407 protein-coding genes, 14 tRNA genes, 3 rRNA genes, 11 pseudogenes and 1 riboswitch (2 of these 436 only partly in view) are annotated in these 461,373 nt (G+C 40.1%); of the genes and pseudogenes, 101 read left to right on the top strand and 334 right to left on the bottom strand.

The genetic code is table 11. The features are described 5' to 3' along the window. Positions 1-1,831: the 5' portion of an efflux RND transporter permease subunit gene (locus O2S85_RS13725; protein ID WP_269409872.1), read on the bottom strand. Its footprint begins 1,424 nt before the window's first position; 1,831 of the gene's 3,255 nt are visible here — the first part of the coding sequence; its start codon is at positions 1,829-1,831; the stop codon falls past the left edge of the window. 327 nt (positions 1,832-2,158) lie between these two features. Here O2S85_RS13725 and O2S85_RS13730 point away from each other — a divergent pair, with 327 nt between their 5' ends. From O2S85_RS13730 to qoxD, 6 genes are all read left to right on the top strand, one after another. Further along, a complete protein-coding gene (locus O2S85_RS13730) occupies positions 2,159-3,046 on the top strand; it encodes a TetR/AcrR family transcriptional regulator (protein WP_269409873.1) in 888 nt (295 codons plus the stop codon). A 186-nt stretch (positions 3,047-3,232) separates the two neighbouring features. Then, the gene (locus tag O2S85_RS13735; RefSeq protein ID WP_269412589.1) at positions 3,233-4,477 is read left to right on the top strand and encodes an aminopeptidase; all 1,245 of its coding nucleotides are present in this window, start codon (positions 3,233-3,235) and stop codon (positions 4,475-4,477) included. A gap of 665 nt (positions 4,478-5,142) precedes the next feature. Continuing rightward, entirely contained in the window at positions 5,143-6,021 is an 879-nt protein-coding gene (qoxA, locus tag O2S85_RS13740) for a cytochrome aa3 quinol oxidase subunit II (protein WP_269409874.1), read from the top strand. Positions 6,022-6,069: 48 nt separating this feature from the next. Beyond that, on the top strand, positions 6,070-8,016 hold the full coding sequence (gene qoxB, locus O2S85_RS13745) for a cytochrome aa3 quinol oxidase subunit I (RefSeq protein WP_269409875.1): 1,947 nt from the start codon (positions 6,070-6,072) through the stop codon (positions 8,014-8,016). Continuing rightward, a complete protein-coding gene (gene qoxC, locus O2S85_RS13750; RefSeq protein WP_269409876.1) occupies positions 8,016-8,612 on the top strand; it encodes a cytochrome aa3 quinol oxidase subunit III in 597 nt (198 codons plus the stop codon). The genes qoxB and qoxC overlap by 1 nt, the downstream gene beginning before the upstream one ends. A 2-nt stretch (positions 8,613-8,614) precedes the next feature. Beyond that, the gene (gene qoxD, locus O2S85_RS13755) at positions 8,615-8,899 is read left to right on the top strand and encodes a cytochrome aa3 quinol oxidase subunit IV (RefSeq protein WP_269409877.1); all 285 of its coding nucleotides are present in this window, start codon (positions 8,615-8,617) and stop codon (positions 8,897-8,899) included. A gap of 95 nt (positions 8,900-8,994) precedes the next feature. Here the strand turns inward: qoxD and O2S85_RS13760 are convergent, their stop codons facing one another. Beyond that, positions 8,995-9,225: a hypothetical protein gene (locus O2S85_RS13760; RefSeq protein WP_269409878.1), complete on the bottom strand. Its 231-nt coding sequence runs from the start codon at positions 9,223-9,225 to the stop codon at positions 8,995-8,997. Between the two features lie 330 nt (positions 9,226-9,555). Continuing rightward, positions 9,556-10,440 (bottom strand): fructose bisphosphate aldolase, encoded by an 885-nt coding sequence (locus O2S85_RS13765; RefSeq protein WP_269409879.1) that lies wholly within the window; start codon positions 10,438-10,440, stop codon positions 9,556-9,558. A gap of 380 nt (positions 10,441-10,820) precedes the next feature. Here O2S85_RS13765 and O2S85_RS13770 point away from each other — a divergent pair, with 380 nt between their 5' ends. The 6 genes from O2S85_RS13770 (at position 10,821) to O2S85_RS13795 (ending at position 17,045) form a co-directional block, all read left to right on the top strand. After that, positions 10,821-11,696 (top strand): AAA family ATPase, encoded by an 876-nt coding sequence (locus O2S85_RS13770; RefSeq protein ID WP_269409880.1) that lies wholly within the window; start codon positions 10,821-10,823, stop codon positions 11,694-11,696. A gap of 15 nt (positions 11,697-11,711) precedes the next feature. Beyond that, the gene (locus O2S85_RS13775) at positions 11,712-13,634 is read left to right on the top strand and encodes a vWA domain-containing protein (protein ID WP_269409881.1); all 1,923 of its coding nucleotides are present in this window, start codon (positions 11,712-11,714) and stop codon (positions 13,632-13,634) included. Between the two features lie 418 nt (positions 13,635-14,052). Then, on the top strand, positions 14,053-14,991 hold the full coding sequence (locus O2S85_RS13780) for a metal ABC transporter solute-binding protein, Zn/Mn family (protein ID WP_269409882.1): 939 nt from the start codon (positions 14,053-14,055) through the stop codon (positions 14,989-14,991). Positions 14,992-15,009: 18 nt separating this feature from the next. Beyond that, complete coding sequence (locus tag O2S85_RS13785) at positions 15,010-15,768, top strand: metal ABC transporter ATP-binding protein (RefSeq protein WP_269409883.1); 759 nt, start codon at positions 15,010-15,012, stop codon at positions 15,766-15,768. 13 nt (positions 15,769-15,781) lie between these two features. Further along, a complete protein-coding gene (locus O2S85_RS13790) occupies positions 15,782-16,642 on the top strand; it encodes a metal ABC transporter permease (protein ID WP_269409884.1) in 861 nt (286 codons plus the stop codon). Then, positions 16,632-17,045 carry a Fur family transcriptional regulator gene (locus tag O2S85_RS13795; RefSeq protein WP_269409885.1) on the top strand — a complete coding sequence of 138 codons (414 nt, stop codon included), beginning with the start codon at positions 16,632-16,634 and terminating at the stop codon, positions 17,043-17,045. The genes O2S85_RS13790 and O2S85_RS13795 overlap by 11 nt, the downstream gene beginning before the upstream one ends. 197 nt (positions 17,046-17,242) lie before the next feature. Here O2S85_RS13795 and O2S85_RS13800 read toward each other — a convergent pair whose 3' ends face one another. From O2S85_RS13800 to O2S85_RS13870, 14 genes are all read right to left on the bottom strand, one after another. Then, positions 17,243-18,568 carry a GntP family permease gene (locus O2S85_RS13800; RefSeq protein ID WP_269409886.1) on the bottom strand — a complete coding sequence of 442 codons (1,326 nt, stop codon included), beginning with the start codon at positions 18,566-18,568 and terminating at the stop codon, positions 17,243-17,245. Between the two features lie 85 nt (positions 18,569-18,653). Then, complete coding sequence (locus O2S85_RS13805; protein ID WP_269409887.1) at positions 18,654-19,373, bottom strand: GntR family transcriptional regulator; 720 nt, start codon at positions 19,371-19,373, stop codon at positions 18,654-18,656. A 4-nt stretch (positions 19,374-19,377) separates the two neighbouring features. Further along, complete coding sequence (locus tag O2S85_RS13810; RefSeq protein WP_269409888.1) at positions 19,378-20,394, bottom strand: sugar kinase; 1,017 nt, start codon at positions 20,392-20,394, stop codon at positions 19,378-19,380. Beyond that, positions 20,387-21,139 carry a 2-dehydro-3-deoxy-phosphogluconate aldolase gene (dagF, locus tag O2S85_RS13815; protein ID WP_269409889.1) on the bottom strand — a complete coding sequence of 251 codons (753 nt, stop codon included), beginning with the start codon at positions 21,137-21,139 and terminating at the stop codon, positions 20,387-20,389. Before dagF ends, O2S85_RS13810 begins: the two co-directional genes overlap by 8 nt. A gap of 1 nt (position 21,140) precedes the next feature. Then, a complete protein-coding gene (locus tag O2S85_RS13820) occupies positions 21,141-22,244 on the bottom strand; it encodes a DgaE family pyridoxal phosphate-dependent ammonia lyase (RefSeq protein WP_269409890.1) in 1,104 nt (367 codons plus the stop codon). Further along, positions 22,222-23,322, bottom strand: a complete 1,101-nt coding sequence (locus tag O2S85_RS13825) for an amidohydrolase/deacetylase family metallohydrolase (RefSeq protein ID WP_269409891.1) — start codon at positions 23,320-23,322, stop codon at positions 22,222-22,224. The genes O2S85_RS13820 and O2S85_RS13825 overlap by 23 nt, the downstream gene beginning before the upstream one ends. 258 nt (positions 23,323-23,580) lie before the next feature. Next, positions 23,581-24,135: a cupin domain-containing protein gene (locus O2S85_RS13830; RefSeq protein ID WP_269409892.1), complete on the bottom strand. Its 555-nt coding sequence runs from the start codon at positions 24,133-24,135 to the stop codon at positions 23,581-23,583. Positions 24,136-24,466: 331 nt separating this feature from the next. Then, positions 24,467-24,970: a cytoplasmic protein gene (locus O2S85_RS13835; RefSeq protein WP_269412590.1), complete on the bottom strand. Its 504-nt coding sequence runs from the start codon at positions 24,968-24,970 to the stop codon at positions 24,467-24,469. A gap of 482 nt (positions 24,971-25,452) precedes the next feature. Next, positions 25,453-27,030 (bottom strand): MFS transporter, encoded by a 1,578-nt coding sequence (locus O2S85_RS13845; protein WP_269409893.1) that lies wholly within the window; start codon positions 27,028-27,030, stop codon positions 25,453-25,455. A 416-nt stretch (positions 27,031-27,446) separates the two neighbouring features. After that, the gene (locus tag O2S85_RS13850) at positions 27,447-28,589 is read right to left on the bottom strand and encodes an ABC transporter permease (protein WP_269409894.1); all 1,143 of its coding nucleotides are present in this window, start codon (positions 28,587-28,589) and stop codon (positions 27,447-27,449) included. After that, positions 28,589-29,707: an ABC transporter permease gene (locus O2S85_RS13855; protein WP_269409895.1), complete on the bottom strand. Its 1,119-nt coding sequence runs from the start codon at positions 29,705-29,707 to the stop codon at positions 28,589-28,591. The genes O2S85_RS13850 and O2S85_RS13855 overlap by 1 nt, the downstream gene beginning before the upstream one ends. A gap of 17 nt (positions 29,708-29,724) precedes the next feature. Further along, a complete protein-coding gene (locus O2S85_RS13860; protein WP_269409896.1) occupies positions 29,725-30,663 on the bottom strand; it encodes an ABC transporter ATP-binding protein in 939 nt (312 codons plus the stop codon). A gap of 202 nt (positions 30,664-30,865) precedes the next feature. Then, a complete protein-coding gene (locus O2S85_RS13865) occupies positions 30,866-31,972 on the bottom strand; it encodes a sensor histidine kinase (protein ID WP_269409897.1) in 1,107 nt (368 codons plus the stop codon). Position 31,973: 1 nt separating this feature from the next. After that, positions 31,974-32,618: a response regulator transcription factor gene (locus tag O2S85_RS13870; RefSeq protein WP_269409898.1), complete on the bottom strand. Its 645-nt coding sequence runs from the start codon at positions 32,616-32,618 to the stop codon at positions 31,974-31,976. Positions 32,619-33,094: 476 nt separating this feature from the next. On the opposite strand from O2S85_RS13870, the gene O2S85_RS13875 reads away from it, so the two are divergent. Further along, positions 33,095-33,694: a class I SAM-dependent methyltransferase gene (locus O2S85_RS13875; protein WP_269409899.1), complete on the top strand. Its 600-nt coding sequence runs from the start codon at positions 33,095-33,097 to the stop codon at positions 33,692-33,694. A 59-nt stretch (positions 33,695-33,753) separates the two neighbouring features. Here the strand turns inward: O2S85_RS13875 and O2S85_RS13880 are convergent, their stop codons facing one another. From O2S85_RS13880 to O2S85_RS13900, 5 genes are all read right to left on the bottom strand, one after another. Beyond that, positions 33,754-34,026, bottom strand: a complete 273-nt coding sequence (locus tag O2S85_RS13880; protein WP_269409900.1) for an FmdB family zinc ribbon protein — start codon at positions 34,024-34,026, stop codon at positions 33,754-33,756. A gap of 16 nt (positions 34,027-34,042) precedes the next feature. Next, positions 34,043-35,221 carry a formamidase gene (gene fmdA, locus O2S85_RS13885; protein ID WP_269409901.1) on the bottom strand — a complete coding sequence of 393 codons (1,179 nt, stop codon included), beginning with the start codon at positions 35,219-35,221 and terminating at the stop codon, positions 34,043-34,045. Between the two features lie 110 nt (positions 35,222-35,331). Continuing rightward, positions 35,332-36,744 carry a sodium:solute symporter family protein gene (locus tag O2S85_RS13890; protein WP_269409902.1) on the bottom strand — a complete coding sequence of 471 codons (1,413 nt, stop codon included), beginning with the start codon at positions 36,742-36,744 and terminating at the stop codon, positions 35,332-35,334. A gap of 156 nt (positions 36,745-36,900) precedes the next feature. Then, positions 36,901-37,869, bottom strand: a complete 969-nt coding sequence (gene speB / locus O2S85_RS13895) for an agmatinase (protein WP_269409903.1) — start codon at positions 37,867-37,869, stop codon at positions 36,901-36,903. 145 nt (positions 37,870-38,014) lie between these two features. Next, positions 38,015-39,421, bottom strand: coding sequence for a sigma-54 interaction domain-containing protein (locus O2S85_RS13900; protein WP_269409904.1), 1,407 nt, complete (start codon positions 39,419-39,421; stop codon positions 38,015-38,017). 209 nt (positions 39,422-39,630) lie between these two features. Between O2S85_RS13900 and O2S85_RS13905 the strand changes: the two genes are divergently transcribed. Next, positions 39,631-40,122, top strand: coding sequence for a DinB family protein (locus tag O2S85_RS13905; RefSeq protein WP_269409905.1), 492 nt, complete (start codon positions 39,631-39,633; stop codon positions 40,120-40,122). A 190-nt stretch (positions 40,123-40,312) separates the two neighbouring features. On the opposite strand, the gene putP is transcribed toward O2S85_RS13905, so the two are convergent. The 16 genes from putP to O2S85_RS13985 all read right to left on the bottom strand — a co-directional run bounded on the left by putP (position 40,313) and on the right by O2S85_RS13985 (position 50,792). Continuing rightward, a complete protein-coding gene (gene putP, locus O2S85_RS13910; protein ID WP_269409906.1) occupies positions 40,313-41,797 on the bottom strand; it encodes a sodium/proline symporter PutP in 1,485 nt (494 codons plus the stop codon). A gap of 209 nt (positions 41,798-42,006) precedes the next feature. Beyond that, positions 42,007-42,288: a hypothetical protein gene (locus O2S85_RS13915; protein WP_269409907.1), complete on the bottom strand. Its 282-nt coding sequence runs from the start codon at positions 42,286-42,288 to the stop codon at positions 42,007-42,009. Positions 42,289-42,527: 239 nt separating this feature from the next. Next, positions 42,528-42,836 (bottom strand): DUF4176 domain-containing protein, encoded by a 309-nt coding sequence (locus tag O2S85_RS13920; RefSeq protein ID WP_269409908.1) that lies wholly within the window; start codon positions 42,834-42,836, stop codon positions 42,528-42,530. An 86-nt stretch (positions 42,837-42,922) separates the two neighbouring features. Continuing rightward, entirely contained in the window at positions 42,923-43,582 is a 660-nt protein-coding gene (locus O2S85_RS13925) for a DUF443 family protein (RefSeq protein WP_269409909.1), read from the bottom strand. 294 nt (positions 43,583-43,876) lie between these two features. Continuing rightward, a complete protein-coding gene (locus tag O2S85_RS13930) occupies positions 43,877-44,806 on the bottom strand; it encodes a hypothetical protein (RefSeq protein ID WP_269409910.1) in 930 nt (309 codons plus the stop codon). A 186-nt stretch (positions 44,807-44,992) separates the two neighbouring features. Next, positions 44,993-45,679, bottom strand: a complete 687-nt coding sequence (locus O2S85_RS13935; protein ID WP_269409911.1) for a DUF443 family protein — start codon at positions 45,677-45,679, stop codon at positions 44,993-44,995. A gap of 32 nt (positions 45,680-45,711) precedes the next feature. Then, on the bottom strand, positions 45,712-45,831 hold the full coding sequence (locus tag O2S85_RS13940; protein WP_269412591.1) for a DUF4176 domain-containing protein: 120 nt from the start codon (positions 45,829-45,831) through the stop codon (positions 45,712-45,714). 209 nt (positions 45,832-46,040) lie between these two features. Beyond that, positions 46,041-46,475 (bottom strand): DUF443 family protein, encoded by a 435-nt coding sequence (locus tag O2S85_RS13945; RefSeq protein WP_269409912.1) that lies wholly within the window; start codon positions 46,473-46,475, stop codon positions 46,041-46,043. A 129-nt stretch (positions 46,476-46,604) separates the two neighbouring features. After that, entirely contained in the window at positions 46,605-47,117 is a 513-nt protein-coding gene (locus O2S85_RS13950) for a MepB family protein (RefSeq protein WP_269409913.1), read from the bottom strand. A 444-nt stretch (positions 47,118-47,561) separates the two neighbouring features. Next, positions 47,562-47,873, bottom strand: a complete 312-nt coding sequence (locus tag O2S85_RS13955; RefSeq protein WP_269412592.1) for a DUF4176 domain-containing protein — start codon at positions 47,871-47,873, stop codon at positions 47,562-47,564. Between the two features lie 68 nt (positions 47,874-47,941). After that, positions 47,942-48,616 (bottom strand): DUF443 family protein, encoded by a 675-nt coding sequence (locus tag O2S85_RS13960; RefSeq protein WP_369420101.1) that lies wholly within the window; start codon positions 48,614-48,616, stop codon positions 47,942-47,944. Positions 48,617-48,633: 17 nt separating this feature from the next. Then, positions 48,634-49,620, bottom strand: a complete 987-nt coding sequence (locus O2S85_RS13965; RefSeq protein ID WP_269409915.1) for a hypothetical protein — start codon at positions 49,618-49,620, stop codon at positions 48,634-48,636. Next, entirely contained in the window at positions 49,617-50,054 is a 438-nt protein-coding gene (locus O2S85_RS13970; RefSeq protein ID WP_269409916.1) for a T7SS effector LXG polymorphic toxin, read from the bottom strand. Before O2S85_RS13970 ends, O2S85_RS13965 begins: the two co-directional genes overlap by 4 nt. Before the next feature lie 17 nt (positions 50,055-50,071). Then, positions 50,072-50,377: a TIGR04197 family type VII secretion effector gene (locus O2S85_RS13975; RefSeq protein WP_269409917.1), complete on the bottom strand. Its 306-nt coding sequence runs from the start codon at positions 50,375-50,377 to the stop codon at positions 50,072-50,074. 5 nt (positions 50,378-50,382) lie between these two features. Next, the gene (locus tag O2S85_RS13980; protein ID WP_369420102.1) at positions 50,383-50,643 is read right to left on the bottom strand and encodes a YwqH-like family protein; all 261 of its coding nucleotides are present in this window, start codon (positions 50,641-50,643) and stop codon (positions 50,383-50,385) included. Beyond that, positions 50,541-50,792 (bottom strand): hypothetical protein, encoded by a 252-nt coding sequence (locus tag O2S85_RS13985; protein WP_269409918.1) that lies wholly within the window; start codon positions 50,790-50,792, stop codon positions 50,541-50,543. Before O2S85_RS13985 ends, O2S85_RS13980 begins: the two co-directional genes overlap by 103 nt. Before the next feature lie 177 nt (positions 50,793-50,969). Here O2S85_RS13985 and O2S85_RS13990 point away from each other — a divergent pair, with 177 nt between their 5' ends. Beyond that, positions 50,970-51,227 (top strand): hypothetical protein, encoded by a 258-nt coding sequence (locus O2S85_RS13990; RefSeq protein ID WP_269409919.1) that lies wholly within the window; start codon positions 50,970-50,972, stop codon positions 51,225-51,227. A gap of 39 nt (positions 51,228-51,266) precedes the next feature. Here O2S85_RS13990 and O2S85_RS13995 read toward each other — a convergent pair whose 3' ends face one another. The 13 genes and pseudogenes from O2S85_RS13995 to O2S85_RS14055 all read right to left on the bottom strand — a co-directional run bounded on the left by O2S85_RS13995 (position 51,267) and on the right by O2S85_RS14055 (position 64,645). Beyond that, on the bottom strand, positions 51,267-51,533 hold the full coding sequence (locus O2S85_RS13995; RefSeq protein WP_369419505.1) for an amidohydrolase family protein: 267 nt from the start codon (positions 51,531-51,533) through the stop codon (positions 51,267-51,269). Positions 51,534-51,535: 2 nt separating this feature from the next. After that, positions 51,536-53,101, bottom strand: a complete 1,566-nt coding sequence (locus tag O2S85_RS14000; protein ID WP_269409920.1) for a bifunctional GNAT family N-acetyltransferase/carbon-nitrogen hydrolase family protein — start codon at positions 53,099-53,101, stop codon at positions 51,536-51,538. Positions 53,102-53,392: 291 nt separating this feature from the next. Then, positions 53,393-54,808 carry an NAD-dependent succinate-semialdehyde dehydrogenase gene (locus tag O2S85_RS14005; protein ID WP_269409921.1) on the bottom strand — a complete coding sequence of 472 codons (1,416 nt, stop codon included), beginning with the start codon at positions 54,806-54,808 and terminating at the stop codon, positions 53,393-53,395. A 100-nt stretch (positions 54,809-54,908) separates the two neighbouring features. After that, complete coding sequence (locus tag O2S85_RS14010; protein WP_269409922.1) at positions 54,909-56,564, bottom strand: amidohydrolase; 1,656 nt, start codon at positions 56,562-56,564, stop codon at positions 54,909-54,911. A 352-nt stretch (positions 56,565-56,916) separates the two neighbouring features. Further along, complete coding sequence (locus O2S85_RS14015; protein WP_269409923.1) at positions 56,917-58,263, bottom strand: APC family permease; 1,347 nt, start codon at positions 58,261-58,263, stop codon at positions 56,917-56,919. A 100-nt stretch (positions 58,264-58,363) separates the two neighbouring features. Next, complete coding sequence (locus O2S85_RS14020) at positions 58,364-59,719, bottom strand: APC family permease (protein ID WP_269409924.1); 1,356 nt, start codon at positions 59,717-59,719, stop codon at positions 58,364-58,366. A gap of 418 nt (positions 59,720-60,137) precedes the next feature. After that, positions 60,138-60,547 (bottom strand): annotated as a pseudogene (locus tag O2S85_RS18835) (immunity protein YezG family protein). Positions 60,548-60,745: 198 nt separating this feature from the next. Next, on the bottom strand, positions 60,746-61,123 hold the full coding sequence (locus O2S85_RS14030; RefSeq protein ID WP_269409925.1) for a UCP019853 family protein: 378 nt from the start codon (positions 61,121-61,123) through the stop codon (positions 60,746-60,748). Position 61,124: 1 nt separating this feature from the next. Continuing rightward, positions 61,125-61,649, bottom strand: a complete 525-nt coding sequence (locus O2S85_RS14035; protein ID WP_269409926.1) for a hypothetical protein — start codon at positions 61,647-61,649, stop codon at positions 61,125-61,127. Between the two features lie 151 nt (positions 61,650-61,800). Then, positions 61,801-62,283 (bottom strand): Cdi1I family immunity protein, encoded by a 483-nt coding sequence (locus O2S85_RS14040; protein ID WP_269409927.1) that lies wholly within the window; start codon positions 62,281-62,283, stop codon positions 61,801-61,803. 113 nt (positions 62,284-62,396) lie between these two features. Further along, positions 62,397-62,770 (bottom strand): annotated as a pseudogene (locus O2S85_RS14045) (YxiG family protein). Between the two features lie 226 nt (positions 62,771-62,996). Continuing rightward, positions 62,997-63,155 (bottom strand): phospholipase D-like domain-containing protein, encoded by a 159-nt coding sequence (locus O2S85_RS14050; protein WP_269409929.1) that lies wholly within the window; start codon positions 63,153-63,155, stop codon positions 62,997-62,999. A 201-nt stretch (positions 63,156-63,356) separates the two neighbouring features. Further along, positions 63,357-64,645 (bottom strand): annotated as a pseudogene (locus O2S85_RS14055) (IS1380 family transposase). A gap of 104 nt (positions 64,646-64,749) precedes the next feature. On the opposite strand from O2S85_RS14055, the pseudogene O2S85_RS14060 reads away from it, so the two are divergent. Further along, positions 64,750-66,157, top strand: a pseudogene (locus tag O2S85_RS14060) (ISLre2 family transposase). A gap of 326 nt (positions 66,158-66,483) precedes the next feature. Here O2S85_RS14060 and O2S85_RS14065 read toward each other — a convergent pair. The 10 genes from O2S85_RS14065 to gabR form a co-directional block, all read right to left on the bottom strand. Further along, positions 66,484-66,708 carry a hypothetical protein gene (locus tag O2S85_RS14065; RefSeq protein ID WP_269409930.1) on the bottom strand — a complete coding sequence of 75 codons (225 nt, stop codon included), beginning with the start codon at positions 66,706-66,708 and terminating at the stop codon, positions 66,484-66,486. 323 nt (positions 66,709-67,031) lie between these two features. Continuing rightward, complete coding sequence (locus O2S85_RS14070; RefSeq protein ID WP_269409931.1) at positions 67,032-67,385, bottom strand: PIM7 family immunity protein; 354 nt, start codon at positions 67,383-67,385, stop codon at positions 67,032-67,034. A 1-nt stretch (position 67,386) separates the two neighbouring features. Then, on the bottom strand, positions 67,387-68,067 hold the full coding sequence (locus O2S85_RS14075) for a hypothetical protein (protein ID WP_269409932.1): 681 nt from the start codon (positions 68,065-68,067) through the stop codon (positions 67,387-67,389). A gap of 656 nt (positions 68,068-68,723) precedes the next feature. Next, positions 68,724-69,437 carry a hypothetical protein gene (locus tag O2S85_RS14080; RefSeq protein WP_269409933.1) on the bottom strand — a complete coding sequence of 238 codons (714 nt, stop codon included), beginning with the start codon at positions 69,435-69,437 and terminating at the stop codon, positions 68,724-68,726. Between the two features lie 42 nt (positions 69,438-69,479). Continuing rightward, positions 69,480-69,797, bottom strand: coding sequence for a hypothetical protein (locus O2S85_RS14085; protein ID WP_269409934.1), 318 nt, complete (start codon positions 69,795-69,797; stop codon positions 69,480-69,482). A gap of 13 nt (positions 69,798-69,810) precedes the next feature. Beyond that, positions 69,811-70,248, bottom strand: coding sequence for a hypothetical protein (locus O2S85_RS14090; RefSeq protein ID WP_269409935.1), 438 nt, complete (start codon positions 70,246-70,248; stop codon positions 69,811-69,813). 14 nt (positions 70,249-70,262) lie between these two features. Further along, the gene (locus O2S85_RS14095; protein WP_269409936.1) at positions 70,263-70,487 is read right to left on the bottom strand and encodes a hypothetical protein; all 225 of its coding nucleotides are present in this window, start codon (positions 70,485-70,487) and stop codon (positions 70,263-70,265) included. A gap of 129 nt (positions 70,488-70,616) precedes the next feature. After that, positions 70,617-70,898, bottom strand: coding sequence for a YwqI/YxiC family protein (locus tag O2S85_RS14100; RefSeq protein WP_269409937.1), 282 nt, complete (start codon positions 70,896-70,898; stop codon positions 70,617-70,619). Continuing rightward, the gene (locus O2S85_RS14105) at positions 70,899-71,309 is read right to left on the bottom strand and encodes a YwqH-like family protein (protein ID WP_269412595.1); all 411 of its coding nucleotides are present in this window, start codon (positions 71,307-71,309) and stop codon (positions 70,899-70,901) included. 568 nt (positions 71,310-71,877) lie between these two features. Next, positions 71,878-73,284: a MocR-like transcriptional regulator GabR gene (gene gabR / locus O2S85_RS14110; RefSeq protein WP_269409938.1), complete on the bottom strand. Its 1,407-nt coding sequence runs from the start codon at positions 73,282-73,284 to the stop codon at positions 71,878-71,880. 107 nt (positions 73,285-73,391) lie between these two features. Here gabR and gabT point away from each other — a divergent pair, with 107 nt between their 5' ends. Genes gabT through O2S85_RS14125 form a run of 3 tightly spaced genes read left to right on the top strand, consistent with a single transcriptional unit; the run spans position 73,392 to position 77,483 of the window. Then, positions 73,392-74,693, top strand: coding sequence for a 4-aminobutyrate--2-oxoglutarate transaminase (gabT, locus tag O2S85_RS14115; RefSeq protein WP_269409939.1), 1,302 nt, complete (start codon positions 73,392-73,394; stop codon positions 74,691-74,693). A gap of 35 nt (positions 74,694-74,728) precedes the next feature. Continuing rightward, positions 74,729-76,141 (top strand): APC family permease, encoded by a 1,413-nt coding sequence (locus tag O2S85_RS14120; protein WP_269409940.1) that lies wholly within the window; start codon positions 74,729-74,731, stop codon positions 76,139-76,141. After that, complete coding sequence (locus tag O2S85_RS14125) at positions 76,092-77,483, top strand: NAD-dependent succinate-semialdehyde dehydrogenase (protein WP_269409941.1); 1,392 nt, start codon at positions 76,092-76,094, stop codon at positions 77,481-77,483. Before O2S85_RS14120 ends, O2S85_RS14125 begins: the two co-directional genes overlap by 50 nt. A 797-nt stretch (positions 77,484-78,280) precedes the next feature. Here O2S85_RS14125 and O2S85_RS14130 read toward each other — a convergent pair. From O2S85_RS14130 to O2S85_RS14145, 4 genes and pseudogenes are all read right to left on the bottom strand, one after another. Beyond that, complete coding sequence (locus O2S85_RS14130) at positions 78,281-79,450, bottom strand: MFS transporter (RefSeq protein ID WP_269409942.1); 1,170 nt, start codon at positions 79,448-79,450, stop codon at positions 78,281-78,283. Positions 79,451-79,861: 411 nt separating this feature from the next. Next, a pseudogene (locus tag O2S85_RS14135) lies at positions 79,862-80,002 on the bottom strand (SDR family oxidoreductase); the annotation flags it as partial. A gap of 73 nt (positions 80,003-80,075) precedes the next feature. After that, complete coding sequence (locus tag O2S85_RS14140) at positions 80,076-80,852, bottom strand: Cof-type HAD-IIB family hydrolase (RefSeq protein ID WP_269409943.1); 777 nt, start codon at positions 80,850-80,852, stop codon at positions 80,076-80,078. A gap of 42 nt (positions 80,853-80,894) precedes the next feature. Further along, positions 80,895-81,761, bottom strand: a complete 867-nt coding sequence (locus O2S85_RS14145) for a MurR/RpiR family transcriptional regulator (RefSeq protein ID WP_269409944.1) — start codon at positions 81,759-81,761, stop codon at positions 80,895-80,897. A gap of 179 nt (positions 81,762-81,940) precedes the next feature. Between O2S85_RS14145 and O2S85_RS14150 the strand changes: the two genes are divergently transcribed. The 3 genes from O2S85_RS14150 (at position 81,941) to O2S85_RS14160 (ending at position 84,916) form a co-directional block, all read left to right on the top strand. After that, a complete protein-coding gene (locus O2S85_RS14150; protein WP_269409945.1) occupies positions 81,941-83,323 on the top strand; it encodes a 6-phospho-beta-glucosidase in 1,383 nt (460 codons plus the stop codon). Positions 83,324-83,483: 160 nt separating this feature from the next. Next, positions 83,484-84,059: a histidine phosphatase family protein gene (locus tag O2S85_RS14155; protein ID WP_269409946.1), complete on the top strand. Its 576-nt coding sequence runs from the start codon at positions 83,484-83,486 to the stop codon at positions 84,057-84,059. 35 nt (positions 84,060-84,094) lie between these two features. After that, a complete protein-coding gene (locus tag O2S85_RS14160; RefSeq protein WP_269409947.1) occupies positions 84,095-84,916 on the top strand; it encodes an HAD family hydrolase in 822 nt (273 codons plus the stop codon). A 159-nt stretch (positions 84,917-85,075) separates the two neighbouring features. Here the strand turns inward: O2S85_RS14160 and celB are convergent, their stop codons facing one another. The 8 genes from celB to O2S85_RS14200 form a co-directional block, all read right to left on the bottom strand. Continuing rightward, complete coding sequence (gene celB, locus O2S85_RS14165; RefSeq protein ID WP_269409948.1) at positions 85,076-86,437, bottom strand: PTS cellobiose transporter subunit IIC; 1,362 nt, start codon at positions 86,435-86,437, stop codon at positions 85,076-85,078. 17 nt (positions 86,438-86,454) lie between these two features. Further along, complete coding sequence (locus O2S85_RS14170) at positions 86,455-86,817, bottom strand: hypothetical protein (protein ID WP_269409949.1); 363 nt, start codon at positions 86,815-86,817, stop codon at positions 86,455-86,457. A 155-nt stretch (positions 86,818-86,972) separates the two neighbouring features. Continuing rightward, a complete protein-coding gene (locus tag O2S85_RS14175) occupies positions 86,973-87,299 on the bottom strand; it encodes a PTS cellobiose transporter subunit IIA (RefSeq protein ID WP_269409950.1) in 327 nt (108 codons plus the stop codon). A gap of 199 nt (positions 87,300-87,498) precedes the next feature. Next, entirely contained in the window at positions 87,499-87,819 is a 321-nt protein-coding gene (locus tag O2S85_RS14180) for a PTS cellobiose transporter subunit IIB (RefSeq protein ID WP_269409951.1), read from the bottom strand. Between the two features lie 49 nt (positions 87,820-87,868). After that, the gene (locus O2S85_RS14185) at positions 87,869-89,299 is read right to left on the bottom strand and encodes a 6-phospho-beta-glucosidase (protein ID WP_269409952.1); all 1,431 of its coding nucleotides are present in this window, start codon (positions 89,297-89,299) and stop codon (positions 87,869-87,871) included. A gap of 255 nt (positions 89,300-89,554) precedes the next feature. Next, positions 89,555-91,471, bottom strand: a complete 1,917-nt coding sequence (locus O2S85_RS14190; protein WP_269409953.1) for a BglG family transcription antiterminator — start codon at positions 91,469-91,471, stop codon at positions 89,555-89,557. A gap of 354 nt (positions 91,472-91,825) precedes the next feature. Beyond that, positions 91,826-92,347: a hypothetical protein gene (locus tag O2S85_RS14195; RefSeq protein ID WP_269409954.1), complete on the bottom strand. Its 522-nt coding sequence runs from the start codon at positions 92,345-92,347 to the stop codon at positions 91,826-91,828. 167 nt (positions 92,348-92,514) lie between these two features. Then, the gene (locus O2S85_RS14200) at positions 92,515-92,835 is read right to left on the bottom strand and encodes a hypothetical protein (protein ID WP_269409955.1); all 321 of its coding nucleotides are present in this window, start codon (positions 92,833-92,835) and stop codon (positions 92,515-92,517) included. A gap of 36 nt (positions 92,836-92,871) precedes the next feature. Here O2S85_RS14200 and O2S85_RS14205 point away from each other — a divergent pair. Beyond that, positions 92,872-93,012 (top strand): annotated as a pseudogene (locus O2S85_RS14205) (IS256 family transposase); the annotation flags it as partial. Positions 93,013-93,500: 488 nt separating this feature from the next. Here O2S85_RS14205 and O2S85_RS14210 read toward each other — a convergent pair. Genes O2S85_RS14210 through O2S85_RS14220 form a run of 3 tightly spaced genes read right to left on the bottom strand, consistent with a single transcriptional unit; the run spans position 93,501 to position 95,948 of the window. After that, positions 93,501-94,016 carry a hypothetical protein gene (locus O2S85_RS14210; RefSeq protein ID WP_269409956.1) on the bottom strand — a complete coding sequence of 172 codons (516 nt, stop codon included), beginning with the start codon at positions 94,014-94,016 and terminating at the stop codon, positions 93,501-93,503. 18 nt (positions 94,017-94,034) lie between these two features. After that, positions 94,035-95,645 carry a T7SS effector LXG polymorphic toxin gene (locus tag O2S85_RS14215; RefSeq protein ID WP_269409957.1) on the bottom strand — a complete coding sequence of 537 codons (1,611 nt, stop codon included), beginning with the start codon at positions 95,643-95,645 and terminating at the stop codon, positions 94,035-94,037. A gap of 21 nt (positions 95,646-95,666) precedes the next feature. Beyond that, on the bottom strand, positions 95,667-95,948 hold the full coding sequence (locus tag O2S85_RS14220; RefSeq protein WP_269409958.1) for a YwqI/YxiC family protein: 282 nt from the start codon (positions 95,946-95,948) through the stop codon (positions 95,667-95,669). A 489-nt stretch (positions 95,949-96,437) separates the two neighbouring features. On the opposite strand from O2S85_RS14220, the gene licT reads away from it, so the two are divergent. The 4 genes from licT to O2S85_RS14240 all read left to right on the top strand — a co-directional run bounded on the left by licT (position 96,438) and on the right by O2S85_RS14240 (position 101,742). Further along, positions 96,438-97,295 carry a BglG family transcription antiterminator LicT gene (gene licT / locus O2S85_RS14225; RefSeq protein WP_269409959.1) on the top strand — a complete coding sequence of 286 codons (858 nt, stop codon included), beginning with the start codon at positions 96,438-96,440 and terminating at the stop codon, positions 97,293-97,295. Between the two features lie 172 nt (positions 97,296-97,467). Beyond that, entirely contained in the window at positions 97,468-98,268 is an 801-nt protein-coding gene (locus O2S85_RS14230) for a histidine phosphatase family protein (protein ID WP_269409960.1), read from the top strand. A 42-nt stretch (positions 98,269-98,310) separates the two neighbouring features. Then, positions 98,311-100,248, top strand: a complete 1,938-nt coding sequence (locus O2S85_RS14235) for a beta-glucoside-specific PTS transporter subunit IIABC (RefSeq protein WP_269409961.1) — start codon at positions 98,311-98,313, stop codon at positions 100,246-100,248. A 66-nt stretch (positions 100,249-100,314) separates the two neighbouring features. Then, positions 100,315-101,742, top strand: a complete 1,428-nt coding sequence (locus tag O2S85_RS14240) for a 6-phospho-beta-glucosidase (protein ID WP_269409962.1) — start codon at positions 100,315-100,317, stop codon at positions 101,740-101,742. A gap of 32 nt (positions 101,743-101,774) precedes the next feature. Here the strand turns inward: O2S85_RS14240 and O2S85_RS14245 are convergent, their stop codons facing one another. Then, a complete protein-coding gene (locus tag O2S85_RS14245) occupies positions 101,775-102,647 on the bottom strand; it encodes a Cof-type HAD-IIB family hydrolase (RefSeq protein WP_269409963.1) in 873 nt (290 codons plus the stop codon). A gap of 265 nt (positions 102,648-102,912) precedes the next feature. On the opposite strand from O2S85_RS14245, the gene O2S85_RS14250 reads away from it, so the two are divergent. Beyond that, entirely contained in the window at positions 102,913-104,355 is a 1,443-nt protein-coding gene (locus O2S85_RS14250; RefSeq protein ID WP_269409964.1) for a glycoside hydrolase family 1 protein, read from the top strand. Positions 104,356-104,451: 96 nt separating this feature from the next. Here the strand turns inward: O2S85_RS14250 and O2S85_RS14255 are convergent, their stop codons facing one another. From O2S85_RS14255 to O2S85_RS14295, 9 genes are all read right to left on the bottom strand, one after another. After that, positions 104,452-105,840: a PTS transporter subunit EIIC gene (locus O2S85_RS14255; protein ID WP_269409965.1), complete on the bottom strand. Its 1,389-nt coding sequence runs from the start codon at positions 105,838-105,840 to the stop codon at positions 104,452-104,454. Positions 105,841-105,876: 36 nt separating this feature from the next. Next, a complete protein-coding gene (locus O2S85_RS14260; protein WP_269409966.1) occupies positions 105,877-108,021 on the bottom strand; it encodes a BglG family transcription antiterminator in 2,145 nt (714 codons plus the stop codon). Between the two features lie 67 nt (positions 108,022-108,088). Beyond that, positions 108,089-109,579 (bottom strand): xylulokinase, encoded by a 1,491-nt coding sequence (gene xylB, locus O2S85_RS14265; protein WP_269409967.1) that lies wholly within the window; start codon positions 109,577-109,579, stop codon positions 108,089-108,091. A gap of 233 nt (positions 109,580-109,812) precedes the next feature. After that, positions 109,813-110,820 carry a zinc-dependent alcohol dehydrogenase family protein gene (locus tag O2S85_RS14270; RefSeq protein ID WP_269409968.1) on the bottom strand — a complete coding sequence of 336 codons (1,008 nt, stop codon included), beginning with the start codon at positions 110,818-110,820 and terminating at the stop codon, positions 109,813-109,815. 126 nt (positions 110,821-110,946) lie between these two features. After that, positions 110,947-111,762 carry a carbohydrate ABC transporter permease gene (locus tag O2S85_RS14275; protein ID WP_269409969.1) on the bottom strand — a complete coding sequence of 272 codons (816 nt, stop codon included), beginning with the start codon at positions 111,760-111,762 and terminating at the stop codon, positions 110,947-110,949. Beyond that, positions 111,759-112,661 carry a carbohydrate ABC transporter permease gene (locus O2S85_RS14280; RefSeq protein WP_269409970.1) on the bottom strand — a complete coding sequence of 301 codons (903 nt, stop codon included), beginning with the start codon at positions 112,659-112,661 and terminating at the stop codon, positions 111,759-111,761. Before O2S85_RS14280 ends, O2S85_RS14275 begins: the two co-directional genes overlap by 4 nt. A 150-nt stretch (positions 112,662-112,811) precedes the next feature. Continuing rightward, positions 112,812-114,209 (bottom strand): ABC transporter substrate-binding protein, encoded by a 1,398-nt coding sequence (locus O2S85_RS14285; protein ID WP_269409971.1) that lies wholly within the window; start codon positions 114,207-114,209, stop codon positions 112,812-112,814. Between the two features lie 310 nt (positions 114,210-114,519). Next, complete coding sequence (locus O2S85_RS14290; RefSeq protein WP_269409972.1) at positions 114,520-115,263, bottom strand: SDR family NAD(P)-dependent oxidoreductase; 744 nt, start codon at positions 115,261-115,263, stop codon at positions 114,520-114,522. 42 nt (positions 115,264-115,305) lie between these two features. Continuing rightward, positions 115,306-116,061 carry an SDR family NAD(P)-dependent oxidoreductase gene (locus tag O2S85_RS14295; protein WP_269409973.1) on the bottom strand — a complete coding sequence of 252 codons (756 nt, stop codon included), beginning with the start codon at positions 116,059-116,061 and terminating at the stop codon, positions 115,306-115,308. 293 nt (positions 116,062-116,354) lie between these two features. Between O2S85_RS14295 and O2S85_RS14300 the strand changes: the two genes are divergently transcribed. Then, on the top strand, positions 116,355-117,752 hold the full coding sequence (locus O2S85_RS14300; RefSeq protein ID WP_269409974.1) for a right-handed parallel beta-helix repeat-containing protein: 1,398 nt from the start codon (positions 116,355-116,357) through the stop codon (positions 117,750-117,752). Positions 117,753-117,902: 150 nt separating this feature from the next. Here the strand turns inward: O2S85_RS14300 and O2S85_RS14305 are convergent, their stop codons facing one another. After that, entirely contained in the window at positions 117,903-118,547 is a 645-nt protein-coding gene (locus O2S85_RS14305; protein WP_269409975.1) for an SDR family oxidoreductase, read from the bottom strand. Positions 118,548-119,011: 464 nt separating this feature from the next. On the opposite strand from O2S85_RS14305, the gene O2S85_RS14310 reads away from it, so the two are divergent. The 4 genes from O2S85_RS14310 (at position 119,012) to O2S85_RS14325 (ending at position 123,132) form a co-directional block, all read left to right on the top strand. Next, on the top strand, positions 119,012-119,989 hold the full coding sequence (locus O2S85_RS14310; RefSeq protein WP_269409976.1) for a LacI family DNA-binding transcriptional regulator: 978 nt from the start codon (positions 119,012-119,014) through the stop codon (positions 119,987-119,989). Between the two features lie 196 nt (positions 119,990-120,185). Then, a complete protein-coding gene (locus O2S85_RS14315) occupies positions 120,186-121,631 on the top strand; it encodes a glycoside hydrolase family 32 protein (protein WP_269409977.1) in 1,446 nt (481 codons plus the stop codon). A 75-nt stretch (positions 121,632-121,706) separates the two neighbouring features. Continuing rightward, a complete protein-coding gene (locus O2S85_RS14320; RefSeq protein ID WP_269409979.1) occupies positions 121,707-122,948 on the top strand; it encodes an MFS transporter in 1,242 nt (413 codons plus the stop codon). Next, positions 122,923-123,132: a hypothetical protein gene (locus O2S85_RS14325; protein ID WP_269409980.1), complete on the top strand. Its 210-nt coding sequence runs from the start codon at positions 122,923-122,925 to the stop codon at positions 123,130-123,132. Before O2S85_RS14320 ends, O2S85_RS14325 begins: the two co-directional genes overlap by 26 nt. Here the strand turns inward: O2S85_RS14325 and O2S85_RS14330 are convergent. Further along, positions 123,123-123,304: pseudogene (locus O2S85_RS14330) on the bottom strand (SDR family oxidoreductase); the annotation flags it as partial. The gene O2S85_RS14325 and the pseudogene O2S85_RS14330 overlap by 10 nt on opposite strands. 246 nt (positions 123,305-123,550) lie before the next feature. Here O2S85_RS14330 and O2S85_RS14335 point away from each other — a divergent pair. The 3 genes from O2S85_RS14335 to O2S85_RS14345 are packed head-to-tail and all read left to right on the top strand — an operon-like array spanning position 123,551 to position 125,695. Beyond that, the gene (locus tag O2S85_RS14335; protein ID WP_269409981.1) at positions 123,551-124,243 is read left to right on the top strand and encodes a DUF1538 domain-containing protein; all 693 of its coding nucleotides are present in this window, start codon (positions 123,551-123,553) and stop codon (positions 124,241-124,243) included. Further along, on the top strand, positions 124,240-125,010 hold the full coding sequence (locus O2S85_RS14340; RefSeq protein WP_269409982.1) for a DUF1538 domain-containing protein: 771 nt from the start codon (positions 124,240-124,242) through the stop codon (positions 125,008-125,010). Before O2S85_RS14335 ends, O2S85_RS14340 begins: the two co-directional genes overlap by 4 nt. Continuing rightward, on the top strand, positions 124,964-125,695 hold the full coding sequence (locus tag O2S85_RS14345) for a P-II family nitrogen regulator (RefSeq protein WP_269409984.1): 732 nt from the start codon (positions 124,964-124,966) through the stop codon (positions 125,693-125,695). The genes O2S85_RS14340 and O2S85_RS14345 overlap by 47 nt, the downstream gene beginning before the upstream one ends. A gap of 379 nt (positions 125,696-126,074) precedes the next feature. Here the strand turns inward: O2S85_RS14345 and O2S85_RS14350 are convergent, their stop codons facing one another. From O2S85_RS14350 to O2S85_RS14380, 7 genes are all read right to left on the bottom strand, one after another. Next, positions 126,075-127,520: a M20 family metallopeptidase gene (locus O2S85_RS14350; protein WP_269409986.1), complete on the bottom strand. Its 1,446-nt coding sequence runs from the start codon at positions 127,518-127,520 to the stop codon at positions 126,075-126,077. 92 nt (positions 127,521-127,612) lie between these two features. Continuing rightward, positions 127,613-128,065 carry a hypothetical protein gene (locus tag O2S85_RS14355; protein WP_269409988.1) on the bottom strand — a complete coding sequence of 151 codons (453 nt, stop codon included), beginning with the start codon at positions 128,063-128,065 and terminating at the stop codon, positions 127,613-127,615. 3 nt (positions 128,066-128,068) lie between these two features. After that, a complete protein-coding gene (locus tag O2S85_RS14360; RefSeq protein WP_269409990.1) occupies positions 128,069-128,899 on the bottom strand; it encodes a DUF3100 domain-containing protein in 831 nt (276 codons plus the stop codon). Between the two features lie 254 nt (positions 128,900-129,153). Continuing rightward, a complete protein-coding gene (locus O2S85_RS14365) occupies positions 129,154-130,461 on the bottom strand; it encodes a helix-turn-helix domain-containing protein (RefSeq protein ID WP_269409992.1) in 1,308 nt (435 codons plus the stop codon). Between the two features lie 232 nt (positions 130,462-130,693). After that, positions 130,694-130,927, bottom strand: coding sequence for a hypothetical protein (locus O2S85_RS14370; protein WP_269409994.1), 234 nt, complete (start codon positions 130,925-130,927; stop codon positions 130,694-130,696). Next, positions 130,899-132,086 (bottom strand): amidohydrolase family protein, encoded by a 1,188-nt coding sequence (locus O2S85_RS14375; protein ID WP_269409996.1) that lies wholly within the window; start codon positions 132,084-132,086, stop codon positions 130,899-130,901. The genes O2S85_RS14370 and O2S85_RS14375 overlap by 29 nt, the downstream gene beginning before the upstream one ends. Positions 132,087-132,173: 87 nt before the next feature. Continuing rightward, positions 132,174-132,764 (bottom strand): ankyrin repeat domain-containing protein, encoded by a 591-nt coding sequence (locus O2S85_RS14380; RefSeq protein WP_269409998.1) that lies wholly within the window; start codon positions 132,762-132,764, stop codon positions 132,174-132,176. 223 nt (positions 132,765-132,987) lie between these two features. Between O2S85_RS14380 and O2S85_RS14385 the strand changes: the two are divergent. After that, a pseudogene (locus O2S85_RS14385) lies at positions 132,988-133,874 on the top strand (LysR family transcriptional regulator). A gap of 51 nt (positions 133,875-133,925) precedes the next feature. Next, complete coding sequence (locus O2S85_RS14390; protein WP_269409999.1) at positions 133,926-134,159, top strand: hypothetical protein; 234 nt, start codon at positions 133,926-133,928, stop codon at positions 134,157-134,159. A gap of 123 nt (positions 134,160-134,282) precedes the next feature. Here O2S85_RS14390 and O2S85_RS14395 read toward each other — a convergent pair whose 3' ends face one another. The 3 genes from O2S85_RS14395 to O2S85_RS14405 all read right to left on the bottom strand — a co-directional run bounded on the left by O2S85_RS14395 (position 134,283) and on the right by O2S85_RS14405 (position 137,175). Then, a complete protein-coding gene (locus O2S85_RS14395; RefSeq protein WP_269410000.1) occupies positions 134,283-135,053 on the bottom strand; it encodes an acetoin reductase in 771 nt (256 codons plus the stop codon). A gap of 260 nt (positions 135,054-135,313) precedes the next feature. Then, positions 135,314-136,084, bottom strand: a complete 771-nt coding sequence (locus tag O2S85_RS14400) for an SDR family NAD(P)-dependent oxidoreductase (protein WP_269410001.1) — start codon at positions 136,082-136,084, stop codon at positions 135,314-135,316. Positions 136,085-136,104: 20 nt separating this feature from the next. After that, complete coding sequence (locus O2S85_RS14405) at positions 136,105-137,175, bottom strand: 2,3-butanediol dehydrogenase (protein ID WP_269410002.1); 1,071 nt, start codon at positions 137,173-137,175, stop codon at positions 136,105-136,107. Between the two features lie 329 nt (positions 137,176-137,504). On the opposite strand from O2S85_RS14405, the gene O2S85_RS14410 reads away from it, so the two are divergent. The 3 genes from O2S85_RS14410 (at position 137,505) to O2S85_RS14420 (ending at position 140,947) form a co-directional block, all read left to right on the top strand. Next, the gene (locus tag O2S85_RS14410) at positions 137,505-138,818 is read left to right on the top strand and encodes a flavin monoamine oxidase family protein (RefSeq protein WP_269410003.1); all 1,314 of its coding nucleotides are present in this window, start codon (positions 137,505-137,507) and stop codon (positions 138,816-138,818) included. A gap of 67 nt (positions 138,819-138,885) precedes the next feature. Continuing rightward, positions 138,886-139,539, top strand: a complete 654-nt coding sequence (locus O2S85_RS14415; RefSeq protein ID WP_269410004.1) for a GNAT family N-acetyltransferase — start codon at positions 138,886-138,888, stop codon at positions 139,537-139,539. A 49-nt stretch (positions 139,540-139,588) separates the two neighbouring features. Beyond that, the gene (locus tag O2S85_RS14420) at positions 139,589-140,947 is read left to right on the top strand and encodes an APC family permease (RefSeq protein WP_269410005.1); all 1,359 of its coding nucleotides are present in this window, start codon (positions 139,589-139,591) and stop codon (positions 140,945-140,947) included. A 173-nt stretch (positions 140,948-141,120) separates the two neighbouring features. Here the strand turns inward: O2S85_RS14420 and aguA (O2S85_RS14425) are convergent, their stop codons facing one another. The 9 genes from aguA (O2S85_RS14425) to O2S85_RS14465 form a co-directional block, all read right to left on the bottom strand. Further along, positions 141,121-142,221: an agmatine deiminase gene (gene aguA / locus O2S85_RS14425; protein ID WP_269410007.1), complete on the bottom strand. Its 1,101-nt coding sequence runs from the start codon at positions 142,219-142,221 to the stop codon at positions 141,121-141,123. A 139-nt stretch (positions 142,222-142,360) separates the two neighbouring features. Further along, positions 142,361-143,746, bottom strand: coding sequence for an APC family permease (locus O2S85_RS14430; protein ID WP_269410009.1), 1,386 nt, complete (start codon positions 143,744-143,746; stop codon positions 142,361-142,363). A gap of 47 nt (positions 143,747-143,793) precedes the next feature. Continuing rightward, positions 143,794-145,137, bottom strand: a complete 1,344-nt coding sequence (locus O2S85_RS14435; RefSeq protein WP_269410010.1) for an APC family permease — start codon at positions 145,135-145,137, stop codon at positions 143,794-143,796. A gap of 185 nt (positions 145,138-145,322) precedes the next feature. After that, complete coding sequence (locus tag O2S85_RS14440; protein WP_269410011.1) at positions 145,323-146,804, bottom strand: aldehyde dehydrogenase family protein; 1,482 nt, start codon at positions 146,802-146,804, stop codon at positions 145,323-145,325. Positions 146,805-146,920: 116 nt separating this feature from the next. After that, on the bottom strand, positions 146,921-148,312 hold the full coding sequence (locus O2S85_RS14445; RefSeq protein WP_269410012.1) for an aminotransferase family protein: 1,392 nt from the start codon (positions 148,310-148,312) through the stop codon (positions 146,921-146,923). A 20-nt stretch (positions 148,313-148,332) separates the two neighbouring features. Continuing rightward, positions 148,333-149,574: a M20 family metallo-hydrolase gene (locus O2S85_RS14450; protein ID WP_269410013.1), complete on the bottom strand. Its 1,242-nt coding sequence runs from the start codon at positions 149,572-149,574 to the stop codon at positions 148,333-148,335. A gap of 287 nt (positions 149,575-149,861) precedes the next feature. Continuing rightward, positions 149,862-151,223 carry an APC family permease gene (locus O2S85_RS14455; protein WP_269410014.1) on the bottom strand — a complete coding sequence of 454 codons (1,362 nt, stop codon included), beginning with the start codon at positions 151,221-151,223 and terminating at the stop codon, positions 149,862-149,864. A gap of 227 nt (positions 151,224-151,450) precedes the next feature. Then, entirely contained in the window at positions 151,451-153,085 is a 1,635-nt protein-coding gene (locus O2S85_RS14460) for an amidohydrolase (protein ID WP_369419522.1), read from the bottom strand. A gap of 52 nt (positions 153,086-153,137) precedes the next feature. After that, entirely contained in the window at positions 153,138-154,484 is a 1,347-nt protein-coding gene (locus O2S85_RS14465; RefSeq protein ID WP_269410017.1) for an APC family permease, read from the bottom strand. A gap of 288 nt (positions 154,485-154,772) precedes the next feature. Here O2S85_RS14465 and O2S85_RS14470 point away from each other — a divergent pair, with 288 nt between their 5' ends. Together O2S85_RS14470 and aguA (O2S85_RS14475) are read left to right on the top strand one after the other, a co-directional pair. Beyond that, positions 154,773-156,158 carry a sigma-54 interaction domain-containing protein gene (locus O2S85_RS14470; protein ID WP_269410018.1) on the top strand — a complete coding sequence of 462 codons (1,386 nt, stop codon included), beginning with the start codon at positions 154,773-154,775 and terminating at the stop codon, positions 156,156-156,158. Between the two features lie 106 nt (positions 156,159-156,264). Next, a complete protein-coding gene (aguA, locus tag O2S85_RS14475) occupies positions 156,265-157,362 on the top strand; it encodes an agmatine deiminase (protein ID WP_269410019.1) in 1,098 nt (365 codons plus the stop codon). A 143-nt stretch (positions 157,363-157,505) separates the two neighbouring features. On the opposite strand, the gene O2S85_RS14480 is transcribed toward aguA (O2S85_RS14475), so the two are convergent. Beyond that, on the bottom strand, positions 157,506-158,255 hold the full coding sequence (locus tag O2S85_RS14480) for an SDR family NAD(P)-dependent oxidoreductase (RefSeq protein WP_269410021.1): 750 nt from the start codon (positions 158,253-158,255) through the stop codon (positions 157,506-157,508). A 59-nt stretch (positions 158,256-158,314) separates the two neighbouring features. Continuing rightward, positions 158,315-159,070, bottom strand: coding sequence for an SDR family NAD(P)-dependent oxidoreductase (locus O2S85_RS14485; protein WP_269410022.1), 756 nt, complete (start codon positions 159,068-159,070; stop codon positions 158,315-158,317). Between the two features lie 172 nt (positions 159,071-159,242). Here O2S85_RS14485 and O2S85_RS14490 point away from each other — a divergent pair, with 172 nt between their 5' ends. Continuing rightward, positions 159,243-159,851 carry a TetR/AcrR family transcriptional regulator gene (locus O2S85_RS14490; protein ID WP_269410023.1) on the top strand — a complete coding sequence of 203 codons (609 nt, stop codon included), beginning with the start codon at positions 159,243-159,245 and terminating at the stop codon, positions 159,849-159,851. 182 nt (positions 159,852-160,033) lie between these two features. Here O2S85_RS14490 and O2S85_RS14495 read toward each other — a convergent pair whose 3' ends face one another. From O2S85_RS14495 to O2S85_RS14530, 8 genes are all read right to left on the bottom strand, one after another. Beyond that, positions 160,034-161,134 (bottom strand): C45 family autoproteolytic acyltransferase/hydrolase, encoded by a 1,101-nt coding sequence (locus tag O2S85_RS14495; RefSeq protein ID WP_269410024.1) that lies wholly within the window; start codon positions 161,132-161,134, stop codon positions 160,034-160,036. Between the two features lie 40 nt (positions 161,135-161,174). After that, complete coding sequence (locus O2S85_RS14500) at positions 161,175-162,545, bottom strand: aminotransferase family protein (RefSeq protein ID WP_269410025.1); 1,371 nt, start codon at positions 162,543-162,545, stop codon at positions 161,175-161,177. 248 nt (positions 162,546-162,793) lie between these two features. Next, positions 162,794-164,902: a sigma 54-interacting transcriptional regulator gene (locus O2S85_RS14505; protein WP_269410026.1), complete on the bottom strand. Its 2,109-nt coding sequence runs from the start codon at positions 164,900-164,902 to the stop codon at positions 162,794-162,796. 439 nt (positions 164,903-165,341) lie between these two features. Then, positions 165,342-166,802, bottom strand: a complete 1,461-nt coding sequence (locus O2S85_RS14510) for a CoA-acylating methylmalonate-semialdehyde dehydrogenase (RefSeq protein ID WP_269410028.1) — start codon at positions 166,800-166,802, stop codon at positions 165,342-165,344. A gap of 44 nt (positions 166,803-166,846) precedes the next feature. Beyond that, positions 166,847-168,211: an aspartate aminotransferase family protein gene (locus tag O2S85_RS14515; protein WP_269410029.1), complete on the bottom strand. Its 1,365-nt coding sequence runs from the start codon at positions 168,209-168,211 to the stop codon at positions 166,847-166,849. 360 nt (positions 168,212-168,571) lie between these two features. After that, positions 168,572-168,958 carry an IS607 family transposase gene (locus tag O2S85_RS14520; protein ID WP_269410030.1) on the bottom strand — a complete coding sequence of 129 codons (387 nt, stop codon included), beginning with the start codon at positions 168,956-168,958 and terminating at the stop codon, positions 168,572-168,574. A 16-nt stretch (positions 168,959-168,974) separates the two neighbouring features. Beyond that, positions 168,975-169,106, bottom strand: coding sequence for a MerR family transcriptional regulator (locus O2S85_RS14525; protein WP_269410031.1), 132 nt, complete (start codon positions 169,104-169,106; stop codon positions 168,975-168,977). A gap of 221 nt (positions 169,107-169,327) precedes the next feature. Then, positions 169,328-170,776 carry an amidase family protein gene (locus O2S85_RS14530; protein ID WP_269410032.1) on the bottom strand — a complete coding sequence of 483 codons (1,449 nt, stop codon included), beginning with the start codon at positions 170,774-170,776 and terminating at the stop codon, positions 169,328-169,330. 337 nt (positions 170,777-171,113) lie between these two features. Between O2S85_RS14530 and O2S85_RS14535 the strand changes: the two genes are divergently transcribed. After that, complete coding sequence (locus tag O2S85_RS14535; RefSeq protein ID WP_269410034.1) at positions 171,114-172,730, top strand: PucR family transcriptional regulator; 1,617 nt, start codon at positions 171,114-171,116, stop codon at positions 172,728-172,730. A 40-nt stretch (positions 172,731-172,770) separates the two neighbouring features. Here the strand turns inward: O2S85_RS14535 and O2S85_RS14540 are convergent, their stop codons facing one another. From O2S85_RS14540 to O2S85_RS14570, 7 genes are all read right to left on the bottom strand, one after another. Next, a complete protein-coding gene (locus O2S85_RS14540) occupies positions 172,771-174,006 on the bottom strand; it encodes a Zn-dependent hydrolase (protein WP_269412596.1) in 1,236 nt (411 codons plus the stop codon). A gap of 35 nt (positions 174,007-174,041) precedes the next feature. Then, complete coding sequence (locus O2S85_RS14545) at positions 174,042-174,263, bottom strand: hypothetical protein (protein WP_269410036.1); 222 nt, start codon at positions 174,261-174,263, stop codon at positions 174,042-174,044. Between the two features lie 22 nt (positions 174,264-174,285). Continuing rightward, positions 174,286-175,758 carry an NCS1 family transporter gene (locus O2S85_RS14550; RefSeq protein WP_269410038.1) on the bottom strand — a complete coding sequence of 491 codons (1,473 nt, stop codon included), beginning with the start codon at positions 175,756-175,758 and terminating at the stop codon, positions 174,286-174,288. 153 nt (positions 175,759-175,911) lie between these two features. Then, entirely contained in the window at positions 175,912-177,183 is a 1,272-nt protein-coding gene (gene preA / locus O2S85_RS14555) for an NAD-dependent dihydropyrimidine dehydrogenase subunit PreA (RefSeq protein WP_269410039.1), read from the bottom strand. A 25-nt stretch (positions 177,184-177,208) separates the two neighbouring features. Further along, on the bottom strand, positions 177,209-178,552 hold the full coding sequence (locus O2S85_RS14560) for an NAD(P)-dependent oxidoreductase (RefSeq protein WP_269412597.1): 1,344 nt from the start codon (positions 178,550-178,552) through the stop codon (positions 177,209-177,211). Positions 178,553-178,850: 298 nt separating this feature from the next. Next, positions 178,851-179,339 carry a hypothetical protein gene (locus tag O2S85_RS14565; RefSeq protein ID WP_269410040.1) on the bottom strand — a complete coding sequence of 163 codons (489 nt, stop codon included), beginning with the start codon at positions 179,337-179,339 and terminating at the stop codon, positions 178,851-178,853. A gap of 376 nt (positions 179,340-179,715) precedes the next feature. Next, positions 179,716-179,847 (bottom strand): hypothetical protein, encoded by a 132-nt coding sequence (locus O2S85_RS14570; RefSeq protein ID WP_269410042.1) that lies wholly within the window; start codon positions 179,845-179,847, stop codon positions 179,716-179,718. Between the two features lie 119 nt (positions 179,848-179,966). Here O2S85_RS14570 and O2S85_RS14575 point away from each other — a divergent pair, with 119 nt between their 5' ends. Then, complete coding sequence (locus O2S85_RS14575; protein ID WP_269410043.1) at positions 179,967-180,977, top strand: DUF3231 family protein; 1,011 nt, start codon at positions 179,967-179,969, stop codon at positions 180,975-180,977. A gap of 383 nt (positions 180,978-181,360) precedes the next feature. Here O2S85_RS14575 and hydA read toward each other — a convergent pair whose 3' ends face one another. Together hydA and O2S85_RS14585 are read right to left on the bottom strand one after the other, a co-directional pair. Then, entirely contained in the window at positions 181,361-182,782 is a 1,422-nt protein-coding gene (hydA, locus tag O2S85_RS14580; protein ID WP_269410045.1) for a dihydropyrimidinase, read from the bottom strand. Positions 182,783-182,839: 57 nt separating this feature from the next. Continuing rightward, on the bottom strand, positions 182,840-184,078 hold the full coding sequence (locus O2S85_RS14585) for a Zn-dependent hydrolase (protein ID WP_269410046.1): 1,239 nt from the start codon (positions 184,076-184,078) through the stop codon (positions 182,840-182,842). A 228-nt stretch (positions 184,079-184,306) separates the two neighbouring features. On the opposite strand from O2S85_RS14585, the gene O2S85_RS14590 reads away from it, so the two are divergent. Then, the gene (locus tag O2S85_RS14590) at positions 184,307-185,488 is read left to right on the top strand and encodes an IS256 family transposase (RefSeq protein ID WP_269410047.1); all 1,182 of its coding nucleotides are present in this window, start codon (positions 184,307-184,309) and stop codon (positions 185,486-185,488) included. Positions 185,489-185,684: 196 nt separating this feature from the next. On the opposite strand, the gene O2S85_RS14595 is transcribed toward O2S85_RS14590, so the two are convergent. The 11 genes from O2S85_RS14595 to O2S85_RS14640 form a co-directional block, all read right to left on the bottom strand. Continuing rightward, entirely contained in the window at positions 185,685-187,127 is a 1,443-nt protein-coding gene (locus O2S85_RS14595; RefSeq protein WP_269410048.1) for an aldehyde dehydrogenase family protein, read from the bottom strand. 18 nt (positions 187,128-187,145) lie between these two features. Then, positions 187,146-187,895, bottom strand: coding sequence for an SDR family NAD(P)-dependent oxidoreductase (locus O2S85_RS14600; protein ID WP_269410049.1), 750 nt, complete (start codon positions 187,893-187,895; stop codon positions 187,146-187,148). A gap of 5 nt (positions 187,896-187,900) precedes the next feature. Next, a complete protein-coding gene (locus O2S85_RS14605; RefSeq protein ID WP_269410051.1) occupies positions 187,901-188,965 on the bottom strand; it encodes a tartrate dehydrogenase in 1,065 nt (354 codons plus the stop codon). 99 nt (positions 188,966-189,064) lie between these two features. Further along, positions 189,065-190,561, bottom strand: coding sequence for an amidase (locus O2S85_RS14610; RefSeq protein WP_269410052.1), 1,497 nt, complete (start codon positions 190,559-190,561; stop codon positions 189,065-189,067). 247 nt (positions 190,562-190,808) lie between these two features. After that, complete coding sequence (panF, locus tag O2S85_RS14615; protein ID WP_269410053.1) at positions 190,809-192,275, bottom strand: sodium/pantothenate symporter; 1,467 nt, start codon at positions 192,273-192,275, stop codon at positions 190,809-190,811. Next, positions 192,272-192,586 carry a YhdT family protein gene (locus O2S85_RS14620; protein WP_269410054.1) on the bottom strand — a complete coding sequence of 105 codons (315 nt, stop codon included), beginning with the start codon at positions 192,584-192,586 and terminating at the stop codon, positions 192,272-192,274. The genes panF and O2S85_RS14620 overlap by 4 nt, the downstream gene beginning before the upstream one ends. A gap of 516 nt (positions 192,587-193,102) precedes the next feature. After that, positions 193,103-193,759: a ribonuclease H family protein gene (locus O2S85_RS14625; RefSeq protein ID WP_269410056.1), complete on the bottom strand. Its 657-nt coding sequence runs from the start codon at positions 193,757-193,759 to the stop codon at positions 193,103-193,105. Between the two features lie 57 nt (positions 193,760-193,816). Further along, positions 193,817-194,035 (bottom strand): WYL domain-containing protein, encoded by a 219-nt coding sequence (locus tag O2S85_RS18980; protein ID WP_367748720.1) that lies wholly within the window; start codon positions 194,033-194,035, stop codon positions 193,817-193,819. Positions 194,036-194,205: 170 nt separating this feature from the next. Next, the gene (locus O2S85_RS14630; protein ID WP_269410057.1) at positions 194,206-194,811 is read right to left on the bottom strand and encodes a DUF6320 domain-containing protein; all 606 of its coding nucleotides are present in this window, start codon (positions 194,809-194,811) and stop codon (positions 194,206-194,208) included. Positions 194,812-194,870: 59 nt separating this feature from the next. Then, entirely contained in the window at positions 194,871-196,127 is a 1,257-nt protein-coding gene (locus O2S85_RS14635) for a phthiocerol/phthiodiolone dimycocerosyl transferase family protein (RefSeq protein ID WP_269410058.1), read from the bottom strand. An 86-nt stretch (positions 196,128-196,213) separates the two neighbouring features. Next, entirely contained in the window at positions 196,214-197,116 is a 903-nt protein-coding gene (locus O2S85_RS14640) for an alpha/beta hydrolase (protein WP_269410060.1), read from the bottom strand. 177 nt (positions 197,117-197,293) lie between these two features. Here O2S85_RS14640 and O2S85_RS14645 point away from each other — a divergent pair, with 177 nt between their 5' ends. Further along, positions 197,294-197,857, top strand: a complete 564-nt coding sequence (locus tag O2S85_RS14645; RefSeq protein WP_269410061.1) for a hypothetical protein — start codon at positions 197,294-197,296, stop codon at positions 197,855-197,857. Between the two features lie 45 nt (positions 197,858-197,902). Here the strand turns inward: O2S85_RS14645 and O2S85_RS14650 are convergent, their stop codons facing one another. The 19 genes from O2S85_RS14650 to O2S85_RS14740 all read right to left on the bottom strand — a co-directional run bounded on the left by O2S85_RS14650 (position 197,903) and on the right by O2S85_RS14740 (position 207,477). Continuing rightward, positions 197,903-198,700: a class I SAM-dependent methyltransferase gene (locus O2S85_RS14650; RefSeq protein WP_269410063.1), complete on the bottom strand. Its 798-nt coding sequence runs from the start codon at positions 198,698-198,700 to the stop codon at positions 197,903-197,905. Between the two features lie 812 nt (positions 198,701-199,512). Further along, positions 199,513-199,594 (bottom strand) — tRNA-Leu (locus tag O2S85_RS14655). A 9-nt stretch (positions 199,595-199,603) separates the two neighbouring features. Next, positions 199,604-199,677, bottom strand: a tRNA-Cys gene (locus tag O2S85_RS14660). 14 nt (positions 199,678-199,691) lie between these two features. Next, positions 199,692-199,766, bottom strand: a tRNA-Gly gene (locus O2S85_RS14665). 4 nt (positions 199,767-199,770) lie between these two features. Next, positions 199,771-199,845: transfer RNA gene (locus O2S85_RS14670), tRNA-Gln, on the bottom strand. 19 nt (positions 199,846-199,864) lie between these two features. Then, a tRNA-His gene (locus tag O2S85_RS14675) sits at positions 199,865-199,940 on the bottom strand. 13 nt (positions 199,941-199,953) lie between these two features. Further along, positions 199,954-200,027 (bottom strand) — tRNA-Trp (locus O2S85_RS14680). 19 nt (positions 200,028-200,046) lie between these two features. Beyond that, positions 200,047-200,131 (bottom strand) — tRNA-Tyr (locus O2S85_RS14685). 27 nt (positions 200,132-200,158) lie between these two features. Then, positions 200,159-200,234: transfer RNA gene (locus O2S85_RS14690), tRNA-Phe, on the bottom strand. A 38-nt stretch (positions 200,235-200,272) separates the two neighbouring features. After that, a tRNA-Asp gene (locus O2S85_RS14695) sits at positions 200,273-200,349 on the bottom strand. A gap of 6 nt (positions 200,350-200,355) precedes the next feature. Further along, positions 200,356-200,432, bottom strand: a tRNA-Met gene (locus tag O2S85_RS14700). A gap of 12 nt (positions 200,433-200,444) precedes the next feature. Then, positions 200,445-200,520 (bottom strand) — tRNA-Val (locus tag O2S85_RS14705). Between the two features lie 6 nt (positions 200,521-200,526). After that, positions 200,527-200,601 (bottom strand) — tRNA-Glu (locus O2S85_RS14710). A gap of 13 nt (positions 200,602-200,614) precedes the next feature. Next, a tRNA-Ser gene (locus tag O2S85_RS14715) sits at positions 200,615-200,706 on the bottom strand. Between the two features lies 1 nt (position 200,707). Next, positions 200,708-200,782: transfer RNA gene (locus O2S85_RS14720), tRNA-Asn, on the bottom strand. A gap of 13 nt (positions 200,783-200,795) precedes the next feature. Next, positions 200,796-200,911, bottom strand: a 5S ribosomal RNA gene (gene rrf / locus O2S85_RS14725). A gap of 160 nt (positions 200,912-201,071) precedes the next feature. After that, positions 201,072-203,991: ribosomal RNA gene (locus O2S85_RS14730) — 23S ribosomal RNA — on the bottom strand. Between the two features lie 152 nt (positions 203,992-204,143). Further along, positions 204,144-205,709: ribosomal RNA gene (locus tag O2S85_RS14735) — 16S ribosomal RNA — on the bottom strand. The 16S, 23S and 5S rRNA genes sit together here with 14 tRNA genes alongside, the layout of an rRNA operon. A gap of 895 nt (positions 205,710-206,604) precedes the next feature. Continuing rightward, positions 206,605-207,477 (bottom strand): nucleotidyltransferase-like protein, encoded by an 873-nt coding sequence (locus tag O2S85_RS14740; RefSeq protein WP_269410064.1) that lies wholly within the window; start codon positions 207,475-207,477, stop codon positions 206,605-206,607. 338 nt (positions 207,478-207,815) lie between these two features. On the opposite strand from O2S85_RS14740, the gene O2S85_RS14745 reads away from it, so the two are divergent. Then, entirely contained in the window at positions 207,816-208,211 is a 396-nt protein-coding gene (locus O2S85_RS14745; protein WP_269410065.1) for a YgzB family protein, read from the top strand. Between the two features lie 87 nt (positions 208,212-208,298). Here the strand turns inward: O2S85_RS14745 and perR are convergent, their stop codons facing one another. From perR to O2S85_RS14775, 6 genes are all read right to left on the bottom strand, one after another. Further along, complete coding sequence (perR, locus tag O2S85_RS14750) at positions 208,299-208,742, bottom strand: peroxide-responsive transcriptional repressor PerR (RefSeq protein WP_269410067.1); 444 nt, start codon at positions 208,740-208,742, stop codon at positions 208,299-208,301. Between the two features lie 218 nt (positions 208,743-208,960). After that, positions 208,961-209,521 (bottom strand): cob(I)yrinic acid a,c-diamide adenosyltransferase, encoded by a 561-nt coding sequence (locus O2S85_RS14755; RefSeq protein WP_269410068.1) that lies wholly within the window; start codon positions 209,519-209,521, stop codon positions 208,961-208,963. Positions 209,522-209,523: 2 nt separating this feature from the next. After that, a complete protein-coding gene (locus O2S85_RS14760; protein ID WP_269410069.1) occupies positions 209,524-210,474 on the bottom strand; it encodes a D-2-hydroxyacid dehydrogenase in 951 nt (316 codons plus the stop codon). A gap of 83 nt (positions 210,475-210,557) precedes the next feature. Then, positions 210,558-211,217: a sugar transferase gene (locus O2S85_RS14765; protein ID WP_269410071.1), complete on the bottom strand. Its 660-nt coding sequence runs from the start codon at positions 211,215-211,217 to the stop codon at positions 210,558-210,560. Positions 211,218-211,336: 119 nt separating this feature from the next. After that, positions 211,337-211,807, bottom strand: a complete 471-nt coding sequence (bcp, locus tag O2S85_RS14770) for a thioredoxin-dependent thiol peroxidase (protein WP_269410072.1) — start codon at positions 211,805-211,807, stop codon at positions 211,337-211,339. Positions 211,808-211,865: 58 nt separating this feature from the next. Continuing rightward, positions 211,866-212,309: a potassium channel family protein gene (locus tag O2S85_RS14775; protein WP_269410073.1), complete on the bottom strand. Its 444-nt coding sequence runs from the start codon at positions 212,307-212,309 to the stop codon at positions 211,866-211,868. Positions 212,310-212,517: 208 nt separating this feature from the next. Here O2S85_RS14775 and O2S85_RS14780 point away from each other — a divergent pair, with 208 nt between their 5' ends. After that, a complete protein-coding gene (locus O2S85_RS14780; RefSeq protein WP_269410074.1) occupies positions 212,518-213,810 on the top strand; it encodes a glutamate-1-semialdehyde 2,1-aminomutase in 1,293 nt (430 codons plus the stop codon). 63 nt (positions 213,811-213,873) lie between these two features. Here O2S85_RS14780 and O2S85_RS14785 read toward each other — a convergent pair whose 3' ends face one another. From O2S85_RS14785 to mutY, 9 genes are all read right to left on the bottom strand, one after another. Next, entirely contained in the window at positions 213,874-215,760 is a 1,887-nt protein-coding gene (locus O2S85_RS14785) for an ABC transporter permease (protein ID WP_269410075.1), read from the bottom strand. After that, complete coding sequence (locus tag O2S85_RS14790) at positions 215,735-216,499, bottom strand: ABC transporter ATP-binding protein (RefSeq protein ID WP_269412598.1); 765 nt, start codon at positions 216,497-216,499, stop codon at positions 215,735-215,737. Before O2S85_RS14790 ends, O2S85_RS14785 begins: the two co-directional genes overlap by 26 nt. Positions 216,500-216,661: 162 nt before the next feature. Then, positions 216,662-217,663, bottom strand: a complete 1,002-nt coding sequence (locus O2S85_RS14795) for a sensor histidine kinase (protein WP_269410076.1) — start codon at positions 217,661-217,663, stop codon at positions 216,662-216,664. 3 nt (positions 217,664-217,666) lie between these two features. Then, entirely contained in the window at positions 217,667-218,365 is a 699-nt protein-coding gene (locus O2S85_RS14800) for a response regulator transcription factor (RefSeq protein WP_269410077.1), read from the bottom strand. Between the two features lie 264 nt (positions 218,366-218,629). Next, entirely contained in the window at positions 218,630-220,219 is a 1,590-nt protein-coding gene (locus O2S85_RS14805; protein WP_269410079.1) for a Vga family ABC-F type ribosomal protection protein, read from the bottom strand. Positions 220,220-221,019: 800 nt separating this feature from the next. After that, positions 221,020-222,795 (bottom strand): ABC transporter ATP-binding protein, encoded by a 1,776-nt coding sequence (locus O2S85_RS14810; RefSeq protein ID WP_269410081.1) that lies wholly within the window; start codon positions 222,793-222,795, stop codon positions 221,020-221,022. A 235-nt stretch (positions 222,796-223,030) separates the two neighbouring features. Then, on the bottom strand, positions 223,031-223,558 hold the full coding sequence (gene ntdP, locus O2S85_RS14815) for a nucleoside tri-diphosphate phosphatase (RefSeq protein WP_269410083.1): 528 nt from the start codon (positions 223,556-223,558) through the stop codon (positions 223,031-223,033). Positions 223,559-223,886: 328 nt separating this feature from the next. After that, positions 223,887-224,114, bottom strand: coding sequence for a gamma-type small acid-soluble spore protein (locus O2S85_RS14820; RefSeq protein ID WP_269410084.1), 228 nt, complete (start codon positions 224,112-224,114; stop codon positions 223,887-223,889). Positions 224,115-224,237: 123 nt separating this feature from the next. Continuing rightward, positions 224,238-225,305, bottom strand: a complete 1,068-nt coding sequence (gene mutY, locus O2S85_RS14825; RefSeq protein WP_439649462.1) for an A/G-specific adenine glycosylase — start codon at positions 225,303-225,305, stop codon at positions 224,238-224,240. Between the two features lie 167 nt (positions 225,306-225,472). On the opposite strand from mutY, the gene O2S85_RS14830 reads away from it, so the two are divergent. Next, on the top strand, positions 225,473-226,459 hold the full coding sequence (locus tag O2S85_RS14830) for a metal-dependent hydrolase (protein WP_269410086.1): 987 nt from the start codon (positions 225,473-225,475) through the stop codon (positions 226,457-226,459). 50 nt (positions 226,460-226,509) lie between these two features. Here the strand turns inward: O2S85_RS14830 and O2S85_RS14835 are convergent, their stop codons facing one another. The 3 genes from O2S85_RS14835 to O2S85_RS14845 form a co-directional block, all read right to left on the bottom strand. Then, positions 226,510-226,842: a YfhH family protein gene (locus O2S85_RS14835; RefSeq protein ID WP_269412599.1), complete on the bottom strand. Its 333-nt coding sequence runs from the start codon at positions 226,840-226,842 to the stop codon at positions 226,510-226,512. Positions 226,843-227,013: 171 nt separating this feature from the next. Beyond that, the gene (locus tag O2S85_RS14840; RefSeq protein WP_269410087.1) at positions 227,014-227,160 is read right to left on the bottom strand and encodes a hypothetical protein; all 147 of its coding nucleotides are present in this window, start codon (positions 227,158-227,160) and stop codon (positions 227,014-227,016) included. A 159-nt stretch (positions 227,161-227,319) separates the two neighbouring features. Next, on the bottom strand, positions 227,320-228,345 hold the full coding sequence (locus O2S85_RS14845) for an NERD domain-containing protein (protein ID WP_269410088.1): 1,026 nt from the start codon (positions 228,343-228,345) through the stop codon (positions 227,320-227,322). Positions 228,346-228,508: 163 nt separating this feature from the next. Here O2S85_RS14845 and O2S85_RS14850 point away from each other — a divergent pair, with 163 nt between their 5' ends. Then, on the top strand, positions 228,509-228,688 hold the full coding sequence (locus O2S85_RS14850; RefSeq protein ID WP_269410089.1) for a hypothetical protein: 180 nt from the start codon (positions 228,509-228,511) through the stop codon (positions 228,686-228,688). Between the two features lie 182 nt (positions 228,689-228,870). Here the strand turns inward: O2S85_RS14850 and recX are convergent, their stop codons facing one another. Beyond that, on the bottom strand, positions 228,871-229,686 hold the full coding sequence (gene recX / locus O2S85_RS14855; RefSeq protein ID WP_269410090.1) for a recombination regulator RecX: 816 nt from the start codon (positions 229,684-229,686) through the stop codon (positions 228,871-228,873). Between the two features lie 153 nt (positions 229,687-229,839). On the opposite strand from recX, the gene O2S85_RS14860 reads away from it, so the two are divergent. After that, positions 229,840-230,727: a TIGR01777 family oxidoreductase gene (locus tag O2S85_RS14860; protein ID WP_269410091.1), complete on the top strand. Its 888-nt coding sequence runs from the start codon at positions 229,840-229,842 to the stop codon at positions 230,725-230,727. A gap of 182 nt (positions 230,728-230,909) precedes the next feature. Further along, positions 230,910-231,041: a YfhE family protein gene (locus O2S85_RS14865; protein ID WP_269410092.1), complete on the top strand. Its 132-nt coding sequence runs from the start codon at positions 230,910-230,912 to the stop codon at positions 231,039-231,041. A gap of 141 nt (positions 231,042-231,182) precedes the next feature. Here O2S85_RS14865 and O2S85_RS14870 read toward each other — a convergent pair whose 3' ends face one another. Next, positions 231,183-231,530, bottom strand: a complete 348-nt coding sequence (locus O2S85_RS14870; RefSeq protein WP_269410093.1) for a hypothetical protein — start codon at positions 231,528-231,530, stop codon at positions 231,183-231,185. Between the two features lie 142 nt (positions 231,531-231,672). Between O2S85_RS14870 and O2S85_RS14875 the strand changes: the two genes are divergently transcribed. After that, the gene (locus tag O2S85_RS14875; RefSeq protein WP_269410094.1) at positions 231,673-232,089 is read left to right on the top strand and encodes a helix-turn-helix domain-containing protein; all 417 of its coding nucleotides are present in this window, start codon (positions 231,673-231,675) and stop codon (positions 232,087-232,089) included. A 136-nt stretch (positions 232,090-232,225) separates the two neighbouring features. Here O2S85_RS14875 and O2S85_RS14880 read toward each other — a convergent pair whose 3' ends face one another. The 4 genes from O2S85_RS14880 to O2S85_RS14895 all read right to left on the bottom strand — a co-directional run bounded on the left by O2S85_RS14880 (position 232,226) and on the right by O2S85_RS14895 (position 234,592). Next, positions 232,226-232,399: a hypothetical protein gene (locus tag O2S85_RS14880; RefSeq protein WP_269410095.1), complete on the bottom strand. Its 174-nt coding sequence runs from the start codon at positions 232,397-232,399 to the stop codon at positions 232,226-232,228. Positions 232,400-232,573: 174 nt separating this feature from the next. After that, entirely contained in the window at positions 232,574-232,753 is a 180-nt protein-coding gene (locus tag O2S85_RS14885; protein ID WP_269410096.1) for a type II toxin-antitoxin system antitoxin, read from the bottom strand. 19 nt (positions 232,754-232,772) lie between these two features. After that, entirely contained in the window at positions 232,773-233,618 is an 846-nt protein-coding gene (locus tag O2S85_RS14890) for an SPFH domain-containing protein (protein ID WP_269410097.1), read from the bottom strand. Between the two features lie 95 nt (positions 233,619-233,713). After that, positions 233,714-234,592, bottom strand: coding sequence for a ComEC/Rec2 family competence protein (locus tag O2S85_RS14895; protein WP_269410098.1), 879 nt, complete (start codon positions 234,590-234,592; stop codon positions 233,714-233,716). 227 nt (positions 234,593-234,819) lie between these two features. On the opposite strand from O2S85_RS14895, the gene O2S85_RS14900 reads away from it, so the two are divergent. From O2S85_RS14900 to O2S85_RS18985, 4 genes are read left to right on the top strand one after another with little or no spacing between them, the layout of a single operon-like run. Then, positions 234,820-235,194 (top strand): GntR family transcriptional regulator, encoded by a 375-nt coding sequence (locus O2S85_RS14900; RefSeq protein ID WP_269410099.1) that lies wholly within the window; start codon positions 234,820-234,822, stop codon positions 235,192-235,194. 2 nt (positions 235,195-235,196) lie between these two features. Continuing rightward, on the top strand, positions 235,197-236,072 hold the full coding sequence (locus O2S85_RS14905; RefSeq protein WP_269410100.1) for an ABC transporter ATP-binding protein: 876 nt from the start codon (positions 235,197-235,199) through the stop codon (positions 236,070-236,072). Then, on the top strand, positions 236,056-236,673 hold the full coding sequence (locus O2S85_RS14910; RefSeq protein WP_269410101.1) for an ABC-2 transporter permease: 618 nt from the start codon (positions 236,056-236,058) through the stop codon (positions 236,671-236,673). The genes O2S85_RS14905 and O2S85_RS14910 overlap by 17 nt, the downstream gene beginning before the upstream one ends. Beyond that, complete coding sequence (locus tag O2S85_RS18985; protein WP_500796417.1) at positions 236,673-237,008, top strand: YfzA family protein; 336 nt, start codon at positions 236,673-236,675, stop codon at positions 237,006-237,008. The genes O2S85_RS14910 and O2S85_RS18985 overlap by 1 nt, the downstream gene beginning before the upstream one ends. A 76-nt stretch (positions 237,009-237,084) precedes the next feature. Here the strand turns inward: O2S85_RS18985 and O2S85_RS14915 are convergent, their stop codons facing one another. Further along, positions 237,085-239,217: an ATP-dependent Clp protease ATP-binding subunit gene (locus tag O2S85_RS14915; RefSeq protein WP_269412600.1), complete on the bottom strand. Its 2,133-nt coding sequence runs from the start codon at positions 239,215-239,217 to the stop codon at positions 237,085-237,087. Positions 239,218-239,592: 375 nt separating this feature from the next. Here O2S85_RS14915 and O2S85_RS14920 point away from each other — a divergent pair, with 375 nt between their 5' ends. Continuing rightward, positions 239,593-240,624, top strand: a complete 1,032-nt coding sequence (locus O2S85_RS14920; RefSeq protein ID WP_269410102.1) for an LCP family protein — start codon at positions 239,593-239,595, stop codon at positions 240,622-240,624. A gap of 247 nt (positions 240,625-240,871) precedes the next feature. Here O2S85_RS14920 and mbcS read toward each other — a convergent pair whose 3' ends face one another. The 9 genes from mbcS to O2S85_RS14965 all read right to left on the bottom strand — a co-directional run bounded on the left by mbcS (position 240,872) and on the right by O2S85_RS14965 (position 249,250). Further along, positions 240,872-242,452: an acyl-CoA synthetase MbcS gene (mbcS, locus tag O2S85_RS14925; RefSeq protein ID WP_269410103.1), complete on the bottom strand. Its 1,581-nt coding sequence runs from the start codon at positions 242,450-242,452 to the stop codon at positions 240,872-240,874. A gap of 231 nt (positions 242,453-242,683) precedes the next feature. After that, complete coding sequence (gene pdaA / locus O2S85_RS14930) at positions 242,684-243,481, bottom strand: delta-lactam-biosynthetic de-N-acetylase (protein ID WP_269410104.1); 798 nt, start codon at positions 243,479-243,481, stop codon at positions 242,684-242,686. A 111-nt stretch (positions 243,482-243,592) separates the two neighbouring features. Continuing rightward, positions 243,593-244,354 carry a YfkD famly protein gene (locus O2S85_RS14935; protein WP_269410105.1) on the bottom strand — a complete coding sequence of 254 codons (762 nt, stop codon included), beginning with the start codon at positions 244,352-244,354 and terminating at the stop codon, positions 243,593-243,595. A 253-nt stretch (positions 244,355-244,607) separates the two neighbouring features. Beyond that, positions 244,608-245,000 carry an OsmC family protein gene (locus O2S85_RS14940; protein WP_269410106.1) on the bottom strand — a complete coding sequence of 131 codons (393 nt, stop codon included), beginning with the start codon at positions 244,998-245,000 and terminating at the stop codon, positions 244,608-244,610. Positions 245,001-245,331: 331 nt separating this feature from the next. Beyond that, positions 245,332-246,024, bottom strand: coding sequence for an amino acid ABC transporter permease (locus tag O2S85_RS14945; RefSeq protein WP_269410107.1), 693 nt, complete (start codon positions 246,022-246,024; stop codon positions 245,332-245,334). Then, a complete protein-coding gene (locus O2S85_RS14950; RefSeq protein WP_269410108.1) occupies positions 246,025-246,861 on the bottom strand; it encodes a transporter substrate-binding domain-containing protein in 837 nt (278 codons plus the stop codon). It abuts the gene before it with no gap. Positions 246,862-247,018: 157 nt separating this feature from the next. Next, positions 247,019-247,840: a YihY/virulence factor BrkB family protein gene (locus tag O2S85_RS14955; RefSeq protein ID WP_269410109.1), complete on the bottom strand. Its 822-nt coding sequence runs from the start codon at positions 247,838-247,840 to the stop codon at positions 247,019-247,021. 247 nt (positions 247,841-248,087) lie between these two features. Then, the gene (locus O2S85_RS14960; RefSeq protein ID WP_269410110.1) at positions 248,088-248,393 is read right to left on the bottom strand and encodes a YtxH domain-containing protein; all 306 of its coding nucleotides are present in this window, start codon (positions 248,391-248,393) and stop codon (positions 248,088-248,090) included. 332 nt (positions 248,394-248,725) lie between these two features. Beyond that, complete coding sequence (locus O2S85_RS14965; protein ID WP_269410111.1) at positions 248,726-249,250, bottom strand: transcription repressor NadR; 525 nt, start codon at positions 249,248-249,250, stop codon at positions 248,726-248,728. Positions 249,251-249,409: 159 nt separating this feature from the next. Here O2S85_RS14965 and O2S85_RS14970 point away from each other — a divergent pair, with 159 nt between their 5' ends. Both O2S85_RS14970 and O2S85_RS14975 read left to right on the top strand, forming a co-directional pair. Then, positions 249,410-249,592, top strand: a complete 183-nt coding sequence (locus O2S85_RS14970) for a hypothetical protein (RefSeq protein ID WP_269410112.1) — start codon at positions 249,410-249,412, stop codon at positions 249,590-249,592. Position 249,593: 1 nt separating this feature from the next. Beyond that, complete coding sequence (locus O2S85_RS14975; protein ID WP_269410113.1) at positions 249,594-251,075, top strand: sodium:solute symporter family protein; 1,482 nt, start codon at positions 249,594-249,596, stop codon at positions 251,073-251,075. 284 nt (positions 251,076-251,359) lie between these two features. Here the strand turns inward: O2S85_RS14975 and ald are convergent, their stop codons facing one another. The 4 genes from ald to O2S85_RS14995 all read right to left on the bottom strand — a co-directional run bounded on the left by ald (position 251,360) and on the right by O2S85_RS14995 (position 256,186). Then, the gene (ald, locus tag O2S85_RS14980) at positions 251,360-252,487 is read right to left on the bottom strand and encodes an alanine dehydrogenase (RefSeq protein ID WP_269412601.1); all 1,128 of its coding nucleotides are present in this window, start codon (positions 252,485-252,487) and stop codon (positions 251,360-251,362) included. Between the two features lie 114 nt (positions 252,488-252,601). Continuing rightward, the gene (locus O2S85_RS14985; RefSeq protein WP_269410114.1) at positions 252,602-253,843 is read right to left on the bottom strand and encodes a PucR family transcriptional regulator; all 1,242 of its coding nucleotides are present in this window, start codon (positions 253,841-253,843) and stop codon (positions 252,602-252,604) included. A gap of 198 nt (positions 253,844-254,041) precedes the next feature. After that, entirely contained in the window at positions 254,042-255,037 is a 996-nt protein-coding gene (locus O2S85_RS14990) for a glutaminase (RefSeq protein WP_269410115.1), read from the bottom strand. 408 nt (positions 255,038-255,445) lie between these two features. Continuing rightward, complete coding sequence (locus O2S85_RS14995; protein ID WP_269410116.1) at positions 255,446-256,186, bottom strand: CAP domain-containing protein; 741 nt, start codon at positions 256,184-256,186, stop codon at positions 255,446-255,448. 442 nt (positions 256,187-256,628) lie between these two features. Between O2S85_RS14995 and mreBH the strand changes: the two genes are divergently transcribed. Continuing rightward, entirely contained in the window at positions 256,629-257,636 is a 1,008-nt protein-coding gene (gene mreBH / locus O2S85_RS15000; protein ID WP_269410117.1) for a rod-share determining protein MreBH, read from the top strand. Between the two features lie 102 nt (positions 257,637-257,738). Here mreBH and O2S85_RS15005 read toward each other — a convergent pair whose 3' ends face one another. Beyond that, positions 257,739-258,014, bottom strand: coding sequence for a hypothetical protein (locus O2S85_RS15005; RefSeq protein WP_269410118.1), 276 nt, complete (start codon positions 258,012-258,014; stop codon positions 257,739-257,741). A 298-nt stretch (positions 258,015-258,312) separates the two neighbouring features. Here O2S85_RS15005 and O2S85_RS15010 point away from each other — a divergent pair, with 298 nt between their 5' ends. After that, entirely contained in the window at positions 258,313-259,470 is a 1,158-nt protein-coding gene (locus O2S85_RS15010; protein ID WP_269410119.1) for a CaiB/BaiF CoA transferase family protein, read from the top strand. Between the two features lie 16 nt (positions 259,471-259,486). Next, positions 259,487-260,689, top strand: coding sequence for an acyl-CoA dehydrogenase family protein (locus O2S85_RS15015; protein WP_269410120.1), 1,203 nt, complete (start codon positions 259,487-259,489; stop codon positions 260,687-260,689). Between the two features lie 103 nt (positions 260,690-260,792). Here O2S85_RS15015 and O2S85_RS15020 read toward each other — a convergent pair whose 3' ends face one another. The 8 genes from O2S85_RS15020 to O2S85_RS15055 form a co-directional block, all read right to left on the bottom strand. Continuing rightward, the gene (locus tag O2S85_RS15020; RefSeq protein WP_269410121.1) at positions 260,793-261,302 is read right to left on the bottom strand and encodes a YfiT family bacillithiol transferase; all 510 of its coding nucleotides are present in this window, start codon (positions 261,300-261,302) and stop codon (positions 260,793-260,795) included. A 69-nt stretch (positions 261,303-261,371) separates the two neighbouring features. After that, positions 261,372-261,701: a DUF3870 domain-containing protein gene (locus tag O2S85_RS15025; RefSeq protein WP_269410122.1), complete on the bottom strand. Its 330-nt coding sequence runs from the start codon at positions 261,699-261,701 to the stop codon at positions 261,372-261,374. A gap of 26 nt (positions 261,702-261,727) precedes the next feature. After that, positions 261,728-262,504, bottom strand: a complete 777-nt coding sequence (locus tag O2S85_RS15030; protein ID WP_269410123.1) for an IclR family transcriptional regulator — start codon at positions 262,502-262,504, stop codon at positions 261,728-261,730. Positions 262,505-262,582: 78 nt separating this feature from the next. Beyond that, positions 262,583-263,755 (bottom strand): saccharopine dehydrogenase family protein, encoded by a 1,173-nt coding sequence (locus O2S85_RS15035; RefSeq protein WP_269410124.1) that lies wholly within the window; start codon positions 263,753-263,755, stop codon positions 262,583-262,585. A gap of 338 nt (positions 263,756-264,093) precedes the next feature. Continuing rightward, the gene (locus tag O2S85_RS15040; protein WP_269410125.1) at positions 264,094-265,593 is read right to left on the bottom strand and encodes an aldehyde dehydrogenase family protein; all 1,500 of its coding nucleotides are present in this window, start codon (positions 265,591-265,593) and stop codon (positions 264,094-264,096) included. Positions 265,594-265,636: 43 nt separating this feature from the next. Beyond that, positions 265,637-267,292, bottom strand: a complete 1,656-nt coding sequence (locus tag O2S85_RS15045) for a thiamine pyrophosphate-dependent enzyme (RefSeq protein WP_269410126.1) — start codon at positions 267,290-267,292, stop codon at positions 265,637-265,639. Beyond that, positions 267,289-268,470: an LL-diaminopimelate aminotransferase gene (locus O2S85_RS15050; RefSeq protein ID WP_269410127.1), complete on the bottom strand. Its 1,182-nt coding sequence runs from the start codon at positions 268,468-268,470 to the stop codon at positions 267,289-267,291. Before O2S85_RS15050 ends, O2S85_RS15045 begins: the two co-directional genes overlap by 4 nt. Before the next feature lie 118 nt (positions 268,471-268,588). Then, positions 268,589-270,166, bottom strand: coding sequence for a Na+/H+ antiporter NhaC family protein (locus tag O2S85_RS15055; RefSeq protein ID WP_269412602.1), 1,578 nt, complete (start codon positions 270,164-270,166; stop codon positions 268,589-268,591). Positions 270,167-270,343: 177 nt separating this feature from the next. Between O2S85_RS15055 and kynU the strand changes: the two genes are divergently transcribed. From kynU to kynA, 3 genes are read left to right on the top strand one after another with little or no spacing between them, the layout of a single operon-like run. Then, complete coding sequence (kynU, locus tag O2S85_RS15060) at positions 270,344-271,612, top strand: kynureninase (RefSeq protein WP_269410128.1); 1,269 nt, start codon at positions 270,344-270,346, stop codon at positions 271,610-271,612. Further along, positions 271,612-272,241, top strand: a complete 630-nt coding sequence (kynB, locus tag O2S85_RS15065) for an arylformamidase (protein WP_269410129.1) — start codon at positions 271,612-271,614, stop codon at positions 272,239-272,241. Before kynU ends, kynB begins: the two co-directional genes overlap by 1 nt. 12 nt (positions 272,242-272,253) lie before the next feature. Next, the gene (gene kynA / locus O2S85_RS15070; protein ID WP_269410130.1) at positions 272,254-273,096 is read left to right on the top strand and encodes a tryptophan 2,3-dioxygenase; all 843 of its coding nucleotides are present in this window, start codon (positions 272,254-272,256) and stop codon (positions 273,094-273,096) included. 217 nt (positions 273,097-273,313) lie between these two features. Here kynA and O2S85_RS15075 read toward each other — a convergent pair whose 3' ends face one another. After that, entirely contained in the window at positions 273,314-273,658 is a 345-nt protein-coding gene (locus O2S85_RS15075; RefSeq protein ID WP_269410131.1) for a hypothetical protein, read from the bottom strand. A gap of 327 nt (positions 273,659-273,985) precedes the next feature. On the opposite strand from O2S85_RS15075, the pseudogene O2S85_RS15080 reads away from it, so the two are divergent. From O2S85_RS15080 to O2S85_RS15090, 3 genes and pseudogenes are all read left to right on the top strand, one after another. Continuing rightward, positions 273,986-275,328, top strand: a pseudogene (locus O2S85_RS15080) (sodium-dependent transporter). Positions 275,329-275,650: 322 nt separating this feature from the next. Further along, positions 275,651-276,994, top strand: a complete 1,344-nt coding sequence (locus O2S85_RS15085) for a sodium-dependent transporter (protein ID WP_269410132.1) — start codon at positions 275,651-275,653, stop codon at positions 276,992-276,994. A 105-nt stretch (positions 276,995-277,099) separates the two neighbouring features. Next, on the top strand, positions 277,100-278,443 hold the full coding sequence (locus tag O2S85_RS15090) for a CoA-disulfide reductase (RefSeq protein WP_269410133.1): 1,344 nt from the start codon (positions 277,100-277,102) through the stop codon (positions 278,441-278,443). Positions 278,444-278,624: 181 nt separating this feature from the next. Here O2S85_RS15090 and O2S85_RS15095 read toward each other — a convergent pair whose 3' ends face one another. The 16 genes from O2S85_RS15095 to O2S85_RS15170 all read right to left on the bottom strand — a co-directional run bounded on the left by O2S85_RS15095 (position 278,625) and on the right by O2S85_RS15170 (position 293,902). Beyond that, on the bottom strand, positions 278,625-279,296 hold the full coding sequence (locus O2S85_RS15095; RefSeq protein ID WP_269410134.1) for a hypothetical protein: 672 nt from the start codon (positions 279,294-279,296) through the stop codon (positions 278,625-278,627). Positions 279,297-279,549: 253 nt separating this feature from the next. Beyond that, on the bottom strand, positions 279,550-280,194 hold the full coding sequence (locus O2S85_RS15100) for a TerC family protein (protein ID WP_269410135.1): 645 nt from the start codon (positions 280,192-280,194) through the stop codon (positions 279,550-279,552). A 299-nt stretch (positions 280,195-280,493) separates the two neighbouring features. Then, positions 280,494-280,760: a hypothetical protein gene (locus O2S85_RS15105; RefSeq protein WP_269410136.1), complete on the bottom strand. Its 267-nt coding sequence runs from the start codon at positions 280,758-280,760 to the stop codon at positions 280,494-280,496. A 90-nt stretch (positions 280,761-280,850) separates the two neighbouring features. Continuing rightward, on the bottom strand, positions 280,851-281,903 hold the full coding sequence (locus O2S85_RS15110) for a C45 family autoproteolytic acyltransferase/hydrolase (RefSeq protein ID WP_269410137.1): 1,053 nt from the start codon (positions 281,901-281,903) through the stop codon (positions 280,851-280,853). A gap of 247 nt (positions 281,904-282,150) precedes the next feature. Further along, a complete protein-coding gene (locus O2S85_RS15115) occupies positions 282,151-282,630 on the bottom strand; it encodes a GNAT family N-acetyltransferase (protein WP_269410138.1) in 480 nt (159 codons plus the stop codon). A 124-nt stretch (positions 282,631-282,754) separates the two neighbouring features. Next, the gene (locus O2S85_RS15120) at positions 282,755-284,629 is read right to left on the bottom strand and encodes an ABC-F family ATP-binding cassette domain-containing protein (protein WP_269410139.1); all 1,875 of its coding nucleotides are present in this window, start codon (positions 284,627-284,629) and stop codon (positions 282,755-282,757) included. A 262-nt stretch (positions 284,630-284,891) separates the two neighbouring features. Next, positions 284,892-286,028, bottom strand: a complete 1,137-nt coding sequence (locus O2S85_RS15125) for an RNA-guided endonuclease InsQ/TnpB family protein (protein ID WP_269410140.1) — start codon at positions 286,026-286,028, stop codon at positions 284,892-284,894. A 38-nt stretch (positions 286,029-286,066) separates the two neighbouring features. Beyond that, complete coding sequence (locus O2S85_RS15130; RefSeq protein WP_269410141.1) at positions 286,067-286,234, bottom strand: helix-turn-helix domain-containing protein; 168 nt, start codon at positions 286,232-286,234, stop codon at positions 286,067-286,069. Further along, positions 286,221-286,847 carry an IS607 family transposase gene (locus O2S85_RS15135; RefSeq protein WP_269410142.1) on the bottom strand — a complete coding sequence of 209 codons (627 nt, stop codon included), beginning with the start codon at positions 286,845-286,847 and terminating at the stop codon, positions 286,221-286,223. Before O2S85_RS15135 ends, O2S85_RS15130 begins: the two co-directional genes overlap by 14 nt. A gap of 123 nt (positions 286,848-286,970) precedes the next feature. After that, positions 286,971-287,441 carry a 6,7-dimethyl-8-ribityllumazine synthase gene (gene ribH / locus O2S85_RS15140; RefSeq protein WP_269412603.1) on the bottom strand — a complete coding sequence of 157 codons (471 nt, stop codon included), beginning with the start codon at positions 287,439-287,441 and terminating at the stop codon, positions 286,971-286,973. 49 nt (positions 287,442-287,490) lie between these two features. After that, a complete protein-coding gene (locus O2S85_RS15145) occupies positions 287,491-288,690 on the bottom strand; it encodes a bifunctional 3,4-dihydroxy-2-butanone-4-phosphate synthase/GTP cyclohydrolase II (protein WP_269410143.1) in 1,200 nt (399 codons plus the stop codon). Continuing rightward, positions 288,674-289,303, bottom strand: coding sequence for a riboflavin synthase (gene ribE, locus O2S85_RS15150; protein ID WP_367747483.1), 630 nt, complete (start codon positions 289,301-289,303; stop codon positions 288,674-288,676). The genes O2S85_RS15145 and ribE overlap by 17 nt, the downstream gene beginning before the upstream one ends. Next, positions 289,284-290,399, bottom strand: a complete 1,116-nt coding sequence (ribD, locus tag O2S85_RS15155; protein WP_269410144.1) for a bifunctional diaminohydroxyphosphoribosylaminopyrimidine deaminase/5-amino-6-(5-phosphoribosylamino)uracil reductase RibD — start codon at positions 290,397-290,399, stop codon at positions 289,284-289,286. The genes ribE and ribD overlap by 20 nt, the downstream gene beginning before the upstream one ends. A 190-nt stretch (positions 290,400-290,589) precedes the next feature. Continuing rightward, positions 290,590-290,740: riboswitch (FMN riboswitch) on the bottom strand. Between the two features lie 278 nt (positions 290,741-291,018). Next, entirely contained in the window at positions 291,019-292,467 is a 1,449-nt protein-coding gene (nagE, locus tag O2S85_RS15160; RefSeq protein WP_269410145.1) for an N-acetylglucosamine-specific PTS transporter subunit IIBC, read from the bottom strand. Between the two features lie 63 nt (positions 292,468-292,530). Continuing rightward, positions 292,531-293,349, bottom strand: coding sequence for a PRD domain-containing protein (locus O2S85_RS15165; protein WP_269410146.1), 819 nt, complete (start codon positions 293,347-293,349; stop codon positions 292,531-292,533). Positions 293,350-293,401: 52 nt separating this feature from the next. Then, positions 293,402-293,902: a PTS sugar transporter subunit IIA gene (locus O2S85_RS15170; protein WP_269410147.1), complete on the bottom strand. Its 501-nt coding sequence runs from the start codon at positions 293,900-293,902 to the stop codon at positions 293,402-293,404. Between the two features lie 380 nt (positions 293,903-294,282). Between O2S85_RS15170 and O2S85_RS15175 the strand changes: the two genes are divergently transcribed. Together O2S85_RS15175 and O2S85_RS15180 are read left to right on the top strand one after the other, a co-directional pair. After that, complete coding sequence (locus tag O2S85_RS15175) at positions 294,283-295,122, top strand: C40 family peptidase (protein WP_269410148.1); 840 nt, start codon at positions 294,283-294,285, stop codon at positions 295,120-295,122. Positions 295,123-295,343: 221 nt separating this feature from the next. Continuing rightward, positions 295,344-296,330, top strand: coding sequence for a DmpA family aminopeptidase (locus O2S85_RS15180; RefSeq protein ID WP_269410149.1), 987 nt, complete (start codon positions 295,344-295,346; stop codon positions 296,328-296,330). A gap of 168 nt (positions 296,331-296,498) precedes the next feature. Here O2S85_RS15180 and O2S85_RS15185 read toward each other — a convergent pair whose 3' ends face one another. The 5 genes from O2S85_RS15185 to O2S85_RS15205 form a co-directional block, all read right to left on the bottom strand. After that, on the bottom strand, positions 296,499-297,014 hold the full coding sequence (locus tag O2S85_RS15185) for a GNAT family N-acetyltransferase (RefSeq protein WP_269410150.1): 516 nt from the start codon (positions 297,012-297,014) through the stop codon (positions 296,499-296,501). A 108-nt stretch (positions 297,015-297,122) separates the two neighbouring features. Beyond that, the gene (locus tag O2S85_RS15190) at positions 297,123-297,773 is read right to left on the bottom strand and encodes a VC0807 family protein (RefSeq protein ID WP_269410151.1); all 651 of its coding nucleotides are present in this window, start codon (positions 297,771-297,773) and stop codon (positions 297,123-297,125) included. Further along, the gene (locus tag O2S85_RS15195; RefSeq protein WP_269410152.1) at positions 297,770-298,516 is read right to left on the bottom strand and encodes a MerR family transcriptional regulator; all 747 of its coding nucleotides are present in this window, start codon (positions 298,514-298,516) and stop codon (positions 297,770-297,772) included. The genes O2S85_RS15190 and O2S85_RS15195 overlap by 4 nt, the downstream gene beginning before the upstream one ends. Positions 298,517-298,652: 136 nt before the next feature. Beyond that, positions 298,653-299,558 (bottom strand): RluA family pseudouridine synthase, encoded by a 906-nt coding sequence (locus O2S85_RS15200; RefSeq protein WP_269410153.1) that lies wholly within the window; start codon positions 299,556-299,558, stop codon positions 298,653-298,655. A 10-nt stretch (positions 299,559-299,568) separates the two neighbouring features. Next, positions 299,569-299,799 (bottom strand): helix-turn-helix domain-containing protein, encoded by a 231-nt coding sequence (locus O2S85_RS15205; protein ID WP_269410154.1) that lies wholly within the window; start codon positions 299,797-299,799, stop codon positions 299,569-299,571. Positions 299,800-299,879: 80 nt separating this feature from the next. Here O2S85_RS15205 and O2S85_RS15210 point away from each other — a divergent pair, with 80 nt between their 5' ends. After that, positions 299,880-300,233: a GNAT family N-acetyltransferase gene (locus O2S85_RS15210; RefSeq protein ID WP_269410155.1), complete on the top strand. Its 354-nt coding sequence runs from the start codon at positions 299,880-299,882 to the stop codon at positions 300,231-300,233. Between the two features lie 315 nt (positions 300,234-300,548). Here O2S85_RS15210 and O2S85_RS15215 read toward each other — a convergent pair whose 3' ends face one another. Further along, positions 300,549-300,830, bottom strand: a complete 282-nt coding sequence (locus tag O2S85_RS15215; protein ID WP_269410156.1) for a GNAT family N-acetyltransferase — start codon at positions 300,828-300,830, stop codon at positions 300,549-300,551. 134 nt (positions 300,831-300,964) lie between these two features. Between O2S85_RS15215 and O2S85_RS15220 the strand changes: the two genes are divergently transcribed. Continuing rightward, positions 300,965-301,153: a hypothetical protein gene (locus tag O2S85_RS15220; protein ID WP_269410157.1), complete on the top strand. Its 189-nt coding sequence runs from the start codon at positions 300,965-300,967 to the stop codon at positions 301,151-301,153. A 65-nt stretch (positions 301,154-301,218) separates the two neighbouring features. Here the strand turns inward: O2S85_RS15220 and cyoE are convergent, their stop codons facing one another. Next, the gene (cyoE, locus tag O2S85_RS15225; protein WP_269410158.1) at positions 301,219-302,151 is read right to left on the bottom strand and encodes a heme o synthase; all 933 of its coding nucleotides are present in this window, start codon (positions 302,149-302,151) and stop codon (positions 301,219-301,221) included. 256 nt (positions 302,152-302,407) lie between these two features. Here cyoE and O2S85_RS15230 point away from each other — a divergent pair, with 256 nt between their 5' ends. Next, positions 302,408-302,800, top strand: a complete 393-nt coding sequence (locus O2S85_RS15230) for a type II toxin-antitoxin system death-on-curing family toxin (protein ID WP_269410159.1) — start codon at positions 302,408-302,410, stop codon at positions 302,798-302,800. 124 nt (positions 302,801-302,924) lie between these two features. On the opposite strand, the gene O2S85_RS15235 is transcribed toward O2S85_RS15230, so the two are convergent. From O2S85_RS15235 to O2S85_RS15255, 5 genes are all read right to left on the bottom strand, one after another. Continuing rightward, positions 302,925-303,422, bottom strand: a complete 498-nt coding sequence (locus tag O2S85_RS15235) for an SMI1/KNR4 family protein (protein WP_369420105.1) — start codon at positions 303,420-303,422, stop codon at positions 302,925-302,927. Further along, positions 303,419-303,541, bottom strand: a complete 123-nt coding sequence (locus O2S85_RS15240) for a hypothetical protein (RefSeq protein WP_269410160.1) — start codon at positions 303,539-303,541, stop codon at positions 303,419-303,421. The genes O2S85_RS15235 and O2S85_RS15240 overlap by 4 nt, the downstream gene beginning before the upstream one ends. 1 nt (position 303,542) lies before the next feature. Then, on the bottom strand, positions 303,543-303,899 hold the full coding sequence (locus O2S85_RS15245) for a hypothetical protein (RefSeq protein WP_269410161.1): 357 nt from the start codon (positions 303,897-303,899) through the stop codon (positions 303,543-303,545). Between the two features lie 415 nt (positions 303,900-304,314). Beyond that, positions 304,315-304,638, bottom strand: a complete 324-nt coding sequence (locus O2S85_RS15250) for a hypothetical protein (protein ID WP_269410162.1) — start codon at positions 304,636-304,638, stop codon at positions 304,315-304,317. Between the two features lie 151 nt (positions 304,639-304,789). Further along, on the bottom strand, positions 304,790-305,530 hold the full coding sequence (locus O2S85_RS15255; RefSeq protein WP_269410163.1) for a class I SAM-dependent methyltransferase: 741 nt from the start codon (positions 305,528-305,530) through the stop codon (positions 304,790-304,792). A 329-nt stretch (positions 305,531-305,859) separates the two neighbouring features. Here O2S85_RS15255 and O2S85_RS15260 point away from each other — a divergent pair, with 329 nt between their 5' ends. From O2S85_RS15260 to O2S85_RS15270, 3 genes are all read left to right on the top strand, one after another. After that, positions 305,860-307,119, top strand: a complete 1,260-nt coding sequence (locus O2S85_RS15260; protein WP_269410164.1) for a beta-ketoacyl-[acyl-carrier-protein] synthase family protein — start codon at positions 305,860-305,862, stop codon at positions 307,117-307,119. A gap of 55 nt (positions 307,120-307,174) precedes the next feature. Next, positions 307,175-308,911, top strand: coding sequence for a class I adenylate-forming enzyme family protein (locus O2S85_RS15265; RefSeq protein WP_269410165.1), 1,737 nt, complete (start codon positions 307,175-307,177; stop codon positions 308,909-308,911). A gap of 372 nt (positions 308,912-309,283) precedes the next feature. Further along, positions 309,284-309,802, top strand: a complete 519-nt coding sequence (locus O2S85_RS15270; protein ID WP_269410166.1) for a hypothetical protein — start codon at positions 309,284-309,286, stop codon at positions 309,800-309,802. A gap of 183 nt (positions 309,803-309,985) precedes the next feature. Here the strand turns inward: O2S85_RS15270 and O2S85_RS15275 are convergent, their stop codons facing one another. Beyond that, the gene (locus O2S85_RS15275; RefSeq protein ID WP_269410167.1) at positions 309,986-311,095 is read right to left on the bottom strand and encodes an AbrB family transcriptional regulator; all 1,110 of its coding nucleotides are present in this window, start codon (positions 311,093-311,095) and stop codon (positions 309,986-309,988) included. Between the two features lie 347 nt (positions 311,096-311,442). Here O2S85_RS15275 and O2S85_RS15280 point away from each other — a divergent pair, with 347 nt between their 5' ends. Continuing rightward, complete coding sequence (locus O2S85_RS15280; RefSeq protein ID WP_269412605.1) at positions 311,443-313,008, top strand: BCCT family transporter; 1,566 nt, start codon at positions 311,443-311,445, stop codon at positions 313,006-313,008. A 137-nt stretch (positions 313,009-313,145) separates the two neighbouring features. Continuing rightward, a complete protein-coding gene (locus O2S85_RS15285; RefSeq protein WP_269410168.1) occupies positions 313,146-313,466 on the top strand; it encodes a hypothetical protein in 321 nt (106 codons plus the stop codon). 375 nt (positions 313,467-313,841) lie between these two features. On the opposite strand, the gene O2S85_RS15290 is transcribed toward O2S85_RS15285, so the two are convergent. The 4 genes from O2S85_RS15290 to O2S85_RS15305 form a co-directional block, all read right to left on the bottom strand. Beyond that, positions 313,842-315,197 carry an Nramp family divalent metal transporter gene (locus tag O2S85_RS15290; RefSeq protein ID WP_269410169.1) on the bottom strand — a complete coding sequence of 452 codons (1,356 nt, stop codon included), beginning with the start codon at positions 315,195-315,197 and terminating at the stop codon, positions 313,842-313,844. 444 nt (positions 315,198-315,641) lie between these two features. Next, entirely contained in the window at positions 315,642-316,922 is a 1,281-nt protein-coding gene (locus O2S85_RS15295) for an NCS2 family permease (protein WP_269410170.1), read from the bottom strand. A 173-nt stretch (positions 316,923-317,095) separates the two neighbouring features. Further along, positions 317,096-317,551, bottom strand: coding sequence for a Uma2 family endonuclease (locus O2S85_RS15300; RefSeq protein ID WP_269410171.1), 456 nt, complete (start codon positions 317,549-317,551; stop codon positions 317,096-317,098). 96 nt (positions 317,552-317,647) lie between these two features. Next, on the bottom strand, positions 317,648-318,070 hold the full coding sequence (locus O2S85_RS15305; RefSeq protein WP_269410172.1) for a MarR family winged helix-turn-helix transcriptional regulator: 423 nt from the start codon (positions 318,068-318,070) through the stop codon (positions 317,648-317,650). 357 nt (positions 318,071-318,427) lie between these two features. On the opposite strand from O2S85_RS15305, the gene O2S85_RS15310 reads away from it, so the two are divergent. After that, positions 318,428-319,675 (top strand): MFS transporter, encoded by a 1,248-nt coding sequence (locus O2S85_RS15310; RefSeq protein ID WP_269410173.1) that lies wholly within the window; start codon positions 318,428-318,430, stop codon positions 319,673-319,675. 103 nt (positions 319,676-319,778) lie between these two features. On the opposite strand, the gene solA is transcribed toward O2S85_RS15310, so the two are convergent. The 11 genes from solA to O2S85_RS15365 form a co-directional block, all read right to left on the bottom strand. Continuing rightward, the gene (solA, locus tag O2S85_RS15315; RefSeq protein ID WP_269410174.1) at positions 319,779-320,912 is read right to left on the bottom strand and encodes an N-methyl-L-tryptophan oxidase; all 1,134 of its coding nucleotides are present in this window, start codon (positions 320,910-320,912) and stop codon (positions 319,779-319,781) included. 30 nt (positions 320,913-320,942) lie between these two features. Next, positions 320,943-322,373, bottom strand: coding sequence for a sodium:solute symporter family protein (locus O2S85_RS15320; protein WP_269410175.1), 1,431 nt, complete (start codon positions 322,371-322,373; stop codon positions 320,943-320,945). Positions 322,374-322,438: 65 nt separating this feature from the next. Further along, positions 322,439-323,530, bottom strand: coding sequence for an NAD(P)/FAD-dependent oxidoreductase (locus O2S85_RS15325; protein WP_269410176.1), 1,092 nt, complete (start codon positions 323,528-323,530; stop codon positions 322,439-322,441). Beyond that, the gene (locus O2S85_RS15330; protein WP_269410177.1) at positions 323,527-323,856 is read right to left on the bottom strand and encodes a (2Fe-2S)-binding protein; all 330 of its coding nucleotides are present in this window, start codon (positions 323,854-323,856) and stop codon (positions 323,527-323,529) included. Before O2S85_RS15330 ends, O2S85_RS15325 begins: the two co-directional genes overlap by 4 nt. After that, positions 323,857-324,960 (bottom strand): NAD(P)/FAD-dependent oxidoreductase, encoded by a 1,104-nt coding sequence (locus O2S85_RS15335; protein ID WP_269410178.1) that lies wholly within the window; start codon positions 324,958-324,960, stop codon positions 323,857-323,859. Continuing rightward, the gene (locus O2S85_RS15340) at positions 324,950-325,273 is read right to left on the bottom strand and encodes a (2Fe-2S)-binding protein (protein ID WP_269410179.1); all 324 of its coding nucleotides are present in this window, start codon (positions 325,271-325,273) and stop codon (positions 324,950-324,952) included. The genes O2S85_RS15335 and O2S85_RS15340 overlap by 11 nt, the downstream gene beginning before the upstream one ends. 101 nt (positions 325,274-325,374) lie before the next feature. Continuing rightward, positions 325,375-326,487, bottom strand: coding sequence for an NAD(P)/FAD-dependent oxidoreductase (locus O2S85_RS15345; protein WP_269410180.1), 1,113 nt, complete (start codon positions 326,485-326,487; stop codon positions 325,375-325,377). Between the two features lie 90 nt (positions 326,488-326,577). Beyond that, positions 326,578-327,300 carry a GntR family transcriptional regulator gene (locus O2S85_RS15350; protein ID WP_269410181.1) on the bottom strand — a complete coding sequence of 241 codons (723 nt, stop codon included), beginning with the start codon at positions 327,298-327,300 and terminating at the stop codon, positions 326,578-326,580. A gap of 178 nt (positions 327,301-327,478) precedes the next feature. Continuing rightward, on the bottom strand, positions 327,479-328,966 hold the full coding sequence (locus O2S85_RS15355) for an AMP-binding protein (RefSeq protein WP_269410182.1): 1,488 nt from the start codon (positions 328,964-328,966) through the stop codon (positions 327,479-327,481). An 8-nt stretch (positions 328,967-328,974) separates the two neighbouring features. Further along, entirely contained in the window at positions 328,975-329,193 is a 219-nt protein-coding gene (locus tag O2S85_RS15360; RefSeq protein ID WP_269410183.1) for a hypothetical protein, read from the bottom strand. Between the two features lie 33 nt (positions 329,194-329,226). After that, entirely contained in the window at positions 329,227-330,780 is a 1,554-nt protein-coding gene (locus tag O2S85_RS15365; RefSeq protein WP_269410184.1) for an acyl-CoA carboxylase subunit beta, read from the bottom strand. A 217-nt stretch (positions 330,781-330,997) separates the two neighbouring features. Here O2S85_RS15365 and O2S85_RS15370 point away from each other — a divergent pair, with 217 nt between their 5' ends. Together O2S85_RS15370 and O2S85_RS15375 are read left to right on the top strand one after the other, a co-directional pair. Further along, the gene (locus tag O2S85_RS15370) at positions 330,998-331,624 is read left to right on the top strand and encodes an IS607 family transposase (protein WP_269410185.1); all 627 of its coding nucleotides are present in this window, start codon (positions 330,998-331,000) and stop codon (positions 331,622-331,624) included. Next, positions 331,611-332,954, top strand: coding sequence for an RNA-guided endonuclease InsQ/TnpB family protein (locus tag O2S85_RS15375; protein WP_269410186.1), 1,344 nt, complete (start codon positions 331,611-331,613; stop codon positions 332,952-332,954). The genes O2S85_RS15370 and O2S85_RS15375 overlap by 14 nt, the downstream gene beginning before the upstream one ends. Positions 332,955-333,283: 329 nt before the next feature. Here the strand turns inward: O2S85_RS15375 and ggt are convergent, their stop codons facing one another. From ggt to O2S85_RS15395, 4 genes are all read right to left on the bottom strand, one after another. Next, positions 333,284-335,323 carry a gamma-glutamyltransferase gene (gene ggt / locus O2S85_RS15380; protein ID WP_269410187.1) on the bottom strand — a complete coding sequence of 680 codons (2,040 nt, stop codon included), beginning with the start codon at positions 335,321-335,323 and terminating at the stop codon, positions 333,284-333,286. A 176-nt stretch (positions 335,324-335,499) separates the two neighbouring features. Continuing rightward, positions 335,500-335,760, bottom strand: coding sequence for a hypothetical protein (locus O2S85_RS15385; protein WP_269410188.1), 261 nt, complete (start codon positions 335,758-335,760; stop codon positions 335,500-335,502). A gap of 275 nt (positions 335,761-336,035) precedes the next feature. After that, positions 336,036-336,707, bottom strand: a complete 672-nt coding sequence (locus O2S85_RS15390; RefSeq protein ID WP_269410189.1) for an aspartate/glutamate racemase family protein — start codon at positions 336,705-336,707, stop codon at positions 336,036-336,038. 1 nt (position 336,708) lies between these two features. Then, complete coding sequence (locus O2S85_RS15395; RefSeq protein ID WP_269410190.1) at positions 336,709-338,061, bottom strand: TRAP transporter large permease subunit; 1,353 nt, start codon at positions 338,059-338,061, stop codon at positions 336,709-336,711. Between the two features lie 221 nt (positions 338,062-338,282). Between O2S85_RS15395 and O2S85_RS15400 the strand changes: the two genes are divergently transcribed. Then, complete coding sequence (locus O2S85_RS15400) at positions 338,283-339,464, top strand: IS256 family transposase (RefSeq protein ID WP_269410047.1); 1,182 nt, start codon at positions 338,283-338,285, stop codon at positions 339,462-339,464. A 352-nt stretch (positions 339,465-339,816) separates the two neighbouring features. Here the strand turns inward: O2S85_RS15400 and O2S85_RS15405 are convergent, their stop codons facing one another. The 23 genes and pseudogenes from O2S85_RS15405 to O2S85_RS15515 form a co-directional block, all read right to left on the bottom strand. Further along, positions 339,817-340,545, bottom strand: a complete 729-nt coding sequence (locus tag O2S85_RS15405) for an SIS domain-containing protein (RefSeq protein WP_269410191.1) — start codon at positions 340,543-340,545, stop codon at positions 339,817-339,819. Continuing rightward, positions 340,545-341,261, bottom strand: a complete 717-nt coding sequence (locus O2S85_RS15410) for a KDGP aldolase (protein WP_269410192.1) — start codon at positions 341,259-341,261, stop codon at positions 340,545-340,547. Before O2S85_RS15410 ends, O2S85_RS15405 begins: the two co-directional genes overlap by 1 nt. A gap of 108 nt (positions 341,262-341,369) precedes the next feature. Further along, entirely contained in the window at positions 341,370-342,086 is a 717-nt protein-coding gene (locus O2S85_RS15415; protein WP_269410193.1) for a creatininase family protein, read from the bottom strand. A gap of 40 nt (positions 342,087-342,126) precedes the next feature. Continuing rightward, entirely contained in the window at positions 342,127-343,119 is a 993-nt protein-coding gene (locus tag O2S85_RS15420; RefSeq protein ID WP_269410194.1) for a phosphotriesterase family protein, read from the bottom strand. 84 nt (positions 343,120-343,203) lie between these two features. Next, positions 343,204-344,499, bottom strand: coding sequence for a PTS ascorbate transporter subunit IIC (gene ulaA, locus O2S85_RS15425; protein WP_269410195.1), 1,296 nt, complete (start codon positions 344,497-344,499; stop codon positions 343,204-343,206). A 28-nt stretch (positions 344,500-344,527) separates the two neighbouring features. Next, complete coding sequence (locus O2S85_RS15430; protein ID WP_269412606.1) at positions 344,528-344,797, bottom strand: PTS sugar transporter subunit IIB; 270 nt, start codon at positions 344,795-344,797, stop codon at positions 344,528-344,530. Positions 344,798-344,803: 6 nt separating this feature from the next. After that, the gene (locus O2S85_RS15435; protein ID WP_369419551.1) at positions 344,804-345,247 is read right to left on the bottom strand and encodes a PTS sugar transporter subunit IIA; all 444 of its coding nucleotides are present in this window, start codon (positions 345,245-345,247) and stop codon (positions 344,804-344,806) included. 21 nt (positions 345,248-345,268) lie between these two features. Continuing rightward, positions 345,269-347,380, bottom strand: a complete 2,112-nt coding sequence (locus tag O2S85_RS15440) for a BglG family transcription antiterminator (RefSeq protein ID WP_269410196.1) — start codon at positions 347,378-347,380, stop codon at positions 345,269-345,271. 215 nt (positions 347,381-347,595) lie between these two features. Beyond that, positions 347,596-348,941 (bottom strand): annotated as a pseudogene (locus tag O2S85_RS15445) (transposase). An 858-nt stretch (positions 348,942-349,799) separates the two neighbouring features. Beyond that, positions 349,800-349,982, bottom strand: coding sequence for a maltose acetyltransferase domain-containing protein (locus O2S85_RS15450; RefSeq protein WP_269410197.1), 183 nt, complete (start codon positions 349,980-349,982; stop codon positions 349,800-349,802). A gap of 123 nt (positions 349,983-350,105) precedes the next feature. Next, the gene (locus O2S85_RS15455; RefSeq protein WP_269410198.1) at positions 350,106-351,476 is read right to left on the bottom strand and encodes a glycoside hydrolase family 1 protein; all 1,371 of its coding nucleotides are present in this window, start codon (positions 351,474-351,476) and stop codon (positions 350,106-350,108) included. 109 nt (positions 351,477-351,585) lie between these two features. Further along, entirely contained in the window at positions 351,586-352,485 is a 900-nt protein-coding gene (locus O2S85_RS15460) for an ROK family protein (RefSeq protein WP_269410199.1), read from the bottom strand. Between the two features lie 152 nt (positions 352,486-352,637). Next, a complete protein-coding gene (locus tag O2S85_RS15465) occupies positions 352,638-354,020 on the bottom strand; it encodes a glycoside hydrolase family 1 protein (RefSeq protein WP_269410200.1) in 1,383 nt (460 codons plus the stop codon). 196 nt (positions 354,021-354,216) lie between these two features. Then, positions 354,217-355,533, bottom strand: coding sequence for a glycoside hydrolase family 125 protein (locus O2S85_RS15470; RefSeq protein WP_269410201.1), 1,317 nt, complete (start codon positions 355,531-355,533; stop codon positions 354,217-354,219). 75 nt (positions 355,534-355,608) lie between these two features. Then, positions 355,609-358,332, bottom strand: coding sequence for an alpha-mannosidase (locus O2S85_RS15475; protein WP_269410202.1), 2,724 nt, complete (start codon positions 358,330-358,332; stop codon positions 355,609-355,611). A 19-nt stretch (positions 358,333-358,351) separates the two neighbouring features. Then, positions 358,352-359,266: an ROK family protein gene (locus tag O2S85_RS15480; RefSeq protein ID WP_269410203.1), complete on the bottom strand. Its 915-nt coding sequence runs from the start codon at positions 359,264-359,266 to the stop codon at positions 358,352-358,354. 48 nt (positions 359,267-359,314) lie between these two features. Beyond that, entirely contained in the window at positions 359,315-360,142 is an 828-nt protein-coding gene (locus tag O2S85_RS15485; protein WP_269410204.1) for a carbohydrate ABC transporter permease, read from the bottom strand. 13 nt (positions 360,143-360,155) lie between these two features. Further along, positions 360,156-360,938, bottom strand: coding sequence for a carbohydrate ABC transporter permease (locus O2S85_RS15490; RefSeq protein WP_269412608.1), 783 nt, complete (start codon positions 360,936-360,938; stop codon positions 360,156-360,158). Positions 360,939-361,103: 165 nt separating this feature from the next. Further along, entirely contained in the window at positions 361,104-362,441 is a 1,338-nt protein-coding gene (locus O2S85_RS15495; protein ID WP_269410205.1) for an extracellular solute-binding protein, read from the bottom strand. Between the two features lie 92 nt (positions 362,442-362,533). Then, positions 362,534-363,766, bottom strand: coding sequence for an ROK family protein (locus O2S85_RS15500; RefSeq protein ID WP_269410206.1), 1,233 nt, complete (start codon positions 363,764-363,766; stop codon positions 362,534-362,536). A gap of 482 nt (positions 363,767-364,248) precedes the next feature. Then, entirely contained in the window at positions 364,249-364,458 is a 210-nt protein-coding gene (locus O2S85_RS15505; protein WP_269410207.1) for an FIMAH domain-containing protein, read from the bottom strand. A gap of 48 nt (positions 364,459-364,506) precedes the next feature. Next, positions 364,507-364,800, bottom strand: a complete 294-nt coding sequence (locus O2S85_RS15510) for a carbohydrate-binding protein (RefSeq protein ID WP_269410208.1) — start codon at positions 364,798-364,800, stop codon at positions 364,507-364,509. 159 nt (positions 364,801-364,959) lie between these two features. Continuing rightward, entirely contained in the window at positions 364,960-366,471 is a 1,512-nt protein-coding gene (locus O2S85_RS15515) for an EndoS/ChiA family endoglycosidase (RefSeq protein WP_269410209.1), read from the bottom strand. A 105-nt stretch (positions 366,472-366,576) separates the two neighbouring features. On the opposite strand from O2S85_RS15515, the gene O2S85_RS15520 reads away from it, so the two are divergent. Further along, positions 366,577-367,758 carry an IS256 family transposase gene (locus O2S85_RS15520; protein WP_269410047.1) on the top strand — a complete coding sequence of 394 codons (1,182 nt, stop codon included), beginning with the start codon at positions 366,577-366,579 and terminating at the stop codon, positions 367,756-367,758. 193 nt (positions 367,759-367,951) lie between these two features. Here the strand turns inward: O2S85_RS15520 and O2S85_RS15525 are convergent, their stop codons facing one another. From O2S85_RS15525 to O2S85_RS15575, 11 genes and pseudogenes are all read right to left on the bottom strand, one after another. Then, entirely contained in the window at positions 367,952-368,545 is a 594-nt protein-coding gene (locus O2S85_RS15525; protein WP_269410210.1) for a transposase, read from the bottom strand. 436 nt (positions 368,546-368,981) lie between these two features. Next, a complete protein-coding gene (locus tag O2S85_RS15530) occupies positions 368,982-370,406 on the bottom strand; it encodes a discoidin domain-containing protein (protein ID WP_369420108.1) in 1,425 nt (474 codons plus the stop codon). Beyond that, positions 370,404-371,849, bottom strand: a pseudogene (locus tag O2S85_RS15535) (glycoside hydrolase family 84 protein); the annotation flags it as partial. The pseudogene O2S85_RS15535 and the gene O2S85_RS15530, both read right to left, overlap by 3 nt. Before the next feature lie 573 nt (positions 371,850-372,422). Then, on the bottom strand, positions 372,423-373,121 hold the full coding sequence (locus O2S85_RS15540; RefSeq protein WP_269410211.1) for a copper homeostasis protein CutC: 699 nt from the start codon (positions 373,119-373,121) through the stop codon (positions 372,423-372,425). Positions 373,122-373,271: 150 nt separating this feature from the next. Beyond that, the gene (locus tag O2S85_RS15545) at positions 373,272-373,487 is read right to left on the bottom strand and encodes a hypothetical protein (RefSeq protein WP_269410212.1); all 216 of its coding nucleotides are present in this window, start codon (positions 373,485-373,487) and stop codon (positions 373,272-373,274) included. Further along, entirely contained in the window at positions 373,488-374,084 is a 597-nt protein-coding gene (locus tag O2S85_RS15550; protein WP_269410214.1) for a ribonuclease H1 domain-containing protein, read from the bottom strand. Positions 374,085-374,408: 324 nt separating this feature from the next. Continuing rightward, positions 374,409-375,896 (bottom strand): peptide MFS transporter, encoded by a 1,488-nt coding sequence (locus tag O2S85_RS15555; RefSeq protein ID WP_269410215.1) that lies wholly within the window; start codon positions 375,894-375,896, stop codon positions 374,409-374,411. 238 nt (positions 375,897-376,134) lie between these two features. After that, positions 376,135-377,133, bottom strand: a complete 999-nt coding sequence (pdxA, locus tag O2S85_RS15560) for a 4-hydroxythreonine-4-phosphate dehydrogenase PdxA (RefSeq protein WP_269410216.1) — start codon at positions 377,131-377,133, stop codon at positions 376,135-376,137. Continuing rightward, the gene (locus O2S85_RS15565; RefSeq protein WP_269410217.1) at positions 377,130-378,428 is read right to left on the bottom strand and encodes a four-carbon acid sugar kinase family protein; all 1,299 of its coding nucleotides are present in this window, start codon (positions 378,426-378,428) and stop codon (positions 377,130-377,132) included. The genes pdxA and O2S85_RS15565 overlap by 4 nt, the downstream gene beginning before the upstream one ends. 15 nt (positions 378,429-378,443) lie before the next feature. Beyond that, the gene (locus O2S85_RS15570; protein WP_269410218.1) at positions 378,444-379,460 is read right to left on the bottom strand and encodes a 2-keto-3-deoxygluconate permease; all 1,017 of its coding nucleotides are present in this window, start codon (positions 379,458-379,460) and stop codon (positions 378,444-378,446) included. Between the two features lie 212 nt (positions 379,461-379,672). Next, positions 379,673-381,412 (bottom strand): PrpR N-terminal domain-containing protein, encoded by a 1,740-nt coding sequence (locus tag O2S85_RS15575; protein ID WP_269410219.1) that lies wholly within the window; start codon positions 381,410-381,412, stop codon positions 379,673-379,675. A gap of 319 nt (positions 381,413-381,731) precedes the next feature. On the opposite strand from O2S85_RS15575, the gene O2S85_RS15580 reads away from it, so the two are divergent. Both O2S85_RS15580 and O2S85_RS15585 read left to right on the top strand, forming a co-directional pair. Next, complete coding sequence (locus tag O2S85_RS15580) at positions 381,732-381,893, top strand: aspartyl-phosphate phosphatase Spo0E family protein (protein WP_269410220.1); 162 nt, start codon at positions 381,732-381,734, stop codon at positions 381,891-381,893. A 260-nt stretch (positions 381,894-382,153) separates the two neighbouring features. Then, positions 382,154-383,344: a DUF4317 domain-containing protein gene (locus O2S85_RS15585; protein WP_269410221.1), complete on the top strand. Its 1,191-nt coding sequence runs from the start codon at positions 382,154-382,156 to the stop codon at positions 383,342-383,344. Positions 383,345-383,775: 431 nt separating this feature from the next. Here the strand turns inward: O2S85_RS15585 and O2S85_RS15590 are convergent, their stop codons facing one another. Beyond that, on the bottom strand, positions 383,776-386,970 hold the full coding sequence (locus O2S85_RS15590) for a DEAD/DEAH box helicase (RefSeq protein WP_269410222.1): 3,195 nt from the start codon (positions 386,968-386,970) through the stop codon (positions 383,776-383,778). Between the two features lie 225 nt (positions 386,971-387,195). Here O2S85_RS15590 and O2S85_RS15595 point away from each other — a divergent pair, with 225 nt between their 5' ends. Next, positions 387,196-387,777 (top strand): GNAT family N-acetyltransferase, encoded by a 582-nt coding sequence (locus tag O2S85_RS15595; RefSeq protein ID WP_369419557.1) that lies wholly within the window; start codon positions 387,196-387,198, stop codon positions 387,775-387,777. Positions 387,778-387,917: 140 nt separating this feature from the next. Here the strand turns inward: O2S85_RS15595 and O2S85_RS15600 are convergent, their stop codons facing one another. The 14 genes from O2S85_RS15600 to O2S85_RS15665 form a co-directional block, all read right to left on the bottom strand. Then, positions 387,918-389,537: an amidohydrolase gene (locus O2S85_RS15600; RefSeq protein ID WP_269410223.1), complete on the bottom strand. Its 1,620-nt coding sequence runs from the start codon at positions 389,535-389,537 to the stop codon at positions 387,918-387,920. 28 nt (positions 389,538-389,565) lie between these two features. Next, on the bottom strand, positions 389,566-391,089 hold the full coding sequence (locus tag O2S85_RS15605) for a sodium/glutamate symporter (protein ID WP_269410224.1): 1,524 nt from the start codon (positions 391,087-391,089) through the stop codon (positions 389,566-389,568). A 477-nt stretch (positions 391,090-391,566) separates the two neighbouring features. Continuing rightward, positions 391,567-392,052: an acyl-CoA thioesterase gene (locus O2S85_RS15610; RefSeq protein ID WP_269410225.1), complete on the bottom strand. Its 486-nt coding sequence runs from the start codon at positions 392,050-392,052 to the stop codon at positions 391,567-391,569. Between the two features lie 193 nt (positions 392,053-392,245). Next, positions 392,246-393,979 carry a class I adenylate-forming enzyme family protein gene (locus tag O2S85_RS15615; protein WP_269410226.1) on the bottom strand — a complete coding sequence of 578 codons (1,734 nt, stop codon included), beginning with the start codon at positions 393,977-393,979 and terminating at the stop codon, positions 392,246-392,248. 1,175 nt (positions 393,980-395,154) lie between these two features. Beyond that, positions 395,155-395,970 (bottom strand): ABC transporter permease, encoded by an 816-nt coding sequence (locus tag O2S85_RS15620; RefSeq protein WP_269410227.1) that lies wholly within the window; start codon positions 395,968-395,970, stop codon positions 395,155-395,157. Between the two features lie 12 nt (positions 395,971-395,982). Continuing rightward, positions 395,983-396,924: an ABC transporter permease gene (locus O2S85_RS15625; RefSeq protein ID WP_269410228.1), complete on the bottom strand. Its 942-nt coding sequence runs from the start codon at positions 396,922-396,924 to the stop codon at positions 395,983-395,985. 163 nt (positions 396,925-397,087) lie between these two features. Beyond that, complete coding sequence (locus tag O2S85_RS15630) at positions 397,088-397,237, bottom strand: hypothetical protein (protein ID WP_269410229.1); 150 nt, start codon at positions 397,235-397,237, stop codon at positions 397,088-397,090. Between the two features lie 14 nt (positions 397,238-397,251). Further along, positions 397,252-398,778 carry an ABC transporter substrate-binding protein gene (locus O2S85_RS15635; RefSeq protein WP_439649409.1) on the bottom strand — a complete coding sequence of 509 codons (1,527 nt, stop codon included), beginning with the start codon at positions 398,776-398,778 and terminating at the stop codon, positions 397,252-397,254. A 144-nt stretch (positions 398,779-398,922) separates the two neighbouring features. After that, on the bottom strand, positions 398,923-399,885 hold the full coding sequence (locus tag O2S85_RS15640; RefSeq protein ID WP_269410231.1) for a P1 family peptidase: 963 nt from the start codon (positions 399,883-399,885) through the stop codon (positions 398,923-398,925). Then, the gene (locus O2S85_RS15645) at positions 399,882-400,070 is read right to left on the bottom strand and encodes an oligopeptide/dipeptide ABC transporter ATP-binding protein (protein WP_367747834.1); all 189 of its coding nucleotides are present in this window, start codon (positions 400,068-400,070) and stop codon (positions 399,882-399,884) included. Before O2S85_RS15645 ends, O2S85_RS15640 begins: the two co-directional genes overlap by 4 nt. A gap of 33 nt (positions 400,071-400,103) precedes the next feature. After that, the gene (locus O2S85_RS15650; protein ID WP_269410232.1) at positions 400,104-400,841 is read right to left on the bottom strand and encodes an MBL fold metallo-hydrolase; all 738 of its coding nucleotides are present in this window, start codon (positions 400,839-400,841) and stop codon (positions 400,104-400,106) included. Positions 400,842-401,114: 273 nt separating this feature from the next. Then, positions 401,115-401,645: a DUF2165 family protein gene (locus O2S85_RS15655; protein WP_269410233.1), complete on the bottom strand. Its 531-nt coding sequence runs from the start codon at positions 401,643-401,645 to the stop codon at positions 401,115-401,117. A gap of 332 nt (positions 401,646-401,977) precedes the next feature. Further along, positions 401,978-402,238: a type II toxin-antitoxin system RelE family toxin gene (locus O2S85_RS15660; RefSeq protein WP_269410234.1), complete on the bottom strand. Its 261-nt coding sequence runs from the start codon at positions 402,236-402,238 to the stop codon at positions 401,978-401,980. Continuing rightward, positions 402,238-402,456 (bottom strand): hypothetical protein, encoded by a 219-nt coding sequence (locus O2S85_RS15665; RefSeq protein ID WP_269410235.1) that lies wholly within the window; start codon positions 402,454-402,456, stop codon positions 402,238-402,240. Before O2S85_RS15665 ends, O2S85_RS15660 begins: the two co-directional genes overlap by 1 nt. 484 nt (positions 402,457-402,940) lie before the next feature. Between O2S85_RS15665 and O2S85_RS15670 the strand changes: the two genes are divergently transcribed. Beyond that, positions 402,941-403,765 (top strand): metallophosphoesterase, encoded by an 825-nt coding sequence (locus tag O2S85_RS15670; RefSeq protein ID WP_269410236.1) that lies wholly within the window; start codon positions 402,941-402,943, stop codon positions 403,763-403,765. A 121-nt stretch (positions 403,766-403,886) separates the two neighbouring features. On the opposite strand, the gene O2S85_RS15675 is transcribed toward O2S85_RS15670, so the two are convergent. After that, the gene (locus O2S85_RS15675; RefSeq protein ID WP_439649410.1) at positions 403,887-405,251 is read right to left on the bottom strand and encodes an alkaline phosphatase; all 1,365 of its coding nucleotides are present in this window, start codon (positions 405,249-405,251) and stop codon (positions 403,887-403,889) included. Between the two features lie 759 nt (positions 405,252-406,010). On the opposite strand from O2S85_RS15675, the gene O2S85_RS15680 reads away from it, so the two are divergent. Further along, the gene (locus O2S85_RS15680; protein WP_269410238.1) at positions 406,011-406,376 is read left to right on the top strand and encodes a hypothetical protein; all 366 of its coding nucleotides are present in this window, start codon (positions 406,011-406,013) and stop codon (positions 406,374-406,376) included. Between the two features lie 480 nt (positions 406,377-406,856). Here the strand turns inward: O2S85_RS15680 and O2S85_RS15685 are convergent, their stop codons facing one another. The 3 genes from O2S85_RS15685 to O2S85_RS15695 all read right to left on the bottom strand — a co-directional run bounded on the left by O2S85_RS15685 (position 406,857) and on the right by O2S85_RS15695 (position 412,732). Next, positions 406,857-408,281, bottom strand: coding sequence for a YfcC family protein (locus tag O2S85_RS15685; RefSeq protein WP_269410239.1), 1,425 nt, complete (start codon positions 408,279-408,281; stop codon positions 406,857-406,859). Positions 408,282-408,406: 125 nt separating this feature from the next. Next, positions 408,407-409,552, bottom strand: coding sequence for a M20 family metallopeptidase (locus O2S85_RS15690; RefSeq protein WP_269412611.1), 1,146 nt, complete (start codon positions 409,550-409,552; stop codon positions 408,407-408,409). A gap of 393 nt (positions 409,553-409,945) precedes the next feature. Then, positions 409,946-412,732 carry an FIMAH domain-containing protein gene (locus O2S85_RS15695; protein WP_269410240.1) on the bottom strand — a complete coding sequence of 929 codons (2,787 nt, stop codon included), beginning with the start codon at positions 412,730-412,732 and terminating at the stop codon, positions 409,946-409,948. Positions 412,733-413,078: 346 nt separating this feature from the next. Between O2S85_RS15695 and O2S85_RS15700 the strand changes: the two genes are divergently transcribed. From O2S85_RS15700 to argH, 5 genes are all read left to right on the top strand, one after another. Then, positions 413,079-414,239: an ROK family transcriptional regulator gene (locus tag O2S85_RS15700; RefSeq protein WP_269410241.1), complete on the top strand. Its 1,161-nt coding sequence runs from the start codon at positions 413,079-413,081 to the stop codon at positions 414,237-414,239. A gap of 16 nt (positions 414,240-414,255) precedes the next feature. Next, the gene (locus O2S85_RS15705; RefSeq protein WP_269410242.1) at positions 414,256-415,338 is read left to right on the top strand and encodes an extracellular solute-binding protein; all 1,083 of its coding nucleotides are present in this window, start codon (positions 414,256-414,258) and stop codon (positions 415,336-415,338) included. A gap of 100 nt (positions 415,339-415,438) precedes the next feature. Beyond that, a complete protein-coding gene (locus O2S85_RS15710) occupies positions 415,439-416,536 on the top strand; it encodes an ABC transporter ATP-binding protein (protein ID WP_269410243.1) in 1,098 nt (365 codons plus the stop codon). Between the two features lie 7 nt (positions 416,537-416,543). Then, complete coding sequence (locus O2S85_RS15715; protein WP_269410244.1) at positions 416,544-418,229, top strand: ABC transporter permease; 1,686 nt, start codon at positions 416,544-416,546, stop codon at positions 418,227-418,229. A gap of 193 nt (positions 418,230-418,422) precedes the next feature. Beyond that, positions 418,423-419,835, top strand: a complete 1,413-nt coding sequence (argH, locus tag O2S85_RS15720; protein WP_269410245.1) for an argininosuccinate lyase — start codon at positions 418,423-418,425, stop codon at positions 419,833-419,835. Between the two features lie 211 nt (positions 419,836-420,046). Here the strand turns inward: argH and O2S85_RS15725 are convergent, their stop codons facing one another. Further along, positions 420,047-421,186, bottom strand: coding sequence for a M20 family metallopeptidase (locus tag O2S85_RS15725; RefSeq protein WP_269410246.1), 1,140 nt, complete (start codon positions 421,184-421,186; stop codon positions 420,047-420,049). A gap of 576 nt (positions 421,187-421,762) precedes the next feature. On the opposite strand from O2S85_RS15725, the gene O2S85_RS15730 reads away from it, so the two are divergent. Further along, positions 421,763-423,187 (top strand): YfcC family protein, encoded by a 1,425-nt coding sequence (locus O2S85_RS15730; RefSeq protein WP_269410247.1) that lies wholly within the window; start codon positions 421,763-421,765, stop codon positions 423,185-423,187. 202 nt (positions 423,188-423,389) lie between these two features. Here O2S85_RS15730 and O2S85_RS15735 read toward each other — a convergent pair whose 3' ends face one another. The 5 genes from O2S85_RS15735 to O2S85_RS15755 all read right to left on the bottom strand — a co-directional run bounded on the left by O2S85_RS15735 (position 423,390) and on the right by O2S85_RS15755 (position 428,746). Then, a complete protein-coding gene (locus tag O2S85_RS15735; protein ID WP_269410248.1) occupies positions 423,390-424,472 on the bottom strand; it encodes a YkvI family membrane protein in 1,083 nt (360 codons plus the stop codon). A 240-nt stretch (positions 424,473-424,712) separates the two neighbouring features. Further along, positions 424,713-425,825, bottom strand: coding sequence for an o-succinylbenzoate synthase (gene menC, locus O2S85_RS15740; protein ID WP_269412612.1), 1,113 nt, complete (start codon positions 425,823-425,825; stop codon positions 424,713-424,715). Between the two features lie 22 nt (positions 425,826-425,847). After that, a complete protein-coding gene (locus O2S85_RS15745; protein ID WP_269410249.1) occupies positions 425,848-426,633 on the bottom strand; it encodes a GNAT family N-acetyltransferase in 786 nt (261 codons plus the stop codon). Positions 426,634-426,899: 266 nt separating this feature from the next. After that, a complete protein-coding gene (locus O2S85_RS15750) occupies positions 426,900-427,745 on the bottom strand; it encodes a MurR/RpiR family transcriptional regulator (RefSeq protein WP_269410250.1) in 846 nt (281 codons plus the stop codon). A 203-nt stretch (positions 427,746-427,948) separates the two neighbouring features. Next, complete coding sequence (locus O2S85_RS15755) at positions 427,949-428,746, bottom strand: MurR/RpiR family transcriptional regulator (RefSeq protein ID WP_269410251.1); 798 nt, start codon at positions 428,744-428,746, stop codon at positions 427,949-427,951. Positions 428,747-428,884: 138 nt separating this feature from the next. On the opposite strand from O2S85_RS15755, the gene ptsG reads away from it, so the two are divergent. Both ptsG and O2S85_RS15765 read left to right on the top strand, forming a co-directional pair. Further along, positions 428,885-430,435 (top strand): glucose-specific PTS transporter subunit IIBC, encoded by a 1,551-nt coding sequence (ptsG, locus tag O2S85_RS15760; RefSeq protein ID WP_269410252.1) that lies wholly within the window; start codon positions 428,885-428,887, stop codon positions 430,433-430,435. A gap of 17 nt (positions 430,436-430,452) precedes the next feature. Next, complete coding sequence (locus O2S85_RS15765; RefSeq protein WP_269410253.1) at positions 430,453-431,142, top strand: N-acetylmannosamine-6-phosphate 2-epimerase; 690 nt, start codon at positions 430,453-430,455, stop codon at positions 431,140-431,142. A 309-nt stretch (positions 431,143-431,451) separates the two neighbouring features. Here O2S85_RS15765 and O2S85_RS15770 read toward each other — a convergent pair whose 3' ends face one another. After that, positions 431,452-431,703 (bottom strand): hypothetical protein, encoded by a 252-nt coding sequence (locus O2S85_RS15770; RefSeq protein WP_269410254.1) that lies wholly within the window; start codon positions 431,701-431,703, stop codon positions 431,452-431,454. 532 nt (positions 431,704-432,235) lie between these two features. On the opposite strand from O2S85_RS15770, the gene O2S85_RS15775 reads away from it, so the two are divergent. Further along, positions 432,236-432,667, top strand: coding sequence for a hypothetical protein (locus O2S85_RS15775; RefSeq protein ID WP_269410255.1), 432 nt, complete (start codon positions 432,236-432,238; stop codon positions 432,665-432,667). A gap of 406 nt (positions 432,668-433,073) precedes the next feature. Here the strand turns inward: O2S85_RS15775 and O2S85_RS15780 are convergent, their stop codons facing one another. From O2S85_RS15780 to xylA, 5 genes are all read right to left on the bottom strand, one after another. After that, positions 433,074-433,802 (bottom strand): Fic family protein, encoded by a 729-nt coding sequence (locus O2S85_RS15780; RefSeq protein ID WP_269410256.1) that lies wholly within the window; start codon positions 433,800-433,802, stop codon positions 433,074-433,076. Between the two features lie 637 nt (positions 433,803-434,439). After that, entirely contained in the window at positions 434,440-435,885 is a 1,446-nt protein-coding gene (gene nhaC / locus O2S85_RS15785) for a Na+/H+ antiporter NhaC (RefSeq protein WP_269410257.1), read from the bottom strand. A 13-nt stretch (positions 435,886-435,898) separates the two neighbouring features. After that, positions 435,899-437,050 (bottom strand): MalY/PatB family protein, encoded by a 1,152-nt coding sequence (locus O2S85_RS15790; protein ID WP_269410258.1) that lies wholly within the window; start codon positions 437,048-437,050, stop codon positions 435,899-435,901. A gap of 20 nt (positions 437,051-437,070) precedes the next feature. Next, complete coding sequence (gene xylB / locus O2S85_RS15795; RefSeq protein WP_269412613.1) at positions 437,071-438,570, bottom strand: xylulokinase; 1,500 nt, start codon at positions 438,568-438,570, stop codon at positions 437,071-437,073. A gap of 23 nt (positions 438,571-438,593) precedes the next feature. After that, on the bottom strand, positions 438,594-439,919 hold the full coding sequence (gene xylA / locus O2S85_RS15800; RefSeq protein ID WP_269410259.1) for a xylose isomerase: 1,326 nt from the start codon (positions 439,917-439,919) through the stop codon (positions 438,594-438,596). Between the two features lie 266 nt (positions 439,920-440,185). Between xylA and O2S85_RS15805 the strand changes: the two genes are divergently transcribed. Beyond that, the gene (locus O2S85_RS15805) at positions 440,186-441,373 is read left to right on the top strand and encodes an ROK family transcriptional regulator (RefSeq protein ID WP_269410260.1); all 1,188 of its coding nucleotides are present in this window, start codon (positions 440,186-440,188) and stop codon (positions 441,371-441,373) included. Between the two features lie 190 nt (positions 441,374-441,563). Here O2S85_RS15805 and uxaC read toward each other — a convergent pair whose 3' ends face one another. From uxaC to O2S85_RS15890, 17 genes are all read right to left on the bottom strand, one after another. Continuing rightward, complete coding sequence (gene uxaC / locus O2S85_RS15810; protein WP_269410261.1) at positions 441,564-442,982, bottom strand: glucuronate isomerase; 1,419 nt, start codon at positions 442,980-442,982, stop codon at positions 441,564-441,566. A gap of 26 nt (positions 442,983-443,008) precedes the next feature. Beyond that, a complete protein-coding gene (uxuA, locus tag O2S85_RS15815; RefSeq protein ID WP_269410262.1) occupies positions 443,009-444,082 on the bottom strand; it encodes a mannonate dehydratase in 1,074 nt (357 codons plus the stop codon). A gap of 15 nt (positions 444,083-444,097) precedes the next feature. Next, positions 444,098-445,702 carry a mannitol dehydrogenase family protein gene (locus O2S85_RS15820; RefSeq protein WP_269410263.1) on the bottom strand — a complete coding sequence of 535 codons (1,605 nt, stop codon included), beginning with the start codon at positions 445,700-445,702 and terminating at the stop codon, positions 444,098-444,100. Positions 445,703-445,854: 152 nt separating this feature from the next. Continuing rightward, positions 445,855-448,356, bottom strand: a complete 2,502-nt coding sequence (locus O2S85_RS15825; protein WP_269410264.1) for a glycoside hydrolase family 31 protein — start codon at positions 448,354-448,356, stop codon at positions 445,855-445,857. Between the two features lie 230 nt (positions 448,357-448,586). Further along, positions 448,587-450,122, bottom strand: coding sequence for an MFS transporter (locus O2S85_RS15830; protein WP_269410265.1), 1,536 nt, complete (start codon positions 450,120-450,122; stop codon positions 448,587-448,589). A 417-nt stretch (positions 450,123-450,539) separates the two neighbouring features. Then, a complete protein-coding gene (locus tag O2S85_RS15835) occupies positions 450,540-451,163 on the bottom strand; it encodes a bifunctional 4-hydroxy-2-oxoglutarate aldolase/2-dehydro-3-deoxy-phosphogluconate aldolase (protein ID WP_269410266.1) in 624 nt (207 codons plus the stop codon). Positions 451,164-451,197: 34 nt separating this feature from the next. Next, a complete protein-coding gene (locus O2S85_RS15840; protein WP_269410267.1) occupies positions 451,198-452,151 on the bottom strand; it encodes a sugar kinase in 954 nt (317 codons plus the stop codon). Further along, the gene (locus O2S85_RS15845; protein WP_269410268.1) at positions 452,151-453,185 is read right to left on the bottom strand and encodes a LacI family DNA-binding transcriptional regulator; all 1,035 of its coding nucleotides are present in this window, start codon (positions 453,183-453,185) and stop codon (positions 452,151-452,153) included. The genes O2S85_RS15840 and O2S85_RS15845 overlap by 1 nt, the downstream gene beginning before the upstream one ends. A 381-nt stretch (positions 453,186-453,566) precedes the next feature. Further along, positions 453,567-453,890, bottom strand: a complete 324-nt coding sequence (locus tag O2S85_RS15850; protein WP_269410269.1) for an AtuA-related protein — start codon at positions 453,888-453,890, stop codon at positions 453,567-453,569. Continuing rightward, positions 453,878-455,203, bottom strand: coding sequence for an acyclic terpene utilization AtuA family protein (locus O2S85_RS15855; RefSeq protein WP_269412614.1), 1,326 nt, complete (start codon positions 455,201-455,203; stop codon positions 453,878-453,880). The genes O2S85_RS15850 and O2S85_RS15855 overlap by 13 nt, the downstream gene beginning before the upstream one ends. Before the next feature lie 30 nt (positions 455,204-455,233). Next, on the bottom strand, positions 455,234-456,526 hold the full coding sequence (locus O2S85_RS15860; protein WP_269410270.1) for a CitMHS family transporter: 1,293 nt from the start codon (positions 456,524-456,526) through the stop codon (positions 455,234-455,236). Positions 456,527-456,725: 199 nt separating this feature from the next. Next, on the bottom strand, positions 456,726-458,105 hold the full coding sequence (locus O2S85_RS15865) for a sigma-54 interaction domain-containing protein (RefSeq protein ID WP_269410271.1): 1,380 nt from the start codon (positions 458,103-458,105) through the stop codon (positions 456,726-456,728). Positions 458,106-458,531: 426 nt separating this feature from the next. Continuing rightward, positions 458,532-459,323, bottom strand: a complete 792-nt coding sequence (locus O2S85_RS15870) for an ROK family protein (protein ID WP_269410272.1) — start codon at positions 459,321-459,323, stop codon at positions 458,532-458,534. Between the two features lie 3 nt (positions 459,324-459,326). Further along, a complete protein-coding gene (locus O2S85_RS15875) occupies positions 459,327-459,569 on the bottom strand; it encodes a beta/alpha barrel domain-containing protein (protein ID WP_269412615.1) in 243 nt (80 codons plus the stop codon). Positions 459,570-459,587: 18 nt separating this feature from the next. Then, positions 459,588-460,424 carry a protein phosphatase 2C domain-containing protein gene (locus O2S85_RS15880; RefSeq protein WP_269410273.1) on the bottom strand — a complete coding sequence of 279 codons (837 nt, stop codon included), beginning with the start codon at positions 460,422-460,424 and terminating at the stop codon, positions 459,588-459,590. A gap of 34 nt (positions 460,425-460,458) precedes the next feature. Continuing rightward, positions 460,459-461,268 (bottom strand): MurR/RpiR family transcriptional regulator, encoded by an 810-nt coding sequence (locus tag O2S85_RS15885; protein WP_269410274.1) that lies wholly within the window; start codon positions 461,266-461,268, stop codon positions 460,459-460,461. 24 nt (positions 461,269-461,292) lie between these two features. After that, positions 461,293-461,373 carry the end of a DUF4127 family protein gene (locus tag O2S85_RS15890; protein ID WP_269410275.1) on the bottom strand. 1,446 nt of this gene lie beyond the right edge of the window, so the window shows 81 of its 1,527 coding nt (coding positions 1,447-1,527); its start codon lies beyond the right edge, outside the window; its stop codon occupies positions 461,293-461,295.

A 461,373-nucleotide genomic window follows, 5' to 3' on the forward strand; every position in this document is an offset into this window, starting at 1 on the left:
ACAAACTCAACACAAGTACGACAACCGCACCGCCAAATGTGATCACTTTATGGTTTAACGCCGATTCTAAAATACGCTTGTAGAAATGAGCCAGTTTGCTCGGTTTCTTTTCTTTTTGTTGTCTTACTGTACCATTGATTAATTGTTTTTTAAACAATGAATGGGCCAGCATGGGAACGACTGTAATTGCCACAAGCAATGAAGCAGCCAGTGCAAATACAACAGCGAGCGCAAACGGCATGAACAATTCGCCCACTTGCCCGTGCACCAAGCCCATCGGCAAGAACACAGCAATCGTTACAATGGTCGAAGAAAGAATTGGGATGAACATTTGCCGCGTTGCTTCCCTGACCAATTCTTTGCCATGCAGTTTCTCATCCGGTAAGGACATGCGCCTATAGATATTTTCCATGACAACGATCGAATCATCGATGACACGCCCAATTGCGACGGTCAACGCGCCGAGCGTCATGATATTTAGGGTGATGTCCATATAATGAAGCACGAAAATTGCAATCAATAGTGATAACGGAATCGACACGATTGAAATCAGCGTCGTTTTAAAACTTCTTAAGAACAGCAAAATGATGACAACAGCAAAAAGGATACCGAACAATGCCTTATTCATCATCGTGCTGACCGACTCTTCAATTGGCTCACCCTGGTCAAAAGTGGATACAGAGGTGATTCCCAAGTCGTCTTCAAATTTGTCCATCTTGTCCTTTACTGCATTCACGACATCGACTGTATTCGCATCGGCTCCCTTGACAACTTGGACACCGATTGAATCTTCGCCATTTGTTCTGGAAATCGATTCTGATTCGTTTACAATTTTGATGTCAGCCAGTTTATCCAATGTAACTGTCGGAATTTCCGGTTCCACTTCCGCTTGACCGGCTTGATCCGTATTTGGCATCTGACCTTGCTGTGCCGCATCTTCTCCAGTCGCTTGACCTTGCTGTGCTGCATCCGGAGCATCGCCTTGTTGCATTGCATCACTATCCGGCATTTGTCCCTGCATTTGGTCCATTTGCTCTTGATCAGTTGCACCTTGTTGCATTTGTCCCTGCTCTTGTCCCGCTTGTGGAGGGGTATATGGGATCTTCAATTTCTTTAAATCTTTAACACTAGCAACATCACCATCAATGACAAGATTTTTCACCTCATCATCAAAATTTGTCAGTCCCAGCGGATAAGTGGTATCCGATCCTTGGATTAATTGTTCTACGGTATCTTCATCGAGTCCGTATTTTTCCAATTTATCGTCGTCAAAGTCGATGGTCACTTTTTGCAATTGCTGTCCGGTCACCTGTACATCGGACACCCCGTCGATACCCTGCAATCCAGACACGACATCTTTTTCCACTGTTTTGGTCAATTGCTCCTGTGACTGATCGGGGTTACTGATGCTTAATGCGATAACCGGAAAAGCATTAATACTGATTCGTGAAACATCCGGATCCTCTGCGCCATCAGGCAAATCAGCTTTCGTTACCGCCTCGCTGACATCGTTAAGTGCCTCATCCATGTCGGTATCGAAATCAAATTCCAACTGAACGGAAGACGCATTCTCCATGGACGATGAGCTAACCGTTTCTACGCCCTCCAAATTTTGCACAACCTGCTCGATCGGCTCGGATACTTTTTCAGCCACTTCATCAGGTGCTGCACCCGGATAAGTCGTCATAACCGATATGTTTGGCAACGTAATATCCGGCATCGTTTCCTGCTTCATATTCATGCCGGAGTAAAGCCCTGTCACAACGACTAAAATTGTGAGAATCCATATAGCAAACTTGTTGTTCAGGGCAAAGTTAATGATACGCTTCAAATTCTACACTCCCCATATGTTACGTTTCTATCTGCATAAGCCTTGTTTTCGCTATGCATTCACTTATTTTCTAAAAGCACTGACCGGTCAGTCAAAGTAAACCGGGCTATCTATCTTTCCGGAAAATTCACTAAACAATTTGAACCCAAATAGCTGTATGCTTTTAAAATCACATCTTCCATCTTACTCGATCACTTAGTCCGAATCAAGTATTATATGCAATATTTTCATCATTTTATTGACACTATTTGACTGATTGGTCATAATGAGGGAAACAAAGAATTCTGCAGGATGAATTGCTTGAATTAACGAAACGGGTGAAGATAAATGAAAGAAGATAAGCGACAGGAAATCATAGAATCAGCCATCAGATTGTCCGCGGAAAACGGATTTTTTAACACCTCCGTTCAAGGAATTGTCGATGATTGCGGTATATCCAAAGGAGCATTCTATCATTATTTTTCATCAAAGGAAGCATTGCATGTTGCGATTTTCCAATATTATTTTGAACAGATGGATGATTCACTCAAAGCGATTGATCAAGCCAACCTGCCGCCACGCGAAAAAATGAAACAGCAGCTGTGTGTACCATTTGAACAGCTGAATAAACAGCGTGCCTTTTTCATCGTCTATTTGCGAGAACAAAATTTTTCTATCAACAAAGAACTGCACGATGTGATGGAGCAAGCGAGAAAAGACATACTGACCTGGTACTATCGTCGCTTAAGGGAAACCTACGGGGAAAAAATCATACCCTACATCGCTGACATCATTTTGCTGACAGAGGGCATGCGAAATGCCTATTTGGCAACGATGTTATTTCACAATCTGGACTTGAATGCCAATCGCGTTGCGGAGTTTTTGCTGAACCGGATGGACGACATCGTGCAAGCATTTGAAAACAACGAAGAACCAATTATCCATACAAGCAATTTGGACCATTTGCTGTCGGAGCACACGTTTTCATCCATCAATCCAAAAAGCCAAGTGGATGCCCTGTTAAAAGATATGGCGACAAGATTAAAGGATATGCCGCTTTCTGAAGAGCAAAAGCATGGGCTAGTTCATGTAATAGATTTCCTCCAAAGTGAACTAAAAAAACCAGAACCGGATAAATATGCATTTCAAGGCATGCTCGCCAACTTGAAGGAGATTAAAGCGTTTGATGCTTACCGGGAGAAAATAGCCAAATTGTTGAAGCTGCAACTCTTATAAGCCGGGACAAGGGGACAGGCGCCTTGTCCCACCATTTTTTCCATTTCATCGAATTAAAGTTAGCCCTCCGTCCGGCCCCAGCGTCCAGCGACTAGTGTGCTTCAAATCCAAATCACACACTATTTGCATTACACCCTCCTTTTTCACTATACTAATATCGACACCAATAATATATGGGAGGAAAAAATCATGCTACCCAACTTTCAAGAAAACCTGCAAAAATACGCCAGGCTATTAGTCGCAAAGGGGATCAATGTGAAACCCGGTGATTGGGTAAAAATGACCATTGCCGTTGATCAAGCTCCTTTAGCCCGTTTGATTACCAAAGAAGCCTATTCGCTTGGCGCGGAAAAAGTAATCGTAAAATGGTCGGACGATGATATCACCAAACAGCATTACATAAACCAGTCCGAGGAATTGTTGACCGATATACCTCAATACCAGATTGATGAATCAGAAGACCATGTACTAAACCATCACGTTTGCCGGCTGTCCATTTTATCTAATGATCCAAACTTATTAAATGAGGTGGATCCCGACAAAGTCGCCGCGTATCAAAAAGTGGCTGGGAAAGCATTCAAAGCCCAACGCGTAGCTACGCAAAATGATGATTTAAAATGGACCGTTGCTGCTGCCGCTGGTGCAGACTGGGCCAAAACTGTCTTTCCTGATTTAAAAACTTCCGAGGAACAAGTTGATGCTTTATGGGATGAGATTTTCAAAACATGCCGCATCTATCATGATGACCCGGTTGCTGTTTGGGATGAACATAAAGAAACACTCAAGGAAAAAGCAACGAAATTAAATGACATACAATTTGATGCTTTACATTACACCGCCCCGGGCACCGATTTAACGCTTGGCTTACCGAAGAACCATATTTGGCAAAGTGCGGAAAGCTTTAATCCGAAGAACGAAGAATTTATTGCCAACATGCCGACAGAGGAAGTGTTCACTGCACCCGATACAAATCGGATGGATGGTGTCGTTGTCAGTACCAAACCATTAAGTTATGCCGGTACACTAATTGAAGGCATCAAAGTCCAATTCAAAGATGGCAAAATTGTTGATATTTCCGCTGAAAAAGGAGATAAAACGATTAAGAAATTGGTTGAGGATAATGAGGGAGCAACAGGCTTGGGAGAAGTTGCGCTTGTGCCAGATCCGTCTCCTATTTCACAATCGGGCATTACCTTCTTTGAGACACTGTTTGACGAGAACGCATCCAATCACTTAGCCATCGGTGCAGCTTATCCAACATGTATTCAAGGCGGGACAAAAATGAGCGAAGAAGAATTACAAGAACATGGCATAAATGTTTCCACCACTCATGTGGATTTCATGATTGGCTCCGATAAAATGGATATCGACGGCATCAAACAAGATGGCACGGTTATTCCGGTATTCAGGAATGGAGATTGGGCAATATAGTTTTTTGACAACGTCGTATTACTATAAAGGTCAAATATGAAGGTGAAAATCCTCTCATCTGTGTCTAGATGGGAGGTTTTTTAAAGAACAAAGGCGTAAGCGCCCGGTTAGCAGCGTATGTGCTGGACTGAACCTAGGAGATAAAGGAAACATGCCCCTGCAAAAGGGGTATGCCGACGTTGGCCGCAAAGGCCGTTTTTAGTCGGCCTTCCTTTACCCCGAGTCGATGTTGACTTATCGTACGAAGGTGAAGGAAGCACACTAGCTGCTGGGCGCTGGAGCCGGACGGGGCTCATCCTGATTACAAAGTTATCCACAAGCATTTAATTTTATAATTTCCCAAAGCAGTAATAAACAGTTGCTATGCTCTATCTCTCGTTGACTATAGGCTAATTCTTCCAAAGTATGTCTGTCTCTTCATTTTTCACAAAGCATCAAACCTTAGTTCAAAGCCACCTTCCCCCTTCAACTTCCCGAAACCGTTGCCCCTGTTACCGTCAAACCAGCATTCATGAAAACTTTGTGACACACATTCTGAACACTTTGTGACAAAAATCACAATCCATTGTCCTTCAACACCTTTTATGGCATTAATATATGTAGATGGATTGTGACGTAGATCACTTAAGTTGAAGTTGAAATTAATATAGAAAGGGGTACTTTCATTGAAAATAAAATCGGCTTTTGTTGGTTCATTTATTGTTACACTGCTGTTGCTTACTGGATGTGAGCCATTAAAGGTATTAGACCCAAAAGGCCCACAAGCGGAAACAACATCCAATGTAATTTGGATATCAATCGCCACGATGGCCATTATCGTCATTGCAGTATTTGCTCTGTTAATTTTTGTCCTTTTTAAGTACCGCGCTTCCAAGCAACCGGATGATTACGAGCCACCACATATTGAAGGCAGCAAATGGCTGGAAACGATTATCGTTGCGATCCCAGTCATCATTATTGTGATTCTTTCCGTTGTTACCGTCAAATCGACGTATCAGGTTGAAGCGACACCAACGGGGTATGAAGAACAGGAACCAATGACCATTTACGCTTCCAGTTCAAACTGGAAATGGCATTTCAGCTATCCGGAAGAAGATATTGAGACGGTTAACTATTTATACATTCCAACCGATCGTCCTATCGAATTTAAACTATATTCATATGGACCAATCACCAGCTTTTGGATTCCGCAACTGGGCGGGCAGAAATATGCCATGTCTGACATGGTAACAACATTACACTTAGCAGCGGATGAACCTGGCGAATATATGGGACGAAATGCCAACTTTAGCGGAGAAGGTTTTGCCGAAAATACGTTCCAGGTCAAAGCAATGCCTGCTAAAGAATTTGCTGAATGGGTGGACGATGTTCAAAAAACAGCTAAACCACTGACCAAAGAAGAATTTGACGAACTATTGGAGCCCGGTCATCTTGGACAAATGACGTTTAGTGGCACACACTTGTCATTCATGCCACCTCCAGAAGGCCATCATGACGGGCATCAGCATGGATCAACAGATGATTCAGAACAACATCATCATTAATACCATAGCGTCAACATGTTTTAATTACTTTTGAAAGGAGAAAACGTAATGAATTACTTTGATCGGTTTGCCATTCCCCATGGAGATCCACTCATTTATGCATCGATGGTTGCTATCGGTTTGACAGTGATTGCGATTATTGCCGGGTTAACCTACTTTAAAAAATGGGGCTATTTATGGCGCGAATGGTTAACAACGGTGGATCATAAGCGAATCGGCATTATGTATTTAATCTCTGCTTTACTCATGCTGTTCCGGGGTGGAGTAGACGCTATCATGATGCGAGCACAAACATCGATACCAGATAATACATTTTTGGATGCCCAGCATTACAACGAGGTATTTACCACCCATGGAGTTGTCATGATCATCTTTATGGCGATGCCGTTTATCTATGCATTAATGAACTTTGTTGTGCCATTACAAATCGGTGCCAGGGATGTTGCGTTTCCACGATTGAATGCACTCAGCTTCTGGCTATACTTTATGGGTGCAATGTTATTTAACATTTCGTTTGTTGTTGGTGGTTCACCAGATGCCGGCTGGACATCCTATTTTCCACTCGCCGGAAATGATTTTAGTCAATCGGTAGGTACCAATTATTACATGCTATCGATACAAATTGCCGGAATCGGGACATTAATTTCCGGGATTAACTTTATTACGACGATCCTAAAAATGCGTGCACCAGGTATGAAATTAATGAAAATGCCGATGTTTACCTGGACCGCGTTTATTACCAATGCGATTGTTGTATTTGCCTTTCCAGTTTTAACGATCGCTTTGTTGTTAGGTACGATGGATCGTTTATTCGGGGCAAACTTCTTTACCACTACAAATGGTGGAATGGATATGCTCTGGGCCAACCTGTTCTGGATTTGGGGACACCCGGAAGTATACATTTTAATCTTACCGGCATTCGGTGTCTACAGTGAAGTGATCTCTACCTTTTCACGACGTAACTTATTCGGGTATAAAACGATGGTTGCTTCCATCGTCCTGATCTCGTTCCTATCTTTCCTGGTCTGGACCCATCACTTCTTTACGATGGGGCAAGGGCCATTAACGAATAGTATTTTCGCGATTACGACCATGGCGATTGCCATACCGACCGGGATTAAGATCTTTAACTGGTTGTTGACGATGTGGAAAGGAAAAATCAAATTTACGGTACCAATGCTGTATTCGATCGCCTTTATCCCTATTTTTACCATTGGCGGAGTGACCGGAGTTATGCTTGGAATGGCAAGTGCCGACTATCAGTACCATAATACAATGTTCTTAGTAGCGCATTTCCATTACACCATTATTCCTGGGGTAGTATTCGCCATGCTTGCCGGTTTGACATACTGGTGGCCGAAAATGTTTGGCTTCATGTTAAATGAACGAATTGGTAAATGGGCATTCTGGTTTATTGTCGTCGGTTTTAACGTGACATTCTTCCCAATGTTCTTTACCGGACTGAACGGTCAGGCACGAAGAATGTACACCTACTCGGAAGCTACTGGATTTGGTCCACTTAACCTGCTATCGTTCGTGGGTGCGATCGGCCTTGCGATTGGCTTTGCATTAATCGTCTACAATGTTTATTACAGCGTGCGTTATGCTTCCAGAAATATTAGTTCGGATCCATGGGATGCACGCACACTGGAATGGGCAACACACAGTCCAGTACCTGAGTACAACTTTGCAACCACACCAGAAGTCGATTCCATTGAAGCATTCTGGGATCATAAGAAAAATGACCGCCCTATTTTTGCTGACAAGATAGAAACCATTCATATGCCAAATAACAGCGGTTGGCCATTCGTGTTGAGTTGTGTTTTCTTTGTCTGGGGCTTCTCACTGATTTTCAGTATGTGGCTACCGGCCATTATTCTCACACTGGTGATACTCGGATTTATGGCCTATCGTTCCTTTGAAAAAGACGACGGTCACCACATATCTGTCAAGGAAATTGAAGAAACAGAAAAGAAATTGCGAGGTGTTAGCTAATGAAGATGGATCATACGCTTCCTCTTGAATATCGATCGGAACAAAACCAAATCAACATTGTCGGTTTTTGGATTTTCCTTGGTGCCGAGATTATGTTGTTCGCTACCCTGTTTGCCACCTACTTTACCCTCGTGAATCGCACAGGGAGCGGGCCATCCGGCGCAGAAATTTTTGAAATCGGACCAGTACTCATTGAAACGTTTGTCCTTTTAACCAGTAGTTTCACAATTGGTCTTGGTGTTCATGCGATGCGGATTGGTCGTACCAAAGCAATGATGGGATTTTTTGCAATCACATTGCTGCTTGGTCTTTCCTTCCTTGGTGTGGAGATTTATGAATTTATCCATTATGTGCATATTGGTGCCGGCTTGCAAATCAGCGCCTTTACTGCCAGCTTATTAACGACGCTCGGGACGCACGGAGCGCACGTGACACTTGGTTTATTCTGGGGATTGTTTATTATTATACAGGTGAAAAGGAACGGCATCACATCCGCAACCGCAAATAAATCGTTCATTTTCTCTCTGTACTGGCACTTTCTGGATATCGTGTGGATCTTTATCTTTAGCTTCATCTACTTGAAAGGAATGATGTAAACATGGGTGAGTTATTTCCGAAAAAACAAGTAATGGGCTTCATCTTTTCCTTAGTGCTTACCCTGATTGCACTGGCTGTTTATTTCTTTGATTTGTCGTTTACGGCGGGGATGACGATCCTCCTTATTACCGCATTTGTGCAAGCTTTTGTTCAGCTGATTATCTTCATGCACGCTGGTGAAACGAAGGATAAACATTCCATCTATACGAATTTAGCTTACGGATTTGCGATTGCACTGGCAAGTATATTCGGCACCCTGCTCATTATGATATGGGATATGGCTTAAAAACAAAGCACCCGGTGAGCACACTGCTGGATGTTGAAGCCAGACATCATCAAGGAGCGTCTTTCAATAGGCGCTCCTTTTCATTTTTCCTTTATTCATGGATCAAGCCGAATCCCTTTTTCTGTTTTTCTCTCCATTTCTTCTGTAACCACGAAGAAAACGCCCATCAGAAAGATAAAAATAGCCCCCATCACTGTTCCAATACCAATGCCCATCATAGTGCCATATTGGTTCATCAAAGCATAAATGAAAATAGCAATTCCAAGTGTAAGGACTGCACAACCCACATACTTCACAACATTCAGTATTTTCAATTCAGATTTCATGACCGTCATCCCCCTTTACAAGTATTATTTACCCTGTTCACAAATTTGTCAAACTATTTTCACCAGAGAAATAACAACCGTCGCAAAGTCCCCCATATTATGTAAGTTTAGTTATTTCAAAAACTAATCACGGTCGATTCCTCTTATTATTCTCTTCCTATCAGTCGTGATAAACTGGTTCTCGGGTGATTCCTCACTGTTTTTCTTCCTTATCTGCCGTGACTGCTTCTCTTTTTCTTTTTTATTCAAAGCTTGAGCGATTGAATAAATGAAAAGATTCCAGAGCAAAATTGCTCTGGAATCTTTTCATTGCGATTTCCAAACATTTACTTAAATAGAAGCTTCATAAATCGATTGAACGGCTTCTTTTAATGCTTGATTAAACTCTTCATCCGTTTGATTAACATTCAAGTCTTGACTTAAGGCTCTGGAGAAACTTGCAATCATATTATCATTTGCTTTCAATTTCTCATTTGCTTCATCCCGGGAATATCCACCGGAAAGTGCAACCACACGTACTACATTCGGATGCTCGATAAGTTCTTTGTACATATTTGGTTTTGTTGGGATGGATAATTTCAACATTACTTTTTCATCATCATTTAACTGATCAAGATGATTTTGAATTTCTGCTTTTAACAGTTCTTCACATTTTTCTTTTTCCGGACTATGAATATCTACTTCCGGTTCAATAATTGGGACAAGACCAGCGGCAATAATTTGTTTACCTATTTCAAATTGCTGATCAACCACCGCCTTGATTCCCTCCGGATTGGCTTCTTTGATCACGGAGCGCATTTTTGTACCAAAAATATGGCGCTCATTTGCATGTTTTAATGTCTCATCCAAATCGGGAATCGGCTTCATTAACTGAACGCCATTCTGTTCTTCAGCAAGCCCTTTGTCTACCTTTAAAAATGGTACAATACCTTTCTTTTCTGCTAAATAATCAGCTGTATATAAACCCTCAACTTTTCTGTCCATCGTGTTTTCAAAAAGGATAGCACCTAAAATATACTTACTATCAAATGCAGGGGAAGTCATAATACGTGTCCGCATATCATGTACCAATTTGAACATTTCTTCCTCATTGGAAAAGGCATCTTCAGTTACACCATATGCTGCCAGTGCTTTTGGTGTACTGCCACCACTTTGGTCCAGCGCTGCAATAAAACCTTTCCCATTTTTCATTCTTTCTAATTGATCTTGTTGCATTATTTCCACTCCTTCAGGATAATTTGTACCATTCAGCCATTTAGAAAAATAAATAGATAGGCAAAAGACCACCTATATTATAACATAGTATAGTAACGGCGGAAACAGTTAGCAGCTGTCTGAATGTGATTTTACCTTAGGACTTGGTTCATCGACACGCCATCAAGTATTCCATTCCAGCGAACTTTTGTTTAGCTCGGACTTTATTCTTTTTCAATATCCCGGCTAACTAGTGTGTCCGAGTAAAATTCAATGCTGTGTTCGAGTGGCTCTTGATCGATTTTCCAATGAACTCCAAAACCGCACCAGCATATCCGCCCTCTTCCATTGCCTTCCCTCCCTACAACCTTTACAATATTCATTGGGAAAGGAGTATTCCAATGAACGTAAACTATAACCTGCCAGATTCTATACAAGAAATGCTTGAGAAAACGCCAAAAACAATAGATAACACGTTTGATGACCTGATTCGCCAAGGTGGCTATGTTCCGCCACAAATCAATTTGTTAATTGACGCTATCTCTGCTTTAAGCATGGGGAAAAATATTTTATTAAAAGGTCCAACTGGTGCAGGAAAGACGAAATTTGCCGAGACACTGTCAAACTTGTTCCAACAGCCGATGTTCAGTATTAATTGTTCCGTTGATCTTGATGCGGAAAGTTTAATGGGCTTTAAAACGTTGGCCTATCAAGATGAAAAGCAAATGATCGAATTTGTGCCAGGTCCCGTGACAAAGGCGATGCAACATGGCACTTTTTTATATATTGATGAAATTAACATGGCCAAACCAGAAACATTGCCACTAATCAATGGTGTACTGGATTACCGGCGAACAGTGACTAATCCATTCACCAATGAAATTATTCATGCCGAAGATGGATTTAACGTGATTGCCGCGATCAATGAAGGCTATGTCGGTACGGTTCCCTTGAATGAGGCCTTGAAAAACCGGTTCATTATTATTGATATTCCCTATTTGCAAGGTGAGCAACTCAAACAATTGATTCAAACGAACACAAGACTGGCAAATGAAACAACTATTGATTTATTCGTAAAACTCTCAGCCGATCTCATTAACGCAGTCTATCAGGGAAAAGTTGCCGAAGATGCCGCTTCGATCCGTGCATTATTGGATGCCTGTGATTTGAGTACAGTTATTCCGGCCAAACGGGCGATTGTCCGATCAATTACGGATAAACTGGAAGAAGAACGCGAACGGGAATTTGTTAATAATATAGCGGCTACACTATTTTAGAAGGGAGCCTGCCAGATGATGGATAACCGATGGATTGATATAAACGTCAATACGAATCTATACCTGCAGCTGCAGGATTTAACGACCGTATTATCCGGAAATACTGATTTCACCTTTGCGTACACATATGGGTCCTTCATTGACATCATCAATCATCAAGTAACCGGCAGCAGCATGTGGGATATGGATAAACCAGAAATTAGCGTACCTGGCTACAAGACGGATGTATTTTTACGAACGATCGGGACACTGCATTCTTCCCATGTTCCAACCCTAAATACCTATTTGCAAGAAATAGAAGAATCCGGACTATCGAAATTTGCTGTCCAGCTTATTACATTACTGGAAGATATCCGACTGGAGGAAGTGGTCAAACACATGCGGCCGGGAACGAAACGTGATTTTGCCATCCGTACCAAGTATTTAAAACACTTTTTTTCCACTCAATTAGCGATGAATGTGACAAGAAGTTATGCATTGGATGAGCTATTTTGCCTGATCTATCTACTATTACAAGCTGACCGGCCCGATCCGGATTTTCCGCATGCAACCGGCAAACAGCTTAAGCGATTGGAAAAACTGAAGCCACTCCTGTATGAAAGTTTTGCAGCAAAGACGTCAGCAGATATCGCTCGTATTGCAGAACAAATTGTGTTTTCATTGGAAAATGATTACATTGATATGATAAACGACTACTTCACGTTTCCTATTGCTCATATCAAGTCCTTATCAGAAAACACGTTATTTGATGAATTAACCCGAACCGATGAGTTGGCGAACCAGGACATGGAAGACGTGGATGAGAAAAACAATGAGTATTTCGATCAGCCGTTTTCCACTTGGCATCGGGAAAATCAAAACAGTGACCGGAAGCAAAACTTTCTCCAATTTGAGCTGGAAGTCGGTACGAAAACAAATATTCGTGGCGGAGCTGCTCGCGAAACCGAGGACGCGGACCAAGCGATGGGCAGCGTTCAGGGTACATCCGGAAAAAGTAATCAGAATGACTACTCCAAGCTGGAATCGTTGGAGAAACAGGAGAAGAAACGGGCTGGAAAAGAATCCAGCGATAGTATATACGGTGAAGACAATAAAAATGCTGTTGCTATTGACAAACATGCCAAGACACCCTCTGAAGCAGATCAAGCGTTATACCGGCAATATCTACAGGAGATCGAACCGTTTAAACGAAAGCTTGCGGCAACGATTGAAAAAACGATCGAGCATAAAAAGAATGCACCACGACAATATTTAGTCATCGGCCGGCTATCAAAAAAACTATTGGCGCTTGTTGTTGATGAAAGCCCTCGTGTATTTTACAAGAAAAATCAGAAATCACGCGAGGTGGACGCAGTGTTCACTCTCCTAATCGACTGTTCTGCTTCCATGCACAATAAAATGGATGAAACCAAACGCGGGATTATCCTGTTTCATGAGGTTTTGAACCAATTAAAAATCCCCCACGCCATTGTCGGTTTTTGGGAAGATGCCAACGAAACAAAGGAAGACTATCAGCCAAACTATTTTCACCGGATCCACTCTTTTAGCGATTCATTCTATCAAAATGATGGCGCTAAAATTATGCAACTGGAACCGGAAGAAGATAACCGGGATGGCTTTAGTATCCGTCTCGTTACTAAGGAATTGATAGCCAGAAGCGAAAAAAATAAATTCCTGCTTGTCTTTTCCGATGGTGAACCGGCTGCAATGGGATATGATCAAAATGGGATTGTCGACACAAACGTCGCGGTGTCTCAAGCTCGCAAACAAGGGATTGAGGTTATCGGAATGTTCCTATCCGATGGCGAGATCGATGAGCATGAAGATGCGACCATGAAGAATATATATGGAAAGGAACGCTTAATGATTCCAAGTGTAGCCGAACTACCGGCACATTTTGCACCGTTGTTGAAGCGGTTGTTGTTGAAGTCGATTTGAAATATACAAAACAGGTGAACGCTTATGCTCCTATTCAATAGAAACGTTCACCTTTTCCAGAAAATCAGTTGAATGGGACGTAAGAAGATTGTGTATGATATAAAGCTAATTGTACTCATTTACAGAACGGAGCGTTATACGTAAAATTAGTATCCTACTTTTGTTCCACACGTTCCTTCCCTAATTTCAAACCTTTTGCATAACAAATTCTTCGGTTTCTTCTTGTTAATTTAATGCAAGTGAAGCAACATCAGGTTCCCTAGTATCACAACTTCATTTAGCACTCTCCCTAAATTACTCCCCCACCCCACATGAAAAAATAATTACTTTATAACAAATACGTAATCATTACTATTTACAAATCGGAATTATTACGGTAATATATTTTACGTACTAGCGTTAAGGAGGATTTCATATATTGAAAAGAATTATTGTAATGATGATATTTTTACTATTTTCGCTTATCATTGCTGCTTGTGATTCCGCTACCAAGGATGAAACGAAGGCAGACTTAACCATTTATACATCGATTTACCCGATCCAGTATGCCGTAGAACGGATTGGCGGTGATACGGTTCATGCAGAATCCGTTTATCCACCAGGTGTCGATGCACATAGCTACGAACCAACTACAAAAAAGATGACGTCGATTGCTTCCAGTGATGCATTTATTTATTTGGGTGCCGACATGGAGGCTTTTGCCGAAACAGCTGCCGATGCGCTGCAGTCAGAGAATGTTCATTTGGTTGAGCTTGGAAAACATGAAGCGCTTTTTGATGCAGAACATGAAGAGCACAAAGAACGGGATCATACAGATGATGGGCATCATCATGGGGACCATAACCCACATATTTGGCTTGACCCCATGCGTATGATCGATATGGCTGATCTGGTCAAGCAAGAATTAACTGATTTAAACCCAGATAAAAAAGAATTGTATACAGATAACTTTGAGGCGTTGAAAAAAGATTTGTTAGCACTGGATGACAACTTCAAAAAAACATTAGAGCCGAAACAAAATAAAAAAATACTTGTTTCCCACGCCGCCTACGGATATTGGGAGGATAGATATGGGATCGAACAAATCGCAATTAGGGGTGTCACCACAAGTGATGAACCATCGCAAAAGGATTTAACCTCGATTATGAAACAAGCTAAGGAAAATAATCTGGACTATATCCTTTTTGAGCAAAACAGTTCAGACCGAATCGCCACAATCATGAAGGATCAGCTTCATGCGAATGTGGAGTACATTCATAATCTTGAAGTCTTGACCGATAATGATATAGAGAACCACGAGGATTATTTATCGTTAATGAAACATAATTTGCATATACTTGATAAAGTTACCGAGTAAAGAAGGTGAGAACAAACCATGAATCAATCAATTATTACGATGAAAAATGTCCATTACAAATATGATAAAAGAGAAGTCTTAGACCATATCAATTTTACATTACCACAAGGATCATTTATGGGATTAGTTGGACCAAATGGAGGCGGAAAAACTACCTTCATTAAATTAGTACTTGGACTACTAAAACCAGATACAGGTAACATTGAGTTGTTCGGTCAGTCAATTGAAAAATTCCATGAGTGGGATCGAATTGGATTTGTTTCACAAAAGGCCAATTCATTTAATAAAGGCTTTCCAGCAACCGTTTATGAAGTCGTATCGATGGGACTTACCGCTAAAATTGGCTATTTCAGGTTTTTTAAAAAACAGCATAAAAATAAGGTTTTGGAAGCTATTCATCAGGTAGGCATGGATGATTATACACATGAAAACATCGGAAATCTTTCTGGAGGTCAACAACAACGTGTTTTCATTGCCCGAGCCCTTGTTAACAATCCAGATTTGCTGATTCTGGACGAACCTACCGTTGGAGTTGATGCGGAAAATGTGAAACGTTTCTATGACATACTTCATCAACTACATCAAGAACAGCATATTACCTTATTACTGATAACACACGATACAGGTATGATGACTGAATATGCTACAGACATTGTTTGCTTAAATAAAACATTGTATTTTCATGGTAGCCCCAATCAATATACTTCCCTGACGGAGCGGGATCTATCCCGTTTTTACGGGCACCCGGTAAATATTGTCACCCACAATCACGCGTAATGGAGGAAACACAATGCTCTCGGATATTTTACAATTTGATTTTTTAAGAAATACATTTATAACTGGGCTGCTCATTGGGATGATTGCTCCATTGCTGGGTACATTTATTGTAGTAAGGCGTTTATCGTTGATTGCCGATGCCCTGTCTCATGTGACACTTGCCGGAATTGCATTTGGATTATTATTAGAGAAAAAACTAGCCATGACAATCATCACCCCGTTATATGGCGGAATGGCCTTTTCGGTACTTGGATCCATCTTTATTGAAAAACTTCGCGGTGTCTATAAGGCATATCAAGAGATTGCGATTCCGATTATTTTATCAGGCGGCGTTGGGCTAAGTGTTATTTTTATTTCTCTGGCAAACGGATTTAATACCGAGCTGTTCAACTATTTATTTGGCTCCGTCTCCGCAGTCAGCCAGAACGACCTTTTTACAATCTTGGGGATCTCCATTTTTGTTCTGTTAATGATTGGTTTATTTTATAAAGAACTAGTTACCTTATCATTCGATGAAGAACATGCGACTGTTTCCGGCATTCATGCAAAATGGATTCATTTGCTTTTCATCGTATTAACAGCGCTAGTAATCGCTGCCTCCATTCGAATTGTTGGTGTACTGCTCGTTTCTGCATTAATGACGCTACCGGTTGCCGCCAGTATGCGAATTGCAAAAGGATTTAAACAAACCATGTTTTTATCCATTGCATTTGGGGAATTATCTGTTATTCTGGGATTGGTTTCCGGTTATTATTTCAGTATCCCGCCCGGTGGAACAATCGTGGTTATCTCGATCATCATTTTACTGGTTTCGATAGGGTTGAAACGACTCACATTTACTTTTAAAGGGAGAAGGAATTCAAATGAAAGTTAATGAAGCAATTCAGAATTTAAAAGAAAAAGGTTATAAAACAACAAAAAAGCGAAAGGATATCTTGACTTTTTTTACAAATGCTGATGGGTATCGTTCAGCCAAAGATTTGATCCAATATATGGAACCAACCTATCCAAATATGAGTTTTGATACGGTATATCGAAACTTGCATCTGTTTAATGAGATCGGCATACTTGAAACGACGGAACTCAATGGCGAAAAACTGTTCCGTATCAGTTGCGCGGATCACCATCATCACCATTTTATTTGCAAATATTGCGGGAAAACAAAGGAAATTGATTTTTGTCCCATGAAAGAAGTAGAGGATGCATTAGCAAATTACAATATTGAAGATCACAAATTTGAAATCTATGGATTGTGCCCATCATGCCAGTCCGCATAAAGAGAAGCAGTCAAACGTCATGCAAAGTATGGAACGAATGAATATGTAAAGCGCTTAAACCGCACACACCCGCTCTTTTCATATCCTTATCAGCGGGTTTGCTGCTTCTATCAGCGGGTTTGCTGCTTCTATCAGCGGGTTTGCTGCTTCTATCAGCGGGTTTGGGGACGTCCTTTTAAATGGACGTCCCCAAACCACTATATAAAACTATGGATCACCAAAACAATGAAAAACGCGATAAATGCTAACAAGGTCTCCAATACGGTCCAAGTTTTAAACGTCTCTTTTACTGTTAATCCCAAATATTCCTTTACCAACCAGAATCCAGCATCGTTTACATGTGATAACATTAATGATCCCGCTCCGGTAGCAATAACTAATAATTCCAGGTTTACACCGGTCATGTTTGCTACAACCGGTGAGACAATTCCAGCGGCTGTGGTTAACGCAACCGTGGCAGATCCTGTAGCGACACGAATCAGTCCAGCTACGGCAAACGCCAAAACAATTGGTGACAATGCCATTTGTTCAGCCATTTGCGCAATGGAATCCCCTACACCACTGTCGATTAAAATTTGTTTAAAGCCACCACCGGCACCAATGATTAAAATAATCGACCCTACCGGTAAAATACATTCATCGACAAGCCGCTTTATCATTTTCTTATCCATTCCACGACGGAAACCTAGCAGATAAAAAGCTGCAAAACAAGAGATAAGCAATGCAATAACTGGGCTGCCGATAAAGAGGAAGATCTTCTCTACCATTTCCGGAACCGGCATATACGGCCCAAACACAGACAAGAGAATTAACACCACGGGCAACAAGATAATGAAAAATGATACGCCAACACTGGGTAGTTTTTCTACTTCTGTAGTAGAACTAACAAGCTTTGGTTCTCCTTCTGGCTTAACCCGTTTGTGCACCCACTTTGCAAAAATTGGGCCGGCAATGATAGCGGTTGGAAGAGCAATAATCAGGGAATAAATCAGTACCTTGCCAAGATTTGCGTCAAAAATGCTTATTGCCGTCATTGCTCCTGGATGTGGCGGGACAATCCCGTGCACAATAGATAAACCAGCGATGAGCGGTAACCCGATCAACAAAATATTTTGTTTGGTTTTATTACGAATGGCAATAACAAGTGGTAGTAAAATAACAATCCCTACCTCGAAAAAGACCGGAATCCCGACAATAAAACCAGTAAATAACATGGCCCATGGCAACCGTTTTTCGCCAAATATTTTAACAAAGTACTCGGAAATCTGTACACCCGCGCCGGATGCTGCCATCATTTTCCCCAAAATGGTTCCCAGCGCCAGAATACCGACCAAATGACTTAATACATCGCCAACACCGGTTTCATAGGCATCAGCAATTTTATCCAGTGATAATCCGGACATAATCGCCAAAAATAGACTTGCCACCGTCAAACTAATAAATGCATGCCAATGCCACCATGAAACACCTAAAATGACGATAACAATCGAAAGTAACGTAACAACCAACAAATAAATGTCCATACGACTCCACTCCTTCCTGTAATAGGCAACGCTTTCACTTTGGGGTCATAAACCTGTCTCATCAACAGGGGCATCCTACACCCCATTAGGCGTCATAATTAATCAGATACTTCTGTCTCTTCGTATTGTAATACCCCTCACTATACTCCACTAACTGATCATGTTCATCATATGAATAACGCTCTCGTTTCAATACAGGTTTTTCTTTATCAATCTCCAGTTTTTCTGCCACATATGCCGGAACATCAGTAACGTCAAATTGATCGCGAAACGTTTTCATTTCAATATTTTTATCCTCAATCAGTTTGTATAAAGACTGATCCTTAAATGCTGCCAGTTCCTCATCCAACAATATCCTGGATAAATAATGCGTATAATGGATATATGGCTCACCATCAAGATAGTATAACCGCTCCACACGCAAGCATTGATCACCAAACAAGCGAAATAATTCCGTTTCCTCCCCGTTCTGCACCGCTTTTACATCCAATAAATGCTTTTGCACCTGATGTCCTTTCTCTACTAAAATTTCTGTAAAGCGTTTACCTCTCGAGAGCTTGGAAGCGGTGGTATTTTGAATGACTTTTGTCCCTTTCCCGCTTTTCGTTTCCAAGTACCCTTCCTGGACAAGCTCTTTAATTGCATTTCGAACAGTAATTTTACTAACATTAAATTCTTTTTCCAATTGCGGTTCAGACGGGATATTCGTTCCGATTGCATAAATTCCGTGTAAAATGCGATCCCGTATGATATCTCTGATTTGCGAATATAATGGACCTTTTTTTCGTGTTACACGCATCGTCATCCTCCTATCTTTTTATATCACCCGCCGATACTTCCATCGCGCTTCTAATCTCTTCTTCTGTTGACATTGGCGTGTCGCCAGTAATCGTATGTGCCAGCATGCCGGCAGCAGTAGCAAAATTCACAGTTTCTTCCGGAGAATACCCTTCCAATTCACCATGGACAACGCCACTCGTATAAGCATCTCCTGCCCCAACCCGATCAAGAACGGAAAAAGTCAGTGGATCCGCGAATACCAATTGTTGATTTTTATACATAAACCCACGGAGCGTATGTGTATGATCATCGTTTATAGTACGATGCGTCCCGGCAATAATACGAATCTGATATTTTTCAGCCACCGTTGGCAACAAATCCTGGAGTTGGGCTTGGCGGTCTACTTCGTTTGTTTCCATACCAAGAATATATATGGCATCTTTCTCGTTCATCATGACAATATCGGCTAATGAAAGCATCTCTTCATAATGGGGTTTTGCTTTTTCATATCCCTGATCCCCCCATAATCCCGGACGATAGTTACAATCAAAAATCACCGTTCCACCGTTTTGATGAACGGTTTTTGCAAAGTTTTTCATGTGATTTCGCACGCGATCATTCGTTGCCAAATTAATCCCGCAGAAATGGACCATATCCACTTCTTTGGCAACCCTTTCAAAGTCATACGTTCCTTTAGCAGCAATATTGAAACTACTGTCCTGTCTGCTGGAATTCGTCACCCGGCTTGGTCTGGAACCGTAGCCATTTTCCAGGAAATACATCCGGATATAATCACCTGTCCGCTGAACAAAAGGCATAGAAATACCCAGCCTTTGCAAGTGCGCAACAGCTGCATCGCCTAGTGGATTTGCCGGTACGGTAGAAACAAGATATCCCTCATGACCAAATCTGGTTAATGCAGAAGTGACATTGACCCCTGTACCGGAAAAAGAATAGGTTAAGGTATTCGTTTGTGTTAACCGGTCATGCCCTGGAACCTCCAGGCGCATGACCACTTCACCAAATGCTGCTATTTTCTTACCCATGATTATCTACCAGCTTTTGAATTGTTGCATAGATTTCACGGACATCATCGGTATTCGTCTTCCCGGTTTCTTTATCAATAATGGACGAATACACATGGGGAATAATTTTTGGCACGTTTGCTTCCAAAGCTATACGAACAATTGGTTCAAGATTTTCCTTATTTATACCTCCAGTTGGCTCCAATGCGAATCCTTCTTCTCCGCAAATACGTGCCACTTCCCGGTATTCATCCTCATGGGCTAGTCCTTTCATTGGGAAATATTTTAATGCATTACCGCCCATGTCCCTAATCAGTGCGATTGCGGATTGAACTGGCACAATGGCTTGCTCCGTTTGCTCTGCACTAGCAGGACCAGTTGAAATATTCACATAGCCTGCTTTGCCTGTTGGCGATACGAGGGCGTTAATCCAGCTCTCTTTTTCTCCAAGGTTCGCCCTTGTCGCCCCAACCGATGGGAATACCTGATTGATGTGGCTGCCGGCGTAATGCTTGGCAATCTCCGCTACCACAGCAGCCTGACGATTGTCTCCCGCACCTAAACCGATCGATACACTTTCCTCAATTTCTGTACCATATGCCTTCATCGCTTCTACGGCCTTATCGACTGTTGAATAATCTTTTGACAAAACACCAATTAAAACATGCCCCTCGGCAGCATCATATACTTCTTTCGCATTTTCTACGCTATTTGCCAATACATTCAATGCAATCCGATCTTTATAAAAACGTGTTGTGATGGACATATTACTTTCCCCCAATGATTTCTTCTATTTTGGCCTTAATTACATTTATATCATCGCCTTGAAGTGGCCGCGGATCGATATCAAAAAAGCCCTGTCTGACACCATAATCCCTTGTATATACAGCTATTTCTCCTTCACGCAAACGAGTGACAACATCTGCTGCAGTTATTTTTGCTTTTTCCGGATCAATTTGCACACGTGCCCGAAAAATCTTCCTGCCGGCTTCATCTTGTACAATCGTCACATTCACACCGTCTATCTCACACAATGGAAGCAAGGTGTTCAGTGTCGCTTTTTCTTGTTCACTATTATCCTCTTTTGTTCCATATTCCTTGATTGCTTGCAGCAGGCCAAAAGTTGTTTCTTTGCCAACCTTCATACTGCGTCCAATATAATGCAGTTGCAACTTAATCCACTCAATATATTGGCGTTTCCCACCAACAATACCTGAAGTTGGCCCCTCGATCGCTTTCGAACCACTATAAATTGCTAAATCGGAAATAGGAATGTATTTTTGAATATCCTCTTCCGCTGCTGCATCAACAATAAGTGGTACACCATTGCGTTGAGCAACTTCCCATGCTTCTTCAACGGAAATCATATTTTTTTGAACTGCATGGTGTGACTTGACATAAAGGATGGCCGCAGTACTCGTATTGATTGCCTCTTCAATATGTTCCGCTTTCCCCTCATTTGCGTAACCAACCTCAACCAGTCGACCGCCACCTAAATAAACCATCGTTTCCACCGGCGCACCATATTGGACATTATGACCCTTCAACATAATCACTTCATTGTTAGGCAGGATATCTTGATGCAGCCGTTCACTTTTTCGACGGCTTCCTTGTGTAACAAGCGCTGCAATCGATAAAGCAATCCCACTGGAAGCAGAATTAACAACTACGGCAGCCTCGGATCCCAGGATTTCGGCGATATAATCTCCCGCCTTATCCACCAGATCAGCTATTTCAACATATTGCTGACCGCCTTGTTTCATCGCATCCATGACGGTATCTGTTGGTGCTGATACGCCAAGAATACTCATTCGGCCGCTGGCATTAATCACACGTTTTAAGCCATACTTAGCATTCAATGATTCGGTCATTGATCACCACACCCTTTGCTTTGATTTCCTTGCTGGCAGTTCGTTTTTCTCCTTCTGAATCTGTCAATGTAACCGGATGATCCTCGACGGTGAACAAGGTTAAATTCGCCTGATCACCAACTTTTATCCGTCCAAGTTCTGGTTTTTGCAGCCAGTCTGCAGCGTTGGTTGTTACCGCTTGGATCACTTCCTCGAGTGAATAGCCCAAATACAGAAACTTGGAAAGGACATTGGCCATACTATAGACAGGTCCATTTAAACGGTTCCCACGATAAATGTCTGTGCTGATAGTATCAAAATGGATGCCATGCTGTTTTGCGGTTTCCGCAACCTTAAAGGAAAAACTTGCCGTTCCATGCCCCACATCGAAATGAACTCCGCGTTTGATTGCATCTACAAATACAGGTAAGGGCGCCCCTTCGTTATCAAACAAATTATTGGCTTTCCCATTTAAAAAGTGTGTGACGACATCATGTTTTTCCAAAAGTGGGAGTACGTCTTCTATATTCGGTGGTGCAGAACCGATATGCACCATCAGTGGCAATGTTGTTTTCGCGGAAATTTCCCTTGCCAAATGTAACGGTTCCACATCATTTCCAGAGACAACACTTGAGCTCATCCGGGCTTTCAAGCCAACAATGGAGTCTTGATACCTATTGGCTGCCGTTACCGCTTTCTCTTGATCAATCCATTCCAAATTCGATAACTCATCCACCCGTCTCAAGCCAATTCGGGAAATGTTTAAAAAGGCAAACAATCTCGTCAAGCTCTTTTTGCTGTTGGCAACCAAATCGCCTATCCGATCCGCCCCACAGCTGCCAGCGTCCACAATGGTTGTGACTCCCTGTTTCACACCGATTTCATCTATTTCATCGCCATATGGATCAAATTCTGGAAAAGCGTGAACATGCAAATCAATCCAGCCACTTGATACATACATGCCACTAGCATCAAATTCCTGCTGACCACGTCCTTTCCCGGCACCTGTCACTTCGGCAATTGTACCGTTTTCAATGACAATGTCGATTTCCTCTCCGTTTAACCTTTTCGCATGACGCAAAACAAATTGGTTCGTCATTTATATGTCACCTGTTTCTTACTCGGATTTTAATGCGTTTTCATTTTTCATAGGTAATAATATCATATAAAGGACATTATGTAAATATAACGTTATAATGTTTAGCAGAATAAAATTCTCTTACAGATTCCATTGTTATTAATTTCCCAACCAAAAATTAGGAGCTTAGAGATTAACTTCTAAACCCCGAGTAATTCCGAATTTTGGTTTATTAATACGTGATAAATCCCTACCATAATCAGGTGAGAAGCGATTGTTTTATGCATGCTCAGCTGCAATGGCATCTTTCTTCGTTACATGGACGGTTCCAAATGGATGTTCAGGTGGAGCATAAATAGAATACAGCTTCAGAGGCACATTACCTGTATTAGTAACATTATGCCATGTCCCGGCTGGAACAAAAATGGCACTATCTTCTTGAACATTTTGCCGGAACGTTAAATTGTTTTTGGAATCTCCCATTTGAACAATTCCTTTACCTTCTTCAATCCGCAGAAATTGGTCTGTTGATGGGTGAACTTCCAAACCAATATCTTCACCTACACGAATACTCATTAACGTTACCTGCAAATGTTCTCCGGTCCATAACGCAGTACGAAATGTACGATTTTGCTCAGCAGCTTTTTCAATATCCACTACAAAAGGTTGTTTTCCATGATCCCTAACAACCCTGTTATTGTTATTCATGGCATCATGCTCCTGCTTCGGAACCTCTGGTGTATAACCGTACCAAACTTGCCTGTTATAATCATATGGAGGAACTTGAACAAAGTAATGCCATGGATAAATATTCATGTAAGGATAATAGTACATTTTCTTCATCCCTTTCAAATTGATCACAGTATCCTATGCACCGTATTTCAGAAATGGAACTTGCACTGCTGTAACTTTTAATTACTCAAAGTCAATATAATACTAGCCATCCTCCACCATTCTCTTCTTTAAAAATTTGTCTAATGACCCGCGATCTCATTATTATCATAATAAAAGGCGTTATTTTGCTCTGCTCTTCTCCTTCTATTAAGAATAAAGTACTTTCGTTAGCTTTGAAAAATCAATTTGTTTGCTTCATGCTCTTATCCAGGAAAAATCGTTAACCTTTAGTCTAACATCTTTCATACATTATTTCCCTTATAGTATCAAATCACTTTTCATTACTAGTTTCTGGTACATATACTATAATTTTTCCATTAGGATATGCCCCCTTCCACCCGCATGGCCATCCTCCCTGTTTATATATATCAAAAATCCGTTCATAAAAATTATCCGTTTTCCCATTAACTAACCTATTTAAAGCGCACATTGTAAGATCCCCCTCAACTTCTTCATTTATATCAATATAATCAAAAGGGAGAAAATCATTAGCGTTATTAATATGGTTACCAAAGTATTCATACAACTCATCTTGCAAAGAAGCAAAATCCAAATTATATACCTTTTCTACAATATTTTCACTTTCCACCGATTTAACATACTCCCACACAGTATAGTCCTCATTTAAGTCCTGTGACCATGCAAAATTTTGCGCCTCGCCAAAGTCGTTAATTACTTCCGCATTAGTAATAAAACCTCTATTATTAAACATCTTACTGTTATAAATAAAATTCATTACTTTTTCTACTAATTGTGTGTTTTCGCCAAAGTTCACGTTTATGTATCGATTCAGCACTTTAAGGTCCTCTCCCAACCTTTCTAGTCTGCTCATGATCCAGTTCATACTCATCTTTATATGCCAATGCAATTTCAACCACCCGCTCTAGTGAGAAATCTTCTTCATTCCAAAATCAAATCACTAGGAGCTGGATGAGGAACATTTTCTTCCAAAATTTCTATATACCTCCTTGCCGGATAACTTGGAACTATAAATTTTGTTTACCAATTCTTCTTTGGATAACCTTTTTTTCATAGTTTTCGCCTTCCTTTAATTAGTTCCTTGCTCTCCAAAATAATATGCAGGATCCAAAATGTTTTGGTGCATTTTCGGTGATAATAATTCCAAATTAATGAAATGACAATGGTACTATTCATCTAATACGGATACTTTTTAACAACCTACTATGTACCGAGCTATGTTTTGAATCCAGGCACTTACACATTTCAAATGCATCACTGTGTCCGGATCCAAGCATTTTACTCGCTATCCCGCGCATCTTTCGCAAATTGTTTCCGAAAACTTAAGGCAACCACAATCAGCAGCAGGGAAACAATCGCAACGAAAAGATATATTGGCTGGTATGCAGCATGTGCCGCCTCATTGAAGGCACTATGTAATGATTGCCTAACTTCCGGAACCGGGATCTGATCGATGTTTGCTTCGATATTACTGTATCCGCCAGAGCCTTGAACGTGTTTCATTGCTTCTTTTGGTATATCGTTCATATCAACATGCTGTTCTCGCAATTTTTCCGGGATTAGCGTACCAAGTTTGCTAAATCCCTGCTGTATAAATGTTGCAAAAATCGTTGGTGCGATGGTCAGCCCGATTTGGCGTGACACCGACAATGTGCCAATCGCGATACCTTTTTGGGTTCCGGCAGCATTGGCTGTTAAAACCGTTAATGGTGCGCCCAGCATGAAGCCAAAGCCGATTCCCGCGATTACAGTAAATATGATAAATGTCAGCTTGGTATCGGTAAAGAGTGCCAAGCCGGCAAACCCGATAAACGAGATAATTCCCGCAAACACCAATGTATTAACCGGGCCTCTCTTGTCAACAAAATGACCTCCCCCACTTGCGCCAATACCTGAGGCGAGTGCCAATGGGGTCATCCAGTAACCCGATTTGGCGGCTGGTATACCCAACACCTGCTCAGCAAAGGATGGAATAAAAATGACAGCACCGATAAATGTTCCTGACATGAACGCCATAATCATCGTCATGGAATAGGTCGATTTCCGCAATAAGGCAAACGGCAAAATCGGATCAACATTATTATGTTCTTGCCGTTTTTCCAGCAACAATAGTCCCGCAAAGATGATAATACCAAGTATTAAAAGGCCTAGGACACTCCAGCTAAGAAAACTGTCCAGTAAGTTGCCAGTACCAAGATTATTCACAGCAAACATGACACTTAAAATGGATAAAGATAAGAGCGTGATGCCTAGATAATCAATTTTGGACATGACAACGTCTTTTGTTTCTTTTAGGAAAACCCATCCGAATACAAATAAGATAATCCCGATTGGAACATTAATCAAAAACAGCCAGTGCCAATTTCCTGTCCAATCGATTAGAAAACTTCCGATATTGGGACCAATCACCGAAGCAATTCCATTCATCGCACCTAAAAAACCAAGCATGCTTCCTTGACGATTTTTCACAACGGTACTGATGACATGCGAACTGGCAATGATAAAAATACCACCGCCACCAAACGATTGGAGAAGACGTGCAGCCAAAAAGAAAGCAAAATTCGGGCTCAACGCTACACCAAGTGAACCAATACTAAAAAGCGCTATTTCAATCAAAAACAATCTTTTTCGCCCGAACCGGTCAGCCAATTTCCCTACAATCGGTGTGGTGACAGCAAGCCCAAGGGTATACAGGGTTATCCCCCAGGAGCCAAGTGTTGCCGACACATGAAAGGAAGCATTGATCGTTGTCAAAGCAGCACTAATAATGCCATTGTCCAGTGCTGCCATAAACACACCAATTAATAGAATAATAAATGAAACATTCATTTTCGTTTGTTGTTCCGCAGTATTCATTGCCGTTCATCTCCTGCCTGCCAAAATCTATCTTTGTGCAAGTATACCAGAACAAATTTTTAATGGCGATGGCAACACGACAAACCTCCCTGAATCTGGCAAGCTGTCTCTCAAGTTGGGCTGTTCTCTCACGAATTCATGTGATGCCTCCCGAGTTGTGCGCGCGCTCTCCCGTCTTTATGCTGTTGTCTCCCGGGTTAGACGTACGCTCTCCCGTCTTCTCACCGCTGTCTCCCGAGTTAAGGGCGCGCCCTCCCGTCTTCCTGCCTTTGTCTACCGAGTTGGCGCTGTTCTCTCCCGTCCCAAGCTAATTCCGTTCCAGCCCCTCCGCATAATCAAAATTATCAAAAGTCTAAACACACCCATCTAAAAATTCTCCACACCGGCCAAACTTGCCGATATGGAGAACTCCTCCATTATATAACGCTTCTCGTACTATTATTATGACTAAACTTATAAATCGCAATCAGAAAGAGGGCTGCAGCAAATGCAAATAAGATGAGTATATTTAAATACAAGCTGCCAAATGTGCTCCCTTCCTGCAGTTTCGTTAAGGTATCTAACGTCCACCGCTGTGGCAGAAACTCGGATATTTTCTGAATCGATTCTGGCATGACTTCTACCGGCCAAAAACAGCCTGATAGCATAACGGTTGGCAAAATCACCAAATTCATCAAAGCCTTGGATGAGCCCCGACTATTGGAAAATGCCACAATTACCAGTGATGCACCAATAGAAATCAGTGAAAAAATCGCCATAACCACCAGCGCCTTCCAAAACGGAACATTTAAATCGATTTGAAAGACATAAGTCAGTAGAACAAGCGTAATGATCACTTGAGCAAACATCACCATCATATTTACGATGATATTGGAAAGAATATATTTCCGTGCTGTAATCGGTGTCGACAATAATCGAAAGTACGTCCGATTTTCCTTTTCTGCTAAAATGATTTCCGATAAGTTGGCTGCTGACGTCATCATAATCATGATCAAAAACCCAAATGAATATAGTGTCGTATTTTTGCTAGTGGATGAATCCGCTAATGTGTTTGTTGTCAATTGAAAATCCGCTTGTTGATAATCTTTATACATGTTTGCAAACGTGTCTGGATCTCCATCGGCGGCTTTTCCAAGTGCGGATAAATTATCAATATACTGGTATAAATACGATTTTACAAAACCGGTCACACTTTCTCCTTTGATCGATGTTAATCCAATATGGTCTGGGGCTCCGGCCAACACACTTTTTGAATATCCCTGTTCCAAAGTAATGACACCGTCCACCTTCCGTGATGTCACGTTTTCCGTTATATCACCCTTCTGCAATTCCTTTACCTGAATATTGTCCAATCCTTTTAAAAAGGCAATGGTTTCAGTAGCAATCGATCCTTCATCCTGATTCACCACACCAATGGTCATTTCACTCTCCTGCCCGCCCACAGCAAGCAACGCAACCAATATACCCGCAATCGGTGCCGCCAAATATAATAGAATATTCTTCTTGTATCGAAATGTCGTCCGTAATGTTTTCCCAATTAGCCATAATATATCCCTCACTATAATCCCTCCCGTCGTCTTAGTGATATCGTTGCAATCAGTAGGAACAACATTGCAAGACCTATATTCATTCCAATCGCCGGCAGTACGGATGATAGGTCGTTGGCATAAATGGTTTTAAATAGTGCATCATTTTCCCATGTAAGTGGAGACAAATTGGTGATCACTTGTAACACACCATCAGCATCGTCAATTGGAAAATATGCTCCACCAAAGAAGGAGGCCAATTGAATGACAATCATGATTACCATCGCTGGGCCAGCCGGAGTTTTAATTAAAAACGAGAGCCCCAATCCAAAACTTACGGCAAGGATAACTTCGGTCAGCAGTACAAGGAATATCATCCCCCAATGATCTCCCCAATTCGCGTGGAATACGAGCTTACTAAAAACAACAACCAATGCAACACAAACCATATTAATGACAATGCTGCCTAATACTTTGCCAATAAAAATGTCACGTTTATGAATCGGCGCAACCATTAATCGACTTGCCGTATTCCATAAACGTTCACTGGTAATCAAACCGCTCGCCGATATTGCCCCGTATAACGCAATCATTGTTGTCATCACGATCGCATAATAATCCATCGAGCCCGGCTGTTTCGTCGGAAGGATAGCATGATCATTAATATAATCGTGTTTGGCCGGCGCCGCAAATACAGTATCAGCTTTGTTTGGTGCCACCTTTGTAACCTCGGTTATTAAATTGTACCTGTCTACAAAAGACGCAAGCATCCCCTGTAAAATACTGCCCTTTATACTGTTTTGATCATTTACAAATAAGTGGAAACCCGCTTGATCAATCGAAACATAACCATCTGCTTTTCCTTGCTTTACTAAGTCCATTCCGTCTAAACTGTCTTTGACCGGGGTAAAATCAATCCCGGATTCTGCTACTCCCTTCGTAAATGCCTCAAACGGTTGCGTAAGACTATCATTGGTGTTGTCATACACCACATCCATTTCATCAATCGAAATATCCTCATTAAATGCTCCAGTCAATGCCGTACCAAGCACAAGCATAAGAACAATTGGTAACGCAAGCATAAATACCAATGTCCGAATGTCGCGAAAGTCATGTTTCATTTCTTTCCAAGCGATTTGCAATATGTTCATCGGATTACCTCCTTTCCTTATGCGTCGCGTAAATTTCTCCCTGTCAAAGTTAGGAATACGGTTTCCAAATTTGGTTCCTTTTCATCCAGTGTGCGAATTTCGATTTGATTGTTGATAAAATAAGCGATAATTTGGTTTAAATTGTTAACACCTAATTCCGTCGTGATTTGCACCGTATTTTCGACTACATTGATGTTTGCTACCCCTTGGATCGCTTGAATGGCCGTCACATCGATCGCTTCTACGGACTGAACAGTGATAAAAATTAATTTGGAATCAGTAATTAATGATTTCAATTGTTCTTTGGTGCCCTCGGCAATGATTTTTCCATGATCAATAATTGCAATGCGCGTGCAGATTTCCTCGACCTCTTCCATGTAGTGGCTTGTATAAATAATCGTACAGCCCATCTCATTCAGCTTACGTACTGAAGTTAAAATATAATTTCTTGATTGCGGATCAATCCCGACAGTTGGCTCATCCATAATAATCAGCTTAGGTTGATGGGCAATAGCACAAGCGATGTTGAGCCGACGTTTCATCCCGCCGGAAAATGTTTTCGGATAGCTCTTTTGTTTTTCAGTAAGCCCGACAAATTTCAAAGCTTCTTCCGTTCGATCTTGCAATTTCTGCCCGCGCAGACCGTATAAACCGGCGAAAAATCTTACATTCTCATAAGCAGTCAGATCTTCATAAATTGCTAATTCCTGTGGCACCAGCCCAATATGTTTCTTAATGAATTCGCTATGTTTACTGGTTTCTTTGCCCAGAATCATGATTGACCCATTATTTTTCCGTAATAAACCCGTGACCATATGAATAACCGTACTCTTCCCCGCTCCATTGGATCCAAGAAAGCCGAATATTTCACCCTCGGCAATAGATAGTGACATATTATCAACTGCAATAAAATCACCAAATTTCTTTGTCAGATCCTTTATCTTCAAAATATTCATCGTTTCACCTCTTTGGCTGATTAACTCTGTTATTAGTATAAAAAAAAGAACGCACCAGCATAAGTGCATTCATTCATTATCTGACATGAAGTTTTTCATGTTTTTTATTTCCAGCCACCGACTAACTTCTGGGCTCGGGGCACGACCGCACAAGTTTCAATGTGAATCCGCCAGATTGTTTGCGTGCCTGGCACCCAAACAATTATTGAATCGGCAATAGTGTGGTTACCGAAAATCCATCCTTGCCATCAATGATGATTTTCCCGTCTAATGCAGCTGTACGTTCTTCCATGCCGATAATGCCTAACCCTTTTTCGATTTTTTCCGTACCTTGTCCATCATCCTTCACTTCCACTTTAATCAATTTATTTAGCACCTTCACATCAACCGTAATTTGCGTACTGTTTTCCGCATACTTCAGCGAGTTGGTTAACGCTTCAGTGATGTTCTCTTGAATAATCTTCCATTGAAATGAGGTTATCCGTTCCATATTTCCGTTATAGGTGAGAACCGTATGTTTTTCATGCTTGGCAGCAAATTCATCGAGATATAGTTTTAATCGATTAATCCCGACCTGTTCGGTTGTTGGTTTCATATTTTTCAAGGTCAACCGAATACGCTCAATACCATCCTGTGTAATCCCAATGGCGTTTTGCAACAATTCCTCCGCCTTTTCCTGGTCTATCTTCAGCAAACGTTTGGTTGCCTCCATTTGGATCAGTGCACCGGTAATCGCATGTCCAATATCATCGTGAATTTGCTGGGAAATACGATTTCGTTCTTCCAATTTAAATGTATAGGCAGACTGCTTCATAAACACGTCATTTTCATTGATTTGCTTCATCAATTTATGCTGCGTCACCCGCATCGCATCCAATTGCTCTTCACTTTTTACAAGCTTGTGATGATACATTTTTCCCATGGTATATGTAAGAAACGTGTAAACTGCCACCAACATATAGACAGGCTGTATTTCAACTGATATGTAAAAGACAGGAATAATAGCAAAAACGAATGGGAGTATCTTCTGGGCGGTCCATTGGTCAAACAATTCAATGATTGATAACGGAACCAATAATATAAAAAATGGACTAACATGAATGCTCGCAATGACGGATAACACCATTGAAGCCAGCAAAAATAAGGTAATAAACGTTCGTCGCCTGAATAGATGCAAACTAATATTGATACAGATGTAAAGCAACAGTAAAAACACATCCCAGGAAATTCCTGTTGTTTGTTGATAAACAAAGGTTAACACGATAAAGAAAATGAGGACGAGTTTATTGATAATGGTCCAGCGTTCCATCTCAATACACGTTTCCTGTTAAATAATAGACAGCAATTTGGGTGCGATGCTTCAAGCCTGTTTTCCCAAGAATTGTTGTGATGTAATTGGCGACCGTTCCTCCTGAGATATACATATGTTCCGCAATTTCCTTATTGGCGTAACCCTTTGCGATATAACCCATAATTTCTAATTCGCGCTCGGTAAACAAATTTTTATCAATCTTTGTCTCCTTTTCTTGTTGGTGTCCACTGGATAAACTGGACTTGATTTTATCAAGCATTTCATCCTGGATAATGCTTGTGCCGTGATAAACACTCTTAAGGGCATCACGAATTCGTTCCGGATCATTGTTCTTCAGCAAATACCCTTTGGCACCATTTTTGATTGCGCCAAGGATATAGTCATCATCATCGAACGTTGTTAAAATAACCGGCTTTGTTTTCGTAGACTCCACAATCTGCTTGGTCGCTTCTACCCCATCCATCCGCGGCATCCGTACATCCAATAATGCAATATCCACATCATGTTCCTTGCAATATTCCACAGCCTCTTGCCCGTCATTTACCAGTGCTAGCACTTCAAACTCTTCATAGGTAGATAAAATGATATTTAAACCTTCACGGATAAATGAGTTGTCATCCGCGATAATAATTTTAATGGGCATGCAGTATCCCTCCCGTTCGTGCATCTTTTATAGAGGATGTTCAAAAAGTCCGGTAAAAATGACATGCCCCTGCAAAAGGGGTATGCCGACGCCTGAGCGCAAGCCCGTTTTTAGTCGGCCTTCCTTTGAAGAAGCTCGTTGGCTTGCTTTTCCGCTCCTCATGTACCTTTTATGTACACTCCGGTGCTCAAAGCTACGCCGCCTTGAACTTCTCGGTCCTTTTTATCCTTTTTGAACACTCACTTATACGGAATGTTTCTTGTTACTCAAAATTATAATGGCAATACAGAGGTTTGGCAATTTTGCGTATGCCTGAAATATGAGCATTCAGAATAGTTCAGCGCTGCTGCATTAAAGAGTAAAAATCTTTGGATCAAACTCTAGCTTTGAAAAAAATTTTGAAGCACCTTGATAGTATCACCTAAGTCTATATGATAGGGTAAATATATAGTAAGCATTAAAGGAGATTACCATTCATGTCAAAAGAACATTGGGACAACAGCTTCTCCGATACAGATTATGTTTATGGAGAGACTGCAAATGTCTTTATCCAAGATAAAAGCAACATCATCCCGGAACATGCAAAAATTGGCTGCTTTGCGGAAGGTGAAGGCAGAAATGCAGTTTACCTGGCCACATTAGGTCATGATGTAACAGCATTTGATCAATCAGAAGTTGGCCTGGACAAAACAAATGCATTGGCCGCGAAAAATAATGTGGATGTCAAAACAGTAGCGCTTGACCTGACAAAAGAAAAGGTATTAGAAAATCAATTTGATACTGGGATTATGGTATTTGGCCACGTTCCAAAATCTGACCAGTCATTTTTTATTAATAGCTTAATCAGCTCCGTCAAACCGGGTGGGTATGTGATGTTTGAAGTATACTCTGAAGAACAACTGGAATACGGAACAGGTGGACCGCCAGCGAAGGAAATGCTATATGACCCCAAAGATTTACTGAAATGGATCAGTGATTACAAGGTTCTGCATTTCTATTATGGAGAAGCAGAACGGCATGAAGGGAAAAAGCACAGCGGGGATTGCCATGTAATTCAGGTTGTTTTACAAAAATGATCACAAAAATGGGGAGTAGTGCTGATGTATATCTACTCCCTTGGGTTTACCCGGATCCGCTATGAATGACCGGCTTGCCAAGGCCTCGATACAGTCGGTTTCCGCTTTCCACCTTTAGGCAGGTCCTTCTTATTTACGATCCTCGGTTCCATTCCACGTTCAACTCTCTTTTTCACTCGACTATCCATACGAAAGGTGATCGGTGGCTTAAATAACCGCTTTGCTTTCCGTTTACATTCAGGGCATTCCGCTTCCCGTTTATTTCCTTTCATCCCTTGATACCATAGAGTGAATTCACCACAACTTTCACAACGAAATGTATAGTTTGCCATACCTTATCCCTCCGTACTACTTAGGCAAAATATCCTTATTAAAAATATCCTTTGGCAAGGCGATGGTACAACAAGAGTTAGGAATATCCACAACACCGGCCAGATGTCCTTGCACTGGAGCCGAACCTAATAACATGTATGCCTGTTCACCAGTAAATCCGTGTGATTTCAAGAATTCAATCGCATTTAAACAAGCATTCCGATAAGCGGTATTTGCATCAAGATACGTTTGTTTGCCACTGAATTCATTTACCGATACCCCTTCAAACACAATAAACTCATTATAATGCGGCATAACCGGTCCTGGTCTAAATGCGGGATTGTTCTTAATTTGATATTTCGCCATCCCGCCTTTGATTACATCAACACGTAAATCAATCCATCCTGGCATTTCAATACCACCGCAAAATGTAATTTCCCCATCTCCTTGAGAAAAGTGCAGGTCACCTACCGAAAGTTTTGCACCATCGACAAATACTGGAAAGTAAACCTTGGAACCTTTGGACAACTCCTTAATGTCACAGTTTCCTCCATTTTCCCGGGGTGGAACAGTTCTTGCACCTTCTTTCGCCACACGATCAAAATCTTCACCCCTCAGACTGCCGAGTACCGCATTTTCCCTTGTTGGAAGGTTGGCCAGCGGTGGTACACGATTTGGATCACTGTCAACCAGTTCCTGTTCCCTTCTATTCCATTCGTCAAGCATTTCCTGTGATGGAGCAACACCAATAAGTCCAGGATGAATAATACCGGCAAATTCTACATTTGGCACATGTCTTGATGTCGCATAAATACCATTAAAGTCCCAAATCGATTTCGCCGCTTCCGGATAATGGTCTGTTAGAAAGCTACCTCCATTTTCTTTGGAAAAAATCCCGTTAAATCCCCATTCATGTGCAGCAAACGTACCAATATCCAGAATATCCACGACTAGTAAATCACCTGGTTCTACGCCATTTACATAGACTGGCCCACTAAGCACATGAACTCGGTTTAATTGCACATCACGAATATCGGACGGATCATCATTATTACTTATTTGTCCATCCGTCCAATCCAAACATTCCATACGAAACGATTCCCCTGGGTCAACAGAAAACACTGCGGGTATATCTGGATGCCAACGATTATGTCCCACCATATCCTGCTTATCCATCTTCTTATTCAAATCTACTTTAAAGATCTTTTTGGGCATATCTCCATCTCCTTCAAACAGTTTATAATAAATGATTGCATTTAAATAAAAGTATGTTTGCAAGGAGAGATTTATGATTGATGCATTCAACCCTAACCACAATCATTCAGCTACCTGCTGATTTCAATTTTTACGTTATCTTGTCCCCTATTTTTATTCGATCGATCTGTTATTGACACAACAATCATAACCACAATGTTAACTACGATTCCATACAAAATCGGATTACTTGAAGACAGTCCTTCAATGGCAAGACCACCTAGAATAACTAATGCACTAATCAGGATCGACCAAAAAGCGGCTTTGGCAGTAGCTCTTTTCCAGAATAACCCCAATACGATTGGCACAAAAATCGATCCCGCCAATAAAGCATACGCTACATCAATCGCAACCAGTAATTCTTGTATCCATAACGCAACGACAATAGCTATCATCCCGACAATGAACGTTGTAACACGTGATAATAACAAAAATTGACGATCCGAAATATTTTTGAAGAAATGGTCTTTTAAAATATCTTTTGAGATTAAGGTTGAAGAGGCCAGCAATGTACCAGAGGCGGTGGACATGATTGCTGCGGCTACTGCTGCAAAAACAATACCTAAAAGCCCTGATGGCAATGTCGCAAAAGCCATACTCGTAAAGACATTTTGTGTGTCCGCTATATTTGGCAGAATGATAAGCGCACACATACCGATGAGAATCATAGCCATGGAATACAACAAGCTATAGATCCCAACCAGAACTCCACCTATACGTGCTGTATTGAGACTTTTTGCAGTAAAATAGCGTTGCCAAATGTCCTGTCCAACCATCATTCCAAGTGTAAAGGTTACTAGATATTGGATAATTTGCTTGAATCCAATAGCCGAAAAATCAAAATATGAGCTTGGAAGTTGAGCTGTTAGTTCGCCAAATCCACCTGCTTTCGACAAGCTAATTGGTAGCATGATTAGGAATATACCAGCCGTCATAATGGAGAATTGAATAATATCTGTCATGGAAACAGACCACATGCCACCAAGAATAGTATAGAAAAACACAACTCCTCCACCAATTAGCATGGAAAAAGTTAAATTCCAATCAAAAATAGCACTCAAAAGCGCACCAATTGCAATAACTTGGGTAACACTTACCATTAATGTATAAATGGCTGCAATAACTGCTCCAATTAACTTTGATTCGATGCCAAAAAGCTTCCCAAGTAACTCGCTAATTGTCATTAATTGATATCCAGTTACCTTTTTTAAAAGAAGAAGGCCAAATAACGTAATCCCCAGACCCATTGAAAAGACGAACCAAACACCAGAGAATCCGCTTTCATATCCAAGCTGCGCAGATCCAATGGTTGATGAGCCACCAAGAAATACAGCAGTCAGGCAGCCAAACAGCATGAATACACCAAGATTTCGTCCGGCCAGAATATACATTTCAGAAGTTTTTGCTTTTATGGTACCAAGTATTCCGACTACAACGAGAACCGCAAAATAAATAATAATAATAGTCATGTCAATCCAAGTCATTTATCTCCCACCTTTCCTGGTTCTAAAATATGATTGAACAATTCAAATATAGTCTTTTCGATCATGTCTGCAAAACTATTTAGGAGCCTTGTTCCTGCAGTATACATATTAAACTTTCTAATAAATAGCAGATAAGAACTCCACAAGTGGAAGTTCTTACCTTATCATATCTACTTTCACATCCTGTTCGGCACGTTTTTTCATTGCTATCAACGTAATCATCTCAAAAATAACGGACGATGCTGCAACCGCAGTAATTTCCCCACTATCATAGCTTGGTAATACTTCTACTAAATCAAAACCTTTAATATCAAGCCCATTCAGGCCCCGGACATATTCCAATGCTTCATAACTTGTAGGGCCGCCAACTTCTGGTGTCCCTGTTCCTGGTGCATACGCTGGGTCAAGGAAGTCAATGTCATAAGTAACGAATACTGGACGATCACCTGCACGGGCATGGATTCGTTCCATCACTTTGTCATAACCAATTTCTCTAACTTCTTTCATTGGAATGACTTCATATCCAAGATCCCTCGCATCCTCTATATCTTCCGGACCATAAAGTGGGCCACGCATTCCGACCTGTATGGAATGTTCCACATCGATTAATCCTTCTTCAACTGCCCGGCGGAAAGGCGTTCCATGCACATATTTTTCACCAAAATAGTTATCCCATGTATCACTGTGTGAATCAAAGTGGACTAATGCAATCGGTCCATATTTTTTAGCAAATGCTCGCAAATGGCCCAATGTAATCGAATGATCCCCACCCATCATAACGGGAATAATTTCTTTGTCCAAAATTGGCTCCAGTGCCTGAACAATATTGTCATAGGTCCGATGAATATTTCCCGGAATGATGTCAATATCTCCATAATCGACTCCCGAACAATAATCAAAAATATTAATATCCTGATCAGGGTTATACGGACGTAGTAAAACCGAAAAATTACGGATATGTTGCGGACCATAACGTTGCCCGGTACGATTGGATGCAGCTGTATCAAATGGCACACCGATCACAGCAAAATCCACATCTTCTGTTGTCGGTAAATATTCCAGTCTCATAAATGTACGTGGACCGGTATACCGCGGTGATTTTGACGAATCTTTTGGTTGATACATAAAAATTCCCTCCTATCGAATACATCACATACTATTGCAAATTTCATGCCACTTTTAATTCCCCAATTTAATCGGTCTCATCATATCCGTTTAATTCATTATTGAATCAACCAACAGACCATCAATTCAAAATGAATCAATTGATTCATTTTGAATTGATTTGGTATTCTTTTAACCGGCGAACGACTGTAGACTGGCTTAAGCCAAGATATTTTGCCATCTCATACGTTGTTTTGTACTGTCGATATGCCCGTTTTAACCAGTTTTTTTCTACTTCTCTTAATGCTTCCTGCAATGTCAAGCCTTGCTGTTCAAAAGCCTCCGTTGTCCACTCTTCTGCAGGTAACCCTACCTTATCCGTTTCTTCAACAAACGGTAAATTGGATGGATAAATCACGTTTGAAGTCGATGTTATAACTAACCGTTCCATTAAATTTTCCAGTTCACGAACATTGCCAGGCCAATCATAGTTTTGTAGAATTGCAATTGTAGATGGATGAAGAACCTTATTCGTTTCATATTTATGGTTAAAAATAGCTAAGTAATGCTGCGTGAAATGATAGATATCTTCCTTTCTTTCCCGTAAAGGCGGAACGATAATTGGAATCACATGCAAACGATAAAACAGGTCCTTTCTAAATTTACCTTGTGACACCATTTCCTCCAAATTCTGATTGGTTGCTGCAATAAGACGGAAATCAACATCCTTTCCCGTAGATCCACCAATTCTGGTAATTCGCTTTTCCTGCAAAACCTTTAGAAGTTTTACTTGAATAGCTAATGGCAGTTCAGCAATTTCATCAAGAAACAATGTACCACGATCCGCAAGCTCAATCATGCCGGGTTTACCGTTTTTATCAGCCCCTGTAAAAGCGCCGGGTTCATAGCCAAAAATTTCTGATTCAAACAACGTGTCCGGAATTGCCCCACAATTCACTTCCATAAACGATTGATTCTTCCGCTGACTTTTATCATGTAGCATATGCGCAATGACATTTTTCCCAACTCCCGATTCACCAAGTAACACGACAGTAGCATCAGAAGCTGCAACCCGTTGTACCATATGATAAATGTCCTGCATGGTTTTACTTTTAGTCACTATTTCATCTGCTTTGCTTTCCTTTTCTCTTAATTCTTCAATTTCCGATTCGTACCGCAACATTTTTATTCGCAGTTGTTCATAGTCCTCTCTCAACTGTTGGATTTCCGTTAAATCATGGGAAAAGCTGATAATCCTGACAATTTTTCCGCTACTGTTTGTTAGTGGGATCCCGGTTGCCATAACAACTTTATTCGTCGGTGTTTTCTGCATAACCTGTACTTCTTTTCTCTCACGCAACACTTTTGCCGTTACGGATGGATAAAAAATATATTCCTTTTCCAATTGAAAGACTGTCTTACCGATTAAATCTTCCTTGGTCTTTCCGTAAATACTAAGACAATTCGCACTTACTCGTAACACTTTCCCCTCTCCATCTGTAACTACAATATTATCATTGGATGCATCGAGGATTCCGTCTAATTCTATTTTTAGAAGTTCAAAATCTGACATTCATTTATCCACCTTTCTTATCGACTATTATAATTATTTTAACATTTCTTGTAGAGCTTACACCCCCTATTCTTTACTTGTTCATTTATGATTGTTGTTATTAGAGAAATGGGAATTGACAGAGTTATACTTACTTGAAATTTTTAAAACACAATTATTTTTTAAATACAGTATTACTATAAATGTATGGATAAGGCGGAGTGATTGCAATGTATACAACCAAGGATCTAATTACTGATTTTGCAGGATTCAACAGCTGGGTAGAGCAGCTGCAAGAAGTGGATGAGAAACTATTCTTTGCACCCATTGCTCCAGGAAAATGGTCGACAGCCGAAATCATCAGTCATATCACTTTTTGGGATCAATACATTTTGGATGAAATGTTGCCACAGATGAAAGTGGATGCGGATATTAACAGCATCGATATTGAGACAATGAATAAGCGGGCAGCGGTTTATGCGAAGTCAGGGGTTACAAAACAAAATCTGCTGGAGGCCCAAGTGCATGGAAGAAAAGAACTTATTTCCGCGTTGGAAAGGAAACAGGAAGAAGATTTCTTTGCAACCTTCATCTTAAATGGGGAAAAAATTGATGAATACTCAGGCTACCCACATTCCATGTTCAATTATTTCTGCGCTTTTATATGGCATGATCATCATAAAGAGCAAGTGGATAATTTTTTGGCCAAGGAGCAAGTGTAATGCAGGTATAGATTCGTCAATAGGTGCGTGAATCACACACACCATCCGTCTTGATACGGATGGTGTGTTTCTTATGATCGGAACCGTTTTATAGCAAAAAGCATCAAAAGATAAGTTAAATGCACAATTATTTTCTTCCAACTAAGTTATATGCTTCCCAAAAAGGAGTCCAAGTTCCCCGTGTATATACTTATCTCTCTTTATGCAACAGTTCTAGTGCTTCATCAAACTCCTTGTCAATCGCTTGGTTTGGTTTGTGTGTCAACGTACTTACCAACATTGTGACAATCAGGTTTAAAATGAAGCCTGGTACAATTTCGTACAATGTACCGGACAGGGCATCGATATTTCCCCAAACCATTACTGTTACTGCACCAACCACCATACCGGAAAGTGCACCAATTGAATTGATTTTCCGCCAATACAAGGAAAGCAATATTGTTGGGCCAAATGCTGCCCCAAAGCCTGCCCAGGCAAAACTGACAAGATCCAGGATGGTACTATTCTTTTCCCAGGCGAAGTACATTGCAACAAGCGACACAATTAAAATCGCTATCCTGCCATACAGAACATATTTTTTATCATCATCATCTTTTTTAATGACGGCTTTGTATAAATCTTCAATCAATGCGGATGATGTAACAATTAGCTGTGAAGAAATCGTACTCATAATCGCCGCAAGTACCGCTGCCAATAAGATACCAGCAATAAATGGATGGAAAATGATTTGACCAAGAGCGATAAAAACCGCTTCCGGATCGGTTAAAGATGCTTCCGGATGCTGCTGAAAATATGCAATACCTACTAATGCAGTAGTTGATGCACCCAAAAGGCTTAAAATCATCCAGCCAATTCCAATTCTTCTTGCCTGTTTGGTTTCCTTAACGGATTTAATGGCCATAAACCGGACAATGATATGGGGCTGCCCGAAATAGCCTAGTCCCCATGCTACTGAGGAAATAATCGCAGCTATTGAAACCCCTTTCACAAAACTGAATGCATCTGGATTAACTGTACGGATCGAATCGGCTGTTTCTGAAAATCCACCCGTCAGGAAGAATCCAAAAAGCGGTACAATGATGAGGGACAAGAACATAATTAAGCCTTGCACAAAGTCCGTGTAACTTACCGCCAGAAATCCGCCAAACAATGTATATAGAATAATAACAGTAGAAACAAGCAAAAGCCCGCCATGATAATTCATGTTGAAAGAACTTTCAAAAAACACACCGCCGGCAACCATCCCCGATGAAACATAAAACGTAAAGAACACGAGGATAATTAAACCAGAAGCAACACGAAGAATTTTCGAGTTATCTTTTAACCGGCTATCTAAATAACTCGGAATGGTAATCGAATCGCTGGATACCTGCGTATAAACACGCAATCTTGGTGCAACAAATAACCAGTTTAAATAGGCGCCAATTGTCAAACCGATGGCCATCCACGCTTCACTTAGCCCTGAAAAGTAAATAGCCCCAGGAAGTCCCATCAGCAGCCAGCCTGACATATCTGCGGCACCTGCGCTTAACGCCGTTACTGCTGGGCCGAGTGACCTTCCTCCAAGCATATAGTCTGTTAGATTGCTAGTACGACGATATGCATACCATCCAATCACTAACATGCCAACAAGATAAATAACGATGGCCAGCATTTGGTACGTATAATCCGACATCCAAATCCCTCCCTATTTTCGGATACCTATAGCATCATAGTATTATCCGAATAAAATTACTCTTCAATAGTATTATACAGAATGTTAGATAACGCTTTCAATAGGCTGTTAAAAATTAACTTCGTATAAAATATATTATCTCATTATTATGTAATGCACGGAAAGTATATACCATATGTTTCGTTATTTTATTCCGTTCGTCCAAAAATTCAAGGGATATACAGTCGTTTCGATACATCTCCGGCTCCGATTGGTTTCCAACTTAAATTTGACTGAAAATGAGAACCAATGCTGTTTTTCAGCTGATCCCAATGCGAATCATCTAACTCGTGAAATTCCTCAACTGTTTTTTCCACATTGGACATTATGTAAAAATTCCTTATCATCCAATTTAGCAAGACCACAATATCTCGAATACTACTTGCCTCATCTGTCAGGTTAACAGTCATATCTTCTATCTTTTCAAGTCCAGATGTCACATCAGCTTCCAAAAATTCTTCTCAAATCATCGCTTTTTCATTTGGTTCAAAGGATAATACCACTTCTTTCACTTGATCAAGCAGCTGTTCATAATCAGTTAATCTGATCAATACCTAATTAGCAGCACCTTGGAATAACGTTGCAACCACAGATAAACAATTCCAGCGCAAAGCTACAACTCTATTATAATGTAAATCCTAAACAAAAGAAGCATATCGATCATATGGTTCTTTTTAATATCCATTTTGTTTTATTCCAACGGCCTAGTAACAGATCCCTTTTTGATGTTTGCTTTATTTCCTTTTAACCTGTCATGAAAGATCTTTTGGAAACGTTCTTCTTCATCGTCTTTGAAACCTTCAAATACAATTTCGTCTATATTTTCTTCATTAAAGTAGAATACATTATTAGAAACCAGTCCCTGTGGATAAAAACATCCCGAGTAGTCATACCATATCCCTTCTTCTGTTTCCCCTGATGGAAGAATAGGACCTCTGTTTAAGATCATCAGTTTGCTCGTTCCTTCTTTCAGATATACGATTGACCCAATTGGTAACATGAAAATTTTCCTTCTGATTTTTCTTATTTTTAGTATCTTTCTTCTATCTTTCTTTTACAATTGAAAACACACCTGTATCATTCAATTTAAACTGCTGTTTCACTACTACACTTAAATTTCACGATAGTAGTGCCCATTGTCACTGGACCGACACTGCAAAGCAATAAAAAAAACATAGCTATCATTGTAAAAATTAGCGTTATGACATCTGGATCTTTAATAGACATCACAAAGAACAATACGGTTAATGCCAAAAAGAAAAAATAAATAGCCACAATTTGGAAAAAATGTTTAATGGACTTAGGTTTAATCCATAATTTATAAGTTGATAACCTCTTAAGATTAACAATGTTGTATAGTTTATTTTCAAGCATATTATTTACAGACACACATAGGACAAACATTAATAACACAATAATTAGTAAAATCACAGAGTTGGTTAATGGACTGCCGGGAATTGAAAGGTAATCAGATAAGGGCTTTAAAAAAAGTGCCAAAAAAAGACCACTACCTGCACCCAATATACTAGAATGCCCTGTTTTATTCTGTTTTATCTCCGTGGATTTCAATTTTTCCACAGCATTTAAGTTATCTACTTTATAAACGCGATTCGGGAGCATCCAAAATAAAAACGGGAATATTATTTTCCAAAAAGACCCCCATAAATCCAGTATATATACTTCCCCATCGATTGTTAACATTCGATATCTAAGAATTTTTGGTATATCTCGTACTTCACAATTCATTCGAGGATTCCTCATTTCATTTGATTGATTGCATTAAGAAAATGGATTAATAAAATCAAGGCCATTTTTTAAGGCATCCATATTTATAAGGATGGAGAGTATTCAAGGGAACTTACACTCTAAAATTTATTGTTTCAAACAAGTGGATTGCCGGATGTTTTGAAGAGGGGCGATCAAAGATTTCCAGAACCCATACTTATCTATGTCTAAAATTAATCCCTCGAAAAATGATGAATCCTTCTAAAACCTGTTTTGGACTCTCGACTATTGTGTAATAAACATTACCTTTATCATTTAATCAGTCCGAATAAATGGAATTCCCCATACTTCTACATACTTTTTAATCAAAAAAAATACTAAATAACCAACACACGCAAAAATAAACGTTGGAACGCTAAAAAGCGGACTAATAAACTCTCCCATCGAACGATTTTCGATAAATGTATCGTAAGGAAGGTTTTTTCGATACATAATTGGAATAAATCGTTTACCTTTGTACCTATTGTATGTAGCCGACGAAACGTTCTTTTTTGTTTTATACAATGTACCATCTTTATCTGTGTATTGATAGGTTAATGTGTACGTAACAATAGGAACTTTCGGATTAGCTATTCGTTCTTTTTCATATTTAAGTAACTCTGCAGCCGCATTCGTTTTCCCAAAGGGTACCACTTTATACACAACATTTTTCACAACTAGCAAAAGCAGCATTGACAATGACAAGATAAAAATGATCATTCCCACTCGTTTAAGTATATCAGGTTGTTTTTTATTTCTTGTAAAAGGCGCCACTATAACATTTTTAAATTGTTCTTTCCTTTCGTCCATCCATTTAAACCATCTCATCTGTCCAAATATTTCAGATGCAAACATGTAAACCAAAGCAAACAACAAACATAAAAATAACATCGTAATCATCGAGGCCAACAGAAAATCTTTAAGGGAGATTTGATTAAAAAACGTTTTAAATGTATCGCCTTTTTCTAGTGAAAGAAAATCATTCTTAAAAATGCGCTGTATATTTCCGTTCGATAAATGTACGTAATATTGAGGCCCGAAATAGAGGCCTTTACTTGTGTAAGCATCTTCAACAAGCCCCACTTCATTTTCTTCAAATAATTTCGGTATATTGGAGGCAATTACTGTAATAACCGTTAACAATAAAAATGAAAATAGTAATAAAAAAAACCAATTAAATAATGCCTTCTTTATTTTTTTCCACATATTACTTATAATCCCTTCTTACTTAAACATTACATAGATTAATTGTGTTTCCTTCCAATCATTCATGAAATGCATCAGGAATAATACGAAGCGTCAACATATAAATTACATAATATCCCTGAAAATGACGTTAATCTTTTCATTAAAAAAGCGTCTTACCGTAAAAACTTTACTCAACAAAACGGCTCAATTGAAACGTGACCTTTCTCTCACAACTACGTTTACTTTAGAAACACCTTTAAACTTTACGGTATTTTGACCCACTCCTGCCGTCAAAACGTGGACAATATATAAAAACCCCAAAGAACCTATTGTAAATAAAAGGGTTATAACATTCGATGCCACAATAGATAAGTAACAAAGTGCTAAGGTTGAAACCATAGCAATGAGATATGTGAATAGGATTTGAGAAAAGTGTTTAAAGGACTGAGGTCTAATCCACAATTTGCTTTTAGGTAGCTGCTCAAGACCCACTACTTTTTGCAGTTTCTTTTTACATCGATAATTTATTGTTACGATCATTACAATCACAGATATTACAAGAAGACTAAGAATCACAGAATTAACCAATGTATTGTCCGGAAGAGCAAGAATATCTCCCAATGGTCTTAACATGGTCGCTATAAAAATGCCGATGCCTGCGCTTATTGGACCCGAATTTCCAGTGTCTTTTTGGTTTACTTCCGGCGATTTCAATTTTCCCACGATATTCGGCTCGTTCACTTTATAAACCGGATTCGGCAACATCCAATAGAAAAATGGGAATATAATTTTCCAAAGAGAACGTCCCATGTCCATAATATAATCTTCCCCATTAATGGTAAGAATTCTATACCGGATGTTTTTATATGCACCTTGTACCTTACACTTCATTTAACGATTCTCCATTTCATTGGTTAATTGCATTAAGAAAACGGATTGATAAAATTTTCTTCATTAAAGTAAAATACACTGTCGGGATCCAAACCTTTCGGGTAAAAGCACCCTGAGTAGTCATACCATTTCCCTTCTTCTGTTCCCCTGATGGAAGAACAGAGCCTCTATTTAAGATCATTTAGCTTATTTGTCCCCTTTCTTAAATATACAATTGATCCAATTGGTAACATGAATATTCTCCTTCTGATATTCTTGGTATCCTCCCTCTTTTGTAAGTTGAAAACACTTCTCTATTGTATTCAACATTAAACTGCCGTTTTTTTATCACCCTTAAATTTCACAGTAGTAGTACCCATGGTCACGGCAACAGGACTAGCAATAAGTGAAAAAAAGCGCCTACTATAAAAATCTGCGCTACGATATCCGGATCCAAAATAGAAAAATAACAAAACAGCAGAGTTAAACCCATGAAAAAGAAATAAACAAATATCAGTTGAAAAAAGTGCTTAACAGAATTCGGCCTAATCCATATTTTATCTGTTTCCAAATCTTCAAGTTTTACAACATGGTATAATTTCTTCTTAAATTTGTATAAAGATGTGAACAATGCAAACGTGAGTATGACGACCAGGATAAGAATCGCAGAATTAATTAATAGCGTATCCGGAAGAGAAAAGTATTCTGCCAAAGGCTCTAAAAGAGATGCTAAAAGCACACCAATTCCCGCTCCTAATGTGTAATGATAATAAAATTGTTTAATTTTGGAACTCAAACAACGCATTGCACCGTCCATATTTATGGATGGTGTAAAAATAAAGTTGTTTAATTTCTTGTGGAATGCTTAAAACGAACTTATGGAAGTAACAATAAAGTCGTTTAAAAATCAAGTCCTTATGCTACAATCGCACCAGTTTGGAGAGGATTAAAGCGAATACAGTTCTATTATTTTGTCTATGTGTAATTTACTCGGATCACTCATATCAACAAAATAAGGCAACTGCCATTTTTGAGTTTTCATAGCTTGCTTACTAGTTGGTTTATCCCAGCTGGAATAAACTCTTATTGCCATTTTCCCCTTTGCCGAACTGGACCTAAGGATATTCTGTTTGAAAAGAATTTCTTTTGGAAAAATAAATTGTCCAAACTCACCATCGTCTTTAAAAGTAGTTATAACTAATAAATCAGGTGCTTCCTCATATGTAAAGGGTTGGTTTTTATTGTTTTCATCTTTTTCCCAAAAAGCAACAAACTGCCCTACTTTGGTGGGGGTTATATTTGCAACTCTAAAACGAACTGTTTTCGAAGATAATCGAAATGTTGTACCAGCGCCATACTTAGAGTTTTGCTTTTCTTCTTGAATCGACTTTACAGTTAAGCCATTTGGCTCGTAAATCATTTTATTTACATAATTTAATGCTGTATAAAAATCATTCATTATTCCACCTCAAAATTTCCACCAATCTGGCTCCGTTAATTGAAAAAGTAAACCAAAGTTTTTAAACAACTTTATTGTAACTTAAACAACTTTATTTATAATTAAAGAACTATATTATTACTCAACAGCTATTCAATTTACCTTGTTTCTCCGCCACTTTATGAATTGAAAAGGAAATAGTTTGTCCTGTATTGAAATACCTTACTGCAATAGAAGTAATACGTGGCGTTCTCCCGTCTTTAATATTATAAAAACTTTCGCAAGAGTACCGGAGAAAGTACTGATTGCATTAATCTGACCAATAATTTAATAGCCAACACCTTGGAACAAGGTAGCAGTAACAAATAAACAATTCCAGTGCATACCCACTAACTCTATTATATGTAAATTCTAAGCAAAAGAAGCATATCGTTCATATGCCTCTTTTTAAATATCCATTTTGTTTTATTCCATTGGCCCAGTAACGGTTCCCTTTTTGATATTTGCTTTATTTTCTTCTAACCTGTCATGAAAGATCTTTTGGAAACGTTCTTCTTCATCGTCCTTAAAACCTTCAAATACAATTTTATCTATATTTTCTTCATTAAAATAGAATACATTATTAGGATCCAGTCCTTGTGGATAAATACACCCCGAGTAGTCATACCATATCCCTTCTCCTTCCGTTTCCCCTGACGGAAGAATGGGGCCTCTGTTCAAGATCATTAATTTACTCGTTCCTTCTCTCAGATATACAATCGATCCAATTGGCAAGATGAATGTTCTCCTCTCTCGTTTTTTGGTACTTCCTTCGTAATTGAAAATATTTTATTCCTTGTTCAGCATTAAACCGCTGTTCTTTTGCCACCCTTGAATTTCACAGGAGTAATACCTACTGGTGTTATAAAAATATTGGTATACAGTAAAGCAAACAAAATAACCATTGTAAAAAATAGTGTTACGACATCGGGATATGCAATTGACAAGTAAAAAAACACTGTGTTTAATAGCAAAACAAAAAGATAGGTTAATAAACCCTGCAAAAAATGTTTAAAAGACTTAGGTCTTATCCATAATTTATCTATTGATAACTCCTCAAGGTTAACAGTGCGATACAGCTTTTTTTTTAGCTTGTGATTTAAAAATGCAAACAATACTAATACGATTAATACAAGGATACCAAGAATCACAGAATTGATTAGCGGGGTATCCGGGAGAGCGAAGTAATCTGCCAAAGATTTTAAAAGAGTCGCTAAGAAAATGCCAACACCCGCTCCCAATATACTGGAATGTCCTGTTTTTGTTTGATTTACTTCTGGTGACTTCAGTTTTTCAGTTATATTTGGATCATCCACTTTGAAAACTGCATTCGGAAACATCCAGAAAAACAATGGGAATACAATTTTCCAAAAAGAACTTCCCGTATCCAGGATATACCCTTCCCCATCAATAGTCAGAATTCTATACCGGAGGTTTTTAAATGCACCTTGTACCTTACAATTCATTTGACGATCCCCCATTTCATTCAATTAGTACATTAGGAAAATGGATTGATGAAATCAAGACCACCTTTAAAAGCCTCGCCAGCACCATCAATCATATTACTTACTCCCTCTTTTACATCGTTCTTGAAATCGCTAAGGCTGTCCGTGAACTCGTCCACTTTTTCACCCGCCCACTCCACTCCATCTTGAATGTGCATAACGTTATTATCATAAAGTTTATTAAAACCCCACGTTGCAACAGTAGCCCCTGCTATACCGGCTGCTACTGCCCATCCTCCTGGATTAGTCCCCAGAAGGGCGGCCCCTCCAGCAACAAAACCCGTTCCTAACGTATCTCCTAACATACCTGCTCCTACTTTTCCGGCAGTATGTGTTACAGCTTGACCTGACGTCATGTTATTATTATCCATATCATCATACATTCCATAAAAAACATCTCCCACCATAAACGCTCCGCCTATAGAATTGCCGGCTTTTACGATGTTTTCTCCATTCTTTATGATATTTTTCCCGTTCTCCATAAGGTAATTAGGCAAACCTTTTTCGGGGAGTTCGCCATTCATCATTTTAACGATTTTACCTCTATCTTGTACCTTTATACCATCTGCTTTCACTTTTTTTCCTTGCTCCGTAATACCTTTTTCTATATACTTCGCAATCATACCTTCACCAGACAGTGTTCCAATTTCTTTCGCGTTTTCTATTATAAAATTCCAAACAGTCTTAGATTCTGTATCCTTTCCATTTTGAATATCTTTCAGTCCCGATACAATATCATCGTATTGATCTTTGCTGATCTCATCGTTTTTCAATTTTGTATAGGCCTTTTGCAAGTATGTACGCGAATCTGCATCAAGATCTTTTATCGCCTCATCTCGGATGTCTTTGGCCTTTTCGATTTCCGCTTCCCTCTGTTTCCCCTCATTATAATCCTTTAAAGCTGCTAACCCAACATCCGTAGATTTACTTTTATAATCAGTAAATCGAGCCTCACCATCACTCGTGTTAGCTCTGTTCATAGCGACTTCAATAAGGAAGGGGAAGTTGCGCTACTAATATCCGCTACACTGCTAATAGTATCGTATATGGACTCGTGTTCATCAAGTAAATCTTGGTAATCATCGTTTACATCTTCTGCTGTATCATTTAAATAGTTACTCTGAATAATTGCTAACTTACTAGAATCGACATTTGATTCAAATGTATCTAAGTGCTTCTTTAAATTATTTTCCAGATCTGTAAATAAACCATTAAAGGCTTCCAGAATGGTTTTATGTAGGTCGTTAAAATAACCCTTTGCTTCTTTTGCTGTCTTTCCCGAGAAAGTACTCATTGCATTAATCTGATCGATACTTTCTTGCACATCATCTAGGCTTGATTGAATATCCTCGGACATCGTTTTCAAGTCATCCGAGAAGTCAATAACCTCTGATATGTCTACCTTATGCCCCATTTAAACCCCTCCAATAATTATACCATTGGTTGCGCACCGGTTACATTGGCGGTGGATAATTCCGCCAGCTTTTCATCATTTTCTTCTATTTTTTCTCCAACATTCTCCAATGTATCAATATCTGAATGGAGAAGTGTTTTATATTTTTGTAACAGTTCGATCGCTTCAATTGTGTTTTTTAAGTCATTTTTAAACGGTTTAATATTTGTTTTTTCAAATGTACGACCTGTTTTAATCCCACTTTCAATACTGGTAACCGAAGATCTTAATTTTTCAACTTTTGAACGGAATTCCCCTAATTGAATACCAACTTCTTCTCCCATTCATCTCACTCCTTTTCCGCACTAGCAATCTGACTATTCAGCGAGTCAAGTGTAATTTCCAAGTTATGCAAACCGGTTGTAAGCGATGTTTTTAGTGACTCATACCGTTTAATGTCGTCCTGTATCGCCTCTTGGGCATCTTCCGTCTTGGAAATATACTCTTTCACACTTTTTTTGTATTCACTATAACGCTCCTCAAATTTATTCTCCTTCTCTCCTTTCCAACTGTCTTCAAACTGTCGATGGAACCTTTGGTAGATTGTAATACGGAAATGCTTTTTGCCAGTTTACCTGATGCCTTTTTCAACTTGGCTATTTTCTCCTCCAATTCCGCAATTTGTAACCGTGCACCATCCATCCCTGCCAAAACAGTCGTTCTTTGCGCATTTAAACTGCTTAGTGTCGAACTGCTCATCTACTCATCTCCTCTGCTATAGAATTTTTATTTTCAAATGCCGATGATCCATAGCACTCATATGAACCTGCACCCCTGCATACAATGATAATTTCCGAATGTGAAAATAAACCAATTAACCTAAATTATATGATACATCCAGCACACGTTCGAAGTGTCTTTTGATCTATTTGTTTTTTGGACAGCATTACTTTATTCCCAGTTACAGGAAGATGGTCAATACCCTGTCATCAAAACCCATTCGGTTGGTGTTCTTATACCCTGATCGACTTAAAGGTATTTATCGGCGCAGCGGGTTTCGTTCTTTTATCGGCGGTTTTTCCACTTTCATCGGCGATTCCAAGCAATTTATCAGCGATTTCAGTCGGTTTATCAGCGCTTTTCGCTCTTTTATCAGCGATTCCTAAAACCGGTGAACCTTTATGTGCCTTTTAACAACAAGAAAAAAAGGAGCCGCATTACGCTCCCTTTCCACTAAACCTTGCTATATGAATCCTGAAACACAACCTCTCCATCCATCACCGTTAATTCTACTTTTGCTTCTTTGATTTCTTCTACTGGCACAGCAAACAGATTACGGTCAAGCACAATCACATCAGCAAGTTTGCCTTTTTCCAATGTACCTAGTTCATGTTCCCGGAATCCTCCGTACGCTGAGCCAATGGTGTAATCACGTAATGCTTCTACCAAGATGATCTTTTCATCCGGATTCCAGCCATCTTTTGGATTGTCGGGATTCACCTTTAAGAATTTACAAAAGTTACATGTGGTTTATTGCATATTTCCACCCGATACAAATCATCTCTTTTATCCTCTAGAGGTGTCACTGTGCCAACCAGACGATTTCGCCGTAGTGCTTCCAGATCTACTTCCCCCACTACCATTGTCTCGATATTCGCACCTGCTTCAGCAATCACTCCGTCTGCAGCCAAACTGTAATCAATTGGTGAAAAAATTCCTGACCGCGCATCATTTGTATTCATATGGTAAACCTGTGTCAAATTGCCAACCGTTCCTGCCGTAATCGTAGCTACTTGATTTTCAATGGCTCTGGCTTGTGCACAATAGCGAACCCGTAAATACCCTTGCTGATCCTGCGCGGTAAATGGGGTGAAAATCAACTGGGCTCCTTGATCAACCGCAATTCGCGCAAGCTCTGGAAACTGAATATCATACCCCATTAAGATCGCAACCTTCCCACAATCGGTAGTAATCACGTTTACCGCATTGCCAGGTTGAACACCCCACCATTTCCGTTCATCCGGTGAAATATGCAGCTTATATTGTTTATCAATCGAGCCGTTGCGATGAAACAGATAGGAAACATTATAAAGCGACCCATTTTCTTCTACGAACTGCGACCCTGCGAGGATATTGATACTGTATCGAATCGCCATATCGGAAAACGCTCGCAAATAATCATTGGTATACGCCGCAACTCTCCTTACCTGCTTACTTGGTACGGTTTCTCCTAAAAAAGATAACAGCTGCATGGTAAACGACTCCGGGAACACAACGAAATCTGAACGCACCTTAGAACTGGCATCCACATAATATTCACTTTGTGCGACAAACGCTTCAAACGACTTAATTTCCTTCATTGAATACTGAATCGCAGCTATTCGTACCGGGTACGCACGCTGATATAGCTCGTTTGTTTCTGGCAAATAATCTGGATTTTTCCATTCCATCAAGGTTGCATATTTTAACGAGGCATGATCATCTGGTAAATAGTTTGGCATCACTTTTCGCAGTTTAAAGCCATTCATGAGCTGAAAGGTGAGTACGGGATCGTATAAATTTTGCTTGATAACTTCATTGGCATACTGTTCAGCTGACATTTGATCCGCATACTTATGATAGTTTGGCAATCTCCCACCAAATAGAATACTTTCTAAATTAAACCTTTTACAGATTTGTCTGCGTGCTTCATATAATCTCCTGCCAATCTTCATTTGGCGATATTCCGGATGAACCACAACTTCAATGCCATATAGGTTTTTGCCAGCCGGATCATGATTGCGAATAAACCCTTCATCAGCGATCTCATCGAATGAATGATCTTCCCCATACTCATCAAAGTCCACAATAATACTGGAACATGAACCAACAATCTCCCCGTCATATTCAATACAAACCTGACCCTCAGGAAAAATTTTCAATTGACTTTCAAAGTGTTCTCGTTTAAAAGCAATATCTGCATTGCCAAAACCAAGTTTATTCATCTTAATAATGTTATCGATGTCTTCTGGTCTCGTATTTCTGACAATCAGTTTCTTCTCTATGTTTGAGATATCTGATGATGACATACATTTTCCTCCTATTCCATTGACAGGGAATGCGCCCAAAAAAAGTGTGGTGGCCGCTCGGGCTAGGCGTGCGATTCGCTTGAGTTTGGCTTGTATTCGCCCGGGTTTAGCTTGTTCCACTGAAATTGCATCGCGGTCACCCGAGATTGACATGTATCCACTTGAAAATACACGGCTGCGAATTTAGCATGTACCCGCATGGATAAGGTTCACGCCTGTTCAAAACAAGCGAATCGCCCCTGATCATATTTCGCTTAACCAGCATTTCGTAACATACTGGTTCAAAAAATCTTACCTGTTCTCTTTTATAGAAACATACTTTTCCTCTAAATACTCCAACAGACCGTATTTTCCGCCTTCTTTACCAATCCCACTTTCCTTCACACCACCAAACGGCGCCTGAATGGTAATAGGTGTTGGATCGTTAATACCAACAATACCAAACTCTAATTCTTGCATCATTCGAAGTCCGCGACCCAAGTCATTGGTGAAACAATAGGCAGCCAATCCATAAGAGGCATGATTCGCGCGTTCTGTCACCTCTTCTTCTGTTTTAAATGTAAAGATCGGTGCTACCGGGCCAAATGTTTCTTCCGTCGCAATCTTCATCTCATCATTGGCATACTGAATAACGGTTGGTTCATAGAAATTTTGCTCACCACCGGATGTTTTTCCACCACAGAGCACTTTTCCGTTATGTTTTTTGGCATCTTCTACATGACTGGATACCTTTTCTAATGCCGCATCGCTAATTAGCGGACCAACATCGACACCATCTTCCAAACCATTGCCAACCTTTAACTGAGAAACTTTCTCGGCAAGCTTCTCTCCAAACTCTTCAGCAACACTCTCAGAAACGTATATCCGGTTAGTACTGATACAGGTTTGACCTGTGTTTTTAAATTTCGAAAGCAAGACACCTTCAACGGCTGCATCCAGATCCGCATCTTCAAACACAATGAGCGGTGCATGGCCTCCCAGTTCCATAGAGATCTTTTTCACCGTATCCGCTGAATCGCGGATTAATTTTTTACCGACTGCGGTTGATCCTGTAAAGGTGATTTTGCGTACATCCGGATTGCTCGTCATCTCACTGCCGATTTCCTCTGCCTCTCCAATCACGAGATTCGCCACGCCTTTTGGCAATCCAGCTTCATGGAAACATTCAAACACTTTGATGGCGGATAATGGTGTTGCCGGAGCCGGTTTTAATACAATCGTACATCCGGCAGCAAGTGCAGGTGCAATTTTTCGGGTGATCATTGACAATGGAAAGTTCCACGGCGTAATCGCAGCAGCTACACCAACGGGTTGACGAATGACCATTAAGTGTTTATCTGGGTGGGAAGCAGGTACCGTATCCCCATACACACGTTTAGCTTCTTCTGCATACCAGTCCAGATAACTGATAGCGCTGTTAACCTCACTTTTTGCATCTGCAAGTGGTTTCCCGTTTTCTTTGGTAACGGTCTCTGCTAATTCATCCTTACGTTCCTTCATTAAACGAACGGTTTCCGCCAAGTAATGACTTCGTTGATTCCCCGTCGTTTTCTTCCAGGTTTTAAATGCTTCCTTCGCACAAGAAATCGCTTCTTTTGTTTCCGCCTTACCCACGACTGCAATAGACTCAATCACATCTCCTGTTGCAGGATTAACCACATCCCACTTTTCGTTGGATGCTTTCCATTCACCATTAATATAGACCATTGTTTTCCCTCCCATAATATGTGCCACGTGTTTCTTTATCTTTTTTATAATCTTTTTATCGATTGAAGCAGAACTACTTTTAGCGGTTAAACCTTGTCCATCACCTCTCTGCTTTTGCACGGTAATGTTCGGAAGTTGATGAATTGCTCTTTTGAAAAACAATCTTTCCGTCAACCACTGTCATAGCAACTTTCACATCAGCTATATTTTCCCGGGGTATTTTGAAGATGTTTTCATCCAAAACGACAATGTCCGCAAGCTTTCCTTCTTCTAACGTTCCTAATTCATCTTCTCTAAAAACACTGTATGCTGAACCACTAGTATAAGCCTTCAAAGCTTCTGCAACAGAAAGTTTCTCTTGCGCATTCCAAACATTTTCTCCAGTGTAATCCAATCGATTTACGGCATAATAAATTTCCAGCATCGGGTTCAATACAGTTACCGGAAAGTCAGTACCGAATGATACCTTTATTTCTTCCCCTTGTAATGACTTGCAAGTATATAGATAGGGATGTTTTTCTTTTTTCACCCGTGTCGTATGACTTTCTTTTGGCATAAGCGCCAAATGAGCAGGCTGGATGGAAGGAATAACTCCCAACGCCTTTAGTCTTGATATGTCATTCGGATGAATTACCTCAATGTGTTCCAATGCATGACGCGAATCTCTAACTCCATTTATTTTTTGTGCTTCTTCAAAAACATCCAGACCAAAACTGACTGCTCCATCTCCTATAGCATGAAACCGGATTTGAAATCCTTCCTTATCAGCCTGTAATGCGCGCCTTCTTATCACCTCTTTTGGTAAAGCAGTATTTCCCTTTGTTTCGGGTTTATCTACATATGGATCTAACATATAAGCGGTATGACTTGTCACAACACCATCAATAAACTGCTTCAGCCCCGAAATTTTTAGTTTTCCCGAATCAAAGGTTTTTTTCATATCTTTCGCTTCTTCTATGTTGCCATCTAAAACTGGATAAAGATGAATGCGGGTAGTCAATCGTTCTGCTTCATCAAATTCTTTAAATAAATGGAATATGTCTGGACCATGCATTTGTTCAACACTACTCTGGTATAAATCATTGACTGAAGTAATACCCAATCTGGCCGTTTCCTGCAAAAAAGCCTCCAACAACCCCTGCAGATCCTGCTTGGACATGGCTAACCCGACGTCTGCCACCAGAGATGTTGCAGTTTCAATTAAAATACCGGTTGGTTCGCCATCTTCATCTTTTTGTATCTTTCCATTGGATGGGTTTTCTGTTTCACTTGTTACCCCGGCCGTTTTAAGCGCTTTACTATTAACCCACGCATAATGCAATTCTGCATGAAACAAGAGCACTGGTCGGTCAATGACTGCCTGATCAATAATAAAGCGATTAGGGAAGTCCTCTCCCCAGCTTAAATGATCCCAACCATAACCGATAATCCACTCATCATTTGGCCTTTGATCGGCAAACTCCTTTACTTTTTCGATGGCATCCCCTGAAGAAATAGCATCTGATAAATCAACACTACCATGAATTAACAATGCACCCAGCATAATGTGAAGATGCGCATCGTGGAAACCAGGCATAATTGTTCGATCACCAAAATCAAATTCTTTTGTGTTCGGTCCAATGAATGCTTTCATTTCCTCTATAGAACCAGTAGCTATTATTTTGTTATCCTTCAACGCAATCGCACCCGGTTGGGCATGATCCTGTAAACCAGTAAATACGGATTGACTGGAAAATATTTTGTCTGCTAGAACCATAAAATTATCCTCCTCTTCCAACGTTTTAAAGCGGTTACAAAATGTTTGCATTTTATAAAAGTAGAATTCAAAAAACCTCTAAGGTAGCGACAAAGATTACAAAGAATGAAATATAATCCTACAACTATAGTGAATGCAATTTTCGTGCCAACTACATATTTGTTGATCCAAACGGTTTTAACTATCGTTTTTATGATAAATTGCATAACCTATTATTAATTGCATATTATTATGCGTATTCATTAAATATGAAAACATCCTTGTACCACCTATCCAGTTTTTACTTTAATAACAGCAAAGGAACTACTTCAGCATAGCTCCTTGCTGTTCTTATAATGAATCTATCTATTGATTATGCTGTTTCTGTTTCTTCCAATCTTAATTCCGGTGGACGTTTTTTAAAGCCCTTTGTTAAAAACGCTAAATATAAAACCCCTAATAAAAACCAGATGCTTCCAAGAACTTTGGAATGTATATCGAGATTGATAAGTAACCATATATCAAGAACCCCGCCGATCAAAGGAATAATCAAGTAACAGATAATCCCTTTAAGCGAACGTTTTTTCTGTCGTCCAAAAAATAAAACAATAACAGAGATATTCACAAACGTAAATGCTAAAAATGCGCCAAAATTAATAAAAGAAGCAACCAATGTCAAACTTAAAAATAATGATGACAATGATAAAATGCTAATCAGCAAAATATTATTGACCGGTGTCTTATACTTTTTGTGCAATTTACCAAAAAATTTCTTCGGTAACTGCCCATCCCTTCCCATAGCGTACAGTACACGTGCAGCGCTGGCTTGTGATGACATGGCTGAACCTACTACACCTGCCGCATACATAATTAAGAATAATGTCTTTAGAAAATTCCCACCCACAAGTTCAATAATCTCATAGGAGGCTGAATCCGGATCTTTGAAACTCGCATAATCTGGCCATACATTGTGTGCGAAATACGACACAATGACAAAAATGAGTCCCCCGATGATCGTGATAATTAAAATAGCTCGTGGGATATTCTTTTTAGGATTAACCGTTTCTTCAGCAAAAGTGGACACGGAATCAAACCCAAGAAAGGAAAAACAAAGTAAAGCTGCGCCGGCCACGATAAACTTTAACGGTTCATCCGTGTTGATAAACGGTTCCATATTCACGAGCATCCCTGTTCCTGTACCTTGAAGAATCGTTTTTACAGAAAACAGACAGAAAAGAATGATGAAAAATATGGAGAATCCAATAATCAATACATTCGCACCGGTAGCTAATTTTACCCCCTTAATATTAATAAAAGTTATTATAATAATCAGTAACAAAATCCAAACATACGATGGTATTTCCGGAATAGCCGCCGAAAAGAAAATACCAAACAGCAAATAATTGACCATTGGAATGAATATATAGTCCATTAATATAGCCCATCCCACAAGAAAACCTATATGTGGACTAATGGCTTTTTGAGAATACGTATAAGCGGATCCGGAGATCGGATAAGCTTTAGCCATTTGTCCGTAACTATAGGCCGTAAATAACATCACGATTGATGCCAAAACATACGAACCGGCAACCATGCCATGTGATAATTGCGATGCAACACCATATGTGCTGAACACGGTTCCTATCGCCATGAATGCAAACCCGAATAATACAACGGAAAACAGCGACAGGGATCTGGATAATTTCGTATCTTCCTTCATTGTGTAGCCTCCCCAAAATCAAAATTTAATCGTTTAATAGGTAATCGCCTTCAATGCGTCTTTTACATATTGCTCCATATACCACAGTTTTACATCCTCATCAAAGGGATGTCGCTTTTTCCGCTTCTTCAAAATCAAAATCAGCCATCTTCCTTTTAAAGAATCTCGTTTGAAACAGCATGTAAATAATCCCGATCGCCACCCAAACGACACCACCAATAAGCGCATCAGCATGCAGAAAGTACCATAAAACACCTGTTAATCCTGCTCCGATAAGGGGCATGATTAAATAGGAAAAAATATCCCTTGGCGTTTTATACCTTTTCTTCCGGAATACAAAATAGGCAATAACGGACAAATTAACAAATGTAAAAGCAATCAATGCCCCAAAATTAATCACAGCAGAAATCAATTCCAGACTAGGGGTTATTGCAAACAACGAGACGACGCCAACTAATATAATCGACAGGACTGGAGTTCTAAATTTAGGATGGACATACCCAAAGAATTTTCTTGGTAATACTCCATTTCGCCCCATCACATATAACAGACGGGAAACACTGGCATGTGACGCAAGTCCGGAAGCTGTTGTCGCTGCAAACGCACCAGCGACGAATAATATTTTGAAGAGTGTTCCACCAAGATATAAGCCTATCTCAGGTAACGGATCATCAACCACTTTAAATTGCGATACATCCGGAAACAATGCCTGGGCGAAATAACCGCATACAAAAAAGATACCTCCGCCTATCAGTACAGTCAGCATAATCGCTTTCGGCATAACCTTAGTATTTTTCGCCTCTTCCGTATACATCGTAATGGCATCAAAACCAATGAATGAAAAACAAACAACTGTTGCACCGGTCAAAACCGAGGTAATCTCCACATTGGAATGAAATAGTGGATCCATTGTCATAATGGTTCCTTGCCCCATCCCTTGTGATAGTTTAATAAAGGCGAGAACAATAAAGGCTACAATTAAAGTGGATACAAAAACGATAAGGATGGAATTCAAATTGGATGTTTTACCCATACTCCAAATATTAACCCCTGTCACTACGATTACATAGCCAACTACCCAGATCCATGCAGGTACCTCTGGAAAAAAAGACACCATGTAAATGCGAATAATCAAAGCATTGACCATCGGCAACAGCAAATAATCCAATAATGCCGCCCAACCAACCATGAAACCAAGATACGGATTCATCGTTTCTCGTGTATACGTGTAAGCGGAACCAGCACTCGGAAATACTTGTACCATCTTTCCATAACTAATCGCGGTAAATAACATGACAATTAATGCTACAACATATGCAAGCGGTACAACTCCACTGGTTTCCTTTGAGACAATCCCAAACGTATCAAATACAACGGTTGGCGTCATATAGCCTAAACCAAGACCAACAATCGCCCATAGTCCAAGCGAACGCTTTAGCGTATCTTTCTCTGACATTTATCAGCTCTCCTTTACATGGCAATTAAATTAGGTTGAAAGCGGTGCCAATATTAAAATTGTGATACTAAAAAACCTCCTTTTGGATTTGATGTTCCAGTATTATAATAGTTGCAATTTTCATGCCAAGGGCAAAACCTTTATTTCCAGTCATTTTAGCTAGTGTTTCTATGAAATATTGCATAATCTAATATTCTTTTGCATAACGTCCATGTTTTTTAAATGTTCTTTCAAAAAATCAAGCGCCTCAACTCTTTATCAGTCAAAGGCGCTTCATGTTTTTTCTAAATATTTTCCTTTTTGCTCAGGCTATACCAGGATCACTTAACAGATCTTTTTAAAAACCCCTCTTCTAAAAAATAGTTTTTCGATGAGAAATTGCATAAAATTTGGAACCGTTCTATCATCAATTGTTATATTACTTTAAATACTTAGCTTCCCATTTCTCCTGTTTTTCCACAGAGCTGAGCTGGGTAAGATCCTCATATCCATAGTTGATTTTCATTTCGCCAGTATTATTCAGGATAAAGGTGAGGTTGATCCATTGTTCCTGTCCTTGCTTATTAAATTCTTCATGTAATTTCGCAAAACAATGATATAGCTCATCCTCCAAGTCATCGAATTCGTCCTCACCAACATTAAATAAATCGGTTAAATCAAGACTATAGATCGGTTTACTATTAGCTTCAGGGTAATAATAGAAAAAACCTTTTTATACCCGTCCCTAAACTCAGCGTATAGATAAATTTCTTTCCATTCCTCAGGTATGATATTGACTAGTGAGTTAGCAATTTGTTGGTATATTTCTTCCATTGTACTAGTTTCCATCTTATTAACCTCCAGGATAATTAGTCAGTCTATCCAATATATAATATGGATCCCAAAAAGATCGAAGTTACCACACATTACCTTTTGTCGAATTCAATATCTTCTTAACCTAGCAAAAAACCTGAAAGACTCAAAGCCCATCAAGGTTATATTCAAGGGAGGGTGAATATTAAATATAATATGAATCAAGTTTAGGGATTATAAAAATTCGATATTTATCTTGTCTACCTCAACCTCAACATACTTCCCTGTTAAGGGTAAAAAGTCTTGGAAATATCCATCGTCATCCTGGATCGCAATCCCTGCGTCGATATATTCTTCATGTAAAATCCCAAAAATTTTAGATGTATAACCTGCGTTATCAATATTCATTATCCCTTTTTTATCATCGAATAGTTCATGTATTGTAAATTCATCTAAAATGGCAAACCCCAACTCAACTGGATATCTCTTACCTTCCTCAATTTCATATGGACATATAATCGCAAAACCTGTAAATTCATTCCCATTAATTTCGACTCTTACTTCTTCCTCAATATTAGGATTTAATCGTATAACCTTGGCATAATGCTCCACTTTAACTCCACCTTATTCTTTTCTCTATTCGTAAAACTATTTGGAGTCTTTCATACTTTACCCTACTAGCCTCCTTAACCTCCCCCACAACCTTAAACGCCTCTGCACCTTTTCCCACTATTTTAGCCGGCTTCCCAAACAAAAACAACCCAGCCATCATCTTGTTGGCCACTGTCGCGTTTGGATCTGCGATAGTCACAATATCATCAAACATGAAATTTGCCCCGGCAACAGTAATATGCCCCATCATATAAGGATCCCCAGCCAAGTCAGAGTTACCACCCATCACCTTTCGTTTATCTTCAAAGGTAATCGGTTCTCTCGCATAATATTCTCTTTCGCCCTGTGACGCAGATGTTTGCCGGGAGCTGATCATTTTTTGCAGGTCTTCTATCTCTTTTTGCTTTTGTGCCAATTCCTGATTATGGAAACTATGAGGTGCAACTCCTACCTTGCTTGTCGTTACTTCTTCACCACTTATTTTTTGCAGATACTGTTGTATTTGGATTGCTTCCTCATCTGTCATTCTGTTTTGTTCCGCAAGCTCCTGAACATACCTCTGCTTACTTATATCCTTGGGTGTAACATTGTTTATATTCCTGCCATGATTCCGGTAGTGTATTAAAAACTCTATCTCAAAAACCCTCCTTAAGGCGATTAAATCAAGAAAATATTTTTTATTTCATTGGGTCATAAATGGTTACGGTATTATTGATTTTTATTAACAAAGTATCCTCATCAGCGGCAGGTTCATAACCAATTACAACTTTTGGAATATCATAGTTTTTTCTCAAATTAACCAGAAAATGTACTAGCTTTTTCAGCCTTAACCTATTGTCATTCCCCTCATCCATTGATAATTCATTTTCAGGAAAATTAAATACAATGTCACCATTATGTTCATCAAAGGAGAAAACTATTAATACGTTTTTTAACGATATACCTAACTGCAATTCTTCCAAAAATATATTTCCTGTGCCTTTCGGTGATAAAGTCTCTTCCATGTTGTTCACATGAGAAAAATCCAAATCCTTTTCCGAAACATTATCATAAAAATGTGATGACCTAGATCTTAATGTAGATAATTTGAGTTCTTCATCAATTAGTTTATTGATTCTACCCTTACTAAAATCAGATAATATAATCTCTAGATTTTCCATTTATAAACCGCCTTTTTTCATTGGTCAATGAATCCTTTAAAGGTACCATCAAGGTTTAATCAAACTCCGCACCCATCTGGTAATCTTTCTCCAGAAACTCTATTACGTTATATCTACACTAAATTATTATAAACAACACCGTTAATCTTGATGGCCTTTGCTTCGATAAATAACATGGCACTCCAAATTTCTAAGACAAAATTTGCGCTAGAGAAATATTCACTTACTCTTCTTTGGTTGAACTAATAACAATGTTCCCTACTCCTTTCTCAAAATAATCAATTGACGTCAATTCCAAATAATCCTCATCCTCTATCTTATAAAACGAGAATCTTTCTTCCCCATTATTCCTTAAAAAATAATGTGACGAAACACCAACAAAAGTTACATTGAAACTGTTTACATTGCCATTTTCCAAAACCTCCAGGGATAAGAATATCCTATTATTTAACAAATCGAAGTCTAATTTTTTATTATGCCTGCCCATAAGTTGTTTAACTGGGTTTCTAAATTCGCCATAAATTCGCCCCTTATCCCATTTTTTAATGTAGTAATGTAAATCAGCCACTTTATTCCAGCCTCCGTTTATCAGATTAAATCAGCCAAAAATCCGGATTAATTCGATTATCTGGTAACTTTATTTCAGATTTGCACATTCTTAAACACCTTCCTCCAGACGGAATATAAAAGAAGATCCCCCTCAAAAAGGGAGATCAAATTCCTTCACCATACATTAAATCATCTAACATTTCATTTTGTTTTTGTATATCTTTATATCTATCAAATCTATTCATCAAGTATTCAACAGATACTTCTTTATTTTTAACTAATTCACCATCAAATAGTCTTATCTTGGCACCAACATTTATCAATTCATTCCTGAATTATTCATACTTCTAACCAAAAAGATAAATGAAGCTTAGCTCTGGGTTATTTTCGTAAAATAAGATGGAACCTTTCCAGAAATGGTTTGCTTAAACTAGAGATCCTTGAAAATCTCTATTTTTTGGACATACGACTCCCTTGGTCTTACGATGGTTTTTTAAATGTGCTTAGAGAACAGCGGTATGGCCTCACTCTAATTGTAATCTTTGAATTCGCTGTAATACTTTCCAGAAAAACGATTGATACACAAAGCTGGAGGCTAATTTAAAGTAAAGAGATCGTCCTGACTTTACCAATTTACTGGCGACTTTAATGATTCTAGTTCGTATCGTTTGGATCCGCATGTTTTTCTGTTCTTCAGGAAAACAAAGCGTACGCATCCAATTCGTAAGGTTATAAGCTAACAAACTAAGCATCATTCTAACCTCATTGCATTCAAATTTATGGCTGCTCATGCGATCCAGGTTAAACCCATTTTTGGATTCCTTGATATAATTCTCCATCGTTCCTCTTTTCTGGTAGGAATGAACAATATCTTTAGGAGAGAAGACATCAGTCAGGTTCGTTACAAAGAAAGCGTGCGTGAAAAACAATTCACCGGCCGGACGAACGGATTGGATGATCACTTTTCTTGGCTTGGACCATGATTTTGCCTGATACTCGGCTTCTTCATAATAGATTTCCGATTTTGTCACATCGGTTGGAACAGTGGAAGGGTGCAGCTCATCGGCAAGTCGCTGCAAATTAGGATTGGATTTCAAACGAATCACATAATAAACCGATTCATCCTCGCACAGTTCATATAGGCCCGGGACGGCGAAGCCACTGTCACCGCGCAGAAACGGGATGGTTTCAGGAAACTGCTCATTGTAATGGTTGATAACAGGCTCGATAAAATCCACCACGCCATTGGAAGTATAGACATTGCCTGGGCGTAGTTTTGCTTTCAAAAAATCGCCGGTGATACCGTCAAAAGCAACTAAAGGATGAAATCCAATGGTTCCATAATGCGTATTGAATGTTGCATCCTCCTAATCACCATATGTATCTGCATGAGTGGAATCCAAATCCAGAATAATCGACTTGGCATTTCTATATTGATGCACCTTGTCTAAAAGTTCCTGGTTTGCCTGGTTTAATTGTTCCATCGATTCATCATCAAATCGTGGGAAAAGCCGGGATAAACTTGGCTGGGAAGCTAAAGCATCTGTTCCTACAACCTGCGTAAAGACAGGATCATTCTTAATTGATCAGCTGCGTCATCTTCGGCATATCCAGCAATGATTTGATACATCTTTTGGCGAAGTAACTGTTCATTGGAGTGAACATAGTAACGTCGATCATCTTTAAGCTTTAAATGCTTTGTCAGCGTTGAGAAGAAGCCAATCTTTTCATCGAACTCTCGGAATAAGAGTTCACCTGTATCGGATGAAAGTGCACCACCATCGTTAGATAATTTGATGTAAGTGTAAAATATTTCTCGAGGTTATTTGAGCGATATTCTAGCCAAAAAAGAAAAGGCACTCTATCATAAAATGTATGCTTTGACTGGGCAAATACATTTTAGAGAGAGGCCTTTTCATGGGGAATATTATATCAAATATTAATGAGTTAATAAAGGATACCTGTAATTTGATTGAATTAGAGGAAAGTATCCGATTGTTTATGTATGAGGTATTTGCTTCTAAATTGGGAGAAGTATTTACTGGATTGAATCAAGTCATTAAGAAAGAGAAGCAAGCGATGGGTTGGACAGTGAAGCGAGATGATTGGAAAACAATTCAATTCACCTTTGGGTCAGTGTGTTTTTGTCACACGCTTATGGGTGATGAGAAGGGAGATTCTCATTATCCCTTTGATGAATGGTTGGGAATACGAAAGAGCCAACGACATAGTCCATTAGTGGAAGTAAAAGTGGCAGAACTTGCTAGTCAAAGTACATACCGGGAAACAGCACGTGTTTTAAAAGAATGGACTGCAGTTAACCTCAGTCACACAACGGTTGGAAGCATTGTAAGACGTGTTGGGAAAGCGCAGGCACAGGCGGATGAAGAAATGGTAATTGAGTTGGATGAGGCTGCTTTCCTGCCGGAGGGGAAAAGGTGGAGTATCTATATGCGGAGGCAGACGGTGTTTTTGTGCGTAGTACAGTGAAGAAAAAAGCCTGGAAGTGCACCATGCCATTGTTCATGAAGGTTGGGAGAAAAATGGAAAACGAGTCGCTTTACGAGAACCCAAAGTCATCATGACGACACAATCAACCCCAGACTTTTGGAATGAAGTACAAGCCCTTACAGCCCATCGTTATTCACTGGAGGCTACGCGGGTGGTCACAAACAGTGATGGAGGATTAGGATATACGGCCGAGAAGTTCCAAGAGGCCTTTTCACAATCTCATTTCTCTGTCTTGAATCAGTTGGATCATTATCATGTTTCACAGGCTGTAAATCGTGCTTTAGGTGGCGAACGGAGTAAGTATAAGGATGGCGTTAAAAAGGCACTAAAAGAACATGACCGGGATGCTTTTATATTATGGCTAGATACGTATGAGAGTACCCTAGACGATACAAAAAAAATAGAAAAGGTAAAAGCATTTCGTACGTATGTTATGAATAATTGGGAACGGATTTTTGACTGGCGAGAAGTCGTTGAAAACCCACCAAAAGACGCAAGAAGTTTGGGAGCGATGGAATCAAATCAAAGACACATTTCTTTTCGTATGAAAAAAAGAGGGATGCATTGGAGTTCAGAGGGCGGAGAAGCCATGGTTAAAGTGAAACAAGGGATTTTAAATCAAACACTTAGAGATGTGTACCTAAAACATCAACACAGAAGCGCTAGAAAGCAACGAGAAATTAAAAAAGCAGTTAGAATGTCGCAGATCCTACGTAACCCAACTCGTCCATCAGTGGGAGCCAGACAAGGCGCTATAGGCTTATATACGGCTCATTCAACAGCCATGGGTAATTTAGTTAAGAGCTTTAAATAAATGATACCCTGATTTAGGGGTTACGTTCTTGGGCTTTAGAACGTTACCTCAAAATCGGGGCCAGCAAGCGACAGCGCGGTAGCCCGAATAAAGTGTACAAAATGATGGTGCCTGAAATATTGGTATGAAAGCAACATCGAGAAAAACTTGACACATACTAATTTGATTTGGCGATTGAAATCTAGCGGTATTTGCGGTAAAGTAGCCAATATAAGAACCCCTTTCTGTTGGTTTTTGTTGGTACTTTAACTGTAACAGAAAATGGGTTCTTTTTTCATTTATTAGATGAATAAATGTTTTGGCTAAACCGACTGTCAGATAAGCATTTAAACTGTATTATAGAATTTCAGTGAATAATTCAGGTCATTTATTAATTTTTTAAGTTTTGCGCCGTCCTCATCATCTTTAAACAGATTACATTCCATTATCGGACTTACATTTCCAATTCTTTTTTTAATCTCAGAAAATCCCAAATTTGTATTTTTTCTTATTGTGGGTAAGTATTTCATTTGATTTTCATCTTGTTCTACCACTAAAAGTATTACCGACATATTTATATCCTCCCTTAAAAATCATTATCAACTGTATCATCTAGTGGTTTACCAGGCAGGCTTTTCTTATAGCTACCACCATGCCATCGATACAAATGGCGTGACATTGTTTATATTCCTGCCAAGATTCCTATATGTAATTGGAAACATCATAATTAGGGTACATCATCGTGACAAACCGCTACGCATCCCGATTGAACTGGTTCTGTTTCTGCAATGCTTCATGTAGAACATCGGGCAATGTTTTTGATGAAATCCAAAAATCCAATATTATTTAACCGTAACTAAAAACCTTGAAAGACCTAAGCTAACCAAGGTTTTAATTAGGCTTTGTTTATAATAACATCAGTACATACAACTTCTACATTTAAGGGTGGCATTAAAATGTTACATTTCAGTAGGTCTTTTTCATCTATCTGTATATCTTCAATCTCAACATTCTGAATAAAATAAGGAATTTGAGGTTTAGTTAATTCTCTTAAAGGTTTTAATCTATCGTCAACGCTTGTTACAAATACGAACTTCGAACAACCGGTAAACAATAACTCTACATTATAATCCGTGTCTTCAAACACAATGGTAATCTCATCACCAAAAAAGTTGGAGTCCATTTTTAATACTCTTGCATCCCAGTAGTACATGTTTTCAATTTTGCTTTGAATTTGTTGTGCTTTCATATTAATCATCCTCATTTTCATATGGAATATGAGCATCTGGACTTTTTCTATCCACGATGTTCAGGTTTATATCAAGCGGGTTACCATTTTCATCAAATATATGAACATGATCATATTTTGTAACTTTGTCAGGAGGATCAATTTTCATTCTGATGTTTCCTTTACTATCTCTAATGTGAATAAAGCCATTATGATCAGTGTGTTTCCACTTATTTGGCAGGTTATCCAATATATCCTTTTTAGACATGTTAGGAATATTAGTTGCATTAATTTTTCCCGCAAATTCACTTACAGCATTTCCCTTATCAACCTTCCTAGTCTTATATGCACTCCGATATAAATCATACCCCTTGTCTACCAACTTAACCGGCTTCCCAAACAAAAACAATCCGGCCATCATCTTATCGGCCGCTGTTGCATTTGAATCCGCGATAGTCACAATATCATCAAACATGAAATTTGCCCCGGCAACAGTAATATGCCCCATCATATATGGATCTCCAGCCAAGTCAGAGTTACCACCCATCACCTTTCGTTTATCTTCAAAGGTAATCGGTTCTCTCGCATAATATTCTCTTTCTCCCTGTGGCGCTGATGTTTGCTGGGAGCTGATTATTTTTGCAGATCTTCTATCAAACTCCGGTTCTAACTTAGCAAAAAACCTTGAAAGGCTTAATGCCAATCAAGGTTTTTGTTAAACTAACTATCTATTTTACCGTTTTATAAAAGAAGTCACATTCTTTATCCAATAGGAAGGACTTCTAAGATTCAGCAAGATTACACCCATATTTATCAATCATGTCCTAAAATTTCATCATCCAAATTTTCCCTTTCTTGTGCAATTTGCTTATGTGTGTTTATAAGATTTTTGATGTTATCAATTGGTACTTCGCTTTCATCCTGAAACAGATAAACCTTGGCCTTTTCATCAATTAATTTATCAATTATCGTTTGAAACTGTTTTAATTCATCCGTATCAAAATAGTCGCACTCTAGTACAGAATCTTTTCTATATCCTTTTTAATTTTATCAATACTTGCGTTACAGTTTTGTCTGATAATGGATATATACCTTAATTTGTTTGAATCATTTTTAATCTTTAATTTCATTTTTACCATATCTACCCCTATTAGAGCGTGTTCAAAAAGTATCTTTTTTAAAGAATATGAACCGGAGTAAGTAATCTTTACCCCCATAATTGGAAATGAAAGTAAATGGTGTGAATTGCGGAGGTTTTAATTGAATATTCAATAATTTGTAGTCAAAAAAAGGACATACTTCCCCTTTGGATATAAATAGGTTTTTAAAAACCATTTGAAGCATAGATAAACTTGGAGATTAAACAGCTAAAGGCAATGACATCTGCTCAATTTGCTGTTTATGCAACTCTTTAATTTTTTCAACATGATCTTTGGGCAAAACCGTTTCTCGTACATGTTTGATCATGCGTTCAATCAACCTAAACATGTCTCTCATAATGAAAAAGGATTGCACTTTCTCCGTTGTTTTGACAGGAACCTTTTTATGACGCAAGACCGAGTCCAATTGATTTGACTCATGAGCGAAACCTAGTTCAACTTGTTTACGATAATGAAGCATCTCTTTTTGCAGTTCAGAGCCCTGTGGTACAGGTCCATAGAAGAATGGATTTTCTTCAAAGGAAAAACTAAACTGCTTATCACGCATTGCCTGTAAAGGACAGGACATGCATTTACTTTCGTCACCGTTAAACCAGGAAGTTTGGGTTTCTTTATCAAAGCCATCCCAAATAAGCTCATGCCCAGCTTCACATTCGGGCACCCCTTTTGGAGAGCAAGTTTCAGGGATGGTCGTGTTCTTTTTAAAGTCGGTTACCACTGCGACGTCGTGTTCCTTCAACGATGTAGTCTGGACTTCTTCACCAAAATAACCTAGATCAGCTACCAAGTAATCTACTTTTACGTCACCGATTTGATTGAGCTTTTCAACTAGTGGAAGAAGCACATCAATATTTAATAATACGTGATGGCCTATACTGTTTTGGCCCTTCGGAAACTGTTTCACATTATCCACATGGTAATAAATTTGTGCTGGCACATCATGAAATAACAAAACTTAAATTAATTCTACTCCAATTTGTTTGGAAAATTTAACTTTTATCTTTTCCTTTTCATCAATATAGATAATCATATTATTGTCAAATTTCTTCATGCTGGTAACACTGGTAAAATCACCAACAAATACTATAGCATCATTATATGTTATACTAAGACTACACGTTTGCCTATATACATCCAAAGTTAAAATCACTTTAAAATTTTGACTATCCTTGCATGAATAAAGTAATTCCCCGTCATCCGGATTACCTGTTATACTAACTGGCTCATTCTGAAAAAGTTCTAATAGGTCATATTCATCATACTTAATAAACATTCTGGCTCTTCCTTTAGAGATCTTCTTTTTCAATAATCTCCGCATCAATTACCTTATATTTTTTTTGTACGGGTGCACCACCAAAATCCCGAAGTATTTGGATGGTAACATTAAATAAACCTACTTCAAGCGAAACTCCCTTTCCTTTATAGTTTTGTTCATTGACACAAGTGACCAAAACTTTATAACTAAACCCATCAAAAGATAAGTTAAACGTACAATTATTTTCTTCTAACCAGATTATATAATCTTCCAATGAAGGAATCCAAGTTCCTTGTTTATAAATTTCTTCGTCACATAATAAATAACTTGAGGGGGCAATTCTTCCTCCCACCGTCCATGTAGCATTTTGATATTCATAAACATCCTGAGGATAAACATCATCAGCGTATTCAGGTCTCTTAAATCCTAATTTAAATAGTTTTTCAATATCTGTACTTGTTAAAGACATTATAAACCTCTTTCCTATTTTATTTTTATTACGGTTCCAGTTTGACTTTTATGCTTATCAGGAATAAAGTTTCCATATTTATCTGAATCTGCCAACCAGTGAAGCTCTTTTCCACCTTTTGCTTCTTTAAAAACTTTAAAAGCTGAATCACCTTGTCCAGTTGTATCTTTTGCCCACCATAATTTTGTTTTTGGATCACGATATGCGGTAACATTTTCCCCATTAAATTTATATTTCAATTTTTTATCAGCTGTTGTTTTAATATCCCATAAAGTTGTAGTATTCTTGGTTGACTTGTTTGCCTGTATCCCAACGTCCTTAACTTTATCTACTTGTTTTGATCCCTCAGTGCCAGTGCAATCTGAAAACTATCGTGTAAATTGAATGGCGTCCGCAATCACTTTTTCATTTTCCACAAATGAGTCAATTGCCACCCCGGTCTCGTCCGCATTATTCTTCAACAACATTTTGTAGGAGGTTAAAATTTCTTCATACGTTTGTTTCATTTCGTTGATTTTTTCGACCATATCAAGGATGTTCGCTCCATTTATTTCCTTGGCAAAAGTCGTCTCCAATGACTCCCCAGCCGCCTGCAATTCCGCCAATGCCGACTCAATTGAAAACGGAGCGACCTTAATTTCCTGACTCATTTATTTGTCCCCCTTTCCCTGTGCGTACAGGCCAGCAATTATAGTACGCTGGGCTGCGATACTTGCCTCCAGACTTTGAATCTCTAGTTTGATTTCCTGAATCTTTGCTTCCAACTTGGAAATTGCATCATCCAATTGTTCATCGGAGATTTCAACATAGCTCTCTTGCAATTCATTTTCTCTTATGGAGTCAAAATCATCAGCCCACTCCCCGAACCAGGTAGTTGCCGTTAATTCCGGTTTTAAACAAAGTGGTTTTTTCGTATGAAAATCATTTTGGCAATCCGACAATTCCGATAAAGCCCGATTAAGCCGTTCTAATTCCTCTCTTTTCGCCTCCAACTGTAGACGCAACCCGCTGATTGCACCTTGAACAGACGCTATACTGCCAAGAGTCACTGCATTCATCATTTTCACCTCTGCGTCCCGTGATATATTCCGAATGGGAAAACAAACCAATTAAACTAAATTATATGATACATTCGGCATAATTTCGAAGTGCCTTTTGATCTATTTTTCGGGAAACCAAGACTTTTAGCTTACTCGCAGAAAGGCAATCAGGAATTGCTGAAAAAATCCCCTGCCGACAAAACGCATGCAGTTATGTTCTCATGCGTTATATCAAATTTGCGACAGACCTTGTTCACACTTTTTCAGCAGCCCGCGAGACAGTAGGGATTACCAAAACAGCCACGAAACAACACGGAACTTGTCATTTTTATCATGGGTCCAATAATATATCAGCGGTTTTGAGCTGCCTATCAGCGGTTACGGGCGTTCTATCAGCGGTTTCGGGATTCCTATCAGCGATTCCGAGCTCCCTATCAGCGATTCCGAGCTCCCTATCAGCGGTTTCGGGATTCCTATCAGCGGTTTTGAGCTGCCTATCAGCGATTCCGAGCTTTCTATCAGCGATCCGTAAAGCCACGCCAAGAAACACGTGGTAGATTTCGGCCTGAACATCGTGTGATCAATCCTTCTACCCTAGCAAAACCCGCTCCAACCGCTTCACCGCTTCCGGGATCTGCTCCTCCTGAATATTGGCAAATCCCAACACCAGATCAACTACCCCCGGCGTTTGATACTTATTCGCCAACATAAATCGGCGCATCGAATAGATTTCTAGCTTTTTCCTTTTTGCATCTTCTTCTACTTCTTCATATGATTTCTTTGTTTGAAACCGAGCCAAAAAATGCAAGCCAGCCGGAATATCTTCTATGGCCACCTTTTCCCCAAAGCGTTCACGGATCTGCCCCATTAATTCCTTGCGTTTCGATTCATAATGGTGTGTCATCCGTTTAAGGTGACGCGCATATGCTCCTGTTTCAATGAAATAATATAGTGTATACAGCGATAGTGCGTTACTGCTTTGCATCAGATGCCGATAATGTTTCCGGTATTTCCTTAACATATCCGGCGGCAATACCATGTAGCTGATCCGCAACCCGGGCAGGATGGTTTTGGAAAACGTACCTGTATAAATGATCCGTTGATTTTGGTCCAGACTTTGCAATGATGGAATACTATCGGTTTCATATTTAAATTCACTATCATAATCATCCTCGATAATATACCGATCCTGACCCTGGGTTGACCAATTCAATAATTCAATCCTTCTGTTAATCGGCATAATTTTACCAGTGGGAAATTGATGGGACGGGGTGACAAACAAGTAATTAATGCTGCAGTCATCAACCTCATCCATGGCAATCCCCTTGTCATCAATAGGAAGTGCACGCACATCAAAGCCCATATTTTTCAAAAGCGTATAGAAACGGGAATAACCCGGATCCTCTACTGCAACAACGCTGTCCCGCTTGCTTAATCCCATTAAATTGCGAATTAACAATTGTGTGCCCGCGCCAATAACAATTTGTTCCGGTTCGCAAACCACTCCACGTGACATCGCGATCATCCGAGCGATCGTTTGCCGTACCATATATGGTCCCTGAAAATGGCCAAGCTCCGATAGTTCACGTTTATGATTGGCAATCGCTTTTTGCTGGCATTTCATCCATTCCTGAACGGGAAACATGGATATATCGGATGTCATATGGGATAGGGAGAGCCAGCCTTCTTTGTTCTGCGTGCATTCTTTCAAATCTTTCGGTAACTTCTGCAGGCTTCCTCTCTGTATAAACGGGGTAATATTTTCTACATAATAACCTTTTCTTTCTTTGGTATAAATATATCCTTCTGCCAGTAGCTGTTCATAAGCATTTGTCACAGTATTCACACTGACCTGCAATTGCTCGGCAAGCTGCCGTTTAGAAGGAAGCTTTTCATTAGCCTGCAATCGACCGTTCATCATATGTTCCTTTAAACGTTCATAAATTTGCTGATATAGATTTTTTCTGCACTCCATTTTATCCAACGTAAACAACATAAGATAATCCTCCATCTGGTACCTATAGAAATTAACAACTGGTACTTTTCATTATACCAGATATTTGTCATACTTATCACTATATTGGAAAGAAGGAGTGACTTTTGATGACAACATCTTTGCTAACAACAGAAGAATTACAAGCCAAACGACAACAGTATATCCCGCGTGGTGTAAGTAACGGGAATTTGAATATTGCCGCATATGCCAGCGGTGCAACTGTAACAGATATCGAAGGAAAAGAATGGATTGATTTTGCAGGTGCAATTGGTACATTAAATGTCGGCCATACCCATCCAAAAGTAACCGAAGCTGTCAAACAACAAGTTGATCGTTTTCTCCATCCCGGCTTCAATGTGATGATGTATGAAGGGTATATTAATCTAGCCGAGAAATTATGCGAGATTACACCTGGCACATTTGATAAACAAGCGATATTATTGAATTCAGGAGCAGAAGCTGTTGAAAATGCGGTAAAAGCCGCCCGCCGCTATACAGGCAGACAAGCTGTGGTTTCCTTTACCCGTGGTTTCCATGGCCGAACGAATATGACGATGAGTATGACAAGCAAAGTGAAACCATACAAATTTGGCTTTGGCCCCTTTGCACCAGAGGTTTATCAAGCACCATATCCATACACATACCATAAGCCGGATACCATGACAGAGGAAGCTTATGTTGACCAAAAAATTGCTGAATTTGAAGATTTTTTCCTTTCTACAGTAGCACCTGAGACTGTGGCATGTGTGGTTATGGAGCCTGTTCAAGGAGAAGGCGGTTTTGTCATTCCACCGAAAAAATTCGTCCAATTTGTAAGCGATTACTGTAAGGAACATGGCATTGTTTTTGTTGCCGATGAAATTCAGACAGGTTTTGGACGAACCGGAAAATTATTTGCCATCGACCATTTCGATGTCGTACCTGACCTCATTACCGTATCAAAATCATTGGCCGCCGGTCTGCCGTTAAGCGGTGTAGTTGGACGCAATGAAATTTTAAATGCTGCTGAACCCGGTGAATTAGGCGGCACATACGCTGGTAGCCCTGTTGCTTGTGCAGCTGCATTGGCTGTCATCGATGTAATGGAAGAAGAACAGCTATCAGCAAAAGCGGAGACAATCGGACAGAAAATAGAAGATAAATTAAACGAATTAAAGGAGAAACACGCCTATATCGGTGAAGTTCGCCGTCTTGGTGCGATGGTTGCAGCTGAACTGGTTACTGACCGAACAGAAAAACTGCCTAACAAACAAAAAACCAGTGAAATTGTGAAATATGCCAATGACAATGGCCTGTTACTACTTTCGGCTGGACTAAAAGGCAATGTGATCCGCTTTTTGGCACCACTTGTTATTACCAATGAAGAATTAAATAAAGGACTGGACATTTTGGAAAAAGCTTTTGAATAAATTACAGTATCACTTACACATCAGGGGGGAACAACATGAACAAAAAATTTTCCAAATCAATGTCCATGACCGATGTTTTATTTTTAGCAATGGGAGCAATGCTTGGCTGGGGTTGGGTTGTTCTCTCCGGTGAATGGATAACTACTGCCGGATTTTTGGGAAGTGTGATCTCGTTTATCATTGGTGGGCTTTTGGTTATCTTTATTGGCATGACATACGCTGAATTGGCAGCAGCAATACCGGAAACAGGTGGCGGACTTGTTTTTGTGCTACGGGCATTTGGCAAAAGGAGTGCATTTGTTGCGGCATGGGCAGTTCTATTTGGCTATGTGTCTGTCATGACTTTTGAGGCTGTAGCACTACCAACTGTTATAGATTACGTTATCCCCGTCCATCATCAAGTTTATCTATGGTCATTAGGCGGATGGGATGTTTATTTAACGTGGGTGATGATCGGTTCTATTGGGGCCATACTATTAACAGCACTTAACTATTTTGGCATTAAGCCGGCAGCCATTTTCCAGTCCGTGTTTACGGTCGCAATCGTATTAGTTGGAATCCTTTTAGTGTTTGGCGCAATAAAAAATGGGAATATGACTAATGTACAGCCACTTTTTAAGCATGGCGTTGGTGGAACAATGTCCGTACTCATTATGATCCCGTTTTTATTTGTCGGGTTTGACGTTATTCCACAAGTGGCATCGGAAATAAAAGCACCACCAAAAATTATTGGCCGAATATTAATTGTTTCCATTATTACCTCAGTTATTTTCTATTTATTAATTGTTTTCGGGGTTACGGTAGGGCTAACAGATTCGCAACTTGCTGTAACAGAATTGGCAACTGCCGATGCGATGGTGAATTTGTTTGGTAGTCAATGGTTTGGAACACTGCTTGTCTTGGGCGGGGTTGCCGGCATTATAACAAGTTGGAATGCATTTATTATCGGTGCCAGCCGGATTCTTTATGCAATGGCCATTCGTGACATGATTCCAAAATGGTTTGGTTATATTCATCCAAAATACAAAACGCCAACAAATGCGATCGTCTTTTTGGGAGTGTTGGCCTTCCTTGCCCCATTTATGGGAAGACCGGCACTGGTATGGATTGTCAATGCTGGTGGCGTTGGTATTGTTGTCGGGTATCTTATTGTTTCCATTTCATTTTTACAATTACGGAGGGCAGAATCAGATTTACACAGACCATACAAAGTGAAATACTGGCGCACGGTTGGTACACTAGCAATTGTATTAAGTATTCTTTTCATAAGCTTCTATTTACCCGGTATGCCATCTTCACTTAGTTGGCCGAGTGAATGGATTATTCTAGGTATTTGGTGCATCATCGGATTTGGTCTATACATGATACAAACAAAAACAATTAAAGGAGACACTAACAATGTCAAATCAATTCAACGTAACGAACCCAGCCACGGGGGAAGTCATTAAGGAAGTCAAAATGGATAGTGAGGAGGAAATCAAGCAAAAACTGGAGCTTGGACACAAGGCTTTTAAGGAATGGGCAAAAGTCAATGCCCATGAACGCTCCCGTTTACTGCAGGCATGGTCCAACAAAGTAAAAGAAAACAAACAAGAAATCGCTGAAATCATGACCAAGGAAAATGGAAAACCAATGCATGAATCATTAGGCGAAGTGGACTATGCAGCAAGTTATATTGACTGGTATGCCGAAGAAGCAAAACGGATTTACGGCCGTACCATTCCGGCAAATGCGGAATCCAAGCGCATTATTGTCAGTCATCAACCAGTTGGACTTGTCGCAGCAATTACCCCTTGGAACTTCCCGGCTGCCATGATGACCAGAAAAGCGGCACCGGCACTTGCAGCAGGCTGTTCTTTTATTGTCAAACCAGCAGTCGAAACACCGTTAACTGCGATTCGCATCGTCGAACTAGCCCATGAAGCGGGGATTCCCGAGGATGTTGTGCAATGTGTAAATACTCGCGGAAGTGTCGCCGGAGATATTTTTACCAATAGCGATTACGTCCGGAAGATCACGTTTACCGGCTCGACTCCTGTTGGTAAAACGTTGATCAAGAACAGCGCTGACTCGGTTAAGCATGTAACGATGGAATTAGGTGGTCATGCCCCGCTGATCGTTGCAGAGGATGCCGATCTTGACTTTGCCGTAAAACAAACAATCGCAACCAAATTTAGAAATGCCGGACAAACCTGCGTCTGTGCCAACCGGCTGATTATCCATGAAAATGTTGCTGAAGAATATGGTAAAAAGCTGAGAGAAGAAGTGGAAAAACTCAAGGTCGGCAATGGTATGGATGAAGGTACGGATGTTGGACCAATCATCAACAAAAAAGGCTACGATAAGATTGTTGATCAGGTAAACGATGCGGTGGAAAAAGGCGCCGAAGTTTTGGTGGGTAATAAATATGATACTGATGACGACAAAGGCTATTACTTTGTTTATCCAACTGTATTAAAAAATGTCGATGATAACATGGATATCATGCACGAAGAAACATTTGGCCCGATCGCTCCGATTACTACTTTTAAAGAGCTGGACGAAGCGGTAAAAATCGCCAATAATACGCCATACGGTCTGGCAGCCTATTTCTTCACCAATGATTACCGAACCGGGACATACTTACATGATCACCTTGACTTCGGAATTGTTGGCTGGAATGATGGCGGACCATCCGCTGCCCATGCACCATTTGGCGGCATGAAGGAAAGCGGTCTTGGCCGTGAAGGTGGCATCGAAGGAATTGAACCTTATTTGGAAACGAAGTACTTATCGATTGGGAATTTGTAAAACTAAATTTAAAAACCAGAGCTGCATCTTTGTGTAGCTCTGGTTTTATATAGTTGCATCAATGATTTCCATATTTGTCTCCCACTGCTTTCGCCTAAGCATGGTGCTCCTGATCTTGAAGATCTTTATTCTTATATTTTCCCAATATGAAAACACTCGAAAAATCCCTTATTAATTACAGTATAAATGATTGCAATATGTTACAATAAACATAATAGACTGGCTTCGCATGAGGGGTTTGGTAGCACTGTCGACCTGCCGTTAGTCTTCGTTGGGAGACTTCCCGGGGAGGGAGGTGCTTACCAATGGACATTGTTAGTGCACTAACGCTGATGATATCTTTCGGGATGTTGGTGGCGTTTATTATGTCTGACAAAAACCATAAAAAATAATCCCTCATGCACTTTAGCCGGTAAGTGAGGGATTATTTTCCTGAGCTACCAACCCCTCTTGTCGGGGTTCAGTCTATTGTGACCGTTCCATGTATCAGCATGGACGGTCTTTATTATTGTATGCACTTATAACTTTTCTATGTTCATTATACCACGAAATTAATGTTTGTACACATTTTTATCCTGTTATTCCAATATTCATTTTACGGCTCAATTTACAAAAACGCCATTTGTTTAACATGGATTAAAACAGGCATTTGTAACCCGCTTGGTTGAACTATCTTCATTTTAAACGTTTATAAGAAAAGGGATTTATTGTTTTGGGATGTATCCCCCACTTCGATTAATTTTTGAAAAGGTAAGTAGAAGTGGGGGCATTATTTAAAAACACAAATTGCGTCGCCCCTACGCATGTTCCCTGGCAACCCCTTTCCACACAAAGGTGAGGCCAACACCTATGGCCAGTAATATAGCTGCGAAGTAAAAAGGAAAATCCAAATTGATATCGAACAAAAGCCCACCAATCACTGGCCCGATCACGTTACCGATACTCGTAAACATGGAGTTCATCCCGGCAACAAAGCCTTGCTCATTTCCCGCAATCCTTGACAGGTAATTAGTAACAGTCGGACGCATTAAGTCAAAACCGACAAAAATAGTTACTGTAACAAGCAATATTGTGTAATATTCGTGCACGAAGGTCATTATTAACACCAAAACTGTCGAGAAAATCAAGCAGTAACGGATTAACCGAATCTCTCCAAACCATTTGATAAAGTAACCAAAAAAGACAACCTGAAATACCGCACCTAATATACCGCCACCCGAAATCATAATGGCAATATCTGTCGGTGTAAAACCAAATTTATGGTCGGCAAACAAGGAAAATAACGATTCAAACGATGACAGACCAAACGAAAAAATAAAGATAATCAAAAAAGAAATAAGATAGACTGGTGTAAATATTCGCTTCCAGCCCGTTGTTTGTGCTCCCGGCACCTGTTGTACAGCGTCATGATGCCGCTCAGGCTCATGCAGTAAAATAACCGAAAATACAACCGCCACCAACGCAAAACCAGCAGCAAAGAAAAATGGTACCCTGGTTCCAATCCCTGCCAAAAAACCTCCTACTCCTGGTCCGATGATAAATCCTGTGTTAATGGCCGCTGACATATATCCAAGTGCTTTTGGGCGGTATTCAAGCGAAGTAATATCGGCAATATAAGCCGTAACCGCGGACATGATAAAAGCTGCACTGACACCGCCAAACATGCGCGAAATGAATAGTACAACAACATCCTGCCCAATACCGAATAGAAATTCAGAAAAGGCAAAGATGACCAATCCAATTACAATCATTCTCTTCCGCCCCAAACGATCCACCCATTTTCCGGCAATCGGTGAAGCCAGCAGCTGTAAAAAGGCAAATGCCGCAACAAGATATCCAGCAATTGAACCGGATAAATGTAATTCATTTATAATGGTTGGCACAACGGGAATAACAAGACTAACTCCCAAAAATGCCAAAAATAAATTTGCTAATACGATGATAAGCGCCATTTTGTTTTTTTCCATACCATGTTACTCCTTTTCAAAAACTGTAACACGTAAATTAAACCCTTCCCTGAAGGAAGAGCCGAACTTTTTTCCCGTGCCTTGGTTGTTAATAAAAAAATAAAGATCAATTACAGTATGCGTAAAATGTGTAAAAACATGATTATACATATCAGATTGAAGAGCTGTTCCTTATTTCACCAATTTAATCCACACCTGATTGTACTACATTTCAATCCAAAAAGTCACTATTTTTTTTTATAAAAACAACAAATAGGCTCCTGCCACCAAAAAAAGACCATCCAAGCTCGCTACGGAACGCTTGGACAGTCATATGTCCCATGATGAATCTTGATTAATTTTACTTTAAAAGGGTGTTTGGATAACCCTGAAAAGGATGGTACCTTTTCAGCTAATTTCAACTGAACGTATTTAAACATCGGTTCCTAATATTAAGCCACCATCTATAACAATTTCAGCACCGTTGCAATAAGAACTTTCATCAGATGCGAGAAAGGCTATTACCCGTGTAATATCATCTGGTTTTCCAATTCTGCCTAATGGGATCGAGTTACCCCAATTTAATTACCGTTTAGCCATAAAAGCGGCGAGGGACTTTGCCTGCCGCTTCATCTTCATCATTATCCTATAAAAGTCCAACAATCTTCAGACCATGAAAAACACCATTGTGATTGACATCTTTGGTTATATGCTTGGCTGCTTCTTTAACTGGAGGCTCAGCATTTCCCATCGCCACACTGTTCGGAATGAATTTTAGCATCTCTATATCGTTTAACCCATCCCCAAAAGCATATGCATGTTGCAGATCAATGCCAAGATGATGAATCAAATTTTTAATTCCATTTGCTTTCGAGCCACCATTTGGCAAAACATCTACCGAATAACGATGCCAACGAATAAATTCAAACTGACGGAACTTTTCTCTATACTGTTGTTCGGCTTCCCCATCACAAAATAATAATGCTTGATAAATATCACGATTGCGATAATAATTAGGATCAAAAGTAACGGGTTGGTTGATTTTTAAAGAGGTGATCGCTTCTTCCAGGAATGGATGATGTTCCACACTTGAGCGCCAATCTTCATGATCAAGGTAAACCAATGGATGCTTACTGTTAGTTGCTTCCTCGTTTAAATGACTTAAAGCTGTGAAATCCAGCTGATTTTTATAGATTACTTGATTGTTGTAGACGACATATTGCCCATTAAGACTGACATATGTTGTTATATTTAATGCTTCTCTTAAATCTTTAAAAGCAAATGGTGCGCGTCCGGTAGCAATTGCAACAATATGCCCGTCATCCTGTAATTGTTGAACCGCTTCTCGCGTAGAATCGGGCAACTCTTTTTCATCATCTAGCAATGTACTGTCTATATCAAAAAAAATAATGTTTCGAGTCATCTTACTCTCCCCTATTCTCTCTCATATTTTAGTATTTGTCTTTTAAACATTATCGTGATTACCTTCCTGCATCACTTCATTGGAACTTTTTCGGTGATCATAATATTTGGAAATACGAATTTTATATTCCAGATTATTTCTATAATTCCTGGAAAATACACATCCGTAAAGAAGATCCAACAAAAACGAGATGGAATCATTCGAACTAAAGCTGCCTATTTTGGAGTACAATTTTTCTCGAGTAGTAATTCTGAAAATACAGTCCGCGTATGTTGTTAAGGTATTATCTCCTATACTTGTTAAGGCAATGATAGGAGTCCCCTTCTTCCTTAACATCGGTAATAAACCAATAATACCAGAAGTCTCCCCAGTATAGGAAATAACAATAGCACAAGTATTCGAATTGCAGCTGGCTGCCTCATACCCTTGATCTACTGTACAAAGATTGACCTTTTTGCCAATCCGAACCATCTGTGATTTAAAATCATGACAGATGTCCAGGTTGTTGTTCAACGAAAATATCTTGATTTCTTCTGCTTGATTCAAAAGATCTGTTGCCTTTTGTAATTCATCATTGTTTATTAAGGATAACGTGTCACTAATGGTCATTTGATTCAATACAGCCATTTTGTTGGCAATGGTCATTACATTATCTTGTTCGCTAAAAGGATAATTTGCATCAATATGATTAAAATGGCTGTTCAGATAGTCAATTTCTTCAAGAAAAATATTTCTCAGCTCGACCCATCCGTTGTATCCAAGTTTTTTGGCAACTCTTATTAATGTAGAGGGATGCGTATACGTTTCTTTCGCGATCTGTTTTGCTGTTTTACCTTGAATATTTTCCCTCTGTTCAAACATATAACGAACGATTCCTTTTTCAGATGGAGAGAAAATATCTCCTTTCATTTTTTCCGTCAATAACATATCAATCACCACTTATACTATAACACGACCCGCCGTAAATAGCATTTACAAAAATAATGGATTTTTGTAAATGGATTTGTAAACGGCAAAGGATTTGTTCGCTGTTCTCTTGTTTCCCATTCCGACCCTTTTATAATAGAAAGAAAGAGGAGGAATGATGTATGGCAAACGGTGTAAAAATTGTAACCATTGGTGGAGGAAGCAGCTATACTCCGGAATTGATGGAAGGATTTATTAACAGATATGAAGAACTTCCAATCAGAGAAATTTGGCTTGTTGATATAGAAGATGGCAAGGAAAAGCTGGACATTGTTGCCAAGATGGCGCAAAGAATGTGGGATGCTTCTCCTTATGATGTGAAAGTTCATACAACATTGGATCGTCGCAAAGCATTAAAAGATGCTGACTTTGTAACCACTCAATTTAGAGTTGGTTTATTAAATGCCCGGGTAAAAGATGAAAGAATTCCTTTATCCTATGGTATGACGGGACAAGAAACCAACGGGGCTGGCGGGATTTTCAAGGCATTTAGGACCATCCCGGTTATTTTAAACATTGTGGAAGATATGAAGGAATTATGCCCGAATGCCTGGTTAATCAACTTTACGAACCCGAGTGGAATGGTAACGGATGCCATTATTCGTTACGGTAAATGGGAAAAAGTTATTGGCTTGTGTAATGTTCCAGTTGGCGCCATGATGGCCGAACCAGAATTAATCGGAAAAACTTTGGATGAACTTATTTATTCCTTTGCCGGCTTAAATCACTTCCACTGGCATCGCGTGAAAGATTTACAAGGAAATGATGTTACTTCTGAAATCATTGATAAAATGTATGGTAATGATTCGGGTATTCCGGCAAATATTCATGATACACCATTCTTTATTGAACAACTGAAACAGATGAACATGATCCCTTGTGGCTATCATCGTTATTACTACCGCTATGAAGAAATGTTGCAACACATGCTGGAAGAATACAATGATCCAAATGTTGGTACGAGGGCCCAGCAAGTGAAACAAACAGAAGCAGAATTGTTTGAGTTGTATAAGGATCCAAATTTAAATTATAAACCTGAACAATTATCAAAACGTGGTGGTGCCCATTACTCGGATGCCGCTTGCGAAACCATTACTTCTATCTATGCCAACAAAAATACCCATATGGTTGTTTCAACGAAGAATAACGGCGCTGTTCCTGATTTGGCTCCAGATGACGTTGTCGAAGTTTCTGCCTATATCGGTGCAGCAGGAGCAAGACCAATTGCTTTCGGCTCGCTTCAACCAGCTGAAAAAGGTTGGCTGCAATTAATGAAGAATATGGAGTTATGTGTGGAAGAAGCAGCAGTAACCGGCGACTACGGTTTGGCATTACAAGCATTCACTATCAACCCACTCATTCCTAGTGGTGAAACTGCAAAGCGTGTTTTAGATGAACTATTGATTGCCCATAAAAAATATTTACCACAGTTTGCAGGAAAAATTGTGGAATTGGAAGCAGATGGACTCACCGTTAAAGATGAAGTAGCCGGAAATTTGAACTAAAAACGTAATGCCTTATATGATAAAGAAGCAATGAGGATTACTCGTAAATGATCCATCATTAATTTTGAGGTAAAAACCATATAGCGCCTTACCAGTTGTCTAAATCCAACTGGTAAGGCGCTATATATGAACTCTAAACTATCATACGAGGTGCATACAAATGAAAAAAACATTATATCTAATGAGGCATGGACAAACTATATTTAATGTGAGAAGGAAAATTCAAGGTTGGTGTGACTCACCACTTACAAAATTAGGAATCAAACAAGCAGAGACTGCCGCAAAGTATTTTAAGGAGCACAATATAGTTTTCGATGATGCCTATAGCTCCACATCTGAAAGAGCCTGTGATACTTTGGAAATTGTGACCGACACACCTTATACGAGATTAAAAGGTTTAAAGGAATGGAATTTTGGAACATTTGAAGGTGAGAGTGAGGACTTAAACCCACCACTTCCCTATGAGGATTTCTTTGTTACCTTTGGCGGAGAAGGACAAACCGAATTTCAAAAAAGGGTTGCTGAAACATGTCAAAACATAATGGAAGAAGATAATAAAGTTGTTTTAGCCGTATCCCATGGAGCAGCTTGTAGAAATTTCATGAGATACTGGGAACATACTAGTTCCATTACGCAACAAGAAAAGATTGGCAATTGTTGTATTTTGAAATTTGAATACGAGAATAATGAATTTGAATTAGTTGAAATTATTAATCATGATTTTAGTAAACTATGAGCCCAAACGTTTTTTTAAAATAAGGAGAAAATTATATGATTAAATTGGTGCTATCTGATATGGATGGAACGTTCTTAAATAATGGTGGTGACTTTAACAGGGAACTATACAAGGATGTCAAAAGGCTAATGAAAGAAAAAGGCGTTGTTTTTGCTCCAGTTACCGGTAAACAATGTGAACGTGTTGAAGAGTTATTTGGTAATGATGCACATGATTTATGGATCCTAGGGGATAGTGCCACCCGAATCAAGCATAACGGCGAATTTGTTTATGAATCCTTGCTAAGCAATCAATTAGGACTGGAAATTATCCGTTTACTTGAGGAAATAAGCTTGGATCATACCATTATTGCGTGTACAAGAAATTGTGCGGTTATAAAAGATAACACTCCTCAAGAAGAAGCTGCTATTGTCAGAAAGTCCTATGCTCAAGTAAAGCAAGTATCCGATTTTAATGAGATTCAAGAGGATTTTGTTAAGATTACCGTCCACGATCCAGCCCTTCGATGTTTCGAAACCAGGGAAAAACTATCTCGCTTTTTCGGGTCAGCTTATATTGTCGCATCGGAAGCAGCCTGGATTGACATAGCTAATGCCAATGTTCATAAAGGCACCACCGTTGAACACCTACAGCAGTTATTGCAAGTAACGCCGGAAGAAACGATGGCATTTGGAGACGGCTACAATGATATAGAGCTCATGACCCGCAGTACCTATAGCTTTGCTGTCCGAAATGCGGTTCAAGATACAAAAGATGCTGCGAATTTCATTACCCGTTCCAATGAAGAAGACGGTGTTCTGAGGACGATTATTCAAATGTTAACTTTACAAGAAAGCAGGTCATCATGTGGAAATTGAAAAAGAAAACATGTTGGCTGAAGAAATGTAAACCCTGTATTTATTAATGCCACTTACGCCTTATAAAAGAAGCGCCCCGAGATAAAATCAGGGCGTTTCTTATTATTTTCTATTTTATTTCGAGGTTGTGAATAATTTCGGTTGACTTACTGGCCTTAATCAAATTAACGCATCTTCACCTTTTTCTTGCTTAACTAGCTTCTTATCATACATTTTAATGAATGGCAACCAAATGAGAAATGCTGCTATAGCACAAATCAATGCAACAATGATCGCTATATAGTCTCCGCCTGTACTAATAAAGGCTCCCGCACCTCCCGGGGTAGGCCATGGCATCTGTGCAATAATTGGTTGAACAATATTTAGTTTAATTGTCCAATAACCTATTGATGCGGAAACCATTGGTGCTAAAAAGAAAGGAATAGCCAAGAATGGATTATATACAATCGGTAATCCAAATATCAATGGTTCATTAATATTAAAAATACCGGGAGCAATAGCTGATTTGCCTAAGACGCTTAATTGTTTCGACTTGGCTAAAAATGCAATAAAAATACATAACCCCAAAGTAGAACCAGAACCGCCTATAACAACGAACGCGTTTTGAAACTCACCTGCAAATGGAATACTTGCTCCATTTATATTCGCTTGCAGATTTGTAAGAACGACCGGTGTCAGTATTCCTGAAATAATAGTTGCCCCATGTATACCAACAATCCAAAGTGCATGGATTATGAAGAAAATCACTAAAATACCTACCCAGCTGTTTGTTAAATGAACAACAAATCCAAAAGGAATTGCTACTAGTTTAAATATATCAGTACCTAACACAACTAATACACCGTTAATTAGGATGACAACGAAAGAAACTACGAATGCTGGTATTAATGCGGTAAATGATCTGCTAACACCTTCTGGTACCTGATCAGGCATTTTGATAACCCAGTTTCGTTTCACACACAATCTGTATAATTGTACGGATATAATAGCCATAATGATCGCTGTGAACACTCCTGTAGCATCCAAACGACTTACTCCATCCGCTACCATTTCCCATCCATTAACAATTATATTGTCATCACCCATTTTGTCTATTAAAGACATTTCTCCATTTTTCCAAACTAACTGAGGAACGGTCATAAAAAATGCAAACAAAGTTAGTAAAGCGCCATTTAAGGGATTTAGATTTAACTCTTCTTCGTCAGCAAATATTTTTGTATACTCATATCCCACTACAAGGCCGAAATATAACGCTAATATCCCCATAGTTGCCTTATTCGCCAGCATATACAAGTCACTAAATCTAAAAAACGTATTGTCAAAAAAGCCTTCTAAAAATGTAAACGTCTCCGGTAATACATTTAACACTAGGAACATCGAACCTACGATTACAAACGGGATAGAAGCCATGCCCGCAGCCATAATTGCACGTACAAAACGCCAGGATGCTACTTTACCCATCGGACCCATTAGATATTTTTCCAAAAGAGCAAATACTTTACTTTCATTTTCTTCTGCCATAGGAATACCCCATTTCCTTATACATTAATAGCTTCTTCATATTTCTTGATACGTTTATAATGCTTATCCTCATTATGTTTAATCTTGTATAAACGATGGAGAACAAATGAACTTAATAGTATCCCAATAGTCAAAATAACCAAAACTAATATTCTAGACTTCTCTTGATCTAAGAGAAAAGGATATAATTGAGTGAAAGACATAGAAAAACAAGTCGGTATTATTAACATCACATTTGTACCGAACAAAATGATAAAGCAATATTTTGTATACTTGGCATTATTGGTATGGTCACTATACATTTTCACTTGTTCCGCTACACTAATGACGATTACGATCATTAACATCAACGGGATGAAATATAGCGAAGAATCACTCATTAACAGTGAAATTAGCCAGTATACATTCGTGAAAAAAAATAATGCAGAAACATATCTAACAAGTAAATACCTGTTAAAATACATGGATTTAATACTTGTTTCTTTTCTATTTTTTTCTACTAGTTCCCTTCCATTGTTTTCCATATATAAATCCCTCATTTTTCCATTTTCGCAAGTCTTTCATATAGAGATGACATTTCCAGTGCAACCTCTCTCAATGTCATCGTTGTCATTAAGTGATCTTGTGCATGAACCATAATAATTTCCATATTGATTTTTTCTCCAGAAGAATAATGTTGTAATAATGATGTTTGGGATTGATGTGCGATCAATAATTCATCATTTGCTTCTTCCAGCTTGGTTGCAGCGTTTTCAAATTCATTATTTCTCATCATTTTAAAGGCTTCATGAATCATTGTTCTTGATGAGCCGCTATGCAATATAATTTCAAAGGCAACGCTTTGAATTTGTTCTTGATCCACCAATATCTTCCTCTCTTATATCAAAGTTGCAATCATAATTCTTTTATACGTCAAGTGGGCTAGAAATAGGTTCAACTGCCCGCTGAAAAAAATTGCTCCACTTTAGAACTTTATACGATAAGTGGAATGAAACACAATGTAACGAGCAATTGATCCTGTTTGATGAAATGATTTATTTTTTCCTTCTAATTGATCATCATTAATTTGGAAGTTCCTCCAAGATTAAGTTGCCTAATTTCTCAATGCCCATAGGAATCGGAACGTATGCCTGCGGTGGAATGTTTACAACCGGCTTACCCGCACGATCACCAGCTGCTTTGAGATTTTTAAAGTACATTTTTGTTTGAGGACTCACTAAGAATAAATCAAAGTCACTGTTTTCAATCTTCTTACTGCCTTCCGTAGCAGAAACGGCATCTACTTCAATATCATGGTCTTTACTTTTTAGATACTCCGTTGCCTTCTTTGCCAATAAAGAAGATGACATACCACCTGCACAAATAATTAAAACTTGTTTCATCCTGCATTCCTCCATTACATTATATTTTTTTAAATAGCTATGCTTCTTGCTACAACTTCTCACCATTTGAACCGATAACATCTTTATACCAGTAGAAAGAATCTTTGCGATAACGCTCTAAAGTACCATTACCATCATTATCTTTATCAACATAGATAAATCCGTACCGTTTTTTCATTTCGCCAGTACCCGCTGATACTAGATCAATACATCCCCATGGGGTATATCCCATTAAATCAACACCGTCTTCATCCACGGCTTTAATCATTTGTTCGATGTGTGCCCTAAGATATCCAATGCGATAATCATCGTGAATCTTGCCGTCTTCTGCAAATTCATCAACTGCACCCAATCCATTTTCTACAATAAAGAGTGGTAAATGATACATATCGGTAAACCAGTTTAAGGCATAACGCAGACCTTCTGGATCAATTGCCCACCCCCAATCCGAAGTTTTAACATATTCGTTTTCAACTTTATCGCGCGACTCATTATAGTCATATTCTTCATTAGATTGTTTATGGCTGATTGTAAATGACATGTAGTAACTGAAGCCGATATAATCTACCGTACCTTTCTTCAAGACTTCCAAATCTTCTTTGGTAATATCCAAATTAAATTTTTTACGCTCAAAATACCTTGTCATGTGTCCAGGATATTCTCCATGAACATGAACATCTGCAAAGTAATAACGTTTTTGCATTGCCTTTTGCGCCATTAAAATATCTTTTGGATGAGAAGTTGATGGATAAATCGGGCACATCGCAATCATACATCCGATTTGGAAATCAGGATTGATCGCATGACCAATATTTACTGCCTTTGCACTTGCCACGAGCTCGTAATGCGCAGCTTGATACATAATGCTTTCGCGATCTTCACCATCTTTATATTTCACGCCAGAGTTTGTAAAAGGCGCGAAATCTTCATGAAAATTTGCCTGGTTATTAATTTCGTTAAATGTCATCCAATACTTCACTTTGTCTTTATAGCGCTCGAAACATACGCGTGCAAAGTTAGTGAAGAAATCAACTAATTTACGATTCCTAAAACCGCCATATTCTGTAACCAGATGGTATGGCATTTCAAAGTGAGACAATGTAACAACCGGTTCAATACCATGCTTTAAACACTCATCAAATAAGTCATCATAAAATTTTAACCCTTCTTCATTCGGCTCAGCTTCATCACCATTTGGGAAAATACGTGACCAAGCGATGGAGGTTCTAAAACATTTAAAACCCATTTCGGCAAACAATGCAATATCCTCTTTGTATCGATGATAGAAGTCAATAGCTTCATGGTTTGGATAATTTTTACCTTCAATCACGCCATCTGTAATTTCACGAGGTACACCATGTGCGCCTTTGGTCATAACGTCAGCAACACTAACCCCTTTGCCGCCTTCTTTCCAAGCACCTTCTAGTTGATGCGCGGCGACAGCGCCACCCCATAGGAAACTATCAGGTAGTTTTGACATCGGAAATCCACTCCTTCTTATATCTTGTTCACTTACGCAACATTGATGTTTTTAAGTGATCTAACGGGATCTGTCATTTTTCGACACTACGAGAAAAATCGTTTCCCTGTTGTCTTCATTGTATTATGTAAGCGGATTCAAATACAGGGACATATTTTCCGTTAACAAAGGAAGTTCCTTACACCAAGTTGGAATCCTTCAACGTGAAAAACACCCAGGAGGCAGTCATTTCCCGGGTATTCTAGCAGTCTGATCTTACTTTATTATCATTTTTAATTGTTCATAAGTCTTACATTGCAAAATTTCTCTTACCGTATACCTATCATCTAATAGGTCCATTAACCAGCAATACATTGGTTTTAAATCATGTTTTATATCTTTGCTAATATTTAGTAGAACGATTAACTGTACAGGCTTGTCTCCCCATTGAATCGGCTTTTGAAGTGTTACAACTGACCAAAATGTATCTTCCGTTTGCGGGTCAATCAGGTGCGGAATAGCAACCATATTACCAAAACTAGTTGGAGAAAAGCTCTCCCGTTTAAGCACCGACTCTATATAGTTTCCATCAACTTTCCCATCGGATTCAAGTTCTTTACAGATAAAGTGCAAAACCTCTTCTTTCGTACAGAAGTCCTTTTGAAAATAAGTATATTTTTTCCGTAAATACTTATCTGATACAAACTCACCCTGATTCAATAACGTATTAATTTTATTTAAATCTGTTTCCCCAAGAATGGTACTTACGTGTATGACAGGAACAGGTAATTTTTCCTCAATTGGAATCGTGCTGATTATGAAATCGATGTCATGGAATGGCTGTTGCAGCAAATTATAGTATTCTGTGGATCCCATAATATTTAGATGATCTCCAAATTCATTCTGAAGCTTGTACATTAAAAGCTGCGCACTACCCAAGCCAGATGCACAGACGATTAAGCACCTTGGGGCATTTTTTGTATTCTTTTTTTGCCTTTCTTGTGCCGCTTCAATATGGAGGGCCAGGAAGCCGATCTCACTTTCATCAATCATGATATCCATCTTCTCTTGTACAACTTGTGCTCCAATTAATGCAGCATTGAAGGATAATGGGTATTTTGATTTTATCTCGTCTAACATTAGATTCCTAATGTTCATCTTGAATTTATACCGATTTATTGCTGGTTTTAAATGCAAACTCATCGCTAACAACAGTTCCTTATCATTAGTTAAATGAAACCCATATTCATCATCAATACGTTTTATCATTTCTGTAACTGTTTCTTGAATATCACGATCGATAACAGAATTAACTTCCATATGAAGAACAGATGAATTTGTAAGCTTCGTTCCTTGTAAATGAATCGCCAAGTATGCAACCTCGTGATTGGAAAATGAAATATAAAGTTTGTCATGAATAGCTTTTGCGATTTCCTTTGCAACTAAAAACTCTTTCTTCGTTTCTATCTCTTGCAAGTGATGATGAACCATCTGAACGGAGTTACTCTCCCGTATCCGCTTACAAGCAATGGCAATATGAGTAATTAAATTTTGCAAACTGATATCCGAAATAATAATATGGTGTTTTCTTAGATTAAATAAAACACTATCTTTAATAACTTCCAATTCTTCCTCAGTTAAAATTCCTAACCAGTCATCCATATTGTCTTTTAAGGTTGATTGTTGATTAAACAAATACTCCGAAATACAATACCTGATTTGTGTTTCATCCCCAATAACCTTAATACCGTGATAAGGTCTTTGGTCTAAAATTAAGTTATATTCCTTTAGGATATCGCGAATATGCCTTAACTCATGCTGTAATGTAGAACGGCTGATATACAGCTCATCAGCCAAATCTTCAATTTTACGATAATCCGAACTCATGAGCAGCTTTTCCATTAAATAGTTTACACGTTCTTGATGATTGGAAGGAATATCTTCCTGTTGATCATTGTCTTGGGACTGAATAAATTGATGAAACAGTTGCTCATTCTGAATAACAAGTTGATATCCTAATCCTCTTGCGGATGCTATATGTGCACCATATGATTCTAATAGCTCATTTAACATCTTTACATCATTACGTATCGTTTTAGAACTGACCTGCAACAAAGACGCAATTTCAGAACTAGTCGAGGGTCCTTGAGCCAATCTTAATTCTTCAAGTATCCTTTGTAAACGTGTATTCAAGTAATCACTTCCTAAGCGATAACAATGGTGTAACATATATACGTTATCCAAAGTAATTGTGTGGACAGCGCGGTACACTTATAATTGTATCATAATTTCCCGGGTAAAAAGTGGGGGTATTTATGGCAAAATATTAAAAAATGAAACTTTAGAACCGTGCCCTTTTTTTATTTTCTATCAAATTTGGTAATTTTTCCTAAGAAATCATGAATGAGTTTGGAAGCAGATCAAAAGCACCTATGTTGACTATTTACCGGCTGTTCGGCGCGGTCAAAACCTGTAGCCTTTGCGTGTGCTGTACCCGTAACAAAAGACGGTTATCTTAGGAATAACCGCCGTCAATTTATCCAAGTTTCAATTATTGAATTGTTCTCGAATAGATTTTATTTTACTTAATTCATAACTAAAATCTATGTCATCCTCAAAATATGAGGTGAGTCTACTAAAAAAATTTTCTGCACTATTTAATAAAGCATTTATAAACTCATGCATTGGTAGCGTTTCGCCCGTTATTTTTCCCTCATCTAGTGTAAATAATACTAAGTCCTTTGAAATGACTTTTATTTCAACCTTCACTGGTTGGTCCGGAAAATAAGTCACACCATAACCAGTATGTATAACATCTTCTACCAATTTAATAATATAGCTCCACAATTGGTCAACCAAATCCCAAAGACTACAATCCATTAACAGTTTGTTATAATATTCGATAATTATAGCACCGTTCAGATAATTGAAATCCAAATTTTTATCGTATTTTTTTATTTCCGTCTCACTATCAATGTTAATGAAATATTTAGCCGGGTTTCCCATAGCTTCTTTTAAATTTTTAATTTGGACATTTGGTTTATTTATAAACGTTTTTATATTAATCATAAATTCACCTACTTGGAATATAACTGTCCTACTCTTTCCCTATTTGAACCGACTACACTACTACATTTACAGTTCCGGATATTTGATATGAACTTGATGTGCCACGAATTTATCAAGGCTTTAATAATTTGTATACTCCATCTCACATAATTTTCTAGTCCATAATTCTATAATCCTTTCAAGTTCATTTGTTCAATGAGACACTCTTCATCTTCTTCCTCACTATAATTATCAATTATTTTTGTAATACCTTGTTTTATTTCCAATGTACAATTATTATCTGTACATTCCTCAAAGTCTGATTCACTGTTTAGGACTTTCCTTATTAATTTCAGCCAAGGTTCACTATTACTTTGAATATCACCTATTAGTAGAATTGCAACAGATGAAATGACATCTGGTACATCTACCCCTAATCCTTTACCGTGATGACGTAAAATAGTTTGTATAAAATATTTGAGACGAAAAAAGAGGTAGGGTATCCTCAAAATTGGACAACAAATAAAGAGAGGAGAAACCCTACCATGTCTCAAAGTATAACGGATCATGACTTTATAAATCAACTGGACAACCTTGTACGTGACTTTGTCAAAGAGCAGTTGGAGACCATCATGGAGGAAGAAAGAAAGCAGTTTTTCGAGGTCGAACACCCTGAATTGAAAAGTAGTTTATTCTTGTTATTCCCATTAACATTAGAGAACCCTAAAAGGCAACGTAGGCCAATCAAGGTTCTTTAATTAAGCATATCCTGCGTATCCTTTGGAAAATCCCCCCGAATGAAACGAGATATCACCTGTCACTACAACTTGCTCCGCGCCCTTATTATAGTGGTGTTAGGTACAATGCGAAATTATCCTATATTTCTTGCACCATTTAAGAATCGATTGGCGTTTATACTACTTTTTAGACGTCACTAAATAGTCTTACTCCCAATTATCAATTGCCTCTTGGAATGTATCGATTTATTGGATTATCAGACACCAGCTTCGATTTATTTTCATTAGATAGCCATTATCCCATCTTGAGCGATTATCTTTCCGAGCCAGGAAAAACCTAGTCAGTAAGATGGGATAAGGATAAAATAATAGACCCACCTTATTTTTATAAAATTGGTGTCTTGACAATAGGGTCCACTTTACAAGGCGGCACTGTTTTAGATTGATAATGCCTTTTCTAGTAACTCTTTGTCATTCGTTCCTACCCCATTTATTAAAATGCCGCAAAATTGATTATTTCCGTCCATACTAAATAGAATGGTATTATTTTTGATAAGTGATATTATTTCACTTTCCGAAAATGATATATATATATTATCTTTCCCTATGTAAACATTTAATTTCCCTTTTTCATCTATATAGGTTTCATTGGCATATTCATCCACCCAAAACACAGGGGTTCCCTCAGCCACTTCAACATGATTCGTAACTAAATGTTCATTATTCTCTGTTTTGAGCACGTTCTCGCTCAATGTTAAGGTAATGGAACGCAAAACCCCTGTATCGCTCCCAATACCAATTTCTATTAAAGATTTTTTAAAATCACCAGTTCTCCAATATAGCGTGGGCTCCTTTGAAATGTTCCAAGTACCAAATTCAATATTGATTGGTGTATATATATCAAATTCAATACTCTCATATGTTTTCTCTTTGTATTTTTTTACAGTTAGCATGAATAAAGATACCTCCCTTTAATTATTAGGTCTATACACGGCATGCTTTATAACTGGTTGCAATTTGTCGCCACGTGGCTTACTAAATATTAATTCCCAATCACCTACATTTATGAGTTCATCATATACTATACCGTTCTTATTGACTGTTTTTACAGAGTTTTGGAAACTAGACAATAATGTTTGACTATTTATTGGCATACCGTGTGTAGCTTCATCCTTTGTTATATATTCAACCATATGTTTAGTACCATTGGGATGCACCCAAAATTTATCACCATCTACAGTTAATTCAAATGACTTAGGTATTTTCGTACCCTTATACAATGGTTGGGTAATTTTTATATCGCCCCATACTGTCGCTTTTCCCAAGTTATTCAAATGTTTCTCCGTCCCCGGTAGATTTTCCGCCTTCCAAATCAACTGATCCTTCAAAAACTTCCCATCCACCACATTATAAGGTACCCTGGCTCCCCCGGCCAACTGATACTGTGGTGTATAAGGTAAAAATCTTGATAAGTCCGCGTCTTTCACAGATTTACTAGCCGCCGTTGCAGCTGTTTTCACACTAGCTTTAGTTGTTGTCACACTAGTCTTCGTCACCGTTCCAGCGCCCTTTGTACCAACCACTGAAACCGCTGCATTACCCAATGCATACGTAACCCAGTGCGAACGGCTTTGAGCATCCCCATTGATCATATCACGTTTATATGATTCTGCGATTGTTTGACCCAGGAGTTTGCCCGTAACCTTTGGGTGCTGAATCATATTCCTTAGCGCTGTTCCCGTCTTAACCGGATGCATAAATGTATTTCCTAAACCAACTAACGTATCTTTTCCAACATCAAAACTGCCAAGCACAGCACCTTTCCCTGTACTGACCGCTCCTTTGCCAAACGCCACGGCTCCGTCTTTTATTTTGGTCCATAAACTGGGGTCTTCTTCCTCTTTAACAGGCTCTCCATATACTTCCTTTAAAATAGTAGGAAGTGTCGTTAACTTCAAGGCTGACAGCGCATCAAATGATGTAATGGAATAATCAGAAGCAAAATTATGTGACATCTCATTTATGTATTGATTCAATAACTTCAGATCTTTTCCCACTTCACTTAATGATTTGGTTTGTTCATGATCCAGTTCATACAACTGTTCCAGGCTATTCTTTACTTTCCTTTTACCTTTTTGCATCATGGAATCAAATTCCTCCATGTCGAGCTTTGGCAAAGAGATAAGATCAGAAATACGATCCATGATTCCATTCGCTTCGTCAACTAATGCTGAAGTTACTTGCTCGGCCTTGTCCAATCCATTTAGAACATCATTATCCATAAAATCTTCACGTACAATCCCATTTTCATTAGATTCATAAGAATAAACAGCCTGTTGCAATTTTTCCAATGCCTGGCTGTAATGGGTTAACGATTGGTACAAAAAAATCAAAAAGGGTTCATGGATACCTTCATAAAAAGAACGGATAGAATCGCCCATTTTACCTTTTAAATGGTCTTCCAAGTCAATCATACCGCGAACGCCTTTTTGCATCTCCGTTATTTTACTTTGAATGTTTTCAATTTCCTGTAGCGTTGCGGTGACCCCTTCTTGCAAACTTGCCACATCTAATGTTTTCATTCCAACCCTCCTCGTACCGAACTATTTCAGAAAGCCGATGTAGTCCCCAAGTTGTTGGTCGGTTTCCATTAACGACGCAACAGAATTTTCGGTTGTATGGATGTGTTTCAGCATTAATAACTGATATGATTGTAGCAGTGTTGCGTACGTGTGATTTAATTCGTTCAGCTGGTCCAATAGATCCAGATGATTTCCCCCTTCTATCTCATCTGGAAAGGAAGATTGAAAGTTTTGGGCAGACCCTTTCAATGTAGTAATAGCTTGCTTGATTGGGTTGTGTTCAATTTTAATTTCTGTAGTCATCTAATTCCCGCCTTTCACTTAAACGAGGCTTAATCCTCATTTCAACTATCAATAACTTCCAAACTTTTGTCAATCCAACTAAACGCCCATATTAATCAAGTAATTCAATGACGCACCAAAGTCCTCCATCTTATTTCCAAAAACATCGACAAAATATCCATTTTTCCTCTTGCAATTGAAACCGCAATCATTTATAATAATCCAACTAAACGCCCATATTAATCAAGTAATTCAATGACGCACCAAAGTCCTCCATCTTATTTCCAAAAACATCGACAAAATATCCATTTTTCCTCTTGCAATTGAAACCGCAATCATTTATAATGAAGTTAATCAAAGGATTGTTACTGTCTGGCAGGCAAAACCTGGGTTAATCAAAGTTGGTTGTGGGACTATTTGTCTACAATTTTGATTAATCCAGGTTTTTTTAATTAGTAAGTAAATAGGTGCCAGAAGGATTTACAAATACTCTTTCAGGTGTGAATGCAAATGAAAATTACGAAGGTATTAAACAATAATGTAGTAATGTCCAGAGATGAATCGGATCAGGAAGTCGTTGTCATGGGCAGAGGTTTGGCGTTTCAAAAAAAGGTTAGAGACGTTATTGACACTGCCAAAATAGAGAAAACCTTTGTCCTGGAAAGTTCTGGTGTGGCTAAAAAGCTTGCTGAATTGATGAAAGATACACCTGAGATATATTTGGAGCTTTCCTACAAAATTCTTGAATTGGCCAAATCCCATCTAACATATAAATTAGATGACTATTTATATGTTGCATTAACCGACCACTTGAGTTTTGCGATTACAAGGCATAAAAACGGTATTGACTTAAAGAACCCGTTGCTATGGGAAATTCGCAGGTACTATAAACAAGAATTTCAAATCGCATTAAAAGCACTGGACATGGTAGAAGAAGATACAGGGGTCAGACTGGAAGAAGATGAAGCAGCTTCTATCGCACTACACCTGGTCAATAGTCAACTTTCTGGAGAAAATATGGATATGGCCATTAAAGTAACGGAATTGGTTAACAATATCCTGAATATCGTCAAATACTTTTTCAAGATAGAATTAGATGAGAACTCCATTAACTATGAGCGATTTCTAACGCATCTCCGGTTCTTTGCCATTCGCTTCATTCGCAAAGAAGAATCAAACGAGGCATATGACAATTTCCTGTATGAACAGGTCAAAAAGAAGTATGTGGCCGCATTTGAATGTACAGAAAGGATTGCAACCTACATTGCCAAGAACTATGATTGGAACATTTCCAACGATGAAAAGGTCTATTTAACATTGCATATCCATCGAATTACCAATCGGCATCAAATAGATCATTCATCTTAAAACGCTAAATGTTTGCGCGTATTATTAATAAGAAATGTTAGGTTAACTTTAGGATTGTTACTGATGAAGCAGGCAAAACCTAAGTTACTGACGGTTTAGAGGGATTATTCTCTTTATGCTGAACGTAACTTAGGTTTTTTTATGAAATTCATTAATTTTTGGAGGGGTTCAAATGAAAAAGTTATCTATTGTTTTTATATCCGTTCTTTTCCTGTTTGGATTGGCTGCATGTAATCAAGAGAAGGAAACCAATGCTAGCCAATCAGAAGAATCAAGTTCCGCCAAAGAACAAAATGCAGACAATACAGTTACGCTTTACTTGACCCGTCACGGTGAAACATTACTTAATAAAACGGACCGTGTACAAGGTTGGGCTGATGCGCCTCTAACAGATGAAGGTAAAAAAGTGGCAGAGTATTTGGGAAAAGGGCTAAAAGATGTACCATTTACAGCAGCATATAGTGGTGACAGTGGACGTCATATTAGCACAGCAAAAACAGTCTTGGATAATAGCGATCAATCAGATACAAAATTAGCGCAAGACGATCGATTACGTGAATGGTATTTTGGAAAATACGAAGGCGACTTAAACGAAACCATGTGGGATGATATTTCAAAAGCAAATGATGTACCGTTCGAAAAATTGATGTCGACAGTTAGTCTTGAGAAAATAGCCGATACCATTGCTGAACTGGATGAAACAGGAGAAGCAGAAAATTGGAAGCAAATAACCACAAGAACTCGCGAAGCACTGGATGACATCAGTAAAAAAGCGGCTGAAAACGGTGGTGGCAATGTACTGGTCGTATCGAGTGGTTTGTCGATAAATGCTTTACTTGAAAGTATTGATCCCGAATTCACAGGAGAACAGTTAGAAAATGCTAGTATAACCAAATTAACCTATAAAGATGGTGAATACAAAATAGAATCTTACAATGATATGGGTTATGTAGAAAAAGGTAAAGAAAATTGATTGCATTATAATAGACAATTAGAATAGAAAGCAGGGAGAATAATGAAGTACGAACAATTGGCCAAAGATATTATTAAAAATGTCGGTGGTAAAGAAAACGTTACTAGTGTCGTCCATTGTATTACCCGTCTTCGCTTTAAATTAAAAGATGAAAGTAAAGCGAATACAGACGTGTTAAAAAATATGGATGGTGTTGTGACAGTCATGAAAAGTGGTGGCCAATATCAAGTAGTTATCGGCAACCATGTGCCTGATGTGTATAAAGCAGTTGTAGAGGTTGGAGGTTTTAACGCCGAAGCGCCTGTTGATGCTGATGATAATGTTGAAAAAGGTAATCTATTTAACCGTTTTATTGATATGATTTCCGGTATCTTCACTCCGATACTTGGGGTATTGGCTGCCTCTGGTATGATTAAAGGTTTCAACGCTTTGTTTGTTGCGCTTGGATGGCTTAATGAAGAAGGTGGAACGTACCAAATTTTAAATGCAACAGGAGATGCGCTATTTTATTTCTTACCGATTATTTTAGGTTATAGTGCAATGAAAAAATTCGGTGGAACGCCTTTTATTGGTATGGTTATCGGGATGGCTTTGGTTTATCCAGCACTTGAAGGAATACCGGAAGCAGGAGAACCTTTGTATACATTGTTTGCGGGAACCATGTTTGAATCACCTGTCTATATTGAGTTCTTTGGTATCCCGGTTATTTTAATGACCTATTCCATGTCCGTTATACCAATCATTGTCTCAGCATTTTTTGCAGCCAAGCTTGAAAAATTCTTTGCGAAAGTTATTCCATCCGTTGTAAAAATGTTTTTAGTTCCGATGTTTACATTGCTGATTATTATCCCATTAACTTTTATTGTGATTGGTCCTATCGCAACTTGGGCAAGTCAGATACTAGGACAAGCAACGGTTTGGATCTATGATTTAAGTCCTGTTATCGCGGGGGCTTTCCTTGGTGGCTTTTGGTTGGTATTTGTTATGTTTGGGCTACATTGGGGACTCGTTCCGATTGCAATCAATAATTTTGCCGTTTCCGGGGTTGACCCAATTTTAGCATTGATATTTGTTCATTCATTTGCTTTAGCAGCAGCTGTTCTGGCTGTTTGGATTAAAACGAAAAATAAAAATACAAAAACACTTAGTGCACCAGCATTTATTTCTTCCATATTTGGTGTGACCGAACCCGCTTTATATGGTATCGCTTTGCCATTAAAAAGACCGTTTATTTTCACACTTGTTTCGTCAGCAATTGGTGGAGCAATACTAGGATTATTTGGTACAAAAGGCTATGTAATGGGTGGGCTTGGTATATTCCAATTCCCGAGTTTGATTCATCCGGAAGAAGGTTTAAATACAGCATTCATGGGTTCCATTGTGGCTGTTGTGGTTGGCGCAGTTCTAGCTTTTGTGTTGACTTATTTCTTTGGTGGTTTTAACAAAAAAGCAGACACAGCAGTAGCGGAAGAACCCTCTCAACCAGCAGAAGAACCTACTGTAGAAACTGTTGAAGAAAATGTAAAAAATGAAGATCTTTTCAGTCCATTAAATGGTGAAGTAATAGCATTGGAAGAAGTGAAAGATTCCGCATTTGCATCGGGTGCACTTGGAAAAGGGATTGCGATTGAACCTGCAGAAGGAAAATTACTTTCACCTGCATCTGGAACAGTCACAGCATTATTCCCTACGAACCATGCCATTGGAATTACAACCGATCTCGGAGCAGAAATTCTAATTCATATCGGCATGGACACGGTGCAACTGGATGGAAAGCACTTCACAGGTCATGTGGAACAAGGAGCAAAATTAGATAAAGGGCAACTCCTTATTGAATTTGACGTTGCACAAATTAAAGAAGCTGGCTTTCCGGTAACAACGCCGATCATTGTAACTAATTGGGATAAATATAAAGATATTGCTATAACTGAAAGTGAACAAATCTTAACTGGCGACCAGCTACTTTCATTGGAAGGATAATCGAAAATAACAGGAGGAAAGTGTTCCAGCCTTTCCTCTTTATCACAAGACGAAGGAGTTTTTATCATGTCAACATTTCCTAAAGGATTTTTATGGGGCGGTGCTTTAGCCGCCAATCAAGTAGAAGGTGCATATTTAGAGGATGGAAAAGGGTTAACGTCTGTTGATTTGATGCCAACAGGTGAAAAACGCTGGAATGTTATGAATGGAAACATCGATTCTTTAAAACCTGTCGAAGGTGAATTTTACCCATCACATAAGGCTATTGACTTTTATCATCATTATAAAGAAGATATCGCATTGTTTGCCGAGATGGGTTTTAAGGCATTACGAGTCTCCATTTCCTGGGCGCGTATTTTTCCAAATGGAGATGATGAAACGCCTAATGAAGCCGGCCTCCAGTTTTATGACGATTTGTTCGATGAATTACGTAAATATAACATCGAACCGGTCGTAACCATAGCGCACTTTGATGTTCCTGTACACTTAATTGAAGCATATGGCAGCTGGAGAAACCGCAAGCTTGTAGACTTCTTTGAAACCTATGCAAAAACGATTTTTAATCGCTATCAAGACAAAGTGAAATATTGGATGACTTTCAATGAAATCAACATGCTCTTGCATCTGCCATTTGTTGGTGCTGGCCTTGTCTTTAAAGAAGGCGAAAATGAAACACAAATCAAGTATCAGGCAGCACATCATCAGCTGGTTGCAAGTGCCCGTGCTGTCAAGGCATGCCATGAAATCATTCCTGATGCAAAAATCGGCTGTATGCTGGCAGCAGGTACCACTTATCCGTATACCGCCAATCCAGACGATGTTTATAAAGCAATGCAACAAGATCAGGAATCGTTCTTCTTCATTGATGTTCAATCCCGCGGAGAATACCCGGGTTATGCCAAGCGTTTCTTCAAGGACAACCATTTAACCATTGAAATGGAAGAAGGCGATGAAGAACTGTTGAAAAATCACACCGTCGATTATATTGGATTTAGCTATTATTCCAGCAAAACAACAAGTACGGATCCGGAAGTGTTGAAAGATCAAACAAGCGGCAATGTGTTTGGCTCGGTTACAAATCCGTATCTTGAAACATCCGATTGGGGCTGGACGATTGATCCAAAAGGCTTTCGTATTACGGCAAACCAGCTTTACGATCGCTATCAGAAACCATTATTTGTTGTGGAAAACGGTCTTGGCGCAATTGACGAGCCGAATGCTGATGGTACGATTGATGACGATTACCGGATTGATTATTTGCGAAAACATATTGCCGAAATGGGCGAGGCAATTGAGGATGGCGTGGATATCATCGGCTATACAAGCTGGGGCCCAATTGACATTGTTAGTGCCTCTACTGGTGAAATGAAAAAACGGTATGGCTATATTTATGTAGATCGGGATAATGAAGGAAACGGATCACTGAAACGTTCGAAAAAGAAAAGCTTTGATTGGTATAAACAGGTCATTGCGACAAATGGAGAAGTTCTCTAATCTAAAAGGGAAAGCCTCGATGGCTTTCCCTTTTAGATTTGGAGGTTATATTTCTTCAGCATCGCCTCAATAGCATAAGCTACCCCGTTTTCATTGTTTGTTTTTGTTGTATACTTACACCCTTCTTTTATTTCCCCTACTGCATTTCCCATCGCAACTCCATGTCCTGCTTGTTCAAGCATACTTCGATCATTTAAATTATCGCCCAATGCCATGACGTCTTTCATTTGGATGCCCAGACTATTTGCGAAGTCTTTGAGTGCAGTACCTTTTTGTGCATCCTTATGATTAAATTCAAGATTCATAGGACCAGAAGAAGTAATGGCCAATCCAGACTTATTTTCCAAACTTTTAATAGTGTTGCGCAATACCTTATCTTGAAGGGAGAAACCTAGAATTTTGTACACCTTCATGTTCTCATTTGAAAGAATCTCCTCGTAATTTTGGATAAATTGAACTTGCTCATCTTGAAACCGTTGTTCAACGTATTGCTGGATTTCTTCTTCAGTGATATCAGGATTAGCAGTTTTCATAATATTAATGATAACTTCCATGAATCGATGTCTGCCGTTTGAAAAAACACCGAAATTCGTAAAAAATTCAATATACATGACGGATGTTTGACAAACGGATATGATTTCCCGACAAGTAGACAAATCCATTGTTATCGTACGGATCAAATTTTTATTCAAATCATACGTGTTGGCCCCATTAAGGCAAATGATTGGACATGAAATTCCCGAAGCCTGAAGTGGTTTGCTGGCAGCGTTAAAGGATCTTCCGGTTGCTGCAACGAACTTGATCCCTCTTTCCCCAGCCTTTTTAATTGCCTTTAAATTTTCCCGACTGATTTCACCTATATCGTTTAAAAGTGTCCCATCTAAATCTGAAGCTATAAGTCTCATTTAAGTTACCTCATTTGCTGTATTATTTATCTCTACTATACCTTAAATAACTAATAAATGCTTCCGGCTGAACTTGGCCGGGGTGAGGGGTAAACGTTGAGATTATGTTATTATTAATATATAATAGACTTAAATCGAATAATTAGTTTTACAGGATTGTTACTGATAAAGCAGGCAAAACCTAAACAAGTATTGTACCTTCAATGAAAGGGTGCACACTTGTTTAGGTTTTTTTAGTTAAATTTTAAAACAGGAGGAAATAAACATGCCACAAACCGAAAAAAGATTCCCGGAAGGATTTTTATGGGGAGGAGCAACTGCAGCCAACCAGATAGAAGGCGGATTTCACGAAGGAAACAAAGGATTAAATATTGCTGATGTTTTACCAGGTGGAAAAGAACGTCTTTCCATATTGCAATCCTCCGGCTTTGATTTTGACATTCATGAGGATAAATATAGCTATCCAAACCATGAAGCAATTGACTTTCACCACCGATACAAAGAAGATATTGCACTGTTTGCGGAAATGGGCTTTAAGGCATACCGCATGTCAATTGCCTGGACACGAATTTTCCCAAACGGAGACGAGCTGGAACCAAACGAAGAAGGACTGGCTTTCTATGATCGTGTTTTTGATGAACTGCACAAATATGGAATTGAACCAGTTGTAACGATTTCCCATTATGAAATGCCGGTAAATCTTGTCAAGGAATATGGCGGCTGGCGAAATCGAGACGTTGTTACGTTCTTTGAAAGATACGTGAATGTGATTTTTAATCGTTATAAAAATAAGGTCAAATATTGGATGACATTTAATGAGATCAATAGTGGATTAATGATGCCTATTATGGGACTTGGCTTTTCCATCCAAAACGAGGAAGATCGTTATCAACCAACGTTTCAGGCGTTTCATCACCAATTTGTTGCCAGTAGCATCGCTGTCAAAGCCTGTCATGAGATTATCCCAGATTCAAAAATCGGTTGTATGATCATATATGCACCTGTTTACGCATATGATTCGAATCCTGAAAACGTGATGTATGCACTGCAAGAAGAGAATCTTTTCAATTACTTCTGTGCCGATGTTCAAGTGCGCGGGGAATATCCAGCCTTTATCAACCGATATTTCAAGGAACATGGCATTAAACTGGATATTCATGAAGGAGATTTGGAGTTAATTAAAGAGCATACAGTAGACTATATTGCCTTTAGTTACTACATGTCACGAACGGAGAAAAAAGAAAAGGACGAACAGGAAAAGACGAAAGGAAATATCATGAGTGGGGTTAAAAATCCATTCCTGAAAGCCAGTGATTGGGGCTGGGAGATTGACCCAATCGGTTTAAGAATTTCCTTGAATAAGTTATATGGCAGATATGAAGTACCCTTGTTTGTTGTTGAAAACGGGCTGGGCGCATATGACAAAGTAGAAGCAGACGGGTCAATCAATGATGATTATCGAATTGATTATCTGCGTGAACATATCAAGGCAATGCGTGAAGCAATAGAAGATGGCGTTGAACTGATGGGTTACACAAGCTGGGGATGCATTGATTTGGTTAGTGCTTCAACGGGTGAAATGTCCAAACGCTATGGCTTCATCTACGTAGACAAGGATGATAAAGGAAACGGAACATTGGAAAGAAGCCGTAAAAAATCCTTCTACTGGTATAAAGACGTTATTGCAACTAATGGTCAAAAGCTATAATCAGAACAACCCCCGGTTTGAGTAAGTTATCAAATTGGGGGTTTTTATATGAGCAATTGCTAACAACCCGTATCCAAAGGGCCCGCGTTTTCAAACTCAAATAAGCTCCCGAACCAACTGATCATAAACCTTCATATCCGTAAATGATTGAAGGGGATAATAGGTTTTATTTGGTACCACGCGTTTAATTGTTGGCAGCAGACGTTCATGACAGACGATCAGATCGGCATCCTCGGGAATATCGTTAATTGATGCATTCTCAACTGTGATTGGCAAATTGGCCTGTTGCAGTTTTTTCCGCAGCATGGCTCCTCCCATCGCACTGGAGCCTATTCCTGCCTCACATACAAAATAAATAGAATGAATGGCGGCTCCCTTCAAGGTCTTCTCGTCCGCTGCATTCATCACCTTTTCCCCGGAATTATCGGCCATATCCTCATTCTCTTGAGGCAGCCTGCCACTTTCTGTTAATCTATAAAATATATTGATCGTCTCTTTCGTATCATTCACTGTTGGCGATTCCGATACTTGACGCAATAAACATATACTTACCAAGAAGGATGCCAGCCCGGATAAAAGGATGCCTAGCAGAACAAACAGCATATCTGCTTTTGGCGCTAATCCGACCAGAAGTAAAGCACTACCAGGGGAAGGAATGGCCACTAGACCAACATGAAATAGCTGAAAACTATACACCCCGACCATCCCACCTAAAATGACAGCAATGATTAGCCTTGGCTTCTTAAGTACATATGGAAAATAAACTTCATGTATTCCACCAAAAAAATGGACCAAGGTAGCCAGTTTCGCACCCTTTCTTTGTTCTCCCTTTGTTTTCAGCCAATAAGCAAGCAGGATCCCCAAGCCCGGACCTGGATTTGATTCGATTAAGAAAAATAGTGATTTGCCTAATTCGTTGACCTGATGGATTCCCAAGGGAGCCAAGATTCCGAAATTTACAACGTTATTAAAAAACAATACCTTAGCTGGCTCCACGAATACAGCCACAATCGGCAGCCAGCTGGAACTGACAATGGATTCCAGAAATTGAAGCGTTAGTTCTATCCCGGTAGAGAATATCTTTCCTATGTACAAATAACAAACCAATGTGAATAAAAATGCAATAAAAGCAGTCAATATATTTCCAATTAGGAGTTCATACCCGGCTCCCGGCAATTTTTTGATAATGTATTGGTCAATTTTCTTGATTACCCACCCTGAAACCGGTCCAATAATCATTGCGCCAAGTATGGCCGGCACTGTACTGGAAAGCGTCAATCCAAATATAGCTACGGCCGCTGTAGCTCCCCCTTTTTGCCCGCCAATTAATCTTCCACCGGTAAATCCTATCAGTACAGGCAAAATGGTATGGTATACCGGGTTAACTAATTGTATAATCGTTTCGTTGTACCACCAGCCATAATCGCCGAAAATCACACGTATAAAACCGACAGCAACGATGATGATGATATTTTGATACACCATCGCACTAAAAAGTTGGGCGAATCTCCTCATTTTGCATCATAACCCCTTTGCCACGGAAGTTATTCTCTGTTCAAACGCCCCCGTTAACACCCTTTCAAATAAGCGATGCACCCCATGTACATCCTCATTTATGATTCCGTTTAGAAAATCTTCCTCAATAAACGATGCCGGAATTTCACTGATCATTTTCATATGTTCTTCAGGAGCATCTGCCGGAACAACCAACAGAAGGATCACTTGCACATGTTGTTTGCTCCCATCATCATTATACCATGGTACAGGTTTTTCAGTACGAAATACTGCTGCAAGCGGAGCCATCACCCCTTTTGATTTGGTATGCAGCATCGCCAGACCATCCAATATGAAACCACCCTGCTGCTCTCTTTCTTTTATATCGGCAATAAGTATATCCAAATTGGCAACAGCTCCAGCATTTTCCATGTGAATCAGGAGACTGGATATCCGGTCAGAACCGACTTTCACATGTTCATATACACGGAAATTCCTTAATATATGCATCATGCCTTCCCCATATGTTGCAAGGGATAGTAGAGAAGCAGATTCATATTCTTTTTTATCATCCACATTTGCTGCCGGTGCCGGGGTTTTTTTCTCCGTATGAATGGTACTGACCAATGAATTCCTAATTCTGTTAAGGTCTTCTTTTTTTAGAAAAGGGCTTACGACCACCACATCCATAGCACTTGCAACAGGCAAGTTAACCGTGGAAATAATAATATCCGCATTACGGTCATCCTGTAACCACTCTGCAAGTTCATTCATAGAGATGACCGCTTCCACTTGCAAATTTGGAATTTCGGAACGGATTTTCGTAGCTAGATACATAGATGTTCCAAGCCCGCTCGCGCAAACAACTACCGCCTTGTATTGCTCCTTCGCATAACTTTCAATCCGCAGTATCGAGGCGCCGACATGCATGGTCAAGTAACCGACTTCATCTTCTGGTATAGAATAACCTATTTTTTCTGTCAGCATCGCACAGGCATTTTCGCAGGCAGCAAAGACATCCGGATAATTTTCCTTTATCTTGTCCAGCATCGGGTTGTGTATTTGCAAATGATATTTCAGCCGGTTAAGTACCGGTACAAAATGGGAGACCAAACCGTCGAACAGCAGTTTATCCCCTTCAAAAGATGTACCGAGATCATATTCGATGGAACGAATGAAGCTTTGCGTCAACTCAATCCACATAAATTCTTCACTGCTGCCATCTTTTTCGTTCATTTCCGTAGACACCTTTGCACCCGCCAAATGCAGTGAAATATACTTTATTTCAATCTCGGGGAATGTCAGCGAAAATACTTGCTCCAAACGATTGACAATTTTTTCGGCCAGTAAAAGCGTCTCTGATTCAATAGGCTCCCATTGGCTTAAGTTGGTGTACTCGATTACCTTTCCACTTTGGATCCTTTCCATTGATAATACGATATGAATGATCAGATTCACATAATTTCTATCCGTTAAAACAACATTTGATTGCTCATCCAATACCTCACTTAATACATGATCCACATCGATGATTTTGTCGGTTTGAACAAACTTCAGCAATCTATTGCGAATGACCGAGCCCAACTTTCCGTACAAAATTTTATCTCCTGCTGGCTCCTGGAAAAACTCCAGCCAGTCTTCAAAAGTAATGTCCTTATGCAGCAGGCGTGACAGCAAAGTCCTACGCTGCTGCTCTGTGCCATCAATGTAAACGCCAATTCCCGGTGCACGTTCGACCTTCATACCGATCTCCTCAAAAGCTGCACTGACCTTATCCAGATCATAAGCAATGGTCGCTGCAGAAACACCGAATTTGGCACTGAAATACCCCGTTTTCAATGGTCCGTTCGACAATAAAAGATCATAGGCAATGCCTTCCTGGCGCTCTTCCGGAGAGTATGTGGCCATTACTTGTGCGTCCTGCAGGTGGGCTTTCAGTCTCTGGATATTTGCTTCAGACCCCTGCAACTGAAGGCCGGAACCAATTTTTTTGGCTATTTTAACATGATAACGGTTTAAAATAGGTGCAAGTGATTTGACCTCCCTTTGAATGGTCCGCACACTCAACTTGAAGTATTCAGAAAGAGATTTATAGGTAATTAGTTTATTTTCATTCATGAAAGCCCGTAATATTTCTTTTTGCCGCGAATTCAAAAATATAGACTGTTCCACACCTTTCATCCTCTCTGTCTCAAATGAAACCGCCTACTGAAGCTATTCTATTCATTATATCATCTCTTTAGGAATGAAATAGGGGTTTGACATGATCATATATCTTTTTATACATATGATAACCAGTATCGTACTGTTTAGCATTTTCATGAATCATGGCGGTCTCATTGCCGGTGTCAAAAAATGCCGGGAATGCCTTCGCGTTCTCCCAGACACCTGTGCCAAGACCCGCCAATAAAGACGCGCCAAATGCCGGACCTTCCCTGCCATCAAAAAAGGTTAGCCCCCGTCCCAAAACATCCGTCAAAATCTGCCGCCATGCCGGACTTTTGCTTGCACCGCCAGTTACATATAAATCATTAATGGATACATTGCAGCGCTTAATCAATTCATAACAATCACGCAGGCTGTACGATACACCTTCCAAAACAGCTCTCGTGAAATGGTCGCGAGTATGCTGATAATGGATACCGAAGAAAACCCCTCTGGCATCGGGATCATTATGCGGTGTGCGCTCACCATTCAGATAAGGAAGATAATACAATCCCCCTGCCCCTGCTGGAATGTCGTCTATTCCTGCAAGAAATGCGTCATACGATTCTTCTGAAAACGTGTGCTTAAACCAGTTTAACGACATCCCCGCCGATAATGTTACACCCATCGCGTGCCAGGTATCCGGCAAACAATGACAAAACTGATGTAATGTAGCCAGCTGCTCGTCATCGTGGACGATTGGGAGTTGTTTTAGTGGAGCAAAAACAGTGCCTGATGTTCCCACACTGACAATACCCGATCCCTCTTCATATATGCCATTGCCAAGGGCTGCCGCTGCATTATCACCGGCACCGGCAACAATTTCTGTACCAACCGCTAATTCCGTAACCGTGGCTGCATGCTGTGACACATTCCCCACAATCGTCTGACTTTCATGAACTTCCGGCAGCCAGGCTAATGGAATACCCAGCGCCTCCACCATTTCTCTGGACCACATTCGCTTTTTTGTATCAAGCAGTGCCGTACCACTTGCGTCTGAAACATCACAGGAAAAAACCCCACTCAATTTAAAAACGATATAATCCTTTGGCAACATCACATGCCGAATGCGCGCAAACCGTTCCGGCTCATGCTTTCTGACCCATAGTAGTTTTGGTGCTGTAAACCCTGGAAGTACGGCGTTGCGAGTGATCCCCAACACGCTGCTCTTGCCTACAATTTGTTCTATTTCCGTACATTCTTTATGCGTTCTGACATCGTTCCATAATATGGCATTCCCCAGTTCCTCCTTATTTTCATCCAGTAAAACCAGACTGTGCATCTGTCCCGATACACCAATTCCCCGTATCTGATCCGGTTTGATTCCTTTGTCCCAAATCTGCTTTAGTGATTTCTGTACGGCATGCCACCATTGTAGTGGATCCTGTTCCGCCCAGCCGGCTTTTGGAACGTAGAAATCATAGGAATAGCTTCCTACTGCGACCGTATGACCATTTGTATCCACTACAAGTATTTTCGTTCCCTGTGTGCCGATATCGATTCCCATTAACAATTCTTTATCCATCTGATAACCCCTTTATCAACAAAGAGGAAAAGCCATGTATGGTGACTTTTCCCTTTTTTGCGTGTTTATTTTTGTCTTATAATTCGTGTTCAAAAAGGAGGATAAAAAGGACCAAGAAGTTCTAGGCGGCGTAGCTTTGAGCACCGGAGTGTACGTAAAGGTACATGAGGAGCGGAAAAGCAAGCCAACGAAGAAATTCGAAGCGTCATTTTTACCGGACTTTTTGAACATCCTTACAACTTGATTTGCACTTTTAAATCATCAGGATTCCTTGGCCCTTTCAGAAAGTCAATCGTCTCCTCAAGCGATATTTCTTTCGAGATGATATGTTCAAGGTCAATCCGGCCGTTCTTCACCCACTCAAATGCTGGCAGGAATGTGTGGTTAATGGCCATCGTGCCAAGTATTGTCCAGTCATTGTTATACAATTTGAATGTATCTACCGGTACAGCAGCTTCTTTCGGTGTCACTCCGAACTGCAGGTATGTTGCCGTTTTTCCCATGTATTGAAATGCCTGTTCAATCACTTTTGGAATACCGGTAGCGTCAATCACCACGTCAAATCCATGCGGGTAATCTTTCTTGTTCAATTCTTTTTCGATATTTTCACTTAACACCCCTTTGGTAGCGCCCCATTCAAGTGCCATATCGAGCTTATCCTGCGAGATATCCACGACAACAAGTTCAGATGCTCCGGCCATTTTCACGGATTGAATCAGCTGCTGCCCCATCGCGCCGGCACCAAATAGTATCACCCTTTTGCCAACCTGCAGATTGAGTCGATTCATTCCATGGACGACACAGGCCATTGGTTCGATAAAAGCCGCTTCGGCAAATGACATGGAATCGGGGATTTTTACAACGTTTTTACTTGGGACTTTGACATACTCCGCCATGCTGCCATCCACTGTATTACCGATCGCTCCCCAATTTTCACATTGGTTGCCGCGATTGGTCAGACAAAATTCGCAATGCCCGCAAAAAAGCGATGGATCAGCCGTGACTCTTTCCCCCTCTTCATACCCCTGTACGTTTTCGCCAATTTCATACACGGTGCCAGAAAATTCATGTCCCGGTATGATCGGATATGGTGAGAGGAATTCTCCTTGGAAAATATGAATATCCGTCCCGCATATGCCGATATTTTCTACCTTGATGGTTACTTCATCGGCTCCCGGCTTCGGGTAAGGAACCTCTTTCACAGATGCTGTATATGGTTTCTCAATAACTAAAGCTTTCATATATTATTCATTCCTTTCCATTTGAATTTGTTGATTACTATACAATAATAGCCTTTTCTCAGACACTGCATGATGTGTTGAATGAAGTATTCGTCCTGTATATTTCATATTTATTCATGCGATGATTTATCCTTTTACCGCTCCCATCGTCAAACCTCTAACCAGTTGTTTCTGTGTAAACCAGCCCAAAATGATAACTGGGAAAATGGAGATAGACGCAGCTGCTGACATTTTTGCCCAGAATAATCCTTCCTGTGTCATATAGGACGCCATATATACTGGCAGTGTCGCAGCATTGGTGTAACTCAAACTGACGGCGAAAAAGAATTCATTCCAGGCAAACACCATCGATAATAGTGCGGTCGATACCAGCCCTGGTCTGACAAGCGGCAAAACCACTTTAAAGAAAGATTGCAACCCGGATGCACCATCGACCTGTGTAGCTTCGATAATCTCATAGGATACATCGTTGAAAAATGACCGCATCATCCAAACAATCAAAGGTATATTCATACCGGCGTAAAGCAATATTAAGGCAGGCAAGGAATCTAATAGATTTACATTTTTGAACAATAGATACAGTGGGATAATGATCCCCGCAACAGGCAGGAACCTGGTAGAAATCATCCAGAATAAAATATCATTTTTCCGCTTTACCTTTAATAATGCCAGGGCATATGCTGCGGGAACTCCAAGCAAAAGCGCGATTACTGTGGACACCACCGTAACAACAACAGAGTTAGCAAAGAACCCGCCTATTCCCGCCTGCCAGACAATTTCAAAATTCTCTAGTGACGGCTTGAAAAAGAGGGAAGGCGGAATGTTGATGGCTTCACTTTCCGATTTGAATCCCGTAATGAAAATCCATAGAATTGGGAAAAAGAACAAAATGGCAATCACATAGGTAAGCAGTGTCAGTCCGCCTGATGCAATTCTTTTCATGACTGTTCCTCCCTGAACATACGACTTAATAATTTAAACATGAACATCATCATAATGATCGTTAATATAACCGTCAGCACACCTACTGCCGATGCCTCCCCGATATCCCAGTTCTGGAACCCGATACGATAAACCAAAAATGATAGATTGGTAGAAGCATAACCCGGACCACCAGCGGTTGTGACGTAGATCTCGCCAAACACCTGCAGGATGAACATCAGCCCCAGCAATAACACGACCTCAATATATCGGAATAAATGCGGGATGGTAACATGGATGAACTGGCCGATTTTATTCGCCCCATCCAGTTGTGCTGCTTCGATCAGTTCATCCGGCAGTGACTGCAAACCTGCCAATAGAATCAACATGAAAAACGGCGTCCACATCCACGATACGATTAGTATGATTGAAAAAAGCGGATGTGCAGACAACCAATCAATCGGTGCCTTTCCAAATACATGGGCAAAATAAGACGACATACCGAAATTGGGATTGTACATCAATGTTTTCCATACAATCGCCGATACAGTCGGCATCACAAAAAAAGGTGTAATGAATATTGTACGAACGATGCCTTTTCCCCAAAAATGGCGATTCATCAGTAGCGCAAATGCAAATCCCAATAGGAAGCATATGATTAAAACAGCCACCGTAAGCGCAACCGTATTCCCAAATACCTGATAAAAGGAAGATGAGGTCAGGATCTTTTTGAAATTCGCCAGCCCATTAAATACAATACCTTTGTCCGGACGCATTAAATTCCAATCTTGAAAACTAAAATAAATCGTGATCAAAAAAGGAATCTGCGTCATGATAATCAGGTAAATGGCACTTGGCAATATTAACCTTTTCACAGGAGGCTGGTTGGAAGCTCTTCTCTTTTTTTCAGTTGTTTGCATACTCATCCCCCCTTGTTTTTATTTTGAAATTTAGTTTCTTGCCTTTGACCAATTGTTGTACTACAAACCTGGAGGAATAGAGGAAGATGTCCATCCTCCTCTATTCTCTCTGTAAACCTAGTAAGATAATTTGACGAATCCTACAGTCAGCTATTTTTTATATCCTCCCTCTTCAGCTGCATCTTCTGCCAACTTTTGGGCTTCCTTCATGGCTTGATCTACTGATTTATCTCCGGAAATCGCCGCTGCAATCTGTTGGCTGACCTCTGTTCCAAGTGACTGGAACTCCGGAATGGCAACATACTGTGCACCGACATATGGAACAGGATCCACGGCAGGGTTATCATAATCTACACTTTGAATACTTTCCAGAACCATATCCGCAAAAGGTGCTGCCTCTCTGTATTCCGGGTTTTCATAGGTTGAGATTCTCGTCCCGGATGGTGCAACAACCCAGCCTTTTTCCTTGCCCACAAGTTCTACATATTCCTTACTTGTAGACCATTTAATGAATTCGAACGCTGCATCTTTATTTTTACTCGCTGATTCAATTGCTAGTGACCAGGCATACAGTCCGCCAGTATTTTCTTCCTTCACCTGTGTCGGTGCAAAAGCATAACCAATCTTTCCAGCTACGGAAGAGTCATCCGGATTGTTCAATGTTCCAGCAGCAACTGTTGCGTCATACCACATTGCAGCTTTACCGGTAGACATGATGGTCAATGCTTCCGTAAATCCGGTACTCGTTGCCCCGGGCTGACCGGCATCTTTTAACAAATCAACATAGAAATTCACCGCATTTTTGGTTTCCTTGCTATCAAGATTTGCATTCCAATCCTTGTCATAATACGACCCGCCAAAGGAATTGATTACCGTCGTCAACGGTGCCATCATTTCTCCCCATCCCGGCAGCCCACGCAAGACGATTCCAGGTGTACCAGTCTTTTCTTTGATCTCGCGTGCCATATCGCCAACTTCTTCCCAGGTCGGATGCTTAGGCATTTTCAGACCAGCTTCTTTGAAAATCTCTTTGTTGTAATAAAACATCGTGCTTTCCCCATAAAAGGGCAGTGCATACAGACTATCATCATAAGTAAGCGCCTCTCTCATTGTCGGAAAGATATCTTCCAGGTCATATGCTTTTTTGTCATCTTCACTCATTTCATCCAGTCTTGGGCTGATTGGTTCAATCCACTCATTCTTGGCCCAGATTGGTGTATCATAGGTACTGATGGTCACGATATCAAACGCGCCTGCTCCAAGACCGACATCCTCTGTTACTTTTTTACGAAGATCGTTCTCCGGCAAAACAACAAATTCAACTTTGATTCCTTTGTCTTTTTCGAAATGCTTTTTCGTCAGATCCTGCATAATTTTCATATCCGGGTTATTGACGGTAGCAATTTTTAAAACCTTACTATCCTTGTTACCCCCTTCTTTTTCACCCTCCCCGGCAACGCTATCACCGGGAGAGGTGGAACTACATCCGGCAATGATGATTATAAGCGCTATTAAAACAACGAATAACAGGCCAAACCTTTTCTTCATGCAAACTCCCCTTGTTTTTTTGTACTTTCTTTATATTAAGTATAGCAAAAGATTTGGGCTGTAAATAAGGAAAGATGTCACAGGATTGTCACAACTATTACGTGACAAAATTGAGAAGGCTTTGGGGTCTGGGCAACTTTGAAAGTGAATAGGTAATTGGGCTGTAACTTGGATGTAAACTTTTCTAAATGGGGCCCTTTTCTATAGATTATCGTAAGAAAGAAAAGTATAGTTATTAAACCTGAGAATGAACAAGCCCATTTCTAAAATAATTGCTTTTTAGAAATGGGCCGTTATGATCTCTTTTTAATTATTGGGCAGTATAGCCACCATCAACAAGTAAGGTTGTGCCATTAACAAAACTTGCATCATCACTTGCCAAAAACAGGACAGCTTTTGCTATTTCTTCCGGCTTTCCAAGTCTGCCCTGTGGGTGAAGGGAAGCGAGGTATTCTTTTTGCTCCGAATCTGCTTCTTTTAATAAGGGGGTATCTATATAACCCGGGCATACTGCGTTCACACGAATTCCTTCTTTTGCATAAGCGGTACATAAGTTTTGGGTTAATAACTTCACGCCACCTTTTGCAGAGGAATAGGCTGTTGGATTTGGCAGTGCTACGAAGCTGTGAATCGAACCAGCGTTAACAATGACACCACCATTTCCTTGTTTTAAAAACTGATCGATTGCATATTTATCAGAAAGAAATACGCCAGACAAATTAATATCAATGGTTCTCTTCCATTTTTCATAAGATAATTCATGTGCCGGAGCCTCATCAGCAATTCCGGCATTTGCATACATAATATCAAGTTTACCGTATTTATTCACGGTTTCTTTGATCAGTTGTTTGATGTCCTCTTCTTTTGTTACGTCTGTTTTAACAAATAACGTATCGTGTCCACTGTTATTCAATTCCTCCGATACATCTTTACCGCGTTCAGATAAATCGGCAATAACGACACTTGCTCCTTCCTCCGTAAACAAGCGCACAGTCGCCTCGCCAATTCCACTCGCTCCACCTGTTACAATCGCTACTTTATCTTTTAATTTCATCTTAAACCCTCCATTATAAACTTGCTTCGATCATATCCTGCATTACCTTGCTGTTGCTCCACCATCAATCACAAATTCTGCCCCTGTCGAGAATGCTGATTCATCGGAAGCAAGGAATAGCACTGTATTGGCAACATCATTTACAGTCCCCAAATGCCCTAATGGAAATAAATTTTCACCTAGTTGTTCTTTTGTATTTCCGGTAACTTCAGAAGCATAGTCCGCCATTCCAGTGTCAATGTATCCGGGATGGATCGAATTCACTCTAACACTTGAGGAAGCATATTCCATTGCTGCATCTTTTGTCATAATACGTACTGCTCCCTTACTTGCACCGTAAAGAACATGTCCTGGAGAACCAGACAGTCCTGCTATGGAAGATGCATTAATCACGGAACCTTTATTTTGCTTTGCCATCAGCGGCATGATATGTTTCATCCCAAGGAATACACCGGTCACATTAATCGACATGAGACGATTCCATTCTTCCAGTTCAATCTCTGCTACTGGTTTTATAATATAGATTCCAGCATTGTTGAAAAGAACATCCACTTTGCCAAATGTATTAATCGTATCCTCTGCAACTGTTTTCCAGTCATCTTCTTTGCTGACATCGTGATGGATGAACAATGCCTCGCCACCATTTGTGTGAATATCCTTTACGGCCTGTTCCCCAGTTTCCTGGTTTATGTCCGTGATAACCACTTTAGCTCCTTCTTTGGCAAATAACAGTGCTGTTTCTTTACCAATACCTGTCCCTCCACCTGTTATAATGGCTACTTTGTTTTCAAGTCTCATTAGAACACCTCTCACATATTTTTCAAACCGCATCTTTGTCAGGTTTTACTAACAAATTCAAAAGCATTACCTCCACACCATATTTTATACCCTATTTTTCCTAAAACAATGCATCTAAGTGTTCTCTCCTAACTTCGTGACGCTCTCTCCCGGCTTCGTGTGCGGCTAGCACGCACACGAAGCCGGGGGACCAGCAGCTTGCTACCTTATAACGTATTTGTGAATGAAAAAACATTGCATTTTCGTTAACCCAAGTGCAATATAAAAGATATGAATCAATGAGGAATGATGAAATGAAAAAAATCATGCTAATTCTCCTGGCTGCAGCTGCAATCCTGATTGTTTTGCTTTTAAATAATACCCATAAAAAAAAGGAAAGCACCATCTACGTATCTGTAAATGGAGATGATCAAAATGATGGCACAAAATTAAAGCCATTTCGCACACTTAATAAAGCTGCTTCTGAAGCGAAGGCAGGGACAACCGTCTTGATACGAAAAGGAACCTATCATGAAAAGCTTGTCATCAAATATAGCGGAACAAAATCAAAGCCAATTACTTTTAAAGCATACAAAAAAGATAAGGTAGTTCTAAGTGGAAAAAATCTAAAGGATGTTGCGGGTGATACATCCTTAATTACGATTGATAATAAAAACTATCTAACTATCAGCGGGTTGACAATACAGGATTTAACAACCAATTTACCGGATGAAACGGTCATGGGGATTTATGTAACAGGTTCCAGCAGTCATATTACATTGAAAAACAATCACGTGCGCCGAATAAAAACTCTTGCAGCTGATGGTAATAGTCATGGGATCGCGGTTTACGGAACAGGCGCAATGCGGGAGATCGATATTTCGAATAATGTGGTAGAAGATTTAAAGCTTGGTTCTAGTGAATCTCTTGTTCTTAACGGAAATATTGACGGTTTTAAGGTAGAGCGCAATCTGATTCGCCGAAATGATAACATTGGTATTGATCTGATTGGTTACGAAGGTACCTCTCATAATAAAAAAGCCGACTTTGTACGTCATGGAGTGGTAAAAAATAATAAAATTTATGACATATCCTCTTTTGGCAATCCAGCTTATGGGGATGAATATTCTGCTGGAGGAATTTATGTAGACGGTGGTAAACATATAACCATTAAAAAGAATACTGTTTACCAAAGTGATATTGGAATAGAAGCAACCTCGGAGCATTCCAAAAAATATGCTGATGATATCAAAATGACAAACAATATTTTATATGATAACTTTTACACTGGCATATCAATTGGTGGATATGATGAAAAACGGGGAGGTACCAAGAATTCTTTGATCTCTCAAAATATTATTTATAAAAATGATACAAAGGGTCTTGATGGAGGTCAGCTTTTATTACAGTATGATACAAAAAACAACGTGATAGAAAAAAACATTTTGACCGCTGGACCAGCCCACATATTTGTCGCTAACTACTTTTCAGAAAATAAAGGAAACAAGCTAATGAGGAATGTATTCCAAAAAGAAAAAGGAAAAAATGGAATATGGGTTTGGAAAGACAAAGAATATACTTCTTTTCCTGAATTCAAAAAGGCTTCGAACAGTGATCAAGCATCCAGTTATATAGATCCTGGATATAAACATGAAGAAAAGTATAATTTTGAACTGAAAAAAGATTCACTTGCCAAAAAAATCATCGAATAAACCCGATATTTTGCTAAACAAGGCTTGATCAATCTTAAGGCTATGACCATTGGGTACGGAAATTAAAAAACATGGATACAGTTTTTTGTACCCATGTTTTTCAGTTTAAGAGAACCATCGCTCATTCAATCCAAATTCAATGGAACAGTATCATAACGTTTTTAAAGCATCTTCAATTGGCGTTTCCCCACCAATCATGTCAAAGGCTTTACCAATCGTTTGGTCATTCTCTAGTGATGCAACAATCGTTGACGCAACATCTTCACGAGGAATTTGCCCGCGTTCAAGATCAACCGCCACTTTTACTTTCCCGGTGCCAGGATCGTTGGTCAGTCCACCCGGGCGGATAATTGTATAATCAAGACCACTATTCTCTAGCCACACATCCGCATAATGCTTGGCTGCACTATAGTACGGTGCACCACCCATCCATTTGTCACGATGATGAACGCCAATCGCACTGACAATGACAAACCGTTTCGCCCCAGCCTGTTTGGCCGCTTCCATGGATTTAATCGCACCGTCCAAATCGATCATCATTGTTTTGTCAGCACCCGTATGTCCGCCTGAACCAGCAGTAAATACAACTGCATCTACACCCTTTGCTGCATTAGTGATGTCGTCGATGCTTCCTTCCAAATCAACAAGTGCTGTTTTAGCTCCTTGTTCTTCAAATTTCGCCATTTGCTCTTCCTTTCGAACCATAGCAATGGCGTTATGCTTGCCTGAATCCTGTATCTTTTTCACAACATGTTGACCAATTTGACCATTTGCGCCTATAACAAGTACGTTCATGAATTACCTTCCTTTCTGTCTTCTGATATGCTATTAACGAATATACCCTGCTGGTTAAAAAGGTAAACGTTTAACACGATCCTTCCTCCGTTCGTATAGTCGGAATATTTGAATTCCATGATATCATTTGTTTAATTAGCCTTATCTCAAAGCTTTTTAGCTAAAGCATGTTCAGCTTCCAACCATTCACCATTTTAACCTTCTATTTTGTGATCCGGTCTTTCCACAGTATCTTGCAATGTTTGAATTTTTTCCACTAACACTTGACGTTACTTGATAAGGATTTCTTTTCGTTCTTGCAAACTCGAGTCCCCTTGCTCAAACAGTTTCAAATAATCCTGTAGCACATTTATTGGTAACCCGGCATTTCGCACACCCCTTCACTTGTTACATCTATACAATGCAATTAATAGCGGTTTCCTTTAAAATATAGGTATATTTCAATTGCAAGGGGATAAAAAATCATGAAACCGAAAATACAAGATGTAGCAAAAGCGGCAGGCGTTTCTCCTACGACTGTTTCCAGGGTACTCAATGATCGGGGTTATATCAGCCAAACAACCAGGGAAAAGGTGTATCAGGCGATGAAAGATATAAATTATGTGGCAAATGATGTCGCTCGTTCGCTTTATAATAAACGAACCAATTTAATAGGAGTGATTGTACCCTCGACAAGTAACCCGTTTTATGGGGAGCTTGTTTCAGATATTGAGAGTATTTGCAATACCAAGGGGTACAAGGTGCTTCTCTGTAATAGTCTGCATCATGCGGATAAGGAAACGAAATACTGGGAAATGCTTTTAAGAAATCAGGTTGATGGTGTGGTCGTTGTAACATACAATCGGGGGCTAATTGATGACCAGCAGCAATTGCCGGCCGTTGCGATTGATCACTATCTTTCCAAAAATATCAATGTTGTCAGCTCCGATAACTATACAGGCGGGCAACTGGCAACGAGAGAACTATTAAACAAGGGCTGTAATAAGATCATACATATCAACGGAGCATCCTCTCTGGAAACACCTGCTAACGATCGAAGGTATGCATATGAAAATGTGATGAATGAATTAAATATGAACCCGATTACTTATGAAGTACCTGATGTAGCTTTTCTCGAAAAAAATATCGAAACGATTAAAAAACTTTTTCACGATCACCCGGATGTCGATGGAATCTTTGCAAGTGACGATTTGATTGCCATTAATGTCATCCAACATGCAAAAAATTTAGGCTACAAAATACCTGAAGATTTAAAAGTGGTTGGATATGATGGCACGAAATTAATCAGATCCATCTATCCAGATTTAACAACGATTGTCCAGCCAATTGCTTCTATTGCCGAAACCGTTGTTGACGTCCTGGACCAGCAAATTGCCGGCAAAGAAACAGCTAAAAATGAAACCATCCTCCCTATCAAACTATGGCATGGCAACACCACATAACCATGCCATTTTTTTACGCCTATTGTTTTCTCGGTTGATAGGAAAAGAAAGGCCGAGCAGAATCAACCGTGAGGACAGCCATCATACATTTTCGTATAAAATTTATGTCAACCGGTTGACATGTTTAAATAATTATACGAAAATAACGTTAAGGAATTTCGTTAACGTTTTCAAATCATTCATTGAGAGGAAGATCATGATGTATTATCAAGAACCGCTTCGACCGCAAATCCATTACTCGCCGGCAAAAAACTGGATTAATGATCCAAACGGGCTGGTTTACTTTGACGGAGAATATCATTTGTTTTATCAAAGGAATCCTTTTGGGAATGATCATCATCATATGCATTGGGGGCATGCAGTAAGTGAGGATCTTTTTCATTGGAAAGAGTTAGATATTGCATTGGAGCCGGATGAGCTTGGAACGATATTTTCAGGATCTGCTGTCGTTGATACAAACAACACATCAGGATTATTTAATGGCCCCAATGGTGGGCTGGTAGCCATCTTCACGCATGATGGGACAAGCCAGCAACAAAGCATTGCCTATAGTGAGGATAAAGGAAGAACATGGACAAAATATGAACATAACCCAGTACTTCCAAATACGGATATAAAAGATTTCCGTGATCCAAAAGTGTTTTGGCATCAGAATACACAAAAATGGGTGATGCTATTAGCATGTGGTGATCATATTCAAATCTATACATCTCCCAATTTAATAGAGTGGTCCTATCAATCTTCTTTTGGACAAGACTATGGATCGTATGAAGGGGTTTGGGAATGCCCGGATTTATTCCCATTATCTGTTGAAGACTCGTCCGAACAAGTGTGGGTTTTGATTGTAAGTATGAATGCCGGCGGACCAAATGGTGGATCAGCCGTGCAATATTTTACGGGTGATTTCGATGGTGTGCAATTTTATCCGAATGAGTCCCCTGATGATCCACTTAAATGGGTGGATGATGGCAAGGATTTTTATGCTTCTATTACTTGGTACAATACTGAAGAGACATATTGGATTGGCTGGATGAATAATTGGCAATACGCAGGTGTCGTACCGGTTTCACCTTGGCGCAGCTCCATGAGTATCGTTCGGCAACTGTCACTTAAAAAGGTAAATGATAAGTATGTATTGAAGCAGCAGCCTGTTGTTCCTAGTGTGAATGTGAATCATAAGCAAAACAATGACGTTACCATTAAGGAGGGAACCAATCAACAGCTCCCGATTTCATTGCCTGCAAGTGTTAACATCACAATAAACGAAAAAAGTAATAGCAAATGTTGGGGATTAATCTTGATCAGCGATAAAAATGAGGAATTTACCATCCACTTCCATTTAGATAAAGATATATACACCTTTGAGAGAAGAGATGGAAGCATTGACTTTTCAAGTGATTTTCCCGGTAATATTACTGGTTCACTAAAAGGGCTGGCAACCAATCAAGTTTTTTGTCTTTTAGATTATTCATCTATTGAAATATTTGTTAATGGTGGAGTTTCGGTATCAACCAATGTGATGTATCCAAAAGGAAAGATAAATCAGATTCGGGTTTTTTCAGATCATAAAGAGCTTGTTTTAGATGACATAGAAATAAACGAATATCCCTCCATCTGGTCTTCCAGGGAGAGTCATGTATAGGTAACTTCAGAATATCAGGGAGGAAAAGTTAGCGATTTACCTCCCTAATCGACTAAAAAAGGAGTTAAGCTAAAGATGAATTTTTTAAAAAATAGTAAGTATTGGTTTTCGTCTGGTTACCTGTTTTTATTCTTTGTTACATGGTCGATTTGGTGGTCGTTTTATGCTATTTGGCTAAATAACAGCTTGGGATTAACGGGTGCTCAAGTTGGAACGATTTATTCCTTCAATTCCTTTTTCGCACTGTTTTTTATGATTTTGTACGGGTATATCCAGGATAAATTGGGGACGAAGAAGAATCTTGTCTGGTTTCAAAGTGTTGTGCTCGTGTTTATTGCTCCTTTTGTCATCTATGTCTATGAGCCACTGCTGTTAAATCAATTTTATCTGGGAGCCATATTAGGTGCAATCTATCTTGGTGCCGGATTTGTTGCCGGTGCGGGATTTCTGGAGTCCTATACGGAAAAATTGAGTCGAAAATATGATTTTGAATTTGGCAAATCACGTATGTGGGGATCGCTGGGATATGCAGTAGCAGCGATTGGTGCAGGTTCTTTGTTAAGTATTAATCCACATATTAATTTCTGGATTGCTTCCTGTACCGGCATATTATTTTTTATACTGAACATCTTTTTTAAAGTAGAAGTTTCGGAAACCGAGAAAAAAAGCGTCTCCAACATTTCGATGAAGGATATTCGCTTCCTATTCACCAATAAAACATTTTGGTTTTTGATTATTTACTTATTTGGCACTGTTTGTATCTATACCGTTTACGATCAGCAGCAATTTCCTGTGTATTTTGTCAGCCTTTTTGCTGATCAAACCTATGGTAACACGATCTATGGTGTGTTGAACTCGATTCAGGTTTTTGTAGAAGCACTTTTTCTATTTTTAGCTCCATTTATTGTAAATAAAATTGGGATCAAACAATCATTGGTTTTGGCGGGAACCATCATGGCTTTCCGTATTATTGGATCAGCTGTCCTGACAAGCGGAGTTGGTATATCGTTTGTAAAAATGTTGCATGCGGTAGAACTTCCAATCCTGTTAATAGCAGTATTTAAATATATTGCCGCCAATTTCGATGTTCGTCTGTCTGCAACGGTCTACTTAATCGGTTTTAAGGTTTCTAGTGAAATAGGGGTTATTCTCTTTTCTTCACTTGTCGGTTATGTTTATGATTTAACCAATTATCGAACAACATTCTTTATTTTGGGATCTATTATCATACTCTTTGTCATCTTCTCCATTTTTACGTTAAACAACAATAACCGGGAAAAGAGATTGGATCATGAAGAATTTGCATCGGCAAAATAAGTACCGTTCATTGGAAAATATTGAGTGGCTTGGCGTCTATGTCTGGCGAGGGAATCTTTTCCGAGCGAATCAGCCCAAGCTTGAACAGATTTACCCCGACCTTGACCGGCTGCTTGGCATCCAAATTTTCAAGCCCATTTCTAAAATAATGCCTTTTAGAAATGGGCTTGAAATGGCCGTATAACCCCCATCAACAAGCAAAGTTGTACCATTAACAAAACTTACTTCATCACTTGCAAAAAACAGGACAGCCTTTGAATTTCTTCCGGGTTTCCAAGTCTGCCCTGTGGATGAAGGGAAGCTAGTATTCTGGAAATACCATTATTTACACAAACTGCTCCCCTCTCCCTTCCATATATTCTATTTGATTCAAAATATGTATTGTCGGTTAATATTCATTAATTATTATTATTGCAAATTATTTCATAATAAAGACAACCATGCTATAATATATATAGATACTTCTGACTTTTCTCCTATCTGTCTGCATGGTTATTTTCACATTTTATCACGCATTTGATGAAAAAGTGGCGTCCTTCTTCATCATCAGCAAATGAATACGTTTAGACCGTATTAGAAAAATTCAAATAAGGTGGTTATCTATGGACAATATCAAAAGTACCATATTAGAAGTTATTTATTCCATTTTACCGATTACTGTTGTAATTACAGCATTGCAATTCACACTAGTATGGCTGCCAACCGAAACGTTCTTGCAATTCTTGATCGGAGTCGTGATGGTGGGAATTGGACTCATTCTATTTTTATTAGGGGTTAATGTCGGATTGTTACCTGTTGGGGAAATGATTGGTTCCGCTTTATCAAAGACAAGGAAGCTGTGGATTATTGTCTTCTTCGGCTTTTTGTTGGGAATTGTGGTGACTGTAGCTGAACCGGACGTACGTGTGCTTTCCCATCAAGTTGATCAGGTATCAAGTGGAGAGATCCCCAGAAGTATTTTAATTCTTGCCGTTTCCCTGGGTGTCGGTATCTTTGTTGCACTTGCAATGATTCGCATTGTTTTTAGCATTAACATCGTCTACATATTGGCATGCGGTTATGGCATTATTTTTTTGTTAGCAGCGTTCTCGCCTCCCCAGTTCGTACCTATCTCCTTCGATTCCGGTGGTGTAACAACGGGGCCATTAACGGTTCCATTTATCCTGGCCTTGGGAGTCGGTGTGGCCTCAGTTATGCGGGGCAAATCCTCATCAAGTGACAGCTTTGGTCTGGTGGCGCTTGCTTCTATCGGACCGATCTTATCCGTGTTGCTGTTGGGGGTGATTTACGGATGAACATACAGGTATTCAGAGGATTCAACGAAATTATGGAGGAAGTTGCCACGGCATTGTCACCGCTATTTATCTTATTTTTGCTGTTTCAATTTATCTTTTTACGATTACCATGGAAAAAACTAATAGACATTGGCGTTGGCTTTATCTTAACGTTTTTCGGTCTTTCTTTCTTTTTACAGGGCGTGCATATCGGGTTTCTGCCTATTGGTGAGCTTATGGGGAAAAGTCTGGGCGCTTTATCTTATAGCTGGGTGTTAATTCCAATCGGGTTTATCATCGGATTTTTCGCCATATATGCTGAACCAGCCGTTACCGTTTTAATCCGGCAAGTTGAAAAAGTATCGGGTGGTTACATACCTCAGAAAGTTTTGCTCTACACGCTTTCGGTTGGTGTAGGCATATCGATCGTACTTGCCATATTGCGTTTACTTTTTGGCATTTCCCTATGGTATTTTATTGTTCCAGGCTATATAATAGCATTAATCATGGTAAGGTTTTCATCCAAAACATTTACATCCATTGCTTTTGATTCAGGCGGTGTGGCAACCGGGCCTATGACAGCTACATTTATACTGGCGTTGTTTGTCGGAATCGCAACTCAATTGGAAGGACGTGATCCGCTTCTTGATGGCTTTGGTATGGTAGCATTGGTAGCGCTTGCTCCAATCATATCCGTACTAACACTGGGAATCTTATACAGTAGGAAGGAGAAGGGTCATCATGGCAATGACACAGCCGGGGCAAAAGTTAATCATTACGATCGTTAGAAAGGAAAAAGCCAAAAAAGTTATCCAGGCATCCAAAAATGCTGGGGCAAATGGTGGCACTGTACTAATTGGTGAAGGGATCAGGCTCAATGAAAAAAAGCGAATCCTCGGCATCCCGGTAGAACGAGAAAGAGAACTCATCTTAACGCTTGTTTCCAATCAACGCTTTCCTAACGTGATGAATGCTATTATTGATTCGGTAAAATTAAACAAGCCAAGACAAGGGATTGGTTTTGTGATAGACACCAAGCAGGTTGCGGGAATCTCCCATATGGTGGGTTGGGATGCAGATGACGAAACCATGGATAAGGAAGGTGTTACGATCGCAATGGAAGAGCAAAAGATTCTATATGACCTTGTAGTGACCATTGTCAACAAGGGAGACGCTGAGAAAGTCGTTGATGCTACCAGAAAGGCAGGCGCAGAAGGTGGAACAATTTTGTGCGGTCGTGGAACCGGTGTTCATGAACAAGCCAAGCTGTTTAACATCCTCATCGAACCGGAAAAAGAAGTCGTGTTAACACTAATCAACAGGGAAAAAACAGATCAAGTAGTAGAAACCATTGAAAAAGATGCAGGAATCAACAAACCAGGTAAAGGGATTTCCTTTGTTCTGGCAGTCGAAAAAACAGTGGGGATTAACCATATTTTAAACGAAATGATCGGTAAAAGACTGAGGGAATAATGTCTGTACCGACTCTTCGGATAAATTGTATTACTCAAAATATATGAACGACCACCTGTTAAAGCGGTGGTCGTTTTACTATCTATTGGTTCCATCATCAAGGTTACGTGACCTTTATTTGCTGATCGTGGGGTATGTGAGAGGCCACTATGAACACCCCACCTTGTAATAATTCTGCTTACTGGATCAACTTTATTCCTGGTTCGATCAACTTTGCTACGTTCTCGATCGACTTTGCTTCTGGTTCGATCAACTTTGCTACGTTCTCGATCGACTTTGCTTCCGGTTCGATCAACTAGCCAAAGTCCTTGCACATTTTTGAATGCATCAGTATGTTTAATGAAGCCTCATACTAAAAATCTAACTAAACCGCTAAGTCCTACTCTACTCCAACAACTTCAGGGGAGTTATGCCTTGGTGGCTGGAGATCTTGCGGAATTAAACTCTCATACTGATCCCCATCAAGTCGATTTTTAAATTCTTCCTGTGCTTGGGATAGTAACTCCTTATCCTCTAACACGCGAATAGCTGTACAAGCCATTGTTTTTCCTGCAAGCAACATTCCTTGGTGTGCATAGTTCTGCTTTCCTTGCGCTACCACTTGCCATGTATGGAAAGGAGTGGCAAATGCCCATGTAGATGTGTAGCACTGAGCTGTTGGTACATTCCAGCTAACATTTCCAACATCGGTAGATCCGGTCATAAATGATAATTGATCCGAGTAAGGAAGAATCACATCAGCAATCGGCCTTTCATCCAATTTGGAAGCAAACTCCTTATCGAGTGATGATTTGGCGGTTTCTCTATCTTCATCGGAAAAAGTGTGATAGATTGCCTTGGCAAATGCAATGTCCTGGTCATCCAATTCCGGAAATCCCAATTCTTTCATCTGTTGATGCATGACCCGTTCCAATGCACTGTTTGGAATCAAATTATGACAAGATCCTTCGATTTGATGTTCCAGTTCTGTTTCCGTCATTAGGGCCGCACCACGGGCAATATTTTCTACACGTTTGTAAAGATTTTGTACCTGTTCCGGTTTAGGGGATCTAATTAAATATGTAACCTCTGCTTCCTTTTGTACAACATTTGGTGCCAAACCTCCGGAATTCGTAACAGCATAATGAACGCGAGCATCATCAATCATATGTTCACGCATATAATTAACACCAATATTCATTAATTCAACGGCGTCCAAGGCACTTCTTCCCAGATGTGGAGCCGCTGCAGCATGGGCACTACGACCTTTAAACGTAAAGGTTGCGTGAATGACGGCGTTTGAGCTCGTATGCGCCACGGTATTCATTGTATAAGGATGCCAGGAAAAAGCAACATCAAGCGAGTCAAATACACCCTCTCTGGCCATAAACGCTTTTCCATAGCCGCTTTCTTCTGCAGGGCATCCGAAATATTTAACAGTTCCTGAAAGATCATTGGTTTCCATGTAATCCTTAACGGCTACTGCGGCGGCTAACGAGCCCACACCAAGCAAATTATGTCCACATCCATGCCCATTCCCTTGTGGTGTGACCGGATCATACGAACTGCTTCCAGATTTTTGGCTAAGGCTTGCAAGCGCATCATATTCTCCAAGTATACCGATAACTGGCTTTCCTTTACCGAAACTAGCTATAAAGCCGGTTTCAAGCCCTGCAACATCCCGTTCTAATGTAAACCCTTCATCTTCCAGCGCATTACTCAATAAATCCGCTGAACGAAATTCATCAAACCGCGTCTCGGCAAACTCCCATACCTTATTGGCCAATTCCTTGAATTTTTCATCCTTGTTGTCTACCAATGCTGATATTTTTTCTGTTACATTCATGATAATATATCCCCTATCTTTAAGTATATTGACTGTACTATTTTACAGGCGCAGTTATACACCGCTCACCGGCCACTTTCGCCTTTGAAAATCTAAACAAGTCCTTGTACTCGCAAGATAATCTCAGCTATAATCGCGGAGCCAAGGAATGTACCCAATAAAACACAGGTTCCAACAATAATACTCCGCCAACCTAATTTGGCAAAATCAGCCCATGAGCGTCCAACAGCAATTCCCGCATAAGCAAGGATTGGTGTCGTTAGAGCGAGTGTGTTCACTTCTTCGGTCCATTTAATCACATATTCTGATCCAGGTATGACCGGTAAAGAAAGAATCATACCAATCACACCCATATAAACAATGGCAGGCAGGTTAAGTGGCAGAACTTTTTGGATGACCAATCCGGCTAAACAAACGAGAATGATAATAATCATCCCGGGAACTGATGTTAATGGCATAACTTGATATCCAACCCAATTGCCAATAATTGCAATGATACCAACCACTGCCAAGACAAAAGTCCATTCCTGAATACTCTTTAACATACGTCATCCCCCTACCTTCGCTTTAGCTTTACCATCCTGCTTTGCCTTGCCAGCTTTAAATTTTGACAGAAAACCATAGAGCTTTTCCGTCATTGGAAGTGCAATAAAAATACTTACATATAATCCCGTGGTTATCGAAATCAGGTTGCTGACTGCCGCAAAGGCCATAAGACTTTCCTTCATATCGGGAAACAAAGAGACCAAAGAGCCGCTTGCAGCCGCCATCATACTTCCACTTCCAACCCCTGATGCCATAGCAAACGCCAACGGATGAATCGGTGTAAAGGTAGCCAGCAGCCCGGCAGCCAAGCCCAGGAACACAGCTCCAAATAAGGTTCCATAGATATACATAACCATGACACCCCGTCCTTCCGGAGAATTGAAACCGTATTTATCCGTGATCAAAGCCAAATTCCCTTCTCTTCCCAGCGAATGGGTCATTCCGATGCTCTCCCTTTTCATACCGATAGCAATCGCCACTGGAAGTCCCAGAAATATCGTGCCAAGGTTCCCAATTTCCTGTAGCAATAATGCTGGCCCTGCCTGGACAATTTCCGGAATTGCCGGGCCAATCGCAAAACTAAATTTGGCAACTAATAAACTCACCGACAAAAACACAAGCGTTTCGGCGTTTTTTGACGTTTTCTCTTTTACCACAGGTGTGAAATACAGTGCTACACCGAAGACCATGGCATAAAGCATAGGCAATAACAGTAGAACTCCCGGCCCCAATGGGATTTCATGTGTTCCGATCCATTCTGCCAATAGGGTCAAAATTAAAACAATTAAGTGTAAACGCCAATCTTTCCAGAGTTTGGGCTGCTTTGCTTCCACTTTTCTTTTCCCTCCTTTTAACCATTGCATGGTGCCACTCTACTTACATTCCAACATTCATTCTACAACAGGGAAACCCTATTACTTGTAATATTCGGATAATAATATAGCTATAGTCCCGAACAAATCTATTACAACGATTTCGTTCATTTGAGGTTCATTTTCGGCTATGTCCTTAATTTTAATTTAAACATTAATTTTAGTCAATATGAAACTATTAAAAAATTATAAACAGACAGAGATATCTCATTCTATTATAATAAGATCCGATATAATTTTCTTGGACGACCACGAGGATGAGAACTTTCCTCACCAATTACTTTTGCATAACCTTTTTTCTCCAATTGGGTTAATATTCTCCGTACACTCCTAGGTAAAATATGCAGATAACCAGCAAGGTCGTTGGCTGTCAGTTCCGCTTTACCCACTTTCGTTACAATGGCGTGAATTTTGCTTAGCGTGGAAACATTGAGCGAAGTCTGTTCACTGATTGCTTGCATTTCCCTGGAATTAACCGAGTAACTAATATACTCCGGCAAGCCTAAGGGACCATTGATTGTTTTATCCTCAAAAACAACCATCCAGCTCCCTTTCCCATGTTCTTTCGCATTTAACAGCGCATTTCGGGCATATATCTCCGCCTCATAAGCTGACTGGCCAATACCAATGCCGCTTGTAACTTTCTTCTCTATGATCCAATTGGTTTCTTCCATATCAGGTATCATGGAAAAATAGTCCGTCACGTCGCGAAGGATGCCCCGGGTTGTAAAAATGAAATAATGTCCGAATCCCACGGCCTTAAACGAACCTTGTATCCGCTTTGCATATTGAAGCAGTTTTTCTCTATAACCAATTTCGATATGATATATGTCGTCTGATGAATATGTATCTTTCGCGGAAGAAATTAATTCATCTATCTCAAACGTTTGCACCGCAATTTGCCGATCTTTAAAACGTAACATTTCATATGTCCGCAAAGCCATGTTTAACACCGATTCAATTGCAGAATTAGCATGTCCTACCCGAAATACCTGGACATCGGTTTCTTGTAGTTTCGTATGTACTTGCCATGCACACGTTACAGCCGCTTTTGTTTTCCCCTTTTTTGCTAGACAATAATGATGTGCAACTGCTTCATCAATGTTAATCTTGTCATCCGGATTTATTTTTGAATACAAATATTCAGGCTGTAATACACAATTCAGTTCTGAAAAAATTTGTTTTAATTCTGATACCGTAAAACCATCAAAACTAAGTTCGTCTATATTGATACCATAGTGATACAAAATATGATATAACGTTTTGTATAAGCTGGCTCCTTTATATGGAACAAAGAACATCGGCTGATTAACCTTTCCCCATTTCTTTGCAATTGAATACGGATAAACTCCAGAAAAAAACCACATATCTACTTCATGCTGATGTGTTTTTAGCAAATCAATCACATCTTCAGGAAAAAAGTGGACAAATGGTATACAGTCAAACTCAGTATGTTCTTCAACGACTGATTTAATTTTTTCCACATTATCTTCAGATCCGATTAGCCCCAATCTAATCTTCATGTTAAATCACTTTCCTTATGCTTTTTTGCTTCCTCAAAATCTACTATAGCACCATTCATGGAATCTGGGTACAGGTTGATTATCAATTGTAAAAATAATTAAATCCGTACTATATTTTTTGTTTAGTCACAACTTTAAACAAAATACTTTGCTGATTGATTCTTGTTTGTTACATTCTAGGACAGAACTTTTCCTGGCCTTTCATTTTAAAAATTAAACGTGTATTGGTTTCTTACTGGAAAGAACCTGAAACAAATTCTCCTTTGAACAACGTAGCTACCCGCTTCGATCTTCTGGCAACAGCTTCTGCAGAACAAGATGCGTCAACAAATACGATATTTGCTTCATCTCCAACATTCGGCCAATTCAGTTCGCCTTTAGAATGAAGTGGTGTGTTACCACCAGTAATATAGTGAAGTGTTTGTGCCAATGACTGTTCATCTACCCATCCAGAGATTTCTGCCAAACGACCTGGCTGAGCAACTTGCATCAACGAAAAAGAGATTAGCCTTGTCTCCTCTATTTGGCCAGACACGTTCTCCTTCTTTATTTAAAGGGGTCACGCCTCCCGTAATAAATCCCAGAGTTTGTCCAAGTGAACGTTCATCACTCAGGCCAAAACGTTCCGCCAATGTTCCGGCCTTTTCCAAACTGTCACCTTTTCCAAAGGGAGACCAGTGATCTGTGATACTATCATCGCCAAGAGATACCTTGACTCCTTTTTCCCGCAAGAGAGTAATCGGAATTGTTCTACCTATGGGAACCGAGGATGTAATCGATATCCCTTGATATGCGAGTAACTCCGCAATTTCACCAGTTTCCTTGGGTGAGACATCTGCCAAAGCGAAGGCATGACTGATGGTAACTCTACCTTGCCATCCGGCTTCTTCTGTCAGAGCGGCTAATCGCTTAAACGTAAAAATACCAAGATGTCCCGGGTCGTGTAAATGTAGATCAATGTCTGCATCGGCTTCAACAGCAAGGTCCATTACCGTCTGCAAGGACTTCTCTATATTTTCGTCAATGGATGCGGGATCAACACCACCTACTAACGAAGCACCATTACGCAGTGCTTCTCTAACAAGTGAAACAGATTGGCTGCGTAATAACCCATGCTGCGGAAAAGCGACAATTTCCACGGAAGCTTTCCCATTGTAGGTTTCCGCAGCTTGTACGGTTGCTTCCAAATTTTTCAACCCGATAACAGGGTCGACATTGCAATGCGTACGAATATGAGTCGAGCCTGAATGCAAAAGCAAACCCAGCAATTTTTCCGCCCTTTCCTCCGCCACAGGAAGCTGACGTGGAAGCAATTTTTCTTCTTCTTCCAATCGTGTTAAAATACCTTTCGCCGGAATCGTCGGCGCTTTCCATGAACCACCGTAATACGTTTTATCAAGATGAATGTGCATATCCCTAAAAGAAGGGAGCATGAGGTAATCTTTCGCATCGTGGTTAGGTAAATCCGTTATTAGCGGCTTTTCGGCTGGAATAATTTCGTTGATCTTCCCGTCTTCCACCTGTACATGAAATCGTTCTGTTTTTGTACCAGTTATCGAATCATGTTCATATTGGTAGCCCGTTTCCAAGCGAACATTCGTTAACCAATAAGCTTTACCTGTCATATTTATTTGTCCTCCCCTCGCATACCTATATTTTTACAAGACATAATGTGAAACTTTTATCAGCGATTTACTTGTCAGGATCCCCAATCAAGCACCAGCTTCTTTCAATATCCGTTCTATTTCTTGAAATCCACGTTTTTGTGCATGTTGTAAAGGGGTAACTCCATCTCCATCACTAATATTAACATCGGCTCCATGGTCAACTAATAGCTGTACGATTTCTTGATGCTTCTTACCGCCATCACCCAGAATGATAGCTTCCAGAAGCGCTGTCCAATGTAAATTGTTGATGTGATTGACATCCGTATCTGAATGGGTTAACAGTTCCTCCACAACATCAACATGTCCGCGTTCGGAAGCCGGAATGAGAGCCGTTCCGCCATACCGATTCGTTAGCGTTGTATCAGCCCCGGCATTAACAGCAAGTTTTACAATTTCAAGAAACCCTTCCGCTCCTGCATACAAAAGCACATTATCCTGATTGTTATCACGAATATTGATGTCTGCACCTTGTTGAATAAGTGCCTCAACTGTATCCGGCTTATTGCTGTGGGTCGCTGCTATTACAGCTGTTCTCCCATTTTTATCAGTTGCATTAATGTCCGCGCCATCTTTAAGGAGTTTCAGAACATTTTTCGTGTCACCTTGTTCAGCGGAGTCAATTAGTTTTTGATTCATCGTGTTTTCCTCCTTTTCTTTCGATATGTTTTCCGGGGATTCTGGTGTTGACTGACAAGCGGTGAGCAAAAAGACAAACAGAACAGTAAAAGTTATTCGCCTCACCATCATAGCTACTTTTTCCTCCTTCACAAATAGGGTACCATGGGGCTAACTATATGGAAAATATAAATAAAATTATTTTTACTTAACTTTTTCATATATAAAAGAGGTGCATACGATGATGGATATCAGACAACTGCGATATTTTATAGCGATTGTAGAAGAAAGGAAAATCTCCGTCGCTGCTGGAAGACTTCATATCTCTCAGCCCCCATTAAGTCAACAATTGAAAACAATGGAAGCGGAACTTGGCTCCAAATTAGTAGAGAGAAACGGCAAATTTTTAGAAATGACAGAGGCGGGAAAAGCCTTATATAAATATGCCTTGCAATTGACTCAGCTAATGGAAGAAGCCAAAATGGAGGTGAAGGAAGTTGGCGAAGGGATAAACGGAAAACTTACGATAGACGTCAATACGTTTTCGGTTGATAGGTTACCTGAAATACTTGATCAATTTCAAAAGCAATACCCGAAAATCACTTATAAAATTCAACAAAATGAATCCGCCCATCTCTGTAATTTGGTGAGAAACCGTGACGTAGAGCTGGCAATTATTCGATTGCCACTAAAATTGGATGAATTCTCTACTCTTCATCTTCATACTGAGCCGTTTTACTTTATTACCTCCAAACAGCAAAAATCAATCGATCATGAAATCTCACTTACTGACATTCAAAATTATCCCCTCCTTTTACCGAGTACAGAGGGATTAGGTGTGCATTACTTGATTTTGGAGGCATTTTCCCGCTTCAATTATACCCAAACATTGTTGCGGAATGCTCCGATATCAGTCTGTTGATGGATTTAATCGCATCTGACTTTGGTACATCTATTGTTCCCGAAACGTTACTCAATCGGTATCGGGGATATCCCATCTACGCGCACAAAATTTCGGATGCGACTCCACTGACCGGATCAGTCGGATTAATATGGCTAAAAAATCATCGCCTATCCAAAGCTGCTCAAAATTTTATTAGGATGCTCCAAAATTGGAATGAACAAGGTTGACAGTAATGACTTGGGAATGAGTGAACCCTAAATGAGGAGGAAGAAAAACAAATGCGAAAAGAAATTAGCAAACTACCTGAAAAAGAAGCGGATCGCGTACTTGAACTACCGAATTTGTATAGGGAAGAAGGAAGAGAAGAAGGAATTAATCAAGGCAAGAAAATGGTAGTTCAAAATATGATCAAAAATGGAATGTCCGACCATTTAATTGCTGATATGGCTGGTTTACATGTTGAAGAAATCAAGGAAATGAGGGGGCGGATGAATGGTGCAAGTGAATCGTAGGGGTTTTCGAAAGTGCTACCCCCCCCCAATTAATCTCTTTTACCAAATAAAGAGGGAGAGAAGCGGACACGAAAAAATTGCCGGGAATATGCCACATTTTTTCGTGTCTTAAAAGAGATCACGTTAATGTAACTCAATTCCCCCATCAATATTAATTGCTTGTCCAGTCATATAATCAGAATCCTCCGATGCTAGATAAGATACGAGTTTTGCGACATCTTCTGGTGTTTGCGAACGTTGGAGCGGAATATTGTCAACGTTTTGCTGCCAAGCCTCTCCTGGTTTTAATCCCATGTATTCTACCATCCCGGCATCAATGCGATCCCACATACCAGTTCCAACAATTCCTGGACAATAGGCATTTACGGTGATTTTAAATTGAGCGAGCTCTTTTGCAGCTACTTGGGTCAAACCATGTACAGCAAATTTAGTTGCCGAATAAGCGCCTAACAAATTGAATGCCGTTTTTCCGGCAATACTGCAGGCATTGATTATTTTCCCACCCTTTTCTTGTTTTTTCATTTGTTTTGCTGCCGCTTGGATACCATATGTCGTTCCAAACACATTGACGTTGAAAATCTTCTCCAGGTTTTCCGGGGTTATGTCTTCAACTGCCTGTACCTGATCAATTCCCGCATTATTAATAAACACATCTACGGAGCCAAATTGTTCGACAGCTTCTGAAACCAGTGCGAATTGGTCTTCCTGTATTGAAACATCCCCTTCTACAGCAATCGCATGAATATCCATATTTTTAAATTCCTCAACTGTTTGCTGTGCCAATTCAATGTTCATATCACTAATGACGATATTAAAGCCATCTTTCCCCAAACGTTTAGCAATCCCTTTTCCGATTCCTTGGGCACCGCCTGTTATCACTGCTACTTTATTCATTTCGTTCACCTCTAGTAAAATTCTTATTACAAATATTTTATTCCCTATACAGGTTGTAATAAACATGAATATAAAGGAAATAAATTTTCGTTTAACAGACTACTGTTAAGGTTAAAATAACCATTCATTTGGAAAGAAAAACTGGGTAAGTAGGTGTGTGCAGCCCTTACTTACCCAGTTTTATTTTTTTCATATTGTGCAAATGCCTGTAGTACCGATCAAACAAAAACCCCAAAAATATTCCTACAGCACTGTTCCTTTTACATGAATTTACTCAAATCCGGATAACCGCTGACAGCCCAGGCACCATCAACAACCAGACTCGTACCGTTTACGTAAGAAGCATCATCACTAACCAAAAACATGGCAGGTCCCGCCATTTCATCCGGATCGGCTGCCCGCCGCATCGGTATCCGTTCCAGGTAGGCCTCATTAATTGCTTCAACATTCGTTAACCCACTTGTTAAAGGCGTTGAAACCAAACCTGGCAAAATGGCATTTACCCGAATATTGTGCTGTGCTAGTTCCAACGCAGCATTTTTGGTTAGCATTTCCACGCCAGCTTTTGCAGAGGAATAAGCTGCCCCATAAAACATTGGTACATGTGCATTTAATGAAGCCACGTTTACAATTGCGCCTCCACCATGTTCTTTCATATATTTTGCCTCATGTTTTAAAGATAAAAATACGCCTTTCAAGCATAGGTCTACGGTAAAATTCCAATCTTCCTCACTTTGGTCAACAATCGCACCTTCCTTTGAGGCACCGGCAACATTGAATGCGTAATCAAGTCCACCAAATGTATCAACGGTTTTTTTGACCAGGGCCTCAATATCGGCCTCTTTTGCCACATTGGTTACACAACCTACTAAATTCCCTTTATGACCTTCTTCAAGTTCCGCCAATTTTTCACGATTTAAATCCGCAACTGCTACTTTTACACCAGCCTTCAACAAACGTTGCACAAACGCAAAACCAATTCCTGATGCTCCACCAGTTACAATCGCTGCTTTTCCTGATAAATTTGCCAATGATATCCCTTCGTTAAAAATTATTTACTATCCGGTCTTACCAAAATTTTTGCTTGTTTCTTATCACTAATTAATTGTTCAAACCCTTCCTCAACAATATCTTTAAGGTTGATTTTCTTTGTAATCACTTGCTTTACATCCAATCTCCCAGTTGCGATCATATCAATAATTTCGGGGAAAACATGTCGGTAAGCAAGTGTTGACGTAATGTCCGCTGCCTTAAACATTAACTGCCCCATTTCGATAGAAACAGGTTGGGCAAATACAGCGATTGCCATGACTTGTCCACCTTGTTTTACGGAAGCGATCGCGTTTGTCATGGTAGGCTGCACCCCTGCACACTCATATGCAACACTAACTCCACCATTTGTAACTTGCTGAATCGTTTCAACAATGTCATTACGCATCCCATCTATGACAGTAGTCGCTCCCAAGTCTTTTGCTTTTTCAAGCCTTTCTTTGGATATATCAACTACGATAATTTTGGTTGCTTCAGCTGCTTTAGCAGATAATAGGGTCAATAATCCTATTGGGCCAGCACCAAAGATAGCTACCGCGTCCCCTGGTTTTAGCTTGCTCTCTCTTACTGCATAGAAAGCAACAGCTGTTGGTTCAACTAAGGCACCCTCTTCAAAAGAAACATTATCCGGAAGTACGTGCACCATATTTTCATCAACCACTACATACTCGGCAAAACCACCGTCCCGATTTAGTCCAATAAATCCAACATTGCTACATTGGTTATAATATCCCCTTTTGCATGCATCACATTCACCACAATAAATGAGCGGTTCAATCGCAACCCTTTCACCAACATGATGGCTGATTATATCATCGGCCACATCTACAATTGTCCCGGAAAATTCATGTCCAAGTGTTAGCGGAGGTTTTTGTCCACTGATTGGATGTGGCTCCAAAGATAACCCATGTGTATAAGCATGGAGGTCACTTCCGCAAATACCTCCCCACTGTACCTTTACTTTTAATTTACCTGACATGACTTCAGGCTCTTGTACGTCTTCTACACGTACATCTTTATTATTATGCCAAACCGCAGCTTGCATATCTTCATCTCCCAATTCATCAAACATTACTATTCTATTATAGCAATTTGACCTATTGGATACATGCGTAACGCTCACAATGGATTGGATTAATCCGGCATATTTAGCTATTCATAAGTTGATTTACCCTCTTTTTTTCATTGTCGCCAATCCAAAAATTGCTCTAGGGCAACATATGATTAAATTGCTAGTTGGAGTATATTTATAGTCTTCACTGCCAATAAATCAATCAAAATCCAGACGGCCAGCAAATCAATTTCTTATCATATAATTACAATATTAAAAATATAGATCAATTAAGATTAAATAGGCAGGTGAAAATCACGAATTTAACCTGGAAACGGGAGAGGAATGTAATGGATAACCAGAATAGTTTAAATGTATACGATGTGATTGTTATTGGAGCCGGTTTTTCAGGACTTGCTGCCGCACGTGAACTTGGTATGCTAGGTCACCATGTACTTTTATTGGAGGCGCGGGATCGATTAGGTGGACGTACTTGGACGGATAATAGATTAGGATGCAATCTTGAGTTGGGTGGAACTTATGTTCATTGGTATCAACCTTATGTATGGACTGAAATTACCCGTTACGGACTGGAAGTATTCCGGGTTCCTGTTGCTAAAAATGCTTTTTGGATAACAAATAATACCTTGCATTCAGGAACTCCAAATGAATTAGATCAAATTGTTAAACATAGTTTTGAGCGGATTTTGGTTGAAGGTAGCAAACACCTATCTACCCCACATGATATATCACAACAAATTCCCACTTTAAACGAATGGGATAAATGTACAGCAATAGATTACATAAACACGTTTGATTTAACTAAGGAAGAATACGACTTTGTAAGCGGTTTGTTAGCAACAGATTTTAATGGGCCTCCAGATGAAGGTGCTGTTACCCAAATGTTTCGGTGGTGGGCCTTTGCAAATGGAAATCGTAATATTTTTGCCGATACTGTTTCCAAATACAAAATAAAAAATGGGACGCGGTCACTGGTAAAAGCCATGGCCGCAGACGTTAATGCGGAAATAAAAATGTCAAACATTGTTACCGCCATCGAACAGGAAAGAAATTATATTAACGTTTGTACAGAGGAAGGTAAAGTTTTCAGAGCAAAATCTACCGTGATCACAGTCCCATTAAGTACTTTGGATAAAATAAAATTCAAGCCAGAACTTTCCGGGAAAAAGCTAGGTTTCATAAAGGAAAAACAGGTATCTAAAGGGATGAAAGTTTGGGCACGAGTAAAGGGAAACATAGATCCATTTGTTGCTTATGCACCAGTAGGATACCCGCTGCATGCCGCTAATCTGGAAGAAACAGTTGAAGAAGATAGTATTGTTGTTGGGTTTGGTTCGGATGCCAGTCGCCTTAACCCCACTAACCGATATGAAGTTGAAAAGGCGTTAAAATGGTGGCTGCCAGACATTGAAGTAGTTGAAAGTACTGGCCATAACTGGGTAGATGATAAGTTTTCACTTGAAACCTGGCCGATGCTAAAACCCAAACAATTAACCTCTTATTTTGAAGAAATGAAGCGTCCGGAGAATGGATTTTTCTTGGCGGGAACAACTTATGCAAATGGTTGGGGCGGTTTTATCGATGGCGCCATTGAAAGCGGCATCACTACGGCTAGGAAAGTCCACGATTACCTACAAGATTAATTAATTTCATTGGTTATTTTGTATAACCGCATCTTTATAGTCTCAAAAACACAAAGAGGTGTATAAAATGGAAAAAGAAAATCGATTTGATTTAGATCAAAAGATAGTCGTCCGTAATACCAAATACAAGGATATAGACGGAATCATTGCATTGTCCCAAGCTGTTTTTGAACCATCCATTGCTTTTCAAAAAGAACAAATAGAAAGTCAATTGGAGATTTTCCCAGAAGGACAATATTGCGTTGAATATAACGGGAAAATTGTGGGTTCTTGTTCCAGTTTAATTGTTAACTATACGGACTATGGAAACAATCATTCATTTGAGGAAATATCCGATCATAACTTTATTCGAAATCACAATCCTGAAGGTCAGAATCTATATGGTATAGATGTTTCTGTTCATCCAGATTACCGTCAATTGAAAATCGGACGGCGTTTATATTCTATACGGAGAAACATATGCAGAGACTTCAATTTAAAAAGCATTATGTTCGGTGGACGAATTCCATCTTACAATAAATACGCCGATAAAATGGGTGTTCACGAATATGTTGAAAAAGTATCAAAAGGCATTATTTATGATCCTGTACTTACCTTCCAGTTAAGAAATGGTTTTAACATTAAACAGATCATGGAAAACTACATCCCTGAAGACAAAGAATCGTTAGGATACGGAGTCTTAATGGAATGGATAAATGAACAATATAATCCGGCTAATTGATTTTAGATTTTTATACAAACGCTTTAAGTATAAAGGGAGGGATGCTTAAATGGCGAATCAACATCAAAGTTTAGAATTAAAAAGAACACTGAAACTAAGACATATTCTAATCCTTGGGCTTGCTTACATGTCACCTTGGGCTGTCTTTGATACATTTGGTATTATTTCTGAATTAACAAATGGTCACGTCCCGGCATCCTATGTTTTGGTAATCATTGCTGTACTTTTTACTGTTTTTAGCTACAGTAAAATGGCAAGAATTTACCCTTCTGCAGGTTCAGCCTATACGTACACACGAAAAACAATGAATACGAGTCTTGGATTTTTAGTGGGATGGGTCATCTTGCTTGATTATCTCTTTCTTCCTATGATAAACGCAGCATTTATAGAAATATATCTCTCCGCCGTGTTTCCGTCCGTTCCTTCATGGATCTGGATAATCGGTATGATTGCTTTTATAACTGTCCTGAACATTGCCGGTGTAAAAGTTGCGGTTTCAGCAAACTCACTATTAGTAATCTTTCAGGTACTTATTACAATATTCTTCGTCGCTTTAACCGTTCACTCCATAGTCTCGGGAAATAATGGGTTCTTTTCCTTTCAACCATTCTATTCTGATTCAATGAGTTTTTCCAATGTTTTTGCGGGGGCTTCCATTCTAATGCTATCATTTCTTGGTTTTGATGCAGTAACTACTTTATCCGATGAAGCAATTCACCCGAAAAGAGATATTCCAAAGGCTATATTTTTGGTTGCATTTCTTGGAGGTGCTTTCTTCTTAACAGTATCGTATTTTATGCAAAGTTTATTTCCGAAGCTTGCTTCTTTACAGCAAATATCACCAGACTTGGAAAGCGCCTCCTCTAATATCGCCCTTTTTATTGGCGGTCATATTTTTAGTGCTGTTTTCCTTGCAGGAGCGTTAACAGCATGTTTGGCGTCCGGATTAGCAGGACAAACCAGTGCAACCAGATTATTATATGCTATGGGGAGGGATAGGATTCTTTTTAAAAAAGTTTTTGCCTATCTACATCCGCGTTTTAAAACACCGGTGTTTAATATCCTGATAACTGCAATATTAGCTTCTTCGGCGTTATTTTTAAATTTATACGCGGCTACATCCCTGATTAACTTTGGAGCGTTTGTTGCATTTGCATTCGTAAACCTGTCTGTAATTATATTTTATTTCAAGAACCGTAACCATAAAAAGTTATCTCTCATCGGTTATGTGATCATTCCTTTTCTTGGATTCCTATTTAACGTCTATTTATGGTACAATTTGGATCCAGCTGCCATGCTTTTGGGAATATCATGGATGGCTGTAGGTGTAATTTACCTATTATATATAACCAAATTTTTTACAAAGGCTCCTCCGAAAATGGATTTTGATGAATCTGATGTAGGTTAATATTACAATTTTTCCTTCGTATTTATACCAAAAAAGCAGTATACTTTTTCGTGTACCGCCTTTTTGGTTATTTGTTTCAGACATTACGGTCCCATTTAATAAGACCATATCTTCAAGTTTCCCCGGCATATGCAAATACACCGGAAGATAAGTGCAGCTATTTTTCTATTGCATTACGCCCTTGGCCGAGCTAGGGTCATGCAATGAATGTTCCCGCCACTTAAAGACCATTCTTTTGTTGGGAGGCCTATTACCTTTCTATCTGGCATAATTTCCTGTAATCTATTTATTGCCTCTTGATCACGTGGATCGTTATATAACGGAACCAAAAAAGCGCCATTTACAAAAATACCGTTAATATAGGTTACCGCTAATGGTTGGTTGGATTCACGAGGTGCCGCATCGCCAACAACATCAAATCCTTTGTTTTCTTCCTCTGTTATATAAATAATTTCAGGTATATGGATTTTATGAATCTCAAACTTTCTTCCCTTTGCGTCTGTCTCTCTACTTAAAATATCATACGCTTCTTTAAACACTGGATACTGTGGATGATTGACATCGTCAACCCATGAAAGCGCAATAACCCCTGGTCTTACAAAAAAGCAAATGTCATCTACATGACCATCTGTTTCATCATACAGCATACCTTGTTTTAGCCAGATTACCTTGTCCAAACCAAGGTATTCTTTACAATTTCTTTCTACTTCCTCTTTTGACATACTGCCATTTCTATTCGGATTTAGGTTACATTGTTCTGTCAAAATAATAGTACCTTCTCCATCTACTTGTGTGGATCCACCTTCAAGAATAAAGTGTCTAGCATCATAAGAATCTATATTTTCAAGTTCAAATAGTTTTTGAGAAAATTGTTTATCTAAATCCCATGGGAAATATAATCCTTCGTCTAAACCTCCATACGCATTAAAGCCAAATTGAACTCCTCTCACTTGACCTTGATCATTGATAACGTAAAAGGCCCCCTTGTCCTGAGCCCATGCTTCATTTGTTGACATTTCAACCACACGAACTTTTTCACTCAATCTTGCTCTTGCGTTTTCATATTGTACCGCAGAACATATAACTGTTATTTCCTCATACTCAGCAATAGTATTTGCAACGGTAACACATACTTCCTGAGCAGGTTTACCTCCATTTCTGAAAGCAAAACCTTTTTCTGGCCAAATAATAATGGATTCTTTATGTGGTTCAAATTCTCCTGGAATTCTAAAGCCATCTTTTTTTGGTGTAGTATTTTTAATTACGCTTGCCATGTTATATTCCTCCTGTTTTCAAAACTTTTTAGTAAGTTACTTGTAATCAATTTATATTTATAGAGTAGAACTATGATATTTCTGGATATTCGCATAAGATAAACCCATTAAAACCCTTTTGAGGAGACACTTTCTTCCCTTAGTGTGCTTGACTATCATCAAGTTCAGGTGGCTTCTTCCTGAAAAAATTGGTTAAATACAAGATATACAAAAACCCGATCCCTGTCCAAATAAGTCCCAGTATCATGGCTGCTATTTCAAGGCTGTACCACAAATACATATTAAATCCCAAGCCCAGAAAAGGTACGATAACGTAACCCAGTATCGCCTTGGTAGACCGACTTTTCACGCGTTTAAAGAAATAAACGATTACTGACAAATTAACAAATGTAAAGGCTGCGAATGCTCCAAAATTGATCAATGAAGCCGCCTCCATAAGATTCAAAAATATTGCTGATAAAGCGAGTATCCCAACAAATAGAATATTAAACACAGGTATTCCGGTACGCGGGTGAATATAACCAAAAATTTTCTTGGGCAATACACCGTCACGCCCCATTCCATATAATAGTCTGGAAGCACTCATTTGCTGGGTTATACCACATGCAAGAACGGCCACAACATATCCCGAAATAAATATCGAATGAAAAAGGTTACCACCAATATACTTAGCAATTTCCGGTGAGGCACCTTCAATATCCTTTAAAACGCCAACATCCGGAAATAACGATTGCATAAAGTAAGTTATTGTTACGAAGAAAGCCCCAGCACCCAACGCTATGATAAAAATACCTCGGGGAATATTTTTCTTTGGTTCAATAGTCTCCTCTGCCAGTGTTGTTACGGCATCAAAGCCAAGAAATGATAAGGCCAGAATAGATGCCCCTGCAAAAACTGCTGGAAGATGAAATTCATCTGAATAAAACGGATGAAGTGAAAATGAACTTCCATATCCCTCTCCGTATATAACGGTTCTGATTGTCAATATAACAAAAATCACTGCAACCAAAATCTGAAGGATAACCATAAGGTAGTTAAATACAACCGCTAACTTGACTCCCATCAGATTAAGGGTCGTGGTGATAACAATCGTTGAAAAAATCCAAATCCAGGAAGGGACACTTGGAAAAGCAGACGAAAGATAAATACTTGCAAGCAAAGAGTTAATCATTGGAAGAAAAAGATAATCCAGAATGGCTGCCCATCCTACCAAAAACCCTAAATGAGCGTTGATTGTTTTTCTTGTATAAGTGTATATTGAGCCAGCATACGGATAGATTTTTACCATTTTCCCATAACAATATGCAGTAAATAAAATGGCGATTATAACTAGCATATAAGCAGCAGGAACATGACCATTTGTTATATCAGAGATAATTCCGAATGTGTCAAAAACGGCCAGCGGAGACATATAGGCTATTCCAATGAAAACTACATGCCTTAATTTTAATGAACGTTTTAGTTGTCCCTTTGGCGATTCTTGATTAAACGGAACGTCTAATTCTTTAGCTTCACTTAATCCCATATAATTCCCCTTTACGTTTTTATATTTAACTCCACTATGAATACCCCCTACGCCTCCAATTCATCAAAATCAATTTCAGGAGGATTCTTTTTAAAGAATCCGGTCGATATAGCTAGATAAGCTAACCCCAAAACGGTCCAAATTCCCCCAATAGTCAGAGAAAAGAGATCAAGATTTACCCATAAGTACACAACAAACAGCAATCCGATACAAGGTGCAATTAAATTACTTAGAACATAACCAAGGGAGCGTTTTCTTTCAGTTGTAAAAAAGCTTTTAACTACACAAATATTAACAAATGAAAACGCAGTAAATGCCCCTACATTAATTAATGATGTTGCTGCTTCCAAGTCCAAAAGCAATGCGGACAAAGCCATCGCACCGACCAATACGATATTAAGTACTGGAGAATTAAACTTGGGGTGTAAATAGCCAAAAAATCGTTTGGGAATTACTTTATCTCTTCCCATTGCGTATAATAATCGCGATGCACTCACCTGTGCTGCTAAGCCTGAAGCAAATACAGAAAACAGGGCTCCGCCAAGGAAAAACGAAAGAAATAAGTTTCCTCCAATCATTACCGCAATTTCAGGAGATGCACCCTCAATATCATTAAATAATGACACATCCGGAAATAGCGATTGCATGAAGTAAGTCACCGTAAAGAAAAATACCCCGCCGATAGATGCAACAAGTAAAATTGCTCTAGGGATATTTTTCTTTGGTTCAACCGTATCCTCCGATAGAGTCGTTATGGCATCGAAACCAATAAAAGATAAAGCTAATAATGCAGCCGCACCAAACAACCCCGAATACTCATTAGCAGCAGGGAACAACTCAGCAAAAGACATAAAATGTTCTGGGCCGGTCTGAATAGAACGAACCGTTAGAAATATGAAAGTGACGCCAACCAAAACTTGAAATACGACTAATAAAATATTTACTGAGGCTGCAATCTTCACCCCGAATATATTCAATACCGTAATCACTGCTATTAGTCCGACAATCCACACCCAACCTGGTACATTGGGAAAACCGGCTGATAAATAAATTTTCGCAAGCAATGCATTAATCATTGGAAGTGCTAAATAAGCAATAAACGACACCCAGCCAACCATGACTCCCAAATACGGATTTAGAATATTTTTCGTATAGGTATAAACAGATCCCGCGTTTGGAAATCTTTTAACTAGTTTTCCATAGCTCATGGCTGTAAAGAGAATGGCTAGAAACACCACCACATAGGCAGTAGGCACATGTCCTGAAGATACGTCCGATGCAATTCCAAATGTATCAAATACCGCAAACGGGGACATGTAAGCCAAACCGATCGCTACAACATGTACTAACCTGAGTTTCCGTTGTATCTGATTCTTATCATTATCATTCACCAAATCAACTCCTCAAATAAACATATACTGGTATTCACACGTATTTGGATGCGTTTACAAATGTACTTATTGAAATTTCCCGCCTAACAATTCATTTGTTAGGCGAGGTATGAACACATCAGCAGAAAGTTTCCCGACCTCAGTACCAGTAATGTACAAATCACATCACAAGTACATTCTCGTTACTAATCCAACCCAATCCACACACTTTTCACTTCTGTATAATTTTCCAACGCATACGAACCCATTTCCCGGCCAAACCCTGATTCTTTATAGCCGCCAAACGGGACAGCTGCATTGGTCAGGTTATAGCAATTCACCCAGACAGTACCCGCTTTTAATTTATTGGATATCTTATGTGCATTTTTCAAATTCTCTGTCCAAAGCCCTGCAGCCAAACCATATGAAGAAGCATTGGCACGTTCGATCACTTCATCGATACTGCTATATGGCATTGCAACAACAACAGGACCGAATATTTCTTCTTTGGCAATGGTCATGTCCTCGTCAACCCCTGTAAACACGGTCGGCGAGACAAAATATCCTTTACCTTTGTTTTCGCCGCCAACTAACATCGTTGCGCCTTCCTTAATGCCCTTTTCTATATAGGAAGTCACTGTATCAAACTGCTTCTTGGAAACAAGCGGACCCATATCTGTTTCTGCATCCAGGCCGTCACCCAATGTTACATTTTCGGCGTATTCCTTCATCTTGTTGACTACCTCATCAAAAATGTCATCCGGTATATAAACCCGGGATCCGGCACAGCAAACCTCTCCCTGGTTGACCATAATTCCGTTAAACACTCCCGGAATGGCTTTGTCCAGATCAGCATCAGGCAGGATAATATTTGGCGATTTTCCGCCGAGTTCCAATGTCACCCGCTTCATCGTGTCTGCTGCAGACTTCATGATGGCACGGCCTGTTGCAGTAGAACCTGTAAAGGCAATTTTGTTTACATCCGGATGGCTTACCAGTGCATTACCAGCCGTTTTTCCAAAGCCATTAACAATATTGATTACACCTTTAGGAAATCCAGCTTCTTCAACAAGTTTTGCCAAATACAGTGCAGATAGCGGTGTTTGCTCGGCTGGTTTCAGCACAACGGTACAACCTGTTGCGATGGCGGGGGCGATTTTCCATAATGCCATCATAATCGGAAAATTCCAAGGAATGATTTGTCCTACCACCCCAACTGGCTCATGTCTTGTATAGTTGAAAAAGGATTCAGAGACAGGAATCGTTTGACCTGTCATTTTCGTCGTCCAACCGGCAAAATATCTCAGATTCTCAATCGCTCCCGGCAAATCGCTGCCCGTTACTTCTTTCAATGGTTTACCGTTATCCAACGTATCCAGTTGGGCAAGAATCTCAAAGTCCCGTTCCATTAAATTAGCAAGTTTATGCATTAACTGGGAACGCTCATAAGCACTAAGCGCAGGCCACTCCCCTGTTTCAAAAGCTTGTTTAGCAGCCTTAACCGCTTTATCCACATCTTGCTCCCCTGCTTCATGCACCACTGCCAATACTTCGCCTGTAGCAGGATTCTCGGCAGTAAACGTATTTTCTTCTACCGATGCTTGCCACTCACCATCAATAAACAGTTTGATAGGATCCTTTAAGAATTCTACCACTTTAGGATTTAGTTCTAGTACTTTGCTACTCATTTATAAACCTCCTTGGGAGATGTTCAAAAAAGCCCGGTAAAAATAATCTTTAAATATCATCGTTTTCTACCTTCCTTTTTGAATACCCCACCATTATATTTCATTTTCGATTACGTTTATCCGATCTTTTTTGAAAAAGCTGCCGCTGCATCATCAATGATCTCAATAATCTTCTCTATTTCGCTTTTCGTAACAATGAGTGGGGGTGCAACTGCAACAATGTTCATCCCCGGTTCAAAATCAAATGGACGGATGAGCAGATCTCTTTGATAACATTCTTCCACAAGTGTACCGGCAGCGCCTACTGAATGGTCAAAAGGAATGTTGGCATCGCGATCTTTAACCAAATCAAATCCGGCTAACAAGCCTCTGGATCGTGTATTGGCAAAGAAGGAATACTTGTCTTGCAGGTAATCCAAGCCCTTTTTCAGTTCGTGTCCCATGGCATCTGCATGGGCAACCAGTCCATCACGTTCAATAATTTCAATATTTTTTAATCCGATTGCACAAGCAGTTGGATGGCCGCTATACGTAAAGCCATGTGCCAACATGTCATCATATTGGTTAATGGTATTACTAATTTCCTCTCTCATGACAACACCGCCAAGTTGTGCATAACCACTGGTGATTCCTTTGGCAACAGACATGAAGTCAGGCACCACTTCCCAATGATCGACACCGAACATTTTTCCAGTTCGGCCAAAACCACAAATGACTTCGTCTGCAATAAAATGAACGTTTTTTTCATCGCAAAGTTTTCTAACTGCCTGTAAATATCCTTCTGGAGGAACGTGAACACCACCTGCTCCTTGAATTGGTTCTACGATAACGGCAGCAATTTTATCCGCTCCATATTTGTCGATAACGTCACGAATACATCCTTCATATTCCGGATCGCTTGTATCTCCCAATTCACAAGCTGTCAGATGTGGTTTCGCATTAACAATGTCTGGATCTGATGAACCTGAAAATTCCCGGTAGGCATCAATTCCTGTTGCACGTTGAGCTGCAATTGTCACCCCATGGTAACCGCGCTTCAACGAAATGATGATTCTTTTTTCTTTAAAACCTTTTAACTGCCAATAGAATCTGGATAATTTAAATGCAGAATCATTGGACTCCGAACCACCAGAAGTAAAGAAAATGGTGTTTAAATCTCCTGGCGTTAATGACGTGATTTTTTCAGCTAATCGTACGGTTGATTCATTCGCATAACCATAAAACGTTGTCGTGTATGCTGCTTTTGTCATTTGCTGATACGATGCTTCTGCCAATTCTTTGTTTCCATGACCCAGATTCACATTCCACAGCATGGACACCCCATCAATATAGGTTCTGCCATCCATATCTTTTAAATAGATCCCTTGACCATCTTTAAAGATAATTTTCGGACCATTTTCACTCTGTTGCTTCGGATTGGTTGATGGGTGAAGAATATGCTTCTTGTCGATGCTGGATAATTCATTTTTCAGTTCTTCTGTTTTATCTAATTGTTGATTTTGACTCATGTTGATTCCTCCCAAATAAATTAATTGATAACGTTTGCCAGTTTTGTAACGGCATAGAGTAGAACATTTGCCCCTTTTTCAATATCATCATGAAACGATAATTCCTGTTCGTTATGACTAATCCCTTTATGACTAGGGATAAAAATCATTCCTGTATCAGCTACTTGCGCAACATATTTCGCATCATGCCCCGGGCCACTGAATAACTCCATGGCGGGATATCCAAATTCCTCAGCACCTTCTGTAATACCTTTTATGACATCGGGGGAAAATTCAACAGCATCCGACTTCCAATCCGTTTCGATGGTTAGATCGACATCATGTGTTAATGCAATGGTACTTAGCTGCTCCCTTAATATTTCAATCGCATTCGCTCTAGCCTCATCATCTTGATGTCTGATATCTACTGTAAACTCTACTTTGCCTGGAATCACATTGGATACATTTGGTGAAACATCCATTTTGCCAACTGTAATCTTTAATCCATCTATTTCTTTTGTTAACTGATTAACTTTCGCGATCATTTTAGCAGCGGGAACTAGTGCATCCCTTCTGCCATCCATAGGCGTAGGTCCAGCATGATTTGTTTCCCCTGTTACCGAAATTGTTAACCAGCTCATTCCCTGGATTCCTTGAACAATCCCGATTGATTTATTTTTCTTTTCCAAAATCGGTCCTTGCTCGATATGAAGTTCGATATAGTTCTTCACGTTTTTTAAGCGATTCGCCTTTTTCCCCACGTAGCCTATTTGCTTAAGTGCCTGTTCAAACGTGACATCCTTACTGTCCTTGGTATGATATACAAAATCTTGTGTGAATACTTCTGCAGCCCCACCAGAACCGAGCATGGGCGGTCTAAAGCGAGCTCCTTCTTCATTAGTAAAATTAATGATTTCAATAGGGTATTCTGTCTCGACTTGATTATCGTTCAATACACGGATAACTTCCAATGCTGATAAAACACCCAAAACACCGTCGAACCGGCCACCGCATGGTTGTGTATCCAAATGGGAGCCGATGGCAATTACTGGCCCACTGTTTTTTCTTCCTTTTCTCCGGCCATATATATTGCCAAAGTCATCAATGCGAATGTTAAGCCCTTCTTCCTTCAGCCAATTAACAAAGATGTCCCTCATGGTTTTATCTTCTTGTGTCAATGCCAAACGATTTAATCCGCCATTTTCTGTAGCACCAATGGAAGCACTTACTTTAATGGTTTCAAGTAAGCGGCTTTTATTTATTTGATAGATTACCTTCTCCATGTCTCTCCCCCTTCACCGCTGTCGATTATGGTAATGCAATTTTTATGCCAAAATATTAAATAAAGAACTATCGGATTTCTTTGCCATAGAATGCTAGAAGATAATTAGTTTTGAATCAATAACGATTCGTTTATTGAGTTAATTTCAACTCAATAGGCGATGTCACTTCCCGAATTTTGTCGAAAACATTATTTAAAAAGAAGGCTGCTGTGTCAGTTAGCAACGAAATTTTGTTTAAAGAATGTTCAATACCGTATATACCAAATCAGTGAGATAAATAACTTCTTTTATGGTGTGTTCTCTACATCATCAATTGATTCGTCAAATGACATTTTAGGAGGCTGGTTCTTAAACATCCGGGTCAGATACATTAAATAAATTAATCCAATAGTTAACCAACTGATTCCCAACATAAAAGCAAATTTACTCAAACTGGTCCACAACCAAATACATAATATAACTCCGATAAACGGCACTAACACATATAATATCAAGTCTTTGAATGTGCGTTTTCTGCTCCTTACATAAAAATGAGCGAATACAGATATATGTACAAAGGTAAAAGCAGAAAGTGCTCCAAAACTAATGAAGGAAGAGACAGTTTCCAAACTGAAAAATAAGGCTAACAATGCTACAACGCTTACAATAATGATGTTGAATACAGGAGTTCGATATTTTGAATAAAGATTGCCAAATACTTTTTTGGGAAGAATTGTATCCCGCCCCATCGCATATAGTATTCTTGATACACTTGCATGTGAACTTGTGGCTGAAGCAAAACAGCCAATGATATATGCTGCTAAAAAGAACGATTTAAATAAATTACCACCAAGGAATCCCGCAATTTCCAGACCGGCAGAATCCGGATCCTTAAACGACATATAGTTAGGAAACACAAGTTGACCGAGGTAGGAAACAACGATGAATAATAAACCGCCAATAATAGTTACTAGAAAGATTGCCTTTGGTATTGTTTTCTTGGCATTAATCGTTTCCTCAGACAATGTTGTCACAGCATCAAAGCCCAGAAACGAAAGGCATAAAATTGCAGCTCCCGCAAAAACTAAAGAAGTTGAACCCTCAGGATTAAAAAATGGCAGTGATGAGAATAGAGTCCCCGAACCTTCACCACCTAAAAGACTTTTCACAGAAAGAATAATAAATAAAGCAACAAAAATCATTTGGAAAGAAATCAAAGTGAGATTGACCCCTGCAACCACCTTAATTCCTCTAACATTAACGATAGTTACAATTACAATCGATAGTATTATCCAAATCCATACCGGAACTGCAGGAAATTCGGCATGTAGATATATTCCAATAATTAAATAGTTAATCATCGGTAAAAACATATAGTCCAATAATAATACCCATCCAACGAAAAAACCGACGTGCGAATTAAGAGATCTTTGCGCATAGGTATAGGCGGAACCGGAATACGGAAATGCTTTAACCATCCGCCCATAGCTAAAAGCTGTAAACAACATAGTCAACAGGGTTACAACATATGCCATTGGCAGCATCCCTTCAGTTAGTTGGGATACAATTCCATATGTTGTAAATACGGTTAAAGGAACCATATAAGCTAATCCAAATAATACAACAGGAAACAAAGTAAGTACTTTTCTAAACTCTGTATCGGCTTTCATTACGATCACCTTTCAATCTTTTTATTTTGTAGTACGTTTTTAATTTGCTTTAACTATTCAAGTCCCTATTTTTGATAGCGATTATAATGACATCAAAAGCAATTTAAGGGTTTAATAGAAATTTTGGAAGTTGCTTCGTTCATATAAAAGGAAGAGGCATTACCCTCCTCCTGTTCATTTTTGTAATGCAATCCCCTGCGCAAACAGTATTTCTTGTTTAAATACTTTTAGTTATGAACTTTTTCATCCTTGAGGCTATATTTATTTTCATAAACAACCTGACCATCGGCAATTGTTAAATTTACTTTTGTTTCCAGGATTTCTTCAGGAGAAACTTCAAAGAGATTTCTGTCTAAAACTACAATATCCGCCAGTTTCCCAACCTCAAGTGTTCCCAATTCATTTTCTCTAAATGTTCCATACGCTGGGGTTTTAGTATAGTCTTTTAACGCTTCGGCAAGTGAAATAGATTCATGCACATGCCATGGTTGACCATTACTGGATACTCTTGTAACAGCACGATAGATTTCTAGTAGTGGATTTAACGTAGCAACCGGGAAGTCAGTCCCAAGTCCCACTTTTACCCCCGCGTTTTTTAATGTATTAATCGGAAATACATACGGTTCTTTTTCCTTACCGATACGGGCAGTATAAGCTTCTCTCTCGCTTTGGGCCATATGTTCCGGCTGCATGGAAGCAAGTACACCCAATTCGCTAAAACGGGAAATATCGTCCTCTTGAATCGTTTCAACATGCTCAATTGTATGCCGCGAATCCCTTTTCCCATTCGCTTTTTGCGCCGCTTCAAACGTATCAAGTGCTAATCGGACTGCTCCGTCACCAATGGCGTGGAATCGGACCCGAAAGCCTTCTTTATCTGCTTCAACCACTTTTTGCTTAATCTCTTCCGGCGAATAAACCAATTCCCCGCATGTATCCGGATCATCTGCATAAGGTCCAACCATATACGCGGTTCGGCTAGTTACCACTCCATCAATAAACCCTTTCAAACCTGAAAACCGCAGTTTATCTGATGTAAATTCGTTACGCCATTGTTTGTGCTTCTCCAAATCAAAATCAATTGACGGTAAAATATGAATCCGGGTTGTTAACCTATCCTTTTCATCAAATTCCTTAAACAGTTCATAATACTTTTCATTGCCATCCCCATACATGTCATTTACCGATGTGACACCTACACCGGCAGCAAGCTCCAGGAATTGATCCAGCAATTCCCTTTCTTTATCCCTCGATAAATCAAATACTTTATCGTCCACCAATTTAGCAGCTTTTTCATATAATACACCGGTTAGTTCCCCGTTCTCATCTTTTTCAATAAACCCATAAGGCGGATTTTCCGTATCCCGATTGATATTACAAAAATCCAATGTTTTACTATTCACCCAAGCATAATGCAGTTCCGCGTGATTAAGCATAACCAGTCGATCGGGAACTGCTTGATCCAATGAAAATCTGCTCGGCAATTGATTCTGTTCCCAGTAGCTGGCATCCCAACCTACCCCGATTATCCATTCTTCATCAGGGTGTTGTTCCGCATATTGCTTAACCATATTTACTGCCTCTTCTTCTGACCGCGCCTCGGACAGGTTCACACCATTTTCCATCACGATTCCCGACATGAGGTGCAGGTGGAAATCATGAAAGCCCGGTACGATTAATTGATCTTCATAATCATACATTTTTGTATTTGGTCCGCGATATTCCTCTATTTCCTTGTCAGATCCGACCGCCACAATTTGGTTGCCAGAAATTGCAATAGAAGCCGGGATTGGCTTGTGTGTTGTACCTGTGAATACAGCATTGCTTGATAAAATGATATCTGCCTTTTTTTCGTTACGCATAGACATTCATACCTCCAATATTTTTATAAAAAATCGATAGAGTGAGATTGGTTTATAATTCACTGGCCTCCGAGAATACTTCTTCAGGGGGACGCTTGAACATTTTGGTTTGATTGACAAGATATATGAAGCCAATCATAAGCCATATACCTCCCAATAAGAAGGAATGCCACCCCAAGTTCAACCATAAGCTAAAGATAAAAATAGCTCCGATTGCCGGTATTATCAGGTATTTTATCACCCCCTTAAATGATCGATTTCTTTTCTTAATATAAAAATGACTAATAACGGATATATTAACAAAAGCAAACGCAAAAAAAGCGCCAAAATTAATAAGCGACGTTGCAGCAGTAAGGTTAAAAAACAAAGCTGAAAGTGCTACAAGGCCTACTATTAAAATATTATAAACCGGGGTATGAAATTTTGGTGAAATATATCCAAATATCTTCTTAGGAAGAACGTTTCCCCTTCCCATGGCGTACATAATTCTGGAAGCACTGGATCCGGAAGCGACTGCAGAAATTGTGCTCGCAAAGATCCCCGTACCAACAAAAACTGTTTTCAAAAATATTCCGCCAATCAAATAAAAAATATTATACTGAACTGACTGCGGATCAACAAAAGAACGAATATCCGGATACACCAATTGCAGTAAATAAGTTGCCGTGATGTAAAGGACACTGCCGGTTAACGGAATAATGAAAATAGCTTTCGGGATTGTCTTTGTAGGATTTTTTGTTTCCTCTGATAAAGCTGTAATTGCATCAAACCCTAAATAGGTAAAGCACAGGATCGGGACTACTCCCATTAGACCCGAAAATTGTACCTCCTTGTCATGAAAAGGTAAGATGGAAAATGTGGTTCCTACACCCCCACCATTCAATAAAAACTTTATAGCGTAAATAACAAAAAGAACAAACGCAACCAAAGAAAGGAGAAATATAAAAGTATTGAAATTTGCCGCAAATTTAATACCAAGAATATTAACCGTGGTGATAACGATTACAAAAAGAATAATCCAAACGAACATCGGAACAGCAGGAAAATATGCTGTTAAGGATATCCCCAAAAGTAAAGCACTAATCATCGGGCTTAACATGTAGTCCAACAAAATAGCCCAACCAACCAAAAAGCCCAAATGGGGGTTCATCGCCTTTTGAGCGAAAGAATAAGCTGCTCCAGCTGAAGGAAATTCCTTTACCAACTGCGCGTAACTATATGCCGTAAATAGCATCACAAATAATGCTATCATATACCCGATCGCAATCATTCCATTACTTTGAAACGCTGCAACACCATATGTATCAAACACTGTTCCAGGTGCCATAAAAGCCAAACCAAAAAAAACAACGTGTCTCAAGCCAAGCGATCTTTTTAATTTACCCGATTCATTGTCCAATTTTATCACCCTCCACTCTTGCTAATATAAAATTATTATCCTTTGTCAGGCGTTATTATCAAGCTTCTACCTTGTTATTAATACGCGCGAATACCTTTCCATCTCTTCTTCCAACTAGCATCAATTATAACAATGCAATTTTTATGCCAAAAAACATCAACAAAATAATAGTTTTTTCGACATTTCATTTCAAAGATTAATAGTATATAATTAATTTAAATTCACTTTCGATTCAATTATCGAATTGAAATCGGTTCAAAATCGCCTGGTGCAGAGGAGGCAGTTACGATGAACGGCGAATTTATTCACGACAAACATTTTCATAGCGTTTTCAATCATCTCAAAGACGGAATATTTATAACCGATCATACTGGAGTAGCTATTTGGGCAAATGATACAAGTACGAAACAATTGGGAGTTCCCCGCTCGGAAATAGTAGGAAGACATGTAAAAGATTTGGAGCGTAATGGTTTATTCACTCCTTCCGTAACAAGGATCGTTTTAGATAAAAAGGAAACTGTGACGAAGGTTCAAACATCTAAAGACCGTCAATATATAGCAACAGGATATTTAGTAAAAGTCCCGGAAGAAAAAACAGAGTACATACTCGTCCAGGTAAAGGATATTACGGAAACAGTCAAGGCTTCATTCAAACTTGAAAAAGCAGAGGTTCTTGTGCAAAAATATTGGGAAGAACTGAACCAATTGAAGCAAAAGCAAACCAGTGAAAATCAAAAACAACTGGTAATTGGAACAAGCAAAAAACATGAAGAAATGATCGATTTAATCAAACAGGTTGCCCCTGTCGATACAACAATTCTTTTAAATGGGGAAACAGGAGTCGGCAAAAGTGTTATTGCAGAATATATCCATCAACTAAGTAACCGACCCAATAAACCATTTATCCAAATCAATTGTGGTGCGATCCCGGAAACATTATTGGAATCAGAGTTATTCGGATATAAAAAAGGAGCTTTCACCGGGGCGAATAACGCAGGTAAAGCGGGTTTGGTCAGAAAAGCAGACGGAGGAACTCTTTTTTTGGATGAAATCGCGGAACTGCCACTGACCCTGCAACCTAAAATTCTGCAATTAGTTCAAAATAAATCCTTTATCCCAATTGGCGGGACTGAGCTTGAACAAGTAGATATAAGAATCATTACGGCCACAAATCAGGATCTTCATCAAATGGTAAAAGACAAGCTATTCAGGGAAGATCTATACTATCGGTTAAATGTTGTATCCATTCAGGTTCCCTCATTACGGGAAAGACCTGATGATATACCACTTTTGGTTCATTACTTTTTTGACTTTTTCAAGAATAAGCATCATAAAACTTCTGCCTTAAGTGAGGAGGTAATTGATAAACTTAAAAATTATCGTTGGCCGGGGAATATTCGAGAATTGGAAAATATGATGGAATATTTGGTGGTGACTGCTAAATCAGATGTCATAGAAACGGCCGCACTTCCGAAAAAAATATTACAAGAAAATCAATATGTGGGAGATACGTATGATTTGGGTAAGCAGAACCTTACAGATTATTTGGAGGGTATCGAAAGTGAAATAATAAAGAACGCTAAAATAAAGCATAAATCCACCAGGAAGGCAGCTAAATCGCTTGGCATCACGCAATCTGCTTTTGTACGAAGGCTAAAAAAATATAATCTTTAATTGAACCAACGATGACTCTGATGTAAGTAATTCTATGATATACTTTTTAACAAAATATTGATCGTGGCACAAAACTTGCATAATAACAGTAAAAGGAGGTATTCAAATGGTCTCAACAATAGATAGCAAACCCAAAATAGATGGATTTAGAATGCCTGGTGAATTTGAGCAACATCTAGGTACCTGGATGCTGTGGCCGACGAGAACAGATACATGGAGATCGGGAGCAAAACCTGCCCAAAAAGCATATGTAGAAGTTGCTAAATCAATCTCTCGTTTCGAACCTGTAACCATTGGCGTGACCAGCAACCAATTCGAGCATGCACGTGCATTACTACCAAAGAATATTCGGGTGGTTGAAATTTCCTCGAATGATGCATGGATGCGTGATATTGGTCCAACGTTTGTCAAAAATGATAAAGGAGAAGTTCGCGGAATAGATTGGACGTTTAATGCATGGGGCGGGCTGGATGAAGGATTATATTTCCCCTGGGATCAGGATTCACTAGTCAAACCAAAAGTTTTTGAGATAGCGCAAACTCATCGATATGATGCATCCGATATTGTATTGGAAGGTGGGGCAATTACAGTAGACGGTGAAGGCACATTAATTACAACCGAACAATGTTTGTTAAATCCGAATCGAAACCCGCATTTATCCAAGCTGGATGTGGAGAAAAAATTAAGCGATTATTTAAACATTGATAAAGTAATTTGGCTAAAGGATGGTTTAGTTGGCGATGAAACAGATGGCCATGTCGATGAAGTCGTATTTTTTGCTCGCCCGGGAGAATTGGTAATAGGCTGGACAGACGATCCTAACCACCCGCAGTATGATGTACTGCATCAGGCTTATGAGCAACTAACGAAGGAAACTGACGCAAGAGGGAGAAAGTTTAAAATTCATAAAATACAACTTCCCGAACAAATTTCCTTAAGTGAAGAAGAAAGCCAGGAAATTGATGTTACCGCGTCTAGTTACAACCGTTCATCGGACGATACATTTATTGCAACATATATTAATTGTTATTTGTGCAACGGCGGGGTTGTTATCCCTGCATTTAATGATCCGCACGATGAAATAGCTATCAATACGTTTAAAGAAATATTTCCTGATCGCGAAATTGTTCCCGTTTATACAAGAGAAATTTCTGTTGGCGGCGGAAATATTCACTGTATTACCCAACAGCAGCCGTTGCCATAACATTTATTGACAAGGAACCCCATTGGGCACCTTGTCTTTTTTTAATACATGTGCGAGACATTTTTAGCATTTATATCTAAACCTTTGTGTTTTTAGGTAATAGAAATAGTTAACACATTATGGTACACAAAAATCAATTATCATTAAAGTGCGGTCCAACCACCATCAATGACCATTTCTGAACCTGTCATGAAAGAAGATTCATCTGAAGCTAAATAAAGTACACCGTAAGCGATATCTTCTGGTTTGCCTAAACGTGGTAATTGCGTCAAGCTTTCATAATATTGTTTTACTTGTTCATCGAAATACTCTTCAATCATTGGTGTGACAACAATACCGGGATGCACAGAGTTGACCCGGACATTTTGTTTTGCATACTCCACGGCTGCTGCTTTTGATAATGAACGTAACGCTCCTTTTGCCGCTGTATATGGGCTTGTACCTGCCATCCCGACAAGACCACCGATTGAGGAAATATTGATTACAGAGCCACCGCCTGCTTTTTGCATTTCCGGTATCGTATATTTCATCCCCAAGACACAGCCCGTTAAATCAATATCCATTACTTTTTGCCATTGATCCATGGAAATATCAAGTAATGTACGGGGCTCACTTACTCCCGCATTATTGACGAGCACATCAATCTTGCCAAAGGCTTCAATTACTTTAGCTACAACACTTTTCCATTCCTCTTCGGAAGCCACGTTATGCTGAATGGCAATCGATTCACCGTTATTCGCTCGAATTTGATCAACGACTTCTTGTAAAGCTTCTATCTCTAAGTCGGTTGCCACTACTTTTGCACCTTCTTTCGCAAAAAGGGCAGCCTCTGTAGCTCCTTGCCCATTAGCAGCACCAGTAATAATAGCAACTTTTCCATCCAAACGACCCATAACTAACACATTCCTTTCCTTTTATATTAAGACAGTGGTAATGTAACTGGTTTGCTTTTCTATAGAGTAAGGCCACCTTCTACTCCAATAATGGAACCTGTCATATAAGATGATCCTGAGGTAGCAAGGAACGCAACGACATTCGCGATTTCTTCAGGTTCACCCATTCGTCCGATTGGTGGATATTCAATTTCTGGGATATTTCCGGTTTCTTCCCAAGTTTTTTGAAATCCCTTCACCAGATTGGTTTCAACTCCACCTGGGCAGATTGCATTGACACGAATACCTTTGCCAGCATATTCTTTGGCAGCTGCTTTCGTCAATCCTACAACAGCATGTTTGGTGGCTGAATAAACTGCCAAACTATGCTCAACACGCAATCCTGAGCTGGACGAGTTATTGATGATGATCCCGGAATTTTGTTTTTCCATCACCTTTAACACGTATTTCATCCCCAAAAATACACCTTTAAAATTGACAGACGCGACACGATCATATTCTTCGTCCGGAATGTCAGCCAATAGATATGGTTTTTGAATAACGCCAGCATTGTTGAAAAATACATCAATCCGCCCATATGTTTCAACCGCTTGATTAACATAGCGCTGAATGTCATTGCTATTGGATACGTCAGCTTTGACAAAAATTCCTTCTCCACCTTTTTCCTTTACCAGCGCTAACGTTTCTTCCCCAGCCTGTTGATTAAAGTCAACCAAAACCACCTTCATATGATTTTCTGCTAACTTCAAACTGGAGGCTCGCCCCATACCGCTTCCTGCACCAGTGATTATCGCAATTTTATCGTTTTCAGTCATTCTTTACACTCCTTTTATTCAATCAACATAGTGACTACTTATTGACAACATGTATATTATATATTATTTTAAAACATTGATGCAAAAACGAAAGACGATAATTTGTCGTTTTGTTTACGATTTATAGTATACTTGTTGACAAATAGCAAAAAATTAGGCAAGGAGAGTAAATATGTCTAAAAAAGAGCAAAATACCGATCCACGTGTTGCACGAACACGAAAATGGTTTAGAGACGCATTGTTTGAATTAATTCATGAAAAAGGTTATGAAAATATTACCGTTCAAAATATTGCTGACCGGGCTACATTGAATCGTGCTACATTTTACCTCCATTATCGTGATAAACATGATTTGCTTTATCAAAGTTCAGAGGAAATTTTGAATGGCTTGGCTAAAAATCTGCATTCATCAAAATCCGCGGCAGAAAAGATTGACTTTCGGGGTGACCAACCACCTTACGTTTTTATTCAGCTTTTTGAATATATTTCTTTGAATAGTGACTTTTTTGAGGTTGTATTAGTGGAAAAAAAGATTCCCGCAATAACATCCGGTATGATAGACGTTATTGCAGAATTCATTTCAGAGGGGATTTTTATTATTGCTCCGGATGACGATCAACTTGTAGTCCCCAGAAAAATATTAATTGCGTATATTTCTTCCGCTTTTTTGGGGGTGATTGGCTGGTGGTTGGAAAACGACATGCCCTACACGCCAAAGTATATGGCAACAAAACTCATGCGTCTGGCATTGAAGGGCCCGTATAAGAACGATCCTTTTTAAACTTAAACTGCAAATGTGAAAAAATCCAAAGAACAGCCCTTTCACACTGAGATGGGGGATGTTGCGTTACTATCAGAAATGGGAAAATAACCACCCATAGCCTGAACAAGCAAGGTGGTTATTTTCGACTTTCATTTCCATTGAGACGCAACTGCTTGAACAAGTAAAACGACAGCTTCTAATTAACTGACAAGAAACCTGCTTCCCACTTTATCATAATCCGTTTCCACTGCATTCCCAACACGTAGAAATGCTTGCCTTTTTGATAGGTTGATAATGATAGAAAACACGGTTTCCATCCTCCTATGCTCAGGGGCACGCTCATTTTCAAAATGATTGATTGAATTAGGTGCATTAAATTCATCAGAAAGCCAGCGCTTAAATGATTGTTCATTAATTAATTCCTGGTTCGCAATACTTGTTTGGATAAGCTGTTCCGCTCGCTTTTTCCGAAGTGCCGAATCATCAAACTTAAATTCATTTCGGTCTTCTAAATTTTTCTTAACTTCTTCGGAGCAAATATGATTCGTGTGTACCAATGTTCCACGATCTCCGCCTACATAATCGATGCCAAATGGAGAAACTTCTGCATTCACAGCCATGCCATTTCCATTTCCCTCGTCATATCCAATTAGGAAACTAGCGGCAGAAGCCATTTGTCCGCCTTTTATTTTTGATACCGCCTCAGTCAGGGAGCGTGAATTCAGTACGGCCCTTAACCCTAAGTGGATGGGTACCTCGTTGGATTTTTTGTCGGTAATCAATGCATTAAAGCAAATCCCTACGCCTGCAGAATTATAACCAATCTTACCAATGATCCCACCTTCCGTCACCATCGTTATATCAGGGTTGGATTGGTTCTTTATATCAAGCAGTAGCAAGCTTTCTTTTTGTGAACCTTTCCAATCCCAATTTTGACCAATAATGGTGTCTGATATAATTGGATTAGTGATAGCCATCGCTGTACAACCATCCGAAAAGGCTGTTCCTTTATATCCGGTTAGCGCTATCTCACTACGGGCATTTAATGCGAGAATATCCTCAAACGCTACTCCTGCCCCTGCAGCGATCCCTTCCATTTCCGCGATCATATCGGTATCATATTTCTCAATCGCTGTTAAATGGGATTTTGCACGCTCTTTAGCTTCAGACCAGGTAATATGTTGGTAACCGTGAAATAACTTTTCATAGGTTTCCAGGCTGTGATGAACTTCCTGTTTGCCCTTGCTCCCATGTTCACGACCAATTTCCTTTGCCGTTCCCTGTAGTTGTAATTTCTTCATCACCCATTCCCTCCTCTCCATAATGTTATGATATGATCATTTATTTAATTTTTTCTTCAAAGGCTGTTAAGGATTCATCGATGATTGCAATCATTTTTTCAATTTCTTGTTTGTTGATCACCAATGGCGGTGCAATAGCAACCCGGAAAGTTCCTATTGGTCTCAGAATAAGTTTACGATCAAAACATTCGTCTACGATGGTTGATGCTGCATTTATCGATGCGTCAAGATAATCACCAGTCTCAGGATCGAATACTTCAAATGCTGCTAACAAACCAATGGCCCGGCAGTTTCTTACTATATCGTGTTTCTCTTCCAAATAGGTAAGCCCTTTTTGTAATTCCTTCTCCATTTGTTGTACGTTATCAACTACATGCTCCCGCTCCAATATTTCAATATTTTTCAATGCCACTGCACACGCTGTTGGATGCCCGCTATAAGTGAACCCATGGGCAAAAGTACCATCGAAATTGACAATTTGTTCTCTTACTTTATCACTGATCAAAACGCCACCTAGTTGTGCATAGCCACTGGTAACCCCTTTGGCAATACACATTAAGTCTGGAACGACTCCCCAATGTTCTATGCCAAACATTCTTCCAGTGCGACCAAAGCCACAAATCACTTCATCTGCAATAAATAAAATATTGAATTCATCGCAAAGTGACCGAACTGCTTTTAAATAGCCTTCAGGAGGAATGTTCACCCCACCTGCACCTTGCACTGTTTCTACAATTACTGCGGCGATCGTGTCTGCCCCTTCTCGTTCGATTAAGCCGCGAATCGAATCCGCATAATTTGGATCGCTTTTATCACCTAATTCACAATTGGTGAGATGTGCTTTAGCATGGATAAAACCTTCTACACTGGTTCCGGCAAATTCATGTGTTGAAGGAATGCCGGTTGCACTTTGCGCTGCTTGGGTTACCCCGTGATAACCATCCTTTAATGCAATAATTTTTTTCTTTTCCGGTTTGCCTTTTTGTGCCCAGTAAAACCTTGATGTCTTGAAAGCGGTGTCATTCGATTCAGAACCACCCGAAGTGAAAAACACAGCATTCAAGTCGCCAGGTGCGATCGAAGCCAATTTTTCAGCCAATTTAATGGTTGGTTCACTAGAAAAACCTTTAAATGCTGATGAATAAGCTATTTTCAGCATTTGCTCCCTAGAAGCGTCAGCCAGTTCCGTTTGTCCATGTCCCAAATTAACATTCCAAAGCATAGACATTCCGTCGATATATGCTTCTCCCTCGGTATTATATGCATAAACGCCCTTACCTTCCGAAAAAATAATGTCGGGTCCGTTTTCTGCCACAGCTTTTGGTGCTGTTGTAGGGTGAATAAAATGTTTTTTATCTAACTCCACTAATTCCGCTACTCTGGATTTTGCCATATTTGTTGTCTGACTCATAACATAAGCCTCCTTGTATTTTTCAAGTATTCATTCTATAACATGCAATTTATATGCCAACCCAGGATCTTTTATCAAATATTGACTTGGGCTTCGTTTTAGCAGGAGTTGTCCACGTTAGATCAAGAAAAATTACACTTTATTTCTGCCTGATAACCTATCATTTTATGCTGCAACGCATAGATGTATTATAAAATGCATAAAAAGACAGTCGTTGTTATGATGTAATAAACCACATTTGCAAGAAATTACTCATACTGCATGATTCTTTTATATTTACGACTGACCGCTGATTGACTAATTCCGAGTGCTTCGGCTGCTTTAGTCGTTGTCTTGTACTTTTTCATTGCCAACATAATTAATTGTTGCTCCACATCTTCCTTTGCCTCATTTAGTGGAATAATTCCAGAAACCATTGGCCTCGATCGTTGAACTTCTCCCGTTACCATAAATTGACCAACAAAATCCTCACTAATCACCTCATCATCCGCCGTAACAAATATCCGCTCAATTAAATTCTGTAGTTCACGAATATTACCCGGCCACGAATAATTTTCCAAAAGATTTAATGCACCGGGTGAAAAATGGTAATTTTTATCGTACCGCTGATTTAATGATTGCAGTGTGTGATAAGCCAATAGCGGTATATCCTCCGGTCTTTCACACAGAGGCGGGACATGGATTGGAATAACATTGATCCGATAGTATAAATCTTCGCGAAAGGCTCCCTTTTCAACCAACGTTTTTAAGTCCTTATTTGTCGCAGCTACAATTTGGACATCAATTGGAATTGGGGTAACGCTGCCAATGGGAACCACTTCATTTTCTTGTAGCACCCGCAATAATTTAACCTGTAGTGAAAATGGCATATCGCCAATTTCATCAAGGAATAAGACACCGCCATTGGCCTGTTCAAAGTATCCTTGCTTCCCATTTACATTTGCTCCGGTAAAGGATCCTTTCGTATAACCAAACAATTCACTCTCCAGTAAGTTTTCCGGTATGGAACCACAGTTGATAGTCAAAAACGGCTGATCTGATCGGTTACCTTCCCTATGTATGGCACGGGCAATTAATTCCTTGCCTACCCCCGATTTCCCATGGATTAATACCGTTGAGGAAAAATCCGCTATTTTTTCTATTTGATTTACAATCTTTTGCATTTTAGCGCTGCAGTAGATGATATCATTTGAAGGATTGGTTTTATTTTTTAAGCGGGAGAGCTCTTGCTTATACCGTTGCGTGATTTCTTTGGTTTGCTTTAACTCTGTTTTTAATTTTGTATTTTCCGTAATATCACGGGAAGCAATAACGATCCGCATTAATTCCCCATCATCATTAAAAACAGGATTGCCGATAGCCAGTATTTTTTTGCCGCTATTTGTCTCTTGTACAACAGACACCTTTTCCTGTCTTTCCAGGACCATTCTTGTTACAGAAGGAGAAAAATGACCCGTTTCTTCTAACTCCGGTATATTTTTCCCAACCAGCTCTTTTAGATCACTCCTCCAAAAATCCGTAATATAATTTTCGCTATGCCTAATCAGTGTCCCTTCATGATCAACAACTAGTAGTTCATCATAAATGGTAGACAGAATCGCATTCATATCCCGGTTTAAATTTTTAACTGCTTCGATTTCCATGGCCATTTCTTCAACCATTGGCAAATCTTGAACGATAATAATTGCCCCGTCCACTTTTCCGTCCGCAGTCTCAATCGGGCTATAATCGACCAGCACCCCCATTTCATCTGTGATATGAATTTGGTTCAACGTGGTCTTTCCGGTAGAGAACACTTGATGTAGAAGTTCGCCGTTAAAAATGTCACCCGCATCAGCTCCGATAACTTTTTCGGCTGTAGACCGGATCATTTGTAAGCCGGAATCGTTATAATTCACTATCTTCTTGTGGTGATCAACGACAAATATCCCCATCGGTATCGAAGCAAGCAGTACCTTTAATAGATTCGTATTACGATCCTCACGAAACATTTCAACGAGCATATCTTCCCGCCTCAGATATCCCGCCAATTCATGATTATCGCCCTTCACCAAAACAATAGGCTCACCTAAAATTTGAAAAATGTAAGGTACAGATATGGGTTGTTTCGGATTAAATACACCAATTTTTTTGATTGAAACGGCATGTGAACGTAATTCCTTCATGTTTAAACCTTTGTCTGTTATTTCGTTTGTTGTCCATTTTTTCAAATCTACATAGGCATATACTTTATTGTTCCTGGATAAAAATAGATATTGATCACGATAGTCTGCTAAATTCTTGGAAACATTTTCTCCTTTTTCATCATCTTCTACGATAAAAATAGGCTTTAGCTTATCAAAAATGGTTTGGCTCATTTTTGGGTCCCCTTTTTTTATAAGCAATTCTTTATATTTCATATTATACCATTTATATAAATAATCCAATACCCCATTTGGGAGCCAACTGTATTCGGAAATGCAAAAACGATGGAGAACATTGGACTATAAGTTGATCGAAGTTGTCTCAAAGTTGATGGGTCAGCTTATAGTTGATCGGAAATCCATGAAAGTTGATCGTGACAGCCTTAAAGTTAATCGAAAATCGCGAAAGTTGATCGAGCCGGCCTTAAAGTTGATCGAGACTATTTAAAAGAGTGCTCAATCAATAGGCGGTAAGGTGTTTTTTCAGTAACACCGGAGCATCCCTATGGCGCTAGTATTTACGTAGAACAAGAATAAAAGGATAGCACACCTTAATAGCGCACCATCCTTTATACTTTAAAAATATCTTGTTTGACATCCTTTTAAAACCTGTTTACACCCATCGTGTTGTAATAACTTTCTTCCTTGTGTAAAACTCAATTCCATCTTTCCCATTAACATGCAGATCACCATAGAAAGAATCTTTCCAGCCGGAGAATGGGAAAAAGGCCATGGGAGCAGGTACTCCAATATTTACCCCAAGCATACCGGCGTCGATTGTTTCACGGAATTGCCGTACACTGCCACCATCATTGGTAAAAATACATGATCCGTTGGCAAAGCGTGATTTATTGGTCAATTTAACTGCTTCATCGAGATCTTTGACACGGGAAATGGATAGAACCGGAGCAAATATTTCATCCTGCCAGATCTTCATTTCACTTGTTACATTGTCAAAAATGGTTGGACCGACAAAATATCCTTCCCGCTTGATACTCTCATCTTTACGTCCATCCCGGACAAGTGTCGCCCCTTCGTTTTCGCCCGTTTCGATATACTGTAGTGTTCGCTCTTTATGCTGATCGCGAATGACCGGTCCGAGGAAAACTCCTTCATCCAATCCATTGCCAATCTTAATTTCATTTGCTTTTTGCACCAGTTTTTCAATCAAATCATCGGCGATTGCCTCCTCAACAGCTACTACCGAACAAGCCATGCAACGCTCCCCGGCTGACCCGAATGCTGCACTAATGATTTGTGTTGCCGCATTTTCCAGATTGGCGTCCTTTAGTACGATGGAATGGTTTTTCGCTCCGGACAGTGCCTGCACACGCTTCAGGTTTTCTGTTCCTTTTTTATAGACATATTCTGCGACTGGCTGTGAGCCGACAAAAGAAATTGCAGCAACCTGTTCATGTTCCAAAAGACCGTTAACTACATCATGTGCGCCGTGAACGATATTCAATACACCGTTTGGCACTCCTGCTTCTTCTAGTAATTCTGCCAGGCGATTAGCCAACAGTGGTGTTCGTTCGGATGGTTTCAGAACAAATGTATTTCCTGTTACAATCGCCATTGGGAACATCCAGCATGGCACCATCATCGGAAAGTTGAACGGGGTAATGCCGCCGATGACACCGATTGGGTAGCGATATACACCTGATTCCAGCCCGGAAGAAATCGATGGCAGCTGTGATCCCATAGACAACGATGGTGCACCTGCTGCATATTCTACACACTCAATTCCGCGAAGAACCTCACCATACGCTTCTTTGTAACTCTTGCCATTTTCCACCGTGACCAGCTCGGCAAGTTCCTCCCAATGGTCGACAAGTAGTTGTTGATATTTGAATAAAATGCGCGCCCGTTTCGGAACCGGAAACTCCTTCCATGTCTGAAATGTCTCGGAAGCAACTTCAACTGCCTGGTCTAAATCCTTTCTTGAAGATAAAGGTACCTGTGCAATGACTTCACCTGTAGCCGGGTTAAATACCTCTGCCGTTTTATCAGATGACGCCTCTACCCATTCACCATTAATATAGTTTTTAAGTGATTTTACTTGTGTTGTAGTCATATGAACGAATACCTCCTGCTGGTTTATTTAAATGATTTCTACGGTTATTGATTTTCCTTAAACACTTTCTTAATGACAGAAACAATAAATTCCAGATCATCATCGGAACAAGAAAGTGGTGGACATAGTGCCAAAATATTATTATATCCGGCAACAGTATCTCCGTTTTTACCGATGATCAGGCCATTGGCTTTACAATCACTGACGATTTTACCAACCCGTTCTGAAGATGCTGGTTCTTTTGTGTTTTTGTCCTCGACCATTTCGATCCCCATTACAAAACCTAAACTTCGGACATCTCCAACATATGGGTGACTCGTCAATTCGCCAAGTTCATTTTGGAGCCGCTCCCCTAAAACAGCTGCCCGATTGACCAATTTCTCTTCTTGCAGAATTTCAATGTTTTTCAGTGCCAGTGCACAGGCTGCAGGGTTGCCGCCAAACGTATTAACATGACGGAAATGATTGTTTTCTCCATTCTTTTCAAAGGTTTGATAAATATCTTTGCGAACTGCCGTGACAGATAATGGCAAATAGGCACTTGTCAGTCCTTTCGCCATCGTGACAATGTCTGGTTTAATATCAAAATGCTGATGACCAAACATTTTACCAGTCCGGCCAAAGCCACAAATCACCTCGTCAATAATCAATAACACACCATGACGCTGACAGATCTCCTGAACTTTTTCCACATAAACTGGATCGGGAATCAGGATACCACCACCTGTTATTAACGGTTCCATAATCACACCGGCAATGCTTTCTTTTTGCTCCCAGATAATGGTGTCTTCCAGATCCTGTGCCCGTTGCAAGTTATAATCTCTCACCGATATACCGTCTGGTTTCCGATAATTATCGGGCGGTGCAACATGTAAGAATCCAGAGGCAAGTGGTTCGTATTTATATTTCCTTAACGGTTGCCCTGTTGCCGCCAATGCTCCCATCGATCCACCATGATACGCCCTGTAACGTGAAATAAATTTATATCGTGAAGGCTCCCCATTTTGTTGATGATATTGACGGGCGATTTTAAAGGCTACTTCATTTGCATCGGAACCACTGTTGGAATAAAAAATCATATAATCATCATCAAGCAGCTCATTTAATTTTTCAGCAAGCTCAATGCCTGGTATGTGGCTTTGCGTCATCGAAGTATAAGCCATTTTTTGCATTTGTTCATAGGCCGCACGTGCCAGCTCTTCCCGACCATATCCGACATTAACACACCACAGACCTGACATGGCGTCCAATAATCGGTTTCCTTCAGAGTCAGTTATCCATGACCCTTTCCCTTCTGTTACAACCATCGGACGTTTCTGATCGTTATATTGAGAAATATGATGCCAGACATTTTGCCGGTCTTTTTCCTTAATGGACTGCGATTGCTGTACCTCATTAACCGTTCTCATCGCCATTTCTCCTTTCCAACCATTCATTTTATCCTTTGTCCACTTCCCAGTAATTGTAAGCGATTACTTTATTAACCTGTTATCTCCCCGACTGAATCAATCGTTCCCAAGTTGACAACCATTCAACATTACTTCATAATTTATTTTACAAAGAATTTATAACATTGTAACTTCACACTTTGTAACATCATAAACAGATTGCTTTAACATTGTGGAGGGATGGGACTCAATAGTAGTAATCAAACAATAATGCCAAAATGATTACGGAACCAATAACAATTTGTTGAGTGTAAACAAACTCCCCATCAATCATTGTTTTATCAACTTTGGCATCTAACAGTTCATCGTTTGTATAATTAATTAAGGAGCGATCAAATACATGGAAAGCATATCCTCGACTAACTCCTGCTCATATGTTTTATCCTCTTTATGGTTGACGATTTCAATTTTCACATGATGGAAGGCACATATTTGTTCCAACAATTCATAGCCAAAACGTAATAACCTATCCTTGTAGTTGACGACAACTTTCTCCACCTGATTGCTTTGCGCCAGCCGGATTAATTCCTTTAGCCCCTTCTTATCGTCATTCAAACCACTTCCCAGATCTTTTATAATACGAAACTGATATCCATTTGCCGAACAATACTGCGATACGGTATGGACCTGCCTATTTAAATCCGCCTTTTGGTCCGATGATGAGACACGGCAATACCCGATAACAATTTTGTCTTGAAGTGGTTTCAAATCATGCTTGATAGCACTAAGGTTCTACAGCATATCTTCTATGGCCACCGGTGGTTCGAGACGATGTTATCTTCCCCTCTTTTTCCCACCTTCTTAATGTAGTGGGATGAACACCAAGTATGTTGGATGCTTCATCGATGGTATACATGTTAGCGATCCTCCTTATTTTTCTACATACAAAGTTCGACATAAAATGGGAGAATCCTGCTAAAAAATAATTAATTTTAAATAATTTAGATTAAACTGTTTTGGAACCCCGTCAAAAAAGGAAATAGCTGGCCATATCTACCAATTTAGAGGTGCACTACATCTCTATTCGTGCTCCCTCCATACACCCCCACCTGAACAGTTACAATTATTTTGGAAACCCTAATTTGGATCGATTGGTGTAACTCTTTCCGTATGTGCCTCAATGACATCAGCAGCCTCAAATAAGGTATCTTCACGAAATCTTCTACCAATAATCTGAACACCAGCAGGAAGTCCATCTACAACGGATGTTGGAACAGTAATTCCGGGAAATCCAAGTGTGGGAATCGATGTCATCGGCCATTGTACTGATACAACATGACGCATACTCTCGATACTAGTAATATCAGCATCCTGATCAAAGGCCTGTGTAGCCGAGACCGGTAATAAGATTAATGGACAGTCTTCCAAAAACTGTTGAAGCTGAGCAATAAGCGTACCACGACGTGCATAACCTTTCATGAAATCCTTAAGGTCAGGGTTCGGTCCCCACCATTCTTCAGCAACGGCAGAATAATGCTTTAATGCTTTCAAAATTCCCCGATCACCCGATTGCTCTAGAAGAGGCATCTTCTGCCGGAAATCCCCCAAACAAAGTAAATACCAAAGTCGGTACGCTTCAGCCAATAAAGGAAGTTCAATCTCCTCAACAATATAGCCGGCTGAACGCAATTTTACGGCAGCTTCATCCAAAGCCGCGTTGACAGCGTCAGTTGGTTTAGCAACACCAACATCTCGTAAAAGCCCGACATGAATTGGTCGCTTTAAGGGCTCTTCTTTTAAGGTCACCGGCGTAGAGACTGGATCACGTGGATCAAAACCAATCATGCTGGCAAATGCCAACCGAAGATCGGATATGGTATGAGCTAGCGGGCCTTGAACAGACATAATTTGGTTCGAAAGAGGCTTATCTTGTTGATCAGAATCATTCCAACTTGGAATCCGCCCCACAGTTGGCCTGATTCCCGCTACGCCACAGGCATATGCAGGATAACGAACCGAACCACCTATATCATTACCGAGTGCCACAGGTACCATACCGCTCGCAACCGAAGCTGCTGCCCCTCCACTGGATCCTCCTGGAGTTTTTTTCGCATTCCATGGATTTAACGTTTTACCATGTAATTCATTGTCCGTAAACCATCTAAAGGAAAAAGCTGGCGTATTACTACGGCCTACGAATATAGCTCCAGCCTTCCGTAAATTTGCAACTTGCGGACTATCTGTCAAAGCGATATTATCTTGTAAATCTACCACACCGTTTGTTGTCGCATGTCCCTTTTGGTCGATATTGACCTTAATCGAGACAGGTACACCATGCAGGGGGCCGAGTGAGCCACCTTCAGCTACTTTTCGATCCGCCTCATCCGCCGCCTCCAATGCTTCCTTTTCTGATACCTCTACCAAAGCGTTTATACGTGGATTAACTTCTTGAATGCGGTTTAATGAACTCATGACTGCCTCACGCGATGATATCAATCCTGTTTTAATCCCGTGAGCTAACTCCTCCGCTGTCCAATTCCAAAGCTTTTCCTTATCAGTTCTCTCTTTTCGATGTAAACTTTCCATTTGATCCCCTCCAAAAGTTTCATGACAAGTTGACTGTCTGGACTTGCATATAATTTTTTGAGTTTCCTATCCAATTTCTTTAATTCAATAATTCCTTCTTTCCTTTTCAAAGATTAAAAAACATAAAACACCAAATACATAATACTTTTATTCTTTACCCACTATCAAGCAATTGTAAACGATTACTATTTTCCGCTATCTGAACCAATCATTCCTAAGTTGACAACCATTCAACATTACTTCATAATTTATTTTACAAATAATTTATAACATTGTAACTTCACGCTTTGTAACATCATAAACAGATTGCTTTAACATTGTGGAGGGATGGAACTTGATGAGTAGTTTTGGAATAACCATTGATGATATTCTTAAAAGGGAGACATTTAAACATGCAAAGGTTATCGCCGGTAAGAACGGATTACATAAACAGGTAAAATGGACACATATTTTGGAAACAGACCAATTTGACTCGTTTGTAAACGGTGGGGAGTTAATTCTTACAACTGGGGCAGGTCTGCAACTCGAATCGTCAACTGCATTAACCTATGTAAAAAAATTAATAAAGAGAGAGACCGTGGGCATTTGTGTAGAAATCGGCACACACGTTAGCCATATTTCTGAAGAGGTCATACAATTAGCCAATGAAAATCAATTCCCTATAATTATATTTGAACATTTTGTAAAATTTGTTGACATTACCCAGGATCTTCATTCGTTAATCATTAACCAGCACCACCAAATGCTCAATCAATTAAACGAACTCTCAACAACATTCAATGAACTTTCCTTGTTGCCCAATGGCATTTTGAAAATCCTTCAGGAGCTGCATACCTATTTAAAAAAAGACACCTTGTATATTACTGATGAAGCGCGATCTTATTACTATCCACCCGAAACGAAATACATAGAAGAAAAAATTCGGGCACATTTACCTGATTTGAATGATCAACGATTGATTTCACTGGTCGAGGGAAAGTTTGCTGTCGTACCTGTGAAGGGTTTGGGACAAATTTGGGGATTTTTATGTTTGCAGGTAGAAACAAACAGTTTGGAGGAATTTCTCTTTTCTGTGATGGATCGGGCCGCATTGGCGATTGCCCAAATCATGTTAAGAAACAGAACCATTGAAGAGCGGAAACAGAATGCAGAAGACAAAATTGTTCGAAACCTGTTACATGGAAAAGATTATGATATTGATGAACTGCAGGCAATAACACCTCTTTCCGAAAATGATTTCCATTACAGACTGATTGTCATGCAAACCGGCCAACCCGAAGTCAATCGTGATGAAGAGGACTGGAACGAAATAAAATTGCAACGTTCGGTGATGTTCCGTTCCCTGTTTAAACAACATGGATTCCAACCCGCCATATCCGTCGGTAAAAGTGACACCGCTATCATCGCTTCTTTTAGAGTGAAAGATGATTCCGATTATGATATTGCCAAGTTTTCGCAAATTGTCAAGAAGATACAAAATATGTCTGCCAAAAACATTTTTGATGGCAGTCAATGTATTTTGGGAATTAGTAAGGTTAATAGAGATATATCTTCATTGGTAACGAGTTATGAGGAAACAAAGAAAGTTCTTTCCCTGCAGCGGGCGAACATTGAAGCATCGATTTTTTATGAAAACATTGGTGTGTATCGATTGCTTCTTGACCATCATGGGGAACAATTAACATCATACATTACCGACTGTTTGGCACCTGTAATCAAATATGATCAGGACGCCAATAGCGAACTATTGAAAACGCTGGAAGTGTACTTGAACTGCTGTGGTTCCAAAAAAGAGGCTGCAGCGCAATTATTTATCGTTCGCCAGACGCTATATCATCGTTTAAGAAAAATAGAGGAGTTACTCGGAAAAGATTTTATGGAACCGGACAATCGTTTGGCCTTGGAAATAGCGATTAAGGCCTTTTATTTAGAAAAAGCAAATGGAAGTAGCTGAAAGAAATCATGAAACTTGGATTTCTTTCAGCCATTTGTTTTTATCTTGTGGTTAATTCCAAAACCGTCTGCAACACAACATGAACCCCGTTTTCACAGTCTTCCCATAGCGTCAGTTCATCTTCAGCATGACTCTTTCCATTTACACTTGGAACAAAAATCATCGCAGTTGGAATATAGGTCGCAATAAACTGGGAATCATGTCCGGCACCACTTACCATCCGCTTATAGGAATAACCGATATTTTTTGCTGATTGCTCCAAGGCATTTACAAGTTTCTCATCAAACCATACCGTATCCCGATCCCATTGTTTAGTTACTTTCACGTTACATTTTTCTTTGCCGGCGGATTCCGGAAGCCCCTGAATAATTTCCTCAACTTGCCGGATAGTTTTGGCATCCTGATGTCTTGCCTCGATAGTAAACACAACCTTATTTGGAATGACGGTATGAATGTTTGGGCTTACATTCATGCGGCCAATCGTATAAACCAATTTATCATCCAGTTTACTCATTTTCTCCCGTATCTCTGTCATCAGATTATTGGTAGCGAACAAGGCATCTTTGCGCATGGACATTGGTGTTGTACCAGCATGGTCGGAATCACCCGTAACTTCGATTTCATAATTGACCATGCCAACCACGCCCTCAACCACCCCAATCTGCAGTGACTCACTTTCTAATACCGGACCCTGTTCAATGTGTAATTCCAAAAAGGCAGCTGCGTCTTTTAAACGATTTTCTTCTTTCCCTGCAAAGCCGCTTGATTCAAGTGCTTCCCCAAATGTCACACCATCTTCATCCGTTGACTTGAGCATAGTTTGCTTATCAAATTTTCCTGAAATCACACCGGAAGACATCATCGCGGGTTCAAATCGCGCTCCCTCTTCATTGGTGATATTAGCTACTACAACAGGAACCTGTGGCCTGATGCCATTTTCAACCATCGTCCGAACCACTTCCAAACCGGTTAACACACCGAGTACACCATCAAATCGGCCACCCTTTTTTACTGAGTCCAAATGTGACCCGACAACTACTGGAGGCTGATCATTATCCATACCAGGCAACGTTGCATACATATTGGCCATATCATCATAGACAACTGTCATTCCAAGTTTTTCACATTCGGATTGGAAATGTTTCCTTACTTGAATATCCACATCAGATAATGCCAAACGCGTAACGCCATTATTTTCCGTTCGTCCGTAATCAGCGAATTCCTCTATGGTGTTTTTAAGCCGCTCTCTATTGATTCGTATTCCTTGTTTCTCCATCATTGATTGCCTCCCATTCTATCTCTTCTTCGTATTTACTCAGCCGCCTGTTTTTGCTGCTTGATGCAAAGTATGGCAAAATATTTCCGACTATCCGGATTAGTTAAAAGTATTGTCTTTTTATCAAAGGTCGTTTTATGCATGAATTCAACCACATCGCCATCCAGCGTTCCTTTTGAATCACTTATGATATACCCTTTTTCAAGCAAATTATCCATTTGAAATTTTTCCGATTGAAAAGCATCATTGGTCGACAACGCCATCTTCCTCCTTCGCCACTTAATCTATCACTTCTTCCTGACTATTTCCGCTATTTCCCTCAATCACCCAATCACGGCCTACGGTAATTCCCAGATATTTTTCGTCACTTGGATCTTCTATTTCTGCCTGGGGAAACTTTTTGAAATACCAATGTTTAGCAAGTACATAGTAAATGGCACCCGCTAACACAAATCCGACAATAAACGAATAATCCATGAACAGAATAGCGACAGCACCACCAATCACCCAGGCAATAAAACCAACAATGTTTACACCGCCATGGAATCTGAATTGCCCATTATGCTGGTACAGTTCCTGGACATTTACCCGTCGTTTCCGTAACAAATAATAATCAACAACAAGAATCCCGCTGATCGCCGACAAAACAGCTCCAAAGAACAAAAGTGCCTGCGTCAGGATTTCATAAACACTCCATGGCTGAATAATCGTTCCGACAATCCCGACAACAAATACTGCAATCGCATTGGATACTTTAGGCCCCAATACGTTGGAAAAAATAGCAGCGGCAGGTACAATATTTGCAGCCGTATTCGTCGACCACTGTGTCAGGATAATCATGAGCAGCAGCATCGCCAGCATCCAGCCAGACGCAGTCTCCTGCAGGGCATCAACCGGATTGGAGCTGCCTGCTACCATAAAGGCTGCCGCACCAATCATAATCATAAATGCTTCTGTCAATGGCATGGCGATCAGACTGCCGATCAAATTCGTTCTATTTCGTTTAAACCAATTTCTTTCATGTTTAGGTGCTTTAAAAAACCGAGATATGGTCGGGATATCACACCCCAACGTTGCCCAAAAACCCATATTGGCAAAAATAACGATGATAAACGCTGTAAACGCAGCGCCCCCTGTAACAGGACTCGCTGCCCAAGCCCAAACATCGCCACCTTTGTCAACAATATCCGTTGTCAACGTGTGGTAGATGATTAACGATAGAATAATAATGATAGGGGCAGCAAAATCAGCAAATCGCTCCACCCATTTAATACCAGAGGCAGTATTAATCAGCTGGGCAAGGGCAAATACGATATAACATAATAACCAGTTATCAAATCCCGAATTAATCGTATGAATGATCGAATTGATCGCGGTTGAACCGAAATACGTATTGAGCCCAAACCAAAATGATGCTGTAACTGCCCGGGCTATCGATGGGATATGGGTACCCACGATGCCAAATGGTGCCCGCATATAAACTGGAAAAGACAAGCCATGTTCCACCCCGATATCGCCGACGATCGAAATAAAACCTCCAACTGCGATACAGCCGATCAATGTTGCCAGTACAACCCAGGGCAGAGGAATACTTTGAACGCCGGAAGCGCCAATATCAAAGGTTGCTAAAAGAATGGCCATTCCAACCCACATTGCAAAAAATCCCATGATTCCTATCTTCCGCTGATTGTAACCAACTGGAAGTAAATCCGGTGACTTAAGGTAAGCGTTGTTTTTGTTGGTCTTTCCCATTTTTCTTCCCCTTATAATTTATTGAGGCGTTTCAAAGCTGTTTGACTTCTACATCTGTCAAACAGCTTGCTCCTCGATCAATCACATCAACTCACAAAATCCTCCACCTTTTTCGTTTGTTTATTTTCACAGTAAAACGCATGAATAAGAAAATCATCTACTGCTATTGAGCATTTGCAAAGCAGCTTGCCGGTCATTCCAGGACATTGGCGGTTCCGTTTGCACCAGATCCACCATGTCAATTGCTCCCTCAACCGGACAAACGATGGAACAAAGGTTGCAGCCGACGCAATCATCTTCCCTGACCTTCAAGTATTCATCCCCATTTTCATCAACCAGCATATCGATACATTGATGAGCAGTATCTTCACAAGCAATATGACACTTATTGCAATTAATACAAACATCATTGTTGATACGGGCGACCATTCGATGATTTAAATCCAAATTACTCCAGTCCGTATATTTTTCTACTGATTTGCCAATGAGTTCACTAACCGAGGCAATCCCTTTCGCATCCAAATAATTGCTCAAGCCCTCGGTCAAATCATCGATAATACTGAATCCATGATGCATGGCTGCTGTACATATCTGCACGCCCCCGGCACCCATCAGCATAAATTCAACCGTATCTTGCCAGTTCGAAATGCCGCCTATTCCTGAAATTGGAATATGGAAATCCGGCTGCCGTGCACATTCGCCGACCATATTGAGAGCAATCGGTTTAACTGCCGGCCCGCAGTATCCGCCATGTGCTCCCTTACCGTTGACATTCGGTATCGGATTCCACGTATCGATATCTACGCCGATTAAACTGTTAATCGTATTGATCATACTGACCGCATCCGCTCCACCGCGTTCAGCAGCTTTTGCCGTTGCAGTTATATCGGTAATATTCGGGGTTAATTTGGTAATGACCGGCACTTCGGCGACTTCCTTGGCATACAGGGTTGACTTTTCTACCAAATCGGGATGCTGACCGACCGCCGATCCCATTCCACGTTCAGACATGCCATGCGGACAGCCAAGATTCAATTCAAAACCATCTACCCCGACAGCTTGCACCCGTTTAACAATTTCATGCCATTTATCCCGCTGTGGTTCTACCATTAATGAGGCAATGATGACCCGATCAGGGAATCGTTTCTTTGTTTCATAAATTTCCTGTAGATTCTCCTCAATGGGCCGGTCGGAAACCAATTCAATATTGTTAAAACCAGCTACCCGCTGACCATTAAAATGATAGCCACCAAAACGAGAAGTCACATTCAACACTGGTTCACAAAGTGTTTTCCATACTGCGCCACCCCATCCAGCTTCAAACGCACGCTGAACCTGGTACCCTGTATTCGTTGGTGGCGCAGATGCGAGCCAATAGGGATTAGGGGACTTAATTCCTGCAAAATTGATACTGATATCGGCCATGTTTATTCCTCCAATCTTTCTATACTTACTCCTTGGATTCTTTTAATTGCTGATGTACCGCGTAGGCTGTTTCTTTTCCCTGTTGTGCAGCGGATACGGCCATCGCTTCTCCAACGCCTTTGGCAAAAACCACATCACCCGCAGCATATACTTTCGGATGAGAAGCAAGAAAGGTTTTAGAGTCTACCTTCACAACACCACCATTATGTTCCAGGCCGAATGCTTTGATTAGCTGATGATGCCGTTTCTGACCAATCGCTTTAATAACGATATCCACATCCATGAGAAATTCGGATCCCTTGATTTCAACTGGTCGCTTCCGTCCATCAGATTCGGCTTCTGTTAACTCCATGCGAACACATTCCATCTGTTTGATATGGCCACTATTATCACCAATCAGGCGTTTCGGTGTAACCAACCATCTAAATTCAACGCCATCCTGTTTGGCAAATTCGTATTCGAAATCATACGCCGACATTTCCGCTTCCGTCCGTCGATAGAGAATTTTAACGTTTTCCGCTCCAAGTCTGACGGATGTCGTTGCTCCATCGATCGCTGTATTTCCAGCCCCAATAACCGCGACACGTTTCCCGACAAATTCAGTTGGATAATTTCCGTTCTTTACTTCTTCAACCAAATCAATGGCGTCGTAAATTCCAGCTAAATCCTCCCCTTCAATGCCTAACATAGGGACCTTGGACATGCCGACAGCAACGATCACCGCATCATAATCACGTATAAGATCCTTTGCCAAAATGTCTTTGCCCACTTCGGTACCCGTACGAATCTCAACACCCAAATTTTCCACCTGTTCCACTTCCCATAAAGAAATATCCTTAGGCAGCCGAAATGGAACAATCCCATGTGTGTCTAAACCGCCCGCCTCCTCTTTAGCTTCAAAAATCGTCACCGCATAACCGAGTCGAGCCAGTTCACGGGCTGATGATAACCCTGCTGGACCACTGCCAACAACCGCAATCCGCTTTCCGTTTTTCTCTCCAGCTTTAAACAACACTTGCTCATTTTTCATCGCCCAGTCTGTTGCAAATCGTTGTAAGTCACCAATCATGATCGGTTTGGTAGAATGGTTGAGTACACAAGCTCCCTCACACAATTCTTCTGTTGGACAAACACGCGCACAGCTTGCTCCAATCGGATTTTCTTCCATAATCGTTGTTGCCGACCCTTTTACATTTCCGGATGCAATCTTTTTAATAAAACCAGGGATATTAATTCCAGTCGGACAGGCTTTGATACAGGGTGCATCATAACAGTACAGACAGCGATTAGCTTCATCCAAGGCTTCCTGCGCATTGTAACTGGGCTTCGATTCATCAAAATTCTTTGCAAGATCATTTGCTGACAACATATTTTGCAATACATGTTCCAATAAAAGCCCTCCTTTCAAAGATCATCAGTTAAAACACATTCATTATTAAAGCTCCTGTACAATCCTTCATTAACCTGAAGTGATAATTGATTCGAAAATCACCCCCTAAATATCATTTTGTAGAAATAGCTTACTATTAAGAGAAAAACAGTTTGAAACGCTTACATTGCCTATTTCACTTATATATTTTTTTAGAGTTAATTATATATTTAACATGGTGTAAAAAGATTGCTAACGATTGTTGGTCACTTTGTAATGGTAATTTGGATCAGCTGTACTATAACGGATGAAACTTTCCGCTTACTGCATCAACCGTAATAAAAAAATGACCGGGGAGATCTACGTCACCTTCCACAATCCAGTACGGCCGGTAAAATAGTTCCTGTTTGGTTAAGTTTAGTTTAGGAGCGGTAATGACTTTCTTTCTTGCAGAAATAGAATTGTATAAAAAGTCCTCCGCTATTTTCTTTGCCTCGGCAAATGTCAGGTCCAATGCAATGATGTTCTGGTCGGATACTTCCACTTTTGCAAGCTCTGGGAATGTATCCGCCAAAGCCCCAATCTTATTCACGCCATCAATGGTACAACCGACATATCCTTTTAACGGATGAAAGAACCTTCTTCTATCAATTGTGAATTCAAAAATTATATATGGATAATATACCAGCCGTTGTGCCTGGTACGTTCTCCCCTGATCCAACTGTTCCAACTGCTGTTTTATTTCCTCCTGGCTAAAGCCCAGTTGTTCCGCGTTAATGATCCTCAATATCATTCACCCTTTTACTGGTTTATAGATATAGGTAGAAATAACCTTTGCCTCAGGACTGATATCGCGATTGATATTTTTGTCGATGTTTTTTGGCAATGATCGTGGTATGCCCGTCAACGACATGCGACAGCCCCCATGTAACTAATCATATAGATTAAACTGGAGCCTAAAATCACACCCCATTGTCCTTAGTAGACATAGTCTTCGCCCCAAATACTTAAGTATGACAGGTCAATTTCATCAAAATCTGGCCTAGTACAAATTTATGTATGTAAACGAGCAATATTACAAGAAGAATTGGATTATTCCGACGATCTGGAATCTAGTATTATTGAATGTAATAGTAATCGTTAAACATCAACAGTGAATTATTTTACAAATTGTCCAATGGGAAAAATACTTGACTAATAAATGACTTACCGATAATCCAATTAAATCGGTAAAAATTGCCACGAACAGTCTCATCTGTCACATTCCTGATTTTCTTTATCGGATCCGTTACCATTATTGTTACCTTGTTGCCTGACTATCCCCAACCACTACATTATGAAAATGAATATTTCTCCACTGTTGGTAAAAGATACTGACAACCATACTTTCAACTCGATTTGGAGGAAAAAATCAATGACAACTGATCCAATAACTTCATCTGAGATTGCAACTCTTTGGATTGTTTATCAGAAAAAAACCATGATGCTAAGAGTGATTGAATCTTTTTTATCACATAATCAAGATCCAGAAGCTATAGAAATATTGCAAACCTTTCACGATGGAGAAAGCAACTTTGTTAATGAACTGAGTAATGTTTTCATACAAGAGGGTACAGCTGTTCCGATAGAGTTTACAGAAAATGATGTGAATCACAGTGCTCCAAGGTTGTTTGATGATGTTTTTGAAATCATGTATTTACGAACAATGATGAAAGTTGCTACAGGTCTTCATGCATTACACATGTCTATGAGTTATCGGAAGGACATCATGGAGATGCACAAAAGATTCTCGGCATTTTCAGAGGAATTTTGCATAAAGACGACACAGTTTTTATTAGAAAAAGGTTTGCTCCCAAAATCACCCGGGGTTACTTTACCCAACAAAGTAGAATTTGCGGATGGGAAGGATTATCGTTCAGGTTTTAAAATGATGGGCCATAGAAGATCATTAAGTACGGTTGAAGTGGCTTATCTTTATCAAGCGATTGAATCAAATGTTGCAGGGATGAAATTAATGACGGGCTTTGCCCAAGCGGCTAAGCATAAAGACGTTCAAAAATACTTTTTCAGAGGCAAGGAATTGTCCAAAACAATCATTGAGAAATTCAGTGAAGTGTTATTGGATAGCGATATTAATGTTCCGTCTACGGCAGCCGGAATAGTTTCAGACTCAACAGTATCACCCTTTTCAGATAAGCTTATGATGTATAATACATCCATTTTGACTAGCTTTGGTTTAGGCAGCAATGCTATCGGCACTTCCTTTAGCCTGAGGAAGGACTTGCCAGCAAAAATGGCAGTGGTTGGTAAGGATACTTTTACCTTTGCAAATGATGGAGGAGATCTCATGATTAAACACGGGTGGACGGAAGAACCTCCCCAAATGGAAGATAGAACCCAATTATCAAAAAAGCAGGGTAAGTAGGTTTTATGCTGACTTGTATAGCAACCAGTTTTCTAATCAAAAGATTGGTTGGTCAGACAACAGTCTTTCAGTGCTAGCAACTCGTTTTATTTTTTTATAAGGTTTTTACCTGAAAGTACATGTTCAAAAAGGAGGCGGCGTAGCTTTGAGCACCGGAATGTACAAAAGGGTACATGAGGAGCGGAAAAGCAAGCCAACGAGCTTCTTCAAAGGAAGGCCGACTAAAAACGGGCTTGCGCTCAGGCGTCGGCATACCCCTTTTGAAGGGGCATGTCATTTTTACCGGACTTTTTGAACATCCTCTAAAAAAGTAACTACCCGTAGTAGCCTATACTGGGTAGTTACTTTTTTACAAGCTGCATAGTTAGATTTCGTCTATAATTTTACACCCGCTTTAACTCCTTATCGGCCTTCGTATCATCAAAACATAGTGCAAATGGTTTTCCCGGGATAAACTTGCCATCACCTTTTTTGCCAACAAATGTCCCATCGTCAACCACGAGTTTGCCGCGAAGGAATACTTTATCCACTTTCCCTTCCTGCTTGTATCCTTCAAATGTGTCATAATCAACGCCATGCAAGCTATTTTCATTGGAGATAATGGACGATCCATGCGGGTCATACAACACAATATCGGCATCCATACCAACACCAATATGTCCTTTGCAATGGTCTAACCCCATGTTTTTGGCCGGCGTGGTTGCAAATAAGTCAACAAACCGTTGTCTGGAGATTTTTCCAGTATTTACACCATATGTCCACAGAATACCCAACCGGTTTTGTACACCCGGTGCGCCGTTTGGAATATTGGTAAAATCGTTCACACCCATATGTTTTTGCGATTCCCAGTCAAATCCGCAATGGTCGGTACTGATGGCGTTTAACCAGCCACGATCAACTGCTTTCCATAAAGCTTCCTGATCATCCTTGGTTCGTAATGCCGGGGACATCACGTATTTTGCCCCTTCGAAATTGGGCTTGGCTAAATCATTTTCATCAAGCATCAGATATTGGACGCAAGTTTCGCCATACACTGGCAATCCATCATTTTTTGCAGACCGGATAGCTTCCATCACTTCTTTAGCTGTGACATGCACAATATAAACCGGGGCCTCGGCTAAAGCTGCTAGCTGAATCACGCGCTGGGTTGCTTCCAGTTCTACCCGTGCCGGTCTGGATAACGCATGATAATATGGATCTGTCTTGCCCTCGGCTATCATTTTCTTTTGGAGAAAATCAATCACATCGGCATTCTCACAATGGACCATAACCGTAACGCCGGCTTTTTTTGCCGCTATTAGAGCCTTATAAAGAGCCTCATCATCACTATGGAACGGCATTCCTTTATAGGCCATAAATAATTTAACCGTAGAAATCCCTCGGCTTGGCAATTCAGCAATTTCCTCGAAAGTCGCATCAACCGGGTCACAGACAACCGCATGGTATGAATAATCTGCCATCGCCTGGGGAGCGACTTCATTTTTGTCCATTTCAAAAATCGTATCAGCCATGCCTTTTCCCTGTTCCTGATTAACAAATTCCACAACCGTTGTCGTTCCTCCAGCAACCGCAGCATTGGAAGTTTCAAATCCTCGTACCCGTTCCCCTTTAAATTCAAAGGAGTAATGGACATGTTGATCGACCCCACCAGGAAGAACATATTTCCCTTGGGCATCGACGATCTCATCAGCAGACGTATCCAACTGTTCCCCGACAGCAACTATTTTTTCTCCCTCAACTAATACATCTCCAACAAATTCATCAATTGCGGTTACAATGGTTCCGTTTTTAATTAATGTACGCATGTATATCCTCCTTTTAGAAAATTTGCAAGTGTTTAACTTGGTGTCGTCTGTGTTTTCTCATTTTTTGGTAGCTAAAGCTTTAACTACATGAAGTAACAAATCACCTCCCAATTTGATATCTGCATTACTTGTATATTCCTCAGGACAATGACTTTTTCCTCCCATACTTGGAATAAAAATCATCCCCACATCGGTCAAGTCCGTCATCATCGCCGCATCATGAACTGCACCGCTATTCATTTTCATATAGTTATAGTCACGCTTGCTTGCTATTTCTTCAATCACTTGAATAATTCTTGGCGATAGTGTTACGGGATCAGATGCACCAATCAATTCGATATTGCTATGGAGTTTGTCTTCATCAGCTACGGCATTTACTTTTTCTCTTATCTCGTTGGCGATGATATCGATTCCCTTTGTCTCTACATCTCTGACATCCACGTAGAACTCTACCTTTTGCGGGATCACATTCGGCATATTTGGCTGACAGGTTATTTTACCAACCGTGGCAACCGTTGTTGGTAAAGCTTGCGTTTTGGCTGCCTTACGTATATGCGAAATAATACTTGCTGCTCCCGCCAACGGATCTTGTCGCAAATTCATTGGTGTAGTGCCCGCATGATTGGATTCACCCTTCAAGGTAATTTTAAATGTTTTCATTCCGGCGATTGCCTGAACAATGCCAATTGATTGTTGTTGCGTCTCCAGCACCGCACCCTGCTCAATATGTAGCTCAATCATCGCATTTATTTCATCCTTGCCAAGAATGTCCTTTCCGGTACGCTCCACATCAAGGCCAAATTTTTTTATCACATCATAAGCTGAATCACCCGCCCCATTTGTGATCGTTTGGAGAGCAGTCAATCCATACTGGCCGGTCAATACCTTACTTCCCAGCATGGTAATACCGAAATTTGATCCTTCCTCCTCGGCAAAAATAATCAATTCGATCGGGCGGTGCAGGTTTACCTGTTCTTCTTTTAACACTCTAATCGTCTCCAAAGCTGTCAAAACACCAGTCAGTCCATCATATTTTCCGCCATTTTCTACAGTATCAATGTGTGAGCCGATCATAATGGAGGGCTTGTCAATTTCCTTCCCATACATGGCTCGAATATTTCCAACTGCATCTATCTTTACCGAAAGACCAAGCTTCTCTATCTGTGAGAAAAGATAGTTCCTTGCCTGCCTATCTTCATCACTATAGGAAAAACGAGTACAGCCATTATTTGGTGATTTTGTATAGCTAATAATTGTAGAAAAATCGCTTAGCATTCGTTTTAAATTAATTTCCACTTTTTACGATCCATCCTTTTTTTACGATCCATCCTTCGCGTTTTAATTCATAACATCAAAGAGAACCTTATCCAAACACAATTAATCATCTAATATAGCATTTTATGAATAAATATCTTTCTTATTACTTGATGACGTAAAATAGTTTGTGTAAAATATTTGAGACGAAAAAAAGAGGTAGGGTATCCTCAAAATTGGACAACAAATAAAGAGAGGAGAAACCCTACCATGTCTCAAAGTATAACGGATCATGACTTTATAAATCAACTGGATAACCTTGTACGTGACTTTGTCAAAGAGCAGTTGGAGACCATCATGGAGGAAGAAAGAAAGCAGTTTTTCGAGGTAGAACACCCTGAATTGAAACAAGTGAAAAACGGTTATTACAAACGGTCCCTTGATACCAAACACGGTCATATTGATGATCTCGCAGTACCTCGTGATCGCCATGGTGACTTTCAGACGGAATTATTTGATCCTTACCAACGCCGTGATCAGTGGGTAGGTGAAACAGTGACGCGCATGTATCAGAAAGGCGTTAGTACGCGTGAAATTGGGGAAATGATTGAACATATGCTAGGATCTTCCTACTCCGCCACAACCGTCAGTAACATCACGGAAGCGACAGTTGAAAATATTGAGGCCTGGCAGCAACGCCCATTGAATAAACGCTACTCAGTCCTCTATTTGGACGGAACCTATTTAAAGTTGCGCCGGGATGACGTTGCCAATGAGGTCGTCTACATCGTCATTGGAGTTAATGAGAATGGCTACCGCGAAATTCTCGGATTTTATGTAGGCGGTCAGGAAAGTTCCTTGGGCTGGAAAGAGATTTTGATAGATCTTTACGAGCGCGGGGCTGAAGAAGTGTTGCTTGGTGTGTTTGACGGTCTTCCCGGGTTGGAAACAGCTATGAAAGAGGTGTACCCAAAAGCCGATGTCCAGCGATGCGTTGTTCATAAAATCCGCAATGCGTTAAATGCCGTGCGTAAAAAGGATCAGACAGCCATAGCAGAAGACTTAAAACCTATTTATCAGGCAAGTACCAAAGAAGAAGCCAGAAAGCAATTTAACGCATTTAAGCAGGTTTGGCAATCGAAGCATCCTAAAGTCGTGAAATCATGGGAAGAAGATCTAGAAGTGCTTCTGACTTTCCTGGATTACCCATCGTCTATCCAGCGCGTGATATACACGTCGAACATCATCGAGCGGACGATGAAGGAAATCAAGAAGCGCACAAAAACCATGAACAGTTTACCAAGCGAAAGGGCGACAGAAAAAGTAGTGTACCTTCAAGTAACCGACTATAACCAAAGATGGGGAGAACGAAAATTAAGGGGATTCGCAAGCGCTTATCAGCAGCTACAGGACATGTTTGAAAAACGATACGGGAAACCAAATAATATCTGATTTAATTTTCTGACACCTACCCTGGGTACCCAGGGTAGGTGTCAGAAAACAAATCCCAATTCCGAGGATACTCTATTAATTTACACAAACTTATTGACAGTACCTATTACTTTTGCAAACAAATTTACAATATTTTTTGTTCGGTTTCCTATTGTATAAAAAGGCTTGGAGATATCTCCAAGCCTTTTTGGCTATTTTACCCATACCGAATTGCCACATTCTTCACCTGCGTATAATTGTACAAAGCGATCCAGCCCTTCTCCCTGCCGAATCCGCTTTTTTTATAACCGCCAAACGGCATTTGGATGCCACCGCCAGCACCATAATTATTAATGAATACCTGCCCCGAATGTATCCGGCTGGCAAGATAATGAGCGCGACTTATATCTTGTGTCCAAATGCCGGTTACTAAACCATATTCCGTACTATTTGCCAGACTTAAGGCTTCCTCTTCATCTTTAAATGTAAACACCGTCAATACCGGGCCAAATATTTCTTCCTGGGCCAGTTTACTATCTGATGACAATTGATCAATAATTGTCGGTTCAATGTAAAAAGCCCCTTCACAATGGTCGATGTGAACCCGGGATCCACCTGTTAGAACGGTGCCTTCTGTTTTGGCAAGCTCCAGATAAGCCATTATCCGATTAAATTGTTGCTCATTTAATATGGGTCCGACATCATAATTCCCTTTTCCAGGCCCTATGGTCAACTCTTTAAATCTATCAACAATTTTCTGTAAAAACGTCTCTTTAAAAGATTCCTCAACCAACAACCGTGACCCCGCTGAACAGGTTTGTCCGGTATTTTGAATAATTGCTTTGACAACCCCGTCAACCGTTTTATCGATGTCACAATCAGAAAAGACAATATTTGGCGACTTGCCTCCCAGCTCCAATGTAACAGGGACAACATTCGCAGTTGCTGCCTGGCCAACGGAAATCCCCGTTTTCACGGATCCTGTGAACGTCACGTGGTTGACATAAGGATGAGCTGCCAGAGACGCACCTGCTTCGTGACCATATCCCGTAATATGATTAAAGACACCACTTGGAATATCTAACTGATCAACGTATTCTGCGATTTTATTGGCTGTATTTGGTGTATCTTCAGCGCTCTTAACAACTACAGTATTGCCCATTGCGATAGCTGCGGCAACACTTCGCGATAATATTTGGATCGGGTAATTCCACGGAACGATATGAGCAGTAACCCCAACAGGTTCCCGAACAACATAATCGATTAGTCCGTCCTCAATTGGAATCGTATCACCCATTACTTTATCTGCTGCTCCGGCATAGAATTCGAAATAGCGAATGGCCGCATCAATATCTGCATAACCCTGTGTCAATGGTTTGCCAACATCCATGGTTTCCAGCTGTGCCAGTTCATCCCGGTCTTCTTTTATTTTTGCAGCTATTTGATATAACAGATTGCCACGCTCATGTGGTTTAACACTTCGCCATAAACCGCTTTCAAAAGCACGTTTCGCTGCCATTACCGTTGTATCCACATCTTCCGCATCGCCGCGTGGAATAGTTGATGTGATCGTTCCGGTTGATGGATCACGCACCTCAATATGTTTTTGATTGACACTATCCTTCCATTTACCATCGATATACATCCTTAACGTTTTCATTACCTCGCCTCCATACTGTTAAATATTTCGACCGCCGTCCACATGAAACACACTGCCTGTCACCATGCGCGCTTCATCAGATAATAAAAATTTCACAGAATGCGCGATATCAATCGGTGTCAGCAATTCCCCCAACGGCACACTTTGTCTGAATACGGTTTCCTTCATTTCAATGACATCCGCTCCTGCCCCGGCGAATTGGCCTAACATGTTCGTGTCACACGGTCCAGGGTGCAATACATTCACATTGATCTTGTCTGGTGCAAGTTCTAAGGCCAATGATTTCGAAAATGACTCCACTGCACCTTTTGAGGCAACATATGACTGCAGTCCCGGCCTTGGTCTGGTCGTTGATACTGACCCAACGTTCACAATCGCGCCCCTTTTGTTTGGCTTCATATATTTGCTGGCTTCCCGGCAGGTTAAAAACGTCATGGTCATATTGATATCCATCATTTTGTGAAAATCAGTTAAACTCACCTGTTCGATCGGTGTCGAGCTTTGCGCAATTCCAGCAACGTTCACTAAGCCTTCAATGCTGCCAAATTTCTTTTCTGCCGCAGCAAATATATCTTTTACGGTAGTTTCATCCAATAGATCACCTTGATGTGCCACAAAGTTATCGTTATTTTCGTACCCTGACAGGCTTTCAATCGACAAATCACAACCGACAACATTTGCCCCATCATTCAGCAATACCTCAACGACTGCTTTACCCATGCCACCGCCTGCCCCAGTAACAATAATGGTTTTGTTTTCAAATGTCATGCAAATCACATCCTTTTTTGAAGTTTGTTTACAATCGCATCCCCAACTTGCGCTGTAGTTGCATTTCCTCCAATATCTGGTGTTCGTGTTTTATTTTCTTCCAACACATCTTCTATGGACGAGAGAATCTTATGATGCAGGTCAGATCGCCCGAAATGCTGGAGCATTAATGCTAACGACCAGATTTGCGCAATTGGATTTGCGATCCCTTTCCCAGCAATAGTAGGAGCAGATCCATGTACCGGTTCAAACATGGACGGAAACTCACCGGTAGGGTTAATGTTTGCTGATGGAGCCAGACCCAACCCGCCTGCGAGGGCAGATCCGAGGTCAGACAATATGTCACCAAACAGATTGGAAGCCAGAATCAGCTGAAAATCTTCGGGACGTTCCACAAACAAGGCAGCAATCGCATCCACATAGTATTTTTCATAATCAATATCCTTAAATCTATCTGCTGCTTCTTCAACAACCTTATCCCATAATGTCATCGTATGAATGATGGCATTTGATTTAGTTGCATTGGTTACTTTTCGCAGATGGTGATCCCTTGCATACTGAAAAGCAAATGTTGCTACCCTTGAAATACCTTCCCTGGTCATGATTGTATTTTGTATCGCAAGTTCCCGGGGCTCTCCCTGATACATCTTTCCGCCAGCCGCAGAATATTCTCCTTCCGCATTTTCCCGGATGATAACAAAGTCAATTTTTTTATTTTGTTTTAATGGCGTTTCCAATCCTTTTAGCAATTTTATCGGCCTGAAATTGATATATTGCTGAAAGCTTTTTCGGATTGGCATAATTAAATCCCAGATAGGAATATGCTCCGGGACACGGGAATCCCCAACCGCCCCAAATAGAATACCGTCAAATGCTTTTAATTGTTCAAGACCCGTTTCGGGCATCATTAAACCGTGTTTCAGGTAATAGTCCGTATTCCAATTAAATTCTGTTGTTTCATAATTAAATGTTGGATCCATATCAGATAACACTTTTAATATTTTTATCGATTCCCTCATCACTTCGGGTCCGATTCCGTCTCCTGGTAAAATCGAAATCTTATATTTCATTGGAAACTCATCCTTTTTTTCACTGTGTCCAAAATATCCACCATATTTGTTAATGGTAAAGCCGTAAATAATGTTCTTTCCAATCCTGTCCCTTTAATTTTAATTAGATTCCAGTCTTGATCCTATATTTGTTACATGATTAGCAGGCTTGCGTCCATGATTCCACTTTCCATCCAATTCACGCTCTATCTGAGCACCGAGTTGCAAAAGCAAACCATCCTCCCCCTGAGGCGCAAGCATATGCATGCCCAAGGGTAATTCATTTCCAAGTTCAGCCATTGGCAGGGAAATTCCCGGTAGTCCGCAAATATTGGCAATTGGTGTATAGGAAAAAATGCTCCACAAATTTTCAAACCAATCATAAACGGAAGGGTTATCACTAATAGTCAGATACTCCATCGTTCCAACCAATGGTGTAGGCTTGGCCATTGTCGGCGTAAGGATCACATCCCAATCCTCAAAGAATAATCCCATCTTACGGGAAATTTCGTTAAACTTCGTCTGCATTTTTACACGGTCCGCATAGGAGGCAAAACGGCCTTCTTCCCAGACTTTAATACACATCGGTTCAACGAGATCTGCCGGAGGAGCTTCAAGATTTTTTTGTCGGAGGATATCAGAAATTGTTTGTGCAAACTTCATAATATAGGCTGCTGTCTGTGCTTCATAAGAGGCATGGAGATCAAGGTCCGGAACAACCCATTCTACATCATGGCCTAGTTGCTCGAGAAAGTCAGCCGCCTTCTTTAACTCAGAAACAATTTCCGGGGTCGCTTTATAATCCCCCCACTTATGTGAAACGGCGATTCGAAGCCTTCCTGGATTCCGTTTTATCAGCTCGGAGTATGGCTCTTTTGGTGTCCAATAAGGCATAAATTCGCCGGGTGCCCCTCCCCTGCAATGATCAACAAAGGCAGCAGTATCACGTATACTACGGGTATGGCATCCCTGCGCAGAAACGATATTCATCAGATCTGAACTATTAGGGGCTCCCGAAAAAACACCTCGCGATGGTTTCAATCCGATATTGCCGTTTACACCAGCTGGAATTCGGATCGATCCACCACCATCACTTGCATGAGAGATTGGAATAATACCAGCTGCAATTGAGGCTGCGGTCCCGGCAGAGGAGCCACAAGTTGTATAATCAAGATCCCAAGGATTTCTGGTAATATAAACATCCGGATTCTCCGCTGAACTGCAAAGGCCAAACTCAGGTGTTGTCGTCCGTCCAATAACGTTGAGACCAGCTTTGCGAATTTGTTTTGTCAGAAAGCTATCAGCCGTGGAACGGTTTCCCTGCATAAGCAGAGAGCCCATTTCCTGTAAGCGTCCTTTAAGTGTAGGACCGAGATCCTTCATGAAAAATGGTACCCCCGCAAAGATGCCGTCAGGGTTCATTCCATCCATCATAGGATCGTCCGCTACATCATGAAAGATTTCAATAACGCCATTGATTTCAGGGTTTAAGGCTTCAACCCCTTTTATAACCTGGTTTGCCAACTCTTTTGGGGTGACCTCACCCTTTTGTATCAATTCCGCAAGACCAATAGCATCATAGTTGGACCATTCATTCCAGTTCATTGCTAAATTCATAAAAACGTCACTCCTTCATGTTTGTGCGGTTTGACTGGATTCTGTTAATTTCCGTTTCAAAAAAGGCGTACGGAGGGTTACCCAGCACTACTTGGCTCATATGCATGCCAAGCATAATGATCCCTGCTACAACAGTTCCAATCAATATTGCACCGTGAATTAATATTGAATCCGTGTAAAACATCCCCCCGGTCCAGGAATTATTTCATAACTATCCGATACTCCAGTTTAATTGAGTGACCTTCAGTCAAGCACTCCAAAACTTTGTAACAATTTCCGACCGCTGGGCGGCAAACCGTTTTTTTGTAAATAAACTGCCGAAAACATAAGCGAGGAAAGATAAGATTACCGATATAACAACCGGGTGTAAGCCGAATGGATTTGAAATAAAAGTATTAAAACAAATAAAGGCAATCACCCCTGTTAAAATGGAAGATAATGCTCCAACACTATTCCCCGTCTTCCAGTATAATCCCATGACAATTGGCCAGATAAAAGCGGCTTCCAAGCCCCCCATGGCAAACAGGTTGAGCCAAATTAACAGGCTCGGTGGCTTAATGGCCATAAAGAAAACAATTACGCCAATAATCGTGGTAACACCATAGCTTAATCTTTGCACTGTTTTACTGGTTGCATCAGGCTTCACATAATTTAAATATATATCTTTAATAATGGAAGAACTTGCAACTAGCAAAACTGAACTAACGGTTGACATAATGGCTGCCAACGGGCCAGCTAAAACAATCCCAACAAGCCATGGAGGCAACAACTCTAGTGCAAGCAATGGTAACGTATTATCGGCAACACTAACCTCCGGCATAATGACACGAGCAAATACTCCTGTTAATGTCAAAACAAGCATAACAAAGCCGACAGCAAACGTACCGATCATGATCGCGCTATGCATGGACTTGGAACTTCTATATGAGATGGCTCTGACAGCTATTTGCGGTAACCCTACAACTCCCACACCCACTAATACCCAATACGATGAAACATAGGCTGGTGATAACGATTGATCGCTCCCAAATGGTGAAACCAAATTCGGATTTTCGGAAATCAAACCCGACATAATATTGTTAATCCCTCCACCGGCAATAACGGCAGCTACCACTAGAATGGAGGAACCTATCAGCATAATTACACCCTGGATAGTGTCCGTTATAGCGACGGCGCGAAATCCTCCGATGACTGTATAGATAACAAGGACCATACCAAAAACAAATAATCCAGATACGTAAGGAATACCCATGACAGACTCCATCAGATGTCCTCCACCAACCCACTGGGCGGCCATAAGAGCAAACAAGAAAACTACGATACAAATAGCGGACAAAATAACAACCCACTTATTACGATATCTCTCTTTTAAAAAGTCAACTAATGTAACCGCATTTATCTTTCTTGCCATGATTGCAAATTTTTTGCCAAGAATCGATAAGGTGAAATAACCGGTCACCAATTGCGTCATACTTAGTAACACCCAAGCCAATCCAAATGTGTAGGCTGCTCCTGGTCCGCCGAGAAAGCTGCTGGCGCTTGCATAGGTAGCAAACATAGTCATTGCAAGAACAAACCCTCCGAGTTGTCTGCCACCAAGAAAATATTCATTTGTGAAATCAGAGGATTTTCTCACCCATTTGGACGAAAAAACCCCTATCAAAAACATCGCAATTAGATATAAAATCAATATTATAATAACTTCCCAGTTCATTTCGGGGATCCTCCTTTGGTGTCATCTTCATATTCTGCATCAAGCGGAATATCCTTGTAAAAGAACTTTACAATGATAATGACAAGGATCGTAAAGACAATAAATCCAAGAATGCAACTATAAAAAAACCAAGCGGGAAATCCAAAAACATAATGATACTTGTCAACATCTTTTGAGCCAAAACCGTATGCGAAACCAAACCACCATAGGAAATTTGCTATAGCGATTCCAATCCCAATCAAGGCTTCACGGTTAGCAATTTTATACCGAGGATCATCTGATATCTGTTCTCGTTTAACGTTATCTTTCATTCTCGCAATCTCCCTTCACAGATTTAAATTTGCCTTGGGGTTTTTCATTGATCAAACGTATCCCAATCTTTTGAAGCCATCACCAACTGCGTTTCACAACCGGTAATTGTAACATCCATCTTTCTAAAGATATACATGTATTTAAAGCATTTACATACTATGTATGATGTAGTACATGATATATATCCTAGCAATTTAACATTCATTTGTAAATAGGAATTAACAGAAGGGTTCGATTAGACAAATAATTTAACGTGCGGTTATTAACAACACAAATAAGGAATGCCGCCCAACCCCCTGTTTGGTAGGAAAAATAGGATAGCTGAAACGTGGGTTATTAGCCCAATCCCCGACCATGGTAACCGTACGTTGTGCCTTTACATATTGTAAAGCTCAACATGCATTCCTTAGACACGATAGATTGGGCAGGAGAAAAAAATGTAGAAATATATTTATAAAGAAACTATTGGAAGCAACAAAAACAAACACACGGCCAATTCATCGCTACTGCTCACTCTAATTCAATTCAATCGTACTCGTTATCTCAACACCTTTCAATGCCTGCGATGCCAGCTGATCCGCCTCACGATTTCTTTTCCGCGAAACCAATTCATATTCAGGCCTCACCCCGATTTTTTCGAGCTTCGTTTCAATTCGATCCATCCACTTTGCCAATCCCGGTTCATAACATGGCCATTCATCGTTCATTTGGTTGATTACCACATTGGAATCCCCAATGAATGTAACCGGCAAATGATGCACATCCATAAGTTCCAGTTCCTGTAAACTCAAATTCAACGCGGCATATTCTGCTTCATTATTCGAATCGAGTTCCATCGCAGTCGTATTTTTACGCAGCCGATAGGACTTTCCATTTTTGCTATAATAAATCGCACAACCCAGACCTGACTTCTTGGTTTCCAAATCAAACCCGCCATCAAAATAAACAGTAATATCGTGTGCTTCCGTTTGAATCTCTTCCATATATTTTTTTAATTCTTTCATTGACCATGTATGATCAGACCCATCGACAAACGTTAATGCTTCTGCCCGGCCTGTCTTTTCCAAATCCTCCGCCAGCATCAACGCTTTCTTGGCGTGCATCTCATCCGAAATGAACCTTGTCGTTGTACCTTTGGGCGATTGATAGGTTAATTCGATCCGCACATCCATTGCAAACCCTCCATTACCATTATTATTTCTAAACCACAGTTTGGACATGTTGCCGCCTTAGGATACCGCAGACCTTTTTCTAACAGGTTCAACCGCCAAAATGTGATCTAGCCTAAAGGTCCGTACCCTTTTGCGCCAATAACAAAAAGCGATGATCGTGTTCTCTTCCATACGAATCACCCGTATGATCCGTTGTGTTACGTGATTGTCACTGTCCATATAAAAGATCATGATTTTCTGTTTGGATTTTATGGAATCTGACAGCAAATGATTCATGATATGCACCTTCTAACCGAAACGTTTGTTCTATTATATCACGAAACACCCGGAAATATGCAGGAAAGTTTTTACTTCACGCCATTACCAAGATGTATTTGTGTATTGGATAAAGGACGATGCAACACCGTGTTCCTGGTTCCTCCACTCATTCAAATATATTTTTATGATTAGAAATGGAACCTCCGCACAATTTCGTTCTTCATCGTTTTTTCCGAAAATAGTATCATCCCAATCAGCGTTAGCAGAGCATATAAGGCAGTTGCAGCACTTGGCCATAATACAGTAGACCAAGAACTTAGAAAAAGAATGACAGGAAGAAAGCCCAGAATGACCATCGTTGTCATATAGCCAATATATTCACGCCATTTCATTGGTTTTCGCAGGACAATAATCGTTACAAACAATGTAGCCAAGGTGACGAGAAAGGGAATAACATAATGAATCGACCATCTCGAACCTCCGGAAGCCGCGTCCAGAATAAAGAGCATAACGGAAAGTGCAATAACCTGGAAAATAACTTTGGAACCCGTGTGCGCTTTTGAGAGAATCGTATGGTTAATAAACAATACCCCATATAGAACCGGCCCCAACACGTAGAGAAACCATAATTCATTTCGATTCGTTAACAGATTAATTAATACGCTTGTACTAATAGTGAAAATCGCAATAAATAAGACAAGACGTTGTACAAAATGACGTCGTTTTATTTTTGTTTCATACACAGGATAATACTCATTCTCATCTGTTCTTTCGGAAAGTTTGTGTTTGCACAAGGGACAATATTGTTGTTTTGTATGGATATTGCAATTTGCACAATAATTTTCCATTGTTTTCACCTGCTGTCATTGGAGTATACTTCTATATCCAAATTAAATGTCTTGGAAAGTTCTCTAAAGAAAGTACGGATAATATCCGCTTCTTGTATCATTCTTGCAAATGTGATTACGAGTTCATCTCCCACAGCGATCATCCCTCCGTTGATTGGGCTTTTCTTTGTCGGGTACAGAACCATTTCCATATGGGCAATATGGGATTCCATTGAGTCAGGAAGTCGTACTTTACCCATATTTGTCAAGGTCATCGCTTTGGTACGCTCACTAAAACTCCTGTAACCATAACGAATGGCATGATATTTAAGCGGGAGTGGAATAAATCGTGCTGCCAGTCTTGTTTGCCATTTCACACGATCATTAATACTTTGCTGCATGTTTTCCTTTTGTACCTTCTCACGCAGTTGTTTTGATGTTTCTGCGATAATTTCTTCCAATGTCGTTGTTTCTGTGACAGACATGCCGATATTGACTACACCAAAAAAATTGCGCAGTGTATTAGACGGAAAAAGACTTCGCAAATTGACCGGAACAGCAATTTTTATTTCTTCTTTATATGCCCGGTATCTTAATCGTTCTTTATAAATAGCTGCAATTAAAATTGCGGTGACAAAAGCGGTAATCGTTGTTCCATGCTCCTTGGCAAGTTGATGCACCTTTTCTGCACTCATTTTTCCATGGACTGCAATGGTTTGGTCCATTGATATACCGCGGATTTGATAGGAAGAAGCTTCTTTGTATTTCTCTGTTTTTTCGTCCGTTACATAATTTTGATAACTATCATCTCTTTCATAATAGCTTTGCTCATTATGAATATCGATCAGCATGTTTTCATAGCTTACATCTTCCCCTAAATGGGTCAGATAGTAATAAACCAGTACTTTAATAAATTCTAAAGCTCCTGTTCCGTCTGTCACAGAATGGAAAAATTCCACGGAAATGCGCTTTTTATAATAGGTTGCACGCAGTAAGAATCCATTTGTTTCTAACGGATCAATTGGTGCACATGGATATTGGCTTTCAGGCTGAACAAAAAGCTTTTCGTTATTCTCCACAAGAAAGTCCCAGAAAACACCTTTACGAAGCTTCACTGCAAACATAGGAAGGCGTTTAAGAACATCGTCCAGCGCTAGTTGCAGTTTCTCCGGCTGTACTGTTTTCTTCATAACTGCAGCGATCCGGAAGACCGAAGAATTTGTTTGTTCCGATACGGCGTGAAACATTTTCCCTGCGTTATCAAGTTTGTACCATTCATCCATCTGTTGAACACCTCAATACGTGCTAAATTTGCTTGTACCCTATTTTACCTTATATTTGCTTCCAATTCATAAATATATCGCAACTTTTACATACCATTTATGATATTCACAATTTCCTTTGTCGCCTTTTTTGCCTCTGGAATAGGGTAAATCATAAAGATATGATTCATTTTCGGGTATTCAAAGTAATTAATTTTAACTCCATGTGATACAACCATATCTCTGAACTTTCTAGCATCAGGTAAAAAAACTTCATGTGTCCCTACGAATAACGTAATTTCCCCCAATCCATTCATCTTTCCATTGATTGGACTGAGTAAATAATTATTTCGGTCAGTGTTTCCTGCATACGCCTTCCCCATTTGAATCAAACCATAAATCCCCAACATTGGGTCTTTATGTTCTAATGCATAAGCATCTGGATTATTCATAGTAATATCAAGCCAAGGTGAAAGTAAAATGATATGTCTGGGTTGTGGTAACCCCTTTTCCAAGAACAATTGTGCTAACGCTAATGCAAATCCTCCTCCAGCAGAGTCACCCATCAAGATAATATTTTCCTTATCTGATATCCCTAAAATCCATTCATATAAGGGAAGGACTTTATCAAAAGACTCTTTATATTGATGATTGGGTGCTTTCGGATAAATTGGAACGTATATTTTAGCATTGGTTTCGTTCATTACTTTCCCAAGAAAATTCCAATGGTATACCGATGGTTGTTTGATATATCCTCCTCCATGTAAATAAAGTATTGATTTTTCTGAAGCAGTTTTTTCTTGATTAAAGATATAACATTCCATTCCATCATACTGCTGTTTTTTGATGTCAAACTTTCTCTGAATACATTTTGGTAAGACATAAGGTTTTTGATTTTTAATTTTCCTCGCCTCGAAAAATTCAGAGTAGCGTTTTTCATCGGTAAAGCTATCTTTATTACTCAGCCGGGTGAGTAAACGTTCCACAATCCAGCTCTGAATACTTCTCATATTGGTTTCCCCCTCGTTGCATTAGCTTTTGTCTCCACTCTCCATTTTCACCCAAATAAACCAATGTTTCGAATGTTTTTTTGCACTAGACTTTTAAAATTGATTATAGTATATTGTAAAATCCAATGCTAAATTATTGGATTATGCCCAAAGAAAGAACCACTATACCCATTAACAGTGGTTCAGAAGGATTTAAAGCAGGCAAGCAATGAAGTGACACAGGCAGAAAGAATGCTTGGACATTCCGTCGTATATGCATCAGGCGCAGATGTCTCTGTTAAATTACTGACACGGGTAGATCAAAATATTGGATGGGGAGTAGAGCGTGCGGCTACAGAAGAACGAATCACAACCATCATAGCGGGATGGGATGGCGTAATTGAAGGTAATCAAAAGGTTTTCGGGAAAGTGATTGATAATTTCCTTGAACATACCTACCAACGTTCGCTCATAGCAAATATCCATCATCCGTTAAATACGATGGAACGCGTAATGCTTATTTTACCAAATAATATTCTGCACAAACCAGGCTTTGAAGATTCAATATCCATTATTAAAGGTATTGCTTCCCAACTTGGTACCAAAATTAAAGGCCTTGTCATTCGTGATAAGATCGATGCCTATGAAAGAAGCTCCCTATACCACGCCACGGGGATTCACGATCTAAAAGGTGGAAGCATGCTTGATATTGTCTCCGGAGTTATTGTTCCTTTTTTGATATATATCCTTTTACAAATTTAATCATATAATGCATTAAAAAATAACTAAGGATAACTAAGAGTCGAATTAGTTATTTTTTATTGCTATTTTAACTGAAATATCTATTTGTTCTTTAAAAATACCGGAATTATCAAGCTTCAATAATTCTTCTTTTAAATGCTCTTCAAATAATTTGGAGTTTGCCCCTAAAAATTGTTTACTACCATAGGAAGTTGAATAAAGATTGCCAATAATCGAATCCAATGTCCAAACATGATCATAAGCGGGTATTTCATGAATTTCCAAGTCAAATTTTGAATTTGCTACAATTTCTTGATGACTAACTATAGGATGGGTGTAAGTAGTGTTACCTGCCCTTCTTTCATTTCCATACCATTGTTTAACAACTTCCTCAACTTTCCTTTGCCAGAGTAAGGGCTCTTTATTTGGAGTATAACTATCGATGATTGCTATTCCTCCACCAAAACTAATCATATCATATAAAATATCAAGAACCTTTTCTCTGTCCATCCAGTGGAACGCTTTTGCAATTGTTACAAAACTAAAAGTATTATCGAAATTTCTTTTGTAACAATCAATATCGCCAATAAACCATTCCATATTTTCCACTCTAACATCCTTGCTAAGACGCTTTGATTCCTCAATCATTTCGGGCTCTGTATCTATCCCAACGATTTTTTCAAACCAATCAGAGAACCTGAATGCCAATTGACTAGTTCCACAACCCAAATCAAGCATATGACCTTTGCCGTTTAAAGAGAATTTAGTGATTAAAAACCTAATAAGCGATGATGGATAAATTGGTCTATAACGCGAATAATACCAAGATGTTCCTTTAAACAAATCTTTCCCATAATCCTTCATTGAATTCTGCCCTCCTCCCATAAACAAAAAAGAAGTTCTTTAATGTTCTAATTCTCATTTTGAGATTTACTAAAGGCGAAAATACTCTATGTTTATCCATTACATTGCATCATCACTAAATAGATTAACACCATTGCGCAAAAAACAACGGATTGATTTCCCAGCCATTTATGTAATCGCTTTATAGCTATGGGAAATCGGGGGACAACCATGTGTCAGTTTCTTGTATGTTTGTTAGTTTTTTATCTTCTTTGAGATTGGTTTGAATGGCCTGATATAAGAGTGAAATTTCCTTCCTATAATTAAAAATCCATCAATCTCACTCACTACTCACTTCAACTGCACCAATTTCGGTAATTTCTTGACCTAATAATTTGCCTTTACGAAAAACGGGATTCCATTCCAAATCAAATACGATAAATTTCATTTGATCACCCAATCTATTGCCAACATCATTTTATTTTATATTAACGGAATTCCCGCTCCACAGCAAAGAAGTATTTATATAAAAAACCACAGATTTATCCTTTTATGAGAGATCTGTTAATAAGCGCGGCGGTTTACCAAGGCAATCCCCTTTGGCAATCATCAACAAATAAAGAAAAAGTAGTTTTAAAATCAATATCTTTTACACCTTTTGTTGTATTAAAATTGATAATTCGTTTGTACGTCTTGCCATTTTTTATTTCTTCTTGTTTAATGACAGGAACATACACGATTTTTTTCTAAGAATCGTATTGGAGATAAATAAAAACGCTTCTTACGATGTGTAAGAAACGTTGATTTCGCTGCATTGGCAAGCAGCGTATTGATACCGGTGGTCGGGATCGAACCGACACTCCTTACGGAACACGATTTTGAGTCGTGCGCGTCTGCCAATTCCGCCACACCGGCATGTGCGTTTGGAGGCGGCAACCGGATTTGAACCGGTGATAAAGGTTTTGCAGACCTCTGCCTTACCACTTGGCTATGCCGCCAATATTAAAACTAATGGAGCGGAAGACGGGATTCGAACCCGCGACCCCCACCTTGGCAAGGTGGTGTTCTACCACTGAACTACTTCCGCAAAATGGCTGGGCTACCAGGATTCGAACCTGGGAATGACGGGATCAAAACCCGCTGCCTTACCGCTTGGCTATAGCCCAACAAAATTATTGATAAGAATGGGGCGATCGGTGGGGATCGAACCCACGAGTGCCGGAGCCACAATCCGGTGCGTTAACCACTTCGCCACGACCGCCATGGTATCAACATGGCAGGGGTAGTAGGAATCGAACCCACATCAAAGGTTTTGGAGACCTTCGTTTTACCATTAAACTATACCCCTATTAATTTATAACAAGAAATGGTGGAGGGGGAGAGATTCGAACTCCCGAACCCTGAGGGAGCGGATTTACAGTCCGCCGCGTTTAGCCACTTCGCTACCCCTCCATATGAACACAATTAAAAGCATAAAGATGGTGGCTCGGGACGGAATCGAACCGCCGACACAAGGATTTTCAGTCCTTTGCTCTACCGACTGAGCTACCGAGCCTTTATGTATTTTTTAGGTGTATTAACACTTGATTTAGGTGGCGGTCTGGACGGGACTCGAACCCGCGACCTCCTGCGTGACAGGCAGGCATTCTAACCAGCTGAACTACCAGACCGTTATTTGGTTGCGGGGGCAGGATTTGAACCTACGACCTTTGGGTTATGAGCCCAACGAGCTACCAGACTGCTCCACCCCGCGATATGAAATTTATGGTGGAGGATGCAGGGCTCGAACCTGCGACCCCCTGCTTGTAAGGCAGGTGCTCTCCCAGCTGAGCTAATCCTCCAATAAGTGGTGACCCGTACGGGATTCGAACCCGTGTTACCGCCGTGAAAGGGCGGTGTCTTAACCACTTGACCAACGGGCCAATATGTTAAAAGTGGCGGAGAGCGAGGGATTCGAACCCTCGAGGCCGCGGTTGCGGCCTACACGATTTCCAATCGTGCTCCTTCGGCCACTCGGACAGCTCTCCATGGCTCCACAGGCAGGATTCGAACCTGCGACCGATCGGTTAACAGCCGATAGCTCTACCACTGAGCTACTGTGGAATGGAATCAATAAGCCTGGCGGCGTCCTACTCTTGCAGGGGCAAAGCCCCAACTACCATCGGCGCTGGAGAGCTTAACTGCTGTGTTCGGCATGGGAACAGGTGTGACCTCTCCGCTATGGCTACCAGACAAATGAATAATACATCCAAGTGAACATCTAAAAACAAAGTGACAAACAATATTATACATGTTTTTCATAAATAGTCAAGAGAAAAACATCGAAATATGTAAAAGGTATTTATACCTTAAAAACTAAATAAGAGAAGATAGTATCAACGAATCAAACAATATAGATAAGTCCTCGATCGATTAGTATCCGTCAGCTCCACGTGTCACCACGCTTCCACCTCGGACCTATCAACCTCATCGTCTCTGAGGGATCTTACTCACTCGAAGTGATGGGAAGTCTTATCTTGAGGGAGGCTTCATGCTTAGATGCTTTCAGCACTTATCCTTGCCACACGTAGCTACCCAGCTATGCTCCTGGCGGAACAACTGGTACACCAGCGGTGTGTCCATCCCGGTCCTCTCGTACTAAGGACAGCTCCTCTCAGACTTCCAACGCCCACGACGGATAGGGACCGAACTGTCTCACGACGTTCTGAACCCAGCTCGCGTACCGCTTTAATGGGCGAACAGCCCAACCCTTGGGACCGACTACAGCCCCAGGATGCGATGAGCCGACATCGAGGTGCCAAACCTCCCCGTCGATGTGAACTCTTGGGGGAGATAAGCCTGTTATCCCCGGGGTAGCTTTTATCCGTTGAGCGATGGCCCTTCCATGCGGAACCACCGGATCACTAAGCCCGACTTTCGTCCCTGCTCGACTTGTAGGTCTCGCAGTCAAGCTCCCTTGTGCCTTTACACTCTGCGAATGATTTCCAACCATTCTGAGGGAACCTTTGGGCGCCTCCGTTACCTTTTAGGAGGCGACCGCCCCAGTCAAACTGCCCGCCTGACACTGTCTCCGAACCGGATCACGGTTCTGGGTTAGAATGTCCGTACAACCAGGGTGGTATCCCACGGGTGCCTCCACCGAAGCTGGCGCTCCGGTTTCGATGGCTCCCACCTATCCTGTACAAGCTGTACCAACATGCAATATCAGGCTACAGTAAAGCTCCACGGGGTCTTTCCGTCCTGTCGCGGGTAATGCGCATCTTCACGCATCGTATAATTTCACCGGGTCTCTCGTTGAGACAGTGCCCAAGTCGTTGCACCTTTCGTGCGGGTCGGAACTTACCCGACAAGGAATTTCGCTACCTTAGGACCGTTATAGTTACGGCCGCCGTTTACTGGGGCTTCGGTTCAACGCTTCGCTCCTGTGAGCTAACGTTTCCCCTTAACCTTCCAGCACCGGGCAGGTGTCAGCCCCTATACTTCGCCTTTCGGCTTCGCAGAGACCTGTGTTTTTGCTAAACAGTCGCTTGGGCCTATTCACTGCGGCTTCTCATGCAAGAAGCACCCCTTCTCCCGAAGTTACGGGGTCATTTTGCCGAGTTCCTTAACGAGAGTTCTCCCGATCACCTTAGGATTCTCTCCTCGCCTACCTGTGTCGGTTTGCGGTACGGGCACCTGTGACCTCGCTAGAGGTTTTTCTTGGCAGTGTGAAATCGGGAACTTCGTGACCATTTTCACTCCCCATCACAGCTTGCGATTGCTGGACGGATTTGCCTATCCAACTCGCTTACTGCTTGGGCGCACTCATCCATCGGTGCGCTTTCCCTATCCTTCTGCGTCTCCCCATTGCTCAAACGGTCATGAGGTGGTACAGGAATATCTGCCTGTTGTCCATCGCCTACGCCTGTCGGCCTCGGCTTAGGTCCCGACTAACCCTGAGAGGACGAGCCTTCCTCAGGAAACCTTAGGCATTCGGTGAAAGAGATTCTCACTCTTTTTTCGCTACTCATACCGGCATTCTCACTTCAAAGCGCTCCACCAGTCCTCACGGTCTGACTTCACAGCACTTCGAACGCTCTCCTACCATTGTTCTTTCAGAACAATCCGCAGCTTCGGTGATACGTTTAGCCCCGGTACATTTTCGGCGCAGCGTCACTCGACCAGTGAGCTATTACGCACTCTTTAAATGATGGCTGCTTCTAAGCCAACATCCTGGTTGTCTAAGCAACGCCACATCCTTTTCCACTTAACGTATACTTTGGGACCTTAGCTGGCGGTCTGGGCTGTTTCCCTTTCGACTATGAACCTTATCACCCATAGTCTGACTCCCAAGATCAAGTAGCTGGCATTCGGAGTTTGACTGAATTCGGTAACCCGGTGAGGGCCCCTCGTCCAATCAGTGCTCTACCTCCAGTACTTCCTTTTCTTGAGGCTAGCCCTAAAGCTATTTCGGAGAGAACCAGCTATCTCCGTGTTCGATTGGCATTTCACCCCTACCCACACCTCATCCCCGCATTTTTCAACATACGTGGGTTCGGGCCTCCAGTCAGTGTTACCTGACCTTCACCCTGGACATGGGTAGATCACACGGTTTCGGGTCTACGACCGTATACTACAAACGCCCTGTTCAGACTCGCTTTCGCTACGGCTCCGTGTCTTCCACTTAACCTTGCATACGATCGTAACTCGCCGGTCCATTCTACAAAAGGTACGCCGTCACCCATTAACGGGCTTCGACTACTTGTAAGCACACGGTTTCAGGTTCTCTTTCACTCCCCTCCCGGGGTGCTTTTCACCTTTCCCTCACGGTACTGGTTCACTATCGGTCACTAGGGAGTATTTAGCCTTGGGAGATGGTCCTCCCGGATTCCGACGGAATTCCACGTGTTCCGCCGTACTCAGGATCCACTCCGGAGGAAATTCTCTTTCGATTACAGGGCTCTTACCCGCTATGGCTAATCGTTCCAGATCGATTCATCTAAAGAATTTCTTGGTAACTCCATTGGAGTGTCCTACAACCCCAACAGGCAAGCCTGTTGGTTTGGGCTGTTTCCGTTTCGCTCGCCGCTACTTGGGAAATCGCGTTTGCTTTCTCTTCCTCCGGGTACTGAGATGTTTCAGTTCCCCGGGTCTGCCTCACCTACCCTATGTATTCAGATAGGTGTACTGCTCCATTACGAGCAGCGGGTTCCCCCATTCGGAAATCCCCGGATCAGTCTACTTACGACTCCCCGAGGCATATCGGTGTTAGTCCCGTCCTTCATCGGCTCCTAGTGCCAAGGCATCCACCGTGCGCTCTTTTTCACTTAACTATATTTAAGAACTTTAAAAGTTGATGTCGTTGTTTGTCTTGCTCTTATTTAGTTTTCAAGGTACAAATAGAGAGATTTACTCTCTCAAAACTGAACCAAACAACCGAGTATGTCTTAGGAATAAACTTCCCGTTCCGTAATATAATCCTTAGAAAGGAGGTGATCCAGCCGCACCTTCCGATACGGCTACCTTGTTACGACTTCACCCCAATCATTGGCCCCACCTTCGGCGGCTGGCTCCAAAAGGTTACCTCACCGACTTCGGGTGTTGCCAACTCTCGTGGTGTGACGGGCGGTGTGTACAAGGCCCGGGAACGTATTCACCGCGGCATGCTGATCCGCGATTACTAGCGATTCCGGCTTCATGCAGGCGAGTTGCAGCCTGCAATCCGAACTGAGAATGGTTTTATGGGATTAGCTAATGCGTCGCCGCTTCGCTGCCCTTTGTTCCATCCATTGTAGCACGTGTGTAGCCCAGGTCATAAGGGGCATGATGATTTGACGTCATCCCCACCTTCCTCCGGTTTGTCACCGGCAGTCACCTTAGAGTGCCCAACTTAATGCTGGCAACTAAGATTAAGGGTTGCGCTCGTTGCGGGACTTAACCCAACATCTCACGACACGAGCTGACGACAACCATGCACCACCTGTCACTCTGTCCCCGAAGGGAACTCGGTATCTCTACCGTCATCAGAGGATGTCAAGACCTGGTAAGGTTCTTCGCGTTGCTTCGAATTAAACCACATGCTCCACCGCTTGTGCGGGCCCCCGTCAATTCTTTTGAGTTTCAGCCTTGCGGCCGTACTCCCCAGGCGGAGTGCTTAATGCGTTAACTTCAGCACTAAGGGGCGGAAACCCCCTAACACCTAGCACTCATCGTTTACGGCGTGGACTACCAGGGTATCTAATCCTGTTCGCTACCCACGCTTTCGCGCCTCAGCGTCAGTTACAGACCAGAGAGTCGCCTTCGCCACTGGTGTTCCTCCACATCTCTACGCATTTCACCGCTACACGTGGAATTCCACTCTCCTCTTCTGCACTCAAGTCCTCCAGTTTCCAATGACCGCTTGCGGTTAAGCCGCAAGATTTCACATCAGACTTAAAAGACCGCCTGCGCGCGCTTTACGCCCAATAATTCCGGACAACGCTTGCCCCCTACGTATTACCGCGGCTGCTGGCACGTAGTTAGCCGGGGCTTTCTGGTGAGGTACCGTCAAGGTACTGCCCTGTTCGAACAATACTTGTTCTTCCCTCACAACAGAGTTTTACGATCCGAAGACCTTCATCACTCACGCGGCGTTGCTCCGTCAGACTTTCGTCCATTGCGGAAGATTCCCTACTGCTGCCTCCCGTAGGAGTCTGGGCCGTGTCTCAGTCCCAGTGTGGCCGATCACCCTCTCAGGTCGGCTACGCATCGTCGCCTTGGTGAGCCTTTACCCCACCAACTAACTAATGCGCCGCGGGCCCATCTGTAAGTGATAGCCAAAGCCATCTTTCAACTTCCTCCCATGCAGGAAAAAGTATTATCCGGTATTAGCTCACGTTTCCGCGAGTTATCCCGATCTTACAGGCAGGTTGCCCACGTGTTACTCACCCGTCCGCCGCTCGTTCCACAAGTGTCACCTCAGATGAGGATCTACTTGCTTCCCGCGCTCGACTTGCATGTATTAGGCACGCCGCCAGCGTTCGTCCTGAGCCAAGATCAAACTCTCCAAAAAAGTTTGTGATAAAATTAACACCAATTAATTTCATCTAAATTCTTAGCTGCAAAAATTGATTCCAGGGTCTGCGTTTTCCATCAAATCAATTGATCTAACTTCTAACCTCAACCTCTGACATCTGTTACATACTGGTTGTTTTGTTCAGTTTTCAAAGAGCAAATTTCTGATCACCGTCTCTTAACAGCGACTTTATTATAATACCATGATTTGCAATGTTATGTCAACAAGAAATTTTATTTTATTAATCTTGTTTGCTTTGTTCAATTGCGTTCATCTTGGCAACGAAATTAACTTTACCATGCATATAATACAAAGTCAACGCCTACTTTTATTAAAAAACTTTTCCTATTAATTGAAATCTTCCCTTTGACATTCAAAACTTATCGTGTCTTTCTCAACCGTCCGAACTTATACACTGTACCTCTCTCTAATAGCGCGTGCTCAAGAGGTGGATAAAGGTGGGCTTACGTCTCAGTCCTCCTGTTTGTTAAAATTCAAATTGGCGTGGTTTTGAACAGCGCGCTTATATAGGCTGTATTGACTTCGTTGTCCCATAACATGGAGAATTTCTTTTCATTAACGAGCTTACACTGGACGTGGTAACTGGACATTCGTCATTGAACATATCCATAATCAGTAAAAGCTTTATTATCTCAAAGGTTATTTCCATCGAACCCTTTGACATCCCTCAATGTCTGAATCTTAAATATGGATCCGCAAGCTCATCACAATTAACAACCTGCCATTTCCTGCAATAATGCTTTTAAGCCAAGGTTAACCACATCCATAATTATTAAACATCACCTTTTCATATTATTTAGTTCCAATAACAAACCCCCATTCGATAAAGAGATGTGTAACAACTGCATCCTTTACTGAATGGGGATTTCCATCAATCCATATCAACCCGGTACTTCCGATGGTAGACACCCGCACCCTTCGTTTCGGTTAATTCTGTTTGAATAATATCCTTTTCGATCAAGTAACTCATCATCGCTGTTAAATCAAGTGAATAGGCGGATACACGCGGCTCAGACACTAGTTCGCCGTACGTCCAGGGATCCTTCTTTGATTGAAGGACATCCAATAGATGCGCAGCTGATGTCTTTGCACGATTGGCAATCACATAGTCAGCGGCCAGAATCATCAGCTCTATTCGTTTGGTTAATTCCTCGTGGCTTTCAATTAGCTCATCATATAACTTATATACTTCCGGATCGATCGATTTCACCTGACTCCAAACAGTTACCTCGGGATGGTAGCCTTTTTCAATAACTGCAAGACGTGCCAAATAATGCAGTGAATTAACAATTCTGCTGTAAGCATCTTTATATTGTGCCGATTCATAAAGGTCTTTTGCATCACTATAGCTTTTAATCAGTTTGCCAAATTCGATAGCCTTACGTAAATCCCGTTTCTCTCGGGGGAATTCTCTTAACTGCTCTTGCAAATTTGCAATAAATTCATTCCGGTCAAAGATAACTTTTCCATGAACTAACCAAGCTATTGCCTTGCGATATCCACTTGTATCAATCCACTTCATTAACAGATCGTTGGTTACGACGTGCATGGCGGCTGTTTGGTCATTAAACTCATAATGCTTAACATGCCACGATGGATCTTGCTGCCTCACAATAATCAACAAAATGACATCGAAATTATCGGTAATTGTGCTATTAGGTTTCAGCTTTTCGATCACTAATACGCCGAGCGTGTTAACATCACTTGCTCGTTCCTGATAAATTGGCCGTAGTAAATCTTCCATTTCCATTCCTCCATTAAGTGAAGCTCCAATCGGTGAAGGGGCAACACATGGTTAATCAGATTGCTGTTATTCTTCAGTAATTGTCGGTTGAACGTATGTTAGTATTTGACTTTTCTCCACAAAAGGGACGTTGTTTTCCAGCCATATGTAAGGTAAGCATGTTCAAAAAGGGGCAGAATCACCCGTCCCATTTATTTTTATTCCATTTTATCCAGATATTGAACACGCTCAATAGTAATATAATTCGCCGAAAAACCGCAATATCCTTTTTCCGAAACGAAATATCGTTTAAAATATGCTATACTTGCTTGTGTACTATTGAAGGAGGAATACCACCCATGGCTGATCAACAAATAGTCTATTCCAGTAAAATCAATAAGATTCGTACTTTTGCCTTGAGCTTAATCTTTTTCGGGATTGCCCTTATGTATGTCGGTATTTTAACCAAAAAGATACCTTGGTTAATGGCGATCTTTTTCATTTTGGGAATGCTTGCGGTTATCTTTAGCTGTGTTGTTTACTTTTGGATCGGCATGTTGTCGACCAGGGCTGTGCCAATTATTTGTCCAAGCTGTGGCAAGCCAACTAAAATGCTGGGACGGGTTGATGCCTGTATGCACTGCAAGCAACCATTAACCCTCGATAAGGAACTCGAAGGCAAGGAATTTGATGAACGTTATAATAAACGGCGTTTCCGGGAAGAAATGAAGGCAAAAGAAAAAAATGGTGAATAACCAATGGGCGTGATCATAACAATATCTTCTGAACAACAAAAACACCAGCCGTAGTCATTTACAGCTGGTGTTTTCAAATAAAAAATATTAGTGCTTTTGTGTTTCAAGTCCCTGACAGTCTTCGCATTTCCCGTAAACTTCCAACCGGTGATGACTAACTTTAAATCCTGTCACCTGTTCGGCAAGTGACTCCACCTCATCCAGGCTTGGATAATGGAAATCAACAATCTTCCCACATTCTTCACAAATAATATGATAGTGTTGCGTTGTGTTACAATCAAAACGGCTGGATGAATCGCCATATGTCAATTCACGCACCAAGCCAATTTCCCTTAATACACGTAAATTATTATAGACGGTGGCAACACTCATATTGGGAAACTTCCCTTCAAGTGCCTTATAGATATCATCTGCTGTTGGGTGAGTACTGGAATTAAGCAAATATTCAAGAACCGCATGACGTTGTGGTGTGATCCTTACGCCTGATTCTTTTAAAGTACTAATCGCTTCACGCAATCTTTGTTCAGACATCGTCATGCACCCCACTTTCCTTTAATAATACAGAGGATGTTCAAAAAAAGAAATCCAAAAATTAACTGGTCAAATTATTAGATTGTAATTCTTATAATTAGTGTAACTGTTCCACTCAAGTTCTGTCAATACAAGTATATTCCCTTTCAAGAATTATTATCACCTGAAAATAATAAAGCAAGCATCTCCATATAGAAGATTATGCTTGCTTCTCATTTTTAAATATCTGCCTTCAGCGTTGTTTCCGTTCCGCCCAGGCTTTGGTTCACGTATCGTGCTGCTACAAATAAATAATCGGATAATCGATTTAAATAGGAGACAACAAGCGGGTTCGCCAGTTCAGACTCTAATCCGACGGCAGTACGTTCGGCACGTCTCGCTATCGTACGTGCAGTATGTAGCGCACTTGATGCACAATGACCGGACGGCAGGATAAAGTTATGCAATCGTTCCAAATGCTTGTCCCATGCATCGATTTGCCGTTCCAATTCATCAATGTACTCTTGTTTTAGTTTCCATTTTACTTCTTTATCATTGGGGGTCGCCAGCTCAGCTCCCACGTGAAATAAAATAGTCTGTACCCGGTGCATACTTTGCAGAAAGCTATCCTTTCCATCCCATTGTTCCTTATCCAAAAAGCTTAAGGCCAGTCCGATCATCGAATTTACTTCATCGCAGGTTCCATAAGCCTCCACCCGTAAATCATTTTTTGGCACCCGTTTTCCATATACTAATGATGTTGTACCTTTATCCCCTGATCGCGTATAAATTCGTACCACCGTTAATACCCCCTTGATACATCAATTTGGTTGATGAAGTCAGTCCGATTCTCCAGGTAAATCGATAAGTTTTTACTGAAAATCTCTAATGCCCTGGTGACATAATGTGGTGATAAACCTGATATATGTGGCGTAATTGTAATACGCTCTTCCTCCCAAAATGGACTGTTATCTGGAAGCGGTTCTTGTTCCTGGACATCCAAAACAGCATGGGCAATTTCCCTATTACGGACAGCCTGTAATAGTACATCACTTGCTACCACATCCCCGCGTCCCATGTTTAAAAAAACGGCATGTTCGGGCATAAGCTGAAAGTGTTTTTCCGTATAAAAATAGCTTGTTTCCGGTGTGCTTGGCAGGACTGACACGACAACATCTGCTTTTGGCAGCAATTTTTCCAACTCATGATTCGGATGATTTTCATCAAAATGTTCAACTGTTTTCCCACTTTTCGATACACCGATTGTCTGCATCCGGAATGCCTTGGCCAGACGTGCAACTTCTTGTCCGATTGCCCCTGCACCCACAATAAGCATCGTTTTCCCGTTTAGTTCCACGATGTGTATCTGCTTATCCCAAACATGGTTTGTCTCATTTTTAATAATTGTTTTGCTCTGGCGAAATACTTGCAAAAGCATCGCTATGGCATACTCAGCCATTGGTGTTTGATGGATGCCCCGTACATTGGTAACAAGAATATCCCGTTTTTCAATTGCTTTTAACGGCATTTTATCCATTCCCGCGGATAGGATCATCATCCATTTTAACTGTGTTGCCTGTTCAAGCAAATCAGCTGTCAAATCCCCTCCGTAAGTTACCAGCACCTCAGCTTCCGGCAAATAGGAAATAGCTTCATCCATTGTGTTACAAAACGTAAATGATTGTTCCGGAAACTGCTTCATTAGTCTTTCCCGGTGTTTGCTTGATGGTTGTGAAGAAAAAAGAATAGTCACTGGTTTTCCCTCCTTGCTTGATGCGTTCTCTTTCTATCGTAAACGTTTTCCGCTTATTTGAACAGAAAGAAGCTGGCTAAAATTTAATTAAGCGCCCTGCGAAAAAGGGAGTACCAAATGATTTTGATATCAAACCAGAATGAATAGTTACGCAAATAATAGAGATCATAGGCGATTTTCCGACCATGCTTTTCTTCGGTGACCAATCCGTTTGCTTGTGCATATCCGGTCATTCCCGGACGTATTTGCAGCCGCTTTTGTTGAACCACGTTATAATAATCGGCGAGTTCCGGTATTTCCGGCTGCGGACCAACCAAACTCATATCACCTTTTAAAATGTTCATGAATTGCGGTAACTTATCAAGCTTGTATTTATATAAAAATGCACCAATTTTTGTAACCCGAATCCCCGTATCTGCTTGTCGGATAAAGGAATCCGGCACCCCCTCTGTCCATGAATTCGCAAACGCGTATGGCGGAAAACCACGAATAACTCGCGATGGAACTGTGGTTGTCCGAAATGACCACATCGTAAAGATCCGATTATCCTTGCCTACCCGTTCCTCTCGCAGTAAACAGGGGGTTCCTTCTTTTTTACGGAGAATCATATAGATGATCAATATCACTGGCGCGGACAATAGCAACACCAGAAGACTGACCATCATATCGATTCCACGTTTCACACCTGAATATGCCGTTATCCTTCTGACTGTATACGTCCTTGTATCTTCTCTTAGTTCCATTCATTCCACCTCGTTAATAGATTTGTTAGTGATAGTCTATTCACAGGAGAGAAATGATAGAACATAAGAAAGACTAATACTAAAAAAGATAGCCCCGATCGAAGGACTATCCTTTGTTCCTATTCCTGATTGTCGCGAATGAATTGCAATGCTTCGTCCACGTGACCCTTGACCTGAACTTTGCGGAATTCTTTTTGTACCTTGCCTTCCTTATCAATAATAAACGTCGAACGCTCCAGTCCGTAACTCTCCTTGCCAAAGTTCTTCTTCAATTTCCACACGCCATATTCTTCAGCAACCTGATGATCTTCATCGGCCAAAAGTTGAAACGGTAAATCGTGTTTGTCAATGAATTTCTGATGACGATCGACTGGGTCTGGGCTCACCCCGATAATAACGGCATCAAGTTCACCAAAGCTTTCATGCTGATCGCGGAAGTCACAGGCCTCCGTTGTACAGCCGGGAGTCATATCTTTCGGATAAAAATAAAGAACAACATATTTTCCACGGAAATCCTTCAAGCTTACCTGCTCACCGTTTTGATTTGGTAATGTGAAATCTGGTGCTGTTTTTCCTACTTCAACAGACATGCTACATCCCTCCATTACAATATTCTAACAATACTATAACATGTACAAGTTCTGTTTGCTAATGATCGCGGCTATGATAGGAATATTGCACCAGCTTCAGGACAAACGCGGTTGGCAGTACATATCCAATCAGTGCTTCCACCAAGGCAATAAATCGACCAATTCCAACCGGCGCGATGTCGCCATAGCCAATCGTCAACAACGTCACACCGCTAAAATAGATGGAATGAATCAGTGTGCCGATTACCCCCACCTCTCTTAGCTCACCACCCTCCGCCAATGTCACATGCTCAAAGGAAAGAATAAAATAAATCAGTGCAAAACCAAGAATGACCAGGACATAAATCACTAATAGGGTATAAAAAATTTCTGAGGAAAAACGAACATCTTTCATCTCGAAACGCCGATTATGCAAGGGCCAATCGCGAATAAAACTAATTAGACTGCTGCCAATAATGATACAGATGAGAACGATCAACACAATCCATAAAAATATATGCATATAACGAATTCTCCTTCTTCACTTTCCTGCTTGTACCATATATATGCCTATCCCAAGAGAAGGTTGTCATCTTTTCATCATTCAACATGTCGATACTGCGAAACAGAAAAAAGTCGTGTAAAATAGGAAACGGGGGGTTAGTCTCCCACTGTTTTAAAGTGCTAAAGCAACAAAGGATTAATCCCCGAATAAGGAGGCATTTATAAATATGGATTTGACAAAATCAACACAATTACACGAAGAGGCACTTACCCATATTGTTGGCGGGGTCAATTCACCTTCTCGTTCCTATAAAGCCGTTGGCGGTGGCGCTCCGGTTTATATGGAGCATGGAAAAGGAGCGTACTTTTGGGATGTAGATGGCAATAAATATATTGATTACCTTGGCGCATACGGTCCGATTATCACCGGGCATGCACACCCACATATCGCGGAGGCAATCACCTACGCCGCAACAAACGGGACACTGTATGGTACACCAACCCGCTTGGAAAACACATTTGCCAAAATGCTCAAAGAAGCGATTCCTTCCCTTGACAAGGTGCGGTTTACCAACTCTGGGACGGAAGCAGTCATGACAACCGTTCGAGTGGCACGCGCATATACTGATCGTACCAAGGTAATTAAATTTGCCGGCTGTTACCACGGACATTTTGACTCCGTATTAGTCCAGGCAGGATCTGGTCCGGCAACACTGGGAACACCTGACTCCGCTGGTATTCCGAAAGCAGTTGCTGAAGATGTTATTACCGTCCCTTTTAACGACCTTGACGCATTTCAAGAAGCCATGGATAAATGGGGAAATGACGTTGCTGCGGTGTTAGTAGAACCAATCGTTGGCAACTTTGGCATTGTCGAACCGCATGAAGGTTTCTTACAATCGGTTAACGACATTACGCATGCTGCTGGTGCATTAGTGATTTATGATGAAGTAATCACGGCTTTTCGGTTTACATACGGCAGCGCTCAACAGATTTATGGCATTGAACCGGACATGACCGCCATGGGTAAAATTATCGGTGGTGGTTTGCCAATCGGTGCGTACGGTGGACGTGAAGACATCATGGAACAGGTTGCGCCGCTTGGACCCGCCTACCAAGCCGGGACCATGGCAGGAAATCCAGCCTCGATGGCCGCCGGAATTGCTTGCCTGGAGGTATTACACGAAGATGGTGTCTATGAAAAACTCGATCGCTTGGGCGCACGTTTGGAAGCTGGCATTCTGGAAAAAGCTGCCGAACACGGTGTGCCAATTTCGATCAACCGCTTATGTGGCGCCATGACCGTATATTTCGGAAACGGGGAAATTACCAACTATGCTGAGGCTGAAGCAAGCGATGGAGAGGCATTCGCGACCTTCTTTCAATTAATGTTAAATCAAGGCATTAATCTGGCCCCATCCAAATATGAAGCCTGGTTCTTAACGACCGAACACACCGAAGCTGATATCGATACAACGATTGAAGCGTGTGATCATGCATTTCAGGAAATGAGTAAATAACTTAATCTTAAAAACGCACCCTTTAACTGCGAAGGGTGCGTTTTTGATAGGACAATAATCTTGTTAATAAATCGCCGACCTAATCTGCTTCACATAGAAATACCGTACAATCAAGAAATAAACAATTTGGATAAGGGCAAATCCTCCCAGTACAAGAGAAGCCTCCTTAAACAAATTATATTCGAAAAGGTGCGCCAATGCTGTAAGTGCGACCGCTCCATGTACCAAGGCAACAACAATTGGTGCGAAGAATAGGATCGCTGTTTGTCTGTTCACGACTTTTTTCAATTCCCGTTGCGTCAGCCCGATTTTGGCAATGGAACCGAATTTCTGCTTATCCTCATCCAAATCGGTATACAATCGGAAATAGAGGAAACTTCCTGCCGATACAAAGAACACAATCCCGATGAATAAGCCAATAAACATAATTGGACCATAGGCTTTATTGATTTGGTAATCTATATAATCGAATGCTTGTGCTGTAAATCCAACTTGTTCAGATATTTTTTTGCCGGCGTTAATGAGTTGATCGGATTGACCGGATTCTGCTTGCCAAACAAAATGATCCCCGCTTCTTACCGGTTTTCCCAGTTGATCATATACATGGTCATTGACAACATAGTAAGCTCTAAATTCAGGTAGTACACTGGAAGTTGCTTTTCGATAAGGTTGAATCTCCCTGCCATCATCCAGTTTAACCGGGGATTTCATCAAGGTTTCACCCTCATTTGTATTCGTCAAGCTCTGACTATTATCCATCACAACCGCTTCATTTTCTTTTGGATGCAGTTCCTTTTCGTCAATGAGCCTGGCAAATCGATTATAATCCGATGCCTTGGCTATTAAGACATTCTGGTTATCTCCAAGATCGAAGTAATTTAATGTTACCTTTTCCGTTGCTGCCTGAATGTTTTCTTCTTGTAAAATCGTATTAATCTGCTTAACGTCTTGTTTGATATCGGTTTTACTCTCATCTTCAAGCGGATAATACGTAATGGAATATGAATTGGCTTCTTTCATTCCATTTGTCAGATACGATTGAAAACCATACAGCGTTCCAATCGCACTGAAAGCTACCGTAGAAATAATCGCCACCATGAAAAATGTTCTGGCATTATCCTTCAATCGAAATGACAGGTCAGAGAAAAGCAGCATATTCGTTTGCCGCCAAAAAATTGGTTTATTCTTTTTCAAGCGGCGAATGATGGACACACTCAACTGGGTGAAGAGCAGATAGGTTCCGAGAATCACCACAATAATAACCGGAACCATCACCATAACGACCATTACACCCTTGACAAATAATGCAGTTGCATACCCGGCTATCAACAATAGCGCAGCAAGAATGGCCAGTAATGCAGAAGCTTTTGGCTCCCCTTTTGACTGTTTATCTCCCTTGATCAAATCAATCAGTTTCTTTGTTCTTAATATAAACGAAACAAACAAGGATATAAACAAAAACAAGATGATGAAGCTAATAAACGTTATGATAATTGCTAGTGTTGGAAAATAAAAATCCAGCGACTCGCTAATGATCAGCACATTTTCCGCAAGCATGAGGATCACTTTAGCAAATACTAGTCCAAGTACTATCCCGCCAACAGTTGCAAAAAAGCCAATCAGCATATTTTCCAAAAATACCATCCAACGAATTTGCCCGCTGGATGCCCCCTGGATCATCAACAACCCAAACTCTCTCTTTCTCGATTGCAAGAATGAACTCATCGAATACAATACAAAAAAGAAAGAAAAAACGTAGATAATCCCACCGGCAACTGCCATACCAAACATTGCCTTTGAATTCACCGATCCCCCTGAAAAAGCAGGATGAAAGGCAAAAATGGCAAACGTGAAAAATACCATCACCGTAAACATGCTGCTTAGGAAATAGGCGACATATAGCCGTTTGTTGCGTAAAACATTATTAAACGCGAACTGACGAAAAGTCATTGTCATCCCCTCCCATCAAGGAAAGCATATCAATGATTTTCTGGAAGAATGCCTGCCTGCTGTCCCCGCGGTGGATTTCGGAATGCAGCTTGCCATCCCGAATAAATATGACACGATCTGAATAACTGGCTGCCTGTGGGTCGTGTGTCACCATCAATAAACTTGTTTTTTCCTGTTTATTAATGGACACAAGCATTTCCATCACATCTTTGGACGCCTTTGAATCAAGGTTTCCAGTCGGTTCATCCGCAAGTAACAACTTTGGTTCATGAATCATAGCCCGTGCAACGGCAACCCGCTGTGCCTGACCGCCAGAAATTTCGTATGTCCGCTTTCCCATAATGGAAGTAATCCCTAATACATCGGCAATTTGTTGGGCTTTCTCCTTCATTTCCTTTACTGGTTTCCCGTCTAACGTTAACGGCAAAACGATATTTTCCTCCACGGTCAACGTGTGCAGTAAGTTAAAATCCTGAAACACAAACCCAAGTTCCTGCCGGCGAAATTTGGCGAGTGCATTTTTTTTGAGCGTGTGCGGGTTTTTCCCTTCGATTGCCACGTCTCCGGTTGTTGGGGCATCAATTGTGGAAATAATATTGAGCAATGTCGTTTTCCCACTGCCAGACGGCCCCATAATTGCGACAAATTCCCCCTTTTCAATTTCCAAATTAATATCGGTCAATGCCCTGTAAGCAACTTTTCCCTCATATACTTTGCCTACATTGGTTAGTTTAAGCATCATCGTTCTCCTTTCCAGCTCGTTTCTGATCGCGTTCAAAAAGACCAGGGTTGCTGTGTCATTATTATTACCAGTCTTTTTAAGCACGCTCTTGAACATCTTTTCTGGAATTAGTATAGCGCGATTGATAAGGAGTTACTATCGATTATGCTTTCACGTTTCTTACACCGATGTAAGATTTTGCGACCGGGGAAAAATGATCCTTATGCTTGTTCCTTTGCCTACCTCGGAATCAAATTCTAAACCATGTTCCAGCTTGTTGCATACTTCTTTTACCAGATAAAGGCCCATCCCCGTGGATTCACGATATTTGCGTCCATTTTCTCCGGTGTAAAATTTATTAAAAATGCGTTTTTGATCAGCAACGGCGATACCAATGCCAAAATCCTTCACTTCCAGTACTGCTTCTCCGTCTCGTTCGTACAATGACAGGATAATGCGCTTATCCTTTCCGGCAGAATATTTTACAGCATTATGGACAAGCTGTGACAGCATGAAAAACAGCCATTTCTCATCTGTTTCAACCGTTATCCCAGATTTTGCTTCGTGTAGCTGCGGATAGACTTCATTACGTATGTAAAATCGCTTATTTTCTTGATTCACCTCATGTGCAAGTTTGGACAGAACAACCGGTTTGATATGAAAATCTCCCTCAATGGTTCGCAGTCGCGCCATATACAATACGGTATTTAACCCATTACTGATGCGATCGGTTTCCTCCCGAATGCTTGAAGATTCTGGTTCATCCAGATTTTGCGCGGTTAACCGAATTACAGAGAGCGGCGTTTTCATCTGGTGTACCCAGCGATCCATAAACATTAAGTGCTCGTCCTGTTGATCCATTGCAGTTCGGAGTTGTTCTTGATATAAGCGGTATTGCGTATGCAACAATTGATCAAGCGCATGGGATATCGGTGTCTGATCGGTTTGTTCCAGCGATGCATCCAATGTTTTCATCGGTTGGGATAGTTTTTGGTAAAAATAGCGTCTGCTCACATACCGGTAGATGAGGTAACAGATAAGGAAGAAAAATGAAAGAAAGATGGCATAACCGATTAACTTGATATTCCGGTAGCCATCCAGACATAATATAATAGGAATAATCACACATTGGAGACATTGCACAATGATTAGCAAAACATGTTCGCGAATAAACAGTTTCATTGTCTAGTCCTCCTTCCACGTAATCTGAAGCCGATATCCTGCACCCCTTACTGTTTCTACCGCGTCCTCAATCCCAAGCTCCTGAAACTTTTTCCGAACGCGGGTGATATTTACATTTAGTGTATTTTCATCCACATATGCTTGCTCATCCCATAGTTTTTCCAGCAAATCCTCTCTGCCGGCAACACGCGGATACCGATCCATCAGACTTTCCAAGATATCCGTTTCCTTCTTTGTCAAGGACACAACATCATCTCCCAACCGCAATTCGAATCGTTCCGGGAACAACCGCAGTCCTTCTTTAACTAACACTCTTTCCTCGTGCTTCACTGCATATTCTCCATACGCCCGCCTTAGTTGGCTGCGAATTTTGGCCATGACAATATCCGGAGAAAATGGCTTGGTAATGAAGTCGTCCCCACCATTTTCCAATGCCATGACCTGGTCCATTTCTCCGGTGCGTGCAGAAATGAAAATGACCGGGCAAATCGACTGTTTACGAATTTGCCGACACCAATAATAACCATCATAACTAGGTAAATTTATATCAAGCAAAACAAGATCTGGCTGTTCCTTGTTAAATGCATCCATTAAATGTTCAAAATCATCCGTTACAGCAACCGCATAACCGTATTTCGTAATATAGGAATGAAGATATTCGGCAATTTTCAAGTCGTCTTCTACAATCATGATTTTTTCCATGCATGTTTCCCCCTTGGAATGGTATCAATTACTTGTGTGGTTCTTTCATTATATCCATGCGGCGCCTCTTGGTTTCGATCGAGTCCTTCCTTTTTTCGATCGAGTAATAATATCTAAATCTTCATCAGAATAGCTGACATGGTTTAGTTCTATGGCTGCTCTATCGATTGATTTCGTTGTTTACTCCATGGTGAAGTTCTTTTCTGAAATAGGTATAAAAGAGAAGCAGGAGAGAGAACCTCCTGCTGAACAAATCTTATTCTATCATTCCTTTTGCTGATTTAAAAGCGCGCGTTTTTGCTGGAGAAGCTTTTGAAATTCCTGATCCAGTTCATCCGATGGCTCCAGGCTGAGCTTGCTTAATGTTTCTGTTATCTTCGTTTCAATAATCATTAACTGCTGTTCGATTGGATCTTCTTGCGTCTCTTTTTCCGTTGGTTCTTGATGGAGCTGCTGGATGTTCCCATCAAAAAAGGTGAGCTGCTGCTGATTTATTTCAATGACCTTGGTTGCGATATTTTCGATAAACTGCCGGTCATGGGATACAAATAAAACAGTACCCTCATAGGCTTGAAGCAGACCCTCTAATGCTTCGACCGCCTCTATATCGAGGTAGTTTGTCGGCTCATCCAGAATAAGCATATTGATATCACTGACAAATAGCTTTGCAAATGCCACCTTAACCTGCTCACCGCCGCTAAGCACGTGAACAGGCTTAAATACATCATCACCATAGAAATGCAGTCTTGCTAAAACCGTCCGAATCAGGGTTTCATCCTGCTTAGAGGTTTCTTTGGCATTTTCCAGAATCGACTTTTCCTGATTTAAGGTAGATAAATCCTGTTGAAAATAACCTGTTTTAATAGACGGATTTAACGTGATGCCGGAATCTCTATTCATTATTTTTTTAATAAACGTTGTTTTGCCTGCTCCGTTTGGGCCGATGATGCCAACCTTATCTCCGCTCTTTATATTTAAACTGGCTTTTTTCCATAATTGTTTCCCGGGAACAGCACCTTCTACATCCTCTATTCGTAAAATAATTTTCTGCTGCAATTTTTCTTGATGGGGAAGTGTCATTTTCAAGGGAGCAGCCTCTCTTACCTTCTCCACTTTTTCCAGATTTTCTAATCGGCTTTCCAAAGCTTTGGATGTTTTTTGCAGCTTTTTCTGCTTTTTCGCAAAGTAGGGCTTCGCTCCTTTTAATGATTCTTCCGTGGAACCAATTTTACTTTTTGGTGTTTTAGTTACCCGCTGTGCTTTTTGCTCTTTTTTCTGTATCGCCTGCTCAAGCTGCCTTCTTTTCTGCTGATAATGCTCATAATCCAGACGTTGTTTTTCGATTTCTTTTTCCTTCTGCTCCCGGTATGCTGTATAGTTGCCGGAATAAATTTGGATGCTCTTTTCATCAATTTCCCAAATTTGCTGGCATAGTTTATCTAAAAAATTGCGATCATGAGAGACGACAATTAATGCTCCCTGCCAATGGGACAGCTGTTTTTCAAGCCATTCAATATGGGCTGTATCCAGATTGGTTGTCGGCTCATCAGCAAGAAGGAGGCCGGTTTGCTTCTGTAAAGCTTCTACGATATAAGCCTGCGTCACTTCCCCGCCGCTTTTTTCATCACGCTTCTCTTTTAATTGTGGCAATAATTCCACGGAAGTATGCATGTGAATCGTACCTTGTTCTGGCGGAATCTTACCGGCAAGGAGGTTGAGCAAAGTTGTTTTTCCTGAGCCGTTCTTCCCGACTAAACCAATACGGTCTTTGGCATGAACAACTAAATGCTCTATCGAAAATAGTTCCCGGTCTTTGATACTGTGTTTGATATGATGTGCTTCTAAAATTGTCATAAAATCATCTCCGTATCTATGAAGGATGGGAATAGGGGAGGGTAACTGCATAAGAAAAACCCCTATTCTACATTCAGAACAGGAGTCGCCAAAAAAAGGAAATGGGCATACATATCGCTCATTTCATACGGGTATTTATCACAAAGGATAAAGGCTAATCCTGTTCTGAAATCGTTCCATGAGAGCATGAAAAATAATACAGCAAGAGGGCACACAGATTTCGAGTTTACAATCTGCTGTTATCATACTCCTATGGAATTCATTCTTTTAAAAAACAGGATTAGTACTTCATGTTCCCTTTGTTCACCCTTTCGATAATTGTTGATTATAGTATAGCGGAAATAGAAGCATTTGTCATTAAAAGAAAATGGATAGCCGGTTAATTTTCAGAGTTCTTCCATTTAAACCGTGTTATGAGCGCCATGATTATAATATTTAAAATGGAGGCGAGCAAAGCACAGCTAGCCATAAATAATAATCCCAACCCTCCCCAGCCGCCCACAAAAAGAAGCCGGCTATAATAAGTAAAAGACTCAAGTCACTATCTCTTTTTTATTCTTGCTATGCTTAGCGGTGTTCTTCTCACAGCGGTTGTTTTACACATCGCAGCGGATTTTGTTGTTGGAGGGATACTAACCTCGGATAAATTACAATACTTGTTGCCGGTACCTTTTTAGGCATAAAGTCAAAGAGTACAATTGAAGTTAGTTTGTATGGTATCCCCCCTGAAAACGTTGATTTTATAAGGTTTCTTCATGTTTTCTTATGTCAGCAGGCTCAACGGGGGAGTTTTTTACAAACTAATGCGATTTTGCACGTACCGGTTCGTCCTGATCAAGATTCTGTACTTGATATAAATCATAATAGCTGCCTTGTTTTTGCATCAGTTCATCATGTGAGCCGACTTCGATAATCCTGCCATTTTCAATAACAACAATGCGATCGGCATGGGTAATCGTTGCCAGACGGTGGGCGACAATAAATGTGGTCCGGTCTGATGCCAGTTTTTCCATCGCTTCCTGTATGGTGTGCTCACTTTCCAAATCAAGGGCAGAGGTTGCTTCGTCAAAAATCAGGATTGGCGGATTTTTCAAGAAGACACGGGCGATGGCGATTCGTTGTTTTTGTCCACCAGACAATTTTACACCGCGTTCCCCAACCAAGGTGTCGTATCCATGAGGTAAATCCTTGATAAAGATGTCTGCATTCGCTGCTTTAGCGGCCGCAACCACCTCTTCATCGGTTGCATCAGGTTTTCCCATACGAATATTCATAGCGATCGATTCGGAAAATAGCGTATTATCCTGAAGTACCATACCAATGTTATCACGCAATGAACGAGCCTTTAAATCACGGACATCCATGCCATCTACCTTAATGGAACCAGCTGTAACATCATAGAATCGGGGTATCAGGCTAACAATTGTTGACTTTCCACCTCCGCTCATGCCAACAAAGGCAATAGTTTCACCTTTTTTCACATGTAAAGAAACATCCTTCAGCACGGGAGGCTCTTCTTCCTCATACTGAAACGACACGTTCTCTATATCAATCGTTCCTTCTGCATGACGGAGTTCCTTTGCATCAGGTTTATCCGTTATATCATATTTTACATTCATAAATTCAAATACACGATCGATCGAGGCGATTGATTGTGTCAAAGTCGTTGATGAATTGATCAGGCGACGCAAAGGGCTGTACACGCGCTCCATATAGCCATAAAAAGCAGCCATCGTTCCTATTGTCAGATGACCGTTAATCACCTGGTACCCGGCAAAGGCAATGACTAATAATGGAGCAAGGTCAGTAATGGTATTGGTTACTGCAAATGTTTTAGCATTCCAGTCTGTATGCAGCAGCGCCCGATCAAGAAAATTCATGTTGCGTTTATCAAATTGGGATTGCTCATAATCTTCAAGTGCAAAGCTTCTCGTTACCGGCAATCCTTGGACCCGCTCATGCAAGTGTCCCTGGACTTCGGCAAGCGCCTGCGATCTATTCCTGGTTAACCGACGTAATCTCCCATAAAAATACTTAATAGAAAAACCGAAAAACGGAAAAAGGATGATTGCGACAATTGTCAACGGAATATTCATCGTCAGCATGATCCCAATCGCAATAACAATTGTAATCATATCCAGCCAAACATTCATCAGTCCAGTAATGACAAAGACTTTCGATTGTTCGACATCATGTATTACCCGGGAAATAATTTCGCCGGTTTTTGTCTGGGCATAAAATCTCAAGCTCAGTTTTTGGATATGGTCAAACAAGCGATCACGGATATCGTACAAGACTTTATTCCCAACCCATTGCGCCAAATACTGTCGATAATACTCAACTGGCGGACGCAAAATGATAAAGACGACAAACGCTCCACTCATTATCCAAAATAGTTTGTGCAGTTTTTCCGCATGAGTCAAATCATCGACACTAATAATATTGTCGATTACATATTTTAAAATCAATGGCATGAGTAATGGGATCGCAAATTTAATAATCCCGATCAGTACCGTCCAGACGATTTTCCATTTATATGGTTTCACAAACCGTAAATATTGTTTAATACTACTCATGATTGCACCTACCTTGTGCGTAACAATAGAAAACCCTTGCTACAGTGTAACAAGGAACTTCTCTAGTGTATATATTATTTCTTTAATCAATTCGTTTATGACAGGATATCATTGGTTACGCCCAGTATTATAAAGTGAATGGTGCAAGCGAGCAACTAAATAGCTCACTGTCTCGATAATTGTGGTTATCATTTGTTATAGACGCTATACTCTTAACAAAAATTCGGCGAAAAAACTACCTGTATGTCAGATACATCTCATACCATTGATCAACAAAATAAGCGGCAAATGGACCTTTCCGCTGGTGAATCCATCTTAATAAAATGTCCAAATTTCTATGTAAAATCCGATCAATTACATCCGGATAATTCATTTGCTTTTTATGTTCTTCATATTCATCTTCATCAAGAATATCAAAGGTCATATCCGGGTATACTTTTACATCCAAATCATAGTCAATATATTTCAAAGCTCCTTCATCATACACAAATGGAGATCCAATATTGCAATAATAATAAATCCCATTCGTTCGCAGCATGCCGATAATATTAAACCAAAAGTTCGCATCAAAGTAGCAAATTGCCGGCTCTCTGGTTACCCATGTTCGTCCATCACTTTCGATAACATCAGTTTTATCATTTGCCGCAATGACAACGGAGTCAGTACCCTTTAGAACCAGACTGTTCTTCCATATTCGGTGTAGTTGGCCGCTATGTTTATAACTATGTATTTCAATTTTTGAACCTGCTTCGGGACCTGCCATATTATCTACCCTTCCTCACCCTTTATGATCATTATAACGTAAATAACTGGAATAGGAAAAGCTCAAACCGCCATTTCAAAAGGATGTTCAAAAAGTCCGGGTAAAATAACATACCCCTTCAAAAGGCTATCCCGACATCTGAGCGCAAGCCCGTTTTAAGCCGGCCTTCCTTGCTCGTTGGCTTGTATTTCCGCTTCTCATCGAGGTGGGGATCTTCTGCCAAAGCCGCCCATGTTCTGTAGGACACAGAAATCAGCTGTACAAGCTCATAATGACAAAAAGAGCTTCCTGGGCAGGAAACTCTTTTTGCAAAAATCGGGGTAGGTGGTTACTGCTTATTTTGTTGAGATTTTTGATTTTGTTTTCTTACTTTTTGTGCTTCTGTTTCAGATGCAAATTCAGTACCAAATTGAGATTGGCCTTGGCTCTGTCCTTGAGCAGCTTTATTGTTTTGCTGCTTCACTTTTTGAGCGTTTGTCTCAGATGCAAATTCAGTACCGAATTGACCTTGGGAAGCCTTTTGAACATTTGCACCCTGTTTGTTGTTCTTAGCCATCAATATCACCTCCGCACTACTTAACATGCTCCACATAGCGGAAGTTATCCAAACTAAATAATAGGTAAAATTTACCTCACAAATGACGCCTCGAAGTAAAGGATCCTTAATCAAATCCACCATTTACCCAATATATTTCAGCATCTTTTGATGGGAAACAGGAAATGGGTAGGCTGCCAAATCAGACTGGTTCACAAAGCGGATCCGATCATCAGCCGTCTCTGTCTGCTTTGTAGTAGCGTAATATATGTTTAATTGCCAAATTAAATGGGTAAAAATATGTTTGAGGGTCCCAGCTTCAGCACCCAGGTTGATCCGCAAACCATACTCGGCGAATAGCCAATTTGCTATATGATCCATTCCAATTTCATCGATTGGAACCATTGGAAACTGCCAAAGATTAGCTAATAAACCGTGATCGGAACGTTTTTCAATCACATATTGACCATGCTCATTTTTGATTAATAATGCAGCATAGGGAACCGTTTTTTGTTTTTTCCCTTTCGATTTAACCGGTAACTCTTCTTCCAATCCCTGTGCAAATGCCCGGCAATGCCGTTGTAGTGGGCAAAGCAGACATGCAGGTGATTTCGGCGTACAAACAAGCGCCCCCAATTCCATGATTCCTTGGTTAAACGACGACGGATCTTCTTTTGAAATAAGTGCTGCCGCCAGCTTTTCAAACCGTTTTTTTGTACTGGATTTGGCAATATCATCGTCAACAAGCAGCACGCGGGAAAGAACACGCATGACATTCCCGTCCACTGCAGGTTCTGGCTGATCAAACGCAATTGATAAAATGGCACCTTTTGTATAAGGGCCAACACCTTTTAATGCACCCAAATCTTCAGGCGTATCCGGTACTTCACCGCCGTAACTGGCAACCACTTCTTTAACAGCCGTTTGCAAGTTGCGGGCGCGGGAATAATAACCCAATCCTTCCCATGTCTTCAGTACGTCCTGCTCATCTGCTTCAGCCAATGCTTTTGGGGTTGGATATTTTTCAATAAATCGGTGAAAATAAGGGATAACCGTATCAACCTTTGTTTGTTGAAGCATAATTTCGGAAACCCATATTTTATAAGGATCCCGCACTTTTCGCCAGGGAAGATCACGCTTATTTTGTTTGTACCAAGCGATTAAATCCCGTTGAAATTCCAGAATGTCAAAATTCTGTAACCGTTTATCTATCAAAATATTTCACCCTTTATGATACAATAATAAGTAGTACTAACAGTAAACATCATCATGCACAAACTTTTTTCGGCATATAATTATTGCACCAATCGTATAAAATTTTGTGTTCAAAAGGTTTCCTTTTAACACAAAAGAAAAATTTATAAGGAGGAACTTGCTTCATGGACACTGGCACCCATATCGTCATGGGGATAGCGCTTGGCGGATTAGCAACACTTGATCCAGCCGTCCACAACGATCCTACACTATTTCACGCTATCTTAGTTGGAACAGTTGTAGGTTCCCATGCACCTGACTTTGATACAATCCTAAAAATGAAAGGCAATGACGCTTATATCCGAAACCACCGTGGAGCGACCCATTCCGTTCCTGCGATACTCATGTGGGGCGTGTTAATTGCCGGTTTGATCCACGCGTTTGTTCCACAGGTTAACTTTTTCCATTTATGGCTCTGGACGTTTGTAGCTGTGGTTATCCATGTGCTTGTCGATATTTTTAACGCATATGGAACCCAGGCATACCGGCCCTTTACCGATCGCTGGATCGCACATGGGTTCATCAATACATTCGACCCGTATATTTTTCTTTTGCATATCGCCGGAATTATCGCCTGGATACTCGGTGCTAATCCGGGCTATACATGGATCATCGTTTACACGGTTATCTTATTATATTACATTAAACGGTACCTTGATAAGCGGGAAATTGTAAAAAAAATACGTGATTACTTTCCGGATATCCAGTCAATCACCACGTCACCGACTATCAAGCAAAACACATGGCGTGTGGCGATTACAACAACGGATAAATTTTATGTCAGCCGTGTTGAAAATGGTCATATCCAAATTGTCGACAAATTTGATCGCGTTCCATTGCCAAATACGGAAATTATGAGGGTCGCGCAAAAGGATTCGAACGTTGCGGCGTTTTTGTCCTTTTCCCCGGTCTATCGTTGGGAAATTAATGACTTTGATGATTTTACCGAAGTGCGATTTATTGATCTTCGGTATCGCTCCAAAGGACATTACCCATTTATAGCCGTTGTGCACATTGATGATAATATGAAAATTATGAGTTCGTATACCGGTTGGATTTATTCGGAACAGAAGCTGCAGAATAAACTGTTGTTTGGAGATAATCCGGTGTAACGAAATCAGCAAAACACTAGGGATCGCACCCTCGCAAAGGGTGGCGATCCCTAGTTTACTTTTTCCCCCAATACCGAAATCGGAACTGCTTCTTCCTTTTCATATTGCTCGTTCAACAAATTCAACCGATGACCCCAAGCAAACACACCGTTAATATAATTTATTTTAAAAGTATGACCAGGATCACCAGCAATTTGATGAATATCATCCGGGTGAAAATCTTCCGGGTTCAACATATAAGCCATGGCAACTTGCATTTTCCGTTCATTGACGGCAACTTCGCTAATATTGCCAAGCTGTTCGGCTTTTTGCGCTTTCTCCTTAAGCCGGCCAACCTCCTGGCGTAACTGCTCAATCGAATAATCACTGTAACGATAGTCCAACATCATTGTCCCCTTTCCAGTAAGGCACTCTATAAAGACTAAAACCATGGTTACTATAATTAAAAAGCCTTAGTCCTTTGCAAGTTACCCACTACCTATCAGTTTACATTTTTCCACTAGTTTAAGACAATAAAAATGAATGGTTTATGTCGTCATATTTTTAAACAAGTGTTATGCGAGGATATTTGCTTGGCAGGAAAGGATATCGACTGAATGGCGTGTTGCATCAACCTGCAGCGTTCGTTTATCGACCGAGTGCCACTCTTTATCAACCGGGGAGTGCAGGATATCGACCAGATAGCGCTTTTTATCAACCATAATGTGCGCATATCGACCAGATAGCGTGCTATATCAACCACATAGCACATAATATCGACCAATGAGGCACGCATATCAACCGATAAATAGAGGATATCAACCATGTAAACATAAAAACATGGAGTCACCCCTGTCCTTAAGCATTGGAAATTTGATCAATCAAAAAATGTCCAATACAGACTGGAACTTACCAGGGAAATCTGAATCCTGTGGATACTCATCAACTTTTGGAGCATAGTAGATTCTTCCACTATTTTTCCCGGAATATTTCAAACCCATTGATTTTAGTAACCGATAAATAACTCTGGGGGAATCAATGCTTAGTAAACGTCGGCACTGGCTGTTTGTTATGGTGTCATGGTAGAGCAAAAAATAGTCTAAAATAACCCGCTCATGCAATTTTATTTCTGTTGCTGAGCATTTTTGGCATACCCATTTTCCATACGTCCGGGTTATTGCAGGTTGTCCACATTTAGGACATGAAATTCTGGTGTGAAGGTGTCTTTCCTGAATGTTAAACCGTTTAATTAAATCTGGATGAAGTGGTGCATTGGCATGTAAAATTAGGTTATTCAAGTTTTTAATTTGCTGGATTGATAAGGGATGAGCTGTATATTTTTCCGCTAGTTGATCCAAATGTAAATGCAAACTTTCCATTCGTATCAGTTTTCTATAAATAATGGGGGCGTTTTGCTTTATATTAATAATGGTGGAGGGGTTGCTACTAACCACTAATGTATCTAGTGGGATTGATATGTTAAATTGATGCAGCCAATCTTGTAAATGTCTTTTTTGTGTTTCGGCCTGTAGTATAGGATCTTGTAAAGCCATTCTTTTATCCCCATTAATTTGAACTAATTGATTCAATTTGCTATCGCATTCTATGATTCCAGCGATATTTTTTATTTCCAAGATACAGATGAATTTATCGCAAATAATTAACGTGTCTATTTGAAAATGAAAGTTGTGGATTTTTAGACGGATATCATGAATGACGTAGAAATTTTTCCGGGGGAACTGCATTAGGCTAAAGTCAACATCTTTTTCTCCTAAATACCCTGCATTAAAGCGGTTATAGCGTTCTAAGAGTTTTGGATTCTTCCTGTAACGTTCTTTCAAATTACGAAATAGCGCCTCATAACATAAAATAACATAAGGTTTTTTTCTGTGTTTAATAACTTTCAATGGATTGCTCCTTCCTACATTGGTTTATACGTTACAATTTCGACAAAAGATAAAAAATTCCTCTTTTTTAAGTGGAATTTTTTTGTGAGAATAATATATATGTAATTGTGATGGTAAAAATGTCGTGTAGCACTTGATGGCAGATGAATATCGGTAGAATTTGTTGAAATATCGACTGGATAGAACAGAACATCAACCGGAAAGGCCTGAATATCAACCTCATGTATATTACTATCAACCAAAAAGTGGTGTTATCGACCACTCACATGATGATATCAACCAGAAAGAAAGATATATCGACCCCCATCGCAGTTATTTCGACCGGTATCAACCGCTTGCATGATGTTATCGACCACTTACACGTCGGTTTCAACCGGAATGAAGGAAATATCGACCTTCTTCGCCTCTATTACGACCGGGAAAACCAGATATCAATCACCTGCACGCTTCTATCAACCACAAAAGCGTTGTTATTGACGCACATGCTAATTTCAACTTTCAACCGGAAGCATTTAAAGCTTCCGGTTACTCTCCCCCACTGTATTCATCCAAAAACCGATTAATCTGCTCGATGGCAAACCCTTTACGGAATAATGCCTCTTTCACCTTTTGATCCAGCATCTGACCGGATTGTTTTTTCCCGTATTTACGCATGACTTTTTCTCCATGATGGACAAGCGCTTCCCATTCGGCGTCATCATCTTTTTGTTCTGCCATTTCGTCAAGGACATCCTTGATAATTGGCTGGGTAAAACCTTTTTGCAGTAAATTTCCTTGTAGCTGCTGAAGTCGCTGTCGAAAAGAATGTTTGCTGGATTGATTCAGCTTTTTTTCCACGACTTTGCATGCCTTTTCATATTGTATTTCGTAGGTATAAGCTGTGACTGCCTGACCGGCAATATCTGCTGCCACCCCTTTTTCTTGTAACTCTTTTTGTACAAGTCTGGGACCTTTTGTTGTTGTATTGATTCTGGTTCGAACAAAAGACTCGGCAAATTGCTTATCATCAATCAATTTTTCTTGCTCAAGTCGGCTAAGAATCTTACTAATCTGCTCTTCATCCACTTCTTTTTTTAATAAAAAATCATGCATTTCCTTTTTTGTTCGCATTCGGTAGCTTAAATAATTAATCGCCAGGGTATATGATTTATGAAAGCTATCTTTTTTCAATAGGGTCGTAATCATTGCATCATCCAGTTCAAGTCCCTTTTTCAGATGATATTCAATCAGGACAGCTTCATCGACACTGAAACCATATTGTTCACCGTCCCCATTGTCAATGTAAATATTATAACGGCTGTTTTGTCTTTTTTGCGTCGTAATTCGTGTGATTTTCGTCAAATTAGCACCCCCATCTTTATCATACCAAAACGATGAACATATGTACTATGATTTAGCAAATAGCAATCCTGGTTATGGAATATACTATAAAGAAGATGCTGCATGTCAAGATTACCAACATAAACTGATCTTTACCTAAAAGGAGTGAAAACCTTGAATATCTTAATTACTGGAGGAACCGGTTTTGTTGGCCGTCATTTGACCCAATTATTAACAAAAGAAGGTCATCATGCCTATGTCCTCACCCGGTTTCCTGAAAAATATCACAATACAACAAACACTACCTATCTGCACTATCCGGAAACGCCCAAAGCTTTACCGATTATCCATGCTGTCGTGAATCTGGCCGGCGAGTCGCTGTTTGGCTATTGGACACCGAGGAAAAAAGAAGCCATTCGAAATAGTCGAATTTTAACTACACAGACTGTGATTGACCTTGTGCAACAAATGGACAAGAAGCCATCGGTATTTATCAGCGGTTCCGCAGTTGGTTATTATGGTATGTCTGATGATCAGATTTTCACCGAGCAAACAACGACTCCAGGAAATGATTTTTTAGCCCAAGTGGTTACCGATTGGGAAAAAACTGCCAGCCAGGCAAGTGAATTAGGAATCCGTACTGTATTTACCCGGTTTGGCGTGATCCTGGGAGAAAAAGGGGCACTTCCCTACATGAGTTTACCGGTAAGATTGTTCATCGGCGGGAAAACCGGCAGTGGAGAGCAATGGATTTCCTGGGTTCATATTGATGATGTCGTTCAGTTGATTCTGTTTTGTATACAAAATGAACATATTGACGGACCGGTTAATGTTACCGCACCAAAACCGAAACGGAATAAAGCGTTCATCCGCCTATTAGCCCGGGTGCTCCACCGGCCATATTGGCTCCCCACCCCCACCACACTGATTCACACCAGTCTTGGGCAAGTGAGTGAGCTAATCACCAAGGGACAATATGTACTCCCAAAAAAAGCGGAAACTTTTCAATATCCGTTTCGTTATCCGGATGTGGAAAGTGCATTGAAACAAATTTTAAAATAAATAAGTGAAAAAATAGTACGCTTGTTCAACTAAAAATCCATATGAAGCCTATTTACAATTAAGGATGAAGAAGTTTCCTGATTCGTATAATTTTTACCATCCCGGTAAACCTAGACATAGAAAAACGCGAGATGCTCGGCTTGCTGCTGGGGTTTCAAACCACACAAAAGTGAGGGATATCGATGGGTAAAAATAAAAAGGACGTTCATCAAGAGAAATTTTTAAACAAGACGCAGGAAGTATTGTACCAACGCGAGTTCAAGGGTGCAGATAAGGTGTATGAACAATTTTCACAAAAACGGAGCCGGAGCTAACATATCCGGCTTCGTTTTTGTTTATCACACACTAACGGGCTACACTTATCCACAACTTGTTAATCATGTTGGTAACTTATCAACAAACTGCTATATCGTCTTTCGGTTTGTTGATAAGTTTGTGGATAAGGTGAATTATATTTATTCTGCCATATCGACATAATATTTCGCCTTGTTTTCCTTCACAAAGGGCTTTTGCTTATATTCCAAAGCAATACGTTTATATAATATTTTTCTTGCTTCACTTTCTGCATCTTCCTTTCGCTTGCCAAATCCATACCCTGTCATGATATTTGTCAATTCAAACATTAATGCTGCTTGCCAGACGGCTGATTTATCGACATTCCAAAGGAAAATATACACCGTATGATCCCCTTCAACATGAATTTCCAGTTCTTCTTCCGTAAACATTACCCGCAACATGAAGCATTTTGTTAGACTTGTAATGGTTTGGTGATACAAAATCAGGCAGCTAACCAAGTAACTCATCCCCTTCACGTTCTGTTTAGGAATATTTTACTATATGTTCTATATCAGAACAATGAAAAGCATTTATTTTCGCTAATGTCTGATAGGATAAATTTAGTTAACATGTTTTTTATTTATTCTATCTAAACAGAGTGTGATGATCATGAACTTGGAGCAGATTTCCTATAACATCAAATTTTTGCGTAAACAACACAAGTGGACCCAAAACGACTTGGCAAAGCGACTATCAACTTCCCGCTCTGTGATCGCCAAATGGGAAAACAACGTGGTGATCCCGGATGTGTCTTCCCTTATTGAATTGAGCATGGTATTCGACGTATCCATTGACCAACTGGTTGGCAATTATTCCGTACGCGAAGATCTGTTGAGGGACTTCAAACGTGTCTACAGTTCCGATGCTGAATCCTTTGATGTCGAGGCGATGGAGATCGTTGAATATATCATGCAACATCCCGAGTTCAAAACAAACATTCACCGCTTAAAAGGACTTCCTTTAAAAAAACAACAATCCATTCAACGTTTATTTGGTAATTTAATTCAAGAATGTGAGCAATTATAGCAGCTATTCCATTCACATTAGAAGCGGATAGCTGCTTTATTCGCTCACACTCGGTTGATTCCTGCACCCTCAAGTTGATATCAACAGGTTCCCCGGTTGATTTCCGTTCAAGATTTAATTTTACGATGCTACAAGACTAACGTGCAGCATGAATGGTTATTTTCCTCAATAATAACCAACTGATCCCGTATAATACAATTGCAATCAACAGTATTTCATAGAAAAACACAATTGAAAATGATTGAGCAATAGCAATAATGAAGTCGATTAGAAAACCCTGCGCCAATCCGAATAACAAGATAACCACCATTAGGCCTAAACAATGCCGCTATACTTGTTGATGTCAATATAATTTTCAAAAAAAACTAAAAAGGCGTTACACTATGTATAGTGCAACGCCTTTTTATATGTCCGATAAGAACAAAAAAGTAATCCTTCATGTGCTTCTAACCAGGCGCTAAGGGATCACTTTTCCTAACCTGTACTAATCTTCCCCAATCTTCTTATCGTCCTTCTTCGGAAGCCTGCCAGCGCGCTTGGCCGCCTCTCTAAGCAAGAATTCCACATGGCTGTTGACGCTGCGAAATTCATCCTTTGCCCATCGTTGTAAAATATCGTATAGTGCCGGATCTATGCGTAACGGGAAATTCTTTTTCTTCGCCATCGAATCCCTCTTTTAAACCTTATTGATACAGTGATCCCGTATTGATGACCGGTTGAGATCCATTATCGGAAACAATCGAGACCAGCAAATTATTAATCATTGCTACCCGGCGTTCTTCATCCAAATCAACAATCCCTTGCTTCTCAATTTGCTTAATTGCGTCCTGTACCATACCAACCGCGCCTTCAACGATTTTCCAGCGAGCGGCAATAATGGCATCTGCTTGTTGTCGCTGTAGCATCGCCTGGGCAATCTCGGTCGAATAGGCCAAATGCGTCAATCGTGCCTCAATCACTTCCACGCCGGCAACTTTTAGACGATCCTGTAATTCGTCGGTTAACTCATTGGATACCTCTTCCGCATTTCCCCGCAGACTTAACTTCGTATTTTCAAATGTATCATACGGATATTTGGTTGCGACCGCGCGAATTGCAGTTTCACTTTGGATCTCAACAAACTGTTTATAATCATCGACATCGAACACCGCTTTTGCCGAATCAATTACTTTGAACACAATCACCGCAGCAATTTCGATCGGATTCCCATTGACATCATTGACTTTTAACAGCTTACTATTGAAATTTCGCACCCGTAATGAAATCGTTCTTCGTATGGAAAATGGTACCGTAACAACAATTCCTTCCCGTCGAATCGTCCCCATATATTTCCCAAGAAAAATTACGACCACTGACTGGTTAGGCTGTACCAATGTGACCCCGCTTCCCAATACAATGGCAACCACCAAACAAATCGCCCCAATAATAAACTGTGTTTGAATGAAACTAATAACAGTTCCAGCAATGAGGACTGCTATGATAATAATCCCCAAAAATCCATTCATTGACCATGCAGCTCGTTCCTTCATGGTGTCTCCTCCTTTGATATCATATTATGACTATATTAGTATGATATCATTTTTGTTTAAATTTGTAAATATATTTTACTGAAAATTTGTTAATTCTATCCCGCTTTTCCGGTTAATCCATCCATTGGTGATTTTTCCGTGAAAATAAAATATCCTTTCCCGTTTGTCACAATGGAAATGTCACCATAGACCGCGGTAGAATATATCATGGAATGGATTCGCTGCAAATTGCCGACAACCCGGTCGACTGGATGTCCATAATGATTCATTTTGCTATAGGTTAAGATAGCTACTTTCGGTTTGACCAAATTGAGAAATCGATACGATGTGCTTGTATTTGATCCGTGATGACCAACTTTATAAATGTCTGATTGAACATCTTTTTCTTGCTCCATCAATTGTTCTTCCTGCCCGCGCTCTGCATCTGCCATAAGCAAAAAGTCAACCTCGTTATAGCCGACTTTTAACACAATGGAGGATTGATTATTATTTTTATGTTCCTCATATGAATTCAACACACTGATATCCACTAATGGGTCAACATCCACCACGTCACCTTGCTTGGCAATGTTAACCGGAATTTTATGTTTGTGAATTTGATTAATATATCGTACATATGTCTTGGTTGAGTGCAATTTGCCCGAATCCAATGCTTTGTCAATCTTGAAGGATTTCATTACTGTTGGAAGTCCGCCAATATGATCGATATCCGGATGTGTGGCAATTAACAGATCAATTTTCTTGATGCCACGCGCTTTAAGAAATTCCACCACATCCTTCCCCGCTCTCGGGGGCCCGGCATCAATTAAAATGTTTTTCTTACCCGGGGTTTCAATAAGCGTACTGTCCCCTTGTCCTACGTCAATGAAATGGATCTTCATTTGCTTAGGCTGCGGTGTTTCGGCTGATATTGTAGTTGGGATAAAAAATAATTGCAGCAAGATAACGACTTGAAAAACTTGAAAAATCCGCATGATGATACATCCTTTTTATGAATTGATGTATCATAGTTTTTTCATGTTTGAAGCGTATTATGATAGAGAGTAGCTATTTTCTTGTTTAAAATTGCATTACAATGCTCTACATAACTGTGGCATCATTTTAATTTTTCAAGATAACCATAATTTTTTATTGTGTATAATGTATTTGTTGTATATAATGTATATATTACTTGGTGACTGTTACAAAAGGGAGGACAAAGATGCAAATTCTGATTTCCAATAGTTCCAAAGAATCCATTTATTATCAAATAAAAAGTCAGGTCAAAGAAAAAGTACTATCGGGCGAATTAAAAGAAGGAGATGCCCTTCCCTCAATGCGTCAGTTGGCAAAAGATCTGCATATAAGTGTCATTACGACCAAGCGTGCATATGAGGAGTTGGAGAAAGAAGGATTTATTTATTCAATCGTAGGAAAAGGTTCTTTTATCGCGGAACAAAATGAAGATGTCGTGAAAGAAAAGAAATTGGCAACCATTGAGGAGAAGTTATTAGAAGTCATTGCAGGCAGCAAAGAGATAGGGTTGTCACTAAAAGAAATCAAGGAATGGTTAACCATTTTGTATGAGGAGAGATAAAGATGGAGCATGCTATCGAATTACGGAATGTACATAAATCATTCAAAAGCTTTGGTATCAAAGATTTGTCATTGCAAGTAAAAAAGGGATTCGTGACAGGTTTTATCGGTGCCAATGGAGCCGGCAAGTCGACTGTTATCAAAATGATCATGAATTTGCTTCATCCTGACTCTGGTGAAATCCGTGTGTTGGGTATGAACTACAAACAAAACGAAAAATCCATTAAAGAAAGAATCGGATTTGTTTTTAACGATGATATGTTATACAAAGAATTGACATTACGTGATATGAAAAAAATGATCGCTCCTTGTTACCGGAGATGGGACGATCCTTTGTTTTACCAATATTGTGAGCGATTTGAACTTCCACTCAGACAAAATATGAAATCTTTTTCAGATGGAATGAAAGTGAAAGCCGCTCTCGCATTTGCATTGTCGCATCAAGCAGACCTTCTTATTATGGATGAGCCGGCCGCGAACCTCGATCCGATTTTTCGCAGAGAATTGATGGAGCTTTTGCATGACGTCATGCTGAATGAGGAAAAAACTATTTTTTTATCGACCCATATTATGAGCGATTTATCTTCCCTTGCCGACTATATCACTTTTATTGATCAGGGAGAGCTCGTCTTTTCAAAAGGATTGCCCGAAATAGAAGCGGAATATGCAATCGTTCGTGGCGAAGTGGAATTGCTTGATCAGGATACCGAGCAATATTTTCTATCCATTAAACGGACGGATAGCGGATTTGAAGCTTTAAGCGCTAATTTTGAGGCGGTCGATGAATTATTTGGTTATGAAGCAATCATTGAAAGAGCAAGTTTGGAAGAGATTATGTATTATTCCCGGGGAGGTAAAGCGGATGCTTCAGTTAATTAAAAAAGATTTAGCCATTCATAAATTTTTATGGATCATATATTTTGCAATGCTCATCTTTTTTATAGCCTTTGATAAAGATGCCATATTCATTATCACCTTAATCAGCGCCTATTTAATGATGGACGCATTTTATGCTGATGAGCAAGCGAATGGGCATAGATTATGGAATGCTTTGCCATTTACCCGTAGTGAGGTTGTCAGTTCCAGGTACGCTGGTTTACTAGTTATAACGTTCATCTGCTCAAGTGCAGTCATGGTGCTTGAGCTAATTTTTAAAGCCGGCTGGAATATGTCACTTTGGAAAGAAGTGGTCGGTAGTGTGGTCTTGATGATGTTTTTAGGAGCATTATGCTTTCCTGTTTTCTATTGGATTTCAAAGCAAAAAGTTATTTTCACATTGCTTATATTGTACGTTCTCCTTCACATAGCGGGCTCGTATGCATTCTACTATCTGTATCTGTACCTGTTAGATACGCGTATTGTTCCTCAAGTATTAAGTAATGGGCAGTTGTTTGGCTCCGGTTTCGTGATAGCTATATGTTTGTATCTGCTGTCTTGGAGGCTTTCCATAACAATTTACAAGAGAAGGGAGATTATATAATGGTCGATGATTTATGTTGTAAGACAGAAACTGTGTCAGGAAAAAAACCTTCCAAATGGCGTTTTACTTGGTTGATGAATCTACTCTTGTTTGCATTTTTTCAAATCGTTTTTATTTTATTTGATGGCTCTAAAATTTGGATCATCTTGGGTTTAAACAAAAAAGGTGAGTGGGTCGTTTCAAAATTACATATGCTTTTTGACAAGTTTCCAATGTATCATACCGAACAATTAAACTATTTCACATTCGTCTGGATAATGATTTTGATATTACACGGCATCGTATGTACGTTCGAGAAATTATCGCAGAAATTTAATAATGCGAGAAATCAGTAAACCCTTGTTTAATAAACTGTATGTAACAAAAAATCCTGCCCCGATGTTTGGGACAGGATTAACAGTAGGTTATTCATTATGCTTGTTGAACCGTAATGGCATCATCCACTACATCAACATTTACTTTTTTCACATCTTGATTTTCCAGTAACAGATCGGTTAATTGGTCTTCTACTTTATCCTGGATGACTCGGCGTAATGGTCGTGCACCGAAACGACGGTCATAACCAAGCTTGACTAGCGCTTTTTTAGCGGCATCTGTTACAGCAATATCGATTTTATTTTCTTCCATGTTTTGTGTTACATCGTTCAGCATTAAATCAACAATCTCAAGTAAATTGTCTTCGGTTAATTCATTAAACGTAATGATCGAGTCAAAACGGTTTAAGAACTCCGGTTTGAAGTATGCACTTAAGTTTTCCAATGTGGTTACTGCTTCATGCTCATTCCGGTTAAAGCCGACATTGATTTGTTTGTCACCTGTACCGGCATTACTTGTCATGATAATCACAGTATCCTTGAAACTTACTGTACGACCATGGGAGTCGGTTAAATGTCCGTCCTCCATGATTTGCAGGAACATGTTTTGTACGTCTGGATGTGCCTTTTCGATTTCATCAAGCAAGAGAATCGAATATGGATTACGACGCACACGCTCGGTCAATTGTCCTGCTTCTTCGTGACCTACATAGCCTGGAGGTGAACCGATGATTTTCGACACGGCATGTTTTTCCATATACTCACTCATGTCGAGACGAATCAACGCATCGCGCGAACCAAACAATTCTTCAGCCAGTGCTTTGGTTAGTTCTGTTTTACCGACACCAGTTGGACCAACAAACAGGAATGATCCGATTGGACGATATTTTGATTTCAGTCCGGCACGGCTCCGGCGAATCGCTTTGGCAACTTTGTCTACTGCATGTTCTTGTCCAATTACCTTTTTACCAAGATTTTCGGCAAGATATTTCATTTGTTCTTGTTCATCTTTTTGCAGCTTGGTAACTGGAATACCTGTTTTTTCTTCAATGATTAATTGGACATCTTCCAGACCAACATCAGTTACTTGTGCTTCATCTTTTGCTTTTTCCAGTTGTTTTTGCAATTGAATTTCTTGATATCTTAGATGTGCAGCACGTTCATAGTCTTCTTTTTCAGCGGCTTGTTCTTTTTCCTGTGTCACTTCTTTAAGTTTTTGTTCAATAGAATCTGAGTCTTTTTCCGCATTGGACAGGTTTAAACGTGAACCAACTTCATCCATTAAGTCGATCGCTTTGTCTGGCAAGAAACGATCTTGGATATATCGTTGTGATAGTGTAACGAACGAACGGATAATATCATCTGAATAACGGACTTCATGGAATTTTTCGTAGCGGTCTTTGATACCTTTTAAAATTTCTACCGCCTCTTCCACACTTGGTTCTTTGACAATGATTGGTTGGAAACGACGTTCAAGTGCTGCGTCTTTTTCGATTTTACGATATTCTTTCAAAGTTGTTGCACCGATTAATTGCAGTTCACCACGGGCAAGTGCTGGTTTTAAAATGTTACCGGCATCCATCTGTGATCCTTCTGCAGTTCCGGCGCCAACTAACAAGTGAATTTCATCGACAAACAGAATAACGTCTGGTCGTTCCTGAACTTCTTGAACCAATTGTTTCATCCGTTCTTCAAATTGACCGCGAATTCCTGTATTGGCAACCATGGAGGCTACATCAAGTAAATAGATTTCTTTGTTCATTAGTTTGGTTGGTACATTACCTTCTGCAATTCTCACGGCTAGGCCTTCCGCAATTGCGGTTTTACCAACACCAGGTTCGCCAATTAAAACCGGGTTGTTTTTATTACGACGGTTTAACGTTTCAATGACCCGTTTCACCTCATTATCACGGCCAATGACTTTATCAACCAAACCAGCACGAGCAGCTTGTGACACGTTCTTGCCTAATTGGTCGAGCAATCCATTGCCACCATTGCCTTGAGCTGTCTGGGTTCTTGCACCCGCCTGGCTTTGACCGTTTCCTTGGAAGAAGTTCTGACCAAATGCGTCTTGGCCACCAAATCCGGAGAAAAAGCCGGATGGATTCATCATTTTTCCTTGTATTTCTTCAAAACATTGTTGACAAACATGCATTTGTACTTTTTCATTGTTTATCTGCATTGATACATTAATATTTGCTGGACGAATACCACAGTTTTGACATTTCATCATGCCATTCCTCCTTGTGATTTCTTATATGACTAGGTATTTATCCGCCTAGCCAAGATCAATTTTGACTTTGACTATCTTTGACCTTGTAACTACATTATACTCTGACCTTCTTTGACTTTCAAGGGGTTTGATTAATTTTTTGGGCTTTTTTATAAATCTATAAACCCTTGATAATAATGGGTTTATTTCTCTTTTCATTATACGTTATTCCCGTTTAACCTGATCGTTACACATCGATGAAACATCAAAATTCAGTTCAAAAGGTCAAAAGGGTCAAGATTTTGCATTGTTAAGTTTTACGTTTTTACATATAATAAGGATTAACGACTTTCTACATATTATATAAGTACAGATCGATTGGGGTGATATATTTTGGATGAGTCACGTACACAACGACATGAGCGAAAGAAAAATGGAAAATGGAAAAAACGAATCATATGGACCCTTCTCATTCTATTTATTATTGTTGTCGGTGCGGGAAGTTATCTATTTTATCAGGCGTATCAAGCGGCAAAAGGTTCCTATAAGGATTTAAACCGGCCCGGGGAACGATCAGCCCTCCGCCAAGAGGATGTCGCAATCGGCAAAGACCCCATTTCGATTATGCTTATAGGGTTGGAAAATTACGCGACCAAAGGCGAACATGGCCGGGCGGATACGCAAATGATCATCACCCTTAATCCGCACACCGACAAAATGACCATCACATCGATACCACGCGATACACAAGTGGAATTACCTGCTGAAGGTGCCGGACAATATGCTGGCATTCACAAAATCAATGCTGCTTATACGTATGCCTCCATCACTGGGTATGATCCAAATAAATTCACGGTAGAAACAGCGGAACGATTGCTTGATATTCCGATTGATGAATATGTAACAGTCGATTTTGACGGTTTTCGTGATATCGTCGATGCCCTTGGCGGGGTGACTATTAATATAAAAAAAGGTTTTTGGGAAAAAAATATTTATAATCATGATAAACGCATCTATTTCAAACCAGGTCCAGCCAAACTAAATGGCGAAGAAGCTTTAGCCTTTGTTCGTATGCGGAAACGAGCGGTCAATAGTGAATATCCGCGTGAAGAACGACAGCGACAATTTATCCAAGCGACTGTTAAACAAGCAATTTCGGTAGGGACCATCTTTAAAATTGGCGAGATTTCTGATATTCTCGGCAAGGATGTGGAAACAAGCTTGTCACCAGGGGAAATCTATGCCTTGGAAAAAGCATATTCATCGATTGATGCTTCGGGAATTGAAACGATTTCGATTGATGGATCTGATCAAATGATTGGCGGTGCTTCCTATTTCATTCCGACCGATCAGGGATTGGCTGATGTTAGCAGGAGGTTGAAACAGGAATTGGAATTGCCGGTGGATAATGAAACAACGCAATAGTAATGCGAAAATCCCAAACATGGTGGAAAGAACCATGTTTGGGATTTATATATATCGAATAAATATGAATGGAAGTTATTTTTGTTTGTGTTATCCCAGCTTTGGCGGATTTTGTCCCGACTTTCGGGTGCGCTCTCCTGTCCTCAGCAGGTTTCCTCCCGTCTTCCAGGTAACCTCTCGCGAATTAAGTAACTTTCCTAGCGGGGGCCCTCTCCTAATTCAATCGTTTTGAGGTATGCCCCTTCTTTTAATTGATTTTTGCTTTTTCCTTATTCCGCAATTCCACCCGGCGGATTTTACCTGATGTGGTTTTCGGCAATTCCTGAACGAATTCAATCGCCCGTGGATATTTATATGGGGCGGTCTGCTCTTTGACAAAATCTTGCAATTGTTTTACCAGATCAGGATTATTTGCATCAACCCCATCTTTCAAAACAACAAATGCCTTGACTATGTTTCCTCGTATTGGATGGGGGCTTGCCACAACGGCACACTCCTGAACATCAGCATGTTTAACCAAAGCATCTTCCACTTCAAACGGCCCAATGGTGTAGCCGGAACTCACAATAATATCATCACTGCGGCCTTCAAACCAAAAATAACCATCATCATCTTTCTTTGCTTGATCTCCTGTTACATAATATTCTCCCCGATGCGACTTTTTGGTTCGCTCTTCATCCTTATAATATTCACGGAACAATGCCGGACAGTCATTTTTTACAGCAATATCGCCGACTACCCCAGGGGCAACCGGTTGACCTTCATCATCAATAATCTCGACATCATTTCCCGGCGTTGGTTTTCCCATGGAGCCTGGTTTCACCTTCATTCCCTCCATGAAACCCAATAACAATGTGTTTTCCGTCTGACCGTATCCATCTCTTACGGTTATATTAAAATACTTGCGGAATGTATCAATAACTTCCCGATTGAGCGGTTCACCGGCAGACACAGCACTACGAAGCTTCGAGAGCTGGTATGCCTCCAGGTTGTCCGCTTTTGCCATAATCCGGTATTCGGTTGGAGTACAGCATAAAACGTTAATCTCCTGATCCTGCAACAGATTTAAATAGGTTTTGGCATCAAATTTTCCATGATAGACAAAGCCCGTTGCACCAGAGCCGAGCACCGATAAAAACGGACTCCAGATCCATTTTTGCCAGCCTGGACCCGCCGTTGCCCAGACCTTGTCGCCTTCTCTGATACAGAGCCAATTTTCCGCTGCAGTTTTCAAATGGGCATATCCCCAACCATGGGTATGTACGACACCTTTTGGGTTGGCGGTTGTTCCCGAAGTATATGGCAAAAAAGCAATATCGTCCCTGGTTGTGTCGGCGATTTCCAACTGATCAGAGGCTTCATCTTTGAGACGATCAAGATAGAGCCATCCTTCAACCGGTTCCCCGACAACAAACCGTTTTAGCTGGTCATATTCATGAATTCCCTCATATTGCTCAACAAACGGAAAGTAACTAACAACCGCACGTACCTCACCATGTGTAATTCGGTATTGCAAATCTTTTGTTTTTAACATTTCCGAACTTGGAATAATAATAATTCCCGTTTTTAATGCTGCCAAATAGACTTCATAAGCGGCGATCAATCGTGGAATCATGACTAATACTTTATCCCCTTTTTTCAAACCGTTATCAAGGAATACGTTGCCAATCCGATTCGCATTTTGCATTAATTGCGCATATGTTTTGCGTTCATAATTTCCTTGATCATCCTGCCAAATTAATGCCTCACGATCTGATACTTTGGCATAGCGTTCCATTTCCATTACAATATTATAATTTTTTGGAGCAATGAGATCTTCCCTGTTCATTCTTAGTACCAACTCCTAATATAAAGTATAAATTTATTATAACAAACGTTGCGAAAATTTGATACAGGAAATTTGTTTGGCATGAAAGAGATCTGATTGATGCTTCTGCCTAATGTGTTGATATGCGCGCTTTGTTCTGGTCGATTAATAATGTATATCGTATAAAATGCAACCAAATATTTTAGGGCGAGAGAATATTCTCTCGCCCTAAAAAACTGCCGTACCTGTATTTTATAATCCGTAAATTGCTTTTGGCAGGTTATTTTTAAGCACTAAATCGTTTAGGCTTTTTAATTGGTATCCCTGTTTTCTTAATTCCTTAATGATTTTGGATAGCGATTGGGCATTATCAGATGATACGGTGTGCAGCAAGATAATTGCCCCTGGGTGAATCTGTTTCATGACCTGATTATAGGAATAATCGCCGCCTTTTTGTGATTTGGTATTCCAGTCTGCAAAAGCAAGCGACCAGAAAATATGAACATACCCCAAATCATTGGCCCATTTTAAGGATTGTTCATTAAATACCCCTTTTGGCGGCCGCATAAAGGTCATCTGTTTTTGATCGGTAATTTTGGCTACCTTTGCTTCTAGTTCCTCAAGCTCTTTTTTCATTTCTGCTTTTGTCAGTGTCGTTAAATCGGGATGATGATAGGAATGGTTACCTACAGTATGTCCTTCATTCACCATTCGTTTGACAAGTTCTGGTTCGCTGTCCACATAATGCCCGGTCACAAAAAACGTTGCCGGTACTTTTTCTGCTTTTAATACATCCAGAATATCATCAGTATAGCCCTGTTCATAACCATTATCAAAGGTTAAATATACAACCTTGTCACCAGATTCATCGGCATAATAGGCGCCATATTGATGTAATATGTCGCGATAATGGCCGATTTCCGGAATTTTATGTTCATCATTCTTTTTATATCCCCAACCAAAGCTACCGGCATGAACGGTTGTGTTTGCCTGCAACATGGTAGTTGCAAATAATATCAGGGATAATATTGTCATTATAAATTTTCGCATAACAACCCACCTGTTTTTTCTTAGCTTTTCAGAAAGGCTGCTATATTATGCAAAAACCTCCTTAACCTTTTGTGTTTGCCTTTCAAAAGGGTCAAAGAGGTTTGAGCAGTATTAATGTAAATTAAATGCAAAAGAAACGTAATCCTGAATCGGTGCCCAGGCGCCAATACCTTGTTTGGTTACATTTTTGATGACAATTGATTTTTTACTGCCTTTTAATTCGAGATAGACTTCACCAAATGTGACCTGCCCTTTTTCACTAACCGCTGGCGCATATGCCTTTAATGTACCTGCTTTTTCTGTCGGTACCGAATAAGTATTTTCTTTTTTGGTATTTTTGCCGATAACTGTTTTATACGCCAATGGCAATTTTGTTTTGTCTTTTGCTTTCTGTAACATCATTTTCTTTACTTGATCCGGTTCGGAAATTTTGTTCGTTAGTGCACCTTCCACTTCTTTTTGTTCCTTTTGGATATAATTCACCTTTTGGTTTTGATCGCCACCGACATTGTTCAGTTCATTCTCATTAATTTGCTGGTATTCCCAGTTAATTGTTGTTTCCTGTGACTTATAATTTACCGGCCAGCGTCCCAGATAAATCATACCGCGATACCCTACCGCCATAAATGATGGTTTCACTGTTGTTTCATTCAACATCTTAATCAAATCCGGATTTTTAATCGGAACATCCACATCTTCAATTAATTCTTTTGTCGCTTTACTGGGCTCCACGATTTCTTGATCTTCCGTTGAATTCGGGAAGGTGTTATCCTTGGAGATGTTCAATGCATGGTTTGGCACCTTGAAATCATCTTTGGATTTTTTCTTTTCCGCGGCAAAACTATTTAGTGGAAACAGTAATAAACATACCATTACGATAAAGACAAACTGATATACGCTCTTTCGGTTCATGTGCCCCATTCCTTTCCATTTTACCTTAGTTTCCTCGGACACATGAAATTTATACTTGCCGGAAACTTTTCAGATAAAAAATACCCGAGCGAATTTTCGTCCGGGTAGATTTGTAATGTATCATGCGTTCACAGACTGTTTATCTCCAACTTGCAAATTTTTGATTTCCTCGCACGCTCCGAGATAGAAATATTACAGTCTATAAATTTTCACTTTATTTGCTCAACTCAATAACGTGCAGTTTCTCTTCAATGGCAATACTATCTTCCACTGAACGGATCATGGAACAATTTTTCCGGGAAAGTTCCAGATTACGTTCCAATTTGTCTGCATTCAAGCGATGCCCTTTAATCGTAAAGGTCAGTGCAACCCTTTCGATACGATTGGCCACATCCGGATTACGTTCCACGTCTGCATGGACGATTAAATCTTCATAATCGGTACGCTGTTTATCCAATATTTTTCGAAAAACAGAAGCACTGCAACCTGCAATCGAGGCGACCATTAATTGGAATGGGCGAAATCCATATTGTTCATCACCTGAAACCGACAATGTTCCAAATTCAAATTCACTTCGCATACCATTATCTTTTAAATAAAAATCCATATAATTCCCTCCGATTCAGATATATTTCCTGTTTTCATCATATCGTAAACTCCCAATTAATTCACATGCCATGATTGATCTTTTATAAAAAAGGCTTGCGTTATTTTTTTAACGCGGCTTGATCGAATGCTATGTTCGCCCAATCAACTTGCAACCTGGCTTGATCAACTTTTTTGCGTTCCCGATCAACTTTGCACTCGAATCGATCAACTTTCTTGCGTTCCGGATCAACTTTTGGCCTGATCCGATCAACTTTCCTGTGTTTTCGATCAACTTTTAAAACGCCCCCGCCATCACATTCTTTTGGCGATGGTGCAGTCTGCTATCGTCATTAAATAAACCTGCTATATCGTTTTTCCAATCGATCTTGTAAGTAGGAAATAAGCATGCAAATTGGCCAGTAAATCAATGCGACCAGAATATACATCGTCATTGAATCATATGTGCGTCCCGCGACGATTTGTGCTTTCTGAAATAGTTCGGGAACGGTAATTACTGCTGCAAGTGATGTTGCTTTTACCAAGTCCAGGTAAACATTCGTAAGCGGTGGGATGGCAATACGAATGGCCTGTGGTAAAATGATATGCCACATTGTTTGCCAGTATCCCATATTCAATGCTGTTGCGGACTCCCATTGTCCACCCGGTACACTGCTTAATGCAGACCGGTTGATTTCTGCAATATAGGCAGCACTATTTAGCCCGAATGCCAATGATGCCGCTAAAAAGGCCGATAACTGGACCCCGATCACTGGCAAGCCGGAGTATAAAATAAACAGGAAGACCAAAATTGGTGTACCACGCATGAAAGAAATGTAGACGCGTGCCGGCCATCTGAGTATGATTCGTCCTGATCCACGTGCCAGCGCCAGGAAAAATCCCAATACCAGACCAAGTGCCATACCGATAAAGGAAACTGATAATGTTGCCGGGATGCCGCCTAAAAGAAATGGCAAGCTTTCCCATGCCAAATGCCAATCAAACAGCTTGTCCCATTGAATCTGATCAATTTGCCAAGTAAACATCTACTCGATACCTTCAATGTCGGTAATATCTGCATCCGGCTTTTGGGAAACATCCTCGCCTGCAAAGAATTTCTCGGATAAGGCAGTGATGGTGCCATCTTGTTTCATATCTGCTAATGCCTGATTCACTTTTTTCTTTAATGTATCAGCACCTTTTTCCATCACGACATGTTGTGTATTTGGATAAAATTTTAAATCAGGCTGAATGGAAATATCCAAATCCGGAAACGCCTCTAATGCAAGTAATTGTAAATAATAATCATTAATAACAACATCCGTTCGACCATTTGCCACATCCCGGAGGTAAACATCATTGGTTACGTTCCCATACGTTTTCACCTCGGCACCATATTTCCTGGCGATATCACTGTACACCGTTGTCGCGGCGCCACCGGCTTTTTTGCCCTCTAAATCTTTCAATGATGTAAAGTCATCCACTTCATCATCCCGCACAATCATCGTTGCGTAGGAGTATTTATACGGTTTACTATAAGTGAAATTCTTCTTGCTTTCTCCCCTTAATCCTGCCTGGGCAACATCAATTCGTCCCGATTTTAACGAGGCGAACATAGCATCAAAACTTAATTCCTCAAACTTTATATCCAAGTTTAAACGTTTACCAATTTCCTTCATGATCTCTACATCATATCCTGTTAATTCGTCCGATCCCTCTGGATAATAAGAGGTTGGATAAAGGGTTCCCGGCGTACCGACCACCAGTTCACCACTATTTTTTATCTTTTCCCATGCTTCATCCATATCTTTATCACTGGATTTGCCACAGGCTCCAAGTATAATCAATACACAAATGACTAAAATAATCCCCCTTACTCGCAACCTTTCTCCCCTCCTGTATGTACTATGCAATTTACAAAATGATTGTAACAGGTTCACCCAAATAAAACAATATATCAACAAACCTGTATTTATATATCTGTTTCTGTGTTATAGTTCCGGGATAAAAAGTAAAAAAGCAGCCACTTGTTTGTGACTGCTAAACCCGCTGTATTCGGTTCATAATCGTTGCATTGATGACACCGCCAATGATGATGATAATACCGGAAATATAAAACCAGATCATCAACACGATAACTGCACCAAGACTGCCATAGGTTGCGGAATAATTGCCAAGTGTATTGACATAATAGGAAAAAGCCAATGAAACCAATTGCCAGCCAATCGTCGCAAAAATTGCCCCCCAAATGGCCTGTTTAAAATAAATTTTCGTATTTGGCGCCAATTTATACATTAATATGAGCACAATAAAAATGATCACCGAAGAAATGACCCAGCGCATCGCCGACCAAAAATAAATGAAACTGTCGGTGGCACCAAATAATGAGAATAAATATTCACCAATCATTTTCCCGAAAATCGGAAGCAACAGTGATACACAAATAACCACCACCATCGCAATCGTCAACACGATCGAGATCAGCCGGCCAAACACAAATGATCGATCTTCCTCAATCTCATGGGCACGGTTAAATGCCTTCATGACTGCTTTAATTCCATTGGATGCAGACCAAAGTGTACCAATAATCCCGATCGACAACAGCCCGCCATTTTGATTATTTACCAATTCGCTCATATTGCTGGTAATTAAGTCAGTGATATCCGCCGGTGCATATGTTTTGATGAAGTCCATCACTGCATCTTCATCTATTGGTAAATACCCAACCAATGTCACCAAAAATAACAGAAAGGGGAAAAGGGATAATAGTAAAAAGTAGGCAAGTTGTGCGGATAACCCAAATACATCATCATCCAAAATCCGCTGAACTAGCTTTTTTAAAAATGGCTTAGCCTTTATCATCGAAAGTCTATCCCCCCTTTTTCACCAATTAGTGGATGTTCAAAAAGTCCGGTAAAAATGACATGCCCCTGCAAAAGGGGTATGCCGACGCCTGAGCGCAAGCCCGTTTTTAGTCGGCCTTCCTTTGAAGAAGCTCATTGGCTTGCTTTTCCGCTCCTCATGTACCTTTTATGTACACTCCGGTGCTCAAAGCTACGCCGCCTAGAACTTCTCGGTCCTTTTTATCCTCCTTTTTGAACACGCACTATTACATGGTTGAATTTATTTCTTTCGGCTCATCCTTCTTAGTAATTTTATCCAGCGTATCTTCCACCTGTTCCAACGCATTAATCGCATTATCTGCATTTTCATTAAACTTTTGACTGAACTGGTTGCAAGCACTCTGCACATTGCGAATGGCATCAGTTGGATGTTTTAAATAATAGCTGGTCGTACCTTTTGCTTGTTGCAGCCGTTGTTTGGTGTAGCTTCTTGTCTCTTTATCATATAATGAGGCTAATCCACCTGCCACAGCACCTAATAGCATACCTAAGTATAATTTTTGTTTGCTCATTACTATCTCTCCTTGTTTTCAGTACTACTTGATCTATACTGATTGTACCAAGCTTGCACTGCTTTTTAAATGAAAAATCCTATACTGCTGATCTTTTCTATTTTGGTCATCTAACAGCAGATTATCACGTACCCGTACCATTATAACCGATTTTTCATTATCTGTGGAAAAATAGCCCTTGATTATATGTTAACTATCTATACCCGGGTAATGACAATCTGAAACCTGGGATGGATGAAAAGACGATCCAAACTAAGCTGGATAAGGTGAAACTTCCTTTATGGATCGCACAACTATCCTTTTATACACGCTCTTTTTTTTTAAAAAAACTGCTACTCCAATAAATAACCGGAATTCCTTAATGCAGCTTTTGCCTCTTCCAATTGTTTCTCTGTTTCCGCTTCAAGCGTATGCAAATGAACACCGCCCGTAAGCTGGGATAATAGTGATGCCCCTTGGTTCAATTTAGCAAGGAACGCATCCACATCCCTCCTGTTCTTTAGCATCAATGAACCAGTAATATCGCCATAAATTGGATGTTCCACCATCACGTTTTTAACCGTAACACCATAATCAACCAATGTATATAATTCATCAGCTGTGTCCTTGGCGGTATGGCGAACAGCAATCACCGCTGTACATAAAGCAGTATCCGCTGGTTCATGAAAATAAACATATCCCCGGGATGTAGCAATGATTGGTTCACCAGCAGCCTTTAAAAGAGAGACATCCTGCACAATCACTTGTCTGCTCACATTTGTTTTTTTTGCCAATACTTTTCCCGACAGCGGCTGATCGCTTTCCTTTAGCCATGATAATATCAACTGTCGTCTTTCTTCACCAAAAATTTTATCCAAATCAAAGACCCCCACAAACTAATTACTATCAGTATACCAAATCCATCTGACAAACCTGTCATCATTCATCTTTTAAAAATATAGGTTGCGTTTCTATCTCCATTGTGTAAACATATGTGTAAAGACACATGTAAAATATAAAGGGAGGCTGACGTAGAAATGAACAGGGCAAAATCCTTGTGGGGAGCACTCATTGTTGTATTGGTCTTGGCAGCATATATTTTGCCGTATACCGTTCTGTCAAGCGTTGACGCATGGTATGGAAGTTTTCTAATCTGGGGAGTTATCGGCGTTCTCATTATTGTAGCAAATGTCATGGTTACTAAGGACTGGAGGGAGTAAATTGCAAGCAAATTTTGTTTATATTGGCATTTTTATTTATATCATTCTAGCATTAGCGGTTGCTTTTTGGGCACGACACGGTGTCCGCACAAATATGTCCAACTATTTTATTGGCGGGCGGAATATGAATGGTATTCTATCAGCACTAAGTTACAGTGCCACGACGTATAGTGCCTTTATGCTGGTTGGACTAGCCGGATTGACTTATCAAGGTGGCGTTGGAGCGCTTGGATTTGAGATTGTCTATTTCACAGGTGTATCACTTGTTGCCTTATTTGGCCCCCGCTTTTGGCTCGCCGGGAAAAAATTCGGCTATGTGTCTCCAGCAGAAATGGTAGGCGATCGGTATCAGAGCAAACCTGTTGCCAGCGTCATTTCTATTATTAGTTGTTTATTTTTAATCCCATATTGTGCTGTCCAGCTTGCTGGTGTTGGATATCTGTTACAAGGGATTACGAATAATGCGATACCATTTACGACTGGTGTTGTGATCGCAACAGTTTTAGCTATATTATTCTCCTATACTGCCGGCATTTATTCGGTTGTCTGGACGGATTCATTACAGGCGATAATCATGATTATCACAGCAACCCTTGTTGTTTTGCTGGTTGTGCATCATTTGGGCGGGTTTGGGGTATTTTTTGACACGTTACAAATCAATCACCCGCAAGCTTTATCCGTACCAGGGAATGGCTATTTTAGTTTTGCCACGTTTGTGAGTTTAACACTGCCATGGTTTTTCTTTAGTTTGTCCAATCCACAAGTCAGTCAGCGCTTGTTCATGCCCGCTTCATTAAAAGGATTGCGACAAATGCTGATTGGTTTTTTAGCATTCGGATTTATTTATACATTTGTATCGGTATTGTGGGGATTTTCGGCATTGCAAATGTTTCCGGATCTGACAACAGCGGACTTGGCTACACCAAAATTGCTGTCATCCGAGTTGGTACCACCTATCCTCGGCGTGATCGTAATGGTCGGTATTTTGGCCGCAGCTGTTTCCACCATTGATTCGATCATGCTGACATTATCATCGATGTTTGCCAAGGATGTCTACGGAAATGTAAAACAGCATGCATCAGATGCCAAACAATTGCGGATCGGGAAAATCGTTATTCCGATCATTGCGATCCTGGCATTTGCCTTTGCTGAATTACAGCTTAACTTGATTGCAGTATTATCTGTCGCAGCATCATCCGGGTTAATTGTAACGGTTCCTGCTTTTATTGGTACATTTTTTTGGAAACGAGGAACGGCTACAGGGGTTATTACCAGCGTATTGTTGGGCGCCATTCTAGTGCTGCTGATGGAATTTGCCGGGTGGACGCCCTTGGGGTTTGGCTCTGGTGTCTGGGGACTAGTCATGTCGGCCATCCTGTTTACCGGAATAAGCCTCATCACCACAGCACCTTTAGCAAAAGCAGAACAATTTATCAACATTACGAAAAACAAAGAAATCAGACAGCACAAACAAGTATCTTAGCTGAGGCAAAATGAGGTTCTGCTATTCCTATTTTTATAGTGCATAGGGTAGATGGAGATTTAAGCAGGCTAGTGTTCGATTCATTTCTAGCTTGATCGATTTGGCGTCGGGTTCGATCGATTTTAGCGTGCACTCGATCGATTTTGCGCCCAGCTCGATCGATTTCCACTACTTGAGAAAACATCATTCAACACAAAAGGTACCCTTCTTATAGATGAAGAAGGGTACCTTTTCTGGAAAGCGTGGTAAATTAACACAGTCGTCACATATATTATGTGCTTCAATCAGACAGAAAATGCTGCCATTGCATCTTCCACGGAAACATAATCAAATCCCAGATCATGGGCAACAGCTTCATAGGTTACGTTGCCATTGAGTACGTTTACACCTGTTTTAATTGGTTCGCTATCTTTAACCGCTTGTAAAACTCCTTTTTTGGCAATTTGTACAGCATATGGAACGGTTACGTTGTTTAAACCAATCGTGGCAGTACGTGGAACAGCACCAGGAATATTAGCAACCGCGTAATGAAGTACACCATGTTTCTCATAAATTGGGTCATCATGTGTTGTTGGATGATCAACCGTTTCAAAGTTACCGCCTTGATCAATTGCCACGTCTACAATAACAGATCCTGGTTGCATTGATTTCACCATTTCTTCGGTAACGAGTTTAGGCGCTCTTGCACCCGGAATTAACACAGAGCCAACGACCAAATCAGATTCTTTTACAGCTTCGGCAATATTAAGCGGGTTGGACATTAGTGTTTGCACATCATTACCAAAAATATCATCAAGCTGGCGCAAACGTGCAGGATTAAGGTCAACGACGGAGACATCCGCACCTAAGCCAAGCGCGATTTTTGCTGCATTTGCCCCGACTACTCCACCACCAATAATAGTGACTTTTCCCCGTTTCACGCCAGGAATACCACTTAAAACAATCCCTTTTCCGCCTTGTGATTTTTCCAAATACTGCGCACCAAGCTGAACTGACATACGGCCGGCAACTTCACTCATTGGCGTAAGTAATGGCAAGGTATTGTTCACTGTAATGGTTTCATAAGCGATTGCTGTTACCTCATTTTCAACCAGCGCCTTTGTAAGTTCCGGTTCATTCGCCAGGTGGAGGTACGTAAATAAAATTAATCCTTTGCGAAAATATTTATATTCAGATGCAAGCGGTTCTTTCACTTTCATGATCATATCCGCTTTTTCCCAAACATCTGAAGCATTTTTAACAATTTCAGCACCAGCTTGTTTATATTCTTCATCGGTGAAACTGCTTCCTGATCCAGCGTTTGTCTCAATCAAAACCGTTTGACCAGCATTGACTAAATGGATAACCCCAGCCGGTGTCATCGCAACACGATTTTCATTATTTTTGATTTCTTTTGGAACCCCAATAATCATCATTATCATCTCCTCATCTTAAGTAACTTCTACAACCATTGTAATCCCTTTCACGAATAGAATCCTTATCGCAAAAAATGAAAATACTTCTTTTCGTTTGTGTAAAAACACAAATCACATATCGTCAAAACTTTCTATCAGCAAATCAATATATGCTGTTACCTTCAAATGTGCATTTTTTAAATTTATTCCACTTACTTCTTCAATGCGCTTTAAACGGTAGTTCATAGTATTCGCGTGAATGAACATTTTTTTGGCAGCCTGATTCACATTACTATCACATTCCAGATAAATTTTTAACGTGGGTAACAGTTCTGTATGATGTTTCTTATCGTATGCCTTTAACTTCTCCAAGCTTTCGTTTTCATAATGCATTTGCTGTCTTTTATTACGAAGTTCTTCAATAAATTGATAAATGCCGAGATCCTGATACGAATAAATTCCCTCCAATGTATCCGGAAATTTATCTTTCAATTCCATCACCTTTAACGCTTGTTTGTAGCTGTCGGTCATATTTATAGCAGAATGATAGATTAAACCTATGGAAGACTTCATACAGCAAATTTCCAACTGGGTATTCATTTTTTGTTGAAACGATTGAATAAATGCAATGATCAATTGTTTCATATGATCGACTTGTGCTCCTTGAACAAGTAAAATCAGTTGTTTTTGATCAAAAAGTCGTAAAACAATTTGTACTTTATTCAAGGTTTTCAGCAAATAATTTGCATGTCTTTCAATCGTCTCTGTTATATCATTTTTAAATTCAATGATAACAATTGCGAGATTACCATCCAATTGTATCCCGAGTTGCTCAGCCCGCTGTTTAATTTCACTTTCATTATCAATATCACCCATTAGCAGCTGCCAGAAAAAATTGTTATACGCATCCTCCCCCTTAATTTTCCTGGTTCGGGAATGCAGCATGAATTTTTTAACCAACTTGGCAGCTTCGGTTAATAATTGCAATTTATTGTCTGATAGTGCTTTATCGTTCGTATGCGCCCAAATAAATCCGAGTATTTCATTATTTTTGCGAATGGATACAGCGATACGATTACCAAGACCAACTTCCTCGATTGCCGGAATAGCTATTGGCTCATCACTTTCGAACAATTTGTGCATAATACCATTTTTCCAAAGGCTGTTAATCACCTTATCCGGTACCTTTCTGCTCATAATCGTTGAGATTCTTGCTTCATCAATATTTTCACTATGCTTACTGTATGAAATCAAATGATGATTAGAATCTTCTATTGTAATGGGGCATTCCAAAATTTCTGCAATGTAATCGGCCAATTGGTCTGCAGATTGAAAATCCTCGTTAAAATTGGTTGAGGATAGTGAATCTCGCATCGGGGAACACTCCAATTCATGTGTACTAATACGAGTTTATTATGATTTGTGTGTTTTTACAAATATAAAGTAAATGCTTTTGTAAAGTTAACAAATACTTATAGGTATGATCGACGTCAGGTGAAAAGCATATTGAAAAAAGCATCTATTACACGAGCTGGCTACTGTTTCCTATCTTCGCCTTATTAGGGGATCTCCCTAAAACACGCTGAGATCCCATTGTTTGGCTATGTGTCTTAACAGGCGGATACCGGCGATACTATTGCCTTTCTCGTCTAATGCCGGTCCGAACACGCCGATGCCACATCCGTCCATGAATGGCAAAATTTCTTCACGTACCCGTGGTGGTGCAACAGCAAGAATCCCCCCTGAAACACCACTTTTGGCTGGGATACCTACATATGTTGCGAATTTTCCAGAGTCATTGTACATCCCGCACGTCAGCATCAACGCTTTTGCGATACGTGCTACCTGACGTGGGATGATTTCTTCCCCTGTTTTTGGATCCTCACCATCACACGCCAGGATCAAACCAATCTTCGCCAAATCATCAACGGTTACTTCGATGGAACATTGCTTGAAATAAGTTTCTAATGTAATATTCAAATCCGATTCCAGAAACCCGGTTTCCAGCAAATAATAACCGATTGCCCGGTTACGCATCGATGAATCCCGCTCTGATTCATAAACATCCACATTTATCGACGGGCGGTAGCCAAGCATGGTTTCCATTAATTCAATAACGGGTTGCAGTTTCTCATCTGAAGTCCTTCCCGCCAACATGGATGTCACGGTAATCGCCCCCGCATTTATGAATGGATTAAATGGCTTCTCCACCTTGCGCATTTCCAGATGCATAATCGAATTAAAAGCCTCCCCGGTTGGCTCGACATCAACTCGATCAAGCATATAACCAACCCCGCGTTCGATACAGGCTACGATAAAACTGAAAACCTTTGAGACACTTTGCAATGTAAATGGAACATCCACATCACCAGAACGAATCTGCATATCATTTTTTCCAATAATTGATATTCCCAGATACTCCTGTTTCGCTTCAGCCAAAATCGGGATATATGAAGCAACTTCACCATCACCCGTATGTTTTCGATAAAAGGATACCCAATCATCAACATAATTGGTTAACCATTCCTGTGTTTGTTCCGTATTCCAATTTGCTGCGCCTTGCACCATGTATACTCACCTCACGACTTGTTGATCTGATGTTACTATTATATTCCATCCAGCCAGGTATTCTCCTTAGAAGATGATACTTTGGCAACTTGCGTCCAATCTTGCACTCCACTATACATACCACTCCAGATAAACTGTTAAACTTGCGCACGGTTTTCATTTAATATGTATGTCGGTTTTAGTATGCCTCGGGTGTGAACAGTTTATCGGCGACTTCACACTATTTATCAGCGATTCCGATCAGTTTATCGGCGGTTTTTCACTTTTTATCGGCGAATCCCAAAAATTAGGGCAGTTATTGTAGCTGGATTGGAAAAAGACAAGATTAACTTTAGCGCAAGGCGAATGAAACTGTCCATAAAAAAGGGACTAGCCATTGTACAGCCAGTCCCTTTTTCCAAACCCTGTTTATTTTCCAATGAATTCTTGTGTCCAGTAGTTTCCGTTTTCTACATGACCAACGCCAATGTGGGTAAAGTCAGGATTTAAAATGTTGGCACGGTGGCCTTCACTATTCATCCAACCATTAACTACTTCTTCTGGTGATTTTTGACCTTTGGCAATGTTTTCACCAGCAGTTTTGTAGCTGATACCGTACGACTTCATCATGTCAAATGGTGAGCCATAGTTCGGGCTGTTATGTGAGAAGTAATTGTTGGCACTCATATCACGAGATTTTTCATGAGCTACTTTACTCAATTCCGTGTCTGCTTTCAGTGGTGACAATCCCTGTTTTTGACGTTCCTGGTTGGTTAAGTCAACTACTTGTTGTTCAAATTGACTTAATCCCTGCGCTTGTCCATCGTCTTTGCTTTCTTGTTTATCGGCAGCCGGCTTGTCTGCGGGTGCTTCGGAATTTTCCGTTTGTGCTGGTTGTTGCTCCGTTTGTTGAGCCTGATCTTCATTTTCTGTCTGTTGCGGCTGATCTTGTTTTGGCTGATCAGCTTGTTGTTTTTGATTATCACCCTGTTGGTTCGAATTAATATGACAATGGTTCAAATAATTGTTTAATAGATTGTGAGAACCATTCACTGTATATGTTTGATTTGTTGAATGATCAGTACCAGCTGATGCATCAACCGATGATAATGCTCCGCCAAAAACCAGAGCTGTTGTTATTGCAGTGGCAATGCCAAATTTTTTCCACATGTTGTACACTCTCCCTTTGCGTTTTTGTTTTTGCAAAATCATCATAGCATGGGTTTTTTGTAATAATGCTGGGAGTGCCTGCCAACTACGATAAATGAGAGATAGATTTTTAATGCAAGTCCAATATTTCCCTAGAATACAAGATATCCGGTGGTACCTGATTACGGGCATACAGGAAAATGTTCAATCCAAAGGGAAAAATTACATAAAAACAACCATTGACATATGCAAATTTTCCAAGTTCTTGTTACAAAAAGTAAAATGTTGTAACGTTATTGTTACTTGCCTTTCATTAAATATAGTAATCTGGTTTAAAATTTTATTTTTGGGTGCAAAAACGCTAGATAACAATATATGTAAAGTAGTGACTTACCCCCAGAAATTATGGTATGGTATAGAAAATATATAATTAGAAGTCTGTCATTATTGGAGGAAGTATATCATGTTATCTAATGCAGAGATTGGAATAGATTTGGGCACGGCCAATATATTAATTTATTCAAAGTCAAAAGGTGTTGTTCTGAACGAGCCATCTGTTGTGGCGATTGATATTAATACGAAAAATGTTGTTGCAGTTGGTGCTGAGGCGAAAGAAATGGTTGGGAAAACTCCACAAAATATTGTCCCGATCCGACCATTAAAAGACGGTGTTATCGCGGATTATGATGTAACCGCCCAAATGCTTAAAGAGCTTTTAAAGAAGGTTAGCAAAAAAATGGGACATTCGATGCGGAAACCAACGATCGTTGTGTGCACCCCATCCGGAAGTACGACGGTTGAGCGTCGTGCCATTCATAATGCGGTCACAAGCTATGGGGCGAAAAACGTCCATTTAATTGAGGAACCAGTTGCAGCTGCGATCGGCGCTGATTTACCGGTTGAGGAACCAGTTGCCAATGTTGTCGTTGATATTGGCGGTGGTACATCTGAAGTAGGCATCATTTCATTTGGCGGCGTGGTATCTTGTAATTCAATTCGCACCGGTGGCGACAAAATGGATGAGGAAATCACGCAATACATTCGCAAAAACTATAACATTTTAATCGGTGAACGTACCGCTGAAAATGTCAAAATGGAAATCGGTTATGCTTATCCAGACCATAAAGAGGAAACAATGGATGTTCGTGGACGTGATATGGTTACTGGCCTGCCGAAAACAGTGACCGTTTCCTCCTTTGAAATTCACAACGCGTTAAAAGAATCTCTGGACCAAATATTGGAAGCCATCCGGGCAACCCTGGAAAGCTGCCCTCCAGAATTAAGTGGTGATATTGTCGATCACGGTATCGTATTAACTGGTGGTGGCGCCCTTTTGAACGGTATGAAAGAATGGCTGGCAAACGAAATCATTGTCCCTGTTCATATCGCACCAAACCCACTCGAATCCGTCGCAATCGGCACCGGCCGCGCATTGAAAATGATTACCAAATTACAAAAAGCTGCAAAATAATAGTGATACGGTCGTGAACTCATTATGGTACACGGCCTTTATTATTTTTATGGATTAAATGCCTGAATGTAACTTGGGTTAATGCCCTTATAGCAGCTGATATTACAGATGTGGCGGTTGATTCACTTGTTTGATCACCACACCCGTTTGGTCGATATTACGCCACATCCGGTTGATACTCTCCTCTATTTGGTTGATATTCCGGTCGATTCGGTTGATATCCGTGCCCATTGGGTTGATATGTTGCCATTTGCGGTTGATATAGCTACTCATTTGGTTGATACCCCCTATTTGCGGTTGATATCCAAGCATAATTGATTGATATTCACGTTCGTAGGTTGATGCAACATTCGGCCATATCCCCCCTATTTCCAACACACGCAAAAATTTTCCGATAAAATAACACAAAAACATTTACAAATTATTCAGAATAGACTACAATGGAGTGTAGATGAATCATGTAAAAAACGCTAGCACGTTTAGGACGCATGATCTCTATAAAACTTACATCCTATAATAAAAAGGAAACCGAATGTCACGTAAAAATACTGCCTAATCTGTTTACAGCTCCACCCCAGTGCTGTTCCAAAGATATGAGCCAGTTCCGATTGAGTTACAGCGCAAACTGTAGTCAATTTGAATTGGCTTTTTTACATGAATAGAAAGGAGTGATGATATGTCAGGGGCGCTTGAAAATGTCAAAGTTCTTGATTTGTCCCGTGTGTTGGCCGGTCCGTATTGTACGATGATCCTCGGTGATATGGGTGCAGAAGTCATCAAGGTAGAAGCACCCGGCGGAAGTGATGAGACGCGTAAATGGGGACCACCATTTAAAAACGGCGTCAGTGCCTATTATTTGTGTGCCAATCGCAATAAAAAAAGTATTACCGTTGACCTGAAATCTGCGGAAGGAATTGAGGTTATTAAAAAACTCGTTTCTGAAAGCGATGTCATCATTAACAATTTTAAAGCCGGGACGATGGAGCGGTTCGGACTTGACTATGAAACGCTTGCCGCCATTAATCCGGGAATTGTCTATTGTTCGATTACTGGATTTGGTGAAACTGGTCCTAACAAAGATATGCCCGGCTATGACTTTATTATTCAGGCAATGAGCGGATTAATGAGTATTACCGGTGATGCAGATTCCGGTCCACAAAAAGTCGGCGTTGCGATTACCGATATTTTGACCGGGCTATATGCCTGTATCGGAATTCAGGGTGCACTCCTTGAGCGGAACCAATCGGGTAAAGGCCAGAAATTGGATTTATCCCTTTATGATTCAGCAACCAGTGCGTTAGTCAATATTGGTAGCAATTATTTGATGTCTGGGAAGATCCCACAAAGACTTGGTAACCATCATGCCAATATTGTTCCCTACCAAACATTTAAAACAGCAGATGGGGAAATGGTTATTGCCGTTGGGAATGATAACCAGTTTAAAAAATTATGCCAACTAATGGGAAAACCGGAATTCATGGAGGTAGAGCGTTTCCAGACGAATCCAAGCCGGGTTGAACACCGCGATGAATTGGTGCCATTACTGCAGGAAGTTTTTTTAACCAAATCAACGGCGTATTGGCAGGAACAATGCAAGCAAAACAAGATTCCATGCGGGCCGATTTATGATCTTGCTGAAGTAACTAATGATCCGCAGCTGCGGGCAAGAAATATGTTTATCGCTTGTGAGCATCCAATTGCTGGTAACGTAAAAATGATTGGCAGTCCATTAAAATTTTCCCGTACACCAGTAGAAGTCAGGCATCATCCACCAGATGCCGGTGAACATACCGATGAAATACTAGCGAACTTAGGATTCACGAAATCAAATTAATGTAGGAGTGATTAGCATGAACTTTGAATTCTCAGAAGAACAGGAATTACTTAGAACAACCGTCCGAAATTTTGTCGATAAAGAAATCATGCCATATGTTGCGGATTGGGATCGGGATGGAAAATTTGACCCATCCATTATGCAGCGCTTGTCCGATCTTGGCCTCATGGGCGTCTGTATTCCGGAACAATATGGTGGCAGTGGTATGGATTATAACGCACTGGCCATTGTGTGTGAAGAATTGGAACGCGGAGATACTGCCTTTCGTACCGCTGTTTCCGTGCATACCGGTCTAAATAGCATGTCTCTACTGCAATGGGGAAATGAAGAACAAAAACAAAAATATTTGGTACCCCAGGCAAAAGGCGAAAAAGTAGGAGCATTCGGTTTAACGGAACCTGGTGCTGGCTCAGATGTGGCCTCTCTACAGACAACTGCAGTCAAAGATGGCGATTACTATGTCCTAAACGGCCAGAAAACGTGGATCTCGCTTTGTGACACGGCTGACCATTTTCTTGTGTTCGCTTATACCGATAAATCAAAAAAACACCATGGCATTTCCGCGTTTATTGTGGAACGGTCATGGGATGGATTTTCGTCTAAGGCGATCAAAGGTAAACACGGCATCCGCTCTGGGAATACGGGAGAATTATTCTTTGATAATGTGAAAGTGCCTAAAGAGAATTTACTTGGTGAAGAAGGAGAAGGGTTCAAAATTGCCATGGCATCATTGGATAATGGCCGCTTCACCGTAGCTGCCGGTGCAGTTGGGCTAATCATGGCCTGCCTGGAAGCAAGCGTCAACTATTGCCACGAACGTAAAACATTTGGCAAAGAAATCGGTAAGCATCAACTTGTTCAGCAAATGGTTGCCAAGATGGAGGCTGGCTTGCAAATGAGCCGTTTACTCGTTTATCGTGCAGGAGAACTAAAAAATCAGGGTAAGCGAAACACCCGTGAAACGTCACTCGCCAAATGGCAAGCCTGTGATTTTGCCAACAAAGCTGCTGATGATGCCGTACAAATTCATGGCGCTTATGGGTATTCCGATGAATATCCAGTTGAGCGCTATCTAAGAAATTCTAAAGCACCGGTTATCTATGAAGGAACGCGTGAAATTCATACCGTTATGCAGGCTGAATATGTCTTAGGCTATCGGAAAGATAAACCGTTGAATCACATGTTGCCGGCCTGGGACAAAGAATTAGTATCGAAGTAGGGGTATGGAGTCGGTTTGACAGGGACATGGGGACGGTTCTTTTGTCCCAAAATTTCACATGGAAGAAAAAGGTGGGACGAGGAGCCTGTCCCCTTGTCCCTTTCTACTTTGATAACGCGATTTTTATATGGGCTAAGTGGTGTTCTTCGTGCCAGTTTAATTTTGCAATTTTTGCTGCGACTGTTATTTCATCACTTTTTTGGAGAGTAAAAGCTCGCTCTAATTGTTTTTCAGTTAAACTATACCCTAAAGATACAATGCGCTCATTTATACCTTCTAGCATTTTAATAGAACTTTCTACATTAAGCTTTGTATCCGGCAGAATCGCCCACTCATCTTGATCAAAAGCTGGTACTGTTGGATTGTCATCTGTCAAAGCCAGCTTCAAACGTTGATACATGTTCAACTGAGAATCTGCAATGTGATGAACAAGTTGACGAACTGTCCAGCTGCCATCACGATATGTTCTGCTTAATTCCTCATCACTTAGTGAATCAACAGTTTCCCTTAATCGAATCGTGTAAGTTTCGATTTCCTTTAGCCATTCTCGAATATTTTCTAATGTTACCATTTCGGGAACTTGTAATTTCCCAATCGGATATCTTACATCCATTTTCAATCCCTTCTTTCCTATTCGTTATTTTTTTCATCATTAATGATTCACCCAAATCAAATAAAACTATCAATCTAATTGCTCTTTTACTCCATGTTGATACTGCTCATACTGCTTATACAAATCTTTCAACGCCGATTCCAGTGCGTTCCCTGCCTTACCCAGATAACGCTCGCGTACTTCCTGCAGAGGCTTCTCAATGCCGTCCTGTAAACTATAGCCTCGCAATAACTGTTGTACATATTCCCTGCCATGCAAGGTTGCCAGTGTACAGCCTGCTGTTACAATAACCCCATATTTTTTATCAATTTCCGCTGTAATCGTCAATGTTTCATAAATACTTTTCGCCGCCATTCCGGATGGCAGTCTGGCATGTCCTGCAATAAAAACGGTGTTCATGGCTGTCCATTCCTCTCTTTTGTTTTTCAGCCGGCAAAACCCTCACCACGATATCCTAATTGTGTGGAGATTTCCCGCGCCTTATTCTTCGTGCTCGTCTTAATAAACGTTACATTCTCCCCTTCAAAATGGCTTGACAATCCACTTACCGTTAAAGCGGCAACAACTGATCCACTATGGTCATAAATCGGATACGATATCCCGGTCGTGTCAGCGTCTTGTTCTCCAGTACTACAAGCATATCCTTCCTGACGAATTTTTTCCAGTTCACGTATCAGACTTTTTCGATGAACCGGCTGATGATCGCCAAGGAAATATAGCTTGTCTTCTGTTAATATTTTTTCCTGCTGATCTTCTGGTAAAAAAGCAAGTAATAGTTTCGGACCAGATCCGATATATAATGGGGTACTTTTCCCGATTCTTGTGTATAGTCTTAAGGCTCTATTGCTTTCTACCTTTTCAATATAGGTAGCTTCATCCTGTGTCACAATTACTAAATGGATCGCCTCATTTATTTGTTGAGCCAATTTCTCCATATATGGCAGTGCAATCTCGCGCAGTTCCAGCTGGTCGGATACCAGACTTCCCAATTCCAGCAGCTTTAACCCCAATCGATAACGGCTGTCATGTTCGGTTTCTTTTGTTTTATATAAAAAACGGCATGATTCCAGAGCAGATAACAAGCGGTATGCTGTTGGTTTTGGCATATTCGCCTGGTGAGAAATTTCTTTCAATGTCAGTTCCTGCTGGTCTTCAGTAAATAAATCGAGTAATTTTAATGCTTTGATGACGCTCTGATTCATGTAAAAAACTCCTTCGTTCGCTTAAAACGTTATGTACGATAGGATCATCCCTCTACCAAATGAGTAGAGGGATCGCAGTTAACTATTCACGTGTGTCTCTTCTGCTTGGCTGATTTCTTTAATGTTAACACCGCGTTTAGCCATTTCCTGAATGTAAGTTTGCCCATCAACAATTTGTTCCGGCGGATAAACACCCTTTTTGCTGATTGTACCATTTCCAATCATTTGCGCAACAACTGAGATCGTATTCGCGGTCGCCCTGGCCATGGCGGTAACATTTGTCGCACGATCTTTGTAAGTGGTCATTTCATATTGATAAGTAGCCGGCTTTCCATCTTTTTCACCGGAAACGATAATCCGTAATAACACGGCATCATCTTTATCTCCCAAGTCTACAATCGGATCAAGCACTTTTAATAATACTTGACGCGGATTAATTTTTTCTCCATTCACATCCACTTCATAATCCGCTCTGGTTAAATTCAAATCGACCAAAAGCTTAAATTTCTCCGCATGCCCTTTATAGCGAATCGTTTTGTATTCCAATGTTTTTAGTTCTGGATAGGAGATGGATAAAGTCGAAGTACCTCCAGATGTATGGAATGCCTCGAGCGGACCAAATTTTTCAAAATAAACTTCCTCTACTTCTGACAGTGATGGGATTTCCCGTTTGACACCATCACGAATAATCAGCGATGGATCCGTGTAATGGTCAAATACCCCTTCCATTGAAAAAACATGATTATATGCCAATGGAGGTTCCGGGCGTACCGGAATGCCGCCAACATATAACTTGATGGCCTCCAATTTGTCCAATTTGCTGGCTCCATAGCCGGATAAAATATTAATCATCCCGGGAGCTACGCCAAGATCCGGAATCAATGTTACACCGGCAGCTTTGGCTTCATCCTTCAGCGCCAATACTTTATCGGTAATGTGCCCAATATGTCCACCAAGATCAACAGAGTTTACACCAACTTTGATTGCCGTCCGGGCGATGATTTCGTTAAAGGAATAAAACAAGGCATTAATAATCACATCAAATTGCCGCATATAATCGGCCAATTCTTCCTCATCACTGGCATTGACCTGATAAGCAGTTATTTTTGGAGAGTCGAGCGAATCGCAAACCTGTTTCGCCCTGGCAAAATCGATGTCGGCCAAACCAACCGCATCCACACCTTCACTCGTTACTAAATCGCGAGCTGCTTCTTTTCCCATTAAACCAGATCCGAGTACACCTATTTTCATCCAATCACTCCTTATACAAAAATTTACGATGCGACGCCTGAGGAAAAAGGCCAGAGAACCTTCCCCGGCCTCCCTAATGATTTCTATTTATCTAGCAGTTACCAAAAACAACCTTGTAAACACATTGAAAATTAGTGTACCGCCTTACCTATCGAAGGATCGTGACGTGCCGCGTACAAAATCGATCAAGTCCGGTGCAAATTCGATCGAGTTAAGCGCAAAATCGATCGTGTCAGCAGCAAATTCGATCGAATGCGGCTCTAACTCGATCGAGTGCACCAGAAAGTCGATCGAATTGTTGGCGGTTGGTGCTTTTTTTACTGCAATTCGTTATCTTTTTAGTTATTATCAATCTGTGCACGTTGGAGTTTGCCACTGTAATCAACATAGACAGCCTTCCATTCGGTGAACACATCCAGTGCGGCTACACCGGAGTCGCGGTGGCCGTTGCCGGTTCCCTTTGTTCCGCCGAATGGCAGGTGAATTTCCGCCCCTGTTGTTCCGGCATTGACATAAACAATTCCGGTATCCAGATCACGCTGGGCTTTGAACACCTGATTCACGTCAGCAGTAAAGATCGAACTTGATAAACCATAGGCGACACCATTGTTGACCTCGACCGCTTCCTCGAAACTTTTAACCGGGATTAGCGATACAACCGGACCAAAAATCTCTTCCTGAGCAATCCGCATGTCTGCCGTACAGTCAGTAAACAAAGTTGGCGCGAAATAATTTCCGTTTTTTGGTACACCTTCTTGCTGCACATATCCCCCCGCAAGTAAATTAGCCCCTTCTTCCTTACCAACTTCAATATAATGTTTAATTTTTTCCAGTCCAGCTTGGTTAATGATTGGACCAACCTTATTCGATTCATCTAACCCGTCACCAATGGTTAGGTTCTCCATTTCCGCAAGCAGCCGTTCCTCCAGCCGTTCCTTGACCGCTTCATGGACAATCACCCGGCTGCAGGCAGTACAGCGCTGGCCACTAGTACCAAATGCACTCCATAAAATCCCTTCGACCGCCAAATCAAGATCTGCATCATCCATCACGATGACGGCATTTTTACCGCCCATTTCCATAGAGACTTTCTTCAATTGTTGCCCACATTTGCTGGCGATGTTCCTGCCTGTATCATTGGAGCCGGTGAATGAAATCACCTGAATATCGTCATGTTCGACCATGGCGTCACCAACCGTTGACCCGGTGCCGAATACGACGTTAAGCACTCCTTTTGGCAATCCCGCTTCTTCCAGGATTTTTGCCAGTTCAAAAGCCAGGATTGGAGTTTCCGTTGCTGGTTTCCAAACCACCGCATTTCCAGCAACAATCGCCGGGAAGGATTTCCACGTTGCAATTGCGATCGGGAAGTTCCATGGTGTAATAATCCCCACTACGCCTACAGGGGCACGTACGCTCATAGTAAATTTATCCTTTAATTCCGATGGTGTCGTCTGTCCGAACAAGCGGCGTCCTTCTCCAGCCATGTAAAAGGCCATATCGATACCTTCCTGGACTTCTCCGCGCGCTTCTTCGATGACTTTTCCATTTTCCATTGTCAGTAATTGCGCCAGTCGTTCCTTACGTTCTTTCAACAAACTACCGACCCGAAACAAAACCTCTGCCCGTTCTGGTGCCGGAACCAATGCCCATTTTTTCTGCGCTTTTTTGGCAGCTTTTGCCGCTTGATCGACCCGGGCTGCATTGGATAATGGTACATGAACAACCGTTTCCCCGTTTGCGGGATTGATGACGGGAGCAGTTTGTTCTTCTACCTCCAACCATTCTCCGTCAATAAAATTTTGTAAGCTCTTTACGTTTAATAAAGTTTCTGGCATGTATATGACCTCCTAAAAAGTTATCTATGACGTTATTAAATTGTTAATGATCCCGAAGCCCCTGAATCGTTGCGGAAACCGAAATTTGTTCTGGATCAGTAATAATCTCGATTACTGTTGGTTTGGTCTGCTTTACCGCTAATATCTCATCAAAAATGCGGGCAAATTCCTCAGCTGAACGTACACAATAACCGTTCGCCCCAACACTTTTAGCCAAATCAGCAAATGATACTTGCCCTAAATCCGTAGCCATAACCTTTTTCGGATAATGAATTTCCTGGTGCATCCGAATCGTTCCATACATGTTATTATTAAATACCAAACTTATGACAGGAATCTGGTTGCGGACGGCTGTCTCCAGTTCCTGAACCGTCATCATAAAACCGCCATCACCAGATAGGGATACAACTGTTTTTTCCGGAAAAGCCAGTTTTGCCCCGAGTGCTGCCGGCATCCCATACCCCATTGCTCCAGAGGTTGGACCGACATACGTATGTTTTTCGGCAAAAGAATAATAGGTATGGAGCCACCCGGCAAAGTTCCCGGCATCATTCGTCAACAGCGCATCTTTTGGCAGTTTATCGGCCAGTGTTGCGACCACATGCTTATTCAACGGATCGTCTGGCATTACCGTTAAGCCGCTGATTGATTCGTATGCCTGGCGTCGTTCTTTGACCCATTCTTTCCATGGACGGATCCATAATTTCATCTCTTGTAAATGCGCCAGTGCTTCACGAAGATCAGCGACAATCCCGATGACCGGAGCATAGACCTTGCCGATTGATTCATGGTCAATGTCGATATGAATCAACTTTTTACCGGCATCGATAATGCTGTAATCCTGTGTTGTTACCTCCGATAGCCGGGTGCCTAATGCCAGAATCACATCAGCCTCCTTCGCCGTTTGCAAGACTTGTTTATTCGTGCCAAGTCCCAGATGACCGACATATAAAGGATGATCGTTCGGAAATGCGTCTTGTCGGCGAAACGCAGCCATTACCGGAAAATGAAATTTCTCGGCAAACGATTGCAATGCTTCTTCCGCTTGAGATGCCTTCACCCCGCCCCCCGCAATGATTAGCGGATGTCTGGCCTGGGTAAGCAGGTGCTCTACTTCCGCTATTTCCTGTTTGGCCGGGGCAGGTGTTGGTTTCATAAACCGCGACCCAAACTGCATTTCCGCGGTAACTGGCAACACATCCTCGGGTAACGAAATAACGACAGGGCCAGGTCTGCCGGATTGGGCGATGCGAAAAGCCCGTTGCACGAGTTCAGGAATCCGTTCAGCAGCGGTAATTTCTACAGCCCACTTAGCAATATGCTGAAACCACTGATCCAGATCAACTTCCTGAAACCCCTCACGCCCGCGGAATTTGCTGTGTACCTGACCTAGCATAACGACCATTGGGGTGGAATCCTGATAGGCGGTATGCACCCCAATTGACAGGTTTGCCGCACCGACGCCTCTTGTCGCCAGCACTACACCAGGTTTTAATGATGACTTGCCGTACCCTTCTGCCATAAAGGCTGCACCACTTTCATGTCGGGCGGAAACAACCTGGATCGACGTTTCATCATACAATGCATCCAATAGAGGCAAATAGCTTTCTCCAGGTACACAGAACGCCTTTGTGACCCCCTCACGTTTCATACATTCCACGATCGCCTGGGCACCTGTTTGTTTTTTTGTTTTGGTCATGTAGCCGCTTTCCCCTTCCAATTGATTGCTTTGATTCGTTCGACCACCTCATCCAGCCGGGAAGATGTTACGGTCAGGGCAATGCGGAAATATCCTTCCCCTGCTTCGCCAAATGCAGTTCCTGGTGTGACAATCACCCCAGCCTCTTCCAGCAATTTGTTGGCAAACGCCAGCGAGGTAAATCCGGCGGGAACTTTCGCCCACATAAATATCGTTCCCCTCGGTTTTGCCGCCTCGATTCCGGCATCAGTCAGTCCACGGTGGAGCTTTATCATGCGCTTTTGAAAAATCTTTGCATGATCTCTAACCGCTGTGAGATCACTTCGTAATGCGGTAGCTGCGGCTTGCTGAATCGGTAAAAATTGACTGGTGTCAATGTTGCTTTTCAACGTTGAAAGTGCCTGGATCACTGTTTTATTGCCAACGACATATCCAATCCGCCAGCCGGTCATGTTAAAGCTTTTCGATAATGAACCAAATTCCACCGCATAATCTTTGGCATCAGGCACCTGTAGAACGCTTGGCGCCTGATAATCGCCAAACGTGACCAAATCATAGGCAGCATCATGCGCCAACAAGATATGATTTTCCCGGGTAAATGCAACCGCTTTCTCAAATGTGTTTAAAGAAACAGTAGCTGCGGTCGGGTTACTCGGGTAATTCAGCAGCATCAGTTTGGCTTTTTCCCGATCAACAGCAGGGATTTGATCAAGCAGTGGTACATATCCATGATCTGCATCAAGTATCATTGGAACACTTTTTCCGCCGGCAAGGTGCACAGCCGTCTGGTATGCGGGGTATCCCGGATCAGGGACAAGTACCATATCACCTTGATTCAACACCGCTTGCATCAAATTAGCAATTCCTTCTTTGGAACCAATTAAGGCAAGCACCTCTGTTTCCGGATCCAATGTGACACCATAATGGCTTTGATAAAACGCTGCTACAGCTTCCCGGTATTCCCGACAACCACTATATGTGGAATAGCGGTGATTAGCAGGATCTTTCGCAGTCTCCACCAGCTTATCAATAATAAAATCCGGTGTTGGCAAATCAGGGTCTCCAACCCCCAAATCAATCACATCCACCCCGTTTGCTACAAGTTCTTGCTTCTTCTTTTGGAACGCAGCAAATAAATAAGGCGGCAAGCTTGCAACTTTGTCAGCAACGATCGACATATCCACCCTCCATTTCATCAAATGAAACGACATTTCGATCAACTAATATTAGTGTAAATCATCTATTAAAAATTTGCAATAGTTCATCATTCACTGTTAACGTTTCAACAACAAAGCTTTATTGAGCAACCGTCTCGCCTGCATCCCTTGAATTTTTAGTACTTCTGGTTAAGGCCAGGAATAACCCTAAGCAAACAAACACGGCAAGCAGGCCAATCCAGGTATTACCGGTGATGCCTAACACAATGTATCCGATTCCGGCTATTCCTGCAGATAGCAATGCATAGGGAATCTGTGTTGTTACATGGTCAATATGATGACAACTGGAGCCGGTGGATGACAGAATGGTTGTATCGGAAATGGGCGAGCAGTGATCCCCGAAGACCGAACCAGCAAGGACAGCTGCAAACATTGGCAAAATCAATTCAATGTCCGTTGCTGCAGCGATATGACCAGCAATCGGCAGCAAAATACCAAATGCTCCCCATGATGTGCCAGTAGCAAAAGCGATAAACCCGGCAATCACAAACATAATAACTGGCAAAAATGCCGGACTAATATGCGCATTATTAACAACACCAGCCAAATATTCCCCCGTTCCAAGTTCATCGATCAAAAACACAATCGCCCAGGCAAAAATCAAAATCATAAAGCCGGGAATCATTGATTTTGCCCCTTCATAGATACCAATGCCAATGTGCTCTGCTGTTAATTTCCCTTTCGCTATATGCCGAAAAAATAAAATCAACGTAACAGCGATTCCGATTAATCCACCGTATAATAATGATTCTGAGGCATCCGCAGCACCAAAAATATTAATAAACGTCTCTTCCCCTTCCACTGCTCCCCGTCCATTTACATACATGAAGATAACTGTTGCAATGAATAAGGTAGCTATCGGAATGATCAGATCGCGAACTTTCCCCATACTACTTACCGGCAGATGGGAGGTAGTATCAACCCGTTCTTTCTTATCTGGATCAAGAACTTCTCCAGTCCGAATGGCTCGTGTTTCATGCACTTTCATTGGTCCGAACTCCATCCGTGACAAGGCGATGATAAAAACCATTCCCAGCGCCGACCAAACATAATAATTCATGGGAATCACCTGCAAAAACGCACCAAGCGCCGTGTGACCGGTCACACTTTGAGCTGCCAGCACCGTACCTAAAATACCGATAATGTATGCACCCCAGCTGGAGACTGGTGCAACCACACATACCGGTGCAGATGTCGAGTCAACAATATAGGCCAATTTCGCCCGGGATACCCGATGTTTATCAGTAACAGGCTTTGCTACCTGACCAACTGTCAAACTGTTAAAGTAATCATCAATAAAAATAATGATTCCCAAGACCGCCGTCATCATTTGCGCACCGGCTCTTGTCTTAACCCGTTTGATCATCCAATCCCCAAATGCCTTCGTTCCGCCCATCATGCTGACAAGTGCAGTTAAAATTCCCAACAGCAGCACAAACAACAGGAGACAGACATTCCACGTATTCACGCCGCCGTCCTCGACAAATACTCCTTTAAATGCCTCCCAAATCATTCCAAGCGATGCAACAACATGAAAACTTTTGATAAAAAAGGCCGAAGCGATAATTCCAACACCAAGTGATAACAACACCCGCTTCGTCAATAACACCATGACAATGGCTAAAATCGGCGGAATCAACGACCAAGCTGAATTCACCAATGGAAATCCCCCTTATAACAATTGTCTTTTTCCAACAACCGGCGAAAACTCCCCTATTTCACTCCCTTCTGCTGTAAGCGTTTGCATTTATGGCCTGTTTCTATTATTCTATATTTATTGGGGGAATCCCTTTTTAATACAAAAATTTTATTTTACATAGTCGAGGTGTCATACATGATTACACAGAAAAGCTATGCGCAATACCTGGATAGCCAGGATTCACTCAGTCATTTCCGCAATGAATTTTACATTTCCGATGAAAAGATTTATTTGGACGGTAATTCGTTGGGGCTTCTTTCCAGAAGAGCGGAACAAGCAGTAGCAAACATGCTAGATTCATGGAAACAACACGCAATTGATGGCTGGTCAAAAGGGGAACATCCCTGGTTTACTCTCTCGGAAAACTTGGGATCTCAAATGGCTCCGCTTGTTGGCGCAGCACCCGAAGAAGTGATTGTCACCGGGTCAACCACAACCAATCTGCATCAACTTGTGGCCAGTTTCTTTCAACCAGAAGGAAACAAAACAAAAATTCTTGCAGACGACTTAAATTTTCCTTCTGATATCTATGCCTTAACCAGTCAGCTGGCATTACACAGCTATGATTCTGAAAACCTGGTGAAAATTCCGAGTCGTGATGGGCATACACTTGCCACAGAAGACATCGTTGCCCATATGACCGATGATATTGCCTTGATTGTGTTACCTGGAGTGCTTTATCGCAGTGGTCAAATTTTGGATATGGAAACTTTAACAAATGAAGCACATAAACGTGATATATTGATCGGTTTTGATTTATGCCATTCAATCGGTGCGATCCCCCATCAGCTATCGGAATGGGGTGTGGATTTTGCTTTTTGGTGTACGTACAAACATTTAAACGGTGGTCCGGGCAGTGTTGCCGGCTTGTATGTTAATCAACGCCATTTCGGCAACAAACCGGGACTTGCCGGCTGGTTTAGTTCAAATAAAGATGTACAATTTGATATGGAGCATACATTAACCCCTGCCGATGATGCTGGTGCTTACCAAATCGGGACACCGCATATCTTAAGCATGGCACCATTAATTGGGGCATTGGATTTATTTGCCGAAGCAGGCATCACCAGAATTCGTAATAAGTCTCTAAGTTTAACCAATTATCTCATGGAATTAGTCGAAACGGAACTTAACGGGTATGGCTTTACCATTGCTAGTCCGAAAGATGATAGTAATCGCGGTGGCCATGTTTTGCTCGTCCATCCGGAAGCAGCCCGAATTTGCAAGGCACTAAAAGAAGCAGGCGTGATTCCCGATTTCCGCGCACCAAACGGCATTCGTCTGGCACCTGTGGCATTATACAATACCTTTACGGATGTATATAAAACCGTTGAAATTTTAAAGTCAATCATGGCGGAAGAACGTTATAAAAAATATGCAAACAAGCGGGAGGTAATTGCATAATGGCACAATGGATTGATATTTCCCAACCATTAACAAATACAATAGCTCATTGGCCCGGGGATACCCCTTTTTCCTATGAGTTAACCTATACGAAAGAAGAGTCCGGCTCCGCCAACATCGGGCAAATCACCACCAGCCTGCATATGGGCACCCATATTGATGCACCGTTTCATTTTGACAATGATGGTGCAACAGTCGATCAGCTTGACCTGGATATTTATGTTGGAAAAGCAGCCGTTATTGATGTCAGTCATACCGATACGATTACGGTGGACGTATTAAAACAGTTTGAATGGGACACGGATGTTACGCGTGTGTTGTTGAAAACGAGTCTGCCGAATAACCCGGAACGATTCCCGGAAAAACTTCCCGCACTTGATCCCGCAATCAGTCCGTGGCTGCACCGGCAAGGGATCCGATTACTCGGCGTTGATATGCCATCCGTTGACGATCCAGACAGTAAAGAACTGGAAGTCCATCATGCATTACATGATCATGATATTTTTATCTTGGAAAACATCATGCTTGATCAGATAGCGACAGGAAACTATGAATTGATCGCGCTGCCACTGGCTATTCATGGTGCGGATGGCAGTCCGGTCCGTGCGGTGTTGCGTGCCATTGATTAAGGAGGGTGTTTGATGACAAAGTCCGGAGAAACCTTTTCATCGGAAACAGGCATTCATACCGATTTTCGGGAAAAAATGACGTACGGCGATTATTTACAGCTGGATCGATTATTGTCCAGCCAGAAACGATTAACGGAACATCATGATGAAATGCTGTTTATTATTATTCATCATGTCTCTGAATTATGGCTGAAACTGATTATTCACGAAACAAAGGCGGCCATCGCAGCGATTGAAGCGGATGAATTACAGGCTTCCTTCAAAATGCTTGCCCGTGTTTCCAGAGTCCAGACACAAATCATTCAAGCCTGGGATGTGCTGTCCACTTTGACCCCAGCAGAATATATGGAGTTTCGCGATAAATTAGGCAACGCATCCGGATTTCAATCCTATCAATACCGGCTGGTCGAGTTTGTACTTGGTTATAAAACACCATTTATTCTAAAAATCTATCAAAAGGATCCGGAAATTCACGCCACATTACAGGAAGCATATGAAGCGCCGGGACTGTACGATGTAGCCATTCGCGCCCTCGCCCGAAACGGTTTTGCGATCCATGATGCAGTATTAAATCGAGATGTTACAAAGATGTATCAAAAAGATGAATCGGTCAAAAAGGCCTGGTTACAAGTTTATCAGGATGTCGATACCCATTGGGACTTATACCAGCTGGCCGAAAAACTCGTAGATATAGAAGATTCCTTCCAGCAATGGCGCTTCCGTCATATGAAAACAGTCGAACGAATTATCGGGCATAAAAAAGGCACCGGCGGATCATCCGGTGTGGGATATTTGAAAAAAGTATTGGAGCATTATTTCTTTCCGGAGTTGTGGGAGATACGGACGGAGCTTTGAGCATCTTTGATTGTTGATATTGTCCGAACAGAAAGAGTAACTACCTGGCTGCCTGTGAAGCAAACTGGGTAAGTTACTTTTTCATTTGCTGTCTTCTTTATATAAATAAACCTATACATTCAAGTACATGTATTAATTTTTTTCATACCGTAGAACACATAACCGAAGTCATGGGAATGTTCATAATAAAGATTTATTTCTTGTTTAATCATGTTCACTACATCCAAAGCAGCAGGAGTACGATGATACTTGTGTTCCATTTTTTTGAGATTACTATCAAGTGGATTGTAATATTCGCTTGTCCAATCTTCCCTGGGTAAAACAAATGAAAAGAGATAGGCAGATTGATGATTTGGTTCACTTTTTTGGGAATGGTATTGATTTCTGGATATCCTTGCTCCCAAAATTCTTTGCTTTCTTTGGATGGGTTCATATGCAACCAAGAAATTTCACTACAGACTAGATAGCCATCTTGTTTTAAAAAGGTTTTCCACTGTTTGAGGCCTTCTTGAAATCCCGCAATATAAATTGAACCTTCCGCATAAAAAATAACCCCTCGCATGCGTTTGACAGGCGCTGAGGGATTATTTTTTCACTTTGGTTCCCTCGATATTATTTTTAATCTGGCATCGGACGCAATCTGTTTTTTGTATAAATACCACACCACCAGCAATTTTTGGATTAAATCAATTCAATACAAAGTATCCGGTTGTTTAAAATAATCAATGTTAAACAAACCTTCAGAATCAATCAGTTACCGCAAATCAAACAGAGCTTAACCGGCCAGATAAAATTGCCTTGTCGCTAATCGCCTTGTCTTCCTCTTGCACTCTACCAGCACTAATGGTAACTTTTATTAGTAAACTTATCATTTTTTGGAGGCCAATTTATGCAAAACAAAACAGATCAGTGGTCATCGAGAATCGGCTTTATTTTATCATCAGCTGGTGCTGCGATTGGCCTGGGTGCCATTTGGAAATTCCCATATATGACGGGAATGAATGGTGGCGGTGCCTTCTTTCTCTTATTCATCGCATTCACCATTATTATTGGTCTCCCATTATTAATTGCCGAATTCATCATTGGCAGAGGTGCGCAAAAGGAAGCGGTTAGTGCCTATCAAAAGCTTGCCCCCAATAGTATTTTTTCCCATATTGGAAAGTGGGGCGTTGTTAGTTCCTTTATCCTGATGTCGTTTTATAGTGTTGTCGGTGGCTGGGTGCTTGTTTATAGCGTGATGTCCATTCCTGGCATGATTATTACCGATGGAGCGAATTATCAAGAACTGTTTGCCACAATAACTGGAAACCCTGTTATTACCATTATTGCACATGGCATCTTTATCATTTTAAACATTATTGTCGTATCATTCGGCATTCAAAACGGCATTGAAAGAGCAAGTAAGATATTAATGCCATTATTATTTATCTTTTTTATAATCATTGTGTTGCGTGCTGTAACATTTCCTGGTGCATCGGAAGGGTTGGCATTCTTCCTAAAACCGGATTTCTCCAGTCTAAATGCCGAAAGTGTGCTTTATGCGCTTGGGCAGTCATTCTTTTCACTGGCGGTCGGCGTCTCTGTGATGGTGACCTATAGTTCTTACCTGAAAAAGGATATCAGCTTGCCCGTTTCGGCCGGTACTGTATCGATGATGAATATTTTTGTGTCGTTATTGGCAGGTTTGGCGATTTTTCCGATCGTCTTTGCCTTTGGACTGGAACCAACAGAAGGACCGGGATTATTATTCATGGTATTGCCGGAAGCATTTGCACAGATGCCATTCGGTGAGCTATTCTTGTGCTTGTTCCTGTTTCTATTCTTATTTGCCATACTAACATCATCCTTTAGTATGTTGGAAATCATTACATCAGCCTTTACAGCAAATAAAAAGAGATCCCGGGTAAAAGTTGCCTGGATTGCCGGATTTCTTGTATTTCTCGCCGGCATTCCAGCAGCACTGTCATCCAATACAATGGCAAACGTTAAAATATTCGGCTTAACGGCATTTGATGCATCTGATTTTCTTGTTAGTAACATTTTAATGCCACTCGGCTGTTTGTTCATTGCGATTTTTATCACATTTAAATGGATCGAATATTGGTTAGGCAAGAATTTAATTATGGCAAGGAATTTTCATTAGGTCTTTATCAGACATGGTTTCAGATCATGCGCTGGCTCGTTCCGATTACGATTATTATTGTATTTGCCAGCTCGTTGGGGATTATTTAATAGAGCCAACTAAAAACAGGTGTCGCACTGGCATCTGTTTTTAGTTTGTGATATCGACCTGTATTGCGAGATATCAACCGTAACTTCGAAAATATCAACCTATATGGTAAACTATCAACCGTAAACTCCCGGGTATCAACCTGCATGATAAATTATCAACCGTAAACTCGCGAGTATCAACCATTCATTGCAAACTATCAACCGCAAAGCCTCGGATATCAACCTGCATGATATAATTACACCCGCGATTTTCCCTCTTGCACCCACCAACAACTAATGGTAATTTTAATGAATAAACAATTTTATATTTGGAGGCCAACGTATGAAAAACAAAACAGATCAATGGTCGTCTAGGATTGGCTTTATTTTGTCATCGGCTGGAGCAGCAATTGGCCTGGGTGCTATTTGGAAGTTCCCGTACATGACGGGGGTACATGGTGGTGCAGCTTTCTTTCTCTTATTTGTCGCGTTCACTATTATTCTTGGTCTCCCATTACTTATTGCCGAATTTATCATTGGCAGGGGTGCGCAAAAGGAAGCGGTTAGCGCCTACCGGAAGCTTACACCAAATAGCATGTTCGCACATACGGGAAAATTTGGGGTTATTGGTGGATTTGTTCTGATGTCCTTTTATAGTGTTGTTGGTGGCTGGGTCCTCATTTACTGTGTGATGTCCATCCCTGGTATGATTATTACTGATGGAGCGAATTATCAGGAACTGTTCGCCACGATAACCGGGAATCCCGCTATTACTATTATTGGACACGGCATCTTTGTTATTTTAAATATCCTCGTCATCTCGTTTGGTATTAAAAACGGGATTGAAAAAGCAAGTAAAGTATTAATGCCATTATTATTTATCTTTTTTATTATCATTGTGATCCGCGCTGTGACCTTTTCAGGAGCGGTGGAAGGCTTGTCCTTTTTCCTAAAACCTGATTTCTCCAGTCTCAATAAGGAGAGTGTCCTTTACGCGCTTGGACAGTCGTTCTTTTCATTGGCCGTTGGTCTTTCGATGATGATCACGTATAGCTCTTATTTGAAAAAAGATGTTAGTCTGCCTGTTTCTGCGGGTACAGTCGCGATTATGAATATTTTTGTTTCATTACTAGCGGGACTGGCGATCTTTCCAATCGTCTTTGCCACTGGTCTGGAGCCAACAGAAGGTCCGGGATTATTGTTTATGGTATTGCCGGAAGCATTTGCCCAGATGCCGTTTGGGGAAGTCTTTCTATGCCTGTTTCTGTTCCTATTCCTATTTGCCGTTTTGACGTCATCGTTTAGTATGTTGGAGATTATTACATCTGCTTTTACAGCAAACAATAATCGTTCACGGACAAAAGTGGCCTGGATTTCCGGATTTATCGTGTTTATCGCTGGAATCCCTGCAGCATTGTCGTCCAGCACCTTGGCGAATTTTAAAATATTCGGTTTAACCGTATTTGATGCTTCTGATTTTCTTGTAAGCAACATCATGCTGCCGATTGGCTGTTTCTTAATTGCGATTTTTGTAACGTATAAAATGGACAGGGGCTTGGTCAAACAGGAATTTAATTATGGCAAGGAATTGTCCCCAGGTCTTTATCAGGCGTGGTTCCAAATCATGCGCTGGCTTGTACCGATTACGATTATTATTGTGTTTGCGAGCACTCTGGGAATTATCTAATCGACGCAAAACAAAAACAGATGTCGACTCAGCATCTGTTTTTGTTTTGCTTAACTTTCCTCATACCAGGGTATTCTACAAGTAGATCATGCAAAGGAAGTGTATGTGTTGAAACAAAAAATTGTTATAGTTGGTGGAGTTGGCGGCGGGTCAACTGTTGCCTCACAAATTCGCCGACTAAATCAGGAAGCAGAAATTACCCTGTTGGAACAGAATGGACATATCGCGTTTTCCAATTGTGGGATGCCATATTATCTCGGTGGGGTCATTCACGAACGGGACGCAATTTTAACTGATGCTGAAAAGTTTGCCAAAAAATATAAGGTCGATGTACAACTGCATACGATGGTAACCAACATCGACCGGGATAACCAAACCGTTGCCTATCAGCATGAATCTGCTATCGGAGAGGTTTCTTATGATATACTTATTCTTTCCCCAGGAGCCTCTGCTATCGTCCCGCCTATTGATGGAATAAATCGTGACAATACATTTACATTGCGGACAATACCGGATATGGATAGGATAAACGCTTATATTCAGCAACAGAATCCGCAAACCTGTGTGATCGTCGGCGGCGGTTTTGTCGGGTTGGAAATGGTTGAAAACTTAACAGCACGCGGGATCGACTGTACGATTGTTGACCGGTCAAACCATCTATTACATATTCTGGATGAGGATATGGCGGGTTTGGTGCATCGCCACGTCCGCGAACACGGGATTGAACTAAAACTAAAACAATCCGCTGAATCTTTTACAAGTGATGGAAAAACATTACATTTGGACAATGGCGATACGTTAAGTACGGACATGACACTGCTCTCCGTAGGGATTAAACCGAATATCGAGCTGGCTGAAAATGCTGGACTGGAACTTGGTGAAACAGGGGCCATTGCAGTGAATGACGTGATGCAAACATCGGATCCAAAAATTTATGCACTCGGTGATGTCGTCGAGACACGGGATTTTCTAACCAAACAGCCGCGTAATGTAGCACTTGCTTCCCCGGCGCATCGGCAGGCATTTATTATCGCCAATCATCTCTATGGTCAAAAAGTCCCCTATCAAGGAACAGTCGGCTCCGCCATTCTGAGGGTATTTGATTTAACGGTTGGCAGTACCGGTAATACGAGTGAAAGTTTGCAGGATGCGGGGATTGCTTTTCAAACCGTCACCCAGGGTGCACTGTCAAACGCCGGTTATTTTCCTGGTGCGGAGAAAATATCGCTAAAAATTCTGTTTGACCCCGAAAATGGTCAATTATTAGGTGGTCAGGTTATCGGCAAGAAAGGGGTCGACAAACGCTTGGCAGTAATGGCAACCGCAATCAACGGCAGGCTTACCGTTGCTGATTTAACTGAATTGGAGCTAGCCTATGCACCACCTTATGCGTCACCGAAAGATCCAATTAATACGGTTGGTTATAAGGCATTGGCGCAGATGGAATGATTTATGATGGTTCAACGTGATAATAATTTTATATTGTCGCTTATGGTGGTGGCCATATAAATAATTTCACATAAAATATGGAGCATTCCACCCCATAGTTGGTTTCATGTTTCGTAACAACTCCATAAAAAAACAAAAGCCCCCAATTCGTGGGAGCTTTCGTTTTTTTAAGAATCGCCAATTATAAATCTTCTTCAACCCGATAAATCAACTTATAGCGATCTTCGTCAATCAGATCACCGGCAAGCAGATGTGCACCATGCCCAAAAATCACTTCATTATCAGTCATGGCAACAATCATTGCTTTCATACCAGTTTCTATATCTAAGTAAATATCACCAACCACCGGCTTCAATGGAATATCGTCTGCCTGTAACAATGCCGGGGACTCATCCGCTTTTAATTGATCTTCGGAAACCAGATTAAGGTCATAGTACGCAATATCCTGACTGCCTTCTAATTTCCCCTGCACCAATGTCACATACTCACTATGTTTGACACCATTATCCCTTGTTGTCACCACATTACCGTCCTCGATCGTATCCACTTTTTCAATTGCATTCAGGGAGTAGTGATCGAGAAAGTCAGGAGCAGGCTTCGTAATAAGTATATAATCTCCTTTTTCCGGCATTTTGTCTTTATCAATCGTATAACGATGACCATAGAAAATAAATGAATCCATATGTTTCGGTCGGTAAAGATGAATCTGGTTGGCACTGGTCAAGATTTGCTGCATATCCTTTAACCGATATAAGTGGACAGATTTCTTAAACATCGGTTTGACTGAATAAACCTTGTGCAATTCATTTTTGTAGAAAACAAATTGTCCCTTTCTTACCTGAAAAAGCTTCAATTCTGCAACCTCCCAAATAATAGTATAAAGTCCATAATCGTTAGTTTGGATGAATGAAGTAGATGAATCCCGGGTTTACTTTATCCGTTCATTCATAAATTACTTTCCCTTCCTATCAGCCTTGTTAAACTTAATATATGTTATTTTACGGAAAGTAAACGTATTGTACCATGTTTTTATTAGCTTAACCATAGAAAAAATATAAATAAGAACAAGGCTCCCGAATTTTACGAAGGAAGCCTTCCGTGACAACTTATGATTTTCTCCTTTGATTATGTATGAACCCCGATAATAATACGGCAAGCGTCAAAATCACCATGATGGCATACGTGAATGGCCCGTGTTCCAAATGAAGGGCATCCACCACCAGATCGTCCTCTGTAATCATCTCCCCAGCTGTCCACGCGAGAATTGCCGTACCAACGTAGGCAATCCACTTGAATCGCTCCATGACACGTACAATGATTTTGGAGCCGAAAATCATGATTGGAATACTGACTGCAACGCCAAGGGCAAGCAAGCCAAGGTGTCCCCGCGCAGCACCGGCAATTGCCACCACATTATCAAGACTCATGATCGCATCGGCAACAATAATGGTCAACACTGCTTTTCCCAAACTGTTTGCCGATGCAACATTCGTTTTTTCGTCATCATCGGCAATAACATTATAGGCAATCCACAAAAGCAACAGTCCACCAATAAAATGGACAAGTGGGACTTGCAATAAATAGACAATCACAACCGCAAACACAATCCGTAGTACGACTGCCCCAACAGTCCCCATAATAATGGCTTTGTTTTGCTTATCTTTTGGCAATCTCCTGGTGGCCATGGCAATGACGATTGCGTTATCTCCTGAAAGTATGATATCAATTGCGATAATTTTTAATAGGATCATGATCGATTCCGAGGTAATTTCCAGACCAAACAAAGTTTTGAAGCCACCCTTCTGTGCACGCTCTTTATTAGAGGATGTTCAAAAAGTCCGGTAAAAATGACATGCCCCTGCAAAAGAGGTATGCCGACGCCTGAGCGCAAAGCCCGTTTTTAGTCGGCCTTCCTTTGAAGAAGCTCGTTGGCTTGCTTTTCCGCTCCTCATGTACCTTTTATGTACACTCCGGTGCTCAAAGCTACGCCGCCTAGAACTTCTCGGTCCTTTTTATCCTCCTTTTTGAACACGCACTATTATACTATTTTTTATTGGCATATAAAAGAAGTATATCGAAAAGCTTGATCCCCATTCCTATCAACTATCCCTTCCTTCATTCGCTGTGGCTGCCTGGTTCGGGAATTAATCGCAATAATTCCGACTGCAACCAATGCCGACGCGCCGATGATAGACACAGTCAGATGCTCCCCAAGAATAAAGAATGCTGACAAAATCGTGCCAGACACCGAGGTGACAAATTTATAAATGCTAATCTTCCCTGCTTTATTAGATTGTGAATGACCCCACCTTACCATCTTGTCCAGCTGTCCCAAGCCCTTTACGCAACATATTCAGACTTGCATTGTGGTCGCGATCCATGTTTGTCCGCCCCTGCTTTTCATTGATTAACGGACAGCCTTATCCATATGCACAAATGGCAAGTCCGTATCAACTTCACCTAATACACGTTTCGTCATAAAATCGTCCCCCTTGAGCCATGTTGCAAAATCAAATACTACCGGCTCCCGGTCACCACCTAAAGCAAACCATACTTTTTGTTCTGCAGGTAAATAGCCGGACGTATGAATCGTACCTGACCAATTTTTATACTGATCGGAAAACACACCTTTGTCTGTATCATTCAGCATACGAAACGCTTGATAGGCGTCGGTTATCTCCTGTCCTTGCGATTGCATAGCCTCCAGGCGTTGATATGAATCCGTTAAATGACAGCGGTTTTCATCCTTTAACAGTTCAAAATGGTTGGTACATACATTTGACTGGCGCACCTCAACACTTCTTGGCGTTGCCTCCACAATATACGTTTCCCCGCTTTTATCCAACACGGTATAACTAAACGAATGACGGTGGGGAATTTCCTTTAGCATTGTAACTGCATCATCCACCGTTGCACAGCTTTCCAGTATGATCCGGCCAATCATATTGCAAATAAATCCGTCTCCAGGCTTTTTACGATGCATAAAATTGTAACCCATAGCAAGCCCTTTTTCATTCATCCCATCCATTCGACCGGTAATTCGCTGGGACGGACCAATAACCGCATATCCCTGATCAGCTGGTTGGAATACCATAAACCGCCCTTCATAGGTTTTTGGATGGTAATCATAATTGCGAATCAAGAAATCTTTTCCGGTAAAAATCGAACAGCCACTGCGCACATATTCCAATCGGTAGCCGCCAAATTCCTGAAGCGTGTCCTTGAGATCCCATTCCAATGCATCACGGAGTCCAAGCAGTTCATCCCAAATACCGGGAGCAAATGCTTGTATTGCCTCCTTTGTTTCCCCAATATCAATCGTGAACCGCGGCCGTCTAATCTTCCACTGTCGCTCACGATTTTTTATCGTTAACGAATCCTTTAGTAAAGTTCCTTGTTTATAACCAAACCCATAATGTGTACCGCGAAATTGAATAATATCACTAAAAATCTTCTTCACCCTTACACCCCATTTCATCACTACACCAGTTTACAAGAAACCAGGAGAAAATGAAACCAGACAGACCCCGCGTCCCACTTTGAACGGAATAAATAATACAAACGCTTAGAAATCTATGGTATCCAGACCTAAATCAATTCATAAAAATAAAGGATGCTACATATCATGCATGACCATATGTAACACCCTTTAAACAGACGCCGTACAAAGACATAACTGTAATCGTTATTCATTGCAAATTATTCCTTTACGATAATTCTTTTATATACCAAGCATCCATAGCATTATGCTCTGAACCGTCCAGTGGTCTTTCAAGTTGTTGGAAACCTAATTTAATGTAAAGGAGATTAGCTACTTTAAGCTTTTTCAATGTTTCTAAGTAACAGCATGTATAGTGTTCCTTGGCGAAATCGAGTGCTACTTTCATCAGCTCCCTCGACAGCCCCATACCCTGGGCTTCAGGTTTAATGTATAGTTTTTGCAGCTCGCAAATCCCCGTCTTAAGTCCAAATGGTGTAATTCCCACCCCACCTACTACTTCATCTTGATTATTCACCACAACCCAATACTTTGCATTTGATTGTTGCTTGTAAAATTGAGCTAGACAGCCTAGTTGAGGGTCAAAATAGGCTGTTCCTGGAATATTTAACTGAAATGATTCCAATGAACGTTTAATAATTTGCTCCATTGTTTCATTGTCTTTTTCTTCAATTTCACGAATCTGCATTATTCATCCCCCGGATAGTAATAATTTAATTATTAGGCCCTGTCCAACCTCGGTAGATTCTCCTTTTTGAACACGCACTATTAGTCATACCGTTCGCACCAATTTAAAAGGGGGTCGTTTGCATCTACTCCACCAACTCAGACAATTCCGCCCAGCGGTCCATTTTTGCTGCTAGTTGTTCTTCAGTCTGCTGTTGCTCCTCATATAATTCTTGCACCTGCTCGAGGTCGCTTCCAGCCACAGCAATTTGTTTTTCTAAATCCGCCAGTCTTGCTTCCAATGCAGCAATTTCATCCTCGATTCCTTCCCATTCGCGCTTTTCCATATAGGACAATTTTTTCTTCTTGGTCGCTGGTTTTTTCTCTTTTTTCTCTGTAACTGACTCCTTGGAATTCCCCTGATTTGCCTGTTCAGCCGCTTGCTCCAAGTATTCGGTATAGTTACCATTGTAGCGGGCAACCACTCCATTACTGCTGAATACCAATAAATGATCGACCACCCGATCCAGGAAGTAGCGATCGTGAGAAACAGTAATAACAACGCCAGGAAATTGTTCCAAATAGTCTTCCAGTACACTTAATGTTTGGGTATCCAAATCGTTCGTCGGTTCATCCAACAATAATACGTTTGGTTCGGTCATTAATACTTTTAATAAATACAGCCGCCGTTTTTCCCCGCCTGACAGTCTGCCAATATAGGTCCATTGCTCACTTCGGGAAAACAAAAATCGTTCCAGCATTTGCTCGGCGGTAATGACATCTCCATCTTTGGTATGAACTACTTCTGCAACTTCTTTGATGTAGTCAATCATCCGCATCCCATCATCAAGCTCTTCGTCGCCCTGTGTATAATAGCCCAGATTGACCGTTTCACCAATTTCGATGATTCCTTCATCAGGAGCAATCCGTTCGGCCATGATATTCAGCAGTGTTGATTTTCCAGAGCCATTAGGGCCAATAATCCCCAGCCGCTCTCCAGGCACAACAAGGTAATTAAAATCAGATAACACTGTTTTACCATCATAAGACTTGCCGATATGCTCGAGTTCCATGACTTTTTTGCCCAACCTGGTTGAACCCGCTTGGAAAGAGACATCTTGTTTAGTCGTATCAAAGGTCTTTTCCTTCATTTCCTCGACACGATCAATCCGGGCTTTTTGCTTGGTCGAACGAGCTTTGGCTCCGCGTTTTAGCCAGGCAATTTCTCTTCGGAGTGTATTCTGATGTTTTTGTTCCAGACTGTGTTCCAATGCTTCCCGTTCTGCTTTCTTTTCCAAAAATAATTCATAGTTACCGGCATACGTGTACAAATTACCTTTATTCAATTCAAAAATACGATTCGTTACCCGGTTCAGAAAATAACGGTCGTGCGTAACAAGCAATAATGCACCTTGATAACTCGCTAAAAACTTCTCCAGCCATTCAACCGTTTCATTGTCCAAATGGTTGGTCGGCTCATCCAGAATTAATAGATCTGCCGGCTGAATCAGCGCCTTGGCAATTGCGACCCGCTTTTTTTGTCCACCGGAAAGTTCACCGATATATTGATCAAATGCCGTAATCCCCAATTTGGTTAACACCGTTTCCGCCAGGGTATTGGCCTCCCAAGCGTCGAACTGATCCATTTGCTGTTGCATGGTTAATAGATTTTCCTGTGCCTTCACATTTTCCGGATCTTTTTCCAACTGCTGTAATGCTCGCTCATATCCGCGCATCACCTGCATCACTTGGGAGTCGCCGAAATAAATTTGTTCCAGCACCGTTAAATTTGGATCCAATTCCGGTTCTTGGGCCAAATATTCAATTTGATAGTCTTTCCCATGATGAATGGTTCCTTCTTCAGCTGATTCAATTCCGGCAATGACTTTTAGAAAACTGGATTTGCCTGTACCATTGACACCAATTAAACCGATGCGATCCTGATCCGCTATCGAGCAGGACACATGATTAAATAATATTTTCTCACCAAATGATTTATATAAATTTTCAATTGTAAGCATTGATTTTCACCCTAACTGCAAGCTGGCATAGTCACACTTTTTATTCTATCATAAAGTGAAATTTCATTCAGTGGGGGGTTCCTTTCCGTTTCTCCCAACTGATCTGAAGGAACACAGTCCGTCAATGCGTGATAAAAACGAAGATACAGTTAGCCTGCATCCGCACTCCTTTGTCTATTTAAACCTAACCGAAATTAAGCCTAAAATTAATCAAAGACCTCTTCTCTGTTACCAAGAAGAATGTTTGTTTCACCCCTCGGATTTACTTCCCGAGGCCAGCAGATGGGGTCAAACCACAAGCAATCTTTGCCTGTTTAAAATCCCACCACACTGTATACATAGGGGATTCCACACCTATGTAGCCTGCGCGAGGCAATCGCTTTTTAGCTTTCTTTCCGATATTAACTGCACTGTTGATATCTCTAGAAAGCGTTGTACCGCAGTTTACACATGTAAAGTTGCGAATGGATGGATCTTTTTTCTCTTTATTACCGCAGACACAACAGGTTTTGGTTGTGTCACGTTCATCAATCTTTTGATAATGCTTGCCACTTTTCGCTTGCACCCAATTTAATATACGGCGAAACTGTCCAACTGGAGTTTGATTTAACATGGCCCTTCTCATCGTCCCGTACTTTGTCACATCGGGAGTCGGAGTATAATCACCAATGTAAATGGCGTCGTAACGCTTGGAAAAATAATGCGCATAGCTAAATAACAACGTCTTCATTTGTTCTCGACGTTTTAATTGCGCCTTTTCCAAAGCATGATTGAGTCTCTTCCAACGTTTGCTCGGCTCAAAATAGGTGACGTTTGGGGTGCATACCAGCTTATTAAATTTTTCACATTTGTCCCGTTTTGATTTGATTTCATCGATTCGTTTATCCCAATACTTTAACAGTGCATTCATTGATTTCAATTCATATGATTTTCCATCACTGCCTAATCCCACCGCCAGATTCTTATGGTTGGGATCAAATACAATAAACGATTGTTCCTCCACCTTGGGGATTTCCTTGGCCTCTTCTATTGTAAAAATGGCATAATACGAATCCAGATCCTTTGTGATGCGAAGGGTTTTGATTCTCTCCGTTTCGCTTAGTTCTACCGCTTCCACAAGTCCAACTTTGATTTTGATGGTCTTCTTAGCCTTTTTATCTTTTTTCTTTAATTCCTTGTATTCTTCATCTGTTAACTTGCCAAAACTTAAGGAAAGCAGATTGGTATCCAATAATTTAAAGCCTTTTTTTGGTTCATCATAATATAGCGAAAACCACTTCTTTTTCCATGAACGATATTTTGGTTTCTCATTCATTAATTTTGGATCAAAAAATCGTTCATAGGCATCTTTTAACCGTAATGCCGTATTTTTCAATGGGGAGGAATGGACTTTAAACAAAAATGGGTTTTCCCCTTTTATTTTCGGTACTTCATTCCTCAGGTTTCTGCCGGAAAGCAGTTTTTTCTTTTTTCATTGTGATAATCTTCTTCCACTGCGTCCAGCAATTGATTGTACAGCCAGTTGCACATTCTGGATTGAGAATCGAGTAACTGCTTGTTTTCTTTTGTAACCACCAACCGTACCTTTTTATTATACGTAAGCATGGCCGTTGTCCTCGATGACCTGTTTCACCGCTTGTTGCAGTTTCTTTCGCTTGTGACTTCTGCTTCCATACAAGCGGCTGCTGAAGACAGTAATAATGGAAAGCATATCCTCGACTAACTCCTGCTCATATGTTTTATCCTCTGTATGGTTGACGATTTCAATTTTCACATGATGGAAGGCACATATTTGTTCCAACAATTCATACCCAAAACGTAGTAACCTATCCTTGTAGTTGACGACAACTTTCTCCACCTGATTGCTTTGCGCCAGCCGGATTAATTCCTTTAGCCCCTTCTTATCGTCATTCAAACCACTTCCCAGATCTTTTATAATACGAAACTGATATCCATTTGCCGAACAATACTGCGAAACGGTATGGACCTGCCTTTTTAACTCTTCCTTTTGGTTCGATGATGATACACGGCAATACCCAATAACAATTTTGTCTTGAAGTGGTTTCAAATCATGCTTGATAGCACTGAGGTCTTCTACAGCATATCTTCTATGGCCACCGGTGGTTCGAGAGGATGTTATCTTCCCCTCTTTTTCCCACCTTCTTAATGTAGTGGGATGAACACCAAGTATGCTGGATGCTTCATCGATGGTATACATGTTAGCGATCCTCCTCATTTTATTTCTACTTACAAGGTTCGACATAAAATGGGAGAATCCTGCTAAAAAGTAATTAATTTTAAATAATTTAGATTAAACTGTTTTGATACCCCGCTTTAGAAACTATCCTTCTATTTGCGCCACAAGATTCGCCATCTCAATTGCTGCCACAGCGGCATCTGCACCTTTATTACCAGCCTTGGTCCCGGCACGTTCAATCGCTTGCTCAATCGTGTCCGTAGTTAAAATTCCAAAGATAATCGGTTTGCCCGTTTCCAATGACACATTTGCAACTCCCTTAGCCGCTTCATTACAAACATAATCAAAATGGGCTGTTGACCCTCGGATGACCGCTCCTAAAGTAATGACCGTATCATAATAATTCGAATCTGCCATTTTTTTTGCAACAAGCGGGATTTCAAAGGCACCGGGTACCCAGGCAATATCCATGTTTTCTTCCAAAACGCCATGCCGCTTTAACGTGCCGATCGCTCCATCTAATAGATTACCCGTAATAAATTCGTTAAAACGTGCAATCACGATCCCAACTTTTAACTCCGTACCAACCAGACTTCCTTCGTATGTGTTACCCATTCGTTTCATCCCTTCTACATATGTTTGATACTGCATCGAGCCACTTTTTTTATCCATGCAGGCCCAATAAGTGACCCATCTTTTCCTGTTTTGTCTGCATGTATTTTTCATTTTCCACACGACGGCCGGCTTGCAACGGGATTCTTGCTTCTACCTGAACCCCATGTGCCGCTAAACACCCCATCTTCTCCGGATTATTGGTTAGTAACTCGACCCGATGCACACCCAAATCCAGTAATATTTGTGCACTTACGTCATAGTCACGTAAATCGGGGGGGAATCCAAGCTGCTCATTCGCTTCCACTGTATCCATCCCATTTTCCTGCAGTTTATAGGCCCGAAGTTTATTAAGCAGACCGATGCCCCGGCCTTCTTGTCGCATATAAACCAGAACGCCTTGCCCTGCTTCATTGATTTTGTCCAGTGCTTCATGGAGCTGGTTTCCGCAATCACAGCGAAAGGAACCGAACACATCGCCAGTCAAACATTCGGAATGGATTCGCGTTAAGATTGGCTGATCGCCGGAAATTTCCCCTTTTACCAACGCGATATGTTCTTTATCATCAAGATCGTTCGAATAACCAATCACCCGAAATTCACCAAAGTCAGTCGGAAGTGTCGCTTCAACTTCCCGTTTTACATGTTTTTCATGTTTTTTTCGATAGGTTATCAGATCAGCAATAGTAATGATTTTTAATCGGTGTTGCTCAGAGACCTTCATTAAGTCTGGCACACGAGCCATCGTTCCATCCTCTTTAATTACCTCACAAATCACACACGATGGAAATGCTCCACTCAGTTCAGCCAAATCAACAGATGCTTCGGTATGCCCTGTTCGCACCAACACTCCACCCTCCTTGGCAATCAGTGGAAAAACATGACCAGGTTGCTTGAAATCGGCAGCACTTGCATCCGGATGCAGTAATGCTTGAATCGTTTGTGACCGTTCTACTGCGCTTATCCCTGTTCTTGTATCCTTATGGTCAATGCTCACGGTAAACGCAGTACCAAACGGGTCCGTGTTTTGTTTCGCCATCATGGAAAGACCCAGCTGTTTCGCTAAATTTTCCCTCATCGTTGTACAAACGAGCCCTTTCGCATGGGTAATCATAAAATTAATCATTTGCGGTGTGGCTTTTTCAGATAATGCAACCAGATCGCCTTCATTCTCCCGGTTTTCATCATCGACAACAATAATTGGTTTCCCTTGTTTTAAATCGGCAATTGCCTCATCAATGGAATGAAACATGCTTCTCGCCCTCTTTCTTTATTTGTTGATTCCATATGTTTTGTACATATTTCGCCAGCATATCGAATTCCAAATTAACACGATCGCCCGGCTCTTTATTACCCAAAACCGTTGCAGAGACGGTATGAGGAATCAATGATAAGGTAACTACTCCATCTTCTACCGCAAAAATGGTTAAGCTAATGCCATCAACAGCAATAGATCCTTTCACAAGTACATAAGTCTCGAATTCCTTTGGGATGGCAATATCATAGTAAATTGCGTTCGCTTGTCGTTGCTTTCCAATTATTTTTCCCGTACCATCCACATGTCCGGAAACGAAATGTCCGCCTATCCGGCCATTCGCTGGCAGGGAACGCTCCAAATTAACGTGTGATCCTGATTCAAGATGTTTGAGCGAAGTTGATTTGATCGTTTCCGGCATCACATCGACTTGAAAATCAGTAGTGGTAAAATTTGTTACAGTCAGGCAAATGCCATTAACGGCAATACTATCACCAACCTGCATATTAGCCGTCACTTTTTCCGCCCCAATTGTTAGTTGAACCGCCTGATCAGTCACACGATCCATTCGCTTGATCCAGCCTTTTTCTTCAACAATTCCGGTAAACATCGTCATCATCCTTTCGTGGAACAGCAGTAATTTTGATATCCTGACCAATCGTTTCAACCTGTTTAATTTCCAACTGCAATGCATCTTTTAGTCTTGCAAATCCCATCCCGGCAAATGATATTGGCGCATCTGCACCGCCAATAAGCTGGGGCGCCATGTACAAAATGAATTGATTGATCCGTTTTGCTGTTAAAAATGAGCCATTAACGGCAGCGCCACCTTCCACCAATACAGACGAGATTTGCCTTTCTCCCAAATACCGCAGTACATCGTCAATATGTACCTGTTCACTTTCCATCGTAATGACTGTCACTTGATCATGATTGGCAAATTGTCCTATTCGCTCGCTGGTTACATCGTTTCCGGTAAAAATAAGTGTTTCTGCTTGTTGATCGGTAACCACATTGGCATCTAAAGGAGTTTTTAATGTCGTGTCCAAGATGATACGGATGGGATTATTCCCATTATTGCCAATTCTTGTGGTAAGACTCGGGTTGTCCGCCAATACCGTGTTGACACCAACAAGAATGGCATCATGATTATTCCGATACAAGTGTCCATCCCGGCGTGCTTCTTTCCCGGTAATCCATTTACTGTTACCAGTGACGGTCGCGGTTTTTCCATCTAAACTCGTGGCTGTTTTTAAGGTTACATAGGGCATCCCCGTAGTTATATAATGAAAAAACACCTGATTCACCTGCTCTGCTTCAGCTTGTAATACACCAACATCAACAGTTATTCCGGCCCGGCGCAGTTTCTCAATCCCGCTGCCGGAAACCTGTTGATTTGGATCCGCCACGGCAATAACGGTCCGGCTGATTCCTTTTTCAATAATGTAATCTGCACATGGCGGCGTCTTGCCCGTATGACTGCACGGCTCCAGTGTGACATAAATCGTCGCACCGTTTGTTTTTTCCCCAGCCATATCCAGTGCGTGGACTTCCGCATGGGCTTCACCCGCTTTCAGATGGGCACCAAAACCAACAATCGCTCCATCGTTGACCACCACCGCACCAACAGGCGGATTCGGGCTCGTTTGTCCGGTTACTGCTTTAGCAAGTTGCAATGCAAATTCCATATAATCTTTATCCTGCAAAATAACGACCTCCCCTTTTTTCAAATACAAAAAAGCCTCTGAAATCAGCTTCAGAGGCGTGTTAGGGTGAATTTTAAATAAACAAGCACATGAATCTATCATGGTATGCAAAAAATGGCAAATAGAGATCACTGGATATACCAATAACCCGCTTGCAAGCATCAACCATTTTCAATCATGCTTGTTATCTAAATTCCTTCTCCCATCCAGACTTTAACTGTCGGTTCTGGAGTTGCACCAGATCCACCGTTTGGTTTTGACAACCGTACGGGTCACGGACTTAAAGCATACGACTGCTTCTTACCGTCGGTCGGGAATTACACCCTGCCCCGAAGGAACTCGCAATATGAACTTGTATGTTATTTATAACGCAAATTTAGAGAAACTGCAAGTATTTTATATGACTGGATTTGGGAGAGGTCTAACTGGAATCGAGAGGAAGAGAAAACATCCATTCACAGTGATGCGTGAGGGAGATATTCCACACGCCGCAAAGGTTCCGTGCATGGTGTTCGTTTGCGAAGATATCCGCTACCCATATAGCAGGAATGGACATAAAAAAACACCCTATCTTTCAGCAAAATAGGGTGTTTTTGTATCTTATAATCCAAGACTTAGGTTATTTCACATTACGGATTTTGTTCACTTCATCGGCAACAAATTGTACACTTGTTCCAACGATGACCTGGATACTGTGTTTTCCTACGACGTGAATTCCCGGAACACCTGTAGACTTGATTCTATCTTGATCCACCTTATCCATATCATTTACTTCAACCCTTAGGCGAGTTGTACAATAATCAACAGCATCCACATTTTCATCGCCGCCAAGTCCTTCATAAATTTTGGCAGCCATGACAGCGTATTTGTCATCTCCGTCTGTTGAGGCAACATCCTTTTCCTCCGCTTCCTCTGCATCATCTTCGCGCCCTGGCGTTTTCAGATTAAATTTTGTGATCAAGAAACGGAACAAGAAATAGTAAATAACTGCAAAGACGAGTCCTTGAACAATGAGCATATACGGCTTGTTGGCGATTGAGTTCATAAAACTTAATGTATAATCAACAAATCCAGCGCTGAACCCAAAGCCTGATGTCCAATGAAATGTAGCTGCAATAAACAACGATAGTCCTGTTAAAAGGGCATGGACAACATACAATGCTGGAGCAAGGAACATAAACGAGAATTCAACCGGTTCAGTAACCCCGGTAAAGAAAGCTGCAAACGCCCCTGCCATCATCAAAGATGCAGCTTGTTTCTTACGCTTGGTTTTCGCAGTATGGTACATAGCCAACGCTGCAGCAGGCACACCAAACATCATGATTGGATAAAATCCTGCCTGATACATACCGGTAATGCCTTTTGTTCCCTCACTAGCCAGGAACTTGCCGATATCATTAATTCCCGCAACATCAAACCAGAATACCGAATTCAACGCATGGTGCAGACCGGTTGGAATTAATAGACGGTTAAAGAAACCATACAGACCGGCACCAACTGCTCCCAAACTACTGATAGCTTTACCAAACGCAACAAGCCAGCCGAATACAACCGGCCAAACAAAGAATAAAACCGCAGCCACCACAACCATCGCGGCTGCCGTCATAATTGGCGGGAGTCTCTTTCCACTGAAGAACGCTAACGCATCTGGCAGCTTGACACCACTAAATCGATTATACATCATGGCAGCAATGACCCCGGTTAAAATACCGATGAACACATTATCATTTTGTTCAAAGGCCGGGTTGACGTCCGCTACATCTTTTCCTAATAAATCTGCAACAGAATCAGTTGAAATCAAATTGGTGACTACCAAAAAACCGACCAGACCACTCAATGCGGCGGCACCATGTTTATCTTTGGACAATCCAATGGCAATACCGACTGCAAAAAGCATACCCAGGTTGTCTAAAATGGATGTACCTGCGTTCGACAGGAATGTACCAATGACGTTACCTTCCCAAAAACCTAAAATCCAGTTCCCGAGTCCGGCTAAAATAGCAGCTGCTGGCAAAACGGCAACCGGCAGCATGATTGACCGGCCCAGGCTCTGTAAAGCTTTCATCATAACTGTTTCCCCCTTGGAATTTCAATATAATCGCTTTCAAAAAATATATGATGGTAGTGTACTTTACATTCGTTGCATTCGTTCGATATGAAGTGTAATATAGCCAAGTTCATCTTCTGGTAAATGAATATCATGCTTTGCAGCCAAAACATCAGCAACTTTTTTTGCACATTGATAGGCAACCGGAAATTTACTTGTGATCATCTTCAGCATGTCCGCATCCATGACATGATACTGTTCCCCTTTGCCACGGTCCAGTGCAAACCGCAAATGATAAATTAAACGTTCATAGGCAATATCATTGGATTCCACGTTAATCCCCAATGTTTGGTCGATTGTTTCAATCATTTCTTTTAATATCGATGTCTGCCTGACAAGTTCATGAAGATTGCCATCCTGAAGTTTCATCGAATGAATATGCAAAGCGATAAATGCGGCCTCGTCTGGTGGCATTTCCACTTGCAGTTTATTTTTAATATGATCGATCGCCCAAAGCCCAATATGAAATTCCTTCTTATACAAGACTTTGATCTCCGGAAGTAATTTATTTTTGATCCGGATCCCTTGTTTCTCCCGGTCAAGGGCAAAAGAAATATGGTCGGTTAATCCAATAAGCACATGTTCGTTTAATTTTGTTCCCAGATATTTTTCAGCATAGTCAATAATATCCTCCGAAATGAGAAAATGTTTCTCAGGGATACGCATCAGCAGTTCCTGTAGTTTCTTATTTTCTTTTAACACAAACAGCTTTTCAATTTTAGCGGTATTGACCATATCTTTTTTATGCTTGTTATATCCGACACCACCACCGATTGCGATTGTTTCTTCGTCCCCATCCATTACGACGACGGCATTATTGTTCAGGATTTGCTTTATCCGCATTACCCCACCTCCCTTGGCAAGTGTGGTAACAAGCTAAAATAATTTTAGCTTGTTATTTTTCGGTTGACGTGATGATGACTGTTTCTCCTGCCGTACCTGTTTTAGCATCGGTCATTTGATATTCCCTTCCACTGTCTTGACTATTGGTAATAATAACAGGCGTAACGATGTTGTCAGCATGTTCCCGGATATATTCCAAATCAACTTCAAGTACTAACTGGCCAGTGGAAACCTTATCCCCCTCCTTCACTTTTGCCGTAAATCCTTCTCCTTTCAATCCGACTGTTTCCAAACCAACATGAACAAGGATTTCACTGCCATCTTCCGCCTTGATGCCAATCGCATGTTTAGTATCAGGAAATTGAATCACTGTTCCTGTGACAGGAGACATAATTTTTCCGTCTGACGGAATCAAAGCAATCCCATCACCCATCATTTTTTGGCTAAATACTGGGTCTGGCACTTCTTCTATCGGTATAATTTCACCATTCACCGGTGCCTTGATTTCGACATTTTCTGCTTGTTTCTTTTTCTTGAATAGATTAAAAGCCATGATTTATCGCTCCTTGTCCTTTTTCATGGTAGTATTTGTCTTTTTACGTGATTTTACACAGCAAAAAAGGCATAGAGGTATGAAAGGCACATTATATTGTTCCTCATTTACCACTATGCCTTATCGGATAAGTAACATGTGATCATTATTCTATTGATAGTTTTATAGTACCACCAGAGAAATAGAAATGCAATAATTATACACGTATGCCTCATATCCATGATAACTAGCAAAGATGGAAGAAACTAGCGGATTTTCCAATTTGAAAAGAGATTGTATTCTCTCGTTAACATTTATGAAATATTTCTTTGTTATACTAGCCAATATTAGACATGAATCTACTTTTGTCTACATAGAATTTTAATTTAGGAGGATAAATCTTGGCTACAAAAAATCGTATGATAAAAAAGACACTCGTTTCTACTACTTTGATGACTTCATTGGCACTCTCTCCAATGATGACAGGTAACGTTTTTGCACATGGTGCCCCGGAGGCAGATGCAAATGCTCCCTCAGCCGAAGTAGGTTCCAGTGAAAGTACAGGCGTTGGTGTTGCCATTCTTTCGCAAGGTGATCAGGGTCAGGAGGTAACCGACTTACAACAGAAACTACAGGAACAGGGTTATGACATAAATACGGACGGAGTTTATGGACCAAATACGCAACAAAAGATAATTGAATTCCAATATGACCAAGGTTGGGATGCCGATGGAGTTGTAGATACTCCAACATTGAACGCATTGAATAATGGATCGGCAGCAGGAGGAAATGCTACTGGTAATAGTAATGCACAAGTTGCTGAACCAGTTAACGTATCGGTACAATCTCAAACGGTTAATGCATCCGGTGCAAATTCCGGAGACTCTGTTTCTATCGCACAAAGCTTGGTAGGTACTCCTTATGTCTGGGGTGGCACAGATCCTAGTGGTTTTGACAGCAGTGGTTTCATTAACTATGTGTTTAAACAACAAGGTATTTCACTCAGCAGAACGCATGCAGGTATGTGGGCAAATGACGGTGTACAAGTAGACAACCCACAACCGGGAGATGTTGTTTTCTTTGAAGGAACATATGGTAGTGGCGTTTCACACAGTGGTATCTATCTTGGAAATCACCAAATGATTCACGCTGGGACAGAAGCAACTGGTGTTGAGGTTACCTCATCTGATTCATGGGATTATTATTGGGGTAAACATTACATTGGTGCTAAACGGTTTTAACTAAGGTTTATAATAAGTCATTGTAAAACTATCACATGCTACTAAATATAATCGTAAGCTGCTCTAAAAAGTCTATCAATCTTTTTTAGAGCAGCTTTTTTTACACAAATCTTGTTCTTATTTGCAGATAACACCGTACAATTTTTTAGGTGAATTGTTTCGGTGCCTTTCCTGAATTTTGCTAGACTATAAGTAAATACATATAAAGGAGCACATACATAATGAATCTATCCAAAGGAAAATTCAATGGCATTACTGATGTCCAAGGAGTCAAAGTTGGCCATGTCACTTTATATGAAAAAATTGATGAACAAAATACTATTTGCACTGGGGTGACGGCCATTCTACCCCATGGTGGCAATCTATTTACCAAGAAAACCCGGGCGGCGAGTGCGGTGATTAATGGGTATGGCAAAACGGCCGGGCTTGTACAATTAGATGAACTCGGGTTACTGGAGTCACCAATTATGCTCACCAATACGTTTAGCGTTGGAGCTGTAATGCAAGGCACATTGCAATATATGCTGGAAACGAATAAGGAGATTGGCGATTCTACCAGTTCGATTAATATCGTTGTTGGAGAATGCAATGATAGCTATCTTAATTCAATGCGACTGCAAGCGGTGGAGCCAGAGCATGCAATTCAAGCGATTAAAGACGCGACAACAGGGCCAGTCGAACAAGGTGCGATCGGCGCCGGAAAAGGGATGGTTTGTTTTGGCTATAAAGGCGGAATTGGTACCGCATCAAGGATCGTCCGTGCTGGTGATGATAGCTATACTGTCGGCTGCCTGGTGCTCAGTAATTTTGGCAAACGGGAAGATGCCCTGTTCGCCAACTGGGATAACAAAAACATCGATACACCCGATGGTTCGATCATGATGATTATTGCTACTGATGCCCCACTTTATGATCGGCAATTAAAACGGTTGGCCAAACGCTGTGCCGCTGGACTGGGACGAACCGGCAGTATGATCGCTAATGGCAGCGGAGATATCGCGATTGCCTTTTCAACTGCCAATACATACATGCATGAAAGCGATCAGCATACAGAAACACTAACCCATATTCGCGATGACCATCCAGTGATGAATCACCTTTTTCAAGCAGTGGTAGAGGCAACCGAGGAAGCTGTGGTCCATTCGCTCAAATATGCAGAGACAACGGTAGGCAGAAAGGGGCGTGTGGTAGAGAAAGCTCCTTTTTAGTCAGATGAAAAGAGCAGCTATAAAAACATGCTGCTCTTTTTTGGATTGCTTATCGGTCTTTTTGTATAGTTCCCATCCATCACGTACGTCAGAATCAGTTAGAACCTGATATACTATATTAAACAGTCTCCTTCCACTTTCTTGAATTAACACATAGTTTTGTGTTTATTAGATAAAACGATGATATCTTAATGAAATATAATCCTCACTTTGAATGTTTCCATAACTCTCTTTTTCATATTTAAAGGTAAATCCTTTTGCTTCATAAAAGGGAATGCCTTTTTTGTTTCCTTTTGTTACAGAGACCCATTGCTCAGTGGCTCCCAAATCTTTTTGTTGCTTGGTAATAGCTTCAAGAATCATTGTGCCTATGCCTTCATTTCTTCGGTTGGGATTAAGATACAGTACAAATAGTTCACCAGTATTTTTTCCGATCATGCCACCTCCACCAGCCCCAATAACTTCTCCATCTTCCAAAGCCACTACGTAACCACCCCATTCTCGACCTGTACAGGTAATTTCATTTGTGATTCTTTCAATGTTATAAAACTCTTTAATAATCCTATTTATATATTCTTTTGGACGTAAATCAATATATGTTGCCCAATATCCATCTGTACATACTTTTGCAATTCCATCTATGTGTCGTTCATCTGCTTTTTTAACTTGAATTACTGATTCCATCACTTACCTCCGACCTTCAGAATTTTTATCAGTATTCTATACGCAATATCGCAATATTCTTTTACATGGCTTGATTAAGGAATATCTTTATTGCAAACAACTTTATTGTCACTTAACAAATGATTTGGCGGCATAGTCAGAGGAGTGTTCTTTCAAATAATTGTTTGTTTTGACTCCAGCCAACATAAACCCGCCGAAAATCATTGCTGAAAAGATATACCCACTAATTTTCCGATAGATCAACACCTGATCATATCCGTCCACACCAAATTTGTAAATCAGCCATGCCTTTAGTGTGTTTTGAAAGACCCCTTGAAGAACAAACAATAAGGTTACCAATTGATACCATTGGAAAAGTCCTTTTTTGGAAAATAAGGTCAAACTATCTTTGCGGCGAAACCCTTGCAAATAGGCCCAATCCACTGCAAAGTAAAGTCCCAGTGGCTTTCTTACCATCATTGACAATAGAAAAACAAATGCAAATCCATAGCCCAGATAGACTTGATTCCAAAGCATGTTTTCCGCGTTTCCCGATAAGAGATCAACAGTTGTTCCGATTAAAAGCGATCCAATAATGAATAGCCCTGCGATATTAAACTGCCGCTCCTTGGCAAAGCGGTAAACCGTATAGATGAATCCAGGAACTGTGGAAAGCAACATCGCCCAGTAATCACCAGTCAAATCACGGCCGTACCTCCAAATCAGAAACGGGATGGCCCCATAGCAAACTAAGTCAAGAATAATTAGTTTTTTATTCATAAATTCCCACCGCCGTTCTGTTCCTGGAATAAATGTTCACAGGCCTTGTTAATGAATGCCACCACTTCTTCATCAAAGTGATAGAATCCAAGGTTTTCTTCATCGTTCACCTGCCACACTTTATGGGCCAATTCCCGATCATCATCGAACATCTCATAGGCTAGATCCAGCCATCTTTTTGCCAGTTCCTGTGCCTTTGGAGATGCTGGGTCTGTGCCAAGAATGTTTCGAATGTCCTTCACGATATGGATCCATTTATTTATTTGTTCGATATCCTGTCCAACCTCTGGTAACCGTGCGATTTTATCCAGTTCTCCTTTTGTAAAATGACGATCCCATTTTTCGGCCATTTCTTGGGCGCTGACTTGGTTTGAGGAAACATAATCAACAAAATACTCCCAATCCTCCGTCCCTTCTAGTTCCATCATTTGAATTAAAAAATGGATTCTTTCTTTTGCCTTATCCAGACGCTGCTGCTCCAATTCAATTATATGCAAACGCATGGACAGCAAATCTTTCGGAGACTGCACTTGTTTTTCCATCATTTCATGGATTGTTTCCAGTGAAAAGCCAAGCTCCTTTAGCATAACGATAATCTGCAGTTTTGCCGCCGCTTCCGAGTTATAATAACGCTTACCAGCGCGATCCACACTATTTGGTGGCAGCAGCCCAATTTGATCGTAGTACCTCAACGTTCTGACCGTTATATCAGCCGTTTTTGCTAATTGACCAATTGAATACATACGACATCCCCCGTTACGTCTTTTCCTTTATTATACTGGATGACGTAACGTAAGGCGCAAGGGTTTTCTTAAATTTCTAATAGTTTTTTTGCCATTTTTAGAAAAGAGAACCTACAAGGCCGTAGATTCCTTTCCTTTACTTTACTTTCTTCCAAAACGACTTTGGCATTGCCGCTTCAAACCGCAGAAATTCCCCTGTCGATGGATGCCCAAACGCTAGTACTTTTGCATGCAGTCCCAGCCGTCCAATTGCATTTCCGGTTGACCCATATTTTTTATCGCCAACAACTGGATGGCTGATATCTTGCATATGCACGCGAATTTGATTTTTCCGTCCGGTTTCAAGCTGGACTTCCAGCAAAGAAAAATCCTTATTCGTCTTCATCACCTTGTAATGGGTTACTGCACGCTGTCCACCGTTTTTATTCGGACTGGAGTACATCAGGTGGGTACGGCTTTCCTTTAACCATGAGGTAATCGTCCCCTTAGGCTTTTCTACTTCCCCTTCCACCAGCGCAACATAAGTCCGTTCTTTGACACTATCCTTCCAGTTCGTTTGCAGGTTACGCTTTACCTTTTCACTTTTCGCAAACATCATCACACCAGATGTATCTTTATCCAAGCGGTGAACAACAAAAATACGATTCTGCGGATTATCTTGACGTACATAATCCATCAACTGATGATGTGCCGTTCGCGTCTTTTCCTTTTTGTCAGTGATCGACAGCAGCCCTGCATCCTTATTAATCACGATAATATCGTTATCCTCGTACAGAATCGACAAGCCAATGAATTCACTCTGTTTTACCGCCGTTTTATTTTTCAAGATCGTAACCGTTTGCCCTGATCGCAATGGATAGTTGTGTTTCGTTTCGACATGATCATTAACTGATACTTGTCCACGGGTGAGCATTGATTTCACGGAATTACGGCTGCGGTTGGATAACACTTTCAATAAAAATGGTAATAGCTCTGACTGTTCCTTGACCTTATATTCAAATGTTTTCTGTTCATTTTTACCATGCTTATGTTTAGGCTTCATGCTTTTCCCTCTAATCTTCATCTTTCACATCTATATCTTCCGGGATTGGTTCGCTTAGATATTCTTCAATCATCTTTTTGTACTTTTCCACTTGTTCAAAATAAGTCGTGAATTGGGTATTGTTAATCAGATATTGTTCGCCATCATGTACGGAATGAATCCGACCCTGTAAAACAAACGCCCTCACTCGCTGCTCATCAAGTGATAAATATTCTGCGGTTTCTTTTATGGTGAGATACACGGGAATGGTCCTTTCTGACTGGGTTTGTCGTTACCATTATAACCCGCTATTCCCATTACAACCAGTGTGAAATACCATATATGATTTTCTGGCCGAATCCACCAAGTCCAGAAACACATTTGCGATTACTAAAGAATAGTGATCATGTCGTTCTGGCCATTGATGAACAACTGAATCAGGTTATTGGCTTTATTACTGCGATTAGCGACCATGTTCTTTCCGCCTATATTCCGCTACTTGAGGTGCTGCCTTCCTATCAAAGTCATGGGATCGGCAAGGAATTGGTTACACGAATACTAAATGAGCTGGATGACATTTGTATGATTGACCTGATGTGTGATGAGGATCTGCAACCATTTTATGAAAAAGTTAATATGATGAAATCGACTGGAATGATATTACGCAACTATCGGCAACAATCTGGTAAAGGATAAGGTTTGCCCGTGAAATGAGGAATATGCAACATTTATTGGAAAATGGATCGGGGCTGAGGTAAAAGTGAATCGCCGATAAAGTGCTGAAATCGCCGTAAAATAGTGAAAACCGCTGCCAAAAGCGCCGTTAAATTTCTACACTTTTTTAGCAGACAAGTGAACAAGGCACTGGCAGAAACAGCGATAGTTACTTTTAGTAGTCACGGAAATCGTTACCCTCCACTTAAATCGGTAAAGACCACGATAAAAAGTTCACCCGATCGGTTTCGTTCCTAACCCGATGATAGTCTGGCATCACTACACCACTCTATTTTTTTACTGTTCATACAGCACATCACGATAAGCCTGTGTATTCTTCAGCTTACCTTTCGCATAGGAACATTCAGGAATAAGTTTTTTATCTTCTTCCCTGGCATATTTCACCATTTGTTCAACCAATTGTTGCCCCACACCTTCCCCACGTAATTCATCGGAAACATAGGTGTAGTCAACAATCAGATTACCGTCATCAGCAGGCTTATAGGTGATTACTGCCAACGGATCTTTTTCATTTTCACCGACATAAAACTTGTTTTCCCCTTTTTTAATGGCAACCATCTTCATTCTCCTTTTTAAAAATCATAACCTTAGCTTTAACAACATGGCTTTTTGACATGCATGAAATGAAGTGAACCCTTCATACATACTTTCCACCAAAAAAACTTAATCTAAACAGGAAAGGAGTGAGATCAATGCCCAGAGAAACGGCAAATACCGGTGTAAATCCTGCACCCCATTTTGATGGCAGGCGGGAATCGGTTATTAACGATCAATCAGGTAGTGCACAAATGGGCGTGCGCGGTGACTTTGAAAATACTAAAAATGCCCATTATGTAAACAAGCTAAAGGATAAGGAAGAAGACAACACACAAAAAGGTTGATAAAAAACCAGGGGAAACGATATGCCTCCTCTGGTTTTTTGTTTCAATCCTATCTACGCCAGCTTTTACGATCCCGGAATGGTCACGACAATCATCAATAAAAACAGGATTGTTAAATAACTTAACGAGTAAATAAAATTTTTATGTGCCCATTGCCAGTCATCCTTGGCGGTAAACCCTCGGATCCCAAGGATAAGCCAGCCAATATTTAAAATCGAGGCAATAACCATAAAGATTGTCCCTAGCGATGCCAATAAAAATGGTAACGGTAATAGACAGGCAATATAGACAACCATCTGCCGTTTCGTAAACGCAAATCCGTGTACAACTGGTAACATCGCCACGTTGGCCGCTTTATATTCATCGTATTTTTTAATGGCAATCGAAAAGGTATGGGGAATTTGCCAAATAAATAAGACAAAAAATAGTACAATTGGGACAACATGGTATGCTGGTTCAATCGCTGCCCAGCCGATTAATGGCGTAACCGCACCGGAAACACTGCCGATCACCGTGTTTAATGTATATTTGCGTTTGGACCACATCGTATACAAAACTACATAGACGAACCAGCCAATAAATGCGTAAATGGCTGCTTCAAGCGTGGTAAACAACAAGATGACCATCCCAACGACTGACAATGCAATCCCCAATTTCAGTACGGCCTTTAGTGAAAAATTCCCTGTTACTGTCGGCCGGTTTTTCGTTCTGGCCATAACCGTATCAATATCCACGTCATACCAATTGTTCAGAACCAATGCGCCAGCCATCACAGCCATACTACCAACGATGGTCAGGATAAATACACCCCAGTTATCAGCAAACGATGCACCTGTAAAGTGTAGTGCCAGCCAAAATCCGGTAAATACCGGCAACACATTTGAAATTAACACAATGGCTTTAAACAACTCTTTTATGTCAGAAATGATTGATTTTGAATTCGTTAACCCTTTACTATTCACAGCCTTTTGTGATGAAAGGGTCCCCACTTTGTCCATTCCATTTCCTCCTTGAACGTGGAATTCATCCAAAAATTTTAGTGATATATTCCTATTGTAATGCTTTTAAGGAATTTATTTAAGTATAAAGAACTTGTGATAATAGTGGGAATATGGTGTATAGTTTGTGGCGTTTGCACGGAAGCATCGAAATCCCTTTACCTACCAGTGATTCATCTTGGTATCAAGATAATACATGAAAGCGTGCGTGAAAAATATGTTGTCCAGCCACTTCACCACAATTTCAACCGATAAGATGCATTATTTAACCGTTAAAGAAGTTGAAGCGATCAATCAATATATCATCTTAAAATATTCACCAAATGAACCAATCGGGTTGAAAGACCGTTCAATGCTCGAATCATCTGTTTACCGTCCTCAACAGTCGGCATTTGGAAAAGATGTATACCCAACGATTGAAACAAAGGCAGCTGCCCTTTTTGAATCATTGGCACAAAATCGTCCGTTTCACAATGCCAATAAGAAGACGGCATTTGCATCACTCACTCAATTTCTTTACTACAATGTTTTTGATTTTGAAATGCTGAATCAATGGGCACAAGCAGATTTTACCGTTGATGTCGTTAACCATAAAAACGATTTTGTGCAAATAGCTTCGACCATTAAGGAATATTCATTCCAGTTATAAATGGAAATCCTCGAAATTGGGGATTCTTTTTTATACGGATTTTATTTATTCAGAAGGTAGGACAACAAATTTCCGATTTCACCGATCATATTATTGCGTTTTTTTCATACTATTCACTCAAATGCTAATCGTCTAATAGATCATCGTCCAACCATAATTCTATTTCATCCATGTTCTCATCTTCTTCAAAATCATTGTTATCGATTTCCAATGTGTTTAGAAAGTCGACAAATGTTTCCGAAACAAGGTATATATTGTCCCAATATAAATCAATATTTTCTACACCGGCTACATCACCAATCATCAATCTGGCTTCAAGTTCATTTTCGTGATTCCAAAAATAAATCTTACCGTAGGATGTTCCATTTACGCCTATACAGATCAGGTTCCCTCCTGGACATTCGCCAACAGGAATTAAGTTGCCAGGAATTCGATTTTTATAATCATCTATTTGCTGATTTATATTGTTTTCACTCATTAATCCGTAAAACCCATCGAAATATTGATTACCGTCCTCTGTTGCTGTAGGTGGTGGCTCCAACGGTTTAAAAATTATATTCTTTTCAAAAAAGGTTTCACCGTACCACCTTAGAAACTGCTTATAATCATCCGGTATTATTATGTCGTATTTTTTTCAATAGTTATTAAACGTTCATTTTTTAATGCATCGGAATAAGATGTAGGTGAATCAACACCTAATTTTGATAAAGCTGTTTTTATTTGATTTCCATTGTTACTCAATTTAGTAACCTCCTCTTAGATCTGACGCGGATCCTATATGCGGTATTTTTGCCAACTGTCTTGGTGATTGTTCCCACAACTTTGTCCCAACCACCGATACGGCCACATTCCCCAACGCATATGTTACCCAATGCGAACGGCTCTCTGTATCACCATTGAACATATCACGTTTATATGACCCAGCTATAGCATGACTCAAGGATTTTGCGGTCATTTTTGGGTCAATCTCCATATTTGCCGTTGACTCGTCGGTGTCAAACGGTTGCATGACCGTGTTACCTAGACCAACTAACGTATCTTTTCCAAAATACCATTCGCCAATTACTACCTTTTCCCGTGTGGTATGGACATTTTCCAAACTTTACGGCGCCATCTTTTATCTTGGTCCATATACCTGTTTCTTCTTCCCCTACAACAGGCTATCCGTACACTTCTTTTAAAATAACAGGAAGCGTTGTCAATTTTAGCGCCGATAACCCATTAAACGATGTAATTGAATAATCGGAGGCAAAATTACTTGCCATCTCGTTTATGTATTGATTCAACAGCTCCAGGTCTTCTCTGACTTCACTTAATAACTTTGCTTTGTTCGTGATCCAGTTTATACAGCAATTCCAGATTGTTCTTCACTTTATTTTTCCATATCATATTTACTATGTCATGTTCGTATTAAAAACTATCTTCATCCTTATGCGTAATAAGCCCTCTACATATCTTCTTTTAAAGGTGAAAAACCTGAAAGTCATTAGGTCAATCAGGGTTTTAATAATTGTTTACTCCATCCCGTTTAATTTTGTTGACCATAATTCTATAATCGTTTCAAGTTCATTTGTTTCAATGGTGCATTCTTCATCTTCTTCATCGCTATAATTATCAATTATTTTTGTAATGTGTCGTCGTATTTCTAACGTACAATTATTACCTGTACATTCTTCAAAATTCGAGTCACCATTTAGGACTTTGTGTATTAATTTCAACCAAGGTTGACTATTACTTTGAATATCACCCATTAATAGAATTGCAACAGGGGCAATGACATCTGGCACATCTACTTCTAAACCTCTGTCGCTCTCCTTAATAATAACTTCATATTTCATGTTTACACTTCCTTAGTAGATTGGATATGCTGTTTTAATTTTATCATGAGGGTCCAGTCTCATTTGTATCTTCATGCCATTGGATAACGTACCTTCATATGGGAGATTAATAAGTAATTCTTCTTCATGGCAGTTGCCCCGGAAAATCCCATCATCTATTTCCCTTTTCCGCCGAGATCATTAAAAACATGGGCCTCCGGTTCTCATCTTTCATTTCGGGATTACTTTTTAACATGTCTTCGGAAGGAAATGATTCCTTAACTGCATTTATCATGAAACCGCTATTAATTAAGTCATTGATATATGTGGAAACTGTACGATGGTACTTGATAACAGACTCATTCAAGAATGTTGTTTCACGCAACCCCTCTATTTGATAGTTATCAACTGGCCAATGCAGGCGACTCCCCCGTTCATCGTAGTACCAATCTTGTTCATTCCGGGAAGTGAAAATTGGATGTTCAACCGAGAAAACGAAACTCCCTCCAGGCTTTAGATAAGCATAAACTTTTTCACAGATTGATGTATAAGACTGAATATAGTGAAAAGCCAATGAGCTGATGACCACATCAAATGAGGAATTTGGAAAATCAACGTCTTCTATTGGTGCGTTTATATAAGAAATGGAAGGATCATTGGTCATTTCGCGAGCCCTTTGAATCATTTTTTCGGATATATCTACACCTGTTACAGAGCTTGCTTGCTGCTGGCGGGCATATCGGCAATGCCAGCCAAAACCGCAACCCAGATCAAGTACAGTTTTATTTTTCAAATTCGGTATTAACGCTTTCAGTATATGCCATTCTCCAGCACCTTCCAGCCCTTTTACCGATCGTGGCATCTGTTCATACGCAGAAAAGAAATTTGGATCATCATATTTATTTTGTTTCAATTGTTAACACAACCCCTCACTAAAACAACCATCCTAAAATTAACAAAAATTAACATTAAAAAATCATGTAAACGTTAACCACTATTTCATACATTATAAAAGACCCTTTGAACAATGTGAAATTTAAACGTATTGCAATTTCATTTCAAAATCAAGAGTATAAAATGCGTGTATTTGAGCCCTATCACTCTATGCGTTATAATAATGTTCAGAATCAACATTTGATTTTTGATTTGGTTTGGTAATCCGGACTAATGATTAAATCAGAGGATACAATTTTACATAGAATACAAGGTTTACAACAAGATCAAACTTGAGGAGGTTTTTATATGAACCAACCAACAATCGCTGTAACTGGAATTGGGACAGTATCACCATATGGCGTTGGACTTTCAACATTTTGGGAAAATTTAATCGCCAATCATTCGGCGGTAAACAGGGTCGAGGATGACCAATTACGTAAATGGTCTCCAGTAGGGGCTCGTGTTCCTGATTTTGACCCATTGAATTTTCTCCCAAAAAGACTTGCCAAAAATACAGATCGTTTTACTCAACTTTCCCTTGTTGCGGCAAAAGAAGCATTAACAGATGCACAACTTTTAAAAAGTGATGGGGAGACGCTTGTACCTGAAGTTGATCCTGACCGAATCGGAACAGCAATTGGCACAGCATTTGGCGGTATTCAATCCCTTGAAGCTGGTTCTGAAAAATTAGCAACCGGAAGCGCCAAACGGGTTGGTCCACGGATGATTTCCAAGGCTATTCCCAATGCAGCATCGAGTACAATTTCTATGCAATATGGCTTCCACGGACCATCTGTGACCTATGTGACCGCCTGTGCAGCTTCGGCGAATTCTATTGGTGAGTCCACTTTCTGGTTCTTTCGTGATGACGTTGATTTCGTATTGGCTGGTGGGGCCGACAGTTTATGGTCAAATGTCTTCTTATCAGGATTGCGTGATGCTGGTGCATTAGCTACCAAAGGGCCGGATGATCCAACCACATGGTCACGCCCATTCGATGCCAATCGAACTGGAATGGTAATGGGGGAAGGATCGGCATTGTTTGTGCTTGAACCACTTGAACATGCCAAAGCGCGTGGCGCACATATTTATGCCATTTTAAAAGGTTATGGCGCATCAAACGACGCCTATCATGATACTGCGCCAGATCCAGAAGGTTACAGTGCAGCATTAGCTATTAAGCGGGCACTTCGCTCAGCGCAATTAACAGCGGATGACATTAATTATGTAAATGCTCATGCAACCTCAACGCCTGCTGGTGATATTGCCGAAACAAAGGCATTACGATCCATATTTGGCGAAAAATTAGATACCATTCCTGTTAGCTCGATTAAAGGAGGCATCGGCCACTTACTTGGTGCTGCAGGTGCGATAGAAAGTGTAGCATCCATTAAAGCCCTGGAAACAGGAATTATTCCCGCTACATTACATTGTGAAACACGTGATGAGGAGGTGCCGCTTGATATCGTACCAAATACAAGCCGTAAACAGCGTATTACCACAGCAATGAGTAATTCGTTTGGATTTGGCGGCCAAAATGGAATTTTAATCTGGCAGGCTCCCTAATTTTTAGCGATGTTAGCTCTGATTGTTATCAATTACTGTCAAGGTGGAGGAAGATATGATGCAAAGAAATCAACAAACAACAATCCCTACCGTTCAGGAAAGACGGCAGGCTCTGGAATCACAATTTCCTGTCTGGGAAAAACATACCATTGCCACCCATTTTAAAAGTCAATGTCAATTGTATCAGGAGCGCCCGCTGATCATGATGCCGGATGATGTTGTTACTTATGGAGAAATGTGGAACCGGTCATTTTTATATGCTAAAGCATTCATGAAAGTGGGGGTCAAACGTGGGGATCATGTTGCTATCCTGATGGCCAATGACCCCGATTATATTGCTTTATTTATTGCGACTTCCATGGTTGGAGCGGTAGCAGTTCCATTAAACACACAGCTTCGGGATGAGGAACTAAACTACATGATTCGCCAATCAGATACGAATTGGCTTATTTTACATCAATCAGCAAGTAAACAAAACCATGCAGCAATCATAAGCAAGATTGTCGAAAACCTTAAAGCAGAGCCTGACAGTCGTTTGCAGCGTGCTATTTGTATACCAAATGCCAACGAACCCATTCCAAATGGCTTTATAGATTGGTCGAGTTTTATTTCTGAAGCGGACAAGGTTTCAGATGATGCAGTCCTTAAACGGTGGAAAGAAACAGATGACCCCGATGAATGCGCCGCGATTATTTATACATCAGGCTCAACAGGGTTGCCAAAAGGAGTTATGCTAACGGATGATATGATGTTACGTTCAGGGTTTGCTACTTGTTTGAGCCGGGCTTATGAAGATGGAAGACGTATTTTTGCCCCCTTACCTTTTTATCATGTCTATTTTCTCCAAGAGGGGCTTTTCGCTGTTTCGTTTGTTGGCGGGGCAATGGTTACCTGTCTAGGGTTCTCACCATTACAATCCTTTGAGTTGATGGAGAAGTATCGTGTCAACGACTTTCTCGCTGTTCCATCCATGCTTGTTGCCATGTTGAACCGACCCGAACGAAAAACGTTTCAACTCGAGTCTTTGTTTGCCCTTTTATGTTGTGCCGCACCTTCACCGGTACCACTTTGGAAGCGTGCTGTCGAGGAATTGAAGGTCGAGGAAATTGGTACAGGATGTGGTGGAACTGAGGCTTCATCAACCACCATGCTAACTGAAATCGGTGATCCACTAGACATCATTTCAACCAAAGTCGGCAAAGTCAAATTGGCTGGTGTGGCAGGTCATCCAGAGTTTGGGGATGCAAGTGTGGAATATAAGGTGATTGACCCGGATACTGGAGCAGACTTACCAGCAGGATCAGTAGGTGAACTTGCAGTAAGAGGGAATGTTGTCACACATGGATACTACAAAAAGCCTGACGAAACCGCCTTTGCAATCGATCAGGATGGCTTTCTTCGTAGTGGGGATTTGGGTCAAATTGACGAACAAGGGTACATTCAGCTCTTGGGTAGGAGTAAGGATCTTTACAAAGTGTCTGGTGAAACGGTTGCTCCAAAAGAAATTGAAGATGTCATTTCGCTGCATGCTGCAGTTAACCAAGTATATATTGTTGGTGTCCCCGATCAACTTACAACAGAAACCGGTGCAGCCTTTATTGAATTGAAGCAGGGTGTTCCCTGTACAAAGCGGGAAATCAGAGAATGGTGCAGGAAACGCGTTGCCCGCTTTAAAGTCCCGCGTTATATTTGGTTTGTTACCGCAAATGACTGGCCGTTAACAGGAACAGGGAAGATTCAAAAATTCAAGCTGCAGGAGATTGCTGAGGAGAGATTGTCCAAACACGGTTAGGCCCGGGATTTTCATAAGGAATAAATCTCAATGAAAAGACTTTTAAAAGGTGATGTTTTAAAGCACATCACCTTTTATTGCTCGCAGAATGCCATATGCGCACCTATTGTTGAATGAAGAATTAACTCGTGCATGCTAGCGTTTCCTACTATAGGATGACGAGCTTGGGTATGCTTCCGGATCAACTTTATACCTGTCTCGATCAACTTTTTATGTGTTCCCGATCAACTTTCCCCTCCGCTCGATCAACTTTTGCGTGTTCTCGATCAACTTTCCTCTACTCTCGATTAACTACGCATGGTAAATAGCACACTTTTAAAGCGGTCATTCCTACTTGTATTCTCTTGTAAACCTGGACTTCCTTTTTAGCATATGAATGTAAAATGGGGAGGTGAGATGTTGAAAAAGGTGTTAACCGGACTTTTTTCATTTGTTTTTGTGTTCTCATTAGCAGGCTGTTTTAGTGATCCGATTCAGGATGACATACTTAGTTACTCAAATGAAGAAATGACTAAGGCACATGAGCTAGAAGATACTGCTGTTTCTGCCTACAACGAGGTTACCGGACAAAACTACACGGATGATGAGACGATGTATGCAACATTGGTCGATGATGTCATTCCTACTTACAATGAATTCATTAGCGAGTTAAACAATACACACGTTGAAACCGATGAACTTAGGGAGATCCATGAGCTCATTATTCAGGGAGCGAATACACAATACAATGCATTTGTCAAAATTGCGCATGCCCTGGAAGATCAGGATGCGGATGCGATTGAAGAGGCAAATGGCATGTTGGATGATGCCAAAAAGAATTTTCGCGACTACCAACATCAACTCGATAAACTGGCAAAAGAACATGATGTTGAATGGAAGGAAGAAAAATAATAACCTTTCCATCCCCACATTAAAACATTCTAATAAAACAAGTATGAGGCGGGAGTGCATATTACCACCTTCTGAGCCCTTGGTTTCCCCATGGTATAAAGAGCAATCAAACTAATAATTGTTTATCGAAAATAGGGTTCAGATTCTAGCACGCTCCCCTACACACTTCTTCAAAAAATAATGTCATGCATGTCCATTCTGCTGCGCTGCTTTTCTCCTGTCCATCATTTTAAATATCAACTTCACCAATGGCGGGACAGCAAAATAAATAAAAAAAGTGCGAAACAGTTGATAGCCGGAAACCATCGACAAATCCGCATGAATCTCATGGGCAATGATTCCCATTTGATCCATACCCCCGGGAGCCAGGCTTAACAAGGCCGTTGCATTCGATACTGGATGAATTTTTGTTAATACGACACTCAAAACCAACGATCCCAGTAAAAGCATCAACCCGCTGCCAATCGCCAAACCAATTGTCCGCATTTTCCGCTGGATTTGATCGGTTTGCAGCATCAAGCCAACATGCGTACCGATCATCAACTGTGACATATTAATAAGAACCGGTGGCAAATGCGGCCCCTCTATACCAAATGCCTGAAGAATGGCTGTACCAATTGCAGGTCCCAACAAGAAGGACGTTGGAAAGTGTATTTTATTTCCTACAAAAGTTAGTACAATACTTACTACTGCGAACAAAAGCAAACCGGGAAATAAACCGCTCCAACTCGCAGTCACTGTATTGACCGCAGTCGATGCGTTTTCTGCAGCTCCGTCGTTATACACTGGTAATGTAACCAGCAGCGGCATCATGATAATAATCATCATCAGCCGAATCACCTGTGTGACCGTCACCACTGCCAAGTTAATGCCTTCTGTTTCCTCTGCCAGCATAATTACCTGTGTCAGCCCACCCGGAATACTACCTAACAGCGTTGTATTATAGTCACTATCAGAAAGTTTCGATACGACATATGCAATCCCCGAACAAAAAAGTAACAAGATCACTGTCATACTCAGCATGGTAGGCAATTGAAGCGCCATGGCATGCAAAGCGACTGGTGTCATCGATAAACCGATCGTATAGCCAACAATCATCATACCTGCATCGCGAATACCAGTTGGCCAAAAATAATGTTGCTTCAATACATTGGTACCGATGAGCCCCGCCACCATTGGCCCAAGCAACCACGGAACCGGGATATGGAGCAATTTAAAAAGCGCACCGCCAATAACAGCGGTTATCAGCGTTAGGATGAAATGTTTTATTTTAATAGAATCATGATGTTGCATATGTTCCAACCTCCCTCTGGCAAAAAAATGATGCCGGCTGAACAACAAGCCCGCATATTGGGAGTTTTAAAAACCAATATATCCATTTTACCGCTGAGTGGTGGGAAGGACAAGGAAATCGTTTATCATTTCCGGTCTTGACAGCTCTTTTCAAACGCTGTATCCTAACATGCTGTATGCTAATTTAATGATATCTTTAAATCTCACATACAAACAAAACGCTACCGAATATAAAAAAGATGGGCAGTGTTTTGGGTTGTGAGATTTTTTATTGTTTTATAGGATTACGATAAGCTGAAAACTAGGAGGATTAATTTTTGAAGAAATTAAGTAAGCATGATCAAGCAATGGATAAACCAGTATTATTTGTTAGTGGAGGTGCCTTGCTTGCTTTTGTGATTCTGGCATGGATCAATCAAGAGTTAGTAACGAATCTGGTGAACTATCTGTTTGATTTTTCCGCGAAATATTTTGGATCCATATACCAGGTGCTGATGATGGGAACATTTCTTATCGCCTTATTTTTGGGGTTTTCAAAATTTGGACGGATACGATTGGGAAAACTGGATCGGCCGGAAATCGGCTATTTTAAATGGATTTCTATGATTATATGTACATTACTTGCAGCAGGTGGCGTATTTTGGGCTGCTGCTGAACCATTGAGTCACTTTATAACAGTACCACCTCATTTCTCTGGTATTGATGCTGGTAGTAAAGAAGCCGTCTCCCCAGCGTTGGCCTCCAGTTTTGTCGATTGGGGATTTCTTGCCTGGGCTATTCTTGGGACCCTTGGCACATTTGTCTTGATGTACGCCCACTATCACCGCGGGGCACCTTTAAAACCAAGAGCATTGCTTTATCCAATTTTCGGTGAAAAAATTATGCAAAAAAGTGCACTTGGAACGTTTGTTGATGCCTTTTCCATTGTTTCCGTGGCTGCTGGAACGATCGGGCCAATCGGATTTCTAGGGTTGCAAGCAAGCTATGGATTGAGTACCTTGTTTGGAATGCCTAACAATATTTATATGCAAATGTTAATCATTGTTGTAGTCGTAGTGGCAGCCGGAGTATCTGCAGCAACCGGGATTCATAAAGGGATTCAAATTTTAAGTAGTTATAATGCTATTCTGGCAGTCATTCTTATGGCAGCAGTCCTGATATTAGGTCCGGCACTATTTATCTTTGATTCGTATCTGGAGTCATTCGGTCTATATATACAAAATTTTTTCCGACTGAATACCTTCCGCAGTGATGAAGCATGGCTTGGTAGCTGGACGGTCTTCTTCTTTGCCTGGTTTATTGGCTATGGGCCGATGATGGCCATGTTTGTTAGTCGGATCTCCCGTGGGCGGACCATCCGGGAAATCGTTACAGCAGTCGCAGTCATTGCCCCAATTATAACAACGTTTTGGTTCACTGTTGTTGGTGGAGCAGGAATTTTTGGAGAGATCACACACCCCGGTTCGATATCCGAAGCATTAAATAGTGATGGTCCACCTGCAGCAATGATAGCTATTGCAGATCAATTGCCGTTTGGAACCATACTAGGATTTTTATTCCTGTTAGCAACGATTGTCTTTGTCTTAACCACGACTGATTCCATCTCACTGACGATTTCAATGGCAATTACTGGAAACGGTGATCCTTCTAAAACGATGCGTGTATTTTGGGCACTGATTATGGGTCTTGTCGCAACTGTATTATTAACCATCGGCGAGGATAGTATTGACTCGCTGCAATCCTTTATTGTCGTGACGGCAGTGCCGGTATCCCTGTTAATGCTGACCACTTTCTGGACCGCCCCACATGTATGCCGGGAACTTGCCAAGGAACAGTTGGACACGGAAGAAGCGGAGAGTCATGCTGTGGACATGGAAACGGAGAGTCATGCTGTTCACGAAAAGGCGCAATAGGATAAGCATCCCGTTTATTTCGGGAGCATTGAAAAAGCGGGGGCTCAATCCATTTGCGGATGCCCCCGGATAATTTTCACCCTTTCCTAAAACCGTTTAATCTTATATAATAGATTTAATAGAAGGTGGTGATAAATATGGAAGAATCAGGATTTCAAGAAATCATAAAAGCTCTGGAACTACACTCGGCACACATCGACAAAAAAATGGATCAGATGAAGTCAGATTTGGAAAAACAAATGGATCAGATGAAAACAAATTTGGAAAAGAAAATGGATGACGGGTTTAAGCGTGTTGATAAACGCTTTGAACAAGTCGATAAACGCTTTGAGAACCTAGAAAAAAAGGTAGATGGTATAAGGGTTGATTTGACCGAAAACCAGGACACAACCGATCTCTTATCAACTAAGGTTCTCCAGCACGAAAAAAAACTTCGTAACTTGACCTTACAGCAATAAAAACTACCTCATGCTGTAAAATTTCCATGAAAGAAAAATAAGCCTCCACTTTCCTCGCAGTGAGAACATAAGGAAAGTGAAGGCTTGATTTGTTTTATTTGGATTTGCTAGTTCCTGTTCCTTGTCATATATACCAGGGAACAGAAACAGAGGGCTTCTCCACCATCAAGGACCGTTCGACTGAATTCCTTATGTTCAAAATTGATTTCGTTTCCAGCTTGAGCGGTTTTGCTCCATGCTCGAGCGATTTTCCTGTGCTCACGATCGATTTTATGCCCGGTTCGATCGGTTTTCCTCGTTCTCGATCGACTTTGCTCCAAACTCGATCGATTTCTTTGTATTCTCGATCAAGTTTCCTGTTCAACCTAGCCTGCGCTATCCTAAATCGTGACCTGTTAACAAAATATAAACAACGAGGAATACATTCAGTACGATAATCACTGCTGTACATATCCAGGCGAGTGTTTTTATCATGTTGCTGTTGGCAAATTGCCCCATTTTCTCTTTACTGCTGGTAAATAATACAAGCGGTACAACAGCAAATGGCAACTGCAGGCTGAGGACGACCTGACTCCACAGCAGCAAATCCGCTGTCCCGCGGGATCCGGCAATCCATGTGACGACAAAGGCCGGAACAACCGCAATCAATCTGGTAATCACCCGACGCAGCCATGGCGAGATCCGCATATGAACAAAACCTTCCATGACAATTTGCCCGGACAGTGTTCCGGTAATCGTGGAGTTTTGCCCTGATGCCAACAAAGCAACAGCGAATAATGTACTGGCAATCCCGATACCAACTGTTGGACTTAACAGCTTATAAGCCTCCTCGATTTCTGAAACCTGAATCCCGGTTCCGTGAAAGGCTGATGCGCCGAGAATAAGGATAGCCGAGTTAATTAAAAAGGCAATCGTCAAAGAAAAAATCGCATCGGCTACGGAAAATTTAATGGCTTCTTTCCTTCCTTTTTCGGTTCGTTTATATTGTCTCGTTTGCACAATCGATGAATGCAGGTAAAGGTTATGCGGCATCACTGTTGCACCCAAGATACCGAGTGAAATAAACAGCATATTAGGATTCACCACAATCTCGGGTTTTGGAATATAACCTCCAAGTAATGCCGAGATTTCCGGCTTGGATGCAATCACTTCAAATACAAAGATAAAAAAGATGGTGGCCATTAGTACAGCAACTATTGATTCAATAATCCGGAACCCTTTTCGCTGCAGTAACAGAAGCAATAAAACATCCAGTGTGGTAATCAAAATGCCCCATAATAGTGGAATACCAAACAATAAATTCAAAGCAATGGCCGACCCGATTACCTCCGCCAGATCTGTGGCAATAATCGCAAGTTCGGTTAACAGCCAAAGAATGGTTGCTGTTTTCTTGCCGGTTGCATCACGTGTCGCCTGGGCCAAGTCACGTCCAGTTACAATGCCAAGTTTTGCAGCCAGCGTTTGCAGTAACATCGCCATTAAATTGGAAATTAAGATAATCGATAATAGTGTATAGCCAAATCGGGTTCCCCCGGCAATAGAAGTTGCCCAGTTCCCCGGATCAACATACCCGACAGCCACCAATGACCCCGGACCGGCAAACGCCAAGAATTTGCGCCAAAAGCCAGCATTTTCGGGAATAGAAACAGAATTATTAACTTCTTCCAAACTTATATTGGAACTGTGTTTTAACCATCCATGTTCATTAGACGAATTACGCGTTTTATCCATGTTAGTCACCTTTTAAAAACATGCCGTTAGTTAAGTAAGTTTACCAAGGGAAACAATTCACCAAAAAAATATGATTCCTTTAAGTGCGTGTTCAAAAAGGAGGATAAAAAGGACCGAGAAGTTCTAGGCGGCGTAGCTTTGAGCACCGGAGTGTACATAAAAGGTACATGAGGAGCGGAAAAGCAAGCCAACGACGAAATTCGACGTGTCATTTTTACCGGACTTTTTGAACATCCTCTTTAAGAATCCTTACTATCCCCTATTTCCACAAACAAATGTATTCACCAACGATATGTTGAATGTAGAATTACACTTTCATTATTTTTTTATATTATACCCGGTAGTTGTTTTTTTCAAGTATCTTACATTAGAAAGTTTTTTAGCTTATATTTTTATGAATACTCCATGATAAAAAGCCTCCGAAATTCCGGAGACTTATTCTTATCAAGTAAATTGAAATATAAAATTCAACAAAAATAAACCAGCAATGATATAGAACGCGGATGAAACTTTCCTTGCGTGACCTGTTGCGAATTTTAAAACTGTATACATAATGAATCCAATGGCAATACCATCTGCAATGCTATACGTGAACGGGATCATGATCATAATAAAAATTGCAGGAAAGGCTTCTGTTAAATCACTAAAATCCAAATGCCTGATATTTTGCACCATTAAACCACCTATAATGATTAAAATCGGTGCAATCGCATTAGCAGGAACCATATGAATGTATGGAATGAAAAAAGTAGTGACTAAAAATAAAATACCTGTAGTGATTGTCGTTAGCCCTGTCCGTCCTCCCGCTGCAATGGCTGCAGTAGATTCAGCAGTTGATACTGTTGGACTGGTTCCGAAAATACCCGAAAGCATGACAGAAATACCATTTGCTTGAAATGCCTTTTTAAATTTCCGTGGTTGCTTAGCCAAAGCCAAATGCCCCGAAATGGTACCAATATTCTCGAACATCACAACCATCGTTATCGAAAAAACGGCAATGAGAAATGGTAATGATGCCCAATTCGCCAATGAAAAAGATCCAAATACTTCACGATAGCCCCGCAGTGAAAAGGACCCATTCGACCCCGAAGGTATAATCCCAAACAAGGCTGCAATAATGATGCCAACAAAAATAGTCCAAAGAAAGTTTCCCTTCACATTCCGAATGAACAAAACCAAAGCAATGACTAAAGTTAATATAGTCGCCAACACTTGAGGATCGCTAAAGTCACCCAGGGCAATGATGGATGTGCTGCCCCGTTCAATGAGACGGCCATTTTCGAGACCAATAAACATTAGAAAAAATCCGATCCCAATATTAATTGCCTCTTTCAATGCATCCGGTATCGCATCACTAATCACTGTGGTCAATGAAGAAAATGAGATTAATATAAAAATCAGACCGGAGATGACGGTTACTCCCAGTGCTTCTTGCCAGGAAAGCCCCATAGATTCGACAAGTGTATAGGTAAACATGGCATTAATTCCCATTCCAGGAACGACTAGGATCGGTGCATTGGCCCATAAACCCATGATTAAACATCCGGTAAAAGAGGTGAGAATGGTAGCCAACATCGCCCCTTTCAATGGAATGCCCGCCTCCGATAATATCAGCGAATTAACGGCAATAATATAAACAATGGTGAAAAAGCCAATTAACCCAGCTGTTACTTCCTGTTTTACACTTGTCTCATGTTGCTTTAATTGAAACAGGTCTCCCTTCATGTTTATTCCTTCTATTCAGTTTTCCCTCGCCCGCCCCGCTCCTTATACGATTGGAGCCACATATAATCTATATTTTAGTAAAGAAAAACGTTTTGTCAATAGGTAAGCTTTTGTTTCTATTTGGAAAACCTTTATCACTGTTTCACTTTAAAAATCCAAACAAGGCGTAAACCCTATTCTTCCCGTTCAGGAAAAATCATCCTCAAATCAATCATCAGGTTATCCAAAACATGCACGGAAATGGAATCCTCTCTATTATATACGTTATCAAGCTCCAATGAACGTCCTTTTAGGAGATAGACTTCAACAAGCTGATTAGCGGGATCAATAATCCAATATTCCAAGACTCCAGCATGTTGGTATGCCAATCTTTTGTCCAAACGATCGATCTTTGCTGAAGGTGGAGATATTATCTCAACAACCAAATCAGGAGCACCCACAATTTTGCTCCGTTTGATCTTGTTTGGATCACAAACTATGATTAAATTCGGTATAAGCCAATTTCTAACATTTTCATCAATCCACTTCTTATTCGTATTCTGGAATAGATAAACATCAATTGGTGCAGCAAATACCTGACATTTTTTCCACCTTCCGTACCCTGTCCTTGTAAGATTATTATATAACAAATTACCAGCCTATTCATGATGCTTTTACAAAGTCAACGGCCACATTTGATTATTTATAAAAAAACCGTGATGGCGCCATTGACCTGGCAAAAATCATCACAGTTTTTCTACCGTTTTATTATATTTTTTCAGCAGTTCTCCAAATGCAGCGCTTTCTTCGTCAGACCAACCTTCAAGCACCTTGCTGATGTGGTCTGATCTCGTTTTCTGATTTTCAACCAAAGCAATGGAACCTTGATCACTAATTTGGTAAAAATAAGATCTGCCATCAGACGGATTGGGCAATTTGGTGACAAGTCCCTTTTTTTCCATTCCCGCAGCTTGCCTGCTAACAGTGGAAACATCCAATTTCAAATCATCCGCTAATGTCTTAACACTGGATGGTCCCCGCTCTTGTAATAAACCAAGTAATATATATGTCGATCGATCCAACTCGTTATTACGTTTTTCCGATAAAACAATCCGGTGAACAAAAGTTGCAATCTCCCGCTGAATAATGTTAAATGTTTTTTCGTCCATGGACACACCCCTTAGCCCATGATACCCAGATTGGAGATGTTTCGCAAGTGTTTATGTCGTGTAACTCCAGGTATCTAGTTAGTGGACAGATTGTTTTCCCAATTGATGTTGTTCTCTTCCGAAAAGTATGTTGTTCCATCCCAACTTCCTGTCGCTTTCTTCCAATCTCATATGGTTTCCCCTCCGTCAATTCCTGCTTCTCCAGTCATCAAGCATCGTTCAATACTTCCCTTTCAAAATTCACACAATGGAAATTACACACCTTACAAATTTCTAAACTAATTGCACTATACAATTATTTAGTTGTATGTTACAATCAATTTTGTCACTTTTAATTTAACATAAGGAGTATGATTTATGTCAACAGCAACACAACAAGCAACGTTGGAAAAGTTCCCGGATATCGGTATCCAGGATGATCCTAGTCTTTTAAAACAGCCAAAAGCGGTTTGGGCTGTATTCTTTTCTTGTATTATCGCCTTTATGGGGCTTGGTCTTGTGGATCCGATTCTGCCCGCTATTGCCACACAGCTTGATGCATCAACCAGTCAAGTCACCTTGTTATTTACCAGCTATAATGCCGTGATGGCGGTGGCTATGCTTGTTACGGGCAGCCTGACATCGCGTATTGGCATGAAGCGTACACTACTTCTGGGTATTGTAATTATTGCGCTGTTCTCTGCACTTGGCAGAGCTTCAAGCGGTGTTTGGGAAGTCATCGGAATGCGTGGTGGCTGGGGACTTGGCAATGCCTTGTTTGTCGCAACGGCATTAACAGCTATTACCACTCTATCAAACAGTGGAAATGCTAAAGCGGTCATTTTGTATGAAGCCGCTATTGGACTTGGCATTTCGATTGGGCCGTTACTAGGGGGCTGGCTTGGTGCGATGTCCTGGCGCGGGCCATTTTTCGGTGTAGCTGTTTTGATGGTGTTTGCCTTCATTTTTTTGATAACCGTGATGCCCAAAACGCAACCAGCAACATCTAAGGGGCCGGCTAAAAAAACATCGCTTGCTGATCCGTTTCGAGCCTTGAAACATCGTTCATTGCTCGTATTTGGCACATCGGCTGCATTATATAACTTTGGCTTTTTCACATTATTGGCATATGCCCCATTCGTCCTTGGATTGGATGAACATGGATTAGGCTTTGTATTCCTGGGATGGGGTATTTTATTGGCGATCACCTCTGTATTCACGGCGCCAAAATTGGAACAGCATGTCGGTACAGTCAAATCATTGTCCCTCGTGCTTCTACTTTTCGGTGTTTTGCTTGCGGTAATGGGAATATTCACATCGACGCAATGGCTGTTAATCGCATGTGTCATCATCGCTGGTGCTTTGTTGGGAAACAATAACACATTGATCACAACAGCTGTTATGAATGCAACGGATGTAGAGCGTTCAACTGCATCAGCCGCATACAGCTTCCTGCGTTTTTTGGGTGGTGCGGTTGCTCCGTTTTTAGCAGGAAAACTTTCCGAGATTTTCAATCCACATGTACCATTTATTGTTGGTTCTGTGTTTGTATTTTTATCTGTGTTGGTTATTGTATGTAATTATAAGCATATTAAGCATGTGGATGATGTGGAAGGTGCGCATTAATCTAAAAAAAAAGCAGTGAACTTCTTGTTGGAAGTCCACTGCTTTTTTAAACCTGTTTAACCACTCCTTCAAAGTTCATAGGTATTCCTGGATTTAGTAACGCTCAATAAACCAAATTCCTCCCCAAATCCAAATGCTCAATTCCATGCTCTGTTTTCCCATCAATCACAAGATCAGCAGCAATCGAGCCAATAACAGGAGACATCTTAAAACCATGCCCTGAAAAACCGCTCACTAAAAACGTATGATTCATCCCCGGCACTTCTCCTATGACCGAATGATCATCCACTGTGTAACCATCCATATAGACACTTGCTCGCACGGGGTCAGGAATAAGACCCGGTATTAGTTCCTTCACGTATTCACTAACTTCTTTTAATTCATCCAGTGAAACATCTCGATCCAATTGACCCGGATCTGGCACATTGGCTGGATTCTTGGTGTTCGAAGCCTTGACCATTGTCCCATCCAGTGTTGGGGCACCTGTTAATCGAAAATCTTTTCTCATTCTAGCAAAAATCGGGAAATTTTCCGGTTTAAATTGATCGATATTTTTAGCGGGAAACCACGTTAATACGAGACGTCTTGCCTCTATTTTTGTGTTCCATTTCGGCATCAATTTTTTGGTCCAGGCTCCGGTGGTTACTAATACCTTTCCGACACGGTATGACTGACCATTAGCCACAACCGTAACCCCAGCGTTATCTGGAATAATTTCCTCCACTTTTGCATATCTGTGAATGACTGCCCCGTTTGCTTCGGCTTGACGGGTGGCTGAAATAACGGCTAATTCCGGTCTGATGAATCCAGCTTTTTTATCCAGGATCATCACTTCCTCTGGAAACAACCTATATTGCGGGTATCTTTTCGTCGCTTCTTCTCCCTGAATGATTTCATGTTCTAATTGAAATGCCTCAATCGATTGTAATACATTTTTTAGCGCATCTGTATTTGGATCGCCAATCATTAAACCACCATTCAGCGTTAACAACGTATTTCCCGTTTCCTGCTCTAATTGTCTCCATAGTCGTCTGGCTTCTTGTAATAACGGAACATATTGCTTGCCCTCCATGTATGCCGTTCGAAACAGCCGTGATTCGCCTCCAGCTGCTGAACGATCATTGCCAATGCCAAATTGTTCAAATCCCAGAACAGACACACCTCTGTTAGCAAGCTGCCAAAGTGCCATGCTCCCCATTGCACCTACACCAATTACCGCTACATCTGCATCCATCATACACACCCCGTTTTCATTTTATTCAGACTATTAAATTTGTACCTCTTTTTCTTCAACAGAACGTTCCAGCTTATCTTTATTAGGAAATACATAAGTGAATAGAATAAAACCGACTAAAGAACCCGCTATACCGAAAGCGACATAAGGCACATCTGTATCAACCACTTGTGCAATTGCTGAACACAAGACCCCCAAAAACATGCTTACTATCGCACTTTTCGCACGCAATCGATTGGTTTTTCTTAAAAGGAACCCGCCAAAAATCGGTACTAACAAACCTGAGGCAGAATAAGCATATGTTGCAACAAGCCAACCTAATGCTTTTGGATAGTATAATGCTAATAAAACTGCCAAAATAACGACAGCAACCGACAGTAGCCGTGATAGCACCAATAACTTGCGATCGCTTGCATTGGGATTAATGTAAGACTGATAGATATCAGTAGTCAGGTTCACTACAACAGATTGCACAGCACTACTCACCGTTGACATAATGGTTGCGATAATAAATGCCCCATAAAGTGCCATAAACCAAAGTGGGATCTGGGTCAGGAACCACCCCGAAGCCATTTCCGGATCACTTAAATCTGGATTCATCGAATAAACAGCAATTCCCATAAATGATGCCCAAATACCACTGACCACCCCTACGATTGCGGCAATAATGAATCCTTTCTTGGCGACACTGGGACTACTAGCCGCGTAGATCCGCTGATAAGACATTTGGTTGGTCAATGCACCGGGGAATATTGCGAGTATCCAAAAAATGATTGTTGTTGTTCCGACAGCACCAAGTCCTTCTGGGAAATTCACCATATTTCCCGGTACTTTCGAGGTAATTTCAGACCAGCCGCCAGCAAGATCAAGCATATAAAATCCACTTACCACTGTCATCACAAGCATAACACAACCAAATATAAAATCCGTCCAGGCAACAGAAGATAGTCCACCAGGTAGCACAAACAACAAACTGATCGCTGCAAAGAATACGATCAACAATGTGAAATTGATACCCGTGATTTCCGCAAACAAGCTTCCAAAAGCAACTAATTGTGTGCACAACCACCCAAATGGCACAACAACGGCCAGGAAAGTAACAATGCTCATCATGATTGTATGCTCGCCATATAACTTTTTGAAAATTTCCGGCATCGTAGTGAATTTTTGTTCTTTTAACCAATTAGCCAAGAGCACCAGGATGATAATACCGATAGAATACAAGATATTATAGGTTACGGCTGACCAGCCAGCACTATAACCGATTCCTATATGGGCGACTAACACCCCACCCCCAACACCAGTAGCAAATTGGGTTCCTGCTACAACATATATCGGTAATGACCTCCCCCCAACTGCCCAATTTTCATTGCTTTTCGTTCTCCTTCCGATCCAAAGAGAAAAAATCGCTGCACCTGATAAGACCACAATCGAGCTTAACAAAATGACTAACGTTGCGTTCATTTTTTGCCTCCTTAATTTTTGATTTTTATTTGTCAAAGCTGTAGAAAATCATGCTGTTTCATCTGTTATACAAATGATTTAAATTCATTAAAACGATCAAGCTGCAAATTTTTTAAGTCAATGGATGTTTCCCCATCTGTCAGAAGTTCTGTCATCAATGTTCCAACAAGAGGTGACAAGGTAATCCCACTATGCATCACCGCAATATAAGCGTTATCGATGGTCGGGATCGGACCCACTATAGGATAGCCATCATTGGGAATCACACGGACGCCTGCAAAACAGCGGACAATGTTTGCTTTTGCCAGGGCCGGTATATAATCAACAGCCATTTTTGCCGTATCCTGGATGACGTCTAATGTTGTCCTCCTGTCATAGCCAACTTCTTCTTTGGAATAGCCAATCAATATTTCACCATTATCGGCCTGGCGCATCCCGGCAATGGTATATTTGATTAAGGGTGCCAATGGTTCTGTAACCAGTATTTGACCCCGAACCTGTTTTACCGGTATATCCACTCCTAATAGTTTGCCAACCTCCCTTGTCCACGGTCCGGTTGCTAAAACGATTTGCTTTGCAATAAAAACATCTTTTTCGGTGGTTATTTCAAACATCCCATTGTTTCGCTTTATATCCATAACAGGGTTGTAAAAAGAAAACTGAACATGATTCTTTTTTGCCGCTTTTATATATAACTCAACTAGACGAAATGGATTTACATTCCCATCAATTTTACTAAAGGTTGCTCCGGCAATATTTGCGGACAAAGCAGGTTCTTTCTCCAGTACTTGTTCACGTGTCAATACGTCAATATCTATTCCGACCTCTGCTTGTTTTTCCGCAAGCCGTCGTGCACTTTCCCGATCCGCTTCATTAAAAAATGGAGCAATTCCGCCTGTACGCTTATATTCCACATCGCCAATTTTTCTCTCCAAAAAGGGATATAACTCTGCACTTAACATACTCAATTCTCCATACCATGCCGGTGTTTTATTATGGACCCAAACCCATGCCTGTGTAGATCCTGATGTTCCGGATAATGGATAAGATTGGTCAAGAACCAATATCTCCTTATCTTTCTTCTCTGATAAATGGTATGCAATACTGCTGCCTACTACACCGCTTCCAATGACAACAACATCATATTTGTTTGTCATGATTCCTCATCACCTGCTTTTGGAGCCGTTTCGTCAAATAAGGAAATGACACTCGAAGAATCCTCTTGACCAGCTAAAGCAGCAATTCTTGTCGGCTTTAACGGCATTCGCATTCTTGGTAAACTGATTTCCCCCATAGGTTTATGTAGTGATTCACGAAGGACTTGTCGGACCAAATTGGAACACACTTTTGCCTGGCACGGTCCCATTCCACATCTAGTTAGTCGTTTAATATCATCAAAGGTATGCGCACCAGATTGAATGGCCTGTTCAATTTCCGCGACATTGATTTCCTCACATTTACAAATAATGGTTGAATCATCCATTTAAATCCCTCCCTCAGACATATCAAAAAGCTGTGCCAATTGTGTATCCATTTCACCTTGAGATGCCTTTATCATATGAATTCTCGCTTGACATGTACTTGTAGATTCCAGATGACAAAGTTGCTGCCAAAGTTGTTCTCTCCTCGAGACTGCTGCTTCCTTGTCTAATCCACCCAATGACTCGATCACACCGACAGATGCAATTTCAGCTGTTAATAGAATCGCACCCATATCGGTTATCCCAGCTGCATTACCTGCCACATAAACAGATGATTGACTTGTTTCCATTGTTAAATGATATTTCGGCACCCAGCCTCCCAAGTCCTGTTCATAGGTGAAATCGCAGTCCAATATTTCCAATGGCTCTAAAATTGGTGTTACCCCTTTTCCAATACAAACCAGGTCAATGTCCATTTCTTTGTTTGCTTCTTGGTGGCTGATGATAACCTTCTCTACTTCTCCATTACCAGATGCTTGGATGATGGAGCTATTTAAATAAATGGGTACACCAGCTGTTTCAAGAAATTGTACCGTTTCTTTGTTACTCGCCTTCAACCGATCCTTTTCTTCTACAATTCCTTGTAAAAACACACCATTTTCAACAAGTTGTTTTGCTACTTCCAAAGCAAAATCATTGGAACCGATGACAATCGCATTTTTTCCGGGTTTGACATGTTCACGGTTCATTAATATTTGCGCGGCACCGACCGTCATGACACCTGGCAATGTCCATCCCGGAAAAGCAAATGCTTCCTCCGCTGCACCGGTTGTGACAAGCACTTTTTTGGCAGCTATGGGAATCGTGTTTTCTCCATTGGATACACCCACTCTTCCGTCTTTATACGCTCCAATCATGGTGTGTTTTAATAAAATAGTGACATCCAAATTTCCGAGTCTTTTTGTTAAAGTCTCTGCCAGCGCTATCCCCGTCTGACTTTCAAGTGGATCAGGAAGATGATTGATTTGTTGTGTTTGCTGTCTTAGCTGCCCACCCAAGGAAAATGATTCATCGACAATAACTGTTTTGCTACCGTGTAAGGCAGCGACATAAGCAGCATGTAATCCCGCCGGCCCTCCGCCTATGATTAGTAAATCAGTCTCCATATAATTCTCTCCTTACATCCGGATCCCCATCGTTGGAGTGAATGACTGCTCCTTCTTCTATCAACGTCATACAACTAAGGACGTGATCTAAATCATTGACCGAAACAAAGCAGCTACAGCACCTGCCATTGGCACAAAACAACCCCCTTGGCTGCTGCAGCTTCCGACTGATTCCGAATTTTTTTATACCATTTGCCATTAGGGCGGCTGCAATTGTTTGCCCCTGTCTCGCTTTTAACATTTTTCCGTTAAAATAAAAGAATATTTCCTTCTCCTCATTTCTATTCGTAATCGAACAAGTCGAAGTTTCCATATAATCTCCTCCCTGGTTAATATAATGTTATAATATTATAATCTCTATGTTAGCAATCTTCTTAGGATGTCTACTAATCCAATGGAGTGCCACATCCATCCTTATTCGCGCTCAGGCCAATATGCATTTAGATCGACTGCTATATCTTCTCCTGAGGCAAGTGAAGCAGCCAGTATTCCCACATACGGTCCCATCGTTAAACCGGAAGCGCCTAAACCGGTTGCTATGACTACATGTTGCACATGATCCAGTGTGCCGAGCAAAGGTAGAATATCAGGACCCATTGGCCGAAATCCAATTCTCACTTCCTCCATTGTTCCATTATTTAACCCCGGAGCAACCGCTAATGCATTGGTTAACACCTCATGCATTCCTCCAGCCGTTGTTTGATAATCAAAACCAGAACCCGTCTCTCTTGTCGCCCCGGCAACGATACGTGAATCATCAAATGCCAGCATATAGTGGCTGCTTTCCGGCAAAATGACCGGCCAATCAGAAGTATCTGTGTTCGGCAGCTTGATATGTGCAATTTGCCCGCGTTGTGGTTCGACTTTCAGATTAACACCAAACGGCTTCACCAACGCAGGTGTCCACGCCCCCGCCGCAATCAGGACAGTATCCGCATGGATGATTTCGTTATTCAACCGAACCCCAGTCACCGTATCCTGTTCGTGTACTAGTGACGCTTCACCGTGCAGAATTTTTGCTCCATGCTTTTTTGCAGCACGTACCATGGCATCCCGGAGTAATCGTCCGTCCACCCGGGCTGCCCCAGGAACAAAAACAGCCTCCAATTTCTCCTGTAAAGCCGGGAATAATTCTCTTGCTTCGTTCGCTGTTAACCGTTGAATATCGCCCATTTCCGGCGCACTGTCATATTTATCTCTTAATTCCGTTTCAATGGTATGTAATGTTTCTCGGTTTTCACTTACACATAGTGCACCTACTTTTTTATAACCCGTTTCTTCTTCCCCATCTTGCCTTAATTGTTCGATTAATTGAGGATATAATCGTGCACTTTCCTTGGCAATTCGATACCAATCGACATTCTTTTCCTTCTCGCTGGATACCCATGGACAAACAATCCCTGCCCCAGCAGCGGTTGCAGCCCCTTCATGCTGTTTATCAATGAGAGTGACTTCATGATTATTTCTTGCTAAATGGTAAGCTGCACTAGCGCCGACAATCCCAGCACCTATTACAACGATTTTCATATTATCTTAGACCTCCCTATTTTTGCATAGATTTTTTTACATCCTTTATTGCTTGATGTGGCTATATGACAGACAATCCTTTTACACCAGCTACAGTTGAATTTCAAGAAAGAACCGAGATTGATCCTGTTTTACGATAAATCTGGAATATTCAACGATGTTATCATGCTTATCCGATGTATACCGTTCAAAGACCAATAATTGTTCCCCTTTTGGAATGTTCAGGATACTCGCTTCATACGCATCCGCTAAAATGGTGGAAAAGTAAACTTTCGCCTTATTCAATTTCATGTTGTATTTCTTTTGCATCATGTTATACAGCAAATCATTTTCAAGATCCGACTGATGCAAATCAGGAAACAAAAGTTGCGGAATAAAGGAATATTCAATGGCAACCGCTTTATTTTGTTGTAATTTGATACGGTGTATTTGATATACAAGATCCGCTTTATTTATTTTTAATGCCTTTGCAATCTTACTTCCGGCCATCTTTTTTTTGAAACTTAATGTTTTATGCGGATGATCATGCGTTTCCCACGCCTCATTTTTTATAGAAACAAATTTCGAGATATCCTTTTCATCTTCCTGGGCAACAAAGGTCCCCCGGCCACTTTGCCGATAGAGTTTTCCACTATCAACCAATTCAAGCACAGCTCGTTTAACCGTAATATTACTAACACCAAATTGAGCAGCCAGTTCTTTTTCCGATGGTAACTGATACCCCACCTCCCATTCGCCAGAGGTAATTTTATCATGCAGATATTGTTTAACCTGTTGATATAAAGGTATAGATAGCGCTTTATCGACTTTCATGTTGTTCTCCTTTTAATAGCATTTCATATAATATTATAACCTTTAAAATAGTTGTTTAATTTAGAACAGTATATACCTGGAATGGAGGAAAAGTCAATAAGGGATTTTGTAAACAGGCTCCTGTTATAACTAAAATACGCCATTAATACATCTTTTCAGACACTTTCCTCCAAGGCAGTCACACCCCTTGTTCTATTTGAAACTTCGCCTTTAATTTATACTTCTCCACTTTGTTTGTAGCTGTTCTTGGTAAATCTGGAATCGAACAAATGAATTTCGGCCACATAAATTTCGGCATAGTTTGCTTGATCCACTCATCTAATGCTTCCATATCGATTTCGTTTGTTTTGGGAACAACATAAACGACAATATCGTCTTCATCCCCCTCTGCTGCAGGAACAGGAAATGCCGCACAAACCTCGACATGCTCATGTTGATTAATCATATCTTCTATTTGATAGGAAGAAATATTTTCACCCTTATGCCGAATCACATCTTTCATCCGATCCACAAAATAAAAGGTGTTATCTTCCCCTTTATAGCCAACATCACCGGTATGAAACCATAGATTCTTCACTACCTCTAATGTAGCTGATGGGGCATTAAAATACTCTTTGAACAATACCTGCGGGAAACGTGGTCGTAATGCAAGTTGCCCTGTTTCACCAACACTACATTCCTCATCGCGTTCATTAAGAATTATCCCTTCATAAAACGGACTGGTGTGACCCATATAACCTTTTGGTAAATCCTCCTGTCCTTTTTTTAGTGGAATGTTTAATTCTTCCGCGATGGCAATACTTTCTTCTTTAGTATATCCTTTGTAAAGTTCTTTTGGTGTTCCTTCTCCCTTCGCCAACTCATCAATGATTCCAACAAACCCGTTTCCCGACTCGGTTTGGCCGAATCCTGCAGAAACAAAATCAATACCAAACCGTTTGGCCACCTCGTGATGATGTTTTGGCAGCGGCTGCATGTGCACACGATTTAATGTGTTATACCGATCATTTTCCGTTGGTTTCTGATTCATCAGCCATGGAATCATCACATCTAGCAAAATGGCGTTAGAGGCCCTACTGATTTCAATTCGTTTCCAAAAATCAGTAGGACTGAATTTATCCCAAAGGGCAACCGTACAACCAAGAAAAGCGCCCCTAGCGACTAATGCAAACGCCCCGCCTACGTGGTACATGGGCAAATCATTATAAATGACGTCTTCCTGTTTATTAAAAACCCGGAACATATACGTATACCCATGGATCCAACGATATGATTGCACCACACCTTTCGCAGGCCCGGTTGTCCCAGATGTATAAATGATGTTTGCCGTATCATCGTAACTGATTTCTATATCGGGGTTATCCAAATTTTCTTTTAGAAACTCTGTAAAAGAAATGGCGGAAAAAGTTCTATCTAGTTCTACATTGGCCAGATCCTCCTTATAGTCATGATCATTTACCTTTGGATCATGAAGAATCACTGGTAGTGGCGATAATTCCGATACTATTTCGTTAAGCAGCGGTACCATTTGTCTTTCTGAAATTAACATTTTTGGTTTAGTATCATGAAGCTGATGGGATAACAGCTTTCCTTTATAGTTGAAATTAATTGGACAGTAAACAGCACCTGCTTTCCAGATCCCAAACATTGCAATCGTTGTGATCAATGGGTTTTTTAAAAATAAACTAATTCGATCACCCTTTTGGATTCCTTATCAATAAGCTGATTCGCGAAACTATTAGCCAGTTGATTAAACCGTTTATAAGTGATTGATTTGTTCGCTTCTCCATAAAAAATAAACGTTTTATCCCCTATTTCACTTGCCCATTGCTCCAATTTCTTGGGTACCAGTTCCTCATTCGTTCCTAGTGTTTCGTGAAAATGCATCACCATTATTTTCTTTTCCCCTTTCATTCCATTATCCGGCTACGGACGCATCGTGTGGCTGGATGTCCCTAAATGCTGCGGCAAAATCGCATATGCATCATCAATCCACTCGCATAACAGTGGTCTTGTATCGCGTGGGTCAATTATTTCTTCTATACCAAACGCTTCAGCCGTTCGTAATGGCGACCGAACTCCTTCCATTCGGGTTGTTAATTCATCGAGTAATGCTTGTGGGTTTTCACTAGCCTCTAATTCCCGGCGATATGCAACCTGGATTCCTCCTTCAACTGGCAGAGATCCCCAGTCCCCGGACGGCCATGCATAACGCAGATGCAACCCATGTCCATTAATCATCCCGGCACCACCGACGCCAAAAACCCTCCGAAGAATAATTTCAATCATGGGTACGGTTGCCTGATAGATAGCCGCAATCGCACGGACACCTTTGCGAATTGTCCCTTTCTTTTCTGCTTGCATTCCAATTACAAGTCCTGGCTGATCAACGAAATTAACGATGGGGAGATGAAAGGTTTCACACAGATCCACAAATCGTTCAATCTTCTCACTGCTCTCTACTGTGAGACCACCACCACCGACAAATGGATCATTAGCCAAAAATCCGACCGGGTGACCATCCAGACGTGCAAATCCGGTGACTGTACCTCCACCGTAATAGCGTCCCATTTCAAAAATGGTGCCCTGATCAAAAATCATTTCCAGTATTGGACGAATTTTATAGGGTCTTCGCCGGTTTTTCGGAATGACCGAAATGAGTGCTTCTTCTTTACGGTTACGATCATCAGTAGCGTTTGTAGTCGGCGGAAGTTGCCATACATTACTGGGAAGATAGGATAAGAATTTCCGGATATGTGCAAAGGCTTCCTCCTCAGACTTGACAACATTATCAATTGCCCCACTTGAACGATGAACCTGGGCACCACCAAGTTCTTCTTTGGTTACATGCTGACCAACGCCATGATTAACAATCTGTGGTCCAGCCACAAACAACTGAGAAATTTCTTCAACCATGATCGAAAAATGGGAAGCTGCGACCCGCGCTGCACCTAATCCAGCAACAGAACCCAAACAAGCAGCAACAACCGGGACCCTTCCCATATTCTTCACTACATAGTCCCATGCTGGATTAACCGGCACATAGGTTCGTTCCTCCGTATCGAGAAACTTGACACTGCCACCACCGCCTGTCCCATCTACAAGCCGGACAATCGGTAACTGCAAATCATGCGCCATCTGTTCCGAATAAATTTGTTTCCCAATAATGGCCCCATCCGCTGCACCACCACGAACGGTAAAATCATCTGCACCAATAACTACTTTTCTATCCTCTATTTTTCCAGTGCCAAGCAAAAAATTGGCTGGTTTAAAGTCCACTGGTTTCCCATCTTTATAAGTTGTCTTACCTGCAATAGTACCCTTCTCATGAAAACTTCCATCGTCAAGCAAACGGTCAATCCGCTCACGTGCCGTCAATTTTCCTCGTGAACGATGCTTTTCCACATTTTCTCTTCCACCCATTTCATAGGCTAACTGCTCTTTTTCCCGTAGCTCGTCTATTTCTGGTTGCCATGACATTTTCATAACCCTCCATGTGTACGTTTACTTACCAAGTGGATAGTATTTTTTGTAGTTTTATATATATGCAATAAATGGAATAGAAATGACTGGAACGTTAGGGAGGGGTTTCAAAACAGTTTAATCTAAATTATTTAAAATTAATTACTTTTTAGCAGGATTCTCGCATTTTATGTCGAACCTTGTAAGTAGAAATAAAATGAGGAGGATCGCTAACATGTATACCATCGATGAAGCATCCAACATACTTGGTGTTCATCCCACCACATTAAGAAGGTGGGAAAAAGAGGGGAAGATAACATCGTCTCGAACAACTGGTGGCCATAGAAGATATGCTGTAGAAGACCTTAGTGCTATCAAGCATGATTTGAAACCACTTCAAGACAAAATTGTTATTGGGTATTGCCGTGTCTCATCATCGGACCAAAAGGAAGAGTTAAAAAGGCAGGTCCATACCGTTTCGCAGTATTGTTCGGCAAATGGATATCAGTTTCGTATTATAAAAGATCTGGGAAGTGGTTTGAATTACAATAAGAAGGGGTTAAAAGAATTAATCCGGCTGGTGCAAAGCAATCAGGTGGAGAAAGTTGTCGTCAACTATAAAGATAGGTTACTACGTTTTGGGTATGAATTGTTGGAACAAATATGTGCCTTCCATCATGTGAAAATTGAAATCGTCAACCATACAGAGGATAAAACATATGAGCAGGAGTTAGTCGAGGATATGCTTTCCATTATTACTGTCTTCAGCAGCCGCTTGTATGGAAACAGAAGTCACAAGCGAAAGAAACTGCAACAAGCGGTGAAACAGGTCATTGAGGACAACGGCCATGCTTACGTATAATAAAAAGGTACGATTGATGGTTACAAAAGAAAACAAGCAGTTACTCGATTCTCAATCCAGAATGTGCAACTGGCTGTACAATCAATTGCTGGACGCGGTGGAGGAAGATTATCGCAATGGAAACAAGAAAAAACTGCTTTCCGGTAGAAACCTGAGGAATGAAGTACCGAAAATAAAAGGGGAAAACCCATTTTTGTTTAAAGTCCATTCCTCCCCATTGAAAAATACGGCATTACGGTTAAAAGATGCCTATGAACGATTTTTTGATCCAAAATTAATGAATGAGAAACCAAAATATCGTTCATGGAAAAAGAAGTGGTTTTCGCTATATTATGATGAACCAAAAAAAGGGTTTAAATTATTGGACGCCAATCAATTTTCCTTAAGTTTTGGCAAGTTAACAGATGAAGAACATAAGGAATTAAAGAAAAAAGATAAAAAGGCTAAGAAGACCATCAAAATCAAAGTTGGACTTGTGGAAGCGGTAGAACTAAGCAAAACGGAGAGAATCAAAACCCTTCGCATTACAAAGGATCTGGATTCGTATTATGCCATTTTTACAATAGAAGATGCCAAGGAAATCACCAAAATAGAGGAACAATCGTTTATTGTATTTGATCCCAACCATAAGAATTTGGCAGTAGGATTAGGTAGTGATGGAAAATCATATGAATTGAAATCGATGAATGCACTGTTGAAGTATTGGGATAAACGAATCGATGAAATCAAATCAAAACGGGACAAATGTGAAAAATTTAATAAGCTGGTATGCACCCCAAACGTCACCTATTTTGAGCCAAGCAAACGTTGGAAAAGACTTAATCATGTCTTGGAAAAAGCGCAATTAAAACGTCGAGAACAAATGAAGACGCTGTTATTTAGCTATGCGCATTATTTTTCCAAGCGTTTCGATGCGATCTACATTGGTGATTATACTCCGACTCCCGATGTGGCAAAGTACGGGACGATGAGAAGGGCCATGTTAAATCAAACACCAGTCGGTAAATTCAGGAGTATTTTGAACTGGGTGCAGGCAAAAAGCGGTAAATATTATCAAAAGATCGATGAACGTGACACAACCAAAACCTGTTGTGTCTGTGGTCATCACGAGAAAAAGGACCCATCCATTCGCAGCTTTACATGTGTAAACTACGGTACAACGCTTTCGAGAGATATCAACAGTACAGTTAATATCGGAAAGAAAGCCAAAAAGCGATTGCCTCGCGCAGGCTACATAGGTGTGGAATCCCCTATGTATACAGTTTGGTGGGATTTTAAACAGGCAAAGATTGCTTGTGGTTTGACCCCATCTGCTGGCCTCGGGAAGTAAATCCGGGGGTTGAAACAAACATTCTTCTTGGTAACAGAGAAGAGGTCTTTGATTAATTTTAGGCTTAATTTCGGTTAGGTTTAAATAAACAAAGGAGTGCGGTAATGGTCCCAATCTATCTGGGTAAAGAAAAAATAGATTGTAATGAGGTGCTGACCCACATCCCGCATTTCAAAGTTGGGAAATCCACCGTAAAATTTAAAAACGGGATAGAAACATTAACTGCTTCCATCCCGTTTAAACTTATTCTTTATCGATACATTTACTTCCTATGAAATACATTTATTACTGATCTTTTTATTCCAACCAAGTTCGTCTGTTTCATACATTCAACTTTCCTCCCAATCCTCCAGCAAAGAATCGGCATTTGATTTCAATACCTCATAAGCCTGATCAGAAATTAGTTTTTGTCGTTTTTGTCGTTCCATGAGTTGCTTCAATCCTCGCATATGTTTCACAGCCTTGTCCGTTTTTCCCGTATCTTTGTAATGGGCAACAGCTGTCAAATGAGTTTTTAGTAATCTGGCTGCATCAGCATCTTTGATATCATTAAATCGCGCATACTGATCTACCAGTTCTTTCATATAAGGAAGGCTTGGTGACGACAAACCAATTGCCATGCCCTCCCTGGTGGAATCAGCAGCACCAACATATACTCCTTTTTCGTCATCAAACATCATGCTATTGACATTTCCGATTTCCTTTGGTTTTGTTTCCCAAGTATGCCCCATCTGTTCAAGCTGACCTCTTACGTTGTCCGGAACACCATTCTCCCAGCGGATGGTCGGATAGCTGCTGCTAAAGATGCGTGGCTCTTCAATCGCATCTTTCAAATCCATATTGTAACCAATGGTATTTACAATGGTTTGCATGACCGAGGCGATAATTGTTGTCCCACCTGGTGATCCTACCGTCATGAATGGCTTGTTATCCTTTAAAATAATCGTTGGCGTCATGCTGCTTAACGGCCGCTTATTTGGCTGAACCTCGTTTGCTCCACCAGGAATCGCATCAAAATCAGTTAATTCGTTATTTAACATGACACCATAGCCCGGGACCATAATCCCTGATCCAAATAACTGCTCATTAGTCGTGGTATAAGAAACAAGGTTCCCCCATTTGTCAGCAACAGTGAAATGCGTGGTTTCCCCATTTATTTTATCATCGATTTGCTTAACGACTTGCCCTGGATCGTCTTTCTGAAAATCCCATGGGTCACCGGGCTGAACGTCTTGATTTGCATGATCAGGGTCAATTAAATCAACACGTTGCTTTATATAGTCTGGATGAAGTAATCCATCTTTTGGAACATCGATATATTCCGGATCACCCATGTAAGCCCCGCGGTCAGCATAAGCAAGATGCAATGCTTCGGTCATCAAATGATATTTTTCCGGAGAACGCACATCATGTTGCGTGAGATCCATCTTTTCAAACATCTTGAGCAACTGTAACATAGTTAATCCACCAGAACTCGGCGGAGGCATCGATGCTATATCGTACCCCTGGTAATCTCCCCAAGCAGGCGCATCTTCGGTCACATTGTAACGCTTTAGATCAGCGGTAGCCATACTGCCGTCAAAATCCTGAACAACATCAGCAAGCGCTAAACTAATTTCGCCATCATAGAATACGTCTGTACCTTGATCGGCAATGAGTTTAAATGTTTTCGCGAGATCTTTCTGGACAAGAAGATCACCTTCCTTTAGTGGCTCTCCGTTTGGAAGAAACACATCTTTGGCAGCAGTCCGCGATAGTTTCTCTGTGTTTCCTGCAATCGCATCGGCCAGAACCCAATTGACTTCTACTCCATCCTCAGCCATGTTGATTGCAGGCTGAATCAGTTCATCCATTGGCATCGTTCCCCATTTGAACAGTGCAGTTTCCAGTCCTTTCAATGTTCCAGGCACTCCAACCGATCGCCCGCTTTCCACCCGATCCGGAAACGGCATGACCGTACCATCACTTGTCATAAACATATCCGGTGTTGCACCAGCTGGGGCACGCTCTCTGCTATTGATAACAGATATATCTTCTGTTTTTGCATCGTAGTACATCATAAATCCGCCGCCACCAATTCCAGACATCATCGGCTCCACAACATTCAGTGCATATTGAATTGCAACAGCCGCATCTACTGCATTGCCGCCACGTCTTAGTACATCAGCTCCAACCTTTGAGGCTAACGGATGTGCGGTGACAACCATCCCTTGGTCGCCTTCAGCCAATTGCTCCGCTTTTATCCCAGGGTTTTCCGGTTCATGTTCAGTATCATTTGCGTACACGGTTCCGCCTTGTACAATTAAACTAGAAAAGAGAAGTAATAATCCCATGAAAATGGATAACAGCTTTTTGTTGCGATGTATCATGTTTTATCCCTCCATACTGTTTGGTATAACCTTTAAAAACGTACAGTTGATTAAGTTCTTACATCTTTCTTCTTACACTTACGCAAAATCTTCCGTTACCAGTTCCTATTTCATTCCCTCCTTCTTGTTCCTTTCACCATGGATTGACTATGAGTTTAGGACGAGCAAGCAAACCGCTAAAAAAGTGTGTCTACTAATCTTAAGTGAATATATGTGAAAGTTGATTGATTCGGTTTGATCATATGCATGTGAATGGCGATCGAATCCGACTTTAAGTTGATCGTATATCCATGAAAGTCGATCTTATGCACATAAAAATGGATCGAACCAAGCGCAAAACCGATTGCACGCAAGGAAATGAAAGCATTATACAAGTCTGCGTTTAAGTCTTCACATCTTCCATCACCTGTATCAATCCATAGATTCAGTAAATTCACTATATTATAATTGATTCCCATGAAAAATATTGTCATTTCCTGTAGTTTTAATTTGAATTCTGTGAATTGATAAATATGTACTAGACACAATAAGCGAAAAATTAGGTATTTAGTTGATGACATTAAAAAGAGTAAGGATAAAGTCATATAGAGAGGCCACAAACTAGGAATTATCGAAAATCTAAAGGGAGAAGGAGCAAACGGAAGAGGACTGTCCCCATCCTGCGACAGCTTACCTTCCACTCTTTTTTAAAAAAATGCTTTACCACAGCCAACTAATCCAACGCCCCCACCACGTAATTGCTCAACGTTACAATATCAAATACCGGCAGATCTGTTACTTCTTTTATAAAACGTTTATACGGAGGCATATTCGTACATTCCAAAACAATGGCTTTTACATCTGGATGATTGTCTAACAGTCTGGTAACGGCTTGCTTCATCTCGACCGAAACCTTCTTCATATCCAAAGCATGTGTCTCATCAACAATGGCTGTTGTGAAAGCTGGCATGTCATCCATTCCCTCGATGGCAACAGGTGTCTGATGTGCCATTACACTTTGCAAATGGTTTACTGTCAGACTTTTTCTCCTTGCTGTAAGTACACCAACTTTTCCGCCTGATAACATATGTACGAGGGGAATTTGCATTAAACTGGAAGAATAAAACGGGACGTGCAATTGACTTTGGATTTCCTGCTGAAAAAGGGCAAGGAAGCCACAACTGGTTGTAATTGCCTTTACCCCTTTATTCTGTAAATGCATTGCCGATTGAATGAACGATCCAATTAATATGGAATCACTCATTTTCACAGCCCGTTTTACTGTCGCTTTTTCCACCGTCTGGTATGCCACAGGATACGGAAATGTTTCTGGGTTTCCAATATCACCCTTTGGTCGGTAAAAACCTGTATCAAGCATCAAAATCCCTAATTTTTTCATATTCATGTTAGATGAACCACACCACCAATCCGATAGCTAAAAAGTATAATGAGTTTGGCAGCGCAAGCATCATTACCTTTACGGGATCTACCTGTTTATTTAGTATCCCACCAATTAGCCCGCAGACAACAAATGCTGTTAACCCTACCGGTGGCATATTTTGACCTGCTGCAGCAATATGGGAAGCACCTAAAGCAATCAAATCGGGATCTACATTCATGTTTTCAAGAATTGGGGCAAGAAAGGTAACGATCACGGATTGGGAAGTTGTCTGAGATCCGGTGAGCATGCCGACAACCACCATCGAGAGTGCTCCTCCTAATTTCACCATGGAAGAAGCCAATCCCTCGGTCATTAGGGCAACCTTGTCAATCAACCCTGATGCATAAAAGACCCCGACCATAATTCCTGCACACAGCTGAATCTGTACGGTTCGATTGACTTTTACTAATCCATTTTTGAATATTGCTTTTGTATCTTTGCGAACAGATGGAAATAAGAAGCTGACCAAAAAGGCAATGATGATCGCACTTACAACTTCAAATGTCACTCCTTGTAAAATTTTAATCTCTTGTAAAGGTTCCACAACAAAAGTTAAAACGGCAAATTCCGTGAAAATATTATAATCAAACAGTGTGTTAGCCAGGATGATTGCAATGAGAACAAATAGTGGAATCAGCGTCTTCCATCTTTCCTTTAAAATTCGCACAACAGATTTTTCTGGAATTAATTCTTGGGGCATTTTCTTTCCGCGGACAAAACGGAGCGATTCCAGAATAGCAAATATGCCGCCGATGGTAACGGTTATGTATGCAAGTTTTATAACAGGGCCAGGATCAATACCGACCAGTGAGGCCGATAAAAAAACACCTTGCGTAATCGGAGGCATAATAGAGCCGATGGAAGCACCAAGTAAAATAATCATGCCAATTTGTTCCGGCTTTAATTTTAATTCGGTTAGTGAATGGATAACGAGAAATCCAATGACGGTAGCAGCTGCGATTGCATCCCCAAGTAAAGACCCGGCCAGAATTAACGTAATAAATATTGCGACAATCAATCCCTTTGGCGAATTTCCAAAAGCAGAACGAAGCGTATTCAAAGTGGTATCAATGGTGCCTAATTTAGCCTGGGATTCAGCATACAAGCTTCCAAACACGGACAGCATAATAATCCAGGACAAGCGATCAATCCCGTCGATAAATGCGAGAAGTGTTTCAGCTGGATGCAACCCGGAAATAACCGCGGATGAAATGGCAGCTGCAATAAGAGCGACTCTAATATCACCACCAATCTTAGGTATTTGCTTAACCAAGGCAATTATAAACAATAATGCTAATGGTACGATAATTTCTAGCATGCCTACTCTCCCCTATCGTTGTACTTATAAGGTGAAACGGGCTTGTAAACCAAACATAAATGATTCACACAGATTCTTATTGTTTTATATTGATAGTCTATAAATCATGAATATATTATTTCTGATGACGTAAAATAGTTTGTGTAAAATATTTGAGACGAAAAAAAGAGGTAGGGTATCCTCAAAATTGGACAACAAATAAAGAGAGGAGAAACCCTACCATGTCTCAAAGTATAACGGATCATGACTTTATAAATCAACTGGATAACCTTGTACGTGACTTTGTCAAAGAGCAGTTGGAGACCATCATGGAGGAAGAAAGAAAGCAGTTTTTCGAGGTAGAACACCCTGAATTGAAACAAGTGAAAAACGGTTATTACAAACGGTCCCTTGATACCAAACACGGTCATATTGATGATCTCGCAGTACCTCGTGATCGCCATGGTGACTTTCAGACGGAATTATTTGATCCTTACCAACGCCGTGATCAGTGGGTAGGTGAAACAGTGACGCGCATGTATCAGAAAGGCGTTAGTACGCGTGAAATTGGGGAAATGATTGAACATATGCTAGGATCTTCCTACTCCGCCACAACCGTCAGTAACATCACGGAAGCGACAGTTGAAAATATTGAGGCCTGGCAGCAACGCCCATTGAATAAACGCTACTCAGTCCTCTATTTGGACGGAACCTATTTAAAGTTGCGCCGGGATGACGTTGCCAATGAGGTCGTCTACATCGTCATTGGAGTTAATGAGAATGGCTACCGCGAAATTCTCGGATTTTATGTAGGCGGTCAGGAAAGTTCCTTGGGCTGGAAAGAGATTTTGATAGATCTTTACGAGCGCGGGGCTGAAGAAGTGTTGCTTGGTGTGTTTGACGGTCTTCCCGGGTTGGAAACAGCTATGAAAGAGGTGTACCCAAAAGCCGATGTCCAGCGATGCGTTGTTCATAAAATCCGCAATGCGTTAAATGCCGTGCGTAAAAAGGATCAGACAGCCATAGCAGAAGACTTAAAACCTATTTATCAGGCAAGTACCAAAGAAGAAGCCAGAAAGCAATTTAACGCATTTAAGCAGGTTTGGCAATCGAAGCATCCTAAAGTCGTGAAATCATGGGAAGAAGATCTAGAAGTGCTTCTGACTTTCCTGGATTACCCATCGTCTATCCAGCGCGTGATATACACGTCGAACATCATCGAGCGGACGATGAAGGAAATCAAGAAGCGCACAAAAACCATGAACAGTTTACCAAGCGAAAGGGCGACAGAAAAAGTAGTGTACCTTCAAGTAACCGACTATAACCAAAGATGGGGAGAACGAAAATTAAGGGGATTCGCAAGCGCTTATCAGCAGCTACAGGACATGTTTGAAAAACGATACGGGAAACCAAATAATATCTGATTTAATTTTCTGACACCTACCCTGGGTACCCAGGGTAGGTGTCAGAAAACAAATCCCAATTCCGAGGATACTCTATTAATTTACACAAACTTATTGACAGTACCAAAATAATGACTTATAATGATTTACTGCCTTAAAAATAATTTACTATTAAATTTACTGTTATGTAAATAATTACACTTTTTTATCAGAATAAAGCCTTAAGAAATCGCTTTTTTTCAAACGTAAAAAACCCCACAAATTATTGTGAGGTATTCATATAATTTTGAAATAATCTAAAAAAATATATCATTTAAAATTGTTTAAAACTCTATCCAACAAATACGCTAAGTATACATGCAATGCCTCTATGTTAGAGCTTAATCCGTTCACTATACATATCAATCAACTTCTGATTATGTTTATCCGCATCTTCTATATTTCCACTTAAGAAAACTGGTGGTTCAAAATCATTTTCAGCCATTTGTTTAATTGATTCAGCAAAAATTGCATTTAAGATGGTTGCACCTATAACAGTCGAGCTTGGTGAAAAATTTACTTTTACCTTATCATGTGATAAAAGTGCATCTCCAACGGGGGCATGATTATTGATAATTAAGTCTACAGCATCATACAAATGCTCTCCGCTTGTATGGCGCGATGGTTGACTTGATGAATATGCTATGGATGTAATTCCAATCACAAAGGCACCTTTCATTTTGGCAATGTGAGCAACATCCACTGGAACTGGGTTTCTTCCTGATGTTGAAATAACGAATAGAATATCACCTTTACGAATATCTTGTCCATCCATGAATGTATTTGCATAATCATTTTTTCGTTCAAATGATGACGAACTAACGGCACCTTCGTGAAGCATTAACGGTTCATGTAAAATGGGATGTATAGGCACTAATCCTCCCGCGCGATAATAGACCTCTTCCGTTAAAATATGTGAATGACCACAACCGAATAAATGGATTACACCCCCATTTTGAATAGTCTCTGATACTTTTTGTGCCGCTTGATTCATTGCTTGATACTCATCTTTTTCAACCACGTTCATCAAATCAATGATTTTACTGAAGTAATTATGAAGCATTATAACCCCTCCACCATTGCTAGAATTTCTCGTACTTTAGAAGGAATTGTTTCCCCTGTTTCCTTGTCAATTGTTGATCCAAAAATATGTGGCATAAAAAATTCGATGTCGATATTCTTCACACCTTGGACTATATCTTTAATATTATTTGCATCAATTCCACCAGCAGGTTCTATGCCACGAATTCCTTTTGCGGCAGCAATTTTTGTCAGATAGATGAGCTCTCCTAAATGTTGAGTTCCTTTAACCGGCATCATTTTAATACTTTCTATACCAAACCCAGCAGCAATGTCGATAAACTCCTCGACACACAACATATCGCCTGAATTAGCAAGTTGAATCTTTCCAACTTCTCCGGTTGGCTGAACAAGTGCGTTAACTAACTGTTTTGACGTTTTTCTAGCGTCCAAAAAACCTTTTGTGTATGGAGCCATCTCAAATGGCTGGTTTAAATGGCCTGGTTCCGATGTAATAGCAATATCCAATACTTTCTTCCAATTAGCAACGTTTCCCCCGCCTCCAAGACCAACACTAATCATATCCGCAACTGTTTTTAGTTCCTTAACCTTAGTAGCTGCAGCCTCAATCGAATCGTACTGATTTGAAACAATACCTGGTACGACATAACCAGAACCTGCCTCAATAACGGCAGCTGCATTAACAGCATCACTAGCTAAAAAATTAAATAGAATTTTACCGTAAAGTTTTTCTCTCATATCCAATTCACACCTTCACCTTAACAATTAAAAAGGAAAGAGGAATGGATTGCTTCTCCCCTCTCCCCAAATTCCCCAACCTATGGTTTATTCTCTCATTCTATAAAGCTATAGTTCCTTGATAAGCTTAACCATATTTTCCAAGGATATATCAACAATATACTTTCCTTTTTCCTTTGTGGCAATTTTTGCATCACCCAATACTGCTGTTTTTGTAAATTCCTCCCAAGGTGTAGGCGTCACATCAGCATGCATTGGTATATCAGGAATATCAGTGATTGCCTTGTCCATATCAACATGTTCTGGGGCTAAATAAAGCATATATGATGTTTCAATCTCACAAGCGTGGAAATACGTTCCATGTGCTGATTTTGTTTCACGCACCTCTTCCGCCGCTTTACTCATACCAGGATAAAAGAAATAAAACACCCGTAATTCCGGATAGGATTCATATAGGATACGTGCTGCTTCTTTTAATGCTGTCCCATTGCCCAGGTGGCCATTCACCATTGCAAATGTCGTAAACCCTTGTTTATACAGACTCCCACCAATATCAACAAGAAGATTGATGAGAGAGGTGTTACTTACATTGATACTCCCCGGAAAGTTACGCAAACTCCACACTTGCCCATATGGCAACGTTGGTAAAACAAAACCATTGACACGCTCCGCCAATTTCATTGATAGCCGCTCAGCTAGTAGGTTATCTGTTCCTAACGGCAAATGTGGTCCATGCGCTTCAACAGCGCCGATTGGTAAAATGGCAATTTTAAAACGATTGATCTTTTCCGATACCTCAAAGGAATTTTGATATTGAAAATCCATCTCACTTCACCATCCAATTCATATATAAAAACTATTCGGTTTACTTTTTAAATGCAAAGCATCGTGCAGGGTTCTTAACGAAAAACTTATTAATTAATTTTTCTCCGTCGAATCCATTCTGATTGGCCTCCTCAATAAAGCGAGGAACCCATTTCCCAATAATATTTTCTAGTCCTAATCCATAGTCGTAATGCTTGTAATAAGATTTTCTTGCTGTATCTCCACTTACTAAAATTTGATCTTCATAACCCTTTTTAACAAGCTCTAAAATACAATGCACACGTGTGCTGTCCGGTGCATATTTTATTTTGGAAATACCATCAAACGAAAGTAATGCTCCAGTTTTAGCTATTTTTTCATGATAAAAAGGATCAGGATTCCGATCCATATGCCCAAAGCTAATATATTCTAAGTTAATACCTTCACTCTTTAATAGTTCAGCTTGTTCAAGTCCCATCGTTCCGGCCTCTGTATGGGAATGAAGTGGAGCCTTCGTTTCATGATGCGCTCTTGCTACTGCACGTAAAGTCTTTTCTTCCAACGGTGATATTCTGTTATAACCTGTTCCAAATTTCACTTGACCTCCACGGATCGCTGTACCTTCCAACCCCTCTTCCACTTCCTGAATAACAAAATCGGCAAGTTTATTAATAGATTTTGCATCAATCCATACATAATACGTATCATAATCACCTGTTACCCTTTTAACGTGCTCGGGAATGGGAGCAGACCATAAAAAACTCTTATTGAATCCAGCGGTTCCCACAATGGTGACCCCTGTTTCTTCTGCAATTTCTTTCACAGCATAAACATCACGTCCATAATCAACAGCAGTTGCATCTACAATCGCCTGTCCACCAAGGTCTTTGAAATCTTTAACATCCAACCTGGATTTTTCTTTATCATCCAACAGCAAATCATCTGCTTTTTGTTCAACCCAATACGGTGGTCTGCAAACAATATGCTCGTGTGAATAGGTAAACCCTAATTTAGCCGGTTCTATATCACCATGAAATGTTCTAATAAAACTCATTGTAATCACTCCTGCAATAAAAATTAAAAACAGTTTTCCATCGTTTTTTCAATGGGGAATACATCGCCCTTTTTTATACAAAACTTAGAACAATAAATGTGCTAGGAATCGGATAATTGGCCCTAATACAAACATATCCGAATCCGCTGCCCACATAGCAGTATCTGGAACAGTATCAGGAAGCAGAATTTTAACCATTACGAACTGTCCCCAAGCAACAACAGTAGCAGTAATGAAACCACCCATTAATGCACCCCTAACGCCACCAGTTGCATTTCCGAATACACCTGCAGTTGCTGAATGGAAAAATAATACAATCATCGTTGGAACAAATACATAACCCACTGTGTTTCCTAAAACAACCAGCCAAATCAATGCCCCAACAAATGACCCCAAGAATCCTAAAATTACTGCATTCGGTGCAAAGGGGAAAACAATTGGACTATCTAAGGCTGGTTTTGCACCGGGTACAATTTTTGTTGCTATTCCTTTAAATGCAGGTACCATTTCCCCAATAAACATCCGCACACCTACTAAAACAACTGCAATACCAGCAGCAAATGTAAATGATTGAATGATAGCGTACACAATAAAGTTTTGATCCCCTGCAGCTTCCACTAACTTCTGTGCGCCTGGTGTGTCTTTGAAAGATATAATAATTGCGCCAACGAGGAACAACAAGCCCATTGTTAACGCCGTAATAACATTCGAATCCCTAAGAAATTCCAGACCTTTGGGAAGTTTAATTTTTTCAGAATCATTTTCCTTATTTCCGAACCATTTGCCTGCCAATGCACTTAGCAAAGCAACAGATGCTGAATTATGTCCGAGGGCTATGTTGTCGTTACCTGTAATTTTTCGCATAAACGGTTGTGTCAAAGCGGGTTGAATGGTCCAATATAGCCCCAAAATTATTGCCAAAAAGATAACAAGTTTACCGAATGACAGATCTCCAGCAGTTTGAATTGTAATTCCCGCAAATATTGTTGCTGTCCAAAACATCATATGACCTGTTAAATAGATGAATTTTAACTTTGTAAACCGCGCTAATAACACGTTTATGATAAAACCGAGTGTCATTGCCAATGCAACAGCACTACCATATTTGGCATTAAACCCTTCCTGTCCCATAAAATTGCCAAGTGGTTCTGCTGATAGATTAAAAACCTCTTTCCATAAAGGTTCAAAAACGGTTAAAGCATCCGTTATAACCCCTGAACCTGCACTGATAATTAAAAAACCAATAATCGCTTTAAATGTTCCACTTATAACTTGACTTGCATTCTTTTTCTGAAGTAGTAATCCCAAAAGGACAATAACCCCTAATAGAATTGCTGCCTCACCAAAGATATTTGTGGCAATCCATAAAATTGCATCCATTCCTTATTCTCTCCCCTGAAACAACTAGTTAATTTACGATGTTTTCATCAATTGCTTTATTAATCTCATCCATATCAAAATAGTTATTTACAATAAATACCTTTGCACTATGTCCTCGTAAACTTTCAGCAAGTTCATTACTGGTAATAATATAATCCGCCTGCATACTCGATGCTGTTGAAACATCCGTATGTTCAATATCCGCTTCAATCCCTTTGTCTCCAAGTGCTTGTTCAACATTCATTCTTAAAATTAAACTAGTTCCTTGTCCTAATCCACAAACTGTCAATATTTTCATCATAATTTATCGCTCCAATTCCAAAATATTTTTTATATCTTCATAACTAGTAGCAGTCTTCAATGTTGCAATATTATTTGTATCATTTAATATACCAGTTAACTTTTTTAATAGTGTTAAATGCTCATCACTGGTAGAGGCACCTAGACCAAATACAAGGCGAACCGGATCATTGGCGGAATGTCCAAATACCACCGGTTTTTTTAATTGCACAAAAGATACGGATGCTTCCTTTACTCCATCCTCAGGTCGAGCATGCGGGATAGCAATCTGTGGAGCCAAGACAAAATAGGGACCATTATCAATATACGCGTGTTTCATTGCGTCAATATATGTTTGTTCAACAAGCCCCTCATCAAGCAAAAGTTTTCCCGCAGCTTCAATTGCACTTTCAGCATCATCTGCATCAACCCCAAACTTAACCATGCTTTCTTCTAGAAAATTCATCATTTCACACCTATCTTTATATTGTTAATCTGAATATGCGCGAATTAGTTTAACAATTTGATTCTTACTTGTTGTCTTGATTATTTTTCGTTTATTTTCCTTATCTGTGAATAGCCTTGTCAGCTGTGATAATGCCTTTAAATGTTGTTCATTATCCCATGAGGCCAGCACAATTATGATACTTGCAGGTTTTCCCATGATATTAACTGGTTTCTCCAGATGCAACATACTCATTCCTGTTTTATTGACACCATCATCTGGACTAGCATGTGGCAAGGCGAAAAGTTCGGATATAACAATATACGGCCCATCCCTCTGAACATTTTGAATCAATTTAGTTAAATAGTTATCTTGAATATATCCTTTATCCAGAAGCGGTTCAGCAGCTTTTTTAACAGCAGCGTGCCAATCCTTTACTTGTTTTTTTAACACAATCCTATCTGCCGGCAAAAGCTCCGACAAGTTTGGTTTCATTGTTTCGTTTTCAACTTTAATGGGTTCGTACAAATACTTTCTTAACTCTTGTCTCAATGCTTGATCATCTTGAATTACGGCATATCGCTTCACGATATCCATAACTGTATCAGCCGAATAAATTTGTTTTTTTAGTGAATGTCCAAACAAGCTATTCACTTTTATCAGTAATGCTTCTTTATCTTCATTCGTTAATACTGGATTTACGACAAAAACCGGAATACCTCGATCGGGTAACAAGATTGTTGACACAATAAATTCAACATTCAAGTCCATTTTTTCATAATCCCTTAACGATGTAACACCAGTAATCTCAACATTGAAAAATAGCCCTTCCAATTGGCTTTCCAAGAGTCGGGATGTACCAAGACCGTTTGTACAGACAATTAACAGTCTTTTCACAGATTTTTCAAGCACCACACCTTCTTTTCGCAACCAACCACCAAAATGCATCGCTATGAACGCGACTTCATTTTCGTGAATTTGCTGGCCAAGCAAATGTTCAAAATGATGCATTACCATTTTCGTAATATGAAAAACTTCAGGATAACTTTGTTTAACTGAACCAAGTAGCTCATTTTCAACTTGAATCTTATATTTGTTTCGATAATATGCAGGCTTTAAATGTACAAGTAGATTCTGAATCATTTGCTTTGGTTCTTGAAATTCAACTGCAGCATAAAATTGAAAATCAGTTACCATTTTCTCAACAACATGAAGTAAGGCCTTCATTTCTTGGCTTTCTATATGGGGACTCAAATTATAGTTTACCTTAGAGCTCAGTAAGTATTTTGCAATATAAAATACCTCATCATTCTTTGGTGTTGTATGAAATATTTTAGATATATCATTACATAGCGCAATTGCACCTTCGTATTCATTCGTTGCTTTGATTACCTCTTTCTCAATTGGATCGACTTCTACCATTTCTCCTTGCCGCATTCGTTTTATGAAAAAGTAAAACCAAATAACAAGATTATTCAACACTTCATCGGTAAACTCAATCTTGTAATGTCTTTCGTAATCATTTAACAATTCACTTAGTAGTTTCAGCGAATGCATGTTAAAGATTGAATAAGGTTGTAACGTTTGGTTACCCTTTCTATCAGGGGAGCTTTCCAAACTAGATAGAAAAGCATACCAACCTTCATCAGGAGTAACGAATAACAAATAATTCATCAGCAACTTCCTGACATCGTTTTCATTTCCTACAACTGTATATCCTTTTTTTGGCCCGGAAGATATACACAATTGATAATGTTTTATCGCCTTTTTCAATTTCTTAATATCATCAAGTGCAGTATTTCGGCTGACATTAAAAAGATTTTTTATATCCTCCAGGAAGCAAGGCTGTTCTCGTCCAACGATGTGAATGAAAATCCACGCCCTTCTCTCGTTAGGAGAAAACTCATAATACATCACATCCAAAAATGAATACTCGTTAGTGATGATCTTTTTGGTAGCTTCATCAATATATAGCCCTTGCGCTCTTACCTGCTTTACCTCAGTCAAATGATGATCGTTTAACCAATTGTTCACTTTTATAAGATCACTATAAATGGTACGCCGTGAGACATTTAATATAGTTGCGAGTTCCTGAATGGAAATATATGAATCCTGCTGCATCAGTTGATTTAATATTGCCCTACTACGTTGATCCATATTAATCCCCCTAATCATGTTGCCTGATTAGTATATCCTATAATTGTATTATAGCTATTTTAAAAATCCGTGATAAGACCAAATGATCCACATAGAAATGTGCAATATTGTACTGGATTAAAAAATATTTTAGCATAGGAGTCAATTTCATAATTGCTCTTTTTAAAAATACACAGACCTGCAGAATTTTTAAAACAAATTTTTTAAAAATTTAATTAAGAAGTTTGTTGCTGGTTTAACAGTACATTGATACGATCTGCAGCTAATTTTGAAGCATTATAAATAAGCGTTACAATGTCAAAGTGAACCTTTGCGCGTTTTCCAGTACGATAACGAACATTGTTAAGTTGAAAAAATTCTTTGAGATAGGCATTTACACGTTCAACAGCAGAGCGACGTTTGAATAGTGTTTTCCAAGCCTTTGATCCACGAGCGGGCGCAGTATATCTCCTAAGATCCGTTGTTATTTTTACCTTGTAAACCTTTTGACAGATGTCTTCGTTCGCCAAAGGACAGTCACTACACTCTTTTGGTCTTGTGTATTTCAATGTTTCATATTTGGCATCAAAACTATCATAACGATAGGAATGCTCCCGAAAACAGGTCGGGGCGAAGTGTTTATCAAAACCGATTGGCTCGCTTTCATTTTTCTTATTATAAGCAATGACGGACTGATTCCCCATTCGGTGCACTTGTTCATAAATTGCATGATAATCATAACCAGCATCCATTGTCTGATGGTTCAATGATGGAAGGGGAAGTTCATTAACCCCTTTTAATAACGGGATTGCAGCCTTCCCGTCATTCAAACTGCCTGAAGAAAAAAGGGCCTGTAGAATATATTGACTGGATGTCCCAACAGCCAAATGTCCCTTATATCCGTACCAAAAGACATTCTTTCCTTCTGAGTTCTTTTTTACGCCCCACTTAGGGTTTTGAGGAACCTCGGCGCGTAATTCGGCTAAAGGTGCATCCAACTGTGCTTCTATTTTCTTTTCGAAAAGTGGTAAATTGGCTTCTTTCTCTGCCTGTTCAATAAGCCATTGTTCACGTTCTTCCTTGGATTTGCGCCCGCGTTTTTTGGGCTCAGCTTTTTGTTTTTCTTCCTTTGGCGGTGCTTGATCACGTGGGGTTTCAAACTGGGTTGCATCAATGGCGACAGTGTCATCCATAATAAAGCCTTCAGCAATTGCTTGAAGCACAACTTTTTCTTGGACTTTCTCCAAAACGTTAGATCTTTTAGTTTTGTTAAAAGCCGAGAATAGGCGGCTTCAGACGGGGTATGGTCAGACACAAGAAATCCACAATTCAGTTTAAAAACAAAGTCGTCCTTTAGGCGTTTAATTAGGTCCTTAACCGTTGGAATACGTTCAACATAAACGGAAATAATCATCGCTGCATAATTCAAATCTACAGGTGCGCCAAAGTGGGATTTTTTGTTCACTTCATAATAAATCGCATCCAAATCTATCGCTGAAATAATCGATTCATAACGATGGGTAAGTTCCATCTCGTATAATTCTTGGATGCTAAATAGACTTTCTTGTCGTATAATGGTCATAGGGAGTACTCCTCCAGTCTTTTTTTGGTTGTCGGTTCAACTACCATCATACAAGATTTGGGAAGGTACTTCCTTTTTTTATGTCTCAAATTCGTTGGGGCACAAGGGCTAGGAATTATGAAATTCACTCATAGACATAAAAAAATAGTTCAAATACTATTTAGTAGTGAATCAGCTATCAGATCCTTAGTATTGATCTCTCCTTTCATTCGTATAAGCTATCCGGAAATGAACAACGAGAGGGTTAACCAGATTGCCAATTATTCGCGTGATTCAAAGTAGTGAGAGGGGAATCGAATAGCGATTATATCAACAAACAATTGCCCTATTTCTCCTACAAGGCTCTTTTTTGTACAATCGATTCTACACTTGTTTTCCCTCGAATTTCCTCGTTACAGGAATGACTCCTGAATAGCAAAATTCCAATTAAAAATTAATCAAATTATTATTTGTTGTAGAGTTGACCCGCGAATAACCGTTTCAGGTTCACGGTAACCTGCAGCAAAAATCAAAAAAACGAGATAGAAGCATCAACCGCTTTCATCCCGTTTAGGTTTATTCTTTATTGGTGCTTTTCAATTAGATACTTAGCATTAGCTTTAAGTGTTTGACAGGCTTTTGCCGAAATTATAGATCCCCTTCTTCAATTCCCAATTATAATATTTCATGTCATGTTCATCGATCTCCCTTAACACCTTACAAGGACTTCCTATTGCTATAGCATTGGCCGGAATATCCTTAGTAACCACGCTGCCGGCACCGATTACTGTGTTCTCACCAATATGAACATCCGGCAAAATAAATGGGCCGGCTATAAATATCAGTATAGTCTACCAATGTCAGATTAAAATTGGCATTTTATACATCATTTCCTACATGTGTATGTCTTCCCCAATTTGCATGCAACGGTGGCTCAATATAAACATTGACACTTACTTCGGCCAACAATTTCTTTAAAATTTCATTTCTCTTTTCTGCCTCAGAGGGTCTTGTATGGTTAAAGTCATATAATACCTCCAGACATTGCATCTGTTCCTTCATCAAAGCTTCATCATTGCAACAATAAATTTTGCCACTTTTCATTTTTTATTTAATGGTCATTAGTACTCCCTTCATTTCTATTTTTAAAACAACGTAAAGCACAAGCATTTTTTCAATGAAATCTTAATCTAACACTTCCCCATTACTTTCCGTTACACGCTTCATCCAGTAAAAACTTTTTTTGGGTATTCGTTTTAAATCACGCAAATCATGTTCCCCCCGGTTGACATAAACCATACCGTAACGCTTTTTCATTTCCCCTTGGGAACTTAAAATATCAATCAATCCCCAACCGAGATAACCCATACAATCAACGCCATCATCCAGGATTGCTTTTTTCATTTCAATTATATGATCCCGATGATATTTAATCCGATAATCATCATCAACGGTGCCCTCCACATTTAGCGTTTCTTTGACACCAATTCCATTCTCAATTGGAAAAACAGGTAGTTGGTATCGATTATACATATCACGCAAAATAAGTCGAAAACCAGTTGGATCAATTTGCCATCCCCATTCGGTTGCATCCAGATGCGGATTATCCACTTTCCCTGCTATATCATATTGATACAAAGGTGTATCTTCTGTTAATGTTTCCGCGCTAATCATACTGCTTGCATAATAACTAAATGCCAAAAAATCACTTTTCGCACGCAACAATTCTTCATCATCCGTTTCAAGCATCTCTGGCATACAGTTATGATTGTTAAAATAAGTTAGAATGAACGATGGATACTTCCCGTTTGTAAACACATCCAAATAAAACTGATTGTGCGCATCATCCACTTGTTTCGTAGCCAGCACATCTTCCGGCTTGGTGGTAGCAGGATAGTTAAGCCGATAAGCAATCATTCCACCAATTTGACAATTTGGTGCAACTTCATGTAAATAATTCGTAACTTTTGCATGTGCCATAAATACATGGTGATTGATTTGATAAAGTAACATTTCGGTTTCGGGTAATGTACAACCGCCAATACTAACCCTTGAGCCAAAGATATTTTGTTCGTTAAACGTAATCCAATACGTTACTTTATCTTTAAACCGATCGATCATCGCCTTTCCATACGCGGCAAACGCGTCCACCACATATCGGGAAGCAAAGCCATTGTATTTTTCCGCTAAGTTCAGAGGCATATCAAAATGGTAAAGACAAATCATGGGTTCTATTCCATTTTCCAGTAACTCATCAATCATCCGCTCATAGAAACGAACACCCTCTTCATTTATTTTCCCGTCTCCGCTTGGAAACACACGCGACCAGGAGATCGAAAAACGGTAACAATTGAACCCCATTTCTTTCATCAGCCCGATATCTACTTTATATCGGTGGTATGTATCGGTTGCTACTTTCCAGTCAGATGTATGATCCGTTGCTTTTATCACATCATAAACCGATAGTCCTTTACCACCTTCATTCCAAGCACCTTCCGTTTGCATTGATGATACTGAATTTCCCCATAAGAAACCCGGTTTTAATTTTCCTGTCAAAATAAGTCCTCCCTTGTAATATGTTTGTCTTGCATATCCATTACTCAACTGCGAAAATTGGCCCTGTAGATATTTGTATCAACTTCAGATTCCTTCCAACGTCACATGTTTACAAATGCTTGTCTGTCTTTTGCAGAAAATGATACACTGCTCCGATCAAATTAGCATCCGCAAAAAAATGACATCGTTGCACCATTGGCATTATCGTGGCTTGCGCTATATCATTGACAATCGCAGACAATTCCCGATTTAGCCCAGTCAAAATATCATCTCTATTACTTATCCCACCGCCAAGCAAAATTAACGAAGGATCAAAGGTATATTGTATATTGTATACACCTATAGCTAACATACGGTAAAATTCCTGTATGGCTTGTTTACATATCTCGTCTCCTTTTTCCGCCAGCTGAAATACCTTTTCCCCACTTAACGATTTTTCATCGATATGTTTGCGCCGGGCTACTCGTCGAATGATAGAAGATGTCGATGCTACCTCACTAAATGTATTCACTTTGCTACCCAAATTGTTAGGATTTAGAATCATATAACCAAACTCACCGCCATGCAGGTTAGCCCCCTTATGAATAGAACCGTCCTTCACAATCGCACCGCCAACCCCGGTTCCAAGCACTATTACAGCAACATCTTTTTTATCCCTCGCTGAGCCCCGCCACACCTCTGCAAGTGCAGCACAATTTGCATCATTCTCGATTTGTACTGGTAGCCCTGTCGCCTGTTCTATCCGTTTTTTTAAATTTATGCCATGTATATATGGGACAGCACTTGAACCGTGTATGGTTCCAAATCCCGTAACTGCCCCAGGTGAACTAATGGAGATTCCAGTAATAACATCTGCATACATTTGTGTCTCTTTTTGGATGACTTTCAAAAAGGCTAATAAATTTTCCGGTGTTGATTGTTTATTTTTGTCCCATATATGACCTGTTTGATCAACTAGAGCAATTTTGATATTGGTCCCGCCTAAATCAATTGCAAGAATCCTCTCCATAATACACCTCCATTTTATTTCGCGCTTGGGATTCGGCTGGTAACGAACCTCTTTTTAAGACCTCCATTTTGTTGATGGCTTCCAGACATTTCTTATTCCAGCTAGTCAATCTAATACAGCAAAGATTGACCTGATTTCAGGCCAATCCCCGTTTAAAAACCATTATCCTTTGCAACCTGTTTAAACCAGTATCCGCTCTTTTTCAGCGTTCTTTGTTGATTTTGGATATCCACCCGATAAAAACCGTATCGATTCTTATAAGCATTTAACCAGGACCAGTTATCCATAAAAGTCCACACATGATACCCGAAACAATTTGATCCTTCTTCTATTCCTTGATGCAGCCATTTCAGATGTTCTTGGTAAAATTCAATGCGATAATCATCCTGAATCATACCCGTCCCATCCATAAACCGTTCTTCGTCTGCAACTCCCATTCCATTTTCCGCTACATACCACGGGATATTTCTGTAGTTTTCTTTAATGTTGTTGGCAATATCATATAATCCTTTTTCATATATTTCCCAACCACGGTAAGGATTCATCCGACGATCCGGCCATATGTATGGATCAAAAAAGTTCTCCGGCAAGATGTTACCGTCATTGGCAATCAGAGTTTCTTTTTTCTTAACGCGTCTTGGCTGATAATAATTCACACCCAAATAATCTACGGTATGTTCACGAATCAGCTCTGCATCTCCTTCTTGAACTAATGGAAGCAGGTTATATTTATCCAATAGTTCAATCAATTCTTGCGGATATTCTCCTAAAACAGACGGATCTAAAAAGCTTCGATTAAAAAATAGATCGGCAATCTGAGCAGCTTTTACATCGTCCGGGTCCTCACTCCTTGGATAGGAAGGTGTCAAATTTAAAATGATACCAATTTCGCCATGCTGTTCAACCGCATGATATGTTTTTACCACATTGGCACTTGCCAACATGGTATGGTAGGCAACAACAACAGCCCGCTTCATATCCACTACACACGGTAAGTGATAGTGATTTAAGTAACCCATTTCTACCGGGACAATTGGTTCGTTAAACGTTGTCCAGCGCTGTACCTTTTCACCAAATAACCGAAATGCTGTTTCTGCGTAATAGGAAAACGCATCGACAACCTCACGACTTTCCCAGCCACCTTTTTCTTGAAAATGCCAAGGCATGTCAAAATGAAACAAGTTAATAATCGGCTTTATCCCCTGATTTAGTAATTCATCGATTACTTGATGATAAAAATCAGCCGCTCTTTGATTCACATGTATGCCATCGGGGAGTAAACGTGACCAGGAAATGGATGTACGGAATGAATTCATATGAATGTCTTTCATTCGTTTTATATCTTGCTGGTGTTGATGATAGAAATCCGAGGTAACATTTGGCCCTACCCGCTGAAAAAATCTTTCCGGTTCCGTTTCATACCAATAATCCCAAATATTTTTACTCTTTCCACCCTGTCTGGAGGCTCCTTCAATTTGTGTAGCCGACGCAGCTGCCCCCCACAAAAATCCTTCTGGAAAGATATATTTTTTCATAAGAATCCCACTTTTTATATTATGAATTTTTTTCCATTTCACTAAATGACAAGCAATCCTCGTCAAAAAGGTGTACATTCGACAATTATTTTAAGTCTGCCTTTAACGATGTCCGGAATAGGGCGTTACTTGCTTTGCACCTTCTAACTAAATTGTTTAATATAGCAAATTCAGTAACAACCCTACTATTATTGATTTATTTCATAGATTCACTTCCCGCAAGCGCACTTCCTTTTACATAGAAACCATGCAGGTTAAGGATAAATTCACTAAACATGGAATTTGACCAGGCAAACCATGGTCTTGTGAAGGTTTCAGGGCTGTCTACATGGAATCCTTCATGCATGAAATTTGTGTTACCATCTGTCTTTTTAAATAGCTGCAAAATAGCCGATTTTTCTTCCACTGTCTGTGCCGTCATCCCTTGTATGGCAAGCGCAATATGCCAAATGTAATTTTCGGGAGTATGCGGGCTGCCAATTCCCCGAGCAGTTTTTCCACGGTAATAGTAAGGATTGTCATCGCTTAATAAAAACTCTCTTGTATTCTGATAAACAGGGTCGTCCGGCTCACAGTAGCCTAAATAGGGAATCGATAGTAGAGATGGTACATTCGCGTCATCCATCAGGTTATAGTTGCCATGTCCATCTGTTTCATAGGCATAGATCGTTCCATATGTCGGATGTTCCACTTTGCCGTATGTTTCTATCCCTTCCTGAATTTCTTTTGCCAATTCAGAAGCCTTTTCCGCTAATTTCTCATCACAAAGCATTTCAATAGCAATTTCTGATAATTGTTGAAGCACTACTACAGCGAACATATTGGCAGGAATTAAATATCCGTACTGGCAGGCGTCATCACTAGGCCTAAACCCAGACCAGGTCATTCCGGTATAACCAACAGGAGACCCCTTTCCATCATGTGATAGTGTATCCTGTGGTGGGCAATTGTCGCGAATAAAATAATAATCCGAATCATGCCCATGATGCTGTTCTACCTTCCATGTTTTGATAATTTTCTCCATTGCACTGATAAAGCACTGATTAAATGGACTAGTTCTTCCAGTCGATTTCCAAAATAAATAGGCAAGCTGTATTGGATAACATAATGAATCCACTTCATATTTACGTTCCCATTCCAAAGGGGTCATCGCTGTTTCATCATCATGATAGTGATTCCCATTCGATTCTTGATTAAATGCATTGGCATAGGGGTCATGGTTGATATATAACATATGCCGCTGAATTACCCCTTCAATGATATCAGCCATATACTCATCCTCTTCTGCCAAGATTAAATATGGTCTAACCTGCGCCGCTGAATCACGCAACCACATGGCCGGAATATCTCCTGTAATGACGAATATTGTTCCATCGTCCTGCGGCTTTAGCGTTGTTTCATACGTATTAGCAAAACAATTCGCAAACATAGACTGAACCTTGGGTTCATCTGCATAAACCTTATCTATCCTCTCTATCAATTGCTTCATGGATCCGGGTAACTCATTACGCATGTAAGCTACACTCCCTTTATCTGTAAAAGCGTATGCGCAATTGCCATCAAACAGCAAACTGCGCCCACAATATTATTATTTTTTCAATCCAATGGTTGTAATCTCATATTTCTTCACCGGTAGTTTTACGCCCTCATTCACTTCCCAAATTGGCATCCTTTTTTCTTCGATAATATTACTTTGGTAAACTTCCTGGATACCATTCGGGACACGTAAATCAAGTATTGTTTCCCTATCCGTGATGTTGAACCAACGTAACATAACATCCGTAGATGACAAAGCAACCTTCATGGATGAAAAGACTAATCTATTTGAGATAATGTTTTGTTCGATAAACGAATAGACTGGTGGCACATCTGCTTTTTGTATGTTTACTTGCTTTACGGACCATGGTACCTGATACTGATAGGCATCCTGATAAGATTTTAACCTTGATTCCTTCCCTTGGTGCGGAATAATTTTAAATGAGACTGTATGATCACCCAAACACTGGGCCTCTGGAGTTGGGAAGTACCCCCAATCGCCGAGTTCTCCAACTGATCGCAACAACGTTAGTGCAATTGTCTGCCGTCCATCTCGTAACAGTTCATATTCTGTCAATCCGTGATTGGCTATCGTTAATCCTGCCGTTTCATCTCCTGCATCAACAAATGCCTGTTGATGTTGCGAATAATCCGGGTTTGTCCAGCCATCTGCGGGCACATTCGTCCGGTTTGCTACTTCAAAAACGGAATCAGCAGCATGTGTAGAGCTGCTTAGATCCGTAGGAAACAACACGCGAAGTCGGTGATCCTTTGACCGATTATAAAAACTTGTTTCCACCTCCACACCATTGCTATCCCTAGTTAAAGTAACCATTGTGGTTATCCGAAATGGTATTTTTTCAGTTGAGCGTTCTGCTTTTCTTTCTGTAAACACGACAAGCTCTTGCTGTTCCTGCTCCAGTAATGGTGTAGCACTTGCTGGAAGCTCCCAATCATGAGAAATCTGATAAGTCGCCTGGAATGATGTGTTTGTAACAAGTTTAACCTTGGCTGAAACATGCTTTGTTGTTAACGCAGTATCATTGGTTGGTTGTTTGTACATATATTCATTCCCGATATCTCCAGTATCTTCATATACACATATATCGTGATAGACATGTCCATTCACTTTATCCGTTAAAATAAGAGATCCATTATCTTCTATCTGCACATGTACATGATCATTTTCCATTACCTTATCACCCGTAATAAGTGTTTGACCAAGTTCTGCACGGCTATCAGTCCCCGTAATACAGGCATAAGTTTTCAGCCCTAATGCCGGTACATCCTTTGCCTGAAAGGTAATCTTTATTCTTCGTGACATATATGGTTGACGGAAACGATCCTTAGGTAAATCATAGTCAAATTGGATCCCTAAATCTTCTACCTGACAATCAAAGGTATTACCTTCAGCATCAACAATTACTTTATCTCCCAAAGGAAACGTTTTTAACTGGTCTTTTATAACCCCGGCAGCAAAATATTCCCGTTTTACATCGAGTACAACACTGATAATGCCAGTGCGATTCTGCCCCGTTGTATTAAATACGGTAAATGGCAGTGTGTCTTTCCCATATTTTTCAAAAATAGTTGTATCCACATGTGCTTGGATGTATGAAAGACTATCGTCCACAAGTGATTGCGTAACATCCTTACTTTTGGCAAAGCGTGTTACCATTTCCCGATGAACTTCATCAACACTACAGCCACATATACTATCATGTGGATGGTTTTGCATTAACGTTTTCCAAGCATATTCAAATAAATCCCGGTCATAATCAGCACCAAGCATATAGGCAAATGTTGCTAAAGGTTCAGCCACTTTTTCTAAAAGCGTTTCACCTAAGTAGTTCATTTGTTTCAAATACAACCTGGAAGATGCGGTGTTCACCAGTGTTCCCCATCCATCTGTTTGTTGACTACGCAGTTCTCCATCAATTGTTTTTAGATCGTCGGGTAAACTAGATTTCAAATCATTTACATAAGCATTAAAATTTGAGTGAACAAACGTAATTTCTGGAAATAACCTTTCTGCCGTTTGAATTGCTTCCGGCAGATCTGTTTGGATTGGCTGATGATCACAACCATTCATCATTAGCATGTTTGGTGTTGCTGCATATTTTTCCATGGAGGCTAACCGATCATCCCAATAAATCTTCGCTTCTTTGGTATTTACCGGTATTTCATTTCCGTTGCAATACCAATTCGCAAATAGCATACCAAGTACTGTTGATCCATCTGGGGAACGCCAGACCATTTCTGAATATGGGGTCTCAAAAACATCTGTATCGGCAACCATGTTATTAAATCCCGTCGGCTTAACCCCTCGGCCAAAGACCGCATGGCCGATTCCCGCCTGACGTAAAATTTGCGGAGCTTGACCAATATTACCGAACGAATCAGGAAAATATCCAACCTTCGCCAAACTGCCCCATGCTTTGGCATCTTTCATGCCATATTGGAGATTACGGATATTTACTTCCCCACTTGTTAAAAACTCATCCTGTAATATATACCATGGTCCAATTTGCAATCTACCGTCATTAATCAATTGTTGTACTTTGTCACGCATCTCCGGGCGTACTTGCAAATAGTCATCAAGTATAATCGTTTGCCCATCCAGGTGGAAACTTCTATAGTCTAATTGCTGCTCCAGTGTCTCTATCAATTGATCCATTAATTTGATCAATCCAACATGGTGCTTCTCATATGGTAAATACCATTCCCGATCCCAGTGCGTATGGGAAATAATGTGAACCGTTTTTTTATTGCTCATTGCTAATCCTCCTAACCATTTATGTCGTTTCAAACCATAAGGACGCGGCACCAATGACTCCGGCATTCTGCTCCAATTCTGCTGGAACAATTTTTGTCTTACGTCCTTTTGGATTTAACGCATATGTACTTACATACTTCTGAACAGCTGTAAATAATGGCTGCCCAACTTTGGATACCCCACCGCCCATGACGATAATTTCAGTATCAAATGTATTCACTAACGTAACACAGGCTGCACCAAGGAATTGAAACACACGATCAATATAGGTAACAATTTTAGGGTCATTCTGATAGTACAGTTGAAAAACGTGTTCCGAGGAGATTGTCCTACCGACTAATTTCGATCCCTGTTTAGCGATTGCTGTACCTGATGCAATAGCTTCAAGACAACCCCATTGACCACATGTACATCGACCAAATGACGGATCCATTACCATATGGCCTATGTCACCAGCATTTCCGTTTTGTCCGTGCAACAATTTTCCATCTGTAATGATACCAACACCGATGCCGGTGCTCACCGTCATATAAATAACATGGTCACACTGACGCCCTGCACCCAACCATTTCTCTGCAAGAGTGGCAGCATTTGCATCATTTTCCAATCTGACCGGATAGGATAATTCCTCCTCGACCGATTCCTTTATTGGAACATCCCGCCATGACGGCAAATTGGGCGGGCAGATAATCACCCCATTTTTGCTGTCAAGTGGACCTGGAGAACCGATACCAATTCCCAAAATTGCCTCATGTGGAACCTCTGCCTGAGCAATCACTATTTGAATTTCCTTTATAATGCTTTGTATCATTTGTTCAGGAAAAATTGTAGTGTCCGTTGGTATAATATTCTGTTTTACAACGACTCCTGTTTCATTCACAATTGCAACCGCAACTTTCGTACCACCAATATCAACACCAATAGAATACTTCATTATCTCTCTTCCCTTTCACATGCCATTTATTGACCACACTTTCCTTGTTTACCCTTTAGAGGCACCTCCAAGGCTGAACCCTTTTGACATATACCGTTGGCCAATAAAATACAAGATAACAACCGGTATCGTGTAGATGAAGGAAAAAGCCGCTAATTGTCCATAGAAGACCATGCCGTGATTTCCGAAAAACTGAAAAATGGTTACTGATGCAGGAAGCTTTTCAGTTGTTTGAATTAAAATAAACGGTACGAAAAAGTTCCCCCAACTGTTTGTAAAGGTGAAAATTAATACAGTAAATATTCCTGGTGCCATTAAAGGTGCTACAACCTTTCTAAGGCCGACTAATACGGAAGCACCGTCGATCCACGCTGATTCTTCCAATGTCATTGGCACGGAATCAATAAAGTTCTTCATCAGCCAAATTCCATACGGCAATCCCGATGCTGCCAAAAAAAACATGGTTGCAACTAATGAATCGTTCAGATTAAAAAATACAAACAATTGATACACGGGAACCATAATCGCTGTCATTGGCAAACCAGACATGAACAAAATGGTCAGGATGATGGAATTTTTATGTTTTATATGATAGCGTGATAGCGGATACGCTGCCAATGCTGAAACAATCACTAGAACAACAGAAGAAATAACTGATAGTAAAATTCCAATCACAAAGGATCGCAATATTTCCGGGTCAGTTAACACATTTGTCCAGTTCTCCACGGAAAAGTTCTCAGGCCATTTAACCGATAATGTTGCCTCTGAATCAAAAGAAGCAAAAACCATCCATAACAGCGGAATAAAAAACATAATTCCGATGATGGAAAGGATAATATAAGGCAGTGCTTTTTGTATGTGTTTTTTACTGGTCATGTTTATCCCTCTTTTACGAATCAGTTTTCAAAAAGCGAATATAAAGCAGGCTTAAAAGTATTCCAAACACCAACAGAACTAAAGAAATGGCAGTGCCATAACCGATTTGGTAATTCACAAATGCTTCTTTATACATGAATACTGGCAAAGTGTTCGTTTTTTCCCCAGGTCCGCCTCCAGTCAGAGCATAAATTAACGTGAAAACACCTAGTGTCTGTAAAGTCACCAATGCCATATTGGTAACTGTCGCTCCTTTGATAATCGGCAAGGTGACCCGCCATAGTCTTTGCCATGCGCTTGCTCCATCGATTTTGGCTGCTTCCTCTACTTCTTCTGGTACGTCATCCAGTGCTGCCTGATACATTAACATGGAAAATGCTGCACCATGCCAAATGTTAACAAAGATAACGCTAATTAAAGGAAAATCCAGTAACCAGGCAATTGGTTTAATTCCTGCAAATCCAAGCATGGTATTCAATGTACCGTCATCACTTAAAAAAGCAAACCAAACAAATGCCACTACAACTTCCGGCGTGATCCAACCGGCAAGCACAAGCAGGCCAATAATCCTTCTGAAAGGACGTGCTTTTCTCTTCATCAAAAAGGCGACAAGAAAACCAATTACTTGTTGTCCCACGACAGCTGAAGCAATCAAAAATATAATGGTAGTGATCAAACTGGTTTTAAAACTTGGGTCCTTAAACATTCTTACAAAGTTATCAAACCCCACAAACTCGGTATTACTTGCTGCTGCACCTGTCAAAGCCATATTGGTAAATGAAAAATAAAACGTCATTAAAATGGGGCCTAAAACAAACAGCAATAATAAAACAATCGCTGGCAAACCAAAGAAAAACGTGCGTAAATATAAGTTTCCATTTAGGGATTTGCTTTTACTCAAGATTAGACACCTCTTTAGTAAGGCCACCAAACCAAGGTGTTGATGGCCCTTTATCTGGAATTATTTTGTCGTTGTATTTTCTTTATCAACGTTTCGCTGTGTATCTTCTGCAAATTTATCCATTGCCTTTTCAGGTGTTAAATTACCCGTTGCTACTGATTCAACAGCAGCTTGAATATTGGAAGAAACTGCTGGATAATCATCATACGTTGGACGGTAATTGGTGAATTCCAAGAAATCCGTCATCTTTTTTTGGTACTTAAGATTTTGGTATTCATCCAGCTCAGCGATATCCTTTCTTGGTGTTAACTGTGAACCATACCGCAGATTATCTTTACTAGTTGCCAGTTTAATAAATTCTTTTGCAAGGTCCTTATTATGGGCTTTAGCAGGGACAGCAAGTGTCCATCCACCTGATACGGTTACATGACCTGGGTCTTGACCATTTTCCGTTGGCATAGGTGCAATATCAATGTTGTCTTCCCATTCCGGCCAAGGTGCATTTCCGTCTTCTTGCCAGTTACCCGGCAGCCAGCTACCATCAAGTGCAATACCAACTTCTCCTTTTGGCATTAACTCTGTTGCTACTTTTGCACCAGCCTGGCCGGTAATTCCCCAGCTCAAGCTAGGCCCCAAATCATTAGCAAATACATTGTGCACAAAGTTTAAGGAATTTAAGAAACCATCACTTTTCACAACCCACTTATCACTGTCTTCATCATATAAATCATTGTCTGTACCATTTAAAAGCACGAGAAATGTTTGCATTGTTGTGCCTTCTCCCATTGCCTTACCGGCGTTTAACCAGATTGGAACTTCAACTTTTCCTTTAAGCTTCTTGGCAGCATCTAATACATCATCCCATGTTTTGGGCTCCCAGGGCACATCGATTCCTGCTTTTGCCAAAACCTTTTTATTGTACCAAAGACCGCGTACGTCGGTCGAGACAGGAGCCCCATATGTGTTGTCACCCTCTCCCTTCATACCGTCTTTTACCTGATCGTAAAACTGATCCCAATCATCCCAATTATTCACATCATCTGTCAGCGGTTCCAAATATCCTGCAGTCGAATCTGCATGAATATCATTGGAGTCCTCCATCACAATATCTGGTGCGGTATCCTCTGTTTTCATCATGAGAATTTTTTTACTTGAATAGTCACCTTCGTTACTTTGAACCGGTGTAATTTTGACCTTTACCCCATCGTGTTCTTTTTCAAATTGATCCTTCACCTTATTCATCCATGATTCAAAGGCATCATCGGGGGCCTGATAAATCAATTCCAGTGTATTATCTGAGTTGGCGTTGTCACTAGAACTACCACATGCAGATAACATAGCGAACGATACTATGACAATAAACAACAATACAATATTTCTACTTAGTGACTTCATCATAAACTTTCTCCTCCTTCATGTTTAAAATATGGGAAATCGGGCTAAAAAAATATGCGATTGCGCCCACCACCTCCTCAAATAAGGTTAGCAACTTATTTTTGAATAATCGCTTCTTCAGGTGAATCAAATAACCTTTGCTGTATGATTGCAGCTGCGCCGATTAAAGTAGATTGAAAACCAAAACTGGATTTCGTAAATGTAATGTCCGTTGCATAAGCCGAGAATGAGCGGGATTTTGCAATTTCTTCAGCTACCTGGATAATCTCCGGAAATAAATCAACGATTTGTCCTCCAAAGATGACCTTGGATGGGGCAAAAAAATTTATTGCATTTGCTACACCAATGCCCAAATAGCGACCAGTTTCATTTAAAATTTCTTTTGCAAGTGGATCCCCCTTCCTTCCATGGCCAATAATCGTCTCCAAAGTAAGGTCGTCTTCGTTCTTTAAATAAACATCCGTTAAGGTACTTGAAACTCCCCTATGAATCTCTTTTTTCACTCTTTTAATTATAGAAATCCCGGAAGCCATCGCCTCTAAACAACCAAAGTTTCCGCAATTACATCTTGGCCCATCAATATCAATGGAAACATGACCAATTTCACCTGCCCCGTTTTTAAAGCCCCGATAAATTCTTGAGTCGATGATGACTCCGCCACCGATACCTTGGTCTGCAAATATATATAGAATGTTTTCGGTCATATGAGCAACCCCAAACCATTGCTCCGCCAATGCGGCTGCATTCGCATCCTTTTCTAAAACAGTTACTAGATGATAGCGTTCTTCCAGCAAATGTTTGATATTGACATTCTTCGTACCTTGTAAGTTTGGAGGTGATAAAAGCCTGCCATCTCCTTCATCGATTGGTCCGGGTGCTGATACACCGATACCAACAATTTTTGATGTGTTTACATCAGCTTGAGCTAATAATCCATCAACTCCTTTGTAAACCTTTTCTATTAGTGGCGTATTTTGATCACCAATCATTGGTACATCACAACGAGAAAAAATGTCCGCTTTCAGGTTGACTAATGCAGCTGAAATCCCAGTTACACCAATGGCAAGTGCAATGACATAAAAGTTATTCCAATTAATTTCATATAATACTGGTCTTCTTCCACCGTTAGATTTGCCATAACCAGCTAATTTAATTGCCTCGGTTTCAAGTAATTCAGATGTTATATTCCCAATAGTGGCAAAGGTCAAGTCAACCTTTGCAGAAATCTCTGCTTTTGAAACGGGACCATATTTATGTATTATCTTTAGTACTAAAGAACGGTTGATTTGCTTTATTCGATCCGTATTACCAGCTTCGGCTTTTTGCATTTCATCCACCTCCTATCCTTTAACTTCTTAAATCAAATATAACAACATAAGATAAAAAAGCGATTTCAAAACATAAAAAAACTAAGTTCACGGAACACAACAAAGGTTATCGCGAAACTAATTAAAACTAATTTAATAAGTTGTTCAAATTATATCACGATTATAATTTTACGTAAATGGAATTCTACAATTTCTGTGAATTTTTTCAATCCTATTATCTAGGTAATCCTCCGGATAATAGTTTTATTTTTCATTTATGTTAACTAGACTTTTAATATCAGGATATTTGGTTAAGTTTTATATTTTTATGACTGAAGGAATTGTGTTTAGCTAAATAGATATAAGTAGTCATCCATTCATAAAACTCCTCACTAAGTATCTAGTTTTTGTTTTATACTAAGTGAGGAACATATGATAGGATTATAATTTAATTTTAATCATGGGGAAAATGTTTATTTCCACTTTGTAATGGGTGAATCTGTTTAAGATTTAAGCTTATTATATACTTCCTCGGTAATCAACCCGCTTTCTTTGTGTTGATCGAGTAACAGTGTAAAGCTATTCATGTGTTTGACCACTTTTTCAGCCTTTTTCTGTTTTTCATAATGCCCCACCGCAGTCAGATGTATTTGTAAGAAACGATAGGTATCAGCAGATAACTCATCTCGGTGATATTCCAGTGTATCCAACATTAAGTTTATACTTATCTCCCCTTGTTCTTCATCGGGGGTAAAATGAAGTCAATCCACATCGACTATCCCGTTATCACGAATACTCCAACTCGTATATCGCGGTTTTTTGAATGTAATATGAATCGTATGGATTCCGGTTAAAGGCTTTTTCAACTTTACTCGGTAATTTTTAAACATGGGAGCTGGTTCTCCTTTTTCAACTGGCAAATCCATATCTGCAATTAAAGGTTCATCCTTCCCATCAAGCCGAACCTCGATAGACGTATCCTGAGCAAGAACAGCAGCACGGACTGTTAGCTGATTATTTTCTATATTACCGAAATCTACATTTGTAAAAGACATCCAATTGGCGAAATTCAAAACGTCATCCCACTTGGCATTTTTCATGCTCAGTTCCAGCGCAATAGGCTCGATTGATTTTCGTCCCAGATTACTTAACAGTCCCTGAACATAAATGTTGCCAGTTGTCTAGTTAATCTTGGTTTAACCACTATTTAAAGCTTACTGTTCATTTTCTATCAATATTTCTTCATATAGTGGATCATACTCAAGACTAGCAGCATCTTTTTCAAAGTTATCGCTCGATCCTAATAACACCTTGTTTACTTCATAAATCGACGTTGCATCATGAATCTTCTGTATTGTTTCATCCTTTTCGCCATCTAATTCTTGAACACGATTCCAATGATGAACAGCTAATTCTTTAGATTCATCTAATGAATAACCCTTTACTTCTAATATAGCTGTCTTCGTCCATAAAAGATTAGTAGGTTTTACATGATTTAAATCTTCTTCTTCATAAGTTCTACCATCCCTGTCTAGAGCGTACAGAAACATGCCATATAAATCATTTTCATAAACGTATTCTGCTATATTTTTAATATTGCTTTTTTCATAAGGCTCTTCAGCATCATACCAACGATTATTATAATCTTGTTCCTCGGGAAATGCTAAACCAGGCATAAAACGCCCTTTCGGGAAGACATCTTCATAATCTGCTATAGCGCTTTCAGTTCGTTCTGAATCCGATCCATATTGCTGGTAGCCTAAATATGTAAAACTATCAGCAATATTTTCAAAAGGATCTAAATTAGAACCGTTAGTATCATACACAAGGAGCGTGCCTTCCTCTCCTTTTGGACCGATGTATTTAGAAAGAGCTTTTATGATACCGTCGGAAATCTCCACTTCTTCTGTTGTAGGATAAAATTCCATATCAATATCCAAACCATCAAGATTATAAGCATAAACCTTCTCTTCGAGTATTTCTTGCGCATACTTATCATATTCTTCTTCGGTCGGGGTTTCTCCTACATACTCAATTCCATCTACTAAATCCCGATAATCAATAGCTGTAGTTACTTTCATGCCTCTTTCATGTAGATTAGGCACATATGTGTCTTTTAATTCTTCAAAAAATGGGGCCGCTTGGTCTTCCTCTCCCTCTGGAACAAAGCTGAACACATTAACAATATCAACCCCATATGGAATATCGTCCATAGACATTTGATTCTCATCTGGTAAGTCTGTATTAACTCCTTGCATTGTTACGTCTCTCCAAGCTCGATAATAAACCATGAGTTTTGGTTCTTCATTTTTTATTTTTGTTTCTTTTATCAATTTTGCTGTATTAGATTTAAGTTGTCTATATACCTTTTCTGAAATCTGTCCGTTTTCAATCTGATGTTTTAAAAGTTCATTAAATCCATCCAAATGTTTTATTACTTTTGTTAACTTATTATTATTTTCAAAGTGTTCCACCGCTGTTAAATGGATTTTTAACTCATGAATAACATTCTCATTTGTAAGTTCCCCTGTCTCTTCAAAGTAGTCTATGTTTTCCTTTAGGTCATTTACTTTTGTGATAGGTTTGGTTACCGAACTTAATTCTTTACCTGAAGCAAGAGCCTTTTGTGATACAAACAAGGCTAAACAAGCAAACAACACAATAACCAACATTACTATTAACCAATTTATAATTGGTCTTCTCATGATTTTATTTTGGTCCTTCATAGATTTCGATGACGTAAAATAGTTTGTGTAAAATATTTGAGACGAAAAAAAGAGGTAGGGTATCCTCAAAATTGGACAACAAATAAAGAGAGGAGAAACCCTACCATGTCTCAAAGTATAACGGATCATGACTTTATAAATCAACTGGATAACCTTGTACGTGACTTTGTCAAAGAGCAGTTGGAGACCATCATGGAGGAAGAAAGAAAGCAGTTTTTCGAGGTAGAACACCCTGAATTGAAACAAGTGAAAAACGGTTATTACAAACGGTCCCTTGATACCAAACACGGTCATATTGATGATCTCGCAGTACCTCGTGATCGCCATGGTGACTTTCAGACGGAATTATTTGATCCTTACCAACGCCGTGATCAGTGGGTAGGTGAAACAGTGACGCGCATGTATCAGAAAGGCGTTAGTACGCGTGAAATTGGGGAAATGATTGAACATATGCTAGGATCTTCCTACTCCGCCACAACCGTCAGTAACATCACGGAAGCGACAGTTGAAAATATTGAGGCCTGGCAGCAACGCCCATTGAATAAACGCTACTCAGTCCTCTATTTGGACGGAACCTATTTAAAGTTGCGCCGGGATGACGTTGCCAATGAGGTCGTCTACATCGTCATTGGAGTTAATGAGAATGGCTACCGCGAAATTCTCGGATTTTATGTAGGCGGTCAGGAAAGTTCCTTGGGCTGGAAAGAGATTTTGATAGATCTTTACGAGCGCGGGGCTGAAGAAGTGTTGCTTGGTGTGTTTGACGGTCTTCCCGGGTTGGAAACAGCTATGAAAGAGGTGTACCCAAAAGCCGATGTCCAGCGATGCGTTGTTCATAAAATCCGCAATGCGTTAAATGCCGTGCGTAAAAAGGATCAGACAGCCATAGCAGAAGACTTAAAACCTATTTATCAGGCAAGTACCAAAGAAGAAGCCAGAAAGCAATTTAACGCATTTAAGCAGGTTTGGCAATCGAAGCATCCTAAAGTCGTGAAATCATGGGAAGAAGATCTAGAAGTGCTTCTGACTTTCCTGGATTACCCATCGTCTATCCAGCGCGTGATATACACGTCGAACATCATCGAGCGGACGATGAAGGAAATCAAGAAGCGCACAAAAACCATGAACAGTTTACCAAGCGAAAGGGCGACAGAAAAAGTAGTGTACCTTCAAGTAACCGACTATAACCAAAGATGGGGAGAACGAAAATTAAGGGGATTCGCAAGCGCTTATCAGCAGCTACAGGACATGTTTGAAAAACGATACGGGAAACCAAATAATATCTGATTTAATTTTCTGACACCTACCCTGGGTACCCAGGGTAGGTGTCAGAAAACAAATCCCAATTCCGAGGATACTCTATTAATTTACACAAACTTATTGACAGTACCTAGATTTCACATCCTCTTTTTATTTTTATGCATCTGCTTGACCCATCATATTATTTACCGAAATGTAACACTACAGCGTTAATTTGCTTTCACGCAATCCTACAACTTTCTCTCTTTAAAGAATGGGATTTGTGGGCTGTCGTGTTACGTCTTAAATGGTATTCGATTTTCCTTAATGCTTTCCGGATAGGGCCCTCATTGTCTACAAGTGATGCCACGACTAGCTTCAATGCCATTATCAAGGATAAAATGGGTCTTTTTTTATTTGTTACAAGCAATCTGATATTCAAAAGAAATTCATAGGCAATAAACACCAAAATCGCATGACGATGCCAGGCCGGCCATGATCTGGCCTCGACATGATCCATTCCCAATTGCCCCTTCATCTCCTTGAAACTCTGCTCGATCGGCCAACACAAGATCGATGCCTGGCATAGTTCATCCCGGCTCGTACCTTCAGGGGCATTGCTAACAGAATATCGGGTTTCACCATCTTCTCTTCGCTGAATAAACAGCCAACAAGCTTCGGTTTCGTATTCCCCGTTGTCCATTTGAAAGGCGCGGTAAACACGTATACATTTGATTTGGGCGTAAACAGGGCCCTTTGAACCTTTCCCAAGACGCATGGATTCCCATGGGATAAAAATACCACTTAAATCATAGAAATTTATCATCACCTCCATCAATTGGCCCGGGTGCTGTTACACCAATGCCAACAATTTTAGATGCTGCACATCTATATAATTGACCAACCTCCTTGTAATCCCTTTCAAATTTAACCCCCTTTTTTAAATTTCCTGTTTTGCTCATTACGGATAATCAACGTTCCTACCCATATTTTTATAGAAAACAAACTAATAATAATACCCCTATGAGGAAAGAGTCTACTAATTAAATTGGTTTTAAAAAGTCGAAATTATTTTACCACAAATTAAAATATTTGTAAATAACAGATTAGTATCCACCAACCAAAGGTCTTTATGTTCAAATAGGTTATTAAGGCATGGTGAACACGCACTTTACATATCGTCGAAAAACCTTACACTTGTGAAAAGCGAACGGCAGTCGATGCTGTTCGCTTTTCATATGGATAAAACATACTTTTTTCATACAACGATTCTATTGCCACTTTTCGATTAGAGCATCGGCATTCATCATTAGGTTATGATACACTTCCTCAGAAATCACTGCGTTCTTCAACTGATATTCAAGCATTTGTTTAAAACTTTCCAAATGTTTGACAACTTTGTCCGCTAATTGTTTGTTTTCGTAATGATTTATTGCAGTCAGGTGAAGGATTAAGGAATGAACACCTGCTTCATCAATGGCCCCCTCTTTGCCAAGCTGTTCTACTAACGCATTTAATTCTGCTGCATTTTCTACTAGTCGTGGATTCCCCGGTTCATATTTTGGCGGCAATTCCACGTCTCCTTCAAGCCCCATCACTTCAAATTCATAAATACGTGCTGCATTATCATCGCCTTGTGTTGGTTTATCGACAATTAGTCGAACATAACGCCCTTTTATGACGGGAATCTGATCGTTTGTTACAGCACTTTTATTATCTGTTACCTTTACTAAATCCTTAAAGTTTTTCCCATCCTTACTGATTTGGATACGATAAGCTAATGTATTCGAACTCGATGGCTCACCACCGGCTTCCGCATGTTTCATCACAATTTCACTCACTACATTAGTGCCGCCTAAATCCACCGTTAACTTATGGGTACCAGAATCATTTGCGCACCATTTTGTCTGGGTACTTCCATCGACTGCAAATTGTGATTTCTCCGTTTTGGCGCAATTACTAGAGGCAGTGATTTCTTTACCAAGGGCAAGGTTTGTCTTTTCGCTTTTTGCAAGATCCGTTACTGTAATGTATTCCTGTCGAACAACTTTATCCTTTCCGAGGGGATTTTTGCCAACTAGTTTGACAGGATAAATCCCTTCCTTTTCGTAAACAACCTTTGGGTTTTGTGCTGTACTGTGCTCCACTTTTGCACCTTTAAAAGTCCATTCTATTTCCTCTGTGGTTAGTGAACTAGTATTCTTAAATTGTATTTTTTCAACGGGTGCAACCAACGTTTTTGAAACATCAAATGAAACTACTGGTAAAGGATCAAAATCCAGAGCTTCCTTAATAAATGCGAGAACCGTTTTTTCTGAAACTCTAGCGCCGCGATTCAGTGCAGGTAAATTGGATTTGAGTTTCTTTTTTAATTTTTTGTACGCATCATCCACTTGATTATTTTTGGCTAAAACCATATCTAAGGCAAGTTTACCGTTTTCCCCTAATAGTTTTAGCTTATCCAGGTTTTCTGAGGATTCTTCTAGTGTCTCAGCAGGCAATTTTTCTTTCAAGATATCTGCTGCTTCAACTATGTCAGCAAACTCTTCGTTTAACTGATTTATTTCTTTTGTCGCATCCTTTCTTTTAGATAATTTTTCCCAGAATTGATCCATCGTCTTACGGACATTCTCAGCATCTTCACGTCCAATACCTTTACCTGTCATACGCGATGAATGATTAGCAAAAGTTTTCATTTCCGGAGCAAGATCTCCAAAAAGAAGCTCAATGGAACGATTCCATGATCGATCGGAATCGTATTCCGATGTATTCCAGGAATAATCTGCTCCTGTTGCCAATGCAATTTTGGAAAGATTGGCATGCTCCATTGGATTCATTGTAAAAAAGTCAACTTTTCCTTCCAGCCTTTTATCAATATTAACAATTGGGCCAAGGGCAAGTTTTGATTTCAAGTAGTCTGATACAGGATAGTTCCACCAAACGCCAATTCTATCACCATAAACCTTTTGCATAAATTCAACATTTTCTAAAGGGAGTTCTTCTGAAACAACAGCCTGTCCAGTCCACATTATCTTTATATCCTTATCAATCGTTTCAGAGAATCCCTTTGTATAGGCATTCAAATCACCAACCACACCCATGGCTTGCGTATTATACTTGGTCGGGACTGTGATAAGAGGTTTGATATCTTTTCTCTTTTTAATAAATTCATCATTAAAGCGGTTTAATAGTTCCGCTTGCTTAACACCATCTTTATTACTAATATCATCAAACAGAATAGCAAAACTGCGTACACCCATGTCATATAGTGATTCACTCTTTGCTAACAGGGCTTAAAAATCATCCTCTCCCCCTTGACCATTGAAACGAATATCGATACCTGGAGAAATCGCAAAGGTAAAATCAACTTTATTTTTCTTGGCTGTATAGATCAATTCCTTCATACGTTCCATTTCATTTTCCGGGTATGGTTCACGCCATTTTTCACGATGGTACGGATCATCTTTAGGAGCATAAATATATGTATTCATCTTATAATCTCCATAGAAATGAATCTGGTCTAATCGATCATGATGACTCCATGGATCCCCATAGAATCCTTCAATAATGCCTCTGACACTCATGGATGGTTCATCAGTTATGAGCGAATTCTTAAATACTAATGATCCATTATCTTTCTTAGCTAACTGCACAAGCGTTTTCACGGCATAAAAAGTACCATCTTTATCTTTTCCCTCAATGAAGATTATTCCTCCATGGCTTATATCATTTGTCTCCGAGCGAATCGCTAGCATATAACCTTCACTCTTTAAGCTGGACAGTTCAGGAAGTTCAAGTAGCTTTTGCAATTTACCGACTCTTGGTGAAAGGTGATTATTTTCTCCCAAAGCTATAGTTGCGGAAGACTTGTTGAACAATTTATTGACGGCAATATCATTTTCTTTTAGAAATTCTTTCAATACTCGTAAGGCATCTTTATCAGCAGATTCTTCACCCAAAATATTTGAACGACTACTAACTTGTAATGTTCCCTTGTTACTTTCAACGTGGCTGGGTAAAGGGATTAACCTATCACTTAGGCTATCATTTGAATTTGATTGTTCACTAGCATAGGTTATGGAGTTATGGAGGCAACACCTGCAGCCAACGTAATGGTGATTATTAACGTCAAGAAACAATAGGCTATTTGTTTTCGTATTTATGACTTTTACCTCCTGGAATTAGTTGTGTTTCATTACATTCTTTGGTTGCATTAAGATTTTAAGAAGTACTACCTTTATAATCTCTTTATACCGGTGCCACCATTAACCGGCGCCCACAGCCTGTGATAAAAAACCAATCCAGTATTTCCTTCCCTTTATTATGATTGCGCTTTCTAAAAGGATGTCACTATCTTCTTCGTTATCCTGCATACCTTTAAATCTTACCACTGCTTTAATTAGATAGAATCAGTCAAAGGAATTAAATTAACCTAAAAAATTGTCCAATCTGGAGACATCCATATTTTTAAAGATACACAACAAGCCTTTTTATATCATTGTATTATTATGAACGTATTAAACTGCTATCACATTTTAATAAACCCACCAAATCGGAAATTTCCCCCTTCACCATTGCTCTAATAACGGCTGAACATCCATTAAAAATTCAAAATCCAGCTCATCAAAATAATAATTGGTCAACGTGAATCACCTCCATGTTCGTAATAACCAAAAAAATCGAACCGGACGTCCACTTTTTTCTGGAAAAACCTATTCCTCATTACATAATACATTACGAATCATTCGCACCGCCTTTTCATCCATTCCATTCTCAAAAGTCTGATCCACCCTTACAGCCTTGCCAAAATGGTATTGATCAGCACCTACATCCCAATGAATTTCCTGTATATTTTCAGGAGACAACCCTGATCCAGGCATTATTTTTGGGCCATTTAATTTGTTTGCCATTTCTACCAGGTTTCGCAGATTCATTTTTCCTTCCAAACAATTGCTTTTCCCCCCTGATGTTAAAATTCGTTTGACGTTCTGATGATATTTCGCTAATGTTTGATAAGCTTCAATTTGCGATGGAACCTCATCAAATGCCCGGTGAAATGTAATATCCACTTGCGGAAATGAAGAAATGACAGATTCCAGTATTGGTTCATTGATTGTCCTATCCTCATTCAATGCGCCAATGACAATCCCTGCTGCACCAGCATCCAGTGCCATATGTATATCTTCCCGGATAATTTCCAATTCACGATCGGTGTAAAAATAATGGTAACTGTGCGGCCGAATCATCACCTGAACAGGTATGGAAACCATTTTTAACACTTGTTTGATTGTCCCGTAACTTGGCGTTAATCCACCCTCCTGAATAGCCGATACCAACTCAATACGGCTTGCTCCAAATTTTTCTGCATCAATTGCCTCATTTCCATTCTGTGCTATCATCTCAATGATCATGTTAAGCAGTAACCTCCACAATGTATTGTTTTTGCCATTTGTTTAGATGATTTTCTTTTAACTTTTATATTAACAGGACATTGAAATTCAGTCTCTATTTTGTCCCTACGAATAGGTACGTCGGCTCATAGTTAATAACTATAACTATAATCATGCCCTTTTTTGCGGGTCTTGCCTGAAACCTATTGTCAAAATGGCATTAAAAACTTTTCTTGTCCATATATGACATTTTTCCCCAAGTAAAGGCTGGTCAATTAATTTGCTGGAAATTCCATAAAAAAACGATACAACAACATGCGCGTCCATTGTCATATCGCCTATTTTTAAATACTGAAGAACCTTGGTAATCTTTACTACACAATTCATTCAGGCAAAGGCATCTTTCGCCAGCTCATCAGCTAAATCATTATATTTATCACCAGAATGACCTTTTACCTTAACAAAATAAATATCTACATCCTTTTTTACATCATCATAATATCGCTTATAAGCAATGGTTCCCTCTTTTTTGGCCTGCCATTCCCCTGTGCACCATTTAGCAATGCCTTCATAATCATGATAAATTGCTAGACTCTTCGCTCCGTTTTCAACAGCAAAAGCCATGGCCTTTTCTGCTCCTTTTAATTCGCCGGCAACATTTCGCATTGCTGCCAATTCCGGATCGTTAAATTTTGCGGAAAAGCGATGCTGCTGCCCTTGAAAAAACACGACTGCACCATAAGAAAATTCAGAGGTTACCTTATTAAAACTACCATCAACATATGCCACAACCTCCGATTTAGAAGCCGTGTCAATTGTTTTTTCACCATTGGATCCCTGCAAGTAATTTTCGGCTTCTGTTTTACTAGTAAAACTTTTATATACAGCCCCTGAATATCCATGCACGTTGCGTTTACATTCATCCCAACTCGTAAATATACCAGTTTTTTTACCTTTTTTTACAGCATAATATTTTTTTGCCATCGTATCATCGCACCATTTCTTGTATATTGTATATTAAGTTAAGAGAAGATCTCACACGTAAGCAATTTCGTTGGTTTAATCTTTATTGTTTTTTCTATCAAAGGTTATTCATCAAGGTTTCCAAGCCAATTTGATTTCTTTTTCATCTTAACAATATGATATTCCACAAATCAGCCAAAGTCAAGAACATTTGTTTGTATTCATTTTAAGAAAAGGGAGACTCCAGGAACCACTTGACATATAGGCTACAGTGGGTCTTTCGAGTGAATTCCTCCATTAAAAAACTGCTAGCACTTTACTACTAGCAGTTTTTCCAGCACCGCGTTAATCAATCCCGCGCATTAGCTGATGAATTTTTCCCGATGTAATAAATAGCAGTAAACCAAGAAGAACAGAAATTCCGCCGATCACACCAAAGTATAAAACTTCCGTGTCAAACGAATATAGCCGAACAATCTGTGCATTAATGGCTTGTGCTGAAGCATTAGATAAGAACCATAGACTCATCGTTTGTGCAGAAAATGCTGCCGGTGCAAGCTTGGTGGTTGCTGATAAACCAACTGGTGATAAACATAATTCCCCTATAACAACCAGGAAGAAGCTGAGTACCAACCATAATGGACTAACAAGTGTATCTGTTCCATTCATTAAAGCAGGGATAATCATCACGATAAATGAAAGACCTGCAAAAACTAACCCAATCGAAAATTTCGTCGGAGTCGATGGTTGCCGATTCCCGAGTTTAAGCCAAAGCCATGCGAAAACTGGTGCGAAAATAACGATAAATAGTGGATCCAATGATTGAAACCAGGATGATTGAATTTCCAACCCGGCGAAATGAAGCTGTGTTCGCTGATCTGCGTAACGAGCCAGAATGATCGATCCTTGTTCCTGAATTGCCCAAAACATGATGGCTGCAATAAACATCGGAATATAAGCCAGCAATCGGGAACGCTCCACTTTTGTTGTCTTCGGGCTTCGATACATGACAATAAAATAGATAGTTGGAATAACAATACCGCAAATACTAACAAGCATAGTAAACCGGTCGATTGTTAAAAGCCCTGTATAAATGGAAATGGCACCCAAAATAATCACAATAAGCGCAGCAATACCAATTCGACCAAATACAAGTTTACGCTCAGCTGCTGTTAGCGGGTTGGGCACATTCGTCCCAGCCGGTCCCAAATATTTTCCCTTGGTAAAGATGAACATGATCAAACCAATAAACATTCCAATGGCTGCCAGGCTAAACCCAAGGTGAAAATTATATTCCTGTCCAACAGTTCCGACAATTAACGGCGCAATAAGTGCACCCATATTGATTCCCATATAGAATATACTAAAACCAGAATCACGGCGATAGTCTTCTTTACTATACAAATCACCAACAATATTGGAAACATTCGGTTTAAGCAGTCCTGTCCCAATGACAATCAAGGCCATAGATACGAACAATCCTGTTATGCTTCCCGGAAAAGAAAGAACAATATGACCGAACATGATCAGGATACCGCCATAGAAAGTGGTACGAGCACTTCCCAGCAATCGGTCGGCAATCCAGCCGCCGATAATTCCGGACATATACACGAGAGAACCGTAAACGGCCATAATCGATGCAGCCGTTCCATGATCCATCCCCAGGCCGCCTTTTGAGATTTCATAGTACATATAAAATAATAAAATCGCGCGCATACCATAATAAGAGAAACGCTCCCAAAATTCAGTGAAAAAAAGCGTAGACAACCCCTTCGGATGTCCAAAGAAACCTTTCTGCGGGATATCTTGAATATTTTGATTATTAGACGACATAGCATAACCTCCTTGTATAACAAGTCCATTATACTATTGATTATTCAGTTATGAAAGTTATTTCTTCGTTTTAATAGGTCCATTAATTGAACTATTCTAAAAATAATACTTCGAACAAATGGCTCTTGGACTATTCCATTTAGTCAAGAACTAATATAAAAAAATAACCTCTGCCAAAAATTCAGCAGAGATTATTCGCCACCTTAATACCTATTCGATTTATATCGTCGAAACTCCATCACTCAGTTGGCGCTAATTCAATCGACTGACGAAGCGCCTCTAACATGCTTCTTTCATCAACAATACCTTTTCCCGCGATGTCAAAAGCTGTTCCATGATCCACACTAGTCCGGATAATTGGTAACCCAACGGTAATGTTTACACCGGCTTCAAGTCCCAACACTTTGATCGGTCCATGTCCTTGATCATGGTACATCGCAACAACAATGTCAAAGTCGCCACGTTGAGCACGAAAGAATAATGTATCAGCTGGAAGCGGACCCTCAACTGTAATGCCTTCTGTTTTAGCCTTTTCTACAGCTGGAATGATTTTCTCCTCTTCTTCTCCGTAACCAAACAACCCATTTTCACCTGCATGTGGGTTAATGCCGCAAACACCGATTTTAGGCTGGTTGATACCTGATTTCGACAGGGTTTCATGCGCGAGGCGAATCACATTGTACACCCTTTCCGGCTTGATCGAATGGATAGCATCCAGTAAGCCGATGTGTGTTGTCACATGGATAACCTTCAATTTTGGCGATGATAACATCATGGAAAATTCCTTCGTTCCTGTTAGTTCAGCCAAAATTTCCGTGTGACCAGGATAATTGTGTCCACCTTTATGCAAAGCCTCTTTATTTAGAGGTGCTGTACAAATGGCATCTATTTTCCCTTCGTTTGCCAGTTCTATCGCTGTTTTCAAATATTGAAATGCCGCGTCGCCCGCTTTGGCAGATACTTGTCCAAAAGGAAGGTCTGCCGGCAGCAAATCAAGGTCATAACAAGCAATTTCACCAAAGTTTGTATTTGTCAGGTCTGCATGACCATCGATTTTGTTAATGACAATATTTTCATTTAAAACGTTGGCAGCGCGCTCCAGCATTTTTGCATCACCAATGACAATCGGATGGGACTGCTTATATATTGTTTCATTTTGTAGGCTTTTTACGATAATTTCCGGGCCAACCCCGGCTGCATCACCCATCGTAATTCCAATTATCGGTTTCTTGCTCATTGTTTACTTACCCCTTTCATTTCCTGCATGGCGTAATAAATGGAATCTTTCCCGCCAAAGGCACCTGCTTTGGTCACCACAGTGAATGTCTTGCTTGTACCAATTAACGTTCCCAGTGGAATGCCTGTTTCAATTTGTTTCATTAAATTAAAACCAATTCCACCTAAATGACGTGTCGTATCTTTTGCCGTATCTCCGCCGGTCAACATGAAACCAGTTAATTGGTCGTTTTCTTTTGTAACCTGCAAAACAATTTCAGCCAGTGCTTTGGATACATGTTCCCCGATTTGATTATCCGTTAATCCAAGTGCTTTGCCTTTTTTTTGTACTTCGTTTCTTGTCCGCTCATCAGAAGGAACATGTAGAACAATATCGTTTCCGTGTTCCAGTGCTTCCAAACAGCTGTTTACGTATTGTCTGCTGATGCTGTTCCAGTCCTTTGAAAATATTCGTATGCTATCTATCTCCACACCGCTAACTTTCGACTGTGCCTTCGCGTATGCTACTTGTTTTTGTGTGATGGAAGATAAGCTGCCACATACCGTCATGACATACTCTGCACAATCAACATGTTCGGTTTGTTTTTCTTGTGCAATACCTAGAACATCAGGCAGTACTTCAGCCAGCCCTGCAGATCCTGCCCAAATCACATCGCTCGTAACAGTTGTTATTTTAGCTGCAAGTTTTTGAAGATCTCCTTGTGTTTGGACATCGCAAACGAGATAATGTATATTTCTTTCTTTAAAATGGTTGAGTATATCCCGAAAATCTGACAAGTTTTTGCTGAAATCAGCTCGTTTAAGCAATCCGACCTTCTTGCCAATTTCGTTTTCAATGATTTTGGGAATGAATGATTCCTTCACAGGGTGTTTCGGATCATTTGCCGCTTCAGTTGCTGCTAGTTCCGTTCCGTTAACAAAATGCACACCATCAACAGTTGTTCTCCCTAGTTGCGGATATGCCGGGGCAATCACAACAAAATCGACCGGAAACGCCTCAAATACCGCTTGTAATTCTGTCCCGATATGCCCACGTAAAGTGGAATCCATTTTTTTATACATATGCTTATACCCTGACTCCTTGAGAAAACGTGCAGCCTGTTTGGTTACATCAAAAGCTTGTTTTTGCGACAGGGCACGGGAATTGGTATCAATAACAATACCACTATCCAGCAGGTCTGCATGTTGCGGCAAATCAAAAAATACTGAAGTGCTGATTCCCTTTTCTGTGAGCTGGACCCCGCTGTCATTTGCTCCAGTTAGGTCATCTGCAATAATTCCAATTTTCTTTTCCATGTCTATCCCTCTTTATTAAGAACTTGCATGAGAGGCATCTTTCGGCGAATCATCTATTATATAATCATCCGGTACAGTAATGCCTTTCTTTTCTAGACGTTTTGTCAAAAATCCAATATAAAATGGCAATAAAATAGCGGTCGTTACAACTGATGCTGCAACCTGAACCGTAGCCAGTTCCACATTCGCTGCAAAAGAACTGCTAGCTGCCGCAATTGCAGCTGGTGTTGCAACAGCATTTCCAGCTGTAGACCCTTCTGAAGCACCTGCAATTGGGTTCCATTTGAATGCTTTAAAGACAAAGTATCCAGCTGTTCCTGTTGCGAAGACAGTTAATAACCCAAGAATCACACCGCCTAAACCGCCATGAATGATGCTTCCAAAATCAATGCCCATTCCTAAAGCAAAAGCAAAGAATGGAATAAGCATGGAGCTCCCTTTATCAAGAAACTTTCTCATCTCTTCATCCAGGTTACCTAACACCATACCGACAATAATCGGTAATAATACGGAAATGAATGAAACGACAGAAAACATACCATTGACAAATCCCATCGCACCAAAGATGGCCAAGGCTACCATGGTAAAGAATGGTCCATCGTTTAATGCCAACAATGAATATGCTGCTCGATCCGTTTTGCCCCCATATTGACCGACAAGTGCCACATATAGCCCACCATTACTGTTCGTCATAGCAGCAATAATGGCAATCGGTGCCAGTCCTAGCCATAAACCATTTGAATCAGCAAAAATATAGGCGATCAAACCAACAACTGCACCAACTACCCATTTGGTGGCCAGCAGTGTAGCGCCTTTGCCAAGACTAACTCCGACATTGCGAAGATTAATCTGCGCACCTGTACATAGCAGAAATAATGCAATGAGTGTACTTGATCCATCCACAAATAATGCCTGCGTAAAATTACCAATTCTCAGTAGGTCCGGCGCAAACGTATTGATTGTAGCCGCTATCAATAATGGGACGACCATCATACCTCCAGGAACCTTTTCCAGAAATGCTTTGATTTTCACGTTGAATCCCCCTTGTAATCGGCGAAGTGTTTTACGATGAAACACCAGCTATCTATTAAGCGATTTCATAACCATATTATAATTATTTATGATATAAAATGCAACAGTTTATTTATGTAAAAATAACAGCAAAAGGGGTTAGTTGTTTTATTTTGCAATAAAAAGAAGCCTGGCTTGAGGCTCCATTTGATATTAATATTTACACTCATTATTTATCCATGCAATTTCCGCCAAAGCGTCGACCGATTAATACCCAATCTTTTCGCAGCTCGTGATTGATTATTTCCTTCCTCTTGCAAAACCTTTTGAATCATTTGTTGTTCCATTTCTTTTAATGTGCCGGAAACAGGAAGATTATCGCTATACGCTTGATCTTTCATCTCGTTGAGGCATACAGCCAAATTTCTAACTTGAGCAAGTTCAATATAGTTGCCATCAGTCATGAGACTCAGCTCCCGAATAAATCTTTTCAATTGGCTGATGTTTCCTTCCCATTCATAACTCTTTAGCAGATCCATTGCATCCGGCTTCACGCCCAATGTTTCATTTCCGTTTTCTGCATGAAGTTCCGTGAGAAAATAGTTGACGAACCCCGGAATATCTTCCTTTCTCTGCCGCAATGGTAATACATGTAAGGTCTGCTGTACGATTCTTTCATATAGACCTTTACTGAATTTTTCCTGAGCCACCAATGTATCTAATGGGGTACTCGACAAGGCTAAAATTTGTAATCTAGTTGAAAGCAATAATTCTAAAAAGTTCCCCTGTACGGCAACTGGTATTTCATCCACGTCTTTTAAAAGCAGACTTCCTTTGCGCATTGCAAGCAAATGGTGTTTCCATTCTGTTATCTCTTGAGGTGTGATACGGCTGCATTCGACAATAACCAATGGTGACAATGGACCATGTTTTGCTAAATGTATTTCCTTGGCTATCGTTTGTTTTCCAGTGCCTTTTTCCCCAAAAATACAAATGGCCTCATTCACTTTGGCAAATGTAGTAATGCTGCCTCTTAGTCGATTTGCTTGACCACTTTCGCCAATAATCGGAACATGCGCCAAATCACGTTCAATATAAACGGACTGTTCATGATTTAATCTTTTTATTTCATGAATAACCAAGCCAACGATTTGTTCCGTTTTGTTAGCCGGAAAACCTTGCACCATGTATTTATATTGAGATCGGCTGCATTCTGTCCATTGGCTAGTCTCATTCATCCGTACGTTTTGAACCATTTTTATGATCTCCGGTTCTTGCAGCAATTGTTCATCATCCATGTCCCGTTGGAAAGAAATATTTTTATCGATTACCTCGTTATCCTTGTTTAACATCACTATGGGAAACGGGATGGATCGATAGGACTCCTGCAAAAAGTAAAATTGCTTTTTCAAATTGTCAAAAAGCCGGCAAACCCTTTTCCCTTCTTCCAATGCATCCATAAGGGCTTCTTTACCGGATGTGATGAGGACACCGCGCATCCCGATCTGTTCAGCCACTTGAATCGTAATCACATCGCCAATTACAACGTCATATCCCTGGGATTTAAGCTGTTTCAAGCGCCCGCCAACCTCATCACCACTCTGAATCGTAACCACATGGACATCCAATTCCAAAATATTGCACAATGTCGCTGCACCTTGGGTAATATTTTCAAAACCAACCAGTGCAACTTCTTCCTTAATATCACGAATGAGTGTAAAAACGCGCAGCATATCATATCCGCTTATATCAATATGGACAACCGGAATAGAAACAGCTTCTTGAATAAGTGCGGCTGTCCCGCCACGACTTATAATGACGTCATACTCCTCCTGTTCAGCCAAACGCGCCATTTCCACGCCCTCTTGCAAGTTTGCCACCTTTATATCGAATTCAATATCCATTGGAACATCCATTTTTTCCGCAGTTCTAGCCAATCCGGAATATGGGGCAATTAGTAATGCTTTGATCATATCGACACCTCATTTGTTGCATATTTCAACAGTTATATTATGGCATAGATAGCGGGAAATGTCACCCAGCAACGGTAAATCATTGAATGGATAGCTGCTTCACGAGCGTCCGCTAATGTTATTCGTTAGCCAAATGGAATACTCTTTCCGCCATTCTTCCCATGATCACCCAAATAAGCCTTATTATCTGCACATACAAATCCAAACATATTAGTTATTTAACGACAATTATACTACTTTTTTCTTGCTATTGAGCTTTTTTGCAGGTTGGGGTAGTGTTTACGATAGTGTTTAAAATGAAAACTGGGGTTAAAAGGTAATGAAATCAAAAAAGCAACTACGGGAACAGATTGAAAAATTAAAAACAGATATGATTGCATCCGGTAACAAAAAAGGTCTTAATCATCCATTAACTGTTAAAATTAGTCAGGAATTGGACGAGCTAATAAACGAATATATGAAATTAACGCAACAAAAATAGTGCGGTAGAGAAACCATCCAAACCATACATAGCCTTTATACCGAGACATACACCGGCCTTTCATTCCATTAGCTAGTATTTAGCGATACCCATATCTTTCCCACTTATTGTAAGCGATGTCACATATGTGATATGATACTCCCTTCCTATCATTTTTGGTAATAACCAGAAGATGCGGGAGAAACAAATGGCTTGTATGATAGAATGGGAGAATGTATAGATAAACATACATGCTGATAACCGACTGGGAGTGAGCGAAATTGAACAAAAAAGATATAGCAAATATTCGTAAACAATTTAAAATAAATAACGATTTATTAAATATTCATGAAATCTTTCATGTGTACATCTTGAAAGAATCGAGTGAAATCTATCATCATCAAAGTTCACCATTTGAATTGCTGGAGCAGGAACAACAAGAATTATTCATGGACAACTTTAAAAAAGTACTATCAGGCCAACTGGATGAAAAATTATTCGAATTAAAGTTCCAACGTAATGTGGAAAATAACAGTCAGTTAATACTGCACCAAGGTCTATTAAGTAACGATACGGAAGAATGGAAAAGCCATATGCTTCGTCTGGTCGAAAAAATGCTGAAGGATAAGCAATATGACATGGATATTGTTATAACTTTTATTAGGGGAGAATATATGAAACCGATGAAACGCCGGAATGAAGAGGCGGAAGAAAGTGAACGCGATAAAGTCTATTCCCATTCTTTTATATTATGCAGCATGAATAAAACGCAAGATCCGAAAAAAGAATTACTATTTGACTATGTGGAAAAGGAATTTAAATATAATTTTGTCGTGGATCCCATTATCAATCTAAAAGCGCCAATATCCGGGTTTCTATTCCCGTGCTTCACAGATAATGCTGCCGATGTCAACCACATACTTTATTCAACAGGGAAAAAATATGAACCGGATTACCACTTTATGGAGGAAGTATTAAACGCGGAAGAAATAATGACTGCTGCTGAGGATAAAATTGTGTTTGAAGAAGTTGTCAGAAAAGTAGCTGGTGATCAAATCAATACATCCACCCTTTCAAATGTATATGAAGAGATCCATCATGTCCTGGAAGAAAATGAAGAAGAAGATGCGCCGAAATTAGACTATAAAGATGTAGAAAAAGTTCTTAAGAGCAGTGGCGTAGAGGATGTCGATACAGAAAAGGTAGAAACCGCGTTTAAAACAGTAATCGATGATGAAAAATACGAGTTAAAAGCGAATAATATCATACCGAAATATAATTCCAAGTCGATCAAAATTAAAACTAAAGCGGCGGATATTTCTATTAGCCCACAAGATTTGAGATATGTCCGCCAAGTGAAGTTGGACGGAAAGCTTTGCTTAATGATTGAAGTCGAAGAAAATACGGTAATTGAAGGCTTTGAAATGATACCGGAAGCTTTATTCGAAAAAGCTAAAGAGAATGAAGAATGATTGTGAACGAAAAGGGACAGGAAGCTTGCAAGCGTAACCTGTCTTTTTTTATGTTGTGGTTAAAGGCTTAGAAAGCGTAAAAATCAACATTTGACATACCAATAAATATGTGTTATATTAATTAGTCGAGTCTAGGTTATGGAAAGGCTCTATGTTAAGCTGTTGTACGATTTTTAAGGAGGTGAAATAATATGACAAGACAATGGAATTTTATTATGGAAAATAAACTAATCACCGTTTATGGTAAAGATGTTAAACAAGCAGAGAAAAAGGCATTAAAAATATTTAAAGAAATGCAGAAAGCAAGCTAACCAATACACCGACCGACATTAAGATGGTTGGTGTTTTTTTATAGTGCTAACTATTTGTTTCGGAACTTAAGGTAACAAGGCGGCTGAATATTTCCGTAATCTCAAACCGCCCATGTCCCACTATATCATCAATATATCCCGAATATCCTCTTCTGTCAGCGTTTGTGTCAATGCCTCTTGTGCATCAATCACTTCCTCAACCAGATGCCGCTTTTTTTCTTGCAGGGCATTCATTTTTTCTTCGATCGTACCACGGGCAACCAGCTTGATAACCTGTACCGCATTGGTCTGGCCAATTCGGTGAGCACGGTCTGCTGCCTGCTCCTCAACGGCGGGATTCCACCAGTTGTCATAAAGAATAACAGTGTCAGCCCCCGTTAAATTTAAACCGGTGCCGCCTGCTTTTAAGGAAATGAGAAATAGATTCCGTTCGCCGGCATTAAAACGGTCACACCTTGAGATTCGCTCTTCGGACGGTGTATGGCCGTCAAGATAGAAAAACGACATTCCCCTTACAGCTAATTCTCTACCGATAAGCCTCAGCATTTCCGTGAATTGGGAAAATATTAATACCCTTCTTCCCGACACCCTGGATTCCTCCAAAATTTCCAGGAGTTGTTCAAATTTTGCCGAACTCCCTTGATATCCATCTACAAACAATGCTGGATGACAACAAATTTGCCGTAACCGGGTAAGCCCGGCAAGGATTCTGATCCTGTTTTTCCGAAATGTGTCCTTATCCAGATGCTTCAATGTATCATGACGCAATTTTGCCAAATAAGCAGCATACAATTTCTTCTGCTCAGGCAGCAAGTCAGCGGATTCCTGTGAATTGACTTTTTCAGGCAACGCAGGTAGTACGTCCGCTTTTGTTCGGCGCAGTAAAAATGGCCGAATACGCCGGATAATCTTTTTCCTCGGCAGATTGCTGTAGTCCTTTAATCCTTGAAATAATTCAGGAAAAACAACATGGAAAATAGACCACAGTTCTTCCAAAGAATTTTCAATCGGGGTTCCCGTAAGCGCAAAATGATGATTTGCATTGATTTTCTTCACTGCTCTTGCTGTTTGGGTGACGGGGTTTTTAAAGGCCTGTGCCTCATCGAAAAACACGGTATGAAATGTTTGTTTCGCGTACCACCGTGAATCCATACGCAATAGTGGATAAGAAGTAATCACCACATCTTTATCCATGGCATCCTTTTGCAAAGCGATTCGTGCCGCTTGATTGCCATCAACTACCACTGCCTTTATATCTAGCGCAAAGCGAGTGATTTCGCTAAGCCAGTTATAAGTTAAAGCGGATGGGGAGACAATCAGCGCGGGTTGTTTCTGTTTACGGATATCAGTAAGATGGGATAAAATAAAGGCAATACTTTGCAGGGTTTTGCCCAGTCCCATATCATCTGCAAGTATTCCGCCAAAACCATGACTGGCAAGCGTCTTCATCCAGCGAAAGCCATGTTTTTGATACTCATGCAAGATAGGCTCCAGGATGGGCGGGACATCAAATGCCAGCTTGTCCGGTTGCTGGATATCCGCCCAAAATTGACGGAAGGATTGCTCAAACTCGAACACCTCCGTATCGTTGGTCACATCCAACAGTCGAAAACCTTCCAAAACTGGCACATTCAACCCACTTTCCAGATCAACATCCTGAGCCGGTTCCGTATGCAGAAAACGTTGGATTTCCTCAAACCCTCTTGTCTCTAATGACAATAGTGAACCGCTGTTTAAGCGATAATACTTGCGCTTTTCCTCCAATGCCTTAAGTATTTGCTTCATCTCTTTATCTGGAATTCCAGCCATGTCAAATGTAAATTCCAGCCAATTGATCCGCTCTCGTTTCATCCGTACCCGAATCCGGGGATGTGCCTTTTCTTTTAACACCCGATTTCTCACCGCGGTTGTTGCGTAAACCTTTACCAGCTGTTCCAACTCGGGAAGCCGATGATACAAAAATTCATATTCCAATGCTTCATTATGCATGTAGTAACCCGATTCCGTTTGCGTAAATCCGCTGTCTCTCATGAATTGTAGAATCGCATCCTCTTTTGCTGCATCCCTTATTAGCGTTGTCGGTTGATTCTCCGTTTGCATCGGGTTGATCACAACGCCTTCATAATGAAATTCCAAACCCGCTAGCAGACGGTTATGGACGCGATCCAAATACAGCTTGGCAACCAATGGTGTTTTTAGGAGTTGCTGCGATATCGATCGCGGCAGCGTAACATCCCCGAGTTCTTTCAAGCCAGGTATCACTTTTTCCAGAAAATATTGCATGTTTTGTTTGGGGATCCGAATTTGACGGTGACTCGAAGTTGCAAGCATCTGCTTTAATTCAGCAAGCCGCTTGCTCTTTTCCCCATCCAGCCGAATCAATTTCCCCGCATATAACACCATTTGATAGTCATCCATCAATTTAATCTGATCTATTCCCTGTATGTTTAGCTGGTAGTCACCGCTCCCGCCGTCTAAAAAAACAAATTGCAAAGGGAGGGTGTCATTAGTTATCGGCAGACCATCCACTATTTTTCCATCATCCATAAGCTTCACAAAGGGCGCAATTGAAAGTAATGGCACAAGCTTTTCCAATAAGGATGGCGGAATGATTAGTGTGTGGCTGCCAATTGCGTGATTAGATTGGTTCGCAACTGCGGGATCATACACCTTTTCATCATCCGTCACTTGGATGAGCTGCTGAACCACATCATCCGTTTCACCTTGGAAGCAATGCTCACTTGGCTCATACGTAAAATCGGCAGAAATGATATAAGAGGTACCCGTTTTAACATGACCGAGAAAATCCCGGATATGTCGCACTTGATTCGATCCGATCATCAGTTCAATCCCTAACATATGCTTCGTCTCATCTACAACGACAGGTTTACATAGGAAGACCACCTCAAGCAATTGTCTCGTTTCAAAATGTGGCTGGTATCTGCTGGTATATCTCCTTTCCTGACGAAACAGGTTTAGCAGGCCTTGAGCCAGCGCGGGATCAATTTTGGAATCTATAGTCGTGGGGTGCTGTTGGTCAGCCATTGCCAGTAAAACAGCAGCGACATGCTGGCATTCATTTTTCACGGAAGTCAGTTTGGGACAGCTGCATGCCGTTCGCACACCGAATTCCCCAGATGGATCCGATTCAATTGTGACATGGAAGTCTTCTTTTCCTATCACCGTTGCCTCACAGCGATCAGAGCTGATATGTTCGAATGTTACTTGCTGCTTATGATAAAAATCGTTACCTTTTTTGAAGGAGGCAGTCCCACACAATTTCATAATCTCATCTTGGGTTAATGCTATGTCCACATTTCCAGCTCCTCACTAAAGGTAAACCATCTTGTTTCCATACTATCTGTGTGTTCGATGGAATCTTATGTTCTTATTTTATTATAATAAATGCCGTATGTCACGGTAATACTTTGCGTTTATCACAACCAGCAAGATTGGCCTTGTATTTTCCTTTATAATGATGGATTGATGGCGATATAATTATCAATACAGCGGGTGTCAAGAGATTGATTTAGCGTAGTGATGCCAATAACAGAGGTGATTTTAATGAAAAGAATACCACTTAAAATGGTAAGAACAAATTTGTTGGATATTCCACAATATCCACTCCCAGCCGGTTTTCGCATTCGTTTGTTTGAAAAGGGTGACGAACATCATTGGGCCAGGGTTGAAACCAGTGTAGATGAATTTACAAGCGAGAAAGAAGCACTGGTACACTTTAACAAGGAATTTGGACCATATATTGATGAGATGACCAAACGATGTGTTTTCATAGAGAATGAACAAGGACAGGTGATTGGAACTACAACGGCATGGTATGGTGACTTGACTGGCGATGAGGAAATAGCGGGTAGAATCCATTGGGTAGGTGTTGTTCCTGCATATCAAGGAAAGAAACTTGCCAAGCCTTTACTGAGTGCAGCCATGAATATTCTTGCTGATTATCATGCAACAGCTTATCTCACATCGCAAACAACAAGCTATCAGGCTATTAATATGTATTTAAATTTCGGATTTAAACCTTTTATCACCGGTCCAAGTTGTCAAGAAGCATGGTCGCTGTTAGAAGAGGTGTTAAACCGGAAAATAGTAGGGTATCTATAAACCGTGGCCAGTATTAAATTGCACCCGGTTACACGAAACACCAAAACCAATGCCTTTACTGCCTCCAGTAACAAGTGCAAAATACTGTCATAAAAACCCAAAAGTTTTTATGACAGTATCACAAAAATATAAAAATAAATCTATTTTGTAGCCGCGAAATCCATGTTATAAATTGTATTTCCTTCCTTTATTGTCTCTACAACTTGTATATCCTTCAGTTTCATTTTGTCTACCTTTAACGGGTTTTGGTCTAATATAACAAAGTCAGCAAGTTTTCCCTCTTTGATACTGCCTTTCTGGTCTTCTTCAAAATATGCGTATGCTGCATTGATTGTAACAGCCTTCAAGGCATCATAGACGGGAACGCATTCCTCAGGTCCAATCTTAACGCCTTTTCTCGTGATTCGGTTCACCGCGCACCATATTGTATGGAGCATATCGGGTTTTACCACTGGTGCGTCTTGGTGGAAGTTTACCACAAGCCCCCGGTTAAAAGCTGATTTTGCAGGGCTGATTCGGCTTCCACGCTCATGCCCCAAATTTTTCAGATGCACATCTCCCCAATAGTACGTATGAGGTAAAAATATAGAAGGAATCATCGATAATTCAACCATTTTATCCAACTGATCATATCGAACAGTTTGACAATGGATCATAACCGGACGCAAATGATGTTTATTGGCGTTATTTGATTCTTGCAATGCGGCCTCGTAATTTTTTAAAAGTTGGTCGGATGCAGCATCACCATTACAGTGGGTCAGAAGCTGTACATTATCATTAATAGCTTGTGATACATATTGCTTTACTTGTTCATCTTGATACCACGGATAACCACGATAGCTTTCCTCCCCTTCATACGGTTCCGTCAACCATGCTGTTTTACCCTGAGGCGAGCCATCCAAAAAGAGTTTATACCCACCTATTTTCAAACGTTTATGATATTGTTTAGCGTATGTCTCATTCTTTTTCATATCATCGGGGTTTTCAACTACTAACGGATATGCGACAACATCTACTTTTAAATCATCTCGTTCCGCCAATGTTTTTAAAAGCTCAAGAGTTTCATGTGACGTTGCTCCATCTTGAACCGTCGTAATTCCATTTTTAATATAAATATCTTGACCCAGATTGGTTAACTGTACATAATCCATATTTATATCCGAAAATGCGTTTTTTCGTAAACTCATCATGCTTCCTTCTTCCAAATAACCATTTGGTTCCCGCGTTCCTTCTATTCTACCGATGACTCCTCCGTCTTCATCAGGCGTGTTTTCATCGATTCCTGCCAATTTCAGGGCGGCATCATTGGCACAACCAACGTGACCGGATGCATGGGAAATAAAGATAGGATGTTCCATCGATACTTGATTTAGCACATCCTTTGTCGGATGCTTCTCCTCTTTCAGGAAGTTATGATCATAGCCAAAACCAACAACGGGGTCTCCCTTTTTTAATCCCTTATGATGAATATATGATTTCAGTGTATAAATAATATCATCAAAACTCTCACATACACTCAAATCGGCCATGATTGACATGGGGCCTACCATGGAAACATGCCCATGAGGATCAATGAATCCTGGCATCAATGTATTTCCTTTCAAGTCAACCTTCATAACATTTGGATCACCCATAAAGGTTTGCAATTCTTCTAAGTGGCCAACCTTCTTAATCACCCCATCTTCAATTAATACCGCCTCCGCTACATCCTCTTCGTTCTCCATGGTTATGATGTCTCCACCATAATACAATTGTTTCATAAATAAACGCTCCTCTCTTTCATCTATATTATTCAGCTATTGTCTTTATATGTTCTACCTCGGTTATAGGTTTTGTTTTAAAGTTATACGTCTTATTACCCCATACCTTGAATATTTTTAATACGATTAAATAGATTGGAATCGGTACCAAAAGCAGGAGTAACCCTATATTCATAGATAATGCACCCGAAGCAATAGCTAATATTGTAGTAACCGTAACATAAGAGGCAGCCATTGGTAAATTCATCAATCCTAATTCAACCGCTGTTGTGGTTTTTAAAGAAGGATCAATAATTCTCACAAGCGCAATACCACTTGGTACGGTGCCTGTGGCTGTACCATATAAACCAAGAGTTCTTTCAAAATCATTCTCTCCACCAATTCTTTGGCCAAAATAAATGCATATTACAACAGTTAAAGCAGAGATCACAATAGCCTCAATTATGATTGGAACCAGCCATTCACCGATTACGCCAAATGGTACCGCCATAAATGATGCAACCACTAAATAATCTGTTGACCAACCGGTAATCTTAGATTGAAAAGTATTATCGAGCATGTTATCAATACGTAGTTTCTTCATTATAAATTTTACGAGATACCCTGCTAACATACCATAAATAAATAACATAGCACTAAAAGTCGGGCCTATACCGGGAATATACGAAATTACTTCCGCCATGCCCAAAGCTAAAACAAAACAGAGACCAATTATCGCAAAATGAAAAGTCATCGTGTCCATGTTGCCGCTAAATGTTGTCTCATTTCCCAACGTTTCTCTTTTCTCATCCTTCAGATAATAGCCTCTTTCAACAAAACCATCAATGCTGGATTTACCCAACTTTTTGGCCAGACCCTTTTTGATACCAAACCTCGCCAAAGGAACGCCAACTAGAAAACAAGCTAAAAATCCTACTGCAGCAAATGTGATTCCTACGGTGGCAGCATTTGCAATTCCGTATTGTTGGTCCATAATCGTACCGAAAGTAGCAGCTTGACCAGGACCTTGTGCAAAAGCAAAAGGAATTAGTAAACCATAGACTGGATTCATTCCAAAAAATCCACCGATACTCATGAGAACAATAACACCAATGACAGGGGTAAGAGCATATAATAAATTCCAGAGAAAACCTAAACCCATCGAACCTTTCGCAATACTTTTCCCAATAGAACCTGATGACTTTGACTTCGGGCTGCTTGTCAATCCGATGGAAATAAACGTAATCGTAAATAAGAAATTTACAATATTTACGTACATGTCTGTGTTAGTCAAAGTGATAAGATTCGTATTCATGACAATCAAACCTATTACTCCGGCAATAACACTTGCAGGCACTAGCATTTTTCTTATAAAAGTAACCTTTGCCCGAATAATCATGCCAATACAGAGCATAATACTCGCTAACCCAAACGCTATCATTAAACTAATGAAAATCTCCTCCCTTTTCAAATATAATTTAAATGATATTTTTGCTGCATTGGTGCTTTTCTTATCTTCACTTAACAGTACAATATTGGCTAATTTTAACTTGGCATAAACAGAGCGAAACATTCCATTAATGAAATCGCTTTCAATACTGGTTACATTTTTATATACTTATAACGATTGTGCTTCTATTAATTAGATTGTTTATAGTGTACATCTTTGTTGATCACTATTCAATATATTTTGGTTATTCCATTTATTCCGAATGATAATGAGATTTATAACGCTTTTTTATAATACCTAGAATTAACATCAAGTAATCCATATCGCTCTTACTAGCAACAGAAATTCAGACCATTCCAGGAACATCAGTAATAACCTACACTTGTAAAAAACTGCCCCACCAGCCAATAATATGGTTGGGGACAGCTCTAATGCTCAAAAACCCATTGCATCATCGTAGCAATTGACAAAAAAGAGGAGGGAAATATTGTCTATTTCTTCCGCTCTTCTCCCTCCAACAGCTAGCTATATGTCGGCCAAGTTCCAAATCTCCTCCAATCTTCAATTTGTACAACTCGAAGTTCACAGAACGGCACACTATTACTTTTGTCGGCTGCCAATTTTCTGAAGAAGTGCATATATATCCGGAGCAGTCTTGTCGATGCGGGCGGATTTCCACTTTTTATTCAGCCACATATGACTTGTACTTCCACTGACAAGCAGCTCTCCAGATGGCTTGTTAGTTGGAGATATATCCTGTTCGCTGTTTGTTGCAAACGCTTCTTCTTCCACTCGCCGTACTTCATAATCAAATTGCAGTCGAATTGGTGAAAATTGCCCTACCTTCGTATAAATAGCCACAAGCTCATTATAGCGAGCTGATTGATGATAATTCAAATCCATATGCAGGACCGGCAAAAGCAGACCCATGTTCTCGATGTCGTGATAGGCAAACCCTGCTTCCTCCATCATTTCTGTCCGGCCAATCTCAAACCAGTTCACATAGTTCCCGTGATGCACCACACCCATCTGGTCCGTATCTTTATAATATACTCGTAATGTATGCCGATACCATGTCTCTTCCATTGGTCACCCTCCTGTTGTATCACTTGTTCATCTTCTATTTGCAGTTGGAGATGGGTCTGTCCGTGGCTACTGAAAATACAAATCGCTGATATATAACTAAATGATTACATAGCAAAAATTCGTGTTTGAGTGCTCATAGATAATCATTTTTCAGTAGCTTCGAAGACCCGTCCTCTGCCCCCCCCCCAAGCCATTATTTTTCTCTACCAAGCCGCTCCATTGCCATCTCTTTCAGCTGGAATTTTTGCACTTTACTTGTACTTGTCAACGGCCAGTCGGATGCCTCGATGAACCAGACATGGCGCGGGATTTTGAAACGTGCAACCCGGGATGCACACCAGTCAATAATGTCACGGCGCACACAGGATTCGCCTGGTTTTAATTCAATAAATGCCGCACCAGCCTCTGTTGTGATTTGATCCGGGACACCGACGATAAACACTTGATTAACAGCCGGATGCTCAGCAATCACTTCCTCCACTTCACGCGGTGCCACCAATTCGCCCGAGACTTTGTATAAATCATTCGTGCGCCCCAGCACTTCTATATAGCCAAATTCATCAATCTGCCCGATATCGCCAGTGCGCAACCAGCCGTCCTTGTCGATTGCACGAGCCGTCTCATCTGGTTTATTATAATAACCATGTGTCACGGTACAGCCCCTGACAGCGAGTGCGCCAATCGAACCGGTCGTGACATCTTCTCCTGTTTCTGGATCAATCGTCTTATACTCCACGACACTCCCGTGAAATTCAGGCTGGCCACAGACACCGCCAAGTTTCGGGCGTCCAACCCTCGTGGCGATCCGTTCAATCGGGTCACCCATCTCAGTGGTCACACCGGATGAGGTTACTTCCGTCTGCCCATAACCAGTACAAATTTCCGTTAAACCAAGCGTCTTTACCGCGTTTTCCCATACATGAATCGGAGCTGGAGCCGCGCCACACCACATGGCAAATAAAGATGATAAATCAAATTCCGACACCCGTGGCTCGTTCAATAACGGCACAAGCATGGATGGGACACATAAAAAATCGTTTGCTTGATAGGCTTCCATCTTTTTTAACGCCGACAATGGTGTGAAACGAGCATCCGAAACAAGCGCGCCACCAACAAAGGACATCGCCAGTAACCCTTCAATAATGGCAAAACAATGGTAAAACGGCAGCGGAGCAAATGTCACCCGGCCATCCTCAATCGCCCGACTTAAGCACGTGCTGTATGAAGAGCGCAACAAATGGTCATGTGTCAGCATCACTCCCTTGGGCTTGCCAGTCGACCCCGAAGTATACATGATCATCGCCACTTCATCCGGATATTCCGATGCACCCCTCCGTTGTTCCAATTCCGTATTCGAAACAGCAATAGATTTAGAACAGAAGAAATGCCAATCCAGGAACCGATCATCATCAATACGATCCACCGTCTCCATGCAAAAGACCTGTTCCAGCAAGCTTTCTTCCCTAAACGTCGGATCATCCAAAAGCTGACTGACCATTTCCGCATAATCTGTACCCTTTATCGTTTCATGCATGATAAGAAAACGCGAATCGGACTGTCGCAAAATATAGGAAAGCTCTTCTTTGGTCAACATCGTATTGATTGGGATAAAAACAGCCCCGACCAATGACGCAGCAATCATCAATGATGGATACACTGCATCGTTTTCCATTAGTACTGCAATATGATCCCGGCGTTTTACACCAAAGTGCAGGAAAGATTTAGCATAGACACGCGCATTTTCCCACACTTCCTGATAGGTTACCTGTGTATCTTCTATGTAAACAAAAGGGCGATCCGGATATGTCCGACATGCTTTGGAAAAATGTGTTGCAAGCGTATTACGTGGCCATACCGGAAATCGTTCTTCAAGTGCCTCCCGTCTTTCTGTGATGGTAAAATCTCTGCCAATTTTCTCTTTTCTCATAGGACATCCCCTTTCAAATAGAAATAACTCCAGTTATCTATTATCATTATACGACCTTTTGCTTTGATAAAAAACTGTTTCCATGAAACGTTAATTCTTAGAAGCCACACAAAAGCTATTGTTTATGTATAGTCCAACAACACGAGGAAAATATTTTTTACGTGTCTATCCTACATCACTCAATCATACTTGCGTCTTTTTTCCTTTTTTTGCCATGAATAAATGATAATCATCATAAATAGCTTGAACAATGTTTTCTATCGCTGAGAATACTGCTAATATGATGTAAATGATATAACTTTTAAAAACCGTGTCCTGGTTCTCACCATATATAAGTCCTTTAAATTTGTTATAACTATCAAAAACCACAAGCAATAACAGTACAGTATACGAAATAATTTTTCTAAGATTTCTTTCGTTACCACTTCTCACCCCTATGTAAATAAAAAAAACCAAGCATACAGGGAGCATCAATAAATAAACATAGACAATTTCCATTGGTATGTTTTCTGATCCTATTGATATGATAATAGCTAATAACAAATAAAAAACGATTAAGTATATGAACATATGAAAAGATGTCTTTCCAAACAGCAGGTTAATTCTGTTAATAATATAGCTATCCTTATTGATAATGATTTTTCTAGACACCTTATGATTCGCATTCAGTTTCATTTCATCTAAAAATGTTCCTAAGAAAATAACCAATAACGGATAGATTATAAACGTTAAGAATATCAGTTTTTCCCCATTGTTATATATTATTGAATACATAAGATATACAAAAAGAATTGTAGATATAAAATATATGATATAAATGGTGTAATTTATAAAAACTGAATTTATCTTTTGACGTTTTAAAATGCCCGATATCCTTTTACACAACTTAAAATACTTATCCATTGCGTATGATAAAATATGATAAAGCACTAACGAAACGATTCCGAATACCAAAAATGTAAGTATCGTTACGATGAGAAATATTTTCAAAGGTAATCACCTCCTAAAACTGGTTTAAAAATAACCTTTTTGATCATGTAACAATCACCCCATATTTAGCTTGCAGCACAACTGTGGGATTATTTGAAGAAACAGTTAAGGGGCAGACTCCAAAATGGGGCCCGCCCCTAACAAAGGTGGGAACTTTTCAACTGTACACTATCCAAAAAAATCCCCTACCTTCCGTGCACATCCGTCATATCCCTCACGCCATTACTCAGCATATAAAATCCTAAAACAATCATTGTAATGGTAATTCCCGGTGCCAGGGCATACCAAGGGCTCGTGCTTAAGTACTCTTGGGATTCCTTAAGCATATAGCCCAAACTCGGGTCTGGAGGCTGTACGCCAAGACCTAAATAGCTTAATGATGCTTCTGCCAATAGAGCGATGGCAAAAGCTACGGAACCAGCAACAATGAGCGGAGAATAAATATTTGGCAAGATTTCTCTGAACACAATTTTAACCGGGTGTAAACCAATGGACTTTGCCGCTTCCACATACTCCAATTCTTTTTGTTGCATAAAACCGCTTCGTGCAATTCTGGCGATACCAGGGGTTGCCAAAATCCCGAGTGCAATGGATGTATTCAGAATACCCGTTCCAAAAACTGCCACAATCATGATTGCTAGAATGATTCCCGGAAATGCCATGAGTCCATCAATACACCGCATCATAATTTCATCGATCCAGCCACCCTTATAGCCAGCAATTCCGCCAATGAGAGTTCCTAGAATGAGTCCCATGGTAACTACAATTGCCCCGACCAAAAATCCGGTTTGCGTACCAACCATGACCCGGCTTAAAATATCCCTGCCAAATTTATCGGTGCCAAACCAATGCGTGGCACTAGGGCCCTGTAGTTTATCACTCACATGCATCGCGTTCACATCATAGGGCGTATAAAAAAAGCTGATGATCATCAAACATATAAAGAAAAGAAGAATACTGCCGCCAAATATAAGGTTAACGTTCCTGAATTTCTTTCGCATAACTACAATCTCCTACCTTAAGCGAATCCTGGGATCTAAGATGGAATAACAGATGTCTACCAAAAAATTGGTGATAACGACAACAAATGCGATATACAGTACAACCCCTTCTATCACGGGGAAATCGCGGTAATTGACCGAGGTGATTAGCAACCGGCCAATACCTGGGAGCGAGAATACTTGTTCCACGACAATCGTTCCTGCAACAACTTCCGCAATAATCAAGCCAAACACTGTCAAAATAGGAATCATGGCATTTTTTAGCACATGCTTATAAAGGATAATTTTTTCCGAAATCCCTTTACTCCGGATGGTGCGCACATAATCTAATTTTGATTGCACTAAAATCGCATTCCGAATATAGCGAAAACTGATAGCAATTTGCGGGATGGCTATGGTAAGTGCTGGCAGGAACAAGGAGCGCAGAGCACCCGAAACACTCTCGCTCCAGGGCACATATCCACCCGTAGCAAACAGCTGAAAGGTGATACCAAACAGTAAAATGAATAGTATCCCAACGAAGAAACTGGGAACCGCCATCCCGAGCTGTGTAAATGATGACAGGAATAAGTCACTGGCCTTATTCTCCCGTTTGGCGGTGTAAATGCCAAGCGGGATGGAGACAATAACGACAATCATGAGCGACATAAATGAAAGCGACAGAGTAACCGGCAACCGCTCCATGATCAAATCCAATACCGGCCGGGAAAATCGCAATGACGTTCCCATATCTCCTTGTAAAAAGCCTGCTACCAAATGGAGATATTGTCTATATTTAGGCTCATCCAAACCAAGTTGCTTCGTCATTGTTTCAATCTGCGCCTCATCAGCATCCGGCCCCAGCATCACCCTTACAGGATCCCCCGGCAGAATTTGAAAAACAAGAAACGTAATCAAGGAGATCAGGACAAGTGTTGCAAACAATAAAATAAATCGTCGAATAACATAGGCCACCGATTACCCCTCCCTTCTAAAATATAATTTGGTGATAGTCCTGTTGTTAGGTTGATGTTTCTTAGAATTAGGTTGATGCGCACAGCCCCAGAATCGATATTTTCTCAAATTCCGTAGATGCCCGCTTTTCCATGGTCGATGTTTCTCTGTATTCGGTTGATGTTCACAAATTCTTGGTCGATGTTTCCATGAATTCGGTTGATGACCGCATTTCCTCGGTCGATATTTCTTTCCATCCGGTTGATATCCACCATCTCCCGGTCGATGTTTCCTCAAATTTGGTTGATGCCTGCATCCCGGCTGGTACACACATCCTTCCAGACAGGTTTATTTTGGTTTGATTTCTGACATGTCCAGGTAGAAGATCGGGTATTTTTTAAAACCTTCCAAGTTATGCAGTCCCCATAGTGTTTGATAATCACAGATAAAGACAGCTGCTGCTTGTTCAGTCAGGATTTCCTGGGCTTGTTTGTACATATCGATACGTTTTTCTTCGGATGGTTCAACCAATGCATCGTCCATGAGCTGGTCATATTCCGGATTGTCAAAATTCGTGAGGTTTCGGCTGCTTAACTTGGATGAGTAGCGTCCCAAAATTTCATACGGATCGAGTTTCCCGGTAAAGTCAATTAAGGTCATGTCATATTGTTTATCCGTATACACATTCTCCAACCATGTTGCCCATTCAACCACTTTGATCTCCACATTAATACCTATTTTTTTCAATTGTTCAGCAACCACTTGAGCTGACTCCGAATACACATCATTATGGGATGAAACAGTTAAGGTAGTTGAAAAACCATCCGGATAACCCGCTTCAGCCAACAGCTTTTTCGCTTTATCCACATCGTAATCATAGTAATCTACCAAATCTTCCTTATAATATGCCCCCATTGCCGGACTCATATTGGAACCAACCTTCGTGGCATGCCCGGAGAATGTTGCCTCGATGATTTGATCCTTATCAATCGCATAATTGAGCGCCTGTCGTACTTTCACATCATTAAATGGTTTTTCCGCATTATTAAGACCCAATAAAAACACCGAGTTATTGTTTTGCTCAATAATGGAATAATCGTCACCTAACTCTGCGGTCTTATGCTCCGGTACATCGGATATATCAATTTGGCCGGATTGCAAATTTAAGAATGCCGATGAATCATCAACCTGGAATGCAAACGTGACCTTGTCCAAATATGGGATGCCATCTTTCCAGTAATCATCGAATTTTTCCAATACCAGATTATTTTCCGGATTGTATTCCACAAATTTGAATGGACCTGTTCCAATCGGGCTATCATTATGGTGTTCCTCATTGGCTTTTGGAATAATGGCAGCATTTTTTCCTGTGAGCTTATTCAAAAAACTTGAATTTGGTTGTTTCAACTTAATGACGACTGTTTTATCATCGGGTGTATCAACCTTTTTGATATCGGTAAAATCCTCTGATAACGGTTCTCCTGTTTCTTTTCCGGTGATGCGATTAAATGAATAGACGACATCTTCCGCGGTAACCGGTTCATTATTATGAAATTTCACGCCATCACGTAATGTAAATGTATAGATAAGTCCATCATCCGACACCTCATATTTCTCAGCAATGCCGGGTTCCACGCCACCTTCTGTCGTTGGGTTCATCAAACCTTCAAAAACATTCAGCATCATACGGTCGGTAATCGATGCCTCGGCCTTATGCGGGTCAAGAAAATCCGGGTCACTGTTAATGCGAACCGTGATTTCTTTTTTCTTGCTTGCATCGCCACCACTTTCCTTACTCGAACAGCCACTAATCATGAAACAAAAAAGAAGTATCCCGATCAATAGCATCACGTTTTTCCGCTGCAAGGTCAACACCTCTTATTTTTCAATTTTTTTGCCTGCTATCAATACGTTGCAGTCAGCCATGTTCACTCGTTCTGTTGTGCTTACAATCATTTACCGTTTCCATCTCTTAATCATGATAGTGTTCAGACAATCGTATACAGGCTATTTAAAAATCTACTTCACATCTTGATACGACGGAATTCCGGGAATACCTTCTGCATGTTTGATGGCACTAACGATGGCTTGTTCCATTGCTTTTGCCGCCATCGTGCCAATGAGGTCAGTTGTTACCCGTTTGCCACCGGTTGCCAGGACAAAAATGGTGTCGCCGTCTTGCATGGTATGTACCGGGAAAATCGTTCTCGCATAGCCATTGTGAGCCATTTGCGCCACTTTCCTTGCTTGTGCTTTTGTCAGTTCAGCATTGACAGCAATCACCCCAATTGTCGTGTTCGCACCTGGCAAGATACTTTGTCTTGAATGATGCTGCATAAATTCCAGACTGTCGATGAGCTTTTCTTCCTTCCTGTCATACGGTCCGGCAAGTATCTCGCCAGTTTCTGGGTCGCGCACATCACCGAAAGCATTGACAGCAACAACAGCACCGACAACGACGCCATCACCCAAATCGATAGAAGCCGTACCAAGTCCACCTTTCATGCAGTTTTCAAGACCAGTAATTTTGCCCACCGTTGCACCACATCCAGCGCCAACATTCCCCTCGGAAAAATCATGGATCGCAGCTTTTTTTGCCGCCTGATAACCCATTTGTTTGTCTGGGCGGATATTCCCATTGCCAACGGGTAAATCAAATAAAGCAGCGGCAGGTACAATCGGAACTTTTGCAACCCCAACGTCAAGACCAATATCATGTTCCTCTAAATACTGCATGACTCCTGATGCGGCATCGAGTCCGAATGCACTGCCACCGGTTAAAACAATCCCATGCACCTCATTAACCGTGTTTACAGGATCCAGCAAATCAGTTTCCTTGGTCCCTGGTGCAGAACCCCTAACTTCAACACCGGCACATGCACCGTTTTCCGTTAAGACGACGGTACAGCCTGTGACTGCATCAGTATTTTCTATATGACCAACCTTTATCCCTGGAACATCGATGATGCTTCCTTTTTTCATTGGGCAACCTTCTCCTTTTTCGTTTCTGATTTTTTATTGTGCAGATGACAGGCAACCGAACGACCTGTTCCGATGCCTTGGAGCACTGGTCTTTGCTGTTTACAAATATCCATTGCCAGCGGACATCTTGTCTGAAACGCACATCCCGATGGCGGGTTCGCTGGACTTGGCACTTCTCCATCCACCCCGGCAACTCCTCCAAGCGAACGTAAAGATGACTATTTACAGCCCCATGTCCACCCAGTGGAGGCAAGCGCTATCTTTCCGTGGTAAATTTCCTTGGCCTGATGCAATAAATCTTGATGGTCTCCATAATGCGGCAAGTGGGTTAACAGCAGCTCCGATACGTCGGCATCATTTGCCAATTGCCCAACATCCACGCTATTCATATGACCCATTGGCAAACCATCCTGTTCCTGGTACAAACTGCATTCACTAATCAGCAAATCCGCCCCCTTGGAAAACGCAACAAGTTCGGGGAACATACTTGTATCCGCTGTATATACAACAACCGTATCTCCCGCTGTAATCCGCATGGCATAACAAGTAACCGGATGCTTGGTTTCGATAAATTCAATCATGAACGGACCAATTTTTAACGTCTGATCCGGATCATAAGCAATCCCTGTTGTCGCGTTTTTATATGTAAGATGGTTAAACTTGTCGCTGTCCAGGGCATGCCCGTATATTGGGAGACTTTCCATATTCGATTTAAGATATGTCTTCACCAGCCGACCGAATTGTAGCGGACCAATATCTGCCACATGGTCGTGATGATAATGGGAGAGTAGCACCGCATCAAGCTCCTCCACATTGATAAAAGCCTGCAATTGAGCAAGTACGCCACTGCCACAGTCAAGTAATAAATGGAAACCATCATGTTGCAACAGATAGCCTGATGTTGCCTCTTTTACTCCGGGAAAACCGCCCCAATAACCAATTACTGTTACTTTCAAGATGCATTCTCCTTTGCTTATGTTACGTATATTTTATCCCTTGACAGCCAGTTCGTCCACCAAAATTCGTTCCCATTTTCAAATTTTCAGTCGAAGGTGGTACACAATTACAATCCATAGAAATGTGGAAAATCCCGATACAGCAGTGCGCATGATATCACTGTATATAAAAAACAGCGAAATTCCAAAAAGGAAAGGTGCACATTGTCATGCACACCTTAAAAGTTTGGGCTGTTGATTAGCACTGTTTTCCTCATGAAATTTGCCGGTGATTCACTTTTTAGTAGTTTCCATGTCATCATTTTTCATTGTAAGAAATATGAGCGTTCCCAAAAGAAATAACGTTAATCTTGTAGCATCGGGAATTCCGTTCCAGTCCGCATTCATCCACATACCGAACCATTCGCCTGCAATAGCCTGAAACCCCAGGAACCATAGGGCAAGGCCTGCCGTTAAACCAATCATACCCCATAATTTTGACTGATGAAAAGCTGCTGGATCACTTTTAAGATGTCGCAGCATGTTAATTCCACCTACCCAACAACTCACCATAATGAAAGCCTCGATCAAAATAATGAGAATATAACCAATGTGATGTATGGTTTCGTTTGTGATGGCTCGATACATAATATCATCGTTAAATGTCTCATCCATGCTTAACACATGCGTTACAAATTCAAAGTTGGTGTAGTAGTCGGTAACATTGCCCAAAACAACAAGTGTTGCAAAAACAGCAAAAGATAAAACCAAAACACTTTTCGATATTCTAATACCGAGACCAAAAGTGGACCCTCCCATATCCATTCCCCCATTTCACTTTAATGGGTATTCAACAGATAACTTGTCCTAGTACAGAAATACAAATGTGGATTTGGCGGCGCGCCTTGCCACTAAAGGGGAACAACTAATGCGGATTATAAAAAGACAGCCCTTATCAGTTGAATTTTAACCGGGCGACCTTTTTGTTAAGGTATATTTAAAAATACATTTAAACGGATTACAATTCATATATGGATGGCTATTATTAGATGTTGGTCTTTGGATGGCATCTTTTTTATCAGACATCTTTTTCATGGGGGATTAACCTGTGGGTCAGTTTAGGATAAGTACCTTTTTAAGATATACACACTTTCTTCTTACAAATTTCTATAAATTTGTCCTCTATTTCCTATTCTTACTACATAAACAATTAGTTCATCATCAAAGATTTCATAAATAATCCTTATATCTCCTAACCGTTTGCGATATAAGTTGTAATTCGTTAATTTTTTGATGTTAGATGCCTGCAGTGGGCTTTCTGCGATTTCTAACAATGCATTGGTCACTCTCTTTTTATTCTTTGGATCTAACTTTTTTACAAACCTGGAGGCATCTCTACTTAATTCTAATCGAAACATTAGTCAGATTCCTCCAATTCCTTTAATAATGTATCAAGTGAAACAGTCCTTCCCTCCTCAAATTCCTTCCTAGCGCGCCTTATGTCCGCTATCTCCTCATCCGTTAGCGGCTCGTCATCTTCCGGTATCATTTCTCGGATAAGCTTCTCAAATTCACTTAATTTTTCTTCCGGAACGGTCTCAATAAACCTTTTGATTACCTCTCTTTTCATCGCCATTTTTATCACTCCTTGCAGTTATTATAGCACCTTTTATGAATATTTTCCCTCACTAAATACCGAACATCGGAAAAGCCTTCAGTTATTTCCTAAGTTTGGCTACAAAAATCTCCGAATACAGTCATAGCAAGGATTTTGGACTTTAACCCAAATATTGCAGTCCCAAATTGCGTTTTTGGTCATTTTAGAAACTGGTGTAACAGGCTTTATAAAGTTTTTTCGTTTGGGACTACAAACCTTTATTGATACAGCAAAAACACTGTCATATCAGTAAAGAAAATGTCACCACCAAACTCGGTTATTTACAAAACTTAATAAATTGCCGTCACTACATTAACTACAATCGAGTTATCCAACTCTTTAGTAACTATCAAATTGACAACTCATTTCTCGTACATGAGCCACAAGAAAGGTCCTGTTCCTTTTTTCCTTGAAGTGCTACACTTAAGATATGTCTAACGACGTCTTTTCAAGGAGGGCTTTCATGAAGAAGATGAGCTTTGCCATCGCGGCGTTCATAGCGTTTGTTATTGCATGCTGCGCTAAGATTTATCAGGAAACACATTATTTCAAACTTAAGCGGGTTACATTTAACAGCAGTAAACTTCCAGCGGGATCCAGCTTTACGATTTTGCAAATGGCCGACCTGCATAACCACAATTTTGGATCCAACAATGAAACATTGATCCATACCATAAAATCATCCAATGCTGACATTATTGTGTTGACCGGCGACGTGATTGATAGAACAACGAAAAATTTAAAATATGTTTTTTCGTTAATCGATGAGCTGACCGCAATCAATCAGAATGTTTTCTTTGTATCCGGTAACCATGAGTGGGCAAATGCACTTTCGGAAGAGTTTTTCAATGGTCTGCACGAACGTGGCGTTATTATCCTGGATAATCAGAACACGCAAATCACAAAGGATATGATGACCCTTCATATAGCTGGCGTCGGTGATGCTTCAACAGAACATGAAGATCTCCATCAAGCCTTTCATCAAATTGGCGATGATTACTATACCATTTTGCTGTCTCATTCACCCGACATTACCGAAACTTATTATGCTATACCGGCCGATCTGATTTTGAGCGGGCATACGCATGGGGGACAGGTTCGTTTTCCTTTTATCGGGGCATTGGTGGCACCAGGTCAGGGATTTTTCCCGAAACGTACGAAAGGAACATACACAATTGAGCCGAATCGGTATCTGTATATTGACAGCGGGCTTGGCACGACCAGACTGCCAGTGCGATTTTTAAACCAAAGTCAGTTGAGTTTAATTACGATCGTTGGAAGTAAATGAGGGATATGAAAGAAAAGTAAACATTAGGAAAACAATGGGGACAAAGCATTTCTGGCCTTTTCCAAATAATAACTTTTTAAAAAGGACCTGCATCCTGAATCGATGCAAGTCCATATTTCCCTTATCTCACAAATGTAAAGACTTCATTAGCAATATCTGTGTTCTCAATCAAACCGGAAAAACGCTCACTATGTGGTCCATATGCGTAGACTGGTACATCAACACCAGTATGTCCGCCTGTTGTAAATCCAATGCCCGCTCGTTCATTAAATACATCTGAAATGGCTTGGTGCAGTGTATCAACGTCTTCCGTAGCAGCAGCTTTTTTCACATCTGTTAATTCCGTATCAGTTAAGTCAAATGTTACATATTTATTGAGAATATATTCAACCGATGCTCCATCAATTATTTGTTCAGCCATATACTCCGGGGTACGTTTTGCTGCTTTAATTGCCTCCGTATCAAAATTATAGTCCCCGTCGCGCCCTATCGATAAACCACCTGTCGAGTGATCTGCTGTCATGATGACTTGGGTATCACCATGCTCCTTTGCGTATGCAATGGCAGCTTGAAACGCTTTTGCGAAATCATCCATTTCACTCATAACACTCACCGCATCATTATCATGTCCGCCCCAGTCGATCTGACTACCTTCAACCATTAGGAAAAAGCCATCCTCATTCTTGTTTAATTGCTTTAGTGCTGCATTTGTCATTTCAGCCAGCGAAGGCGTGGACGGTTCACGATCAATCGCCTTCTTCATTCCTACTTGGGCGAATAAACCTAGTAATCTTGCATTCTTGTTATTATTCATATCTTCAGCGGTGGTAACGTAATGGTAACCATCGTTTTTAAACTCGTTAATTAAATTGCGGTCGTCTCGATCAAAGTTATCTACCCCACCGCCAAGCATAACATCTATCTTATGTTTCCCATCGATCATCTCATCATAATAATCATCTGCAATTTCATCATAATTATCTCGTGATTCGTTATGTGCACCAAAGGCTCCAGGTGTAGCATGGGTAATCTGTGATGTCGATACCAATCCTGTAGATTTTCCATTCTTTTTCGCTGCCTCTAATACGGTTTCCACTGGTTGTTCATTCTTATCAACGGAAATAGCACCATTATATGTTTTGATTCCTGCTGCCATAGCGGTTGCGGCCGCAGCTGAGTCGGTTACATTTTCGTCCTTATCATTGGAGTATGTTTTAGCCATCCCTGTTAAATACTGATCAAAAACGGTTTCTTCCATTTGTTGAGTGGAAGGATTATCTTTCATGTAACGGTATGCTGTTGTATAAGATGGTCCCATTCCGTCTCCAATTAATACAATTACATTTTTAACTTTTTCATTGTCTGGTGATGTATCGTCTGCTTTACTACTAACTGCATCTGAAGTTAACCCGCTTATTCCGATTATTCCGCCGACAGCAAGGATACAAATAACAATAACTACCCATACTTTATTTCGCATGAACATCCTCCTTCGAACTTATAATTGTAATTCTATTATAAGTTATGATTCTATTAATGGAAATAGTAGGTAAGTTGCAATTTTTTGATTTTTCTTGTTGATTTTTGGGGCATTAAGGCTGGGTAAAAATGAACACACTTTGTCGAACGGACTTTAACTAAGGAACAATATTTATGAACGATTGATAAGCATTCTCTATTATACTCATCTCAACGAGGCTTTTCTCTAAATTCCCTATCCTCTTACCTATGCTTTATTTTTTGAAATGCATATGTAACTGTGCAAGGATCGACAGGGAATTTCGTTAGCACCATTTGCCGATAGAAAGACTAGTAAGAAAGATATTAGAATAACAAGCAGCAGACAAGATCGTTATAGGAGGAGGACGGACGCTACTTAAAAAAATCAGGACAATCAATCAAATCCTAACGAAGGGTGGGGATATCTATCAAAACAATTGATATGATTTTAAACGATTTTTTTGCAAGAACAGCATAATCGATTAAAAGAAAAAACATACCGCGATTATGAAGACGTGATCGACTTGTTCCGGGATTATCTCAATATGTATGCTCAAATTACTTAAGTGAAGATGAACTGAAGCAGTGGAAAACACAATTTAAGAAAGACGAAGATAGCTATCCGGATGTTCGGTCCTGAACGAGTGAAAGATACGCTGATTGAGGAATTCCTGAACTATTTCATGATTCGTAAAGTCATGAGTGGAGAGTCATTTATGAAAGTAGCGATACGGGTCATGAAGAATTGAATAAGTGGCTCTTTGAAAATAATTACATCGATCAGGATGAATATGCTAATTTAAAAGATTACTTCGGCGAATCTAATGATCTTCCCACTGTCGAAAAGCTGGCTGACCTGATTTTCGACTATTCAAGAGGTACAACGAATCAACCGTTTGAAGACATACTGGAAGGCTACTTCACCGTTATCGACACCGAGCCGGGCAAGCTCTGGGTGAAAGATACAGTTAGCGGTGAGACGGATATAGGGCCGATTCAGGTATCCAAACAAATATCAGAAATGTGCAAGAAAGGATGGGATATCAATTTTATCATCGGCTTGTCCCAAGGAAAATGGTATATAGTAGAGAGTGGCAACGTGTATCGTTGACGAAGGAGCACTGAGGACAGGATTGCCATGATAAGGGTTTTGGTTCGCTTTTTAACCCTTCCAGGTAACCTTCATCTGCTGTACGCACACCTGCAGGATTGATAATGACCCCTTTCTATCTATGCTGCTGATTTCATTCGGCATGCTTATTGCCTCTATCATATCCGACAAGAATAAAAAGTGAACCCCCATGTGCATTGGTGGGCCTTGAGGGATTACTTTTACCTTTTCCTAACCCCTCCTGCTGGGGTTTGATCTTATTGTAGCTACACCATGTTTGAAGCATGGTGCAGTTTTATTATAGTATATGGTTTTCTAACAAGATAGTACCAAAAATTTGAATTTTGTACACTTGATGCTTATTCAGGATTTTTAATCACGGATTCCTGTGTGTAGGAATGAGTATCTTTATAGTCTTGTGATAATCAAAATGTTTTTCTTTACTCCTTGAATTTTCAACCAAATCAAAATTTACTTCTCTCACCATACAAACAAATGCGCAATCGTTACTAATATAGCACCAACGATATAATGAATGACAATTAGGGGCCAAAACCATTTAACCCATTTGATCCAAGGAATTTTAGCAATGGCCAATGAAGCCATCAAAACGCCGGCGGTTGGGGTAATAGCATTGGATATGCCGTCACCCAATTGGAAAGCGAAGACAGCTGTTTGCCGACTAACTCCCGTCAAATCAGCTAGCGGGGTCATAATAGGCATGGTTAAGGCTGCTTGTCCACTTCCGGATGGAACAATAAAATTTAATAAACTTTGCGTAATATACATTCCCATTGCCGAAAAAGACGTTGGTAATTGGCCAACCAAGCTGGAAACAAAAAACAGAATCGAGTCGATGGTATTACTGTCCTGTAATACCACAAGAATCCCATAAGCCAGCCCAACTACTAACCCCCCAACAATCAGCTCCTTACTACCATTAACAAATGCCTCAGCAATTTGGTTCACCTTTAACTTCCCTATAAAACCAACGATAACTCCCATAAGTAAAAACAAACCGGCAATCTCCATGATATACCAATCAAAAAATGTCACACCAATCGCAAGACCTATAATGGTTAAAATAAGCATTCCAATAATAAGAGACTGTCTTAAATTTAGTGTTTGAGCTTGGTCTTGGACGGAATGCTCAATATTTCGTTGCTGATCCACCTGGTACATCATACTTATCTCCGGACGTTTCCTTACTTTATTCGCATAAATCATAACGTAGGCAATACTAACGGATACAAAAATAAACCAAACAACAAACCGAAAGCCCATTCCAGAAAAAAGTGGCAGTTCAGCTATTCCCTGTGCCACACCTACTGTAAAAGGATTCATAAATGCTGCAGTAAAACCGGCACATGATCCAACAATTACCATCCCAGCACCGACAAGGGAATCAAAGCCAATTTTAATAGCTAAAGGCACCAAAATTAAAATAAATGGGATGGTTTCCTCCGACATCCCGAATGATCCACCTCCTAAAGCGAATAAAACCATCACCACCGGAATCAAATAAATCTCTTTCCCAGCCATTTTAGCGGAAACACTTGCAAGCCCTGCTTCAATTGCTTTGGTAGCATTGAGAATGCCAAAGGAACCACCTACTATGAAAATGAAAAAGATAATCTCGGCACTTTCAACCATTCCTTTATGCACCGCTTGAAAGATGCCAAAAAAAACAACTGGATTTGTTTTAACCGTATGGTAAGTGCCGTCAACTACAACCGTTTCTCCAGCATCATTTAATTCACGTTCGTACTCTCCAGAAGGAATGAAGTAGGTTAACACCACTGTAATGATAATTAAAGCAAATAAAATCACGAAAACATGGGGAAATTCAAATTTCTTTTTCGGTTTATTTGTTTTTTTCTCCTTTAAAACCGATACCTCACTCACCTTACCCTCTCCTTATAAACAAAAATTTCTTACAATATTTTCAAAATAAAACAGGCAGTGATCACTGCAAAAACCTCCTTTTCAAGCAGATATATCACTGTCTGTTCAGGTAAAAAAGTTTGGATTTATTTACTGTTCTCAAATTCCGTTTTGATAGCCTTCAACAATTCTTGATCAGTTATCACGTCATATCCAGTTTTTGCCAAAGATAATACTCCTTCAGAAATAGCTGCCTCCCCATCTTTTGTAACTGTCTTGTCCGCAAACGCTTTGGTATGAAATACAAGACCGGGTTCATTCAACCCTACATATGGATGAATCGATGGAACAACTTGGCTTACATTTCCCATATCCGCAGATCCTGATGGTTTTACTGCAGCATAAACCGGTTGTTGGCTGTATGTTTTTTGGTTTTTGGTAAATGTGTCAGATAACGCCTTGTTTGTGATCATATTGTCATAGCTTAATTCGTAATTAGAAATTTCTACGGATGCACCTGTCATTGCTGCAGCTCCATGCGCGATATTTTTTACCTTTTTGACAACATCGTCCAATACTTTACGCTCATTCGCCCGGACATAGAACTGTGCAACAGCTTTGTCGGGGACAATGTTTGCCGCTTGACCACCCTCGGAAATAATGCCGTGAATTCGAATATCCGATGGTACATGTTCTCGAAGCGCATTAATCCCGTTAAACAGTTGAATAATGCCATCCAAAGCATTAATACCTTCCTCAGGCGATGCCGCTGCATGGGATGCCTTCCCGGTAAAGGAAAATTGAATAGCATCCATGGCAAGCGATGGGCCACTCTCAGAAGAAACGTCGGCAGGGTGCACCATCATGGCTACATCAACACCATTGAATGTTCCCTGTTCACTCATCGGTACTTTCGCGCCACTCGTTTCCTCCGCTGGTGTTCCAAAAACGACCACCTTTCCACCTATTTCTTCTACTTGTTTACGAAGAATAATACCAGCCCCAACTGCCATTGTTGCAATTAAATTATGTCCACATCCATGACCGATCCCCGGCAATGCATCATATTCTGCCAGGTAAGCAACCGTTGGACCGGGCTTCCCGCCAGTAAACTCCGCCTTAAAAGCTGTCGGCCTGTCTACTATCCCTGTTTCTACTTCAAATTCATACGAACGAAGATAATCAACCAATAATTTCATTGATTCATATTCTTCGTCCCCAAGCTCTGGATTGTCATAAAGTTGGTGACTTATGTTTACAAGCTCTTTTTTTATACTTTCGAAATTCTCCATAAGTGTCACAATGATGCCTCCAATTCTGAATAATGTATTTTGGAATTATACCATGATTTGACAAAATTTACGATGGAATTTTCGGTTTTTTTGGTTATTATATCATTTTTTTTGGCAAATATATCGGACCGGGTCGATTAGAATGTGCCGCTGAATTGCTTGATATGTTTGTAGGATGAACTTTAGATGGCTTAGATTCAGAAGCTAAAGTAGTGTTTAGGTGGCTAAAAAAGCCTACATTTCTTCTCTAATAGTGCTAAAACAAGATAGCTGACTTATTACCATGCCATGTTTTTTCATTTCCATTTTGTGCCCTCAATATTGGTTTTTGGATCGTCTTTTATGCATTTTGATAATAAATCCCCTCCCCTGTATACAAGGGAGGGAATCATTTTACTGCCACTTTTTAATCAAAGAATCTGCATCCTTATTTAATTCATTATAAGTCTTTTCGGAAATGGAATCGTTCTCTAGCAGTTGATGAATTAATTGTTTAAAGCTAGTCATATGTTTAACAACCTTCTCACCTTGTTCCTTATTCTCATAATGGCTAACAGCAGTCAAATGAGTTGTTAACAAACGAACATCATTCTCATCATCAAATTCTCCCTCATTAGCCAGACGCTCTATCAATGTTTTTATTTCAGATGCACTAATTTCTTTGGCATCCTTTTCTACGCCGTAACTTAATAAATTTGCGAAAATTCGGTATCCACCCGGTATTTGATTAGCGATTTGACGGTAGAAAACTAAACTTGTATATAGATAGGTTCCATCCCCATAATCTGCCATTAAAATACCACCATCAAACGGATCTTCTCCCGGATCTGCCATACTCACAAACGTTTCATATCGATCATCCCAGTTCATAGGGAAATACAATCCTCTTTCTTGTACCCAGCCATCCCAGTCATTCTCTGTGATTTTATTTGGATAGTTAAATAATTTATGATCCGGCTGTGTCATGGTAACATCTGAATCCTCATCAGTAACCCGCCATTCAATCGATGGATTACCTATTTCCAATGGATATGGTGGAGTTTCATTTGTATCCCAATTATCCCCCGGTTTATGATACTGAGCGACCACATGTCCACCATTTTTAGCATACTCAAGTAAGCGTTTATTATTTTCTATTAAGTCTGGACGTGATAAATTCGCTCTAATTCCAGTTACAATTGTATCGTACTGACTTAAATCACCTGATTGTAAATCTGTTTCACTTAATTTCGTTACATCAAAACCCACATCAAGTAAATAATCAGCTACCTCATCAAAACCACTGTCAATATAACCGATTTTTAGTGAATCTGGTTTCAATAATTCAAAAGCTGAAACATTTACTGTAGCCGGGTACTGGAAATAAGCGTCGTTAATGTGATCATAGCTTATTTCCTGAACAGATGTATCATATTTTTCATTATCAGACTTAGCAATTGCACCTATTGAAAAGTCACCTTCCTCTATATTCTTAGGAGGGGTAATTTTAAATTCTGCTATTTGCTCATCTAATCGATTTTTGAGATTCATGTCTACTTTTTCTGGAGTACTTGTCCACCCTTCAGGTAAATCCAACTTAACAGAGCCACTTTTTTCCCCTTTAGCGTAATTCTTTACCTTTATATTAACATTGTACTCATTCTTTACATCTGCAGTATTTAACACTATATCTCCCGGATCTGTAGCAATCGCAATCTTCGGCAATACAGCAAATGTCTCATCTAATTCCTGAATATTTGTTGTTTTAGCACCTTTTTCTTTAAATGTTATACTCGATTTGACAGATGATTCACCATAAGGCTGATAGTATGTCGCATCTTCAGGTACATCAACAGTAAATGTTACGTCCTTAGATTCATTTGGCTCCAATTTTTTAATATTAGATTTGCTATTATCAACTGTCCAACCTTTTGGTGTAAGCAGCGTAGTATCAATATGATGTATTGCCTTTTTACCGTTATTAGTAATTGTCATCTCAACTTTAGTGCTTTCACCCCGGGTTACTTCTTCTGAATCAAGCGTCGTATTTACATCCAGTCCGGACGCTACCAAACTAACCTCTTGTAGCTGCTCTTCCTTTAATTTTAGTTTATGAAGTAAATCATTCATTGCGGAAGGATCGGTATCTCTTTTTTCAACTTTGTCAATTAGTTTTCGTACATTTTTTAATGCATCTTGAGAGTTTGGTAATATCGCTTCACGATCGGGATATAAATCAATAATTTCATCTAATTCTTGTTGTAAATTCTCTAAACCTGAACGAATACTATTGTCAGAGATAACTGTTGCCCAATCATTAAAATCATATGGAATATTGTCAAAAATACCATCATCCTCTTTATTTTGAGGATAAATTGATTTAACTAATTCCAAATGAAACTGTTTTGGTTCAACAGGTACGTCTATGCCCATACCCTGACTCTTATGCATATATCTAGATTTTTGTCCAAGTTGGGGATACGACATTTCATAAATGGGATCATAGTCGCCAATTTCCACGGATGTTGTTGATGTATCTTCAGATTCAGCTGGCAAATAGAATTTCTTCACTTGCCAAGGCGATAACCCCTCGTCTTCAATTTGCTCGGGAAAAACATTTGGATCAGCTGCATCTTCAAATGCACGCTGACTCAATATTGCCATTGTTCTATGGTGCCCGTGCTGACTTGGTACATTTCTAAAAGCAGGCATTACTACATCCGGCTGATAACTTCTTATAAAACGGATGAGACGTTCATATGTTAATTCCTCGCCCCATTTTTCCAATGTCTCTTCAGGTGATTTCGAAAACCCAAAGTCATAAATAGGATCTGAAGTAGTTTCACTCAAATGATATGCTTTAACGCCGGTAATCTTGGCGGCTTCAATCATTTCATTGGATCGAATAATCCCAAGTGCGGTACCAAGTTCATTCCCTATTTCGTTTTGACCACCTTCTCCTCTATTTGCGATAAGGCTGGCGGTTTTAACACCTAATCCTCTTGATAAATAGGCAAGCAAATCGCTACGCTCATCGTCGGGGTGTGCACCGGTGTTTAAAAAAGTTGCTGTAGTATGAAGTGGATTTACTACATTCCACAATTCGACATCCGGATCATCCTTTTCCTTTGCTAATCCCTGAAATGGCAGTAAGGCAATTATCAACAGTAGTGATAAAAGAAAGGAAAAATATTTCTTCACTGTGTAACCCCTTTCATTTTTTAGGTTTATGCTGCCTTTAAAAGCGGATACCTCCTTATCTTCAGTTTTGGTTAGTAATCGTTACTTACTAACTATGTCTGGCAACATATAGTATTATCAACTTATCATTATGTTAGAATAATGTAAATAGAACAAAAATACTATTTAATCAATCTCTCTCATAAACAGCTTATCTATTGCGTAAACATAGAAGTAAGCCTTTACATTTTATTGGTCGCTCATGTATAATAATTTTAAACAATCAAATTAGTAAGTTAAGTTTACTAACTTCCATATAGTTAATCAAAGAACATTAGCATAGAATTTTATTTAAGGGGTCTATTTCATGCAAAAGGGAAATGCAGCTTACATAAAAGCAATCAATAAAAAACTTGTTCTACAGTGTATTAAAGAAGGAGACGCTATAACCCGTGCTGACATATCCAAAAGGCTTTCACTTAGTAAACCAACTGTATCAACAATCGTCAACCAATTGCTGGAAAGCAATTTGATATACGAATCTGGTAATGGTCAAGCTACGAGTATGGGCGGAAGAAAGCCTGTTAACCTAATGTTCAACCCTAAACAATCATACATTATCGGTATTGATATCGGCGGTACAAATGTTACTTTAGGGATTACTGATCTGAATGGCGATGTTTGCGCCTATCGTGATTTTCCTACTCAACAACATCTAGGCGAACATCTATTTAAAGAAATAAAAAGAAACGTTGAATCAATGATAGATCAACTGCGAATCGAAGACAAAAAAATACTTGGGATCGGCGTTGGGACCCCTGGTATAACAAATGTGGCTGAGGGAATTGTTCTGGAAGCTCCAGCTTTGAAATGGAAAAGTTTTCCCATAAAAGACAAGATGAAAGAAATTTTTAACTTGCCAATTGAGGTAGATAACGATGTAAACATAAATGTATTAGGAGAGCATTGGAAAGGGATTGGCAAGGACAAATCCAATCTAATATATATTGCGATCGGAACGGGCATAGGAAGCGGTGTTATGATAAAGGGAAATTTATACCGTGGGAGCAATTACAGTGCTGGTGAAATTGGATATTTAGTAACTGATCGTGTTCGCGCAAAGGAGTTTCATCCCGTTTATGAGGGGTACGGATTTTTGGAAAGCATTGCAAGTGGTTCGTCAATAAGTAAGCAGTTATTAGAAAAAACCGGCAAGAATGTTACAGCTAAAGAGGCTTTTGCCCTTTACAACCAAGGTCATGAAGATGCGATAGAAATAATTAATCTAGCATTAGAAAATCTAGCTATTGGACTAGCTAACTATGTATCATTATTTGATCCAGAATTAATTATATTAGGGGGTGGTGTCAGTGGTTCATTTTCAATTATCCAAAAGCAGATTACAGACATCATGAAACGATATACACCAGGAGCATGTGAAATACAACAGACGACCTTTGGAAAAGAAGCAGGGGTTATTGGTGCAGTAGCATTATTTTTAAAAGAGCACGAAACATTACTAATTTAACGAGGGGGAAAAACTAGTGAAAAAAAGCACTTGGTTAATCTTATTATTGTTTGTAATCATTCTATCCGGATGCATGGCGGGCGGATCCGATGACAAAGAAACTTCTTCAACAGGTGGCGAGAATACTGATTTAGAAGAAAAAGTAGTTGTTTATTCGCCACATGGAACTGATATTTTGGGTGATTTCCAGGAACAATTTGAAAATGAGTATGGCATAAAAATGGAATTTCTAGACATGGGATCACAAGAGATATTAGATCGGGTCCGCTCCGAGGAAAACAATACACAAGCGGATATCTGGTGGGGGGCTCCACAAGTTAACTTTAACCAGGCAGCAGACGAAGGCCTCTTGCAAGAGTATCAACCATCCTATGCAGATTCTTTAGACGACTTGTACCACGACCCCAATTGGCTGTGGTCCGGAACATCGATCACACCACAAGTGATTCTATACAACACAAAAGAACTCTCAGAAGAAGAAGCCCCAAGTGATTGGGATGACCTTCTAGACCCAAAGTGGAAAGATGACATTATTATTAGGTACCCATTAGCTTCCGGTGGGATGCGTACCATTTTTTCTGGAATAATTTATGATACGTACAAAGATACCGAAGACCCAAAGGAAGGTTACGAATGGTTGAAAAAACTTGATAGCAATACAAAAGAATACTCTGCAAACCCTGAAATCATGTACAACCAAATCGCAAAAGGGGTTGGTACCGTATCAGTTTGGAATATGCCAGATACTGTACAATTAGCAGAAGAAAAAGGATACCCATTTGGTTATAAAATTCCAGAAAGTGGTACTCCAGTACTTACTGAAGGAATCGCAATTATAAAGGGTGCACCACATCCAAAGGCAGCGGAGGCATTTTATGAGTTCGTTAATACTCCGGAGGCTGCCAAGTTACTAGCAGAAGAATATTATCGTATCCCAACCCGTGACGATATTAAGGATCTCCCTGCCTGGATTGAGGAAACAGATATAAAACCAATGGATATGGATTGGGACTTAGTTGAAGAAAAATCAGATGAATGGATGGACTACTGGGATAATCACATCAAGAGTTCAGACAAAGATAAAAGTGACAAAGAATAGAATAATAAATCAATGTTCAGATGATTAATTTTAAAAGATGCTATATCACCCTGCTTAAGGGTGATAAGCTCTTTTTCCAGGAAAGCGAGGTTGTTGCTTCATGTCAACTGTTAATTTATCCAAAATCACAAAAAGATTTGGAGATGTGACAGCAGTTAAAGATTTAGATTTACTTATCAAAGAAGGCGAATTTTTTACCTTTTTGGGTCCAAGCGGATGCGGAAAAACCACAACATTAAGAATGATTGCTGGATTCTACTACCCTACCGAGGGAAAAGTGAAATTTAATGATAGAGATATGACCAGGGTTGCACCAGAAAAGAGGAATACAGGGATGGTTTTCCAAAACTATGCCTTATTTCCTCATATGACTGTATTTGAAAATATCGCATTCGGATTAAAGGTTCGAAAGGTTAATAAAACTGAAATAAAAGAAAAAGTTGGGGATGTACTAAAAAAAGTACGTTTAGATCAGTATATTGATCGTCAGGTTAGTCAATTAAGTGGTGGGCAGCAACAACGTGTAGCATTGGCACGTGCACTCGTAATTGAGCCAGATATTCTACTATTAGATGAACCACTAAGTAATTTAGATGCTAAATTGCGGGAAGAGATGCGAGCCGAGATTTTAAGATTACAGCGAGAATATGGTATCACAACAATCTATGTAACACATGATCAAGTAGAAGCGTTAACGATGAGTGATCGAATAGCTGTATTTAATATAGGAAAGTGTCATCAAGTCGGTACACCAACGGAAATTTACAACCAACCCGTAAATGATTTTGTTGCTGAATTTATAGGTGAAACGAATCTTTTTCCAGTAAATTTCAAGGAACACAAAGACGCGGAATCTGTATTCTACGCACCGGATATAAACCAATCCATTTTCGTTCACAATAATGAATTAAATACAGCCAGGTATACAGATGAAGATAAGCTCTTTATGTCCGTTCGCCCGGAAGCGATAAAAATTGATCCAAACCCAGTAGATGGCAATAATGTATGTACTGGTAACGTATCACTTGTTCAATTTACTGGAGAGGCTGTTCATACTTTTGTGCAAATAAATGATCAAGTTACCATCAAGACTACTAATTTAAATAAAGGTCCTAGTACATATCTCGATAAAGGAAGGGAAGTACATGTTCAATTTCCCGAAGACCAAATAAGAGTAATCCCAGGTGTAAAGGGGTGAGCTGAAGATGTTAACTGCAAACAAGCGAAAAACAATAATCTTATTGATTCCTATTGTATTGGTGCTAATTGGTTATGTACTATATCCTTCCATCGCAACACTGATTGAAAGCTTCAAGAAAAACGGTATTTTTTCATTAGCAAACTATCAGGATTTTTTTGGAGCCAAAGCTGCTGCGAACTTCGAGGCATTATGGAACTCTGTATATATCTCCTTATTATCTGTGTTCTTTAGTGCTTTAATCGGCGTGCCATTAGCATATATTTTTAACCGTTACGATTTCCCGGGGCGCCAATTTTTCTCTAACATTGCGATTATGCCCATTGTCCTCCCTTCACTAGTTGGAGTCATGGCCTTTATGTTCTTATACGGAGAAGCTGGTTTAGTGCCAAATGCTATTAAAGATTTATTTCATCTGTCAAAGGTGCCGTTTAGTATCGGTGGGATTTCGGGAATATTGCTAGTCCATGCATATACAATGTATCCCTATTTTTATATGACAACATCATCTGCTTTAAATAATATTGATCCATCATTAGAGGAAGCTGCGTATAACCTAGGATCCAATAAATTTAAAGTGTTTTGGAAAGTAACATTCCCACTGCTAACACCGGGATTAATTGCAGCGTCTTTATTGGTATTTATGGTATCCATGGCTTCCTTTAGTGCACCATTTCTATTAGCTGGGGGATTTAGAGTACTAAGCTTGCAAATATACTTTTCCAAAATCAATGGTGATTTGGAAATGGCCGCAACACAATCCATTATTTTGTCAGTTGTTTCCATTTCCTTCTTGTTGTTTATGCGATGGTATCAAAACAGAAAAGACTATCGGATGGCTAGTAAAGGTATAGGCGCCCATCGTAGTGAAGTGAACAATCCAATCTTAAAATGGACCATGGTAACGATTGGAATTATAGCAATGATCATTTTATTGCTCCCACATTTTATACTTCTTATGTTATCACTTGTACCAGAGGGGGCTTGGACTTGGCAAACATATCCGCAGGCTTTCAGTTTGGAAAACTATAAATTGTTATTTGACAACACGAATATCTGGGAGCCAGTAAGGAATAGTTTGATTATGACATGTCTTGCCTGTGCGGGTGTGTTTGTTTTTGGTATTATCACATCCTATGCACTTGTCAAGCGTAACTTTATCGGAAAAAATTTATTGGATATCCTGGTAATGATTCCATGGGCGCTTCCAGCTACGGTTGTTGGTATGAATCTTATATTAGCATTTAATAAACCTACACCATTCTCGTTTGGTCACATTCTTGTTGGTACATTTTGGATTCTGCCGTTAGCCTACTTTGTACGCTTTATTCCATTAGTTGTACGATCTACAAACGCTGTATTGGAACAAATGGATGATTCTTTAGAAGAAGCGGCACAGAATTTGGGGGCAAAGTGGTCTTATACATTCAGACGGGTTGTAATCCCAATCATTATGCCTGGTGTTCTAAGTGGGACATTGCTCGCTTTTGTGCAGGCAATTGGAGAATTTCCAACCTCTGTCTTGTTATACACATTGAGCAATCGACCAATATCTATTGAAATTATGAACCAGCTTCGTATGTTCAACATGGGACAAGCCGCTGCGTATGGAATGATTCAAGTCGGTTTAATAGCAATTGTCATGTATATCTCTTATAGATTCTTCGGGGTCAAATCAGAAAATACATTGTAGAGGATGTTCAAAAAGTCCGGTAAAAATGACACTCGTTGGCTTGCTTTTCCGCTCCTCATGTACCTTTTATGTACACTCCGGTGCTCAAAGCTACGCCGCCTAGAACTTCTCGGTCCTTTTTATCCTCCTTTTTGAACACGCTCTTATAGTATTGTAACAGCAACACAATTTTTAATATCGAGGTGCTTGATAAATGAGTTCGTTAAAGGAACAATTTGAAGCAGTAGATGGCAACACATTTCCAGGTAAAACATATGTTGATGAATTGTTAAAACCTGTATTTTATGATCAAAAAAAATACCTATTTGATGCCATGTTTATGATCCATAAAGCACATACCACCATGCTGGGAGAACAAGGTATTTTAACAAAGGAAGAAACAAGTAAAATATTATCAGGTATAGACGAAATCGAAAATCTTGATCGGCAAAGTATCACGTATTCAGTAGAATATGAAGACCTATTTTTCCTTATCGAGACTAAAATTGGCGATCGTATTGGTGATGAATTAGCAGGCAAAATGCACATAGCAAAAAGCAGAAATGATATGGGTGAAGCAATGTATCGAATTGTGTTACGGAATTATTTACACAATACAATCGAAAACGCTAAAAAATTAAGTCAAGCGATTCTTCATCAGGCCGAGAATCATGTGTATTCGGTGATGCCTGCCCACACACATACGCAGCCTGCGCAGCCAACCACATTTGGTCATTATTTAGTTGCTATTTACGATAATTTACAACGTGATGTTGACCGATTAAAGCATGCCTATCAAACTGTCAACCAATCTCCTATGGGGGCTGCGGCAATAACTACAACTGGATTCCCGATCAACCGGGAGCGAATGGTAGAATTGCTTGGATTCGATGGTTTGATAGAGAACTCTTATGATGCTATTGGTACTGGGGATTACTTAATCGAATCCGCACAAGCTCTGATCAGCCTAATGACAAATATCGGCCGCTGGATTCAAGAATTCTTACGTATGGCCTCAAAAGAAGTAGGGTTGATCAAGGTATCAGATGCCTATGTTCAAATCAGTAGTATTATGCCTCAAAAAAGAAACCCTGTATCGATCGAGCATTCTCGCTCAATTGCTAGCAGTGCGGCGGCTGAGGGAATGGCAGTGATTCATATGATACACAATACTCCTTATGGGGATATTAATGATACGGAAGATGATTTACAACCACATTTATATACTGGTTTTGAAAGAGCAAACCGTGTATTAAGGTTAATGCATGCGGTTATTTTAACAATGGATTTTGATATCGATCGCGCCTATCAGCAGGCCAGGGAAAATATGATAACCATCACGGAACTTGCCGATGTATTAGCACGTGACTATCAAATTTCATTTAGAAAGGCACATCAAAAAGCAAGTATTGTAGCAAAACAAGCCGATAAAGAAAATAAACAATTGTACCAAATAAGTCTGCATGAAATAAATGATTGGTTAAAGGATGTAGTATTAACAGCTAAAGATTGGCAAGAAATCGTTGACCCAATCTGTTTTGTAGAAAGAAGAAATATTACTGGTGGTGTAAACCCCGAAACGGTTAAAGACATGATTGAAAGGAGAAAGTATTTGTCTTATAAATAGGTGAAAAATGGTAAAGAACCTTTTCAAATATACAGAGTTAAGGATTGGTACGAAAAAATAATAACAGCCAGAGAAGCCACATAGCTACTGGTTCTCTGGCTGTTTTTAGTATGTCCGAAAGTTGTCGGGTATATCCACATTTTTAACTATCTTAAAAAAGATTTTAGGTTGTGGGGTGGCCACGGAATACTCCACCATTTTCTCTCATTTATTATGGTTTAGTACTTAATCTTTTTAAAACATTTGCAAATAACAATGTCCTTTCTTTTAGGCTATCTACTATTAAATATTCATCTTTACTGTGCTGTTTTCCTCCAACTGGACCTACCCCGTCAACTGTTGGCAAATTCATAGCCGCCGTAAATGAGGCATCAGAACCTCCTCCAGTAGCCGTATGTTTTATATCCAGGCCAAGCGCTTTACCCTCCTGTTGGATAATGCTGACCAACTGTTGAATTTCGTTGGTAAATTCCATTGGTGGCCTGTTTATTCCTCCAGTTAACTCTAATTTAGTCCCTTCCACATCTGTTTTACTACAAACCGATTTTATCTTTTCGTCAATCATACTTCCTTGGTCAGCAGTACTTATTCTGACATCAATATCTGCCTCTGCTTCCGGTGCAACTGTATTGACAGAGGTTCCTCCTTGAATCAGACCAACATTTACATTCAAGTTCTCTTGTGGATTGGATAGAGCCTGCAAAGAAATGACCTTATGAGCCAATTCTTCAATCGCACTAATCCCCTTTTCTGGCTCGATTCCTGAATGGGCAGCCTTGCCTTTTACCTTTAACTTATACGTTCCTACTCCCCTTCTGGAACTAACAATCGATCCATCCGCACGAGCGGGTTCTACCACAAGTGCCCATTTCTTTCCGCTGGTTGCATTCTCAATTAACCTACGGGATGATTTAGTGCCAATTTCTTCATCACTATTCAATATAATTTCTACATTTTTATAACCTGAAACATTCTTTTCGGTTAACGCTTTTAAAGTAAAATATACCATAACTTGACTAGCCTTCATGTCAATAACACCAGGACCATATGCCTTACCATCAGATATGGTAAAAGGTCTATCGTTAGCTGTTCCTTTTGGAAAAACGGTGTCCATATGGGCTACAATTAAAATTTCGGGATCTACAGCATCTTTATGTCGAATTACTAAATTGTTCCCTACGTTTTGTTCTTCTTTAACTGTCACTAAAAACCCTAGCTGCTCATACCTCTCTTTTAACATCTTGCCTACTTGATCGACACCGTTCTTATCATAAGATCCGCTATCTGTATTCACTAACTCCTCCAGCATCTCTAACATGTCATTAAAATGCTTCTCCACAAAATCTTTCATTATTATCCCTCCAAAATTATCTGTATTTCAAAATTAAATTTAATAGTTTGGTCTCAACTGTGACTCCTCCCAAGGTCATTTCGTCAATTTCATACCCGATACCAGCGTATTTTTCAAACTTTTAACATTTTACAAGATCCGGCAAAATTCTTTTTAAGACTATCACTTTTTATACCCTTGACTCATTATAACTAATTGTCTTAGTATTCGACAATTAGTTTATAAGGTTTAGTAACAATTTACGGGAACATCATCCGGCAAATAACAAAAAAACAAATTAGATTCAAGCAAAAATTCTTTTGTACCCATTACAACTGATAGCCACCTGAATGTTGAAATATATTGAAACCAAATATCGTCAGTTAAAGGATATACTTGACTTTGACCAATATCAACTGCTTTTTTGCAAGACATTATTAATAAAGGTTTCTATAGATCCAAAGTTTTTCCTTCAAAAATCTATTGACTTTGAAGGAAAAACTTTATTATAATTCAATACATATTTACAATTTCAGCAATATTTCGAGTGGTGTTGTTTATTCAAAAAACAAAATACCAAGTTGCAGGAGGATTTATATGAGTGTACATTCCAAAACAAAAAAGCCTTTGAAGCAAAAATTAAAATTTAAAATGCCTGATGCATATGTGCTACTTTTCTTTGTGGCATTAATTTGTGCTATTGCCACTTACTTTGTACCAGCAGGAGAATTTGAAAGGGTAACGAAGGGAACGGTCTCGACCACAATTCCAGGTAGTTACCATACTGTCAAACAATCCCCTGTTGGTGTTGTTTCATTTTTTACAGCGATTGGAAAAGGTATGGAAGCAGCTGCCCCTATTATCTTTTTGATACTTTTTACTGGTGGCACAATTGCTATCCTTGAAAAAACTGGTGCTATTGATGGATTGATTTTTCACGTTATTAACAGATTTCGAAAAAAACAACTTTTTTTTATTTGTATTGTGGCTGCCTTATTTTCAGTTCTTGGAACAACAGGAATCGTTGTAAACTCAGTCATCGGATTTATCCCTATTGGAATCATTGTTGCCAGAACATTAAAATGGGATGCTGTTGTGGGTGTGGCAATTATTTATCTTGGTGCCTATGCTGGTTTTAATGCCACCATATTATCACCGTCTCCTTTAGGGATTTCACAAAAAATTGCAGAACTTCCAATGTTCTCGGGTATTGGATTACGTACTGCCATTTATATTTGTTTCTTAATTGCTACTATTGTTTATATTTACTTGTATACAAAACGTCTCAAAAAGAAAGGCAGTGTACTTGGTAACGAATGGTTTCCGAGTAATGCCCTTTCTAGTAGTGATGATGCAGAGAGCACGCCTGCATGGACTATTCGACATAAGCTTATTATCGGGATAACAGCTTTATCACTATTAGGCTTTTTGATAGGTGCTTTATGGCTAAAATGGGACGATGCCGAAATGACAGCGACCTTTATTTTTATTGCCATTTTAGCTGGAATTATTGGTGGGATGAAAGCCAATGATATTGCCTCAACATTTTTGCAAGGATGCCAACGCTTAGTCTACGGGGCATTAATTGTTGGCATGGCCCGTTGTATATCCGTTATTTTAGAAGAAGGCAATCTACTTGATACGATTGTGAATGGACTAGCGCATCTATTACAAGGACAAGGTCCTCTCTTCGGAACAATTGGAATGTACATTAGTAGTATGGTTTTGCACTTTCTTATTTCATCTGGATCGGGTGAATCGGTTGTTTTCATTCCAATCCTTGCACCATTAGCAGACTTGATGAATATTACCAGACAAGTCACCGTGGAAGCGGTCATGCTTGGTGAAGGTGTCGTGAATTGTCTAAATCCGACATCTGGTGTTCTTATGGGTGTTCTAGCCGCCAGCGGAGTCCCGTATGTCAAATGGATCCGTTTTATGGCTCCGCTAGCATTAATCTGGTTTTTAATTGGACTTATATTCCTGACCATCGGGGTAATGATTCATTGGGGTCCTTATTAATAGGGATAAGACAGCACCCTTGACTCTTTACAATTCGTAATAGAGGAGGCATAGTTATTACCAACTATGCCTCTACACTAATATACCTTCCAGAGAAAGTGTTCATGTCCATAGCGATTAGAAACATGGGACGCAACACCCTTTTCGAAAATACTTGATAAAATTCAGAAAGTTCCTGGCATCCTCGCAATGTTCCTGTCCATTACATTACATTCTTCTTATAATCACCCTGACTATTTTTCTTCTTATTTCCTGAAATCCATGCAATCAAAATGGCCAAAATCAGTACCAAACCTAGATAACCCGTAACCGGATAGACAGTTCCAACCAATTCAGTGAAACCGACAAAACTGGCACAAAAGGAAAGTAGACTGATCACGACAACACTGCTCCTAAAACGCGGTGTTTCTGGCTTGATAAACCGGGCAGTAAAAGAATATAACATGCCAACAGCGGTATTATAAATCATGCCTAATAGAGCTATGGTCATCAACAATCCAATTACCGGAGACAATTCAGTTGCGAGAAATAATGTTGGCATTGCCATATCTTGAATAATATCAACATTGATAAATAATGCTAGATTGATCAAGAACAATAACAGACCAAGTCCCAGGCCTCCTAACAGACCGCCGAAACTTGCAACCTTTTTATCTTTTATCGTCCCTCCGATAATCGCAAGCATGGATAAACCAGCCGTAATATTATAAGAAACATACAATATTCCACCAATAAACCAATTGGGTGCAGCGGACGGCTGATTCTTTGAGATGGTGTCAAGCTGACTAAGGTTGATATCATTCGTGAAAATGGAATACACCGTGATCACAAAAATTAACAGCAGCAGTAGTGGGGTAATCATACTAATCAGGGAAATAACTTTTTTGACATTCAGACAAAGCGTAAGAATAACCAGGATAGTCAGGATGAATGCCCCAATAATTGGCGGAATACCGAATTGCTGCTGAAAAATAGACCCGCTTCCGGCAATCATCACAGATGCCACGCCAAATAAGAAAAAGGTAACTAAAATATCGATTCCACTTCCGATATACTTGCCACAAATTTGATAAATCACGGCTCTATGCGAAATAGTTTGCAAACGCGAACCGATTTGCAAAATCTGCATGCCCAAAAATGCAAATAATATGGCAGCGATCCCTGTTCCAACCAGACCACCCCAGCCAAAACTAGTAAAAAACTGCATGACTTCCTGACCCGATGCAAAACCAGCCCCAACAAGCAAGCCGATATAAGCACCAGCAATTTGTAAACTTTTTTTCAATGCATACACTCCCTTTTTTAAACATTCAGACATCTATACGAAAAAGAAAAACGTCGCTACCGCTTGCCAGCCAGCAACGACTTGAATCATTTTCCCGCAATTGATATTCAAAATCCCATAAAACACTATGGAATTTCTTTGTGGACCAGATTTGAGCACTCGGCATCTACTACATCCATTACTGTTCTAAGCTACACCGGCTCGAGCCTGGCCCCTTTTATCTTTGCATATATAACCAGCTTAAAAATCAAATACTTGTTCATCCACCATAAACTGTTTCAACGCTTCCTCATCTATCGCATAACCTAACCCTGGCGTTTGAGGTACATGTATCACACCATTTTCCACTTGTACTTCTGGCGTAATAATATCTTTTTCCCAGTATCTGGAGGAGCCCGCCGTATCTCCCGGCAACGTAAATCCAGAAAGGGTGGTCAACGCAATATTATGGGCTCGGCCAACTCCAGCCTCCAGCATACCTCCGCACCATACATCAATTCCATGAGACCGACAATAATCATGAATCCGTTTGGCCTCTGACAGACCACCAACTCTTCCAATTTTTATATTAATTATCTTGCAGCTACCAAGTTCAATTGCCTTTTTCGCGTCTTCAAGCGAATGAATGCTTTCATCCAGGCAGATTGGGGTACGCATATTCTTCTGCAGTGTTGCATGATACAAAATATCATCATGCGCAAGCGGCTGCTCAATCATCATTAAATTTAAATCGTCCAATTGCTTCAGATGATCCATATCTTTTAATGTATATGCGGAATTAGCATCAGCCATTATTGGTGTATCCGGAAATTGTTCACGAACCTTCCGAAGTACATCCACATCCCAGCCAGGTTTAATTTTAATTTTAATCCGTTTATATCCCTTCTTGATAAAATAATCCACTGTATCAATTAGCTCCTGTACCGATTGCTGAATCCCAATACTGATCCCGACATCAATTTCTTGTTTCTCTCCTCCAAGTGCAGCAGCAAGTGTCATATTATTTTGTTTCGCATACAGGTCCCAGACAGCTCCTTCTAAAGCTGACTTTGCCATATTATTCCGCTTAATTGGTTTAAAAAGTTTGGAAACATCGTCAGGATGCTGAAGCTCATTCTCCTGCAAAATAGGGATGAAAAAATCTTTCATCACATGCAAATTGGTTTCCACTGTTTCCTCACTGTACCATGGAACGGTAAACGCAACAGACTCGCCAAATCCCCTGTTACCATTTACGTCGATTGCCTCTGTAATGAAAAATGCCCGATCTTGCATAGTGCCAAAACTGGTTGTAAATGGATGCTTCAGCCGCATATTTAATCGTTTTAATTTCATCTGCTTGATTGGAACCATCACTGTTAATCCTCTCCCTGTCCTAATTGGTAAACACATAATAACTGTAGTCATGCGCAGCTTCGCGAATCAAATCGCTTGCCTGAAATCCATGGTCAAAAAGCTGTTGAAATACCTTCCTCGTCTCCAGCCGCCATTGTTTCGCAAGGGAAAAATCTGTTTGTTTTATTCCCTGAAAATGTTTTGGTATCGCCACAAAATAACAATCACCAGCCGCAAGATTCGCCGTTTCCAAGCGTTCTTTCACTATCGGATAGCCATTTTCATCGGCGTCTAGTAGAATGTGTTCCGCTTGTAACGAAACGTCGGGCTGCGATTTCTGATTGCTAATATCCCATTTAATTTGAATCCGGTCTGTCGGCAGTCCCTGATTGAATTCATCATTCATGGAGCCGTAATGATCCGCCTCATAAAGGGCACCAGTTGCTTGGAGTTTATGCAAGTTTAAATAGGCATTCCTGCTCTCCAGCGGGTCAAAGGTCCAGGTAATCATGCTGTATCCCATCTTCTTGGCAATCTCTGCTTGCTTCCATTTAAATTTTACTCCTAATCCGCTTGTTCGATATTCGGGTAAAATTCCCAGCATGTGGGAGCACAAATAAGGAGTACCCCGGTCAAATCCAGCAAAACTATATAAAAAGCCTACCATTTTCTCCCCATCATAGGCTCCAAGTACAATTCCGCCATGATTCAGCGCTGTAAATGTTTGATGGACGGGGATGGGATCCATATGCCATACCTCAGATTCAACCTCCTGCATTTGTTGGAGTTCGTCTATCGTTTCCAGCGTCTTTATCATTAAAGTCATTGATGTTCCTCCTCGCTGTATACCTTGACTATTTTCTGTAATGCATCGGAAAGGATAGTTACCACTATTGGAATAATCCTTCGATCAAATGTCATATTAGAATGATGCAAGCCAGGTTTTAAATCACAACCTACCAACACAGCATGGTCGCTTTTAACTCCGGCCGCTTAATGGTATAAAAATGAAAACCTTCCTTACCAGTAGTCGTAATCACCGGAGCTGTATTTCAAACTCAAGTTCTGTTTTAGTTTCCATCTTGCTCTTCCTCATGCAAAAAAATCTGTTCCATCAATCGCATCAAATCTTGTTGCGCGTTTTTGAAATTGTTCCGCATTTTTTAGCGAGATGGCTGAGATAATACTATTCGTTATCGACATCACGGTTGGTGCTACATCAAGGGTAGATCCCATGTTTAATTGTACATGTAGTGTTATACTTGCATATTTGGAAATTGGAGCAATTGGTGAATCCGTAAATGCAATTACAAATGCTCCTTGCCGCTTAGCCAGTTTGGCAATATGTATTGTTTCAACTGCATATCGATGGAACGAAAAAACGACTACAACACTTTTTGCAGTAAGTTCGCCAATGCGCAGTAAAATATCATCCATATTGGACTGAAACAATCTTGTATTTCCTACCACCAAATCAAGCGCAAAAGCAAACCAGCTCGCCAACGCATGCGACGTACGAATACCAGCAACAAGCGTTCGATCAGCAGAGGCAATTTTTGCTACAACTGTTTCAAGTTTTTCTTCTGATAATTGTTCCATGGTTTGTTGAATCGCTTGCAAATCATTCGCCATCAACGCTTTAACGGATGAAGCATGCGTTGTGTACGTTTCCGATTTCTTATCAACAAATTCAGATAATGTGCTTCTTTCGAAAAGTTGTTGCTGTATTTCTCCCTGGAAGGAACGATAACCGGAGTAGCCAAGTTTTTGACAAAAGCGTATGACCGTTGTCTCGCTAACCCCTATTAGTTTACCCGCCTCTGCTGCCGAATTCATTGCAAAAATTTTCGGGTCATCATATAAGTATGAAGTAATCTTCAGTAAATTGTTTGAAAAGGTATGTTGGTTTGCTGCTATCTTTTGATAAATAGATTCCATTGGAAGTCCTCCATAAAAAAGACAACGAAGCAAACCCTTCATATTTATTTCTAAAAAAGGAAATGCTTCAGAATTTAATTTATCCTATCACAAATTATGTGGTTTGACAACTGATTTTGTTGTTCGAACTATAGTGGTTCACGAGGAAATGACAGGCGTACGTTTCAGCTAAAAAGGAAAATCAGCCACATGTTAACAATTCCCTACCCATACTGCTTAACCGCTTTTATTGTCGTTTGATAATTTTCCATATACGTTTGATGACTTAATAATTTATACGTTAAAATATCCAGTAAAAACAAACCGGGTAGTTGTGAATTGATAAATTTTTCATCATCGATATATTTGTAACTGGATATTAACACGACTTCATTTGAAAACTTCGTCAGTAATGTATCATCATGATTCGTTACCGCCACTGTAAACACGTTATTTTCTTGTGCTAATCGTGCTGAATCGACTACGCTTTTCGTTTCACCAGTATTTGAGAAGCATAATAATACGTCATTTTCATCTAACAATGATGTCTCCATGATCATGCCATGCGCATCTGTTACGGATCTGGAATGAATGCCCATCCGCTCAATCCTGCTATTAAACTCATTGGCTATTAAGCCCGAGTTTCCAATTCCGCAAAACAAAACCCTTTTGGCATCCATGATTAAAGAAACGATTTTATTTGTTTGTTCTTCACTTATAAACTGCTGCGTTGACTTGATAATCATTTGATAGTAATGGTAAATCGTAGCGAATGTTCCCGCCGTATCAGGCATGTCGGAGGTTTCCCCGCCAACGGAAAACTTCATTTCCTGGAAAGAATTAAAACCAATTCTTTTGCAAAATCTGGTTATCGTTGCTGGCGATACCTGTATTTCTTTTGCTAAATCAACAATGGATTGATTTAAAATAATAGCTTTATGTTCCGACAAATAACCAATAATTTTCTTGTCATGTTCGGTTAAGCATGATTTAAATTTTTGAATTCTATTTTCAAAATTCATGTTCCATTCCCTTCCATCATTCCTTATTGCTATTTCCTTAATCATACCATTCTATGTGTGTTTAAAATAGTGGTAGATTGACAAAAATGAAAACGTTTGATAGTATTACGGAAAATATTTTCTTTGGAGGTGCATTTAATGAAAAATATTTTCGAAAAGGCTCAACAATTCGGTAAAGCATTTATGTTACCGATTGCTATTTTACCTGCAGCTGGACTTCTGCTGGGAATTGGCGGTGCCCTTTCCAATCCTAACACGGTAGATACATATCCCATTCTTGATCATGATTGGTTACAGGCAATTTTCACTGTGATGAGCGCTGCAGGTGACATTATATTTTCAAACTTGCCGATTCTCTTTGCTATTGGACTTGCAATTGGCCTGGCAAAATCCGATAAGGGTACGGCTGGTTTAGCTGCTCTACTTGGGTATTTAGTGATGAACGCTACCATCAATGCGATATTAAACATCACGGGTAATTTAGCCACTGATGACTTATCCGCTGCTGGTCAAGGCATGGCATTGGGTGTTCAATCACTGGAAACAGGCGTTTTTGGTGGTATTATTGTGGGGATCATGGCTAGTTTCCTGCATACCCGCTTTAACAAAATAACATTACCCCAATTTTTGGGTTTCTTTGGTGGATCCCGTTTTGTACCAATTATAACCTCGTTTTCTGCTATTATTCTTGGTGTGATCATGTATTTTGTTTGGCCATTGTTCCAAAACCTGATATTTAATATTGGCGATATAGTCAATGCAACCGGTTATATTGGAACATTTTTCTATGGCTTTATTTTACGCATGTTGGGACCATTTGGGCTGCACCATATCTTCTATTTACCTTTTTGGCAAACAGGATTGGGTGGCTCGTTAGAAATTGCTGGTCATTTAGTACAAGGTACACAAAATATCTTTTTTGCTCAATTAGGCGATCCGGAAACAGAAAAGTTTTTTGCAGGTACTTCCCGCTTCATGTCCGGACGTTTCATTACCATGATGTTTGGACTACTTGGCGCAGCATTTGCCATTTATCGAACTGCCAAACCAAAAAATAAAAAAGTCGTCGGAGGATTAATGCTATCCGCAGCGTTAACTTCCTTCTTAACAGGAATTACCGAACCCCTGGAGTTTTCATTTTTGTTCGTTGCACCAGCACTCTATGTCGTACATGCTATATTTGATGGCTTTGCCTTTATGCTCGCACATATTTTTCAAATTACTATCGGACAAACATTTTCTGGCGGTTTCATTGATTTTGTGTTGTTTGGAATACTACAAGGGCAAGAAAAGACAAATTGGATTTATGTCATTCCGATCGGTATCATTTGGTTTTTCCTATACTACTTTACATTCTCATTCCTGATTAAACGGTTCAATTTTAAAACACCTGGACGAGAAGATGAAAAAGCAGGAAAGCCTGCAGTTAATCAATCAGGTGGTGGAACAAAAGAAGGACGCCCCTTTGCCATTATTGAAGCTCTTGGTGGAAGGGAGAACCTTGTCGATGTTGATAACTGTGCAACCAGATTACGCGTAACCGTTAAAAATAGTGACATAGTCGATAAGGATGTATTATCACAAACTGGAAGTAAGGGCGTTGTCATAAAAGGCGGCGGTGTTCAAGTTATATATGGCCCGCAAGTTTCTGTCATTAAAAATGAAATAGAAGAAATACTTGAAAATTAGATTAGGAGATGTAACCCATGTATTTACCAAAAAACTTGATTGTATCCTGTCAAGCACTCGAGGATGAACCACTCCATTCTTCATTTATCATGAGCAAGATGGCACTGGCTGCTTACCAAGCCGGGGCAAAAGGGATTCGGGCAAATTCAAAAGCTGATATTCTGGCAATCAAAAAAGAAGTTGATCTTCCTGTTATTGGGATCGTAAAACGGAACTATGCCGATTCTGATGTTTATATAACCGCTACCTCCAAAGAAATTGATGAATTAATCGAAAGTGGATGTGACGTCATCGCCATGGATGCTACCGTTAATCCAAAACCAAAAGAGACGTTGAAGGAATTAGTTAACTATGCAAGAAATCAAGCGCCCAATGTAGAATTAATGGCGGATATTTCAACGGTTGAAGAGGCAATCAATGCTGAAAAACTTAAATTTGATTACATTGGAACTACTTTACATGGCTATACAAGCTATACAAAAGGTGAAAAATTATACGATCATGATTTTTCCTTTTTAAAAGACGTCCAGAATGCAGTTCAAACCCCGGTCATTGCAGAAGGGAACATAGCAACTCCCGAAATGCTAAAAAGAGCATTTGAATTGGATGTATACGCGGCTGTTGTCGGTGGGGCGATTACACGGCCACAGGAAATTACGCGTAAATTTCTCTCGGAGATTGAAGGTTTGGTGAAGGGTAAGGAATAAAATATTTAGGTTGGAGTGAGTTGAGGGCATTTATAGGTTTATTCAATGTCCTCAACTTAAAGGTATTTAAAATATAAAATTTACGTTCCTTCCACTTCCTTAAATAAAATGGTGCGCCAAGTTATCGACTATCGAAAACCTTCAACCAAGTTTCCATATTATCGACTAAGAGCCACCATTGTATGAAAATGATATCACAATGAATCCTGACCTCGTCTACCTAAATGTTAGGTATCAGAACTAATTTAACGTTTTTGTTTGATAAGGCAGGGAAGGAAACAGGTTACATAAAGCCATATTTACCAATAACTAAAATTCAACATCAGCGAAATCATCATAATTTACATCATGTGGGATTGCATTCTCAACCATAAGATCACGCAATGTAGTTATCACTATAGAAACATCCATATCCAATAATTCTTCATTGTAATAATTAGATTTAAAGTATGGAACATTTCGAACAACGTATTCACAATTTGCAATCCGCCAATCAACGTCCTTTCTTAACATAGTTGGTTCGTTTTTCATTAATTGAACCCCCTTGTTTATGGTGAGCATCTGCATTCATCCCTTCATAATGCATTCTATACATATATATAATTTCAACCCCTATATACACATTTTCAAGGCTTTTTATTCCCATTACTTTTTTTGGATCGTTCAACTAACTTCGTCTTATATTCAACCATTCTTTTCGCAAGTTCGTTATTAATGGCAATTCCCTTTATATCGTCATTTTTTGGCGAAGACCTCTAAACCATTTCGGCAATCCATCCGCCCCAAAAGTCAACAATTAATTCGAAAAGTTAAGTCACTTTAGAAAATCGGTTTCCCAAATGTCCGTTTAGTTTCTATTCATGGTTTAACTCCGGCATATGAATTTTTTGGAGAAGATGCTTCGTTTAGTTTTTTTGGAACCTGTTGCTGATCAAATTTCACAACCCTTTTCACCCATTGATACGGTGATGTATTAGCAATCCGTCCATTAGGATATACTTTGTTTATAGGGGCGTACCATTGCAAGAATAGTACAGACGGGTGAATATTGCAGTTTGAAAGTTCGTTATCGCTACCAGGATCAGTTGCTAGGATGACGAAATTGACAAATACGGTGGACCTAAAAGTCATTGACCGATTTTTGATCGTCCGGGGTTTGGTTCCACTCCCCCGACATAGTAAAGAGGGATTTACCATGATTGAAATACTATCAATTGCATCTATCGTCACATTTATGTTTTTGCTTAGGGATAAAAATAAATATGAGACAGTCTACAATGGAGATGAATCAAGTGTAGGCGAAGCAAACGAATATTATTGGCTTCTGAGAAACAACAAAATCCCAGTTAAGTACCAGATTCCATACAACTGGGAAAATTTTTATCAATTCGGATACAAAGAAAGCCCGATATATCTTAAGGTAAGTAAAAAGGATATAGAAAAAGCAAGGCAAGCGATGATGTATTATCGGCTAGAGAAAGCGAAAATGGAAAGAAATATGGAAGCGAACAGAAATAAGTTGTAGATGCCTTACGCTTAGCATTGTTTCTCCGGGAGTGTGCGTGCAAGTCACAGACACGAAGTCGGGGGCTAGCAAACTACATCTTGTCATAAATTATCTCCCGCAAAAAAGCCCTGTAGAAAAAACATCCACAGAGCCAACTATCCTTATAACATTTTACTGTTGCTACCTATTATTTTATACTACTAAACCAATTCCTTAAACCGCTCCACCACATCTTCCACCGTAAATCCAAATTTTTCAATCACTTGATCTCCAGGACCTGAAACACCGAATGTATCGATGCTCATGACAGCACCATGACATCCGGCATACTCCTTCCTAAGCCCGCCACGTCTTTTATATCTTCGTCTATTCCACCTCTTGGGGGGATTAGCGATGGTGGAGAAAAAGCCCACTAAATGAAAATTTACTTTACAGCACTTAAATACAAATCTAAAGAATCTTCTACTTCCTTCGCGACTAACTGAATAAAGTCATCATAAACCTTTTGAGTATGCGCTTTATCTAAGGCTTCATAATAACCTAATCGATTTTCTACTTTGATGACAACCGGCGGAAACCCATCTTTCATTAACTCCAGATTCAATAATAACCGGGCTGTACGACCGTTGCCGTCAATAAATGGATGAATTCCCACAAAGATTGCGTGTAACATCGCTCCACGGGTAACCGGATGCAGTTGTTTCGTTTCTTGTTCATACCAATTCATTAATTTCTCCATTTGTTCCTTTATAAGAAACGGGGCTGGTGGTGTATGCTTTGCACCTGAAATGAAAACCTGTTGGTCACGATAATTTCCAGCATATGCATCATTAATGCCTTTTAGTATTAGCCGATGCAAGTTTTTTATTTGCCATTCTGACAGTGACTCTTTACGTCGAACCATTTCTTCCACATACGCAATGGCATCACGATGATTAATAACCTCCAAGTGTTCACGCATTGTTTTTCCACCAACTGTAATACCTTCCAGCACGACTTTCGTTTCATTTAATGTTAGCGTGTTTCCCTCGATTGCATTTGAGTTATATGTCCATTCAAGTAATAGCTTTTCTCGTAAACTTCTTAATGTATACTTTGGCAAAGGACGTTTTGCATCAAGCCGTGCTTTCTTTTCATCAATTTTTTCAAACATCTCATCTCACCTCTCAAGGATACCAGCATACTTTCGATAAAATAGATTTTTATCATTTATATAATAGGGCGATATATTGTCATTGATTCGTTTTTATCTAAGTTAAATACCTGCATTATGTAATTGATAACATCGGAGTAAAACTTCAATTTCAAGTATATTATAACATAAGATGTGCAACTTTTATTATCCATTGCTATCAGTAGCAGAGAGCAAACTGATATCTTCTGCCTTACAGCGCAACGTCCATTTATTTACATTTCAATTATACTAAGGCATGGATGTCAACTAGTTAACAAAGGGGCAATATTTATGATCAAGAAACTATTAAGGTGGATAAGTGTAAAATGAATCAGCTTAGCAACGGATTAATACCAATAAGCCTGAATATGTACGATGATTCTACAAAATTAAAAAAATTCCCCTAAGTTGAGGGGCTAAAGTACATGGGTAAAGTCCATATACCTAAAAGCGCTTGGTATTTCAAAATAACCCAAATCGTTCCTTTAAAACGAATACCCACTATACAATAAAGGGTTAGTTAAAAACCCCATCTATTACCAGATGAGGTTTATTCAGCATGACTTTTTAATTTTCTTTTAACAAGATATGAAACCCTTTGTATTTCAGTCTCCCCCTAGGCGCTCTCCCCAGTAGTTTTGTGTTCACTTTCATCACTACCCAATTTAGCTATCCCAAATCCCGTAAATGCCCATATAAGTGCAAAGATAATTCCCGAATAATTTAGTACGGCCCATGGTAAATAGGATAACGTAGATACCCCTAATGTCCCGGCCATATACGCCCCTGCAGCCGTCCATGGCAGAATTGGTTCAATAATCGTAGCAGAATCTTCAATCGTTCTTGATAAATTCTTCGGGTGTAATCCTCTTTTAATATAAGCATCTTTTAATGCTTCACCGGGAATTAAAATAGAAATTTGACCATTACTTGTTACACCAATAGTTGTCAAGCATGTAACAATGGTGCTTGCGATTAAGCCGAATGTGCTTTTTACTACTTTTAACAGATTATTAATAATCACATGAAGCGAGTTGGAGACCATCATGGTACCCGCAAATGCAATGGCAACAATTGCTATTAGCAACGTGTTCATCATAGACATCATACCGCCACGATTTAGCAATGTTGGTATATCCTCAATAACATTTGATGTATCGAACCCTGAAACCATGGAAAGGTCAAAACCGTTCAACGTTGATACAATAACATCATTTAATGAAAATCCTTCAAATATCATTCCGTTAGCCATCGCCACAAATGACGCCAGTAACATGACTGGAATGGTTGGTTTCTTACGTATTGCCCCATATAGAACAATAATAAGCGGCAAAATATACAATAAATTCCAATCATAGATCTGGTCTAACGTATCCATAATTTCAAAAACACTATCGGGGATTACACCTTTACCATCAGATATCATAAACCCAGCTATTAAATAAACAATTCCAGCCACAACAAAGGATGGCACAGTAGTATAAAGCAAATGTTTAATGTGATCATATAAATTTACCCCAGTTGATAAGGAAGCCAAGTTAGTTGTATCGGACAGCGGCGACAGTTTATCTCCAAAATAGGCACCAGAAACTACAGCACCCGCCACAGCACCTAAATTAGTATCCATTCCAATTGCCACTCCCATAAATGCCACGCCAATGCTTCCAGCGGCACCCCAGGATGTTCCTGTGAAAATAGCAACTACAGACGTAACAATAAAGGCGGTTACAAAAATATACTCAGGGGATATGATCTTCAGCCCATAATATATTAACATTGGAATTGTTCCACCAACCATCCAGGCACCTATCATGAATCCAACAGTAATTAGGATCAATATCGCCGGCATAACTTTCCCTATTTTCTCTGAGACAGATTCCATGATATCGTCAAAGCTATAACCGAGATATAAAGCAATAACTCCTGCTATTAAAGTAGATACAAGAATCAAAGGCTCGGCAGGAAGATCATAAATCCCTATGCCCAGACTAAGTAGTACAAGCATGCTGATGACTGGCACTAATGCTAACAACAAACCTGGTTCTCTTTGCACCTTTTTCATATTGTTCTCCCCCTCATGGATGTGTCGATGCAATTCTATCTAAAGCCTCTTCTAATTTTTTTCTTGGAATTGCTACATTTATTCGGATAAAACCTTTTCCATCATCTCCAAATGAACTCCCCATGGAAACAGCCACTCTCGCCTTTTTAAAAAGCCATTTCCTTAAATCGCCTTCATTTAGGTCGGCTTCTCGACAATCAATCCACATTAAATAAGTGCCTTCCGACTGAATAACGTTAAACTTGGGGATATGCGCTTCTATATAGTTTTTTGCGAATTGATAGTTCTCCTTAATATAACTTTTTAACATTAACAACCAGTCATCACTATATAAATAAGCTTGCGTTAGAGCTGGAACAGCAAAATAAGTTGGATTATGAATACCAGCCTGTTGCAAATTCATTTTGAACTTTTCGCGTAAATGACGGTTAGGAATAATAATATTGGAAATCTCCAATCCTGGCAGATTAAATGTTTTCGCTGGAGACGTACATATAACTACTTGGTTCATAATGGACTGTATTTTTCCTATTGGTATATGGCCTTTGGAAAACGCAAAATCTGCATGTACCTCATCAGAAATTAATAGTACATTATATTTAACACATAAATCGGCTAGTTTTATTAGTTCCGACTCATCCCAAACCCGTCCCACTGGATTATGCGGGGAACAAAGTATAAATGCTTTAGCCCCACAGGAAAATTTGCGTTCCAAATCATCAAAGTCCATTTCATAATGACCGTTTAAATACTGTAATGGGCTTGTCACAACCAGGCGCTCGTTTAATTCCACGGCATTTTTTAGCGGACTATAAAAAGGAGATTGGATAACAATTTCATCACCCTTTTGCGTATTATTCTGAACAAACAAAGATACTGCTTGGACAATGCGTGGGCAAAATACAACCCAGTCTTCAGAAATGCTCCAGTCGTAACTTTTTTTCATCCACATTTTAACAATCTTTTTGTAATCACCTGATAAATTCGTATAACCATAAATACCATGATTTGCGGCATCCACTACCTTATTGATAATTTCAGGCGAAGTCCGAAAATCCATATCCGCCACCGATAAAGCAATAGTATCCTCCGCATTTGTATCCTCAACAGCTTCCTCCCATTTTGCTGAATTTGTGTTTTTCCGACTTACAAAATGACCAAACATGTTGAAATCACCCTTTTCTATTAGTTGCGATGCTTCATTAACTTTTTATGCAATGAAACGGTTGACGGATAAATTTCTTTATATAATCCAAATAACTCTTTATATGTTTCCACATTTTTTTCATTCGGAGTATAAACCTTATCTTCTTTCAAAAACCTATCTGCACATTCATTTAATGAGCTAAACCATCCACATCCATAAGCCGCTAACATTGCTGCCCCCATACCCGGACCCTGTTCACTTGATAATTTAACTATGTTTGCATGAAAAATATCCGCTTGCATTTGTAGCCATACTTCACTTTTGGCTCCACCGCCGATCGAAATGATGGTATCTATTTTTTTACCATTTTCCCTAAAAATCTCAATGGTTTCATTTAAGGAAAAAGTAATCCCTTCCAAAACCGCACGAATAAAATGTTTACGTTCATGGGAAATATCCATTCCAGTAAAACTGCCGCGTATCGATGCATCAACATAAGGTGTCCTCTCACCGGTGATATATGGGGTGAATAATAAACCATTTGAACCAGGAGGAACTGATGCTACCTCTTCTAATAGTTCATCGAAATCTTTTTCTTTAGCAAATATATCCTTAAACCAGCTCAAACTGTTTCCCGCAGCAAGGGTAACACCCATTGTGTAAAAAACATTTGGCGCCCCGTGATTAAAATAATGCACTTTTCCTTCGAAGTCTTTATCCCCTTTTTCCTCATAAGATAAAGCTACACCAGAAGTTCCAGTACTTACTAACGTCTTTCCATCTTCTAAAATTCCTGCACCAATTGCCCCGCATGCATTATCAGCTCCACCGGCAAACACCCGTGTTAATGCTGATAATCCGGTTGCATCAGCCAGTTCCGGCGTTATTTTCCCTACCTCTTGGTGTGAATCTACCAAAGGAGGACAGAAATCATAATTAATATTTAATCGATTACAAATCTCCTGACTCCATTGTTTTTCTGTAACGTTCAATAGTAACGTTCCCGCTGCATCGGAATAATCCATATGCAATTTCCCAGTTAGTTTGTACCGTACATAGTCCTTTGGTAACACAAACTTTGTTGCCTTATGAAACAGTTCAGGCTCATTTTTTCTAACCCATAATATTTTGGGTAGCGTAAAACCCTCTAGTGCCGGATTTTTCGTTATCTCCAGTAAACGTGCCTTACCAATCACATCGTAAATCTCTTGGCACTCAGCAGTAGTTCGGGTGTCATTCCAAAGGATGGCATTTCGTAACAAATGATTATTTTTATCAAGCAGTACCAAGCCATGCATTTGTCCGGAAAAACTGATTCCCTCAATATCTGCAGGATCCCCATCAAAATTCTTGAGAAGATCAGACAGCCCGGCAACTGTCTGATCTACCCATACGTTAGGATCCTGCTCACTATACCCAGTCTGTTCCTGAATCAATGGATAAGCTTTTGATACTTCTTGTGTTACTTTACCGGCCTGATTTACTAATAAAAGCTTGACAGCACTGGTTCCCAAATCGACGCCAATAACATATTTCACCATAAACCCTCCTGACAAAAAGGTCATTTACCTGCGTACGCTCGCAGTAAATACTGATTAATAGTGGATTTTATTTGTTCCAATCTACCAGACACATTGTTAATCTCAGTTAGCCCTAATGCATACTCTTCCAATTGATGAAAATCCGTGTTGCCTTCCACAATATCTTTACCTATCCCTTCTTTGTAACTTTTATACCGATTCTCTACCATGCCTTCCAGCACGTTGTCGTCGATTAATGCTTGTGCAACCTTTAATCCAACGGCAAAGCTGTCCATCCCGGCAATATGTGCAAGGAATAAATCTTCCGGTGTAAAAGATCCACGACGTACTTTTGCATCAAAGTTAAGCCCTCCACGACTTAGTCCACCATTTTTCAATATTTCATACATCGCAAGCGTGGTAGCATATAAATCCGTTGGAAATTCATCCGTATCCCAACCTAATAAGGGATGTCCCTGGTTTGCATCAACAGAACCTAACATGCCATGAATACGAGCATACCGAAGTTCGTGTTCGAATGTGTGACCAGCTAATGTTGCATGATTTGCTTCAATATTAAATTTAAAGTAATCTTGTAAGTCATAGTTTTGCAGGAATGCATATCCACTTGCCACATCAAAGTCATATTGATGGGTGGTTGGTTCTTTCGGCTTTGGTTCGATAAGAAATTGTGCGTCAAAACCAATTTCTTTCGCATAATCAACCGCCATATGGAAGAACCGGCCCAAGTTATCCATCTCTAGCTTCATGTCCGTATTTAGAAGTGTTTCATATCCTTCACGGCCACCCCAGAACACATAGTTTTCAGCACCTAATTCTTTACCAATTTCGAGACCCTTTTTCACTTTTGCCGCGGCATACGCAAACACATCCGCATTACTTGACGATCCAGCACCATGTACAAACCGCGGGTGACTAAAGTTGTTTACGGTATTCCACAGTAGTTTTGTTTTACTATCTTTCATATAATCTTTGATCATGGCAACAATAGTATCTAAATTTTGGTTCGATTCCCTTAGTGAGGATCCCTCCGGTGCAATATCCACGTCATGAAAACAAAAATAAGGAACATTTAACTTCTCAAAAAACTCAAATGCTGCCTCCACACGTGCCTTTGCTAAATTCATTCCTTTAAATTTATCCCATGGTCGGATGGCAGTTCCCATGCCAAAAGGATCAGATAAATCCTCTGTAAATGTATGCCAGTACGCTACACCGAAACGTAAGATTTCCTCCATTGTTTGTTCACCAATTTTTTCTTCAGGATTATAGAATTTAAATGCGTATGGATTGTTTGATGTTACACCCTCATACTTGATTTTGTTTATATTGGAAAAATAACTCATGATATAATCCCCTCTCGTCATCATTATTAAAAGTTATTACAGATGTGCAAATTCATTACAAAACTTTGTTTATCTAGTAAACTAAGTTTAACGCCAACTGGAAACGTTGTCAAACACAAATTAGTATTAGATATGGTAAAATCATGGTAACTGGACCATTTAATATATATTTAATTGTGTTAAATGTATACTTTGTTATAATGGTAAAACAAACACCTTACCAGATATAGAAATTAATTAATGATAACTGTTGGGGAGAAGGACACATGAATTCACTACGCACTGGCAATCAAAACCTAGTAAAGCAAATTAACAAATCCATTGTTTTTAAATGTATCGAGAACAAAGGACCTGTATCCCGAGCACAAATTTCCAAGGAGACTGGTTTGAATAAAGCAACCGTTTCATCCATGGTTACGGAACTAATCAATGAATCGTTTGTATATGAAATTGGATCCGGCCAATCAAGCGGTGGGAGAAAACCGGTGATGCTATATTTTAATAATCTCGCTGGTTATTCGATTGGAATCGATTTAGGTGTCAATTATATTTTAGGCGTTCTAACAGATTTAAGAGGCACGATTATTGAGGAAACAACCATATCAATGAATGAAACAGCATTTGAATATGTGTTGGAAAATATCATTTTCGTTATAGAAGACTTAATAGACAAAGCCCCAAACAGTACGTATGGAATTGTAGGAATTGGGGTTGGTGTTCCAGGTAACGTAGATAAAGATGATAAAATCCTTTTTGCACCAAACCTTCATTGGAAACAAGTGGATCTTAAGCTAATGATTGAAAATAGATTTCGTATTCCTGTAACGATTGAAAATGAAGCAAATGCTGGCTCCCACGGCGAACGTTTATATGGTGCAGGGAAAAACATCTCTAACTTAATCTATATCAGTATAGGTATCGGAATTGGTACAGGGATTATTATTGACAATCAACTTTACACAGGGGCATCTGGAATATCGGGGGAGATGGGGCACGTCACCATTGATGCAAACGGAAGAAAGTGCTCTTGTGGAAATCGTGGTTGTTGGGAATTATATGCATCCGAGAGTGCACTATTAAAAGAGGCCAAAACTGAGAATCTATTGAGCAAAGAGGATGGAAGTAATTTAGGCTACCTGATTGACGAGGCACAATCGGGCAACCCAGTGGTATTACGAGTATTAAATCAATTAGGGGAATACATTGGTATTGGATTAACAAATATTATTAACACATTCAATCCAGAGGTTGTCATTATAGGAAATCGGATGGCACAATTTGAACAATGGATTGCGAACCCAATCGATAATATGTTGAGTGAAAGACTTTCCACTTTTCACAAAGAAGGTACAGAAGTCAGATTTTCTAATCTAGGAAAGCACTCATGTGCAATTGGAGCCGCTTCTTTTTCTGTTTCTAAGTTTATGGATGATAAGAGGGTTACTGTGCGGTGAATAAGGTGTAATGAAGTTCTATAACGGAAAAAAGGGTATGGCTCCCCTATTTTCCGTTTTATATTTCAATGAAATGGATTGATATTCACTCTCATCCAACAAGTTTTTTAGTAACTACAGAGTTCTTGTAAACGTCAAATAACCCTCACCTTATTTACTGTTTACCATTTAATATTGATTTTAACGGTAATTAATCATCGAAAAATCCAAAATATCGGTAGGCATTATTATAAGAAATATCTTCTACTATTTTTCCAATTTGATCTTCATCGCTTGGAATTTGCCCACGTTCAGCCCATTCACCAAGCAATTCACAAAGAACTCTGCGAAAATATTCATGACGTGGATACGACAAAAAACTACGAGAATCGGTAAGCATTCCTACAAAATTCGGAAGTAAACTTACTTCAGCAAATGCTGTTAATTGATTCCTCATTCCAGTTCTAGTGTCGTTAAACCACCACGCCGACCCAAGTTGGAGCTTTTGCACCATATCTTTTTGGAACGAACCCAAAACCGTAATCAAAGGAATCCAATCATTGGGATTTAAGGAGTACACAATTGTTTTTGGAATGCTATCACTTTTTTCTGCACTAGCAAATAAACATCCAAGATCTTCCGCTAAACTTCCATCCGTTATGGCGTCAAAGCCAGTATTCGGACCTATTTTATTGAACATAGTTACATTTAAATCACGATATGCTTGTATGTGCAACTGCATGGTTACTTTTTTATCACGATAAATTTTCATTAGTGCTTTTAAAAGTGCAGTTTTGTATTTATTAACTTCAGTTGAAGAAATTGAGCCAGTACCATCCAATGCCCTTTTTACAATACCATCCAATTCTGCATCTGTGGTCTCAATATAAGTATACTGTTCCAAGCTGTGATCAGATAATACTGAGCCAACTTCATAAAAATAATCCATTCTTTTTTTTAGTGCGAGAACAATACTGTCAAAATCATTAATATTGATACCCGAAGCGTCACCAAGCTGATCCATATAGGAGATAAAACCTTTTTTCTCAATGTTTAACGCGTTATCCGGACGAAAGGTCGGCAATACTTTAAAGCCAACGTCTTCTTTACTGAGTAAATTATGATAATGCAAATCATCTACCGGATCATCCGTTGTACAAACTACTTTTACATTAAACTTCTTAACTAAATTCCTTGGTTTAAATTCATTTGAATCTAATAATTTATTTGATTTCTCCCAGATTTCAAAGGCTGTATCCCGGTTCAACACTGTATTAATTCCAAAATACCTTCTTAACTCTAAATGAGTCCATTCATACAGGGGATTACCTACTGATTTTTCAATCGTTTCGGCCCACTTTAAGAACTTTTCGTAAGGTTCCGCATCACCTGTTATATATCTCTCCGGAACACCATTGGCTCGCATTAATCTCCACTTGTAATGGTCACCAATGTTTCCTTCACCAATCCATGCCTGCGAAAGATCATTAAACTTCTTATTTTCATAAATCTCTTTTGGACTCAAATGACAATGATAGTCAATAATAGGCATTTTTGCTGCATGATTATGAAATAGCTTACGAGAAAAATCTGTTGTTAACAAGAAATCTTTATCCAAAAACACAATCATCACTCCCTTTCATAATCTTACGATGTTTAAGCCTCAGATTTTGCTACTGCTTCCCACAGGCCATTCAAGTATGCAATTCCTAGAGCACGATCATAAAGTCCATAACCTGGTCGGCCATTTTCACCCCATATCATTCTTCCATGATCTGGTCTCATATATCCGTCAAAACCCACATCATAAAGAGCTTTCATAATTTCATACATATCCAAAGATCCCATGCTAGATAAGTGGGCAACTTCATGAAAGCTTTCTTTATCGGTGAATTTTATATTTCTACAATGAGCAAAAGCAATCTTATTTCGGTCACCGAAATAATGAATTATGGAAGGTAAATCATTATTCGGATTCTCTCCCAAAGATCCTGTACACAATGTCAAGCAATTGCTAGGGCTATCAACCATCTGTATAATTCCTTTTAAATCCTCAAAGTTTTTAACTATTCTTGGTAAGCCAAAAATACTTTTTGGAGGATCATCGGGATGAATCGCCATCTTAATATCACATTCTTCGCAAGTTGGAATGATGGCCTGTAAAAAATATTTGAGGTTTTCTCTTAATTTATTTTCATCCACGCCTTTATATTTCTCAAATAAGCTTTCTAACTCATTTAGTCGTTCAGGTTCCCAACCTGGCATCACAAATCCATTGGAATTATCCGTTAATGATTTAACCATAATATTTGGATCAATTTGATTAATAATTTCCTGATCGTATGATAGCACTGTTGAACCATCTTCTAATTCATAGGCTAAATTAGTTCTTGTCCAATCGAAAATCGGCATAAAGTTATAGCATATAACTTTAATTCCATATTTCGACAAGTTCTTAATCGTTTCAATATAATTTTCTATATATTTGTCACGGCTCGGTAAACCTATTTTAATATCATCATGTATATTAACACTCTCAATTACTTCAAGTGTTAATCCCGCTTGTTCAACTTGATTTTTTAGTGTTCTAATTTTATCTTCATGCCATATTTCACCAATCGGAACATCATAAAGTGCGCCTACTACACCTTTAACATTTGGGATTTGTCTTATTTGTTGCAATGTAGTGTTATCATCATTTTCACCATACCATCTCATTGTCATCTGCATGAATTAACATCTCCTTTAAGCTAAATATTTCTTAAGTGTAGCCCTTATTGATCCGGGTCCAATGATTAGCTCTTTTACATATTCTTCAACCTTTGACCCAAGTCCAACCTTATATAGGTCAATACCGAAAATGGATTCATTAGAAAGAATATCATACAAGTTGTTTGCCACAGATTCCGGTGCGCCAAATTTTATACCAGAAATAGAACTTTGCAGCTCGTCAAGCATTGGATCTGGACTCAATTCCATCTTTTTTCCTTCATCATTCAACCCCATTAAATACCTTATCCATCCAGCAATAACCAAAGGGATATAGCTTAGGTTCTTGGCTTTGTCTTTATACAATTTAATTGTTTCGCCATATCTTATGGCTAGTTTCTGCGATGTATCTGACGCAATCCTTTGAGGTGTATCAGGTATATTCTTATTTGGAAGCCTTTTATTTATTACTTCATCTATGAACTGATGGGGGTCAATGATCTCTGGATCTTCCACAACAGGCAGCCCTTCCTTATAGCCAACTTTTTTAATTAATTCCCTAATTTGGGGATCATTCATTTCATCAGCAATTGTAGAATAACCTAATAAACATCCATAAACGGCCATTGCTGTGTGCAAAGGATTTAGACAAGTACACACCTTCATTTTTTCAACTTTATCAACAGTTTGTTTATTTGTAAGGTAAACGCCAGCTTCTTCAAAAGGAGGTCGCCCATTTGGAAAATTATCTTCAACAACTAAATAGTGAGCATCCTCTGTATTTACAAAAGGAGCATAAACAGAGTGCCCCTTTGTCTGTATAATATCCATTGATTCGAATCCCAATTCTATCAATTTGTTTAAAACATTTTCCGAAGGTCTTGGTGTAATCCTATCTATCACACTCAAAGGAAAAGAAACTATACGATCGTTTTGTAGATAATTTATAAAGCCTTCATTTACAAAACCATTAGTTTTCCATAACTTTGCAATCTCTAGTATAGTTGATTTTAATTTATCCCCGTTATGGGAAAAATTATCAGTACTTAGCAATGCTATTGGATAAGCACCTTTGTTATATCTTTCATATAATAACGCTGTTAGAATTGAAATAGTATGTTTTGCGTATTCTGGTCCATTATCAATATCATTTTTAACAATGTTTGAATATTGGCCATTAGGTTTCTTCAAACTATATCCTTTTTCTGTTATTGTGATAGAAACCATTTGCAATGATTGGTTTGCAAAAACATTTTTTACCCTTTTTGTCGATGAAGAGTTACTGTTTGAGTAATAATGGCTCTCTACAACACTTCCAATAATTTCTTTATCAATCTCTCCATTTGCTTTGGTTACACACATTAATGTTAGATTATCATTTGCATGGTATATTTTTTTTATGGTTTCATCACTGGATGTATTTACTACGATGATTCCTGTATTTGACAATCCCTTATTAATTAGATTTTGCTGGATAGAGGCGTGGAAACATCTAAAGATGTTTCCACCGCCAAAATGAATCCAAGTAGGTTTACGAATGGTATTCTTCTTTACTTCATCAAGTTTGTAACAGGGTAATTTAATTCCCTTACTCAAAAATTCGTTTTTGTTTTCCATGAAATTTTTATTAAGTTTAAGCATAAGAAAACACTTCCCTTTAAAAACGATAATCCTCTTCCAAAATCAACTTCAATTTGTTTTATAATTCACCACTATTGCTAGCAAAATTATCAAATAACCTTTTTACCTTCGAAAAGTAATTCATGTTTTACAAATACTGTATAAATGACGCTTTACATACCAATTAAATTAAATTCCTCACTAGAAACCATAATTTCAAACTTTTCTTTTTGTGGTTTCTTACACTTTACTAAAATCGTTCTATCTGACAACTCATAATACCAACCTTCATCCGCAGCTTCCCAGGTGTCCCTATTAAGAAAACGTGGTATTTCTTTATTGTCAGCTGTAACCCAATACGCTCCTTTCTCCTTATTAATCAGCTTAATATTAAGGGAGGATATACTATTTTTATAATCCCCTGTTGTTTCAAAAGAAATCCGTTTACGAGAATCACCAGTCACATCTATTTTCGTATACTCATATACACCATTTTTAAAGTCATTACTTATACCGTCATCATCATAAAAATAGAAGGTACCATCTGATTCTCCCCCGATTAGAATATCAAGACTCGTCATCGTATCTGTTGAAATATGTGTAACATCATTATTTGTAATAAAAATTCCATTACCCCTCAAAAACATAGGAATACTATCTAGTGTGACTGGAATTTCAATTACTTGACCACCTTCATATTCTTTCAGGTTATTATTAATATCGTACCATTTGCAACCCTTTGGTAAATACACTTTCCTTGTTTTTGCTCCTTTTTCAAGTACACTGGCTACCAAAACCGATGGACCAAACATAAATGTCATGTTTTCATCATTATAACAATTGATGTCATTTTGAAATTCAAAAAACAAAGGTCGCATTATTGGTTTTCCATTAATATGGGCATCGTACATTAAAGAATATAAATATGGTAACATCTTATAACGCATGCTATACGCATGGCGAACATATTTATTGTATTCCTCATACATCCATGGTTGGGTTACTGTATTATCATCGTTAGCTGAATTAATACAGAATCTTGGCTGAAATATGCCATTTTGTATCCATCTTAGTAAGAGTTCCCCCTCTGGAGCGTTTCCAGCAAACCCCCCGATATCGCAACCAAAATTAGCTACTCCTGATAATCCCATACCCAAAATAGTAGCGATATTGAATTTTAATGTACGCCAATCCGTTAAATTATCGCCTCCCCATGTCTGTGCATATCTTTGAATACCCGCAAATCCAGCACGATTTATAATATAAGGACGATGGTTCGGATAAAGTTCAAAAATAGCCTTTTTTGCAATATAAGCCATTAAATTGGAGTGCATAATTTTTAGTTGAGCCATGGTTCCTTTCTTTCCATCAAAATCACATATTGCATTCCGATCCTCTATGCCATCATATTCACAATTATCATTCCATACAGTTGTAATACCCTTACTTAAAATAGTTTCTTGAAGTAATTTTTTCCATGTATCCCTGCCTGTAGGATTTGTAAAATCTATAAATCTTCCGGATCCCCCCCACCAACGACCAGTATAATCTTCTTTACCATCAGGACTTTTCACAAAGACATTATTTTTTTCAAATTCATTACTATATGGATGATTAAACAATATACCCGGTTTTAAATTAGGAATGACATCAATGCCCAGTTCATTCATTTTTTTTATAAATCCCTCGGGATTAGGAAATCGTTTCTTATTCCAATTAAAAGTATATCTTAGATTGTCTTTTTCCCCAGATGAGTAACCTGATGCTAATTTAAAATTGTCTATATACATCTTTTCATCAACATATTTATTAATTACCTCATATATTTCTTTGTCACAATCCTTTTCTAATTCAGCATAATACATAGTTGAAGCAGTGTATCCAAAGCTATGTTTTGGAGCCATTGCTTGCTTTCCTGTTAACTTTGTATAGTTATCTAGGACCTGTCCAACTGAGGGGCCGTTAATAAAAAATAAATCAATGTCCCCTCCGTCAGCCTGATAGTAGCTATAACGTGGCCAATAACCACTAATTTCATTTCCCATATCAAATACCGCGTCATATGAATTATGATAAAAAAGTCCAAGGGCATGTTGATTATTTTTATTCAATTTAATATAAAAAGGTATATGTTTATACAATGGATCTCCCGTTTCCGGGTCATGACCAATTGCATCTTTAGGTGTCATTCGCATTCTTCTGCCCTTTTTATCCAATTTACCTGTTTTTTCACCAAATCCATAAAAATGATCATTTTTGAAATCTATTTGATTATAATGAGAAACTCTTCCTAATTGATCTTGCTCAAAAGCCCTTAACGGTAAATCGCTATATAACTTTTCACCGTTTAACTGATATAAGGAAAAATGTAGTGGTGATTTACACATTACTAATTTCATTGTATTTGTATAAAAAACTATTTCCTTATCTGTTTCTTCCATAGGAATGTCCAGTGCTTTTATTTTTTCGCGTTCCTCGGGAAATAGATAGTCCAAACGATCTTCCCATGCAGTCATAACCAAACTATATGACTCTTCCGTCCACTGTCTGTTAAATGAAACCCGTACACGTATGATATCATCCGTCATAAAAATGATCTTAATATCAGCTGCATCGCCTTTCACATAGTAACCATTCTTCATTTTATTTATAGACAAAAAGTTTTTTAAAAGCATCTAAGGTTCCTCCCACACTCTTTATGAATAGAAATTTACTTTGAAGATAAAGAGACTTTACTTATGATAATCTAACGCCAAAACCACCAATGGGAATTTTCAGATTAATACAATCACCTCAACCCTGGCAGTTTATCACTCACCAAACAAATTTGAAAATGAGTGGCATCCGTCACAGTAAAGATACTCACCATAATTGGTATAGCCTCAACCTTCTTATTTTCTAAATTTTATTTTATAACATGTTTTTTACCAAACTGTTCATCTTCCCAAACATTTTCCCATTTGTAACCAGTCAAATTTTCAATAACATTTTTTGTTTTTGGATCTGCACTGTTTTTATCACCTCCTGCCCGAAGTCGGTTCAACTCATCCCGCACAATCCCATGTGTCCTTTTGTTTAGGTGGAAAGTCTGCGCTTCCAATAATGCAACTAACAGTAGGATTCCTGTCCCACCAATCAACACCGCCGCAATTGTATTTTGAGCTCCAGTAGTTTGATGAATACTTCCTTCTACATATCCTCCCATATCTAGAAAGTACCCTACACAAACGGTGGCAACAGCAACTGTTGATTTTCTGACGAATGTCATTACCCCAGCATAGATACCCTCACGATGTTGTTTCGTAACAATTTCATCCAAATCCGGTATTAGAGGATATACATTCCACGGTACAAACTGCAAAATAGCAAGACCAAAGTTATAAAGGAATCCAAAGGCAAATAGTAGAATGACCATACTACTTGGTTTAGTGGCAAAGAGTACATAAAAGCCACATAATGCAATAATTTCACAGCTATAGGATACACTGTATAGCCAACGTGGCCCAAATTTGACCATTAGGAAGCCCGATAAAATAATTACCAACGGCCCTATGATGCTAAGCGACAAGACATTAGCACTCGTTGTTGGACTCACCATCAATGCAGAAACACAAAAGTATGCAAATACAGCATTAAACACATCCTTTGATGTAAATGAAAATAAATAAATAATGAGATGTTTACGAAATGACTTTAACCGTAAAGTAGAGAAATAATCCTTGCATTGCTTCTTTAAAGTTTCCCAAAGTCCAGAAGAAGCAGTTTTTCGCAGATTAGCTTCAATCTCTGGAGTAATTTGGCGTTCCCATGTACTCTTGTAAGCAATAAAAACACAAATCACATAAATAACCGCAAAAAATATCGCATTGTATAAAAAAGGTGCTGCACTATTCTCACCAAAAAATTTGAATAGTTGTCCCGGAACAAACGTTGCTAAAAAAACACCTGAAGAGGATATGAACATTCTGGTTGTTGAAAATAACGTTCTCTTTGTATAATCTTCAGTCATTTCTGTCGGTAGCGTTTCCCAAGGAATCAAAACCATTCCTGCGACTATTTCGAACAATAAATAACTAATCAAATAGTACCAATACCCCATACCTGTGATCCACATTAAAATGAAAACAAGCATAAGCGGAGAACCTATTAAAAGAAAAAAATGTCTACGTCCAAACTTCTTACCAATAGCGGTTCGATAAAAATTATCACTGATACTTCCCATGAATAAACTTATAAAAGCATCAACAACACGGGCAATACCGAGTATTGAAGCCGCTTCCACCGCAGTTAGACCAGCATATGTAGTCCAAAAGAATAAAAGCCAGGCACCAATAATCGTGAATGCGCCACCTCCCATTACATCAGGCAGTCCAAATCCAATTGCACGAAAAATATTTATCTTTCTCGGTTGATATATCTTTGATGCCTTTTCTTTATTCATTAATATCTCCATCCTTTACATTTAAAATGGGAGTATTTCTTAATACAACAGGGATCCATTTTATTAATTATTTAGAAGCCACTTTTGTCATTTACAATCAAAGGATTATTATAATGCGTTTTCATTTTTTATTATGCAATATCTGTTTTTTTCATCAATAAAAATATTAAAATAAGGTAAATTTAGCGGACAACACCCCTAACAAAAGTTGTGATCTGGATATCGTTGTAAGTCGCAATATATCCCCTTTGATAAAAGGTTTAAATACGAAAGCTGCAGTAGTGAATTGCACTGTTTCTTTTGGTTCCATACCTGCCAAAACACCCAGAAAATTCCTGCACATGTTTACCCAACAAGATGAATAATCCTTTAAATTCTACCGTGCTTTTAACATAAATGCCCTTCGCTTTTTAGTGTTTATTTGGTAAGTTGTACTAGCTGCGATGCTTTATCAGTTAACTGTTCCAAATCTGCAGCATTTAAAATCTTCTTAGGGACCAAAGAACTTCCTAACCCGATAGCAATGATTCCTGTGTCCAGAAAATCTAGCATATTCTCCTCATTGATGCCTCCTGTAGCCATTAACGGTATTTGTGATAAAGGCCCTGACACATCTTTAAAATACCGTGGACCCATGGTACCCGCTGGAAACACCTTTACGATATCCGCACCATGTTCATATGCGGTTAGGATTTCAGTTGGGGTTAGACACCCAGGAATACTTAAGGCGCCATATCGCTTGGTCATTTCAATCGTATTTATGTTCATCGTAGGCGAGATGATGAACTTTGCTCCGGAATGGATCGCCATTCTCGCTGATTCAGGGTCAAGCACCGTCCCTGCCCCGATCAACATATCATCTTCTGCCTTTTCGGATAATTGTTTAATAACATCCAAAGCGTTTGGAGAATCAAGTGTTACCTCAAATACCTTGACTCCACCTTTTTTTAGTGCTTTAGCAATTGCAAATACATCATCGGGATCTACTCCACGCATAATTGCAATAATTTTGCTTTCCTCTAATTGCTGAATATAAGACACGTCTTTCACCTCTTAAAATGAAAATGTATTTCTATCATCTTTCAATATAATTTCTTTTCCCCATGTGCATCAGAACATCATCCAAATATGGAAGACCTTCATTATCTCCTGCAACAGTTACAACCATCGAACCGATCGTATTCGCAAATTCCAATGATTGTTCTAAACTATATCCGTGCAAATAGGAATAAATATAACCAGCATTAAATCCATCGCCTGCACCTACAGTGTCCACTACTTTTTTTGGTTGTTTGGCAGTAACGTTTCGTAATTCTCCATTAGCATAGCCGGTTGCCCCCTTTTCCCCACGCTTAATCACAATGTGGTCTGGACCATACTCTTTAAAAATAGTGATATATTGTTCGATTGATTTATCACCAAATAGCCATCTTGCTTCTTCTTCCCCAGAAAAGACAAAATCGACATATGGTAATAGTTTTAACAAGTTCGCTCTTGCCTCATCGATACTCCATAATTTCAAGCGAATATTTGGATCGAGTGAGACCTTTACGCCATGTTTTTTAGCAAGTTGTACGGTATGTTCTAAAATAGACATGTTTTTCGGATCGATCGCTGCAAATACACCTGTTATATGAAGGATCTTCGTATTTTTAAGATAATCTTCATCGATACTGTCTTTTGTCAGCGCTTCTGTTGGGGAACGATCCCGATAATAAAATGTCCTACCAGATCCGTCCTCTAAAATCTCCTTGAAATTGATCGAAGTGGGATACCCATCTATTAGTTTAACCTGTGAGATATCGATTCCTTCTCCACGAATAAAATTAAAAATATATTGACCAAACCCATCGTTGCCAATCCGGCTAATGAATCCAGTTTGTATCCCTAATCTGGCACATCCAATAGCAAAATTAAGTTCTGCCCCACCAATTTTTCGTTCAAAGGAATGTACATACCTCAATGGCCCCTTGGTAATCGGGTCAAAAGTTATCATGGCATCCCCGATAGTTACCACATCCTTCAGCATCAAATCCCCCTCTTTTCCTGTATGTGTCCACTACTCGACTCTCGAATAAGTAATTTTGGCTCAAATCGATACACCGACTGTTCCAATTCCGCATCAGTTTTGTTAATTTTTTGAAGTAACAAACTTGCAGCTTTCGTTCCCATTTCAAATGTAGGTTGCGCAACTGTTGTAATTGTTGGATGGAATGCTAAAGCAAACGGAACTTCGTCAATACCAACAAGAGCAATATCATCTGGAATTTTTACGTTCTCTTCCTTAAAAAATTTAAGTATCTCCATCAACGTCAAGTCATTACCTGCAAGGATCCCTTTAGGAGGATGAGATGATTGCAACAAATGTTTAATCGCGGCCTTCATTTCGCTTATTTCTGTATGAATGATCCAATCATCCTGAACGATTAAACCATTTTCCGCCATAACCTTTCGATACCCTTCCACCCGTTCAAACCGAGGTGTCAGGTGCTGGTTATATGAGGTTGTTACCATTCCAATCTCATGTATCCCCTCATCAATTAAATGCTGAACAGCGAGAGAACTTGCCTTTTCGTTATCCAACAAGACGGAACAACCTTCCCCATTCGGACTAAGACGGTCCATGAAAACAAGCGGGTAATTTTCATTTATTAACTCTTGATATAAATTAAGATTTTCCCCGGTAGGAAATATAATGAGACCATCAACTTGTTTCGCCCTTAGCATGTCAATATAATTTTTTTCTTTTTCCGGGTCATCATCCGCATTGCACACGATGACATGAAATTGATTCGATTGGCAATAATCCTCGATGGATCGAATAATTTGGGTCGAAAAGGTATGCAGTATATTCGCAACAATCACACCTATAGTAGATGTTTTCTTTTGCTTCAAACTACGGGCTATATAATTTGGTTGGTAATTCAACTCTTCTATTGCCGCTTTAATTCGATTTTTCGTGTTTTCCCCCATATAATTGAAGCGTTTATTTAAATATTGAGAAACAGTACTCTTAGATACATTTGCTGCTTTAGCTACATCTGCAATACTTGCTTTTTTCATTTTATATTCCTCTTTCTCATTACTAAAACGGTTTAGTAAATCGATTTAGGGTTATTATACAAGAAAATGAAACAGCTTTCAACAAGTTTTTGTCTATAATTAAATATTTTAGGACATACAGATTGATGCAAGCATTAAACCGCAATTCACGCCTTCAATAAAAAAGAAGTTGCAGTCTTTGATTGTTCTTCCAATTTTGATGCTATAAAATGGATACAAAGAGTACTATGTTATATTCATATACAGCTATATACGAAATAAATCCTTATGAACCGCTTCTATGTGGTTCACCTAACACCGCACACCTTTTAAAAAACAGAAAAAGACTACCCGTTAGGATAGCCTTCATTGGATAGAAAATTTCAAAATCAGCGTTTTTTCTTACAGATCTATTCTGTCAATTTCCATTTCCAAAAGCGCACTACTCAAACTCTTCCCATGCGTATCCATTGCTAGTGATGTCGTTACCCCACCCATTAAACTATTATGGCAGACAAAATTCAATGCCTTTATATTGGGTGCCTCATACCGAGTAACTTTTCCTAGTATAATATCCTTCATATGGGACTTAACTTTTTCCGCTGTGATATTTTCACATAACCATTCATAATCCTCCTCGTTATAAGGAATGAGTGAAAGACTTAGCTTATCTCCTTTATCCCCTGCCCTGCTGTGGGCAATATCTAATAATTTCATTTCTTCCATTTCCTCTCCTTTATATTCACCATTGTTTCTATTTGGTCTCTAGGAACAAAGGTGGAAACTACCCCTATTTGTTCAGTAACCTTTTTTCGAGCACCTCCACCGCCTGATGGACCATTTAGGTATAAAGATTCTACCTCTTCTCCAATTAATTCTGCCATATCTCTTAAGTAATGATACCCTGCCGCACGAACCCTAATTTCATAAGGTCTACTCTTCTCTTTAAATTGTGCTCTGTGTACCGAGGATAAACCAATAAAATCAATACGCAAGTCAGGTATTTGTTCCGACAATCTTTCTTTTAATATTTTACCGGCAATTTTGGCGCGTTCTACCGCATCAGACCCCGCGTACGAAATCTCCCCCTCTCCCAAAAAACCTGCATGGTAGCCCAGGGATACTTTAAGTAAATCTGGTCTTTTTTTTCCACATCCATTCCGTACTTCAACTTGGTTTTTCCCTATTTCCTTCAGTTGTACAGAGCTAAAATCAGCTATCACATCTGGTGTTATATATTCAGCTGGATTGTGAACTTCATACAGTAATTGTTCCTTTACCGTCCGTAGATCAATTAAACCACCTGTCCCCTCTACTTTTTTTATAATGGACCGACCATCTGAATCTATTTCAGCATACGGAAAGCCAATATGAGCTAGATTCTCCACTTTCTTTTTATATCCATCTGCAAAATATCCCCCGCTGATTTGACCAGCACATTCTAATAAATGACCATTGACTGTCCCTTGACCTAACCTTTGATAGTCCGTTTTTGACCACTTAAAATGATAAACTTGGGGAGCCAAAAAAAGAGATGGATCAGCAATCCTGCCTGTTATAATAATATTTGATTCTGTTTCAAGAGCGGGCAATATTGCATCAATCCCTAAATAAGCGTTAGCTGAGATAATCGGCTCATAAGATGATAATTTTCGGTTGTTTTCCCAATCTGTTGCATTTTTATCAATTTTATCCACTACATCATCCCCGGTTACAGCAGCTACTTTACAAGGAAGATTTAGCTCATCTGCTATTTCAGTTATTTTCTCTGCACCGGCAATAGGGTTAGCAGCTCCCATATTTGTAATTAGTCGTACACCTTTTTTCAGCAATAATGGTAATAGCCTGCGAATCCTTTTCTCTAGTAAAGGATCATATCCATCATTAGCATCGTGAGATTTTCGCTGTTGGGCAAGTGCAATTGTTCTTTCCGCAAGGCATTCTAATACTAAGTAATCTAAATCAGCATGCTTTAATAATATTTCGGCAGGTTCAAGACGATCACCCGAAAACCCTGCTCCAGTTCCTATTCTTAGCATCAATTTATTCCTCCCATGTTTTTTTGAAGTTTATAAAGGGATAACTCCCGTAATAACTGCGATGATTGTCATAATAACCGATGTTCCAAAAGCCCATTTAAAAATAAAACGCTGATGATCGCCTAAATCCACTCCGGCTAATCCTACCAGCAAAAATGTGGAACCCGTCAAAGGACTAATTGGAAAACCAGTTGTCATTTGACCCAAAATTGCTGCACGAGCCATTTCTGCTCCTTCAATCCCATATGCCGAGGCTGTTTGGCTAATCACTGGCAACACCCCAAAATAGAAGGAGTCTGGTGTGAACAATAAACTTAGGGGCATACTTAGAATCCCAATAATGACAGCCATCGATCCTCCCAGACTTTGTGGGATCATTGAAATCATTGCTTCTGCCATAGCATCGATCATTCCCGTCCCTGATAATATCCCTGTAAAGATCCCAGCAGCAAAAATAATCATAGCAACTGTTATAACATTTGGTGCTAAGGAAGCAATTCGTTCTTGCTGAGACTTTGGATTTGGATAATTCATTAAAAGAGCGATAGCAAAGGCAACCATAAAAACAATAGGCAATGGAAGCCATTCTCGCACCAAAGCTATAATGACAATAATGGTTAATATGAGGTTATACCAAAATAGTTTTGGACGCTTTAAGGATATTTCCTCCTTGGACAATTCCTCTTGATAATCATAGGTAATCTGTTTAATCCCTATCCTCTTACGTTCGTTCTTGCCTAGTAAGTAGGCCACAATCAGTACCCAAATTATTCCCACAATCATTGCCGGGATAACTGGATTAAATACTGTACTAACATCGATTTTTAACGCACTGGCCGCCCTGGCAGTTGGCCCACCCCATGGAAGCAAATTCATAACCCCAGCCCCCAAGGCAACAATTCCTGCTAACACAATTCGTTTCATTCCAAGTTTATCGTATAATGGCAGGAATGCGGGAATCGTAATTAAAAAGGTCGAAGCACCAGAACCATCTAAGTGTGATAACATTGCTACAACTGCAGTCCCTATGGCAATTTTAGTTGGATCACCTTTAACCAGCCGTAAAGTCCGGGAAATAATCGGATCAAATAATCCTGCTTGACTCATGATACCGAAGTAAAGAATCGCGAAGGATAACATAATTCCGGTGGGCGCAACCCCCTGAATCCCCTCCAACATGATGGGCCCCAAATCAGAAGCAAATCCTCCTATTAAAGCAAACACAATTGGGATTAAAATCAGAGATATAATTACAGACATTCGCTTGGTTAAAATTAGTACTAAAAATATCAAAATTGTAAGAAATCCAAATAAAGCTAACATAGCACTCCTCCTTAAAAACATGTTGTTTGTATAAAAATGCAAAAATTATGCCAAAAAGAAAAAGCCTATAAATCGGGCTTAGGGAAAAATTAGTTCTAGAATATTAGAACATCATCATTTTATATCACTTCTCATATCGATCCACTGAAAACGCTATCATTATTATGATGTTCTAGAATTTATTCCAAATAAATAGAATTCATTCTGATAATTTATTATATAACGTCGCTAACGAAATCCCTAGCTTTTTGGCGGCCTTTTTCTTACCTTCAAGTGTGTAACCATACGTTTTTAATGTTTGTTGAATAATTTCTTGTTCTGTTCTTTTTAGAACTTCCTTCAGACTTTTTTCTTGGTATGTATTTGGTAAGGAAGTCTTTCTTGTAAGAAACTCAGGAAAATGATCCATTTCAATAGTAGCGTTATCTGTCATATTCATAGCGTATTGAAATACATTAAAAAATTCTCGTGTATTACCTGGCCAATCGTACTGGATTAATGCAGAAATCGCATCGTTAGTTACATTCATCTCCTTTAATTCATGTGTATGATGAAGTAAGTGATCGATTAACACATGAATATCGTCTTTCCGATCTCGTAATGGCGGAATAACCACTTGAATTCCATTTATTCGATAATATAAATCTGCTCTAAATCGTTGTTTCCGGGTCATATTTTCAAGATCCTTATTCGTAGCCGCAATAACTTGAACATTTATTTCCTGTTCCCTTAAACCTCCAACTTTTCGAATTCGGCCATCCTGTAATACTCGAAGTAGTTTTGGTTGCAGATCAACAGGCATATCTCCTATCTCGTCTAAAAAAAGAGTTCCATTATTTGCAAGTTCAAACAATCCAATTTTCCCACCCTTTTTGGAATTTGTAAAGGTACCCTCCTCATACCCAAATAGTTCAGCCTCAAGCAATGAAGATGGAATTGCAGCACAATTAACCGGAACAAAAGGATAGCCTGAACGCTTGCCTTCATAATGTATAGCATGAGCAAACAGTTCTTTACCTGTACCACTCTCGCCACAGATAAGTATATTCAAATTACTGTGTGAAGCCTTCTTGGCAATAGCTACAGTTTTTTCCAACCCAGCATTTTTTCCAATAATATCGTCAAACGTATATCTGGTTTTATAAATATCCCCAACAGTGTTTTCTAGTTTACCTAATGCCTCTCTGCTTTTAGCCAGTTCCTTGGTGAGCTTACCAACTTCTGTAACACTTTTAAGGACGGAAACTGCCCCTATCATCCGCTCCCCGCTATCGATCGGTGCCATGTCTACAACATATCTACTATTCCCTTCTTGCCGATAAATTCCGGTTCTTTTTTTACCATCGTTTAATACACTAGGTAAAATAGCACCTTTTCTGACATCGACCAGCTTTTTACCAATGATCGTTCCCTTCTTTACCCCAGTTATATTGGTATATTCATCATTTATCACCCGTACAATTCCCTTCGAATCTATAACTAATATACCATCATTAATAGAATCGATAATTTGTTCCAGCCAATTAATATAAGCGGTTGAGGATACATTGAGTTCATTCATATTATAATTTTCAAACATATGAAATTCTCCTTTAGTTTGAATACTGATGTGTAAAGTCACTAATGGTTATGTTATATTTTTGGAAATTAAGGGATTGGCTTTAACCAACAACATATGCGTAGGAAGAGTTTGTATGGTCGGGATTTCACCTATACTGCGAGGATTAAAAGTTAAAACCTTCCCCATAGTTAGCACACCCTCCATAAAGTAATTTCGCATTATAATGTCACCTAACAGAATATTTCTTGCAGAGTTTTCTGCAGGGGGAGTTTTTTGAAAAGGCAAATGTCTGAGCTAAAAATATACCTTTAAGTATTTGTGTATTAACCTCCCACCTTCACTTTGATTTTATAAACTGACTGGCCGCCCCCAGAATCATTGCATCAGACCCAAGTTCTGAGATTTTAACTTCGACTCCTTGATTGATTGGCATTACCTCTTCTTTCAGTTCATTGGTAATATTAGAGGAAAGTTCCGACAATGAATAAGCAACACCACCTCAATAATCACCTTTTCTGGATTAAAAATGGTTATTAACGATTTTATAGTTACGATCAGATAATAAATATAACGATCTACCACTTTTTCCGCTTTAGGATCTCCTTGCTTAGCAAAAGAAAACACTTCAGATCCCTTTAATTCTACTCCCGACTCCTTCATATAGGCACGCTCGATTGCCTTTCCCGATAAATAAGCCTCGACACATCCGTTTCTTCCACAAGTGCAAGGAAGCCCATCCGGAACGAGTGTAAGGTGTCCAAATTCCCCCGCAGCCCCACGATGGCCTCGGTAGAGTCGACCATCGATGACAATACCACCTCCTACCCCCGTACCAAGCGCAAGACAAATCATGTTTTTTGATCCGATTGCTGCTCCAAACATTACCTCTCCCAAAGCCATAGCTTGTACATCATTCACAACCTTTACAGGGATGGACAATTTCTTTTCCATATACATTTGAATATTTAAACCTTGCCAGTTTTGAAACGTGTCCGTAGATGAAATAACACGTCCATCTTCATTTATTTGACCGGCAGAACCAATTCCAACGCCAACACATTGCTGAATTGAATCATCCATTTCTTGTATAATGTCTATAATTCTATTAAGAATAATTTCTCCTTTTTCATTAGAAAAGGTAGGGATAATCTCCTTTTTTAAGATGACTCCATCTTCTTGTATGAGGGAAATAGCACATTTTGTCCCTCCGATATCAACACCAAACATTTTATCCATTTTTTATCCCATGCCTTCCACAAATTTTTTTTGAACAATTGTGGCCTTGTAATTGCTCCCCCAACCACTACAAAAACTTCGCCAAGTTCGTCCCAATAACCTTTTGGCTTGTTCAGGTGTATCTACATTACCCTTAGCAATAATAGGTGTATTCAATTCGGTTACCAATGCCTTTACTAAATCGAAATCAGGACGTTCGCGATACCTTGTTTCATCTGTGTATCCCGAAAACGTTGTACCAAATATTAAAGAAGCCGATCTCCCTCAAAAAGATAGTAAAACAGCAGCTTTATCATCAGAATAAATCTTCTTATCCCGTTCGTCGGCAGACAGTTTGCTAACATATGCCTCCAGACCGTGCGCCGCAATTTCCCAGTACACATGACGCAGGTCTCCTTTAGGGTCAAACAAACCATCTGACATGATCAGCACATGTTTTAAATTCCTTATATCCAACATGCCATATTGAATATAATTTTTCACTTCCTTCATTCCATTTGCAACAGAGTAACCATTTGGCTTATTGGCCATATATCGATGGTAGGAAATCCTGTTTCGCTTGTCTTTAAAATAATCTTCTTTCGGAATATCAGTATCATGATAACGATCCATATGTCTTTTCAACTGTGCCCGAGCACTAATGTTTTTCACGGTATCAACAGTCAGTACATTGACGTTCCCATTCGTATCACAGGTAAGGATCATTGTGTCGCCAAGACTGGCATATAGTAAATTGCCTTCTTTGATTTGCACCGCCGACACGCATGTACACCATAGTTTATCTTTTTCGCTTTGATTGATACCATAGCTCTCCATTGTCCTGTTTAATAACTGATTGGCTTGTAATATTTCATGAGGCAAAAGAGTCACCCCTTTTAACGATTCAATGTGGTTCTTAAATAAGTTGGCGGCTAAATACGCCCCGTTATGGCCATTTTCATCTTTAAAATCGTCTATCGGGGTTGCACCATCCAATACACCATATATACCAAGGGAATCATTAATCATAAGCGCATCTTCGCATTCTTTCTTGGCAGGGCTTGTCGTTATGAAATACGCTACCTTTCTAATATTGGCATGATCCGAATAAAAAGTACCCATGTGTGTTTCCCCCGTCCCTTTGTATCTTCTCGTACTAATCAATAGATTCCGCTATTTTTTGTTTTACTTTATTAATTCGTTCATAATCCATTTCATATAAATAGTGACAAATTTGTTCAATAACATACAACTGTGACATCTCCGTTACTAAAGTACTGCCTTCTTGGGCAACCTCTTTCCCCGCTGTATAAATGTTCATATCAGCTATTTTTGTAATATCGGAACGTGCATGATTCGTGATTGCCAAGGTTGTTGCACCGCTTTGTTTAGCAGTATGCAGCCAATCAATTGTTTGTATGGTATCCCCGGTAATACTGAACGCAATTGCCATATCGTCTGCGGTCATGAGGTGAGAAGATACTAATTGGGCGTGTGGATCGGAAAACACGAAAGTCTTATAACCCAATCGCATAAACCTAATTTGGGCACCTTGGGCGGCAAGACCGGAAAAACCAATTCCAAATAAATATATTGACTGGCTGTTTACGATGGTTTGAGCCACCTGCTTTAACTTTTCAACACTTGTTAAACGCTTCGTATCATCCAGCATTTGAATAATATTTTGATACGTGTGATCTGTTTCTAATTGAACATCGTCTCTTTCCGGATGACGCAACTGTTCGGCCATATCAACTTTAAACGCATGATAACCAGTAAATCCCAACTTTTTAAAAAACCGAAATACAGTTGCTTCCCCTACCCCACATTCTTTTGCAAACTCATTCAAAGAAGTGAAAACAATTTTATTGTAATTCTCGGAAATATATGCAGCCACTTTTTTTTCACGCTTTGTTAACGAAGGGTATACACTTTTAATGTGAACTAGAAAATCTGATACATTCACCTATTCACCTTCTCCCTATTCCTGTTATTCATTTATGATGTTTAGTTCCAATCCAATCTCAAACATGCGGCTCCAGGGAGTATACACCTTTAATTCAGATATTAC

It is taken from the genome of Lentibacillus daqui, assembly GCF_027186265.1.
GTDB lineage: Bacteria > Bacillota > Bacilli > Bacillales > Amphibacillaceae > Lentibacillus_C > Lentibacillus_C daqui.

What these genes read in the sequence shown, in the direction of transcription:
- O2S85_RS13730 (WP_269409873.1), top strand. Translation starts at nt 2,159, where the DNA reads ATGAAAGAAGATAAGCGACAGGAAATCATAGAATCAGCCATCAGATTG.
- qoxB (WP_269409875.1), top strand. Translation starts at nt 6,070, where the DNA reads ATGAATTACTTTGATCGGTTTGCCATTCCCCATGGAGATCCACTCATT.
- qoxC (WP_269409876.1), top strand. Translation starts at nt 8,016, where the DNA reads ATGAAGATGGATCATACGCTTCCTCTTGAATATCGATCGGAACAAAAC.
- qoxD (WP_269409877.1), top strand. Translation starts at nt 8,615, where the DNA reads ATGGGTGAGTTATTTCCGAAAAAACAAGTAATGGGCTTCATCTTTTCC.
- O2S85_RS13760 (WP_269409878.1), bottom strand. Translation starts at nt 9,225, where the DNA reads ATGAAATCTGAATTGAAAATACTGAATGTTGTGAAGTATGTGGGTTGT.
- O2S85_RS13765 (WP_269409879.1), bottom strand. Translation starts at nt 10,440, where the DNA reads ATGCAACAAGATCAATTAGAAAGAATGAAAAATGGGAAAGGTTTTATT.
- O2S85_RS13770 (WP_269409880.1), top strand. Translation starts at nt 10,821, where the DNA reads ATGAACGTAAACTATAACCTGCCAGATTCTATACAAGAAATGCTTGAG.
- O2S85_RS13775 (WP_269409881.1), top strand. Translation starts at nt 11,712, where the DNA reads ATGATGGATAACCGATGGATTGATATAAACGTCAATACGAATCTATAC.
- O2S85_RS13785 (WP_269409883.1), top strand. Translation starts at nt 15,010, where the DNA reads ATGAATCAATCAATTATTACGATGAAAAATGTCCATTACAAATATGAT.
- O2S85_RS13790 (WP_269409884.1), top strand. Translation starts at nt 15,782, where the DNA reads ATGCTCTCGGATATTTTACAATTTGATTTTTTAAGAAATACATTTATA.
- O2S85_RS13795 (WP_269409885.1), top strand. Translation starts at nt 16,632, where the DNA reads ATGAAAGTTAATGAAGCAATTCAGAATTTAAAAGAAAAAGGTTATAAA.
- O2S85_RS13800 (WP_269409886.1), bottom strand. Translation starts at nt 18,568, where the DNA reads ATGGACATTTATTTGTTGGTTGTTACGTTACTTTCGATTGTTATCGTC.
- O2S85_RS13805 (WP_269409887.1), bottom strand. Translation starts at nt 19,373, where the DNA reads ATGACGATGCGTGTAACACGAAAAAAAGGTCCATTATATTCGCAAATC.
- O2S85_RS13810 (WP_269409888.1), bottom strand. Translation starts at nt 20,394, where the DNA reads ATGGGTAAGAAAATAGCAGCATTTGGTGAAGTGGTCATGCGCCTGGAG.
- dagF (WP_269409889.1), bottom strand. Translation starts at nt 21,139, where the DNA reads ATGTCCATCACAACACGTTTTTATAAAGATCGGATTGCATTGAATGTA.
- O2S85_RS13820 (WP_269409890.1), bottom strand. Translation starts at nt 22,244, where the DNA reads ATGACCGAATCATTGAATGCTAAGTATGGCTTAAAACGTGTGATTAAT.
- O2S85_RS13825 (WP_269409891.1), bottom strand. Translation starts at nt 23,322, where the DNA reads ATGACGAACCAATTTGTTTTGCGTCATGCGAAAAGGTTAAACGGAGAG.
- O2S85_RS13830 (WP_269409892.1), bottom strand. Translation starts at nt 24,135, where the DNA reads ATGTACTATTATCCTTACATGAATATTTATCCATGGCATTACTTTGTT.
- O2S85_RS13845 (WP_269409893.1), bottom strand. Translation starts at nt 27,030, where the DNA reads ATGAATACTGCGGAACAACAAACGAAAATGAATGTTTCATTTATTATT.
- O2S85_RS13855 (WP_269409895.1), bottom strand. Translation starts at nt 29,707, where the DNA reads ATGAACATATTGCAAATCGCTTGGAAAGAAATGAAACATGACTTTCGC.
- O2S85_RS13860 (WP_269409896.1), bottom strand. Translation starts at nt 30,663, where the DNA reads ATGAATATTTTGAAGATAAAGGATCTGACAAAGAAATTTGGTGATTTT.
- O2S85_RS13865 (WP_269409897.1), bottom strand. Translation starts at nt 31,972, where the DNA reads ATGGAACGCTGGACCATTATCAATAAACTCGTCCTCATTTTCTTTATC.
- O2S85_RS13870 (WP_269409898.1), bottom strand. Translation starts at nt 32,618, where the DNA reads ATGCCCATTAAAATTATTATCGCGGATGACAACTCATTTATCCGTGAA.
- O2S85_RS13875 (WP_269409899.1), top strand. Translation starts at nt 33,095, where the DNA reads ATGTCAAAAGAACATTGGGACAACAGCTTCTCCGATACAGATTATGTT.
- O2S85_RS13880 (WP_269409900.1), bottom strand. Translation starts at nt 34,026, where the DNA reads ATGGCAAACTATACATTTCGTTGTGAAAGTTGTGGTGAATTCACTCTA.
- fmdA (WP_269409901.1), bottom strand. Translation starts at nt 35,221, where the DNA reads ATGCCCAAAAAGATCTTTAAAGTAGATTTGAATAAGAAGATGGATAAG.
- O2S85_RS13890 (WP_269409902.1), bottom strand. Translation starts at nt 36,744, where the DNA reads ATGACTTGGATTGACATGACTATTATTATTATTTATTTTGCGGTTCTC.
- speB (WP_269409903.1), bottom strand. Translation starts at nt 37,869, where the DNA reads ATGTATCAACCAAAAGATTCGTCAAAATCACCGCGGTATACCGGTCCA.
- O2S85_RS13900 (WP_269409904.1), bottom strand. Translation starts at nt 39,421, where the DNA reads ATGTCAGATTTTGAACTTCTAAAAATAGAATTAGACGGAATCCTCGAT.
- O2S85_RS13905 (WP_269409905.1), top strand. Translation starts at nt 39,631, where the DNA reads ATGTATACAACCAAGGATCTAATTACTGATTTTGCAGGATTCAACAGC.
- putP (WP_269409906.1), bottom strand. Translation starts at nt 41,797, where the DNA reads ATGTCGGATTATACGTACCAAATGCTGGCCATCGTTATTTATCTTGTT.
- O2S85_RS13920 (WP_269409908.1), bottom strand. Translation starts at nt 42,836, where the DNA reads ATGTTACCAATTGGGTCAATCGTATATCTGAAAGAAGGAACGAGCAAA.
- O2S85_RS13925 (WP_269409909.1), bottom strand. Translation starts at nt 43,582, where the DNA reads ATGAATTGTGAAGTACGAGATATACCAAAAATTCTTAGATATCGAATG.
- O2S85_RS13930 (WP_269409910.1), bottom strand. Translation starts at nt 44,806, where the DNA reads ATGTGGAAAAAAATAAAGAAGGCATTATTTAATTGGTTTTTTTTATTA.
- O2S85_RS13935 (WP_269409911.1), bottom strand. Translation starts at nt 45,679, where the DNA reads ATGAAGTGTAAGGTACAAGGTGCATATAAAAACATCCGGTATAGAATT.
- O2S85_RS13945 (WP_269409912.1), bottom strand. Translation starts at nt 46,475, where the DNA reads ATGGACGGTGCAATGCGTTGTTTGAGTTCCAAAATTAAACAATTTTAT.
- O2S85_RS13950 (WP_269409913.1), bottom strand. Translation starts at nt 47,117, where the DNA reads ATGAATGATTTTTATACAGCATTAAATTATGTAAATAAAATGATTTAC.
- O2S85_RS13960 (WP_369420101.1), bottom strand. Translation starts at nt 48,616, where the DNA reads ATGGGGGATCGTCAAATGAATTGTAAGGTACAAGGTGCATTTAAAAAC.
- O2S85_RS13965 (WP_269409915.1), bottom strand. Translation starts at nt 49,620, where the DNA reads ATGAACAGAGCTAACACGAGTGATGGTGAGGCTCGATTTACTGATTAT.
- O2S85_RS13970 (WP_269409916.1), bottom strand. Translation starts at nt 50,054, where the DNA reads ATGGGGCATAAGGTAGACATATCAGAGGTTATTGACTTCTCGGATGAC.
- O2S85_RS13975 (WP_269409917.1), bottom strand. Translation starts at nt 50,377, where the DNA reads ATGGGAGAAGAAGTTGGTATTCAATTAGGGGAATTCCGTTCAAAAGTT.
- O2S85_RS13985 (WP_269409918.1), bottom strand. Translation starts at nt 50,792, where the DNA reads ATGAGCAGTTCGACACTAAGCAGTTTAAATGCGCAAAGAACGACTGTT.
- O2S85_RS14000 (WP_269409920.1), bottom strand. Translation starts at nt 53,101, where the DNA reads ATGTCATCATCAGATATCTCAAACATAGAGAAGAAACTGATTGTCAGA.
- O2S85_RS14005 (WP_269409921.1), bottom strand. Translation starts at nt 54,808, where the DNA reads ATGGTCTATATTAATGGTGAATGGAAAGCATCCAACGAAAAGTGGGAT.
- O2S85_RS14010 (WP_269409922.1), bottom strand. Translation starts at nt 56,564, where the DNA reads ATGGTTCTAGCAGACAAAATATTTTCCAGTCAATCCGTATTTACTGGT.
- O2S85_RS14015 (WP_269409923.1), bottom strand. Translation starts at nt 58,263, where the DNA reads ATGAAGGAAGATACGAAATTATCCAGATCCCTGTCGCTGTTTTCCGTT.
- O2S85_RS14020 (WP_269409924.1), bottom strand. Translation starts at nt 59,719, where the DNA reads ATGTCAGAGAAAGATACGCTAAAGCGTTCGCTTGGACTATGGGCGATT.
- O2S85_RS14035 (WP_269409926.1), bottom strand. Translation starts at nt 61,649, where the DNA reads ATGACAGATGAGGAAGCAATCCAAATACAACAGTATCTGCAAAAAATA.
- O2S85_RS14040 (WP_269409927.1), bottom strand. Translation starts at nt 62,283, where the DNA reads ATGGAAAATCTAGAGATTATATTATCTGATTTTAGTAAGGGTAGAATC.
- O2S85_RS14065 (WP_269409930.1), bottom strand. Translation starts at nt 66,708, where the DNA reads ATGTCGGTAATACTTTTAGTGGTAGAACAAGATGAAAATCAAATGAAA.
- O2S85_RS14070 (WP_269409931.1), bottom strand. Translation starts at nt 67,385, where the DNA reads ATGAAAGCACAACAAATTCAAAGCAAAATTGAAAACATGTACTACTGG.
- O2S85_RS14085 (WP_269409934.1), bottom strand. Translation starts at nt 69,797, where the DNA reads ATGTTTATTAAGTATGATGAATATGACCTATTAGAACTTTTTCAGAAT.
- O2S85_RS14090 (WP_269409935.1), bottom strand. Translation starts at nt 70,248, where the DNA reads ATGTCTTTAACAAGTACAGATATTGAAAAACTATTTAAATTAGGATTT.
- O2S85_RS14100 (WP_269409937.1), bottom strand. Translation starts at nt 70,898, where the DNA reads ATGAGTCAGGAAATTAAGGTCGCTCCGTTTTCAATTGAGTCGGCATTG.
- O2S85_RS14105 (WP_269412595.1), bottom strand. Translation starts at nt 71,309, where the DNA reads ATGATGAATGCAGTGACTCTTGGCAGTATAGCGTCTGTTCAAGGTGCA.
- gabR (WP_269409938.1), bottom strand. Translation starts at nt 73,284, where the DNA reads ATGTTGTTTACGTTGGATAAAATGGAGTGCAGAAAAAATCTATATCAG.
- gabT (WP_269409939.1), top strand. Translation starts at nt 73,392, where the DNA reads ATGACAACATCTTTGCTAACAACAGAAGAATTACAAGCCAAACGACAA.
- O2S85_RS14120 (WP_269409940.1), top strand. Translation starts at nt 74,729, where the DNA reads ATGAACAAAAAATTTTCCAAATCAATGTCCATGACCGATGTTTTATTT.
- O2S85_RS14125 (WP_269409941.1), top strand. Translation starts at nt 76,092, where the DNA reads ATGTCAAATCAATTCAACGTAACGAACCCAGCCACGGGGGAAGTCATT.
- O2S85_RS14130 (WP_269409942.1), bottom strand. Translation starts at nt 79,450, where the DNA reads ATGGAAAAAAACAAAATGGCGCTTATCATCGTATTAGCAAATTTATTT.
- O2S85_RS14140 (WP_269409943.1), bottom strand. Translation starts at nt 80,852, where the DNA reads ATGACTCGAAACATTATTTTTTTTGATATAGACAGTACATTGCTAGAT.
- O2S85_RS14145 (WP_269409944.1), bottom strand. Translation starts at nt 81,761, where the DNA reads ATGAAAGGAGATATTTTCTCTCCATCTGAAAAAGGAATCGTTCGTTAT.
- O2S85_RS14150 (WP_269409945.1), top strand. Translation starts at nt 81,941, where the DNA reads ATGGCAAACGGTGTAAAAATTGTAACCATTGGTGGAGGAAGCAGCTAT.
- O2S85_RS14155 (WP_269409946.1), top strand. Translation starts at nt 83,484, where the DNA reads ATGAAAAAAACATTATATCTAATGAGGCATGGACAAACTATATTTAAT.
- O2S85_RS14160 (WP_269409947.1), top strand. Translation starts at nt 84,095, where the DNA reads ATGATTAAATTGGTGCTATCTGATATGGATGGAACGTTCTTAAATAAT.
- celB (WP_269409948.1), bottom strand. Translation starts at nt 86,437, where the DNA reads ATGGCAGAAGAAAATGAAAGTAAAGTATTTGCTCTTTTGGAAAAATAT.
- O2S85_RS14170 (WP_269409949.1), bottom strand. Translation starts at nt 86,817, where the DNA reads ATGAGTGATTCTTCGCTATATTTCATCCCGTTGATGTTAATGATCGTA.
- O2S85_RS14180 (WP_269409951.1), bottom strand. Translation starts at nt 87,819, where the DNA reads ATGAAACAAGTTTTAATTATTTGTGCAGGTGGTATGTCATCTTCTTTA.
- O2S85_RS14185 (WP_269409952.1), bottom strand. Translation starts at nt 89,299, where the DNA reads ATGTCAAAACTACCTGATAGTTTCCTATGGGGTGGCGCTGTCGCCGCG.
- O2S85_RS14195 (WP_269409954.1), bottom strand. Translation starts at nt 92,347, where the DNA reads ATGATTAATATAAAAACGTTTATAAATAAACCAAATGTCCAAATTAAA.
- O2S85_RS14210 (WP_269409956.1), bottom strand. Translation starts at nt 94,016, where the DNA reads ATGCTAACTGTAAAAAAATACAAAGAGAAAACATATGAGAGTATTGAA.
- O2S85_RS14215 (WP_269409957.1), bottom strand. Translation starts at nt 95,645, where the DNA reads ATGAAAACATTAGATGTGGCAAGTTTGCAAGAAGGGGTCACCGCAACG.
- O2S85_RS14220 (WP_269409958.1), bottom strand. Translation starts at nt 95,948, where the DNA reads ATGACTACAGAAATTAAAATTGAACACAACCCAATCAAGCAAGCTATT.
- licT (WP_269409959.1), top strand. Translation starts at nt 96,438, where the DNA reads ATGAAAATTACGAAGGTATTAAACAATAATGTAGTAATGTCCAGAGAT.
- O2S85_RS14230 (WP_269409960.1), top strand. Translation starts at nt 97,468, where the DNA reads ATGAAAAAGTTATCTATTGTTTTTATATCCGTTCTTTTCCTGTTTGGA.
- O2S85_RS14235 (WP_269409961.1), top strand. Translation starts at nt 98,311, where the DNA reads ATGAAGTACGAACAATTGGCCAAAGATATTATTAAAAATGTCGGTGGT.
- O2S85_RS14240 (WP_269409962.1), top strand. Translation starts at nt 100,315, where the DNA reads ATGTCAACATTTCCTAAAGGATTTTTATGGGGCGGTGCTTTAGCCGCC.
- O2S85_RS14245 (WP_269409963.1), bottom strand. Translation starts at nt 102,647, where the DNA reads ATGAGACTTATAGCTTCAGATTTAGATGGGACACTTTTAAACGATATA.
- O2S85_RS14250 (WP_269409964.1), top strand. Translation starts at nt 102,913, where the DNA reads ATGCCACAAACCGAAAAAAGATTCCCGGAAGGATTTTTATGGGGAGGA.
- O2S85_RS14255 (WP_269409965.1), bottom strand. Translation starts at nt 105,840, where the DNA reads ATGGTGTATCAAAATATCATCATCATCGTTGCTGTCGGTTTTATACGT.
- xylB (WP_269409967.1), bottom strand. Translation starts at nt 109,579, where the DNA reads ATGGATAAAGAATTGTTAATGGGAATCGATATCGGCACACAGGGAACG.
- O2S85_RS14270 (WP_269409968.1), bottom strand. Translation starts at nt 110,820, where the DNA reads ATGAAAGCTTTAGTTATTGAGAAACCATATACAGCATCTGTGAAAGAG.
- O2S85_RS14275 (WP_269409969.1), bottom strand. Translation starts at nt 111,762, where the DNA reads ATGAAAAGAATTGCATCAGGCGGACTGACACTGCTTACCTATGTGATT.
- O2S85_RS14280 (WP_269409970.1), bottom strand. Translation starts at nt 112,661, where the DNA reads ATGCAAACAACTGAAAAAAAGAGAAGAGCTTCCAACCAGCCTCCTGTG.
- O2S85_RS14285 (WP_269409971.1), bottom strand. Translation starts at nt 114,209, where the DNA reads ATGAAGAAAAGGTTTGGCCTGTTATTCGTTGTTTTAATAGCGCTTATA.
- O2S85_RS14290 (WP_269409972.1), bottom strand. Translation starts at nt 115,263, where the DNA reads ATGAAATTAAAAGATAAAGTAGCGATTGTAACAGGTGGAGCGAGTGGA.
- O2S85_RS14295 (WP_269409973.1), bottom strand. Translation starts at nt 116,061, where the DNA reads ATGAGACTTGAAAACAAAGTAGCCATTATAACAGGTGGAGGGACAGGT.
- O2S85_RS14300 (WP_269409974.1), top strand. Translation starts at nt 116,355, where the DNA reads ATGAAAAAAATCATGCTAATTCTCCTGGCTGCAGCTGCAATCCTGATT.
- O2S85_RS14305 (WP_269409975.1), bottom strand. Translation starts at nt 118,547, where the DNA reads ATGAACGTACTTGTTATAGGCGCAAATGGTCAAATTGGTCAACATGTT.
- O2S85_RS14310 (WP_269409976.1), top strand. Translation starts at nt 119,012, where the DNA reads ATGAAACCGAAAATACAAGATGTAGCAAAAGCGGCAGGCGTTTCTCCT.
- O2S85_RS14315 (WP_269409977.1), top strand. Translation starts at nt 120,186, where the DNA reads ATGATGTATTATCAAGAACCGCTTCGACCGCAAATCCATTACTCGCCG.
- O2S85_RS14320 (WP_269409979.1), top strand. Translation starts at nt 121,707, where the DNA reads ATGAATTTTTTAAAAAATAGTAAGTATTGGTTTTCGTCTGGTTACCTG.
- O2S85_RS14325 (WP_269409980.1), top strand. Translation starts at nt 122,923, where the DNA reads ATGAAGAATTTGCATCGGCAAAATAAGTACCGTTCATTGGAAAATATT.
- O2S85_RS14335 (WP_269409981.1), top strand. Translation starts at nt 123,551, where the DNA reads ATGGACAATATCAAAAGTACCATATTAGAAGTTATTTATTCCATTTTA.
- O2S85_RS14340 (WP_269409982.1), top strand. Translation starts at nt 124,240, where the DNA reads ATGAACATACAGGTATTCAGAGGATTCAACGAAATTATGGAGGAAGTT.
- O2S85_RS14345 (WP_269409984.1), top strand. Translation starts at nt 124,964, where the DNA reads ATGGCAATGACACAGCCGGGGCAAAAGTTAATCATTACGATCGTTAGA.
- O2S85_RS14350 (WP_269409986.1), bottom strand. Translation starts at nt 127,520, where the DNA reads ATGAATGTAACAGAAAAAATATCAGCATTGGTAGACAACAAGGATGAA.
- O2S85_RS14355 (WP_269409988.1), bottom strand. Translation starts at nt 128,065, where the DNA reads ATGTTAAAGAGTATTCAGGAATGGACTTTTGTCTTGGCAGTGGTTGGT.
- O2S85_RS14365 (WP_269409992.1), bottom strand. Translation starts at nt 130,461, where the DNA reads ATGAAGATTAGATTGGGGCTAATCGGATCTGAAGATAATGTGGAAAAA.
- O2S85_RS14375 (WP_269409996.1), bottom strand. Translation starts at nt 132,086, where the DNA reads ATGACAGGTAAAGCTTATTGGTTAACGAATGTTCGCTTGGAAACGGGC.
- O2S85_RS14380 (WP_269409998.1), bottom strand. Translation starts at nt 132,764, where the DNA reads ATGAATCAAAAACTAATTGACTCCGCTGAACAAGGTGACACGAAAAAT.
- O2S85_RS14390 (WP_269409999.1), top strand. Translation starts at nt 133,926, where the DNA reads ATGCGAAAAGAAATTAGCAAACTACCTGAAAAAGAAGCGGATCGCGTA.
- O2S85_RS14395 (WP_269410000.1), bottom strand. Translation starts at nt 135,053, where the DNA reads ATGAATAAAGTAGCAGTGATAACAGGCGGTGCCCAAGGAATCGGAAAA.
- O2S85_RS14405 (WP_269410002.1), bottom strand. Translation starts at nt 137,175, where the DNA reads ATGTTTGATGAATTGGGAGATGAAGATATGCAAGCTGCGGTTTGGCAT.
- O2S85_RS14410 (WP_269410003.1), top strand. Translation starts at nt 137,505, where the DNA reads ATGGATAACCAGAATAGTTTAAATGTATACGATGTGATTGTTATTGGA.
- O2S85_RS14415 (WP_269410004.1), top strand. Translation starts at nt 138,886, where the DNA reads ATGGAAAAAGAAAATCGATTTGATTTAGATCAAAAGATAGTCGTCCGT.
- O2S85_RS14420 (WP_269410005.1), top strand. Translation starts at nt 139,589, where the DNA reads ATGGCGAATCAACATCAAAGTTTAGAATTAAAAAGAACACTGAAACTA.
- aguA (WP_269410007.1), bottom strand. Translation starts at nt 142,221, where the DNA reads ATGGCAAGCGTAATTAAAAATACTACACCAAAAAAAGATGGCTTTAGA.
- O2S85_RS14430 (WP_269410009.1), bottom strand. Translation starts at nt 143,746, where the DNA reads ATGGGATTAAGTGAAGCTAAAGAATTAGACGTTCCGTTTAATCAAGAA.
- O2S85_RS14440 (WP_269410011.1), bottom strand. Translation starts at nt 146,804, where the DNA reads ATGAGTAGCAAAGTACTAGAACTAAATCCTAAAGTGGTAGAATTCTTA.
- O2S85_RS14445 (WP_269410012.1), bottom strand. Translation starts at nt 148,312, where the DNA reads ATGAGTCAAAATCAACAATTAGATAAAACAGAAGAACTGAAAAATGAA.
- O2S85_RS14450 (WP_269410013.1), bottom strand. Translation starts at nt 149,574, where the DNA reads ATGGAGAAGGTAATCTATCAAATAAATAAAAGCCGCTTACTTGAAACC.
- O2S85_RS14455 (WP_269410014.1), bottom strand. Translation starts at nt 151,223, where the DNA reads ATGAAAGCCGATACAGAGTTTAGAAAAGTACTTACTTTGTTTCCTGTT.
- O2S85_RS14460 (WP_369419522.1), bottom strand. Translation starts at nt 153,085, where the DNA reads ATGCGTAACGAAAAAAAGGCAGATATCATTTTATCAAGCAATGCTGTA.
- O2S85_RS14470 (WP_269410018.1), top strand. Translation starts at nt 154,773, where the DNA reads ATGAACGGCGAATTTATTCACGACAAACATTTTCATAGCGTTTTCAAT.
- aguA (WP_269410019.1), top strand. Translation starts at nt 156,265, where the DNA reads ATGGTCTCAACAATAGATAGCAAACCCAAAATAGATGGATTTAGAATG.
- O2S85_RS14480 (WP_269410021.1), bottom strand. Translation starts at nt 158,255, where the DNA reads ATGGGTCGTTTGGATGGAAAAGTTGCTATTATTACTGGTGCTGCTAAT.
- O2S85_RS14485 (WP_269410022.1), bottom strand. Translation starts at nt 159,070, where the DNA reads ATGACTGAAAACGATAAAATTGCGATAATCACTGGTGCAGGAAGCGGT.
- O2S85_RS14490 (WP_269410023.1), top strand. Translation starts at nt 159,243, where the DNA reads ATGTCTAAAAAAGAGCAAAATACCGATCCACGTGTTGCACGAACACGA.
- O2S85_RS14495 (WP_269410024.1), bottom strand. Translation starts at nt 161,134, where the DNA reads ATGAAGAAATTACAACTACAGGGAACGGCAAAGGAAATTGGTCGTGAA.
- O2S85_RS14500 (WP_269410025.1), bottom strand. Translation starts at nt 162,545, where the DNA reads ATGAGTCAGACAACAAATATGGCAAAATCCAGAGTAGCGGAATTAGTG.
- O2S85_RS14505 (WP_269410026.1), bottom strand. Translation starts at nt 164,902, where the DNA reads ATGAGCCAAACCATTTTTGATAAGCTAAAGCCTATTTTTATCGTAGAA.
- O2S85_RS14510 (WP_269410028.1), bottom strand. Translation starts at nt 166,802, where the DNA reads ATGACTACAACACAAGTAAAATCACTTAAAAACTATATTAATGGTGAA.
- O2S85_RS14515 (WP_269410029.1), bottom strand. Translation starts at nt 168,211, where the DNA reads ATGAGAACGGTTAATGAGGTACAGCAATCGCAGTCCATTAAGGAAAAA.
- O2S85_RS14525 (WP_269410031.1), bottom strand. Translation starts at nt 169,106, where the DNA reads ATGTATACCATCGATGAAGCATCCAACATACTTGGTGTTCATCCCACT.
- O2S85_RS14530 (WP_269410032.1), bottom strand. Translation starts at nt 170,776, where the DNA reads ATGGAAAGTTTACATCGAAAAGAGAGAACTGATAAGGAAAAGCTTTGG.
- O2S85_RS14535 (WP_269410034.1), top strand. Translation starts at nt 171,114, where the DNA reads ATGAGTAGTTTTGGAATAACCATTGATGATATTCTTAAAAGGGAGACA.
- O2S85_RS14540 (WP_269412596.1), bottom strand. Translation starts at nt 174,006, where the DNA reads ATGGAGAAACAAGGAATACGAATCAATAGAGAGCGGCTTAAAAACACC.
- O2S85_RS14550 (WP_269410038.1), bottom strand. Translation starts at nt 175,758, where the DNA reads ATGGGAAAGACCAACAAAAACAACGCTTACCTTAAGTCACCGGATTTA.
- preA (WP_269410039.1), bottom strand. Translation starts at nt 177,183, where the DNA reads ATGGCCGATATCAGTATCAATTTTGCAGGAATTAAGTCCCCTAATCCC.
- O2S85_RS14560 (WP_269412597.1), bottom strand. Translation starts at nt 178,552, where the DNA reads ATGTTGTCAGCAAATGATCTTGCAAAGAATTTTGATGAATCGAAGCCC.
- O2S85_RS14570 (WP_269410042.1), bottom strand. Translation starts at nt 179,847, where the DNA reads ATGGTAACGGATCCGATAAAGAAAATCAGGAATGTGACAGATGAGACT.
- O2S85_RS14575 (WP_269410043.1), top strand. Translation starts at nt 179,967, where the DNA reads ATGACAACTGATCCAATAACTTCATCTGAGATTGCAACTCTTTGGATT.
- hydA (WP_269410045.1), bottom strand. Translation starts at nt 182,782, where the DNA reads ATGCGTACATTAATTAAAAACGGAACCATTGTAACCGCAATTGATGAA.
- O2S85_RS14590 (WP_269410047.1), top strand. Translation starts at nt 184,307, where the DNA reads ATGTCTCAAAGTATAACGGATCATGACTTTATAAATCAACTGGATAAC.
- O2S85_RS14595 (WP_269410048.1), bottom strand. Translation starts at nt 187,127, where the DNA reads ATGAAAACGTTAAGGATGTATATCGATGGTAAATGGAAGGATAGTGTC.
- O2S85_RS14600 (WP_269410049.1), bottom strand. Translation starts at nt 187,895, where the DNA reads ATGACATTTGAAAACAAAACCATTATTGTTACTGGGGCAGGCGGTGGC.
- O2S85_RS14605 (WP_269410051.1), bottom strand. Translation starts at nt 188,965, where the DNA reads ATGAAATATAAGATTTCGATTTTACCAGGAGACGGAATCGGACCCGAA.
- O2S85_RS14610 (WP_269410052.1), bottom strand. Translation starts at nt 190,561, where the DNA reads ATGAATTTAGCAATGAACTGGAATGAATGGTCCAACTATGATGCTATT.
- panF (WP_269410053.1), bottom strand. Translation starts at nt 192,275, where the DNA reads ATGAACTGGGAAGTTATTATAATATTGATTTTATATCTAATTGCGATG.
- O2S85_RS14620 (WP_269410054.1), bottom strand. Translation starts at nt 192,586, where the DNA reads ATGAAAGATAACGTTAAACGAGAACAGATATCAGATGATCCTCGGTAT.
- O2S85_RS14625 (WP_269410056.1), bottom strand. Translation starts at nt 193,759, where the DNA reads ATGGATGTGCGGATCGAATTAACCTATCAATCGCCCAAAGGTACAACG.
- O2S85_RS18980 (WP_367748720.1), bottom strand. Translation starts at nt 194,035, where the DNA reads ATGAATCATTTGCTGTCAGATTCCATAAAATCCAAACAGAAAATCATG.
- O2S85_RS14635 (WP_269410058.1), bottom strand. Translation starts at nt 196,127, where the DNA reads ATGGATGAATGGTACAAACTTGATAACGCAGGGAAAATGTTTCACGCC.
- O2S85_RS14640 (WP_269410060.1), bottom strand. Translation starts at nt 197,116, where the DNA reads ATGAGAAGTATTCAGAGCTGGATTGTGGAACGTTTACTCACCCGGCTG.
- O2S85_RS14650 (WP_269410063.1), bottom strand. Translation starts at nt 198,700, where the DNA reads ATGAAGGATTATGGGAAAGATTTGTTTAAAGGAACATCTTGGTATTAT.
- O2S85_RS14740 (WP_269410064.1), bottom strand. Translation starts at nt 207,477, where the DNA reads ATGGAAGATTTACTACGGCCAATTTATCAGGAACGAGCAAGTGATGTT.
- O2S85_RS14745 (WP_269410065.1), top strand. Translation starts at nt 207,816, where the DNA reads ATGGCTGATCAACAAATAGTCTATTCCAGTAAAATCAATAAGATTCGT.
- perR (WP_269410067.1), bottom strand. Translation starts at nt 208,742, where the DNA reads ATGTCTGAACAAAGATTGCGTGAAGCGATTAGTACTTTAAAAGAATCA.
- O2S85_RS14765 (WP_269410071.1), bottom strand. Translation starts at nt 211,217, where the DNA reads ATGGAACTAAGAGAAGATACAAGGACGTATACAGTCAGAAGGATAACG.
- bcp (WP_269410072.1), bottom strand. Translation starts at nt 211,807, where the DNA reads ATGTCTGTTGAAGTAGGAAAAACAGCACCAGATTTCACATTACCAAAT.
- O2S85_RS14775 (WP_269410073.1), bottom strand. Translation starts at nt 212,309, where the DNA reads ATGCATATATTTTTATGGATTGTGTTGATCGTTCTCATCTGTATCATT.
- O2S85_RS14780 (WP_269410074.1), top strand. Translation starts at nt 212,518, where the DNA reads ATGGATTTGACAAAATCAACACAATTACACGAAGAGGCACTTACCCAT.
- O2S85_RS14785 (WP_269410075.1), bottom strand. Translation starts at nt 215,760, where the DNA reads ATGACTTTTCGTCAGTTCGCGTTTAATAATGTTTTACGCAACAAACGG.
- O2S85_RS14790 (WP_269412598.1), bottom strand. Translation starts at nt 216,499, where the DNA reads ATGCTTAAACTAACCAATGTAGGCAAAGTATATGAGGGAAAAGTTGCT.
- O2S85_RS14795 (WP_269410076.1), bottom strand. Translation starts at nt 217,663, where the DNA reads ATGAAACTGTTTATTCGCGAACATGTTTTGCTAATCATTGTGCAATGT.
- O2S85_RS14800 (WP_269410077.1), bottom strand. Translation starts at nt 218,365, where the DNA reads ATGGAAAAAATCATGATTGTAGAAGACGACTTGAAAATTGCCGAATAT.
- O2S85_RS14805 (WP_269410079.1), bottom strand. Translation starts at nt 220,219, where the DNA reads ATGACAATTTTAGAAGCACATCATATCAAACACAGTATCAAAGACCGG.
- O2S85_RS14810 (WP_269410081.1), bottom strand. Translation starts at nt 222,795, where the DNA reads ATGAGTAGTATTAAACAATATTTACGGTTTGTGAAACCATATAAATGG.
- ntdP (WP_269410083.1), bottom strand. Translation starts at nt 223,558, where the DNA reads ATGGCAGGTCCCGAAGCAGGTTCAAAAATTGAAATACATAGTTATAAA.
- O2S85_RS14820 (WP_269410084.1), bottom strand. Translation starts at nt 224,114, where the DNA reads ATGGCTAAGAACAACAAACAGGGTGCAAATGTTCAAAAGGCTTCCCAA.
- O2S85_RS14830 (WP_269410086.1), top strand. Translation starts at nt 225,473, where the DNA reads ATGGACACTGGCACCCATATCGTCATGGGGATAGCGCTTGGCGGATTA.
- O2S85_RS14840 (WP_269410087.1), bottom strand. Translation starts at nt 227,160, where the DNA reads ATGGTTGATAAAAAGCGCTATCTGGTCGATATCCTGCACTCCCCGGTT.
- O2S85_RS14865 (WP_269410092.1), top strand. Translation starts at nt 230,910, where the DNA reads ATGGGTAAAAATAAAAAGGACGTTCATCAAGAGAAATTTTTAAACAAG.
- O2S85_RS14870 (WP_269410093.1), bottom strand. Translation starts at nt 231,530, where the DNA reads ATGAGTTACTTGGTTAGCTGCCTGATTTTGTATCACCAAACCATTACA.
- O2S85_RS14875 (WP_269410094.1), top strand. Translation starts at nt 231,673, where the DNA reads ATGAACTTGGAGCAGATTTCCTATAACATCAAATTTTTGCGTAAACAA.
- O2S85_RS14880 (WP_269410095.1), bottom strand. Translation starts at nt 232,399, where the DNA reads ATGGTGGTTATCTTGTTATTCGGATTGGCGCAGGGTTTTCTAATCGAC.
- O2S85_RS14885 (WP_269410096.1), bottom strand. Translation starts at nt 232,753, where the DNA reads ATGGCGAAGAAAAAGAATTTCCCGTTACGCATAGATCCGGCACTATAC.
- O2S85_RS14890 (WP_269410097.1), bottom strand. Translation starts at nt 233,618, where the DNA reads ATGAAGGAACGAGCTGCATGGTCAATGAATGGATTTTTGGGGATTATT.
- O2S85_RS14895 (WP_269410098.1), bottom strand. Translation starts at nt 234,592, where the DNA reads ATGCGGATTTTTCAAGTTTTTCAAGTCGTTATCTTGCTGCAATTATTT.
- O2S85_RS14900 (WP_269410099.1), top strand. Translation starts at nt 234,820, where the DNA reads ATGCAAATTCTGATTTCCAATAGTTCCAAAGAATCCATTTATTATCAA.
- O2S85_RS14905 (WP_269410100.1), top strand. Translation starts at nt 235,197, where the DNA reads ATGGAGCATGCTATCGAATTACGGAATGTACATAAATCATTCAAAAGC.
- O2S85_RS14910 (WP_269410101.1), top strand. Translation starts at nt 236,056, where the DNA reads ATGCTTCAGTTAATTAAAAAAGATTTAGCCATTCATAAATTTTTATGG.
- O2S85_RS18985 (WP_500796417.1), top strand. Translation starts at nt 236,673, where the DNA reads ATGGTCGATGATTTATGTTGTAAGACAGAAACTGTGTCAGGAAAAAAA.
- O2S85_RS14915 (WP_269412600.1), bottom strand. Translation starts at nt 239,217, where the DNA reads ATGAAATGTCAAAACTGTGGTATTCGTCCAGCAAATATTAATGTATCA.
- mbcS (WP_269410103.1), bottom strand. Translation starts at nt 242,452, where the DNA reads ATGAACAGGGAAGATCTCATTGCTCCAAAAAATTATAATATTGTAATG.
- pdaA (WP_269410104.1), bottom strand. Translation starts at nt 243,481, where the DNA reads ATGCGAAAATTTATAATGACAATATTATCCCTGATATTATTTGCAACT.
- O2S85_RS14935 (WP_269410105.1), bottom strand. Translation starts at nt 244,354, where the DNA reads ATGGTATGTTTATTACTGTTTCCACTAAATAGTTTTGCCGCGGAAAAG.
- O2S85_RS14940 (WP_269410106.1), bottom strand. Translation starts at nt 245,000, where the DNA reads ATGGATTTTTATTTAAAAGATAATGGTATGCGAAGTGAATTTGAATTT.
- O2S85_RS14945 (WP_269410107.1), bottom strand. Translation starts at nt 246,024, where the DNA reads ATGTTTACTTGGCAAATTGATCAGATTCAATGGGACAAGCTGTTTGAT.
- O2S85_RS14955 (WP_269410109.1), bottom strand. Translation starts at nt 247,840, where the DNA reads ATGATAAAGGCTAAGCCATTTTTAAAAAAGCTAGTTCAGCGGATTTTG.
- O2S85_RS14960 (WP_269410110.1), bottom strand. Translation starts at nt 248,393, where the DNA reads ATGAGCAAACAAAAATTATACTTAGGTATGCTATTAGGTGCTGTGGCA.
- O2S85_RS14970 (WP_269410112.1), top strand. Translation starts at nt 249,410, where the DNA reads ATGAACAGGGCAAAATCCTTGTGGGGAGCACTCATTGTTGTATTGGTC.
- ald (WP_269412601.1), bottom strand. Translation starts at nt 252,487, where the DNA reads ATGATTATTGGGGTTCCAAAAGAAATCAAAAATAATGAAAATCGTGTT.
- O2S85_RS14985 (WP_269410114.1), bottom strand. Translation starts at nt 253,843, where the DNA reads ATGCGAGATTCACTATCCTCAACCAATTTTAACGAGGATTTTCAATCT.
- O2S85_RS14990 (WP_269410115.1), bottom strand. Translation starts at nt 255,037, where the DNA reads ATGGTGCAAGGCGCAGCAAATTGGAATACGGAACAAACACAGGAATGG.
- O2S85_RS14995 (WP_269410116.1), bottom strand. Translation starts at nt 256,186, where the DNA reads ATGTGGAAAAAATTTGGCATTGCCACTGCAATAACAACAGCTCTGGTT.
- mreBH (WP_269410117.1), top strand. Translation starts at nt 256,629, where the DNA reads ATGTTATCTAATGCAGAGATTGGAATAGATTTGGGCACGGCCAATATA.
- O2S85_RS15010 (WP_269410119.1), top strand. Translation starts at nt 258,313, where the DNA reads ATGTCAGGGGCGCTTGAAAATGTCAAAGTTCTTGATTTGTCCCGTGTG.
- O2S85_RS15015 (WP_269410120.1), top strand. Translation starts at nt 259,487, where the DNA reads ATGAACTTTGAATTCTCAGAAGAACAGGAATTACTTAGAACAACCGTC.
- O2S85_RS15020 (WP_269410121.1), bottom strand. Translation starts at nt 261,302, where the DNA reads ATGGATGTAAGATATCCGATTGGGAAATTACAAGTTCCCGAAATGGTA.
- O2S85_RS15025 (WP_269410122.1), bottom strand. Translation starts at nt 261,701, where the DNA reads ATGAACACCGTTTTTATTGCAGGACATGCCAGACTGCCATCCGGAATG.
- O2S85_RS15030 (WP_269410123.1), bottom strand. Translation starts at nt 262,504, where the DNA reads ATGAATCAGAGCGTCATCAAAGCATTAAAATTACTCGATTTATTTACT.
- O2S85_RS15035 (WP_269410124.1), bottom strand. Translation starts at nt 263,755, where the DNA reads ATGAAAATAGGTGTACTCGGATCTGGTTTAATGGGAAAAGAAGCAGCT.
- O2S85_RS15040 (WP_269410125.1), bottom strand. Translation starts at nt 265,593, where the DNA reads ATGCCAGAAACTTTATTAAACGTAAAGAGCTTACAAAATTTTATTGAC.
- O2S85_RS15045 (WP_269410126.1), bottom strand. Translation starts at nt 267,292, where the DNA reads ATGACCAAAACAAAAAAACAAACAGGTGCCCAGGCGATCGTGGAATGT.
- O2S85_RS15050 (WP_269410127.1), bottom strand. Translation starts at nt 268,470, where the DNA reads ATGTCGATCGTTGCTGACAAAGTTGCAAGCTTGCCGCCTTATTTATTT.
- kynU (WP_269410128.1), top strand. Translation starts at nt 270,344, where the DNA reads ATGATTACACAGAAAAGCTATGCGCAATACCTGGATAGCCAGGATTCA.
- kynB (WP_269410129.1), top strand. Translation starts at nt 271,612, where the DNA reads ATGGCACAATGGATTGATATTTCCCAACCATTAACAAATACAATAGCT.
- kynA (WP_269410130.1), top strand. Translation starts at nt 272,254, where the DNA reads ATGACAAAGTCCGGAGAAACCTTTTCATCGGAAACAGGCATTCATACC.
- O2S85_RS15075 (WP_269410131.1), bottom strand. Translation starts at nt 273,658, where the DNA reads ATGCGAGGGGTTATTTTTTATGCGGAAGGTTCAATTTATATTGCGGGA.
- O2S85_RS15085 (WP_269410132.1), top strand. Translation starts at nt 275,651, where the DNA reads ATGAAAAACAAAACAGATCAATGGTCGTCTAGGATTGGCTTTATTTTG.
- O2S85_RS15100 (WP_269410135.1), bottom strand. Translation starts at nt 280,194, where the DNA reads ATGATCCTATTAAAAATTATCGCAATTGATATCATACTTTCAGGAGAT.
- O2S85_RS15105 (WP_269410136.1), bottom strand. Translation starts at nt 280,760, where the DNA reads ATGGTAAGGTGGGGTCATTCACAATCTAATAAAGCAGGGAAGATTAGC.
- O2S85_RS15115 (WP_269410138.1), bottom strand. Translation starts at nt 282,630, where the DNA reads ATGCAGATTCGTGAAATTGAAGAAAAAGACAATGAAACAATGGAGCAA.
- O2S85_RS15120 (WP_269410139.1), bottom strand. Translation starts at nt 284,629, where the DNA reads ATGCTTACAATTGAAAATTTATATAAATCATTTGGTGAGAAAATATTA.
- O2S85_RS15130 (WP_269410141.1), bottom strand. Translation starts at nt 286,234, where the DNA reads ATGCTTACGTATAATAAAAAGGTACGGTTGGTGGTTACAAAAGAAAAC.
- O2S85_RS15135 (WP_269410142.1), bottom strand. Translation starts at nt 286,847, where the DNA reads ATGTATACCATCGATGAAGCATCCAGCATACTTGGTGTTCATCCCACT.
- ribH (WP_269412603.1), bottom strand. Translation starts at nt 287,441, where the DNA reads ATGGGTAACACATACGAAGGAAGTCTGGTTGGTACGGAGTTAAAAGTT.
- O2S85_RS15145 (WP_269410143.1), bottom strand. Translation starts at nt 288,690, where the DNA reads ATGTTTCATTCCATTGATGAGGCAATTGCCGATTTAAAACAAGGGAAA.
- ribE (WP_367747483.1), bottom strand. Translation starts at nt 289,303, where the DNA reads ATGTTTACCGGAATTGTTGAAGAAAAAGGCTGGATCAAGCGAATGGAT.
- nagE (WP_269410145.1), bottom strand. Translation starts at nt 292,467, where the DNA reads ATGATGAAAGCTTTACAGAGCCTGGGCCGGTCAATCATGCTGCCGGTT.
- O2S85_RS15165 (WP_269410146.1), bottom strand. Translation starts at nt 293,349, where the DNA reads ATGCGGATAAAGCAAATCCTGAACAATAATGCCGTCGTCGTAATGGAT.
- O2S85_RS15170 (WP_269410147.1), bottom strand. Translation starts at nt 293,902, where the DNA reads ATGGCTTTTAATCTATTCAAGAAAAAGAAACAAGCAGAAAATGTCGAA.
- O2S85_RS15180 (WP_269410149.1), top strand. Translation starts at nt 295,344, where the DNA reads ATGAATCTATCCAAAGGAAAATTCAATGGCATTACTGATGTCCAAGGA.
- O2S85_RS15185 (WP_269410150.1), bottom strand. Translation starts at nt 297,014, where the DNA reads ATGGAATCAGTAATTCAAGTTAAAAAAGCAGATGAACGACACATAGAT.
- O2S85_RS15190 (WP_269410151.1), bottom strand. Translation starts at nt 297,773, where the DNA reads ATGAATAAAAAACTAATTATTCTTGACTTAGTTTGCTATGGGGCCATC.
- O2S85_RS15195 (WP_269410152.1), bottom strand. Translation starts at nt 298,516, where the DNA reads ATGTATTCAATTGGTCAATTAGCAAAAACGGCTGATATAACGGTCAGA.
- O2S85_RS15200 (WP_269410153.1), bottom strand. Translation starts at nt 299,558, where the DNA reads ATGAAGCCTAAACATAAGCATGGTAAAAATGAACAGAAAACATTTGAA.
- O2S85_RS15210 (WP_269410155.1), top strand. Translation starts at nt 299,880, where the DNA reads ATGATTTTCTGGCCGAATCCACCAAGTCCAGAAACACATTTGCGATTA.
- O2S85_RS15215 (WP_269410156.1), bottom strand. Translation starts at nt 300,830, where the DNA reads ATGGTTGCCATTAAAAAAGGGGAAAACAAGTTTTATGTCGGTGAAAAT.
- O2S85_RS15220 (WP_269410157.1), top strand. Translation starts at nt 300,965, where the DNA reads ATGCCCAGAGAAACGGCAAATACCGGTGTAAATCCTGCACCCCATTTT.
- cyoE (WP_269410158.1), bottom strand. Translation starts at nt 302,151, where the DNA reads ATGGACAAAGTGGGGACCCTTTCATCACAAAAGGCTGTGAATAGTAAA.
- O2S85_RS15230 (WP_269410159.1), top strand. Translation starts at nt 302,408, where the DNA reads ATGCATTATTTAACCGTTAAAGAAGTTGAAGCGATCAATCAATATATC.
- O2S85_RS15250 (WP_269410162.1), bottom strand. Translation starts at nt 304,638, where the DNA reads ATGAAATATGAAGTTATTATTAAGGAGAGCGACAGAGGTTTAGAAGTA.
- O2S85_RS15260 (WP_269410164.1), top strand. Translation starts at nt 305,860, where the DNA reads ATGAACCAACCAACAATCGCTGTAACTGGAATTGGGACAGTATCACCA.
- O2S85_RS15265 (WP_269410165.1), top strand. Translation starts at nt 307,175, where the DNA reads ATGATGCAAAGAAATCAACAAACAACAATCCCTACCGTTCAGGAAAGA.
- O2S85_RS15270 (WP_269410166.1), top strand. Translation starts at nt 309,284, where the DNA reads ATGAATGTAAAATGGGGAGGTGAGATGTTGAAAAAGGTGTTAACCGGA.
- O2S85_RS15275 (WP_269410167.1), bottom strand. Translation starts at nt 311,095, where the DNA reads ATGCAACATCATGATTCTATTAAAATAAAACATTTCATCCTAACGCTG.
- O2S85_RS15280 (WP_269412605.1), top strand. Translation starts at nt 311,443, where the DNA reads ATGGATAAACCAGTATTATTTGTTAGTGGAGGTGCCTTGCTTGCTTTT.
- O2S85_RS15285 (WP_269410168.1), top strand. Translation starts at nt 313,146, where the DNA reads ATGGAAGAATCAGGATTTCAAGAAATCATAAAAGCTCTGGAACTACAC.
- O2S85_RS15290 (WP_269410169.1), bottom strand. Translation starts at nt 315,197, where the DNA reads ATGGATAAAACGCGTAATTCGTCTAATGAACATGGATGGTTAAAACAC.
- O2S85_RS15295 (WP_269410170.1), bottom strand. Translation starts at nt 316,922, where the DNA reads ATGAAGGGAGACCTGTTTCAATTAAAGCAACATGAGACAAGTGTAAAA.
- O2S85_RS15305 (WP_269410172.1), bottom strand. Translation starts at nt 318,070, where the DNA reads ATGGACGAAAAAACATTTAACATTATTCAGCGGGAGATTGCAACTTTT.
- O2S85_RS15310 (WP_269410173.1), top strand. Translation starts at nt 318,428, where the DNA reads ATGTCAACAGCAACACAACAAGCAACGTTGGAAAAGTTCCCGGATATC.
- solA (WP_269410174.1), bottom strand. Translation starts at nt 320,912, where the DNA reads ATGATGGATGCAGATGTAGCGGTAATTGGTGTAGGTGCAATGGGGAGC.
- O2S85_RS15320 (WP_269410175.1), bottom strand. Translation starts at nt 322,373, where the DNA reads ATGAACGCAACGTTAGTCATTTTGTTAAGCTCGATTGTGGTCTTATCA.
- O2S85_RS15325 (WP_269410176.1), bottom strand. Translation starts at nt 323,530, where the DNA reads ATGACAAACAAATATGATGTTGTTGTCATTGGAAGCGGTGTAGTAGGC.
- O2S85_RS15330 (WP_269410177.1), bottom strand. Translation starts at nt 323,856, where the DNA reads ATGGATGATTCAACCATTATTTGTAAATGTGAGGAAATCAATGTCGCG.
- O2S85_RS15335 (WP_269410178.1), bottom strand. Translation starts at nt 324,960, where the DNA reads ATGGAGACTGATTTACTAATCATAGGCGGAGGGCCGGCGGGATTACAT.
- O2S85_RS15340 (WP_269410179.1), bottom strand. Translation starts at nt 325,273, where the DNA reads ATGGAAACTTCGACTTGTTCGATTACGAATAGAAATGAGGAGAAGGAA.
- O2S85_RS15345 (WP_269410180.1), bottom strand. Translation starts at nt 326,487, where the DNA reads ATGAAAATCGTTGTAATAGGTGCTGGGATTGTCGGCGCTAGTGCAGCT.
- O2S85_RS15350 (WP_269410181.1), bottom strand. Translation starts at nt 327,300, where the DNA reads ATGAAAGTCGATAAAGCGCTATCTATACCTTTATATCAACAGGTTAAA.
- O2S85_RS15360 (WP_269410183.1), bottom strand. Translation starts at nt 329,193, where the DNA reads ATGGTGATGCATTTTCACGAAACACTAGGAACGAATGAGGAACTGGTA.
- O2S85_RS15365 (WP_269410184.1), bottom strand. Translation starts at nt 330,780, where the DNA reads ATGTCATGGCAACCAGAAATAGACGAGCTACGGGAAAAAGAGCAGTTA.
- O2S85_RS15370 (WP_269410185.1), top strand. Translation starts at nt 330,998, where the DNA reads ATGTATACCATCGATGAAGCATCCAACATACTTGGTGTTCATCCCACC.
- O2S85_RS15375 (WP_269410186.1), top strand. Translation starts at nt 331,611, where the DNA reads ATGCTTACGTATAATAAAAAGGTACGATTGATGGTTACAAAAGAAAAC.
- ggt (WP_269410187.1), bottom strand. Translation starts at nt 335,323, where the DNA reads ATGATACATCGCAACAAAAAGCTGTTATCCATTTTCATGGGATTATTA.
- O2S85_RS15390 (WP_269410189.1), bottom strand. Translation starts at nt 336,707, where the DNA reads ATGAATATGAAAAAATTAGGGATTTTGATGCTTGATACAGGTTTTTAC.
- O2S85_RS15395 (WP_269410190.1), bottom strand. Translation starts at nt 338,061, where the DNA reads ATGCTAGAAATTATCGTACCATTAGCATTATTGTTTATAATTGCCTTG.
- O2S85_RS15400 (WP_269410047.1), top strand. Translation starts at nt 338,283, where the DNA reads ATGTCTCAAAGTATAACGGATCATGACTTTATAAATCAACTGGATAAC.
- O2S85_RS15405 (WP_269410191.1), bottom strand. Translation starts at nt 340,545, where the DNA reads ATGCTTCATAATTACTTCAGTAAAATCATTGATTTGATGAACGTGGTT.
- O2S85_RS15410 (WP_269410192.1), bottom strand. Translation starts at nt 341,261, where the DNA reads ATGAGAGAAAAACTTTACGGTAAAATTCTATTTAATTTTTTAGCTAGT.
- O2S85_RS15415 (WP_269410193.1), bottom strand. Translation starts at nt 342,086, where the DNA reads ATGGATTTTCAATATCAAAATTCCTTTGAGGTATCGGAAAAGATCAAT.
- O2S85_RS15420 (WP_269410194.1), bottom strand. Translation starts at nt 343,119, where the DNA reads ATGAGTTTTATTAGAACATTTCATGGTGATATAGAACCGGCTAAATTA.
- ulaA (WP_269410195.1), bottom strand. Translation starts at nt 344,499, where the DNA reads ATGGATGCAATTTTATGGATTGCCACAAATATCTTTGGTGAGGCAGCA.
- O2S85_RS15430 (WP_269412606.1), bottom strand. Translation starts at nt 344,797, where the DNA reads ATGAAAATATTGACAGTTTGTGGATTAGGACAAGGAACTAGTTTAATT.
- O2S85_RS15435 (WP_369419551.1), bottom strand. Translation starts at nt 345,247, where the DNA reads ATGATGAATTTTCTAGAAGAAAGCATGGTTAAGTTTGGGGTTGATGCA.
- O2S85_RS15440 (WP_269410196.1), bottom strand. Translation starts at nt 347,380, where the DNA reads ATGGATCAACGTAGTAGGGCAATATTAAATCAACTGATGCAGCAGGAT.
- O2S85_RS15450 (WP_269410197.1), bottom strand. Translation starts at nt 349,982, where the DNA reads ATGAAGGAACAGATGCAATGTCTGGAGGTATTATATGACTTTAACCAT.
- O2S85_RS15460 (WP_269410199.1), bottom strand. Translation starts at nt 352,485, where the DNA reads ATGGAGAGGATTCTTGCAATTGATTTAGGCGGGACCAATATCAAAATT.
- O2S85_RS15465 (WP_269410200.1), bottom strand. Translation starts at nt 354,020, where the DNA reads ATGAAAAAATATATCTTTCCAGAAGGATTTTTGTGGGGGGCAGCTGCG.
- O2S85_RS15470 (WP_269410201.1), bottom strand. Translation starts at nt 355,533, where the DNA reads ATGCGTAATGAGTTACCCGGATCCATGAAGCAATTGATAGAGAGGATA.
- O2S85_RS15475 (WP_269410202.1), bottom strand. Translation starts at nt 358,332, where the DNA reads ATGAGCAATAAAAAAACGGTTCACATTATTTCCCATACGCACTGGGAT.
- O2S85_RS15480 (WP_269410203.1), bottom strand. Translation starts at nt 359,266, where the DNA reads ATGAAGTATTCTATTGGTGTTGATATTGGTGGTACGAAAGTTGCGGTT.
- O2S85_RS15485 (WP_269410204.1), bottom strand. Translation starts at nt 360,142, where the DNA reads ATGACCAGTAAAAAACACATACAAAAAGCACTGCCTTATATTATCCTT.
- O2S85_RS15490 (WP_269412608.1), bottom strand. Translation starts at nt 360,938, where the DNA reads ATGACGTTTTATTTTTCATTTACCAATATGGCTTTGACAGGTGCAGCA.
- O2S85_RS15495 (WP_269410205.1), bottom strand. Translation starts at nt 362,441, where the DNA reads ATGATGAAGTCACTAAGTAGAAATATTGTATTGTTGTTTATTGTCATA.
- O2S85_RS15500 (WP_269410206.1), bottom strand. Translation starts at nt 363,766, where the DNA reads ATGCAAAAAGCCGAAGCTGGTAATACGGATCGAATAAAGCAAATCAAC.
- O2S85_RS15505 (WP_269410207.1), bottom strand. Translation starts at nt 364,458, where the DNA reads ATGTTGGATACACTGGAATATCACCGAGATGAGTTATCTGCTGATACC.
- O2S85_RS15510 (WP_269410208.1), bottom strand. Translation starts at nt 364,800, where the DNA reads ATGTCTTTTACAAATGTAGATTTCGGTAATATAGAAAATAATCAGCTA.
- O2S85_RS15515 (WP_269410209.1), bottom strand. Translation starts at nt 366,471, where the DNA reads ATGAAGGACCAAAATAAAATCATGAGAAGACCAATTATAAATTGGTTA.
- O2S85_RS15520 (WP_269410047.1), top strand. Translation starts at nt 366,577, where the DNA reads ATGTCTCAAAGTATAACGGATCATGACTTTATAAATCAACTGGATAAC.
- O2S85_RS15525 (WP_269410210.1), bottom strand. Translation starts at nt 368,545, where the DNA reads ATGGAGGTGATGATAAATTTCTATGATTTAAGTGGTATTTTTATCCCA.
- O2S85_RS15530 (WP_369420108.1), bottom strand. Translation starts at nt 370,406, where the DNA reads ATGAAAACTTTTGCTAATCATTCATCGCGTATGACAGGTAAAGGTATT.
- O2S85_RS15540 (WP_269410211.1), bottom strand. Translation starts at nt 373,121, where the DNA reads ATGATCATTGAGATGATAGCACAGAATGGAAATGAGGCAATTGATGCA.
- O2S85_RS15545 (WP_269410212.1), bottom strand. Translation starts at nt 373,487, where the DNA reads ATGAATTGTGTAGTAAAGATTACCAAGGTTCTTCAGTATTTAAAAATA.
- O2S85_RS15550 (WP_269410214.1), bottom strand. Translation starts at nt 374,084, where the DNA reads ATGGCAAAAAAATATTATGCTGTAAAAAAAGGTAAAAAAACTGGTATA.
- O2S85_RS15555 (WP_269410215.1), bottom strand. Translation starts at nt 375,896, where the DNA reads ATGTCGTCTAATAATCAAAATATTCAAGATATCCCGCAGAAAGGTTTC.
- pdxA (WP_269410216.1), bottom strand. Translation starts at nt 377,133, where the DNA reads ATGAGCAAGAAACCGATAATTGGAATTACGATGGGTGATGCAGCCGGG.
- O2S85_RS15565 (WP_269410217.1), bottom strand. Translation starts at nt 378,428, where the DNA reads ATGGAAAAGAAAATTGGAATTATTGCAGATGACCTAACTGGAGCAAAT.
- O2S85_RS15575 (WP_269410219.1), bottom strand. Translation starts at nt 381,412, where the DNA reads ATGATCAAAGCATTACTAATTGCCCCATATTCCGGATTGGCTAGAACT.
- O2S85_RS15580 (WP_269410220.1), top strand. Translation starts at nt 381,732, where the DNA reads ATGAAATCAAAAAAGCAACTACGGGAACAGATTGAAAAATTAAAAACA.
- O2S85_RS15595 (WP_369419557.1), top strand. Translation starts at nt 387,196, where the DNA reads ATGCCAATAACAGAGGTGATTTTAATGAAAAGAATACCACTTAAAATG.
- O2S85_RS15600 (WP_269410223.1), bottom strand. Translation starts at nt 389,537, where the DNA reads ATGAAACAATTGTATTATGGTGGAGACATCATAACCATGGAGAACGAA.
- O2S85_RS15605 (WP_269410224.1), bottom strand. Translation starts at nt 391,089, where the DNA reads ATGTTTCGCTCTGTTTATGCCAAGTTAAAATTAGCCAATATTGTACTG.
- O2S85_RS15610 (WP_269410225.1), bottom strand. Translation starts at nt 392,052, where the DNA reads ATGGAAGAGACATGGTATCGGCATACATTACGAGTATATTATAAAGAT.
- O2S85_RS15615 (WP_269410226.1), bottom strand. Translation starts at nt 393,979, where the DNA reads ATGAGAAAAGAGAAAATTGGCAGAGATTTTACCATCACAGAAAGACGG.
- O2S85_RS15620 (WP_269410227.1), bottom strand. Translation starts at nt 395,970, where the DNA reads ATGCGAAAGAAATTCAGGAACGTTAACCTTATATTTGGCGGCAGTATT.
- O2S85_RS15630 (WP_269410229.1), bottom strand. Translation starts at nt 397,237, where the DNA reads ATGTGTGTACCAGCCGGGATGCAGGCATCAACCAAATTTGAGGAAACA.
- O2S85_RS15640 (WP_269410231.1), bottom strand. Translation starts at nt 399,885, where the DNA reads ATGAAAAAAGGAAGCATCATCGATGTTCCAGGGATAAAGGTTGGTCAT.
- O2S85_RS15655 (WP_269410233.1), bottom strand. Translation starts at nt 401,645, where the DNA reads ATGGATATGGGAGGGTCCACTTTTGGTCTCGGTATTAGAATATCGAAA.
- O2S85_RS15660 (WP_269410234.1), bottom strand. Translation starts at nt 402,238, where the DNA reads ATGTTTCGATTAGAATTAAGTAGAGATGCCTCCAGGTTTGTAAAAAAG.
- O2S85_RS15665 (WP_269410235.1), bottom strand. Translation starts at nt 402,456, where the DNA reads ATGGCGATGAAAAGAGAGGTAATCAAAAGGTTTATTGAGACCGTTCCG.
- O2S85_RS15670 (WP_269410236.1), top strand. Translation starts at nt 402,941, where the DNA reads ATGAAGAAGATGAGCTTTGCCATCGCGGCGTTCATAGCGTTTGTTATT.
- O2S85_RS15675 (WP_439649410.1), bottom strand. Translation starts at nt 405,251, where the DNA reads ATGTTCATGCGAAATAAAGTATGGGTAGTTATTGTTATTTGTATCCTT.
- O2S85_RS15690 (WP_269412611.1), bottom strand. Translation starts at nt 409,552, where the DNA reads ATGGAGAATTTCGAAAGTATAAAAAAAGAGCTTGTAAACATAAGTCAC.
- O2S85_RS15700 (WP_269410241.1), top strand. Translation starts at nt 413,079, where the DNA reads ATGCAAAAGGGAAATGCAGCTTACATAAAAGCAATCAATAAAAAACTT.
- O2S85_RS15710 (WP_269410243.1), top strand. Translation starts at nt 415,439, where the DNA reads ATGTCAACTGTTAATTTATCCAAAATCACAAAAAGATTTGGAGATGTG.
- O2S85_RS15715 (WP_269410244.1), top strand. Translation starts at nt 416,544, where the DNA reads ATGTTAACTGCAAACAAGCGAAAAACAATAATCTTATTGATTCCTATT.
- argH (WP_269410245.1), top strand. Translation starts at nt 418,423, where the DNA reads ATGAGTTCGTTAAAGGAACAATTTGAAGCAGTAGATGGCAACACATTT.
- O2S85_RS15725 (WP_269410246.1), bottom strand. Translation starts at nt 421,186, where the DNA reads ATGAAAGATTTTGTGGAGAAGCATTTTAATGACATGTTAGAGATGCTG.
- O2S85_RS15730 (WP_269410247.1), top strand. Translation starts at nt 421,763, where the DNA reads ATGAGTGTACATTCCAAAACAAAAAAGCCTTTGAAGCAAAAATTAAAA.
- menC (WP_269412612.1), bottom strand. Translation starts at nt 425,825, where the DNA reads ATGGTTCCAATCAAGCAGATGAAATTAAAACGATTAAATATGCGGCTG.
- O2S85_RS15745 (WP_269410249.1), bottom strand. Translation starts at nt 426,633, where the DNA reads ATGACTTTAATGATAAAGACGCTGGAAACGATAGACGAACTCCAACAA.
- O2S85_RS15750 (WP_269410250.1), bottom strand. Translation starts at nt 427,745, where the DNA reads ATGGAATCTATTTATCAAAAGATAGCAGCAAACCAACATACCTTTTCA.
- O2S85_RS15755 (WP_269410251.1), bottom strand. Translation starts at nt 428,746, where the DNA reads ATGAATTTTGAAAATAGAATTCAAAAATTTAAATCATGCTTAACCGAA.
- ptsG (WP_269410252.1), top strand. Translation starts at nt 428,885, where the DNA reads ATGAAAAATATTTTCGAAAAGGCTCAACAATTCGGTAAAGCATTTATG.
- O2S85_RS15765 (WP_269410253.1), top strand. Translation starts at nt 430,453, where the DNA reads ATGTATTTACCAAAAAACTTGATTGTATCCTGTCAAGCACTCGAGGAT.
- O2S85_RS15770 (WP_269410254.1), bottom strand. Translation starts at nt 431,703, where the DNA reads ATGCTCACCATAAACAAGGGGGTTCAATTAATGAAAAACGAACCAACT.
- O2S85_RS15775 (WP_269410255.1), top strand. Translation starts at nt 432,236, where the DNA reads ATGACGAAATTGACAAATACGGTGGACCTAAAAGTCATTGACCGATTT.
- O2S85_RS15780 (WP_269410256.1), bottom strand. Translation starts at nt 433,802, where the DNA reads ATGTTTGAAAAAATTGATGAAAAGAAAGCACGGCTTGATGCAAAACGT.
- nhaC (WP_269410257.1), bottom strand. Translation starts at nt 435,885, where the DNA reads ATGAAAAAGGTGCAAAGAGAACCAGGTTTGTTGTTAGCATTAGTGCCA.
- O2S85_RS15790 (WP_269410258.1), bottom strand. Translation starts at nt 437,050, where the DNA reads ATGTTTGGTCATTTTGTAAGTCGGAAAAACACAAATTCAGCAAAATGG.
- xylA (WP_269410259.1), bottom strand. Translation starts at nt 439,919, where the DNA reads ATGAGTTATTTTTCCAATATAAACAAAATCAAGTATGAGGGTGTAACA.
- O2S85_RS15805 (WP_269410260.1), top strand. Translation starts at nt 440,186, where the DNA reads ATGAATTCACTACGCACTGGCAATCAAAACCTAGTAAAGCAAATTAAC.
- uxaC (WP_269410261.1), bottom strand. Translation starts at nt 442,982, where the DNA reads ATGATTGTGTTTTTGGATAAAGATTTCTTGTTAACAACAGATTTTTCT.
- uxuA (WP_269410262.1), bottom strand. Translation starts at nt 444,082, where the DNA reads ATGCAGATGACAATGAGATGGTATGGTGAAAATGATGATAACACTACA.
- O2S85_RS15820 (WP_269410263.1), bottom strand. Translation starts at nt 445,702, where the DNA reads ATGCTTAAACTTAATAAAAATTTCATGGAAAACAAAAACGAATTTTTG.
- O2S85_RS15825 (WP_269410264.1), bottom strand. Translation starts at nt 448,356, where the DNA reads ATGCTTTTAAAAAACTTTTTGTCTATAAATAAAATGAAGAATGGTTAC.
- O2S85_RS15830 (WP_269410265.1), bottom strand. Translation starts at nt 450,122, where the DNA reads ATGAATAAAGAAAAGGCATCAAAGATATATCAACCGAGAAAGATAAAT.
- O2S85_RS15840 (WP_269410267.1), bottom strand. Translation starts at nt 452,151, where the DNA reads ATGCTGAAGGATGTGGTAACTATCGGGGATGCCATGATAACTTTTGAC.
- O2S85_RS15845 (WP_269410268.1), bottom strand. Translation starts at nt 453,185, where the DNA reads ATGAAAAAAGCAAGTATTGCAGATGTAGCTAAAGCAGCAAATGTATCT.
- O2S85_RS15850 (WP_269410269.1), bottom strand. Translation starts at nt 453,890, where the DNA reads ATGGAAGAAATGAAATTATTAGATATTGCCCACAGCAGGGCAGGGGAT.
- O2S85_RS15855 (WP_269412614.1), bottom strand. Translation starts at nt 455,203, where the DNA reads ATGCTAAGAATAGGAACTGGAGCAGGGTTTTCGGGTGATCGTCTTGAA.
- O2S85_RS15860 (WP_269410270.1), bottom strand. Translation starts at nt 456,526, where the DNA reads ATGTTAGCTTTATTTGGATTTCTTACAATTTTGATATTTTTAGTACTA.
- O2S85_RS15865 (WP_269410271.1), bottom strand. Translation starts at nt 458,105, where the DNA reads ATGTTTGAAAATTATAATATGAATGAACTCAATGTATCCTCAACCGCT.
- O2S85_RS15870 (WP_269410272.1), bottom strand. Translation starts at nt 459,323, where the DNA reads ATGGATAAAATGTTTGGTGTTGATATCGGAGGGACAAAATGTGCTATT.
- O2S85_RS15880 (WP_269410273.1), bottom strand. Translation starts at nt 460,424, where the DNA reads ATGGGTACTTTTTATTCGGATCATGCCAATATTAGAAAGGTAGCGTAT.